Source organism: Pseudomonas corrugata (genome assembly GCF_050920615.1).
Lineage (GTDB): Bacteria > Pseudomonadota > Gammaproteobacteria > Pseudomonadales > Pseudomonadaceae > Aquipseudomonas > Aquipseudomonas corrugata.
Genome location: NZ_CP130434.1, coordinates 3,726,649 through 4,188,021 on the forward strand (window position 1 = coordinate 3,726,649; position 461,373 = coordinate 4,188,021).

The following is a 461,373-nucleotide window of genomic DNA, read 5'->3' on the forward strand; positions in this document are numbered from 1 at the left end:
GCCACTTTCCGCTGCCATGCTGGCAATGGATGGCATCTGGGGCTACCGCGGCTGGCAGTGGCTGCTGGTGCTGCAAGGCTTGCCGGCGTGCATATTGGGGGTGATGTGCCTGAACATGCTGGCCGACCGGCCTGCCGAGGCGAAATGGCTGACCGAGGATGAGCGCCAGGCGTTGCAATCGGCCCTCGATGCCGAGCACGAATCGAAGGGCTCCCACAGCTTTCGCGAGTCAATCAAAGACGTACGTGTATGGTTGCTGGCAGCCATTCTGTTCAGCTATATCATCGGCATCCTCGGCATCGGCGTCTGGCTGCCGCAAATCCTCAAGACCCATGCGCTGACCACCACCCAGATCGGCTGGGTGTCGGCGATCCCGTATCTGATAGCCAGTATCGCCATGCTGCTATGGGCGAAAGTGCTTGCGCGCAAGCGCCGTTATGTCCTGCACCTGGCAATTACCTGCGCCACGGGGGCGGCCGGTTTTATCTTCTCGGTGGTTTACAGCGACCTGATTCCGGCGCTGATTGGCCTAACGGTCGCCTTGATCGGCCTGAGTTCGGTGCGCACCTGCTTTTACAGCATCCCGGCGACGTTTCTGAGCAAACAGGCTGCGGCCGGCGGCATTGCTTTCATCAACGCGGCGGGAAGCCTTGGCGGATTGGTGGGGCCGTACGCAGTAGGCTGGCTCAAGGACATTACGCACTCATTCAACGCCGGGCTCATTGCGATGGCTGTGATGCTGTGCGTCGCCACCGTATTGACCTTGATTCTGCGGTCGGTGGTCAAGGAAGCCTGACACAGCTTGGCCCCGGTGGCTCGACATACCACCGGGGCTTTTCGTCAGCTGCCGTGAAAGGTTTTCTGGCGGGCCATGAACATCGCGAGTTCCTTACCCTCGCGGTTGTAGTGCTTGAGCGCACTCGCCACGGAGCCAAGTCCTATCTGGTCGGCGTAGTAGGTCAACCCGCCCTTGTAACGCGGGAAACCATAGCCATGAATCCAGACCTGATCGATATCAGCAGGGTGCGCCACGATGTCGTGGTCGATCAGCCAGGCGGCCTCGTTGATCATCGCAAACAGACAGCGCTCTTCAATTTCCTGATCGGTGATGCTGCGGGGCGTAATGCGCCATTGGTGTCGATGATGCTGCAACAATTCGACCAGCCAGGGGTCAGGCAAGGCCTGACGGCTGCCCGGCGCGTAGCGATAGAACCCGAGGCCTGTCTTTTGCCCAAGCCGACCTGCGGCATACAGTTTATCGACCCAGTCGCAGCGTTGTTCACGCGCACTCAATTGCGATAGACGCCCCTGGCGATTGCGCCAGGCGACGTCCACGCCAGCCATATCCCTCAGTTCAAAAGGGCCAATGGGAAAGCCGAACGAGCGCATCGCTCGGTCGACTGCTTCGGGAGATGCACCCTCCTCCAGCAGGAACATGGCTTCGCGCTCCCGGGCCGCCAAAAGCCGATTGCCCACAAAGCCGTCACAGACTCCCACCGTGACCGCCACTTTGCCCAGTCGCAGCGCAAAATCAAGCACCGCGGCCAGCACGGACCTATCGGTTTGGGTAGTGCGCACGACCTCCAGCAGCTTCATCACCGGCGCGGGGCTGAAGAAGTGCATGCCCAATACCTGCTGTGGGCGACGGGTACAATCGGCGATGGCCTCGACGTCCAGATACGAGGTATTGGTCGCCAGTATGGCGTCCGACTTACACAGGGTGTCCAACTGGCGAAATACCTCGCGCTTGACCTCCATGTCTTCGAAAACAGCTTCGATGACCAAGTCGGCGTCCGCCACAGCGTTCAGTGATGTCGACGGCGATATCAGCGCTCGGCACTCCTGGCAGGCGTGCTCATCCATGCGTCCTTTGAGCAAAGCCTCCCGGTAATAGTCGTCGATATTTTTTACACCACGTTGCAGTGCGGCGTCCTGAACATCAATCAGGATCACCGCCACACCTGCATTGGCCATACAAATGGAGATCCCTGCGCCCATGGTGCCTGAGCCGATCACCGCGACCTTTTTAATCGCATGCCCCTGGCCGGTAGCGGCGAGCTTGCGCGTGCGGCCGGCCAGGTCTCGCTCAGCGAAAAACAGATAGCGCAAGGCCTTGGCCTGGGCCGATTGCCGCCGCTCTAAGAACAGTGTGCGTTCCAACGTCATGCCGGCGTCAAACGACTCGGACAGCGCTGCGTTGATCGCTTCCAGAGCCGCCTGGGGGGCTTGTTGCCCAGCCAGTTTTTTCATCACCGTGGTCACTTTTGCATCGAATTCAGCGGCGCTGTGGACCGGTATCAATCGATCCCGCGTGCGTCCCAGGAAAGAATGAGTAAGGATAAAGCGCCTGGCGTGCTCGATGGCTGCGCCTTGCGGGTCGGAGGTCACACAATGGTCGACCAACCCGACAGCCTGAGCCTGCGTCGCAGTCAGACGCTGCCCTGCGATCACAACATCAACGGCAACCAATGGCCCGCAAAGGCGAACCAGCCGCTGCGTACCTCCCGCTCCAGGTATCAAACCCAGGCTCACCTCCGGCAAGCCCAGCACCGTGTGTTCATCGGCAATACGCAAGTGACACGCCATCGCCAATTCCAGACCGCCACCGAGCACCGAACCATGCAGGGCCGCGATCACCGGCTTCTGGTTGTTTTCGATAACGCTCAGAACGCCCGGCAGATGGGGCTCCATCAGTGGCAGATCGAACTCCTTGAGATCGGCGCCGGCCACAAACGTCTTGCCCTGGCAAGTGATGACAATGGCTTGCACCCCGGAGTCGGACGACGCCTGCGCGAGACAGGCTGAGAGCTGTTGCCGGACGCTTTGGGACAGGGCATTTACGGGAGGGTTATTGATTGCTATGACAGCGATGCCGTCATCTGTTTTCAGACTTACCAAGGATTCCATAGGGGTTACCCGCATCACAGCAAGGAAATGGGATAGCTGAGGATCACCCGCGTGTCGTTAGCATTGCGAGAGAAGTCCGAACGGTACGCAGCGTTGCGCAAGCGGATGTTCAGTGCCTTCAGCGGTCCGCTCTGTACCCGGTATTGCAATTCGACATCCAGCTCGCGCTCGCGGCCTGAATCAGTGGCCGACACCTGGGCATCCGCGCCCTTGGTATAGCGGGTCATGAGGATCAGCCCGGGCAGGCCCCACGACGCCAAATCACGGGCATAGCGCGCCTGCCATGAGCGCTCGCCCTTCTCGGCGAAGTCACCCACTTGCACGAAGTTGACCAGATACGGATCGGTGCCCTCAACGTAAGGAAATGCTGAGTCCCCGCTCATTGCCTGGTATCCCAGGCTGAACGCGTTGCCACGCCATTCATAGGTTGCCATCGCGCTGAACGCGCGATTGTCGATCGGACCGGCATGGGCCTGCCCCTGCTCGTCACTGACGAACAGCCGCAGGTCCGACTTGAGCTTTCCTTCACCGACCTGGTGGGCACTTGTGAGTCCCAGGAAATGCTGCTGGTAGACGTCTTCCAGGCGACCGACCTGGTAGGTCAGTTGCACAGTCTTCCAACGATAGGCGGCGCCCGCCACCTCAAAATCGCCGCCGTCCAGCGGGCCGCTGAAGCGTCGGTTCTTGTTGTTGATGGCCAACCCCTGCGCACCCGTAGCATCGCGGTCCGTGACCTGGTCAAGGTGTCCGCCTATCAGCTCCAGGCCGCCCCACTCGCGGGATTCGAGCATGCCGCCATGGAAGGTCTGGGGTAGCAAGCGACCGAAGTTCGATTGCAAGGTAGGCAGCTTGGGTATCAATGTGCCCACCTTCAGCTCGGTTTTGGACACGCGCATTTTTGCGGTCAAGCCGGCCTTGGAATACTCATCGGGTGCCCTGCCATCATCGTGAACCGGAAGCAGCCCGGTGCCGGTGCGGTCAGGGCTGGAGTCGAGCTTCACGCCTACCATGGCGATAGCGTCCAGGCCGAAACCGACAAATCCGGGGGTATAGCCCGACTGCGCGCGCAGAATGAAGCCCTGGGCCCATTCATCGCGTTTTGATTGGCCGTTGCCATCGCGAAAATCGCGGTTCATGTAGAAGTTGCGCAGCTCCAGGTTGACTTTGGCATCTCCCAGGAAGTCCGCGGCCTGTGCACTGACAAGCCATGGCCCGGCGGCAATGATCAAACACCAGGATGCAGCTGTTTTCTTATTATTCATGAGCAATTCCGGGCCGTACTCAGTCACACCGAACTCGATTGAGGTCGGTGGACCGGTACGTGCATCAGTGTGAGAGGAGTATCAGCGTGTCGAGGTCATGTAGTCGCTGGCCTTGCCTGGAATCGAATGGCCCTGGATCTTGCCGAGAAACGCAATGGCACGGGTCACATCTTCCTCGCTCAGATAGGGCGTTTGCGGGAACGAGTGCTTGTTGGATTTCCACGCCGCGGCATAGACGTTGTCAGGCGTACCTGCAAAGCGGGCACGCACCAGCTTCATCGCCTGCTCGGGATTTTCGTTGATCAGTTGGGTCGCTTGCGCGAGGCCGTCGAGGAACTGCTTGACGGTCTGCGGATTTTCATCGGCCCACTGTTTGCGTGCGCTCAGGGCAATCGAAGGATAGCCATCAAGTTCCTTGACCTGCCCGTCGGCCATGTCCAACAGGATGAAGCCTTTGTGCTCGATAATTGCGCTGTCCGAGGTGGGCGACGACAAGGCGAAGCCGTCGATCCGTCCTTGGGAGAACGCGGTCAGAATGGCACTGGCGCTGTTGAGGTAGAGCAAGGTAAAGTCTTTCTCGGCCGAAAGTCCCCCCTTCTCGCCGAGGAAGCGCACTAGAAAGTCAGCGCTACCGCCGGCACCGCTGACGGCAATCTTCAAGCCCTTGATCGCCTTCAAGCGTTCTTCCATAGGCGTCTGCGCGGTCAGTCCAAGCTGGTCGGCTTTCTCCTGGCTGATGACCACATTACTCGCATACTGCCCAACCAAGCGCCCCAGCAGGGTCAGGTCGGCGCCCTTCAATTTCGCATTGATCGAATTCTGGATCGCGCACGAACAGAACTCGACGGTTCGACTGGCCAGTCCCGACGTTGCGGCGCCGCCGCCCTTGAACTTGATCAGCTCGACATTTATCCCCTGCTTTTTGAAATAGCCACCGTCCACTGCCACGAACAACGGCATGTGCACGAAACCGTCGGTGCCCAAGGCAACCTTGATGTCCTGCGCATAAGCGCCGGCGCTTGCGGCCACCAGCGTAGCGACCAGGCCCATCTTTGCAATCAGCGTTCTAATAGACATGTGTACACCTTTATCTTCTTGTGCGTTATGGACAGGTCAAACCGAGGCTTCACGATCACCCAGGTCTTTTTTCCACGGCATCAGACGGGTTTCCACCATCCGCACGACCGCTTGCAGCAGCAGCGCCAGGGCGATAATTGCGATTAGTGCAGCGAACACGCCGGCCGTGTCCAACTGCCCGGCGGCATCTTGCAACAAGTAGCCGAGCCCACGATTGGAGGCCATGATTTCGCCGACAATGGCGCCAATCAGGGCATAGGGCACCGAGAGCTTGAGGCCGGTAAACACCCATTGAATGGCCGAAGGGAAGACCACTTTGGTGATCAGGTGGTGTTCGCGGGCACCCATCAGGCGCAGGATCTCCAACTGCTCGCGATCGACCGCTCGCACGCCGCTGTAGGTGTTGAGAAACACCAGGAAGAACACGATGGTGGCGGTCAGGATGATCTTCATCTCGATACCGATACCGAACCACATGATGAAAAGCGGAGCCAATGCCACTTTCGGCAGGCTGTAGATCGAGATCAGGATCGGATCGAGCAGTTTGGCCAGCAACTCGTTACGGCCCAATAGCAGCCCCACGGCAATCCCGACGGCCGCCCCGAGCACGAAACCTGAGAGGGTTTCCACCACGGTAATACCGCCATGGGAGAACAGCCGGCCACTGATGACCAGTTCGTAGAACTTGCCGGCGATCTCGCTGGGTGAGCTGACGAAGAAGGGGTCGATCAACGGCCCCGATGAGAGTTGCCAGGTGACGAAAAGCACGATGAAAATCGCGAGGCGTCCAAGGAAGATATTCATGCTTGGTTATCCTTTGCTGCATCGTTCAAAGACGGGGTCATGAAGTCCCACAAATCGCCGCATAGCTGGTGATAGCGAGGGTCCTTGCGCAACTGCAGAATGTTGCGCTCCCCTCCCAGGGGAATTTGCACGTCCTTGACGATGGTGCCGGGGCGACCGGCGAAGATCAGACAACGGTCGCCAAGTGCAACGGCTTCGTCCAAATCGTGGGTGACAAAAATGACGGTCTTGTTCAACCGCCGGCTGAGCCGGATCAGCTCGGTCTGCATGCGCATGCGCAGTTGCGCATCAAGCGCCGCGAACGGCTCGTCCATCAGCAGGGTTTCAGGGTCATACGCCAGCAGGCGGGCCAGCGCCGCACGTTTGCGCATGCCACCGGAGAGCTGGCTGGGGTAGGACTTTTCGAAACCTTCAAGACCCACGAGTTGAATCAGCTCCTGGATGCGCACACGCCGTTCGGCCTTGGCCATACCCTGTATTTCCAACGGCACGGCTATGTTGCCGACCACATCACGCCAGGGCAGCAAGTGGTCACTCTGGGTCATGTAGCCGGTACGGCCATTGACCCCGCAAACGGCCTTGCCGTTGTAGACCACCTGCCCTTCGGTGGGCGCGAACAGTCCCGCGACCATGTTCAGCAGGGTGGACTTTCCGCAGCCCGACGGCCCGACCACGGTGACTACTTCGCCTTGGTTGATCGACAGGTTGATGCCGTGGGAGGCCTGTTTGGCCACGCCCTTTACAGTGAAGGATTTGGAAACGCCTACAAACTGGATGAGCGATAGAGCCTGCTCGCCGCGTTCGACGCTTGGCAGAGCGAAGGCTTTCATTGCGACAGGCATGATGGACTCCCGCTCTGAGAATGGACGTTACCCAGAGGGAGCGTTTGATTCGATGTGCAATTAAGTACGTTCATAGCGACCTACTTGTTTTTATGAGTCGTTGATGAAGCTGTCTTTGATTATGAAAGCGAGGGTATGAGGGTCAATCCACCTGTTCCACGTAATGGAACAGGTGGCACCTCAAGCCAGCAGCGCGAGGCCATCCACTGCCCTTACGCCCTGCCCCTCGGCCAACACGCGCAAGGGGTTGATCTCGGCCTCTTGCAGCTTTGTGCCCAGGGTGGTTGCCATGTCAGCGAACGCGACAATGCAATCGATCAGCGCGCGGATATCGGCCTTGGGCGCACCGCGATAACCGTCGAGCAACGCGAAGGTTTTCAGCTCCCGGAGCATTGCGTCCGCGTCATCGCGCGTGATCGGCAGCAAGCGCATGCTGGTATCGCGCAGCAGTTCGGCGCTGATACCGCCCATGCCCAGCAGTAACGCCGGTCCTAGTTGCGGGTCGCGATGGAAGCCCAGGATCAGCTCCTGACCGCCGCTGACCATCTCCTGGACAAGGAAACGCTCGGGCGCGAACCCGGCCTTCTGCGTGACAACGCGGCGCATGGCGTCCAATGCCTGACCAATGCTGTGTTCGGTCAGGCCGAGTGCAACACCACCGACTTCGGTCTTGTGGGGGATGCGCTCGGAGAGCACCTTGAGTACTACTTTCGGGCCGAGCGCCCGGGCGGCCTCGATTGCCTCGCCGGCGTCCGCGACCGCCTGCTCGCGGGTGACGGGCACGCCAAAACGAGTAAACAAGGCTTTGCTCTGCTGTTCATCAAGGCTTCCGCCGGGCAACTGCTCAACGTCCGCGGCGCTCATGTTCTGGCGGCTTGGTTGCGCTCGCGGCGTGTCCTGGACGACGCAGGGTCTGGCCTTGAGCGCCAGCAACGCACTCGCACAGGCCTCCGGCGCAGTAAAGGCGACGCCCAGGTTGCTGTTGATGCGCAGCAAAGCTTGCGGCGCGTAGGGGCTGACATAGGCGAGCACAGGCTTGCTGCTGTCGCGCTGGCTGTCACGGATCGCATCGGCCATCAGCGTCGGGCGCGCAACACCGGATGAGCCCACCACACTGATGACCGCGTCGTAGTCCGGGCTTTCCAGCAGGATGCGCATGGCCTCTTGCATGATCTGCGGCTGCAGGCCGGCCAGGGTCAGGTCGATGGGGTTGCGGTCGAGCACCGCCTGGTCGCCGAGATCCAGATCACGCAAACGTGCAGCAGTGGCTTCCCCCGGCGGCGGCGTATCGAAACCAATGGCGCCCAGAGCATCGGCGATCAACGTGCCGGCGCCGCCGGTCGAGGTCAGAATTGCCACGCGGTTACCCGCCATCGTGCGTCGGCTGGCCAACGCGAACGGAAGGTCGAGCAGATCGGCAAACGTCTGTGCCCGCACAATGCCCAATTGCTTGAAGTACACGTCGTAGAGTGCGTCGGCTCCCGCCAGGGCACCAGTATGGGACGCCGCCGAACGAGCCCCGGCTTCGGAACGCCCGACCTTGAACACCACGATGGGCTTGCCGGCCGCGCGAGCTTTGAGCGCAGCGCGGCTGAACTTCTCGGTATCGCGCAACCCTTCAAGATAAAGGGCAATGACTTCGGTGGCGTCGTCATCCACCAGGTAATCGACGAAATCGGCGACGTCCAGGTCGACCTCGTTGCTGGTCGCCACCAGCTTGGAAAAGCCGATGCCGGCAGCGGCACCACGGGACAGGAGCGAGCCCAGGATCCCACCACTCTGGGAAATCACCGCGATGTTGCCCGCTCTCAATGCCTCCTGATCCAACGCACCGCTGGCCGACAACGTAATGCCTTGGGTAAGGTTGATCAGGCCGATGGTATTCGGCCCCAGGATACGCATGTTGCCTCGCGCCTTTTGCAAGGCATGCTGGCGAGCGATGCCCGTCTCGCCGGCCTCTCCATAGCCACCGGCAAGGACGATGGCCGCTGGCGTGCCCATGGCCGCCAGTTCGGCAACGGCCTGGTTGGCACGCTCAGGGCCCAACAGGATGATAGCGGCGTCCGGCACCTCTGGTAGCGCGGCGATAGTGGGATAGCAAGTCAACCCATCGATCTCGGTGTAACGCGGGTTGACCGGATACAAGCGACCTTCGAAGCCATGTTTGCGCAGGAACGCGATTGGCCGCCCTGAGGTTTTTTGTGCATCGCCGGAGGCGCCGATCACAGCGACACTGCGCGGGTTCATCAGGCGGGAAATGTTATCCATGTTCATCCTCTCTTCGCCTTGGCCGCCAGGAAAGCCGCGACCGACGCCTGATGCTCGGCCGAGGTGTAGCAGATGCCTTGGGCCTGACTACCCATGGCCAGTACTTGGGCTTGGGTCAGTTCGAAGCTGCTGTTGAGGATGGACTTGCTCAGTGCCAGCGCGGTCGCCGAGCCGGCGGAGAGTTCCAGCGCCCAACGCCGGGTTTCGTCAAGCAGATCGTCGTGTTCGACCACTCGGTCCACCAGGCCGATCGCCAGTCCTTCGTCAGGCAGTACGCTACGGCCGGTATAGATAAGCTCCTTGGCTTTGGACAGTCCGACTCGACGCGGCAGCAAGTACAAGCCGCCACCGTCGGGGATCAGGCCCCGGGCGATGTAACTCATGGCATAGCTGGCTTGTCGGGAGGACACCACGAAATCGCAGCTCAATGCCAGGTCGCACCCCAGCCCAGTGGCTGCACCATTGACCGCAGCCAGGGTTGGCTTGGGCAAGTTGAGCAACAGGGAGACCGCATGATGTACTCGCTGCTGACGCTTCCAACCGTTGTAGGCCACCTCACCCGTCGGAGCGCTCATGCGCTTTTCCATGCCCTTGATATCGCCTCCCGCACAGAAGCCTTTGCCGGTGCCTGTGATGATGAGGGCGCGGATCTGGCCGTTTGCAGCCACCTCTTCCAGCAACTCGATCATCTGGCTACGCATCTCGTCGCTGATGGCATTGCGCGCTTCGGGTCGATTGAGGGTCAACACCGCGATGCCATCGTCATCGACGGCCATGTGGATCGGCGAGGTAACACTTTGCAGCATCGTCATGGGAACTTTCTCTCTTGTTGTCGACATGGCAGCGGCCCAAACTGAGGGACCTTGCGCTGATCTCGAGTCTATGGAGCTCCCCATGATTGACAATCCGCCAATTCCACTGGGTGGAACACAATGAAAGAGGACGACGGGTTTGATACGCCGGGTGCCGGCAAGGCTCCGATAAACCGTTCGCTGGAGCGCGGCCTTGAAATTCTGCGAGCATTTCGCGCGGGCACCGAGTACCTGGGCAATGGAGAAATCAGCGAGCGCACGGGGTTGTCCAAGTCCACTACCAGTCGCTTGACCCAGACGCTGATCCACAGCGGCATGCTGGTGTACGACGGCCAGCGCAGTGCCTATCGCCTCGCACCCGCCACCCTGTGCTTCGCCAACGCCATGTACAACAGCAGCTCGCTGGTACAGCTCGCCGCGCCCTTGATGCGCGAAGCCGCCCATGCCCTGAGAGTGAATGTCGGACTGGCCGCCGCCGATCGCGATGAAATGGTTTACCTGGAGTCCATCCGCCTGAGTCGCAAGAACACCCCACGCACCGTACAAACCGGTCAGCGAGTCCCCATGGAGTTCACTTCCCTGGGGCGCGCCTATCTGGCGACAATCAGCACCCGTGAACGGCAAGCGCTGATGGCGCACTTCAAATCCAGGCGCTGCGATGCCAGGTGGACGGTATTGGAAACGGAGATTGCCGCCGCCTGCGAAAGCGTGCAACTAACAGGGTACTGCGCAGCATCCTGGCAGGCCGAAGTCGTGGCTATTTCAACCCCGCTCGGCATCCGCAACTACCAGGACCATATTTTGAATATCAGCTTGTCCACCCCACAGTCGATCGACGCCGTCGTGACGCGTTACGCCGGCCCGTTAATGGTGCTGGCAGACAAGATCCGCGCCGGTTTCAACGTCGTCTGACAGTCAGCCGGACCGTTCGGGCCTGGGTAACCTGGTTAAGATAGCGCAACGGGGCACCTAGGCGCCTTGCTGCACCCAAGGTCCCGCATTTGTCGATTTCATGTGCGAAAGATGCCCGGACATGCCACTGACTCTGAATGGATAGAGCCCCTTCGTCCTACTCGTGGGCCCGCTTTGGTTCGGATACTTCACTGGCGTTAGTGCCCTCAAGAGGGATATCGAGGGTAAAGGTTGCGCCCTGCCCGACTCCGTCGCTGTGCACGGTCAAGCCGCCGCCCATTTCCTGAGCGGCCAGCGCGCAGCTGTGCAGCCCAAATCCGTGACCGTCCTTGCGAGTCGTGAAACCATGGGAAAAGATTCGCTTCAGATGCTCTGGCGCAATCCCATTGCCGTTGTCGGTCACCGTAATCCGCAGTACTGGCCCGTCAGCGAGAAAGGCGCCAAATGTGATGCACGGGCTACGATCTTTCACGCCTTCCAATGCCTGCCTGGCATTGCGGATCAGGTTCACCAGAATCAGCAGCACCCGGTGCCGGTCCAGTAACAGCAGGGGCAAGTCGGTAATTTCCTTGACCACCGTCACCTCCTGGCGCGCCAGTGATCCAGTACTCATGCGCAAGGCATCGTCAACTAACTCGGGAACCGGAACCGCCTCGACCACACTGACGGCAACCGCATGGGACTGCTGGGCGGCGACAACGGTTTTGATGTGGTCAATGCCCTTGGTGAGTAGCCCAAGCTCTTCGATGATGCCCTGCTGCTCCGCCGTCACCACTTCCGCCAGCTTGAGCAGGTAGCCGGGTAGCATCTTGCCTTTCAGGTCTGCGGTGAGGAAATCGCTGAGGTCATCGGTGTGTTCGTTTATCAGCTGAGCCACCTTGCCCAGCCCCAGGGCCTTGGAGGCGCGCATCTGGCGGCTGACCGTCTCAGCCGACACGTTCACGCTGTTGAGAATGTTGCCAACGTTGTGCAGCACAGCAGTGGCGATTTCGGCCATACCCGCCTGGCGGGACCTTGCCTGCAATTCGGCTTGCACCTGACTCATGCGCAGCACCGCACGAACGCGAGCCTTGAGCTCCAGCGGCGAGAAAGGTTTGGCGATATAGTCGTCGGCGCCGCTCTCCAGCCCGGAAACACAGGCCTCGCTGCCGCCACGGGCAGTCAACAGGATGACAGGCAAATGGGCGAATCCGGCGCTGGCTTTGATTCTGGCTGTCAGGCCAAAGCCATCGAGCTCCGGCATCATCACATCCGAGAGGATGACATCGATTGGCCGATGCTGCAGAAGCGCCCAGGCCTGCTCGCCATCAGTTGCTGTGGTGACGATGTAGTCGTCGAGCAAAAGTTCGCTGAGGTAATCCAGCATTTCCGGGCTGTCGTCTACCACCAGTACCCTGGATTGCGAGGCGTGCTCCGAGTGCTGCTCATCATCTGTACCTGGCGCCGATGTTCGGTCACTGCTACTGCCATGGTGGCCATCATCGAAACGCAGATGACGCTGTTCGGTTGTGATCGTTGAACTCGGGGATAATCGTCCGCGCCCATTGCCGGTTTCAGCCGGTACGGTATTTTGCGCAGTCCCCAGCGGAAGCCGGACAAAGAAGCACGATCCGCGTCCCGGCTCGCTGCTGACACCGACGTCACCGCCCATCAGTTCGACCAGATCCTTGACCAGCGCTAGGCCAATCCCTGTGCCGCTGTAGTGGCGCGTGGCGGAATTGTCGATCTGGGAAAACCGCTGAAACAGCAACTGCAGTTTGTCAGGCGCAATGCCTATGCCAGAGTCGTGCACGGCCAGTTCGAAACGCTCGCCCTCCAGTATAGTTGCAGCCAGGTGGATAGTGCCGCCAGTGGGCGTGAACTTGATGGCATTGCTCACCAGGTTGAGGAGAATTTTTTCGAAGTGTCCGGGATCCACAAACACCGTTGTGAGCGCAGGATCGATGCTGAACGTCAAGATGCAACCTTTGCTCTTGGCCACCATGGCGGCATCCTCGGCAAGCACACCCACCGCCTTGTTCAAATCAACGGGCGCCGGACATGACTCGAACTTACCCGCTTCGGCCTTGGAGAAATCGAGGATGTCGTTCACCCGGTTCATCAGGCGCAGCGCGTTGCGTTGGGCGCGGTCGATTTGTGCACGCCAGTCCGCCGGCGGGGTGTTCGCCGCCGAGAGCTGCTCCAGAGGGGCGAGAATGAGGGTCAGCGGGGTGCGCAGTTCGTGGCTGACCGTGGCCACGAAATCGCTCTTTGCCTGGTTCGCCGCCTCGGCCTGGTTGCGCGCCTGAATGAGTTCGACGGCCTGCGCCTCGAGCATCCGGGTCTGATGGTGCAGCGTGTCGGTCCGTTCGGCGACCATCCTTTCCAAAGAAGCCTGGACTTGCTGTCGCTCCGCTTCAGCCTCCGCCTCCAGCACCCGGATGCGCAGGGCATTCTCCTGGAACACCCGTACGGCACGGGTCATGATCCCAATTTCGTCGCCGCGTCCGGCGCTGGCGATCTCGGCGTTCAGGTCGCCGGCCGCAAGCCGGCGCATGACGGTGGCCAGGGCCACGATGGGCTGCGCGACAAACCGCGACGTGCTCCAGGCGATGGCGCCGGCTAGCAAGATGGCGACGGCACCCGCCACCACTGTCGCCAGCATGCCGCGATCCTTGTGCACCAGGGCGTCGGAGCGCGCTTCGCCAGCGAAGCGCGCAACCAACAGGCCGGCGCTCCGAGCCTCGTTGCGCACCTGGTCGCGCGCGTCGCTCAAGGCGTTGCTCGCCTGATGGAACCTGGCGAATGCCGCCCGGTAGCCGGCAATTTGATCACTGACAGTCAGGGGCGCAGCCTTGGCTTGCAGTCCTCCGGCCGACGGGAGCACACGAGAAAGACGCGAGAGCTCGTCCAGGATATCGCCGACAGAGCCGGCGACCTCGGCCGACGGTGCCAGACGAAACGACAAGGTCTGCGCCTCCAGGGTGGCAACACGTTCGGCGAAACGCTTGGACAACGCTGCTGCATTGTGCAACAGCCCGGTTGCGGCCTGAATGTCGTTTGCGTCATGGCTGACGTGCTCGTCCAATTCATCCAGCATTGCGTCGAGGCGCTCGACCACTTCCTTAACGGCGGCGAGCTGCTGCAAAGCTTCGGTTCCCCGCAGCTTGGGCGCCTCGTCAAGGTGATCGACCGCCAGGCTGGCAGCAGCGACCGCCGTCGCCAACCGGTCCAGGGCCTCTGCCTCCTGCGGCGTCCCCATCACCTCGCGCAACTGTTCGACCACAGGCGCGAGTGCCGAACTGGCATTGCGCGCCGTGGCGGCAGCTGCCCCATTACCGGACACCAGCATCTTGGCCACATTGGCGGTGATGATCCGTTCGCCATTGCGCAGGACATCCAGGATGCGATGGGCGCTTTCGATGTTGCTCCTGCGCGCTTCGTGGTCATCGGCGCGCGTATCAAGTCCTTTCAGCCCATCGGTGACGCCCTGTTCGATGAGCCTCGTCGCCTCTCGCATGCGGCCATAGTGGGCAGTCATGTTCTCCGTTTCGCCATCCATGGTCAGGGTCGCCGCACGCAAGGCGGTGATCGCCGCGGCGAGCCTCTCCAGGCTGCCTTTGAGCGATTGCGCTTCTGCCACCGGAATAGCGGTGAGCCCGGCAATCGCCGCTGTCACCATGCCTTCGGCCTGGAGCAGGCTCTCCAGGTCGCGGGTGGCGATGAAGTTTTCCACCCGCCCGGTGGCGCCGTTGACCGAGGCCAGGATTTCCGCGGAATGGCTGGCGGAGTCCACCGCACGTACCATGCCTCGCAGGCCGTAGAAGTTCACTACCGATACCACCAGCATCAGGAATACCAGTGCGGCGACCGCCATGCCGATCCTGACGGCAATAGGTCTGTCCCTGGCTGGTTTAAGTGTCACCATGACCTCTCGCCTCCCCCCGGCGCCACTACTGCTGGATAGCCTCCGGCAGAGACGCCGACGGCGCTGTACGATTGACGGCCGCATCGATCATTGCCGCAACGGACGCCTGGCTATAGAAAGGATCCGCTGCGCCGCCTGCTGGCATAGGCGCGAGCCAGGTATCCAGGTCTTTCGCGTCGATGCGTACCAGCGGCACCTCGACGAACTTCGGCACTTGCTTGCCCGCCAGAATTTGCTGGGCCACCCAGAAGCCCACCTGGGAAACGCTCGGGGAGGCAGAGACCGAGACAGTCTCGTAGCCATTGCTATCGCGTTCCTGTTTCCACAGGGCGAGCTCGTCCTGGCGGTTCCCCATGACGATGATCGGCAAAGTTCGACCCGCCGCCTTGAACGCCATGGCAGCACCATAACCGTCGCCACCCTGGGTAGCGACCGCATCAATGCTGGGCAGCGACGGCAGCGCCAGCGCCACTTCCTTGCGTGCGACGGAAGCCGTCCAGTTCCCATACACCGTCTTGGCAAACTTCAGGCCCGGATAGTCGCGGGCAGCCTTGTGAATGCCGTCACTGATATTTTGATCGGTGGCATCGCCGGCAATGCCGCGTATCTCCAGCAGCGTGCCATTCCCTTTGAGGCGCTCGGCGATGTAATCCATTTCCACGCGCCCCATGGCGGACCAGTTGTAGTCCACGGTATAGACGCAGCGTTCAGTGACCAGGCTGGCCATGACGACCACCACGATGCCGGCATTGCAGGCGTCCCGGATCACGCCGTCGAGGGCCGTGTCGGACGCGGCCAGGATGACGATAGCGTTGACGCCCTTGACGATCATGTCTTGTATGTGGGCCGCTTGCTCCGACGCGGAGTTATTGGCGCTGACCACCGGAGCCTCCCGGATCAAGCCATCTTTTTGCGCCTGGGCGGCAACCTCCTGCCAGTTGCGCACCATCACCTTGCGAAAATCACTGCCTGCGTAGGAGTTGCTCAAGGCAATGCTAAAGTTCCCGGTAGGGCCGCTGGCGATGCCGCCGTCGGCCGCCTGGACTGGATGGGCCGCAACCATCGCCAGCCCGGTCATGCAACCGGCCAGGCGCCACAAGATTGTGCGGATCCGTTTGATGTTCATGGCATTCTCCATCGCGCTTGGGGTTGACCAGCGGTACTCCATCTGCGCCTGCCGACAGGACCGGCTGTTCGATCGGGTTGACCGGGCTTCAGGATCCGCGGCGCAGGTAAGCCGAGCGGAGGTTTAGAGTCGATCCCGCGGGGCCTGGCAACGCCTTTTCGGAATCGACCAGAGACAACGCTCTCACCGAGTCGGGGATGGGGAGCTTGAAAAAGCTTTCATGGAACGAGGGTGTGTCGTCGATCATCCGGATACGCCAATAGGCAGGCGCTGCCGGACGGGTCATTCGGCCATTCCGATGATGGAATCGGGCATTGAACGCTGAACTCATGGGGACTCCTTTCCTCGGCGATCGACACGTAAAACCCATACACTTGCTGCAATAGCGATGAGCATAGCCTCAATTCAGGCTTCATCCTGCTGAAAGAACCGCCGCCCTCGGCAAGCTTGTCAATCGCGTCGAACCCCTGCCCTGCAAAACCCTCCAAGCACACGTAAACTGGGAAAATCCTCTCAACCCGCCCCTTTCGGAGACCGCAATGCTTCGTGCGTTTGAACGAAGACTCGACCCTTTCCCGCCCGACGAGGCACCACCGCCACCGGTTGGCCTGACGCGGTTCCTGTGGGCCTGCACCCGGGGCGCCCGGGGCTATATCCTGGTCTTTGCGCTGCTCAGTGCCGGCGTGTCGATCTACGAGGCCTGGCTGTTTTCCTTTCTTGGACAGGTCGTAGACTTGCTCTCGACCTGGCAGGCCGGCGGTGATGCGCAGGGGCAGGAAAGCCGAGTGCTGTGGGGGATCGGCATCGTACTGATCACCAGCATCGGGCTGGTGGCGCTGCGGACCATGGTTCAGCACCAGGTATTGGCAATCAATTTGCCGTTGCGGCTGCGCTGGGACTTCCATCGCCTGATGCTGCGCCAAAGCCTCTCGTTTTTTTCCGACGAGTTCTCAGGCCGGGTCACGACCAAGGTCATGCAGACGGCACTGGCCGTGCGCGAAGTCTTGTTCACCGTGATCGAAATCGCACCCGGCATCGGCGTGTACTTCATCGCGATCATCGCGCTGGCCGGCGGCTTTGCCTTGAAACTGATGCTGCCTTTTATTGCCTGGATCGTGCTGTTCGGGCTGGCCATGCTGTATTTCGTGCCGCGTCTGGGGCAAGTCGGCCAGGAACAGGCCAATGCGCGGTCGTCGATGACAGGGCGCGTTTCGGACGCCTACACCAACATCACCACTGTAAAGCTGTTCTCGCACTCCAAGCGAGAAGCGCACTTCGCGCGCGCAGCGATGGAAGACTTCAAGCAAACCGGTTTTCGCCAGATGCGTCTGGTCAGCCAATTCGAGATCGTCAATCAGGCGCTGGTGGTGGGGCTGATCCTTGGCGCAGGCGGCTATGCCTTGTGGCTTTGGCACCAGGGCGAAGTCGGCACGGGTGCGGTGGCGGCGATCACGGCCATGGCGTTGCGTATCAATGGCATGTCCCATTGGATCATGTGGCAGATGACCTCGTTGTTCGAAAGCATCGGCACCGTGCAGGATGGCATGGATACCTTGACCCGTGGCCCCAAGGTGCAGGATGCGCCGGACGCAGGCGTGCTGGCGCCCTCCGGCGGCGCGGTAACGTTCGACAACGTGAGTTTCAACTACGGTGGTGAACGCCAGGTGCTCGACGGGCTTAGCCTGACGATCCGTCCGGGCGAAAAGATCGGTCTGGTGGGGCGTTCCGGTGCCGGCAAATCCACGCTGATCAATCTGCTGCTGCGTTTCTACGACGTGGACAGCGGTGAGATTCGCATCGACGGGCAAAACATCGCCCACGTCACTCAGGACAGCCTGCGCAGCGCCATCGGCATGGTCACCCAGGACACCTCCCTGCTCCACCGCTCCATTCGTGACAACATTGCCTACGGCCGCCCGGATGCGACTGAAGCACAGATCCGCAGGGCCGCAGCCGAAGCCCAGGCCGACGGGTTCATCAACCAATTGAGCGACCGGCAAGGCCACACCGGCTATGACACCTTGGTCGGCGAGCGCGGCATCAAGCTATCCGGCGGCCAGCGCCAACGCATTGCGATCGCCCGGGTGATGCTCAAGAACGCCCCGATCCTGCTGCTTGACGAGGCCACCAGTGCCCTGGACTCGGAAGTCGAAGTCGCCATCCAGGAAAGCCTCGATGAAATGATGCAAGGCAAGACGGTGATCGCCATTGCCCATCGTCTGTCGACGATCGCAGCCATGGATCGGCTGATTGTCATGGATGACGGGCGCATCATTGAACAAGGTACCCACGCCGAACTGCTGGCGAAAAACGGCACCTATGCGCGGCTGTGGCAGCATCAGAGTGGTGGCTTCCTGGGTGAGGATCAGGGGGTCGCCGAAGCTATGGTATAGGAATGGCTCTGCCCCAGGCAGGACACCATTCCTTGTGGCGAGGGAGCTTGTTCCCTCGCCACAAAAACCACGCTCCACTGTCAAACCGATTGGCGTGTCCTAGAACCACGTTTCCATCTGAATGCCGTACTGCCAGACCCCACCTGCGTTGAAATCCGTCTTGCCAAACGAATCCGAGGCACTGTAACGGTCCAGATCCGAAGACCAGTTCATGACGCTCGCGAACACCCGCAATTCAGGACGGGTGAGCAGGTCGCCCAAGTCAGGCTTGAATGTTGGTGCAACGGTGAATTTCCAGAAGTTGCCGTCCACCGCGTTACGCTGTTTGTAGCCCTTGGGATCGAGGTCCATGGTCTGCCAGCTCATCTCATAGGCCATCTCGAAATTGCTGTTGATCTCGTTGGCCAGTCGCACGTTCAGGGTCATCCAGCGGTAGTCATCCCCCTTGACGTAACGGTCCTTGCTCTGCTCGGCCAGCAAGCTGGGGCCAATGCGCCAGCCGGGCGCAATCGGGGTTTCACCGTAGAGCGCCAGGCGCAGGGCACGGGCTTCGTCGATCAGCTCGCCGTCCGCACCGATGTTCTTGACCTCCGCGCCCAGGCCTTGACCATAGAGCAGCGCCGTCTTGAAGAAGCCTTCCCGGCCAAAAAAACTGCGCTGATGATTCGCGATCATGCTGTGCAGGCCGGAATCCGCCGGGGCCAGACCCGCTTCGTTGGTGCGGGTGCTGAAATCGTTTTTCTTCGAGCCGATGCCATTGAACATCCACTGCCACTCTCCGTTGGCAAAAAACTGATTGGAGGTCAGGACATAGCTCTCCACATCGGCATTGACCCCACCCTCACTGAAGTCCCCGTAGTTACGCCCGATCAACGAGTAGTTGGAACGCCAATCCTTGCTCATCTGCACGTCGTAGATGCCACCGCCGGTACCGGCCAGGTAGACGACGTCCGAGTCCAGCCAATGGATATCGAAGTTGTCCCGGTCGAATCGCTTGCCTGCCCATAGGGTGGCCTTCTCGAACATCGGATTGCCCTTGAACGCGGCAAGATGGTCGAGTTCGGTAAACACCTGGCGCACGTTCAGGTTGCTTTCTTCGGCGGTCCAGTCATTGGAGCTTTCCACACCATCGGCAATGGAAACGGTGAATTTGGAACGGGTGCCGTTCTGCGCGTACAGCTCTTTCGACAGGTCGATGCGCATGTAGGTGTCGTCCTCGTTGCCCAGTCGTCCGACCGCGCCACCCACGGAACCGGCCGGTGTGGTGTAGGGACCGCCGCGCCCTCCTCCCAGCCCATCGTTGATCAGCAATCCGGAGCGGGCGTAGCCCTTGAAGCTGAACCCGTCGGAGAGGTGTCCGCCGCTGCCCGCCTTTTCCAGGTTTTGCTGATTGGCTTCGAGTTTTGCCAACCGCGCGTCCAGGGTGGGTGCCACGGGAGTGCTCGCAACGGAGGCTGTCGGTTGCAAGCCAGGATGCGTGAGCTTGAGTTGCTGCAGTTCCCTGGCGAGTGCCTGGGCCTGCTGTTCGGCTGCGGCTGCGCGCTCTTCCGCTACGCTGGTGCGGGCTTCGAAGGCTGCCATGCGCTCTTCCAGTGTTGCGGCCTGGACAGTCGCCGCCGAGGTTCCGAGCACGCCCGCAATGAGCCAGCTTGATGCTTTCTGCATGTGGATTTCCCTGTTTTGTTTTTATTGTTCTGTCTCGCGACCGACCTCTTTTTCATGGAGGATCAATTGTCACATTCCACGAAAAAAAGGGTGCCTCATCGCAAATACGCTGCTACATTTGGCGATGTTAACGTTAACTTTTATAAAAACAAAAATAAAGAGGGCTTTATGAAACGACTCAAATCGCTCCTTCCAGCAGCGCTGTTCAGCGCTCTTGCCGGGCTTCCCTGCCTTTCCAGCGCAGCCGATCTGACGATCTCCTGCGGCGCGGTGGGTGCGGAGTTGCAACTGTGCAAAGAGGCTGTCGAGGCCTGGTCGAAACAGACCGGCCACAGCGTCGACGTGGTTTCCACGCCAAACTCGGCAACCGAGCGGTTGTCGTTCTACCAGCAGATCCTCAGTGCGCAGTCCAGCGACATCGACATCATCCAGATCGACATGGTGTGGCCGGGGATGCTGGCCAACCACTTGATGGATTTGCGCGAGATACTCCCCGCCAACGCGACCCAAGGCTACTTCCAGGCCCAGGTGGATAACGCCACGGTGAATGGGCGGCTGGTCACGATGCCGTGGTTCACCGACTCGGGGCTGTTGTATTACCGCAAGGACTTGCTCGATAAGTACGACAAGCAGGTCCCCCAGACCTGGGAGGAAATGACCGCTACCGCCAGGGCTGTGCAACAGGCAGAGCGCAACGCCGGAAATGCCAATGCATGGGGTTACGTCTTCCAGGGGCGCGCCTATGAGGGCCTGACGTGCAACGCGCTGGAGTGGATCAGCAGTCAACCGGACGGCGGCCTGGTCAATCCGCAAGGCGACATCGTGGTCAATAACCACGCCTCAAGGGCTGCGCTGACGCTGGCGAAAAGCTGGGTAGGCGATATATCTCCCCGTGGCGTGCTCAATTACACCGAAGAGGAAGGACGTGGGGTATTCCAGTCGGGCAATGCCCTGTTCATGCGCAACTGGCCGTATGCCTGGGCCCTGGTGCAGAGTCCTGACAGTGCAGTGAAGGACAAGGTCGGCGTCGCGCCCCTGCCTCGTGGCGGCGCGACCGGCAGCCATGCTTCCACCCTCGGTGGCTGGGGCCTGGCGGTATCGCGCTACAGCGCCAGGCCCAAGCTTGCTGCGGAACTGGTGAGCTACCTGACCAGCGCCCAACAACAGAAACATCGTGCGCTGGTGGGTGCCTACAACCCGGTTATCGAGTCGCTCTACCAAGACCCTGAGCTGCTCGCGGCCATGCCGTATTACAGCCAGTTGCACAACATCCTCAACGATGGGGTCATGCGCCCCGCCGCCATCACTGCCGCCCGCTACCCACGGGTCTCCAATGCGTTCTTCGATCAAGTCCACGGAGTCCTGGCTGGAGAGTTGCCGGTCGATCAGGCGCTGGTCGACCTGGAAAGCGAACTCACGCGCATCAAACGCCGGAACTGGTAAGCCACAAGGAAGGAAATCACCATGTCTGTCTCTTCTGCCCACGCGCCCTGCGCCGAGCACCTGCCCGCCCGGGAAACGCCGGTACAACGCCGTCGAGTACGCGCCGCCTGGCTGTTCCTGGCGCCGATGCTGCTGTGCCTGACTCTGGTGGCGGCCTGGCCGCTGCTGCGTACGCTCTGGTTCAGCCTGACCGACGCCAGCCTCGCGGACACCAGCGGCGGCACCTTTGTCGGCTTGAGCAATTATCTGTTCTACAGCGACTCCGGCTGGTCCGGCGTGCTGGTGGATCCGCAATGGTGGAACGCGGTGCGCAACACCCTGCATTTCACCGTGGTGTCGGTGGGACTGGAAATGGTCCTGGGGCTTCTGGTGGCGCTGTTGCTCAACGTGCGGTTCACCGGGCGCGCCCTGGTACGGGCATTGATCCTGATTCCCTGGGCGATTCCGACCATTGTCTCGGCAAAGATCTGGTCATGGATGCTCAACGACCAGTTCGGCATCATCAATCACCTGATGCTGGGCCTCGGTCTGATTGACGCGCCCCTGGCCTGGACCGCAGATGCGCAGCTGTCGATGTGGGCGGTAATTATCGTCGACGTCTGGAAGACCGTCCCTTTTGTCACGCTGTTGATGCTGGCTGCCTTGCAGATGTTGCCGGGCGATTGCTACGAAGCCGCACGGGTCGATGGCATCCACCCGTTGAAAGTGTTCTGGCGGGTCACCCTGCCATTGCTGCTGCCGGCGCTGCTGGTGGCAGCGATCTTCCGCATTCTCGACGCCTTGCGGGTGTTCGATGTCATCTATGTGCTGACCTCGAATTCGTCGAGCACCATGAGCATGTCGGTCTACGCCCGTCAGCACCTGGTGGAATTCCAGGACGTCGGTTACGGCAGCGCCGCCTCGAGCCTGCTGTTCCTGGTCGTGGCAGTGATCGCCATCGTCTATCTGTACCTCGGACGCCGCCAGATGGAGGTCCGCTCATGAATCGGCGACTGCTGAAAAAAGCGCTGTTGCGCCTCGGGTTCTGGTGCCTGATCGGGATCCTGCTGCTGTATGCGGTCTTCCCTTTCTACTACGCCATCGTCACGTCGCTGAAGTCATCCACGGCCTTGTTCCAGGTGAGCTACTGGATCGACAACCCTGACTTTTCCAACTATGCCGCAGTACTCCAGCAAGCCTCGTTCCTGCGGGCCATCGGCAATTCGCTGGTGGTTTCGCTGTGCGTGGTCGCGCTGGCGCTGTTCCTCAGCCTGACGGCTGCCTATGCATTGGGCAGGGTCAAGTTTCGTGGCCGAGGCACGGTGTTGATGCTGGTCCTGGGCGTGTCGATGTTTCCTCAGGTCGCCGTGCTGTCCGGGCTGTTCGAGGTGATACGGGCCCTGGGCCTTTACAACACGTCCTGGGCACTGATCCTGAGCTACACGATTTTCACCTTGCCCTTCACCGTCTGGGTGCTGACGACTTTCATGGGACAACTGCCCCACGAATTGGAGGAAGCGGCAATCATGGACGGGGCCTCACCCTGGGTCACGCTGACCCGCGTGTTGCTGCCGCTGCTCTGGCCGGCACTGGTCACCACCGGCCTGCTGGCCTTCATTGCGGCCTGGAACGAATTCCTGTTTGCCCTGACGTTCACCCTGACCGACACCCAACGCACGGTCCCGGTCGCCATCGCCCTTATCTCTGGCGGCAGCTCCCATGAACTGCCTTGGGGGTTGCTGATGGCGGCGTCGGTGCTGGTCACTGTCCCACTGGTCATCCTGGTGCTGATCTTCCAACGCCGGATCGTTTCCGGACTTACCGCCGGCGCGTTGAAGGGCTGAGGCCCCATAAAGACAAGGAACCCCATCGTGAGCAAATTGAAACTGCACAACGTGAACAAACAATTGGGTGGCGCGCGCATTCTGCGCGATGTCAGCCTGGACATCGCGGCGGGTGAGTTCGTGGTGTTCGTCGGCCCGTCCGGTTGCGGAAAATCGACCTTGCTACGCCTGATCGCCGGACTTGACTCGATCTGTGGCGGCGACCTGCTGATCGACGGACGCCGGGTCAATGACCTGGAACCCCGTGAGCGTGGCGTTGGCATGGTCTTCCAGTCATATGCGCTGTACCCGCACATGACCGTCTACGACAACATCAGTTTCGGGCTCAAACTGGCCAAGACCGAAAAGACCAGCCTGCGCGAGCGCGTGCTGAAAACCGCGCAGATCCTGCAACTGGACAAGCTCCTGCAACGCAAGCCAAAGGAGTTGTCGGGGGGCCAGCGTCAGCGGGTGGCCATGGGCAGGGCCATGGCGAGGGAACCGGACATCCTGTTGTTCGATGAACCGCTGTCCAACCTGGATGCCTCCCTGCGCGTGCAGATGCGCAACGAAATCGCCCGGTTGCACGCCCGGCTGGGTTCGACCGTGATCTACGTCACCCACGATCAGGTCGAGGCGATGACCCTGGCCGACAAAATTGTCGTGCTCAACGGTGGTCGCATCGAGCAGGTCGGCTCGCCGCGTGAACTTTACGAGCGCCCGGCCAGCCGCTTTGTCGCCGGTTTCCTGGGCTCGCCCAGGATGAATTTTCTTGCGGCGTTTCTGCATGCGCCAGGGGAAACCAGCCTGGTGGAAAGCTTCGTGTTGGGCAAGGTATCCCTGCCCTTCGACAGCTCCGGCCTCGCGGCGGACACCCAACTGAGCCTGGGGATCCGCCCGGAACACATGACGCTGGAAGCCGCGCCAGGATCCGCTGGCGTGGTCGTGACCGGGGTCGAATACCTCGGTAGCGAAACCTATGTGCACGTCGATACCGGCCAGGACGAGCCTTTGATCTGTCGTTGCGAGGTGAACGCAGGCTGGCAGGTAGGCGACCGGGTCACACTGCGCCTGGAAACCGACAATCTGCACCTGTTCGATACCGACGGGGTGGCCTTGAAGCGCCACGCCCTTGAAACCCTGCCCGATAGCGTGCCACTGCACCCGGCACCCGCAGGCGCCCTATGACCTTGTCTTTGAATACCAAGAACGCACCTATGCCCCCTGCAACCCTGTCCCCGGCCCTTGAACATGCACAGCAGGCGCTGAGCGATGGCCAGTCCCGCGTGATCCAGGATTACCGACCCGACTATCATCTTGCCCCTGTGGCGGGCTGGATGAACGACCCTAACGGAGTGGTGTACTTTCGCGGCGAATACCATGTGTTCTATCAACACCATCCCTTCGAAGCGAAATGGGGCCCCATGTACTGGGGCCATGCCAAGAGCGTCGACCTGGTCCATTGGCAGCATCTGCCGATTGCCCTGGCACCGGGCGACGACTTCGACCGCGACGGGTGCTTTTCCGGCAGTGCGGTGGTGTGCGGAGATACCCTGGCGCTGATCTACACCGGGCATGCGTGGCTGGGGGATATGGGAGATGAACGCCTGATCCGGCAAGTCCAGTGCCTGGCCACCAGCGTCGACGGCATTCACTTCGTCAAGCACGGCGCGGTGATCGAACGCCCACCCGAGGACACGATCATGCACTTTCGTGATCCCAAGGTCTGGAAGCAAGATGACCATTGGTACCTGATTGCCGGCGCTCGCCTGGGCGACACGCCACTGCTGCCGCTGTACCGCTCGACGGATCTGCACACCTGGGAGTTCCTCGATTATGTCGACCGGGGCGGTGAAGGCGACGGCTATATGTGGGAGTGCCCGGATCTGTTTCGACTGGGCGGACGCGATGTGCTGCTGTATTCCCCCCAGGGCATGTATCCCCAGGGTTACGAACGTCTCAACAAGTACCAGGCCGGTTACCGGGTAGGCCGGCTCGACAGCGATTGGCACTTCGTCGGCGGGCCCTTCATCGAACTGGATAATGGCCATGACTTCTACGCTGCGCAGACACTGGAAGCCGCCGATGGTCGACGCCTGATGTGGGCGTGGCTCGACATGTGGGAGAGCCCGATGCCGAGCCAGGCACATCACTGGTGCGGCATGCTCGGTCTGCCCCGCGAACTTGAGCTGCATGGCGATCGCCTGCGCGTGTTCCCGGCGCGGGAGCTGACGGCCTTGCGCCAAGCACCGTTTCCAGGCCCCCCACCGTCGGCCGGTCCGGGCACTCAAGGGGTGTCGCACATCAACGGCGACCGGCTCGAGCTCCTGGTGCACCTGGACCTGCTCGGCTGCACCGACGGTCATCTGGGCGTCGCCTTGCGCTGCAGCACTGATGACGAAAGCGCCGAACAAACCCTGCTCTACTACGATGGGGCGTTGCAACGCCTGGTACTGGATCGCAGTCGCTCGGGGGCGCAAGTCGACGGTCAGCGCAGCGTGCCGATAGACCCATCACTCGAGCACCTGGAATTGCGCGTGTTTCTTGATCGTTCGTCCATCGAGGTGTTTGACCAGAGCGGACGCTTCAGCCTCAGCAGCCGCCTCTATCCCCGCCCCGACAGCCTGGGGGTGAAGTTGCTGGCCAGCGGGTCCGGCGGGCGCGTCTCCATTCCAAGGGCATGGCCGCTGGGATCAGGCTGGCTATGAACGGTCGCGAGAAGCCCGGACCCTGTGTCATGATTGCCCGTCAACCTGATGGGCCCCACTTCGCATGACTTCAGTGAAAGACGTTGCACAGCTGGCCGGCGTGTCCCTTATGACGGTTTCCAGAGCGCTCAACAATCCGGAAAAACTGAGCGCCGAAACCCTTCAGCGGGTACGGAGCGCCATTGATGAGTTGCAGTTCGTACCGAGCCTGTCGGCACGCAGAATGCGTGGCGATAACCTCCAGGCACGGACCATCGGAGTGTTCGCCCTGGACACTGCGACCACGCCGTTCGCGGTCGAGCTGCTGCTGTCCATCGAACAGACCGCGCAGCAGGCAGGCTGGAACGTCTTCATCCTCAACCTGTTGAACAACCCGCCCACCGACCAGGACATCGACCTGATGCTCTCGCACCGGCCCGACGGGTTGATCTTCAGTGCCATGGGGTTGCGCCAGGTGAGCATTCCCGAGCGCCTGAAGAGCAAACCGCTGGTGCTCGCCAACTGCCTGGAGGATGACGGTCGCCTGGTCAGTTATGTGCCCGATGACGAGACCGGCCAGCATCGCGCCGTGCATCACGCCTTGAGCCAGGGCTATCGGCGCCCGCTGTGCATCAATCTGCCAAAACGCAGCCTTGCCTGGGGCCTGCGACAGGTCGGCCTGCAGCGTGCCTGCCAGGCATTCGGGCTGCCTCCCGAAGCACTGTTGCAATACGACCTCTCCGATCACGATGCCTATGGTGAAACCGCCACCATCCTCGACCGGCACATCGTCGACGGCCGCCCCGAGTTCGACATCCTGATCTGCGGCAACGACCGCATTGCCTTTTGTGCCTATCAGTTGCTGTTGGGCCGTGGCCTGAAGATTCCCGGTGACGTGGCCGTGCTCGGCTATGACAACATGATCGGCATCGCCGAACTGTTCATCCCGCCCCTGACCACGGTGCAACTGCCGTACTACGAGATCGGCCGCCGGGCCGCCCGGCACCTGATCGAAACGCTTGAGGTCACGGGCACCCAGCCAGTGGATTGCCCGTTGGTAATCAGGGCGTCGCTCTAGACCGACGCCCCGTTCGCCCCCTACTTCGCACCTTCGCAGTTGACCATCCAGGCAATCCCGAAACGGTCTTCGAACATGGCGAAACGTTCCGCCCAGAAAGTCTTTGCCAACGGCATGAGCACGCTGCCCCCCGCACTCAAGCCATTGAACAGTCGCTCGGCCTCGGCCACGCTGTCGACATTGAGGGACACCGAAACACCCTGCGGTTTGCGGTAAGGCTGGCCTGGCGGGCAATCGGAGGCCATCAGGCTGAAGTCGTCCACGGTCAGGCAGGCATGCAGGATCAAGTCGTTATCCTTGGGCATGCCCGTCTCTTCAGGCGCTTCGGCAAAGGACATGGAAAACAGCTCGCCGCCCAGCACGTCCTTGTACAAGGCGAAGGCTTCCTTGCAGTTACCGTTGAAGGTCAGGTAGGGAATGATTCTCATGGTCGGATCTCCTGGTGTCAGGTTTTACGATTGATCAGACATCTGCGCCCGCAGACGTGCTTCCTGCTCGCGCAGGTCGGGAGTAAAGGTCTCGCCGAAATCATCCATTTCGAAGATCTGCCGGATCTCGATGTCGCTGTCGCTGACCATCGGGTTTGGACAACGCTTGACCCAGTCAATGGCCTCCTGCAGCGACTGGACCTGGAAGATCCAGAAGCCGGCGATCAGCTCCTTGGTTTCAGCAAAGGGGCCGTCGACGACGGTCCGGTCCTTGCCGGAAAACTGTACGCGTACGCCCTTGGAACTGGGGTGCAGGCCTTCACCCGCGAGCATTACCCCGGCCTTGACCAATTCTTCATTGTAGGCGCCCATGGCGGTCAGCAACGCTTCACTGGGCATTTCTCCGGCTTCCGATTCCGGACTGGCTTTGACGATCACCAAAAATCGCATGGTCTTATCTCCTGATGCTGAGTTAAGCCGCCATTGCAGCGGTTCCATGGTTAATCGAATGGCGATGGGGGAAATCGACAGGCTGGCGGAAATATTTTTGTGGCGAAGGAATTTATCCCCTCGCCACAATGACTCATAAGCCGATCGGTCAGGCGACCAGATCACTGGCGCTGAAGGTGTTGACACCCACCAGCTGGATTTCGAAATCCGCTCCCAGATTGCCGTCGATGTTGCCGGAAAGCACATGATCGACGAAGCGCAATTGCCCTGCACCGCTGAAGTCAGCCGAATCGATGAAGCTGAATTTGTTGATCCCTGTGGCGAGGATATTGGCATCCAGCTTCGACAGGTCAAGTTTGTCGCCTTGGAGCCTGCTGAAATCCGTAATGACGTCGCGGGCAACGTCGATACCCAGCTCATTCAGCGCGCTGAACACAAATCGGTCGGCTCCAGCACCACCGCTCAGGGTGTCAGTGCCAATGCCGCCGATCAGCAGATCATTGCCTGCGCCGCCATCAAGTTGATCGTTGCCTGCGCCGCCGTTCAGCGTATTGCTGGCAGCGTTGCCGGTCAGCACGTTGTCCAGTGCGTTGCCGATACCATTGATAGCCGCGGTACCGATCAGCGAGAGGTTTTCCAGATTGGCGCCCAGGGTCCAGCTCACCGACGAACGCACGGTATCGATTTCGCTGTCCAGGGTACTGGTTTCGCTGATGACGTCCTTGAGGTTGTCGACGATATACGTGTCGTTGCCGGTACCACCGATCAAGGTATCGGCTCCCGCGCCGCCGTCCAGGATGTCCGCACCGTCCAGGCCATTCAACACGTTGGCGGCACTGTTGCCGACCAGGCTGTTGTCCGAGGCGTTACCGACAAGGTTGATGGCGCCAATGCCGAGCAACTGACCGTCCTCGACGTTGGTCGACAGGGTATGACTGACCGACGTGCGTACCAGATCGCGGCCTTCGCCGGCGAGCTCGGTGACCGTGTCACCGAGGTTATCGACAAGATAGGTGTCATTCCCCGCACCGCCGATCAGGGTGTCCCGCCCGGCTCCGCCGTTGAGCACGTTGTTGCCGGCGTTGCCGATCAATACGTTGCCCAGAGCGTTACCGGTGCCGTTGACGGCGGCGTTGCCAGTCAGCGTGAGGTTTTCCAGGTTGGCGCCCAGGGTCCAACTCACCGAGGAGCGCACGGTATCGATTTCACTCGCCAGGGTGCTGGTTTCGCTGACGACATCCTTGAGGTTGTCGACCACGTAGGTGTCGTTACCGGCCCCACCGATGAGGGTGTCGATACCCAGGCCACCGTCCAGCACGTTGGCGCCGGCGTTACCGGTGATTCGATTGTTCAGGGCATTGCCGGTGCCGTCGATATTGCCGGTGCCGCTGAGCGTCAGGATTTCGAGATTGGTACCGAGGGCGTAGCTGATGGACGACAGGACGCTGTCGATTTCGGTGAGCGATGCACCGGCCTCGGTGACCGTGTCACCGATATTATCGACCACGTAGGTATCGTTGCCTGCCCCGCCAATCATGGTATCCGCACCGCCCAGGCCATTGAGCACGTTGGCGGCGGCATTGCCGATCAGCACGTTGTCCAGTGCGTTGCCGATACCATTGATAGCGGCGGTACCGATCAGCGAGAGGTTTTCCAGATTGGCGCCCAGGGTCCAGCTCACCGACGAACGCACGGTATCGATTTCGCTGTCCAGGGTACTGGTTTCGCTGACGATGTCCTTCAGGTTGTCGACGATATACGTGTCGTTGCCGGTACCACCGATCAAGGTATCGGCTCCCGCGCCGCCGTCCAGGATGTCCGCACCGTCCAGGCCATTCAACACGTTGGCGGCACTGTTGCCGACCAGGCTGTTGTCCGAGGCGTTACCGACAAGGTTGATGGCGCCAATGCCGAGCAACTGACCGTCCTCGACGTTGGCCGACAGGGTATGACTGACCGACGTGCGTACCAGATCGCGGCCTTCGCCGGCGAGCTCGGTGACCGTGTCACCGAGGTTATCGACAAGATAGGTGTCATTCCCGGCGCCGCCGATCAGGGTGTCCCGCCCGGCTCCGCCATTGAGCACGTTGTTGCCGGCGTTGCCGATCAATACGTTGCCCAGAGCGTTACCGGTGCCGTTGACGGCGGCGTTGCCAGTCAGCGTGAGGTTTTCCAGGTTGGCGCCCAGGGTCCAACTCACCGAGGAGCGCACGGTATCGATTTCACTCGCCAGGGTGCTGGTTTCGCTGACGACATCCTTGAGGTTGTCGACCACGTAGGTGTCGTTACCGGCCCCACCGATGAGGGTGTCGATACCCAGGCCACCGTCCAGCACGTTGGCGCCGGCGTTACCGGTGATTCGATTGTTCAGGGCATTGCCGGTGCCGTCGATATTGCCGGTGCCGCTGAGCGCCAGGATTTCGAGATTGGTACCGAGGGCGTAGCTGATGGACGACAGGACGCTGTCGATTTCGGTGAGCGACGCACCGGCCTCGGTGACCGTGTCACCGATATTATCGACCACGTAGGTATCGTTGCCTGCCGCGCCAATCATCGTATCCGCACCGCCCAGGCCATTGAGCACGTTGGCGGCGGCATTGCCGATCAGCACGTTATCCAAGGCGTTGCCGGCTCCATTGATTGCGGCAACACCCGTCAGCGTGAGGTTTTCCAGATTGGCGCCCAGGGTCCAGCTCACCGACGAACGCACGGTATCGATTTCGCTGTCCAGGGTACTGGTTTCGCTGACGATGTCCTTGAGGTTGTCGACGATATACGTGTCGTTGCCGGTACCGCCGATCAAGGTATCGGCTCCCGCGCCGCCGTCCAGGATGTCCGCACCGTCCAGGCCATTCAACACGTTGGCGGCACTGTTGCCGACCAGGCTGTTGTCCGAGGCGTTACCGACAAGGTTGATGGCGCCAATGCCGAGCAACTGACCGTCCTCGACGTTGGCCGACAGGGTATGACTGACCGACGTGCGTACCAGATCGCGGCCTTCGCCGGCGAGCTCGGTGACCGTGTCACCGAGGTTATCGACAAGATAGGTGTCATTCCCGGCGCCGCCGATCAGGGTGTCCCGCCCGGCTCCGCCATTGAGCACGTTGTTGCCGGCGTTGCCGATCAATACGTTGCCCAGAGCGTTACCGGTGCCGTTGACGGCGGCGTTGCCAGTCAGCGTGAGGTTTTCCAGGTTGGCGCCCAGGGTCCAACTCACCGAGGAGCGCACGGTATCGATTTCACTCGCCAGGGTGCTGGTTTCGCTGACGACATCCTTGAGGTTGTCGACCACGTAGGTGTCGTTACCGGCCCCACCGATGAGGGTGTCGATACCCAGGCCACCGTCCAGCACGTTGGCGCCGGCGTTACCGGTGATTCGATTGTTCAGGGCATTGCCGGTGCCGTCGATATTGCCGGTGCCGCTGAGCGTCAGGATTTCGAGATTGGTACCGAGGGCGTAGCTGATGGACGACAGGACGCTGTCGATTTCGGTGAGCGATGCACCGGCCTCGGTGACCGTGTCACCGATATTATCGACCACGTAGGTATCGTTGCCTGCCCCGCCAATCATGGTATCCGCACCGCCCAGGCCATTGAGCACGTTGGCGGCGGCATTGCCGATCAGCACGTTGTCCAGTGCGTTGCCGATACCATTGATAGCGGCGGTACCGATCAGCGAGAGGTTTTCCAGATTGGCGCCCAGGGTCCAGCTCACCGACGAACGCACGGTATCGATTTCGCTGTCCAGGGTACTGGTTTCGCTGACGATGTCCTTCAGGTTGTCGACGATATACGTGTCGTTGCCGGTACCGCCGATCAAGGTATCGGCACCCGCGCCGCCGTCCAGCACGTTGTTTCCGGTGTTGCCGGTCAGCACATTGTTCAGTGCGTTGCCAGTGCCGTTAATAGCGGCTACGCCAGTCTGCGTGAGGTTTTCCAGATTCGCGCCCAAAGTCCAAGTGACCGAAGAACGCACGGTGTCGATTTCGCTGGCCAGGGTACTGGTTTCGCTGATGAGGTCCTGCAGGTTGTCGACTACATAGGTATCGTTGCCGGTGCCGCCAATGAGGGTGTCAATGCCAGCGCCGCCATCCAGGGTGTTTGCACCCGAGTTACCGATAAGGCGGTTGTTCAACGCGTTGCCGGTTGCATTGATAGAGGCTACACCTGTCAGCGTGAGGTTTTCCAGGTTACTGCCCAAGGTGTAGCTAACCGATGAAAAGACGCTGTCGACTTCCGTTAGCGACGTACCATCCTCTGTGATCGTGTCCCCGATGGCGTCGACCACATAGGTATCGTTGCCTGCCCCGCCAATCATCGTATCCGCACCGCCCAGGCCATTGAGCACGTTGGCGGCGGCGTTGCCAATCAGCACGTTGCTCAAGCCGTTGCCGGTGCCATTGATGAGGGCGGTGCCGGTCAGCGTGAGGTTTTCCAGGTTGGCGCCCAGCGTCCAGCTCACCGAAGAACGCACGGTATCAACTTCACTGCCCGGGGTACTGGTTTCGCTGACTATATCCTTCAGATTATCAACGACGTAAATGTCATTGCCGGTCCCACCGATCAGAGTATCAACACCCGCTCCGCCATCCAGCACGTTATCGCCGGAGTTACCGGTCAGCACGTTGCTCAGCGCATTGCCTGTCCCGTTGAGGTTATCACTACCGGTCAGCGTAAGATTTTCCAGGTTTGCACCGAGAGTCCAGCTTACCGAAGAACGCACGGTGTCGATTTCGCTGGCCAGGGCACTGGTCTCGCTGACAACATCCGCCAGGTTATCGACCACATAGGTATCGTTGCCTGCACCGCCGATCATCGTATCCTTGCCGGCAAGTCCATTCAGGACGTTACCCAGCGCATTACCTATCAGGGTGTCGTCATTGGCTGAGCCGACTGCGTTTTCGATCTTGGCCCCATACGCTATCGCCAGCCCTTCATTGAAAGCCTTCTGGTCGCTATCCAGGAACGCCTGGCCGATCTTGCTGAACTGCCCCTCATTCAGGTTGATACGGACTGCTTCCGCCTGATTGCTGGCATCGATCGTGTCATTGCCACCTGCGTCCCAGATGGTTTCGAAAACCGACTGGTCAGTTGCCCAGCTATAGGTGTTATTACCGGTCTGCCACTGGGTGTTGGCGCCATAGAGCCTCTGGATGGCGGCAATATCCAACAGCATGGGCGTGGTCGGCTCGTAGGAGTAAGCGTTGGTGTAGCTCATGATCGTGTAACGAACATCATCGTACTGCGTAGCGAGTACCGTGGAGTTCGTCAGGCCCTGGGAAAACGGATGCTTCAAACCCAGCGCATGGCCGATCTCATGCATGAAGGTCAAGTAGTCGTAGGAGCCTTGGACTGGATTCGGATCATTCGTCACTGAACCGATCCAGACATCACCGGCGGCGGCGCTTCGACCAGGGAAATAACCCCAGGCTGCCGTGTCGGTGTCCATGTCCCCATACCCGCCGAATCGCAAGTCACCGACGTTGATGAAGCTTTCGTTGACCTCGGTGAATTTGATGTTGGCCACCGAACTCCATTCAGCAAGTGCGCTGACAATGGCGGTTTTCTGCGCCGGGTCCAGGACATAGCCGGACTGATACTCGTTGAAGTCGCTATAAAAACGAGAGAAATAGGAGTTGGTGGTCATGAAACTGTACGTCAGAGACGTAGTAGACGCACCGTGAGTCCAATAGGTGCCATAGATCAAACTGTCGACTTGCGCATTGCCCGTCAGACTTGCCGATGAAACAGATGAATAACCAAGTGGGCTGGGCATGCAAAGCTTCCTGTATGCAAATCCGCGGCCTTTCCTGGGATGCGGCCGCTGCAGAGATCACGGTATTGGAAAATGGCAGCATTGATATCACCCTGATATCAATAGTGCAATTCTGACGCTATTTTCTTGGCGCAACAAGCCATTCATTGGCTTGACGAATATCCCCGTCCCCCAATCTCCCGCTCCAACGATGCAATACAAGCAGACTGGTGACGAAGCGGTACTGGGACTGATAGAAATCACGTCGTGCGCGAAACTCTTCCTTGATGCTGTCCAGGACATCCACGGCATTCTTGACGCCATATCCGAAGGCTTTCTCCGTGGCCGTCCGTGATTTCTCAGCGGACTCCAGCGCGTGGCGCGTTGCCTTGATCCGGCTGAGTTCGGCCGACATCCCGAGATAGGCGGTGCGGGTTTCCTTGATCACCTGGCGCCGCAAGGCTTCCAGTTCTTGCTGGGCGACTTCCTTGTCGCTTTCGGACGTCGATACCCGGGCACTGGTGGATCCGCCGCTGTAGAGCGGCATCTGCAAATCAAGGGAAGCGACAAGGTTGTCCGAGCGCGGCGTCACCGCTCCCTCATAACCGATATCGCTGCGTTGCGCTGTCAGGTTAAGACCCAGGCGGGGCAGATGGCCGGCCCTGGCTTCGCCGATAGCCGCCTCGGCGGCACGGATACTGTGCTCACGGGCATGCAGTGCCGGGTTGCTGTCGAGTGCCGTCTGCACCCAATAGTCCGGGGCTTGCGCCGGCAGACTGAAGGCAGGGTTGTCGCCGATACGCTTGAAGGGCTCCTGGACATCACGCCCCACCAATTCGGAAATGGCTTCCCGACTGACCTGGACTTTGTTGCCGGCCTCGATCTCATCCGCCTTCAGCGCATCCACTCGCGCCTCGAGGTCAAGGGTATCAGTCACCATCGCCATCTGCCGCGCATACAGCGCATTGACGCGCTTGAGGTTTCGCTCGGTTGCGTCCAGCTCGCTGCGCACCAGGGACAGTTCGTCCTCCGCCGCGAGCACGGCGAAATAGCGCTCGGACAGGTCGATGCTGGACTGCACCTGGGTATCGTCGGATTCGTATTCGCTCTGTCGGGCCAGTTCTACGTACTTCTGGTAACTGCGCCAGACCTGCGGGTCGTATATCACCTGGCTGAGCGCCACGGCCATGCGCTTGCCGTTGTACTGGATACGGCTCAGGTCGTCGTCACGCCGACCGCGATTGACGCTGCCGCTGGCATTGAGCTGTGGCAGCAACTGGCCAAAGGCCGCACGCTCGTTGCCCTTCCCGCTGTGGATACGGGCTTGCGCCCGCAGAATACGCGGATCGGTACCCTGCGCCTCCTGATGGAGCTGCCACAGGTCTATATACGTGTCGTCGGCAATGGCGCCAAGGGGCATGACAAGCAGACAAAACGCGATCAGGAACTTCATGTCAGTCCTCGATCAACGAACGGGCGAACGCATTGCTCGCAGGCTGCATCAAGTACTGCAACAGCGTCCGCTCTCCGGTATTGATCAGCACCTCGACCGGCATGCCCGGCACCAGGATCAGGCCGCCCAGCGCCTGACGCTCCTTCTCGGTCATGGCCACCCGGGCCAGGTAGTACGGCATACCAGTGTCCTTGTTAACCAGGCGATCAGCAGATATTTGCACCAGTTGCCCTTCGACGACCGGCGTAGTGCTGTTCTTGAACGCACTGAAACGAATGTTCGCCAACTTGCCCACTGCGATGCGATCAATATCCATTGGTGAAACCTGCGCCTCGACGATCAGCTCTTCGTTGGCCGGGACGATATCGAGCAGCGCTGTGCCTGGACTGACCACCGCGCCCAAGGTGTGAACGGTCATACCCATGACCATGCCCGACTCGGGTGCGAGGATATCAGTGCGTTGATCACGGTCCTGCAGGGTTGCCAGCCGTTCGCGCAGTTCGAACACTTTGGTGCGGGCATCACCCAGCAGGCCTGCAACTTCGCTGGCGAAAGTCTTTTTCAGTTGCAGTATCTTCAGTGTCGCCTCGTCGACATTGACCCGCGCCTGGGCGATCTGGGACTGAGTTTCGGCTATTTCAGTCTGCAATCGGGAGAGACTGCGCTCCTGCTCACGCAACCGCTGCTTGTCCACGTAGCCTTCGGCGAGTAGCGCTCGCAAGTCGACGATTTCGTCCTGATAGGATGCCGCCAGCACCTGCTTGCTGGCGATGATGGTCTTGAACCCGCGAATCTGCTCTTCGATTTGTCCGATAGTCTTTTCCTGCAGGCTGATTTCACCCTGCAACGAATTCCGTCGAGCCTGAAAGATTCGTGCTTCGCTGTCGCGAGCCTCACGCACTCGCGGATCAGTGGGATCCAGGGTTGGCACGGCTGCCGGCTCGGACAGTGCGTCCCGCTCAGCCTCCAGTCGGGCCAGCAACTCGAGCGCAGCGATCAACTGGCTGCGCATGGCTTCCATCTCCGAGCGCGCCTGGGTGTTGTCGAGCACCAGCAACACATCACCGGCATTCACCCGGTCGCCGTCATGAACGCGCAGCTCGCGCACGATGCCACCTTCAAGATGTTGTACGGTCTTGCGATAGCTCTTGACCGTGACCACGCCCGGCGCCAACGCGGCACTGCCGAGCGGCGCCAGACTGGCCCAGCCTCCGAACAGACCGAACGTCACCAACAACATGAGGTAGCCGATGCGCCGTGCCGGTAAATCATCGATCGGTAGCGCGGACATGTGGGCGGATGAGTGCTGACTGTTCTGCATGAAAGTTTTTATCCGCTGCTTACGATTAAATCACGGTGGCCGGGGGAACTGCGGACGCAACGCCCTGCAATCGCGCCAGGACCTTGTCCCGTGGGCCGAACAGACTCAGTTCGCCCTGATTGAGCACCAGCAGTTTGTCCACCTGGGCCAGCACCCCGGAGCGATGGGTAATGACAAATACCGTGGCCCGGCTCTGCCTGAGTTTGCGCAGGGCCTCGGCGAGCATTTTTTCGCCGGCGTCATCCAGGTTCGAGTTGGGCTCGTCGAGGACCACCAGACGCGGTTCGCCATACAAGGCACGGGCCAGGCCAACGCGTTGACGCTGGCCACCGGATAATCCGCCGCCATTGGCACCGATCACGGTGTCGTAGCCCTCGGGCAATTGCAGCACCAGCTCGTGCACGCCGGCCATGCGCGCGGCAGCGACCACCGCAGGCGCGTTTGCCGGGCCGAAACGCGAGATGTTCTGGCTGATGGTGCCCTCAAACAATTCGATGTCCTGGGGCAAATAGCCGATGTACTGACCCAGTTCATCGCGACGCCATTGGCTGATGTCCGCATCGTCCAGGCGCACGGTACCGGCCTGGCTTGGCCAGATCCCCAGCAGTGCCCGGGCCAGCGTAGATTTCCCCGCACCGCTGGGGCCAATGATGCCCACCACCTCCCCCGCGGCAACCTGGAAGTCCAGGCCGCGAATGATCGGTTTGCGAGCGTCGGGGGCACCGACTGACAACCCTTCGACACGAATTGCCCCGTGCGGCGCAGGCAGTGGCATGCGTTCGGGATCTACAGCAACCTTGACCAGCAATTCGTGGAGCCGGGCATATTGCGAACGCGCCCCGAGAAAGCCTTTCCATACGCCGATCAGTTGGTCGATGGGCGCCAACGCTCGCCCCAGCAAAATGGAACCGGCAATCATCAGCCCGGGCGAAATCTGGTGGGTGATCGTCAAATAGGCGCCCAGGCCCAACACCAGGGACTGGACAATCTGACGGAATGTCCTGGATACCGCCGCAATGGTTGCACCGCGATCACTGGCCAGGCTTTGCAGGACCAGGACCCCGTGGACCCGCCGGCTCCAATGCTCACGCAGGCTTGCAAGCATGCCCATGGATTCGACCACTTCGGCATTGCGCAAACTCTTGTTTATGAAGGCGGTGGCCGTCATCTGTTCGCGGTTCGCGGCCTGCAACGGTGAGCGCGTGAGTTTCTCGTTGACGAACGCCAACGCCCCCAGCAACAACGCGCTCAATACCCCCATCCAACCGTACCAGGGATGGAACATGAACATGACGCCCAGGTAGATCGGAATCCAGGGCGCATCGAAAAAAGCAAACAGCCCGTTACCGGTCAGGAACTGACGCAAGCCGCTCAGATCGCTCAACGGCTGGGCCGAAGCGTTCATACCGCAGGTCGTGAGTGCCTGCTTGAAGCTGGCGTCGAACAGACGCTGCCCAAGCAACGAGTCCAGGCGCGTACTGACTCGCACCATGATCCGTGAGCGCACCCACTCCAGGCCGCCCATCGTGGTCATCAATAACAACATGATCAGGGTCAGCATCAACAGTGTCGACAGGCTCGCGCTGCCGACCGCACGGTCATACACCTGCAGCATGTAGAAAGATGGAACCAGCATCAGCAAATTGACGAAAAAACTGAAAAAACCGACGGCAAGAAAACTGCCCTTGCAGAGGGCAAGGGCGCTATCCAGCTCGGTCCTGGGATGGGCTGACATGGTTCATTACCTGAGGTCGGCTTGGGAGCCAGCCGGCGAAAATCGTAGTAGACGCTGGCGCATGAACGCCTTGAGGGAGCGTCGGCAGGCAGCTCTGAAGCGCCCGCACGGTTTGAACTGCCAGCGTTGTATCGGCAAGGATATGCGGTTCTGAAGTGGGAAAGTTGCAAATGCCTAGATGATCCGCGACGACCGCAGCGTTGCTTTCCGGATTGTCGGATACACGATCGTCCACCCCCTTCCGCCAACCCGGAATCAAAACGCAAGGCCTCTCGCGGCCAAATGATCTATACCTTCAGAGCAACCATTAAGGTCGAGGCAATAAACAGCAGGATGTGCGGATGAAACGATCGCGGCGGGTCTATCTTCGGGAACGCCGCATCGAATGATTCATAATCAGCGCAACGCTGTTTCACGACGCCGGCCCCACGTAGAATGCCGCACCTACTTTTCAATGCCTGAAGTATCGATCATGAGCCGGATCATCTGCGTGTTGAATATTCGTTCAAGAGCACTTTCCCGGTTATGCCTGTTGTTATCATTGCTGCTCGCGCCCACCGCCCACGGCGAGCCCAGACCGATTGAACTGCACATCCTCGACGCGCCCCCCCTGACCTTCGTCAACGATCCCAGAGGCTATGGCATCGTTGGCGATATCGCCGTGCAGGCCATGACCAAGGCGGGTTACGCAGTGCACATCCGTGTGCTGCCCTGGGCCAGGGCACAAAAACATGTCAGCGAGGAGCGGGATCGCCTGATTGCCCCCCTGTCACGCATCCCCAGTCGTGAAGACCGCTTCACCTGGATAGCCTCTGTCATGCCGATGGACCGGGCTTTCTTCAGCCTCGAGCGACAAGTGAGCAGTTTTGCCGAAGCCAAGGAAACCTACCAGAAAATCGGCGTCGGCCTGGGCAGTGCCCAGGAAGATATTCTGCGCGCCGAGGGATTCAGGGATGATCAGATCCATCGACTGACCATTGGCGACAATCCCGCACAGATGCTCCTGATGGGGCGCATCGATGCCTGGTTCAACGGCGTTCCGGAAAGCCGTTACATCTGGCCGAAGGTATCCAAGCGAAAGCTGCTCATGAGTCCGGTCAACAGTCACGCCGACCTTTACCTGGCCTGTTCGAAGCAATGCTCTGCCAAAATGGTCGAGGCTTTGCGCGACGCCGTTGAAGCGCTGCGCGAGGACGGTACCATCGACCGGGTGCATGACCTCTATCTGCCACGGTAGGAGCTGCCGAAGGCTGCGATCCTTTGATCTTGATCTTGATTCTTCGCCTTGCGACTCAATCGTCGGGGACAAGATCGCAGCCTTCGGCAGCTCCTACAGAGCCATAGATCCGCAGCTGGGCAGTTTTTGATCGCCTTATATCATTCCGAATGATAGTTACCTTTGCTTCATTCGATTCGTTCCCCCGCACCCGGCCACGCATCATCCGCCCATCTCAATACAATTGGCGGATGCTATCCATGGACCATTCACTTTCAAAACTACGTTTTCCCCTCGCACTGTTGGCAGTGCTGGTGATAAGCGCCTGTGGCAAGACACCTGATACGGCAGCGTCCATGCCGGCCGCCAAAGTCAGTGTGGCCAAGGTACTGGAGCAGCCGGTCAACGAATGGGACGAATTCACCGGACGCCTCGAAGCACCGGAAACCGTCGAGATTCGTCCACGGGTATCGGGGCAGATCGACGATGTGGCGTTCACCGAAGGTGCGCTGGTCAAGAAAGGCGATCTGCTGTTCCAGATCGACCCTCGCCCCTTCCAGGCTGAGGTGCGTCGTCTCGAAGCCCAACTGGCCCAGGCACGCGCCACCGCCACCCGCAGCGAGAATGAAGCCCAGCGTGGCGAACGCCTGCGCCAGAGCAATGCCATCTCCGCCGAACTGGCGGATTCGCGTACCAGCGCCGCCCAGGAAGCCCGTGCCGCCGCCGCGGCGATCCAGGCGCAACTGGATCTGGCCAAACTGAACCTGAGCTTCACGCGGGTCACTTCGCCCATCAGTGGTCGTGTCAGCCGCGCTGAAATCACCGCAGGCAACCTGGTAACCGCCGATGTGACTGCACTCACCAGCGTGGTTTCCACCGACAAGGTCTACGCCTACTTCGACGCTGACGAACGTGTCTTCCTCAAATACACCCAACTCGCCCGCCAGGGCCAGCGCGGCCAGGCCACGCCGGTCTACATGGGCCTGTCCAACGAGGAAGGCAACCCGCACCAGGGCCAGATGAACTTCATCGACAACCAGGTCAACCCGCAGACCGGTACCATCCGTGGTCGCGCCGTGTTCGACAACAAGGACGGCGCCTACACCCCAGGCCTGTATGCCCGTCTGAAGCTGGTGGGCAGCGGCACCTACTCCGCCGTGCTGATCAACGATGAAGCCGTAGGCACCGACCTGGGCAAGAAATTCGTGCTGGTGATGGACGCTGACAACAAGCCAGCGTATCGCCCCGTCGAGCTGGGGCCGAAGATCGAAGGCCTGCGCATCGTGCGTAGCGGCCTTAGCAAGGACGACACCATCATCGTCAAAGGGCTGCAACGGGTTCGCCCAGGGGCACCGGTCACGCCTGAAACCGTGCCGATGGCCAGCGAACAGACCCTCGCCGCTCTGGCTCAACAACGCAAAGCGCTCGAAGCCAGCAACCTGCCCCAGGTCGCGCCGTCCAAGGCGACGTCCACTGTGGCGGGAAAGCTGGCCACTGCGACCCCACGCGGTTAAGGAACTGAACTCAAGATGAAATTTTCCCAGTTCTTCATTTCACGGCCGATCTTTGCAGCGGTGCTTTCGCTGCTGATCCTGATCGCCGGCGCCATCTCGCTGTTCCAATTGCCGATCAGCGAATACCCCGAAGTCGTGCCGCCTACGGTGGTCGTGCGGGCCAACTTCCCTGGCGCCAACCCGAAGGTCATCGGTGAAACCGTGGCTGCGCCCCTGGAGCAAGCCATCACCGGCATCGAGAACATGCTGTACATGTCCTCGCAATCCACCGCTGACGGCAAGATCACCCTGACCATCACCTTTGCCCTGGGCACCGACCTGGACAACGCCCAGGTTCAGGTGCAGAACCGTGTCACCCGGACCGAGCCCAAGCTCCCGGAAGAAGTGACCCGGATCGGCATCACGGTGGACAAGGCGTCGCCCGACCTGACCATGGTCGTGCACTTGACCTCGCCGGACAAACGCTACGACATGCTCTACCTGTCCAACTACGCCCTGCTCAACATCAAGGATGAGCTGGCGCGCCTGGGCGGCGTGGGTGATGTGCAACTGTTCGGCATGGGCGACTACTCCCTGCGGGTCTGGCTGGACCCGAACAAGACCGCTTCGCGCAACCTGACCGCCACCGACGTGGTCACCGCCATCCGCGAGCAGAACCGTCAGGTTGCGGCTGGTGCCCTGGGTGCGCCACCGGCGCCGAATGCCCAGGCTTTCCAGCTCTCGATCAATACCCAGGGTCGCCTGGTGACTGAGGAAGAGTTCGAGAACATCATTATCCGTTCCGGCGCCAACGGTGAAATCACCCGTTTGAAAGACATTGCGCGAGTGGAGTTGGGTTCCAGCCAGTACGCGCTGCGGTCGTTGCTCGACAACCAGCCGGCGGTGGCGATCCCGATCTTCCAGCGTCCAGGCTCCAACGCCATCCAGATCTCCAACGACGTCCATGCCAAGATGGACGAGCTGAAGAAGAACTTCCCGGCGGGAATGGACTACAGCATCGTCTATGACCCGACGATCTTCGTTCGCGGCTCCATCGAGGCGGTGGTCCACACCCTGTTCGAAGCGCTGATCCTCGTGGTACTGGTAGTGATCCTGTTCCTGCAGACCTGGCGTGCCTCGATCATCCCGCTGGTGGCCGTGCCAGTGTCGTTGATCGGTACGTTCGCCGTGATGCACCTGTTCGGCTTCTCGCTGAACGCGCTTTCGCTGTTCGGGTTGGTGTTGGCCATCGGTATCGTGGTGGACGACGCCATCGTCGTGGTGGAAAACGTCGAACGGAACATCGGCCTCGGCCTCACTCCGGTGGAAGCGACCAAGCGCGCCATGGGCGAAGTGACCGGCCCGATCATCGCCACCGCACTGGTGCTCTGCGCGGTCTTCGTTCCGGCGGCCTTCATCAGTGGCTTGACCGGGCAGTTCTATAAGCAGTTCGCATTGACCATCGCCATTTCCACCGTGATCTCGGCATTCAACTCCCTGACCCTGTCGCCGGCCTTGGCCGCGGTACTGCTCAAGAGCCATGACGCCCCCAAGGACCGCTTCTCCAAGTTCCTTGATGCACTGTTGGGCAGTTGGCTGTTCCGCCCGTTCAACCGTTTCTTCGACCGGGCCAGCCACAGCTACGTGGGCGCTGTAGGCCGCGTGATCCGCAGCAGCGGCATCGCCCTGTTCGTCTACGCGGGCCTGATGGCGTTGACCTTCTTCGGCTTCACCAATACCCCGACTGGCTTCGTACCCGGCCAGGACAAGCAATACCTGGTGGCCTTCGCCCAACTGCCGGATGCCGCGAGCCTGGACCGCACCGAGGACGTGATCAAGCGCATGTCCGACCTGGCGCTCAAGCAACCGGGCGTTCAAAGCGCGGTGGCCTTCCCTGGCCTGTCGATCAACGGCTTCACCAACAGCCCGAACGCCGGCATCGTGTTCGTGACGCTCAAGCCCTTCGACGAGCGCAAGGACCCGAGCCAGTCGGCCGGTGCCATTGCTGGCGCCTTGAACGGCCAGTTCGCAAACATCCAGGAAGCCTACATGGCGATCTTCCCGCCGCCGCCGGTACAGGGCCTGGGCACGATCGGTGGCTTCCGCCTGCAAATCGAAGACCGGGGCAACCTGGGCTACGACGAGCTGTACAAGGAAACCATGAACATCATCACCAAGAGCCGCAGCGTGCCTGAGCTGGCCGGGCTGTTCACCAGCTACACCGTGAACGTGCCCCAGGTCGATGCCGCCATCGACCGGGAAAAAGCCAAGACCCACGGCGTGGCCATCAGCGACATCTTCGACACCCTGCAGATCTACCTGGGTTCGCTGTATGCCAACGACTTCAACCGTTTCGGCCGTACCTACCAGGTCAACGTCCAGGCCGAGCAGCAATTCCGCCTCGAGTCGGACCAGATCGGCCAACTCAAGGTGCGCAACAACCGTGGCGAGATGATCCCGCTGGCAACCTTCATCAAGGTCAGCGACTCCTCGGGACCGGACCGCGTGATGCACTACAACGGCTTCATCACCGCTGAAATCAATGGTGCCGCCGCTCCAGGCTACAGCTCCGGCCAGGCCGAGCAAGCCATCGAGAAGCTGCTCAAGGAAGAATTGCCCAACGGCATGACCTACGAGTGGACCGACCTGACCTACCAGCAGATCCTGTCGGGCAATACCGCACTGTTCGTGTTCCCGCTCTGCGTATTGCTGGCGTTCCTGGTACTCGCGGCACAATACGAAAGTTGGAGCCTGCCGCTGGCCGTGATCCTGATCGTACCGATGACTTTGCTGTCCGCCATTACCGGGGTGATTCTGTCCGGTGGCGACAACAACATCTTTACCCAAATCGGCCTGATCGTACTGGTGGGACTTGCCTGCAAGAACGCGATCCTGATCGTCGAGTTCGCCAAGGATAAACAGCTCGAGGGAATGAACCCGCTGGCAGCGGTCCTGGAAGCCTGCCGCCTGCGTCTGCGGCCGATCCTGATGACCTCCGTGGCCTTCATCATGGGTGTGGTGCCCCTGGTGTTCTCCAGCGGTGCCGGTGCGGAAATGCGTCACGCCATGGGTGTCGCGGTGTTCTCGGGCATGCTGGGCGTGACCTTCTTCGGCCTGCTGCTTACCCCCGTGTTCTATGTACTGATCCGTAACTTCGTCGAGCGCAGCGAGGCCCGCAAGGCGGCCCGGGCGTTGAAACTGGAGACGCAACAATGAGCTTGGCAACATTAAGCTTGAAAGTGTTTGTGCCGAGCTTGCTGGTCCTGGCGCTGAGTGCCTGCGCCGTAGGGCCCGACTACAAGGCACCGCAAACCGAGGCGGCGAACATCACCACCGCCACGGACGGCGCCGCCGGCCAGAAGAACTTCGACCGGGCGCGTTTCGAGGGCGTCTGGTGGCAGCAGTTCGAAGATCCGACGCTCAACGCTTTGGTGTCCCGTTCCCTGGAAGGTAACCGCGAGTTGCGCGTCGCCTTCGCTCGTCTGCGGGCGGCCCGGGCCATTCGCGACGACGCCAGCAACGACATCATGCCGACCATCACCAGTCGCGCCAGCAGCAACCTGGGCAAAGGCCAGATTCCGGGTCAGACCACCGACCGGGTCAATACCGAGCGCTACGACCTGGGCCTGGACATGGCCTGGGAAGTGGATCTGTTCGGGCGCATCCAGCGCAACCTGGAAGCCACCGACGCCGATCAGCAGGCCGCCGAGGCTGATCTCTACCAACTGCAGGTGACAATGATCGCCGAACTGGTGGACGCCTACGGCCAACTGCGCGGCGCCCAGCTGCGGGAAAAGATCGCCCTGGCGAACCTGCAGAACCAGCAGGCCTCGCGCAAGATTACCGAAAGCCTGCGCGATGCCGGCGTAGGCGATCAGCTCGACGTGGTCCGTGCCGACGCACGCCTGGCCTCGGTAGAAGCCAGCGTGCCGCAGTTACAGGCCGAGCAGGTGCGTCAGCGCAACCGCATCGCCACCTTGCTGGGTGAGCGTCCGGACAAGTTGAGCGTAGACCTGAGCCCCAAGGATCTGCCGGCCATCGCGAAGGCCCTGCCGATCGGCGACCCGGGACAATTGCTTCAACGTCGCCCGGACATTCTCAGAGCCGAACGGCAGTTGGCAGCGGCCACAGCGCGCATTGGTGTGGCCAAGGCCGACCTGTTTCCACGGGTCAGCCTCAGCGGTTTCCTCGGCTTTACCGCAGGGCGTGGTTCACAAATCGGGTCCTCGGCAGCCAACGCCTGGGCGCTGGGTCCGAGCATTACCTGGGCGGCCTTTGACCTGGGCAGCGTGCGGGCTCGCCTGCGCGGCGCCAATGCCGAGGCCGATGGCGCCCTGGCGACTTACGAACAGCAGGTGCTACTGGCCTTGGAAGAATCCGAGAACGCCTTCAGCGATTACGGCAAACGCCAGCAACGCCTGATTTCGCTGATCCGCCAAAGCGAATCCAGCCGTGCCGCCGCCGACCTGGCCGAAATCCGCTACCGCGAAGGCACCGTGGACTTCCTGGTGCTGCTCGACGCCCAGCGCGAACGCCTCGCCGCCGAAGACACTCAGGCCCAGGCTGAAGTTGACCTGTACCGCGGCATCGTCGCGATCTACAAGGCCCTGGGCGGCGGCTGGCAGCCTGAAACCGTCGCCAGCAACTGACCGACCGTTCACACCGAGCCCCTTTGGTTGACCGCAATCAACCAATTTTTTGCCCCGCGTTCATTTGGACGCGGGGCTTTTTTGTCTGGCTGATAGCGCCCGAAGATAATGAGCTCACCTTGCAAGTCTCAAGAGTGTCCGCTTGGCTTGCAACATCACCCTATAAATTGATTTACGTGTTACCAGGAACGGTAACGTCGAAAGTTCCCTTCAAGATCTTCGTCTCGTTGAATGGAGCAATCAATTCAAACTCACCGACGGCGTGCAAATTGGCCTCATCCCATTTGCATACGACTCTCCCTCCTGTCGCTGTCCCCTGCGAAGCACCGAACCGTATCCAACTTCGAACGTAAGGCGATGGCAAGATAATCTCTTTTTTCTGAAGGCCGTCGCGCATGACAGACACCTCAATGAACTGAGTTATGCCGTACTCGCCGTCATTCAAGGCGAATATCATATATACGTTTCCATGCTCAAACTCCCCTCTGATATCAGTGAACTTCAGATTCTCTAATGTAGCGAATGCAAAACCCGCTCCCTTCTTTGCAGCATGCTCGACACTTCTATCCGTTTCCGATGCGCTCTTCATGTCAACTCCTGTCAATCCAATGATTAAAATTGTCCCTACCAGACTTACCAGCAACAACTGACGAGACCGATGCCTCAACGACCCTCGATAACGGGCCGTTAGTCTTGCAAATTCATTCGAGCACACGACAGCGCAACACAAACACTGTCAGATCTGACAGCGGTTTATATTAATTCGACATAACCCATACTGACTGGCATACCATCTTCACAGGCCAGCCAACAAATCAACCTCGTAGATCCGACGCCATCGCGAGCAAGCCTGCTCCACAGGGTTCAATCCATAGTTCAGGGTTTGACTCAGGCCCTCACCTGACCGAAGCTTGCGACATTTCAAGCTTCTGGTAATGGATTCCCTGCATGCTCTCGCCTCGCCGTCGCTATCTGCTCCTCAGCCTCTGTGTCCTGTTGTTGATCGGTCTTGTCGCGGCGTGGCTACGCAGCACCACGCCGCAAATCCCCGAAGCGATCAAGCGTGGTTACAGTGAAGCCCTGGAAAGCGCCCGCAACGGACAGCCGGGAGCGGCGCGCAGGCTTTACCAGCAACTCGGGCGTCCGGACCTCTCGCCCAAGCGGCGGGTGTGGCTGCACGCCGAACTGCCCAACTACCCAAGTCCTCAGGCCCTGAAACTGGCGGATGCGGATCTGCACAGCGAATCGGCGGATGTACGTCGGGCGGCCATCGGCAGCATTGCCGGGCTGGTGCCGACGGGGCAGCGCAGTCTGCTGCTGGGGCCGTTGCTTGACGATGACGACCCCAGCGTGCGATTTGCGGCCGTAAATGCGCTGCTGGGACTCTCGCCGGATGACCTTGGCCTGTACTTCGGCGCCATGCAACTGGCCATTGACACTTGGGAACAGCAGCTTCAAGACGGTCCGCAAACCACCGGTTCCTTCTATCAACTCGCCCGCCTTTACCAACACAACGCCGACTTGAAAAAGGCCCAGCAAGCTTTGGAGCAAGCCCTGCGCCTGCAGCCGGACAACCTGCCGGCAGTGGTCATGCAGATCGAAGTGCTCGACAAACTGGGACGGGGCGAAGCCGCGCGACAATTACTCGCAAAACAATTGCAAACCCAACCACAGTCGGCTTACCTGCAACATGCGCTGGGCATGTGGTTGTTGCAACATGGCCAGAGCGAATACGCGGTGCTCGGCCTGGCAAAAGCCGTTGAACTCGAGCCTGACAATCGTCATTACCGTTACGACCTGGCAACCACCCTGCATGCCGAGCAGGAGCTGGAAGCCGCGCAGAAACAGTTGCAGGAAATTGTTCAGCGCTACCCTGCAGACCGCAAGGCTCGGGTGTTGCTGATCAACTACTGGAAGGAAACCGGGCAGTTGCAGAATGTACAGATCCTGCTAGCGAAACTGGAGCAGTTGAACCCCGACGATCCAGTGCTGCAGCAGGGCTTGTAGACGCACTGTAGGCGCTGCCGAGTGCAACGAGGCTGCGATCTTTCCCCAGACAATTGAATCCTGAGCGAACGCCAGCCAATCAAGGTCAAGATCAAAGCCAAGATCAAGAGATCGCAGCCTTCGGCAGCGCCTGCAGAGTTGTACAACTTCACCAGTTTTGTAGCGACAAGTGGAACCGCTATCTCCGCCAAGGGTCAAGTATTCAGACACTTCAACCTGCTTTACTTCCCTGGCCATGAGGGGGCTATTTTTGTCTACATTGAACGAGTTGATCGACGCCAAAGCCGCCACCGGTATCGAAGGACTGGACAATATCCTCTCCGGTGGCTTGTCCCGCGGTCATGTGTTCCTGCTGGAAGGGGAACCTGGCACTGGCAAGACCACGGTCGCGTTGCATTTCCTGTTGGCCGGCGCCCAAGCCGGCGAGCGCTCGTTGTACATCACGCTCTCGGAAACCGAGCGTGAATTGCGTCAAGGCGCGACCTCCCACGGGTGGACGCTGGACGAGAACATCCACATTTTCGAACTGACGCCGCCTGAAAGCCTGCTCAATGCCGAGCATCAGCAAAGCCTGCTGTATTCGTCGGACCTGGAGCTGGGTGAAGCGACGCGGCAGATCTTCGAGGTGGTCGAACAGGTCAAGCCGACCCGGGTCGTACTCGACAGTCTGTCGGAGATCCGCCTGCTGGCGCAGAGCTCCCTGCGCTATCGCCGGCAGATCCTGGCGATCAAGCATTACTTCGTGCGCTACGATGCCACCGTCTTGCTGCTCGATGACCTGACCACCGAATCCCTGGACAAGACCGTGCACAGCGTCGCCCACGGGGTAATTCGCCTCGAAGAACTGACACCCAACTATGGCGCCGAACGGCGACGGATCCGGGTGGTCAAGTATCGCGGGCAAAAATACCGCGGCGGCTTTCATGACTTCACCATCATGGGGGACGGTCTTCATGTCTTCCCGCGCCTGGTGGCGGCCGAGCATCGCGGGCAATACCTGCGTCAACAACTGTCCAGTGGCATCGCGGAAATGGATGCCCTGCTGGGTGGAGGTATCGAGACGGGGTCAAGCACCTTGATCCTGGGGCCGGCAGGTACCGGGAAGTCGCTGATTTCGCTGATTTTCGCCGCAGCGGCCGTAGAGCGCGGCGAAAAGGCTGCCCTGTTTATATTTGACGAAGAGCTGGGCCTGCTGTTCGAACGCATGAACAATATCGGCATCGACCTGAAGTCGCTGCAACAAACCGGCAACCTGTTGATCGAACAGGTAGACGCCGCAGAGTTGTCTCCCGGTGAGTTCTCCCATCGGGTACGTCGCTGCGTCGACGAAGGTGACATCAAGACCGTCGTCATCGACAGCATCAACGGCTACCAGGCCGCCATGCCGGAAGAAAACGCTCTGGTACTGCACATGCATGAGCTGTTGCTGTACCTCAATCGCAAGGGCGCAGCGACCTTCATGACCGTCGCGCAACATGGCCTGGTAGGCGACATGCAGGCGCCTGTGGACATTACTTATCTGGCTGACACCGTGATTCTGTTGCGTTATTTCGAAGCGCTGGGCAAGGTCCGACGGGCGATTTCCATCATCAAGAAACGCACCGGCAGCCACGAATCGACGATCCGCGAATATCGCATCAGCGGGCAAGGCATGACGATCGGTGAACCGCTGGAAGCGTTCCAAGGCGTATTGCGTGGAGTACCGACCTATATGGGAGCGGACCATCCACTGCTCAGGGATGAGCTCCAGTGATGTTGTTCGAGCCCCTGTCGGAGCGGGCACTGATCCTCGCACCGCTGGGGCGGGACAGCCAGATCGCCATGATGATCCTCAACGAAGCCGGGTTCACCGGCCTCATTTGTCGTCATCTGGGGCAATTGTGCGAAGAGCTCGAACATGGCGCCGGCCTGCTGGTCATCTCGTCGGAAGCCTTGGTGGGGCCGGACCTGGAGGCGTTGTTCCTGCAGATTGAGCAACAACCGGCCTGGTCCGACCTTCCCATCGTCCTTTTGACCCATCACGGTGGTCCTGAACAGAACCCGGCGGCACGTATCGGCATGCAACTGGGCAACGTAACGTTCCTGGAACGTCCTTTCCATCCAGTAACCCTGGTCAGCCTGGTCACCACCGCCTTGCGTGGTCGACGAAGGCAATACGAGGCTCGGGAACGCCTGATCGATCTGAGCAACAGTGAGCTGCGCCTGCAAAACACTCTCGAAACCCTTGAACAGCAGGTAGAAGAGCGCACCGCTCAACTGCGCCACAATGAAGAAGCCTTGCGCCAATCGCAGAAGATGGAAGCGGTCGGCCAACTGACTGGCGGCATCGCCCACGACTTCAACAACATGCTGACCGGGATCATCGGCAGCCTCGAACTGCTGCGCAGGCGCCTGGCCCGGGGTCGCACCGAAGACCTGGACAGCCTGATCGACCTGGGCGTGACCTCGGCCAACCGCGCAGCCGGCCTCACCCATCGCCTGCTGGCGTTCTCCCGACGCCAGTCGCTGGATTCCAAGGCCGTGCAGATGAACACGCTGGTACTGTCCATGGGGGAGCTGCTTCAGCGCAGCCTCAATGAAAGCATCCGGCTGGACATGCGGTTGGACGAGCAGCTCTGGATCGCCGAGGCCGATCCCAACCAATTGGAAAGTGCCCTGCTCAACCTCGTACTCAACGCGCGAGATGCCATGCCGGAAGGCGGAATGCTGGTGGTGCGCACGCTCAACAAGCATCTGGACGCCGGCTTCACTGACGCGTACACCAACCTCGAACCCGGCGACTATGTAGTACTGAGCGTGCAGGATAGCGGGTGCGGCATGCCCGAGTCGGTCATCAATCGCGCGTTCGATCCATTTTTCACCACCAAACCCATCGGCCAGGGCACTGGACTGGGCCTGTCGATGATCTATGGATTCAGCAAGCAATCACGTGGCCACGTGGCAATCGACAGCGATGTCGGCAAAGGCACTACTGTCAGTCTCTATCTGCCACGTTTCCTGGGCGAAGAAACCCCCGAGTCGTCAGTCGACAAGCAGCATGCGGCCCCGGCACAGGCCGGCGAGACCGTGTTGATCGTCGAAGACGATCCGGCAGTGCGAGTACTGGTCAGCTCGGTACTGGGCGAACTGGGTTATACCTTCCTTGAAGCCAGCGACGCCAACGGTGCGGTGCCGATTCTCCAGTCAGGCCAGCGCATCGATCTGCTGATCAGCGACGTGGGGTTGCCGGGCATGAATGGCCGGCAACTGGCGGAAGTCGGCCGGCAGATCCGCCCGGACCTGCGGGTGCTGTTCATCACCGGCTACGCCGAACACGCGGCAGTACGCGGAGGCTTTCTCGACCAGGGCATGCAAATGATCACGAAGCCCTTCACGTTTGACCTGTTGACGGCCAAGGTTCGGGAGATGATCGGGGCCTGAAGTACATCCCTGTGGGAGCAAGCCCGCTCCCACACCGGGTATGACGTTGACGCTGAATCTATGGACGCCACAGAAATGGTGGGAGCGGGCTTGCTCGCGAAAGCGGCTGTACCTTCACCACAGCGGCAAGCTGGACCATCGCATTTGCGAGCAGGCTCGCTCCCACAGGGATCCAGGGGTGAATTCAAGAACGTCAGGACAACATCGAGCGCATGATGCCTTGCAGTTCGTCCAGGTCGAACGGTTTTTCAAGGATCGGCGCCTGGCGGGTGATGGGGCTGTCGGTGTCGCGCACTTCCTGGGCATAACCGCTGATGAAGATCACTTTCAGATCCGGACGCAACCTGACTGCGGGTTCAGCGATCTGCACCCCGGAAATGCCGCCCGGCAGGCGGAAGTCGGTAATCATCATGTCCAGGTGGGGTTTGCTTGCCAGGACTTCGAATGCCTTTTCGCCATTCTCGGCCTGCAGCACCCGATAGCCCTCGCCTGACAGATAGGCGGACAATATCATCATGATCGACTCGTCATCCTCGACGAGCAGTACAACATCTTGCGCATCTTCACTCATGAGAAGCCTTCGTTCGATCAATAGCTGCTGATACGACCGTAGGGCCATTCAGAGGTTGCGTCAATGCAACGTTTTTCGGAAGGACGGCGCCCTGCAAGGGCAGGCAAACGCGGAACAACGCGCCTTCGTTGATTCGACTGTCGACCGTGATGGTTCCCCCATGGGCGGTGACGATCTGCTCGGAGATGAACAAGCCCAGGCCCAAGCCGGAGGCAACCGCCTTGGAGGTCACCCGCTCGAACTGCTGGAAGATGCGTTTCTGGTTCTCCTCGCTGATACCGATGCCGCGGTCCTGGACCTCTACGCAGGCATGCTCGAGCGTCTTGTAGACGCGCACATCGATCGGGCTCTTGCCGCCATAGCGCAATGCATTGGTCAGCAGGTTCGACACCACCTGCTCGATCCGAAACTCATCCCACAGTCCCTCCACCAAAGGCTCGGCGGAGTAGTTCAACGCGGATTCGGCAGCCACGATCTGCGGCTGGAAATTGCGCAGCAGGTTTTCCACCAAGGCCGAGAGGTTGAAACGGGTCGGGCGGATGGACAACTTGCCGGTACGAATGCGCGACACATCCAGCATGTCCTCAATCAGCCGGATCAGGCTCTTGATCTGCCGCTCGTCGCGCTCGACCATCGCCTTCACCTTATCCAGGCTGAACGCTGCAGCATTGTCCCGGGCCAAGTGCATCTTGCGCAGTTGTGTTTCGAGAATCAGGCCGTTAAGGGGCGTGCGCACTTCGTGGGCGACGATCGACATGAAATCGTCGCGCATCCGCACCGCCTGCTCTAGTTCGTTGCGGGTGGCCTGCAATTGCTGGAGGAGCACTTCCTGTTCCCGACGGCTCTGTTCCAGGGCGACGACCTGCTCCTTCACCGCCCTCTTCTGACGATGGAGCTCCACGAACACATTGACCTTGCTCTTGACCGCATGGGTGTCCAGTGGCTTGTGCAGGAAGTCCACCGCACCGTTTTCATAGCCGGTAAAGGCATAGTTGCGCTCACGGCCGGCGGCGCTGACAAAAATGATCGGAATGCTACGGGTCTTCTCCGTCCCCCGCATAAGCTCGGCCAGTTCGAAGCCGTTCATGTCCGGCATCTGTACGTCGATGATGGCCAGGGCAAAGTCATGTAGCAGCAACAGGGACAACGCCTGATCAGCTGACTGAGCCTTGTAGACCTTGCGGTCGTCACCCTTGATCAGGGCCTCCAGTGCCAACAGATTCTCCGGCAGATCATCGACGACCAGCAATTTGGCTTGAATATCTCGTGGCATGTGGTTCATTCCAGCCCAGCCAACAATTGGCCGATGCCTTGCAAAGTGAGGATATGGTCGGGCTCGTGCAGAGCCAGCGCGGCTTCCGGCATGGTCGAAACCTGGGCTTCGGCGGGGTCTTGGACGACGGTGATGCCACCCAGTTCCTTGACCCTGGCCAAGCCTCGGGCGCCGTCGTCGTTAGCCCCGGTCAGTACGATTGCCAGCAGGTTCGAGCCATAGACGTCGGCGGCCGATTCGAACAACACATCGATGGAGGGCCGCGAATGGTGCACCGGTTCCTCCAGGCTCAACGACAGGCTGCGATCGGCCTCGACCGACAAATGGTAGCCTGGCGCGGCGACATACAGAGTGCCGGGCCGGATGTCCTGTTTGTCCCGAGCCTCTTCTACCGGTATCGCCAGACGATGATCAAGGACTTGGGCCAACTGACTGTAGCGCTCGTTGGGCAGATGCAGCACCAGCAGGACAGGCAAACGGAAACCTTTGCGCAGGGGCCCGAACAGTCTGAGCAGGGCCTCCACGCCGCCGGCGGATGCCCCAATGGCGATGGCTTCTATTGCGGATCCGGATCTGTCGGTTGTCTGGTTCATAGCTTGCGATAGATCCGTTCCTGTTTGACCAACGGCTCGAATTGCTTGCCGAATATCGAGAAGTCCAGCGTCTCCTTGCTGCCCAGCACAAGGAAACCACGGTGACACAGGGACTCATGGAACAGCCCGAACGCACGATCTTGCAGATTTTTATTGAAATATATCAATACATTACGACAAGAAATTAATTGAGTTTCTGAAAAGACGCTATCCGTCGCAAGACTGTGATCGGCAAAGGTCACATTCTCACGCAGAGTCTTGTCGAACATCGCGTAATCGTAGGCGGCGGTGTAGTAATCGGCAAACGATCGCCGCCCCCCGGCCAGCTGATAGTTCTGGGTATAGGCCCTCACGTTCTCCAAGGCAAAAATGCCCTGCTTGGCCTTCTCCAGCGACCTGGGATTGATGTCGGTGGCGTAGATGAGCGTGCGGTCCAACAGGCCCTCTTCACGCAGCAGAATCGCCATGGAATAGACCTCCTCCCCTGTACTGCAACCGGCGATCCAGATCTTGAGCGACGGATAGGTCCTGAGCAGCGGAACCACTTCCTGGCGAATCGCCAGGAAGTGTGTGGGGTCGCGGAACATCTCACTGACGGGGATCGTCAACAGCTGCAACAATTGCATGAACATGCCCGGGTCGTGCAGCACACGTTCCTGGAGCGCCGAGATGGTCCGGCACTCGAACTGGCTCAACGCATGATGGACCCGGCGCTTGATGGACGCGCCGGAGTAATCCCTGAAATCGTAGCTGTACTTGAGGTAGATCGCGTCGATCAGCAAACGCAGTTCAATGTCGGTGTCTCTTTCCACTAAATTCTTTCCATATTCGGCAACCACACGCGAATCAGCGAAAACAGACGATCGAGGTCGATCGGTTTGGCCAGGTAATCGTTGGAACCGGCGGCGATGCAACGCTCCTGATCATCCTTCATGGCCTTGGCCGTCACGGCAATGATCGGCAACTTGCGCCAGCGCGGGTCCTTGCGGATACGCGTGGTTGCTTCGAAACCGTCCATTTCCGGCATCATCACGTCCATCAGCACCAGGTCGATGTCTTCAACTTCATTGAGGCGCTCGATCGCTTCGTAGCCGTTACGGCCAATGACCACGACCGCCCCTTTTGCCTCCAGAGCGCTGGTCAGTGCAAATATGTTGCGCACATCGTCGTCCACCAGCAGCACCTTGCGGCCTTCGAACACCTTGTCCCGGCTGCGGGCTGTCTTGAGCATCCGCTGCCTTTCATGGGACAACCGGGATTCGACTTTGTGCAAAAAGAGTGTCACCTCGTCCAGCAGTCGTTCTGGTGAGCGGGCGCCTTTGATGATGATCGAGCGCGAATACCTGCGCAGTTCTGCCTCTTCATCGCGGGTCAGATTGCGTCCGGTGTAGACAATCACCGGCGGAAATGAACAGATCTCTTCGGTGGACATGCGCTTGAGCAGGTCATTGCCCAACATGTCCGGCAGCTTCAGGTCGATGACCATGCAGTCGTAGACATTGCTCCGCAGCAGATCCAAGGCCTGCTGGGCCAGGCCAACAGCGGTGATCTCGATGTCCTCGTCGCCGATCAGGCGGGTAATGCTGTCACGCTGCAGATCATCATCTTCCACCAGCAACACCCGTTTGACCTTCTGGGTCAGCTTGGCTTCCAGGCGAGCGAACACGTCCTTGAGTTCTTCACGGGTGGTCGGCTTGACCGCATAGCCGATGGCACCCATGTGCATCGCGGCTTCGACACGGTCTTCGACGGAAATCACGTGCACCGGGATATGCCGGGTCTCGGCCTGCTCCTTGAGCCGCTGCAACACCGTCAGCCCGGAATGATCGGGCAAGCGCATGTCCAGCAGGATCGCATCGGGGCCCAGTTGCAAGGCCAGGTCAAAGCCTTCATCGGCACCGTGGGCCACCAGGCATTGGTAACCCAATTCATGGGCGAGGTCGAAAAGGATCCGCGCGAACTTGGGCTCATCTTCGATCACCAGGATGCAACGGCCGTTGAACGGCGCCTTGTCCCGGTCATCGGCGAAGCTGGCAATGGGGGGCTCCACCTGGGCAACCAGCGGTGCCGAGGTGGTTGCCGGCGCATTGGTCACGGAGGCTGGCACAGCGGCTGTTGGTGTGAAGGTCCGCGGCTCCACCGGAGTCTCCCCGGGCTCGACATAATACTCAGGCAACACCAGCGTGAACACACTGCCCTGCCCCGGCGCACTGGAGACGGAGATCGAGCCGCCCAGCAAGGTTGCCAGGTCCCGGGAGATCGAAAGCCCCAGGCCAGTACCGCCGTAACGGCGATTGGTAGTGCCGTCGGCCTGGCGAAATGCCTCGAAGATGCTTTGCTGCTGTTCGGGGGAGATGCCAATACCCGAATCCCGCACCAGGAAGGCAATGCCTGAACCCGGCTGGCCGGCCACGGAAAGGCTCACGGTACCTTGTTCGGTGAACTTCACTGCGTTGGACAACAGGTTCTTGAGGACCTGCTCCAGACGCTGGCGGTCGGTGTACAGCATCGCTGGCGCATCGGGCAGCACCTGGACTTCGAAGCCCAGCCCCTTGTCGGCCGCCAGCGGTTTGAACAGATCGCGCAAGCCTTCCACCAGGCGCGACACGCCGGTATTTTCCGGGCGAACCTCCAGCTTGCCGGCCTCGACCTTGGAAATATCGAGAATGTCGTTGATCAGGTTCAGCAGATCGTTGCCGGCGGAATAGATCGATTCGGCAAACTTGACCTGTTCCTCGCTCAGATTATTCTGCGGATTCTCCGCCAACAGCTTGGACAGGATAAGCGAGCTGTTGAGCGGCGTCCGCAGCTCGTGGGACATGTTGGCGAGGAACTCGGACTTGTACTTGCTCGAACGCTGCAACTCTTCGGCGCGTTCCTGCAATTGGAGCTGGGCCAGGTTCAGCTCGTTGTTCTTCTGGTCCATGGCATCGCGTTGTTCGGCCAACTGTTCGTTGGTCTGTTCCAGTTCCTGTTGTTGGGCCTCCAGGTGAACCTGAGACTCTTTGAGAATGCGCGACTGCTCTTCAAGCTCTTCGTTGGCGGTCTTGAGTTCTTCCTGCTGGACCTGCAGTTCTTCGTTCAACTGCTGGGTCTCCGCCAGTACTTCCTGCAGGCGCTGCCGGTAACGGGCTGCTTCGATGGAGGTGCCGACGTTACCGGCAATCAGTTCCAGCAGTTCGATATCACGCTCGGTCAAGGGACGCAGGAAGCCCAGTTCGATGACGCCATTGATTCGGTCGTCGTCGCTGGTCGGCACCACCACCACACTGTTGGGCAAGCCGTGCCCCAGCCCGGAGCTGACCTTCAGGTAATCGTCGGGGACATGGTCCAGACAAATGAGACGCCCCTGCTGCACGGCCTGGCCGACGATGCCTTCGCCGGCAACGATCACCTGATGCTGTTCGTCGTCCTCCCGGGAAAGGCCATAAGTGGCGACCCTTTTGAGCACGCCATTTTCTTCCCGCGCATACAGTGCAGCGACGGCGGTACCAAGGTACTTGGCGCAGAACTGCAGGATGTTGCGCCCCAACAGATTCAGAGTCAGTTGCCCCAGCACCTGCTCGGCCAGTTGGGTCTGACCATTACGCAGCCAAGCCTGTTTCTCCAGGTGCAAGGCACTCTCTTGCTGAGTCCTGAGGCTGGCGCCGTAACTGTTGGACAGGCTCAACAGATCTCGCCTTCCGACATAGGCCAGCAATCCACTGACAGCGGCAACGAACAGCAAATAGAGGGTGATGCTCCAGACTGTGGTGGTCCGTACCTCCTCGTTGCGTGCCGTACGCAACTGCTGCTCGGTTTCGACGATGTCTTCAAAGGTCTTGCGGATTTCATCCGTCAGGCGCTTGCCGCGCCCGGCCTTCACCGCGCCCCGATAATCGCCGCGGCTGCGTTGCAGCTCGATCATGCTCTGGGCGTAATTGGCCCACTCCGTCTGGAGTGCTTGCACCTTGTGCAGCCGCTCGGTCTGGATGGGGTTATCGGCTGTCAATTCCAGCAACGTCTCAAGCGCGACGGCAATACGTGGCCTGGCGATCTCATAGGGGTCAAGGAAGTGCTCGTCCCCACTCAACAGATAACCGCGGATGCCGGTTTCCAGGTCCACACTCAGCTTGATGGCTTCGTTGGCATTACTGATCACCCGATCGCTGTGCCCGACCCATTGGATCACAGACAGCAGATAGGTGATCAGCACGATGAAAAACACCGCACTAAGGGCACCCATGCCCAACGGCAGGCTGATATTGCGGCTCAGGAGTTTGCGGAAACTTTGCTCGTCAACCGAAGACGAAGGAGTCATGGAAAAGGCCTTGGCGAACAGTTGGAAACCATGGAGTTTGCCCGAAATAGATGGGTTGGATCCACATTTCTGACAAAGTCAAAGGTACGGTTCCTACAACGAACGGCCTCGTAGCAAGGAAGCGACTATCCTTGTCAGCTCTTGTACTATAGATCCTTTCTTGTACAGGTTCGGGAACTTGTGTCGCCTCGCTACTTACTCATGCATGAGGCCCCCTTTTCGCCCTTCCCGATTTTATCTTCTGAGAATAATTATTATGTCCACCCCCGCCCCTGTCACCGCCGCCACCGTTCTGGTAGTCGAGGACGACGACATCGTCCGCATGTTGATCGTTGACGTACTGGAAGAACTTGAATACCAGGTACTCGAGGCGAACGGTTGTGAGCAGGCGCTGGACTACCTGCGCAACCTGAGTCAACCGGTCGACCTGATGATGACGGACATAGGCCTGCCGGTGATGGACGGCCGCGAGCTTGCCAGGCAAGCGCGCCTTGTGCGGCCCGGGCTGCCAGTCCTGTTCGCCAGCGGCTATGCGGAAAGCATCGACGTACCGGAAAGCATGGCGGTGATCGGCAAGCCTTTTTCCATCGATCAACTGCGCGACAAGGTCAACAGCATTCTTTCTTGAGCCCAAGCGGATTCTTGGTCACTATCGGCGCCCCGCGCGCCGAGTGCGCCTGATTCATCCCAAGGAAATACCTGCTCATGCCTCATCCCGCCGCCCTCAAGGTCCTGGTTATCGGATATGTCTGGCCCGAGCCGCGTTCATCGGCGGCGGGTGGGCACATCATGCAGATCCTGGAAGCCTTCCTCGGGCAAGGCTGGGACGTCACCTTCAGCAGCCCGGCAAAGCCCGGAGAGAATCGCGCTGACCTGATCGGCCTGGGCATCCGCGAAGTGCCCATCGAGCTCAATAACAGCAGCTTTGATGTGTTTGTCAGCGAACTGGCGCCGGACATCGTCCTGTTCGACCAATTCATGATGGAAGAACAGTTTGGCTGGCGGGTCGAGACGCACTGCCCCGATGCTTTGCGTGTGTTGGAGACTTCCGATTTGCAAAGCCTGCGTCACGCCCGGCATCAGCGCCTCAAAGACCGTTTGAAAGCCGACGACGCGTCCCAGGACTTCAGCGATCTTTTCACGCCAAACCTGCCCGAAGCATTCCAACTGATGGCGGATACCGATATGGCGAAGCGCGAGATCGCGGCCTTGTACCGCTGCGACTTGAACCTGATGGTGTCCGAGGTGGAGATCGAGTTGCTGGTGGAACAGTTCAATGTGCCCCGCAGTCTCTTGCTCTGGTGCCCGTTGATGGTCGACCTGCCGGGCACGCCACCGGTGCGATTCGAAGACCGGGCGCATTTCTTGAGTATCGGCAACTTCCGTCATGCGCCGAACTGGGATGCCGTGCTCTGGATGAAGAATGCCATCTGGCCGCTGATCCGCCAGCAACTGCCTGGCGCGCAACTGCACCTGTACGGCGCCTACACCCCGCCAAAAGCGGCCGCGCTGCACAATCCGGCTCAAGGCTTTCATATCATGAACTGGGCCGAGGACGCCCTGCAGGTAATGTCCGCGGCTCGCATCTGCCTGGCACCACTGCGTTTCGGCGCCGGTATCAAGGGCAAGCTGATCGAAGCCATGCTCTGTGGCACACCAAGCGTCACTACGCCCATCGGCGCCGAAGCCATGCATGGAGAGATGCCATGGCCTGGGGTTATCAGCCAGAGCGCCGAGGACATCGCCAACGCCGCCGTGCAGCTGTACAGCGACCCGGCACGCTGGAACCAGGCCCGGGATGCCGGCCTGAAGCTGCTGGCGGAGCGTTACCGCAAAGAGATTCATGGCCCGGCGCTGATTGAAAGTATCCAGGCGTGCCGTGCCAACCTGGCGCAACGACGTCGTGACAACTTCATCGGCAGCATGTTGCGCCACCACCAGCACAAGAGCACCCAATACATGTCTCAGTGGATTGAAGAAAAGCACCGCAACCACGCAGCGGTGTAGGTGCCAGCACCACTGATGGCATGAAACCGGGCGACCATCGGCAGACTATTCGGGGTGGCACCTGCCCGGCGAAGGGGGCATTATCCAACGGCAATAACAATAAAAGTGCAGGCCCATGACCCGAACAGCAAGAGTCACCGACCCTTCCTACGAGTTGATGGATGACCATAACGGACTGTCCATCATCTATCGCCAGCACGGCTTTCCCTGCCCGTTGGTGCGCTGGCATTTCCATAAGGAATACGAGTTGCACCTGATCGTCGCCAGTTCCGGCAAGGTGTTCATTGGCGATTACATTGGCAATTTCTACCCGCAGACCCTGTTTCTCACCGGCCCCAATCTGCCCCACAACTGGATCAGCCAGGTGGCCGAGGACGAGGTGGTGCCCAAGCGTGACATGCTGGTGAATTTCACCGACGAATTGTTCGAAAGCGGACATCAGGTATTTGCCGAACTGAAGAGCATCACGCCGCTGCTCGAACGGGCCCGCTATGGCATCGAGTTCCGCTGCAAGCGCACCATCCGCCAGGCAATGATCCTGATGCAGCGCATTGCCGATTCCCAGGGCATGAGCCGCCTGGGGTATTTTTTCATCCTGATGGAGTTGCTGGCGGCCACGGATGACTATCAAGTGCTCTCCGGCGGTGCCTCTTCGCAGATGACCGATGAGCACAGCGTCGACCGTACCAACCGGGCCGTGGACTATATCTTTGCCCATTACGCCCGGGAGTTGCCCCTGGAGGAAGTCGCCGAGCATCTGGGCATGAAACCCACCTACTTCAGCCGGGTGTTCAAGCAGGCAACCGGTCGCTGTTTCATCGAATTCGTCAACCGCCTGCGCATCAGCAAATCCTGCGAACTGCTGGCCGACGGAGACAAACCCGTCACGGATGTGTGTTTCGAGTCGGGCTTCAATAACATCTCGAACTTCAATCGGCGCTTCCAGCAACTCAAGGGCATGACCCCTTCCCATTACCGGCGGCTGGCGGTGCAGCGGCTGACCGAGCAGAACCAGGGCTGAGGCTCTCGAATCATTTCTGTGGCGGGAGTTATGTGGGAGCAAGGCTTGCCCGCGATGCAAGCGCCTCGGTTCTCCAAGAGACCGCGTAATTTTCATCGCGGGCAAGCCTTGCTCCCACAAAGGGGGGCGGGGCGACGTTTCGCTAAATCCCATCGCCACAGGCCATCCTTTCACTGCCGACCTAAGCCCAGTGCAAAAAAGTATCAGCACCAGTGCGACGGATGATTTGTCACGCCGGCCATTGAAGGCTGTAATCAGCGCACATTCTTCCCTTCATCCGGAAGACAAAAAACAATAACTGTCCTTCCGTCGCCTTCCGGCACGGAAAAGGAGTGCGCGATGAAACCTTCGGTAAAAGCTCTGCTTGTCTCCACCTGCATGACCCTCAGCAGCGTCAGTTTTGGCGCACAGACCCTCACCATTGCCACGGTCAACAACAGCGACATGATCCGCATGCAGAAGCTCTCGAAAACCTTCGAGTCGGAGCACCCGGACATCAAGCTGAACTGGGTGGTGCTTGAGGAAAATGTCCTGCGCCAACGCCTGACCACCGACATCGCCACCCAGGGTGGACAGTTCGATGTGCTGACCATCGGCATGTACGAAGCTGCACTCTGGGGCGCCAAGGGTTGGCTGGAGCCGATGAAGGACCTGCCGGCCTCCTACGACCTTGACGACGTCTTCCCTTCAGTGCGTGACGGCCTGTCCGTCAAGGGCTCGCTGTATGCCTTGCCGTTCTATGCCGAAAGCTCGATCACTTATTACCGCACCGACTTGTTCAAGGATGCCGGGCTGACTATGCCCGAACACCCGACCTGGACCCAGATCGGTGAGTTCGCGGAGAAACTCACTGACAAGAGCAAGGAACAATATGGGCTGTGCCTGCGGGGCAAGGCCGGTTGGGGCGAGAACATGGCGCTGATTACCACCCTGGCCAACGGCTACGGAGCACGCTGGTTCGATGAGAAGTGGCAACCGCAATTCAATGGTCCCGAGTGGAAAGACGCGCTGACCTTCTACGTCGACAACATGAAGAAGTCCGGCCCTCCTGGCGCGTCGAGTAACGGCTTCAATGAGAACCTCGCTCTGTTCAACAGCGGCAAGTGCGCGATCTGGGTCGATGCCAGCGTCGCCGGTTCGTTCGTGACCGACAAGACCCAGAGTAAGGTCTCCGATCATGTCGGCTTCACCTTCGCGCCTCATGAAAAAACCGACAAGGGCACCTCCTGGCTGTACTCCTGGTCACTGGCAATCCCGACCAGCTCCAAGGCCAAGGATGCCGCCAAGGTCTTTACCAGCTGGGCGACGTCCAAGGAATACAGCCAACTGGTCGCCAAGACCGATGGCATTGCCAACGTACCGCCAGGCACCCGCACCTCGACCTACAGCGACGAGTACATGAAAGCCGCGCCGTTCGCCAAGGTCACGCTGGAATCGCTGAAAGTCGCCGACCCGAAAGCGCCCACCCTCAAACCGGTGCCTTATATCGGTATCCAGTTGGTAACCATCCCCGAGTTCCAGGCGATCGGTACCCAGGTGGGCAAGTTCTTCTCGGGTGCACTGACCGGCCAGCAGAGTGTTGATCAGGCGTTGACCGCCGCGCAGTCCACCACCGAGCGCGAGATGAAGCGTGCCGGGTATCCCAAGTAACAGCGCCGCTTCCATTTCTGTCGGAGATCCAGTGTGGGAGCGAGCCTGCTCGCGATGACGGTGTGACAGCCACCTCGACGTCGACCGTCAGGACGCTATCGCGAGCGAGCTCGTACCCACAGGGGGATGCTCTCACATTTGGGTTCTTCATAGGCCTGCACAAAACGGTTCAATGCCATGAATACTTCAACGACAACTGCCAAAGCGCCTCTCGACATTGCCGCACCGACGCGCAAGATCCGCCTGGCGAACCCCGGCTGGTTCCTGGTCAGTCCATCGGTAGCCTTGTTGCTGCTATGGATGATCGTGCCCCTGGGCATGACCGTCTATTTCTCGATGATCCGCTACAACCTGCTTTACCCTGGTGAAAACCAGTTCGTCGGCCTGGAGAACTTCACATATTTCCTCACCGACTCGGGCTTCATTCCCGGTGCAACCAATACTTTGTTGCTGGTGGGCAGCGTGCTGCTTATCAGTATTGTGTTCGGGGTTTTGATCAGCGCGTTGCTGGAGGCCAGCGAGTTCTTTGGCCGCGGCATCGTCAGGGTCATGCTGATCTCGCCGTTCTTCATCATGCCCACCGTGGGCGCACTGATCTGGAAGAACCTGATTTTTCACCCGGTCTCGGGAATCCTCGCTTCGGTGTGGAAACTGTTCGGCGCACAGCCGGTGGACTGGTTGGCCCACTACCCGCTGCTGTCGATCATCATCATTGTCAGTTGGCAGTGGCTGCCCTTCGCGATCCTGATTCTGATGACAGCCATGCAGTCCCTCGACCAGGAGCAGAAAGAAGCCGCTCGCCTGGACGGCGCCGGTCCGATCGCGATTTTCTGGCACTTGACCCTGCCCCATCTGGCCCGGCCGATTGCAGTCGTGGTGATGATCGAAACCATTTTCCTGTTGTCGGTGTTCGCCGAAATCTTCACCACCACCAACGGCGGCCCCGGCTACGCCTCGACCAACCTCGCCTACCTGATCTACAACCAGGCGCTGGTGCAGTTCGACGTCGGCATGGCTTCGGCCGGTGGCCTGATTGCCGTGGTGATTGCCAACGTCGCCGCCATCATCCTGATACGGATGATCGGCAAAAACCTCACCGACAAGAACTGAGGCCGCCGCCATGACACTTCAACAATCCCGTCGGCTGCAAAGCCTGCTCCTGGGCACGCTGGCCTGGGCCATCGCGATCCTGATCTTCTTCCCGATCTTCTGGATGGTGCTGACCAGCTTCAAGACTGAAATCGACGCCTTCGCCACGCCGCCGCAGTTCATTTTTGCGCCGACGCTGGAGAACTACCTGCACATCAACGAACGTAGCGACTACTTCAATTTCGCCTGGAATTCGGTGGTCATTTCCTTCAGTGCCACTGCCTTGTGCCTGCTGATCGCGGTACCGGCGGCATACTCCATGGCGTTCTACGAAACCCAACGCACCAAGGGCACCTTGCTGTGGATGCTGTCCACCAAGATGCTTCCGCCGGTGGGCGTGCTGATGCCGATCTACCTGCTGGCCAAGAGCTTTGGCCTGCTGGATACACGCGCTGCGCTGATCATCATCTACACGCTGATCAACTTGCCGATCGTGGTCTGGATGATTTACACCTACTTCAAGGACATTCCCCGCGACATCCTCGAAGCAGCGCGCCTGGACGGTGCCACCCTATGGCAGGAAATGGTTCGCGTGCTGCTGCCGATTGCCAAGGGCGGCCTGGCCTCCACCGTGCTGCTGTCATTGATCCTGTGCTGGAACGAGGCCTTCTGGTCGCTGAACCTTACTTCATCCAAAGCCGCACCACTGACAGCGCTGATCGCTTCCTACTCAAGCCCCGAAGGTTTGTTCTGGGCCAAATTGTCCGCCGTCTCGACCCTGGCCTGCGCGCCGATCCTGATCTTCGGCTGGATCAGCCAGAAGCAATTGGTCCGCGGTTTGTCCTTTGGCGCCGTGAAATGAATTAGCAAAAGATCGCCCTGTAGGAGCTGGCGTAGCCTGCGATCTTTTAATCCTCAAGGCGTCCCCAACCGAATAACGTCAAGTGGAGGCCCATCATCATGGCCAACCTGAAAATCAAGAATCTGCAAAAAGGCTTCGAAGGTTTTTCCATCATCAAGGGCATCGACCTCGAAGTGAATGACCGCGAGTTCGTGGTCTTTGTCGGCCCCTCGGGTTGCGGCAAATCCACCCTGCTGCGGCTGATCGCCGGCCTGGAAGAAGTCAGCGACGGTACCATCGAGCTGGACGGGCGCGACATCACCGAAGTCAGCCCGGCCAAGCGCGATCTGGCGATGGTGTTCCAGACCTACGCCTTGTATCCACACATGAGTGTGCGCAAGAACATGTCCTTCGCCCTCGATCTGGCGGGCGTGCCCAAGGCCGACGTCGAGAAGAAGGTCAATGAAGCGGCGCGCATCCTCGAACTGGGGCCGATGCTCGAACGCAAACCCAAACAGTTGTCCGGTGGCCAGCGCCAGCGAGTGGCAATCGGCCGGGCCATCGTGCGCAACCCGAAAATCTTCCTGTTCGACGAACCGCTGTCCAACCTCGACGCCGCCTTGCGGGTACAGATGCGACTGGAGCTGGCGCGGCTGCACAAGGAACTGCAGGCGACCATGATCTACGTGACCCACGATCAGGTCGAAGCCATGACCCTGGCCGACAAGGTGGTAGTGCTCAACAGCGGGCGCATCGAGCAGGTCGGCTCGCCCCTGGAACTGTACCACCAGCCGGCCAACCTGTTTGTCGCCGGGTTTCTCGGTACGCCGAAAATGGGCTTTCTCAAGGGCAAGATCAGCGCACTCAACGGCCAGGGATGCGAAGTCCAACTGGATGCAGGCACACGCATCCAGCTGCCGGTGAACGGGGCCAGCCTCAACGTCGGCAGCGCGGTCACCTTGGGCATCCGTCCAGAACATCTGAACCTGGCGCAATCCGGCGAATGCACGCTTCAGGTGACTGCCGATGTGAGCGAGCGCCTGGGCAGTGACACCTTCTGTCATGTCAACACCACGTCCGGGGAAGCCTTGACCATGCGGGTTCGCGGCGATCTGGCGAGCCGTTTCGGCGAGCAGTTGAACCTGCACCTGGATGCCCAACACTGCCATTTATTCGATGCTGATGGCGTAGCAGTCACCCGTGCGCTGCGCGCCGCCGCCTGATTACCGAGACTCGTGATGAAACTCAATCGCCAAAACCTGCATAACCTCAAGCCGGAAGTCGCCCTGCCCGCCTATTCCTTGGGCGATATCCGCCAAGGCATCGCCCACATCGGCGTCGGCGGCTTCCATCGGGCCCACCAGGCGTACTACACCGATGCGCTGATGAACACCGGCACCGACCTGGACTGGGGCATTTGCGGCGTCGGGTTGCGGGCCGAAGACCGGCGTGCCCGGGATGACCTGGCCAGCCAGGATTATCTGTTTACCCTGTACGAGCTGGGCGACAACGACGACACCGAAGTCCGCGTGATAGGCGCCATCAACGACATGCTGCTGGCCGAGGACGGCGCCCAGGTACTGATCGACAAACTGGCCGAGCCGCAAATCCGCATCGTTTCGCTGACCATCACCGAGGGCGGCTACTGCATCGACGACAGCAACGGCGAGTTCATGGCCCATCTGCCGCAGATCCAGCACGACCTGGCCCATCCGGACGCTCCAACCACCGTGTTCGGCTTCCTCTGCGCCGCCCTGGCCAGGCGCCGAGCCGCCGGGACACCGGCGTTTACCCTGATGTCCTGCGATAACCTGCCCCACAACGGCGCGGTGGCCCGCAAGGCACTGCTGGCCTTCGCCACGCTGCATAACGCCGAACTGGCGCAGTGGATCGACCACAACGTGGGCTTTCCCAACGCCATGGTCGACCGCATCACGCCCATGACCAGCGCCGCCCATCGCCTGCAACTGCACGACGAACACGGGATCGACGATGCCTGGCCGGTGGTCTGCGAGCCGTTCGTGCAATGGGTGCTGGAAGACAGATTCGTCAACGGGCGCCCGGCCTGGGAAAAGGTCGGCGTTCAGTTCACCGATGACGTTTCACCCTACGAAGAAATGAAGATCAAACTGCTCAACGGCAGCCACCTGGCTTTGACCTACCTGGGGTTTCTCAAAGGCTATCGCTTTGTCCATGAAACCATGAACGACCCGTTGTTCGTGCGTTATATCCGTGCCTATATGGACCTGGACGTGACGCCGCAACTGGCCCCCGTCCCGGGCATCGACCTGAGCGACTACAAGAATACCCTGGTGGAGCGTTTCTCCAATCAGGCCATCGCCGACCAGTTGGAACGGGTATGCTCGGACGGCTCTTCAAAGTTTCCGAAATTCACCGTGCCGACCATCAACCGCCTGATTGCCGACGGTGGCGAAACCCGGCGCGCTGCGCTGGTGGTCGCGGCTTGGGCCGTGTACCTCAAGGGCGTGGACGAGAACGGCGTGAACTACACGATTCCAGATCCAAGGGCGGAATTCTGCCAGGCGCTGGTGGCCGATGATGCGCTGGTAACCCAGCGGATGCTGGAAGTCGAGGAGATTTTCGGTACGGCGATCCCGCACTCGGCGGAGTTCGTCGCGGCCTTCGAATGGTGCTGCAACAGCTTGCGCGAGCATGGGGTGACCCGGACACTTGAGCGGGTGCTGGAGGGTTAGGTTGATCGTTCCCACGCTCCGCGTGGGAACGCAGCCAGGGACGCTCCGCGTCCCAAAAGCCGAACGCGGTGCGTCCGTTGAGGCATCCCCACGCAGAGCGTGGGAACGATCTGTCACACGAGGGTTTCTATGGCAAATCAACAGTTGTTCCTGGGTATCGACTGCGGCACCCAAGGCACCAAGGCCCTGATCCTGGATGCGAACAGCGGCCAGGTCCTGGGCCAGGGCGCCGCAGCCCATACCATGATCAGCGGCGCCAACGGCCGGCGTGAACAGGACACCGGGCAATGGATCGACGCGTTCACCCAGGCCACTCATCAAGCCTTGGCCGACGCCGGTGTCGACGGCCAGGCTATTCTCGGCATTGGCGTCTCCGGCCAGCAACATGGCCTGGTGCTGCTGGATGACCAGAACCAGGTGCTGCGCCCGGCCAAGCTCTGGTGCGACACCGAGAGTGCCCCGCAAAACGATCGATTGCTGATGCACCTGGGCGGCGAAAACGGAGCCCTGGAGCGTCTCGGTGTCGCCATCGCCCCAGGCTACACGGTCTCCAAGCTGTTATGGACCCGAGAGCACCATCCGCAGATCTTTGCTCGCATCGCGCACATCCTGTTGCCCCACGACTTCCTGAACCACTGGCTCACCGGTCGTTACTGCAGCGAATACGGCGATGCCTCAGGCACCGGCTACTTCAATGTACGCACCCGTCAGTGGGACCTGCAGCTGCTGCAACACATCGACCCCAGCGGCCGGTTGCAGGCGGCGTTGCCGGAACTGATCGAAGCCAATCAGCCGGTCGGGCGCGTCCTGCCGGCCATTGCCGCACGCCTGGGTATCAACCCCAATGCCGTCGTGGCAAGCGGCGGCGGGGACAACATGATGGGCGCCATCGGCACCGGCAACATCCAGCCCGGCGTGATCACCATGAGCCTGGGTTCCTCCGGCACGGTCTATGCCTATGCCAGCGAGCCCGCCGTCAGCCCCGAGGCGTCGGTAGCGGCCTTCTGCTCCTCCAGCGGCGGCTGGCTACCGCTGATCTGCACCATGAACCTGACCAATGCCACCAGCGCAGTACGCGAGCTGTTCGAGCTGGACATCGAGACCTTCAACGCCCTGGTTGCCCAGGCCCCGATCGGCGCCGAAGGTGTCTGCATGCTGCCGTTCCTCAACGGTGAGCGTGTTCCCGCCCTGCCCCATGCCACCGCCAGCCTGTTGGGCCTGACGACCACCAACCTGAACCGCGCCAATCTGTGCCGGGCCGTGGTCGAAGGCACCACCTTCGGCTTGCGCTATGGCCTGGACCTGCTGCGTGCCACAGGACTCCAGGCGCGGAGCATCCGCTTGATCGGCGGCGGCTCGAAGAGCCCGGTATGGCGGCAGATCGTCGCCGACATCATGGACACCACGGTCATCTGCACTGAACAGAGCGAAGCGGCGGCCCTGGGCGCGGCGATCCAGGCGGCGTGGTGTCATTCCGGAGCGCAACAAGGGCTGGCCGAACTCTGCGAGCGTTGCGTCAAACTCGACCCCGCCAGCGAAACCCGGCCAATCGCTGAGCATGTCGCGGCCGCCCAACAAGCCTATGAAACTTATCGACAACACGTCGCAACCCTTTGAGAGCAGACATCCATGTATCTGGTGTGTGGTGAAGCACTGTTTGATTTCTTCAGCGATAAAGAAGACGGCGGCCCGGCCTCACAGGTCAATTTCAAGGCCATAGCCGGCGGTTCGCCGTTCAATGTGGCGGTGGGGCTGCGGCGCCTGGGGGTGGAATCGGCGCTGTTTGCCGGGCTGTCCACCGACTACCTTGGCCGGCGCTTGCAGCAGGTCCTGCTCAACGAAGGTGTCAGCGCGAAATACCTGCGAGACTTCGACGCTCCGACTACCCTGGCAATGGTCGCCGTGGGCGCAAATGGCTCGCCCCACTACAGTTTTCGTGGCGAAGGCTGTGCGGACCGGCAACTGGGCTTGCAACACTTACCCGAACTGGGCCCTGAAGTGAGTGGCCTGCATTTCGGCTCGTTCTGCCTGGTGGTGCAACCGATTGGCGACACCCTGCTGGCATTGGCGCAGCGCGAAAGCGGCAAGCGCCTGATCAGCCTGGACCCGAACGTGCGACTCAACCCGCAACCGGACATCGAGCTGTGGCGCTCGAGGATTGCGACGCTGGTGCGCTATGCGGACCTGATCAAGGTCAGCGACGAAGACCTGAGCCTGCTCTACCCAGGGCGAGACCCTCAGACGGTGATCGAAGGCTGGCTGGAGCATCGCTGCCAATTGGTCTTTCTGACCCGCGGCGGCCAGGGTGCAACCGTGTTCAGCAGCCATCATGGCAGTTGGTCGATGCCTGCCCAGCCGGTGAAAATTGCCGATACCGTGGGCGCAGGCGACACTTTCCAGGCCGCATTGATTACCTGGCTGGTCGAACAGCAATTGGACTCGGCCGAAGGCCTGCACACCCTGGCCCGGGATCAGATCAACACGATGCTCGACTTCGCCATGCGTGCAGCCGCACTGACCTGCGGCAAGACCGGACCGGACCTGCCTTACAGGCAGCAGCTCACCTGAGCGGCACGGATTGAACGTCGTATACAAATAAGTCCCATGGCGAGGGAGCAGTTTCTCTCGCCACGGGATTTGTTTGCTTTCAATAGGTCGGCATTGCCGCTCTGTCAGCGCCCGGTCATCCGGTGCTGCTGATGAAAGTAGTTCCCGGCGCCGTGGTTGTGGTCGAGTTCGGTGCGCAACTCGGCAATCAGGTCGTTGATCGCCCGACAGCCCGTGAGTTTGTTGGCATCGATATTGGACTTGATCAAGGCCACGCGATCGGTTTCATGATCGTCGAAAATCTTGATCGTCATCGTCAGATCGGGTGACAAGGTGCATTGCGAGCGCTTGGGCAACAAACTGCTTTCAATGATATTGCGCATTTCGAGGGCAGATAAAAACATGGCGACTCTCTCCTGTTGAGGCGGCCAATTTATGTTTACGACGACGGAATTTCGTCCGTTTCTTCCCTGTGGACTGAGACTACGAATACCGTGCCGTATGTTCATTCTTGGCGTTCTGATCAAAAAGTCCGGAAGCGAACTCTTGAACCATCTCGCAAAGAACATGCCTGCATTTGCCACATCTTGATTTGATATAAATCAACTACTTGGTGTGCGGGTGTGCCGAACACGTCGTGCAAAATGCAAGAGACAGCGATTTGCTGCTTGCAAACTGCATTCAGAATGCAATCGCTTTATCGCTGTAGAAGGCTAGAGTAGCCCCAATTTGAAAAGGTAGAGCCGGGCATCCGTCGGGTAGTTAAAAAAAGCGATGACAGGTCGTGGGTCATGCTGTTTCGACGGCGGCGCGCTCCGCCACATGGCGCAAACTGTCGAAGTTGATGTTGGCTCCGGAGTCGATGGCAATCAGCGTCTGGCCACGTGCACCGGTGCGAGCGACGTATTGTTTGATGCCTGCCACGGCCAAGGCACCGGATGGCTCGGTGATGGAACGGGTATCGTCATAGATGTCCTTGATCGCAGCGCACAGTTGGTCGTCGCAGACAGTCATCACTTCGTCGACGCAAAAGCGGCAGATCTCGAAGCCGTGGGCACCAATCTGCGCCACGGCGACACCATCGGCGAAGGTTCCCACGGTCGGCAGGATGACTCGCTCTGCGGCGGCCATCGCGGCCTGCAGGCAAGCAGAGTGTTGCGATTCCACACCGATGATGCGGACTTCCGGACGCAGGTATTTAACGTAAGCCGCGACCCCGGCTATCAGTCCGCCACCGCCCACCGGGACAAAGATGGCGTCCAGCGCCCCCGCGTGCTGGCGCAGTATTTCCATGGCGACCGTGCCTTGGCCGGCGATGACATCCGGATCATCGAAAGGTGAAACGAACTCTCTACCGGTCTGCCGGGCCAGATCCAGCGCATGCGCCAGGGCGAACGGAAAACTCTCACCGTGCAGCAATGCCTCGGCACCGCGATTGCGTACGCCCAGGACCTTCAATTGCGGCGTGGTTACCGGCATGACGATGCAGGCCGAGATCCCCAGTTCCCGTGCCGCCAGTGCAACGCCCTGGGCATGGTTGCCGGCCGACGCGGTGATGACGCCACGGGCTCGCTGCTCTGGCGTCAACTGCACGAGTTTGTTGTAGGCACCGCGGATCTTGAACGAAAACGTGGGTTGCAGATCCTCACGTTTGAGCAGAATCCTGTTTCCCAGGGTTTCGGACAGTGCAGGAGCCGCTTGCAGTGGTGTGCGCACGGCCAGTTCGTACACCGGCGCGGCGAGGATCTTTTTAACGTAATGCTCCAGCAATGTTTGCTCGGGGCGGGAAGCGGTCATGGCAGTCTCCTGGTTCGAATCGGGCCCAGGAGACAGAAAGAAAAAACCCGCCTCAAGGGCGGGTTGGGTGCAGCCGTCAGCTAGCCCGCCAGATAAGGAATGGCGGTAATAATGCTTGGCTGGCTGCGCAGTACGGTAGAAGTCATGGCTGGAAATTAGCCGGGCGCCGGAGGCAAGTCAATGGCGAATTGTTCTTGGACAGTAAATCCCTGTAGCGAACCAGTGCTGGTGAGGCTGGACGTACCGCCGCTTTCGCGAGCAGGCTCCCACAAATTTCGGCGGGTGACGGCAGGATCCATCTCCCACCGGATGGGTCATTCAAGCCCGACCTTATACAGCGCACCGTCGTTTTCATCCGTCAGGACATACAGGTAACCATCCGGTCCCTGGCGCACATCGCGGATCCGCTCCTGGAGGTCGCCCAGCAGGCGCTCTTCATGCACGACCTGGTCGCCTTCCATCTGCAAACGGATCAGGTTACGGGACACCAGCGCACCGATGAAGACGTTATGCCGCCAAGGCTGGAAACGCTCATGGTCATAGAACGCCATGCCGCTGAGGCCCGGCGAGACCTGCCAGACATGGTGCGGCCCAAGCGTGCCTTCGGCGTGCTTACCCTTGGCCTCCGGAATCGGTGCACCGGAATAGTTGATGCCATGGGTCGCCAGCGGCCAGCCGTAGTTCTTGCCACGCTCGATGATGTTCAGCTCATCGCCGCCCTTGGGTCCGTGCTCGTTTTCCCACAATGTGCCATTCCAGGGGTTGAGCGCGGCCCCTTGGGGATTGCGAAGACCGAAGGCCCAGATTTCGGGACGGACATTCTTCTGACCGACAAAGGGGTTGTCATCCGGCACTTTGCCGTCCGGATAGAGACGCACGACCTTGCCCTGCAGCTTGTCCAGGTCCTGGGCCGTCGGCCGGTCGTTGTTTTCACCCAGGGTGATGAACAGGTAACCCTCCCGGTCGAAGACCAGCCGCGAGCCGAAGTGATTGCCCGTGGAGAGCTTGGGCTGCTGACGGAAAATCACATCGAAGTTCTCCAGGCGCTTCGAATCCTCGGAGAGCTGTCCGCGCCCCACGGCGGTCCCGGCCCTGCCGTCCTTGCCAGCCTCGGAGTAGGACAGGTACACGGTGCGGTCCTGCTTGAAGTCCGGCGACAACACCACGTCCAGCAAGCCGCCCTGGCCATTGGCCCATACCTCAGGAACACCGCTCAATGGCGCCGAGAGCCGACCCTCGGGGCTCACCAGGCGCAAGCTGCCCGATCGCTCCGTGACCAGCATGCCCCGCTGCCCCGGCAGGAATGCCACGGACCAGGGATGTTCCAGGCCCCTGACCACGGTGGTCACTTCCACGCTGCCCTCCTCGCTCTTCAATACCTGGGTTTGCGCGGCCCAGGCCGGCGCGGCAAGGGTCAGGACGGCACTGGCGCAGAGCACGACCTGGAGTGTTTTACGCAACATGCACACTTCCTTCTGTGATGGGAAACAGGACGACTAGCGATTGCTGTCGTTCGGGCTCCTGGGTGGCGTACCGGATTCGATGGTGGGCCTGGGCGAACCCGGCGGCGGCCCCGACCGCGGGTAGCCATTGCCGATGCCGCCGTTTTCCAGGGTTGGCGGGCGAGGCACCGGTACCGTCGGGTAGCGGTGGATCGTCGGGACGTTGGGCTGTGTTCCCTGCATGCTGTTGGGATTGGCCCGACGTATGGGATTGTTATAGGGGTTGTTGTTGCCCGGCAGGTTCTGGGCCACGACCACAGGGCCCTGGCCGGGGGGTGCGGCCTGAACGACAGCGCTCAGCAACAGCGTGGTGATCGCGAGTACTAGCCTGTTCATCGGTACCTCCCCTGCTTTGCGGAAATCGCTCAGGCATTTCGAAAACACGCTACCGCGCAGGTTCACGGTTGTTAAGCGAAATGTCTGGTTGAAGATGTAACGAGGCATCTCTGAGGAAAACCTGCTTGTGAAGGCTATGGGGCCGTCGACATCTGACACATCGCTTTCGCGAGCAGGCTCGCCCACAACCCCACCCGGGCCTATGCATCGTATCTGTCCTGCCCCACCGCCAGCCGGCGCCCAATGGAAACTTTTTCAACGGCCGGAAGGTCACCAGAGAGAATCATTCACGGCAAGGAAACCGCACCATGGCACGGGCAATCTGGAAAGGCGCAATCAGTTTCGGACTGGTCCACATTCCCGTGGCGCTGGTCTCGGCGACGTCGTCCCAAGGCGTGGATTTTGACTGGCTGGACAAGCGCAGCATGGACCCGGTGGGCTACAAGCGGGTCAACAAGGTCACGGGCAAGGAGGTGACCAAGGAAGACATCGTCAAGGGCGTCGAGTACCAGAAAGGCCAGTACGTGCTGCTCAGCGAGGAGGAAATCCGCTCGGCCCACCCGAAGTCCACCCAGACCATCGATATCTTTTCTTTCGTCGACAGCGAGAAGATCCCGCTGCAGAACATCGATACGCCCTACTTCCTTGCTCCCGACAAGCGTGGCGGCAAAGTCTACGCCTTGCTTCGCGAAACCCTGGTCAAGACCAACAAGGTGGCCCTGGCCCATGTCGTGTTGCATACCCGCCAACACTTGGCGGCCCTGATGCCCCTGGAGTCGGCCCTGGTACTGGTGATGCTGCGCTGGCCGGCAGAGGTGCGTGGACTGGACATCCTGGAACTGGGGGACGAGGTCACCAAACCCAACCTGGTCAAAGGCGAGCTGGAAATGGCCAAGCGCCTGGTGCAAGACATGAGTGCCGACTGGGAACCCCAGGACTATCGGGACAGTTTCCAGGAAAAGATCATGGAGTTGGTGGAAAAGAAAGCCAACGAAGGCCGGCTCGAGGCGGTGGAAACCGACCCTGGCGAAGAACAGCGCAAGACCGCCGATGTCATCGACCTCACCGAGCTGCTCAAGCGCAGCCTGGGCAGCAAGGGCAAATCCGCCGACAAGCCCGCCGCAAAAGCGCCTGCTAAAGCGGCGAAGACCAGTAAGTCCGCCCCCGCAAAAAAAACCACCAAGGCCTCCCGGGGTTAAACCCCGGACGTCAGCGATACAAGGGAATCTGTCATGGCCAAGGCCGATCGTGAATCTGCCCCTACATCCGAAGAAACAGTGAGCAGCCGCCGGGGTCGCAAAGAGCGCCTTCCCGAACGACTGCTGCCGCAACTGGCAACGCCCGTAGAGCAACCGCCCACCGGCGAATGGCGCTATGAAGTCAAGTTCGATGGCTATCGCCTGCTGACGCGCATCGTAAATGCTGAAGTCCGCTTGTTCGGCCGCGACCAAGAGGACTGGACCGAACGCCTGAAATTGCACGCAGAAGCGCTGGCCGAGCTGAACCTGGGAGACAGTTGGCTGGACGGCGACCTGGTTCTGCTGGACGAGACCGGCCAGGCTGACATGGCCGCCCTTCGGGACGCCTTTGAGATCGGTCGCACCGTGGACATGGTTTACGTGCTGTTCGACGCACCGTTTCTCAACGGCGAAGACCTGCGACAAACACCCGTGGAGGAGCGACGCGCGGCGTTGAGAAGCGTCCTCAGGCACCACGGCGGCAAGCGACTGCGCTTCTCCGAAGCCTTCTCTGCCAGCGAAGATGAGATCCTGGAAAGCGCCAGCGCCCTCTCGCTGGACCGTGTGGTCGGCAAGCGTCAGGGCAGCCCTTATGTGTCACGGCGCAGCACCGACTGGGTCAATCTGAAATGCCGGCTGCGCCAAGCCTTCGTGATCGTCGGTTTCACCCGTGCGCAAGGCAGGCGCAACGGCTTCGGTGCCTTGTTGCTCGCAGTCAACGACCCTTCGGGCTTGGTGTATGCCGGCCGGGTCAGCAGCGGGCTCAGCCAGGATGAAAGCAAACGATTGTTCGAGCGACTCTCCGCGCAGAAGAGCGCTGTCTCTCCCCTGGCCAAACCAGTCACCCCGACACAGGGTCGCGCCGTGCAGTGGGTCGAGCCTGACCGGGTCTGTGAGATCGAATTCACCGAGTGGACCGCCAGCGGCCTTGTACGCCAGGCCGCTTTCGTGGCGCTGCTCGACGACATGCCAGCGAACAAGGTTATCCGCGAGCACCCTCTGCCGAAAAAAACCAGGGCGCCAGAACCCAAGCGCGGCGGCAAGAACCGCAAGGCAGAAATCGGAGGCGTGAAAATCACCCATCCCGAGCGCGTCATCGACAGCGTCAGTGGTGTGCAAAAAGGTGAACTGGTGCAGTATTACGCGGACATCGCGCCGTGGATCCTGCCCCACCTGAAACAGCGTCCCATCGCGTTGTTGCGGGCACCGGACGGCATCGGCGAAGAACAGTTCTTTCAGAAACACGCTGATCGCCTGGAGATCCCCCATATCAGGCAGCTGGATCCGGGACTGGACCCGGGCCATGCCGCCCTGATGGAAATCGATAGCCTCCAGGCGCTCGTCAGCGCGGCGCAGATGGGTACGGTGGAGCTGCACACCTGGACCGCCACCCATGACCGGATCGAGACGCCGGACCTGTTCGTCCTGGACCTGGACCCCGATCCATCGCTGCCCTGGCAAGTCATGCTCGAGGCCACTCGCGCGACCCTGTCGGTGCTCGATGAGTTGGGCCTGCGGGCATTCCTCAAGACCAGCGGCGGCAAAGGCATGCACATCGTCGTGCCGCTGGCGCGCAGCGAAAGCTGGGATGCCACCAGGTCCTTCGCCAAAGCGATCTCACAGTTCATGACCCGCCAGATGCCAAAAAGGATCACCGCCACCATGGGGCCCAGGAATCGGGTGGGGAAGATATTCGTCGATTACCTGCGTAATGCCCGAGGCGCCAGCACCGTCGCCGCGTACTCGGTACGCGCCAGGCCGGGCCTGCCGGTGTCGGTCCCGGTCGCCAGGGCCGAACTCGACGGCCTGCGCAACGCCCAGCAATGGGATATCCAGACGGCCCTTGAGCGGGCCAGAAGCCTGGGAGCCGACCCATGGGAGGGTTACAGCCATCGCCAACGGATCACCGCCAGGATGTGGGAACAACTGGACGCGGAAAAGCCCGGGGAGTGAACATATGTTCTCGTACAGGGCCAGGCCAGACGTCAGATCCAGATGAACACAGCCAGCAGAGCAGCGAAGAACGCCCATTTCTGGAGGTAATACAGCGTTCGGTTGCGCTTCTTCAGCGCTTTGCCCTGCAAGCGAATCTTGTAGAGCCTGGAGAACGCCCGGTTCAACCCGCCCGTCTTGTCACCGGCGTCGTTCGGCGCGCCGGCAGCGGCCATCACGGTACGGCTGAACCAGCGATTGAAGGCCGTTGCCCAGCGAAACCGCATTGGCCGCTCGACGTCGCAGAACAAAATGATGCGGTTCTGAGAAGTGGTGTTTTCGGCGTAATGGATGAAGGTTTCGTCGAAGACCACCGCCTCGCCATCGCGCCAATGGTAAGCCTCGCCATCGACATTGATATAACAACCCGCATCGTTGGGGGTCTGCAGGCCCAGATGATAACGATAGGACCCCGCATAGGGGTCTCGGTGCCTAACCAGTCTGGAACCTGGCGGCAACTCGGCGAACATCGCCGCCTTGATCGAACCGATACTCTGCACCAGTTCGGTGGTGCGTGGGCACAGCTTCATGGCCGAGGGATGACTGTCGCCGTACCATTTCAGGTAGAAGCGCTTCCAGCCGGTCTTGAAGAACGAATTGAACCCTACGTCGTCGTATTGACTGGAACGCTTGATCGCCCCCGCCTGCAACAGGCTCTGGCCCTCCGCACGGATGTCCTCCCAATGGGCTTGCAGGAGGCTCAGGTCAGGGAAGTCCGCCGGGTTCAGGTACGGCTTGTTGGGCAACTTCGAACACAGGTAAAGCAGGCAGTTGATAGGCGCCAGGAAGGAAGAATGGTCGCTCAGCTGGCGTCCGAGCTTGTGCCGCACACGCCCGCGCAGGTGCACGTAGCCGATGGACAGGATATAGATTGCGGCAATGATGAGTTTCACGAAGTCCATCACACAACGGGAGTGAACAGGTCGCATCCCTGGCCAACCAAGCGGCGAAAGAGATGGCATCTGGAAAGTGGCATTTTAGCCACAGGTTGTAACTGAAAGTTATCCTCATTTGTGAAAAACTGTCTTGCCCGGCCAATACCCTATCGTTAACGCGGTCAGATCAGTACAATCGCCGCCAAATATTGTGCGCCCCCCTTTTGGCCGACACCGTTGACCCGGTTTCGCGCACATCCACTCGGGCTCGGCGCTTCGTATGCTGCTGTCCTCTTATGCCGGATGGACCCTTGCGCCTGCGACCGCGCCGCCTTTGCACGGACGCGGATCGGCGCAGACAGGTACTGAACAGGTACTGCCGCACCCTTAGCTACTCTGAATGTTCCGCAGGATAAACCTTTGATCTCTACAGCTAACATCACGATGCAGTTCGGCGCCAAGCCGCTGTTCGAAAACGTCTCTGTCAAATTCGGCGCGGGTAACCGCTACGGCCTGATCGGCGCCAACGGTTGCGGCAAGTCGACCTTCATGAAGATCCTCGGCGGCGACCTCGAGCCCTCCGGCGGCCAGGTCATGCTCGAGCCGAACGTGCGCCTGGGCAAACTGCGCCAGGACCAGTTCGCCTACGAGCAGTTCACCGTCATCGACACCGTGATCATGGGTCACGAAGAGCTGTGGAAGGTCAAGGCCGAGCGTGATCGCATCTATTCGCTGCCGGAAATGACCGAAGAAGACGGCATGGCCGTGGCCGAGCTGGAAACCGAATTCGCCGAAATGGACGGCTATACTGCCGAATCCCGCGCCGGTGAGCTGTTGCTGGGCCTGGGCATTCCGCTGGAGCAGCATTTCGGCCCGATGACTGAAGTCGCGCCAGGCTGGAAACTGCGGGTATTGCTCGCCCAGGCACTGTTCTCCGATCCGGAAGTGCTGTTGCTCGACGAACCGACCAACCACCTGGACATCAACACCATCCGCTGGCTGGAAAACATTCTCACGGCGCGTAACAGCACCATGATCATCATTTCCCACGACCGGCACTTCCTGAACAGTGTCTGCACCCACATGGCCGACCTGGACTACGGCGAGCTGCGCCTGTTCCCGGGCAACTACGACGAATACATGATCGCAGCGACCCAGTCCCGCGAGCAGTTACTGTCGGACAACGCCAAGAAGAAAGCCCAGATCGCCGAACTGCAGACCTTCGTCAGCCGCTTCTCGGCCAACGCCTCGAAGGCCAAGCAGGCCACCTCCCGTGCCAAGCAGATCGACAAGATCCAGCTCGCCGAGGTCAAGCCATCGAGTCGCGTGAGCCCGTTCATCCGCTTCGAGCAGAACAAGAAACTGCACCGCCAGGCAGTGACCATCGAACGCATGTCCAAGGGCTTCGATGGCAAAACCCTGTTCAAGAACTTCAGCTTCACCGTCGAAGCCGGCGAACGCGTGGCGATCATCGGCCCCAACGGTATCGGCAAGACGACCCTGTTGCGCACCCTGATGGGCGAACTGGCGCCGGATGCCGGTTCGGTCAAGTGGACCGAGAGCGCAGAACTGGGCTATTACGCCCAGGACCATGCCCATGACTTCGCCGATGATGTCAGCCTGTTCGACTGGATGGGCCAGTGGACCCAGGGCGAACAGATGATTCGCGGCACCTTGGGCCGCATGCTGTTTTCCAACGACGAAATCCTCAAGTCAGTCAAAGTCATCTCCGGTGGTGAACAGGGCCGCATGCTGTTCGGCAAGCTGATCCTGCAAAAACCCAACGTACTGGTGATGGACGAACCGACCAACCACTTGGACATGGAATCCATCGAAGCGCTGAACCTGGCGCTGGAGAACTACCCGGGCACGCTGATCTTCGTCAGCCACGACCGAGAGTTCGTCTCGTCCCTGGCCACCCGCATCATCGAGTTGAGCGCAGACGGCGTGGTCGACTTCAGCGGTACTTATGACGACTACCTGCGCAGCCAGGGTGTGATGTTCTAAGAGCAGCTCTGAGCCGCAAGCCGCAAGCCGCAAGTGAAAAGCCCTGTCCAATGTGACAGGGCTTTTTTCATTTCAGGGGCACAAGACCTGTGGGAGCGAGCCTGCTCGCGATGGCGGTGTGTCAGCCGAGATTTTGATCAACCGACGCACCGCCATCGCGAGCAGGCTCGCTCCCACAAGGGGATCTGCGGTGATCTTCAATCCGCGTATTTAGTTAGCCAGCTTTCTTTTCTTCTCTCCCCGCGCCATGATGAAGCTCTCCTGCCGCCGCCCGCGAACGAGCCCATGTCTACGCCGCAAGCCACCCCCAGCTCCCTGTCGATCACCCTGCAGATCGTCTCCATCGTTTTCTACACCTTCATTGCCTTCCTTTGCATCGGCCTGCCGATTGCCGTGTTGCCAGGGTATGTCCATGAACAATTGGGCTTCAGTGCCGTGGTGGCTGGCCTGACCATCGGTTCGCAATACCTGGCGACCCTGCTCAGCCGCCCCATGGCCGGGCGGGTGTCGGACAGCGTCGGGACCAAACGGGCGATCGTCTACGGGTTGTCGGGCATTGTGCTCAGCGGTGTGCTGACGTTGATTTCCACCTTGTTGCAAAGCCTGCCGCTGCCGAGCCTGGTGATCCTGATTGCCGGCCGTTTTTTGCTCGGCGTGGCCCAAGGCCTGATTGGCGTTGGCACCATCAGTTGGTGCATGGGCCAGGTCGGCGTGGAGCACACCGCCCGTTCGATCTCCTGGAACGGCATTGCCTCCTACGGCGCCATTGCCATCGGCGCCCCGCTAGGGGTGGTGATGGTGGGTAACCTGGGCTTCAGCAGCCTGGGGATCGCGCTGTCACTGTTGGCAGGTGCGGCGCTGTTGTTGATCCGCAACAAGCCCTCCGTGCCTGTGGTCCGTGGCGAACGCTTGCCCTTCCGGGCCGTTTTCGGCCGCATTGCGCCGTACGGGACTAGTTTGAGCCTGGCCTCGATCGGCTACGGCACGCTCACCACGTTCATCACCCTGTTTTATGTCAGCCGTGGCTGGATCGGCGCAGCGTGGTGCCTGACGGTGTTCGGCATCTGCTTCATTCTTTCGCGATTGCTGTTCATTTCCAGCATTGCCCGCTTCGGTGGCTTTAACTCGGCCATCGCTTGCATGAGCATCGAAACCCTTGGGCTGGTGCTGCTCTGGCTGGCCCCTTCTCCCGCATTCGCATTGGTAGGCGCCGGGCTGGCGGGTTTCGGGTTGTCGCTGGTGTATCCGGCGCTGGGGGTGGAAGCCATCAAGCAGGTGCCGAACACCAGTCGTGGCGCGGGGTTGAGTGCCTATGCCGTATTCTTCGACCTGGCCTTGGCGATTGCCGGACCATTGATGGGGGCGGTGGCGTTGAACCTGGGCTATTCGTCGATCTTTTTCTGCGCTGCCTTGTTGTCGATCACGGGGCTGGGGCTGACCCTGCTGCTGCGTCGACGCGCCGAGAAAAACCCTTACTGATCGGCCGTGCGCATACCGGCCCGGTTGGGCTTGCGCAGGGCCTGACTGAAGAAGCGCCCCGCTTCGGAAATCATGGTGCGGTGAATGTCCTTGCGGTCGACACCATCGGCATCGGTACACAACGCAGGCATCGCGGCAATCTGCTCCTCGGTGCATGGCGCCAGGAAGACAAAGTGCCCTGCCCCGGCCAGGGTCTTGAAGTCCGGCGCGGTAGGCAGCTTGCGGGCCAGGGCGGCAGCATTCTTGTCAAAGGCCACCAGCTTGTCGCCATCGCCGCTGTACAGCAGCACCGGCACATGGACGTCGACCAGGGTATGGCGACCAAACTTCAGGCTCAACGGTGCCATCAACAGCAATGCCCGGACCCTGGGATCGGCCATCGGTTGCAGATCGTCACGGTCGGCAATCAGCTCGCCCTGGGTGTTACAGGCGTCACGGTCTTCCGGCCGCTCCTGGCAATAGCGGCGCAAGCGATTGAGATCCGGCGTGGCACCGGACAGGATCAGCGCAGTTTCCCCACCGGCGGAATAGCCGATCACCCCCACCTGCCCGGCATTGACGAACGGCGATAGCATCGGATCGTTCAGCGTCGCGGTGATGGCCTCGGAAATCTGGATCGGCCGTCCGTAAAGGTTGCTCAGGGTACCCAACCGGCTGTGGTCCTGGGCGTTGTCGCCAGGGTGGATGACTGCGACCACGACGAATCCCTTGCGCGCCAGTGAAGTGGCCAGGTCGTGCAAGGCCAGCGGCGTACCCGTGTTGCCGTGGGACAGCATCAACATCGGAAAGCGGCCGATGGCTATCTGGGCGTCCGGCGCAGCATCGATCTGATAGCCGCCCAGCAGGCTGGTTTGCCCCCTGGCGATAGACGGATAGAAAGCGATGGCGTGCATCGGCTGGTTATCCAGCGGATCGAGAAAGCTCAGTTCATGAAAGCCGGCACTCCAGTTGGGGTGCAGCGCCGGTGCGGCGTGCACCGTAACCAGGCTGCCAAGCAGACAAAGCAGTAACCCTGCACCAAGACGTTTCATCGAATCATCCACCTTCACCAGCGGACAGGAAGGCCCCGTCGCTCGCTGCCTGGACTTGCATGACCTGCGCCAAAAGCCCGATGAGCAGAATACAGCGTTTTACGAAGGTTTCGATATTCATCATCGTGCAAAAGGGTGATGCAATCTCACGGTCACCGAAAAACCAATGAGGGAGCGAGCCTGCTCGCGAAAGGGGTGGGTCTGTCACGCAGAGGTTGAATGTACCGCCGTCATCGCGGGCAAGCCCGGCTCCCACAAGATCAGGTGGTGAATGCAAAGACCGCATACACCCTGAATCCTCTGTGGGAGCGAGCCTGCTCGCGAAAGGGGTGGGTCTGTCACGCAGAGGTTGAATGTACCGCCGTCATCGCGGGCAAGCCTGGCTCCCACAAGATCAGGTGGTGAATGCAAAGACCGCATACACCCTGAATCCTCTGTGGGAGCGAGCCTGCTCGCGATAGCGGTGCATCTGTCACTGAAATGCTGACTGGACCGCCGTCATCGCGGGCAAGCCTGGCTCCCACAAGGTCAGGTGGCATATGCAAAGACCGCATACACCCTGAATCCTCTGTGGGAGCGAGCCTGCTCGCGATAGCGGTGGATCTGTCACTGAAATGCTGAGTGGACCGCCGTCATCGCGGGCAAGCCCGGCTCCCACAAGGTCAGGTGGCATATGCAAAGACCGCATACACCCTGAGTCCTCTGTGGGAGCGAGCCTGCTCGCGATAGCGGTGGGTCTGTCACGCAGAGGTTGAATGTACTGCCGTCATCGCGGGCAAGCCTGGCTCCCACAAGGTCAGGTGGCATATGCAAAGGCTGCGGACGCCGCCAATCCAATGTGTGGGCTTGCTCGCGAAAACGGTGGGTCAGTCAGCATGGAGGTGACTGGTACACCGTCATTGCGAGCAGGCTCGCTCCCACAGGGCTTGGGCTTGGGCAGATCTTATGCGGCGGCGAACTGTTCGCCGATCTGTGCCTTGGCGTCGCTCATGGCCTTGTTACGCATGTCATCGCCGTAGGCCAGACCCTCGGCGCGAACGATTTCGATATCGGTAATGCCGAGGAAACCGAACAGCAGTTTCAGATACTCTTCATGACCTACACCGCTCGGCTGGCCAGCATGCAGGCCACCGGCGGTGGAAACAATCACCAGCTTCTTGCCACCGCACAGGCCTTGTGGACCGGCCTCGGTGTAGCTGAACGTCTTTCCGGCCACGGCGATACGGTCGATCCAGGCCTTGAGCTGGGTCGGGACGGTGAAGTTGTACATCGGGGCCGCGATCACTACGGCATCCGCCGCGAGGAACTCAGCCATCGTCGCGGCGCTGAGGTCGGCTTCGTGCTGCAGCGCGGCATCACGCAACTCAGCGCTGGTACCAGCCGCAACCAGCGTCTGTGCAGAAAAGTGACTGATCGCATCGGCGGCCAGGTCGCGGTAGGTCACGACCACTCCCGGTTCAGCGGTTTTCCAGGCCTCGACCACGTCGCGGCTCAATTGGCGGGAAGCCGAGTTGTCGCCAAGGATGCTCGAATCAATGTGCAGAAGTTTCATGTGAGTGCTCTCCAATGAGGATCGCTACCGGGCGATCGAATGGGGACTATCCTACCGATGAAACCAATGGCCGATTAGCCAGCAATAATGCGATAGTTCGTTCCACTGACAGGACAATCGAGCCCGACATGCAAGACCTCAACGATCTCTACTATTTCGCCAAAGTCGTCGAAGCCGGTGGCTTCGCTGCAGCCGGCCGCGCCCTTGGCATCCCCAAGTCGCGGCTGTCCCGGCGTATCGCCGAACTGGAGGAGCGCCTCGACGCCCGCCTGCTGCAACGCACCACCCGCCAATTGAAACTGACGGCGGTGGGTGAACGTTACCTGCGCCATTGCCAGGCCATGTTGCTGGAGGCAGAAATGGCCGACGAAGCGGTGGCGAGCATGTCCAGTGCGCCCCGTGGCCGGCTTCGGGTTTCAAGTCCGGTGGGATTGGCCCACGAAATTCTGGCCGGGGTGGTGGCCGATTTCCTGGAAAAATATCCTCAGGTCCAGTTGGAGATGATCCTGGTCAATCGCCGCGTCGATCTGGTGAGCGAAGGCGTAGACGTAGCGCTGCGCGTGCGTGACCTGGGTGACGAAGACCCGCTGTTGATGACCCGCCGCTTGCGTCAGGCACGGTTGATCATGGTCGCCAGCCCGGCCTTCGTCGAAGGGCGACGGATCGAAACCCCCGAGGATCTCAAGCAGGTCCCGGTGCTCGGGGCACTTGAGAGCGATCGCCTGGTGCATCTGCGCCTGCACAGCATCGACGGACAGGTCGCCGAACTGGCCCTGGAGGCACGCCTGGGCATCGATGATTTCATTGTGCGCCGCGCCTGCGTTCTCGCCGGCCTGGGATTTACCTTATTGCCGAGCATGTATTGCGAGCAGGAGTTGACGGACGGCACACTGGTGGAACTGTTACCGCAATGGTCGCTGCCCGATGGCTGGCTGCAGGCGGTCTATCCCCATCGACGCGGAATGTTGCCGGCGGTACGCGCATGGCTCGACCATTTGGTGGACGCTTTCAATCGTTGTGGAGAAAGGACGTTATGAGTTTGAGCGAAGAGGATGTCGCACGGTTTTGCCTGGGCTTGCCTGGCGCCAGGGAAGATTACAAATGGGGTGGCGTACGGGTGTTTTCCATCGCCGGGAACAAGATGTTCGCCCTGCAAGGGCTGCGTAGCGACTCATTGGCGTTCAAGGTCGACAAGGACCTGTTCCTGGGACATTGCGACCGACCGGGCATCCATCCTGCCCCGTATCTGGCACGAGCCCAGTGGATCATCATGCACACGCCCTACCCCATGGGCGCCGAGGAACTGCATGGCCTATTGCAACGCTCCCACCAACTGGTGGTCAGCAAATTGCCCAAGCGCACGCAGGTCGGCTTGCTACTGCCGTAATACTCACACCTGCTGGCCCTTGCGGTTAATTTGAGTACACGAATTAACCACACAGGCCATTAGGCCAGCAAATGACCGCCCAGGAACAACTGGTCGACCCAGAACGCCTGGTGCAGCAGCACGATGAACCAGAACACCACCTGGAACGACACCTTGCGGGTCTTGTGTCGAAAGACCTGCTGGGCCAGTAATGCCCCGGGCCAGCCGCCGGCCAGCTCCACGGCATGCAACACGTTCTCGGGGGTGCGCCAGGTGTCGGAACGCGCCTTGCGCTTGTCACTCCAGTACAGCAGGAACGCCACGACGCTGACGGTCCCATAGGCCATCAACGGCACCCATGACGCCTCCTGCAGCACGAGCAGCAACGAACCCGTCAGCGGTAGCGTGCATAGCAGCGCAAACACGATCAACTTGAGCCGAAGGTTCTGTACTGCGCCCCCGGTGTCGCGGGCTGCGCGCCTGCGGGTGCCCGAATCTTTCATGGCTGGGCAGTCGTCCAGTCGACCCAACCGAATTGCCAGGTCGCAAGGATCAGCAGACCGAACGCGATCCGATACCAGGCGAACACCGCGTAACTGTGGCTGGTGATGAACCGCAGCAGTCCCTTGACTGCGATCATGGCGAAGATGAACGCGGTGACGAAGCCGATGGCGAACACCGGGAAATCCGCCGGAACGAAGAGTGCGCGGTACTTGTAGCCCGAGTAGACAGCCGCGCCGACCATTGTCGGCATGGCCAGGAAGAAGGAAAACTCGGTCGCGGTCTTGCGCGAAAGGCCGAACAGCAGCCCGCCGATGATGGTCGAGCCGGAACGGGAGGTGCCGGGAATCATCGCCAGGCACTGGGCCAGACCGACCTTGAGGGCATCCTTCCAGGTCATATCGTCCACCGTGTCGGCGTGTACTTCATGCTGGCGCTGTTCGGCCCAGAGCATGATGCCCCCCCCCACCACGAGCGCGGCGGCCACGGTGATCGGGTTGAACAGGTACTCGTGGATCAGGTCGGCAAACAACACGCCCAGCACTACGGCGGGCAGGAAGGCGATCAACAGGTTGGCGGTAAACCGTCGGGCACCGGGTTGAGTGGGCAAACCCACTACCACGTCGAAGATCTTGCGTCGAAACTCCCAGACCACCGCCAGGATCGCACCCAACTGAATAATGATGTTGAACGCCATGGCCCGTTCCCCACCGAACCCAAGCAAGTCTGCGACAACAATCTGGTGCCCCGTGCTGGAAATCGGCAGGAACTCCGTCAGACCTTCTACAATGCCAAGAATCAGTGCCTGAAAGGCAGTCCACAAATCCATTCATCCCCCAAAAAAGCCCCTGTCAGACAGGGGCTCATCGATAATCAAAGTGTTATGCCAATACAAGCAGCGGGGCACGATAACTGCGCCCTCCCCAAAAAAACCAATGAAAAATCATAGGCAGGCTTAGGTTTTGCGTTGCGAGGCCGAAATCCTATCAGACAAGCCCTCATAACGCCGCCGCGTTATGGCCCAGGGGGCAATCCACCGGCCGTGGATGACAAGAACAAGAAACTGGAGTGACAGCGTATGAATAGTTTGCGCAATGTGTCGATCAGCCGACGCTTGTGGCTCATCCTCGTCGTGGCCATCTTGATGGTATTTACGTTGGGCGCCTTGATGCTGAAGCAGATCCACGGTGACCTCTATCAGGCCAAGGTGCAGAAAACCCAACATGTGGTCCAGACCGCCAGCGGCGTGCTGAGCTATTACCATGGCCTGGAAACCGCTGGTACCCTGACCCGCGAAGCCGCCCAGAAACAGGCCCTCAGCGCTGTGCGGGGCCTGCGCTATAACGAGACTGATTATTTCTGGATCAATGACCTGACCCCGGTCATGGTCATGCACCCCGCCAACCCGAAGCTCGAAGGGAAGAACCTCTCGGCGATCCGCGACCCGAACGGTTTCGCGCTGTTCAACGAGATGGTCAACATCGCCAAGGCCAAGGGCGCCGGGATGGTGAACTACCTGTGGCCGAAGCCGGGTGCCGAGGCACCGGTGGCGAAAACCTCCTACGTCCAACTGTTCGAGCCCTGGGGCTGGATCATCGGTTCAGGCGTTTACGTAGATGACGTGCAAGCCGAGTTCCAGGCCCAACTGATCAAGGCTTCGCTGATTGGCCTGTCGATTGTAGTGATCATGAGCCTGCTGTTGACCCTGATCGTGCGCAGCATCGTGGGGCCCCTGCAGGAAACGGTGAACGCCATGGCCAACATTGCCAGCGGTGAAAGCGACCTGACCCGCACCCTCGACACCCACGGCCAGGATGAGGTCACTCAACTGGCGCGACACTTCAACGCGTTTACCAGCAAGCTGCGCCATGTGGTAAGCCAGTTGCAGGATTCGGCCAGCGCACTGGGACAATCGTCCAATGAACTGGGTAGCGACGCCGCCCAGGCCCAGGAACGCAGCCAGCAGCAATCGCAGCAGATGGAGCTGGTGGCCACTGCGATCAACGAAGTGACCTATGGTGTGCAGGACGTGGCCAAGAACGCCGAACACGCCGCCAGTGAGATGCGCGACGCTGAATCCCAGGCCCAGCAGGGCCAGGTCAACATTGACGGCAGCCTGCAGCAAATCGACCGTCTTTCCCAGACCATCGACCAGGCGGTGGAAGTGATCCGTACCCTGGCCAGCGAAAGTACCCAGATCGGCAGCGTCCTGGAGGTGATCCGCTCCATCGCCGAGCAGACCAACCTGTTGGCCCTCAACGCGGCGATCGAAGCCGCTCGCGCCGGGGAACAGGGCCGGGGCTTTGCGGTGGTGGCCGATGAGGTGAGGTTGCTGGCGCAGCGCACACAGAAGTCCACCGCCGAAATCCAGGGCATGATCGAACGCCTGCAAACCCACTCCGAAGCCGCGGTAAAGGTCATCAGCGACAGCAGCCGCGCCTCGCAACTGACCATCGAACAGGCAGGCCTGGCGGGCGCCAGTCTCAACGCCATCGGCCAGGCCCTGCGTAATCTCAACAGTCTCAACGCCTCCATCGCCAGCGCTACCCTGCAACAGGCCCACGTGGTAGAGGACATCAACCAGAATGTCACCCAGGCCGCCGGACTCTCCCACAGCACGGCCCTGGCGGCAGAGCAGTCGAGCCTGGCAAGCACCCGCCTCAAAGCACTGAGCGAACAGCTGAACGGCCTGCTCAAACAATTCCGGGTGTAAAAGCAAAGCTTGCATCCAGCCTGGATGCAAGCTGAACCACCGCTATCGCGAGCAGGCTTGCTCCCACAGGTCCTGCTGGCGACCACAGATACTGCAATCAACCTGGCCCCCCTGTGGGCGAGCCTGCTCGCGAGAGCACCGGCACATCCAACATTGATGTTGGAGCTGCCCCCACCATAACGTTTACAATCGCCCCCCTTTTCCATTCCCTCAAGGAGCCGCCATGTCCGGGCTTGAACTGTTTGCCGCAGCCCTCGGCGTGATCGCTGTCTGGTTGACCGTCAAGCAGAACCCCTGGTGTTGGCCGATCGGCCTGGTCATGGTGTTGCTGTACAGCTGGATTTTCTACGACGTGAAGTTGTACTCGGACATGCTGTTGCAAGTGATCTACGCCGCGCTGCAATTGTATGGCTGGTGGCAATGGACCCGCGCCGGGCAGCATCATGACGGACGCCAGGTCACACGTCTGGGCGGGCCGTCAGTGCTGCTTGGGCTGGCTGCCGGAGCAGCGGGCAGCCTGGTGCTGGGCGCCGCCATGGCGCACTGGACTGATGCCGCCCAACCCTGGCTCGACGCGGCGCTTACCGGCTTCAGCCTCGTGGCCCAGTGGTGGATGGCGCAGAAGCGCGTGCAATGCTGGCCTTTGTGGATCGCCCTGGATGTGATTTTTGTTGGCCTGTTCATCTACAAGGGGCTGTACCTGACCGCCGCGCTCTACGCCCTGTTCACCCTGCTCGCCGTGCAGGGCTGGCGGGAATGGCGCGCCGACCCGGCCCTGCGCGCATGAAAGTGGTGGTGCTCACCGGCCCCGAATCTGCCGGCAAGAGCTGGCTGGCGTCGCAATTGCAGGAACACTTCGGCGGCTTGCGGGTGGATGAATACGTCCGCCACTTCATGGAACAGTACCCCCGCGACACCTGCCTGGACGACATCACCGATATCGCTCTCGGACAACTGGCCTGGGAAGACGCAGCCCGTGCCCGACAACCGGCACTGCTGATCCTCGACACCCATCTGCTGAGCAATATCCTCTGGAGCCGGACCCTGTTCGGCGAATGCCCGGACTGGCTGGAACCAAGCTTGCTGAGGCGCCATTACGACCTGCATCTGCTGTTGAGCCCCGAGCAGGTCGAATGGACCGGCGACGGCCTGCGCTGCCAGCCTGAGCTGGCGCAACGCCTGCAGTTTTTCACCGCCATAGAGGATTGGCTGACCCGGCGCCAGCAACCCTTCCAAGTGATCGAAGGCAACTGGGCGCAGCGCCAAAGCCAGGTGTTCGCAGCCGTAGCCCAACTGCTCCAGGCCTGAACAGATCCCACCGGGACAGGTGATGGTATAGCGCCATCCTGTTGCACTCTTGAAACATCCCCGTCTTGTCAAACCCGGATCCAAAGCTGTTTCACTGGTTTGTCATCCTGACTGTCACGCCACTGAAACACCCCCTCAAAAGCCTGGATCCAGAGCCACTGGCCGCAGATGGCCTATTGACCCTCATGAGCCTTGTCTCATTCATGAAACAGGTCGCGCAACGCTCATTGCGCACAGCTAGCCAACCCATTGAATCGAAAGACTTTTACAAACCCGGCACGACATCTGCTCTTCTCCCCTCGCAACGCTGGACCAAGGCCAGCCCACCGAAGAAGGAACCGATGCCGTGGGGACTTTCGATAGAAGTTTGACCGTCCTGTTGTTGATCGGCTGCGCCGCCAGCGCGCTGCTCAGCCTGCCAGTACAGGCCGAAGGCAACGGCGTCATCGTCCTCAACCGGGACGTACAGCCCGTCCATATCGGTCGCAACGGTGGTAAGGACCCCTACCCGACCACCGTCAACGCCAACCCTTCCGATCGAATCAGCCAGGCGACCATCAGCACCGAATTGAGCGACGGCGAATTTGCCAGCGTCGCCAGCGGCTCGTCGATCCGCAACACCCTCAACACAAATACCAGCGTGCAAGGCCTGAATGTCGTGACCAACCCCAACGGCATGCCCGGCATGAACGCCGGCCACGGTGGCGGCAGCGGAGGTGCGATCTCAGGCACCATCAACCGCTCGCTGAGTTCCGGCCTGGCGCCGCTGGGTCGTCTGGCTGGAGGTCGCTGACATGAGAGCGACCCTGTTCCTGCTCGCCCTGCTCGGCTCATCCACGGTATTCGCCGATCCAGGTGTGGCGGTGGTCAGTAGCGCCAACCTGCAGGATTCCGGCAGCCGTTATACCGGCAACTTCAACATCAACCAGGCGGCGGGCGACCGAACCCAGCAAACCAACGCTCGGGCCATCGCCATCGGCACCGGAGCCCAGGCCAGCACCCATGTGCACCAGCGGTTGGACACCCCTGCCGATTCCTCCATGAACGCGACCGCCCGCATCGGCGGCAGCTCTTTCAGCAACGGCAACGGTGTGCTGGGCGTCAACCAGTCCGCCGGGGCCAACAATCAGATGGCCAATGTCATGCGGGTGGGCATCAGCGCCCAGCCGCAGAGCATTGACGACAGCGCGCTTTCTCAACAGAACGTGGCGTTGTTACCGAACTCAGGAGCAACTGGCACCCCAACCGGCAGCCGCCAGGTCGTCACCGGCGACCAGGCCTTCACCGGCAGCCGAGGGGTAATCCAGGTGAACCAGAGTGCCGGGGTGGGGAACCGTATGGCCAACACCCTGAGCATCCGGGTTGCAGACTGACCCGGGCAGTAAACCCATAAGAAAGTACCGACACACTTAACCAACGACACGCAAGGAGAAACACCATGAAACCAACAATGGCACTTAAACCATTGGTTTTCGCTCTCGCCGCTGTGATGGCAATGGCCGCACAGGCCGGTGGAAACGATAACAATCACGGCAACGGGCATGGTCATGGCAATGGCAACCATGGCAGCCATGACCCCCAAGGCCCGACGCTGGATCAACTGCTCTCCATCAGCGCCGGTGCTGGGGCTACGGTGCTGGATGAGCAGAACAGCGACGGCAACGTGGTGACCAACCAGGCCACCAAAAACACCGCTGAAGCCAAGGACTCACTCAATGGCAGCAACGGTAACATGGGCGCCAACGTCGCGGCCGGCGACGGTAACCAGCAAGACAACGCGGCCGCCCTGGCCACTGCAGACGAAAGCTTCATCTTCGGTTCGGCCGTGTCCATGTCCAGTGCCACCCAAGTCAATAACAACAACTACGTCAAAAACAACTCGACTCAAAACAACGCCTCGCTCACCAACGCGGGCAACAACGGCTCCGGCAACATCGGCATCAACGTGACAGCCGGCAATTTCAACCAACAGAAAAACAACCTGGCCATCGCCGTATCAGGTGGCCGTGTTGCACAAGCCTCGGCCGCAGCCGACCAGACCTCCACCGGCCTGGTGGTGGACAACAAGGGCGTGAAGACCTACAAGACCGACACCCTCACCAGCACCTATGAAGCCTCCGGCACATTCAAGGCCAAAGGCACCGGCACCGCCGAAGACGACAACCATGGCGGCTGGGACAACAAAGGTGGCTATGGCGGCGGTCATGATGACGACAAGTTCAAGTTCTCCGCCGTGGGCACTTTCGAACTGGCCGGCAGCAACACCCAGCAAGTGCTGACCCGCGATGGCTGGAAAAACCCAGTGATCAACAACGCCACCATGAACAACTCCATGAACGGCTTCTCCGGCAACGGCGGCGCCAACGTGTCGGCGGGCGTGGGCAACCAACAGAGCAACTCGCTGTCCATCGCTGCTGGCTGCAAGGCCTGCATGTAACTGCGCATGAAATGGGGCCCCGGCAACGGGGCTTCTTTTCCTGGGTTTCCACAAGGCGTATCGATCATGCGTGCGACTGCTCTTTCCCTGCTGCTTTGCATGGCTTGTGTCACCGAAGCTGCGCAAATGCCGGTCGCTGCCCTGCCCGGCGGCATGCTGGTCTACAAGCCGGTGCAAAGCGTGCGCGAGCGCAAGTTCAGCGACATCGTCGAGCAGAAAACCGATTTCAGCTGCGGTGCCGCCGCGCTGGCCACGGTACTGCGCCAGGCCTATTGGCTTGATGTCGATGAAGAGCATGTCATCAAGGGCATGCTGGTCAATGCCGACCAGAACCTCGTACGTACCCAGGGCTTTTCCATGCTGGACATGAAGCGCTACGTGGAAAGCATCGGCATGCGCGCCCGAGGCTATCGGATACCGCCAGAAAAGCTCGAAGCCGTGACGATTCCGGTGGTGGTCCTGATGGAAATACGTGGCTACAAGCACTTCGTGGTATTGCAGCGGGCCGACAAGCAATGGGTCTACATCGGCGACCCGGTACTGGGGCACAAGCGCTACGCCCACGACGATTTCGTCAAAGGCTGGAACGGCATCGTCTTCGCCATCGTCGGTCCAGGCTACGACAAGACCAACGCACTACGCAGTCCTCCGCAGCCGTTGACGGCACGTAACAAGCTGGACGGGTTCAACCCGGTCAAGGATGCGGAACTGATGGATTTCGGTTTCATCCAGAGCGACTTTTTTTAAGTCGCCGACCTACTGCCAACGATAAGTACACAAGGAGCAGGATGCTCCGGGAGCGGGACATGAAAACGTCACACTGGCTGTCGCTGGCCTGTTTGGTCGCGACCGCGTCGGGCTATGCCCATGCCGGATTCAAACCCATCGAAATCAAGGACCAGGAGCTCGCCGAGCTGCGTGGTCGTTATGTCATGCCCGGGCGGGTCATCAGCTTCGGCATCGTCATGAGCAGTACCTGGCGCAACGCCAGCGGTGACCTGATCGGCGCGAGCAGCTCCATGCAGATCCAGGCCTCCACCGTCAAACCCGAGTTTTACGTTTCCACCATCAAGCAGACCGGCAACGGCAGCGCTCCGGAACAGGGCAGCGGCAACATTACCGGTGGTGCAGGTCTTGGGACGAGCCAGGGCGTGACCCAGAGCGTACGCGCTGCCGGCGACGGCAATACCGCCTACAACAATGTCAGCATCAACGTGAAGGAAAGCCACCAGCCCCCCGCCCTCGTTCCTTCCCAAGGGCAGTTACTGACTAGCGGCCAGACCATCAGCGGCAGCAACGCCGCCGGAAGCGTCGCCGTAACCGCTACCGGCAGCGGTATACAGATGGCGATCCAGGCCAGTCACAACCAGGGCAGCGCCCTGCAGCAAGTCGCCCAGGGTGGCCTTTTGCAAAATACCCGCCTGCTGGGCAACAGCAACCTGGTCAACAACATGACCCAGCTCAATGTAGTACTCAACAACAACGGCCCCAGTGCCGGGGCGCTGGACTGCAACCTGACGCAGCTGCGCGGCCTGCGCAACCTCGGGTATTGAACTAAGCTCTGTACGAAAAGTTTTGAGACGAAGGTCAGGCAAGACGAAAACAGCCGAGCAAGCGCAGTGTACTGGAGTACATGAGCATTCCGAGGCTGTTTTCAACGCAGCATGAACGAGTACCAAGGCTTTTCGTACAGAGCCTAAGCTGCTTTTCGACCACTGAGCAAATAGGGACGGCATTTTCATGTATCGATCCGTATCGTTGCGCGCTGTAATGTGTCTGAGCACCTTGTTCCCGGCAACCCTGCTGCAAGCGGCACCGGATGCGGACATCGAGGCATTGAAGCAGGAGCTGCTCGAGCTCAAGCAACGATACGAGGTCCAGCAGAAAGCCCTGGCGGTACTCGAACAACGGGTTCGCCAGGTGGAAGACCAGCCTGCCGCCCCACCGCCCAAGCGCCTGGTCAAATCCCCGGCCGACATGAAGGGTAACCAGAACGTGGCCGGCGGGGGCGCGGCAACGGCTGGAGGCAGCGGCTACGGGCAGTCCCTGGCGGACGACTCGCAGCCGGCCCAGAGCGTCTCCAACCTCTATGACGAGGCCAGCGGCTTCTTTGGCGGCGGCAAATTCAGCTTCGAGACCGGCGTGACCTATTCGCGCTACGACACCCGGCAACTGATCCTCAATGGTTTCCTGGCCCTGGATTCGATTTTCCTGGGCAACATCAACCTGGACCGGATCAAGGCCGACACCTGGACGCTGGACCTCACCGGCCGCTACAACTTCGACAATCGCTGGCAGTTCGACCTCAATGTGCCGGTGGTCTACCGGGAATCCACGTACCAGTCCGGCGGGGCCAATAACGGGGCGGCCGGTGTTACCAGCGAAGAAACCGTCACCCGCGACCCCACCATTGGCGATGTCAATTTCGGCGTTGCCTACAAGTTCATGGACGAATCGATCAACACCCCCGACGCGGTGGTGACCCTGCGCGTCAAAGCCCCTACCGGCAAGGATCCATTCGGGATCAAGCTGCGCCAGTCCCCGAACAACACCAACCTGTTCGTACCTGAGGATCTGCCCACCGGCAATGGCGTGTGGTCGATCACTCCCGGGCTTTCCCTGGTCAAGACCTTCGACCCGGCCGTGCTGTTCGGCACGCTGGCCTACACCCATAACTTCGAAGAGTCGTTCGACGACATCAGCTCCACCGTCAACCAGAAGGTGCCGGGCAAGGTGCGGATCGGCGACAGCTTCCAGATCGGCGCAGGCCTGGCCTTCGCATTGAACGAAAAAATGAGCATGTCGTTCTCGGTCTCAGACCTGATCCAGAAGAAAAGCAAACTCAAGCAGGACGGCGGGGATTGGGAGTCAGTGGTCTCCAGTGATGCCAATGCCGGCTACTTCAACATCGGCATGACCGTCGCCGCCTCCGACAACCTGACCATCGTGCCCAACCTGTCCATCGGATTGACCGACGATGCGCCGGACTTCAGCTTCAGCCTCAAGTTTCCGTATTACTTCTAGCCCAGGACGGGCACCTTGTGGGAGCGAGCCTGCTCGCGATAGCGGTGGATCTGTCACGAAAGAGGTGCCTGCGCTACCGTCATCGCGAGCAGGCTCGCTCCCACAGGTTGCAACCTTGCTTCAGGATGATTCAGCGAATCTGATGCTTGTGCAGCAGACGATAGAACGTTGGCCGGGACACACCCAGCACCCGGGCCGCGACGCTCAGGTTATCACTGTGGCGGTTGAGTACATCGCTCAGTGCCTGGCGCTCGGCGCGGGTCTTGTAGTCTTCAAGGGTGCCCATCGGTGCCGCGATCCCATGGGGACTGGCCAGGCCAAGATCGCGGGCTTCGATCTGCCGTCCCTCGGCCAGCACCAGGCCGCGTCGGACACGATTGGCCAGTTCCCGGACATTGCCCGGCCAGTCGTGCATGCCCATCGCCACCAGCGCATCCTCGCTGAAGCTGCGGGGCCGGCGGCCGGTTTCCTGGCTGTAGAGATGGGAAAAGTGACTGGCGAGCATCGACAAGTCGCCGTGGCGTTCACGCAGAGGCGCCATCACCACTTGCAACACGTTCAGGCGATAGTACAGATCTTCGCGAAACAGCCGCTGCTCGATGGCCGCCTCCAGATCCACATGAGTGGCCGCCAGTACCCGGACATCGACTGCAATCGGCTGGCTGCCACCGACCCGCTCGATATGTTTTTCCTGCAGGAAACGCAGCAGATTGGCCTGCAGCTCCAGCGGCAGATCACCAATCTCATCCAGAAACAGAGTCCCGCCGTGGGCCGCTTCGATGCGTCCGATCTTGCGCTGGTGAGCGCCAGTGAACGCTCCTTTCTCGTGGCCGAACAATTCGGACTGGATCAGATGTTCGGGAATGGCGCCACAGTTGATGGCAATGAACGGCTTATTGCGACGCAGGGACTGTGAATGCAGCGTGTGCGCCACCAACTCCTTGCCGGTACCGCTCTCGCCACGGATCAAAACCGGCGACTCGGTGGGCGCCAATTTACTCAGCAACTTGCGCAACTCGCGAATTGGCCGACTGTCGCCTAGCAGTTCATGTTCGGGCAGTTGGACATGAACCGAGCCCTGCCCACGCAGACGCGCCATGCCAAACGCCCGACCCAGTGTCACCTGGACCCGTGATACATCGAAGGGCAGCGTATGGAAGTCAAAAAACCATTCGCAGACAAAATCACCCACATTCTTCAGACGCAGCACTTCCTGGTTGAGCACCGCGATCCACTCGGTACCGCTACGGCTGATCAATTCCTTGACCGCTTCCGGGCGTTCCAGATGAAAAGGCTGCAACCTCAAAAGGCCTACGTCGCACGTTCGATCGCCGGCATGTTCCAGAGAGCAACTCTCTACCGCCCAACCAATGGTGCGTAACCCCGGCAACAGACGATGGCAATCATCGCAGGGATCAACCACGAGCAGACGACGTGACGTACTGGCTTCGACCATGACTGATCCTTGGCGCCAAAAATAGGAAATATGATTAGAAACAGTCGTTTGGCGAACCTGCATGTAACAGTAGCAAGAAGTTGACACACCCTTGTATCAATTGATTATTGGAATCATTGGAAAGTGGTTATAAGCCAGCGTTTCGTTAGTTGCCCGGCCGAAAATCTTTCACGATGCTTTCAAACAAAAGCCTCTTTGCCGGGTCTGAAAGAAAATCGAAATTTATTCAAGAATTGTGTGACCTGAACCACGGTCCGGAACATCAGTACAAGTAACCCGCCGCACGGTCCGCCCAACCGACGGCAGATCATCTGATTGGGCACTTTTATGAGAGAACGCCATGAACGCCCCGCTCCGTATCAACGAAGCTCTTTTGATTGCCGACCGCGCATTTAAACCTTTCCAGTGCGTGGCCTGGGCCCCTCAAGATGGCAACGGCGAATTGAGCCTGACCGTCGTCGACCGCACTAATACTCATATTGGCCGCACTCAGATTCCAAGCAGTGCCTATACCGATCCAGTCCAACTGGCGAATCTGTTGAAACAGGCCCGAGCCGAACTGAGCCAGGAAGGCTACAAGTTGCAGTCCTGGTCCATGCCTGAATAAACATCCTCTTTTTTCGTATACAGTCCGAGCCTGTATTGATAGCAGGCTTGGTACTGAGTCGAAAAGTCATTGCTCTGGCACGATCCGCAGCTGTTTGTTCGAGGTCTGGCAGTTGTGCGCTGCCACATTCAGGGATTGAATGTTGCCCTCATGCAGTCATCGCCCCTCCGGGCCGGTCGACGCGCAAGGAGAGGCATGCATGCTCAATCAATTCGCGCCTGAGCCTCCAGCGGCAGTGGTACACGCCGGCCAGCTGGATGCCGACTTTGCCAACAACGGCAAGGCAATGGTTCATTTCTCCGGCAGCACCTCCAGCCTGACCACCGGGCTGACCCTTGACCGTCTCGGAAAAATTCTGGTGGCAGCCAGGATCGAGACTTCGCTTGGCAGCCGGTTCGGGCTCGCACGGCTCAACCACGATGGCTCGACCGATCAGGGCTTTGGAATCGGTGGCTGTGTAGTCGGTTCTTTCGAGCACGGCTTCGAAGCAACGGCAGGCAAAGTGACTGAATTGCCCGACGGAAAGATTCTGTTATCCGGCCTGTATTATGAAAACGCTGACCGCACCCTCCCCGCCCTGGCTCTGTTCGATCAACAAGGCCGTCCTGTTTCTGGTTTCGGCAACGCCGGACAACAAGTGATCCGGATTGAAGGCAATCTCTCCCAAGGTCTGCGCGACCCCTGGCTGCCACCAGGCATGCAGGGCCTCGAAGCCAGCGACATGCGCGTGCAAACCGATGGCCGGATTCTCTTACTGGCCAACCATCATTATCAACGGTCCGACCATGTCGGCATCCTGATCCGACTGCTGCCGGACGGCGCACTGGACACTTCATTCAACCGAGGTGGTTTTGTCATGGTCCGGCGCCTGCTGAAAAACACCTGGCTGAGCTGTCTCACTGTCCAGGCCGACGGCAACATCGTGGTGGGTGGCGCCATCGATCTGCCTCAGCAAGGCTTGATGGTCCGTTATGATCCAAGCGGCAGACTCGATGATAGTTTCGGCGAGAACGGCTTCCTGTCCGTCTCGGCCAAAGAGCGCAGCGTGATGATCAATCAGATCGTTCAACATCAGAACGGTGATCTGCAGGCCTTCGGCGGCAGTCGCGACCCTATGCATTGTCTGTCCCTGAAGGTGCATCAGGACGGCAAGCCGGATCATCACTGCAACCAGGGGCAGTACAGGCTCCTGGAGATCGGACGCAACGCCAGTCAGTGGACCGCCGCCCAGGTTCAATCCGATGGCAAACTGGTGACTGCCGGAACCACCATCGGTGGTATCGAGACCGACTTCGTACTGGCCAGGCATCTGCCGGACGCCAGCCTCGACCCGACCTTCGGCCAGGGCAAAGGCTGGGTTCGCACGCGACTCGGCTACAGCCTGGACACCGCCACTTCTCTTGCGGTACAGGTCAACGGAAAAATCCTTGTGGGAGGCCATTCCCTCTTCGGTACCCACCGTGCCATGGTGGCTCGGTATTGGGCCTGACTTGGCAAATATCGACCGCGATTAAAGCGGTATGAATTCCTACGCTTGATATTCCGCATTGCTTACGGCAATTTGCGCGCTTCTAAATAAAAGGAGCAGCCGATGTCCGGTTCCATGACTCAGGCTTTCGCCCACAACTTCCTTGGGCACTCACCGCGCTGGTACAAGGCGTGCATCGTCACCTTCCTGATCATCAATGCCCTGGTACTCTGGACCCTCGGCCCGGTTGTGGCGGGCTGGATGCTGGTCGTGGAGTTCATCTTCACTCTTGCCATGGCCCTCAAGTGCTATCCATTGATGCCCGGCGGGCTGTTGATGATCGAGGCCCTGGCAATGGGCATGACCACTCCCAAGGCGCTGTACGATGAGTTAGTGCACAATTTCCCGGTGATCCTGCTGCTGATGTTCATGGTGGCCGGGATCTACTTCATGAAGGATCTGCTGCTCTTCCTGTTCTCCCGCCTTCTATTGGGCGTCCGCTCCAAGACACTGCTGGCCCTGCTGTTCTGCTTCCTCGCTGCGTTTCTGTCGGCCTTTCTCGATGCATTGACCGTCACGGCGGTGATCATCAGCGCCGCGGTGGGTTTCTACTCGGTTTATCACCGCGTGGCTTCGGGGAATGACCCCCGCCAGGACGCCAGCGTCGATGAAGACCACGCCCTGGCTTCATTGCACCATCAGGATCTGAATCAGTTCCGGGCATTTTTGCGCAGCCTGTTGATGCATGGCGTCGTCGGTACCGCGCTGGGTGGGGTATGCACCTTGGTGGGCGAGCCGCAGAACCTGCTGATCGGTCATGAAATGGACTGGCACTTCGTGGAATTCTTCCTGGAAGTCGCTCCCGTCTCGCTGCCGGTACTGGTGGCCGGGCTGGTGACTTGCATGGCACTGGAAAAGCTGCGCTGGTTCGGTTACGGCACGCTGCTGCCGGATAACGTTCGCGCCGTACTGGCCGACTACGCGGAGCAGGACAACCGCGAGCGCAACTCACGCCAACGCGCAGCCCTGGTTGTCCAGGGTATCGCCGCACTGATCCTGATCGTGGCCCTGGCCCTGCATGTCGCCGAGGTCGGCCTGATCGGCCTGGCGGTCATCGTACTGATCACCGCGTTCACCGGCATCACCGATGAGCACCGACTGGGCAACGCGTTCAAGGACGCGATGCCGTTCACCTCGCTGCTGGTGGTGTTCTTTGCGGTGGTGGCGGTGATTCACGATCAGCAGTTGTTCACGCCACTGATCCAATGGGTACTGGCCCTGCCCGCCGATCAGCAGCCCGGCATGCTGTTTATCGCCAACGGCCTGCTGTCGGCCATCAGCGACAACGTGTTCGTGGCAACCATCTACATCACCGAAGTGAAACAGGCCTTCATCTCCGGCCACATGAGCCGCGAACAGTTCGAGACCCTGGCGGTGGCGATCAATACCGGCACCAACCTGCCCAGCGTTGCCACGCCTAACGGTCAGGCCGCCTTCCTGTTCCTGCTGACCTCGGCCATTGCACCGCTGATTCGCCTGTCCTACGGTCGGATGGTGTGGATGGCCTTGCCCTATACCGTGGTAATGGGTGGCTTGGGGTGGTTTGCGGTGACGTATTGGCTGTAATGGAATAACCAGAGGTCTGCGGGGTTATCGGGGCAGGATGTAGCGCTCGATCGCCAGCGCCGCGCCATCCTCGGTAACGGCTGCGGTGATCACATCGGCCTGGCGCCTGATCGCCTCCTCTGCCTGCCCCATGGCAATCGACAGGCCCGCGCGATGGAACATCGCCGGGTCATTGCCGCCGTCCCCCATGGCCGCCGTCTGCTCCAGCGGTACGCCCATGAATGCCGCCAGGGTCGACAGCGCCTCCCCCTTGTTGGCTTGTATCGCCGTAACGTCCAGGTAGATCGGTTGCGAACGAGACACCTGGGCCTGCCCCTTGAGCAGCGGATGCAGACGGGCCTCCAGTTCAACCAGAAGGCCGGTGTTGGCGCTGGTGGCGACGATCTTGTCGATGCGTTCCAGGTAGGGCTCGAAACTCTCGACTTCGAGAGGCGGATAACCCAGGCCACGGGTTTCCACCGGCACCATCGGCCCGTTGGCGTCAAGCACCAGCCAATGGTCATCTGCAAACACCCAGACCTCGATGCCGGGCTGGTCGGCGTACAGCGCCAGGGTCGTCAACGCTACCTCGGGTGGCAGGTAGTGCACGGCAAGGAAACTGCCGTCCGGATGCACCAGGGTGCCGCCGTTGAACGCCGCCGTGGGCAAGTCGACACCCAGGGCTTCGATCTGCTGCAGCATTGCCCGAGGCGGTCGGCCGGTAGCGAGACTGAACAACACGCCCGCCTCGCGCAGGGAACGAACGGCTTCAATCGTGCGCGGGTTGAGACTGTGGTCGGGCAGGAGCAGCGTGCCGTCCATGTCGCTGAGCAGAAAACGGATGGGGCGTTTCACTTGATCACTCATCCGAGGTCATGCCAGGCGCGACCATCGCGCGTCAGCAAGTCGTCTGCGGCCGCCGGGCCGTCTTCTCCGGCCTTGTAGGGCTGGACGGTCGCGTCCTGTTGCCAGGCATCGAGAAACGGCTGCACGGCACGCCAGCCATTCTCGATGTTGTCGGCGCGCTGGAACAACGTCTGATCGCCGGTGAGGCAATCGTAGATCAGGGTTTCGTAACCCGTGGATGGCTGCATTTCGAAGAAATCCTTGTAGGCGAAGCCCAACTCTATATTCGCCATGTCGAGGGCCGGCCCCGGCCGCTTGGCCAGCAGATCGAACCACATGCCTTCGTTGGGCTGGATCTGTATCTTCAGGTAGGTCGGTTGCAACTCCTCGACTTCAGTGTCGCGAAACTGTGCGTACGGCGCCGGCTTGAAACAAATGATGATTTCCGTGTCCCGAACGCTCATGCGTTTGCCGGTACGCAGATAAAACGGCACCCCCACCCAACGCCAGTTGTCGATCATGACCTTCAGCGCAACGTAGGTTTCGGTGCCGCTGTCGACCGCCACGTTGGCTTCCTGGCGGTAACCGTCCACCGGCTTGCCATCGATTGCACCGCCGGTGTACTGCCCACGTACCGAATTGGCGCGAGCCTGCTCCACCGACCAGGGCCGGATGGCCCCGACCACCTTGGCCTTCTCCCCCCGTACGGCGTCGGCACCGAAAGCAGCCGGCGGTTCCATGGCCACCATCGCCAGTAACTGGAACAGATGGTTGGGCACCATGTCCCGCAGGGCACCGGTGTGCTCGTAAAAACTGCCACGGGTTTCCACCCCCACGGTTTCGGCGGCGGTGATTTGCACGTGGTCGATGTAATGATTGTTCCAGAAAGCCTCGAACAAGCTGTTGGAGAAACGGCTGACCAGGATGTTCTGTACGGTTTCCTTGCCCAGGTAATGGTCGATCCGATAGATCTGCTTCTCGCTCATGACCTTGAGCAAGCAGGCATTGAGAGCTTCGGCGGTGTGCAGATCCGAGCCGAACGGCTTTTCGATCACCACCCGCCGAAAAGCATCAGCCTGCTCCTCAAGCAACCCGACCGCACCAAGGCGGCGGACCACTTCACTGAAAAAACGCGGCGCGGTCGCCAGGTAGAACACCGCATTGCCGGTACCACTGGCAGCGATCTTCGCCGCCAGTGCTGCATAGGTGCTGTCGTCGAGGAAGTCACCCTGCACGTAACTGATACCCTTGGCCAAGCGGGCCCACAGCAGCGGGTCGAGCGCACGGCTGGCATCGCCGCCCTTGCGCGCCGCTTCGTGACGGATGAAGTCCTCGAATTTCCTGGCGAAGTCCACGTCGCTGATGGCGTTGTGATCAACGCCGATGATCTGCAGTCCATCTCCCAGCAACCCGTCACGGCTGAGGTGGTAGAGCGCTGGCATCAGCAGGCGCTTGACCAGGTCACCATGGGCACCGAACAGGAACAAGGTGGTCGGTGGTGCGGGTTCTGCCTTGGACTTCCTGCCGATCGAGGTCATTTTTTCGGCGTCTCCACATGGCCGCCGAAGCCGAAACGCATGGCGGACAGCATTTTATCACCGTAGGTGCTCTGCTGACGGGAACGGAAGCGGGCGAACAGCGAGCTGGACAACACTGGTACCGGCACCGCTTGCTCGATGGCCGCCTCGATGGTCCAGCGCCCTTCGCCGCTGTCGGCCACTTCACCGGAAAAGCCGTCCAGTTTCGGATCGCTTGCCAGGGCATCGGCGGTCAGGTCCAGCAACCAGGAAGAAACCACGCTGCCGCGCCGCCAGACTTCGGCGATATCGGCCAGGTTGAGATCGAAACGTTGCTCCGGCGGCAGGCTTTCGCTGGACTTGGTCTTGAGGATATCGAAGCCTTCGGCGAATGCCTGCATCATGCCGTACTCGATGCCGTTATGGATCATCTTCACGAAATGCCCGGAACCTGCCGGGCCAGCATGGATATAGCCACGCTCGGCGCGATCGTCGTCGGACTTGCGGTCACGGGTGCGGGGTATATCGCCGATGCCCGGCGCCAGGCTGTCAAACAGCGGATCCAGGCGCTTTACCACCTCGGCGTCGCCACCGATCATCATGCAATAACCACGTTCCAGGCCCCAGACGCCGCCGGAAGTGCCCACATCCATGTAGCTCAAGCCTTTTTCCGACAGCGCCTGGGCGCGACGGATATCATCCTTGTAATACGTGTTACCGCCATCGATGATCACATCGCCTGGCTCCAGCAGCTCGCTGAGGGCGTTGATGGTGTCTTCAGTTGGCGCGCCGGCCGGCAGCATGACCCAGACCGCCCGTGGCTTTTCCAGACCAGCCACCAGCGCCGCCAGGTCCGCCACGCCCGTGGCGCCTTCCTGGGCCAGGTTTTCGACGAACGCGACATTGCGGTCATAGACCACCGTGGTGTGCCCATTGAGCATCAGGCGCCGCGCAATATTGCCGCCCATGCGGCCCAGTCCAATAATCCCGAGTTGCATGTGCTGATGCTCCCTACTACAAATAAAGGTAAGTCAAAGGTTTAGTGGCTTGTGTGGCTAATTCGTGTACTCGACTTAACCGTACAGGCCACTCGCTTCGAAACGGTTTGGCTGCGACTAGTGGAGGTTAGTCCAGAGCCTTGCTGCATAGTTTCCGGTTAATTCGTGCGATCACAAGGGGGATAACGCTTCAATCCCGGTCGAAGGCACGGCGACCATGAAAAATAAAAAAGTTCCATTCACGAGCAAAAGAAATCAGAATCGGCGCCGATAGTAGAGGCGTCGACCAAAAAGCTGGCGACATCTCTATAGTTGATGTAGCCATTTGCGAGGTGAGCAATGGACCCAGTCGTTACCGCACGTCCTCCCCAAACCCTTTACGTGACCATTCGTCGCGACGAATTGCGCCTTCTCAAGGAAGAACGCGATCTGCTGCTCGATGAAGTGACCCAGCTGCGCATGCAGCTGCAGCACGCCCAACTCTCCCACCAGGGCCAGGCCCTGGCTCGATAACTGCCCCTTGGCGAAGCCTGCGATCTTTTGCTCTTGATCTCGCTCGAGACTCAAGTGTCGATGGAAAGATCGCAGCCTCGCTCCGCTCGGCAGCTCCTGCGACGATATTCTTGCACCCGGCAGGGATAATTCCCTTCACCTCACGTGCATTCGCGTCTGAACCACCAATCCATAACCGGAAACTCACAAAGTTTTCACAACGCTCCCAGGATACTCCCCGCCTTTAGGGTGCTCGGCGCATGCCTGGGGTTGCCATCCGGTGCCAACAGCTTCGTCGGTGTAGATAAAAAAGGCTGGAGCGCTTGATGAGTCTGTTCAAACGCAGCAAAACGACTGCGAAAGGTTTCGATTGGGCCGGGTTCGGCTGGCTGTTCCTGTTCTTCTGGTATTTCTCGGGTATTACTCAACTGCTTATCCTGTTGAGCGATACTTCCGGCTTCTCCGGGTTTCGCCAGGCATTCATCATGAGTGCGGTGTGGCTCGCGCCCATGCTGCTGTTTCCTGCTCGGACCCGCCTGCTCGCTGCGCTGATCGGTGTAGTGCTATGGGCCTGCTCCATGGCCAGCCTGGGTTATTTTTTCATCTATCAGCAGGAATTCTCCCAAAGCGTCATCTTCATCATGTTCGAATCGAACGTGGCTGAAGCCGGCGAATACATGACACAGTATTTTGCCTGGTGGATGGTACCGGCGTTCCTCGCTCATACCGCCGTGGCGTATTTCCTCTGGACGCGCCTGCGTCCGGTGTACCTGCCCCGTGGCCAGGCCCAGGTAGCGGCAATTGTGATCCTGGGTGCCGTCATCGGTTACCCGCTTGTCAAGCAAACCCAGCGCGTCGGCACCCTGGCCGGCGGCCTGGAGAAACTCGAAGACCGCATCGAGCCGGCCGTACCTTGGCAGATGCTGGTGGCGTACCGTCGTTACAGCGAGCAGTTGGCAAACATGCAAGGCATGTTGCACAGCGCCAGCAAGATCGAGCCACTGCGTAATCTCAAGGACACCATGGCCAACCAACCGGCGACCCTGGTGCTGGTGATCGGCGAGTCCACCAACCGTCAGCGCATGAGCCTGTATGGCTACCCGAGAGAAACCACGCCGGAGCTGGACAAACTCAAGGACCAACTGGCGCTCTTCGACAATGTGATTACGCCACGTCCGTACACCATCGAAGCGCTGCAACAGGTGCTGACATTCGCCGATGAGCAACATCCGGACCTGTACCTGACGACGCCTTCGCTGGTCAGCATGATGAAGCAGGCGGGCTACAAGACCTTCTGGATCACCAACCAGCAGACCATGACCAAGCGCAACACCATGCTCACGACGTTCTCCCAGCAGGCCGATGAGCAGGTGTACCTGAACAACAACCGCAATCAGAATGCTGCGCAGTACGATGGCGACGTAATTGCTCCATTCAACAAGGCGCTGGCCGATACCGCTCCGCGCAAGCTGATCGTGGTACATCTGCTCGGTACTCATATGAGCTACCAGTACCGGTACCCACCGACCTTCAACAAATTCACCGACCGTCAGGGCGCTCCGGCGGGCCTGCGCGACGATCAGGTTCCCACCTACAACAGTTACGACAATGCGGTGCTGTACAACGACTTCGTCGTCTCCAGCCTGATCAAGGACTACGCCAAGAGCAATCCCAACGGTTTTCTGTTGTACCTGTCGGACCACGGTGAAGATGTATTCGACTCAGCGGATCACGCCACCCTTGGCCGCAATGAAGGCAAGCCCACTGCGCCGATGTACACCATTCCTTTCATGGCCTGGGCTTCACCCCAGTGGCGCGAAACCCATGACTGGAACTTTGCCGGGGACCTGTCACGGCCTTACAGCAGCTCTCAGCTGATCCATACCTGGGCAGACCTGGCGGGCTTGAGTTTTGATGAGCTGGACCGCAGCAAGAGCCTGGTCAGCACCGACTTCCAGGCCCGACCACTGTTGATCGGCGATCCGTATCAACGCCAGCACAAGGCGCTGATCGACTTCAGCCTGATGCAGCCCAAGGCGCCGACGGCCAAGCTGGTGCAGCAGTAAAGTAACCGCGCAGCACCGAGTGTGGGAGCGGGCTTGCTCGCTCCCACAGGGGATCCGGTGCAATGGACATTGCTATAGGGGCTTGGTCCAGAACAGCATGCGGCCGTGGGCCGGGTCGAACATGCCGGCGGCGAAGCCGAACTTCGAATAGCTGGCCTGGGCCACGGCATTGCCTTCAAGCACCTCCAGGGTGATCTTGCAGCAACCGCGCTGGCGCGCGATGTCTTCGACTTTCTGCAGCATCTTCTGGCTCAGGCCCAGGCCGCGAAACGCCTTCATGACGGCGACATCATGAATATTCACCAGCGGACGGCAGGCAAAGGTCGAAAAACCTTCAAAACAATTGACCAGCCCCGCCGGCTCACCGTTGACGAAAGCCAGCACGCTGAACGCATGGGGACGCTTGGCCAGTTCTCCCGGCAGATGCAGCAGGACTTCTGCAGACAGCGACTGGCCGCCGCCCATGGGGTCCTCCGCATAGCCATTGAGCACGTGACAGATCGCTTCCGCGTGAACCGGATTGGTGTAGCTGGCTTGCAGTACGAGAACGTCCTTGGCTTCTTCCATGATCTTGCATCTCTCTTCGCGGGTACGGCGGATAGTACCGACGGATGGAGCCGTCGGCGGGTACGGATCAGGCGGGCTGACCGAAACGTTGCATCTGCATTTCCTGGAGGCGACTGAGGGTACGGCGAAACGGGAATTGCAGATAGCCCTTGGTATACAACTGGTCCATCGCCACCTCGGCCGAAAGACAGAGCGGCACCTTGCGATCGTAGCATTCGTCGACCAGGGCAATGAAACGTCGCACACCGTCGTCGTGGACCGACAGTTGCGGCAGCTCTCGATCCCCCGCCTCGACCCGCTCGACACCATCTTCCGTACCGCGGGCAATACGCCCTTCTCGCTGCTCGGCACTCAGGCAGGGCACATCGCTGAGCAGAATGACCTTGTAGCGATCGCACAGCCCCATGAAATCCAGGGCCGAGAACGGCTGCTCGCACAGATCCGGGTAGCGGCTCCAAAGCACCGTATCGCTGGCCTTGACCGGCTCCAGGAGGCGATGACCGACAGTCACCGGGCCTCCGCTGGATTGCTGCCCTGCACTCAACCGTTCGAAGATCTCACCCAACGGGTCGGGTTGCCCGGCTCCCCTTAGCCAGTAACGCTGCTGCACCGCGCCAGGGTGTTGACGATGATCCTGCCAGCCGTTCACCGGCACGACATGCATATGCTGCTTGATCGCGGTGATGGTCGGCAGGAACCGTTCGCGGTTGTGGCCGTTGGCATAGAGTTCTTCAGGCGGCAGGTTCGAGGTGCTCACTACCACCATGCCCAACTCGAACATGACCTGGAACAGGCGTCCAAGGATGATCGCATCGCCAATGTCGGTGACAAACAACTCATCGAAACACAGCACCCGCACTTCCCGGCTCAATTCCCTGGCCAGGGCCTGCAACGGGTCCGGCGTGCCTGTGAGCTGGAACGAACGCTGGTGCACCCAGGCCATGAAGTGATGGAAATGCTGACGACGGGCAGGAATCTGGAGGGTTTCATGGAAACGGTCCATCAGCCAGGTCTTGCCACGTCCCACGGGGCCCCAGAGATACACCCCCTTGATCGAGTTGCAGCCCTCGCGCAATGCCTTGTGGCATTGCTCCAAGGTCATGATCGCCAACTCCTGGGCCTCATCCTGGACAAAACCGTGATGTTCAATGGCATGCTGCCATGCACTCAAGGGGGAGTCGAAAGTCATGCGGCCCGGGTCCGGAGGAGGAAGGGCCTGAGTATGCCATGCCAACAGCCCCCAGTGAGCGGCCCTACCCATGAATCAACTCGAACCCCTTGGCGAGTGGGGCCTGTAGGAGCTGTCGAGTGCAACGAGACTGCGATCCTTGCGCTGCCAATTGAATTCGGAGCGAAGGATCAGGATCAAGAGATCGCAGGCTTCGCCAGCTCCTACGTGGAGATATCCAGCCGGGTGATCTTCCCCTGCTCATCGAGCCGGAAGGTATACCGCAACTCCAGCGGACTGCCGGGGAAGGTCCCCGAGATCAGATTGTGAACCAGCACCTTGCCCGTGCGTTGCTGCACGTTGAGCACCTCAACCCGTGGCTGGAAGCGGCGGGAGGTATCTTCCATCCATTGGATGATGGCCTGGGTGCCAGCCCGATGCTGGCCTTCATCGAAGACATTGGCATCCTCGGCAAAAAAACGCGCCACCGCCGAGCTGTCACGGGCATTGGCAGCCTCGATGTAGCCAGCGATGGCCGGGGCCAGGGAAGAGACGGGATTTGACATGGTATGGCTCCTTGTTTTATCGAACTGGCACCATGCTAGAACAACCCCATGTCAGTTCTTGTCAGGAGTGAAGCGCCCGTTTTCGTCCAGTTTCATCGACTTCATCCAGGCCCGCAGCAAGTCGCTGCGCCTGCCGGGATAGCGCTCGCCCTGCTCGGTAGCGGAGGCAATCCGGTCGGTGCGGAAAGTCCGATAGGCACCCCGCAGTTCGCACCAGGCCACCACTACCCGCGCCTCGTTGAAAAAACCCAGGGCAAGAGGCCAGACCAGCCGCTGGCTTGGGGTATTGTTCACGTCGGCGTAATCGATGTGCAGTTTCGCCTGGGTGCGGATGGCCTGGCGATATACGTTCAGTTCCACCGTATTCTGCGGGTACCCATAGCCTGGCGGCCCGGGCAACACCGTGGGATTGCGCAAGGCATCCCGCACGTCGGGGGCCAACACCGCGGCGACCTTCGCCAGGGCGTCGGCGGCAGCCTTGCCCAGCACCTCATCGCCGCGCTGATCCACGTAGCGCAAGCCCAGTACAATGGCCTCGATTTCATCCGCGGTGAACATCAGCGGCGGCAGGAACAGGCCGCTGCGCAATACATAGCCGATGCCCGCCTCACCCTGAATCGGTGCCCCAAGAGCGGAAAGCTCGGCAATGTCGCGGTAGAGCGTGCGCTCGGATACCTTCAGCTCTGCCGCCAGTGTCGCGGCGGTGACCGGGCAGCGCTTGCCGCGCAAGACTTGCAACAAAGTGAGCAGCCGAGTGGTACGGGACACGATGGGCGATCCGAATGAAAAGTTGCTGCAGATTAGCAGACGCTGTTGTCAGAAACTGTCAGGAGCCCAGCGCCCATCTGGATCGAGAACAGGATGGACTTCGCGTGTCCTTGGGGTTGTGGGTTATCGTGACCAAAATTCACAGTGAGAGTACGCCCATGCGCAGAATTCCCGCCCTGTTCCTTTTACTGACACTGCTCAGCCTGAGCGCCTGCGCCCTCTTCCCGCATCGCGATCCCTTGAATATCAACGTAGTCGGCATCGACCCCTTGCCCAGCCAGGACCTGGAGATGCGTTTCGCCGTGAAGCTACGCTTGCAGAATCCCAACGAAACCGCCATCGAATACAACGGCGTGGCGCTGGACCTGGAGGTCAATGACCGCACTCTGGCGACCGGGGTCAGCGACCAGAGTGGCTCCATTCCGAGGTTTTCCGAAGCAATATTGAGCGTCCCCGTGAGCATTTCGGCATTCTCGGTGCTACGCCAGACCCTCGGCCTGAGCCAGGCCCAGGGTCTGGATAATCTGCCCTATGTGCTCAAGGGCAAACTCTCCGGGGGATTGTTCGGCACCATGCGCTTCATCGACCGCGGCACTCTCGACTTGCCGGAGTCCGCGACGACCTGGTAACTCATGCGGTGAACCGAACGCCTGGCCGGGCCCGCTCATCCACGACCAGTTCGAATACGTCCGGCCTGGCGTAATGACCGACCACGTCATAGTCATAACGTGCCCGTACCAGATCATCGGTGTCGATCTCGGCGGTCAACAACCCCGCCGCGTCTTTCAGCGGCCCGGCCAGCACATCCCCCATGGGGCCGATGATCACGCTGCCCCCCGCGATCAACGGACGGTCCGCCGGCCAGTGCTCGACATCGATGCCCAACGCCTGAGGCGAGGCCTGGACCTGACACGCACTAACCACGAAGCATCGCCCCTCATGGGCAATATGACGCATGGTCACCTGCCACATCTCCCGCTCATCCACCGTCGGCGCGCACCACACCTCCACGCCCTTGGCATACATCGCGGTGCGCAGCAGCGGCATCATGTTTTCCCAGCACACCGCCGCGCCGAGCCGACCGACCTGGCTATCGATAACAGGCAACGTCGAACCATCGCCCTTGCCCCAGATCAGCCGCTCGGTGCCGGTGGGCATCAACTTGCGATGCTTGGCCACCAGCCCCGCATCGGGTTCGAAATACAGCGCCGTGCAATACAGGGTACTGCCGGCACGTTCGATGACCCCCAGCACCAGACTGGCTCCCGTGCGCGCCGAAAGGCCGGCCAAGGCCTCGGTTTCGATACCCGGGACCTCGATGGCATTGGCAAAGTAGCGGGCGAATGCCTCACGCCCCTCCGGCAGGCGGTATCCCAGCCGGGTCCCGAACCCTTCTCCCTTGGGATAGCCACCCAACAGGGCTTCAGGCATCACCACCAGGCGCGCGCCGGCCTGGCTTATGGCGTCTTCGTAGGAAAGGATCTGCGCCAGTGTCTCGGCCTTGCCGCCAGGCAAGGAACCGATCTGCAGGGCAGCCACTATGGATTTAGGCATGGGTGTTGAACTCCTTGGTCATCAGGTGTTGCCGATTCTCAGGCGTCGACCGATCATGAATAAAGCCCCATGCATTGCTAAACGATATGAACAACATGAATATCACTGATATCGATCTGAATCTGCTCAAGACCTTCGAAGCCCTGCACGACGAATCCAGTGCCAGCCGCGCCGCTTTGCGCCTGGGGGTGACCCAGTCGGCCATCAGCGCGGCTTTGCGCAGGCTGCGCAATGTGTATGACGATCAACTGTTCGTGCGCACCGGTCGAGGCCTGGCACCAACCCTGCGGGCCAATCAACTCAAGCCAGTGATCAGCGATGCCTTGGACAAATGCCGCCAAAGTCTGGCGATGATTGATCCGGATACCACTCATTACGACGGCCGCTCGGTCATCGTCGGCCTGTCCGACGACTTCGAACTGGCCTATGGGCGCCGGCTGATCGAGGAAGTGGCGCGACGGGCGCCGGGGTTGCGCCTGATTTTCCGCCAGACCCACAGCCAGATCGTCGGTCGCAACCTGATGGAGCGAAATTTCGACCTGGCGATCACGGCGGGTGGTTTCACGGAACGGTTGCTCAGCCGCCTGGTATTGGGCGAAGGCGATTATGCCTGCCTGGCCGATCCGGACAGCCTGGAGGAGGGCCAGCAGACACTAAGTATGGAAGCGTTCGTGGGCCGCGAACATCTGCTGGTGTCATCGGGTGGTTTCATCGGCATCACCGACGAAGGACTGGCCGGGCTCGGGCTGAGCCGCAGGGTGTGTGCCTCGACCACGCATTTTGCCGCGCTACCGTTTCTGCTCAAGGGCAGCCGGGCCGTGGCGACCATTCCGGAGCATGCCGCGCGGAGCATCGCGGCACTCTGTGACCTGGCGTTGCTGCCCTGCCCCCTCGCCTTGCCACGTTATCCCATCGAACTGGGATGGCGCACCCACACCCAGGTGGATCCGGCAGTGGTCAAGGTTCGCGAGGCCATCGTCATGACCTTTTCGTGAGGTCTATTTGTTGGCGGCCATCAGCCGATTGACCTCACTGCGCACCATGTTGGCGTACTCCGGGGGCGACATGCCGTCCAGCTCGGCACGTACCCACTCAGCCCATTTGCCTTTGCGCTTTGAGCGTTCGCCAAACAACCGGGCAGCGTCGCCCTTGGCCTTGCCCAGGTTGTTCTGCCACAGCTCGAACAGTCGGGATTTTTCGTCTTCCAGTGCGGCACGCTCGGCCAGTGGTTTGTCAGCCAGATTGAAGCTCATGGAAATTACCTGTTGCATAAATAGGCGACATCTTACACCTTGAAGGGAAACGCCTTAACCATCATTTATGCTTGGCCATGCTGACACGGCCAGCCCCTCTGCAACTTTTGCACAAGCGCAGCACTCCACTGTTCACGGTAATCATCAGTAAGGAGTAATTCGATGGCTCGTAGACCCACCGCGCAAGCGAACGGAGAGCAAATCAAGGATCAAGTGTTCAGTGAACTGAAGGCCTTGATCGAAGAGTCGGAAAAACTGCTCAAAAGCAGCGACTCGCTGGTCGGTGAAGAGGCCGAGAACCTGCGGGGCCAGATCTCCCAGAAATTGCAGCAGGCCCTGGACTCGGTTGCCAGCGCACGGGAACGTACCCGGCCCATGGTCGATGCCACCGAACTCTACATCGGTGGCCATCCCTGGCAAACCGTGGCGATTTCCGCCGGTTTCGGGCTGGTGGTGGGCTTGCTGCTCGGACGGCGTTAAGCACCAAACCCGTGGGAGCAAAGCTTGCTCGCGATAGCGGCGGACCAGCCAATACAGTTCGACTGACTGGCCCCATCGCGAGCAAGCGTTGCCCCCAAGGCTTGTGGTTTAAAACCGACTGTTATCAGGCAACCAATCCTTCGCCTTCGGATTATATCCCCGCCAATTCCCGCAGCTGTTGCAATGTCTGCTCATCCAGCGCAATCCCATGCTGGTCGCAATGACTGCGTTCCCGATGCCGGCGATCTCCTGGTAACCGCCGCAACCCCACTCCCTGCATCTGCCGGACCAGCTCCTGGCTGCGCTCGGCGAAGTTCTGCCCGGCGGCCTTGCTCGGGTCAATCACGATCAGCAACTGCCCAGTCCATGGCGTCTTGGCCCCCGGATGGTTGTTCCAGTCGAACTCGAACGAGAAATTGCCGCCGGTCAGGGCCGCCGCCAGCAGCTCTACCATCATCGATAACGCCGATCCCTTGTGCCCGCCAAACGGCAACAGCGCTCCGCCTTCGAGAATCGCTTTTGGGTCACAGGTCGGTTGACCGAGGCTGTCCACCCCCATGCCTGGCGGCAACAACTCACCCTTGCGCGCGGCAATCTGCACGTCGCCATGGGCGATGGCGCTGGTGGCCAGGTCAAATACAATCGGCTCGCCGCCGGCCCGTGGCGCGGCGAAGGCAATGGGATTGGTACCGAACAACGGACGGTCAGCACCGTGGGGTACCACGCACGTCATGCTGTTGACCACGCTCAACGCCACCAGCCCTTCGTAGGCAAACGGCTCGACATCCGGCCAGAGGGCGGCGAAGTGATGGGAATTGCGGATAGCCAGCACGGCGATACCGGCGCTGCGCGCCTTCGCCACCAATAACGACCGCGCAGCAGCCAGGGCCGGCTGGGCAAAACCGTTTCCGGCGTCCACCCGGACGAAGCCCGATGCGACGTCTTCAACTACCGGCACAGCCTGGCCATTGACCCAGCCGCTGTTCAGCGTCGAGACATAGCCAGGAATACGAAATACCCCATGGCTGTGGGCACCGTCGCGCTCCGCGCGGGCGCAATTTTCAGCCAGGGTGCGGGCGACGTCGGCCGAGGTGCCATGGCGCAGGAAAATCTTCTCCAGCAGCCCCACCAGGGCATCTAAGGAAAGGGGGCCGGAACCGGCATGATCGGATAGCGCGGACATCTGAAGCTCCAGAATGATTGTTGGAGGTAGCCACAGTGAAGGAGGAACGACCCCGGATTAAACACTGCTTCAGCCGCGTACTGTCAATCTTTTCACCGCCGGCATGTTTGAAGCTTCGCGTGCGGTAACTATGTACCACCTTCCCCCCTTCATCGTTCTCTAGTCTGGCCGCTTCCATACATGTGCCGCCTCATGGCGCCTTGATCGAGAAGCAACGATGACCCGTGAGACCACGCCACTGCTATTGCCCGCCATCCTGAACGCCAACCGCCTGGACGAACTGAGCGCAACCCATGGATTGACGCAAACCGACCTCGACTGGTTGCGCCACGCAGCCCTGCCCAGCCACACGCTGCGCGCTGCGCAAACGCCATCAATGTGTGCCGAAACCATTCTGCTCCACGCCGGAGGCCAGGCCCCTATCCCGCTGGCCGGCTGTTTTACGCTGACAAGTTTGCCAGAAGCCGGCACCTCGCCCCCCAGGCCTGCGTTCCTCTACACCCCCCAGGGCGGGATCGAGAAATTCGACCGCCCGGAGGCACTGCAAACCCGGATCGATCAGATGCTCGCAACCCCTGCCGAGCGTGACGACCTGTTCCAGCTCCTGTCCATTTCCCAGCGTGCCGAACTGAACACCAGCATCGCTATCAGACAGTCCCGGCGCACCATGGACGCAGGTGTATCCAAGACCCAGGTCGAATCCATTGAGCACGCTCAACACCTCAATGCGCTGACCATGGTGAATGAGCTGATCAAACTGCCCTCACTGACCTCAATGCTTGACCAGGTATTGAATGAGGTCCTGGCGAACCTTGACCATCGACAGACCCGCATGGCAATCACCATCGATGCGGGGCTGGGCGATCCGACCATGGGCAAGGTGACCAACAACCTGTCACTGTCCGAGGCGGTTCTGCTGTACTTCCACCATCAGGGCCGGCCCGCCCGGCATGACGTCGATTTCATCCATCCGCACATCACCGTATCGCCCCACAACTCGCGGCAATGGGAGAGCCTGCTAAGGGTCACCGCTGGAAACCTGATCCCCAAGCTCACCGATTGCATCAATGCCTATTGGAGCGCCCCCGGCCCGTTCCATCTCTCACGCCGGGCGCTGCTTGCGCAGGTTCTCAGCGATGCCCTGCGCGCAAGCATCCTGAGTAAACGGGAGCAAGGGCAACTGAGCGACGCACAAAGCCAGGAGCTGCTCCGAGTGTTCGGGTCATCCCGCCAGGACGAGACGCCGCTGTTCATCGAATCGATTCGTCTCTGGGAATATGAGCCACTCCATGTCGAGCTTGCCGGTTCACTGATGATCAGTGGCAAGGGGCATTACCTCTACCGACCCAGTCATGGCCTGCAGAAGGTCGACCATTACCGGGGGTTCAGGAACGCGCTAATGGCTACGCCGACGAGCCTGGCAAGCAAGGAGGCACTCTATGACCTGCTCAGCCTGGATGAGCGCAACCGCTTTCTGCGCCTTGATGAACCACAAGTCTCAGGACGCTCAGTGACGTTGCCGGTATTCGAGTCCCTGGCGGATGCCATCATCGGCAAGCAGATCAGCAACCTTCGCTACGCCCTGGAAATGTCCCGCCAGGGTATCGTGGACATTCATGCCTTGGTCGACAAGGCGCTGGATATCCGTTCCTTGATCAACAACAACCTGCTGGAGCATGGGACCGAAGGACACTGGGGTACCCTGCCGGCTTTTTATGGCGACTCGCGGCCGTCCAACTTCATGGCCGATCAACTGACGAGGAAGATCAAGAGCTATACCTCTGTCGAAGAGGCTTTCAATACGCTGTTCGCCCAACTGCCGCTCTCCAACGAGATATCACTGCACAGCCGACTCAGAGCCCTGCTGCCTGAACTCAGCAACGTTTTTTCCCTGGGAATACGGGCTGAAGCCGAACTCAGGAAGCTAAACGGGACACTGCCGCCTGCCGCAGCCGATCTCATCAACAGTGTGTTTGCCTACGACGCCGATTATCCGAATCGTGAGCAGCGCATGGGGCTCAAAGGCTTTCGGCCCGATGCCTATTCACTGAGACTTGCCTACACCATGGAGGGCAGCACAGCCTCCTTGTCCCTCGCCAATTGCTTTTTCCTGAGCGAGCGCGGAGGGCTGGATACGCCCTACTCGGGCCTGGGCGTCCTCTGGACGCCAACCGACGGCCTGCAGGTTTTCCCCTCCGTCGACGCCGCTACGAAACAATTGAACCGAAACCTGCTCGACTCCCGCAGACGCTTTGGCCTGCTCGCTGGCCTGCCCTCCACCCAGCGCAAGCCCCACGGGCGCTATCAGCTCGAGGCCTTTGAGTTGATCGAGGACAACGTGTTGCTCGATCGGATGAACTCGTTCATCCGGTTGTTCGAGATCGAATACGGTTATCTGAAGACGTTGAAAACCCGGGACTGGCAATTGACCGGGGCTGCATTGGTTAAAAGCCTTGAAGCGCTACTGGACAAGGGGGCCCCCACCAATCTGACGCGTGCCAAACGCATCGCCCAGGCGGACTGGTGGCAACAGAAGCTGCCAGCCTGGCTCGGCATGGCCTCTCCCGAAGATCAGCGCCTGCATATCAATCTGCTTGAGCAATATCGAAACAGCGTCGTCAATGGCAAGGACTACCTGGACGATATCGAGCCCTTACAGGCCTATACGAGTAAAAAACTGAAAGCGCTGCTGGACGCACGCTTCACCGAAAAAGATCTGGACCCAGCGACCATTCAGATCACACCTGACCTCGCGCTGGCGGGGCCTCCCAGCTCCCTGAACGAGTTTGCCCTGAATCATATCGACGTCACTGAGAAAACCGGATTCAAGGTTTCCTCGACTTCCAGACGGAAGCTACCCGGCAGCTTGAATGAGACGGCGGTCAAACAGCTGCTGCTGTCATTGGATATTTCCACCTCATATAAACAACATGTACTGGACAAACTGTCCGGCTCGACGGCGGACGTTCAACAGAGAAAGCAGCGCTTCCGTCAACAACTACCCTGGCAACTGTTGCAATACGCCCACGCACGGTGCCTGCAGCAATACCTCTCCCCTTCAGCCTTCGACTTGATTCGCCAGGTGCTGGACATGCCGGACGCCATTGCCCGCCAGGCGGTGAAAGGCGCCAGCGCTCTGATTCGTCCGTTGGAACTGATAAAAACCGATGGCGCGGCGGCGATCAAGGCCCTGGGGCTTTACCTGATCGGGTCGAGCACCGATGCGAAAGCGCCCCAGGTCCTGTACGCCCCCTACCATACGGGCCCGACCTTCACCGAGTTCAAGAACGAGGCGAGTGTCGTGGACACCTTCAACAGGCCAGGGCCGCTACAGAACCTGTTGATCAGTCGCCTGCCCGTCAACCAGCGGAGCACGTTCAAAAACCTGTTCAGTTCCACCATCGGACAGCTCTCGGAAATAACCCTGGCCTCGAATCCGGTCCGGACGAACATCCTCGATACGTTGTTCAATGACAATACCCATCTGATATCGGACCTGCTGACCACTCAAACAGATAGGAAACGTCAGTTCGACTGGGAAACCGTGCGGCATTTGCTCAGCGTCGGCACCAGATTCGTGAGCAGACAATTGCCGGGCAAACTGACTTTTTTCGAAACGCTGTGGGAAAGCTATAAGGACTTCGAGTCTTCCTCCGAAGCACTGCAGCAGCATGAGTGGAAAACCGGTCTGCATGATTTCATTGCCGGGGCCGCAGAAATGGTGTCACTCGGTTTCCTGAATCGGGAGGATACGTTCGGGCTGCTCGACCCCATCGGCCCTGTCGCGCAAGACTCCCCTGCGCCCCCGATCCATTGGGAGCGCATCGCTTCCACAGCCCCGCTCCGAACCAACCTGCAAGCCTTCGAAGCCAGGGGCGTAAGCCTCCAGAATCTACAAGAGAACCTTACTGACGGGACCTACAGGGCCACAGGCTCCGGCAAGCTCTATGTCAGCCTTGTCGGTAAAGTCTTTCAGGTGGCGAGGGCCAATCAGGTCTGGCGCGTTGTCCATGACAAGGGAGAGGGACCGATACTGAGGAGATTGCCTGAAAGCCAGGAGTGGGCAATTGACCCTCAACGCCAGACCATTCGTTACGGCAAGGTGATGTCGACGCTTGCGAACGCGTACAGCGATTACAAAGCCGCAGACACACTGAATATCGAAGCCCGGGGCATGGCTCAGATACGCAGGAAATACCCCCTCCATGCCAATGTCATTGTGCAGGCACTGGAGACAGCCAGGTATTACTCGCTCAATACGCTTCATAACCTCGACCAGGCCAGGCAACAGGTCTCATCGGGATCCCGGCTGGATACTTTCCTCAAGACCTTTTTCGGCGTCGATCAGGTCGATGCCAGCTTGATCGTCAAGCTACATGCCGCGGTTGCCCCGATATGCCAGGTACTGGCCGATCCTTCCTGGGAATCGCTGAACGAAAAACGCATCGTGATCGGCAACCTCAAGAACGCCGACGACACGGCCACTGCATTCGTGCTCGAACCCAATGCTTGCGGAAAAATCTACCTCACACAGTTTTTCTTCGACGTAGGGCTGGACTCGTACAAAGCCATCGTCCCCGACTCATTCAACGTCGACGCTCACGCCCAGGGAGCGACCCTGATCCACGAACTGACCCATCAGTTGATCGATACGCATGACATCGCTTATCTGGACGCGCTGTTGCCATTTCCCGACCTGATTTCGCAAGTCACTCATTACGGACGAACCCGGTATGACGTTCAGCAAGACCAGCAACTCAATGGGCTCTCGCTGACCACGCCACGCTCAAAGTTGTTCATGGGATGGGATAGCGCAGCCAGCACGTTCAAGAGCCTGGAACTACTCCCCGAGTCCAAGGCCACCGCCAAGGAAATCCTCAAGGTGACCGGCGCCCGGACCATGAGCGAGGCGCGCGATGTCTTTCTGAACCCCAACTCTGCAGACAAACGCATCGACATCATCCTTCGAAACGCCGACTCCCTGACCTTGCTCATCTGTGAGTTGGGACGCCAGCTCGATTCGCCCTCATGAACGAGATCGCCCCGGAGCGGAAGCAGAAAAAAACCTGTACTCGACCAATCACATCGGTTTAACGACATCCCGGCGAATTTTTCACATCACGGCCCGCATGATTGGCCGTTCCTCTTGAAGGAGCACGTGTGACTATTTCTGATCAGGCTGGTAAGGACCTTCTGCATGCAAAACGCGCAACTGCCCATGGAGAATAAGCCGGGGTCGAGCGGCGCCTCGGTGACGACCACGAATAACGTGCTCGCCAAAACGACGGAAAGGGGCAGCAACGAGCACATCAGGCGCCTGCTCAAGAGCTTCGGGCTCAGAACCAGCCTCATTCGCCTCAAGATCATCGACGTATTGCTCACGGCTACGGTGGAGAACCATTGCCTGGGCGTGCGGGGCGTGCACAGTCAGTTGCTGGAGCTGGACATTCCCTTGTCCTTCCTCAGCGTTCGCGAGGTGTTGAAGCGCCTGTGCAGCGAAGGCGTGGTGACGCTCAACCCCGATAAAAGCTACAGCCTGCACGCCAGGGCCATGGCCGTGCTCGCGGCCACGGAATGACGTTCAGGGCTTGACCTTGCGCCGCATCACACCGTTGATCACCACCACGATCACTGCCACGGCAATGGCGATGTATTGAAACAGTTGCTCGCTGATCATGCCTTTGTTCTGCATCCACGACAGTCCAAGCATGATCGCCAGGACCACGAGGACAATCAGAATCGAGTATTTCAAACGTTGCGAATGAGTCATTGCCTATTCCTGAATGTATCCGTTCTGTATCCGTTCACTGGCCAAGTGCCTACCCGGTTTCAGGGACAAGCGGCAGCTTACGGGGTCCCATGGTACAGCCCAGAGAGCGCTGTCGCGCAACTCCGGTGTTCAACCATGAGGATTTTATTTATGTTTCGTCGCATGTCACTGCTGCTGCCGCTGTTATCGATCCTGACGCTGAGCGGCTGTCTCTTCTTCCCACCAGGCAACAGCCATGGGGAAGGACCGGGTCATCCTCGTGGGCCTGGTTTCAACCTGCACCGCTAGGCACTTTCCCCTGTCCCGATGTTGCAGTATCTGGCGCGGGCAATCCATGCACAGATTGCTCCTACTCGTCGGGTTAGAAATCACTTACTTCTACACAGAATAAATGTCCGCTTTTGCGGACATTTTCTTACAAGCAGCAGGCATGTTTTTACCGTTAACTACGGGGAAGTCCTTCTTTCAACCGTTATCGCCCCCCACGTATTCTCGAATAAGAGGCGCTCACCTCTTTACTCAAATAAACGTTGGGAATGAAAACTTGCTGACAACTTTCTCGCCTGGACGATTGACAGGTTTTTGCCTGGCTATCGCACTCTTTGAATTATTAACTTACATGGCCAGCGACTTGGTCATGCCCGCCATGCTCGCCGTTACCGAAGAACTCGGGGCCCCGGCGGATCAGATTCCCTACGCGTTCAATCTCTATCTGCTGGGTGGCATCCTGCTGCCCTGGTTGATCGGGCCATTGTCGGATCGCCATGGGCGTCGTCCGTTCATGCTTGTTGGTTGCGCCGGGTTCGCGCTGGCTTGTGCAGCGACGACCCAGGTCACCCATATGCAGGGTTTCAACGGCCTTCGCCTGCTCCAGGGCATGGGTCTGGGCTTCGTCATTGCGGTCAGCTATCCCGCCATACAGGACATGTTCAACGAGTCGGATGCCGTGAAAATCATGGCGCTGTTGGGCAACCTCGCTCTCCTGTCGCCCTTGCTGGGCCCCTTGCTGGGTGGGTTGTTGCTGCAATGGCTATCCTGGCGCGAGCTGTTTGTGCTGCTGGCCGGCCTCGGGACAGTAAGCTGGCTGGCGCTCTGGGGATTCATGCCGCGTCACCCGAGGCCGGGCAGCCAACAGCCCTCTCCTGTTCCTTTCGAACTGCGTGCACTGATCAGGCGATATGGCGCCTTGCTCGGCCATCGCGGATTCATGGCCGCCAGCGTCGCACTGGGGCTGATGAGCCTGCCTCTGATCGCCTGGATCGGCCTGTCGCCCCTGCTGCTGATAGAGGGACAGGGCATTTCTCCACTGGTTTATGGGCTCTGGCAGATCCCGGTTTTTGCAGCCGTGATCCTTGGCAATCTCCTGCTCAATGCTTTGGTGGAACGGGTCGGCGTACGCGGCGTGGTCCGCTGCTGCCTATGGCCCCTGTGTGCCGGCCTGCTCGCCTTGGTCACCGCCAGTCAATTCAACCTCTGCTTGCCGGTGCTGGTCGGCGGTCTTTCGTTGTACGCCCTCGGCCTAGGCCTGGGCAACGCGGCGCTGTATCGACTGGCGTTGTTTGCCAGCGACGACAGCAAAGGGTTGGTTTCGGCCATGGTCGGGATGATCTCCATCGCCGTGATGAGCGCTGCCGGTTCGCTGCTGGCGTTACTGGGCGCGGGCAACAGTCTGGAGTCCTTTGCCTTGATGGCTGGTATCGCCGGGCTCAGTTGTCCTGTTGCGTTGTGGCTGTTCATGTCGCGACCGGTCGCTCCTGTTTGATTTTTTCCGCCCCAGAGGAAAGTCTCCGATGATCCATTTTCCCCACGCCGATACGCTATGTGCATCGCCCCATCCCTATAGCCCCGAGTCGATACCCGCGGGGCTGTTCGATCGCGCCATGGCCGAGATCAGCCTGTTCCATAGTCACCACACCCCTGGCTACGAAGACTGGCTCAACGCAAACGGGCTCTCTGTCGAGGACCTGGAACATCTGACAGACTGGTCGCGCCTGCCGCCCATTTACGCCAACTACTTCAAGCAACGCTTGCTGATCAGCCCTACGGGCGAGGAGGCCCTGGAGCTCACTTCCTCCGGCACCGGCGGCCAGAAAAGTCGCATGCGCTATGACGAACGCAGCATGGCGGCAGCCCAGGGGATGGTGGCGCGCATCTTCGATCATTACGGCTGGTCCACGCCGGACAGACCCTGCAACTACCTGCTGCTCAGCCATGAACCCGAACCGGATAATCGACTGGGGACAGCCTATACCGATCAATTCCTGTGCCGCTTCGCCCCGGTCAATAGCCTTACCTACGCCTTGCGACACACCGGCAACGGTCATGAGTTCGACGTTTTCGGCGTCATCCGCGCCCTGCTGGGATTCGCCGAGCAAGGTCTGCCCGTGCGAATTTTCGGCTTTCCGGCGCTGCTCTGGCACGTCCTGGAGCGCATGCGCGAAAGTCGCATCCCGAATCTGACGCTCGCGCCTGATTCCCTGGTGTTCCTGGGTGGCGGCTGGAAGAAACGGGCGGCCCAGGAAATCCCCCGTCGTCAGGTCTACCAGCGCATTACCCGACAACTGGGCATCGAAACCCATCGGTGCCGCGACGGTTATGGCGCCGTCGAGCACGCCGTGCCCTACATCGAATGTGCCCATCATCGATTTCATGTACCGGTCTATTCGAAAGTCTTCGTCCGTCACCCCTCGAACTTCAACGTGCAGCCATTCGGCGAGGCCGGATTGCTGTCGTTCGTTTCGCCCTATATCTCCTCCAGTCCCGCCCATGCTGTGGTGATGAGCGATCTGGCCACCCTGCACCCCGCCGACTGTGAATGCGGTTCGAGCACCCAGTGGTTCGAGCTGCATGGACGTGCCGGCACCAGCGCCGGGCGAAGCTGCGCCATGGCTGCCGCTGAACTGATCAAGGAGCATTGATATGTACCTCATCAACGGCCAACTCCATGAGAGCCTGACACTCGACCAGACCCTGGGACGCCTGCAAGCGCAATTGCCCGCCCTCCTGGCTTCGGCGCCCTCGAACGACAACGTGCTCGACTGCGCCGAGGCATTCGCCCAATGGCTGCGCGCGGGACGGGAGGCGTTCCTCGACGAGGAACAACGCCAGGCACTGATCGCATTCTGCGGCCGCGAGCACCTGAGTTTGAAACTTGCACGGGAGCTGGGACCGGATCCTCGCTCGCTGCGGCGCATTGACTATAGCGATGGCCCCTTTGAAAGCTGGCAGCCCTTGGGCCTGGTGGTGCATGTCACGCCGAGCAACGCACCGCTGCTGGCGTTCTGCGCAGCTCTGGAAAGCCTGCTGGCGGGCAATATCAACTGGATACGCCCGAGCACACGGGATGGGGAATTGACGGCGCGCCTGCTGGCGGCTTTTCTGGCGTGCGACAGCAGTGGCCGGCTCTGCGATTACCTGGCGGTGCTGCCGGTTTCCCACCATGACAGCCAGCGCCTTTTCGCCCTCGCGCAAGGTGTCAGCGCCTGGGGTGGCGAGACGGCGCTCAAGGCCCTGCGCGAACAGGTCCCAAGTGGGTGCCGCTGGATCGACTGGGGGCATCGCGTCAGCTTCGCCTATATCACGCCTCGCGCCGCCACTCCCCAAGCACTGGATCGCCTGGTGGATGAAGTCTGCCGCCTCGACCAGCAAGCCTGCTCCAGCCCGCAATGGCTGTTGGTCGACACGGACGAACCCGTCGTGATGGAGCAAGTGGGCGGTGCCCTGGCCGCCGCATTCGAGCGAAGGGCCGGACGGTGGCCAGCACTGACGCTCACCACGGCCGAAGCCTGTGAGATCACCACCCGAACGGCACTCGCCCGCCTGGACCAGAGTTTCGCGGGACATTCAGGCCAGGTCTGGCCCGGTGATGGCTGGCGCATCCTCTGGGAACATCATCGCAACCTGGCGCCGTCGCCGTTGTTCCGCACGCTGCTGCTGCGGCCTGTCCCCCAAGCGTCGTTGACCGAGACGCTGCTGCCCTGGCGTAACGTATTGCAAAGCTGCGCACTCATCTGTGAACCGGAGCAGGCGCCAGGACTGACCCGGCGTTTGATAGCCGCCGGCGTGTCCCGGGTCTCGGCAACCCGTGAAATCCAGCAGGGTTATGACGGCGAGCCTCATGACGGCGTTTACGCACTGCAACGCCTGAGCAGGCGGGTGTCGGTCGGCCTTGAGTCCCATGTCGCGAGTCATCGTGTCACCCTGGACACTGCTCCAGCACCGATATCGGTGAGTCCTTCCACGCCGATCATGGACAAGGCAGGCTTCATGTCCCTGCCCATCGGCCCCGAGGCGCAACTGTTCTTCCGTTCCGGCGGCAGCAGCGGCGAGCCTGTGCTGTCGTGCTACAGCTATCGCGATTTTAACCGCCACATGCGTGCCGCCGCCGACGGACTGCGTGCGGCCGGCCTGGACCCCGCGCACGACCGGGTGATGAACCTGTTCTACGGGGGCAACCTCTACGGCGGTTTTTTCAGCTTCTCGAAAATACTTGAACAGATGGGGGTCGTGCATTACCCCATGGGCGCACCAACAGACGAGGCGTTCGATGAAATTGCCCGGATGATCGTCGCCCATGGCGTCAACACACTGATCGGCATGCCGAGCACGCTGCACCGTCTGTTCTCCAGCCAAAGGCAAACCCTTCAAGGCTACGGCGGTGTGTGCAAGATCCTGTTGGGTGGCGAGCACCTGGGACAAGCCACTCGGCAATTGTTCCTGGCTTGCGGTGTCACGAGCATTCGCTCGGCCCTGTACGGCAGCGTGGACGCCGGCCCCCTTGGCCATGCCTGCGCCGCGAGCGAAGATGGCGTGTTCCATCTGATGGACGATATTCAACACCTGGAAATCATCGATCTGGATCGAGATGCATCGGTCGCCCCTGGGAAAATCGGTCGCCTGCTGTTCACTTCCCGACAGCGCCAGGTGCAACCTCTCCAACGCTACGACGTCGGCGATTGCGGACGCTGGATGCCAGGCCCTTGCCCTTGTGGCCTGGAGTCGCCCAGGTTCGAGCTGCGACAGCGCCATGGCCGCGTGCTGCGTGTGGCCACGGAATCCGTCAATACCCGGGAACTGGTCGAGTTGGCCCAGGTGCCCATTCAAATCGTCCTCGATCACGACAGCGGCGGCTATGAGCGGATGCTTATCCGCGCCGACGGCGAAGCCGAAACGGTACGGCGCAGGGTCCTGGTACTGCAGCCGCTGTGCGCATCAGTCGATGCCGCACTACTGATACTGGAAGTCCAACGCTGTGCGCCCGAATGTTTCGAACAATCCAGACACAGCGGCAAGGTCCCGCTGGTGATTGATAACAGACGCCCCGACTGACAGCCCTTCGCCTGCGCCTTATCCAGCGAACTTCATAGCCCGAGAGCCCCCCTGATGAGCCCTTCCTTTCCATCTGAACAATGGCTTGGCCATATTCGCCTGCATTCAAAGTATTACCAGAAACACTGGACGCATTTACCTGCGCAAGGCAGCGCTTTTGAGGACCTGCCGATTGTCGACGCCAGCGATTACTGGCGCGGCAGTCATGACCTGGACACCTGGGAGGTATTGACCGGGCCCGTCACGGACGCACTGATCTATAAAACCGGTGGCACCACCAGCCAGGGGAAGCTGTCGGTGTACACCCATAAGGAATGGCAGCGGATGCTCGATTGCTTCGCACGCGATCTGTCCACCCAGCTTGAAACAGGCGATCGAATTGCCAATCTGTTCTTTTCGGGGGACCTGTATGCGAGCTTCCTGTTTATTCATGGTGCTCTCTGCCGGGTTGATCTCCCGATTACCGAGTTCCCGTTCACCGGGTCGATAGATCCCGATGCGCTGGCCGACGCCGTCACTGCACACCGCATCACCGTGCTGGCGGGCGTACCGGCCCATCTGCTGGCCATTGCCAGCCATCTGAACCGGCAGGGGCGAACGCTGCCCGGTATCAGCACCGTGCTGTTCGGCGGCGAGCATTTGTTCGAGTTCCAACTTCCGCTGTTGAGAAAAGCCTTCCCCCAGGCACGCTTCGCGTCCATCGGTTATGCCAGCGTGGACGCCGGGCTGGTGGGGGCCAGCACACCTGATTGCTTGCTCGGCGAGCACCGCGTATTCGACGAGCAGACCCGGGTAGAGATCATCGACGAAGTGAGCGGCGAGGTCATCGAGGCCTGCGATCGCCCCGGCGACCTGGTGGTGACCAACTTCACCCGGACCCTGATGCCGATGGTGCGCTATCCAGTGGGTGATCGGGCCTGCTGGCGCGAGCCTGTCGGCACCCCTCGGCGCAAGTTCGAACTGGCCGGGCGTAGCGCGCAGAGCCAGCGGGTGCGGGTCGGCGTGGCGTCGCTGTTCCCGCAACACATTGGCGAGATCATCCAGAGCATTGGCGGCGAACTTCAATGGCAACTGATCATCGAGCCCGTCGAAAAAAATGATCGTGTGGTGCTCAAATGGGTACCCGACGCTCCGTCGGACATCTGCGAACCACTGTCCCAGGTGCTGAAATTCGCGTTGATCCAGCAGCACCCGGGCATTGATCAACTCAACCTGCAAGTGCAAGCCTGCCAGGCGCAGGACTTGGAGCGCCATCCACGCTCCGGCAAGCACCTGCAGGTCATCGACCGTCGGGTCTATGGCCCGATGGCAGCGAGACGCCCCGGATGAGTGCGTTGGTCATCAGGACATTCAGGCCCGCCGATGCCGTCGGCACCAGCGAACTGTTCCGACGGGTATACGGCGATCACTACGTTTCGCCGGACGTCTACGTGCCCCACATGATTTGCCAGCAAAACCAGCATCGACACTGGTTTTCCATGGTTGCCGTGATAGGGGACCGAGTGGTTGGCCACGCCGCGTTGTGCCGCCCTGCCGCGAACCGGGAGGACGCTGAACTGGCGCTGGTGGCAGTGGACCCGGCGCTGCAAGGCAGTCAGATCGCGACCCGTCTGGGCTGGCAACTATTGGATCGTTGTGAAGGTCTTGGCCTCGTCAGGCTCTCCATCAAACAGGTCACCAGCCACCCCTACAGCCAACGACTGGCACAACGACTCGGTTTCCATGGTATCGGGCTGATGCCCGACCATGTGCCCTCGCCGTTCGTCCCGGACCAAGCCGAGACCATTGTGATCGGCTGCCAGTTGATGGGCGGCCATCAACGGCCGTTACCGGCCGTGCACTGGCCTGCCCCATGCCAATGGCTGATGGCGCCCTTGGTTTCACAGTTCGGCACCACGTTTGACGACATACCCGACCCGATGCAGCCTCTGCAAATCAGCTCATTACCTGGGCGTGTCGACGTTGTCGCCGGACACATGAGCAAACATCTGGCCAGGCAGCTGCAACGCTTGCCGGTCCACTGGTCGATCGCGCTACGACTCGGACTGCGCCAACAGTTCCCCGAGGATTACCGGCGGTTGATGGCTGCAGGATTCATTTTTACCGGTCTGATGCCCGTCGAAGGCGAGCTGAACTGGCAGGTGCTGTTTCACCGTGGTGCGTTGACTCGTCCGCTCGACCTGCATGCGGGACCGATGCAACGACTGCACGATGAACTGCAACTCCATACGCAGAACTGGAGAGGCACGCGGTCCAGCTCGGCAGCGTGACGGGGAAACGGTGGCGACGAACGGTAATCCTCGCCAAGCGTGCGACATTCAAGCGCTTGGGTGAGGCGCCGATACAGATACGTCTACCGCCCCGAAACATGCCTTCGAGCAAGGAACTGTCCAATGCCCTCATTTCGCACCATTCAGGCTCGCTACACGCTGTTCCTGATCTTGTTCATCCTGGTGTTGTCCATCCTGACCGTCGTTGGCATCAGCTATCTGGTCGCGCCCAAGCTGCGCCAGACCGAAGAGCAAGTGGCGCTCAATCGCATCGGCGAAGTCGCCGAGCAGATCCAGGGCGAGCTGAACAAAGTGCAGGCTCAGCAACGCAGCATCACCCAGACCATTCCGTTGCTCGACAGCGACGCCATCGACAAGGTGCTCCCGGGCCTGGTGGATCAATACGGCGAACCGAAAGTCTTCGGTGGCGGGATCTGGCCGCTGCCCAACCAGCGAGCCGAAGGACGCAACAAGTTCAGCACTTTCTGGCACCGCGACGGCTCCGGCAAACTGGTGGTCAATACGTTCTGGAACAGCGACGCCGCGCCGAACTACTATGAACAACCCTGGCACAAAGGCGGCATGGCCACCCCACCCGGCAAATGCGCCTGGGCCGCCGCCTATAAAGATGACGCCAGCGCCGAACCACGCACCAACTGCGCCATGGCCATCCAGAAAAACGGCGTGCCTTATGGTGTATCCACCATCGACGTGACCCTGGGATTCTTCAATGACCTGGTGGCGCGCAAGGAAGCCGACCTGAACGCCGAAATGCTGATTGTCGAAGCCGACGGCAAGATCATCAGCAACAGCTCGCGCATCAGCGGTCCTATCGTGCTCAAGAACATCAGCGAACTGGCGGCCACTTCGCCGTTTGCCGCTCAGGTCAAGGCGGGCCTGGATCACCGCGACCAGCCGTTGCAGCGGGTCGAGTTCGATAACAAGGGCGAAGCCAGCACCTTCTTCATGCGCCCCATCGAAGGCACGCCCTGGTTCCTCGCCACCGCCCTGCCAACCCGCCTGATCACCGCCCAGCGCGATGACGTACTGAGCACCCTCAGCCTGCTGCAGATCCCGATGGTCATCCTTCTGGTGCTGATGCAGTTGTACGCAATCCGCCAACTGACCGGCCGCATGAAGGTACTCAAGGGCAACATCGATGCGTTGTCCACCGGCGATGCAGACCTGACTCGGCGCATCACCATCCGTGCCGAGGACGAACTGGGAGCGATCGGTCATTCGGTCAACCGCTTCATCATCTACTTGCAAGACATGATCAGTGAAGTCACCCAGGCAACTGGCGCCATGGCGTCGAGCCTCGACAACCTGCAGCGGACCTCGGCCCATACCAGCGAGATCCTGATGCGTCATGCCTCGGAAACCGACCAGACCGTGACGGCCATTACCCAGATGAGCTCCACGGCCGAAAGCGTGGCCCAGAACGCCGCCGAAACGGCTGCGTTCACCCAGCGCGCCAACGAACATGCCGACCGCTCTCGCGTCGTGGTGGGTGAGGCTTCCAACAGCGTGGTGGCGTTGATCGATGAAGTTGCCAGCGCCACCCGCAAGGTCGAGAGCATGCAGCAGGATGCGCAACGCATCACCGAGATCCTCGGTGTGATCGGTGCCATCGCCGGACAGACCAACCTGCTGGCACTCAACGCCGCCATCGAAGCCGCCCGGGCCGGCGAGCAAGGCCGCGGCTTTGCAGTGGTGGCCGACGAGGTACGTGCCCTCGCCGCCCGCACCCAGGCCAGCACCTCGGAAATCAACGAAATGCTGACCCGCCTGACCCAGGGCGTAAGTTCATCGGTTTCAGCGATGGAAAATACCCAGGCCAGTTGTCAGTCGGCTGCCGACGCGACCTCCCGGGTCAACACCGGCCTGGATGAAATGGCCGGCTCCGTCGGCCAGATCAACAGCCTGAGCACGCAGATCGCCACCGCCGCCGAACAACAGAGCGCCGTGACCGAGGAAATCAACCGCAGCATGGTGCAGATCCGCCATATGGTGGAGGAGTTGGTGGAAGGCGGATTGGCGAGCGAAAACAACACCCGGCAACTGCTGGAAGCCAACAGTCGGGTGAATGCAATCATGGGGCGGTTCAAGCTTCGCTGAGAACTGCGGCCACGCTGCTCGCGGGCGAGCCCCGGCCAGCGTGGTCTCCTCGAGGGAGCGAGCTTGCTCGCGATGGCGGAGGGTCTGTCACACAACTGCGGACTGTACCGCCGCCTTCGCGGGCAAGCCCGGCTCCCACAGGGGTGGGCGGCGTATGCAGGTGCTGCGTACACCCCGAACCCAATGTGTGGGGCTTGCTCGCGAAGACGGCGCATTGGTCGCCGGGAGACTGAATCATGACACCGTCAGCTCGCGCAACACGCCCCCCTCCTGTTCCAGGCGTTGTTGATACGTCGTCGCGTTCAGCAATTGATAAGGAAAATAAAGGCCCGGCGCGGTAGGTGGCTGTCCGTCCAGGCCGAGCAGCCGTTCAAGGAGCAACGCGACACTGAGGCCGGTCAGCGGTGCCGTGCCCGCTGGGTGGACGAGTGCGTGACGTGTACGCAAAGCTTCGCCCTTCTGGTCCTCGCCGGCCAGTTCGATGATGATCTCTGTCGACAGGGGTCCACCCTGGCGCCGGGTCGAGCTCAGCCCGATGGCCATGTCGAATTGGACATTGGGCGCGCCCGTGGCGGCCGCCAACCCGACGACGTCGATGGAGGAAAACCCGCCGGCTTCGATGTCCCTGCCATCCACCGCGCGGAAGCTGGCCTTGGCCGCATCCCCTTCCCGCCAGACGTATACCCCCTCGCGCCGTGTCAGGGCGGCGGGGAGCATCCTGTTCAAATGTTCGAAGTCGGTCGCGACCGTCGGGCCTCCCGTGTCCTGCTCATCGATCAACGCGCTGATCCTGATGTCATGCACACGGCTGAAGGCCTCGGCCACCCTCAGCGTCGATACCGTCGTGGCGCCGACCATCCATTCGTACCCGAGGACGATGGGCGCGGCATCGGGCCGGTGCATGTACGTCGCAATTTCCGGTGCGATCTCGAAAATGCCGGAGGATATGCTGAGGTGTGGCACGCCACGCTTTTGGGCGTAACGCAGTCCCGCAAGTGCGTGATCCATGTAGAAAACCACGACGCCGCTGACAGCACGGTCGCCGAGCCCCAGGTCACTTGCAAAGGCATCGATCGATACGCCCTGAGCGTTGCCGAGCTGTTCTGCGGCCCGTTGGGCCTTAGTGAGATCGCGGCCACCGATCAGCAGCGGTACGCCGGGATGGGCGGCGCGCAGTGCCTGGGCAGTATGATGGCCGATGGCGCCAGAGCCGCCCATGAACAGGATAGGATCAAGAGTCATGGTATGTTCTCCTTGGGTTGGGAACGAAACCTACTATTAGTAGGAATAAACATCCCGAACATACACCTCGCTACCTACCATTAGTAGGTTTATTTATTTGGAGCGACGAAGTGCAAACAGACATCGAGTCCCCAAGCACGTCGTCCGCCCGCAGGCTTTCAAAAGCCGAGCGGCGGCGGCAGTTGCTGGATACCGCCTTGCTGGTCGTGCGCGAGGAAGGCGCCGACCGCTTGACCCTGGGGCATCTGGCGGTGCGCGCAGGTGTGTCCAAGCCGGTGGTCTACGATCATTTTGGTACCCGATCGGGCCTGCTGATCGAGCTCTATAAATGGATCGATACCGAGCGGGTCAACGCGTTCCGTGACGCGATGGCAGGCACCGAGCGGTCCCTGGAAGAAACCGCGCAGGTGCTCGCCAGTGCCTATATCCAATGCGCGGCAGACAACACCGACGAGTTCTTTGCGGTGGGTGCGGCGCTGGCGGGAAGCAACGAAAAAGCCGCGGTTTTCCAGGAGCTGCTGGATAATTGCGTGCAAATGTTCACCAGTGTGCTCAAGCCCCATACCTCGCTGCCCGCGACCGAACTGGAACGGCGTTGTACCGGCCTGGTCGGTGCGGGAGAAGCGCTTGCGGGGGCCTTGGTGCGCGGTCGGTATGACAAGGACGAAATGACCCAAGCATTCGCGGCGCTTATCCGCGGCGTTTTACGGGAAGCTGATTGATGTCCCCCATAGCTGGCGGACATCCCCAGCAAACCCTGCCTCTATCCAGTCAAACTCACCAACAAGCATTCACCGCCGGCATACGCCCCCGCCACGGCTGTGCACGCTCCAGTTGCGCAGCCAGGGCCAGCAACGTGCCCTCCTCACCAAAGCGTCCGGCAAAGTGCGCCCCCATTGGCAGGCCTCTGGCACTCCAGGACAACGGTACCGACATCGCCGGTTGACCGCTGGCATTGAACAGGGCCGTGAAGGGCGAGTAGCTGTGGTAGCGCTCGATCAACTGATCAAGACTCAAGCACACGTCCTGAATGTCCAGCTCGCCAATCTGTGCCGGTTCGCGGGTCAGGACTGGAGTGAGGATCAGGTCGTAATCCTGCATGAACATCGCCAGTTGCCGGCCCAGGGCGTGTATCCACTCCACTGCGGCCGCGTACTGGGCGCCACTGACATTGCCCTTGTCCCGCAGGATGATCCGGGTGCGCACTTCCAGCTCTTCGGCCTGGACCGCGAAGCCGCGCATCTGGCCCAACAGATCGACGTAGTGACGGGTGCTTGCACCGATGATGGTGAACACTTGGTCGAGAAATTCCGGCAACACCACCGGCAGGCTCACCGGCTCGACACGATGCCCCAAGGACTCGCACAACCGTGCCGCCTCGCCCACCGCTCGCAAGCTTTCAGGCGACGTCGGCCAGGGGCCGAGCTGCTCGACCAGGGCGATACGCAGCGGTTTCGGATCGCGCTGCACTGCGGTCACATAAGGCAGCGCCTGCATCGGTGCTGCATAGGGTGCGCCGAGGTCGATCCCGGCAGTCGCGTCCAACAACGCGGCGCTGTCACGCACTGACAAGGTAATCGCATGGGGCGTGCCCATCCCCGCCCAGCCCTCACCGACAATCGGCCCCGACGGCAGCAGGCCACGGCTGGGCTTGAGGCCGAATACGCCACAACAGGACGCCGGCACCCGCAACGAACCACCGCCATCGTTGCCATGGGCGAACGGCACCACCCGGGCCGCCACCAACGCCGCCGCACCACCGCTGGAGCCTCCGGCACTGTAATCGGTGTTCCAGGGGTTGCGAGTCGCGCCGAAACGCGTGGACTCGGTGGAGTACGACGTACCGAACTCCGGCGACGTGCTGGTACCGACCAACTGGCACCCTGCCCGCCGCAAACGCGTCACGACTTCCGCCTCGAAATCCGCCCGAGCGCTTCCCAGGGAGCGGGAGCCATTGGTCATCGCCGCCCCGTTGACCGGCGAAAACAGATCCTTGATCAACGTCGGCACGCCGGCCAACGGGCCCTGTCCCGTTTGAGCCATATCCGCTTCCGCCCGCGCCGAGTCGTACAGCCGCTCGGCCACGGCATTGAGTTGCGGCTCGACCCGCTCCAGGCGCTCGATGGCCACCTCGAGCAATTCGCCAGGCCGGACCTCGCCGCGCCGGACCCACTCGGCCAGCCCCACGGCGTCTTCGCGATCCATCAACTGGTGGATGTCTTGCATACTCATGCTTCGGATTCCTTATTCATGACGATGGGCGTGAGCCGGGCGTGTTGAATCGACAGTGCTCGCCTGGACGTGGCCTCGGGTGCGCAAGCCGGCAATCACCCAAAGCAGTGCCGCGGCAAGGCCGGCGAAGACCATCCATTGAATGGCGTGGCGCAGGTCTCCGGCGAAGGCAGTCACGGCAGCCACCACCAGCGGACTGACGAACTGGCCGATGTAGAGAAACGAGGTGAACCCGCCCAAGCCCCGGCCACGGGTGCTGGCGGTCAAGGCATTCATCACCGGCGCCATTACATTCGGCACCAGCAACCCGGAACCCAGCCCCTGGATGAAGACCGCCACCAGCACCGCGTTGTAGCTCTGCCCCCGCATCAGCAGCCATAGACCCACGCCTATCAGGCCCAGCAACAACGCGTTGCAGCCGGCGATACCCAAGCGGCGACGCAACAACGGCCACATCAACGAACCACCCAGGGTCGCCAACAGGCTCAGGCCCGCCGCCAGGCCAATCATCGTGCTCGACGTAATGCCCAGGCTGACCAGCAGCATCGGTGCCTGGACCGGCACGACGAACGTCAGGACCATGCCGCCCAGAATCATCAGGTAGCCGACCACCAACTGCCGCACCGCGACCCTGCTCGGACCCGTCTCATCAGCCGGCTGCTGAACCGCCTTGTGCCTGGCCAGCGGAGGTTCCCACAGTACCTTCAGCATCGCTGGCACCAGCAGCAATGGCAGGAGATAGAGCAGGAACGGTGAACGCCAGGAGTGCTCCCCCAGCGCCCCGCCCACGACGAAGAACAGCGCGCCTACCAGGCCGATCGTCACTACCTGCCGGTTGACGTAGCGCAAGCGCTCCTCGCCGTGCCAATAGTCGGCGATCAGGGTGGCGCAGCAGGTCATGACGGCCGCTTCGGTGCAGCCGAACAGCAACCTTGTGCCGACAATCGCAGGCAGGCTGTCGAGCAGCGCCGGTAACGCGCCGAGCAAGGCATAAAACAAGGTGGCAAGCACCAGCAACGTCTTGCGCCCGACGCGGTCAGCCAACCAACCGGCCAGCGGCGCACACAAGGCAATCGCCAGGGCCGGCCCGGTGACCGCCAACGGCACGAGCAAATCGGCACGGGGCTCGACGGGACCGAATTCGGCGCCCAACCGAGGCAGGATCGGCGCGACCATGACCGAGCCCATGATGGTCAGGCTGCTGCCCAGCATCAGCACCAGGCCCTCGCGCCGGCCAGCCTGGCGTGACGGGGTTGCGGCCGTTGAAACGGAACTTGATTGGTTCATGGCGAGCCCCTTCAGAAACTTTGAGAGATGCGCAACGCCGCGGTGTAGCCCTCGGCGCGGTTACGCGCGTCGAACTCCTTGTAGACGTGCAGCCAGACCGGTGGAATACCGGGCTTGAAGTAACTCACCGCCGGCCCGACGGCCATCACCCGGGCGCGATTGCCACTCTCCAGCCCCGGTGCATCGTCATCGGTGAACTGGCGGTAGTAGTAGCCGCCCACCCCCACCGTCCAGGGCCCGGCGTGCTGGCCCACGGCAAACTCGTGGCGGTACTCGACGCCGTTCTTGTAGTCGGTGGCGTTGTTGCGGGTGTTCACGTCGACCTCGAAGCTTGAAGACACTTCAAAGCCGCTATCCGAGAGGTAGGTGGCGTTGACGATCGGTGAGAACGTCCAGTGGTTGAGCCCCGGTGAAATCAGACGATTCTTGTCGTAGTCGCCCGTGGGTGCCTGGATCTGGAACTGGGTGTTGACGAACAGATTCGGCGACAGGGTCCATTGCAGGATCACCGGCAGGAACTGCACGTCCGCCAGGCGAAACGGATCGGCCTGAAGGTCCAGCGGGCCGACGGGGGTCTGCACCTGTACCGAGGCGTCCATCTTGAAGAATGGCACCACGGTGCCGAAGCCATACTTGGCGCCCAACACGGTGTAATCGGTCATGCGCATGTAAGCGACGCCGATGGACAGTACGTCCAGGGAGAAATTGTTGTCCGCCGAGTTCCCGTGGCGGTCTTTCTGCACATTGGCTGAGTAAAACGCCGTGCGCAGGCCGACGGTCCCGAAGGGCGTGGCCGGCGGCATCATGCCTGCGCCGAAGTCATAAACCCCGACCGCCGTGGTCGGCGCGCCGTTTTCGGTGCCATGGGCAGCGGCGCAGAGGCCGAGCATCCCCAGGGTCAACCAGGTAAAGCGCAAGACGTTTGTTTTCTTGTTGTGATTCATCGAATGCCCCTTCCGACCATATGGTGGTGGGGTCATCCTAGGGAGCAGGCTGCATCAGCCGTTATCCGTTTTCAGCACAGATGCGTACGACGCAGGGTTTGCGAAGGGGTTTCGCCGAACAGGACCCGATAGTCGCTGGAAAACCGGCTCAGATGCCAGAACCCCCAACGTGCGGCCACCTCCTGCACGCCCTGGACCTGATCGCCATTGCGCAACTCACGGCGCACGGCATTGAGGCGCAACGCCCGCAAATAGGCCACAGGATTGATGCCCAGAGTCTCCTGGAAGCAATACTGCAATTTGCGCCGGCTGGCACCGATGTGGTTGCACAGGTCAAGGATCGACAGCGGCTCGTCAACATGGGCCAGCGCGTACTCCCGAGCCCGGTCGACCATGCGTTTGCGCGCCGTGGGGCTGAGGGGCGGCGCCTCATCCGGAGCCACCAGCTCCAGCATATGCAGCATCACCGTATCCCGCAGGCCACGGCGGATCGATTCATAGCCCAGTAATGAGTCCCGCCCCTGGTCGCTTTCCAACTCTGCGAACAAGGCCGCCAACTCAGCCGGCAGCGTCGAATCGCCGAGGCGGTAACACTTGGGAAGATCGGTAATTCGAAAACGACTGCCCTGCCGCTCCAGCACATGGGCCAACGCCTGCTCGTCGATGGCGACACCCAGCACATCCAGATGCTGGGGCGTGCGCAACTCAGGCAGATTGTGCCCTCGGGCCACCAACAGGCTGGGCTCGAGAATCGGATGTCCGGAGCAAAAGACCGGGCCGTCCGCGACCAACGGCATGCTGAAGGTGATGGCTCCTTCCCAGGCCGTCCCATGCTTGGTCATGGCCTGATTAGAGCGGTCGCGCACCAATTGCATCCAGTCGGAACGGAATTCGATCAACTCGCCTTCAAAACGTCCCGGGGTCAACTGGTCGTAACAGACCTGCCAACCGCCCATGTTCCGGGCATGCTCGTCGATGTCGACGGTGCGGAACCGATTGACCGGCGATACGATGTTGTTCTTATTCATTGACCCGACCTTCATCGATTCCTGGGCTTATGGGCGATAAATCAGGCAAGTTCCATTCCGTCTCCCAAGCGAGTCGGGCAATTGTGCCGAAAACGGATAATTGGCCAGGAATGGACCCGCTGCCGGTGTATAAAGCAGAATGAACCGACCTTTTGAACCTCCACGCCACCATGAACGAAATGCCCCGTGACATCGACCTCGCGACCCGGTCTATCACCCAACCACGCACGCTGGTTTTCCTGGCCTACCCGAAAATGGGCCTGTTGGACCTGACTGGGGCCCAGACGGTTTTCTGGGCGGCAACCAAAGCCATGGCCGAACGCGACCTGCCCGGCTACGCGATGCATACCGCCAGCCTCGCGGGTGGGTTGATGCGAACCGCCGAGGGCCTGGTCGTGGAGACCTGCTGCCTGCGGCAGTTCGACGACGTCCTGATCGACACGCTGATCGTCCCAGGCGCGCCCGACATCCGTCAGGCGATGATCGATTGCGTCGACCTGGTCGATTGGCTGCGCCATGCCTCGGTCAAGGCCCGACGCACCGCATCGGTGTGCAGCGGCACGTTCCTGATGGCCCAGGCCGGCTTGCTGGACGGACGGCGCGCCGCGACCCACTGGGCCATGTGCGACATGCTCAAGAGTGGTTTTCCGGCCGTGGAAGTGGATCTGGACGCGATTTTCATCCAGCAGGACCACGTGTGGACCTCTGCAGGTGTCAGCGCCGGCATCGACATGGCCCTCGCGCTGGTGGAAGCCGACTGCGGTCGCGAGGTCGCCCTGCAGGTGGCCCGCGAGCTGGTGGTGTTCCTCAAGCGCCCCGGTGGCCAGGCGCAGTTCAGCCAGCTGTTGCAACTGCAAACCCGGGACAGCGCCGGCTTCGATGAGTTGCACCTCTGGATTGCCGAGCACCTGGGCGACGACAATCTGACCATCGAACGGCTGGCCCGTCAGGCGCGAATGAGCCCGCGCAATTTTACCCGGGTCTACAAGCGCCAGACCGGGCGAACCCCGGCCAAGGCCATCGAGTTGTTCCGTCTGGAAGCTGCGCGAAGACTGCTGGAAGATTCTCAACGCAACATCGACCAGATCGCCCGGTCGTGCGGCTTCGGTGATGAAGAGCGGATGCGCAATACGTTCCAGCGCCACCTTTCGATTTCACCTAGGGATTACCGCAGGCGATTTTCCCGCTGACAGGGACTCACCTGCCCCCTCGCCACCGCGAAGCCATCAAGCCACCTTCCTGGAGTCCTGATGCTCAGCGCGCTCGACTACGAACGCGCTGCAACGGGAGCGCAGCCAGCATTCCCCCGGATCATTGTGAGAAGCACCACCCCAGACCATCGACAGCGCGTGCTCGGGCAAGCGAATCGGCGCCGGCTCGGCCCTCAAGCCTGCAGCCACCGCCATGGCCTGGGCGACATAGTCCGGCACGATGGCGATCATGTCGCTGTGGGCCAACAGTACGGGCAAGGCGCTGAACTGTGGCACGGTCAGCACCACCCGACGCTGGCGCCCGATCAGGCTCAAGGCACGATCAGAATCATCGATGACATTACCCATGGACGACACCACTGCGTGGGGTCGTTGGCAGAACTCGTCCAGGGACAACTCGCCGGGCTGCAAATCGGCCCGCAGCAGCATCGGCCGAATCCGACGCAAGTCCTTGCGCCGAGCATTGGCTGGCAACTCCAGGGTGTGGCTGATGCCGAGGGTGATCTCCCCGCTGATCAGCATTTGGGACATCTGCCACTGATCGGCCCGGCGCACCACCAATGTCGTTCCCGGTGCCTCGACCCGCAGGCGGCGCAGCAGATCCGGCAGCAACGCGTATTCAACGTCATCGGACAGTCCGACATGAAAGGTCGCCTCACTGGTGCCTGGGTCGAACGCCTGGCAGCGACTCAGGGCAGCGGCAATACCATCCAGTGCCGGGCTCAGGTTGGAAAATATCTCCTGGGCCCGTGACGTCGGCTCCATCAACCGGCCCGAACGAATGAACAAGGGATCGTCGAACATCAGTCGCAGGCGTGCCAGTGCACTGCTGATCGTCGGTTGACCGAGAAACAGCTTCTCACCGACACGACTGACATTTCGCTCATGCATCAGGGTCTCGAAGACAACCAGCAGATTGATGTCAGCACGACGCAGGTCATTTCTGTTCATCATAGTAGCCGTCCCAGGCGCAAGGCCTTTGATTCAAGAATGGACAGAATCATCGCCGGCCCTTTCATCGAGACGTACCGGCGACGGTATGCCTGGCAGGTTATGCCTGCGGCCACACGCTTGTCTGTTGTACCTGGGGACGACCCACTCAACCTTTAGGCAAGCCCACCGATACTTCGGTATGCAGCGTTCAAGGGTCGGTGGCGGAATTTCAGGGTTTTATGTCCTACTTGGTGGTAAGCGGCACTTTTAAAATGCAACGACTTCCATGACCGTAGGATACGAGCACTGCTCAAGGCACTTCGTTCAGTTTCACGCCGCCCCTCTCACTTGCACATGATTCGTTTCGGAAACCCAATGACGCCCACCCATTCCAGCTGCCAGTCCGTCAACGACGAGCCGCTCGTCTATATCGTCGATGACGACCAACCGCTGCGCGAGGCACTCGGCTGCCTGTTACGTTCCATTGGCCTGCAGGTCGCATTGTTCGGCTCGGTTACCGAGTTCATGCAACACCCTCGCCCCGACTTGCCCAGTTGCCTGTTGCTTGACGTACGGCTGCGAGGCACCAGCGGCCTGGACTTCCAGCAGCAACTGGCAACGACCAGTATCAACCTGCCAATTGTGTTCATGACCGGCTACGGTGATATCGCCATGACGGTAAAGGCCATGAAAGCCGGCGCGGTGGATTTCCTGAGCAAACCCTTCCGGGAGCAGGACCTGATCGATGCGGTATCCGCCGCCCTCCAGCAGGATCGGCTGCGTCGCGAGTCTGACCGTAGCCGTCAGGAGCTCCAGGACTGTTACACCACCCTGACGGTCCGGGAACGACAGGTAATGGCCCTGGCCGTGTCGGGCTTGATGAACAAACAGATCGCCGGGGAAATCGGCCTGAGTGAAATCACGGTCAAGATCCACCGGGGCCAGGCCATGCGCAAAATGCGTGCGCGCTCGTTCGCCGATCTGGTCCGCATGGCCCAGACGCTGGAGCTGCATCGCGCCGGGTGAAAGTTCATACCCAGGTATAACTTGGCGGAGTGGCAGGACAAGGTATCTTGCAGGGAAGACGGGGCCTTTATGGCGACCTGACATCACCCTCGGTATCTAAATGTCCAATACCGCAATTATTTCAGTGGTCGATGATGATGAGTCCGTTCGAATCGCATTGGACGGCCTCTTGCGCTCCAGCGGCTATACCGTCCGAACGTATGCCAACGCGTCGGATTTCTTGTCCTCCAGCGGCCCCGAACAGACCGCCTGCCTGATCTCGGATATTACGATGCCCGGCATGAGCGGCATCCAGATGTATAACGAACTGGCCGCCCAAGGCATTCATATCCCGGTGATCTTCATCACCGGCCATCTCGCCCCGATGCCCCCGGTCAGGGCTGGCGCAGCGGAGCCGGTGGCATTCTTTCCCAAGCCGTTTCGCTGCGCTGAATTGATCGCCAGTATCGAATCGGTGCTCAATCGGCCAGTCGACTGAATCAACCTACCCGCCGCGCCAACCACAACTCCCCTGTGGGAGCCTGCTCGCGATAGCGCTGGGTCAGCTTGCATCCATGTCGAATGTACCGCCGTCATCGCGGGCAAGCCCCAATGCCAGTCAGTTAAGGATCAAACCGCACAAACCCTGTGGGAGCAAAGCTTGCTCGCGATTGCGGTAAGTCAGTCAGCAACAATGTTGACTGATCTGTCGCTATCGCGAGCAAGCTTTGCTCCCACAGGTCTGTGGCTTAACTGATCGGCATTAGGGCAAGCCCGGCTCCCACAGATTCCGCGTGGTTCATGAAAACAGCGTCCAACCGCCAATCCTCTCGCCCATCGCTCTAACACCTTCGTATAGATCCTTCATACCCAGACATGCCCCCGCTGACCTTATGTAGAAGTGTCGGACGCCGAGCCGACGAATACCATTTCCTACAGCGAACCGAAGCTGAATGCATGAAGCCACGCACGTTCGGGTACTTCGCGACACGGTCACGCTGAAACAGCTGAACAATTCAACGTATCGATTTTGTCTTCGGGAGCACATCATGAAACAGCATATTCTGGTAATTGGCGCAGGTTTCGGTGGGGTATGGAGCGCGTTGAGCGCAGCCCGTCTGTTGGACCAGCATGATCGCAACGATGTGCAGATCACTGTCCTGGCGCCCCAGGCGGAACTGCGGATCCGGCCACGTTTCTATGAGCCGGACGTCCATACGATGAAGGCCCCGTTGGACGAGTTGTTCAACGCGGTCGGGGTGAACTTCGTGCAAGGCTCGGCGGATAGCGTCGATGCCGATCTCAAGCAGGTGGGCTATCGCGACGCCTCCGGCGCCCAAGGCACGCTGAACTATGATCGACTGGTGCTTGCCGCCGGCAGCCAACTGATGCGCCGCGAGTTCAACGGCGTCGTCGAGCATGCCTTCGACGTCGATGAAATCGAGCAGGCAACCCGTCTTGAAGCTCATATCAAGTCCCTCGCAAACCTGCCGGAGAGCCCTGCCCGCAACACCGTGGTGGTGGCCGGCGGCGGTTTTACCGGGATCGAAACCGCAACCGAAATGCCCGCCCGCCTGCGCGCCGCCTTGGGCGAACAGGCCAACGTCCGCGTTATCGTCGTCGACCGCGCACCAGAGATCGGCGCTTCCCTGGGCGAAGGCATCCGTCCTTCCCTGATCGAAGCGTCGGCTCACCTGGGCATCGAATGGATCCTCAACGCCTCGGTCGAATCCGTGGATGCCAGCGGCGTCACCCTGTCGAACGGCCAGCGCATCGAGTCCAACACCGTGGTCTGGACCGTGGGTTTCCGTGCCAGTCCGTTGACTGAACACGTACCCGGCACCCGGGATCGCCAGGGCCGCTTGCACGTCGACGGCAATCTGAAGGTATTGGGCCAGGACCACATCTTCGCCGCCGGTGACGTGGCCTATGCCGCCACCGACACCGTGGGCAACTACGCGGCGATGTCCTGCCAGCACGCAATCGCCCTGGGCCGCTATGCCGGCAATAACGTCGCCGCCGACCTGCTGGGCGTGGCACCGATGACCTACAGCCAACCCAAGTACGTGACCTGCCTGGACCTGGGAGCCTGGGGTGCGGTGTACACCGAAGGTTGGGATCGTCAGCTCAAACTGGTGGGTCAGGAAGCCAAGAGCCTGAAGAACCAGATCAACTCGATATGGATCTACCCGCCTGCCGCCGACCGCGCAACAGCCCTGGCATCGGCTGACCCATCGATTCCGGTGGCGTGATTTCATTTTCCGACTCCGGCCAGGTCCCTCCTTTCTGAGCCGGTTTTTCCCAGACACCCGCCGTTGATAGTTAGGCGGGTGTTTTTCTTGTCTGCCCAGCCTGAGTAAGGCACTCGTGGTGAACATGGATTTACTGTGTGCGAGCCCGCTCGCGAAGGCGGTGGCTCAGCTTACGACAATCTGGGCATCCTCAGACTCATCCACCGACGCCCCCCTCAATGCAGATCGAACACATCGCCGTGAGGCAGCACCTGGTAGCGCGGCTGCAGAGGTCAACGTCGTACCATCACTCCAGTAACGAGACGATCCGCGGCTCGATCGAACCTGCACTCACCTCAAGCAACCCCAGCGTCACCGGCAACTTGAAACGCCGCCGGCCGGCACTACCGGGGTTCATGTACAAGCGCTCACCGCGCCATTCAATACCTGGCTTGTGGGAGTGCCCCGTGATGACCACCTTCACACCCGGGTCGAGCGCAGCCGGCACATCGGCAATGTCATGCACCAGCAGGACCTGCCACCCACACAAATCGAATTGCAGACTATCGGCAAGGTACCCGGCCCAATCGGCATCGAGGTCGTTATTGCCACGCACCACGTGCAGCGGAGCAATGGACGCCAGTTGTTCGAGGATCCCCGAGCTGCCGATGTCGCCGCCGTGAATGATCCGCTCACACCCCGCAAGCGCGGCAAGCGCTTCGGGACGGAGCAATCCGTGGGTATCGGAAATGACGCCGACTTTCATGAGAGTCTCCCACACTGTGTCTGCACCGACGCCTGCTTCGTCGCAACTGGCTAACGTGCTGGAATTGAATAAGATAGGCTGCGCAGCCATAGTGCGCAGACTTGTCGTAAAAGGAAATATTGATGCTGGGACGCAAACGGCCGGAGCCCAAGAGCGAAAGCTCCGTCGAGGACTTCGACCCCCAGGCTGCGCGGCCAGGCGCGGCATTGAGGCTTACCATCAGTTTCATGCTGGTGGTGGTGATAGCCTTCCTGTCCGTTGAAGGCTGGAGAACATGGCGTGACTACCGTGCTGCATTTTCGGCCGCCCGCGATTCGGTGACGAACCTGGCGCGGGCGACAGCCCAACACGCCGAAGACACCATCCGCCAGGTGGACGTAGTCACCGCCGCACTCGCCGAACGGGTGGAAGGTGACGGGATCGAGAACATCGATATCTCGCGCATCCACAAGCTGCTGGTGCAGCAGTCCGCCATCATCCCGCAGTTGCACGGACTGTTTATCTACGGGCCCGACGGACAATGGGTGGTCACTGACAAGGAGACGATCCCGGAGCCGGCGAACAACGCCGACCGTGATTATTTCCAGTATCACCGCACCCATGCGGATCGAAACGTGCGCATCGGCGAGGTCATCAGGAGCCGGTCCACCAATGATCTGGTCATTCCCATCTCCCGACGCCTGAACAACCCCGACGGTTCGTTCGCCGGCGTACTGCTCGGAACGGTCAAGGTCAGCTATTTCGTGGACTACTATGGCGACTTCAAGATCGATGACAAGGGCGCCCTGGTCCTGGCCATGCGCGACGGTACCGTTCTGGTCCGGCGCCCCTTCGTCGAGACAGTGATCGGCAAGAGCCTGGTCAATAGCGTGATCTTCAAGAACTTCCTGCCGACGTCGAACCAGGGCACCGCCGAAGCCCGTGCGGTGATCGACGACACCGAACGCCTGTATGGCTACCGTGCCCTGACCACGTACCCGTTGGTGGTGGAAGCCGGCCTGTCCCGGGACTCCATCACTGCGCCCTGGCGTCGCGATCTGCTCAAGACCGGGTTCGTGCTGGTTTTCCTGATCGTCATCCTGCTCGGCTTCGGGCTCATCGTGTTGAGCCAACTGCGCTACCGGATGAGCATGGAAAAGCAGATCCGTCATGCGCACCAGAGCATGCGGGACATGGCGCTGTCCGACAGCCTGACCGGGCTGGGCAATCGCAGGAAGCTGGACCTTGCCCTGGCCGATGAGCTGCGCCTGGCCAGGCGTCAGGGCTCCTCCCTGGCGTTGATCATGCTCGATGTCGATTACTTCAAGCGCTTCAACGACAAGTACGGACACGCCGCCGGGGATGAGTGCCTGCGGGCAATTGCCGGGGCGATCCAGGGCGCGGTCAAGCGGCCGGGCGACCTGGCGGTCAGGTACGGCGGCGAAGAATTCACCGTTCTGCTGCCCAATACCGACAGCACGGGTGCCAGCAAGATCGCCCAGGAAATCCTCGACGCCATCAGGGCGCTGGACATCGAACATGTCGATCATCCATTGGGCATCGTCACGGCCAGCGCCGGCATCACCACCAGCCAGCCGGGCACGGTGGATGTGACGCCCGCCATGCTGATAAAAGCCGCCGACGCCTTTTTGTACCTGGCCAAGAACACCGGGCGGAACCGCTGGTGCAGCGCCAGCGCAACATCGGGTTGATCCTTGTACGGGACAGCCGTGCATCGGTCCGGAACGCGCAAATCCAAGTCCACAGGTGCCGGCAAGGCGCCTGGCAGCTACAATGGCCGCTTCGACCGTGACCAGCCTGACTAAAAACACATGTCCTTGCCCAAACATCATCTCGAATTGCTCAGCCCTGCCCGCGACGTGACCATCGCCCGCGAGGCCATCTTGCATGGCGCCGACGCCGTGTATATCGGTGGCCCGAGTTTCGGCGCGCGTCACAACGCCTGCAACGAGGTGGGCGATATTGCCCGGCTGGTGGAGTTCGCCCATCGCTACCACGCCCGGGTGTTCACCACGATCAACACCATCCTGCACGACAACGAACTGGAGCCGGCCCGCCAGCTGATCCATCAGTTGTACGATGCAGGTGTCGATGCATTGATCGTCCAGGACCTGGGGGTGATGGAGCTGGACATCCCGCCGATCGAGCTGCACGCCAGCACCCAGACCGACATCCGTACCCTCGCCCGGGCCAAGTTCCTCGATCAGGCCGGTTTTTCGCAATTGGTGCTGGCCCGCGAGCTGAACCTGCAGGAAATCCGCGCCATCGCCGACGAAACCGATGCCGCCATCGAATTTTTCATCCACGGCGCGCTGTGCGTGGCGTTCTCCGGCCAGTGCAATATCTCCCATGCCCAGAATGGGCGCAGCGCCAACCGTGGCGACTGCTCCCAGGCCTGCCGCCTGCCCTACACCCTCAAGGACGACCAGGGCCGGGTCGTCGCCTACGAAAAACACCTGCTGTCGATGAAGGACAATAACCAGAGCGCCAACATCCGCGCCCTGGTGGAAGCCGGCGTGCGCTCGTTCAAGATCGAGGGGCGCTACAAGGACATGGGCTATGTGAAGAACATCACCGCCTACTACCGCCAGCGCCTGGACGACGTCCTCGAAGACCGCCCCGACCTGGCCCGCGCGTCCAGCGGTCGTACCGCGCACTTCTTCGTGCCCGACCCGGACAAGACCTTCCACCGTGGCAGCACCGACTACTTCGTCAGCGAGCGCAAGATCGACATCGGTGCCTTCGACTCACCGACCTTCACCGGCGTGCCGGTGGGCGTGGTGGAAAAAGTCGGCAAGCGCGACCTGCAGGTCGTGACCTTCGATCCGTTGTCCAACGGCGACGGCCTGAACGTGCTGGTCAAGCGTGAAGTGGTGGGCTTCCGGGCCAACATTACCGAGCCGAAAGGCGAGTTCGAAGAAGACGGCCAGAAGCGCTACCGCTACCGCGTCGAGCCGAACGAGATGCCGGCGGGCATGTACCAGTTGCGCCCCAACCACCCGTTGAGCCGCAACCTGGACCATAACTGGCAGCAAGCCCTGCTCAAGACCTCATCCGAGCGCCGTGTCGGCCTGGCGTGGGTCGCGCGCCTGCGCGAAGAACACCTGGAACTGACGGCCACCAGCGAAGAAGGCATCAGTGCCAGCGTCGCCCTGGCCGGACCGTTCGGCGTGGCCAACAAGCCGGAGCAGGCCCTGGAGCAATTGCACGACCTGCTCGGCCAACTGGGCACCACCGAATACCACGCCACCGCCATCGAGCTGGATGCGCCCCAGGCGTTCTTCATTCCCAACTCGCAGCTCAAGGCCCTGCGTCGCGAAGCCATCGAAGCCCTGACCGCCGCCCGCATCAAAGCTCACCCCCGCGGTGGCCGCAAGGCCGAGACCAGTCCGCCGCCGGTGTACCCGGAGTCGCACTTGTCGTTCCTGGCCAACGTCTACAACCAGAAGGCCCGGGACTTCTATCATCGCCATGGCGTCAAGCTGATCGACGCGGCGTTCGAGGCTCACGAAGAAACCGGTGAAGTGCCGGTGATGATCACTAAGCACTGCCTGCGCTTCTCGTTCAATCTCTGCCCCAAGCAGGCCAAGGGCGTCACCGGCGTACGCACCAAGGTCGCGCCGATGCAGCTCATCCACGGGGATGAAGTCCTGACATTGAAGTTCGACTGCAAACCCTGCGAGATGCACGTGGTCGGCAAGATCAAGGGTCACATCCTCGACCTGCCGTTGCCGGGGAGCACCGCTCAGCCGGTGGTCGGTCACATCAGCCCAGAAGATCTGCTCAAGACCATCCCCCGCGCCCCGCATTAAGCAACACCGTAATGGCCTGTGGGAGCGGGCTTGCTCGCGAAAGCGGTGGATCTGTCACTGAAATGCTGACTGGACCGCCGTCATCGCGGGCAAGCCCGGCTCCCACAAGGTCAGGTGGCATATGCAAAGACCGCATACACCCTGAATCCTCTGTGGGAGCGAGCCTGCTCGCGATAGCGGTGCATCTGTCACGCAGAGGTTGAATGTACCGCCGTCATCGCGGGCAAGCCCGGCTCCCACAAGGTCAGGTGGCATATGCAAAGACCGCATACACCCTGAATCCTCTGTGGGAGCGAGCCTGCTCGCGATAGCGGTGCATCTGTCACGCAGAGGTTGAATGTACCGCCGTCATCGCGGGCAAGCCCGGCTCCCACAAGGTCAGGTGGCATATGCAAAGACCGCATACACCCTGAATCCTCTGTGGGAGCGAGCCTGCTCGCGATAGCGGTGCATCTGTCACGCAGAGGTTGAATGTACTGCCGTCATCGCGGGCAAGCCTGGCTCCCACAAGATCAGGTGGTGAATGCAAAGACCGCATACACCCTGAATCCTCTGTGGGAGCGAGCCTGCTCGCGATAGCGGTGCATCTGTCACGCAGAGGTTGAATGTACTGCCGTCATCGCGGGCAAGCCTGGCTCCCACAAGGTCAGGTGGCATATGCAAAGACCGCATACACCCTGAATCCTCTGTGGGAGCGAGCCTGCTCGCGATAGCGGTGGGTCTGTCACGCAGAGGTTGAATGTACTGCCGTCATCGCGGGCAAGCCTGGCTCCCACAAGGTCAGGTGGCATATGCAAAGACCGCATACACCCTGAGTCCTCTGTGGGAGCGAGCCTGCTCGCGATAGCGGTGGGTCTGTCACGCAGAGGTTGAATGTACCGCCGTCATCGCGGGCAAGCCCGGCTCCCACAAGGTCAGGTGGCATATGCAAAGGCTGCGGACGCCGCCAATCCAATGTGGGAGCGGGCTTGCTCGCGATAGCGGTGGGTCAGCTTGCACTGATGTTGCATGGACGGCCGTCATCGCGAGCAGGCTCGCACAGTGGCGCTGCCCGCCTGGTTGTTTTTCATTTCTGCGCCGTTTTTGCTTGAGTGTGCGACAAATCCACTTCATAGGCTCCCTGCCCGCTGAGCAGCAGTGTTAGGTTGCGTAGTTGTTTCGCCAATGAAACATCTTCTCTCAACTCCTCTGCAAAGGAATGCCCCCCAGCAATGGACTTCTCGCTCAAGCACCTGGCTGTGACCACCCTGCTGCTGTCCAGCTTCGCAACGTTCTCCGCGCCAGCGTTCGCCAACATCACCGCACAGCAGAGCGCAACGCTCGTCAAAACCCTCGCTGACACTTCGGTCACAGACTTCAGGCAATTTCTGGGCAATGTGGCCAAGAGCGACCTGGCCAAAACGGCTGCCCTGGGCCCGGCCATCAGTGCCTTTCTCGACAACAACCCCCTTTCGTCCGAACAGCAGAATGAAATCCATCGTCTGCTGGGCATCTACGCGCGAGTGAAATACGGCAACGCAGCCACCGAAACCCTGAAAGAGCTGGTGGCAATCCCGACCTTTCGCAAAGACGGCGTGGCTCAGCACGAGAATCCCGAATTCCTCAAGATCGCCGACAAGATCAAGAGCCTCGCCCAGGCCTTCAACCTGAACTTTCGCAACGTCGACAACCGTGTCTATGAAATTTCCCTGCCGGGCAGTGGCGACGAAGTCGTAGGCATCCACGCCCATGCCGATGTGGTGCCGGTGACGCCGGAAAACTGGGTGCTGAAGGACGGCACACGGCTCGATCCGTTCAAAGTCACCCTGGTGGGTGACCGCATGTACGGCCGGGGTACCGAGGACGACAAAAACGGTATCGTCGTAGCGCTCTATGCCATGAAGATCATCAAGGAAGAGAAGCTGCCGCTGGCGAGGAGTTTCAAGCTGCTGGTGGACACCACCGAGGAAACCACCGGTGACGCGATCCCCTACTACTTCGAACACAATCCGACGCCGAATTACAACCTGGCACTGGATGGCGGCTACCCTGTCGTGATTGCTGAGAAAGGCTACGGCACGGTCATGGCGAACTTCCCCCGCCGTCCTGCACAAGGCAAAGGCGCCGAAATCACAGCACTGACTGGTGGCCTGGCAACCAACCAGATTCCATCGACATCGGTGGCCACCTTCGTCGCTGACAAGCCTGCCGAACTGGCCGCCAGCCTGCTCAAGGCCGGTACCGATTATGCCAAGCGCAACGGCGGCAACTTCGAGGTCGCCAGCAAGGTCGTCGACAAGGGGGTCCAACTGACCTTTACCGGTGTTTCCGCTCATTCGTCAGAACCCGAGTCGGGCGTGAACCCGGTAGCGCGGATGTTGGTCTTCATCAACGGCCTCGAGGGCCAGGTGGTGCTCAAGCACAACCACATCACCGACGCCGCCCGCTACGCCGCCGACAACTGGGGCCTGGACTACCTGGGCAAACAATTGGAAATTGGCTTCTCCGATGCATTCATGGGCCCGTTGACCGCCTCACCGACCTATGTCGGGATGGATGACAAGACCTTCAAGCTCGCCGTCAACCTGCGCGTTCCAGTCGGCAAGTCCACCGAAGCGCTCAAGACTGAGATTGCCGATAAACTGGCGGCATGGAGCAAGAAGTCCCACGTAGCGGTGGCCTTCGATTATTCCATCGATGATCCGATGTACCGCAACCCCGAGGGCGAATGGGTCAAGGCGCTGCTGGCAGTGGCCACCGAGAACCTGGGCATGGAACACAAATATGGCACCTCCGCAGGTGCCACGTCGGTCCACGATCTGCCCAACGGCGTGCAGTTCGGTCTCGCAATGCCCGACGTCAAATACACCGGGCATAACGACAACGAGTTCAAGACGGTCGAGCAGTTCATGTTGGACTTGCAGATCGTGACCGAGATGATGGGGCGGATCGGGCAGATGCCGAAGCTCTGAGCACACCTGCCGGCCAGGTAGTTCCAGGCTGGCAGGTTTTAATGTGGCGAGGGGGATTTATCGAAACGTCGCACCGCCCCGCTCGGTTGCGCAGCGACCGCAAGATTTTGGGGCCGCTGCGCAGCCCAGCGGGATTAATCCCCTCGCCACAGAGCGTTTTATTCCTTCAGGGAACTGGCGCTCGGGTCCACGACCTTTCCTGTTATGTCAGTCAATTCCAATCCCCACTCCCCATGCAGGTACCAATCCTCCCCGATCATCTCAACCGGATGCATGGTCCGGTCGGCGCCGTTGCCACAGGCCAGGGCGTTCGACGCGCAGTAACGGTCGCAGCCCCAGCAGATGCGTTCAGGGTGTTTGGGACTTACGGGAAAGGGCTTGGCCATGGGAACCCCGCTGACAGATGGGTGTAGCTGCACCCTACCGCGCCAGTCCCGTACAGCCCTTGATTTCGATCAAGAGCCTTCCTCTCATCGCTTTCATGGAATCACGCTGAAAATTGACAATAATCATTATTATTCGCAGCAAAGCTCCCTAGACTCCGGCCAACTCTTACGTTGTCCAGGAAGCCATCATGCGCACACTTGTACCTCTGTCTCTCGCCCTCCTTGTTCTCACGCCGCTGGCCCAGGCCAAGGAATACCCCATCGGCGAACCACAACAGTGCCCGGGACTGGAAGTCGGTGCGGTGTACCTGCAACCGATTGAAATGGCCCCAGCCGGCATGATGCGCGCCACCGCCGATTCCGATGTCCACCTGGAAGCCGACATCCGCGCCACGGCGGACAACCAGCAAGGTTTCCAGGAAGGCAGCTTCGTACCCTACCTCAACGTGTCGTTCCGGCTGAAAAAACAGGGCACCGACACCGAACTCAAGGGTGACTTCCACGCCATGGTCGCCAATGACGGACCCCACTATGGCGACAACGTGAAGCTGCTCGGCCCGGGCAAATATCAACTGACCTTCACCGTCCTGCCCCCAGGCGGTCATGGCTCACTTGGTCGTCATACCGATAAGGAAACCGGCGTCGCGCCGTGGTTCGAACGTTGTGAGTTGCATTACGAATTCGTCTACGCCGGGATCGGCAAGAAAGGCGGGTATTGAAGGTGGCCCGTCGAACCTGCAGGCAGCCAGCCACAAGGCATGGACGCTTGGCCTGGCTGATGCTGGCGAGCGTGCTGCCTTCAATGGCCCAGGCCGAGTTGCCAACCTATGAACTGAGCATCCGCGACGGACATTTCACCCCACCGCTGTTGGAAGTACCGGCCGGGCAGCGCTTCAAGATCGTACTGAACAACATCGGCCAGGGCCCGGCAGAGTTCGAGAGCACACCGTTGCGAGTGGAAAAAGTGCTGTCGCCGGGGGTCACCACCTTTGTCGTGATTCACCCGCTGCGTCCGGGACGCTATCCGTTTTTCGATGAATTCAATCCGCAACTGCCCGAGGGCGGCATCCTGGCCCAGTGATCGGTCAGCAGGAGGCGTTTGCATGACTCAATCGATGTTTATTGTCTGGCGCGAAAGCGTCGAGGCATTGTTAGTGCTCGGGATTCTCCAGGCCTGGGTCAGCCGTCAGCAACAGACCCGGCCGTTACTGCGCTACGTATGGAGCGGCGCGGCCCTGGGCCTGCTGCTTTCGACCGGGCTGGCTGGTCTGATCCTGCTGGCCGGCGAGGCCATGAGCGGCGCGGCCAACGAATGGTTCCAGGCCTCGCTGGCGCTGGTCGCCAGTGTGCTGATCGTGCAGATGGTGGGCTGGATGCACCGCAACGCCAGCACGCTCAAGCAGGAGCTGACCCGCCACGCCGATCAGCGCCTGAGCCGCCAGGGTGGCCTGGGACTGCTGGTCCTGGCGCTGCTGGCCGTCAGCCGCGAAGGCAGTGAAACCGTGGTGTTCCTGTATGGCGCCGGTGCTCGCTTGCACGGGTCGCAACTGGGCTTGTTTGCCGTTGGCGCGGTGGCTGGGCTGGTGCTGGCGCTGCTGACCGTTTCCTTGCTGCACAGCAGTCGACGGGTCATCTCATGGCCACGTTTCTTTGCTATCAGCGAAGCGATTCTTTTGCTGCTTGGAGCGGCGTTGCTGGTCAGCGGCATCGAGCGGATCGGCGGGCAGTTGCTGGCGATGGACTGGCCTGAGGCAGTGTATCGCGGCATTGGTGACGCGTTGTGGGACAGCAGCGCGATCCTGGATGACGGTCATGGGTTCGGTGGTTTCCTCGCTGATTTTGCCGGGTATCGGGCGAGTCCCGGCGCGCTGACGTTGCTGGCGTGGATCGGCTATTGGCTGGCAGTCGTCGGCTGGCTGCGGCCCCGCAAGGTGGAACCCCTGCCATGCCCGACCTGAATGCCTGGCTCCAGCGCCTGGGTGACGGCATGCGACGCCACGGCGCGACCATTCGCGCCGTGCAATGGGCGGTGGTGCTGTTTTATGGGGTGCTGCTGGTGGTACCTGCATTCCTACCCTTGCCGAACAGTCAGGCGCGCCTGTTCGATAACCTCACGTTGCTTGCGCAGTTTCTGTTCTGGGGCCTCTGGTGGCCCTTCGTGTTGCTGTCGATCGTGCTGTTCGGCCGGCTCTGGTGTGGTGTGTTGTGTCCCGAAGGTGCCTTGAGCGAATGGGCCAGCCGATACGGCAAAGGCCTGGGCATGCCCCGAGGCTTGCGCTGGGCCGGCTGGCCGACCGTGGCGTTCTGCCTGACCACAATCTATGGCCAACTCGTCAGCGTCTATGACTATGCCCAGGCTGCGCTGTTGATCCTGGGCGGATCGACCGTCGCGGCGGTGATCGTCGGCCTGTTGTTCGCCCGGGGCAAACGGGTGTGGTGCCGCTACTTGTGCCCGGTCAGCGGTGTCTTCGCCCTGCTCGCCCGCCTGGCGCCAGTGCATTTTCAGGTGGACGAACAACGCTGGCTGGAAAACCCGACGCCCCGTCGACCACCGCCCAATTGCGCACCGTTGCTGGACATTCGTCGCATGCGAAGCGCCGCCGACTGCCATGCCTGCGGTCGCTGCAGCGGCCAGCGTGACGCCGTCCGCCTGATCGCCCGTTCCAGCAACCAGGAAATCCTCCGTTCGACACCGAACAGCGTCTCGCCGTGGGATGTGCGCTTGCTGTTGTTCGGCGTCATAGGCCTGGCCATGGGGGCTTTTCAGTGGACCGTCAGTCCGTGGTTCATCGCCTTGAAACAGAACCTGGCCCAGTGGCTGGTGACCCATGACGTGCTCTGGCCCCTTCAGGACAACGCGCCCTGGTGGCTGCTGACGCACTATCCGCAACTCAATGACAGTTTCAGCTGGCTCGATGGGTTTTGCATCCTCGCCTACCTGGGCATGAGTGCCTTGCTGCTGGGTGGCTCGTTGACGCTGCTGATACGTCTGGCGGCGAAAATATCGGGGGATACTGCACACTATTGGCCCTTGGCCATCACCTTGGCGCCTCTTGGTGGTGCAGGACTTTTTCTCGGCTTGTCGGCCACTACGGTGAAGCTGTTGCGCTATGAAGGGTTCTTACTCGAATGGGTGCAGCCAGCCCGGGCCGCGATTTTGCTGGCGGCGATGGCCTGGAGTCTGTGGCTGGGTTGGAAACGCTTGGAACAGATGCCCCCGGTTCGACGATTGCCCGCCATGCCATGCCTGGCATCGGCCTGCGGTTTGGTGGGGTATGGGTGGTGGTTGCAGTTCTGGGGGTGGTGATCCCGCAAGACTGTGTATACGCCGCCAAACCCGTGGGAGCGAGCCTGCTCGCGATGACGCCGGCACATCCAACATCATCCTGGACTGACCCACCGCTATCGCGAGCAGGCTCGCTCCCACATGGGGTTTGCGGCGTACACAGCATCCCGTACAACGCAAAACCTGTAGGAGCGAGCCTGCTCGCGATGACGCCGGCACATCCAACATCTTCCTGGACTGACCCACCGCTATGGCGAGCAGGCTCGCTCCCACATACCTTTCACCCCGACTCGACTACACCTTGAACCGCGCCACCGTCTCATGCAGTGAGCCGGCCATCTGCGCCAGGTCCTGGCCGGCCGTGTCGGTATGCCGTGCCCCCAGCAGCACCTGCTCCGACAGGTTGCGAATGCCCACCAGGTTGCGATCCACCTCCCGGGCTACCAGGGCTTGTTGTTCCGTGGCACTGGCGATCATCAAGTTGCGCTCGTTGATTTGCGAAATGGAGCGGGCGATTTCATCCAGGGCGTCACCGGAGCGCTGGGCGACCTGCAAGGTGGCCTGTACCCGCTCGCTGCTGCTTTGCATGGCCGTCACGGCGTGCCCGCTGTCCTGGCGGATGTTGCCGATCATGTCCTCGATTTCACGGGTCGAGTCCTGAGTACGATGGGCCAGTGCGCGGACTTCGTCGGCCACCACCGCAAAGCCACGCCCGGCATCACCGGCCCGGGCGGCTTCGATGGCGGCGTTCAGGGCCAGGAGATTGGTCTGCTCGGCGATGCCGCGGATCACGTCCAGCACCGAACTGATGTCCTCGACCCGCCCTGCCAACTGCTGGATGCGCGCCGAAGTGTCCGTCACACCGTCCGCCAACGCCGAAATGGAAGCGACCGTTTGCTGAACCTGTTCACGGCCACGCTGGGCGGTCTGCTCGGAGACCCGCGAGGCTTCGCTGGTGCTCACGGCGTTGCGCGCCACCTCGTCCACCGCCGCCGTCATCTGGTTCACCGCCGCCGCAGCCTGCTCGATCTCCATGCCCTGCAACTGCAGCGTGCTATTGGTCTGGCTGCTCACCGCACTCAGCTCTTCGGATGAACTGGCCACCCGGTCTACCGAGGCCGCAATGTGACGGACCATGGTGTTGAGGCTCTGCTGCATGTCGTGCATGTTGCTCATCACACTGTCGTTGGCGCCGACGCCCACCGGTACCCGAATCGTGAGGTCACCCTGGGCGATGTGGCTCAGCACCCGTGCGGCATCATCGGGTTCACCGCCCAACGGACGGGTCACGCTGCGGGTTACCAGTATCGCCACGGTACTCACCAGGGCCAGGCAAGCCAGGACCAGTGTCAACATGTTGCGCCGCGCGTCGCTGTAGCGCGCCTGGGCCAGGCGCTCACGCTCGACAAAGAGCTTTCCCTGCATCGCCATCAGCCCTTCCAGGCTTTTGTACACCTCAAGCTCGGCCGGGATCACACCCTGCCTGAGTTGCGTCAGCGCATCATCCGTCGCGCCCTGGCGGATCAATGCCTGCACCTGGACGAACGCGGCCACGTAAGCCTCTCGATGCTTCTTCAGTTCGGCAAAAGCTGCCTTGCCTTCGGGTTGAAACAACAGCGGCTCCAGCGTCGCGAAGGCCTCGGTGATGCGTTGCCGCGTGGCATCGATGGATTGCTGCACCTGGGTGTTGTTCTTGTCGATCAGCAAGTCCCGGGTATTCCTGGCGTTATCGCGCACACCTGTGGCGATCACCATGATCGGGTCGATCTTCGGCCAATCCTGCCTGACGATCTGCTCGGCCTGGTCGCGCAACACAGCCAGGTCGTGCAAGGCGTACAACGCCAGGGCGATCAAGGCCAGTGGCGCGATGGCAAAGCCGATCACGATACGCTGGGCGGTGGTGAGTCTGGTCATATCAAATGCTCCCTGTTCAACTACCTGCCGATCCGGCAGCGCATTTGAAAACCTTGGAAAAAAGAGTGGCCCGGTCATCCCGGGCCGCGGTGTCGTGCGTCCCGACAGCGGTTTAGCTGCGCAAAACGAATGACGGGAACAATTCGCGCAGGGCGGCCCACAGTTCGGGCCGCAAGGCGTGTGCCGAAACGCTGGAGAGGTGCGGGTCGAGCATCCGGGCGGTGCGCACCAGTTGCACGGCGAACCGGGTGACACCCCGTTCGCTCAGGCGTCGGGCCAGGGTCAACAGCCGTTCGGGGTCGAACAGATGCCAATGCACCGTGGTGCGACACTCGTAATCCACGCCGCTGTCCAGCAGATGGTCGAGGCTGCGCCAGTTGGCCGTGCCACTGCCCTCGACCCGGGTCACGTCCAGGGCATCTCCGGGCAGCGCCTTGACGTCGAAGCCCACCCAGTCGGCTTGCCTGATCACCTTGGCGAACGCCGTCGGCTTGATACCGGCGCTGTGCAGGCCGATGCGAAAACCCAACTGCCGCACCTCCTCCATGGCCGAGGGCAGGCCGTCCTGCAAGGTCGGCTCACCGCCGCTGAACACCACGGCGTCGAGCAGATCCTGGCGGCGCTGCAGAAACGCCAGCACCCGACACCAATCCACTTCCTCGTTGCCACGTGGCGGGATCAGTTGCGGGTTATGGCAATAACGACAACGCCAGGCGCAGCCCTGGCAAAACAGTACGCAGGCCAGTTGGCCCGGATAATCGAGGGTGGTCAGGGGCACCATGCCCCCGACCCGCAGCACTCGACTCATGGACGCCCGGCCGCGCGTTCAGTGAAATGCACCCGCTCGCGGTGCTCGGATTGCTTGCCAGGATTGAACGCTGCCACCGGGCGGTGATACCCCATCACCCGAGTCCAGACTTCACAACGTTGGCGCTGGGCCAGTGGACGATTGCTCGATTCATTCATGGTGAAACTCCTTGCGGTGGATGATCGGATCAGTGAACGCTGCGTGCCTGCTGCTGTTGCAGCAACAACGCCTCGTCACATTTGGGACAGAACTCGTGTTCACCGGCCAGGTAGCCGTGCACCGGGCAGATGGAAAACGTCGGCGTGACCGTCAGGTACGGCAGCCGGAAGCGCCCCAGGGCCTTGCGCACCAATTGCTTGCAGGCCTGGGTGGAAGAAATCTGTTCGGCCATGTACAGGTGCAACACGGTGCCACCGGTGTACTTGCATTGCAGTTGGTCTTGCAGCTCCAGGGCCTCGAACGGATCGTCGGTAAACCCCACCGGCAGTTGCGAAGAGTTGGTGTAGTACGGCGCAACCGGGCTGCCGGCCTGCAGGATATCGGGGTAGCGCTTGAGGTCTTCCTTGGCGAAACGATAGGTGGTGCCTTCGGCCGGCGTGGCTTCCAGGTTATAGAGGTGGCCGGTTTCCTCCTGGAAACGCAGCAGCGTCGCCCGCACGTGATCCAGCAACCGCAATGCGAACTCGCGCCCCTGCTCGGTGTGCAGCCCTTGTTGGTCGTCGGTGAAGTTGCGCAGCATTTCGTGCAGGCCGTTCACGCCGATGGTGGAAAAGTGATTGCGCAAGGTACCCAGGTAACGCTTGGTGTAGGGATACAGGCCGGCATCCATGTGGTGCTGGATCACCTTGCGCTTGACCTCCAGGCTTTCCTTCGCCAGTTCCATCAGGGTATCGAGACGTTGCAACAGCGCACTGGTGTTGCCCTTGTACAGATAGCCCAGCCGTGCGCAGTTGATCGTCACCACTCCCAGGGAGCCGGTCTGCTCCGCCGAACCGAACAAGCCGCCACCGCGCTTGAGCAGCTCGCGCACGTCCAGTTGCAGACGGCAGCACATTGACCGCACCTGGTTGGGTTGCATGTCCGAGTTGAGGAAATTCTGGAAGTACGGCAAGCCGTAGCGGGCGGTCATTTCGAACAGGCGGTCGGCGTTTTCACTGTCCCATGGAAAATCGTGGGTGATGTTGTAGGTCGGGATCGGGAAGGTGAACACCCGCCCTTTCGCATCGCCGGCCTGCATCACCTCAATGTAGGCACGATTGATCAGCTCCATTTCCGCTTGCAGGTCGCCATAGGCGAACGGCATCTCTTCGCCGCCGATGATCGGAATCTGCTCACGCAGATCCTGCGGGCAGACCCAATCGAACGTCAGGTTGGTAAACGGCGTTTGCGTGCCCCAGCGCGATGGGACGTTGAGGTTGTAGATGAACTCCTGCAACGACTGGCGGACCTCGTCGTAGTTGAGCCGGTCCTTGCGCACGTAGGGCGCCAAATAGGTATCGAATGAGCTGAAGGCCTGGGCCCCGGCCCATTCGTTCTGCAGGGTGCCAAGAAAATTCACCATCTGCCCCAGGGCGCTGCTCAAATGCTTGGGCGGCCCGGCCTCGACCCGCCCCGGCACGCCATTGAGGCCTTCGTGCAACAGCGTGCGCAAGGACCAGCCGGCACAGTAGCCCGCGAGCATGTCCAAGTCATGGATGTGCAGGTCGGCCTCGCGGTGCGCCTCGCCGATGGCCTGGCTGTAGACTTCGTCGAGCCAATAGTTGGCGGTGACCTTGCCGGACACGTTGAGGATCAACCCGCCGAGGGAATAACCCTGGTTGGCGTTGGCCTGCACACGCCAGTCTTCACGGTCGAGGTATTCGTTCATCGAGGTCGCGACTTCCACCAGGGTGCGACGATCCCGGCGCAGGCGTCCGTGTTGCTCGCGATAAACGATGTAGGCACGCATGGCGAGGAAGAAACCGGCATCCATCAGCACCCGCTCGACCCGGTCCTGGATCTGCTCGACGTTCAATCGCGACTGCCCTTCCAACCGGGCAAGCACGGCTTTGAGCAGCTCTTCGGCTTCGGCCTCGGCATACTCGCTGGTGGCCTTGCCGGCAGCGATCAGCGCCTGACGAATCTTGTCCGCATCAAAGGCGACCACACTGCCGTCGCGCTTGTGCAGGCGGTTGCACCCTACTGAGATCAACGTGCTTTGCATTTGGGCTCCAGACACTACATATAGACTATTTAAGTTCATAAAACACAATATGCAGTGGAGAGTACGGGTTGAAGGCTGGTTTGCAATTGACTGATGTCAAGAATCGGGGGAGTCAATTGATAGGGATGTGACTGGGCTGCCGTCATCGCGAGCAGGCTCGCTCCCACAGGGGACTTGGGTGAACACAGATCTCGCAATCAACCCAAACCCAATGTGGGAGCGAGCCTGCTCGCGATAGCGCCAGCACAGGCAACGATGCTCCTCACCCCCCACTCATGTTCATGAACCGCACGATCTGCACCTCCCCATCCGGGTTGAAGTCGTGGCGCAGGGGCTTGCCGCGCAAGGCGTGTTGCACCGCCTGGATCACCGGCTGATCATCCAGCGGATAGCGCCGCAACAGGCCACGCAGGTCGAGGGAGTTCTCTTGCCCAAGGCACAGCAGCAAGCGCCCTTCAACGGTCATGCGTACCCGGTTGCAACTGGCGCAGAAGTTGTGGGTGTTCGGCGAAATGAAGCCGATCCGGGTTGCACAATGCTGCTCCAGGCGTACATAGCGCGCCGGCCCGCCGCTGTTCTCGGCACTGTCGAGCAATCGGTGATGACGGGCGATCACGGCCCGCACCTCGTCACTGGAACAGAACGACTCACCCCGGGAACGCCCTACTTCTCCCAACGGCATTTCCTCGATGAAGCTGATATCAATGCGCTGCTCGATGGCGTATTGCACCAACGCCGGCACCTCATCGAAATTGCGCCCTTTCATCACCACGCAGTTGAGCTTGACCCGCTCGAACCCGGCCGTCTTCGCCGCTTCAATGCCCGCCAGCACCTGGTCGAGGTTGCCGTTACGGGTGATGGCCCGAAAGCGTTCCCCGTCCAGGCTGTCGAGGCTGATGTTCATGCGCTTGACACCAGCGTCGACCAGCGGCCGGGCCAACCGCCCCAGCTGCGAGCCGTTGCTGGTCATCACCAGCTCCCGCAGGCCGGGCAATGCCGCGATGTCGCGGCACAACCCGACGATGCCCGGGCGAATCAACGGCTCGCCGCCGGTCAGGCGGATCTTCTTCACCCCCAGGCCGACGAACAGCCGCGCCAACCGCTGGAGCTCTTCCAGGGTCAATACCTGCTGGCGCGGCAGGAAGGTCATGTTCTTCGCCATGCAATACACACAACGAAAATCACAACGATCGGTCACCGACATCCGCAAATAATCGATCTGGCGCCCAAATCCATCCTGCAGCACAGCGTTCATGAATGCCCCCTGTTCGAAGCGATGCTCACTGCACCAACGGCGAGTCGGCGCCCTGAAGATGAATGCCACGGATGTCCGCCGCACCGATCAGGGTTTGCAGGTACTGCACCAGGGCTTTCTGCCAGACGCCCTGCTGCAACTGAGTGCGGATCGCCGTCGCCACCGCCTCGTAAGGCAAGGGCTGGCCGTCGATACGCTGGTCGATGCTGATCACGTGCCAGCCATAGCGACTCTCCAGCGGTTTTCCGCACAATCCCGCCGGCAGGGCAAACAACTGGCGCTCCAGCTCGGGCACGGTCTGCCCCTTGCTGATCTGCCCCAGCGACCCGCCCTGCTCCTTGGACGGACAAGCCGAATGCATCCGGGCCAGATCGGCGAAGCTGCCCGGGGCCTGGTCCAGTCTTTCCAGCAGCAGCTCGGCCTGGACATGCGCGAGGCTGCGACCCTCGGCGTCGTCCGGCGCGCATTCGAGCAGGATATGCCGCACTGCCAGCAGCGGTGCGCTGTGAAAGCGCGCCCGGTTGCTTTCGTAGTAGCGCAAGCAGGTCGCCTCGTCGCATTGCGGCACCTGCACTTCGCGCTCGAGCAGCAGCCGCGTCGCCGCCTCCTCGTTTTCACCGGCACCGACCTGCAGGGACAAGCCCAGCTCGGTAATGCGTTGCTGGAGCAACTCCCGAATCACCAGAGCCCGCGCCGCCTGATAGACCGCATCCTCACGGCTTCGCGCCGGGTGATACTGCAGCTCCTGGGCCATCGCCTGCGGGGTGATCGAGACCCCGTTGACGCTGATGATCGGCCACTCCTGCTCACTGCTGGCGATCAACTGCGGCGGCGCTTGCTCAACCGCCACCGGCTCGAACTGCACCGCCCCCAGGGGCGCGACGTCCGCCACGGGCGCCGCTTTTGCCGAAGAACCACAGCCGCCGCTGCCGCCGTTACCACCACCACATCCGCATCCACTGGCCATGATCGCCTCCTCAGAATTTCTGCCGAACGATTTGATAACGCCGTCCCAGGTACCAGACCGGCGCACTGACGATGTGCACCAGGCGGGTGAACGGAAACAGCACGAACAGGGTCAGGCCCAGCAGCACATGGAGCTTGTAGACCAGGCCCACCGGCGCAATCGACGTGGCAGCGTCAACCGGACGCAACAACACAGTGTTCTGCGCCCAGTCGGCCAGCATCACCATCACCGAACCGTCCATGTGGGCAGTGGAGGCAACGATGGTCATCAGCCCCAGTACCAACTGCACCAGCAATACCACCAACACCAGGATGTCCGAGGTATTGGACGTAGCGCGAACCCGCGGGTCGCTCAAGCGCCGGTTGAGCAGCATCAGCAAACCGATCAGGCCCAGTGCGCCGAAGAAGCCACCGGACACCATCGCCAACAACTGCTTGTTCTCGGTGCTCAGGACATGGTGGTAGACCGCCGACGGCGTCAGCAGGCCCACGAAGTGGCCGGCCAGCACGAACAGCACGCCGACGTGGAACAGGTTGCTCGCCACCCGCATGCCGCGGTTGCTCAGCATCTGGCTGGAGCCGGCTTTCCAGGTGTATTGGGCCAGGTCGAACCGCGCCCAGCTACCGATCAGGCAGATCGCCAGGGCGACATAGGGGTACACCCCGAACAACAACAGATCCCACTTAGACATTGCCCACCTCCCCGGCCGGCGCAGCGGCCCGCCCTTCATGCTGAAAATCCACCCAATGCAACGGCACCGCACTTTCTTCCCGGGACCTGCCCGGCGCGCTCGGCAGCGAACTGCAACGGTCCTGCTGTTCGGCCTTCATGAAATCCACCGCCTCTTCCTCCCAGACCCGGTCCAGTGCTTCGAGGGAGTCATCCCGTGGCTCGGCCTTCACTTGCTCACGCAACTCGGCGACCGCGCCCTGGGGTTCGGCCCCGGCGATCTGCAGCAAGGCCCGGAAGCAACTGGCGTAGGCGCTTTCACGCTCATCCAGGCGCGCGGCGAGCAAGGCCAGCAGGTGTGCGACATCCGCCAGACCCTCGCGGGCCTCGAGGTCCTCACGGGTGGAGAGATATTCCAGGTACAACGGGATGTAGTCGGGAAGCTCCTTCACGCCGATGGCGAAACCGGCCGCTTCGTACTGGGCCATCATGTCCACCATGGCCTGGCCCCGGTCGCGGGACTCGCCGTGGACATGTTCGAACAGCAACAGCGACAGCGAACGTCCACGGCCGAACAACGCGCCGTAGTGTTCCTGGCCGTCCATCAGGTCTTTGCCGCAGATCACCTCCAACAATTCGAACAATCCGGCACGCTGGTTTGGGCTGATTTCCCGGGCCTGAAGAATCGCTTGTTCCAACTCGTCACGACCGGCTACCAGGGTTTCGGTCGGGTAGTCGAGCAGCAACGAAATCACCTTGAGAATGCGCATGCTCATTCCTCCCACAACTGCACGGTCTTGATCACGTCACGACGGTTGGCCTTCTTGCCGCCAAACATGTTGGTGTCGGAGCTGCCGCTGCAACCGCTGCCGAAACTGAAGCCGCACCCGGAACGCTCGGCGAACGCATCGCTCATGGCGTCTTCGCGGTGGGCACTCGGCACGACGAAGCGGTCTTCGTAGTTGGCGATGGCCAGGTAGCGGTACATCTCCTCGACCTGGTTCACGCTCAAGCCGACATCGGCCAGCACTTGCAGGTCCTTCACGCCGTCCACCTGTTCGGAGCGCTTGTAGGCACGCATCGCCAGCAGACGCTTGAGGGCCAGCTTGACCGGCTTTTCATCGCCGGCGGTCAGCAGGTTGGCCAGGTAGCGCAGCGGGATCCGCAGGCTGTCGACGTCCGGGATCACCCCGTTCATGCCCACGGTGCCGGCGGCGGCAGCGTTCTGGATCGGCGACAGTGGCGGTACGTACCAGACCATCGGCAAGGTGCGGTATTCCGGGTGCAGAGGCAGCGCAAGCTTCCAATCCACGGCCATCTTGTAGACCGGCGAGCGTTGCGCCGAATCGATCACCGACTGTGGCACGCCATCGGCCAGGGCCTGGCGAATCACCGCCGGGTCGTTCGGGTCGAGGAAGATCTCCAGTTGCTTCTCGTACAGGTCCTGTTCGTTGGCGGTGCTCGCCACTTCGCTGATGCGGTCGGCGTCATACAGCAATACGCCGAGGTAGCGAATCCGGCCGACGCAGGTCTCCGCACAGACCGTTGGCATCCCGGCTTCGATGCGCGGGTAGCAGAAGATGCATTTTTCCGACTTGCCGCTCTTCCAGTTGAAATAGATCTTCTTGTACGGGCAGCCGCTGATGCACATGCGCCAGCCGCGGCATTTTTCCTGGTCGATCAGGACGATGCCGTCCTCTTCGCGCTTGTAGATCGCACCGCTCGGGCAGGACGCCGCGCATGCCGGGTTCAGGCAGTGCTCGCACAGGCGCGGCAGGTACATCATGAAGGTGTTTTCGTACTCGCCGTAGATGTCCGCCTGGATCTTGTCGAAGTTCTTGTCCTTGCGCCGCTTGGCGAATTCGGTGCCGAGGATTTCCTCCCAGTTCGGGCCCCACTCGATCTTCTCCATGCGCTTGCCGGAAACCACTGAACGCGGCCGCGCGGTTGGCTGGTGCTCGCCCAGGGGCGCGGTGTGCAGATGCTGGTAATCGAAGTCGAACGGCTCGTAATAGTCGTCCAGGCCCGGCAGGTCCGGGTTGGCGAAGATATTCGCCAACACGCGGAATTTGCCGCCGATGCGTGGGTTGATCGAGCCGTCGGCATTGCGGACCCAGCCACCCTTCCATTTGTCCTGGTTTTCCCATTCCTTGGGGTAGCCGATGCCGGGCTTGGTCTCGACGTTGTTGAACCAGGCGTATTCCATGCCTTCACGGCTGGTCCAGACGTTCTTGCAGGTGATCGAACAGGTGTGGCAACCGATGCATTTGTCCAGGTTCAGGACCATGCCGATCTGTGAACGAATCTTCATTTCAATCTCCTCAATCCAGCTCAGTCGGCAGGGGACGCGGCAGGTCATCGCCGCTGGAACCGTCGAGCCAGTCGACCTTGGCCATCTTGCGCACCACGACGAATTCGTCGCGGTTGCAACCGACCGTGCCGTAATAGTTGAAGCCGTAGGCCTGCTGGGCGTAGCCACCGATCATGTGGGTGGGCTTGAGCACCACGCGGGTCACCGAGTTGTGGTGGCCGCCACGGGTTTTGGTGGTTTCCGAACCGGGCACGTTCACGATCCGTTCCTGGGCGTGGTACATCATCACCATGCCCTCCTTGACCCGCTGGCTGACCACCGCCCGGGCGGTCAGCGCACCGTTGGCGTTGAAGCACTCGACCCAATCGTTGTCCTCGATGCCGGCGCGCCCGGCGTCGATCTCCGAGAGCCAGATGATCGGCCCGCCTCGGCTCAAGGTGAGCATCAGCAAGTTGTCGGTATAGGTGCTGTGGATGCCCCACTTCTGGTGCGGCGTGATCCAGTTGAGGACAATCTCGGTCTCGCCGTTGCTGCGCTTGCCCTTCACCCCTTCGATAGTCCGGGTGTTGACCGGTGGCCGGTAGCTCATCAGCTGTTCGCCGAACGCCTGCATCCATGGGTGATCCTGGTAGAACTGCTGGCGGCCAGTGATGGTGCGCCATGGGATCGACTCGTGAACGTTGGTGTAGCCGGCGTTGTAGCTCACGTGATCGTCTTCCAGGCCAGACCAGGTCGGGCTGGAAATGATCTTGCGCGGCTGGGCCTGGATGTCGCGGAAGCGGATTGCCTCGTGCTCCTTGGACACCGCCAGGTGGCTGTGGTCGATGCCGGTGAACTCCGACAGCGCCGCCCAGGCCTTGACCGCTACGTGGCCATTGGTTTCCGGGGCCAGGGACAGGATCACTTCGGCGGCGTCGATGGCGCTGTCGATTTTTGGCCGGCCCTGGCTGATACCGGCGTCCACTTCGTGGTGGTTCAGCTCGCCGAGGAATTTCACCTCGGTGTCGGTGTTCCAGTTGATGCCCTTGCCGCCATTACCGAGCTTCTCGAGCATCGGACCCAGGGAGGTGAATTGCTTGTAGATGTTCGGGTAGTCGCGTTCCACCACTTGCAGGTTCGGGGCGTTCTTGCCCGGTTGCGGGGCCACCCCGGCAGTTTTCCAGTCGGTGCCGCCAAACGGCTGGGCCAACTCACCGACGCTGTCGTGCATCAACGGGACGGTGACCAGGTCCTTCTCGACACCCAGGTGTCCGACCGACATGGCCGAGAACGCCTTGGCGATGCCCTTGTAGATTTCCCAGTCCGAACGCGACTCCCAGGCCGGATCGATGGCCGCCGACAACGGGTGGATGAACGGGTGCATGTCCGAGGTATTCATGTCGTCTTTTTCGTACCAGGTAGCGGTCGGCAAGACGATGTCGGAGTACACGCAGGTCGAGGACATGCGGAAGTCCAGGGTGGTCACCAGATCGAGTTTGCCGATGGCGCCTTCGTCGACCCATTCGGCCTCGGTCGGCTTGCAGTCACCGACCTGGCCGATGTCTTCGTTCATCACGCCGTTCCTGGTACCGAGCAGGTACTTGAGCATGTACTCGTGGCCCTTGCCCGAAGAACCCAACAGGTTGGAGCGCCAGATGAACATGTTGCGCGGGAAGTTCACCGGGTTGTCGGGCTGCTCGCAGGCGAAGCGCAGCGAGCCGTCCTGCCAGGACTTGACCACGTAGTCCTTGGGTTCCATGCCCGCGGCAGCGGCATCGCGGCAGATGTGCAGCGGGTTGGTGTTGAGCTGCGGCGCACTGGGCAACCAACCGGCGCGTTCGGCGCGGATGTTGTAGTCCAGGGCATGCTCGGGGAACTGCGATTTGTCCGCCAGGGGCGAGAGCACATCGTGCATGCTCATCTTCTCGTGGCGCCATTGGGAGCTGTGGCCGTAGAAGAAACTGGTGCCGTTCATCTGCCGCGAAGGTCGGTTCCAGTCCAGGCCGAAAGCCAGGGGCAGCCAGCCGCACTGCGGACGGAGTTTTTCCTGGCCTACATAGTGAGCCCAGCCGCCGCCGGTCTGACCGATGCAACCGCAGAGCATGAGCATGTTGATCAGCCCGCGGTAGTTCATGTCCATGTGGTACCAGTGGTTCATCGCCGCACCGACGATGATCATCGAACGCCCGCGGGTCTTGTCGGCGTTGTCGGCGAATTCACGGGCGATCTGGATCGCCTTCTCGCGGCTGACACCGGTGATCTGCTCCTGCCAGGCCGGGGTACCAGGCACCGAGGCGTCGTTGTAGTCCTTGGCTACGTTGGCGCCGCCCAGGCCACGGTCGATCGCCAGGTTGGCCGCCGACAGGTCGAATACAGTGGCGACTTTGGCCACGCTGCCGTCGGCCAGCACCACGCTGTGCACCGGCACCCGGCGGAACTGCACCGCGTCACCGGCCACGTGCTGGAAGTATTCCTGGGTTTCACCGGCGAAGTACGGAAAGGCCACTTCGGCCACATCGCCGCCGATCAGGCTCAGCTTCAGGTCGATCTCACGCCCCTCGCCGCCTTCACGGGGCAGGATGTTCCACTTGCCTTTCTCACCCCAGCGATAGCCGATGGAGCCTTGAGGCGACACCAGCTCGCCGGCCGCATCGAGGGCGATGGTTTTCCACTCGGGGTTGTTGTCCTGGCCAAGGTTATCGGTCAGATCGCTGGCCCGCAGGAAGCGATCCGGCTGGTAACCCGAACCCGGCGCAGCACCGAGCATCGGCTTGAGCATCACCAGCACCGGCAAGTCGGTGTAGCGCTTGGCGTAGTCGGTGAAATAGGCGCTGGGCTTGTCCAGGTGAAATTCCTTGAAGATCACATGGTTGAACGCCTGGGCCAGCGCAGCGTCGGTGCCCTGCTTGGGGTTGAGCCACAGGTCGGTGAGCTTGGCGACTTCCGAATAGTCCGGAGTGATCGCCACGGTCTTGGTGCCCTTGTAACGTACCTCGGTAAAGAAGTGCGCGTCGGGAGTACGGGTCTGCGGGACGTTGGAGCCCCAGGCAATAATGTAGTTGGAGTTGTACCAGTCGGCCGATTCAGGCACGTCGGTCTGCTCGCCCCAGACCATCGGCGAGGCCGGTGGCAAGTCGCAGTACCAGTCATAGAAGCTCAGGCAAACGCCACCGATCAGCGACAGGTAGCGCGCACCGGCAGCGTAGCTGACCATCGACATGGCCGGGATCGGCGAGAAGCCCACCACCCGGTCAGGGCCGTGTTGCTTGACGGTATAGACGTTGGCCGCGGCGATGATTTCGTTGACTTCTTCCCAGTTGGAGCGGATGAAGCCACCCATGCCGCGCTTGCTTTTATACGAGTCGGCCTTGGCCTTGTTTTCGACGATACTGGCCCAGGCCTCCACCGGCGGCAGGGTCTGACGGGCGTCACGCCACAGCTTGAGCAATGGCTTGCGTACCTTCGGGTATTTGAGCCGGTTGGCGCTGTAGATGTACCAGCTGTAGCTCGCGCCGCGAGGGCAGCCGCGTGGCTCGTGGTTGGGCAGGTCGTTGCGGGTGCGCGGGTAGTCGGTCTGCTGGGTTTCCCAGGTGATCAGGCCGTTCTTGACGTAGATTTTCCACGAACACGAGCCGGTGCAGTTCACCCCATGGGTGGAGCGCACGATTTTGTCGTACTGCCAGCGGGAACGATAGACGTTCTCCCAGTCCCGGGACTCCTTGCGGGTCTCGCCATGCCCCTCGGAAAACTCGCCTTGCTTGCGGTTGAAGAACCGCAGTTGATCCAGTAAATGACTCACAATGTCTTTCCTCTCAGGCTTGCTCCGCGGGGTCTGCGCCCCGCCCACGCAACAGTTGAATTCGTCTTAGCAGGGAGTCGCGGCGCCCTTGCGCGCGTACCACCACCAGGTCACCACGATGCAGCTCAGGTAGAAGCCGACGAACATGTAGAAGGCCATCTCCGGGCCGCCGGTCAGGGCCATCGAAGTGCCGAAGGACTTGGGAATGAAGAACGCACCGAAGGCACCCATGGCCGAGCTGAAACCCAACACCGCGGCCGATTCCTTGCCGGCGTTCTTGAGTGCTTGCTCACGCAGCTCGGGCTTCTTGCCCAGGGCGGCTTTCTCGTGAAGGGTGCGGAAGATCACCGGGATCATGCGGAAGGTGGAACCGTTGCCCACGCCGGTGGTGATGAACAGCAACATGAACATGCCCAGGAAGCCGTAGAAGCTGCCACCCTGGCCACCTTGCGGCAGGAAGTGCAGGACGCCGAACACCATCGCGATCATCAGCACGAAGTTCCACAAGGTGACTTTCGCGCCACCGAGCTTGTCCGCCAGCCAGCCACCCAACGGCCGTACCAGCGCCCCCACCAGGGGGCCGAGGAAGGCAAACTTGAGCGCAATGACGTCGGGGAACGAGGTCTTGATCAGCAGTGGAAACGCGGCAGAGAAACCGATGAACGAGCCGAACGTGGCCAGGTACAGCCAGCACATCAGCCAGTTGTGCTTGCGCTTGAAAATCACCGCCTGCTCGCTGAACGAAGCACGGGCACTGGATAGGTCGTTCATGCCGAACCAGGCAATCAGCGTCACAGCGAGGATGAACGGCACCCAGATGAAGCCGGCGTTCTGCAGCCACAACGAACTGCCGTCGGCCAGCACCTGGGGTTGACCGCCCATGAAGCCGAACACCCCGAAGGAAATCACCAGCGGCACGCTGAACTGCATCACCGACACGCCCAGGTTGCCCAGGCCGGCGTTCAACCCCAGGGCGGTGCCCTGCTGGGACTTGGGATAGAAGAAGCTGATGTTGGACATGCTCGAGGCGAAGTTGCCACCACCAAAACCGCAGAGCAGCGCGATCAGCACGAACACGCTGTAGGGCGTGGTCGGATTCTGTACGGCGAAGCCCATCCACAGCGCAGGTATCAGCAGCGACGCGGTGCTCAGGGCGGTCCAGCGCCGTCCGCCGAAGATCGGCACCATGAACGAGTAAAACACCCGCAAGGTCGCGCCGGACAGACCCGGCAGTGCCGCCAGCCAGAACAACTGGTCGATACTGAAGCTGAAACCGATGGCATTCAGGCGCACGATCACCGTGCTCCAGACCATCCACACCGCGAAGGCCAGCAGCAGCGCCGGGATCGAGATCCACAGGTTGCGGCGTGCGGTCTGTTTGCCACTGCGGCCCCAGAAGGCCGGGTCTTCCGGGCGCCAGTCATGAATGACCGGGCCTTTGTCAGGCGTTTGCAGAACGGACATGTTCTTCTCCTTGGGCAATGCTGGAAAACGGGGGTTGGCTGGCTAGCGGTTGCATACCCAGCAGCGGGCGCTTGCGCATTTCGCTGAGGTACATCCAGATCAGGGAGACCCAGACCACGCCGTACAGCAACATGAAGCAGGACGAGCGCACGCCGGTGAGGTCCACCAGGGCACCGAACAGGATCGGCAGAACGAAGCCGCCCAGGCCGCCGGCCAGACCGACGATGCCGGACACCGCGCCCATGTTTTTCGGGTAGTCGTTGGCGATATATTTGAAGACCGAGGCCTTGCCGAACGCGAAGGCAATGCCCATCACGAACAGCAGCACGGTGAACAGCGTGGCATTGAGGCCGATGTGAAAGTCGACGAGGCCGTTGACGGTGTGCACTTGCAGTTGGGTCTGGGGGTAGGACAGCAGGAACAGGCAGATCCAGCTCACCCACAACACCCACCAGGTCACGCTCTGGGCGCCCCAGCGATCCGACATCCAGCCACCGACGGCACGCAGTACGCCACCTGGCAGGGAAAAACACGCGGCCAGCAGCGCTGCGCTTTGCAGGCTGAAACCGTATTCCTGCACGTAGTATTTGGTCATCCACAGGGCCAGGGCCACGTAGCCACCAAACACGATCGAGTAGTACTGGCAGTAGCGCCAGACGGCCGGTTCTTTCAATGCCTTGAGTTGTTCGCGCAGGCCCGTGCCACTGACGCTGCGGTGCTCTTTCTTCTCACTGGTAAGGAACCAGAACAGCAACGCGGTAATGAACAGAATGGCGCTGAACACTTTCGGCACCAAGTGCCAGGTGCCCAGGGCGATCAGGGCCGGCGCCAGGAACTTGGTGAGCGCGGAACCGGCGTTGCCTGCACCGAACACGCCCATGGCGAAGCCCTGGTTCTGTTTGTCGAACCATTTGGCGACGTAGGCAACGCCGACCGAAAACGAACCACCGGCCAGGCCGACGAACAGGCCCAGCACCAGGAATTGCCAGAACTCGGAAGCCAGGGTGATCAGGTACAGCGGCAACACGCAGGACAGCATCAACAGAAAGAACACGATCCGTCCGCCAAAGCGATCGGTCAGAATCCCCAGGGGCAGGCGCACCAGCGAACCGGTCAGTACCGGGGTGGCGGCCAGCAGGCCGAACTGGGTTTCGTTGAGGGCCAGCATCTCCTTGATCGGAACGCCCAGCACGGCAAACATCATCCAGACCATGAAGCAGACGGTGAAGGCCAGGGTACTCATCCCCAGTACCAGCCCTTGTTGCACTTGCGCTCGCATCACGACGCTCCCATCAATTGGATGAGCGCAGACTAGTGACGGCTATCCCGCAAAAACTTGACGTGAGTCAAAGAGCCATCAACGCGTATAGACCTATGCTTGGCCCATCTACCTCCAAGGAGGTAGTTCCTGATATTGATACAACCCTTTATTTATCAATGTCTTGAACGAATTGGCCAAAGCTTTTACAGAAACGGAACGGCCAACAACTCTTTAGAGGTAGTGCGCCCGGATCGGCTGCAACACCCCTTGATCCGGGATGTCCCATGTTCGCTTTACAGATATTTTTGCCGGACCAGCCGAGATGATGGGCTGGCTGCGCAGTTCCCTGCCCGCGCGAGCCGGAGTGGCGGTGATCCTGATCGCCATCCTGGCGTTGGCCAGTTCCCTGAGCGCTGGATTGATCGCCTGGTTCAGCCAGGGCGACGCGGCAGCGATCAACACGGCCGGTTCGGTGCGCATGGAGACCTACCACCTGAGCTGGAAGCTGGCAGCCGCTGCCACCGATGACATCCCGACGATCATCGACAGTCTGCAGCAACGCCTCGATAGCCCTGCGCTTCGCGCCGTGCTGGAGGACGGCCCGACAACCGCCCTGCACCAGAGTTATCGCGATCTCCTGCAACGCTGGAACCAGACACTGCGTCCTGCCGTCGAGCGCGGCGACTCGGCCGTCTTCCAGGCCAACGCGGATTCCTTCGTCGCGCAACTGGACCAGTTCGTCAACCTGTTGCAACGCCAGAGCGAACACAAGCAGGGCTGGCAACAGACGATCCAGGGCATGGCGTTGTTCAGCACCATGATCATCCTGCTCATCGGCCTGTACGAACTGCAATACAGCGTGGTCACACCGTTGCAGGAACTGGTGGTCGCAACCCAGCGCTTTCGCCGTGGTGAATTCGATGTGCGGGTCAATCATCAGTCCGAAGATGAGCTGGGCCAATTGGCAACCAGCTTCAATACCATGGCCGAAACCATCGAGCAGTCCCACCGCACCCTGGAAGATCAGGTTCGACACAAGACCCTGAATCTGCAACGTGCCAACGCCGCATTGGAATTGCTGTACCAGAGCAGCCGCAGCCTGGCCACGCGCCAGGCCAATGCCCAAGGCCTGGACGAGTTGATCCAGCGCTTCCAGCAAAAGCTGCCAGGCCTGCGCCTGTCGCTGTGCCTGCAGGGACAATTGCAGGCTCCCGCCCGGCAACTGCTGGCCATTCATGGCGCCAACAATCGCGAAGTCTGCGCCAGCAGCGATTGCGCCACTTGCCAGAAACATGGGGTTGCGCAACCACTGACGTTCAGCATCAGCAACCAGGGCAATGAACTGGGAGAACTCAAGGCATACTTTGTCGACGGCCACGCGGCACAACCCTGGGAGACCGCACTGATCCAGGCCCTGGCCAACCTCATCGGCACCTCCCTGTCCCTCAAGCGCCAACGCGAGCAGGACCATCGCCTGCTGCTGCTTGACGAACGCACGATCATTGCCAGGGAGTTGCATGACTCACTGGCCCAGGCCTTGTCCTACATGAAGCTGCAAGTCAGCCGCATGCAGACTCTGTTGCGCCGCGGCGAACCGGTGCAGACCCTGGAAACCGTCACTGGCGAGCTGCGCGAAGGGCTCAACAACGCCTACCGCCAGTTACGCGAGTTGCTGACCACGTTTCGCTTGCAGATCCACGACGATGGCCTGGTGGAGGAGCTCAAGGACACCGCCGAAGAGTTTTCCTCCCGCGGGGATTTCCAGGTGCACCTGTTCATCGACACCCTGGCCTTCGAGCTGTCGGCCAGCGAGCAGATCCACATCCTGCAGATCACCCGCGAAGCCTTGTCCAACTGCCTGCGCCATGCCCATGCCGAGAATGCCTGGTTGCAGTTGCGCCAGGAAGGCGAGACGGTGCAACTGTCGATCGATGACGATGGCCGTGGTTTCAGCGGTGAGGTGGACCAGCGCGAACACCATGGCCTGAACATCATGAACGAACGGGCCCGCAGCCTGCGCGGGCAGCTGCAGATCCTCTCCAGAACTCCCCAGGGCACCCGTATCCAGGTGCGTTTCCAACCGGAATTCCTGGGCCAATACTCCGAAGGCATCGCACCATGAACGCCCCTCTGCGCCACACCCTGCTGCTGGTCGACGACCATCCGATGATGCGTCACGGGATCCGCCAGATACTCGAACTGGAAGACGACTTGCTGGTTGTCGGCGAAGCCAACCATGGCGAGGAAGCCCTGGCGCTGATCGAGCCGCTCAAGCCCGATCTGGTACTGCTGGACAACAACATGCCGCAGATGAACGGCATCGAGACCCTGCGTCGGCTGCGGGCCATGCACTACAGCGGCAAGGTGCTGCTGTTCACGGTGTCCGACGCCGAGGACGACATCCGCGACGCCCTGCGCCTGGACGCCAACGGCTACCTGCTCAAGGACATGGAACCCGAATTGCTGATCCAGTACATCCGCGACGCCCTGGGCGGGGCCCTGGTGATCAGCCCCGGCCTGACCCGCGTCATGGCCCAGGCCCTGCGCTCCCCACCGCGCCAACCCGAAGTGGAACTGACCGAACGCGAACGCCAGGTACTCAAGACCATCGCCAGCGGCTACAGCAACAAAGTCATCGGGCACAAACTGGGCATCACCGAAGGCACGGTCAAGGTCCACGTCAAGAACCTGCTGCACAAGCTCGGCTTGCGCTCGCGGGTCGAGGCGGCGGTCTGGGCGATGGAGCATCTGCGCGGAGCCGGTTGAATCAGCTCCCCCACCTAGTGCTTGCAGGCAGGTGTGTCTGACACAGATCCCCTGTGAGCGAGCCCTGCTCGCGATGGCGTCAGCACAGCCAACATCCCCGCAAGCTGACACACCGCTTTCGCGAGCAGGCTCGCTCCCACAGTGGTTACGGGTGTCTGCCGACTTTGCGTCTGGCACAGATCCCCTGTGGGAGCGAGCCCTGCTCGCGATGGCGGCGGCACATCCAAGATCACAGCAAGCTGACCCACCGCTATCGCGAGCAGGCTCGCTCCCACAGGAGTGTCTGGTGTCTGTTGGCATTGCGTCCGACATAGATCCCCTGTGGGAGCCGGGCTTGCCCGCGATGGCGTCAGCACATCCCAGATCACAGCAAGCTGACACACCGCCATCGCGAGCAGGCTCGCTCCCACAGTGGTTCCTGGTTCCTGGTGTCTGCTGGCTTTGTGTCTGGCACTGATCACATTGTGGGGATTCGGAGCAAGTGCACGAGCCATCCCTCTTCAGAGGTAGGCCTGCCGAGGCATAGGCCGGCGGCGCGCGGGGTTCTACCATGACGGCACGCGGAGGTACGCCATGCTGACTCACCCTTCCATCATTCTAATGTTGCGTCGTCACCACTTGTTCAGCCACCTGCCGGAGCACGTCTTCGAAGACGTGTGCAACCTGGCCGTGCTCAAGCGCCTGGAGTGCAACGGTACGCTCATGCACCAGGGCGATCCGGCCAAGCGGTTTTTCCTGCTGATCAGCGGCCAGGTCAAGCTGTTCCGGGTCACCGGCGAGGGCCAGGAAAACCTGGTGGAGATCATCCAGCCCGGCCAGACTTTTGCCGAAGCGCTGCTGTTCAGCCAGGCCCGTTGCTATCCGGTGAGCGCAGCAGCGCTCAAGGACAGTGTGTTGGTGAGTATCGAAGGCACCCATTATCGCAAGGCACTTGAAGATCAGCCCAAGGTCTGCCTGGCGATTCTGGCGAGCATGAGCGTGCACTTGCACCAGCGGCTCAAGGACATCGACAACCTGACCCTGGCCAGCGCCAGCCGGCGTGTCATCAATTTCCTGCTGCAGGAACGCGATCCCCGCGACGGCCAGCTTGTGCTGCAAGTGTCCAAGCGCCTGGTGGCCTCCAAACTGGGAATCCAGCCGGAAACCTTCTCGCGCATTCTCCATCGTCTGGTGGACGGCGGCCTGATCGCCATGGAGCGGCGCAACATTCGTATCCTGGCCGAGGATGCGCTGGTGGATTACCAGCAATAGCGCGGCACGGTGGCAAGGGGATTTATCCCCTCACCACAAGGCCTGCGGTGATCGCAGGCCCCACAGGATGTTAGTGACCCCTTTAATCTGCGCTCGACACCCCGACAATCGGTACGAGGTACTCGAACAACACATCCCCCTCATCTTCCGTGCAATCAACCCCATACCGCTTGCGCAAACCCAACTGACTCAGGATCACATGCACATCCGCATTCAACGCGTGCTGCTGCAAGCAGCCCTGCACGCATTGCAAGGGACAGCCATCCAAGGCAATGATCCGCCGCCCCGAGCGCGCCTTGTTGACCAGCGCCGCGACATGCCCACCCACTCCGACAATGCAGGACATCTCGGCCAGTCCTGCGCGGTCCAGGCGCAGGGCGACGGTATTGGCCAACTGCGCGACGTTGGAGCAACCGGAGCAGGAGTACACCAGAGGCAAATCATCAGGAGCCTTCATCTCATCCCACCGTCGCCACGCCTTTCCCCGCCCGCTCCAGGTTGCGCCACAACCATGGCGGCAACACATCAGGGTCGAGGCTGTCGATCAGGTTCTTCAGCGCCAGACCCAATTCGGTATCGCCTTCGATGACCAGCCGTCGCCGGAAGAACAACGTATCGGGGTCCTCCTGACGACTGGCCAGCAACAGGAACTCACGCCAGTTGCCGCTGATGGTGACCTGGGCTTCGGCCCGCTCGGCAATGCGCAGCCCCCCGCGCCCCAGCGTCAGGTACCAGCGCAAACCCAGGTCAGGCACTCGCAGGCACAGCCAGCGATCACGCAACACATCGAACCCGCCATCGCGCAACGGTTCGGCCAGGCACCGATTGAGCGCCTGCTGCAACGCCAGGCGTTGCACCACGAACGGTACCTTGCCGAGCAGCGGCAGCACGCGGTCGGCACCTTTGAGCATCCATTTCTTCGGACTCAACACAACCCGGCCTCCTCTACTTTCAGCATGCCGGCATGGCCGTGCCAGTAACCGTTACACCCTTCGACAAACAGCGGCGGCGCCTCGCCCTGGCGAACCCGGTCGAAGGCACTGACCACTTCAGCCATGCCCTGGGCTCTCGGGCTCAGGCGCAGCAAGTCGGCACCGCAAGCCTGCAAGGCGCTGTAATCGGCGAGCAGGTTGCTTACCTCGCCAGACATCGTCTGGATGCCATTGAGGGTGAATAATTGCTGACCTTCCTGACTGCTCAGCGCCAGACCGTCGGGGTAGTTGATGCAACAGAACTGGCAGTCGTCCTTGGGCCGGTTTTCTGCCCGGGCGGTAAAGCAGCGCGCCGAGTAAGCCAGGGGCAAATGTCCATAAGCGAAGATTTCCACCTCGGGTAATTCGCGATCCATTTCCCGCACTTGTTCCAGTACATCGCTGATCAGAGCCGCCGAGCACTCCACCGGCGGCACCCAGCGGATCATGCCGCTGTCGAGTAACTGCGCCAGGGAATGACCGTTGTACAGATTCAGCGCCGGACCACCGACAAAAGGCAGTTTGCGTTCGGCCAGCAATTGCACGGCGCCCATGTCGTTGGCTTCCACCAGCAACTGGCCGTTGTCGCACAGGCGACGCAACGTGGAAAACTCCGAGGCCGCCTCGATCAGCGTCAGGCTCGACAGCACGATCTGTGCCTGGCTGCACGCCTGTAGTTCGCGCGCCAATCCCAGCCATTGATCCAGGGAGAATGCCCGGCGTTTGGAACACACCGTTTCCCCCAGGTAGATCACATCCAGCGGCAATGCCGACATCTCGGCGTAGAAATTTCCCAATTGTGTTCTGTCCCAATAGAACAGGACTGGTCCCAGGCTGAGTTTCATCTGGCCTCCCTCATTGCCATGATCGATGGTAGGCGCCCAGGGTGGTCTGGCTGCCTTCCGACAGGCCGGCCAGCACCTGGCGCCATTCTTCGCGCACACGGAAACGCTGCGGCGCGGCGCGGTGTGCATCCAGCGCGGCGCGCCAGACCCGGGTCACTTGTTCCACATAGGCCGGGCTGCGCTGGCGGCCTTCGATTTTCACCGCCTCGACGCCGATGGCTGTCAGCTCCGGCAACAGGTCCAGGGTGTCCAGGCTGGTGGGCTCTTCCAGCGCATGGAAGCGCTTGCCGCCGACCAGGAAACGGCCTTTGCACAAGGTCGGGTAACCGGCTGATTCCTGTGGGGTGTAGCGGTCGATCAGCACTTCGCTCAAGCGGGCACTCAGCCCCTCGGCGTCTTCGCTCCAGCGCACGGCCTTCGCCGGCGAGCAGACGCCACAGAGGTTCGGTGATTCACCGGTGATGTAAGACGATAAGTGGCAACGCCCCTCGGCCATGATGCACAGGCTGCCGAAGCCGAAGACCTCGATGGGCACCGGGCTGCCCGCCGCCACCTGCCGGACCTGGGCCAGGGACAGCACCCGAGGCAACACCGCACGGCGGATGCCATAGCGTTGGGCGTAGAACGCCAGCGCGGCGGCGTGGGTCGCCGAGCCTTGGACGGACAGGTGCAGCGCCAGGTCCGGATGCCGCTGGCTGGCGTAGCCGAGCACGCCGGGGTCGGCGGCGATCAGGGCATCCACACCGAAATCGGCGGCACGATCCACCGCCCGTTGCCAGCGCTCCCAACCCTTGGGCTGCGGGTAGGTATTGACGGCGACGTAGAGTTTGCGTTGATGCTGGCGGATGTGTGCGACAGCCGCGTCGAACTGTTTGTCGTCCATGTTCAGCCCGGCGAAATGCCGGGCATTGGTGTCATCGCGAAAGCCGACATAGACGGCATCGGCGCCTTGGCGCACCGCCGCTTTGAGGGCAGGCAGATTCCCTGCCGGGCAAACCAGTTGCATGGGGCATCCTCGTGAGAAAACCTGGGGCGCCGCCAGTCTAGCCAGTCGTCAGCCGGCGACCTTGACGGCAGTCAATTGCCGTCAATGCATCAGTTCGGCAAACGGCAGGTACATCACCCGGTCGTGCTTGTGCACCTGCGCCTCGCACTCCACCACCGCCAAACCATCGGCCCAGCAGGCGGCGGTCAACATGGCCGAGCTCTGCTGCGGATGCAGTACCACACACAGATGACCTTCGGCATCTGGCACCAATCGGGCTCGCAGGTACTGGCGGCGACGATTGCGCTGCAACCAGTCGAAACCTGCCGGCAAGTGCAAAGGAACGGGCAGCACCTGATCCATGCCCTGGGCGCGGAACAGGAAAGGTCGCACCACCACCAGCGCCGTGATCAGCGCCGCCGACGGGTTACCCGGCAGCCCGATCCAGGGTGTACCGGCCACCTCGCCGAAGGCCAGGGGTTTGCCCGGTTGTATCGCCAGGCGCCAGAGGTCGATGCTACCGAGGCGCTCGATGGCTTGCTTGAGATGATCTTCCTCGCCCACGGAGACGCCGCCGGAGGTCAGCAGCACATCGCAGTCGGCGGCCGCCAGGCTCAGTGCCTGCTGACTGGCCTGGAGTCGATCGGGCATGACGCCAAAGTCATGCACCTCGAAACCCCAGCCGCGCAACAACGCGGCGATGCTACGGCGATTGCTGTTATAGATCTGCCCTGGCGCCAAGGGCTCACCCGGCTCACGCAGTTCGTCGCCGCTGCTGAGCAGGACAACCCGCAATGGACGATAGACCTCCACCTCAGCGATCCCGGCGCCGGCCAGCAGCCCCAACTCCTGGGCCCGCAAGCGAGTACCGACCTTGAACAAGCGCTCGCCTCGACGCAGCTCTTCACCCTCCTTGCGCACGTGGTCCCCTTGCTTGGCCGACGGCAACCAGACCCGCTCGCCCTCCATCCGGCAACTCTCCTGGGGCACCACGGTGTCGGCACCCGGCGGCAGTGGTGCGCCGGTGAAGATCCGTACCGCCTGCCCTTCCCGCAACGGCTCACCCGGTCCATCGCCAGCGGCGATTCGTCCGCTCAACGCCAGGTATCCCCCAGTGGGAGACAGATCGGCGGCCCGCAGCGCATAACCGTCCATGGCGCTGTTGTCCCAGGCAGGCAGGTTCATGGGACAAAGGACATCGCCAGCCAATACACGGCCCAGGGCCTGGTCCAGGCCAATCCGTTGGATCGGTGGTGGCAGTGGCGCCTGGTCGAGCAGATGACGAATGGCCTCATCCACCGGCATCAAGGTTGCGCTGTCGCACGCCGTTCCACACCCCCGGCCGCTCACGAGCGCGCCTCGCAGGCCACCGGCACGACGCCCGCCTGGGGCTTGAGGTGAGGCGTGAAATTGCACGGACCGGTGCGACTGTCCAACTGCCCGACCAGGATCTGTGTCCACCCGGTCCGGCAAGCGCCCGGCGAACCCGGCAGACAGCACACCAGCACGCCGTTGCTCATACCGGCCAATGCGCGGGATTGCAGGCTGGACATGCCGATCTCCGCCAGCGAGACCTGGCGGAACAATTCGCCAAAGCCGTCCACCTGCTTGTCCAGCAACGGCGCCACCGCTTGAGGGGTGTTATCGCGGGCAGTGAAACCGGTGCCGCCGGTCATCACTACCACCTGCACCTTGGGGTCGGCGATCCACTGCGAGACCTGGGCGCGGATCTGGTAGATGTCGTCTTTCACCAGCCCCCGGTCGATCAGCACGTGACCGGCTGTTTGCAGCAGATCGACGAGGGTCTGGCCGGAAGTATCGGTGTCGAAGGTACGGGTATCGCTGATGGTAAGCACCGCAATGTTCAGCGGTTGAAAGAGGCGTTGCGTCAGATGGGCCATGATCAGCCGTCCTGTCAGAAAAGATGGCCCAGCCTGAACCGCAATCGTTGCCGGGCCTATTCCTCCATGGAGGTACCTCCCCTGGTGCTCAGGGCGCCAGTCGGCTGCGCTGCCATCTACCATCCAGCCGGCGATAGTCGAGACGGTCATGCAAGCGATCGGCGCGGCCCTGCCAGAACTCCAGTCGCTCGGGTTGCAGACAATAGCCGCCCCAATGCCTGGGACGCGGCACCGGTTGATCGGCGAAGCGTTGTTCGGCAAGCACGAGCAAGCGCTCCAACGCAGCACGATTGTCCAGCGGTCGGCTTTGCGGCGACGCCCAGGCCCCGAGCTGGCTGGCCAGTGGGCGTGAGTGGAAATAGGCATCCGACAGTGCGGGGTCGAGTCGGCGGACGTGCCCCTCAATGCGCACCTGGCGCTCCAGACCCGGCCAGAAGAACGTCATCGCCGCCCAGGGATTGACTGCCAGGTCCTGGCCCTTGCCACTGCTGTAATTACCGAAAAAAGTGAAGCCGTCTCCACCGAACCCCTTGAGCAACAGCACCCGGGCATGCGGGCGGCCCTGATCGTCCACGGTGGACAGCACCATGCTATTGGCCTCGACCGGAGGGCTTTCGGTTTCCCGGGCCTGTTGCATCCATAGCCCGAACAGCGCCAGCGGATCGTCGGAGGCATGGGCTTCGTCCAGGCCATCGCGGATGTACTGGCGACGCATGTTTGCCAGAGACAGGGGCATGAGAGTGATCTCCACAAGGGTTTGGCCCAGTGTGGGTGCTATGACGTGGGCCGACCTTGATCGTCGTCAATGCGGGTTCCTGTGGTGATCTTGCCGACGCCATCGCGAGCAGGCTCGCTCCCACAGGATTTGCGCTGGACCTGTGGGAGCGATCCTGCTCGCGATGGCAGCAACTCGGTCCACTGCCCTACTTGAGCCCCAACCGCCGCGCCAATTTATGCAGGTTGCTCGGATCGACCTCCAGCAGCCGCGCCGCGCCGGCCCAGTTCTGGCCGCAGCGATCCAGGGCCTGGAGAATCGCCTGGCGCTGGCACGCGTCGACGGTCTCGCTCAAGGGCTGGAGCGGCGCCTCGAGCGATTCCGCAGGCTCCTCAAGCATGGCTCGTGCGCTGGATGCGCCAGCACTGACGTCAAGGTCCAGCACCTGCGGCTCCAAGGTCATGATCAAGCTGCGACTGGCGCCCCGGCTCAGCGCCTTCAGTGCCGCACGGCTGATCACATGCTCCAGCTCCCGCACGTTGCCCGGCCAGCTATACGCCAGCAGCGCCTGCTCGGCGGCAGGAGACAGGCGCAAGCCGCGCAAGCCCAGTCGCGTGCGGTTCAGTTCGAGAAAATGCCCCGCCAGCATCAGCACATCGTGGCCGCGCTCGCGCAGCGGCGGAATCGGCACCGGGTAGACCGAGAGCCGGTGATACAGGTCAGCGCGAAACAGCCCGTCGCGAATGCTGTCGGGCAGATGGCGGTTGGTGGCGGCGATGATCCGCACATCGACGTGCAGTGGCTTGTCCGCGCCCAGGCGCTGGATCTCGCCGTTTTGCAGCGTGCGCAGCAACTTGGCCTGCACGCTGAGCGGCAACTCGCCGACCTCATCGAGAAACAGCGTGCCACCATTGGCCGCGTCGAAACGCCCGGCGCGGTCGGTCGTTGCCCCGGAAAACGCACCTTTGACGTGACCGAACAACTCGCTTTCCGCCAGGGATTCCGGCAACGCCGCGCAATTGACCTGAATCAGCGGCTTGTGGCCGCGTCGGGACAGCCTGTGCAAGCGCCGGGCGAACAGTTCCTTGCCGACCCCGGTTTCCCCCAACAGCAACACCGGGAGCTCGGAATCGGCCAGTACATCCAGTTCGTTGAGCAACTGCTGCAGGCCCTCGCTGCGACCGAGAATCTCGCCCTCTTCGACGGGCAGGTGCAGGCCCGGCGAATCGCTGCGCGAAGCCCGCAGACTGCGGTTCTCCTGCTCCAGCCGGGTCACCCGCACCGCCGCCTCGATCTGCAGGGTGCAACGCTTGAGTTCCTCGCGGGCACGGCTGTCGAAGGTGCCGGCGTGCAACGCATCCAGGGTGATCGCCCCCCAGAGGCGCCCTTCCACATACAGGCTCACCCCCATGCAGTCGTGTACCGGCAGCGGTTCGCCGACGTGGTGATCGAGCAGGCCGTCATAAGGGTCCGGTAACCGGCTGTCGGGCTCGAACCAGGTGGGCTCGCGCGATGCCATGATTGCCGCGAGGCGCGGATGCCGGGCAATCACGAAGCGACGGCCCAGCGCCTCATGGACCAGGCCGACGGTCGCCACGGGCCTGAGACTGTCATCGTCCAGGCGCAGCAATCCCACGGCACCACAGTTGAAGTATTCGCGCAGGGTCTGCACCAGACGCTGCAACCGCACGGCATTGGGCAGCTCGACGATCAGGTCGGCGGCCAGGCTTTCACGCAGCATGGTAGTGATGACCCTCCAGGGTTGGTTTAACCCTTTCCAGCCAGGGTTGGAATCACCCGGCTATAAAATAAATGTGTTCAATATCAGCCAGTTAAAAATGGCATGCTGACTGCAAAGCTGAATCATCTGTCCCTACCGGGATTCAACCCAAGGAAACATGATGAGCCTCGAACTGCTGGAACAAAGCCTGGGCCAATTGGCCTGCGACATTCCCGGTGCCACCCGTACCTTCCATCACTACAGCCTCGACTTCTGTTGCGGCGGGCAAAAGACCCTGCGTGAAGCCGCGCTTGGCAAAGGCTTGAACCCGCTGCTGATCGCCGACGCCCTCAAGACGCTGCAGGCCGCCGGAGAACTGGGCCATGACTGGCGCGACGAACCCCAGGCCCTGCTGATCGCCCACATCCTGGAACGCTACCACGCTCGCCACCGCGAACAACTTCCGGAACTGATCCGCCTGGCCCGCCGCGTCGAACAAGTGCATGGTGCCCGAGCCAGTTGCCCGAACGGCTTGGCCGATCACCTCCAGGATCTGTATCAGGAACTCGAAGGCCATATGCTCAAGGAAGAACAGGTGCTGTTCCCGATGTTGCAACAGGGCCTGGGCGAACGGGCCTCGGCACCGATCCAGGTGCTGCGCTACGAACACGACCAGCACGGCGAAGCCCTGGAAACCATGCTCGCCCTGACCGACCAGATCACCCCACCCGCCGACGCCTGCAACACCTGGCGCGCCCTGTATCGCGGCCTGGTAGAACTACGTGACGACCTGATGCAACACATCCACCTGGAGAACAACGTGTTGTTCGTCAAGGCGATGAGCCCTTCCAACCACTAGCCACCATTCCCTGTGGGAGCGAGCCTGCTCGCGATAGCGGAAGGTCAGTCAGCACTGAGCCAACTGACCCACCGCTATCGCGAGCAGGCTCGCTCCCACAGAGGAATCCTCCACTACCCGCGTTTAGTCAGAACTGCCAGTAGAACATCCCCTTCGCCAACACAACGATCACCAGCATATGCCCGAGGATGCTGCGCCGCAGCCAGCATGCCCGGGACGGACCCAGGCGACCGCGCTTGAGCCAGTAGGCCAGCAGCAGGTAATGCCCGATGATGCTCAGGGCCAGCAGGATCTTCAGGCTCAGCAACAGTCCGAAGCTGCTGTCCAGTGGATGGCTCAAAGCCCCCCGATGCTGCCACGCCAAGCCGACGCCGGCACCATATAGCAACAGCACCACACCATGCAGCACGTGACGCGAGCGCTGAGCGATGGCCTGGTCGGCGGCGTCCCGTGTGCCTTGGGCCAACGGTCGGCGAGCGGTGTGCCAGATGCAGACCTCGAAGAACAGCGTGCCGATGAAAGCAATGGCCGCCAACAGATGCGTGACCAGCAAGACCCCATACATCATCGATCGTCTCCGTTCATTCGGGTCATCCCGGATGCCCATCCACCCGAGCCTGCCAGAGCATCGGTCCATAACGCCAAGCATAGAGCCCGAATGCCAATGTCCAACACAGCCCCGCCAGCCACAAACCGCCCAACGGCAACACCAGCACCAGCAACACTCGACTCAAACACGCGAGATTGAGCAGGATGAACGCCAGGGTCATGCCCTTCGGCGGCTCCAGCGGACGCCCGGTGTGGCCGAGGCTGACGCGGGCGATCATCGCCAGGATCAGCCCAGCCATGGCACCGATGGTCAGGCTGTGCACCGCCAGGCTCGGGTTCAGCGGCGCGCCGAAATGCCACAGCGCCATACCCAGGCACGCCAGTGCCAGCCAGGCGTACGCCAAGTGCAACGACCACAGCAGCGGCACCCGCCACAAGTCCCGATCATGCCAACGGATCAATCGAATCCCATGCCCCGTCGCCAGGGCGGCAAACAACAGGCCGGTCCAGGCGTTGGCCGACAACGCCACCCCACCGGCATAGAGCAGCGCCACCAGGGCCGAGCCGCCCAACAGCAATCGGTCCAGCCACGGCCAGGGCGCAACGCCCTCGACGCGACCCAGTCCACGCTGGGTAAAGAACGGAATCACTCGTCCGCCGATCAACCCCATCATCGCCGCCACCAGCCACAAGCCGGTAAGCACGCTTTGCCGTTGCATGCCGTCATCGTGTTGAACCAGGCCGTACACGGACAACCCATCGGCCGCAGCCAAAAACAGCAAGACCAGCACAATCGGGTAGTTGCGCTTCTGCCGCACGCGCCATAGCGTAACGCCCATCAACGCGGCCACTGCCAGGGCGAACCCCATTTCCAATGTCGCCAGCAACGGCCAGGGGGCATCGACCAACCAGGCCAGCCGCGCCCCCAGCCACACCAGTGCCAACGCCGCCAGACGCTTGCCGCTGAGCCCCGGAGAGCCCGTCCAGGTCTGCACCGCCGTCAGCAGGAACCCGGCGATAATCGCCAGGCCGAAGCCGAACAGCAGCTCATGACGGTGCCAAGCCAACCAGCCACCCGCCGGTTGCCAGGCCGACAACCGCCCGGTAAACACCGTCAGCCACAACGGTACGACACACAACGCAAGCACACAGCCGGCGAGGAAAAACGGCCGGAACGCCAGGCGCCATAACGGCAGGATGGCCATGGCCTTGCGACGGTCAAGCACTTGCATACTTCACTCCTTAACCTCTCCCGGGACTGGCCATGGGCGAGATTGACAATCAGATCCGAATGATCGGCGATCGGCGCTGACGGGGCTTGTCTCAGATCAAGCAAGTCCACCAGCAGTCCGCCTCGAACCGGGACTTGCAAGGGGCTTGCCGAAACCGCACCAAGCGCGTGCCCCCTTCTAAAGAACAACCCTCTTCCCCCTGTGGGAGCGAGCCTGCTCGCGATAGCGGCCCGGCAATTGGCATCGAGTCGGCTGACACACCGCTATCGCGAGCAGGCTCGCTCCCACAGGACGCCAGGGTATTTATGACCGTTTCGTGGTTATTTTTACCCGGTAAAGCCGAGGTAGTTTTGACCCTGATCAATGGAAACCGCCGAAGCACAAGGGCCGCAAGCATGGCCCGGCTCTTGCTCAGGCACGGCATAACCCTTTGCCGAGAACGTCCATGAAACATGTCGTCCTGCCGCTCACCTGGTTCTTCCTGCTCTCCTGCGTCGTGGCGCTGGCCAGCGGCCTGTCCCTGAACCTCGTCTGATCTCCATCAATTTTCCCGTTACTACAAGGATCCACGCCATGGTGCTCCACCGCGTCCATCACCAGATTCTGCGCAGTCATCATCTGTTCGAACCACTCAACGACGAACAGCTCAACGAACTGATGAGTTCCAGCCAACTGCTGAATATCGACAAGGGCGACCCGCTGTTTCGCCAGGGTGAACCGGCACAGGCGTTTTACTTCGTGATTGCCGGAGCAGTGAAAATCTATCGCCTGACCCCGGACGGCCAGGAGAAAGTGTTCGAGGTGATTGGCGAGCGCCAGACGTTCGCCGAAGCCATGATGCTGATGGACACCCCCAACTACGTCGCGTCCGCCGATGCTGTCGGCCCGACCCAGTTGTATCGCCTCTCCAATGCCACCTACATGCGGCTTTTGCAAAGCAATAGCCGACTGACCTTTGCTTTGCTCGGCAAGCTCTGCGTGCGCCTGCACCAGCGGGTCAACGAGATCGAAACCCTGTCGCTGAAAAACGCCACCCACCGCGTGGTGCGCTACCTGTTGACGCAATTGGTTCGCCTGCAGACCGTGGACAGCCAGTTCGAGCTGCCGATGGCCAAGCAGCTGATTGCCGGGCACCTGTCCATCCAGCCGGAAACCTTCTCGCGGATTATCCGGCGCTTGATCGATGAAAAAATCATCACCCAGGATGGCCGCCAGATCGCCATTCTCGACCGTCTGCGCCTGGAACAGTTCGAATGAGCGCCCAGGCTACTTGCCTGTATTGCCAACAGGCCAGCCCGGCGAATGAACCCGAATGTCGCCAGTGCGGCATGCCCCTGCCGGACAGCACTGCACTGGCCACGGAGCGTCGGTTGCGACGTTTCACCTGGTTTTGTGTCGGCCTGACGATCTTCTGCATCGTCATGTTCTTCTGGTTGCCCCGCGACATGCTCTGAAGATTGAAGTTCTAATCCTGGGTCAGTTGTCGGTACAACTGCGGCAGACGCAGCGGCAGTTGTTCGGGCTGGCGGATCAAGGTGTAGCCGTTGGCACCGAACATGTACGGCAGATAATCCCCCGCTTCGCGATCGATGGTGATGCAAAACGGCGTCAATCCCTGGCGCCTCGCTTCCAGCACGGCCTGGCGGGTGTCTTCCACACCGTAGCGTCCTTCGTAGAGGTCCAGGTCGTTGGGCTTGCCATCGCTGAGCAGCAACAGCAGCTTGCGCCGCCGCTTGCAGCCCGCCAGCCGTTGCGTGGCTTGACGGATCGCCGCCCCCATGCGCGTGTAATAGCCCGGTTTGAGTTCCTGGATACGACCACGGGTGTGGTCGTCATAGCGCTGGTTGAATGCCTTGAGTTCATGCATCCGCACGTGATGGCGCCGCAACGATGAGAACCCGTACAGCGCGAAGTCGTCCCCCAGTACCGACAGGGTTTCACCGAACAGCAGCAAGCTGTCGCGAATCACATCAATCACCCGATGCTCGTCATTGAGGTGGGCGTCGGTGGACATCGACAGATCGGCCAGCAACAGGCAGGCCAGGTCGCGGCGGGTCTGGCGCTGCTCGATGAACAGGCCGCGTTCGCTGCATTGGCCGTGCTGGCGCTCGACATGGAAATCCAGCCAGGCCTGCAAGTCCAACTCCGAGCCCTGGGTTTGCTGGCGCAACCATTGTCGGTCGTTGCGCAGATGTTCGAACTGGCGACGCAAGCGCTGGGCCGGCGTTCGCAGGCGTGACGGCAGGGGCTGGGGCTGGCAATCCCTGGGAATGAAGGTCTGCAGGCTGACGAAATCGTCCTGCAGGTGCCGCTTTCGATAGTCCCATTCCGGCAGCAGGATGCCCTCGCCCAACGGGACGTCGTCCACATCCGCCGGCGGCAGATCCAGGTGCAGTTTCAACCCGCCGCCCTTGCGCAACCGGGTACGTGACAGGGTCAACTGGTCCAGGTCTTCGGCGACCCGCGCCGCGTCCGGGTCCTCGCTGTCATCGGACCAGCGATCCAGATCCACGTGCTCGGTCCAACTGAACAGATTCTCCAGGCGAACGATCAGCAGCCCACCGTCACGGGTGGTTTCGTCGATCCGCTCGGCGCGTTTGCGTCCACCCTGCTGCTCACCCGGCGGGGTCGCCAGGTATTGCTCGGATTCCTCAAGGTCGGCGGCCTGGGGATTGCCCAGGTGCCGGGGTGGATACAGCCACAACGGCAACGGCCAGGCCGCCCGTTCGCTGCGTGGAAAATGCTCGACACTGCCGGGGTCACGCAGGGCCTGGCAAAGGGCACGTTCCAACAAGGCTTCGTCCGGGTTCAGCGACGCCGGATCGGGACGCAGGGACAGGTGCGCTTCCACCAGCCGCCGATAGCGTGGACGCAGCGCCGGGTAGCGCCGCAACACGGCTTGGGTCCAACGCTGATTGTCCCGTCCCCAGTGTTTCATCGGTCCCGATTGCGCGGCCAGCAAGGCCAGCCAGCGATACAGCTCCTCGTTCAACCCGGTATCGGGAAACGCCGCCAGGCTCGCGGGCAGACGCAGATGGTCAGCATCGCACCAGGCCAGGGGCATTTGTTTGCAGGTGCCGGCGATCTGCTGGAGCAGGTTGCGGCGCAACAGCAGGTCGCGATCACTGACCGCCTCCACACCCTGGTGCCGAGCGCCGCCGGTGGCGTGAAACAGCACCTGCAGGGATCGTTGCCGATGACTCAGCTCGACCCGGGCTTCGGGAAAGTCGGCACTGGCACGCCGGGTGATGAAGCGGTGCCAGACACTGCCGACCCACTCTTCCAGCTCAAGGGTGAATGCCATGGTTGTCCTCCTCTTTGTGGCGAGGGGATTTATCCTCTCGCCACAAATCATGGGTCGGCTTCAGTTGTTGTGATCACTCACGACGACACCGCCACTGCCGGAATGCGTTGAGCCGCACGCCCGCGCTGCCTGAAGCTCAACAGATAGCAGAGCAATCCCAGCAGGAAGCCAACGCCGCTGACCAGCCGTGCCCAGAACAGTGGACGCAAGTGATCGGTCGTGGCCATGAACGGCAACGCACTGCCATCCGTCGCCCAGCGTTGCAACCACATCTGGACAACACCGGCCGCGGTGAGGAACAAGGTGATCATCACCATCGACAAGGTCATCAGCCAGAAGCCCCATATTTCCAGGCGCTGGGAGCGCTCGTCCGCCGCCTCGCCCAAACCGCGCAAACGTGGCATGGCGTAGCTGATCAATGTCATCACGATCATCGCGTAGGCCCCGTAGAAAGCCAGGTGACCGTGGGCCGCCGTCAGCTGCGAACCATGGGTGTAGTAGTTGACCGGTGCCAGGGTATGCAGGAAACCCCACACACCCGCGCCGAAGAACGCGGTGACGGTGGTGCCCTTGGCCCACAAGGTGGCGGCGCGGTTCGGGTGCTGCCGGCGGCGGTTTCTCACCATGCTGAACGCGAAGATCACCATCGCCAGGAACGGCAGCGGCTCCATCGCCGAGAAGATCGAACCCACCCACAACCAGACCTCGGGTGCGCCGATCCAGAAGAAGTGGTGACCGGTACCGATGATGCCGGTGATCAAGGCCATGGCGATGATCACGTAGAGCCATTTCTCCACCACTTCCCGGTCCACGCCGGTGACCTTGATCAGCACGAAGGCCAGCATCGCGCCCATGATCAGTTCCCAGACGCCTTCGACCCACAGGTGCACCACCCACCACCAGTAGAATTTGTCACGGGCCAGGTTTTCCGGGTTGTAGAAGGAAAACAGGAAGAACACCGCCAGACCTATCAGGCCAGTCATCATCACCATGCTGACGGTGGTCTTGCGCCCTTTGAGCAGAGTCATGCCGATGTTGTAGAGAAACCCCAGGCACACCACCACGATGCCCATCTTGGTAATGGTCGGCTGCTCCAGGAACTCGCGCCCCATGGTTGGCAGCAGGTCGTTGCCGGTGATCCTGGCCAAGGTGGCGTAAGGCACCGAGAGATAACCCAGGATGGTCAGTACCCCGGCCGCGGCGAATACCCAGAACAGCACCCGCGCCAGCATCGGGCTGTGCAACTCGCGGTCGGCCTCCTCCGGTATCAGGTAGTACGCCGCGCCCATGAAGCCGAACAGCAGCCAGACAATCAGCAGGTTGGTGTGGACCATGCGGGCCACGTTGAAAGGGATCAGCGGGAACAGGAAGTCGCCGACCACGTATTGCAGCCCCATGATCAAACCGAATAACACCTGCCCCAGGAACAGCATCAGGGCAAACACGAAATAGGGCTTGGCAACGGCCTGCGAGGCGAATTTCAGATGCGGATTAGCCATGCTCATCTCTCAGCCCTCCTTGTTTGGCGGCCAGCCATTGGTATTGATCTTCGAACTCCACTTGAGGAACTCGGCGATGTCGTCGACCTCCTGCTCGCTCAGGTGGAACTGCGGCATGGCCCGGCGTCCGGGTACCCCCAGGGGCTGCATTTTCATCCAGGCCTGCAGGAACGGCTTGAAGGCTTCCTCGCCGCCACGGCGGTTGATCACGTTGCCCAGCTCCGGCGCAAAATATGCCCCCTCGCCCAGCAGCGTGTGGCAGCCGATGCAGTTGTTGCGCTCCCAGACGCCCTTGCCGCGTATCACCGATTCGGTCAGTTGCGCCTGGTTGCTGCGCTCCGGAAAGGTCTGTTCCGTGTGGTAGGTCAGAGCCAGGAATATCAGGAAAAAGAACACGCTTCCCCCGAAGTAAATATTCCTGGCCATGCCTTTGGTGAAGGTATCTGACATGGTCACTTCCTCATTGCTTGGCGTGTCCATTCTAGGAAGCGAGGGGTCTGGAACCGCTTGATGGCGATCAAGAATCTCCGATGGTTTTAGTGGGTTGTTCCGGGTAGATGAGCTTAATCGTTTTGATCGTTCCCACGCTCCTGCGTGGGAACGCCGTCAGGGACGCTCCGCGTTCCGCTTTTGGAAGGTGACGCAGAGCGTCACGGGATGCATTCCCACGCAGAGCGTGGGAACGATCAGCTCGTGAAAGAGATGACGATCCCTATAACGGTTGCCAACACCACCGCCCAACTCAACACCAGCCGCCGCCACAATCGCGGCGCATGGCGCAGCTCCATGAAGCCGTCGGCGATCAGCCAGGCCTTGGTGACCGCCACGCTGAGCAGGGCGACGGATACGACAGCGGAACCGGTGACCTGGCCCAGGGCAACGGTGCCGCCGCTCAGCACGGCCAGTGCCATCCAGCAAAGAATCAGAACAAGGGAATTCGACACGAGCGCCTCAGCTCAATCCAGGATGTAGACCAGTGGAAACAGCAGCACCCACACCAGGTCCACCATGTGCCAATACAACACGCCGGACTCAAGGCCACTGTACTGCCGGGATCCATAGCGCCGTCGCCGACAGCCATCGGCCAGCCAGCCGAGGATCACCATGCCGAGCAGCACGTGCAGGAAATGGAACGCGGTAAGAATCCAGTACAGAGTGAAGAAGGTGTTGTGCTCCAGACCCAGGCCGCTTGCCGAGAGATGGGCATATTCGGTGAGCTTGATGCCCACATAGCTCGACGCAAACAGCAACGCCACACACAAGAACAACGCACCCCGGCGCGGTTGATCCAGCTTGACCTGCTCCAGGGCCAGCGCGGCGAACAGCCCGGCGGTCAGCAGGCTTAGAGTCATCGCCAGCCCCGTGGAGCGCTCCAGCAACTGCCGGCCTTCGCTGAAGATTTGCGGATACAACGCCTGGGCGACGATGAAGGCCAGCATCAGCAGCGCGAACACCGAGAGCTCGGCGAGGATGAAAAACCACATTGCCAGATCCCCCGGCAAACGCCGGGGCATGACTGTGGTTTCAGCCGAAGTGGACATCGACCACATCCATCAATGCGGCGACGGTTTGCGGATCGTCGCTCAACGGCTCGGCCAGACACGCCAGGCACGCCTGGCGCGGATCCACGCCGGAGCCGATCATGCGCGCCGCGAAAATAAGCAGCCGAGTCGAGGCGACTTCCTCCAGGTCATGCTGATCGAGCCGGCGCAGAGCCTGGCCCAGGCGCACCACCTGGGCGGCCAGGTCCAGGTTCACGCCCGCCTCACGGGCAACGATACGCACTTCATCGGCCACGGCCGGATAACCGAAACGCATCGCCACGAAACGCTGGCGAGTGCTGGGCTTCATGCCCTTGAGCAGATTCTGGTAACCGGGGTTGTAAGACACCACCAGCATGAAGGATGGCGGTGCCTGGAGCACCTCGCCGGTGCGTTCCAGATACAACTGCCGGCGATCGTCGGCCAGTGGGTGCAGCACGACCGCCGTGTCCTGGCGCGCCTCGACCACTTCGTCCAGATAGCAGATGCCGCCCTCGCGCACCGCCCGGGTCAATGGCCCATCCTGCCACCAGGTGCCCTGCGCGCCGATCAGGTGGCGGCCCACCAGGTCGGCGGCGCTCAGGTCATCGTGGCACGCCACAGTGTAGAGCGGCAGCTTCAGGCGGTGCGCCATGTGCTGGACGAAACGGGTTTTGCCGCAGCCCGTCGGGCCTTTGATCAGCACCGGCATGCCGTGACGCCAGGCCTGCTCGAACAGCGCCGGCTCGTTGTCCTGGGGTTGATAGAAGGGCTCGTCCAGATGTGCGGAGACATGGCTTGGGTTCATGGCGTGACCTGCTCGAACAATGCAATTGCCGGCCACGCTACGGGGCCCTGCGACAACCTGGCAAGGCGCTCGGCGGGCAAACTTGATCGACGTCAAGCGAGTAATCACTGGCCAGGGAATAGCCTTGCACCGCACCCGGAACCTGCGCGCCGAACATCCATTAGCGCGCAGCGCGGGTCATGCCTGAGGAGAAATGGAATGCTGATCAGCCACAAAAAAACGTGGGTCCTGAGGGTCACGGCGCTATGTACGGCGCTGGCGGTACCCCACGCCTTCGCCGACCAACCCGCCGCCCCGGAGCAACCGCGCATGGTCAAGACCGAAGGCGCGCCGGATCTGAGCCAGGCCGACTTCGATGCGGCCAAGCAAATCTACTTCCAGCGCTGCGCCGGCTGTCACGGCGTCCTGCGCAAGGGCGCCACCGGCAAGCCGCTGACCCCGGACATCACCCAGGCACGCGGCCAGGCCTACCTGGAAGCGCTGATCACATACGGCTCGGCCGCCGGCATGCCCAACTGGGGCACCTCCAACGCGCTGACCAAAGACCAGATCACAACGATGGCCAAGTTCATCCAGCACACCCCGCCGACACCACCGGAGTGGAGCATGGCCGAGACCCTCAAGACCTGGAAGCTGCTGGTCAAGCCTGAGGACCGGCCGACCCGGCAGCTCAACAGCCTCAACCTGCAGAACCTGTTCTCGGTGACCCTGCGCGACGACGGCAAGATCGCCCTGGTGGACGGTGACAGCAAAAAGATCGTCAAACTGATCGACACCGGTTATGCGGTACACATCTCGCGAATCTCGGCGTCGGGGCGCTACCTGCTGGTGATTGGCCGGGACGCCAGAATCGACATGATCGACCTGTGGCCGAAGGAACCGACCAAGGTCGCGGAGATCAAGGTGGGGATCGAAGCCCGCTCGGTGGAAACCTCCAAGTTCAAGGGCTACGAAGACAAATACACCATCGCCGGTTCCTACTGGCCGCCGCAGTTCACCATCATGGACGGCGAGACCCTGGAGCCGAAGCGGATCGTCTCGACCCGCGGCATGACTGTCGACACCCAGCAGTACCACCCCGAGCCACGTGTGGCAGCCATCATCGCCTCTCACGAATGGCCTGAGTTCATCGTCAACGTCAAGGAAACCGGCAAGGTGATGCTGGTCAATTACCAGGACATCAAGAACCTCACCATCACCAGCATCGACGCCGCGCCATTCCTCCATGATGGCGGTTGGGACAGCAGTCATCGCTACTTCATGACGGCGGCCAACAACTCCAACAAGGTAGCGGTGATCGATTCCAAGGAGCGCAAGCTCACCGCCCTGGTGGACGTCGGCAAGACTCCGCATCCCGGGCGCGGCGCCAACTTCAACCATCCGCTGTACGGGCCGGTCTGGGCCACCAGCCACCTGGGCGATGCCGGGGTGTCGATGATCGGCACCGACCCGGTCAAGCATCCGCAATATGCCTGGAAACAGGTCGGCTCGCTCCAGGGCCAGGGCGGCGGTTCGCTGTTCATAAAGACTCACCCGCAATCCCGCCATCTGTATGTCGACACCACCTTGAGCCCCGACGCCAAGCTCAGTCAGTCGGTGGCGGTATTCGACATCGACAAGCTCGACGCCGGCTACACCGTGCTGCCGATCGCCGAGTACGCAGGCATCAAGAAAGGCGCCTTGCGGGTGGTGCAGCCTGAATACAACAAGGCCGGTGACGAAGTCTGGTTTTCGGTCTGGAGTGGCCAGGAAGACGAGTCGGCGCTGGTAGTGATCGACGACAAGACCCTCAAGGTCAAGAACGTGATCAAGGACAAGCGCCTGATCACCCCGACCGGAAAATTCAACGTCTACAACACCCAACATGACATCTATTGAGCTCCATCAATAAGAGGAAAAACCATGAGACCTATTCTGATCGCGCTGGCACTGACCGCCGTCTCCAGCATGCAACCGGCGCTGGCCGAAGACGGCCCGACACTGTTCAAGAGCAAACCCTGCTCGGCCTGTCACTCCATCGACACCAAGGTGGTAGGCCCGGCCTTCAAGGACGTCGCGGCGAAAAATGCCAACGTCCCCGGGGCACAGGAAATGCTCGCCAAGCACATCAAGGAAGGTACGCAAGGCAACTGGGGACCGATGCCGATGCCGGCCAACCCGGTGACCGAAGAGGAAGCCAAGATCCTCGCGGCGTGGGTGTTGAGCCTTAAATAACCCTGCGAGAGACACTTTGTAGCAAGTGGATCTGTGACAAGTGGACCTGTGGCGAGGGGATTTATCCCCGCTGGGCTGCGAAGCAGCCCCAAAACCTGATATCGCAGTGTGTCAGGCTGATGAGTGCCGCTTTTTGGTGGGGCTGCTTCGCAGCCCAGCGGGGATAAATCCCCTCGCCACAAATCAATCCCTTAGCCACAGATAAATCCCCTAGCCACAGATAATCGTTGTTGCTCGCACCCTTTCAATCCAGGAGGACGTCATGGAACGACATCGCGCTGCAACCTGTATGACGGCCCTGCTCCTGACCTTTTCTGCCTGTGCGCTGGCTGCCCCCGGCCCCCAGCGCCAAGCCCAATTGCAACACCTTCTGGACCAGGACTGCGGCGCCTGTCATGGCCTGTACCTGACCGGCGGCCTCGGCCCGCCCCTGACCCGTGCCGCCCTGGCCGGAAAACCCCGCGACAACCTCATCGCCACCGTCACCCAAGGACGCCCCGGCAGTGCCATGCCCGGCTGGGCGCCGCTGCTCGGGCCTGACGACATTCGCTGGTTGGTGGACCGACTCCTGCAAGGAAAAACCGCCCCATGATCCGTTCCCTCCTGTCATATACAGCCGCCGTACTGTTGCTGTCGGCCTGCGCACAGACACCACTGCGCGGCACCGGCGACCTCGGCGTGGTGGTGGAGCGCGCCAGCGGCAGTGTGCAGATCATCGAAAGCGACAACCACACCGTCCTCGGTCGCGTCGAGGGGCTGGGCGACCTCTCCCACGCGTCAGTGGTGTTCTCCCGCGACCAGCGTTATGCCTATGTGTTCGGCCGTGATGGCGGCTTGAGCAAGGTCGATCTGCTGACCAAGCGGATCGAGCGGCGCATCCTCCAGGGTGGCAACAGCATTGGCGGTGCGATCAGCCAGGACGGCAAGCTGATCGCCGTCTCCAACTACGAACCCGGCGGCGTCAAGGTGTTCGATGCCCGGACCCTGGAACAGGTCACCGACATTCCGGCCACAGCGTTGCCGGACGGCGACAAGCGCTCCCGGGTGGTCGGCCTGGTGGATGCACCGGGACAGCGCTTCGTGTTCAGCCTGTTCGATACCGGCGAAATCTGGACCGCCGACTTCAGCCAGGGCCCGGTACCACGCATCGAGCGTTTCACCACCATCGGCCAACAACCCTATGACGCGTTGATTACCCCCGAGGGCCGCTATTACATGGCGGGCCTGTTCGGTGAGGACGGTATGGCACAGCTCGACCTTTGGCATCCGGAACGCGGTGTGAAGCGCGTACTGGGACATTACGGACGCGGCCAGGCCCGGCTCCCGGTGTACAAGATGCCCCATCTGGAAGGCTGGGCCATGGCCGATCGACAGGCCTTCGTGCCCGCCGTCGGCCATCACCAGGTGCTGGTGATGGATGCTCGCGACTGGCGGCAGACCGACGCTATCGCCGTGGCTGGCCAGCCGGTGTTTGTCACGGCGCGCCCGGACGGGCGGCAGCTGTGGGTCAACTTCGCTTATCCGGACAACGACCGGGTCCAGGTCATCGACACCCAGACCCACGCCATCGTGGCTGATCTGCGGGCAGGGCCTGCGGTGCTGCACATGGAGTTCACCGCTCGGGGCGACCAGGTGTGGCTATCGGTTCGGGATGGCAACGAGGTCCAGGTCTGGGATCCCTACCGGCTCGAACGCCTGGACACCCTGCCCGCCCTCAGCCCCAGTGGCATTTTCTTCAGTAGCCGCGCGCACAAACCGGGGTACTGAGCATGATCGCGAATTCACTGGCCCGTCGTCTGATCGATCGTTTCCAGCACGGCCTGCCGCTGTGCGCCGAGCCCTATCGGGCAATGGCCTATGCCCTCGGTTGCACCGAAGCCCAGGTCCTTGACTGTCTGCAACACCTGCAAGTGGCCGGCACCGTGTACCGGGTCGGCCCGGTGTTCGAACACACCCGGGCCGGTGCCAGCACCCTGGCGGCCCTCGCCGTGCCCGAGGACCGCTTGCAGCAGGTAGCCGCCCGCGTCAGCCAGTATCCGGAGGTCAATCACAACTATGCCCGAGAACATCGCTACAACCTGTGGTTCGTCCTCACCGGCCCCGACCGCGCCCACTTGGAAAACATTCTTCGGGAGCTGGAGAACGATACCGGCCTGACGCCGCTGGACCTGCCCATGCTCACAGCCTATCGCATCAACCTGGGTTTTGCCTTGGAGACCACCCTATGAACAAGCCCCTGAGCGAACAACAGTCGTTGGCGTTGCGCCGTCTCCTGGAGAGCGGTCTGCCCCTGACCTCGCGTCCCTTCCAGACCCTGGCCGAGCAGATCGACGCCAGCGAACAACACGTGCTCAACCAGATACGCCAATGGCAAGAACAAGGCCTTTTCCGTCGGGTAGGCCTGGTGGTCAACCACCGAGCCTTGGGCTTCGCCGCCAACGCCATGCTGGTGCTGGATGTGCCGGACGCCTTGGTCGATGAGGTTGGTCGCCGCCTCGGCAAAGCCCCGGGAATCAACCTGTGCTACCAACGGCCGCGGCGCCTGCCCCAGTGGCAGTACAACCTGTTCTGCATGATCCACGGTCGCCAGCGTGACCGCGTCGAGGCCCAGGTCCAGGCATTGCTGGCCGAGCATCTGCTGGACGACCTGCCCCACCAGTTGCTGTTCAGCACCCACCTGTTCAAGCAGTGCGGCGCACGCTTCACCCCGCCGGCAGGAGCCCGTCTCGATGGATGACCTGGACCGACGCCTGATCAATCGCCTGCAACTGGGCCTGCCGCTGGTCCGCCAGCCCTGGCAGGCATTGGCCCTTGAGCTGGACAGCAGCAGCGCAGAACTGCTCGACCGGCTGCACGAATTGCTCAACGACGGCATGCTCACCCGTTTCGGCCCGATGTTCGATGTCGACCGTCTGGGCGGCGCGTTCACCCTGGCGGCACTGGCAGTGCCCGAGGTTCGTTTCGAGACCGTCGCCGAGCTGCTCGCGGCGATGCCCGAGGTGGCCCACAACTACCGTCGCGAACATCACCTGAACATGTGGTTCGTGTTGGCCTGTGCCAGTGAACAGGCCATCAACGACAGCCTGCTGCGCATCGAGCGCCTGACCGGCCTGGTGCCGCTGAACCTGCCCAAGGAGGAGACTTACCATGTCGGCCTGTATTTCCCCGTCTGAACCATCGCTGCAAGCGCCACCGCGGTTGAATGAAACGTCTCTGGCGCGACGACTGGTCGAACTGACCCAGGAAGGCCTGCCACTGCTGGAAGACCCGTGGGCCTGGCTCGCGGAACAACTGGAGCTGAGTGTGGAATCCACCCTCGACCTGCTCAAACGTCTGCAAGCCGAAGGTGCCATCCGCCGCATCGCCGCCGTTCCCAACCACTACCGGCTGGGCTATCGCCACAACGGCATGACGGTCTGGGACGTCGCTGACGCCGACATGCCGCGCCTGGGTTCGCTGCTGGGCGCGCAGTCCTTCGTCAGCCACTGCTACCGGCGCCCGCGCAGGCCTGGCTGGCGCTACAACCTGTTCGCCATGGTCCACGGCCGCAGCCGTGCGCAAATCGACACCTACCGCGACCACTTGCGCTACCTGCTGGGAGACGCCTGCGCCGCCGACGACATGCTGGTGAGCAGCCGAATCCTGAAGAAAACCGGCCTGCGCCTGATGCCAGTCAGTTGAACCACGACCTGTAGGAGCAAAGCTTGCTCGCGATTGGGGCAAGTCAGTCGATCGCTATTGGCTGTTCCACCGCTATCGCGAGCAAGCTTTGCTCCTACAGGTTTGTGCACTGAGCCCATAGATCGAGAACTCGTGTATCGGAAGGAGCGACCATGTTGAGGATCAGCCACTACCTTCGTGCCCTGGCCGGCCAGTGCCCCCCTCCACGCATCGCACCTGCGGGCAGCAGCCGGGCGCCGGTGGTGATCTGGAACCTGCTCAGGCGCTGCAACCTGACCTGCAAGCACTGTTATGCCACTTCGGCCGACAGCGTGTTTCGCGATGAGCTGGACACTGCGGCCGCGCTCAAAGTCATCGACGATCTGCATGACGCCGGCGTACGCATACTGATCCTGTCCGGTGGAGAGCCGCTGCTGCGCGAGGACCTGTTCCAGCTCAGCGCCCATGCTCGTGACAAAGGCTTTTTTCTCGCCCTGTCCACGAACGGCACGCTGATCGATCCGAGCAATATCGAGCAAATCCGGGCAGCGAACTTCGACTACGTCGGCATCAGCATCGATGGCCTGGAGGCAACCCATGATGCCTTCCGCCAGCTCAAGGGCAGCTTCACCCGCTCCATGGCGGCCATCCAGCTCTGTCGTGAGCAAGGGATCCGGGTCGGACTGCGTACCACCCTGACCCAACAGAACCATGCCCAGCTACCCCGGCTTCTGGACCTGATGAATGAGTACGACGTGCAGAAATTCTATCTGTCGCACCTCAATTACAGCGGAAGGGGCAAGCGCAGCCGCAAGCTCGACGCCCATCAACAGATGAGTCGCGAGGCCATGACGATGATCTTCGAGCGTGCCTGGAGCGACATCGAACAGGGCCGCGAAAGTGACTTCGTCAGCGGCAACAACGACGCCGATGCAATCCTGCTGCTGCAATGGATCGCCCATCGTCAGCCCCATCGTTATGTCGAACTGGAACAGATGCTGCGAGCCTGGGGCGGCAATGCCTCTGGCAGCGGCATCGCCAATATCGACAACACTGGCGAGGTCCACCCCGACACCTACTGGTGGCAGCACTCGGTAGGCAATGTCCGCCAGACGCCGTTCAAGACCCTCTGGCTGGACCGCCCCGAAGCGCTACTGCTGAAACTGCGCGAGCATCCGCGAGCCGTCAGCGGTCGCTGCGGACAATGCCGCTGGCTGGCGATCTGCAACGGCAACACCCGCACCCGTGCCTGGGCCGATGGCGACCTGTGGGGCCAGGACCCCGGCTGCCATCTCAGCGACGAGGAAATTGGCCTGGACGCGATCCCAAGCGTGGCGATGCCTTGCACCCAATAACCTGAGTTCGAATCAAGGAAATCTCATGCTCGCCCCCCTCGCTTTACCCGCTGCGCTGCAATCTCCCTTCAGGCCGGGCGAAGTCGCCCTGGTCGGCGCCGGCCCCGGTGACCCCGGTTTACTGACGCTGCGTGCCTGGAGCCTGTTGACGCAGGCCGATGCGGTGGTCTACGACCGCCTGATCAGCCCGCAATTGCTGAGCCTGATCCCATTACCGTGCGCCCGGCATTACGTCGGCAAGGCTGCCGGCTGCCACAGCCTGCCCCAACCGCAGATCAACGAACTACTCGCCGATCTCGCCGACCAGGGCCAACGGGTGGTCCGGCTCAAGGGTGGCGATCCGTTCATTTTCGGCCGTGGCGCGGAGGAGCTGGAATACCTGCTGGCCCGAGGCGTCGATTGCCAGGTGGTACCCGGCATCACCGCCGCGGCCGGTTGCAGTGCCTACGCCGGCATCCCCTTGACCCATCGCGACCTGGTCAACTCCTGTCGCTTCATCACCGGCCATTTGCAGCGTGAAGGCGATCTGAACCTGCCATGGCAAAGCCTGGCGGATGCAAGCCAGACCCTGGTGTTCTACATGGGGCTGTCGAACCTGAGCACCATCGCCGCGCGGCTGATGGAGGCAGGCCTGGCGGCCGACACCCCGGCGGCATTGGTCAGCAATGGCACCCGCCCTGACCAGCAGGTGTTGCGCGGCACCCTCGCACAACTGCCGGAGATGGCAAAGAGCTGCGCCGAAGGCCTGCCGACCCTGACGGTGATCGGTCAGGTGGTCGGGCTGTTCGCCCACCAACCGCTGCATCATCCGGCGCGCCTGTTGCCAATACCCGCCCGTCCTCGGCTAGCTAAGGTGGCGCCATGAAGCGCTGGTGGTTGATGCCGTTGATGTGGGTCGGCGCGGCCCACGGCAGCGTGACCGGCGGGCCAGACGTGGAACAGGCCGAGCGCGATTACCAGCAGCACTGCCAACAGTGTCACGGCGTCAATCGCATCGGCGGTGCCGGACCCGCGCTGTTGCCCCAGAGCCTGAGCCGGATCAAACCTGACGAAATCCGCCAGGTGATCGAAAACGGTCGCCCGGCCAGCCAGATGGCGGCGTTCGGCGCGGTGCTCGAGCCTGCGCGGATCGACGGCCTGACGCTATATCTCCAGCGTCCGCTCGCCGTCGAACCGACCTGGAGCGAAGACGACATCCGCCACAGTCACCACGTGTTGGCGGATGTCGCCAGCCTGCCCGATAAACCCCAGCACAACGCCGACCCGTTGAACCTGTTCGTGGTGGTGGAAGCCGGTGACCATCATGTCGACATCGTCGATGGCGATCGCTTCGAGGTGCTGGCCCGCTTCGCCTCGCATTTTGCCGTGCATGGCGGGCCGAAATTTTCGCCTGACGGGCGCTTCGTCTACCTGGCGTCCCGGGACGGCTGGATCAGCCTCTATGACTTGCACAACCTCAAGTTGATCGCCGAGGTGCGCGCCGGGCTCAATACCCGCAACCTGGCGGTGAGCAAGGATGGTCGCTGGGTGCTGGTTGGCAACTACCTGCCCGGCAATCTCGCGGTGCTGGATGCCCGGGATCTGTCGCTGGTGAAGATGATCGACACCGTGGGTCGCGATGGCCAGGCCTCGCGGGTCAGCGCGGTCTACACCGCCCCGCCGCGCAACAGTTTCATCGTCGCCTTGAAGGATGTGAAGGAAGTCTGGGAGCTGTCCACCGGTCCCGAGCCGGACTTCGTACCGAGGCGTATCGCGGTCCAGGACCAACTGGATGATTTTTCCTTCTCGCCCGATTACCGCCAGTTGCTTGCCACTTCCCGCCAGGCCCAGGGCGGACAGGTGATCGACCTGGACACTGGCCGCGTGGTGACCGACATCGCCTTGCCGGGGATGCCTCATCTGGGCTCGGGCACTTATTGGAAACGCGACGGGCGCTGGCTGTTCGCGACCCCCAACATCAGCAAGGGACTGGTATCGGTAATCGACCTCGGCACCTGGAAGGTCATCAAGCAGATACCGACCCTCGGGCCGGGCTTCTTCCTGCGCAGCCATGTCAATTCCCGCTACGCCTGGACCGATGTGTTCTTTGCCCAGGGCAACGATGCCATTCACCTGATCGACAAACAGACCCTGGAAATCGCCCACACCCTGCGGCCCATGCCCGGCAAGACCGCCGCCCATGTCGAGTTCACCCGTGACGGCCGTCATCTGCTGCTGAGCATCTGGGACACGGACGGTGCACTGATCGTGTATGACAGCAACACACTCGAGGAAATCAAACGCCTGCCCATGAACAAACCATCGGGCAAGTACAACGTCGGCAACAAGATCGAGTTTGTCGAAGGTACATCCCACTGAACAGTGGCGATTCGGTAGCGAGTCACTCAGGTACTGACAGTGTGCTTATTGTGGCGAGGGGATAAATCCCCTCGCCACGGGTCAGTGGCTCATCGGTGACATCGCCGCAGCCTGCCCCAGCAGCGTCTGGTCGATCTCCTCCAGGCGAAGTACCCGGCCGCCGGTCTCGGTGGCGAGTCTCTGTGCCGCCTGGGCATCGGAAAACGAGGCCAATACGACGCCCATTGCGCCCTTGAGCCCCGTGCCGATGACGAAATAAGCAGTCCGGGCATCGATCAGGTGCGCATCGTCTGGCGTGTTCCAATGGCTGCGGCCCATGTCATGGACGAGCAGCTTTACGTCGGCCCGATGGTTTTCCGGCTGCAGCCACCAACCCAGCATTTCCGCCGGAGAACAGAATTTCTTGACCCCAGCGGCGCTGACCGCCGCGCCCTTGGGTCCGGGAAAGTCGTTGATGACCATGCCACACACATGGCATTCGTCACCGGGGTGAAAAGCCAGCGCCGCTTCTGTGGCCGGCGGCGCCCCGGCCTTGTCACAAGCCACCAGCGCCAGACACACCAGCACCCCGGCAAAAAGGCGACCTGCCTTGATATACGCCCTGTTCATTGTTGCTTACTCCCTTATCCAGATCAGAAATTCATGGGCAACGGCGATTGAACAACCGATAGGCCAGCCATAACGGCACGACCATCCATGCCCCCAGGCACAGCCAAAGCAATGGCCCCGAGACCGGCAAGTCGCTTCCGAGCGTCAGCACGGCGGCACCGCTGGGGGCGGAGTCGAACCCGGACAGATTGATCAGCCGATACACATCAGTCGGATTGAACAGCAGCAGCCACGGCAGCAAGTCCGGGCTGAAGCGCCCTTCGCTCAACACCAGGAGCGCCAGCAACACCAAGTCGAATACCAGCACGAAGAAAAACCACACCCCCAGCGCCAGGCCGGCCGCAGTGGACTTTTCCGCGGAAAGGCAACTCAACACATAGGCCAGCCCCAGGAAAACCCAGCCCAGCAGCGTGCTGGACAACATGAAGCGGCCAAACGCCCAGAGCAGCAGGCTCAGCTCCACATCGTCCACCAGCAGGGCGATGGCGAGCATCGCGCAGCCGAAGCCAATCAACGTCGCCAGCGTCAGGATCAAACCATGCCCCACGAACTTGCCCAACAGCAGTTGGCCGCGTCCCAACGGGTAAGTCAGCAACAACAGCAAGGTCCCGCTTTCGTCCTCGCCGACGATCGCGTCATACGCCAACAGCAACGCAATCAGCGGCATCAGGAACGTCGCCAGGCTGGACAGGCTCGCCACTGTTGCCGGTACCGAGGTAAAACCCACTTGACCGGACGCCGCCGCCCCCAGCCAGGCGATACCGATGGCCAGGACCGCGAACAGCAGGCTGATCGCCAACAACCAACGGTTGCGCAGGCCATCGCTGAACTCCTTGCGCGCCATGCTCCAGATCGGGTTCATTGACTGGCCTCCTCGGCTGCCGCGCGGTTCATGAAGTGACGGTACAGATCCTCCAGGGATGGCGGCTTGACTTCGACATCCGTCGGGTTGTGTTGCGCCAGCAACTGACGCAGCAAGGCCAGCTTGCTGCCGTCCGGCGCGGACACCTGCAATCCCTCGGCTCCCCACCCTTGGGTGACATGCCCCTCGCTGCGCCAGTGCTGTTGCAGCTGGCTGGCCCGTGCCAGGCCCGACGCACGAATCACGGTCGGCAGACCCGCGTCCTTGCGCAGCCGCGCCAGGCTGCCCAGGGCCAGGAGACGTCCCCGGGTCAGGATCGCCGCACGGTTGATGTGCGCCTCGACGCCCGGCAAGACATGGGAGCAGAGAATGATGCTGGTGCCCTGCCAGCGCAGACGATCGAGCAACTGATAGAGATCCTGGGTAGCGATAGGGTCCAGGCCCACGGTGGGTTCGTCCAGCAGCAACAGGCGCGGTTGGCCGAGCAAGGCCTGGGCCAGGCCCAGCCGCTGGCGCATGCCCTTGGAATAGGTCCGCACCCTTCGCCGTGCCGCCTCCGTCAGGCCCACTTCTTCCAGCAGACGCTCCACCTGTTCCGGCGCGGCGCCCTTGAGCCGGGCGAAATGGCGCAAGGTTTCCAGCCCGCTCAGCTGCGGATAGAACATGACATTTTCCGGCAGATAGCCGAGCAGGCGTCGCACATCGGGGTCACTGGGCTCGCGACCGAACACCCGCACCCGCCCTTCGCTGGCTCGCAGCAGACCGAGGATCAACTTCATGGTGGTGGTCTTGCCGGCACCGTTGTGCCCGAACAGGCCGAGCACTTCGCCCTGGGCCAGGTTCAGATTCAGCCCGCGCAACACGGCAACCTCACCATAGTGCTGGCTGACGTCTTCGATCTCGACGACGTTCAAGGCGCGTCCTCCTCGGTTCTGTTGGGTTGCGGGACGAGGATCGGTGCCTCCATCAACGGATGGCTGTCCATCACCCCGGGGGATTTCGTCACCGGGAATGCCCGCTGTACCCAACGCAGCAGTTCGACCCCCGGGCTGTTCATCAGCAACCGTACCTGGGGGTACAGCCACAGCAGGCGGTCGACGTTGTCATTCGGCTCGTAGGCCACGTCCCCCAGGCCGTCGCCGTTGCGGTCCCAACCCAGGTAATCGCTCCAGTAATTGCCGCGTCCGTCCGCCGACCATTCCTGCAAGCGGGTGGCGACGTACTTGACCTGGCGCTGGTTGTGCACGAAGGCATTGTTGGCGATGCGGTTGTCCTCCGAACCGGCGGTCAGGTGGATGCCCACGGCGCTGCGCTCGAAATGATTGCCTTCGATGCGGTTGAACAGGGAGTTATAGATAAACAGGGCCTTGCCTTCGGCCCCGGCGATCATGGTGTCGCCAGTGGACCCGTCGCGCACGTCGGTGACGACGTTGTCGCGCAGGGTCGAATAAGTGATGTAGTTCATCAGGATCCCGTAGTTCTGGTCCTGTTCAGAGCGGTTGCCGATGACGGTCAGTTGACGGCTTTGCATCAAGGCATAGCCGGTACGGGTGCGACGGGTAACGTTGTCCAGCAGGCGGTTATCGTTGGCGAACATGTAATGCACGCCGTAGCGCAGGTCCTCCAGGACGTTGCCCTGGAGCAGGTTGCCATTGGAGGTATCGATGTAGATCCCGTCGCGGGTATCGCGCACCTTGTTGCCGATGACCCGGGCACCGTGAACTGCATACAAATGGATGCCGTTGCCCCGGTCCTGGGAGCGCAGGCTCGAATCGCCCTGGATGCGGTTGTCGATCAGGCTGACGTCCCGCGTGCCGTCGACCCAGATGCCGAAGCCCTGGCCCTGCATGCGGTTTCCCTGAATCACCGTTCGTTGGGCAACAGGCTGGATGAACACGGCGGCATCCATCGCCGTCAGGTCGTGGCCCCAGTTCACGAACGTGCACCCGCGAATCTGTACATCCGGCGCACGGATGATCAGCGCATTCCCCTCACCCAGGCCCTTGAACACAGCGTCCGGCGCACAGGTGAGGGTCATGGGTTGATCGACGCTGAACGATCCCTGGTACTGGCCCGCCGGCAGGTGCCATTGCCGGTCGCCCTCAGCCTGCAAGGGCAGATCGGTGACCGGTTGCGGCGCGGCGAACGCGCCACCCGATAACAGGCAGAGCGCCAGCGCGATGGCCGGTTGGCAAGCGAGGCCCTTGGGTGGCTGCTGTCTTCCGGCCATTGAGCTGTTCCTCTCGATCAGCCGACTCAGGCCTTTTCAACCAGCATGCGCCCGACCATTTCCATGTGCAGGGCGTGGCAGAACCAACTGCAGTAGTACCAATGCAGGCCCGCCTTGTCGGCGGTAAAGGTGATGGATGAGGTCTGCTGCGGGCTGATCTCCATGCCCACGCCGTGGTTGGTCATGACGAAACCGTGGGTGACGTCCTCAATCTGGTCGATGTTGGTGATCGTCACGGTAACCTCGTTGCCTTGCTTGACGGTGAACTCCGTCAGGCCATAGGCCGGCGCCATCGACGTCATGTACACCCGCACCTGGTTGCCGTCGCGGATGACCTTGTTGTCGGTTTCCAGGTTGATACCGTCCTTCTTGGCCAGCGCGACCGTGTCGGCAAAGAACGGATCGTTGCGGTTCCAGATTTTCTGGGTCTTGATCTGGTCGCGCCGGGCGAGGATGCAGTCGTGGGGTTCGGCGAACGCCGGGCCGTCGTGGACCAGCTTCATTTCATCGCCGGAAATGTCGATCAACTGGTCGTTCTCCGGGTGCAATGGCCCAGTGGGCAGGAAGCGGTCCTTGGAAAACTTGCACAGCACCACCAGCCACTTGCCGTCCGCCTCGCTGGTTTCGGTCAGGGACGCGTGGTTGTGGCCGGGTTGGTACTGCACGTCAAGCTTCTGCTTGATGTAATTGACCTTCTCGCCCTTGTAGGCGCGGATGGCCTCGTCCATGTTCCACTTCACCACCTGGCTGTCGATGAACAGCGTGGTATACGCGTTACCACGTCCGTCGAAGGTGGTGTGCAACGGTCCCAGGCCCAGCTCCGGCTCCGCCACGATCACTTCCCGTGGGTCTTTGTAGCGGTCGTTGAACAGGTCATCCAGGCGGTCGATGGCGATCATCGACACCGTGGGCGACAGTTTGCCGTTGGCGATGAAATATTTGCCGTCGGGTGAGGTGTTGAGCCCGTGAGGGTTCTTCGGCACCGGGATATAGCGCGTGAATTCGGAATCCTTGCCATCGGTTTTACGACCGTCCACCACGGGCACCTTGGAGCCGTCCAGGGTGATGAACTTGCCGGCCTTGATCGCCGCCTCGATGCGCGGGATGTTGAACACCACTACCCAGTCGCGCTCGTTACGCATCATGCCGCCCAGGTCGTAGGCCTTCTCGGAGTTGTAGAAGGTGCTGGCGGCATATTTGCCGGTGTAGTCGGCGTCGGAGTTGTCCAGGTTGCCGTCAACGATGACCTGGAACGCCATCTCCATTTTCTCGGCGTCGACGGCGTTAAACATCGTGAAGCTGTTCTTGTCTTGAAGGTCGAACGTATGCCCATCGTTGGGATGCGGGATCACGAACTCGGCGTTGGCGAACACGTACTTCGTGTGGGGGACTTTTTGCAGGCGCAGACCGTGGATGGCCTGCACATTGGGCACGGTCAGGATCTTGTCGCACTTCATGATGTCCAGGCGAATGCGCGCGATCCGGGAGTTGGCCTTGTCATTGATGAACAGGTATTTGCCGTCGTACTTCCCGTCGGTCATGGAAATATGCGGGTGATGGCAGTCACCGTTTCGATACTTGGCGCTGTCGCCCAGGATGCGTTTGCTTTCGTTGGTCAGGCCCCAACCGGTAGCCGAGTCGACGTTGAAAACCGGGATGCGCATCAACTCGCGCATGGACGGCACCCCCAGCACCCGTACCTCGCCCTGGTGACCGCCACTCCAGAATCCATAGTATTCGTCCAGCTCGCCAGGGGCGACGTGAATCTTGGACTTGGCTTCCTTGGCCGCCGCGGCCCATGACTCACGGGTGAAGGTCCCGGCGCCCAGCGCCGAGGCACCGGCCAGCACCGCGCCGGTGACCGCTCCTGTGCCGAGAAAACTGCGCCGACTCACGCCCCGCGGCTCCTCCACCACGTCTGACGGGTGTTTTGTTTTGTCGCTCATGCTGTGTGCTCCATCAAGAGTGAAACGGTCAAGGGACAGGCCAGTCGGGTGCTCAGGGCGCCGGCGTCACCTGCACCACGGGAATCAGTTGCGGATCGGTCACGGTCGACTTGCCACGCTTCCTGCGCTTGTTGATCAGCGGCGGGCATTTGTTTTCGTTGTGCCAGGTCATCTGGCAGTCGAGGCAGTAATGACATTCGTTGGCATTGATCCGGCCATCGGGATGAATCGCCTGGATCTCGCATTCGTTGGCACAGAGCTGACAGGGGTTGCCGCACTCCTTGCGACGTTTGAGCCAGTCGAACAGCCGCAATCGGGTCGGCATAGCCAGGGCGGCGCCCAGCGGGCAGACGTAGCGGCAGTACACTTTGCGGGTGAACAGGTTGATCAACAGCAAGCCTGCCGCATACGCCACGAACCACCATTGGCGATCGAACCGCAGGGTGATGGCGGTCTTGAACGGTTCGACTTCGGCCAGGCGTTCGGCGGTGGCCATCGACTCCAGCGAGACGCCGAACAGCACCAGCAAGATGATGTACTTGATCGCCCACAGCCGTTCGTGGACGGCGAAGGGCAGCTCGTATTGAGGCACCTTGAGCTTGCGCGCCAATTCGTTGATCAGTTCCTGCAGGGCACCGAACGGGCACAGCCAGCCGCAGAACACCCCGCGGCCCCAGAGCAGGATACTGGCGGCGGTGAACACCCAGAGAATGAAAATCAGCGGATCAGTGAGGAACAGCTCCCAGCGAAAGCCTTCGAACAAGGAGTGGACGAAGGTGAGCACATTGACCACCGACAGCTGGGCCAGGGCGAAGCCTCCGAGAAACACCACCGTAAACACCAGGTAACCGCGGCGGACCCAATGCAACAGCGTCGGCCGACGGGCCAGTGCGTCCTGGAAGAACAGGATGGTGGTGAGCACTAGAAGGGCCAGTCCCAGTACAACGATTTCGAAGCCTTTCTGATACCAGAGTGTCAGCCACAGGGGCCGACTGGCTTCTTCGGCCGCCGCCAGTTGCTCGGCCGTAGGCAGCGGACGCTCAAGGTAGGGTTCGGGCAACTGATAAGGCAGTTCGAAGCTGCTGAAGATGCCGCTGACCGGACCGGTTTGACGGCGTACCAGCAGTTCCAGGCTCCAGGGCGAACCGGGGTCGAAGCGGTGTGAAGCGCGGACGATGAAAATCGCCATTTCATCAAACGCCGGCATGTCGGCGGCGGCCACGTCATCCAGGCGCTGGAAGTCCAGGTCGCGGAAGCTGATGGTGTCGCCGAACTGGCGCAACGACACCCGATCGAAAATACCGCCGCGCACATAGCCCGAGCCCTTGAAGGAGTAGCGTCCGCTGCCCATCACGGCGATGGCCTGCTCGCCAGGCTTGAGCTCGGCCATCAGCGTGCGGTACTGCGCATCGCCCAGCAGGTTGCGGCCGATGGTAGGCGGGTTCAGGTGAGTGACGTACAGATCGATGAAGGTATCGTCAGCCTGTCCGACACCGGCGGCCTCGACCTGCTCGGCCTCGGTCCCCTTGAAGGAAGCGTCTACCTGGGCACGGGTCAGATGCAGCCGGCGCACTGCGCCATTGCCGGCCAGGGTGCTCCAGTCTGCCGGCTCGTAGAGGTTGTCACGGACGCGGGCCGGCGCCACGGCCAAACCGGCGTCACCTTTGACCAGGCCCAGGGAAACCGCGACATCATGGGCAGCGCGCATGATGATCTCGTTGACCACCATTGCCGTCACGGTGGCGCCGGCAATCGCGTCAACCGTTACCGCATTCGGATCGTTGGAACGCCCTACCACTACACGCTGATTGACCTTGACGCCGCTGTAACGCGCACTGAAAGCGTGGAGTTTTGCCTCGGCAATTCCGATCAGCAGGATCGGCTCATGGTGCTCCAGTACATAGGCATCGAGAATCACACCCGCAGGATCGAGGATCACCTGGACGTTGATCGGCTTGCCCGAGTAAGCCGGGATGTCCACCACATCCAGGCTCTGGAACACGTAGCCCAGGACCTTGTTCGCAGCGGACAGCGTACGCACCTTGAAAGGACCTTCAGGCTCGGAAATCGAGTCGGTCCGATCCAGTACATGGTGGATGCGCTGCTGCTGGATATCACCGTAATCCCTGGCCTGGGCGATACCCATGGTCATGCAGAGGAAAAGCAGGAGGAATGTTCCAGGGAGCCAGACGCGGCGAGGGTACAGCCTGACAAAAAGGGGGGTCATGGACGCCAAGGCTCGAAGGCAGGATCTTGGCGACGATGGTAAGGGCCTGTCCTATCCTCGGCCCTTGATTGAAATCAACTTGGCCCGCTGGGACAGACCTGAGCTGGAAAACATCCACAAACCCATGGCGAAAGAACCTGCTCCTTCGCCACAAGTGCGGTGTTCAGGCCTCAACGCAAACCATAGGAATAAATGCCCTCATCTCTACTGTCATACCAATTGCCTTTGGCCCAGATCACGCGATCCTCGGTCGGTTGGAAACCAAGGATACCCAGATAACCGTCGATGGCGAGGCGTTGCCAGGAACGTCCCCAATCCTTGGAATAAAACACCCCATCCGCGGAAATGCTCGCGTCGGACCACCAGTAGAGCCAACGCGGTGGCCGGTGTTCGCTGCTGGTGTTGATCAGCAGACTGTTCTGCCCCAGATGGAAATGCCCCTCTCGCAGCCGGGTATCCGATGCCAGCGGTCCGAATACGCTGGGAAGATCACCCAAGGGACGCCAGGTCAGTGCACTGGTATCCAGTTCGGCGACTGCATCCTGCCCATGGTCGCCCTGGTCGATAAGACCCACCACCCGCCCCGAGCTGTTGTGCGCCAGCGCATCGATGAACAGGTTGTCGTCACGCTGCACATCCACGACTTGCCAGCGTCCCGCCTTGCGTAGCAACTGGGCCCGGGTCGTGACGTTGAACGCAATATTGTCGCCTTCACCGTCGGGATCGCTTCCCCAGAAACGTTGGGACACCCAGATGTACGCCCGCTGCGCATCCATTTGGATGACATGGGTGCGCGTCTCGCCATAAGTGCCGTCGCCAGTGCGCCATTGCGTAACGTCGGGGCGCTTGACCTGCACGTACTCGGCGCTCACCAGCAACGACTCCGCCGCGACGATCGGCGTGCTGCTCATACCCCGGTCTGCAGAATAGAAAACTCCGGTGGAAATAGCCCCGGGGGTATCTTCGCCGCTCTCGTTGTCGATGCCGCTCGGCTTGCCCCAGGCCCAGACTTCATCGGCGCCATGGAAATAGGGCTCAAGATTCCAGGCCAGTTGATCGGCCCCGGGAAACCAGCAGTTGACCAGCCAGGTCCAGCGTTTGCCCTGATCATCACTGCGAAAAACCACCGTCTGGCCCACGCCATCGGGGGCAGCGGTTTCCGGCCGGTCGAGCCCGGTGAGCAGGAACACGCTGGCCCCGTCCGGACTGGCGACCAGGCAGGCCGCGGCGCTGACATGGGCCACGAGCTGGAACCGCCCCTGGGCATCAAGTCGCGAGATGAATGACGTCTCCTTCCCTCCGCCGGAAAGAAGGCTGGCGAAGGCACCGGAATCTTCCGGCTCCAGGTCTTCATCCCGCTTGCCGTAGGCCACTGTATCCAGGTTTACGCTATCGGCAGAGCCTTCGAGTTGCCCGGCCTCCCCTTCCATGCGTGCCACCAGCCAAGTCCCTTGCGGAGTCACGACCACTCCCGTGCAATACTGGGTTGCTGCCCGTTGCCGGGTGTCCTGCACGGTACCTATCTGCTGTTGATCGGGACTGGCACCGCCCCACTCCAGCTTGGCACGGGCAATCATCCACATGTACCACAGACCGGCGCCGACTATCAGCGCGACAAACAGCGTAGAGAGAAGCTTTGATCGAGGCATGAAAGATCCATATCCATGGGAAAACTGAGAAGCTTTTCTCATTTCTTTCAGCGCTAGTAAATTTTTATTGCACCAAAACGGCTGAATCAGGTCGCATGATTTTTATTGCTGTGAATCAAGTGGCATTCTTTCGAGCACACCCTCAAAGTCAGGGTGCGCACTGAACCACAAGGGATTGAACACCTGATGCCCCCACGCACCAGCCTGGCTAACTCTGCCCCGCGACTCGAGAACAGTGGTTTCGTCCGGGTGCGTGGTGCCCGCGAACACAACCTCAAGAACGTTGACGTCGACATTCCGCGCGATGCCCTGGTGGTGTTTACCGGTGTGTCGGGGTCTGGAAAATCGTCGCTGGCCTTCTCGACACTCTACGCCGAGGCCCAGCGTCGCTACTTCGAATCGGTCGCGCCGTATGCGCGGCGCCTGATCGATCAGGTCGGCGTGCCGGACGTGGGCAGCATCGAAGGGCTGCCGCCGGCGGTGGCTTTGCAGCAGCAACGCGGTACGCCCAGCGCGCGATCCTCGGTGGGCAGCGTCACCACCTTGTCGAGTCTGATCCGCATGCTGTACTCCCGCGCCGGCAGCTACCCGGCGGACCAGCCGATGCTCTATGCCGAGGACTTCTCGCCCAATACGCCACAAGGCGCGTGTCCGCAGTGCCATGGCCTGGGGCGGGTCTACGAAGTGACCGAGGACTCCATGGTGCCGGACCCTTCGCTGACCATCCGCGAGCGCGCCGTCGCGGCCTGGCCGATGGCCTGGCAGGGCCAGAACCTGCGGGATATCCTGGTGACGCTGGGCTATGACGTTGATATCCCGTGGCGCGACCTGCCGAAACAGCAGCGCGACTGGATCCTCTTCACCGACGAAACCCCCACCGTCCCTGTGTACGCCGGGCTCACGCCGGCCCAGACCCGCGCCGCCCTCAAGCGCAAACTCGAACCCAGTTACCAGGGCACCTTCAGTGGCGCCCGGCGCTACCTGCTGCATACCTTCATGCATTCGCAAAGCGCGCAGATGCGCAAACGCGTGGCGCAATACATGCGCGCCAGCGCCTGCCCCGAATGCGCAGGCAAACGCCTCAAGCGCCAGGCGCTGACCGTGACGTTTGCCGGTCTGGACATCGCCGAGCTGTCGCACCTTACCTTGCTGGAACTGGCCGATGTGCTCAAGGACGTCACAGCTGCGGATTATCTGAAGCAACCCGAAGAATCGACCGAAGTCCTCACCCACCGGCAAACCAGAGAGGCCCGCGAGCAACGTGCCGCCAGGGGCGACAATCCCCACGCGGGCGGGCCGGATGCGCGCCATACGCCCAACCTGTCCCTGGAAAAGCGCTTGGCCGCGCAGCGCATTGCCGCCGAGTTGCTGGACCGGATCGTCACCCTGATCGACCTCGGCTTGGGTTACCTGGCCCTGGAGCGCAGCACGCCGACGCTGTCCTCTGGCGAGTTGCAACGCTTGCGCCTGGCAACCCAGCTCAACTCCCAGCTGTTCGGGGTGATCTATGTGCTGGACGAGCCCTCCGCCGGCCTGCACCCTGCCGACAGCGAAGCCCTGTTCGACGCCCTGCAACGCCTCAAGGCCGCAGGCAATTCGGTGTTCGTGGTCGAGCACGACCTGGACACCATGCGCCGCGCCGACTGGCTGATCGACGTAGGCCCGGAGGCCGGTGAACAGGGTGGCCAGATTCTCTACAGCGGCCCGCCTGGCGGTCTGGCCCAGGTGCCGGAATCGCGAACGCGCACTTATCTCTTTGCCGAACAGACCCTTGCCCCGCGCAGTCCGCGAACGCCAACCGGCTGGCTGCGCCTGGAAGGCATCACCCGCAACAATCTCGACAACCTGAGCGCGGCCTTTCCCCTCGGTTGCTTCACAGCCGTGACCGGCATCTCCGGCTCCGGTAAATCCAGCCTGGTCAGCCAAGCCCTGCTGGACCTGGTGGGCACCCACCTGGGCCTGGCCAGCCACGACATCGAACCGGATGAGACAAGCCTGGAAGACGAACCCGAGCAAACCAGCGGCGGACGTGTCACCGCCGGGCTCGACGCCATCAAGCGCCTGGTCCGGGTGGACCAGAAACCCATCGGTCGCACGCCGCGCTCCAACCTCGCCACCTACACCGGATTGTTCGACCACGTGCGCAAGTTGTTTGCCGCCACGGAACAGGCCCGTGAACTGGGATTCGATGCCGGGAGGTTCTCTTTCAACGTCGCCAAGGGCCGCTGCGAAACCTGTGAAGGCGAAGGCTTCGTCAGTGTCGAGTTGTTGTTCATGCCCAGCGTGTATGCCCCCTGCCCGACCTGCCACGGCGCTCGCTACAACCCGCAGACGCTGACCGTGAACTGGCAGGGATTGAACATCGCGCAGGTGTTGCAATTGACTGTCAACCAGGCACTCGAAGCATTTGCCGGGCAAGCCGCGCCAAGGCGCGCGCTACAGGTGCTGCAGGATATCGGCCTCGGCTATCTGCGCCTGGGTCAACCCGCCACGGAGCTATCCGGCGGTGAGGCACAACGCATCAAGCTGGCAACGGAACTGCAGCGTAAAGCCAGAGGAGCCACGTTGTACGTACTGGATGAACCGACCAATGGCTTGCACCCCCAGGATGTGGATCGACTGCTCGTGCAATTGAATCGCCTGGTGGATGACGGTCACACGGTAGTTGTGGTGGAGCACGATATGCGGGTAGCGGCGCAGAGCGACTGGGTCATCGATATCGGCCCGGGAGCGGGCTCCCAGGGGGGAAAAGTGGTGGTTTGCGGAACGCCAGGCCACGTGGCCGACTGTGCGCAGAGTCGAACTGCAGGGTTCCTGAAAAGCGCGTTTCAGCCCCAATGGTAAAGCTTTCTCAATGTCACTGGCCGGATCGGAAAAGTTGTCTATACTGCCTTCCAGTTAATCGTTTCAGTACGTGTAGTTTAACTAGCGGTCTCGCAGCTCATGTTGTGAGGCCGTATCTGCCAGGAGGCACAATGACATTAATCCGCGGTTCAAAACAGCAACATCCCGGGGTGCCGGAACAGCATGATCACCCCTTGGCAATCCCTCTGATGAGCGCGGAGATCCTTCTCGCCCCGAGCGCCTTCATAGCGCCGAACACCCTCCAAAGCCAGCTCACTTCCATTTGGCGACTCTAAAGGTATAGCGCCTGACCAAGTCAAAGTCTTACATTCAAATTGTCGAGCTCGCTCATTATGCTCAAGCCCATTTCAAGCCATCTGTTCAATTTGATCCAAGAGGTGGAAAACAATATCTCAGGCGTGAGCGAAGAGGAGTACACCGAGATACTCGGCTGGATATTCTCCAGACTGGGAATCGAAAAATTCGCCTACGTCCATCTTGAGCCCACACCGTTCAACAACTCGAAGATTTCCATCTACAGCAACTACCCATCCGAATGGGTGGACACCTACCGCAAGAACTCACTCTACAAATCAGACCCGGTCATGGCCAACACCGCCATCACCGCGACTCCTTTTTTCTGGAATGAAATACCGGCGGAAATCGACAACAATCCCGAGATATTCGACCAGTCAGCCTCCTATGGCATCAAACAGGGTTACACCGTCCCTATCCATGAGCCCGGTCGAGCATTCGGTTCCCTTCACCTGTCTTCAGAAGAGAATGACCCCGACTTTCCCATCATCGTCCGCTCGAATCTGTTCATCATCAAAACCCTCAGCGTCATCGCCAATCAATATCGCCCCATGGAAACCACCATTGAAAGCAACTTGAAACTATCCCCCAGAGAAATAGAATTCCTGCGCTGGCTCGCGTTGGGAAAAAACTATAAGGAGATAGGCTTGATCATGAATATTACCGAACGAACGGTAAAGTTTCACGCCAAGCAGATGACCGAAAAGATGGACTGCACCAATGTCAAGCAAGCAATGATCAAGGCAGTACAGCTAAACTTCGTTTGACCCCTTCCCTTCATCTACTCGCGATTGCAGGCGACGGTCCTATGGGGACCCGACGCCATGCCCGACGTTACCGCAAATGCCCGCGTTCAGGCGAATACAACCTGCGAGGCGATGTTGAAAAGCATGCCGCATGCGAATAAGCCAATCACCAACGAAATGGCCCGACTCAAAAACCGGCCGGAAACAATAGTGTGGAGTTTACGTCCACAGAATGCCCCGATGGCGATCCAGGCCAGCCCGACCGGAAATATTACAGCTGTGAACAGCATCATGAATGGCAGGTAGTTGCTCAGCGATAAAAACGTTCCGGGTGGCGCAACAAAGGAAACGAAGAACAATCCTTTCGGATTGGTCAGCGTCGCCACAAACAGGTCAGGCACACTGATACCCGCCGAGTTACCAGGGAGATGGTCTTTTACCGAGAACCATAGCTTCAGGGAAATATAAAATAAAAAGCACACGGCAAAAAACTTGGTCACAATGACTACCCAGGAATGTTCAGTCATCAGAAGATCAATGGATACTCCCCACATCGTCATCTGAATGACATAAGCCAGCCACTCTGCCACGACATACCTCATGGAGCGAGCATTCAGCCCTCTCTTTATTCCGGTTTGCAGCAGCAGTGAGTTTGTCGGTCCCGGAACCAGCAGCACAGTCATCAGTGAAAGCGCAATATAAGACATAAGGTCATCCATGCCAGGAGCCACGATGGCTCATCTTTTCAGGTTCGGACTGGTCTGCTCGTACAACATCAACTTTCTAGTTGTATGACATCAGACCAACTCTTCCACAGTTAGAGCAGTTACACTAAAGCCACGACGACACTCTCGGTGCTTTTCGCCCCCGGCTCATACAGTCGTTTAAACTTCCACGCCTGGGCTCACCCTGCTTTTCAAAAAAACTTCCACACCTTTATTACAGCCAGGTTACTTACCTCGACCCAGGTGTCAATTTTTCGACCCACCCATTATCAGCACGTTATCGCCGCTTAAGCCGGCCGTCAAAAAACACGCAGTCGTCGACTATCAGAAACCGCCATACTTTTACCTGTAAGCGCCATCTACCGCCGACTTCAAGTCGGTACTTTTTTGGACTCCAGACGATACTAAAACACCCTCCTGGCGCACTCTCCACGAATACGATTCAGCGCACTGATCGGGCAACTAATTAGACTATACACTCTACTAAACCCCACCCTGTACTTTAGGACAGTTGAAATGATTTAGTGCAAAGTTAACAGTAGCCTCATCCACAACCAAGAAACGTCATTCATGAACTACTCCTCCTGTATTCATCACTTCTTCGGCGTATCTACCTGCATTGCATCCTACTCGAAAATCCCAACCCAAACGTTGCAACAGATACTTGCAATTCGGAAAACAGCCTTCATCGATAGAAAGAAATGGGACATTGCAAGTTATCAAGGCAGCGATTACGAACGGGATGAATATGACGATCCTGATGCAGTTTACATTTATGCTCAGACCCAAGGGCGGGTCTCCGGTTGTGTGCGTTTACGCGCCTCCAACAAACCAACCCTCATGAGCGGCGCTTTAAGTTTCATCCTTCCCGCCGACAACATCAGGCCTCACTCACACACTTGTTGGGAAGCTACCAGATTTGCACTTTCGGCAGATAAGACCTTAGCCGGAGAAGTCACCCAGGCCAACATAGACGCTCGCACGGCGGCACTTTTCCTGTCAATGATAAAGTTTGCCCAACTGCAAAATATAGACACCTATGAAATCGTCGTTGACACCATGATGGAGAAAATCCTCAAACGATCCGGGTGGACAGTCGACAGACACAACACCGCGCTGGGTTCAAAGGGAGAAACCATCATCTACGGCACACTCCCATGCACGCCTGACACTTACAACGAAGTGTTCAACAAGAATGCCGTCCAGACCATCACCGCCTACGAACAATTCTTTATGACCAACCGTTCGTCAGACATATCCCATCAACCCTTTGATATCGACCAAACACACATCGACCGAAATATTCCAGCAAGAAAACAGATGCACACTGAGTTGCATCTATAACACCAAGACTCTGGCATGAAATTGGAGAAAGGATGAACCTACAACGACTATTCCCACATGTTGGCAAAGTGATTGCCAGTACTGGAAGCCGCAACTTTCCTCGTTTGTTGCACGACCTGATACTTACCGAAATACCTGTCGATGCAACGCATATTACCGAGCAAAGAATAGGATCGAGCCAACTCTCTGAACCCAGCACTTCCAGCATCGGTGGTGTTGGTATGGACAGCGCCTGCATCGACGCTGTCATGGATGCGCATACCGCAAAGCCTTTTTTCCTCGCCGAGGATATTTTTTTCGAGGATTCGACCCCACAAAAGGTCCCCAATTTTTCCCGCTGCCTGCTCAATCGCGAACAATCGGAAAGCCCCTCCAGTCACAACACCACCACTCAATTGCACCTGGCCACACGTAAAAACGGCATTCGTTATGTCCTTTCCGTATACCGCTCACCTTTTTCCAGCGGATTCACGGCACAGGAACATGCCCTGCTGAAAGATTTTTCCTGCCTTCTTTTACCCATGGTCGAAGAGCATGTTGCCGCCATGGTGCCAGCGGAGGTCAGCCGACAGGACGCTTGCCTGCCGTTGGAAGGCTCGGAAAACGGCGGGATGGAGGCATTGCGCCAGAGATTTGCCGACCGGCTGGCTTTATCCGGGTTGAGCTTGTCCTCCCGTGAAACCGAAGTGTGTGTAGGCTTGCTGGCCGGACGCACGGCCCCGGAACTGGCCGAGCAACTCAACCTGAAAGTCAACACCGTCGAAAGTTATCTGAAGCGTGCTGCCATAAAAATGGGCATTGGTGGACGCCGCTCGCTCATCCGCTGGATGCACTCGATGGATGCCACACCATCGGCCATCGAGTGGAATGGTATTTCCGCAATTCGCCAAGCCGTATAGAACGTTCCCCCCAACCTTTGCTCGGTCATCTCAATCGAGCGGGTGTTGGGGGATGATTCATGCCCGGGTATTCTGACCCTCCATTCTTTCCCCGGTCGATCTGCGCGTGCGCAGCTTCAGCCACTCCAATACATCGTCGACATACGTAAAAATCACCGGCACCACCAACAGACTCAGCAGGGTTGAAGTCAGCAAGCCTCCCATGACCACCACGGCCATCGGCTGCCTGAAGCTGGGGTCTTCACCCATGCCCAGGGCAGTGGGCAACATGCCTGCACCCATTGCGATGGTGGTCATCAGAATGGGGCGGGCACGCTTGTGACAGGCATCCACCAACGCGTCATATCGACCCAGGCCATAATCGCGGCGAGCCATGATGGCGTACTCCACCAACAGGATGGAGTTCTTGGTCACGATGCCCATCAACATCAGCAAACCGATGACCGATGGCAGGGAAAAGCTGAAATTGCACACCAACAACGCCACCAGCGCTCCGCCCAAGGAAAGCGGGAGCGCCGAAAGAATCGTGGCCGGCTGCAGGAAATCGCGGAACAGCAACACCAGGACCGAGTAGATACAGAACACACCGATGGCCATGGCCAGGCTGAAGCTGCCGAACAATTCAGTCATCAGCTGCAACTCGCCTTGCTCCACCCTTTTTACCTCAGGTGGAAGATTGCGCATTGCCGGTAGCTGGCTGGCCTCGGCCATGACTTCACCCAGGTTGCGTCCGTTGAGTTCAATGGACAGGGTGATATTGCGCAAGCGATCGAGCCGACTGATCTGCGCCGGCCCGCTGCCCATGCTGATGTCTCCCAACGAGGACAAGGTGACCTGACCATCGCGGCCGGTCACCCGTAGCTGGTTGATGCTCTGCAGATCATCGCGCAGCAGTGAATCCATCCGCACCCGCACATCGACCTGGCGCTGCGACAAATTGATTTTCCCCAGCTGGGAGGAGTATTCGCCGTAGGTCGCCATGCGCAACGTATCGGCGATCTCCTGGCTGGTGATCCCCAGCTCCGCCGCGCGGGCGAAGTCCGGCCGCATCTGGATTTCCGGGCGTTGCAGGGCGCTGCTGGAGGTGACGTTGCCGATCCCGTGCAGCTCGCGCAGTTGCGGTTCCAGCGCACTTGCCGTGCGCTCCAACAGGTCACCGTCGTCGCTGGCCAGGACGATATTGAGTTTCTCGCCGCTCCCGTCGCCCCCGACATTGATACGCACCCCGGGCAGTGTACGCAGTGCCTCGCGCATTCGGGCTTCGACTTGCACCTGTTTGAGGTCGCGCTGGTTCCGATCCACCAGATCCACGGTCAGGATGGCATCGCCGGCGCCGGTTATATCGGCCGGCCCGGCCCCCGAGCTACTGGCCGTCCCCACCGAAATGAACACATGCTTGACCTGGGGCATCTCGCTCAGCCTTTCGCTGGCCTGCAATGCCATCCCGGTGGTCTGCTCCAGCGTCGTGCCGGGAGGCAATTCCAGGGTTATCCGGCTGCGACCGACGTCCTGGGCCGGCAGGAAACTCGTGGGCAACAAAGGCACCAGTGCGAGGGCTCCGATGAAAAACAGGCTGGCCAGGACCATCGTGGTTTTGCGGCGGGACAGGCTGGCATGGATCCAGCCCAGGTAGCGAGTCATCAACGGGCCGTCGTGTGCGGTATCGGTCTTGGCCTTGAGGAAATAGGCCGCCATCATCGGGGTCAGTACCCGGGCCACCAGCAACGAAAACAGCAACGCCACCGAAGCAGTCACGCCGAACTGGCGAAACAGTTTTCCAGCCACGCCGCCCATGAACGCCGTGGGCAGAAAGACCGCGACCAGGGTGGCCGTCGTGGCGAGCACCGCCAGGCCGATCTCATCCGCTGCTTCGGTAGCCGCCTGAAGCGGCGTCTTGCCCATGCGCAAGTGCCGGGCAATGTTCTCGATTTCGACGATGGCATCGTCCACCAACACACCGATGACCAACGCCAGAGCCAGCAGGGAAACGGCGTTGAGCGTGAACCCGGCCAGGTACATCACGCCAAAGGTGGGGATGATCGACAACGGCAGCGCCGTGGCGACGATCAGCGTGGCGCGCCAGTCCCGCAGGAACCACCAGACCACCAGCACCGCCAGCAGCATGCCTTCGTACAGCAGGTTCATCGAGTCGTGGTAATTGGCAAGCACGGCCTTGACCGTATCGCTGGCCTCGTCGATACGCACATTGGGATGCTGCTGCACAAACTCGGTCATGCGCTTGCGCACGTCGTTGGCCACACCGATATCGGAGAACCCCAGTGACCGGGTGATCTGGAAGCCGATCACCGGCTTGCCATCGCGAAAAGCCCGGCTGCTGCGCTCGGCGTGGGTGTCGCGAATGTCCGCCAGTTGGTTCAATGCCAGCAGGCGCCCATCGCCACTGGGAATATCGATGGTGCCGAGGACAGCCGGATCATCGATGGCTCCCAGGGTGCGCACGGCCTGCTGGCCGCTACCCAGATTGCCCTGACCGCCGGAATTGTCTTTCTGCATTGCCCGCAGTTGCGCAGCGACATCCGCGACACGGATGCCCAACCCGGCCATCAAGGCCGGATCGAGATTGACCTGGACCTCCCGATCAACCCCGCCGATACGTGAGATCAGCGCCACGCCGGGCACCGACAGCAACTGTTTGCTCAGCTCGTTATCGACAAACCACGACAGTGCTTCCTCATCCAGGGCATCAGAAGCGATGACATAGGTCAGCAGCGGCGATGCACTGGTGGTCAACCGCGACACCGAGGGCGTATCCAGGCTGGCCGGCAGTTGCGGCATGGCGCTGTCGACCGCATTGCGCACTTCGTTAAGCGCCTCGTTGCCGTCCTTGTCGATGTCGAAACTGACACTGATGCTGACGGCGCCGTCGGTGATCACCGTCGTCACATGCTTGAGCAAGCGCAGGGACGTGAGCTTGTCCTCGATCTTGCGCGCCACCTCGGTTTCCAGCTGTTCGGGAGCGGCACCCTCCAGTGACGCGCTGATCACCACCACCGGCAGGTCCATGTCCGGGAAATCCTGGATGGCAAGCTTGCCGAAACCCAGCAGGCCGAAGAGCGTGAGCAGAATGAACAGCATCACCGCCGGGACTGGATAACGAATCGACAACGCCGAAATATTCATGGCTGGGCGACCTGGGATTGTACGAGGGTCACACTCGCACCGTCATTGAGGAAGGCGCCACCGGCGCGCACGATACGGGCCCCCTGATCATTCAGGCCGCTGAGGATCTCCACCGCCTCATGCATCCGCCGGCCCACCACCACCGGTCGCTGGACCACGTGCATGTCGTCGTTGAGGGTAAACACATAAGAGCGGCCATCACGCAGGATCACCGCCGTGTCCGGTACCGTGAGCGCTTCGCGGGGCGCCAGTTCGATCTGGCCACTGGCATACATGCCGGCCTGGGCGGGGCTGCCGGTAGGCAGGGAGATATACACCAGGGCCCGGCTGGTCTTGGTATTCAATGTGGGCGACACCAGCCGCACCCGCCCTTCCAGGCTCTGCCCGCCAGGCAACGTCAGTCGGGCAACCTGGCCGACCTGGACCTGGGCCAGCTGGCGGGCGTCCAGCTCGGCCTGCCATTCGATGCGACCGTCGCGCACCAGGCGAAACAGCTCGTCGCCGGCGGACAGCACTTTGCCGAGCAGCGCGGTGCGCGCGGAGATGATGCCGTCATCCACTGCCACGATTCGGGTCTGCCGAAGCCTGATCCGGGTGCTCTGCAATTCCGCCCGGGCTCCGGCCAGGTCAGCCTCGGCCAACGCCACCTTGATGCGATAGTCTTCGCGCTGCTGCTCCGACAAGGCGCCGCCCTGGCCGACGACCCGGGCACGACGGTCGTTGGAACGGGCCTGTTCCAGGTTGGCCACCGCTTGGGCGACCAGAGCCTTTTGCTTGCTTTCCTCGGCGAGCACCGTGTCAGAGGCCAGCGTCGCCAGCAGTTGCCCCTTCTTTACCCGACTGCCCACGTCGACTTCCAGGCTGGCAATGCGCAGGCCGCTGGTTTCGGCATTGATGACCGCTTCCTGCCAGGGTGCAAGTGCACCGTTGGCGAACAACAGTTGCGGCCAGAGCTGGGGCCGGGCCTGGACAACCTCCACGCTCAGGCTGCTGATACTGGAAGCAGCCGCGACCGGCTCAGCGCCACGACGAAACGTCATCAGGATCGCCACGACCGCGACCACCGCGATGGTCAGCAGGATTTTTCGCAACGTCGGCCTCACACGCCCTCTCCATTCGATGTCGGGTGCCGAGCCAGCGGCTGGCCGGTTTGCCATCCGCCGCCCAATGCCTTGTACAGGGCGATCCAGTAGCGAACCTGATCCTGTTGCAAGGTGATCAATTCGATTTCCGCCGTCAGCGCCTGGCGGCGGGCGGTTTCCCGGTCCAGCAGACTGACGCTGCCAGCCTGCCAATTGCGGTCGATGGCCTCGAACGACTCACGAAAGCCAGCGGTGGAACGCTCGACATCGGACTCCCGTCGCCGTGCCGCATCAAGGCGCACCAAGGCCTGTTCGACCTCCATGACACTGGTGCGCAGCGTCTGGCGATAAACCGCGAGGGCCGCATCGTAGGAAGCCTTGGCACCGTCCACCGCCGCGCGACGTTTGCCGCCGTCAAACAGCGGGACCGACAACACCGGGCCCAGTGACCAAGAGCGATTGTGCTGCCCTACCGTATTGCCTACCGAAAATGTGCCGGACAGGCTCAGACTCGGCAGCCGGTCGGCCTGGGCCACGCCGATCTCGGCATTCGCCGCCGCCAGCTCCCGTTCGCTGGAGGCTACATCCGGGCGCTGGCGCAGCATGTCGGCAGGAATCTGCTGCACGTTGAGTCCGGCAGGCTCCGGCAGTTGCGCCGGGGTCTTGCCGAGCACGCCGATCAATCGCTCTTCGTCGCCCCCGGTCAACGCCACCAGACTCTTGAGCAGGACCTCGCATTCACTTTGCTGCTGGACCAGAGCTGCCGCGCTGCTGGCGGCGCTGGCATCGGCCAGGGCGGCGTCGGCGGACGATGTGAAGCCGGCACCGAACGACTGGCGCGTGATACGCGCCGTGTCCTGCTGCGATTGGGCCTGATCCCGGTAAGCCAGCACCAGTTTCTGGCAGCCACGGTACTGCACGTAGTAGTCGCCCACCTGTGCCGCCAGGGAAACTCGCGCGTCATGCCAGTCATCCACTCGCGCCTCGACCCGTGAACGGGCCGCTTCGTTATTGCGACGCAGCTTGCCGAACAGGTCGATCTCCCACGCCGCGTCCAGCGCAGCGGAAGAACCTGAGCCGCCCAGGCGCTGGCTCCCCGTCTGTTGGCCGCCACGCCCCTTGGATAACTGGCCGTCGATCCTGGGCATGGCATCGGCTGCATCGCTGTCTGCAGTTGCCCGTGCCAATGCGATATTGGCCCACGCCTGATCCATCGACGGACTGTCGGCTTCGGCCAGGCGCAGCAGCTCGGCCAACGCCGGGTCGTCGAACTGCTGCCACCAGTCGGCCAAGGCGGCCACCGACGCACCATGGGGCAAGGGAGCCTGCCACTTGGCCGCTACCGGGACGGCCGGTACCCGATAGTCCGGCCCCAACACGCAACCGCTCAGGACCGCACACAGTGTCGCCAGCAGTAGGTTTGCCCGGGGCTTGAAGACATGCATAGGTTTTTTTGGAGGCCTGGCAAAGGTGAACGAACCGTTCGGAGACGCGGCAGATTTGATTCGGTTATTTAACCTCGGAGCCGGTTTTGTGTCTGGCGTGGGAAACGGGGACAGGTGCCGGCAAGAAAGTTCGCGATAAGTGCGGAGGCCTGCTGAAATGGCCCGGACTTGCGAATACCACCCCCTGTGGGAGCGAGCCTGCTCGCGATAGCGGCGGTACATGCACCCTCGATGCGACTGCCCTACCGCTATCGCGAGCAGGCTCGCTCCCACAGGGTCTTGCGCAGAACCTACGGGTGTCCTGCGCCCCTCCCTTTCCATAGCCAACGGATGATCGAACATGGAAGCACTCAGTTATCTCGAAAATGTCGAGTCGAATGCGCGAACCTATGCGCAGACTTTCCAGCGGCTATTTGTCAGCGGCAAGGGGATGCGGATCAAGGACGCCAGCGGCCAGGAGTTTCTCGATTGCCTGTCTAACGCCGGGACCCTGGCCCTGGGACACAATCCGCCGGAAGTCCGGGATGCGGTGATGACGTTTCTCGCTGGCGATCATCTGCAGCAGGCCCTCGACCTGGCGACACCGGCCAAGCATGCCTTCGTCCAGGAGCTGTTCTCCACGCTGCCGGCGAACATGCGCGAGACCAGCAAGGTCCTGTTCTGCGGGCCCAGCGGCTCGGATGCGGTCGAGGCCGCCATCAAGCTGGCGCGCCACTACACCCGGCGCTCGCCGCTGATGGCTTTTCACGGTGGCTATCACGGAATGACCGCCGGGGCGCTGTCGGCGATGGGTAAGCTATCGCCGAAGACCGGTGACGGTCTTATCGCCCAGGGCACGCACTTCCTGCCGTTCCCCTATCGCTTCCGTTGCCCCTTCGGCACCGATGGCGAACACACCGATCAGTTGTCCATCGACTATATCCGTACCGTGCTGTCGGACCCTGAGGGAGGCGTTGCCAAACCGGCGGCGGTGATCGTCGAGGTGGTGCAAGGCGAAGGCGGTTGCATCCCGGCCTCGGCCAACTGGCTGCGGGCACTGCGGGAAATCACCCTGGAGCAGGAGATCCTGTTGATCGTCGACGAAGTCCAGACCGGCCTGGGTCGCACCGGCAGTACCTTTGCCATCGAACACGCGGGTATCGTGCCGGACATCCTGGTGCTGTCAAAAGCCATCGGCGGCGGCTATCCCCTGGCGGTCGTTGTCTATGCCGAACACCTGGACACCTGGGGGCCGGGGATGCATGCAGGGACTTTCCGCGGCAACCAGGTGGCGATGGTCGCCGGGGCTGCGACCATGCGTCAGATCAGGAAAGACAACCTGGTTGCCAACGCCGCCCGGATGGGCGAACGACTGGAAAACGGCCTGCAGGATATCGCGCAGCGGTTTTCTTTCATCGGCGATATCCGCGGACGCGGCTTGATGATCGGGGTGGAAATCACCCAACCGACCACCACCCAACGCGCTGGCCAGGCCGACGGCGCCCTGGCGCACGCCATCAAGCTCAAGTGCTTCGACAATGGCCTGATGATGGAGACCGGCGGACGCCACGGCGCGGTACTCAGGTTCCTGCCGCCCCTGACCATCACCGAGGGTGAAGTCGACATGGTCCTTGACCGGTTTGAACAGTCACTCGGAAAAATCGTCGAAACATGCCCCCATGCGGCACGCGAAACAGTCTGAAAAACCACCCTTTGCAGCACGCTAGCACCCGCCCCCCTTTGTGGGAGCGGGCTTGCTCGTGAAGGCGTCGGCATATCCAACATCAGTGCACGCTGACCCACCGCTATCGCGAGCAGGCTCGCTCCCACACTTGATCTGTGCCGACCGTAATATCCGCAACACCCCATTCCCCTCTGTGGGAGCGAGCCTGCTCGCGATGGCGTCGGGTCAGTCAGCATCGAAGTTGGATGCACCACCGCTATCGCGAGCAGGCTCGCTCCCACAGAGGACAGTGATGCTGGCCCCGAATACCTCAATCACGCGCCAAGGCATTGATCGGATCAAGCCGTGCCGCATTGCGTGCAGGTACGAAACCGAACACGATGCCTATGAGTGTCGAACAGACGACCGCGGTGATGATCGATCCCATCGAGAACACCATTTGCCATTCCTTGACGAAGATCGAAAAGACATAGCCGATGCTGAACGACAATCCGATGCCAATCGTGCCCCCCAGCAGGCAGACCATCACCGCCTCCACGAGAAACTGCTGGCGTATATCGGACTGACGCGCGCCCACTGCCATGCGGATGCCGATTTCACGGGTTCGTTCGGTCACCGAAACCAGCATGATATTCATCACGCCGATCCCCCCGACTACCAGTGAGATGACCGCGATGAGCGAGAGCAGCAGTGCCAGTGACTGACTGGTCTTCTGCACCGTCTGCATCACGCTGTCGAGGTTGTAGGTGAAGAAGTCCTTGATGCCATGACGCTGCGTCAGCAGCTTGACCACGTTGTCCTCCACCAGTTTGCTCGGTTGCCCGTCCTTTATCCGCACTGTGATGCTGTCCAGGAAACGCTGGCCCAGCAAGCGTCCCGCCGCCGTTTCATAGGGCATCCAGATGTTCAGGTTCTTGCTGGTATTGAACACGCTCTTGCGGTCCTCGGTCACGCCGATGACAGTGCAAGGCAGGTTGTCGACAAGAATCACCTTGCCCAGCGGGTCCGTGTGCGAACCGAACAGTCGCTGGCTGGTGTTATGGTCGATCACCACCACTTGCGACTGCCGCCGGGAGTCGTCCTTGTTGAACGCTACGCCCGAGCCGATCTTGATACCGCGAACCTGGAAGTAACTCTCGCTCACACCATTGACGGTCGCATTGACGTCGATGTTCTGGTAACGCAACAGCAGGTTGCGCCCCAGGTTCGGGGTGGCACTGTCGATGTAGTACAGGTCGCTCAGGGCCGTGACGTCGGAGAGCACCAACGTTTCGATTGCCGTCGAGCGGCTGTCGCCCCAGTCGGCCCCGGGCATGATCTCGATGGTATTGCTGCCGATCGCTTCGATGTCTTTCAAGACATATTGCTTGACCCCTTCACCGATGGCGACGATCGATACCACCGAAGTGATGCCGATGATGATGCCCAGCATCGTCAGCAGCGTTCGCATCCGGTGCGAGATCAGCGCGACCCAGGCCATGTTGAACGCTTCGCTGAACAGCCCGAAACTGGCGAGCAGTCGGTTCGACGGCTTGACCTTGGCCGGTGGAGTGCCCTGTGGCGGCTGATCTTCCATTGATCGCCGTGGATTGGCCCTGTCGCTGACAATCTCGCCGTCGCGGATCTCGATGATGCGTTGGGCGTAGGCCGCGACTTTCTCATCGTGGGTCACGATGATCACCGTGTGCCCCGCCGCGTTGAGCTCCAGCAGGATCTTCATCACCTCTTTGCCGCTGGCGGTGTCCAGCGCACCGGTGGGTTCGTCGGCGAGGATGATCTCGCCTCCGTTCATCAAGGCCCGGGCAATACTCACCCGCTGTTGCTGCCCGCCGGAGAGCTGGCTGGGTCGATTGGCCAGGTGCCCGGTCAGCCCCAGGCGGCCCAGCAACTCCCCGGCACGGTTGTGCCGTTGCGACTCGGCGGCGCCGGCATAGATAGCCGGCATCTCGACGTTGTGCAAGGCACTCAAGTGGGGCAACAGGTGATAGCGCTGAAAAATGAAACCAAAGTGATCGCGACGCAGCTCCGCCAACTCATGGTCGTCCATCGAGCCGGTTTCGCGCCCATCCACTTTGTAGCTGCCGGAACTCGGATGATCGAGGCAACCGAGCACATTCATCAGGGTGGATTTGCCGGAGCCGGACGCTCCCGTGATCGCCACGATTTCCCCGGCATTGATCGTCAGGTTGATGTCCTTGAGCGCGATGAACGCCTTTTCGCCCGCTTGAAAACTACGGGTGATCCCTTCGAGTTCCAACAGTGGTCGCGTCATGGTCAGGCTCCTGCCACGGCTGGGGTCGGCTCACCGATGACGACCTTGTCACCTTCTGCCAGGCCATCCTTGATTTCAGCCCTGACGTTGTTGTTGATACCCGTCTGGACGTTGCGCGGCTGGGCCTTGCCTTCCGCGTCCAGTACACGGACCACGTAGCTGCCATCCTGGTTCTTCGCACCCAGGGCCGCGACCGGAACGGTCAGCACCGCTTTGGCCTTGTCCAGGACGATACGGACCTGGGCCGTCATCGAGATACGCAGGCGATGATCGGGGTTCGGCACGTCGAACAGGCTGTTGTAGAACACCGCGGTGTTCTGCTTGGGCGTCCCGGCGTTCTGCGTCTCCAGGAAGTTCTGCGGTGCCGGCTCAGTGCCGCGCAGCGTGGCGTAGTAGCGCTTTTCCGCCTCACCGAGGATGGTGAAATACACTTCTTGCCCGGGCACGATGTGAATCACGTCGGCCTCGGATACCTGGGCCTTGACGGTCATGGTGTCCAGGTCGGCCAGTTTCAGCAGCACCGGCGCCAGTTGTTCGGCGATCACGGTCTGGCCTTCCTGGGTCACGATCCCCACCACATAGCCGTCGATAGGCGCGACGATGTGGGTATAGGCCAGGTTGACCCGGGCCGTTTCCACCTGGATCTGCGCGTCCTTGATCTGTGCATCGAGGGACAGCAGGTTGGCAGCCTCCACCTTGTAGTTCGATTCGGCGGTCTCGAATTCCTGCTTGGAAATCGCGTCGTCCGGTTGCAGCACCTTGTAGCGATCGTAGGTGGCTTTCGCGTCCTTGAGTTGTGCCGCGGTGGCTTGCCGCTTTGCCTTCAGGTTTTCTTCGTTGACCAGGGCCTGGCGCAAGGCGTTCTGCGCCAGCAGCGGGTCGATTTCCGCCAGCCACTGGCCCTTCTTCACCTTGTCGCCCAACTTGACCTTGAGCGACTTCAATTGCCCGGACACCTGGGCACCGACATCAACCTGCTTGACGCCCTGGAGCGTCCCGGTGGCCAGCACCGCGTTTTCGATGTCTGTGCGCTCGACCGTAGCGGTCAGGTACTCCGGCGGTTTCCCCGGCGACTGAGCGCTGTAGAAAACCAGGCCGGTCACTACGACCAGGACAAGCACGATAGCGATTTTGCGAAACTTAGACTTTTCCATAAATAACCATGAGTGCGTTGAGTTCAGGCCCGGCCAACGTAGCGCCGGGTTCCATGGGTGTGCCCAAAGGCAGGGCGGCTAGACGTAGTCACTGGCCTCCTCCTCATCGAGCATGGGAAGGCCGTCCTGCCACCAGGCAGCCAGGTTATGTACGTGAGGCGCCTTGAGAATCGTGAAGTGGTTGCCCGGGCCGTACCAAATGCTCAGGTCCGGTACATGCTTGCGCCACCCTTCGATCATTTCCTGTTGCTCGCGCTTGTTGCCGGCGGTATCCAGGGTTGGATCATTCGCCAGCACCAGCCGCACCGGCCCGGTGTATTGATGTTGCGGTTGATAAACCGTACGCAGGGCCGTACCAAAGGCCCGCGCCGGACCACGCATCGAATCCACCGCCGAACGCTGTGGCAACATGCCGGCGCGGACCATGCCGGCATGCAGCAGGCGCATCTGCGCCGAATCGTCCTGGGCGCCGAACACCGTGGCATCGATCCCCAGGGATTTACCCGAGGCCAGTTGCATCGCCTCGATCAACCGGTTCAACACTCCAGTCCCGGTATAAGGCCTGCCCACCACGCCGTTGCCGCCGGGCGATTCGCTGTCGATCAGCGTCAACGAGGCTACTTTGCGACCACGGGCGTGCAGACGGGCCGCCATCTCGAAGACAATCCAGCCACCGAAGGAATGCCCCAGCAGATGCACCGGCCCCTCCGGTTGCACCTTGTCGATGGCTTCGAGGTACGCCTGGGCGGCGGTTTCCACCAGGCTGAAAGGCTCTGTGCTGCCGTCCAGCCCCCGATGTTGCAACCCATGGATAGGCCAGTCCGGGCCAAAGGCGTCGGTCAGGCCGATGAAACCGGTGACGCTGTCGCCGGCCCCCGGTACGCAGAAGATCGGCGCCCGGTCGGCCCGTCCGCCCTGGATCGTCAGCAGCGGCTGGTAACCGCTCTTCGGCAAGGGTGCCGGACGCGATGCGGCGGTGTGAAGCTCGGTGCTGAGGGCCTGGCCCAACGCCTGGACATGGGGCGCCTGCATCATGCTCTGGTGGTTACCCGGTACCTTGACGCAATGCAGCTGCGACGTGGGCAGGACAGCGTCCCAGCCCAGATAACCGGAGTGCTCGGGAGCGTCGTCCTGGCGTTCTTCGGCCACCAGCAGATGCACGGGTACGGAAATCGGATACACCATGTAATGGGCCAACGCATGACCGTGGGCCACTTCGCGATCGAGGTACTGCCAGAGCTGCTCCGCACTGTAGACGGCCAGCTCGGCCGGCAGCACCGCCTCGTCGCGGCAATGCTGCACCAGGCCTTCGAAATCGAATCGATCCAGTTGCCCCTGCAGATCGGCCAGTTTCGCCAGGATCGCTGCTAATACCTCTTCGCCAGGCAACGCAGCCCTCCAGAACACATCGCAACGGTCCAGCAGATGCAGCTTGTGGGCTTCGTCCAACGCCCAGCGCGACCGCCCCTGATCCACCAGCCGAGGCAGATAGCTGTCGATGAGGCCGACGAACTCGACCTCCTCGTCCAGGCCGATCAGCTGGATCGCGGTCTCGTAGGCCAGCACACCACCGAACGACCAGCCGGCCAGGCGATAAGGCCCTTGGGGTTGTACCGAACGAATGATCCCCACCAGCCGCGAGGCCATGCATTCCATTGTCTGCAACTGCGGCTCGCCCCACTCGACGGCAGGCAGGCCATACACCGGGATATCCGGGTCGATGTGCTTGCCCAGCGTCGGGAAGTACAGGTCCAGGCCACTGAACTCGTGCACCAGGAACAGCGGATTCTGCTGGCCGGTGGTGCGCACCGGTACGATGGCCTCCTTGACCTGGGCATCCTCGGTACGGGTCTGCAGCATCGATGCCATCGACGCGACGCTTTCGTGCTGGAACAGCTCGGCCAGCGAGACGGTCAGGTTGGCCTGTGCCAACAATCCGACCAGCCGGATCGCCAGCAATGAATGACCGCCCAGTTCAAAGAAGTTGTCGTGACGACCGACCTGCTCCAGCTTCAGGACGTCGGCCCACAAGCCTGCCAGCGTGACTTCCAGATCGCCTTGCGGCGCCTCGTAGCCCTGGCTCCCATAAGCGTGCAGTTCCGGTACCGGCAACGCCCCGGTGTTGACCTTGCCGTTCAGCGTCAGCGGCAACGCCGTCAATTTCACATAGGCGGCCGGGATCATGTATTCCGGCAGCACGGAGCGCAGTTGGACGCGCAGGACATCCGCATCGAGGCCCCCAGCGTTCTCGTGCTCGGTGTAGTACGCGATCAGGCGCTTGTCGCCCGGACTGTCTTCACGCGCGACCACCAGGGCTTCGCGTACCCCGTGGCACTCGTGCAAACGGGCCTCGATCTCACCGAGCTCAATACGGAAACCACGTATTTTGACCTGCCCGTCGTTGCGATCCAGGTATTCGATGGTGCCGTCGGGCAGCCAGCGGCCAAGATCGCCACTGCGGTACAGACGCGCGGTGCCCGAATCGCTGAACGGATCGACAATGAAACGTTCCTCGGTCAGGTCCGGCCGGTTCAGGTAACCGAGGGCCACCCCGACACCACCGATATGGATTTCCCCCGCGACACCCACAGGTACCGGTTGGCGCGCGGCATCGAGGATATATACCCGGGTGTTGGCGATAGGACGGCCGATCGGAACACTCGTTGCGCCATGCGGCACGGCAGTGACCGCATGGGTCGTCGCAAAGGTGGTGGTCTCGGTGGGACCATAGCAATGCACCAGCCGCAGCGAAGGAGCATGGGCCAACAGCCGCCGGAAGGATGCCGGATCACCGCGCTCGCCACCGCACAACAGGATCCGCAGGCCTGCCAGGGCATCCGGGATCAGTACCAGGTATTGATTGAACATGGCGGTGGTGACGAACAGTACCGAGACCTCGGCATCTGTCAGCGCCTGGGCGAATTGCGTCGGGCTGAGCAAGGTTTCGTGATCAATGATCACAACGCGCCCGCCATTGAGCAATGCCCCCCACACCTCCATCGTACTGGCGTCGAACGCCGGGTTCGAGGCGAAAGCCACGTGATCCTGTACACCGAAATCCGCGTAGCCGTTATTGATCGCCAATCGGCCTATGGCCAGGTGCGGCACGATCACCCCTTTCGGGTGGCCCGTGGAGCCGGAGGTGTACATGATGTACGCCGGTGTATCGCTGGTTTGACCGGGGAATACCGCCGGCCTTGCAGCCTGGATCAATTGCAGTGTGTCCAGGTCCAATCGCGGCATGTCTTCCGGCAAGACCCTGTCACTGGTCGTCAACACCAGCACCGCGGCACTGTCTTGCAACATGAAGCGCTGCCGCTCCTCCGGCGCATGGTGGTCCAGCGGTACATAGACAGCGGCGCACTTGAGGATCGCCAGTTCGCTGATGATGAGCTCGAACGAACGGTTCAGCATGATCGCGACCCGCGACCCTGGCTGGACGCCCTGTTCAAGCAAGCAATGCGCCAGGTGACTGGCTCGCTCGTGCAGCTCCCGGTAGGTGAGTTGCTGCGCCCCATGCTGGAGTGCAATCCCGTCGGGCCGGGCCCTGACCTGGGCTTCGAACAGGCCGTGGACCGTCTCTTCGCGGGGATAGACCGTGTCGGTTGCATTGAAGTCGACCAGCAGCTGCCGACGTTCCGCCGCCGGCAATATCGCCAGCTCGCGCAAGGGTACCTCGGGCGTGTGCTCAAGCGCATCGACCAGGCTCTCCAGCGCCGTGTGCATGTAGCCGCAGATGCGTTCCGCCCCGATGCGCGACTCCGCCAGGGCGGTCAGCACGAAGGCCTCACCGAGATCGTCGACGTTCAGCGACAGTGGATAGTTGCTCCACTCCTCACCGCCGAGCCCCTCGATCCCGTTCCAGGCCGACTGGGCCTCCTGGGTGACCTGCGTTGCAGTGTGCCGGTAATTCAGCAGTGCACTGAACAATGGCGTCGACGTAGCAACACCGCTGCAACGCTGTGCCAGCGCCAGCGACGCATGTTCGTGTCCCAGCAGCGCGGTGAGACGCGCATGCGTCGTCTTGACGCCTGCCCGTGCCCCGTCGACGCCGACGTCAACCCGCAGCGGCAAGGTGTTGATGAACAACCCCAGCGCCCGATCGGCCCCCTCACCGCCCTGCATCCGGCCCATCAGTACGGTACCGAACACCACGTCTTCGCGCCCGGACACAGCGCCCACCACCCGCGCCCAGGCCAGGTGATGCAGGCTCGCTGCGCTGACGCCAAGCAGACGCGATTGTGTCCGCAGACGACGATTCAAACTGTCGTCCACGCCCAACCGGGCCTGTTCGATGACATGGCTGTCGCCCTGCACGTCCTGCAGGCCGAATGGCAGGGTCGGCTCCTGGATATCCTGGAGCATGTCCCTGAAGAACGCCTCGTGGGCGCTTTGCGTCACGCCAAGCCGCGCCTGGGCCACGTAGTTGCGATACGGCACGGCATCGCCCAACTGGGCCTGCTGCCCGAGCAAGTACGCTTGCATATCGTGCTGAATCACCTCCAGCGCGGTGTGATCGAGTGCAATGTGATGGAACAGCAGTAGCGCAACCCAACGCTGGTGTTCGTCGTCATAGGCACAGGCAAGCCGCATCATGGGTGCCTGGCGCACATCGAGCCGATAGTGCCGAGGGTCGAAACGCTCACGAAGCTGCGCGCCCACGTCCTGGCCCGGCTCGACCATACAGGTCTGCACCGCCAATGGTGCTTGGCGCAGCACCACCTGCACCGGCTCGCGCAAGCCCTCCCAAAGCACAGCCGTGCGCAGGATATCGTGGCGGTCGATCACGCCTTGCAGGGCATTGACGAAGTCATCCAGCCGGGCACGATCCTTGAAGTTGAACATGGCCTGCTGCACATAGAGATCGCCCTGCTGCGAAGCCAGGTGGTGATACAGAATCCCTTCCTGCAACGGCGCCAGGGCGTAGATGTCCTGGACATTGCTCACGCCGCCGGGCACGCCGGCGACGACGGCGTCGATTTCCCGCTGGCTCAGATCGGCGAGCGGCAACATCTGCGGGGTGATCTGCTCACAGTCCGGCACGATGCCGTTGTCCGGCACCACGATTTCCGTCGCGCCGCCCACGGCCGCCGCCAACGCGGCCAGGGTCGGTTGGCCGAACAGCACCCGCACATCGGCGCTCAAACCGGACTGGCGCATGCGTTCGATCAGCGTGACCGCCAACAACGAGTGCCCACCCAACTCGAAGAAGTGGTCATGACGCCCTACCCTCTCAACCTTGAGCAGCTCGGCCCACAGTTGTGCCAGCGTCGTTTCCACCGCGCCCTGTGGCGCTTCGTATTCACGGGTAATTACCGAGGCCTGGTCCGGCGCCGGCAGTGCCTTGCGATTCAGCTTGCCATTCGGCGTCAGCGGCAATGCATCAAGCCGCACATAGGCCGCCGGCACCATGTATTCCGGCAGTTGGGCTTGCAACTGGGCACGCAGGCTTTCGATCTCGATGTTGAACTCGTCACCGTGCACGGTGAAGTACGCCACCAGACGCTTGGCCCCCGGCACGTCTTCGCGAGCCAGCACCACGGCTTCCTTGATCGCCTCGTGCCGGGCAAGCTTGGCCTCGATCTCGCCCAGCTCGATACGGAACCCGCGGATCTTCACCTGATCGTCGTTACGCCCCAGGTAATCAATGTTGCCATCCGCCAGGTAACGACCCAGGTCGCCGGTGCGGTACATCCGGGCATTCGGCCGCTCACTGAACGGGTCGTCGAGGAAACGCTCCGCCGTCAGTTCCGCGCGGTGCAGGTACCCCCGCGCCACCTGGACGCCACCAATGTAGATCTCCCCGGCCACGCCCATGGGCACCGGTTGCTGATGGGCGTCGAGCAGGTAGATCCGAGTATTGGCGATCGGTTTGCCGATCGGCGTGCTGTCCGGTGTCTCGGCGCCGGAGCAGTCCCACGCCGTCACGTCGACGGCCGCTTCGGTCGGACCGTACAGGTTGTGCAACGCAGTTTGTGGCAATTGCGCCTTGAAACGCCGTACCAGATGCCCCGGCAAGGCTTCGCCGCTGCACATCACCTGACGCAACCCCTCGCACTCGCCAGCCTCGCCATGGGCCAGGAACACATCCAGCATCGACGGCACGAAGTGCAGCGTGGTGATGCCTTGGGTCTGGATCACTTCGCGCAGGTACGCCGGATCGCGATGCCCGCCCGGACGCGCCATCACCAGCCGGGCGCCGGTGAACAGCGGCCAGAAGAACTCCCACACAGAGACGTCGAAGCTGAACGGGGTCTTCTGCAGCACCGCGTCCGTGGCGCTCAGTGTGTAGGCGTCCTGCATCCACAGCAGGCGGTTGACCACCGCGCCATGCTCGTTCATCACGCCCTTGGGCAGGCCGGTCGAACCGGAGGTGTAGATGACGTAGGCCAAATGGCTGGCGTGCAGGCCCGAGGCCTGCGGATTGCCGGTCGGCTGCGTGGCGAAGTCTTCGTCTTCAAGCACCATCACCCTGGCGTCGGTCGCGGGCAGGCTCGCCTGCAAGGCGCGTTGGATCAGCACCACGGCCGGGGCGCTGTTTTCCAGCATGTAGGCCAAACGGTCAGCCGGATAATCCGGGTCGAGCGGCACGTAGGCAGCGCCCGCTTTCAGGATTCCCAGCAGCGCCGCGACCATTTCCACGCTGCGGTCCATGCAGATCGCCACGCGGTCATCCGGGCGAATGCCCAGGGCGAGCAACCGGTGGGCGATCTGGTTGGCTCGCTGGTTCAGTTGGGCGTAGCTCAGTTGTTGCGCTTCGAACACCACGGCGACGGCATCCGGACAGGTCGTGACCCGTGCCTCGAACAGGCCATGCAGGGTCAGGCCTTGCGGATAGTCGACGGCTGTAGCATTGAAGGCTTCCAGCAGATGCTGGCGCTCAGCGTCTTCCAACAGCGGGATCTGCGCCACCAGGGCCTGCTCATCGGCAACCATGGCGCGCAAGATGCATTCGAGATAACCGAGGTAGCGCTCCATCGTGGCCTGGTCGAACAGCGCCGTGGCGTACTCCAGCGAACCGAACAGGCGACCATCGATCAGGGCCATGTCCAGCAACACATCGAACTTGGCGGTACGGCTGCTGACCCCCAGCCCTTGCAGTGACAGCTCGGACAATTCCATCCCGCCGGTTTCGCTGTTCTGCCATGACAACATGGCCTGGAACACCGGGCTGTGGGACAGGCTGCGCAATGGCCGGACCACTTCCACCACCTGTTCGAACGGCAAGTCCTGATGCGCCTGGGCGCCCAGGGTCTGGGCCTTGACCCGTTGCAGCAAGGCCTCGACGGTCAGCTCGGTCGAAACCTCGACGCGTACCGCCAGGGTGTTGACGAACAAGCCGATCAGGTCTTCGACTTCCGCATGCATGCGGTTCGCCGTCGGCGTGCCGACGACGATATCGTCCTGCCCGGACATCCGGCTCAGCAGCGCGGCCCATGCGGCCATCACCGTCATGAACAACGTGGCGCCATGGCGCTGGCTCAAGGCCTTGAGGCCTTCGGTCAGTGCTTCATCGAAGGCGATCCCTACCGCATGACCGGAATGATCCTGCTGGGCCGGCCGTGGCCGGTCCGTCGGCAAGGTCAGCAATGCCGGTGCACCGGCCAGGGTGTCCTGCCAGTAGCGTTCCTGGCGGCTCAACACCTCGCCGGAGAGCCAGCGCCGCTGCCAGACGGCGTAATCGGCGTATTGCACCGGCAAGGCCGGCAGCGGGTCGTCCTGGCCTTGGCTGAATGCCGCGTACAGCACGCCCAGCTCACGAGTCAGGACATCGGCGGACCAACCGTCCGAGACGATGTGGTGCAGGGTCACCAGCAACACATGGTCGGCATCGCCCATGCGCACCAGGCGACCACGGGCCAGCGGGCCACGGCTCAGATCAAACACCTGCCGCGCTTCCTGCCCGGCCATGCGCGACAGCTCGGCTTCGGCATCCGGGTGGGCGGACAGGTCATGCCGTTGCAAGGCGAAACCGATGTCGGCCGGGGCAATGCGTTGCTCCACCTCCTGGCCCTGGACAAAGGTCGTGCGCAAGGCTTCGTGACGGGCGACGATGCGATCCAGGGCACGGCCCAGGGCGGCGGTGTCCAACGCACCACGCAGACGCAAGCCGGTGGGGATGTGATACGCCGCGCTGGCATTGTCCAACTGCGCGAGGAACCACAGGCGTTGTTGGGCAAACGACAACGGCAGTGCCTGCTCACGGGACACCGGCATGATATCCGGCCGGGTGCTGCGGGCCGCTCGGGACAGCACCTTGGCCAACGCGCTCAGCTCGGGTTGGGCGAACACCTCGTTCAGGCTCAGTTCCACCCCCAATTGCTCGCGCACCTGGGCAATCAAGCGCATCACCAGCAACGAATGCCCACCCAGTTCAAAGAAGTGGTCGTGACGCCCCACCGCTTCGACGTTGAGCATGCTTTGCCAGATCTGCGCCAGGGCGACCTCCGTGGCGCCTTGCGGCGCTACGTGCATACGGCTGGCGAAGGCCTCGGCATCCGGCTCCGGCAGCGCCTGGCGGTCGAGTTTGCGGTTCGGTGTCAGCGGCAGCGCGGCCAGGCTGACGAATGCACTCGGGACCATATACTCGGCCAGCAGGGTCGACAGTTCCGAGCGCAAGGCGGCTGCGCTCAGAGTGAGGCCGGCCTGCGGCACGACGTAGGCTACCAGGCGCTTGTCTCCAGGCGTGTCCTCGCGCACGATCACCGCCGCTTCCTTGACCCCGGTGCAGTGGCTGAGCCTGGTTTCGATTTCACCCAGCTCGATACGGAATCCCCGCACCTTGACCTGGAAGTCATTGCGCCCCAGGTACTCGATGCGTCCGTCCGGACGATAACGGGCCAGATCGCCGGTCTTGTACATGCGGGCATCGGACAGGTCGCTGAATGGATCGACGAGGAAGCGCTCGACATTGATCGCGTCGAGGTTCAGATAACCCCGGGCGACGCCATCGCCACCGATGTAGATCTCCCCCGCCACGCCGAATGGCACCGGCTGGCGGTGCCCGTCGAGCAGGTAGATACGGGTGTTGGCCATCGGCGTGCCGATGGTGGCGTTGCCGCCCGCGCCGTCGGCGTCGTAGCGCATGTAGGCGGCGGTGCACGACACGGTCGCCTCGGTCGGGCCATAGGTATTGATCAGTCGGGTATGGGCCGGGCGTACCGCGTCCCACATCTGCAGCTTTTGCATCGACAGGGCATCGCCGGTGACGTTGACCAGGCGCACATCACGCAGATGATCGCGGGCCTGCGCCGGCGTGTTGTGCCATTCGGCCGCCAGGGTGTGCCAATGCGCCGCGGTCAAGTGCAGGAAGGTCGGCCGGATCTCAACGTCCTGCTGCAACTCGATGCTGCCAAACAGCGCGCGGGTCGGCGCCAGAGTGGCACCGGCGACCAGCGCCGGGAAAATTTCTTCCACCGACAGGTCGAAGTTCAACGTGTTTTGCTGCAGCACCGTGTCGGCCGGCGTCAGTTCGAACAGGCGCACGGCATCCACGCAGTAGTTGACCAGACCCCGGTGTTCGATCATCACGCCCTTGGGCGCGCCGGTCGAACCCGAGGTGTAGATCACGTAGGCCAGGTGACGCACGCCGAGGCTCGCCACCACCGGGTTGTCTTCGCGGCCTGTGGCAATGCCGCTGCGCACCCGTTCGACGTAGTCGAGCAGCACCACCGGCGTAGCCAGTGGCGGCAAGCGGTCTTGCAGTGCGCGTTGGGTCAGCAGCGCTACCGGGGCACTGTCGGCAATCATGTAAGCCAATCGTTCGGCGGGATATGCCGGATCCAACGGCACGTAACCGCCGCCGGCCTTGAGTACCGCCAACAGGCCCACCAGCATCTCGGCGCTGCGCTCGACACAGATCGCTACGCGGTCGTCCGGACGGATGCCCAGCCCGATCAGGTGATGGGCCAATTGGTTGGCCTGGCGATTCAGTTCGGCGTAGCTCAGGCGCTCACCTTCGAACACCACGGCAATGGCCTGCGGCCGGGCCGCGACCTGGGCCTCGAAGAGTTGATGGATGGTCTGTTCACGGGGGTACGGTGCCTGGTTCGCGTTGAGCCCGACCAGCAGACGCTGGCGTTCGGCGTCATCCACCAGCGCGATCTGTTCGATCAACGTCTGGTCACTTGCCACCATGGCACGCACCACCCGCTCGAAATAACCGAGGTAACGCTGCACCGTGGCCTCGTCGAACAAAGCCGTGGCGTATTCCAGGGCGCCGAAGATCTGCCCCTGGGCCTCGCCGAGTTCCAGGGACAGGTCGAACTTGGCGACATTGTTCGCCACACCGAGGCCTTCGAGCGTCAGGTCGCCAAGCACCAGTTCGCTGTTGTCGAGGGTCTGCCAGGACAACATGGCCTGGAACAGCGGGCTGTGGGACAGGCTGCGTACCGGATTGAGCACTTCCACCACCTGCTCGAACGGCAGGTCCTGATGCGCCTGGGCGCCTAGGGTCTGGCTCCTGACGCGTGCCAGCAAGTCCTCGACCGTCGGTGCGCCGGAGACATCGATGCGCACGGCCAGGGTGTTGACGAAGAAACCGATGAGTCCTTCGACTTCCGACCGTGTGCGGTTGGCCACCGGCGAACCGATCACCACATCGTCCTGACCACAAAGACGACTCAACAATGCCGCCCAGGCCGCCATCAACGTCATATACAGAGTGACGCCGTGACGCTGGCTCAAGGTTTTGAGATTGGCCGTCAGCTCAGCGTCGAACGCCAGCGGCAGGGCCGCCCCGCTGTAGTCCTGCTGCGCCGGGCGCGCACGGTCCGTCGGCAACATCAACAGCGCCGGCGCATCGACCAGGGTTTGCCGCCAGTAGCTGCTCTGGGCTTGCAAGACTTCGCCGCTCAACCAGCGGCGTTGCCACAGGGCATAGTCGCCGTATTGCACGGCCAGCGTCGGCAGCGGATCGTCCAGGTCATGCCGGAACGCTTCGTAGAGCGCTGCCAGCTCCTTGACCAACACCCCCATGGACCAGGCATCCGAAACGATGTGGTGCATGGTCACCAGCAGCACATGCTCCTCGTCACCCAGGCGAATCAACCGGCCACGGATCAGCGGGCCGTGTTCCAGGTCGAAGGCGTCGACGGCTTCCCGCGCCGCCAAGGCGTGTACTTCGGTTTCGCCATCGATCCGCTCGGAAAAGTCATGCTGCAGCAAGGCGAAACCGCTATCGGCCGCGGCGATACACTGCCAAGGCTCCTCGCCCTGGGCCTGTACGAAAGTCGTGCGCAACGCCTCATGGCGGGCAACGATGCGATCCAGTGCCCGCTGCAGGGCGACGTGGTCCAGCGTGCCGCGCAGACGCAGGCCGGCCGGCATATGGTAGGCCGAGCTGGCCCCTTCCATCTGCGCCAGGAACCACAGGCGCTGTTGAGCGAATGACAGCGGCAAGGGTTCGTCGCGGGAAGCCCTGACGATCTCTGGCAATGTGCTGCGCCCGGCCTGAGACACGGCCTGCGCCAGCTCCATGAGTCCGGGATGAGCGAACAGAGCGGTGAGGCTCAGCTCCACGCCCAGGCGCAAACGGACCTGGGAGATCAGTTGCATTGCCAGCAATGAATGGCCACCCAATTCGAAGAATTGGTCGTGACGGCCGACCTGTTGCAGGCCCAGCAGGTCCTGCCAGATCTGCGCCAGGGTCGTTTCGATTTCGCCTCGGGGGGCTTCGTAGCCGCGGGTGATGACCGAGTCCAGGTCCGGGGCCGGCAAGGCCTTGCGGTCGAGCTTGCCGTTGGGGGTCAGCGGCAGTGTGGCGAGAAGTACGTAGGCCACGGGAACCATGTATTCCGGTAGCTGCCCTTGCAGATGAATGCGCAGAGCCTCGATGTCCACCACTTCCGACTGAGTGAAATAGGCGACCAGACGCTTATCGCCTGGTACGTCCTCGCGGGCCAGCACCACCGCCTCCTTCACGGCCTCGTGCTGAGCGAGCTTGGCTTCGATCTCGCCCAGTTCGATGCGGAAACCACGGATCTTCACCTGGTCGTCGTTGCGACCCAGGTATTCGATGTTGCCGTCCGGCAGGTAACGGCCGAGGTCGCCGGTCTTGTACATCCTGGCGTTCGGTTCGCTGCTGAACGGATCCTTGAGGAAACGCTCGGCCGTCAGGTCATCACGATTGAGATAACCCCGCGCAACACCTGCGCCACCGATGTAGATCTCACCCGGCACGCCCAGCGGCACCGGTTGTTTATGCTCATCCAGCAGGTAGAACTGGGTGTTCGCCACAGGCTTGCCGATGTGGGCAGCAAAGCCGTCTTCACGGGCCATCGACACCCAACTGGAATAGGTCGTGGTTTCCGAAGGCCCGTAGAGGTTGCACAGGCGCTTGACGGAAGTCTGCTCGAACAGTGTTTCCACCAGACTACGCTTGAGCGCTTCGCCGGCCACGTTGACCGTATCGACGCCATCGCTCAAACCACCGGATTCCAAAAGCGCCTTGAGCGCCGACGGCACGGTGTTGATCAGGGTGATGTCGTGCTCACCCTGTTGCAGTTCCAGCACATTAGTGACCACCTCGATGCTGCCGCCGCTAGTCAACGGCGCGAAGCATTCGTAGACCGCCAGGTCGAAGTTCAGCGAGGTCGAGAACAGCGTCTTCGATAAGGTTTGCGTATCGAACGAGCGATGGGCCCAGGTCAGGAAATTCACTGTGTTGCGGTGTTCGATCATCACGCCTTTCGGCAAGCCGGTGGAACCGGAGGTGTAGATCACGTAGGCCAGATGCGCCGACGTCAGGCCATCGACCTGCGGATTGGGCGCCGCCTCGTCCTGCCAGATACCTTTGTCGAGATCGATCAACGGGATTGCCGTCTCGCCCAGCAAGCCACGTGTGGCCGTCTGCACCAGGATCGCCGCCGGAGCACTGTCCTCCAGCATGTAGGCAATCCGATCCGCCGGATAGGCCGGATCCAGTGGCACGTAACCGCCACCGGCTTTCAGGATCGCCAGCAACCCAACGACCATGTCCAGACCACGCTCGACGCAGATCGCCACCCGCGAGTCCGGCTGCACACCCTGCTTGCGCAGGTAATGGGCCAACCGGTTGGCGAGTCCATTGAGTTCGCGATAGTTGAGCTGGTGCCGGCCATGACGCACCGCCAGCGCATCCGGCGTGCGCCGCACCTGGTCCTCGAACAAGCCGTGAATGGTCTGCTCCAGTGGATACTCGGCGTCAGTGGCGTTGAACGCCACCAGCAATTGCTCGCGCTCGTCGGCAGGTACAATCGACAACTCGCGCAACGGCGCGTCAGGTGCATGCTCCAGCGCCTGCACCAGGCTCTCCAGCGCCCTATGCATGTAGCCGCAGACACGTCGCGCACCCACTTCGACCACCGCCTGGGCCGTCAGCAGGAAACCTTCGCCGAGGTCGTCGACGTTCAGGCACAACGGGTAGTTGGTCCGTTCTTCCATGCCCAGGGTGTGAATCCCGTGCCAGGCCGAGATGGCCTGCTCGGACGCGGCTTCACCGGCGCTGTGCCGATAGTTCAACAGCGTGCTGAACAATGGAAGCGAGGCCGGTACGCCGCTGCAACGCTGGGCCAAGGCCAGGGAAGCATGTTCATGCCCCAGCAACCCGCTCAACCGGGCGTGGGTGGCCTTCACGCCTGTACGGACGTCGGTTTGCCCCACACTCACCCGCAGCGGCAAGGTGTTGATAAACATCCCCAGCGCCCGGTCTGCACCGTCGCCGCCCTGCATCCGGCCCATCAGTACGGTGCCGAACACCACTTCTTCACGCCCTGAGACGCGCCCGACTACCTGGCCCCAGGCCAGGTGGACCAGGCTCGCCGCACTCACCCCGAGCTGACGGGCCTGCACCCGCAAGCGCTGGGCCAATGCCGCATCCACGCCTTGTTGCACTTCTTCGATGCCACTGCCGTCGCCCTGCACATTCAGCAGACCGAACGGCAACGTCGGTTCGTCGATGTCACCCAGCATGTCGCGGAAGAACGCTTCGTGCTGTTCGCGACTCACGCCCAACAGGGCCTGGGCGACATGATTGCGGTACGGCACAGCCGGTGCGAGCAGCTCTGCCTGGTCCAGCAGGCTGGCCTGCATTTCATGCACCACCACCTCAAGGGCGGTGTGGTCCAGCGCCACGTGATGGAACAGCAGCATGCCGACCCAACGCTGGTTCGCCAGATCCTGGGCATAGGCCAGCCGCATCAACGGTGCCTGGGCAATGTCGAGGCGGTAGTGACGCGGGTCGAAGCGTTCGTGCAACTGTTGCACTGCATCGCCCGCCGCCGGATCCAGCCCGATGTCTTCAAGGGCCAGCGTCGCGTGGCGCCAGACCACCTGCACCGGTGACTCCAGGCCCTGCCAGGCCATGCTGGTGCGCAGGATATCGTTACGCGACACCACGCTCTGCAAAGCCTGGGCAAAGGCTTGCAGGCGCTCGCGACTGTCAAAGCCGAACATCACCTGCAACACGTAGGGGTCGCCCTGCTCCGCGGCCAGGTGATGGTAGAGAATGCCTTCCTGCAACGGCGCCAGGGCATAGATGTCCTGCACGTTGGCGACGCCGCCAGGCACTGCGGCCACGATCCGGTCGATGGCTTCCTGGTCCAGATCGGCCAGGGGCAACATGTCCGGGGTGATTCGCGTGCAGCCAGCAGGAATGAGGTTGGCCGGCACCACGACGTCTGCGTGTCCGCCGACCGCCGCAGCCAGCGCAGCCAATGTCGGCTGGCCGAACAGCACCCGCACATCGGCGGACAGATCGACCTGGCGCATGCGCTCGATCAACTTCACCGCCAGCAGCGAATGACCGCCCAATTCGAAGAAGTTGTCGTGGCGCCCCACTCGTTCGAGCTTGAGCAAATCCTGCCAGATCCGGGCAATGGCGCTTTCCACTTCTCCTTGCGGGGCTTCGTATTCACGGCTGATCACCGCCGACTGATCCGGCGCCGGCAAGGCCTTGCGGTCCAGCTTGCCGTTGGTGGTCAGCGGGAAAGCTTCCAGCAGCACGAAGGCGCTCGGCACCATGTAGTCCGCCAGCGAGCCCAGCAACTGCGTGCGCAGCTCGGCAGCCGCTGGCTGCGCGTCTTCCTTGGCGATGACATAAGCCACCAGACGCTTGTCGCCCGTCTCGTCCTCGCGGGCGATGACCACCGCCTCGCTGACCCCTTCGCAAGCCGCCAGCGCGGCCTCGATCTCGCCCAGCTCGATACGGAAACCACGGATCTTCACCTGGTCATCGTTACGGCCCAGGTATTCGATGCTGCCGTCCGCCAGCCAGCGACCCAGGTCGCCGGTCTTGTACATCCGTGCGTTCGGCTCATTGCTGAACGGGTTCTTCAGGAAACGCTCGGCGGTCAGCTCGGCGCGGTTCAGGTAACCGCGGCTGACGCCCGCGCCACCGACGTACATCTCACCCACTACGCCGACCGGTACCGGCTCGCGTTGAGCATCGAGCACGTACAGCTGCAGATCGGGAATGCGTCCGCCAATCGGGCTGACGCCGACCAACTGCGCATCCGCCGCACACAGTGCACGATAGGTCACGTGTACGGTGGTTTCGGTGATGCCGTACATGTTCACCAGTTGCGTACCGGCATTGATTGCCCGGGCGTACCATGGCTTGAGGATGCCGGTTTCCAAGGCCTCGCCACCGAAGATCACCTGGCGCAGGCTGTGGCTCAGGTCGCTTTCGCCCTGGGCCGCGATCAACTGGCGGAATGCGCTTGGCGTCTGGTTGAGGATGGTCACCCCGGCCTCGCACAACAGCGAGTAGCATTCCTGCGGCGAACGGCTGACCAGTTGCGGTACGACCAACAGGCGGCCGCCGTGGGTCAGTGCCCCCCAGATTTCCCAGACCGAGAAGTCGAAGGCGAAGGAATGGAACAGCGCCCAGACGTCTTGCGGGCCGAAGTCGAACCACGGCTGGGTGGCCGAGAACAGCCGCGCGACGTTGCGGTGCTCGACCATCACGCCCTTGGGCAAGCCGGTCGAACCCGAGGTGTAGATCACATAGGCCAGATGGCTGGAGTCGAGCCCCTTCACCTGCGGATTGCGCACGGACTGGTCCTGCCAGTCGCGACCATCGAGATCAACCACAGGAAGCGAAATGTCGGCCAACAAGCGACGTGTCGCGGTCTGTGCCAACACCGCAACCGGCGCACTGTCCTGCAACAGGTAGGCGAGGCGTTCGGCCGGATAGGCCGGATCCAGCGGCACATAACCGGCGCCCGCCTTGAGGATGCCCAACAGGCCGACGATCATGTCCAGGCCACGCTCGACACAGATCGCCACCCGATCATCCGGGCGAATGCCCAGGACCAGCAAATGATGCGCGAGCCGGTTGGCCCGGGCATTGAGTTCACCGTAGGTCAGCGTCCGGCTCTCGAACACCACGGCCACGGCATCAGGGTGTGTCGCCGCACGTGCCTCGAACTGCCCATGGATCAGCGCATTGTCGGCATAGACCACATCCGAGGCATTCCAGGTTTCCAGCAGTTGTCGGCGCTCGGCCGGCGGCAGGATCTGCAACTCGCCCAATGGCGCCAGGGGCGACTGCTCCAGCGCCTCCAGCAGATGCTCCAGCACGCATTGCACATAGTCGCAGACACGCCCGGCGCCGATCGACGCTTCAGCCATGACGGTCAGGTTGAAGCCTTCGCCCAGGTCATCCACCGACAACGTCAGCGGATAGTTGGTCCGCTCTTCGCCGCCCAGAACCTGGATACCTTCCCAGGCCGCGATGGCTTCGCTGGAAGCCGTCTGCGCACCAAGGTGACGATAGTTCAGCAGCGCGCTGAACAACGGTGCCGGCGCGGTCACGCCACTGCAACGCTGGGCCAGCACCAAAGAGGCATGCTCATGGCCGAGCAAAGCGGTCAAGCGTGCATGGGTCGCCTTGACCCCGGCACGTACACCCTGCGTGCCCAGTTCCACCCGCAACGGCAAGGTGTTGATGAACATCCCCAGTGCCCGGTCGGCCCCCTCGCCGCCCTGCATCCGGCCCAGCAACACGGTGCCGAACACGACGTCGTCCTTGCCCGAGACACGGCCCAGCACCTGCGCCCAGGCCAAGTGATACAGGCTCGCCGCGCTCACCCCGAGTTGACGGGCCTGCGCCCGCAAGCGCTGGCTGAGCGCTCCATCGACCGGCTGGCGGACTTCTTCGATCCCACGTCCGTCGCCCTGCACATCCTGCAGGCCGAACGGCAACGTCGGCTCGGTCACATCGCCCAGCATCTCGCGGAAGAACCCTTCGTGTTCTTCGCGGCTGATGCCCAGACGGGCCTGGGCTACATAGTTGCGATACGGCACCGAGGCTGCCAGCAGATGCTCGCGCCCCATCACATGGGATTCGATTTCCGCCGTGAGCATGGCCAGGGACGTCGCGTCGTCGACCATGTGGTGGAACAGCAGCATGCCGACCCAGCGATTGTTCGCCACGTCTTCGGCATAGCCGATGCGCATCATCGGCGCCTGACGGATGTCCAGGCGATGATGGCGAGGGTGCAGGTGCTCGCGCAGTTGTTGCGCGATACCTCCCGCCGCCGGGTCCAGCACGATCTCATCGAGCCCCAGTCGGGCCTCGCGCCAAACCACTTGCACAGGCTCGTCCAGCCCTTCCCAGACCACGCCGGTGCGCAGGATATCGTGGCGAGACACCACGTCTTGCAACGCCCTGGCGAAGTCGTCCAAGCGGGCGCGGCTGTCGTAGGTGAACTGGACATATTGCAGATAGGGGTCGCCCTGGGCCGCAGCAAGGTGGTGATACAGGATCCCCTCCTGCAATGGGGCGAGGGCATAGATATCCTGCACATTGCCTACACCGCCCGGCACCGATGCGACGACGCGGTCGATACCGTCCTGGTCCAGATCGACCAGGGGTAGCATGTCCGGTGTGATCCGTGTGCAGTCGGCGGGAATGAGGTTGGCCGGCACCACGATTTCGCGCACGCCGCCCACGGCTGCGGCCAGCGCCGCCAGCGTCGGCTGGCCGAACAGCACGCGGACGTCGGCAGCCAGGTCGATCTGGCGCATGCGCTCGACCAGCTTCACTGCCAGCAGCGAATGGCCGCCCATTTCAAAGAAATGGTCATGACGGCCGACCTGCTCCACCTGCAGCAGGTCTTGCCAGATCCGCGCAATCGCTGTCTCGACCTCGCCTTGGGGCGCCTCGTATTCGCGGGTCACCACCGAGGACTGGTCGGGCACCGGTAAGGCCTTGCGGTCCAGCTTACCGTTGGTGGTCAGCGGGAATACCGTCAACATCACGAACGCACTGGGCACCATGTATTCCGCCAGGGAACCCAACAGCTCGGCGCGTAGTTCGGCCGCCGACGGTGGCTCGCCCTCTTCGGCAATCACATAGGCCACCAGACGCTGATCGCCCGGGGTGTCCTGGCGCGCCAGAACCACGGCTTCGCGCACGCCGTTGCAGGCGGCCAGCTTGGCCTCGATCTCACCCAGTTCGATACGGAAGCCGCGGATCTTCACCTGGTCGTCGTTACGCCCGAGGTATTCGATACTGCCGTCCGCCAGCCAGCGACCCAGGTCACCGGTCTTGTACAGGCGGGCGTTCGGCTCATCGCTGAAGGGATTGTCGAGGAAACGCTCGGCGGTCAGCTCCTCGCGATTCAGATAACCGCGGCTCACACCCGCGCCACCGACGTACATTTCGCCGACCACACCGACCGGCACGGGTTCGCGTTGGGCGTCGAGCACATACAACTGCAAGTCAGGAATGCGTTTGCCGATGGGGCTGACGCCGGTCAGTTGGGCATCGGCGACACACAACGCACGGTAGGTCACATGCACGGTGGTTTCGGTGATGCCATACATGTTCACCAGTTGCGTGCGGGCATTGGCTTGACGAGCGTACCAGGGCTTGAGGATCCCGGTTTCCAGCGCTTCGCCGCCGAAGATCACCTGCCGCAGGCTGTGGTCCAGGTCGCTCTCGCCCTGGGCCGCGATCAACTGGCGGAACGCGCTCGGCGTCTGGTTGAGGATGGTCACCCCGGCCTCGCACAGCAGCGCATAGCAGTATTGCGGCGAGCGGCTGACCAGTTGCGGCACCACCAGCAGGCGTCCGCCGTGGGTCAATGCGCCCCAGATTTCCCAGACCGAGAAATCGAAGGCGAAGGAATGGAACAGTGCCCAGACGTCTTGCGGGCCGAAATCGAACCACGGCTGGGTGGCCGAGAACAACCGCGCGACGTTGCGGTGTTCGACCATCACGCCTTTGGGCAAGCCGGTCGAGCCGGAGGTGTAGATCACATAGGCCAGGTGACTGGCCCCAAGGCCCGGCACATCCGGGTTATGCCGTGGCTGCTGCTCCATTTCGCTGGCTTCGAGCGGATCGAGCAGCACGGTCGGCACGCTCAATGGCGGCAGGGTTTCACGCCATTCCCGCTGGGTCAGCAGCGCCACCGGGCTGCTGTCGTGCAGCATATAGGCGATGCGCTCCGCCGGATAGGTCGGGTCCAGCGGCACGTAGCCCGCCCCCGCCTTGAGGATGCCCAACAGGCCGACGATCATGTCCAGGCCGCGCTCGACACAGATCGCTACCCGGTCGTCCGGGCGAATACCCACGGCCAACAGGCTGTGGGCCAACTGGTTCGCGCGGGCATTGAGCTGAGCGTAGGTCAGCGTCTGGTCCTCATGGACCACCGCCACGGCGTCCGGCTGGGCCATTGCCCAGGCTTCGAATTGACGATGGATCAGGGCGTCTGCGGCATATTCGGCATCCCGGGTGTTCCAGGTTTCCAGCAACTGCCGGCGTTCGGCTGGCGGCAGGACCGTCAAGGCGTGCAGCGCAGTGTGCGGCGCTTGCTCCAGGGCGGTGACCAGGCTGTCCAGTGCCATCTGCATGTAACCGCAGATGCGTGCGGCACCGATCGAGGTATCGACCAGGGCCGTGAGGGAGAAACCTTCCCCAAGATCATCGACGTTAAGGGTCAGCGGGTAGTTGGTACGTTCGTCACCATTGAGCGCCTCGATCCCGTTCCAGGCCGTGAGGGCGTCCTGGGTCACCTCGGCGGCGCTGTGCCGGTAGTTGAGCAAGGCGCTGAACAGCGGCGTCGGCGCCGCCACGCCACTGCAGCGCTGGGCCAGCGCCAGGGAGGCATGTTCATGGCCCAGCAAATCCGTCAATCGGGCGTGGGTCGCCTTGACCCCGGTACGAACATCTTGAGCGCCCACGTCCACGCGCAACGGCAAGGTGTTGATGAACATCCCCAGCGCCCGGTCGGCACCCTCGCCGCCCTGCATCCGGCCCAGCAATACCGTGCCGAACACCACCTGCTGGCTGCCGGACACCTTGCCCAGCACTTGCGCCCAGGCCAGGTGCACCAGGCTGGCGGCGCTGACGCCCAATTGCCGGGCCTGGGCCCGCAGGCGCCTGGACAGTTCGAGATCCACCGGCTCGCGGACCTCATCGATGCCATGACCATCCCCCTGCACATCCTGCAAGCCGAAGGGCAGTGTTGGCTCGTCGATATCGCCGAGCATGTCGCGGAAGAACGCCTCGTGCTCCGCCTCGCTCGCACCCAGTCGTGCCTGGGCCACATAGTTGCGATAAGGCATCGCTGCACCCAACTGCTCGCCTTGTCCCAGCAGGTGCAATTGCATTTCATGCTGCATCACATCCAGCGCGGTGTGGTCCAGCGCCATGTGATGGAACAGCAGGATCGCCACCCAGCGGTCCTGGGCTTCGTCCCGGCTGTAGACCAGTTGCAACATCGGCGCATGGCGCAGATCCAGCCGGTAGTGGCGCGCATCGAAGCGGCTTGCCAGTTGCGTGGCGACATCGCCGGCCGTGGCATCGGCTTCGAAGCGTTGCGGCTCCAGCTTCACCTGGCGCCAGACCAGCTGCAGCGGTTCGTCCAGGCCTTCCCAGGCCACGCTGGTGCGCAGGATATCGTGGCGGTCGATCACCACCTGCAACGCCTCGACGAACGCCTCGAAGCGTCCGAGGCTATCAAAAGCGAACTGCGACTGGAGCACGTAGGGATCGCCCTGCTCCGCCGCCAGGTGGTGATAGAGAATCCCTTCCTGCAACGGCGCCAACGGGTAGATGTCCTGCACATTACGGGCACCGCCCGGCACGGTCGCCACGATCTGGTCGATCGTGTCCTGGGTCAGGTTGACCAGCGGCAACAGCTCCGGAGTGATGTGTTCACAATCCGGCGGAATCAGGTTTTCGGGAACCGCAATTTCTTTGCCACTGCCCACCGCCGCGGCCAGCGCGGCCAGGGTTGGCTGACTGAACAGCACGCGCACATCGGCACTCAGGCCGGCCTGGCGCATGCGCTCGATCAGGGTCACCGCCAGCAGCGAATGACCGCCCAGTTCGAAGAAGTGATCGTGGCGACCGATCTGCTCGACCTTGAGCAGCTCGGCCCAGAGCCGGGCCAGGGTGGTTTCGATCTCGCCCTGCGGGGCTTCGTATTCGCGACTGGCATAGGCCTCGGCGTCCGGTGCCGGCAGTGCGCGACGGTCCAGCTTGCCGTTGGCGGTCAATGGGAAGAATGGCAGCACCACAAAAGCGCTGGGGACCATGTACTCGGCCAGCGTGCTGGCCAGTTGGCTACGCAGCTCGTGTACCGACAGGGTGATGTCCGCTTCCGGAATCACATAACCCACCAGGCGTTTCGGCCCGGCTTCGTCCTGGCGCGCCAGCACCACGGCGTCTTTCACGCCGGCGCACTGGGCCAACCGGGCCTCGATCTCGCCCAGTTCAATACGGAAGCCACGGATCTTCACCTGATCGTCGTTACGCCCCAGGTAATCCACGGCGCCGTCGGCACGCCAGCGCGCCAGGTCGCCGGTGCGGTAGAGCAAAGCCGCCGGATCGGCGCTGAACGGGTCGGCGACGAACTTCTCGGCGGTCAGTTCCGGACGGTTCAGGTAACCAAGGGCTACACCGTCACCACCAATGTACAGCTCGCCCGCCACACCCACCGGCACGGGTTGCTGTTGGGCGTCCAGCACATAGACCCGACTGTTGCCGACGGGACGACCAATCGGAATCCCCCCCTCGCCCACGGTACGGATTTCGTGCGTGGTGGTGAACGTGGTCGCTTCCGTCGGGCCATAGCCGTTGAGCAGATGCTGCGGTGCGCCATCTTTCAGGACGCGACCGATCACCGCCGGATCCAGCACGTCGCCACCCACGATCAGATAGCGCAGCTGTTTGAACACCGGCAGCAGGCCGTCGGCGTACTGGTGGAACAGCCCGGCAGTCATCCACAACACGCTGACCGATTGCTCGGTCAACAACGCCGCGAACCGCTCCTGGGATAGCAACACATCCTGCTCGACCACCACCACGCAACCGCCATTGAGCAGCGGCGCCCAGACGTCGAGCGTACTGGCGTCGAAGGCCGGGTTCGAAGCGAACGCTACCCGGTCCTGCTCGTTGAAGTCGGCATAACCGTTGTTGATCACCAAGCGGTTGATCGCCCGATGCGGCACCAGCACACCCTTCGGTGTGCCGGTAGAGCCCGAGGTGTACATGATGTAGGCAACCGATTCGGCGCTCTGCGTCAGGTCGAGATTTGCGGGTGCTTCATCCAGCACCACGCAATCCAGGTCGACACGCACAGGGCCTCGCGTCGCGGTCGTGGCACTCAGGGTCAGCAGCACCCGCGCCCCGCTGTCTTCAACCATGAACTGCTGGCGTTCCAGAGGCGCGTGGATATCCAGCGGCACAAAGGCGGCGGCGCATTTGAGCACCGCCAGTTGGCTGACCAACAGTTCAAGAGAGCGCTCCAGCAAAATCGCCACGCGCTCCCCCGGCTGTACGCCCAGGCCGACCAGATGACGGGCCAGGCGATTGGCCCGGTCGTTCAGCTCGGTGTAGGTCAGGCTGTGCTCGTCATGCACTGCCGCCAGCGCCTCGGGATTGGCCCGCACCCGTGCCTCGAACAGACTATGGACGGTCCTGTCCTGCGGATAGCTGCGGGTGGTGGCATTGAATTCCACCAGCAGTTGGCGACGCTCGGCCGACGGCAGGACCACTACGCTGCTCAATGGCGTCTGTGGTGCCTGCTCCAACGCAGACACCAGGTTCTCCAGCACCACGTTCATGTAAGCGCAGATCCGCTGCGCGCCGATCTGCGGCAGCGCTAGCGCGGTCAGGTGGAAATCTTCGCCCAGGTCGTCCACCGACAGGGTCAGCGGATAGTTGGTGCGCTCTTCGTTGCTCAGGATCTCGATGCCGTTCCAGGCCGCCAATGCATCGGCCGAAGTCACATGCGCGCTGCTGTGCCGATAGTTGAGCAAGGCACTGAACAGCGGCATCGGCGCGACCACGCCGCTGCAACGCTGGGCCAGGGCCAGGGACGCATGCTCATGACCCAGCAGGCCGGTCAACCGGGCATGTGCGGCCTTGGTGCTGCCGCGCACATCCTGATCGCCCACGTCCAGCCGAAGCGGCAAGGTGTTGATGAACATGCCCAATGCATGCTCAGCACCGTCGCCACCCTGCATCCGGCCCATCAACACAGTGCCGAATACTACGTCCTGTTTGCCGGACACCTGGCTCAGCACCCGCGCCCAGGCCAGGTGATGCAGGCTCGCCGCACTCACGCCCAACGTCCGGGCCTGGGCCCGCAGGCGGCGACTCAGGTCTGCGCAAAGGTGCAACCCGGCCTCCTCGATATCGCTGCCGTCGCCGCGCACATCCTGCACACCGAAGGGCAGCGTCGGTTCGTCGATGTCGCCGAGCATGTCGCGGAAGAATGCTTCATGTTCCTCGCGGCTGACACCCAGGCGGGCCTGAGCCACGTAGTTACGGAACGGTGCCGCTTCACCCAATTGATCGCCCTGGCCCAGCAGATGCGCCTGTATTTCGTGGCGCACCACTTCCAGTGCCGTGTGATCCAGTGCCATGTGATGGAACAGCAACAGCGCGACCCAGCGCTGGTTGGCCGGGTCATGGGCAAAGGCAATGCGCATCAGCGGTGCCTGTTGCATGTCGAGACGGTAATGCAGTGTGTCGAAGCGCTCGCGCAGCTGTCCGGCGATATCCCCCGCCTCGGCGGCCAGCACCACCTCCTCGACCGCCAGCTGCGCTTTGCGCCAGACCACTTGCACCGGCTCGTCCAGGCCTTCCCAGACCACCGACGTACGCAGGATGTCATGGCGATCGATCACCGCCTGCAGCGCATGGGCAAATGCGTCCAGGCGTTCATGGTCGGTGACGGTGAATGTCGCCTGCAACACATAGGGGTCACCAGTGGCCGCTGCAATGTGGTGGTAGAGAATGCCTTCCTGCAACGGTGCCAGGGGATAGATGTCCTGCACATTGCGCGCACCACCCGGCACCGTCGCGACGATGCGGTCGATAGCCTGCTGGTCCAGAGCGACCAGCGGCAGCATCGACGGCGTGATCCGAGTGCTCCCCAACAGAATGCCGTTGTCCGGCACCTCGACATCGCGACCACTACCGACCGCGGCGGCCAGCGCCATCAAGGTCGGCTGACCAAACAGCACACGGATGTCCGCCGACCAGCCGAGCTGGCGCATGCGCCCGATCAGGCTGACGGCCAGCAGCGAATGGCCGCCCAGCTCGAAGAAGTGGTCGTGACGCCCCACTTGTTGCAGGCCCAACAGGTCCTGCCAGATCTGCGCCAGGGCGATTTCGGTCTCACCTTGTGGCGCTTCGTAGCCGCGGGTGATGAGCGCATCGTGTTCCGGGGCCGGCAAGGCCTTGCGGTCGAGTTTGCCGTTGGGGGTCAGGGGCAGTGCATCAAGCTGCACGTAGGCCACCGGGACCATATAGGCCGGCAATTGCGCTTGCAGATGGCTGCGCAGGATCTCAATGTCCACCGCTTCGGATTGAGTGAAATAAGCCACCAGGCGCTTGTCGCCCGGCACGTCTTCACGGGCCAGTACCACCGTTTCTTTCACAGCGTCATGCTGGGCAAGCTTGGCTTCGATCTCGCCCAGTTCGATGCGGAAACCCCGGATCTTCACCTGGTCGTCGTTACGGCCCAGGTATTCGATGTTGCCGTCCGGGAGATAACGGCCGAGGTCGCCGGTTTTGTACATCCGGGCATTGGGTGAACAGCTGAAGGGATCGCTGAGGAAACGCTCGGCGGTCAGGTCATCACGATTGAGATAACCACGGGCGACACCGGCACCGCCGATATAGATTTCCCCTGGAACACCCAGCGGCACCGGCTGCTTATGCTCATCCAGCAAGTAGAACTGGGTATTGGCAACCGGCTTGCCGATATGCGCGGCAAACCCGTCTTCACGGGCCATCGACACCCAACTCGAATAAGTCGTGGTTTCCGAAGGCCCATAGAGGTTGCACAGGCGCTTGACGGAAGTCTGTTCGAACAGCGCTTCCACCAGACTGCGCTTGAGCGCTTCGCCGGCCACGTTGACTGTATCGACGCCCTCGCTCAAACCACCGGATTCCAGCAACGCCTTGAGCGCCGACGGCACGGTGTTGATCAGGGTGATGTCGTGTTCGCCGTGTTGCAGTTCCAGCACATTAGTGACGACCTCGATGCTGCCGCCGCTAGTCAACGGTGCAAAGCACTCGTAAACCGCGAGATCGAAGTTCAGCGAGGTCGAGAACAGGGTTTTCGACAGGGTTTGCGCATCGAAAGACCGATGGGCCCAAGTCAGGAAGTTCACCGTGTTGCGGTGTTCGATCATCACCCCTTTCGGCAAGCCGGTGGAACCGGAGGTGTAGATCACGTAAGCCAGATGCGCCGAGGTCAGCTCGGCAATCTCTGGATTCGAGACGGATTCGTCCTGCCAGCGCCCGCTACCCAAATCAATCACTGGCATCGTTGCATCAGCCAACAACCCAAGGGTCGCAGCCTGGGCCAGCACCACGGCCGGCGCGCTGTCCTCCAGCATGTAGGCAATCCGATCCGCCGGATAGGCCGGATCCAGTGGCACGTAACCGCCACCGGCCTTGAGAATCGCCAGCAAGCCCACGACCATGTCGATACCACGCTCGACGCAGATCGCCACCCGAGAATCCGGCCGCACGCCCTGCTTGCGCAGGTAATGCGCCAACCGGTTGGCCCGTTCGTTCAGCTCGCGATAGCTCAGGCGCTGCTCGCCATGCAGCACCGCCAGCGCATCCGGCGTGCGCTGCACCTGTTCCTCGAACAATCCGTGAACGGTCTGTTCCAGCGGGTACTCGGCGTCAGTGGCGTTGAACGCCACCAGCAGTTGCTCACGTTCCGCTTCAGGCAGAATCGGCAAGCGATACAACGCCGCCTGGGGCGTCTGCTCCAGCGCCTCCACCAGTTTTTCCAGGGCAGTGTGCATGTACCCGCAGACCCGCTGCGCGCCAATCTGCGCCGCCACCAGCACCGTCAGGCTGAAGCCGTTGCCCAGGTCGTCGACGTTCAATGTCAGTGGATAGTTGGTACGCTCTTCGCCATCCAGGGCATGGATACCCTGCCAAGCGTCCGTCGCCTGCGCCGACACCTCGCCCATGGCGCTGTGTCGATAGTTGAGCAAGGCGCTGAACAGCGGCAACGGCGCCGCCACGCCGCTGCAACGCTGAGCCAGGGCCAGGGAGGCATGTTCGTGGCCCAACAGCGAAGTCAACCGGGCATGGGTGGCCTTGACGCCCGCACGCACGCCCTGGTGCCCCACCTGAACGCGCAATGGCAGGGTGTTGATGAACATCCCCAGGGCGCGATCAGTCTCGGCACCGCCCTGCATCCGCCCCATCAGCACAGTGCCGAATACCACATCCTGCTTGCCGGATACCTTGCCCAGCACCTGTGCCCAGGCCAGGTGCACCAGGCTGGCGACGCTTACCCCCAACTGACGGGCCTGGGCCCGCAAACGCAAGTCCAGGGAAGCCTCCACCGATTGCCGGGCCTCTTCGATATCATGGCCACTGCCCTGCACATCCTGCAGGCCGAACGGCAATGTCGGTTCGTCGATATCGCCGAGCATCTCGCGGAAAAACACCTCATGTTCTTCCCGGCTCATGCCCAGGCGCGCCTGGGCCACGTAATTGCGATAGGGCACTGCATCAGCCAGTTGCCCGACGTTGCCCATCAGATGCGCCTGCATTTCATGCTGCACCACTTCCAGCGCCGTGTGGTCGAGCACCATGTGATGGAACAACAACGTCGCAACCAATCGATGATTGGCGGCATCCTGTCCATAGGCCAGGCGCATCAGCGGTGCCTGGCTGACATCCAGGCGATGGTGTCGCGGGTCGAAGCGCTGCTGCAATTGTGCCACGGCATCACCGGCGGCCGGATCGAGGTCGACCGCTTCAACGTGCAGCTTCGCCTCGCGCCAGACCACTTGCACCGGCGACTCCAAGCCTTCCCAGGCCACGCTGGTGCGCAGGATGTCGTGACGATCGATCACCCCCTGCAACGCCTCGACGAACGCATCGAGCCGTTCGCGGTGGTCGAACGCGAACTGCGACTGCAAGACATACAGATCGCCCTGTTCGGCCGAAAGATGATGGAAGAAGATGCCTTCCTGCAGCGGCGCCAGCGGGTAGATATCCTGTACGTTGCCCGCACCGCCCGGCACCGTCGCGACGATGCGGTCGATGGTTTGCTGATCCAGCTCGACCAGAGGCAGCATCGGCGGCGTGATCCGCGTGCAGCCCGGCAGGATGCCGTTGTCCGGTACCTGGATTTCGCTGCCGCTACCCACCGCTGCCGCCAGCGCCATCAAGGTCGGCTGGCCGAACAGCACGCGCACGTCGGCGCTCAAACCGACCTGGCGCATCCGCCCGATCAGGCTGACGGCCAGCAGCGAGTGGCCACCGAGTTCAAAGAAGTGGTCGTGACGACCGACGCGCTCGACCTTGAGCAGATCCTGCCAGATCTGCGCCAGGGTGGTTTCAACTTCACCTCGGGGGGCTTCGTAGCCGCGGGTGATGACCGAATCCAGGTCTGGGGCCGGCAGGGCCTTGCGGTCGAGTTTGCCGTTGGGGGTCAACGGCATGGCATCAAGACAAACGTAGGCCACCGGGACCATGTACTCCGGCAATTGCCCTTGCAGGTGGCTGCGCAGGGTCTCGATGTCCACCGCTTCTGACTGGGTGAAATAGGCGACCAGACGCTTATCGCCTGGTACGTCCTCGCGGGCCAGCACCACCGTTTCTTTTACCGATTCATGCCGGGCAAAGCGGGCTTCGATCTCGCCCAGTTCGATGCGGAAACCGCGGATCTTCACTTGATCGTCGTTGCGGCCCAGGTATTCGATGTTGCCGTCCGGCAGGTAACGGCCGAGGTCGCCGGTCTTGTACATGCGGGCGTTTGCGGCGCTGCTGAACGGATCCTTGAGGAAACGTTCAGCCGTCAGGTCATCACGATTGAGATAACCCCGAGCTACACCCGCGCCGCCGATGTAAATCTCTCCCGGTACACCCAGCGGCACCGGTTGTTTATGTTCATCCAGCAAGTAGAACTGGGTGTTGGCGACCGGTTTGCCAATATGCGCGGCAAACCCATCTTCGCGAGCCATCGATACCCAGCTGGAGTACGTCGTGGTTTCCGAAGGACCGTAGAGGTTGCACAGACGCTTGACCGAAGTCTGCTCGAACAACGCTTCCACCAGGCTGCGCTTGAGGGCTTCGCCGGCCACGTTCACCGTGTCCACGCCTTCGCCCAGTCCACCGGACTCCAGCAAGGCCTTGAGCGCCGATGGCACGGTGTTTATCAGGGTGATGTCGTGTTCGCCGTGTTGCAGTTCCAGCACATTAGTGACGACCTCGATGCTGCCGCCGCTAGTCAACGGTGCAAAGCACTCGTAAACCGCGAGATCGAAGTTCAGCGAGGTCGAGAACAGGGTTTTCGACAGGGTTTGCGCATCGAACGACCGATGGGCCCAAGTCAGGAAGTTCACCGTGTTGCGGTGTTCGATCATCACCCCTTTCGGCAAGCCGGTGGAACCGGAGGTGTAGATCACGTAGGCCAGATGCGCCGAGGTCAGCCCAGGTACCTGCGGATTCGAGACGGACTCGTCCTGCCAGAGCCCGCTACCGAGATCGATCACAGGCATCTTGGCACCAGCCAACAACCCAAGGGTCGCCGTCTGGACCAGGACCACGGCCGGAGCGCTGTCTTCCAGCATGTAGGCAATCCGATCCGCCGGATAGGCCGGATCCAGTGGCACGTAACCGCCACCGGCCTTGAGAATCGCCAGCAAGCCCACGACCATGTCGAGGCCACGTTCGACGCAGATCGCCACCCGCGAATCCGGCTGTACGCCCTGCCCGCGCAGATAATGCGCCAAGCGGTTGGCTTGCTCGTTCAGCTCGCGATAGCTCAGGCGCTGCCCGCCATGCAGCACCGCCAGCGCATCCGGCGTGCGCTGCACCTGTTCCTCGAACAATCCGTGAACGGTCTGTTCCAGCGGGTACTCGCCGTCAGTGGCGTTGAACGCCACCAGCAGTTGCTCGCGCTCCGCTTCCGGCAGAATCGGCAAATCGGCCAGCGATGATTCAGGCGCACACTCCAGCGCCTGGGCCAAAGTCGCCAGCGCCGTTTCCATATAGGCACAGATCCGCGGCGCGTCGATCCCGCTCGCCGCCTGGACGGTGAGACTGAAGCTTTCGCCCAGATCGTCCACCGAAAGCATCAGCGGGTAGTTGGTTCGCTCTTCGCCACCAAGCACCTGGATACCGTTCCAGGCAGACACCGCATCGGTCGAAGTCGCCGTACCGGTGTGGCGGTAGTTGAGCAAGGCACTGAACAACGGCGCGGGTGCAACCACACCACTGCAACGCTGCGCCAAAGCCAGGGAGGCGTGCTCGTGGCCGAGCAATGCGGTCAACCGTGCATGGGTGGACTTGACCCCGGCGCGTACGTCCTGCCCACCAATGCTCACCCGCAGCGGCAAGGTATTGATGAACATACCCAAGGCGCGGGCGGCGCCCTCGCCGCCCTGCATCCGGCCCATCAGCACGGTACCGAACACCACATCGTCCCGGCCCGACACACGGCCCAGCACCTGCGCCCAGGCCAAGTGGACCAGACTCGCGGCACTCACGCCGAGCTGCCGCGCCTGGGCCCTCAAGCCCAGGCTCAAGCTGTTGGCGAGTGTCAGCGTGGCTTCCTCAATGCCCGATCCTGCGCCCTGCACCTCTTGCAGGCCGAATGGCAGTGTCGGTTCATCGACATCACCCAGCATCTCGCGGAAAAAACCCTCGTGGGCTTCAGCGCTCACACCCAGGCGCACCTGTGCCACGTAGTTGCGAAAAGGTACCGGCTCAGGCAATGCATCGGCCCGACCGAGGAGGAATGCCTGCATCTCGTGCTGCACCAACTCCAGGGCTGCATGGTCCAGCGCCATGTGATGGAACAACAGAATCGCCACCCAGCGGTTGTTAGCCCGATCCTCAGCACAGACCAGGCGCATCAACGGCGCCCGGCCCACGTCCAGACGGTGATGTCGGGTATCGAAACGCTGATGCAGTTGCCACTCGATATCGCCCTCGGCCGGATCGAGCACCAGTTCCTCCAGCGCCAGAGTGGCCTGGCGCCAGACCACCTGCATCGGTTCCTCCAGCCCCTCCCAAACCACCGCGGTGCGCAAGATGTCGTGGCGATTGATTACGCCTTGCAAGGCCTGGAGAAAATCATCCAGGCGAGCCCGCTGGTCTGCCCCGAACAAGGTCTGCAGCACATAGGGATCGCCGTGCTCTGCGGCAAGGTGATGGTAGAAAATGCCTTCCTGCAACGGCGCCAGCGGGTAGATGTCCTGGACATTGCCAGCGCCACCGGGCACGCCGTCGACGATCCGGTCGATCTGCTCCTGAGTCAGGCTCGCCAACGGCAACATGTCCGGTGTGATACGGAACGCCGGGCTCAACCAGTCGCCACCGTTTCTCTCCACCAGGGCGAGCAGTTCGTGCTTATGGACGGCCAGACTGTCCCATACCGCGCTCTCCAGCCCTTCGTCATCGCCCTCGATCACAAGGTTTTCGCCATCCTGCTGGAGACGAATCGGGTGCTTGGAAAGCGCTGCCATCAGTTCGCTGAATTGCATCGAAGGACCTGCTTTTCTGGTTCGGAGTGGTTGACGATCAATGTGCTTTTCAGACACGGCGTGTCGCCTGGACGCGAGGATTGGCGGTGGACGGGCCGATCACCGCGTGCGGGCCAATGCAATGAATATCGTCATGTGCAACCGAAGGAGATCCGTCTCCGGGACTGTCTCCTTACAGGCCAAAAAAAATTAGAGCATTCGGTAGGGCATGTCTGTCATGGGAAGCAGGGACAAGTCCCGGCGACGAGCAGGCGGATGCCAATCCTGTAGGAGCCGGGCTTGCCCGCGATGGCGGTGGCACAGTCAACATCAATGCAAGCTGACCCACCGCTATCGCGAGCAGGCTCGCTCCCACATTGGACTTGGGATGAGCTCGGCCTTTGCGGACGCCGCCAGACCCGTGGGAGCCGGGCGTGCCCGCGATGGCGGTGGCACAGTCAACATCAATGCAAGCTGACCCACCGCTATCGCGAGCAGGCTCGCTCCCACATTGGACTTGGGATGAGCTCGGCCTTTGCGGACGCCGCCAGACCCGTGGGAGCCGGGCTTGCCCGCGATGGCGGTGGCACAGTCAACATCAATGCAAGCTGACCCACCGCTATCGCGAGCAAGCCCACTCCCACATTGGACTTGGGATGAGCTCGGCCTTTGCGGACGCCGCTAGACCCGTGGGAGCCGGGCTTGCCCGCGATGGCGGTGGCACATCCAACATCTGCGTGACAGACACTCCGCTTTCGCGAGCAAGCCCGCTCCCACCCTGATCGCGGGCTGGTCATAACATCCGCTATGACGCCATATCCTCTGTGGGAGCGAGCCTGCTCGCGATGGCGTCATGCCGGCAGACAGGCTCTCTCCCATCGGGCTCAGATGCGTCGCTGACGCGTGAGCGCCGGAATCTTCGTCTCGGGCACTTCGATGCGTTGTACCTGCCCCACCGCCGCGGCCACCAACGCCAGCGTCGGCTGACCGAACAACACACGGACATCGGCCTCCATGCCTTCCTTGCGCATGCGTTCGATCAGCGCCACGGCCAACAACGAGTGTCCGCCCAGTTCAAAGAAATGGTCATGGCGACCAACGCGCTCGACCTTCAGCAACTCGGCCCACAGCGCGGCAAGCTTCATCTCGGTGTCACCCATGGGGGCTTCATAAAGACGCAGGAAAAACGCGCTGCTATCGGGTGCCGGCAAGGCCTTGCGGTCGAGTTTGCCGTTGGGGGTCAGGGGCAGTTCATCGAGGTGCACGTAGGCCATGGGGACCATGTAGGCCGGCAGTTGCGCTTGCAGATAGCTGCGCAGAACCTCGATATCCACCGCTTCCGATTGAGTGAAATAGGCCACCAGGCGTTTGTCGCCCGGAACGTCTTCACGGGCCAGCACCACCGTTTCTTTCACAGCGTCGTATTGAGCGAGCTTCGCTTCGATCTCACCCAGTTCGATGCGGAAACCCCGGATCTTCACCTGGTCGTCGTTACGGCCCAGGTATTCGATGTTGCCGTCCGGCAGGTAGCGGCCGAGGTCGCCGGTCTTGTACATGCGGGCGTTTTGAACGGCACTGAATGGATCTTTCAGGAAGCGTTCAGCCGTCAGGTCATCACGGTTGAGATAACCACGGGCGACACCCGCGCCACCGATGTAGATTTCCCCCGGCACGCCCAACGGCACCGGCTGCTTATGCTCATCCAGCAAGTAGAACTGGGTGTTGGCGACCGGTTTGCCAATATGCGCGACAAACCCATCTTCGCGAGCCATCGATACCCAGCTGGAGTACGTCGTGGTTTCCGAAGGACCGTAGAGGTTGCACAGACGCTTGACTGAAGTCTGTTCGAAGAGCGTTTCCACCAGACTGCGCTTGAGCGCTTCGCCGGCCACGTTGACTGTATCGACGCCCTCACCCAGCCCACCGGATTCCAGCAACGCCTTGAGCGCCGACGGCACGGTGTTGATCAAGGTGATGTCATGTTCACCGTGTTGCAGTTCCAGCACATTAGTGACCACCTCGATGCTGCCGCCGCTAGTCAACGGCGCAAAGCATTCGTACACGGCCAGGTCGAAGTTCAGCGACGTCGAGAACAGGGTTTTCGACAGGGTTTGCGCATCGAACGACCGATGGGCCCAAGTCAGGAAGTTCACCGTGTTGCGGTGTTCGATCATCACCCCTTTCGGCAAGCCGGTGGAACCGGAGGTGTAGATCACGTAGGCCAGATGCGCCGAGGTCAGCCCAGGTACCTGCGGATTCGAGACGGACTCGTCCTGCCACAGCCCGCTACCGAGGTCGATCACCGGCATCGCTGCATCGGCCAGCAACCCAACCGTTGCCGCCTGAGCCAGCACCACCGCCGGCGCACTGTCCACCAGCATGTAGGCAATCCGATCCGCCGGATACGCCGGATCCAGCGGCACGTAACCACCGCCCGCCTTCAAGATCGCCAACAAGCCCACGACCATGTCGATACCACGCTCGACGCAGATCGCCACTCGCGAATCCGGCTGTACGCCCTGCCCGCGCAGGTAATGCGCCAAGCGGTTGGCTTGCTCGTTCAGCTCGCGATAGCTCAGGCGCTGCCCGCCATGCAGCACCGCCAGCGCATCCGGCGTGCGCTGCACCTGCTCCTCGAACAATCCGTGAACGGTCTGTTCCAGCGGGTACTCGGCGTCAGTGGCGTTGAACGTCACCAGCAACTGCTCGCGCTCCAACGCCGGCAGTATCGGCAGATCGTGAAGTGGCGCCTCCGGTGTCTGCTCGAGCATTCGGATCAGGCCTTGCAACGCCTGCTGCACATAACCGCAGATGCGTTGTGCGCCCATCTGTACCGGGGTCATGACCGTGAAGCTGAACGCCTCGCCCTGGTCATCGACATTCAAGGTCAGCGGATAGTTGGTGCGCTCCTCGCCACTGAGTATCTGGATGCCCTCCCAGGCCGACAACGCCTCGGTCGAGGCCGTTGTCCCGGTATGACGATAGTTGAGCAACGCACTGAACAACGGCGTCGGCGCCTCCACGCCACTGCAACGCTGCGCCAGGGCCAACGAGGCGTGCTCATGGCCAAGCAACGCGGTCAAGCGTGCGTGAGTCGCTTTCACACCCGCACCAACAGTGGTTTGCCCCAGGCTCACCCGCAGCGGCAAGGTGTTGATGAACATGCCCAATGCACGGTCGGCACCCTCGCCACCCTGCATCCGGCCGACCAGCACGGTACCGAACACCACGTCGTCCTTGCCCGACACCTTGCCCAGCACCTGCGCCCAGACCAGGTGATACAGGCTGGCGGCGCTCACGCCCAGTTGACGGGCCTGCGCTCGCACCCGTCGACTCAGATCGGCATCGACGTCCTGGCGAAGCTCTTCAATGCCGCTGCCGTCGCCTTGCACATCCTGCAAGCCGAACGGCAGCGTCGGCTCGTCGATGTCGCCAAGCATGTCGCGGAAGAACTGTTCATGGGCTTCGCGGCTGACACCCAAGCGGGCCTGGGCTACGTAGTTGCGGTACGGCACCGATGTTGGCAAGCGCTGTGCCTGCCCGAGCATGTGCGTCTCGATTTCCGCCGCCAGCACAGCCAGGGAGGTGGCATCGTCCACCAGGTGATGGAACAGCAGGATGCCCACCCAGCGCTGGTTCACCGGGTCTTGCGCATAGGCAATCCGCATCATCGGAGCCGTGCGCACGTCCAGGCGGTAGTGCCGCGGGTCGAAGCGCTGATGCAGTTGCCCAGCGATATCGCCTGCCGCCGGGTCCAGCGGTACCGCTTCCACACCCAGCTCTGCGTTACGCCAGACCACCTGTACTGGCTCCGCCAGGCCTTCCCAGACCACACCGGTACGCAGAATATCGTGACGAGCAACAACCGCTTGCAACGCTTGGGCAAACGCCTCCAGGCGGGTGAAATTGTCGAAACCGAACATCACATATTGCAGGTAGGGGTCGCCCTGGGCGGCAGCGAGATGGTGGTACAGGATGCCCTCCTGCAATGGCGCCAGGGCGTAGATATCCTGCACGTTGACGACGCCGCCGGGCACCGTGGCCACGATCCGGTCAATGGCCTCCTGGTCCAGATCGGCCAGGGGCAACATGGCGGGGGTGATCCGCGAACAGCCGTGCGGGATCCGGTTGACCGGCACCACGACGTCCGTGCACGTACCAACCGCAGCGGCCAATGCAGCCAATGTCGGCTGGCCGAACAGCACGCGCACATCGGCGCTCAAACCGGCCTGGCGCATGCGTTCGATCATTTTCACCGCCAGCAGCGAATGACCGCCCAATTCGAAGAAGTTGTCGTGGCGACCGATCCGCTCCAGGCCCAGCAAATCCTGCCAGATTCCGGCAATGGTGACTTCGACTTCACCGAGCGGCGCTTCGTATTCACGGGTAATTACCGAGGCCTGGTCCGGCGCCGGCAGTGCCTTGCGATTCAGCTTGCCATTCGGCGTCAGCGGCAATGCATCAAGCCGCACATAGGCCGCCGGCACCATGTATTCCGGCAGTTGGGCTTGCAACTGGGCACGCAGGCTTTCGATCTCGATGTTGAACTCGTCACCGTGCACGGTGAAGTACGCCACCAGACGCTTGGCCCCCGGCACGTCTTCGCGAGCCAGCACCACGGCTTCCTTGATCGCCTCGTGCCGGGCAAGCTTGGCCTCGATCTCGCCCAGCTCGATACGGAACCCGCGGATCTTCACCTGATCGTCGTTACGCCCCAGGTAATCAATGTTGCCATCCGCCAGGTAACGACCCAGGTCGCCGGTGCGGTACATCCGGGCATTCGGCCGCTCACTGAACGGGTCGTCGAGGAAACGCTCCGCCGTCAGTTCCGCGCGGTGCAGGTACCCCCGCGCCACCTGGACGCCACCAATGTAGATCTCCCCGGCCACGCCCATGGGCACCGGTTGACCATGGGCGTCGAGCAGGTAGATCCGAGTATTGGCGATCGGTTTGCCGATCGGCGTGCTGTCCGGTGTCTCGGCGCCGGAGCAGTCCCAGGCCGTCACGTCGACGGCCGCTTCGGTCGGGCCATACAGGTTGTGCAAAGACGTTCGTGGCAATTGCGCCTTGAAGCGCCGCACCAGATGGCCCGGCAAGGCTTCGCCACTGCACATCACCTGACGCAACCCCTCGCACTCGCCAGCCTCACCATGGGCCAGGAACACATCCAGCATCGACGGCACGAAGTGCAGCGTGGTGATGCCTTGGGTCTGGATCACTTCGCGCAGGTACGCCGGATCGCGATGCCCGCCCGGACGCGCCATCACCAGCCGGGCACCGGTGAACAGCGGCCAGAAGAATTCCCACACCGACACGTCGAAGCTGAACGGAGTCTTCTGCAGCACCGCGTCCGCCGCGACCAGCGTATAGGCGTCCTGCATCCACAGCAGGCGGTTGACCACCGCGCCATGCTCGTTCATCACGCCCTTGGGCAGACCGGTGGAGCCGGAGGTGTAGATGACGTAGGCCAAATGGCTGGCATGCAAGTCCGCGACCTGCGGATTGCTGGTCGGTTGCGTGGCGAAGTCTTCGTCTTCGAGCACCATCACCCTGGCAGCGGTCGCCGGCAAACTCGCCTGCAAGGCGCGTTGGATCAGCACCACGGCCGGGGCGCTGTTTTCCAGCATGTAGGCCAAACGGTCGGCCGGGTAATCCGGGTCGAGCGGCACGTAGGCGGCGCCCGATTTCAGAATGCCCAGCAGCGCTGCGACCATGTCCGTGCTGCGGTCCATGCAAATCGCCACGCGGTCATCCGGGCGAATGCCCAGTTCCAGCAAGCGATGGGCAATCTGATTGGCGCGGCCGTTCAGTTGCGTGTAGCTCAGTTGCTGCTCTTCGAACACCACGGCGACCGCCTCTGCGGACGCTGCCACCTGTGCCTCAAACAGGCCGTGCAGGGTCAGGCCTTGCGGGTAGTCGACGGCCGTCGCATTGAACGCTTCCAGCAGGTGCTGGCGTTCAACCGCCGGCATGCTCTCAATTTCATACAGCGGCGTCTCGGGAGCTTGCCCCAGTGCGGCTACAAGGCTTTCGAGGGTGGTTTGCATGTACTCACCGATGCGTTGCGCACCGATTCCGCGCGCCACCTGCACCACCAGGCTGAACCCTTCGCCCTCATCATCCACGGCCAGCGTCAACGGGTAGTTGGTACGCTCCTCACCGCCGATGGACTCGATACCCTGCCACGCCGACACCATCTGCGCGGTGACTTCGACCGAGCAATGGCGATAATTGAGCATGGAACTGAACAGCGGCGTCGGTGCCACCACGCCACTGCAACGCTGGGCCAGCGCCAGCGGAGCGTGCTCATGACCGAGCAGTGCGGTGAGCCGTTGATGGGTGGTTCTCACACCCTCCCGCACATTGCCCCCCACCAGGCTCACCCGCAACGGCAGGGTATTGATGAACATGCCCAACGCATGATCGGCGCCCTCTCCGCCTTGCATCCGACCCAGCAGCACCGTGCCGAACACCACTTCGTCGCGTCCGCTGACACGGCCCAGCACCTGTGCCCAGGCCAAGTGCATCAGGCTCGCCGCGCTGACACCCAACTGACGCGCCTGGCCGCGAAGACGCCGGCACAGCCCCATCTCCAACGCCAGCCTGACCTCCTCCACGCCGTTACCGTCACCCTGCACATCGCGCAGACCGAACGGCAGCGTCGGTTCATCGATATCGCCAAGCATGTCGCGGAAGAACGCTTCGTGCTCCTCCTGGCTGACCCCGAGGCGCGCCTGGGCCACGTAATTGCGATAAGGTACCGCAGCGCCCAGTTGATCGGCCCTGCCGAGCAGGTGGGCCTGCATTTCCCGCTCCAGCACCTCCAGCGCGGTATGGTCCAGCACCGAATGATGGAACAACAACATCGCCACCCAGCGCTGGTTGGCGACATCTTCCGCGTACACCAGGCGCAGCAGCGGCGCCTGGCACAAATTCAGCCGATACTGACGGGCATCGAAACGCTCATACAGCTGTGCAACCACCTCTGCGCCGTGAACATCCGGTTCGAATGCCTCGCAGATGAGTTGTGCCCGACGCCACACGACCTGCATCGGTTCGTCGAGCCCCTCCCAGGCCATCGATGTCCTGAGGATGTCATGGCGATCGATCACCTGCTGCAACGCCTGGGCAAAGCTGTCCAGACGGGCGCGGCCGTCAAAACCGAACAGCGTCTGCAGCACGTAGGGATCACCGCTGTTCGCGGTCAGATGGTGATACAGAATGCCTTCCTGCAACGGCGCCAGCGGGTAGATGTCCTGGATATTGCCCGCACCGCCCGGCACGCTCGCCACGATTCGATCGATGGCGTCCTGGCTCAGAACGGCCAGCGGCAACATGTCCGGCGTGATCCGCTCGCAACCTTCGACAATGGCGCTGGCCGGCACGACCACATCACGATGCCCACCCACCGCAGCGGCCAACGCCCGTAGCGTCGGTCGGCTGAACAGGTCGCGCACATCCACCGACAGACCGGCCTGGCGCATCCGCTCGATCAATCTCATCGCCAGCAGCGAATGACCGCCCAGTTCGAAGAAATGATCGTGGCGGCCGACCCGTTCCACCTTCAACAGCTCCGCCCACAAGCCGGCCAGGGTCTGTTCGATCTCTCCCTGCGGCGCCTCGTAGGCTTCGCTCGCGTAGTCCTCGGCGTGCGGCGCGGGCAGCGACTTGCGGTCCACCTTGCCGTTGAGCGTCAGGGGGAAGGCCGGCAATATCACGAACGCGCCGGGCACCATGTATTCGGCCAAGGCAGTGGACAGTTGCTCCCGCAGTCCGGCCACGGTCAGCGCGACCTGCGGCTGCGCCACGACATAGGCGACCAGGCGCTTCTCGCCCGACTCGTCGGCCCGCACCATCACCACGGCGTCCTTCACGCCCTCGCAGGTGACGAGCCTGGCTTCGATTTCACCCAGTTCGATACGGAAACCGCGGATCTTCACCTGGTCGTCGTTGCGTCCCAGGCATTCCAGGCTGCCTTCCGGCAGCCAACGGCCCAGGTCCCCCGTGCGGTACAGCAAGGCACCAGGTTCGTCGCTGAACGGGTCGGCTATGAACTTCTCCGCGGTCAGGTCGGGACGATTCAGGTACCCCTTCGCCACGCCTTTGCCGCCGATGTAGATTTCGCCGATGACACCCAGGGGGGCCAGTTGCTGGCGTGCATTGAGCACATACACCTGGGTATTGGAGATCGGTCCGCCAATCGGCACGCTCTGCGCGTCTTCGGCCACCGCCTTCACTTCCAGCGTAGTGGCGTAGGTGGTGGTTTCAGTCGGGCCATAGCAATGCACCAGGCGCAACGCCGGCGCCAGGCTCAGCAGGCGCCGGAACGACGCCACATCGGCCCGTTCGCCACCGCACAGCAGGATGCGCAAACCAGCCATGGCCTCGGGAATCAGCTGCACATACTGATTGAAGATCGCCGTGGTCACGAACAACACGGTGGCCCCCGACTCACTCAGCACCTGGGCAAAGCGTGCCGGCTCAAGCAGGGTTTCATGGTCGATCACCACCACCTGTCCGCCGTTGAGCAGCGCGCCCCAGACGTCCATGGTGCTGGCGTCGAACGCCGGGTTGGAGGCAAAGGCGATCCGGTCGTGCTCATTGAAATCGGCATAGCCGTTGTTGATCACCAGCCGATTGATTGCCCGGTGCGGCACCAGCACGCCCTTGGGCTGTCCCGTGGAACCCGAGGTGTACATGATGTAGGCAATCGACTCGCTGGACTGTTCCAGCCCTGGATTGTCGATGGCCCCTTGCGGCTCCAACGTGTCCAGGTCGACGCGGCTCGCGCCCTCGGGTACCTGCTCGCGGCTGGACGTTAACACGAAAGACGCCCGGCAATCGGCGAGCATGAACCCCTGCCGCTCAAGCGAAGCATTGCGGTCCAGCGGGACATAGGCCGCCGCGCACTTGAGAATGGCCAACTGGCTGGTCAGCAGATCGATCGAGCGCGGCAACAGGATCGCCACACAGTCGTCCGGTCGCACACCAAGACCGATCAAGTGATGGGCCAGGCGGTTCGCTTGCGCGTTCAGTTCCCCATAAGTCACTTGCCGCTGTCCATGCACCACCGCAGTTGTCTGCGGCAGTCGTGCCGCCCGGGCCTCGAACAGCGCCAGCACGGTCTGGTCCTGAGGATAGACGCGCCGGGTAGCGTTGAAGTCCACCAGCAACTGCTGACGCTCAATCTGCGGCAGGATATCAAGACGGTAGAGTGGGGTTTGCGAATCTTGCTCCAGCGCCTGCACCAATTGATCGAGTGCGGTGTGCATGTACGCGCAGATGCGGCTTGCGCCAACGCCTTGCAACACCAGGGTGCTCAGGGAGAAGCCATCGCCCAGGTCGTCCACCGACAGCGCCAGCGGATAATTCGTGCGTTCTTCGCTGTCCAGGGTGTCCATGCCCTGCCAGGCTGCAGTGGCATCCGCCGAGATGACGCCGGGGGCACTGTGCCGATAGTTCAGCAAGGCACTGAACAGCGGCGCCGGAGCCGCCACGCGGCTGCAACGCTGGGCCAGGGCCAGCGAAGCGTGTTCATGAGCAAGCAATGCACTCAGCCGCCCATGGACGGCCTTGACCCCGGCCTCCACGCCCTGCTCATGCAGCATCACCCGCAGCGGCAAGGTGTTGATGAACATGCCCAGGGCCCGGTCGGCGCCTTCGCCGCTCTGCATCCGCCCCATCAGTACGGTGCCGAACACCACATCCTCGCGCCCGGACAGGCGCCCCAGCACCTGCGCCCAGGCCAGGTGATGAAGGCTGGCTGCGCTCACGCCCATCCGCCGCGCCTGGGTCCGCAGACGACGACTCAAATCGGCATCCACTGCGAGCCGCGCTTCCTCGATGCCGCGACCGTCACCCTGTACCTGCTGCAAACCGAGAGGCAGCGTCGGCTCATCGACATCACCGAGCATTTCCTGGAAAAACGCCTCGTGCTGTGCCTCGCTCACGCCCAGGCGCGCCTGGGCCACGTAGTTGCGGTACGGCATCGCTGCCGGCAATTGGTCTTGCCGCCCGAGCAGGTGCATCTGCATTTCCTGCTGCACCACGTCCAACGCGGTGTGGTCCAGGGCTATATGGTGGAACAGCAGCATCGCCACCCAGCGCTCGTTGAGCGGGTCATGGGCAAATCGCAGACACATCAGCGGAGCCTGGCGGATGTCGAGGCGATGATGACGGGAATCGAAACGTGAATGCAGCTGGGCCAAGACGTCGGCATCCGATACTTCTATATCGAACGGCTCGACGCTCAGTAAAGCCTTGCGCCAGACCACCTGCATCGGCTGCTCCAACCCCTCCCAAAGCACCGAAGTGCGCAGAATGTCGTGGCGATCGATCACGCCCTGCAATGCTTGCGCGAAGGCATCCAGGCGCGGCTTGTCCTGGAACGCGAACAGCGCCTGCAGTACATAGGGATCACCCTGTTGCGCCGAGAGATGATGATAGAGAATGCCGTCCTGCAGGGGGGCCAGCGGGTAGATGTCCTGCACGTTGTCCGCACCACCCGGCACCGTTGCAACGATGCAGTCGATGGCATCCTGGGTCAACGTGGCCAGGGGCAACATGTCCGGGGTAATCCGTTGACAACCGGGAACGATACCGTTGGCCGGCACCAGGACTTCATTGCCGCTGCCCACCGCCGCGGCCAGTGCCGCGAGGGTCGGTTGGCCGAACAACACCCGTACATCGGCGCTCAAGCCGACCTGGCGCATCTGCTCGATCAGGTTGACCGCCAGCAGGGAGTGACCGCCCAGTTCGAAAAAGTGATCGTGACGCCCCACCCGCTCGACATTGAGGATCTGCGTCCACAACTTCGCCAGGAGGGTTTCGGTTTCGCCCACGGGCGCCTCATAACCGCGCGTCAGGATCGACGCCTGATCCGGCATCGGCAAGGCCTTGCGATCGAGCTTGCCATTGGCGGTCAGTGGCAAGGCATCGAGGCGCACATAGGCAGCCGGTACCATGTAGTCCGGCAAGCGGCTTTGCACATGCACGCGCAACGCTTCGATATCTACTGTGTCGTGGGGCAGATGCAAGGTGAAATAGGCGACCAGGCGCTTTTCCCCCGGCACGTCTTCGCGAACCAGTACCGCCGCGTCTTTTACGATCTCATGTTGAGCCAGCCGGGCTTCGATCTCTCCCGGTTCGATGCGGAACCCGCGGATTTTCACTTGACCATCGTTCCGGCCCAGGTATTCGATGTTGCCGTCCGGCAAATAGCGTCCCAGGTCGCCGGTGCGGTACATCAAGGCCTGTGGGTTGAACGGATCAGGGATGAACTTCTCGGCGGTCAGCTCCGGCCGGTTCAAATAGCCGTTTGCAACACCCAGGCCGGCGATATACAGCTCACCGGTCACACCGTGGGGCACGGGCCGATGCCGGGAGTCCAACAGGTAGACCCGAGTGTTGCCGATCGGACGACCAATCGGAATGCTGCCTGCGCCGGCCGACTTGATTTCGTAGGTGGTCGAGAAAGTGGTGGCTTCCGTTGGTCCGTAGCCGTTGAGCAGATGCTGCGGTGCGCCGTGTTCCAGGACGCGGCCAATCACGGTCGGATCCAGCACATCGCCGCCGACGATCAGATAGCGCAGTTGCCGGAACACTGCCATCAGGCTGGCGGCGTACTGGTGAAACAGCCCCGCAGTCATCCACAACACATTGACCGACTGTTCAAGCAGGAACGTTGGCAGCCGTTCCTGGGACAGCAATACGTCCTGCTCCACCACAATCACACAACCGCCATTGAGCAACGGTGCCCAGACTTCCAGGGTGCTGGCGTCGAAAGCCGGGTTCGAAGCGAACGCCACGCGATCCTGCTCGTTGAAGTCGGCATAGCCGTTGTTGATGACCAGCCGGGAAATGGCCCGGTGCGGCACCAGCACGCCTTTCGGTGTGCCAGTGGAGCCGGAGGTGTACATGATATAGGCCGGTGCTTCGCTCGACTGCGGCGGCGCCCCGTCCCAAGCCGGCAGTCCCTCCAGGTCGAGGCTATCGAGATCCACCCGCCGCACGCCATCGGCCAGGCTCTCGGTACCGTGGGTCAACACCAGCACGGCCCGACTGTCCTGCAGCATGAACTGCTGGCGCTCCGCGGGTGCATTGACGTCCAGCGGCAGGTAGACCGCCGCGCACTTGAGGATCGCCAGTTGACTGATCAACAGGTCCAGCGAGCGCGGCAGCACGATGGCCACCGTATCCTGGGGCCGCACACCGAGGTCAATCAGATGCCGGGCCAAGCCATCGGCTTTGGTATTCAGTTCACGGTAGGTCAGGGTCTGTCCTGCCTGTACTGCCGCCAGCGCATCCGGACGGGCCTGCGCCTGCGCCTGAAACAAGGCATGAACCGTTTGCGCCTGCGGATAAGCGCGATCGGTGTGGTTGAATGACTGCAAGACTCGCTCGCGCTCCTCCTGCGGCAGCACCGACAGGTCGTTGAGCAGTGACTCCGGAGCGCATTCCAGTGCGGTGATCAAGTACTCAAGCGCCGCCTGCATGTAATTGCAGATGCGTTGTGCACCGATCTGCCCGCTCGCCTGCACCTCCAAGGCAAAGTCATCGGAGAAATCATCCACCGAGAGGATCAGCGGATAGTTGGTCCGCTCCTGCGCGCTCAGGGCTTCAATACCCTCCCAGGCCTGGAGCACTTCCGGCCCGGGAACCTGGTCCGCACCCGCGCTGTGGCGGTAGTTCAACAGTGCGCTGAACAGCGGCGCCGGTGCCGCCACGCCGCTGCACCGTTGTGCCAGGGCCAGGGAGGCATATTCATGACTGAGCAAGGCACTCAGCCAGCCATGGGTGCTTTTCACCCCGTCGCACACACTCTGCGCGCCCACGCCCACCCGCAGCGGCAAGGTGTTGATGAACATGCCCAATGCCCGGCTCAGGCTTTCACCGGCCTGCATGCGCCCCAGCATCACGGTACCGAACACCACATCTTCACGCCCCGAGACGCAGCCCAGCACCTGGGCCCAGGCCAGATGGAAGATGCTTGCCGCGCTGACCCCGAGCTGACGCGACTGCATCCGCACCCGGCGACTGAGCTCCTGGCTCAGCGGTTGATGGTGCTCTTCGATGGCGCTGCCGTCGCCCAGCACATCCTGCTGGCCGAACGGCAAGGTCGGCTCATCCAGATCACCCAGCATCTTGCTGAAGAACGCCTCATCGGCCTGGCGCTGACCCGCCTGGCGGGTTCGCGCCACATAGTTACGGTAAGGGATAGCCGGCTGCAATTGCCCGGCCTGTCCCATCAACCAGGCTTGCATTTCGTTCTGCACGACCGCCAATGCGGCATGGTCCAGAGCCATGTGGTGGAACAACAGCATGGCGACCCAGCGCTGGTTGGCGGGGTCCTCGGCACACACCAGCAACAGCAGCGGTGCCTGGCTGAGATCCAGGCGATAGTGACGAGGGTCGAAACGGGCTTGCAGTTGCGTAAGGACGTCGCCCTCGGCCAGCTCGGCGCTGATGTCCTTGACGCCCAGTCGAGCCTGGCGCCAGACCACCTGGAGCGGTGCCTCCAGATTCTCGCGGACGATGGCCGTGCGCAGGATGTCATGGCGATCGATCACGTGTTGCAGGGCATCGACAAAGTCCGACAGACGCTCGCGATTGCTGATGCTGAAATGCGCCTGCAGGACATAGGGATCGCCTTGGGTCGCGGTCAGGTGATGATAGAGAATCCCTTCCTGCAAGGGTGCCAGCGGATAGATATCCTGCACGTTGGCCGCCCCGCCCGGCACCGTGGCGACAATGCGATCGAGGGTCGGCTGATCCAGCGTGACCAGCGGCAGCATCTCTGGGGTGATCCGAGCGCAATCGACAGGAATTGCATTGGCTGGAACGTCGACCTCACCGGCCCTGCCGGCGTCGTACTCCCCGCTGTTGATCAACTCGATCAATTTAGCCTTATGCTCTCGCAACAAGGCCAGCACAGTCGGCTCCTTCAATGACTGTTTCCGGCCCCGTACAACGAGCTGATCGCCGTTGACCGAAAGCTGCACGTCTTTTTCTTTTAATGTCGCCAACAGTTCGATCACACTCACAGGACAATCTCCATTTTTTCTGTCGTTGCCGCGTATTCCGAGAGCGTGGGCTGCTCGAACAGCGTCCGTACATCTGCTTCCATGCCCTCCTGGCGCATCCGCTCCATCAGGCTGACGGCCAGCAAGGAGTGCCCGCCCAGCTCGAAGAAATGATCGTGACGACCAACGCGTTCCACGTTGAGGACCTCGGCCCACAAGCGGGCCAGATTGATTTCGGTTTCACCGACAGGGGCTTCGTAATCGCGGGTGATGACTGACGTCAGATCCGGTGCCGGCAGTGCCTTGCGGTCGAGCTTGCCGTTGGGGTTCAGCGGCAGCGCGTCGAGGCGTACGTAGGCCATCGGCACCATGTGGGCCGGCAGGTGTGCCAGCAGGTACGCACGCAACGCCTCGATGTCCGTCGTTTCGTCCGGCGAACAGGCAATGAACCACGCTACCAGGCGTTTATCGCCCGGCACCTCTTCACGGACCAGCACCACCGCCTCCTTCACCACCTCATGCTGGGCGAGCCTGGCTTCGATTTCCCCGAGTTCAATACGGAAACCACGGATTTTCACCTGATCGTCGTTGCGTCCCAGGTATTGCAGGGTGCCGTCCGGCAGCCAGCGACCGATGTCGCCGGTCTTGTACAGGCGGGCCCCGGCCCGCTTGCTGAACGGGTCGTCAATGAAACGTTCGGCGCTGAGTTGCGGCAGGTTGAGGTAACCACGCGCCACGCCGACGCCGCCGATGTGGATCTCACCGGGCACGCCCATTGGCAGCAACTGACCGTGGCTGTCGAGCACATGCAATTGCATGTTGCGGATTGGCCGGCCGATGGGGATCGACTGGTTCCGGTAGGTGTCCAGGTTGGTATCGACAGTGTGCCAGGCAACCACGTCACTGCACTCCGTCGGCCCATAGCTGTTGATGATCACCGGTCGTGGCAGCGGCAGTTTTTCCAGCATGGCGACCTGGATCGGCTCGCCGCCCAGCACCACCCGTTTCAGGCAGGCCAGTGCCGCGTGCCGGTCGGCATCCACCAGGGCGTGGAAGGCGCTGGGGGACATGTTGAGGTGGGTAATCCCGGCCTCGGCGACCTGGGCGACGATGGCGCCCGGGTTGAACGGTTCTTCGGCCAGGTGCAACGAGGCGCCGACCATCAGCGGGGCGAGGATGTTCTTCTGGGTCAGGTCGAAGTTATAGGACGAGGCCAGCAGCACCGCATCGCCGGCATGGAAGGCCAGGTCGTCGAGGTACCAGTCCAGCAGGTTGCGCAGGCCGCGATGTTCGACCATCACGCCCTTGGGCAAACCGGTGGAGCCAGAGGTATAGATCACGTAGGCCAGGTGGTCTGGTGTCAGATCCGTCGCTGGCGGGTTGTGTTCCGGTTCGTCTTGCCAGGCGCCGGCATCCAGGTCGATCAGTGGCACCGGTCCGTGGGACAGCAGGCCCCTGGTCCCGACTTGCGTGAGAGCAGCAATCGGTGTGCTGTTCTCCAGCATGTAGGCCAGACGGTCAGCCGGGTAAGCCGGATCCAGCGGTACGTAACCACCGCCTGCCTTGAGCACCGCCAGCAGGCCGACCACCATGTCCGCGCTCCGTTCGACACAGATCGCCACCCGGGAATCCGGTTGTACGCCCTGTTTGTGCAGGTAATGCGCCAACCGATTGGCCCGGGCATTCAACTCGCGATAACTCAGGCGCTGTTCGCCATGCACCACCGCCACGGCCTCAGGCGTGCGTTGTACCTGGGCTTCGAACAGCTCGTGAATGAACGATTGCTGCAGGTCTTCGGCTTCGTTGGCATTGAATTCCAGCAGCAGCTTGCGGCGTTCGTCTTGGGGCAGGATGGACAACTGGTGCAACGGTGCTGCAGGTGTCTGCTCCAGCATCACGATCAGACTTTCCAGGGTCTGTTGCACGTAGCCGCACAGGCGCTGCGCACCAATGCGTGCCGGGGTCATGACCGTGAAGCTGAATGCCTCGCCCTGGTCATCGACGTTCAACGTCAATGGGTAGTTGGTGCGTTCTTCGCCGCTGAGCACCTGGATACCGTTCCAGGCCGACAGCGCCTCGGTCGAGGTCAGCGCACCAGTGTGGCGATAATTGAGCAAGGCACTGAACAACGGCGTCGGCGCCGCAACGCCGCTGCAACGCTGAGCCAGGGTCAGCGAGGCATGTTCATGACCGAGCAACGCGGTCAAGCGCGCATGGGTCGCTTTCACGCCCGCACCGACAGCGGTTTGCCCCAGGCTCACCCGCAGCGGCAAGGTATTGATGAACATGCCCAATGCACGGTCGGCACCCTCGCCGCCCTGCATCCGGCCGACCAGCACGGTGCCGAATACCACGTCGTCCTTGCCCGAGACACGGCCCAGCACCTGCGCCCAGACCAGGTGATACAGGCTGGCGGCGCTCACGCCCAGCTGACGGGCCTGCGCCCGCAACCGGCGGCTCAGGTCGCCGTCGACGTCCTGACGAAGTTCCTCAATGCCGCTGCCGTCGCCTTGCACATCCTGCAAGCCGAACGGCAACGTCGGTTCGTCGACGTCACCCAGCATGTCACGGAAGAACGCTTCATGAGCCTCAGGGCTTACGCCCAAGCGGGCCTGGGCCACGTAGTTGCGATACGGCACAGAGGCCGACAGGTGCTGCCCCTCGTCGAGCATGTGCGCCTCGATTTCCGCAGACAGCACCGCCAGCGACGTCGCGTCGTCCACCAAATGATGGAACAGTAGGATCGCCACCCAGCGCTGGTTCGCCGGGTCTTGCGCATAAGCGATGCGCATCAGCGGCGCCTGGCGGATGTCCAGGCGATAGTGCCGCGGATCGAAACGCTGGTGCAGTTGCATGGCGATATCGCCTGCCGCCGGATCCAGCGACACCGATTCGACCTGCAACCGAGCATCGCGCCAGACTACCTGCACCGGCTCGGCCAGGCCTTCCCAGACCACACCGGTGCGCAGGATGTCGTGGCGGGCAACGACCGCTTGCAACGCCTCGGCAAAACTTTCCAGGCGCGTGAAGCTGTCGAAACCGAACATCACATATTGCAGGTAGGGATCGCCCTGGGCGGCGGCGAGATGGTGATACAGAATGCCTTCCTGCAACGGCGCCAGGGCATAGATGTCCTGCACATTGGCGACGCCGCCGGGCACCGTGGCAACGATCCGCTCGATGGCGTCCTGGTCCAGGTCGGCCAGGGGCAGCATGTCCGGGGTGATTCGCGTGCAGCCAGCGGGAATGAGGTTGGCCGGCACCACGACTTCGTGGACACCGCCCACGGCCGCAGCCAACGCAGCCAGGGTCGGCTGACCGAACAACACCCGGACGTCGGCGCTCAGGTCGACCTGACGCATGCGCTCGATCAACTTCACCGCCAGCAGCGAATGACCGCCCAATTCGAAGAAGTTGTCATGGCGACCGATCCGCTCCAGGTCCAGCAAGTCTTGCCATAGCGCGGCGATGATTGTCTCGACCGCTCCCTGCGGCGCTTCATATTCACGGGTTGCCACCGACGACTGGTCGGGGACTGGCAACGCCTTGCGGTCCAGCTTGCCGTTGGTGGTCAGCGGGAAAGCTTCCAGCAGCACGAAGGCGCTCGGCACCATGTAGTCCGCCAGCGAGCCCAGCAGCTGGGTACGCAGTTCAGCCGCGGACGGTTGGGCATTTTCCCCGGCAATCACGTAGGCCACCAGACGCTTGTCGCCCGTCTCGTCCTCGCGGGCGATGACCACCGCCTCGCTGACCCCTTCGCAAGCCGCCAGCGCTGCTTCGATCTCGCCCAGTTCGATACGGAAACCACGGATCTTCACCTGGTCATCGTTACGGCCAAGGTATTCGATGCTGCCATCGGCCAGCCAACGACCCAGGTCGCCCGTCTTGTACATCCGTGCGTTCGGCTCATTGCTGAAGGGGTTCTTCAGGAAACGCTCGGCGGTCAGCTCGGCGCGGCTCAGGTAACCGCGGCTGACGCCCGCACCACCGACGTACATCTCACCCACTACGCCGACCGGTACCGGCTCGCGCCGCGCGTCGAGCACGTACAGTTGCAGGTCGGGAATACGCCCGCCAATAGGGCTGACGCCGACCAGTTGGGCATCCGCCGCGCACAGTGCACGGTAGGTCACGTGCACGGTGGTCTCGGTGATGCCGTACATGTTCACCAGTTGCGTACCGGCATTGATTGCCCGGGCGTACCACGGCTTGAGAATGCCGGTTTCCAATGCTTCGCCGCCGAAGATCACCTGGCGCAGGCTGTGGCTCAAGTCGCTTTCGCCCTGGGCCCCGATCAACTGGCGGAACGCGCTTGGCGTCTGGTTCAGCACCGTGACGCCCGCCTCGCACAACAGTGCGTAGCAGTCCTGTGGCGAACGGCTGACCAGTTGCGGCACCACCAACAAACGACCGCCATGGGTCAGCGCGCCCCAGATTTCCCAGACCGAGAAGTCGAAGGCGAAGGAATGGAACAACGCCCAGACGTCATGCGGGCCGAAGTCGAACCATGGTTGCGTGGCCGAGAACAGTCGCGCGACGTTGCGATGCTCGACCATTACCCCTTTCGGTAAACCAGTGGAACCGGAGGTGTAGATCACATAGGCCAAGTGCCGGGACGTCAGCGTCTCGAGACCAGGGTTGTGCTGCGGTTGTTGCGCGATACCCGCTGTTTCAGGCTGATCGAGCAGCAATACGGAGGCAGACAGCCCGGGCAGATGAGCTAACAGATGCGACTGGGTGAGCAATGCCACCGGCGCGCAGTCGTCGAGCATGAACGCCAGGCGCTCCTGAGGATAAGCCGGATCCAGCGGCACATAACCGGCACCCGCCTTGAGGATGCCCAACAGGCCGACAATCATGTCCAGGCCACGTTCGACGCAGATCGCCACCCGGTCATCCGGACGAATGCCCAGGGCCAGCAACCGGTGGGCAAGCTGGTTGGCCCGGGCATTGAGTTCGCCGTAGGTCAGCGTGCGGTCCTCGAACACCACAGCCACGGCGTCGGGTTGCGCCGCCGCCCAGGCCTCGAATTGCCCGTGGATCAATGCATCATCGGCATACACCGCGTCCGAAGCATTCCAGGTCTCCAGCAACTGCCGGCGCTCGGCCGCAGGCAACACCGTCAGGTTGTGCACCGGCGTTTGCGGGGCGTGCTCCAAGGCATCCACCAGGCTTTGCAGGGCAACCTGCATATAGCCACTGATGCGTTGGGCACTGAGCTGCGCATCCACCTGGACCGTCAGGCTGAAGTCGTCACCCAGGTCATCGACGTTCAATGTCAGCGGATAGTTGGTCCGTTCCTCGCTGGACAGCATCTGCATGCCGCTCCAGGCCGACAGCACTTCGTCAGTCACCTGAGTCGCGCTGTGCCTATAGTTCAGAAGCGCGCTGAACAGCGGGGTTGGCGCAGCCACGCCGCTGCAACGTTGGGCCAACGCCAGGGACGCATGCTCATGGCCCAACAACCCGGTCAACCGCCCGTGGGTCGTGCGGACCGCGTCACGCACACTTTGCCCATCTACCGGTACACAGACCGGCAAGGTATTGATGAACATGCCCAGCGCACGGTCGGCTCCTTCGCCGCCCTGCATCCGGCCCAGCAATACCGTGCCGAACACCACTTCTTTCTGCCCGGTCGCCATGCTCAAGACCTGGGCCCAAGCCAAATGGACCAGGCTCGCGGCACTCACGCCGAGCAGTCGGGCCTGGGTCCGCAGACGGAAACTCAGTGCTTGACCGAGCGCTTCGCTCACTTCCCCGATGCCGCGTCCGTCGCCCTGCACCTGCGCCAACCCGAAAGGCAGCGTTGGCTCATCAACGTCAGCCAGCATCTCGCGGAAGAACGCCTCGTGCTCCGCCTCACTCATACCCAGTCGGGCCTGGGCGACGTAGTTGCGATACGGCACGGCTTCAGTCAGTTGCCCGGCCTCGCCGATCAAGTGCGCCTGCATCTCGTGTTGCACCACTTCCAGCGCAGTGTGGTCCAGCGCCATGTGGTGGAACAGCAGGGTCGCCACCCAGCGATCCTGGGCTTCATCCTGGGCGTAGACCAGTTGCAGCATCGGTGCATGGCGCAGGTCAAGGCGATAGTGACGAGCATCGAAGCGGCTCCCCAGTTGCGTGGCGACATCGCCGGCCGTGGCATCGGCCTGGAAGTATTGCGGCTCCAGCTTCACCTGGCGCCAGACCAGTTGCACCGGTTCGTCCAGCCCTTCCCAGACCACGCTGGTACGCAGAATGTCGTGACGGTCGATTACCACCTGCAGCGCCTCGACGAACGCGTCGAGACGCTCACGATTATCGAAGGCGAACTGCGACTGCAGTACATAGGGGTCGCCCTGTTCGGCGGCCAAATGGTGATAAAGGATGCCTTCCTGCAAGGGCGCCAGCGGGTAGATGTCCTGCACATTGGACGCGCCCCCCGGAACGGTGGCGACGATCAGGTCGATCGTCTCCTGGTCGAGGCTCACCAGCGGCAGCATGGCCGGGGTGATGCGCCCACAGCCGGACTCGATGAGGTTCGCCGGCACCTCGACTTCCCTGCCGCTGCCGACGGCGGCCGCCAGTGCCGCCAGGGTCGGCTGGCTGAACAGCACCCGCACATCGGCACTCAGGCCGGCCTGGCGCATGCGCTCGATCAGGTTCACCGCCAGCAGCGAATGACCGCCCAGTTCGAAGAAGTGATCGTGACGACCGATCTGCTCGACCTTGAGCACCTCGGCCCAGAGCCGGGCCAGGGTCTGTTCCACTTCGCCTTGCGGGGCTTCGTATTCACGGCTGGCGTAGGCGTCCGCGTCCGGAGCCGGCAGTGCACGGCGGTCCAGCTTGCCGTTGGCGGTCAGCGGGAAGGATGGCAACACGACGAAGGCGCTGGGCACCATATACTCGGCCAGCGTGCTCGCCAGTTGGCTGCGCAGCTCGTGCACCGACAACGTGACACCCTCTTCAGGGATCACATAACCCACCAGGCGTTTAGGTCCGTTGTCGTCCTGGCGCGCAAGTACCACGGCATCTTTCACGCCGGCACATTGGCCCAGCCTGGCTTCGATTTCGCCCAGTTCGATACGGAAACCACGGATCTTCACCTGATCATCGTTACGCCCCAGGTAATCCAAGGCGCCGTCGGTACGCCAGCGCGCCAGGTCGCCAGTGCGGTAGAGCAAGGCCGCCGGATCGGCGCTGAACGGGTCGGCGACGAACTTCTCGGCGGTCAGTTCAGGACGGTTCAGGTAGCCGTTCGCTACGCCGTCACCGCCGATGTACAGCTCGCCGGCCACGCCCACCGGCACGGGTTGCTGATTCGCATCCAGCACATAGACGCGGGTGTTGCCGATCGGATGACCAATCGGGATACCACCCTCGCCCACGGTCTTGATTTCGTAAGTGGTGGTGAACGTCGTGGCTTCCGTCGGGCCATAGCCGTTGAGCAGATGCTGCGGTGCGCCATCTTTCAGGACGCGACCGATCACCGCCGGATCCAGCACATCGCCACCCACGATCAGGTAACGCAGTTGCTTGAACACCGGCATCAAACCCGCCGCGTACTGGTGGAACAGGCCGGCGGTCATCCACAGCACGCTGACCGACTGCTCGGTCAACAACGCCGCAAAGCGCTCCTGGGACAGCAACACATCCTGCTCGACCACCACCACGCAACCACCGTTGAGCAACGGCGCCCAGACGTCGAGGGTACTGGCGTCGAACGCCGGGTTGGAGGCAAACGCCACCCGGTCCTGCTCGTTGAAGTCGGCATAACCGTTATTGATCACCAAGCGGTTGATCGCCCGATGCGGCACCAGCACGCCCTTCGGCATCCCGGTGGAACCGGAGGTGTACATGATGTAGGCAACCGACTCGGCGCTCTGGGTCAGGTCCAGGTTATCGGCAGACCCGTCCAGCTCGACGGTATCCAGGTTCAGCCGTTGCACACCTTCAGGCACAACCATCGTGCTCAGGGTCAGCACCAACCGTGCGCCACTGTCCTGGACCATGAACTGCTGGCGCTCGGCCGGTGCGTTGACATCCAGCGGCACGTAGACGGCAGCACATTTGAGCACGGCCAACTGGCTGACCAGCAGGTCAATCGAACGCGCCAACCCGATGGCCACGCTGTCCCCCGGTTGGGTGCCCATGCCGATCAGATGACGGGCCAGGCGGTTGGCCCTGGCGTTGAGTTCGCGGTAAGTCAGGTGTTGCCCGGCATGGATAACGGCAACGGCATCGGGATGCGCCTGCACCTGGGCTTCGAACAGGCCATGGACGGTGCTGTCCCGTGGATAGCTGCGAGTGGTCGCGTTGAAGTCTGCCACCGCCTGTTGGCGCTCGGCCGCTGGCAAGATCGACAGACTGTCCAATCGCGTCTGCGGTGCCTGCTCCAGGGCCTCCACCAAATGTTCCAGCGCGACGTTCATATAGACACAGACCCGCTGTGCGCCGATCTGCGGTACGGCCAGCGCCGTCAGGCCGAAGCCTTCGCCCAGGTCGTCCACCGAGAGGCTCAGCGGATAGTTGGTGCGTTCTTCGATGTCGAGGGTCTCGATGCCTTCCCAACCGGCCAGGGTCTCGCTCGAATGCTCGTCAACCGCGCTATGCCGATAATTGAGCAACGCACCGAACAACGGCATCGGCGCGGCTACGCCGCTGCAACGCTGGGCCAGCGCCAGGGAGGCATGCTCGTGCCCCAGCAGGCCGGTCAACCGGGCGTGAGTGGCCTTCACGCCGTCACGCACGCCCTGGTCGCCCACATCCACCCGCAACGGCAAGGTGTTGATGAACATGCCCAGCGCCCGATCAGCCCCATCGCCACCCTGCATCCGCCCCATCAGCACGGTGCCGAACACCACATCCGGTTTGCCGGACACCTGGCCCAGCACCTGCCCCCAGGCCAGGTGAACCAGGCTGGCCGCACTCACGCCGAGCTGGCGCGCCTGGGCTCGCAGACGCAGGCTCAACGACAGGTCGACAGGCAGTCTGGCTTCCTCGATATCCCGTCCATCCCCCTGCACATCCTGAAGACCGAACGGCAGCGTCGGCTCGTCTACATCACCGAGCATCTCGCGGAAGAACGCTTCGTGCTCCGCTTGGCTCACGCCCAGGCGAGCCTGGGCCACATAGTTGCGATACGGCGCAGCCGCGGCCAGCGGCTCGGCCTCGCCCAACAGATGCGCCTGCATCTCGTGCCGCACCACCTCCATGGCGGTGTGGTCCAGCGCCATATGGTGGAACAGCAGCATCGCGACCCAACGCTGGTTGGCCGCGTCCTGGGCAAACACCAGGCGCATCATGGGCGCCCGGGTGATATCGAGACGGTAATGCCGTGGATCGAAACGGTCCTGCAACAGGGTAGCGACATCGCCCGCCCCGGCTGCCAGCGCCACCTCATCCACCGCCAGCGGCGCGTTGCGCCAGACCACTTGCACTGGCGAATCGAACCCTTGCCACACCACGCTGGTACGGAGGATGTCGTGCCGGTCGATGACATGCTGCAACGCATCTGCAAAGGCCGACAGCCGATCCCGACTGCATACTTCAAACAGGATTTTCAACACATAGGGATCGCCCTGCTCGGCGGCCAGGTGATGGTAATGGATACCTTCCTGCAGCGGCGCCAACGGGTAGATGTCCTGCACATTGCGCGCGCCGCCCGGCACCGTTGCCACGACCCGGTCAATTGCTTCCTGATCAAGCTGGATCAGCGTGAGCATGGCTGGCGTAATCCGTTCACAGCCGCAGGCGATCAGGTTCGCAGGCACCTTGACCTCCTTGCCGCTGCCGACGGCCGCGGCCAGCGCCGCCAGGGTCGGCTGGCTGAACAGCACCCGCACGTCAGCGCTCAAACCGGCCTGACGCATGCGCTCGATCAACGTCACCGCCAACAGCGAGTGACCGCCCAGCTCGAAGAAATGATCATGACGACCGATGCGCTCGACGTTGAGCAGGTCTTGCCATAGCTGTGCCAACGTGGCTTCGACTTCGCCTTGCGGGGCCTCATAGGCCCGTGTGGCGAGTGAGTCAAGATCCGGCACCGGCAGTGCGCGACGATCCAATTTGCCGTTGGCGGTCAGCGGCCATGCGTCGAGGCGCATGTAGGCCACCGGCACCATGTACTCCGGCAGTAGCCCTTGCAGATGGGCGCGCAACGCCTCGATGTCCACGTCCTGCGCTTGAGTGAAGTAAGCCACCAAGCGTTTCTCACCCGGCACGTCTTCGCGGACCAGGACCACGCAGTCCCTCACAGCATCATGTTGTGCGAGTCGGGCTTCGATCTCGCCCAGTTCGATGCGGAAGCCACGGATCTTCACCTGGTCGTCGTTGCGACCCAGGTAATCCACGGCGCCGTCGGCACGCCAGCGCGCCAGGTCGCCGGTGCGGTAGAGCAAGGCCGCCGGATCGGCGCTGAACGGATCGGCAACGAATTTCTCGGCGGTCAGTTCCGGACGGTTCAGGTAGCCTTTCGCTACGCCATCGCCACCGATGTACAACTCACCCGCCACACCCACCGGCACCGGCTGCTGGTTCGCATCCAGCACGTAGACGCGGGTGTTGCTGATAGGTCGACCGATAGGGATACCGCCCTCGCCCACGTTCTTGATTTCATAAGTGGTGGTAAACGTCGTGGCTTCGGTCGGGCCATAGCCGTTGAGCAGATGTTGCGGTGCGCCATCTTTGAGCACGCGCGCGATTACCGCCGGATCCAACACATCGCCACCCACGATCAGGTAACGCAGTTGCTTGAACACCGGCAGCAGGCCGTCGGCGTACTGGTGGAACAGCCCGGCGGTCATCCACAACACGCTGACCGATTGCTCGGTCAACAGCGCCGCGAACCGCTCCCGGGACAGCAACACATCCTGCTCGACCACCACCACGCAGCCGCCGTTGAGCAACGGCGCCCAGACGTCGAGGGTACTGGCATCGAAGGCCGGGTTCGAGGCGAACGCCACCCGGTCCTGCTGGTTGAAATCGGCGTAGCCGTTGTTGATCACCAAGCGGTTGATCGCCCGATGCGGCACCAGCACACCCTTCGGCATCCCGGTGGAACCGGAGGTGTACATGATGTACGCAACCGACTCGGCATCCTGGGTCAGGTCCAGGTCATCGGCAGACTCGTCCAGCTCGACGGTATCCAGGTCCACCCGTTGCACACCTTCAGGCACAACCAGGGTGCTCAGGGTCAACACCAGCTGTGCGCCACTGTCCTGGACCATGAATTGCTGGCGCTCGACCGGTGCGTTGATATCCAGCGGCACGTAGACGGCAGCACATTTGAGCACGGCCAATTGACTGACCAGCAGGTCGCTCGAACGTGCCAAGCCAATAGCCACGCTGTCGCCCAATTGAGTACCCAGACCGATCAGATGACGGGCCAGGCGGTTGGCCCTGGCATTGAGGTCGCGGTAAGTCAGGCGTTGCTCGTCATGGACCACGGCAACGGCATCGGGATGCGCCTGCACCTGTGCTTCGAACAAGTCATTGACGGTCCGGTGCCGCGGATAACGACGGCTAGTAGCGTTGAACCCCATCAACACTTGCCGGCGCTCGGCTTGCGGCAGTACCTCCAGACTGTGCAGGCGTGTCGTGGGGTTGAACTCCAGGGCCTTGGCCAGGCTGTGCAGCGCGGTTTCCATGTAGGCACAGATCCGCTGCGCGCCCACGCCGTGGCTGGCCAGGACGGTCAAGGCGAAGTCGTCACCCAGGTCATCCACCGACAGGGTCAGCGGATAGTTGGTGCGTGCTTCGCCGCCCAGGGTTTCGACGTCCTGCCAGGCCGCCAGGGTGTCCCGTCCATTGGCTTGTTCGCTGGAGTTACGGTAATTGAGCAAGGCACTGAACAGCGGCGTCGGCGCCGCCACCGCGCTGCAACGCTGGGCCAGTGCCAATGGGGCATGCTCATGCCCCAACAGGGCGGTCAGTCGACCGTGCACTTCCTTGACGCCGGCCTTGACGTCCCGCTCATCGACACCGACGCGAAGCGGCAGGGTATTGATGAACATGCCCAACGCACGATCGGCCCCTTCGCCGCCCTGCATCCGGCCCATCAGGACCGTGCCGAAGACCACATCGCTCCTGCCCGAGACCCGGCCCAGCACCTGCGCCCAGGCCAAGTGGTGCAGGCTCGCCGCGCCCACGCCCGACTGGCGGGCCAGACGCCGCAGGCGACGGCTCAGGTCGCTGTCGAGCAGCTGTGTCGCCGTCTCGATATCGTCACCGTCGCCCTGTACATCGTGCAGGCCAAACGGCAGTGTCGGCTCGTCCACATCGCCGAGCATGTCGCTGAAGAAGCCTTCATGCTCTTCACGACTCACCCCCAGGCGGGCCTGAGCCACATAGTTGCGATACGGCGCGGGGGTGTCCAACTGGTCAGCGTGCCCCTGCAGATACGCCAGCATCTCGCGCTGCACCACTTTCATCGCCGCATGATCGAGGGCGATGTGATGGAACAGCAGCATCGCGATCCAGCGCTGGTTGGGCTGATCTTCCGCGAACGCCAGGCGCATCAGCGGGGCCTGGGTCAGGTCAAGGGCATAGTGCCGGGCATTGAAACGACTGTGCAGTTGTTCGCTGACGGCACCGGCCTGTGGATCCGCAACGAACGCCTCCAGCCCCAGACGCGCCTCGCGCCAGACCACTTGCTGAGGTTCATCGAGGCCCTCCCAGACGATGGCCGTGCGCAGGATGTCGTGGCGATCGATCACCACTTGCAGGGCCTGGACGAACTCGTCCAGACGCTCGCAGCTGTCGAAGGCGAACTGCGACTGCAACACGTAGGGGTCGCCCTGTTCGGCGGCCAGATGGTGATAGAGGATGCCTTCCTGCAACGGCGCCAGCGGGTAGATGTCCTGTATGTTGCCCATGCCACCCGGCACTTTCGACGCGATATGGTCGATGGCCTCCTGATCCAGGTGGGTCAGTGTGAGCATGTCGGGGGTGATCCGCGTGCAACCCGGCGGGATACCGTTGTCCGGCACCACGATTTCGCTGCCACTGCCCACCGCTGCCGCCAGCGCCATCAACGTCGGCTGGCCGAACAGCACGCGCACGTCGGCGCTCAAGCCGGCCTGGCGCATCCGCTCGATCAGGCTGACGGCCAGCAGGGAATGGCCACCGAGTTCGAAGAAGTGGTCATGACGGCCGACGCGCTCGACCTTGAGCACCTCGGACCAGAGTTGTGCCAGGGCAATCTCTGTTTCGCCTTGCGGGGCTTCGTAGCCACGGGTGATCAGTGCATCGTGTTCCGGAGCCGGCAAGGCCTTGCGGTCGAGCTTGCCATTGGGGGTCAACGGCATGGCATCGAGGCGAACGTAGGCCACGGGGACCATGTATTCCGGTAGCTGCCCTTGCAGATGGCTGCGCAGGGCTTCGATATCCGTTGTGTCGTTCGCCGGCGTGAAGTAGGCCACCAGGCGCTTGTCGCCCGGCACGTCTTCACGGGCCAGGACCACCGCTTCTTTCACCGCGTCGTGTTGAGCGAGCTTGGCTTCGATCTCGCCCAGTTCGATGCGGAAACCCCGGATCTTCACCTGGTCGTCGTTACGGCCCAGGTATTCGATGTTGCCGTCCGGGAGATAACGGCCGAGGTCGCCGGTTTTGTACATCCGGGCATTGGGTGAACAGCTGAAGGGATCGCTGAGGAAACGCTCGGCGGTCAGGTCATCACGATTGAGATAACCACGGGCGACACCGGCACCGCCGATATAGATTTCCCCTGGAACACCCAGCGGCACCGGCTGCTTATGCTCATCCAGCAAGTAGAACTGGGTATTGGCAACCGGCTTGCCGATATGCGCGGCAAACCCGTCTTCACGGGCCATCGACACCCAACTCGAATAAGTCGTGGTTTCCGAAGGCCCATAGAGGTTGCACAGGCGCTTGACGGAAGTCTGTTCGAACAGCGCTTCCACCAGACTGCGCTTGAGCGCTTCGCCGGCCACGTTGACTGTATCGACGCCCTCGCTCAAACCACCGGATTCCAGCAACGCCTTGAGCGCCGACGGCACGGTGTTGATCAGGGTGATGTCGTGCTCGCCGTGTTGCAGTTCCAGCACATTAGTGACGACCTCGATGCTGCCGCCGCTAGTCAACGGTGCAAAGCACTCGTAGACCGCCAGATCGAAGTTCAGCGAGGTCGAGAACAGGGTTTTTGACAGGGTTTGGGCATCGAACGACCGATGGGCCCAGGTCAGGAAGTTCACCGTGTTGCGGTGTTCGATCATCACCCCTTTCGGCAAGCCGGTGGAACCGGAGGTGTAGATCACGTAAGCCAGATGCGCCGAGGTCAGCTCGGCAATCTCTGGATTCGAGACGGATTCGTCCTGCCAGCGCCCGCTACCGAGATCGATCACCGGCATCGTTGCATCGGCCAGCAACCCAAGGGTCGCCGTCTGAGCCAGCACCACCGCCGGCGCGCTGTCTTCCAGCATGTAGGCAATCCGATCCGCCGGGTAAGCCGGATCCAGCGGTACATAACCACCGCCCGCCTTGAGGATCGCCAGCAACCCGACCACCATGTCGAGGCCACGCTCGACGCAGATCGCCACCCGCGAATCCGGCCGCACGCCCTGCCCGCACAGATAATGCGCCAGGCGGTTGGCCTGCTCGTTCAGCTCGCAATAGCTCAGGCGTTGCTCGCCATGCCGCACGGCCATTGCTTCCGGCGTGCGTTGCACCTGCTCCTCGAACAACCCATGAATGGTCTGATCCAGCGGATATTCGGCGTCGGTGGCGTTGAACGTCACCAGCAGTTGCTCACGCTCCGCTGCGGGCAGAATCGGCAGATCGGCCAGCGATGACTCAGGCGCACACTCCAGCGCCTGGGCCAGACTCGTCAGCGCCGCTTCCATATAGGCACAGATCCGCGGCGCGCCGATCCCGCTCACCACTTGGACGGTCAGGCTGAAATCTTCGCCCAGATCGTCCACCGAGAGCATCAGCGGATAGTTGGTCCGCTCTTCGCCACTGAGCACCTCAATGCCGCTCCAGGCAGACGGGGCCTGGTTCGCATCGGTGTGACGGTAGTTGAGCAACGCACTGAACAGCGGCGTCGGTGCCGCCACCCCACTGCAACGCTGCGCCAGCGCCAGAGACGCATGCTCATGCCCCAGCAGCGCGGTCAAGCGGCCATGGGTCGCTCTCACGCCTGCACGGACCGCGGCCTGCCCCAGGTTCACCCGTAGCGGCAAGGTGTTGATGAACATCCCCAGGGCGCGGTCGGCGCCCTCGCCGCCCTGCATCCGGCCCATCAGCACGGTGCCGAACACCACGTCGTCCCGGCCCGATACACGGCCCAGCACCTGCGCCCAGGCCAGGTGGACCAGACTTGCCGCGCTCACACCAAGCCGGCGTGCCTGAATCCTCAGGTTATGGCTCAAGCTGTTGGCGAGCGCCAACGTGGCTTCTTCGATCCCCTGTCCTGCGCCTTGCACATCGTGCAGGCCGAACGGCAACGTCGGCTCGTCCACGTCGCCAAGCATGTCGTGGAAGAAACCTTCGTGCTCCTGCTGGCTGACGCCCAGGCGAGCCTGGGCCACATAGTTGCGATAAGGCATCGCCGCCGCCAACTGCCCGGCCTGCCCGAGCAAGTGCGCCTGCATCTCATGGCGCACCACTTCCAGTGCGGTGTGATCGAGCGCCATGTGATGAAACAACAGGGTCGCTACCCAACGCTGGTGGGTTGCATCCTGAGCAAAGCGGATGCACATCAACGGCGCCTGGCGGATATCCAAGCGGTGGTGCCGCGCATCGAAGCGTGCTTGCAACTGACCGGCGATGTCACCGTCCTCATCCCGCAGCAATACCTGCTCGACGCCGAGCGACGCGTTGCGCCAGACCACTTGCACCGGCTCGTCCAAGCCCTCCCAGGCCATGGCCGTGCGCAGGATGTCGTGGCGATCGATCACGCCTTGCAAGGCCTGGGTGAAATCGTCCAGGCGTTCGCGGCTGTCGAAGGCGAACTGCGCTTGCAGCACGTAGGGGTCACCCTGTTCGGCCGCCAGGTGGTGATAGAGGATGCCCTCCTGCAACGGCGCCAACGGATAGATGTCCTGCACATTGGCCGCACCGCCCGGTACCGTCGCGACGATACGGTCAATGGCATCCTGGTCCAGCGATACCAGTGGCAGCATGGCCGGGGTGATGTGTTCGCAATCCGCAGGAATCAGGTTTGCCGGAACTGTCACTTCACTGCTACCGCCGATGGCCGACGCCAGCGCAGCCAGGGTCGATTGATTGAACAGGATACGCACATCGGCACTCAGGCCGGTCTGGCGCATCCGTTCGATCAGGCTGACGGCCAGCAGGGAGTGGCCACCGAGTTCGAAGAAGTGATCGTGACGACCGACGCGCTCGACCTTGAGCAGGTCCTGCCAGATCTGCGCCAGGATGGTTTCAACTTCGCCTTGGGGGGCTTCGTAGCCACGGGTGATCAGTGCATCGTGTTCCGGCGCCGGCAAGGCCTTGCGGTCGAGTTTGCCGTTGGGGGTCAGGGGCAGTGCATCAAGCTGCACGTAGGCCACCGGGACCATATAGGCCGGCAATTGCGCTTGCAGATGGCGGCGCAGGACCTCAATGTCCACCGCTTCGGATTGAGTGAAATAAGCCACCAGGCGCTTGTCGCCCGGCACGTCTTCACGGGCCAGCACCACCGCTTCTTTCACAGCGTCATGTTGGGCAAGCTTGGTTTCGATCTCGCCCAGTTCGATGCGGAAACCCCGGATCTTCACCTGGTCGTCGTTACGGCCCAGGTATTCGATGTTGCCGTCCGGGAGATAACGGCCGAGGTCGCCGGTTTTGTACATCCGGGCATTGGGTGAACAGCTGAAGGGATCGCTGAGGAAACGCTCGGCGGTCAGGTCATCACGATTGAGATAACCACGGGCGACACCGGCACCGCCGATATAGATTTCCCCTGGAACACCCAGCGGCACCGGCTGCTTATGCTCATCCAGCAAGTAGAACTGGGTATTGGCAACCGGCTTGCCGATGTGCGCGGCAAAACCGTCTTCACGGGCCATGGACACCCAACTCGAATAAGTCGTGGTTTCCGAAGGCCCATAGAGGTTGCACAGGCGCTTGACTGAAGTCTGTTCGAAGAGTGTTTCCACCAGACTGCGCTTGAGCGCTTCGCCGGCCACGTTGACTGTATCGACGCCGTCGCTCAAACCGCCGGATTCCAGCAGCGCCTTGAGCGCCGACGGTACGGTGTTGATCAAGGTGATGTCGTGTTCACCGTTTTGCAGTTCCAGCACATTAGTGACCACTTCGATGCTGCCGCCCGACGTCAGCGGTGCGAAGCATTCGTAGACCGCCAGGTCGAAGTTCAGCGAAGTCGAAAACAGGGTTTTCGACAGGGTTTGCGCATCGAATGAACGATGGGCCCACGTGAGGAAGTTCACCGTGTTGCGGTGTTCGATCATCACACCCTTGGGCAAACCGGTGGAACCGGAGGTGTAGATCACGTAGGCCAGATGCGACGAGGTCAGCCCAGGTACCTGCGGACTCGAGACGGACTCGTCCTGCCAGAGCCCGCTACCGAGATCGATCACAGGCATCTTGGCACCAGCCAACAACCCAAGGGTCGCCGTCTGGACCAGGACCACGGCCGGAGCGCTGTCTTCCAGCATGTAGGCAATCCGATCCGCCGGATAGGCCGGATCCAGTGGCACGTAACCGCCACCGGCCTTGAGAATCGCCAGCAAGCCCACGACCATGTCGATACCACGCTCGACGCAGATCGCCACCCGCGAATCCGGCCGCACGCCCTGCTTGCGCAGGTAATGCGCCAACCGGTTGGCCCGTTCGTTCAGCTCGCGATAGCTCAGGCGCTGCTCGCCATGCAGCACCGCCAGCGCATCCGGCGTGCTCTGCACCTGTTCCTCGAACAATCCGTGAACGGTCTGTTCCAGCGGGTACTCGGCGTCGGTGGCGTTGAACGCCACCAGCAGTTGCTCACGTTCCGCTGCCGGCAGAATTGGCAAATCGGCCAGCGACGACTCAGGGGCACACTCCAGCGCCTGGGCCAGACTCGCCAGCGCAGCCTCCATATAGGCAGCGACGCGCCACGCATCGACGCCACTCACCGCCTGGACGGTGAGGCTGAAGCCTTCGCCCAGATCGTCCACCGACAGCGCCAACGGATAGTTGGTGCGCTCCTCGCCACCCAGCGCCTCGATGCCTTGCCAGCCAGAGGACGGTTGCAGTGCGAGGGGCTCCGCCATCGAATGACGATAGTTGAGCAAAGCACTGAACAACGGCGTCGGTGCAACCACGCCACTGCAACGCTGGGCCAATGCCAGGGAAGCGTGCTCATGCCCCAGCAACCCGGTCAGCCGCGCATGTGTCGCCAGTACACCATCGCGCACGCTCTGCGCCCCCACCTGCACGCCCAGCGGCAAGGTATTGATGAACATCCCCAGAGCGCGGTCGGCCCCCGCGCCCCCTTGCATCCGGCCCATCAATACGGTGCCGAACACCACCTCTTCGCGACCCGATACCCGGCCCAGCACCAGGGCCCAGGCCAAGTGGTGCAGACTCGCCGCGCTCACGCCCAACCGACGGGCCTGGCTGCGCAGGCGACGGCTCAGATCGATGGTGACCGCTTGCCTGGCCTCCTCGACATCGCTGCCATCGCCACGGACATCCTGCAAACCGAATGGCAAGGTGGGTTCGTCGATGGTACCCAGCATGTCGTGGAAGAACGCTTCGTGCTCCTCACGGCTCACACCCAGGCGGGCCTGGGCCACATAGTTGCGATACGGCACCGCTGCGCCCAATTGGTCAGCCTGGCCCAGCAAGTGTGCCTGCATTTCGTGGCGCACCACTTCCAGTGCTGTGTGATCGAGCGCCATATGGTGAAACAACAGGGTCGCTACCCAGCGCTGGTGAATTTCATCCTGGGCAAAACGGATGCACATCAACGGCGCCTGGCGGATGTCCAGGTGCTGCCGGGTGTTCAACTGAACAGCGATGTCGCCGTCCTCCCCCCGCAGCAACACTTGCTCGACGCCCAGCGATGCCTCGCGCCAGACCACTTGTACCGGCTCGTCCAGCCCTTCCCAGGCCATGGCCGTGCGCAGGATGTCGTGGCGATCGATCACGCCTTGCAGGGCCTGGGTGAAATCGTCCAGGCGTTCGCGGCTGTCAAAGGCGAACTGCGCTTGCAGCACGTAGGGGTCGCCCTGTTCGGCCGCCAGGTGGTGATAGAGAATCCCCTCCTGCAACGGCGCCAGCGGGTAGATGTCCTGCACATTGGCCGCCCCGCCCGGCACGGTCGCGACGATGCGGTCGATGGCGTCCTGGGTCAACGTCACCAACGGCAGCATGTCGGGGGTAATGCGTTGGCAGTCCGACGCAATCAGGTTGACCGGAACGCTCATCTCGTTGCCGGCATCGTTGCCGACAGCCGCTGCCAGCGCAGCCAGGGTCGGTTGGCTGAACAGCACGCGCACGTCGGCACTCAGGCTGACCTGACGCATCCGCTCGATCAGGCTGACGGCCAGCAGCGAGTGGCCGCCGAGTTCGAAGAAGTGATCGTGACGACCCACTTGTTGCAGACCTAGCAGGTCCTGCCAGATCTGCGCCAGGACGGTTTCGGTTTCGCCTCGGGGGGCTTCGTAGCCACGGGTGATCAGTGCATCGTGTTCCGGAGCCGGCAAGGCCTTGCGGTCGAGCTTGCCATTGGGGGTCAACGGCATGGCATCGAGGCGAACGTAGGCCACGGGAACCATGTATTCCGGTAGCTGCGCTTGGAGATGGCTGCGCAGGGTTTCGATGTCCGCTGTGTCGTTCGCCGGCGTGAAGTAGGCCACCAGGCGCTTGTCGCCCGGCACGTCTTCACGGGCCAGTACCACCGTTTCTTTCACCGCGTCGTGTTGAGCGAGCTTGGCTTCGATCTCGCCCAGTTCGATGCGGAAACCACGGATCTTCACCTGGTCGTCGTTGCGGCCGAGGTATTCGATATTGCCGTCCGGCAGGTAGCGACCGAGGTCTCCGGTCTTGTACATCCGGGCATCCGGTTCGCTGCTGAACGGATCCTTGAGGAAGCGTTCAGCGGTCAGGTCATCGCGGTTCAGGTAACCCCGCGCGACACCGGCACCACCGATGTAGATTTCCCCTGGGACGCCCAGTGGCACCGGTTGTTTATGTTCGTCCAGCAAGTAGAACTGTGTATTCGCAACCGGTTTGCCGATGTGCGCGGCAAATCCGTCTTCACGGGCCATGGAGACCCAACTGGAGTAAGTCGTAGTTTCCGAAGGCCCGTAGAGGTTGCACAGGCGTTTGACCTGGGTCTGCTCGAACAACGCTTCCACCAGACTGCGCTTGAGGGCTTCGCCGGCCACGTTCACCGTGTCCACGCCTTCGCCCAGTCCACCGGACTCCAGCAAGGCCTTGAGCGCCGATGGCACGGTGTTTATCAGGGTGATGTCGTGTTCGCCGTGTTGCAGTTCCAGCACATTAGTGACTACCTCGATGCTGCCGCCGCTAGTCAACGGTGCAAAGCACTCGTAGACCGCCAGGTCGAAGTTCAGCGAGGTCGAGAACAGCGTTTTCGACAGTGTCCGGGCATCGAACGAACGATGCGCCCAAGTCAGGAAATTCACCGTGTTGCGGTGTTCGATCATCACGCCTTTCGGCAACCCGGTCGAACCTGAGGTGTAGATCACGTAGGCCAGGTGCGACGAGGTCAGCTCGGCAACCTGCGGACTCGAGACGGACTCGTCCTGCCAGAGCCCGCTACCCAAATCAATCACTGGCATCGTGGCATCAGCCAACAACCCAAGGGTCGCCGTCTGGGCCAGCACCACTGCCGGTGCACTGTCCGCCAGCATGTAGGCAATCCGATCCGCTGGATAGGCCGGATCCAGTGGCACGTAACCGCCACCCGCCTTGAGGATCGCCAGCAAGCCCACGACCATGTCGAGGCCACGCTCGACGCAGACCGCCACTCGCGAGTCCGGCCGCACACCCTGCCCGCCCAGATAATGCGCCAACTGGTTGGCCCGCTCGTTCAACTCGGCATAGCTCAGGCGTTGCTCGCCATGCAGCACCGCCAGCGCCTCCGGCGTGCGCTGCACCTGCTCCTCGAACAACCCATGAACGGTCTGTTCCAGAGGGAAATGGGCTGCGGTGTTGTTGAATTCCTGCAATACCTGCCTGCGCTCGTTTTCCGACAGGATCTCCAGATCGTTGATCGCGGATTCAGGCGCACACTCCAGTGCCTCCACCAGGCTCGCCAGGGCCGTCTGCATGTAGGCACCGACCTGACGCGCATCAACCCCACCGGCCGTCTGCACGCTCAGCAGGAAGCCTTCGCCCTGATCGTCCACCGACAACATGCACGGATAGTTGGTCCGCTCCATGACCTCCAACACCTGCGTACCCGCCCAGCGGTCGACACTGTCGCCTTCCTGGAGCGGGCTATGCCGATAGTTCAGCAACGCACTGAACAGCGGTAGCGAAGCTGGCACGCCACTGCAACGCTGAGCCAGTGCCAGAGAAGCGTGTTCGTGGCCCAACAAGGCCGTCAGGCGGGCGTGGGTCACCTTGACCCCGGCACGCACGTCCTGCCCGCCCACGTTGACCCGCAACGGCAGGGTATTGATGAACATGCCCAGGGCGCGGTCCGCGCCCTCGCCGCTCTGCATGCGCCCCAGCAGTACGGTGCCGAAGACCACGTCCTCGCGACCGGACACACGCCCCAGTACCCTAGCCCACGCCAAGTGATGCAAGGCTGCCGCGCTCACGCCCAGTTGGCGCGCCTGCTGCCGCAGACGCCGGCAAAGATCCGGGTCGAGATTCAGCTTGACCTCTTCTACGCCCCGGCCGTCCCCCTGGACTTCCCGCAGGCCGAACGGCAGCGTCGGCTCCTCGACATCAGCGAGCATGTCGCGAAAGAAGCGCTCATGCTGCTCACGCGGCACGCCCAACAGCGTTTGCGCCACGTAATTACGGTAAGGCATGGCCGCTTCCAGGCGGTCGCCCTCGCCATTGAGGAACGCCAGCATTTCCTCCTGCATCACGTCCAGGGCGGTATGGTCCAGGGCGATATGGTGGAACAGCAGAACCGCGACCCAGCGCTGGTGCACACTGTCCCAGGCGCAGGCCAGACGCATCAGTGGCGCCTTGCCGAGGTCCAGCCGGCAATGGCGAGGATCGAACAATCCTTGCAACTGCGCCGCGATATCGCCCCTGGCCGGATCGAGGGCCTGCTCATCGAGCGTCAACCGGCACTGGCGCAGAACCACCTGTAACGGCGCCTCCAGGCCTTCGCGCAGCAGCGCGGTCCGGAGGATATCGTGCCGGTCGATCACGGCCTGCAAGGCCGCGACGAAGCCGTCGAGTTGAGCGCGGCTGTCCATCGCGAAGGTGGCTTGCAGCAGGTAGGGGTCGCCTTCCTCGGCGGCGATGTGGTGATAGAGAATGCCCTCCTGCAACGGCGCCAGGGGGTAGATGTCCTGGACGTTGCCGACGCCGCCCGGCACAGCGGCGACGATCCGATCGAGGGTTGCCTGGTCCAGCGTCACCAGCGGCAGCATCGACGGAGTGATCCGTTCGCACCCCGCAGCAATACCGTTGGCCGGCACGCTCACCTCGGTACGACCGCCCACTGCCGCCGCCAGGGCAGCCAAGGTAGGTTGACCGAACAGCACCCGCACATCGGCGCTCAGCCCAGCCTTGCGCATCAGTTCGATCAGTTTTACAGCCAGCAGCGAATGGCCGCCCAGCTCGAAGAAATGATCGTGTCGCCCCACCTGCCCGACACCGAGCACATCAGCCCACAACCCTGCCAGCGTGGTTTCCACCTCGCCCAGTGGCGCTTCATAGGCACGGCTGGCGAAGGCGTCCGCTTCCGGGGCCGGCAGCGCGCGGCGGTCGAGTTTGCCGTTGGGCGACAAGGGCAGCGTATCCAGGCGCACGTAGGCCGCAGGAACCATGTAGTCCGGCAGCAGCGCCTGCAAGTGCGCGCGCAGTGCATCGGCCTCCGGCGCCGCATCCGCCACCTGGGCGGTGATGTAGGCCACCAGGCGTTTCTCGCCGGGTTGGTCTTCACGGGCGACGACAACCGCCTCCTTTACTTCGCCGTGTTGGCAGAGCCGGGACTCGATCTCACCCAGCTCGACACGGAAGCCTCGGATCTTGATCTGATCGTCGTTGCGTCCCAGGTACTCGATATGACCATCGGGCAAGTAGCGGCCCAGGTCACCGGTCTTGTACAGGCGCGCCTGCCCGTCGGTGGCAAACGGGTCACGGATGAACCGTTGTGCGGTCAGGTCTTCGCGGTTCAGATAACCATGGGCGACGCAAACGCCACCGATGTGGATCTCGCCGGCCACGCCGACCGGCACCGGTTGCTGCTGTTCGTCCAACAGGTAGATACGGGTATTGGCTACCGGCTGTCCGATGGCAGGCAGCGTCGGCCACGCCGCGACATCGTCCGGTAGCGTCAACGCAGTGGTGACGTGGGATTCGGTCGGCCCGTAGTGGTTGTGCAGGCGACAACCGTCCAGGCGCTCGAACAAGGCACGGATCTGTGGCGTGATGCGTAACTGTTCGCCAGCGGTAATGACGTCTTTCAAGTCGCAGGTCAGCGGCGTGCCGTCACGCTCGTCGGCGACCGCTTCGGCCAGGGCCTGCAGGGCGATGCACGGCAGATACAGGCGTTCGATGCGCTGCTGGCAGATGTGTTCGAACAGGCGGTGGAAATTCAGGCGGATGTCGGCATGGATCAGCGACAGCTCGCCGCCGGCACACAAGGTGCTGAAGACTTCCTGGAACGCCACGTCGAAGCCGAGTGCGGCAAACTGCAAGGTGCGCGCAGCAGCCCGCCCCTGCTGCGCCGCTTGCGCGATCTGCCACTGCATCAGGTTGACCAGGGCACGGTGCGGCATCGCCACACCCTTGGGCTGGCCGGTGGAGCCCGAGGTGTAGATGACATACGCCAGGCTGTCGGGGGTAAGGCCGCTCACCTGTGCGTCCGGGTTACTGGACGGTTGCCGGTCGATGCCCGCGGCGGCGCGGTCCTCACCGTCGAGCAGCAAGACCGGCACGCCCGCCGCTGGGAAGCGTTCCTGCAGGCTGCCCTGGGTCAGCAGCACCTTCGGTGCGCTGTCCTCCAGCATGTAGACCAAGCGCTCGGCCGGGTAAGCCGGATCCAGCGGCACATAGCCGGCCCCGGCCTTGAGGATCCCCACCAGCCCCGCAACCATTTCCAGGCCGCGCTCCACGCAGATCGCCACCCGGTCGTCGGCACGGACACCCCACTCGATCAAGTGATGGGCGATCTGGTTGGACAGCCGATTCAGTTCGCCGTAGCTCAGGCTCTGCCCCTGATACGTCAGCGCAACGGCCTCAGGCTGAGCTTCAGCATGGGCCTCGAACAGTTGATGGATCAGCAGTCCCGACGGGTACACCGCATCGAACGCATTGAAGTCGTGCAACAACTGCTGACGTTCACTGGCGGGAACAAAGGCCAGTGTGTGCAACGGGGTATCCCCATCCCGGTCGAGGGCATCGACCATAGCTTCAAGCACGGTGTGCACGTAGCCGCATACCCGTTGTGCACCGATCCCGGCAACGGCTTGCACGGTCAGTCCAAACGAATCACCGAGATCATCCACCGATAGCGACAGTGGGTAGTTGGTCCGTTCCTCGCCGCCGAGAATTTCCGCACCGGCCCAGATTCTTGCCTGGCCCGCATCCTCGCTTGCCTGTGCCGCCACGGCGGTCTGCCGATAGTTCATCAGCGCGCTGAACAGCGGCGCCGGCGGCGCAACGCCACTGCACCGCTGTGCCAAAGACAACGGCGCGTGTTCGTGGCCCAGCAGCGCCGCCAGGCGGCCATGGGTCGCCTGCAACGCGGCCAGCACCCCTTGGTTCCCCGCCTCGACGCGCAATGGCAGGGTGTTGACGAACATGCCCAGGGCGTGTCCGGCCTCCTGTCCACTGTGCAACCGGCCCATCAACACGGTGCCGAACACCACGTCCTGACGACCGGACAAGCGCCCCACCACCTGACCCCAGGCCAAATGATGCAGACTGGCGGTGCTCACCCCCAGGCGCCGGGCCTGGGCACGCAGACGCCGGGCCAGCCCGACCTCCAGCGACAGCGTCGCCTCTTCGATACCGCTGCCGTCGCCCTGCACATCCTGCAGGCCGAGCGGCAACGTCGGCTCGTCGACGTCGCCGAGCATCTCGCTGAAGAACGCCTCATGTTGCTCGGGATGACTGTCCAGGCGGACCTGGGCCACGTAGTTGCGATAAGGCACCGACACCGGCAGCTCCGCCGAACGACCTTGCAGGTGTGCATCGATTTCCTTGCCGAGCATGCCGAGGGAGGTCGCGTCATCGATCAGGTGATGGAACAGCAATACCGCCACCCAACTGCCATTGACGGTATCCTCGGCAAAGTGAATACGCATCATCGGTGCCTGGCGCAGATCGAAGCGGGTATGGCGCGGATCGAAACGGGCCTGCAACTGGTCAGCGATGTCGCCTTCGATCGGGTCCAGGGCCAGTTCTTCGACCCTCAGGCGCGCCTCGCGCCAGACCACCTGCACCGGCTCGCCCAGCCCTTCCCACGCCACCGAGGTGCGCAGGATGTCGTGCCGGGCGATGACCGCCTGCAAGGCGTGCCCGAATGCTTCCAACTGTTCCCGAGTGCCGAAGCGCAACAGGGCCTGCAGCAGGTACGGATCACCTTCGCTGGTAGCCAGATGGTGATAGAGAATGCCTTCCTGCAACGGCACCAGGCCGTAGATATCCTGCACATTGTCCACGCCGCCCGGCACGGTTGCGACAATACGATCGATTTCGTCCTGGGTCAGGGTCGCCAGGGGCAACATGTCCGGGGTGATGCGCTCGACGTCCCGGGGAATCCGATTCTCCGGCACCCGCACGCCGCGGCTGTTGCTGGTCGCGGCAGCCAGGGTCTGCAGCGTCGGTTGGCCGAACAGCACCCCGACGTCGGCGTTCAGGTCGAACTGGCGCATGCGCTCGATCAGCTTGACCGCCAACAGCGAGTGGCCTCCCAGTTCGAAGAAACGGTCGTGGCGGCTCACCTGCTCGACGCCAAGCAGCTCGGCCCACAGCGCAGCCAGGGTGATTTCCACCTGGCCCATCGGCGCTTCATAGCTGCGCCGGGCAAGGGCCTGCGAGTCGGGAGCCGGCAGTGCCTTGCGGTCGAGCTTGCCGTTGGTGGTCAGCGGAAACGCTTCGAGCATCACAAAGGCACTCGGTACCATGTAGTCCGCCAACGAGCCCAGCAGCTCGCTGCGCAACTCGCCCGCAGACACGCAGGCGCCATCTTCGGCAAGCACATAGGCCACCAGCCGCTTGTCGCCCGGCTCGTCTTCCCGGGCGACCACCACCGCTTCGCGCACTTTTGCGCAAGCCGTCAGCTTCGCCTCGATTTCACCCAGTTCGATACGAAAACCGCGGATCTTCACCTGTTCATCGTTGCGACCCAGGTACTGCAGCTCGCCGTTGTGCAGCCAGCGACCGAGGTCGCCGGTACGATACATCCGCGCGTTCGCATCGGCATCGAACGGATCGGGCAGGAACCGCGTTTCGTTGAGCTCCGGCCGGTTCAGGTAGCCTCGCGCCACACCGGCGCCACCGACGTACAGCTCGCCCTCCACGCCCTTGGGCACCGGCTTGCCGTACTTGTCCAGCAGGTATAGGCGCAAATCGGGAATCCGCTTGCCGATCGGGCTGACACCGATCAACTGGGCATCGGCCGCTTGCAGCGCACGATAGGTCACGTGCACCGTGGTTTCGGTGATGCCGTACATGTTCACCAGTTGCGTGCCGGCATTGATTGCCCGGGCGTACCATGGCTTGAGGATGCCGGTTTCCAAGGCCTCGCCACCGAAGATCACCTGGCGCAGGCTGTGGCTCAGGTCGCTCTCACCCTGGGCCGCAATCAACTGGCGGAACGCCGTCGGCGTCTGGTTCAGCACCGTGACGCCGGCCTCGCACAACAGCGCGTAGCAGTCCTGCGGCGAACGGCTGACCAGTTGCGGCACCACCAGCAGGCGGCCGCCGTGGGTCAATGCGCCCCAGATTTCCCAGACCGAGAAATCGAACGCGAAAGAATGGAACAGCGCCCAGACGTCTTGCGGACCGAAGTCGAACCACGGCTGCGTGGCCGAGAACAGCCGCGCGACGTTGCGGTGCTCGACCATCACGCCCTTGGGCAAGCCGGTCGAGCCCGAGGTATAGATCACGTAGGCCAGGTGATGGGGCGCCAGTGTGCCGATATTCGGATCATGCTGTGGCTGCCCGACGAACCCCGCGGCTTCAGGCTGATCGAGCAGCAACACCGGGACAGCCGGCGCAGGCACTCGGTCTAGCAACGCAGCTTGGGTGAGCAACGCCACCGGCGAGCTGTCCTCGAGCATGAAGGTCAGGCGGTCCAGGGGGTAGGCCGGATCCAGCGGTACATAGCCAGCGCCGGACTTCAGGATACCCAACAGGCCAACGATCATGTCCAGGCCACGCTCGACGCAGATTGCCACCCGATCATCCGGGAACACCCCCAAGGCCAGCAGGCGATGGGCGACCTGGTTCGCCCGGATATTCAGCTCGCCGTAGGTCAGGCTCTGGCCTTCATGGACCACCGCCACTGCTCTCGGCTGCGCGGCAGCCCGCGCTTCGAACAGACTGTGAATGGTGCGGTCGTGCTCATACCGCTGCGCATCGCTCGTGTTCCAGGCCTGGAGCAGACGGGCTTCAGCCGGTGTCGGCAGGACAAAGTCACGGATCGGCAACGTATCGTCACTCAGTCCTTGCTCCAGAACGTGGACGAAGCGCTCGGCCATTGCCTCGATTTCATCGGCCTGCAAGAACGCCTGGTTGTAGATCCAGTGCACCCAGGCATTTTTCTCGTTGGGGTTGGTCCGGAAATGAATCGCCAGGGGCATCTGCTCCTGACCGTTGGAACTCTTCACCGAATAGGCCGTGGCGTCGCCGAACCGGTACAGGTAGTTCTCTTCCTCATAGGAGAACGACACATCGAACAGCTGGGCACGATTGTCACGTCGCAGCTCCAAGGAGCGGTGAATGTCGCTTAACGGAAACCGCTGGTAGCGATAGTCCTGCTTGAGCGCGCGCGCCACCTCTTGGATCAGCTCGCCGAACGACAGGTCATCGGCGAATCTCAAGCGCATGGCACTGACCTGGGTGAACAATCCCACGGTTTGCTTGAAGGTCGGATTGGAGCGATTGAGGATCGGCAGGCCCACCACCAGCTCGTCGCGCTGGGTCGTACGGACAAAGTACACGTACAACGTCGCCAGCAGCACCGGGAAACGCGAGACCTGATGGGTCAGCGCCAGGGCGTCGATCCGCTCGTTCAGCGTCTGAGGGAAAGACGTCATGGCATGAGCGCTGGGCACCACGGGCTCGACAAAGCGATCACGGTAACGGGCAGTGAACAATGGATCCGGCACATCCCGGTATTTATCGAGCCAGTAGGCCTGGTCCCGCTGGAAACGGTCCGATTCGTGGTAACGGGCGTCATCCTCGATGAATCCGGCATAGGACGGTGCCGACAGGTCAGGCTCGCGGTTCTCCCCAAGCGCGTTGTACAGGTCACTGAGGGACGCGAGCATCAGGTTGATGCCCCAGCCGTCCTGGATAATGTGGTGCAGGTTGACGACGAAATAGAACGAAGCCTCATCGAGCTTGACCAGGTAGAAGCGGAACAGTGGTCCCTTATCGAGAGCAAATGCCACTTCCAGCCCCTGTTGTACCCAGGTCTGGGCCGCGGTCTGCGGTTCGGGACGATTGGAAAAATCGATCAGCGGGACCCGCACCTCCAACGACTCGACCAGGGTCTGCATGGGCACGCCGTCGCCGCCGACGTCGCAGTGCAGGACCGTGCGCAAGGCATCGTGCTTGCGGACCAGCAGTTCGACCGCTTGCTCCATGCGGTCAGGGTCGACAGCACCCTGGATATGGAGGTAACCACCCATGGTGTACAAGGGAGAATCGCCCTTGGTCATCTGGTCCAGCCAGATGTCCCGCTGGGACGCCGTCAGCGGATAAGTTGCCGCAAGCTCCAGAGACTGGTTCATACGCGGCCCCCGGTCACTCGCACACCGGCAGGTTCTGGATGACGGTCGGCCAAGAGGCCCACTGCGATAACAACGCCCACAGCAAAGAAAAATGTCATACGTTCCTTCTCAGATATTTGTCAGTGCTGCCCGGGGCAAACGCAACAGGGCACGCCTGGAGTTGATGATGCAGATCCGCGCGGACAGCCGGCGCCACCCGGCAGGAGTTCCACTGCTGTCGGGCGGGTTGGATGTCAGGCGTCTTTCACGGGTTGGCGGGGATGTTGTCGCGACAACATCGCCAGCCGGACGGTGCAGTCAGAACAGCCATTCAGGCGCGCTTGTCGCGAATGGCACAGTTGATATCGGAGACGATGTGCCCGTCGGCCAGCTTGATGATCCGGTCGGCCAGCTGGAAGTACTGGTCGTCATGGGTAATGATCAGCACCGTCTTGCCGCGCCGCTTGAGGTCGGGCAGCAGTTCTTCGTAGAAGAACTTCTTGAACGGCGGGTCCTGGTCGGCTGCCCACTCATCAAGCACGTACACCGGCCGGTCTTCCATGTAGGCGCATACCAGGGCCAGGCGCTTCTGCTGTCCGTAGGACAACGCCTTGAGGGTCGAATAACCCAGCCCTTCGATCTTGATCTTGTCGGCCAAACCGAGGGTTTCCAGGTATTTGCTCGCCAGCTCCGGGTTGCCATCCTCTTCGTCGGGACCGATGAGGCGATTGAACAGATGGAAGTCCGAGAACACCGCGGAAAACAGATCGCGGTATTCACTGCGGCTCTCGTCAGAGATCGCCACGCCGTCGAGCAGCACCTCGCCGCCTTGAGGGATGTAGAGCCCGCACAGCACCTTGGCCAGAGTGCTTTTGCCGCAACCGTTGCCACCAACGATGTAGATCAGTTCACCCGCCTGTACCGTCAGGTCGATGGGTCCCAGGGAGAAACCACTTCCGGCATGCGGGTCCTGGTAATGCATCCGCACGCCCTTCAACTCGATGCTGCCCCAGGTCTTTTTGTGCTCGAGCAGATGCACTTTCGGTGCTTCGACCGCAACGGGTTCGGGGTGCGGATCGTTGATCGCGAAACCGAACTCTGCGAGCCGCGTACAGGCAACCCTGCCCGCCGCCAGCACCGGCATTGCCCCCACCAACAGCGACAGCGGCCCCATGATGTAGAGCACCGCCAGCACACTGGCGGTCATCACTTTGGGATCGACCGTGCTGACCAGCGGCGCGGCGAACAGCAGGCAACCGATCAGCAACGACAGGGTGAACTGGCCCACGTTGTCGGCAGCGGTGTACCACAGGCGCTCGACGAAGTTGTAGCGCGCCACCCGGGTCGAGGACGCCTCGATGGCGGAGCGGCCGAACCAGCGACGGCGAATGCCGTTGAGCTTCAATTCCTTGAGACCGAACACCAGGGCATGGGTGTATTCGTTGAACGCGGTGAACTCGTCCCGAACCCGATTGGTGGACCTCACGCCGCTGGCGAAGAAGAACAGGTACAAACCCACACCCAGGACCATCAGCGAAACCGTCAAGGCCAGGACTACCCACGACAGGTACGCCAGGTAGGCAATACCGAACAGAAAGACCGTCGCCTCCACCAGCACAGTGGGCATGACGATCAGTGTCGTGTTCAGTTGCGGGATGTCGTTGGTCAGCATGGTCAGCACGTTGGGCGGGCCGCGCCGGTCCACCTCTTCCAGCGGCGTGGCAAGGATCTTGCGGCACAGTGCGATGCGCAACCGGGTCATGATCCGCATGCTGGCGTAGGCCGGGAACAGCGCAGCACCGTTGCGCAGGATCAGCGCTATGGCACTGAGCCCGGCAAACCAGTACAGCGCCTGCATGCGATCACCGTCATTGTGGATCGCCTGATTGATCACACTCACCACCGCGATGGATGCGACCCCGCTGATGACACCACAAATCAAGGTGAAAAACGTCAGCCAGGGGTGGTTGCGCCACAGCAGGCGCATGACCGACCCCGGCTTGGGTTTCTTCTCTTTCTGGTTTTTCATGGGTTGCTATCCTCGAATGAACTCGCGATATGGCTCAGGCCGGCTGCCAGACGTCGCCCCGGGCGGTCATCTCGCCCATCGCCACGACAATGAGGCGCGGCTCCTCGTAAGGATCACGGGCATGGGCGGCCAGCATGTTGTCGAGCATGACCACATCGCCCTTGCGCCAGTCGAACCTGACGGCGCAGGCCTCATAGGCGTCGCCCACCAGGGCCATGACCTCATCTTCAATCGGTGTTCCATCGCCGTAGCTGACCATGCGCGGCAAACGGTCGGCGCCGAACATGTCGAGCAGGTCTTCACGCATTTCCTCGCCAAGGCAGAATGGATGGTGCAACTGCACCTGGTTGAAGAACGCCGCCTCGCCGGTCTGCGGATGACGGATCACCGCCGGGCAGAGGGTGCGTACTTGCAGGGTGTCGCCGTCGAGCCATTCGAAATCGGTGCCCTGCTCCCGACAACGCCGTTCGACTTCACCCCGGTCAGTGGTGCCGAAGAACGATTCCCAGCCTGGCTCGACCCCGGCGGTGAAGGTGCGGCTGTACATCAGCCCCTTTTGTTCGAAGCGTGCCACTACCTCGGCGGGCAGTTGCCGCAGCACTTGCCGGATGTCCGCCAGCGGTGTCGCACCGCCGACCCGTGAAGGCTGCTCGCAATAGAACCACTGCTTGCGCGGCCAGCTTTCCAGGTGGGAGCTCTCGTTGTGGTAGAGGATCATTTCCCGTTCGGGATAAGGCGTTGAGCGATAGACGTTCCGTCCGCCCTCCTTCTTCGGCAGGTCGCCGTAACTGCCATGCAACCCGGGGGACAAGGCTTCGGCAAACGCTTCGAAGGCCGGCACCGAGGCGAGCTCGAAACCGCGAAACAGCACCGCGCCGTGGCGGCACAGCAACGCCTCAACGGCCTGGCGATGGGTGCCGGCCCACGCCGACGGGTCCAAACCTGGTGCGATCGCTTCGATCACCACGGGCAAGTTCAGGCCATCGGCGAGCAGCGACAATCGGACCTGCCCATCGACTGGCTGACCTGGCCAGGAAAGCGAATCCGCCATCCCGTCATCGCTCAACACGGGCGAAGCGTTAGTTTGAAGATTCATGCATCACTCCTGAACCACGGACCCTCGGATCCACGTCGTACGGGGCAAAACCAATGCGCCCCACTGTCGGGCAAGGATAAAAACACTGATCCACGGTGATGTCTGGCACCGCAAACCGGGACAGACCCGACACACCCGGTTACACCGTCGCTGCCGACGTTCATCCCAAAGCGGCTTGTCCCCATTTCCCGCGACAGACGCCGGCACGAAGTCGGTGCTGAAATGCGACAGCTGCGAATCGCACAGGCGCATTAAACGATCCCGTGGGCCGCAGTGACGTCTCGAGTGCAACGGTTTTCGCAAACGCGCAAATACGCTGCACCTGGCAACCAACAGGAGCGTTAGTCATGCCGATTAAGAACACTGGCGGATCGGTCAACCCCGCGCCAGCCCCTCTCACGCCCGGTGCATTCCTGCATGAAATCTTCACTGCCCGGGCCCGTGAATTTCCCGAGCGAACGGCCGTCTCCGACGCCACTCGCGCGTTGAGTTACGCGCAACTCGATGCGGCCTCTTCGCAACTGGCAGCCCGTCTTCGCCAGGAAGGCGTCAAGGACGGCATGCTGGTCGGGATGTGCCTGACGCGCAGCGTCGACCTGGTCATCAGCCTGCTGGGCATCCTCAAGGCCGGCGGCGCCTACGTCCCGGTCGACCCGCAGTACCCCGGCAAGCGCGTGGAACACATCGTGCGCGACAGCGGCCTGAACCTGATGATCGGCGAGCCCGCCAATCTGGCGCAGAGCCCGTCCGTGCGCGTCCTGCCCCTGGCCGATCTGCTGGCCGGCCCGGCACTGGAGCCGATTGGCGATGTCGACCGCCGCGCCCCCGACCAGGCACCGGCCTACGTCATCTACACCTCCGGCTCCACCGGCGAACCCAAGGGTGTGCTGGTGGCCCACGCCAACGTCAGTCGCCTGTTGGACAGCACCCAGCGCGAGTACGCTTTCAACGAACATGACGTCTGGTCGATGTTCCACTCCATCGGCTTCGACTTTTCGGTCTGGGAGATCTGGGGCGCACTGGCCCATGGCGGCCACGTCGCCGTGGTGCCTTACGATGTGTCACGCTCACCAACCGCAACCCGTCAATGGCTGCTCGACCAGGGCGTGACCGTCCTCAGCCAGACCCCGTCGGCCTTCCGCGGCCTCGACGAGGCAGACCGCCAGGCCAAGACGCCGCTGGCGCTGCGCTACGTGGTATTCGGCGGCGAGGCTCTGCCAGCCACGGTGCTGCGCCCCTGGGTCGAACGCCATGGTGACCAGAAGCCTGCGCTGATCAACATGTACGGCATCACCGAAGCCACAGTGCACACCACCTTCAAGCGCGTGCTGGGCCAGGACCTGGAAAGCGCCGCCATGGTATCGATTGGTGCCCCGCTGGATGGCTGGCGCCTGAATCTGCTCGATGCCGATCAACAACCCGTGCCCCAGGGCACCGCCGGTGAGCTGTACATCGAAGGCGCCGGCGTAGCGCTGGGTTACCTGAACCGCCCGGCGCTGAACAGCGAGCGCTTCGTGCAACTGCCAGGAACTTCAACTCGCGCCTATCGCACTGGCGATCTGGTGGTGCTGGGCGATGACGGCGAGTACCGCTACGCCGGTCGTTGCGACGAGCAACTGAAAATCCGCGGTTTCCGCATCGAGCCCGGCGAAGTCGAAGCCTGCCTGCAGAGCAGTCCCGCCGTGGCCGCGGCCCATGTGACCGGTCACGATTACGGCGACGGCGACTGGCGACTGCTCACCTACGTGGTACCGGCCCAGGGCGTGAATGCCTGGACCGAACAGGTCCGCAGCGAAGTCGCCGCGCTGGTGGCCGCCAACCTGCCGGACTACATGCGCCCTTCAGCCTACATCGCCCTGGCACAACTGCCGGTTACCGACCACGGCAAGATCGACAAGAAGCGCCTGCCCTCGCCCGACTCCATCGAAGCCACCGTCCACCACACGGCCGACAACCTCACCGAGCAAGAGCAGTTCGTGCTCAAGGTCTGGTCCCAGGACATCGGCCTGAAGAACATCGGTCTGAACGATGACTTCTTCGACTTTGGCGGCACCTCCCTGGCACTGATCCGCTCCCTGAGCACTTTCAAGGCCCATTACCAGGTCAACCTGGACCCCGGCGTACTGGCCAACGGTGCAACCGCCAAGGTATTGGCCGACTGCATCCAGCGCTCCCTTGTCCAAGCCCATTGACCGAAAAGGAACAGCCCATGAGCAAGAAATTCGCCTTGACCCCGGAAGAACGCGCGTCCTTTGAGAAGAATGGCTTCATCGGTCCTTTCGACGCCTATACCCCGGAAGAAATGAAAGAAACCTGGAAACGCACCCGCCTGCGCCTGCTCGACCGCAGCGCCGCGGCGTACCAGGACCTGGATGCGATTTCCGCCGGCACCAACATCGCCAACTATGATCGCCACCTGGACGACGAATTCCTCGCCAGCCACATCTGCCGTCCACAGATCTGCGACCGCGTCGAAAGCATCCTCGGTCCGGACGTACTGTGCTGGCGTACCGAGTTCTTCCCCAAATATCCGGGCGACGAAGGCACCGACTGGCACCAGGCCGACACCTTCGCCAACGCCTCGGGCAAGCCGCAGATCCTGTGGCCGGAGAACGAAGACTTCGGTGGCACCATCACCGTCTGGACCGCGTTCACCGACGCCAACATCGCCAATGGTTGCCTGCAATTCATTCCCGGCACCCAGAACAGCATGAACTACGACGAAACCAAGCGCATGGCCTACGATCCGGATGCCAACAACAGCTCGGTGGTCAAGGATGGCGTGCGCCGCGGTTTCTTCGGCTACGACTATCGCCAGCTGCAGATCGACGAGAACTTCAAGCCTGACGAATCCTCCGCCGTGCCCATGCAGATGAAGGCCGGCCAGTTCATCATTTTCTGGTCGACCCTGATGCACGCCTCCTACCCTCATAGCGGCGAGTCCCAGGACATGCGCATGGGCTTCGCCTCACGCTATGTTCCGTCCTTCGTGAAAATCTACCCGGACTCCGAGCACATCGAGGAGTACGGCGGTCGCATCAGCCTTGAGAAATACGGCGCGGTCCAGGTGATCGGGGACAGGACCCCGGAATACAACCGCCTTGTCACCCATACCACCCGAGGCAAGAAATTCGAAGCGGTCTGATTTTTCAGTGCCATAAGACAGTGGCATGCGCAACGTGCCTGACAGGAGTCCCCCAATCCATGACTATTTCCACCGACGCAGCAACGCGCCTGTGCGAGACCGTGAGGATGCTTAGGCACCTTGCCATCCATCTGCCCGATCCCATTTGCCTGAGCTTTCTCGCCCAGGCAAATGAGCCGCCACCCGACCAGGCTTCTCCGAGCGTGAGAGCGACGGAACGGGCGGTCAGTGCTACCTTCGCACGCATCGGCGTAAAAGCCGTGCAGTATGTGCACGATGGTGAGGCGCAGCTGTCGTCCTTCGAAATGTTTATCAGCAAGAAAATCTGCCAGGCGCTGGATTTTTCCTATGACCACTTCGACGAGTTCGAAAGTGTCAGGGAGTTCGGGCGCCTGGTCAGACACTTCGATTTCAGTGGTTCGGTGCCCGAGGTTGAAACGGTGCACCTGATCACCCGCGACAACGTCGCGTTGTCAGTGCATGCCAGCACGGATCAGAACCGCCCGGCGATCGTCCTGGCACTGCCCTGCGGCATGCCGTTCGACCTGTGTCGCGACTGGTTCAATGCCCTGAGCGAGCGATTCTTCGTGGTCACCTGGGAGACCCGGGGGCTGTTCGGTTCCTGTACCTCATTCGACCAACTCTCCGTGGACACCGATGCCCAGGTCGGCGACCTGATCAACGTGATGAACCACTACGAGCTGCCCAGCGCGCACTTGATGGGCATCTGCGGTGGTGCGGTGATCGCGTTGAGCGCCGCCGCCATCCACCCCGAGCGGGTGAACTCCCTGAGCCTGTGGCACGGCGACTACAATCTGGGCGACAACAGCCTGCGCACCGCCCATCAGCAGAACTTCGAATGGCTAATGGAGTCGGCCGCCGTCGACCGCAACGAAGCCAGCGACTTGCAGGCGTTGTTCCTGGACCAGGCGACACTGGCGACCATCCCGGACTCGATCGCCCATGCGGCGCTCTACCCCTATGTCAACGAAGAGTTGTTCTACCGCTATGCGCGGCTCAACGATGCGCTGAACAAGACTGAGCTGCAATCGCGGTTGGGGCAGATCAGCGTGCCGACGCTGGTGGTTGCCGGCGACGCCGACGAAACCACCCACATCGGCGGCTCACAGCGTATTGCCGAGTCCATCAGCGACGCACTGCTGCACGTGGAGAGCAACGGCAGTCACCTGGCGTTCTTCGAATCGACCCACCACTCTAAACAGACGGCCTTCCGCTTCCTTGAATCGACCCTGGAATCGGTCGCCGTCTGAGCTGCAAGACAGAGGCCTGTCCTGATGCCAGTCAGTTAAGCCACAAACCTGTGGGAGCAAAGCTTGCTCGCGACTACGGTACGTCAGTCAGCAACCATGTTGGCTGGTCTGCCGCTATCGCGAGCAAGCTTTGCTCCCACAGGTTTTGCGCCGCTAGCTGGCATCAGGCTCTGCCCGCCTCTGGACTCATGACCTGAGCACCGTGCCAACCATTGAGGTCGGCACCCTGTGGTTGAACAGGCGCATCCTGTTCAAGGCGGGCTGATGCCAGTGAGTAAGCCACAAACCCGTGGGAGCAAAGCTTGCTCGCGACTACGGTACGTCAGTCAGCAATCATGTTGAATGGTCTGCCGCTATCGCGAGCAAGCTTTGCTCCCACAGGTTTTGCGCCGCTAGCTGGCATCAGGCTCTGCCCGCCTTTGGACTCATGACCTGAGCACCGTGCCAACCATTGAGGTCGGCACCCTGTGGTTGAACAGGCGCATCCTGTTCAAGGCGGGCTGATGCCAGTGAGTAAGCCACAAACCTGTGGGAGCAAAGCTTGCTCGCGACTACGGTACGTCAGTCAGCAACCATGTTGAATGGTCTGCCGCTATCGCGAGCAAGCTTTGCTCCCACAGGTTTTGCGCCGCTAGCTGGCATCAGGCTCTGCCCGCCTTTGGACTCATGGCCTGAGCACCGTGCCAACCATTGAGGTCGGCACCCTGTGGTTGAACAGGCGCATCCTGTTCAAGGCGGGCTGATGCCAGTGAGTAAGCCACAAACCCGTGGGAGCAAAGCTTGCTCGCGACTACGGTGCGTCAGTCAGCAACCATGTTGGCTGGTCTGCCGCTATCGCGAGCAAGCTTTGCTCCCACAGGTTTTGCGCCGCTAGCTGGCATCAGGCTCTGCCCGCCTCTGGACTCATGACCTGAGCACCGTGCCAACCATTGAGGTCGGCACCCTGTGGTTGAACAGGCGCATCCTGTTCAAGGCGGGCTGATGCCAGTGAGTAAGCCACAAACCCGTGGGAGCAAAGCTTGCTCGCGACTACGGTACGTCAGTCAGCAACCATGTTGAATGGTCTGCCGCTATCGCGAGCAAGCTTTGCTCCCACAGGTTTCGCGCCGCTAGCTGGCATCAGGCTCTGCCCGCCTCTGGACTCATGACCTGAGCACCGTGCCAACCATTGAGGTCGGCACCCTGTGGTTGAACAGGCGCATCCTGTTCAAGGCGGGCTGATGCCAGTGAGTAAGCCACAAACCCGTGGGAGCAAAGCTTGCTCGCGACTACGGTACGTCAGTCAGCAACCATGTTGGCTGGTCTGCCGCTATCGCGAGCAAGCTTTGCTCCCACAGGTTTTGCGCCGCTAGCTGGCATCAGGCTCTGCCCGCCTCTGGACTCATGACCTGAGCACCGTGCCAACCATTGAGGTCGGCACCCTGTGGTTGAACAGGCGCATCCTGTTCAAGGCGGGCTGATGCCAGTGAGTAAGCCACAAACCCGTGGGAGCAAAGCTTGCTCGCGATTACGGTACGTCAGTCAGCAACAATGTGGGTAGTCTCCATTGTCAGTGAGTTCACCGTCTCATCGTAATGGATTACCGACCGCGTTGCGTCGGGGGGAAACCCGAAGATCCTGCTGGCAACAAAAAGCCCCGATACCGCATGGTACCGAGGCCAGACCTGCATCGGCAGGCTCTATTTTTTTAGCGAGTCGTACGCTTCCAACGTGCGCAACGAATAGATGTAAGCTGCGCCGGCGTTGAGCGAAATGGCGGTTGCCAATGTGGCCGCCACTTCTTCGCGGCTGGCTCCAGCCTTGATCGCCGCGTCCGCGTGGACGGCAATACATCCGTCACAACGGGTGGTGACAGCGACGGCAATCGAAATCAACTCTCGGGTTTTCCCATCCAGTACATCGTTTTCGGCGGAAGCTTCGCCAAGGGCCATGTAAGCCTTGACCATTTTCGGGTTGCTCTTTCCGAGCGAGCCGAAAGCCTTCTGAATGGTGGGTAGCAGTTCGGACCAGTTGTTGAACATCGCATGACTCCTGAGCAAGTTGGTGTACTGTTTCGACAGGCTCAGTCTCCCCCCAGGGCGAGATTCGAGTTTGTCCGATCCGCTCAAATTTTTATGCGAAGCGCTCAAATGAATTCGATCGATAAACTCATCAGCTTGGCCAACGTGCGAGGCAGTGTGGATCTACGGTGTCAGTTTCAAGGAGATTGGGCACTCGATCACGCGCAGGAAGCCTTGGGAAAAGCGCCCTATCACATTGTGTTGGCGGGAGAGTGCCGCGTCGAACTTCCGGACGGACAGCGCCTGCCAATGCGTGCAGGAGACATTCTGCTTCTGCCTCGCGGGGCACCGCACCTCCTGCATGGCATCGGGAAAACGGCTGAGCCGCGAACCCCGAGGCTGGTGTCCGGTGGCACACTGCCGCTTTACCGCATTGGCCGCGGGAGCACTGACCTGGACATGCTTTGCGGAAATTTTCACTACAATCGTGCCTCCCTGTTGTTCTCTGCCCTCCCTGAACATCTCGTGATTCCCAGTGCAGCCCTCCCTGCAAGTGCCCCCTTGCCGGCCCTGGTCGACATGTTGCGAGGTGAAGCCGATAGCGATCAGGTCGGCGCGCACTTCTTACTCGATGCCTTGTCCCAAGCTTTGTTCACCCTGATCCTGCGCGCTCACCTCGCGAGCCACGGCCAACACACTGGCACCCTGGCCTTGTTGTCCGAAAAGCAGCTGGGCCGCGCCTGGCAATCGATGCTGGCGGACCCGGGCTACGAATGGACAGTGGATGCGCTTGCCGGGATTGCGAGCATGTCCCGTGCAACGTTCATGCGAGCTTTCGTGCGGGTCGCCGGCGTTTCGCCGTGGGTCTTGTTGACGCAGGTTCGAATGGAACTGGCCTTCAGCCTGCTGAGCCATTCGCACTTGGGACTGACTGACATCGCATCCCAGGTGGGCTATCAATCCCAGGCGGCTTTCAGTAAGAAATTCAAGGAGATATATGGTGAGACGCCGGGGCGGGTGCGGCGTGGATTGAATGGATCAGGTGTCTTGTAGGCCGCGCCCGCCCGCTCACATATGCAAGGAGATGAAATCCACGAAACAGCGCAGCTTGGGCGTGATGAAGCGATTCGGCGGCCACAGCACGCTAAAGTGGATGGTGCGGGTTACTTCTTGGGTCAGCACGGCCTTCAACGCTCCGGACTCAAGGGCCTCCTTGACGGCGAATTCCGGCAGACAGGCGATGCCCCGCCCCTCGATCGCGGCGTTGAAAAGCATATCGATGTTGTTGCAGACCAGCACGGCCCGCAGATCCTGCGCGCCGTTATGAGCTTTATCCGGTAGCGGCCAGCGCTCAAGCTTGCCGGTGGAAGGCACCCGATATAACAAGCAGTCATGGTTGCTCAAGTCGCTGGCATTCAAGGGGGTGCCCTGGACCTGGAAATAGCCCGGAGCCCCCACCAGCAAGAAACGAAAAGCACCCAATCGCCGCGCCACCAAGCGAGAGTCGTTCAACTCACCGGTTCTGACCACCGCATCAAAGCCCTCCTCCACGACATCCACCAGACGATCGCTGAAGTCCAGTTCCAGATGGATATCCGGGTATCGCTTGGCAAAGCTGGACAACAACGTGAACAGGAACTGCCCGGCCAAGGGCAGGCTCACGCGCAGCTTGCCCCGAGGTTCGCTGCTGGTGCTCGACAGCTCAAGTTCCGCCGCTTCCAGTTCATTGAGCACGCGCTGGCAGCGGTTCAGGAAAAGCAGGCCCTCCGCTGTCAGGTTGATGCTTCGGGTGCTGCGATGAAACAGCCTGACGCCCAGGCGCTGCTCCAGGCGCGCGACGCTTTTGCCAATCGCCGATGACGACACGCCCAGTTGCCGTCCGGCCGCGACAAAACTGCGAGTTTCGGCAACTTGAACGAAAACCGAGATTCCGCTGAGGTTGTCCACGCTCTCTCCTTGAGTTTTGCGTCTTGGATTGCGGAACGAAACGTCCGATGTGTCCGGAATTCTAGCCTCTGTTTCCCCTGCCGTCTGCGACCTAGCATGGCGACGTCCATTACAGCAGGGAATCGTAATCATGACCGCCAAAGAATCCATCCAATTAGCCAGCGCTTTCGCCACTGACCCCATGCAGGCGAAAATCGACGCGGCCCTGAACAGCGCTATCGAAGAAAAGCGCCTGGTGGGAGCCGTGGTACTGGTTGCCCGTCGCGGCGAAATCACTTATCGCAACGCGGTGGGCCTGGCCGACCGGGAGGCTGGCCTGCCGATGCGCACCGATGCCTTGTTCCGGCTCTCTTCGGTTACCAAGCCAATCACCTCGACTGCGGCCCTGGCCTTGGTAGCCCAGGGCCGCATTGGCCTGGATGACCCTATCGCTCGCTGGCTACCGGAGTTCCAGCCAACCCTGGCGGACGGCACCCGCGTGTCCATCAGCGTACGCCAATTGCTCAGCCATACCGCCGGCCTGAATTACGGTTTTCTCGAAGCCAAGGGCGGCGGCGCTTATGCGCAGGCTGGTGTGTGTGACGGGCTGGAAAGCGCGCCGCTGACTCTGGAGGAAAACATCCGGCGGCTGGCTACCGCGCCGCTACTGTATCGCCCTGGCACCCATTGGGGGTATTCGATCGCGACCGACGTGTTGGGCGCGCTGATCGCAAGGGTGTTTGAAACCAGTCTGTCCGACGCGATCGAGCAACTGGTGTGCAAGCCTCTCGGCCTGTCCGATACCCGTTTCAACGTCGTCGACACTTCCCGTCTGACGGCCGCCTATCTCAATGCCGATCCCGCACCACGCCGCATGAACGGCGTCGAAGTGATCGAGGTTTTCGAGGACACCGCAGGCATCCGCATGGATGCGGATCGTGCCCTCGACAGCACTGCCTACCATTCGGGAGGTTCCGGGATGATCGGCTCCGCCGAAGAGTTCCTGATCCTGCTCGAGACCTTGCGCCAGGGCGGCGGCGCGCTCATGCCAGCGAGCCTTTCGAAGGAGATGGGAACGGTCCAGACCGGCGATCTTGAACTTGCCAACTGGCCTGGTCGTGGGTTCGGCCTGGGCTTCACCGTGCTGACTGACCCACAAGCGGCACAGGTGCCGGAGTCTGTCGGTACCTGGCGCCTGGGCGGGGCTTTTGGTCATTCCTGGTTTGTCGATCCGGCCCAGCAGATCTCCGTGGTGGCATTCACCAACACCGCCTTCGAAGGGATGTTCGGGCAGTTCACTGTCGATCTGTGCAACGCCGTATACGGCGCTTAAAAGACGCCTGCCTTGCGTTGCGATAAGGAGTCCATCATGAAAAGACCGGCTTGAGAGCCGGCCTTCATGCGAATGCAATTTGAGTTGCCCAGCTTTGTTTTGGCTACCTGCCCCACGGAATCGACCAGGCACCTGGGCCTCCGCCAGTGCCGCGGATCTTTATTGAAAGGTATCGACTCATGACGCATTCACGCCTGTACCACAACCATGCCAACGTGCGACTGGACTCCCTGACGGGGTTTCGATTTGTCGCGGCAGCCTTGGTGTTCTTCTTTCACGCCTCACTGACGAAAATCATCGGATTCAATCCGTTTACAGACCAGCACATCGTCTCCGGCTTCCAGCGCTTGTTCAGTGTGGGTGGCTGGATTGGGGTCTCGTTTTTTTTCGTGCTCAGTGGTTTCGTCATTACCTGGTCCGCCCGCAGGAACGATACGCTCGGGGCGTTCTGGCGCCGACGCCTGGTAAAAATCTACCCCAACCACCTGATCACCTTCATCCTGGCGATGATCTTGTTCGCCGTACCACTGACCGCCCTCAGCGCCTGGTTGCCCAACTTGCTATTGGTTCACGCCTGGGTGCCGGATATGTCGGTGTTCCTGAGTGTCAACGGACCGTCCTGGTCACTGTGTTGCGAATTGGTTTTCTACCTGGCGTTCCCGTTTCTGTTGCGCGCATTGTGGAAGGTCCCTGAGGACCGACTCTGGCTGACCGTCGGCGTGACAGTCTGCGCCATGGCCGCAACTCACTGGCTCATTGCCGAAGTTGTCAACGATGAACCGCAGATCGCCGAATACCCGATCTCCCTGAATCAGTGGTGGTTGGCTTACTTCTTTCCGCCACTACGGCTGTTCGAGTTCGTTCTCGGCATGCTGATGGCGAGGATTCTGATGACGGGGCGCTGGATTGCCATCCCGCTGGCACCGGCCCTGGCATTGGCGGCGATGGCTTACTTCCTCGCAGGAGAAGTGCCCTTTATCTACAGCCTGTCACTCACCACCGTTATCCCGATTGCCTTACTGATCACTAGCCTGGCTGCCGCCGATGTGGCGCAACGCAAGTCTTGGTTTCGATATCCGTTGATGGTCTGGCTGGGGGAGATCTCGTTCGGCTTCTACATGATCCATCTGCTGATCATGACGTGTGTGACCTCGCTATTGGACGGCCAACGTTTTGCCGCTGTACCGGCGTCTCTCATTCTTGCCACCACGTTCTGTCTGTCGCTCCTGGGTGGCTGGCTGCTATTCACCTTCGTTGAGCGGCCCGCCATGCGGCGCTGGGGAAAGGCCAAGCCGATCGAGCGGCCACTGAGTGTCCCGCAAATCTGATTTTCTCCATTTAGAAAGGATGCTTGCCATGTCATCGTTTACTCGCAGGTTGAGCGGCGTGCCCGCCTGGGCACTGGGCGCACTGGTGCTGGCGGCGCTTGCCGGCTTCGCAATCAGCATGAAGTCGCCGGTTGCCCAGGCTAACCCCGCCCCCGCACCGCTGCCCCAGGTGCAAGTGATGGCCGCCGTCACGCGTGATGTCGTCGACTGGCAGAGCTATACCGGTCGCCTGGTCGCCACCGACACCGTGGTTATCAAGCCTCTAGTCGCCGGCACGCTCATCAGCGTGCACTTCAAGGACGGCGCGATGCTGCGCAAAGGTGACCTGATGTTCGAGATCGATCCACGGCCTTATGCCGCGGCGCTGCAACAAGCTCAAGCTGCGCTTGTGGCTGCCAGGTCGATGAGTGTGTTTGCCCAGAAAGAACTGCAGCGCTACGAGCATCTGATTTCCAGCAACGCCATCGCAAAAACCGACCTGGACAAGCGCATACAGAGCGCCAACGAAGCCCAGGCCAGGGTCAATGAAGCCCAGGCCAGGGTCGAGCTGGCAAGGCTTGATCTTGAGCACACCCGCATTCTCGCACCGTTCGACGGTCGAGCTTCACGAGTAGAAGTGACACCGGGCAATATCGTCGACGTGGGCGAACGCTCCACGGCCTTGACAAACCTGGTGTCGATCTCGCCGATCTACGCAGACTTCGACGTGGATGAAAAGACCTTCCTGCGCTACTTGGGCAACCGCCCGACAGCCGATCCGGTACCGGTCATGCTCGGGTTAGCCAATGAAGAGGGTTATCCCCGAAAAGGCAAGCTGAGCTCCCTGGACAATCGGCTGGATACCCGGTCGGCCACTATCCGGGTCAGGGCCAGTTTCGACAACAGCAACGGGGAACTGCGCCCGGGCCTGTTTGCCAGGGTGCTGCTGCCAGGCAGTGCCAGTCGCCCCGCGACCCTGGTTGACGACAGCGCCATCGGCACCGACCAGGACAAAAAGTATGTGCTGGTAGTCGATGCCGAAGGCCGCGTCCAGTACCGGCAGGTCAAGCCAGGGATCCGCCAGGGCGCCCTTCGTGTCATTGACCAGGGTATCGAACCCGAGGAACAGGTTGTCGTGAGTTCCTTGCATCTGGCGACGCCGGGCACCCAGGTTGCTCCGGTACGCGCACCGTCACAGCCACAGGCGCAACAGTGATGAATATTTCCGGATTCTTCATCGACCGTCCGATTTTTTCCGGTGTCCTCAGCGCCCTTGTGTTGTTGGCCGGCCTCCTCTCATTGGCGCGACTGCCGGTGTCGGAGTACCCCGATGTCGTTCCGCCGCTGATCGTCGTGAACGCCCAATACCCAGGCGCCAACCCCAAGGTGGTGGCTGAAAGCGTTGCCGCGCCCCTTGAAGAGCGCATCAACGGCGTGGAAGGCATGCTGTATATGCAATCCCAGGCCAACAGCGATGGAACGTTGGCGATCAACGTGACATTCGCCTTGGGTACCGATCCCGACAAGGCCCAGCAGCTGGTGCAGAACCGCGTCTCAGAAGCCCTGCCGCGTCTCCCGGCCGACGTGTTGAACCTGGGCGTCACCACCAGCAAATCGTCATCGACCCAGACCCTGGCGATCCATCTGGTGTCGCCCAACAATGAATACGACGCCAACTACCTGCGCAACTACGGCATCCTGAACATCAAGAGCCAGCTTGAGCGCATACCTGGCGTCGGCGAAGTGCGCATCTGGGGCGGCGGCGATTACGCCATGCGCATCTGGATCGACCCCGACAGCGTGGTGCAGCGAGGCCTCACCGCCGGCGAGGTAGTCCAGGCCATCCGCGAGCAGAACATTCAGGTCGCGGCCGGCGTCATAGGCGCTTCGCCTATGCGCGCCGGCGTCCAGCTGCAGCTCTCGGTCAATGCCCAGGGGCGCCTGAAAACCGAAGAGGAATTCGGCAACATCGTCATCAAGACGGTGCCGGATGGGGGCGTGACATATTTACGCGATGTGGCCCGGATCGAGCTGGCGGCTTCTACCTACGCGCTTCGCTCGCTGGTGGACGGGCAGCCGGCGGTGGGCTTCGGGGTTTTCCAGATGGCGGGCGGCAACGCCCTGGATATCTCTGCCCGTGCCCGGGAAATCATGGCTGAAGCCAAGGCCGATATGCCGGCGGGCGTCGATTACAAAATCGTCTTCGACCCGACCCAATTCGTTCGTTCCAGCATCGATGCGGTCATCAGCACCCTGTTCGAAGCCATCGTGCTGGTCGTGCTGGTCGTCATCGTGTTCCTGCAGACCTGGCGTGCATCAGTCATCCCACTGCTGGCCGTGCCGATATCCATCGTCGGCACGCTGGCGTTCCTGCTGGCGTTCGGGTTCTCCATCAATGCCCTGTCGCTGTTTGGCCTGGTATTGGCGATCGGCATCGTTGTCGACGACGCAATCGTGGTAGTGGAAAACGTCGAACGCAATATCGCACAAGGATTGGCGCCTCACCCAGCAACTCACAAAGCCATGGCAGAAGTCAGCAAACCGATCATAGCCATCACCCTGACGCTGGTTTGCGTGTTCATTCCGTTGGCGTTCATGCCCGGTCTTTCCGGCGGCTTCTACCGCCAGTTCGCCTTGACCATTGCGATCTCCACGGTGATCTCGGCGTTCAATTCGCTGACACTTTCCCCAGCCCTCTGCGCTCTGCTGCTCAAGCCCCACGGCGCACCTAAAGATCCACTGGAGCGTGGGATCGACAACGTCATGGGGCGGTTCTTCAAGGGTTTCAATCGTCTATTCAAGCAAGCCGAGGACCGCTATGGCGCCGGCGTGCGCGGAGTCCTGGCACACAAAGGCAGGACGTTCGCATTATTCGGCGTTCTGCTGTGTGCCTGCGCATGGCTCAGCCACACGCTGCCGACGGGGTTCGTTCCGGCCCAGGACAAGGAGTTTCTGGTGGGTTTCGCCCAATTGCCCGCCGGCGCCTCGCTGGATCGCACCGAGCAGGTCATCCAGCAAATGAATGACATCGCGCTCAAGCATCCTGGCGTTGCCCATACCCTCGAGTTTCCCGGCATGTCCGTCAACGGCCTGATGAACTCGTCAAGCTCCGGGATCATTTTCGTGATCCTCAAGCCATTTGCCGAACGCTCCGGCGAGTCGCTGGGGGCGAACCGGATAGCGGCAGACCTCAATGGCGAATTCAAGAGGATCACGCAGTCCTTCACGGCAGTCTTCCCCCCGCCCCCCGTCCTGGGCCTGGGGACGCTTGGCGGATTCAAATTGCAGATCGAGGACCGGGCGAGCCTGGGGTATGTCGCCCTCGACAGCGCGGTCAAAGCGTTCATGACCGAGGCTGCCAAAGCACCGGAGCTGGGACCACTGTTCTCCAGTTACCAGATAAACGTGCCTCAACTGGATGTCGATCTCGACCGGGTCAAAGCCAAGCAGCTCGGCGTCTCGGTGACAGACGTATTCGAGACCCTGCAAATTTACCTGGGTTCTCTGTACGTCAACGATTTCAACCTTTTCGGGCGTGTCTACCAGGTTCGGGCGCAGGCAGATGCGCCCTTCAGGGCCAATCCCGAAGACATCACGCGTTTGAAGGTACGCAATGCATACGGCGACATGGTGCCCCTATCGACGTTGTTGTCGGTCAAGCCCGGTTACGGGCCGGAAATGGTCGTGCATTACAACGCTTTTACAGCGGCGGACGTCAATGGCGCGCCTGCCCCTGGCTACTCCTCGGGCCAGGCGGAAGCGGCCATCGAGCGCATCGCCCGGCAAACACTGCCCCAGGGCATACGCATGGAATGGACCGACCTGACCTACCAGCAGCGGTTGGCCGGTGACGCAACCGGCTGGGTGCTTGCGGTCAGCACGCTACTGGTTTTCCTGGTACTGGCGGCACTGTACGAAAGCCTTCTGTTGCCGCTGGCGGTGATCCTGATCGTGCCAATGGGCGTGTTCTCGGCCCTCGCGGGCGTCTGGCTGACAGGAGGAGATAACAATATCTTCACCCAGATCGGCCTGATGGTGCTGGTGGGCCTGGCGTCCAAGAACGCCATCCTGATCGTTGAATTTGCAAGGGATCTGGAACGCCAGGGGCGTACCCCTCTGAGCGCCGCCTGGGAAGCCAGCAAGCTGAGGCTTCGACCGATCCTGATGACTTCGATTGCCTTCGTGATGGGCGTCGTTCCCCTGGTGATTTCTACCGGTGCCGGTTCGGAAATGCGCCAGGCCATGGGCGTCGCGGTGTTCTTCGGCATGCTGGGCGTGACCGCTTTCGGCCTGCTCTTCACCCCGCTCTTCTACGTGCTGGTTCGCAGCGTCGGCCGCCGGCTACCTCAGCGCCAATCGATTTCCATTACGGACACATACATCCGTTAACACCGGAACTCCAGCGCGTTTTTCTGCATTGGACACGCCCCTAGACTGAAAACGTTCCTAACCCTTGCGAGAAATACCATGACACGTGTCGTTCGATTTTATGAGTACGGTGATCCAGAGGTCCTGCGGATAGAGGACCTACCGGTCACCCAGCCCGGCCCCGATGAGGTCAGCATCCGCGTCAGGGCCATCGGTCTCAACCGCGCCGAGTCGATGTTCAGGCGCGGCCAGTACCTGGAACAAGCTGAGTTCCCCAGCCGACTGGGATACGAAGCCGCAGGTTTTGTCGAAGCCGTGGGCGACGCCGTACGCGACTTTGAAATAGGTGATCCGGTCAGCCTGGTTCCCCCTTCGAGCATCGCTCAATGGGGAACCTATGCCGAGCGAGCGGTCGTCCCGGCGGCGATGCTGGTCCGGCATCCCGACTCGCTCAGCATGGAGCAGGCCGCTGGAGTCTGGATGCAATATCTCACGGCCTGGGGCGCCTTGTTACCCGTGGCAAAGCTGGATGCGGGAGATTTCGTGCTGATAACCGCGGCGTCGAGCAGCGTAGGCCTGGCCGCCATCCAGATTGCGAACCGGGTTGGGGCGATTCCTATCGCAGTAACCCGTGGTGAGGAGAAGGTGCGCAAACTGCTGGCGGCCGGTGCCGTCCATGTGATCGTCAGCGACGTGGAAGACCTGGCAGCACGTGTCGAGCACATCACCGCCGGTAATGGCGTGCGGGTTGTCTTCGATCCTGTGGGCGGTCCGGCTATCGAGCAACTGGCGGACGCCACCCGTCGCGGCGGCATCATCATCGAATACGGCGCCCTGAGCAGCGAACCTTCGCCCTTTCCGCTGTTCACCGTGCTGGGAAAAAGCCTGACGTTGCGGGGATACCTGCTGCATGAAGTCGTCAACGATCCCGTCCTGTTTGCCCAAGGCAAGAGGTTCGTATCCAGCGGCCTGGTCGATGGCAGCCTGTCCCCAGTGATCGCCAAGACCTTTGCCTTCGAAGAAATCGTCGAAGCCCATCGATATCTGGAAGCCGGAGAGCAGTTCGGTAAAGTCATCGTGACCCTGGAGGACCGGCCATGAAAATGTTCAACCCGTTGTTCTTCATTGCCCTGGGTTTGTTCGGGGTCTACACCATCGAGTTCGGCGTGGTCGGTATTTTGCCCGTGATCATCGAACGCTACAGCGTAAGCGCCTCGGAGGCAGGCTATCTGGTAGGCCTGTTCGCCCTGATCATCGCGGTGTTCGGTCCCTTCATGGTGCTTTTGCTCTCGCGTTACAACCGCAAGCGGGTCCTGACCTTGTCACTGTTCATTTTCGCCGGCTCCAGCGCCTTGTCGGCTTATGCGCCCAATTACGGATCACTGGCAGTCCTGCGGATCATTCCGGCGTTCTTCCATCCGGTGTATTTCTCACTGGCGTTCGTCGCGGTGGCCTCTCTCTATCCCAAGGAACAGGCTACACAGGCGACGGCAAAGGCATTTGTCGGCACCAGCATGGGCATGGTTCTGGGCGTGCCTATCACCACCTGGATCGCCGCACGCTTCTCCTACGAAGCGGCCTTTCTGTTCTGCACCGTGGTCAATGTGATTGCCGGGCTGGGCATCATCGCCCGGTTACCCGATACCTTTGCCGGACAGCGGACGCCTTACGGGGAACAGTTGGCTATCCTGCGCAAACCGACGTTGTGGCTCAATATCCTGGCCTCCACCCTGATCTTCGGTGCGATGTTTTCAGTGTATTCCTATAGCGCCGAGTACCTGTCTCGTGAAGCCGGCATGAGCGGTGAGGTGATCAGCGCCCTGTTGATCCTGTTCGGTGTGGGCGGTGTGGCCGGTAATCTGCTGGCGGGCCGCTTGCTGTCCAGGAACAAAGTGGGTACTACCCTGATGCACCCGATCATGCTGGGCGCGTCGTACCTGATTCTTCATTTCTTTGCCAGTCCAGCGATTTTGCCGATGGTCTTGATTGTCGTGCTTTGGGGGGCCACCCATACCAGTGGCCTGATCGTGACCCAGGTATGGCTGACCTCCGAAGCCCCGGAGGCTCCTGAATTTGTTACCGGCCTGTATATCTCGTTCATCAACCTTGGCGTGACGCTCGGCGCAACTGCCGGTGGCTGGTTCCTGGCACGCATGGGCATGGAAGGAACCATCATCAGCGGCCTTGCTTTCTGCACGCTGGCAGCCGCGACAATCGCGACCAAGGTGCTTGTGTACGGGGCGCGACAGCCTGGTCTTGCGCCGGAAACCCAAGCGGTTTTGCACTAAAGTCATTCATTGAAGACCGTGGCAAGCCACGGTCTTTTTCGAACTCAGCGGAGTTTCTATCGGTCAGAACCACTCGGACGGAGTCACGATATGGATGTTAGCAGCACCCCACTCACAGCCACGCAAACCGTCGATTTCCCTGTGGACAGCACCCAGTTCGACTGGGAAAACCTTCGATACTTCATTGCCTTTGCGAGGATACGGTCCCTGGCGGCTGCGGCACGATCGTTGAACGTCGAGCACGCCACCGTCTCACGACGGATAGCCGCCCTCGAAACGGCCCTGAAGATACGCTTGGTGGACCGACGCAGCCACCGATACGAGTTGACCGAAAACGGCGAACGAATCGCCCAATTGGGTAACCGCATGCAGGAAACGGCTTGTGCCTTGAGTCGCGCGGTCTGCGCGATTCGCACCGATAAAGTCGCGGACATTACCCTTAGCGCGCCTCCCCACCTGACGACACACTTCATTGCGCCCCATCTCGGTCGGTTAAGGGAACAATGTCCTGACGTCAACGTGCGGATCCTGTCCAACCCGCGCATGGCTTCCATGGCCAGACGCGAAGCGGATATCGCAATCAGCGTCGGACGCCCGACCGAGACGGATCTGGTCGTGCGCAAGATCGGCACCCTGGACTTCGGCTTCTTCGCTGCACCTTCCTATCTTCAGGACCGAGCGGCCTCAGCCTATGAATTCATTGCCCATGACGATGAGCAGGAGCCTTCTCCTCAGCGCATCTGGCTGGAGAATGCCGCAGGCCAACGGCCCGTGGTGCTAAGGGTAAAATCCTTCGATGTACAGGCCGAAGCGGCCAGGGCGGGGGCTGGTATCGCGTTGCTGCCTGTGTTCATGGCCGATGCCCCAGGCGGTTTGCAAAGAGTCCCGGTCGAAGAACAGCCGTTACATGCTGAACTATGGCTGGTGGTCCATCGCGACATGCGAACTGCTCCCGGAATACGAGCAATGATGGACTTCGTCATTCATTGTTTTGCCCAGCAACATCGCTAATAAATGGTTCGATTCGATTGGGAAATTTTTAACAGCGGCTGTTAAAAACAACCTGTTTACAACTCATGGGATATTGTCCAGTATCGAACCAGGTCAGGCAAATGAGCTGCCGCTTGAAGCATGACCTTGGATAAAGCTGTATCGCTGTACTCCTACAATAATAAATCCCCCTGCCCGTACGATGAATAACGCTGCCGCTGCCGGCAGAATGTTATACGTATTCGGCTGCGCAAGACATTGTTACTCCTGGTTGCCTCTGTTTATTCGAAGTAAAAACGGCACACTTGCGTGCCTTCGAAACATGATAAAGGGACTGTATTCATGAGCCAGATAAAGATTATCGATGTCACGCTGCGAGATGGTGGGTACCGTAATGATTTCAACTTTACTGTTGATTACGCCCAAACCGCAATTTCTCAAATGATCGAAGCCGGCATTCCTTATTGCGAAATCGGTTACCGCAACGGTTCGTTCGTACGCAAGCACGAGCATGGGCTCACCAGTGCTGTCGATGCCCGGTACCTGAGCGCGGTCCATGCCGCCGCGGCGGGCAGGATCGACTTGTGCGTCATGGTGCATCCGCACAACGTTGATGCCAGCGACTTTCAGTTGCTTCAGGAGCATGGCGTGTCAATGATCAGGGTTTGCCTGCGCCGCGACCGTCTGGAAGATGGGTTGGCCACTGTGCGGTTAGCCAAGTCCTACGGTTTTCAGGTAAGCGCGAATATCACTCACGTCACGACGCTGGGGCCAGCGGAAATTTCCGACATGAGCCTGCGCGCGGAAAACGCCGGGGCAGACCTGCTGGTGTTTGCGGACTCCAACGGCAACATGATTCCGGCCGATGTCGACCGGCTGATCACGCGAATATCCAGCCGAGTCCTGATTCCCCTGGGCTTTCATGCCCACAACAATCTCTCCCTGGCGCTTTCCAACTCAATCGCCGCCATGGATGCCGGGGCCGAATACATCGATGCATCCATTTGCGGCATGGGCAAAGGAGCCGGCAACCTGCACCTGGGTGTATTTGTCGCGTACCTGCAGCGTGCCGGGATTCGCAATGACTATGATCTGGTAAGTGCCCTGCACTTATCCCAGCTCACCGCCGACACTGTACCGGCCAGCAGCCTTCCGTTGTCGTTGACGGATGTCATGATGGGCACTTACAACATGCCCTTCGATGTTCAGTATCGCCTGGATGAGGTAGTAAAGACGCATCGCCCCGCTTCAACTTTCCACGCCTTGCAAATATTGCACGAACAAGGCAATCGCAAATCGGAAAAGCCTATAAAGCCGTTGACGACAACTCTGTCGCCTTCGCTTGCAAGTGGAGGTATTCGCTAATGAGCCAGCGCCAACAAGTATGTGTATTGGCAGGCGACGGCATTGGCGTCGAAGTTACCGAAGCGGTACTGCCGTTATTTGAAGCGCTTGAGTTGCCCATCGACCTGAAGTTTGGAGATATCGGTTGGAGCTGCTGGCAGAAAGAGGGAAATTGCATTCCGGATAGAACCTGGAATCTGATCAACGAAAGTAATGCAACGCTGTTGGGGGCCATCACCAGCAAGCCTCTTCGAGAGGCAGAAGCAGAACTTTCATCAGCACTCAGGGGGACCGGACGGGTTTATGTTTCGCCAGTAATCCAGCTTCGCCAAAAACTCGGGTTGTTTGCCAACGTACGGCCTGTTACCGATGTGCTGGGCAATAACCGCTATCGTTTTTCGGTGATTCGAGAGAACACCGAAGGCCTGTACGCCGGGCTGGATTTTGCCAGCATTCCGCAAGCCTTCGAGCCGATACTGGCTGAGCGCGAACGCAACGGAGCGCCGTGGATGCGCGAGAGCTGCAGCGACGCCACGATGACGGTGCGCCTGCAAACCCGCGCAGGGCTTTTGCGCCTGTTCCGCTTTGCGTTCGAACACGCGCGCCAGCAAGGCTATGACCGCGTCACGCTGGCGGATAAACCCAACGTTCTGCGATACAGCGGCGCGTTCGCCCGAGAGATCCTGGAATCGGTTGCCGCGGACTTCCCCGACATCCAATGCAGTATCGACAACGTCGACGCCGTTGCGTTGTGGATGGTCCGACGGCCAGAACGCTTCGGGGTGATCGTGGCGGAAAACATGTTCGGAGACATTCTTTCCGACCTCGGGGCCGGCGTCATGGGTGGCCTGGGCCTGGCTCCCAGCGCCAATATCGGGGCCCAGGGCGCCTACTTCGAACCCGTGCACGGCAGCGCGCCCGCCTATGCAGGCCAGCACCGGGCCAACCCGAGCGCGATGTTCCTGTCCGTCGCGCTGATGCTTGAACACCTTGGACATGCCCACGCCGCCCAAGCGACTCGAAACGCGGTTGCCCAGGTGGCACGCAGTGATTGCCGCACCTACGACCTGGGCGGAACGGCCAGCACCTTCGAAGTCGCGACAGCCATCGTCAAGCAAACTCTCGAATGGGCGGTTCTGCTTGACGAGCCGACCTCCCGGCCGTCCGTAAACCAGGGCAAGGACGCCCTGAAAAAAGGAGCCCACGCATGAACGCAATCATCTCTCCCGACGTGAGAAACAACGACGCGCTGCTCAAAGCCTGTGAGGCACTCGACACCGCCAGCCTGTCGGATGCACTCGACAGCCTGGGACTGGCCGGGGGCCTGGCAGGTCTCAATCAGCAGGTGCCGGGAACCCGCTGCGTGGGCTTCGCCTACACGGTGTTGTACGAGCCCGTGCATCAACGAAGCGGCTTCAGGACCGCTGCCAACTACATCGATGAGGTGCCGTCCGACGCGGTCATTGTGTCCAGCAACCCTGGGCGCACCGACTGCACGACATGGGGCGACATCCTGACCCACGTCGCGAAAAGCCGGGGCATTCGCGGCACGCTGATCGACGGGGCCGCGCGGGATATCGATACGGTCCAACGCCTGAACTACCCACTGTTCAGTCGCGCCCGCTTCATGCAATCGGCGAAGAACCGAGTGCAGCTCAAGGCGACCCAGGTTCCCGTGCAGATATCCGGCGTCACGGTCAATCCGGGCGACCTGGTGATCTGCGACAGCAGCGGCTGCCTCGCCATACCTGCCGACAAGGCCGAACAGGTCATCCAACGCGCCCAGGCCGTCGAGCAGACCGAGAAAGACATCATCCAGAGCGTGAGCGATGGCTCCACCCTGGAACAAGCCCGCGCCCTGCACCGCTACGACCAGCCCTGGCTGTCACCCAAGGAAAAGCAAGCCAACGTTTGAGTTACGACTTATTCCATTCATTTGAAAGAGTACTCACGACATGACCACTGCAAACGTTTCCATTCGCAAGCCGAACCCGGTGCGCGACAGCCAGAACAAAATCAAACTCGGCGTGTTCGGCTTCAACATTGAAGGCGGCTGCACGCTGACCACCGCTCCGGAGCGCCACCGCGCGGCTGACTGGCAAAGCAACCTGGCAATCGCCACCCTGGCCGATCGAGCAGGCCTTGAGCTTTTGCTGCCCGTGGGTCGTTGGCGCGGCTGGGAAGGCGCCAGCAATCCGATGGGCGTCTCCTACGAAACCTACACCTGGGCCGCCGGCCTCGCATCGGTCACCGAGCAGATCGCACTGTTCACCACGTCGCACTTGTCCACGGTCCACCCATTGTTTGCCGCCAAACAGGCGGCGACCATCGACCACATCAGTGGCGGCCGCTTCGGGTTGAACATGATCTGCGGTTGGTTCGGCCAGGAAATGGGCATGTTCAATGGTCACCAGCGTGACCACGACAAACGCTACGACCATGCCGATGAATGGATAGAGATCGCCAGAAAAGCATGGGAGGCCAACGGGTACTTTGACTACGAGGGCGCATTCTTCAACGTCAAGCAAGGCTATGCCGAACCCAAGCCGATCAACCGACCGTTCCTGATGAACGCAGGCGGCTCTCCAAGGGGTCGCCAATTCTGTGCCAAGCACTGCGACGCAGCGTTCCTGATCCTCAAGCACGAAGATGACGACGACACCATCCGCGAGCAGATCAAGGCCTACCGCGATCTGGCTCGCCTGGAACATGGCCGGGAACTGCAAATCTGGGTGTATGCCTACGTCGTTCACGAAGACACTCTGGACCAGGCGCACCAGAAGCTCGACTACTACGTGACTCAGCATGGAGACGATGCCGCGCTGGATAACGTGACCCGCGAGATCGGTGTGCAAAGCGGCATGTTCAAGGATGCCGCCGATGCCGAGCGTTTCCGTTTCCATTTCAAGGCGGGTTTCGCTGGCGTGCCGTTGGTGGGTACCTCGCAGATGATCGTCGACCAGATGCAGCGCTGGTCCGACCTGGGCGTGGACGGCATCAACCTGACCTGGCTGGACTACCAGAGCGGGCTTGAGCGCTTCGTCAAGGAAGTGTTGCCGTTGATGGAACAAGCCGGCCAACGCGCGCCGCACAAACCTGTCAGGATCATGGAGGCCGTGGCATGAGCAGATATTCTCGAGCCCGCAGTGTTTCGGGCAATGTCGCGATCTTGCCGATGCCTGCCGACGTCGATCCTGGCGAATTGACAGATCAGTTCAAGAACGCCATGCGCAGGTTGACCTCCAGCGTGGCAATCATTGCCAGCCGTGACGGCGATGATCCGGTGGGCATGGTCGCGACTGCGGTGATCTCGGTGAGCACCTCGCCCCCCGCGCTGCTGATTTGCGTCAACCGCTCCGCCAGCCTCCACAGCCCGCTCACGCTGTCCGGGCGTTTCAGCGTCAATCTGCTGAGCGCGGCCCATAGCGCTCTGGTGCCGGTGTTCGCCGGACAGGTCAAAGGCCCCGAACGTTTCGCCCACGGACAATGGCAAGACGTCCAGGGCCTGCCCTGCCTGGCGGATGCGCAATCGAGCCTTATCTGCACCTTGGACAAACGCCTCAGCTACGGCTCCCACGATGTGATCATCGGCCGCGTCGACGCAGTCCAGTTCGCCGAGCCTATCAATCCACTGCTTTGGGAAAACGGCAGCCCGGCGATATCCGCGCGGCTGACGCAATGACCCGCCCCCATCTCAAGGAGAATGACTCATGACTCAGATCGAACAATTCCAGGCGCCACAATCGGGCGAAGACCAAGCCATTTTTCTGGTGAACGTCGTCCATGTGAATCCAGGCCAGCAAGATGCCGCCCTGGCCGTCCTCCGCGATACCGTTCAGTACGTGGCGCAGACCTACCCGGCTTTCCAGTGGAGCCGACTGTACAAAAGCCTCGATGGGAAAACCGTCATCAACCAGGCGCAATGGACCAGCAAGGATGCCTTCGACTCGTTGTTTCAGGACGAGTCATTCATGTCACGTTATTCAGGCCTCAAGGACACCGGGACCTGGGAGTTTCACCTTTACCAGGTGAGCGATTTCATCCCCCAGGCGCTGACCGCGGCCCTCATCACTGAGTGAATCAAAAAGCCGGAATGGGCAGGCCTTACTGGCCTGCCCGCACGAGAACAGGAGTATCGATATGGCTGACCTCAACACGCGCCTCACACAAAGCTTGAACATCACCCACCCAATCGTCCTGGCGCCCATGGGGGGAGCCTCGGGGGCGAAACTGGCCACGGCGGTATCCAGGGCCGGAGGGTTGGGGCTGGTCGGCGCCAGCTATGGCGACGAGCAATGGATGCGCACCGAGCTGGCGCCGATGCGGGAATTGAAGCAACCATGGGGTGTCGGCCTGGTGATGTTCACCGTGGCCCGAAACATGGCTCTGCTGGACCTGGCACTGGAACACGGACCCAGCGCCGTCGCATTGTCATTTGGCGATCCTGCGGCATTCGTGCCGATCATCCATCGGGCCGGCGCGAAGGCTATCGTGCAGATCCACGAGTTGGACCAGGCCATTGCGGCCCTGGACGCCGGGGCGGATGCATTGATTGTCCAAGGGGCCGAGGCTGGCGGGCACAGCCTGCGCCGTGGCCTGATGCCATTGCTGCCCGCCGTGCAGGATCGAGTCGGAGACAAAATCCCACTGATCGCCGCTGGCGGTATCGCAGATGGGCGTGGCGTGGCGGCAGCGCTGATGCTGGGAGCCGATGGGGTCATGCTGGGCACGCGTTTCCTCGCCTCCGAGGAAGCCTTACCCTCGGCCGCGTTCAAGAAGCGCCTGATCGAATCCAGTACCTCGGACACGGTGCGCACGCGGATTTTCGATCTGGTGCGTGGCATTGAATGGCCAGAACACTACAGCGGCCGGGCCATTGCCAACAGCTTTTCGCAAACCTGGCTAGGCCGTGATGAGGCACTACGAGAAGCACCGGACTCGGTCCGCCAGGACTACGCCAGGGCGGTCCTCGCTGACGACCTCGATAATCGGGCGATCTGGGCAGGTGAGGTTCTGGATCTGATAGGCGACATCAAGCCAGCGCGCCAGATCGTCCATGATCTGTTGAGCGAAACCACGCGGATCTTGCGCAACAGTCAGCAACTATTGGCTCTAGACAAAATTGCCTGATCAGCCGGGAGAAGCATTATGCAAACGTCCAATGCAGTCAGCAGCCAATGGGGCAATGGCAATCAACTGGCAGTGGTCATGTCGCCGGTCATGCCCGTTTGGGATGAAGGCCTGTTCTTCCAACCGATGATCGCCCCATTGGTTGATGCTGGTTACCGGGTGATCATATTCGACACGCTATCGCTATTGACCGACGAAAACGAATCGCTTGAGGATTTTTCGCAGCGCTGGCAGCAAGTATTGTCGGCGCTGGGCCAGATCGATTTGCTGGTAGGCTCGGCCCTGGGTGGCGCAGTTGTCCAGGCGATACTCGGCACCTGCCTTGCGACCCACGTCAGCAATGTGCTGTTGCTGTCCTCCCCTGCCCTGGCGGATGGAATTCTCGATGGTCGACTGGGGAAAATGGCCGATCTGGCCCTGCTTGGCGATCTTGAACAAGCGCTCCAACTGCTCGATCAACTCGTACAACCAGCGACGCGGATACGCCCCAGTGGGCCAATCGACATCGACCAGACCAGTGCGGCACTCCAGGCCAGACGCCTGCACCTGGGTTTCCGGCTGCTCAATCGCCTCGACCTGCGTCAAGCCAGTCACAGCTATCGCGGTGCGTTATTGACAGTCTATGGCGAACAGTCACAGCTGGTGCGCGGTATCAATGTGCATATCAACGAGCAGGCCCGGCATTGCCGGTTACCCATCCCCGATGGCGGCATGCGCCCGTTGCTCGATGCGCCGGCATTGGTTATGCGCACCGTGCGCGAACACTTGGGCATCGATCTGGAGGTGGTTGCATGAGTTATCCACGCCGTTTGTTCGAGGCTGATTTTATCGACGTGCATTATCACGCGGGTCCGGACGCCTACCTACGGCGCCATGGCGTGATGGAGGCTGGCCGTCGCTACAGCTCGTTGAACGGCTGGGTGGTGCTGAAGAACCACCTGGGCTGCACCGCATCCCAAGCCTGGGAGGCCCGGCAGGAAGGGCTTCCGGTGTCCGGCTCGGTGGTGCTCAACGAAGTCGCCGGCGGTATCGATTTCAGGGTGGTACAACGTTCGCTGTGCCATCACGGGGACAGTGACGCCCGGCTTATCGTGCACCTTCCCACCGTCACGGGCCGCCCCCATCAGTCCCGTCTCAAGCGCAACAGCGGCCATTGGATCCTGGATAAATACCCCATCCGGCCGCTGACCGTCAGCCATGAGGGGAAGCTGAACGCGCAGACTCTGGACGTGCTGCGGATGGCCCGAGACTATCCAATCGTCATCTCCACCGGGCATGCCGACGCTGATGAAGTGCGTCTGTTGATAGACGCGGCGGTGCGCTTGGATGTGCCCAGACTGATGCTCAACCAGCCGGCCAATCCCTTGACCGGCTTGGACGCCAGAGCCCTGCTCGCATTGGCGCAAGCGCCCATGGTCTACACCGAACAGACCGCTCTGACCTACCTGCTTGGCTACCAGCCATGGGAAGACTTTACCCAGGTCCTGCGCGACGTACCCCGGGCACTCTATAGTTCAGACTTGGGCCAGACCTCTCAGCCTGATATTGAACAATGGCAGGTAGACAGTTTGCTGTGGTTTGAACGGATAGGATTAGGCAGCGAGCGAGCGCAGCAGGTCTGGCAGGGAAATGCGCGGAAGCTGTTACAGCTGGAGCCGTAGCGCAGATAGGCCGGTGCTCGTTCGCCCAAGGAATTGGATACCGCACCTCAATCGACGTATCGCCTTGCCTTGCAAACGTTCCGTGATGCCATGAGCAAAGCGATAGCGAGCGCCTGAACGACGGCAACAGCGTCAGCGCATTGCAGGTAGAACCCGAAGAACCGTGATCTGTTTCGCCCAGTCTGCTCCCGTGAAATGTCGTAGCGGCCATGATCCAGGTCGTATCTGGATGCACCACAATCTTACCGGTCAGTATAGTCGGCTCAGTTGCCATGCCGGAGTGCCTGAAATTGGACGATACCCGTGAACGCTTGATTGACTCAGCGCTCAAGCTGTTTCTGTCACAAGGTATATACATTACTGGTGTGATGGCCATCGCCTCGATGGCGGGTGTTACCAAGATGACCCTCTACAGTCATTTTCCCTCCAAGGATGCGCTAATAGTGGCTTGCCTTGAGGAGCGTGACCGACGCTGGCGTGAAGAGGTAGCATGCACCTTGGCAGAGCATCCTGACCCGGTCAGTGGCATGCTCGCGTTTTTCGATTTATATCAACGCTTTCTTTTGCAAGATAGCGAGCGCGGGTGTCTGTTCGTCAACAGCGCAGCTGAATTTCCCCAGTTCAGCCATCCTGTGCATTTGGCAGTGAACAGGCATAAGCAAGGGATACGCGAAAATCTTGCTGCCTTGGCCATAAGCGCCGGCATAAGCAATCCTGAGGTAGTTGCCGAGGGACTGTTTATCTTGCTGGAGGGCAGTTTTGTCAGCGGCGCCATGGCCCAGGATGTGCGGGTATTCGACACCGCCCGGCACGTTGCTCATTGCTGGATCCGGAAGCAGAGCCAGCAGGTGCAGAGCGTATGACCATAGGTTTATTAGCGGCCATTGCCGCCACTTTTTCATGGTCGCTGCTCTACATCTTTCCGGGGCTGGTCGGAGATTACAGCCTTTTTGATCTGGCTGTGGTGAGCTATGCCTTTGCCGGTTCAGGTAGCCTGCTCGTGCTGTTTGCTTACCGTAGCGAAGTGCGGCAATTGCGACTGAGTGACTGGGCCTGTGCCGCACTGCTGGGCTTCCTGGGATACATCGGCTACTTTTTCCTGATCACCACTGCGGTCTTGGCAGCTGGGCCAGTGATCCCTCCAGTGATGATGGGTTCGGTACCGATCGTACTCGCAATTGCCGGCAACATGCGAAGCTCCAGCGTGCCCTGGCGCGCCATTGCCGGGCCCCTGTTGGTGGCGGCCTTGGGCATAAGTTTGGTCAATCTGAGCGTGTTTGATTTTAGCCGTGCGACGGCAGTGCTCCCGACCGCTTCGTTACTGCTTGGACTACTCGCATCGTTGCTGGCAATCGGGTTCTGGACAGGTTTTGGCCTATTGAATGAAAGTGCTTTGGCTCGACGCCCAGGCCTGTCTCCCATGTTGTGGTCAGCCATGCTGATCTTCATGTGCAGCGTCGAGATGCTGGCCTTCATCCCAGTCGGGCTGTACTTGAAACTGTCTCACTTCGCTAGTCATCCGAGCGGATTGGCAGGTACTCAGGCGCTAATAGTCTGTGGCTTAATTCAGGGGTTAGGGGCGACCCTTGCAGGTGCCTGGGCATGGTCGATCGCAACTCGGCGTCTACCTCTGGCTCTGAGCGGGCAATTGATCGCCAGCGGAACCATTTATGCAACCACGATGGGCCTGCTCATCAACCAACGCTGGCCCTCACCGATGGAAGCGCTTGGGACAGGATTGCTATTCGTAGGTGTGGTGTGGGCTATTCACGCCTTTTATCGCAGACAAACATGCCTCGCGACGCGCAGCGGATAACTGACGTCAGGAGGCTGAGTACGAAGCAGCGACAAAGCTTGGCCTGGATCTGCATAGCGCCAGAATGGCCGGTTTTGATGCGACCGACGTGAGAAATGGCTGCCCTGTACGTATCCAGATCAAAGGGCGATGCGTGGTGAGCCCGGCGAAGATACAAGGCCGCTTGGGCTCCATTGATTTGGCGCAACCGCTCGACGTTGTGCCGTTGGTGCTGCTTGATTCCGATTTCAACGCTTTTGCTATGTACGAGACCGATCGTGTTACGGCCCTGACAAAACTGGGATCAAAGGTCCGCAATGAGCATGGCTCGTTGGGGATCAGGCTATGTTCGAAGTACCGAGAGACCCAATGGGCACCCCTTGGAAGCTGAGATTTTTAGAGTTTCCAGCTATCTACGGAAAGGAATTCTGTGACGGCAAAGCGTTACGAACCCTCGGATGAGGCCTGGACTGTGGTTCGCTCCAGCGCTGCTCGGCTGAATCTCGGGCCATCTCATCATTCTCAAAAAAACCACAAACAGCTCACAGAATTTTCATCTGATTTGGCCAACCCTGTAGTAGCTGGCAAAGAGCCAGCTCTCGAAAGGCGTTACGTGGTACGCCACCGGAGCCAACATGAATCTGAGATCGCTCAATATCGCGCGCAGAGCTGCATTCTGCTTCGGTGTCATCACTTTGCTTTTGATCGGACTTGGGGGATTCTCCTACGTTCAAGTCAGCCAATTGCGCGCCGCAGAACAGGACATAGAAGAAAAATCACTGCCTAGCATTCAAGTGGTCGATGACATTCAAATTGCACTTCTACACGCTCGCCTCGAGAGCATCAGAGTGCTGGCCAGCACCGATCCCTCAGTCAAAAGCGCGTCGCAAGCCAAAGTACGACAAGCCATGGAGACCCTGCAGTCGCGCAGCGAATACTATCGGCAGAATCTGATTACAGGAGACAAGGACCGCGCGCAGCTCGATGACGCTCAAACCGCGATGAACACCTACATCGATGGATTGAAGCAAGTCCTTGCATTGGATTCTTCCGACCATGACAAGGCCGTTGCCTTAGCCAACTCCGAGCAGGCAAACCGCGCCACGGCCTATCAAGAAAAACTCACGCTCATGCGCGAGCTGAACGCAAAAGAGACGGAGCAGTCAGGCGCTATTGCAACGGCAGTGTATAGCCATAGCGTCAACGTCCTGATGATTGTCGTAGTCGTCGCACTGATTCTCACGGTCTTGCTCGCTATCGCCTTGACCCGCAGCATTGTCGACCCGATCAATACATCGCTGAAACTGGCTGAAGACATTGCCGAAGGGGATCTGACCCGGCAGCTTGAGGTCACCGGGAAAGATGAAGCATCCCGCCTGATGCAGGCGCTCAACATCATGTCGCAGAAGCTGCGGCGAACTGTTCTGGAGATTTCCGGCGCGTCTACTCAACTGAGCACTGCCGCCGTCGAAATGACGTCCATTACTGAAAGCGCTGACCGGACATTGCAGCAACAGAACAGCGAAATCGAGCAAGCCGCTACCGCAGTCAACGAGATGAGTGCGGCCGTTGAAGAAGTGGCTCGCAATGCTACGTCAACCTCTCAGGCAGCCCAACAGTCGAGCCTGTCGGCAGACTTGGGCAATGAACGTGTCACTGAAACCCTGGCGGCCATGCGCAACCTGACGAACCTGGTGGAAGGCTCATCCGCGCAAGTACTGGCGCTGGCCGGCCAAGCCCAAGACATCAGCAAAGTGTTGAGCGTCATCAGGGGCATTGCCGAGCAGACCAATCTCCTGGCATTGAACGCCGCGATCGAAGCGGCTCGAGCAGGCGAGCAAGGTCGAGGCTTTGCAGTGGTTGCCGACGAAGTTCGCGCCTTGGCACATCGTACGCAAACCTCCACCCAGGAAATCGAACAGATGATCGCGGCGATCCAGGCAGGTTCTTCTGCCACGGTGGAGTCGATGCACAAAAGCACCCAGGAGGTGCGTAGCACCCGGAAAACTGCAGAAGACGCCGGGCAGTCCTTGCAACAAATCACCCATGCCGTACTGGAGATAAACGAACGCAACCTGCAAATCGCAACGGCGTCCGAGCAACAGGCGCATGTGGCACGTGATGTGGATCGAAGCCTGGTCAGTATTCGCGATCTGGCGGTGCAAAGCAGCGAGGGAACCCGTCAAACCCTCATTGCCAGCAACGAACTGTCGCAACTGGCGGTGAACCTGAACAATCTGGTGCTGCGGTTCAAGACGTGACTGCCTCGCTGTCTTTCTGGAAGGTACGAGCAGGGCCTTCCAGGGAGAGTCAAATCACCGACTGGTTCCATTTCCGCACATGCAAATCACCCCTCACCTCGTACCCCGTCCAACTCATCCGGACGCAACGTCAGTACCAAAACACCCGATGCAGTCACCGCGACGGTGTGTTCGAATTGCGCGGAAAGCGTCCCGTCCCGGGTCACCACCGTCCAGCCATCAGCCTGAGTCCTGACGTGGCTGGTGCCTTGGTTGAGCATGGGCTCGATGGTGAACACCATCCCCTCGCGCAGCACCAGGCCGGTGCCGGGCTTGCCGAAATGCAGCACCTGGGGTTCTTCATGCATTTGCTGGCCGATGCCATGGCCGCAGTATTCACGTACCACAGAGTAACCATAGCGCTTGGCATGGTGCTCGATGGCCGCACCAACGTCCCCCAGCCGCGCGCCTGGGCGTACCGCGCGGATGCCCCGCCACATCGCATCGTATGTAACCTGGACCAGGTGCCGGGCAGCGGCGCTGACGTTACCGATAAGGTAGGTCTTGCTGGAGTCGGCGATATAGCCATTCTTTTCTAGGGTGATATCGAAATTGACGATATCGCCATCACGCAGAATCCTGGAGGACGATGGCACGCCATGGCAAACCTCCTCGTTTACCGAGCAGTTGAGCACGAATGCAAAACCATACTGGCCCTTGCTCGCCGGTCGGGCCTTGAGCTCATCGACGATGAACCGCTCCACCATGGCATCGACCTGGAGGGTCGACATCCCCGCGAGCGTGGTTTGGTCCAGCAGCTCGAACACGGACGCCAGGAGTCGGCCGGATTCCGCCAGCAGCGCGACCTGTTCCGGGCTCTTGACCATGCTCAACTCATCACCAGTGGCTGGGCGCGCACGCCCGCGCTGTCGAGCTCACGACGGATGACTTCGTTGAAGGTCAGTTCCGGGTTCATCTCGCACAACATGCCGACCTTGATCCAGAAAGCGGCCTGCGCGTTGATGGAGCGGCAGGACACCTTGGTGGCCCGGCGCAGTTGATCATGCAGTTCGTCGTCGATGTTCACGATGCCCATGGGGTCGCCCTCTATACGTTTCGTATATTGCAAGCATATGCTTCGTATCGACAAAAACCAAGATCAATTATTGAACGCCTGTGCTGGCAGCCCTGACGAATCAGTGCTGCCGGCGATGATCAGCTTGCCGAAGAAGCTTCTCCTTTCCCGGCTGCAGGTGCCCTGGCCCCTGAGTCATGCCCGCCCGCCGGGCACGTCTGCTCCTGTTTGAAGGCCTGCTGCCGGCGCTCCAGCGCATCAGCGCCGTCCGAGGCCTGTGCGACCCACGGAACAGACATGATCAAGCCGAACAGTATCCGAATAAGAAGTGGCTTCATTTCATTTCACCTTGGTTGTGTTAACGAAAACTTTTGCGGATATCCGCGCTCGCAACGCTTGCGTAGCTTTCGAGCAGCCTTGCCAACTCCAGATAACCAGCCGCCAAGTCATGGGCGCCGAGGCGGGTCAGTGACTTTGACGTTCGACGGGCCTGGGCCGCGCTGATCGCTAGATGGGAGGCGTGGGTCGAAATCCGTCGATCGCCCCGTCGCGCGCACGTGCCCACCAATGATTCAGGCTCCAGGTCGCGGGTTTGGCGTTGCAGTCGAATCAACTGTCGGCTCAGTTGCAGGGCCGTCGAACCGGTCTGGGCAGCTTGTCGTTCATCGGCGCCGGACAGCGTCTGCAAGGCCACCCATCGGTGCTGTTGTCTTGCCTGCCACTTGAGAACGTCCATCCGGTGTCCATGACGAAGCAGTCGCCGGATGTCCTTATGAATCGCCTTCCTCAGGACATGCGGGTGGCTGTGGGTTTTTCCCGGCAACAGCTGGAAGGCCAACAGGCATATGGCAAGGGCCACGATCCAGGCGAGAGCCTGGTTGGCGAAGTCGACGAAGTCGTACTGGGCGGCCAGGCCTGTGCTGACGAGCGTGTTGAAGCCAATCAGGTAGGCGATGCCTTGCAGGGCATGACGCGGGCGGGTCGTGGCATGAATCCCGGCGGCCCAGAACGCAATCATCACGACCGTGAGCAATGCAAGCCCGCTGATGTGTGGCAACACCAGGAACTTGCACGTGGCTGCCGCCACTATTGCGTAGACGGTGCCCTCGAAGAAGCGAGCCAGGCCTTGAACGGGCGCCGGGCTGGTGGCCAGCAAGGTGCAGCACGGCCCCGATACCGCCAGCAACGTTGGCCCTTGGTCCCAGGCGGACAGGTACCAGAAAGCCGCGATTGCCAGCGTCGCCAACAGAGCTCGCAAGCCGTTACGCAGCGCGTCGCCATAATGTCGGTGGAAACCCACCGCGCGGACAGGCGTCTGGCGCCCATGCTCAAGGCTGGCGAAGCTCAGCAAGGCGCTGGACAGGTCTGCCAATTGTTCCTTCAAGCGCTGCTGGCTCGTGTTGTTTTCAGGCGCTTGCGCAAGGCGGTGTTGCATCTCCAGGACTTCGTCGGCCGCCACGCAAAAGCCAGGCAACGCGTCTGCCAGCTGGTGCAGGTCCATGCCCGTTCGGGCGAGCGAAGGCGAAACACGCCGTTCGGTCTCGCACTCGTCCAGAACAACGGCATGCAGATACGCCAGCCCTGCCTGCAAGGTCGCAAGCCTGGAGCGGATCAGCAAGGACTCACCTCGGCCGATCCCGAGCAGTTCGTCCACCTTGCTGATGTCGATGGCGAGCGGGCGTTGCGCAATCGCCGGATCCGCACTGTGTTCCCCCTTGAATCGCGTGGCCAGCAACCGCACGGTGCGGGAGCAGACGTCCTGGAGGGCCCGGTTCAGTTTGGGCTCGACGGTCTTGCGGCTGAACAAGGTGGCCACCAGGCTCAGGCTCAACACCCCCAGTACGACCGCCGTGCAACGCGCCACGATATGATCGAAACCCAACTGTGGGGCGACGATAGCGGGGCCCAGGGCAAGGCAGACCGTGTAGCCAGCGACGACGGCCGCCGTGGCGTGATAGTGCCGAAGCAGGGTCATGGCCCCCACACAGAGTCCGAGCCATACCCCGATCCCGAGGATGAACAGCAGCATTTTCTGAGCGAACATGCCGGTCAGCAGCAGCGCAACGGCCAGCCCCACCAAGGTTCCCAGCACCCGATTGAAACCCTTGCCGACCACTGCACCTTGAAGCGGATGGATCAGCAGCAGCACCGTCGAAGCCGCCGAAAATGGCGCCTCCAGGTGTAACTGGAAGCCCAGCCATAACGCCAGAGAGGCGGCCGCAAGACTGCGCAACATGTAGCCCGATGCCTGGGGACTCCATGATCCGGCCCGTGCGCCGAGCATTCGCCACGCGCGGCCCTTCACAGGAACGCCTGAAGCCACTGCGTCAGCCTCCAACGTGGCTCTGCCCCCGCCTCGGCGACCTCGATACTGGCGGTCATCCCGGCCGCCAGCTCCACGTCCGGCGGCACGCGGTCCAGTTCGATCCGTACAGGCACCCGTTGGGCCAGGCGTATCCAGCTGAACGTCGGCGCCACTTGAGGCAAACCATTGTTACCGCGCTGCTCGTTGCCGTCGGCGATGCCCCTGCCCATGCTTGCGACGTGCCCTTCGAGCAGCGCGGCAAAGCCCATGAGCTTGATCGATGCCGTAGCGCCCACTCGAATACCCGACAACTTGGTTTCTTCGAAATAGCCGGTGACCCAGAAGCTATGGCTATCGACCACAAAGATATTGGTTTCGCCCGCCGAGGCGTAGTCACCCGGCTGAAGGCGCAGTTGGGTCACGTATCCATCGACCGGTGAGCGAATGGTCGTGCGGTCCAGGTCAAGCCGCGCCTGGGCCAGCTGGCTCTGGGCGGCGTCCAGACGCGCCTTGGCCACCGCCAGGTCCCGGGCGGCATTGTCGATCTCCTCCCGCGCAATGGCATCGCCGAGCCGATTGCGACGCTTGAGCTGTGCGCTGCGCTGCTCGAAGACACTGCGCGCTTCGGCAAGCTCGGCCGTGCGCTGTTGCTGGGCAAGCAGATAGGCGCTGCGATCGATCTGATACAGCGAAGCGCCCTTGGCGACCCATTGGTTGTCTCCCACGAGCAGTCGTTCAACCTGGCCAGACACCTCGGGGGCGATACGAATGACGTGCGCACTGACCCGCCCGTCCCGCGTCCAGGGTGCCAGCTCATAGGCGCGCCACAACTGCATGCAGAACAGCAGTGCAATCAGGCCGAGCCCAAGGGTTACGAGCATCTTGAGGAAATGATTGATGGTCATCGCGCCGCCCTCAACACTTCAGGACCAGGATCGAGAGGACAATCAGCGACACGAAGAAGCGCGCCATGCTCGGGTGCCAGGTCCAATCCAGCCAATGCCGCATGCTCCGTTCCAGCACGCCGTACACCAGCACTGCGATGCCCAGGTAGAGCAGCAAGGGTGGAAGGTAGAGGTGGGCAATCGTGATTTCGCTCAGCATCGTTGAGTCTCACCGTAGGCAATCACCTTGATGGCCTTGATGACGATGGTAGGGACTGCGAGAACGTGCCGATATTGAGTATGCTGCCAACCTATAATCAAATTCGGACAATTCGGGTGGTGCGCCATGGACGAGACGATTCGCTATGCGGTTGATCAATTCGAACTGGATAGCTTCGAGCAGCCCGCCGTCGCTCTGATGCTGGAGAGCCAGCGAAACGACACCGAATTTCCCGTGCACACCCATCGCAAGGGTCAACTGGTGGTGGCTTATCACGGGGGCATCGTATGCACCGTAGAGGATGGCGTCTGGATGGTGCCGTCGGGTTTTGGCGTATGGATTCCGGGCGGTATCGCCCATAGCAACCGGGTGACTGCCAACGGCAAGATCGGCTACTTGTTCGTAGAGCCCGGCGCCGCCGCTCTACCGGAGAAATGCTGCACGCTGGTGCTTTCCCCGTTGGTCCTTGAGTTGATCCTGCACCTGAGTGCCCAGGCCCAGGACTATACGCCCGCCTCTGTCAACGCACGCGTGGCAAGCGTACTCCTCGAACAATTGGCGCTTGCCCCCTCGGAACAGCTGTACCTGCCGCTTCCCGCCGCCACGCAATTGCGTTTCATCGCCCGCGGCTTGGCCCAGGACCCGTCGAATCGGTGCACCATGGCCCAGTGGGCACGCCAGGTCGCCATGAGCGAGCGGTCCCTGGCGCGCCTGGTCAAGAGCGAAACAGGGCTGACCTTTGGCCAATGGCGCAAGCAATGGCAAATCATCGTGGCATTGCAGAGTCTTGCCGAGGGTGAGTCGGTGCAACGAACCGCAGAAGCGCTCGGGTACGAGTCGGTCAGTTCGTTCATCAGCATGTTCCGCAAGACACTGGGCTCATCGCCGGCTCGTTACATCCGCAGCACCGCGATGCGTTAGCCGGAACCGCGCAAGCCAAGTGCGAACAAAGATGCGCCGTGATGCCAGGACGACGTTCCCCTTTCAAGGGAGAGTCCGCTCGCGATGACGTCGGTCCAGCCGGCGGTGATACCGGCTGGCACACCCTCTACGAGCAGACTTGGCCCCACTCAACCAGGTGAACCTCACGCCGCCATGTGCTTCTCGCGATAGAACTCAAGATAAAGCACAGTACGGTGAGCCCGGGAAGCGTTGACGGCGAAGTGATCGAGGGAGCCGTCGAAGATCACCAGGTTGCCGTTGGTGCTCTGGTTGAAGTTGCCATTGACGTTGAGGTAGGCATAGTTCTGGGTGGTCGGCGCATCGATGGTCAGTTGCATGTGCAACAGGCCTTCTTCCCAAGTGCCGGTGTGGGAGTGGGTGCCGAGAAAAACGTTGGGTTCCATGCGCAGCAAGGCACAGAGCTTGATGCCGGGGATCTTGCTCAGCAGGTCGATGGTCCCGGGCATGGCGGCGCGGGCATAGGGGATCGGGGTGTCATAGGCGACCAGGCCGTATTGGGTCCATTCCGGCATGACATCCATGTCATCACCCCAGCCCCAGAGCCAGCCATACTCACCGCCGGCCTCCATGTGCGCGGCCACTTCATCGACGATCTCGGTGATCGACTTGCCTACGCGGTTGATGGTCAGGGTCGGCGCATCGAGGGCCAGGAACTCCTCGCGGATCACTTCCCAGTTGTCGGCGAGGTTCTTGAGATGCGGAAAACGGCTGGAATCATAAAACGACGGGCGCATAGGAGCTCCTTTTGTTGAGGGTTGTCGATTCCGGTGGCGACGAGGGGCACAGCGGACCAGTCTGGGAAGGTTGACCCAGTGGGCCCGGCCTGTCTGTCACGGGAATCCGGTACAGCGTCACAGCGGGTCGACCTGCGGGCCGTCGGCCATCCGCACCACGGCCATTGGCGTGGGCGCCTCGTCCAGGCGACGCATCGGTGCGTAGAGCAGGACGCTCAGCGGCAGCAGCGCAAACAGCGCCCCGGCGACCACGAACAGCATCCCCACGCCACGTCCCGGCCCTGTTCCCAACCAGCGTCCAATCGAATCGGCGTACAGTCCGCCGGGCATCAGCGCCGGCTGGAACCAATGATCGACCAGGAAACCGCCGACGATGACGGCCAGGCTGGTGGCGGCAATGGTCAACATACTGATCAAGGCAAACACACTGGCGCGGCTGCCGGCGGGAATCCTGCGCATCCACAGCGCGTTCACGCTGGCATCGGCGATGCTCGCCATGGTGATCGCCACGAATGCCAAGGCGCAGTAGGCCACGGCCTGCGAGACCATCCCCAAGGCAACGACGCACCCCGCCAGCAACAGGTCGGCCACCGCCACCATCGCCATCAATCGGCGCGGATTGCCCATGGAAATCAACAACCCCGCACCGGCCAAACCGCCCAAGGCCGCCCAGGTATAGGCCATGCCCAGGACCTGGCTGCCCAGGGTCGACAACAGCAACGGCGTCATCATCAACGTCGCCAGGGCCAACAGCGCGCCGCGCATCATGGTGTACACCAGCAGCCCCGCCATCAGGCGTTCGGCGACGAAGAACTTCAGTGCCGCGGCGACATTGCCCAGGGCACCACCGAAGACCGTGCCCTTGGCCATCGCGTCGTGATGGGCCGCCGGCCGCCGCACATGGGAAAACGCCTTGATCACCAACAGCGTGCCGGAGCAGAACGTCACCAGGTCTACCGCCAGGATCGTCACCAGTCCGGCCTTCGCCATGATCGCCCCCGCCAGCAGCGGCGCCACCAGGGCCGAAGCGTTCTTGCTGATGCTGATCAGTCCCGAGGCCCGGGTGAATTTATCCGGGGCGACAATCGTGCTGACAGCTGCCTGATACGCCGGCTTGCGGAAGGCGCTGACAATCGACGCCAGGCAATTGAAGATGTACAGGTGCAACGGCTCCAGGCGCTCGAACCAGAGCAACGCCATGACGCCCAACAGCAGCACCGCCAGGCTGACATCGCAACAGACAATGATGACCCGGTGGCTGATCCGGTCGGCCAGCCCTCCCGCCAGTGGCAGGAACAGCACCGCCGGCAAGGTGGCCGCCAGTACCACGTTGGCGAACGCCACCGCCGAACCGGTGTGGGTGTACACCCAGACGCCGAGGGCGAACTCCATCAGCGCCGTACCGATGACCGCCAGGGATTCGCCACACCAGAGGAAATAGAAACCCCGCCCCAGGTCGAAGCCCCTGCGATCGTTCACCAGGCTCATGTGCGCACATCGCGGGACGTGGCGACATCGATCAGCTTGCTCATCAGCCGATAGACCATGGAGTACGCCACCGCACCCACCACCAGGGGCGCATAGCGGGAAAACAGGTAGTTGCGCAACACGCGCCTGGCGATGGGCGAGCTGATGTTGCCACTGACATGCAAAGGCGTCGGGAACGTGGCCGCGACCGTGGCGCCGAATGCGTCGTCCATGGACTGGACCGCATGCCACCAGTAGACCGGGATGTACAGCGCATCGCCCGGCTCCACCACCGTACGCAGGGCACGCAGGTCCCGCGTCCCGGGAAAACGCCCGGTATCGATGTCGTAAAGGTAGCCCGCTTCCTCGATTACCGGCCGCAACGCTCGCCAACTGGCTTCGTCCGGCGGCAGCAGCAGGACTTCCTTGGCCCCGACCACCTGGGCCATGAACGTTTCGTCGGTGACATGGAAATGCCAATCGGTGTAGGAGTTGCGGTACAGGAAACTGCGATGGGGAGGATAGGCCCGGGTCTTGCCCAGCTGAGGCATGAACGGCAGGCCACCGACGTCCTCCTTCAGCCGCTCGATGGCCGAACCTTCGGAGAAACGGCAACTGTCGGCCACCAGCGGCGAATCGCCCTCGCCCAGGCTGTCGAGGAACTCATGGAACGGCATGTCCCGGTAGACCGTGTTCGCATACTCGGTCAGCTCGGCCTTGACCTTGGGATTGGACCAGCCGATGACCTCCGAGACGATCTGCGAACGGACCACCACGGCACTGTTGTGGGAGTGGGTCTTGAGGTAGTCCAGGCGATTCCACTTGTGGAAGGCCGGCCAGTGCCGCACGGCATTCTTGATCAGGCAGGGCCGGTTGCGATTGACGTAGCGCCGGGTGAACTCCTCTTTGGAAATCGCCAGCGCGTCGATCACTTCGACCGCCCCTGCCTGCGGGTGATTGGGAAAACGGGACAGGCTCCAGAACTTGGAGACCGGACGCTCCGATTCGGCGATCAGTGGCATGTTCAACCCTCGCAAACTCACTCAGGGTCGTTGGTATAACAGACTCGCGCGACCACGCCCAAGCGCCGCAAAGCCGCGTTTCCCGTCGTTGTCCCTGCTTCCCATGACAGACATCGGGAAGCGGATCCTCTAATTTTTTCCCACATTGTGAAGGGACATCAGGCGTGACCGGACGGCAGGACGGCCCATCGACAGCCGCACCACAGCCCCCCGACGCCCCCCTCGCATCAGGCGCCTGCCAACGGCCCCGATGTCCCTCTCCACGACTATTTGCATCCGCCGATTGGCAGTCGCCCAGGCCTTCATGCACCGCCATTCGAACGGAGACAAACCTCAATTGATTCTGCCTGCAGGTGCTCCGAAATGGATTCGTCGACCGAAATGCTGCCCACGCAAGACTGCGCCACCCACGAATTGGCCTCCGTCCAGCAGGGCATTTGGCTCGACCAGATCGCGCACCCGGACCTGCCCTACTACAACATTGGCATGTCTCTGGAGATCAAGGGCGAAATCGACATCCCGCTGTTCGAGAAAGCCATCGAGCTGGTCGCCAACAACCATGACGCCCTGCGACTGAGCTTCAGCCATGAGGGCGGCATCGGCCGCCAGCGGGTCCTGCCCGAGGTCAAGGTCAAGCTGGACATCGTCGAGTTTACCGAGGCCGAAGCCGATGCCGGATTGGCGATGGAGTACCTGCGTAACGCTTTCCGCCAGCCGTTCCCGGAGCTGACTGGTCAGCTTTGGGAAGCGCGCATGGTGCGTTGTGGCCCGAACCGTCACTATTGGCTCAACCGTTACCACCACCTGGTCACCGACGGTATCGGTGTGGCGCTGATCGGTCATGCCGTGGGCGCTGCCTACAACGGCTTGCTCGCCGGCAATGAGAAAGTCGCCGAAGGGCACTCCTATCTGTCGTTCCTGGAGGACGACCGCGCCTACCTGCAATCGTCACGCTACGAGCGCGACCGCGAGTTCTGGCAGGAAACCTACGCCCAGCTGCCACCGTCGCTGCTGCAACGCAGGGCCGACTTCAAGACCGGCCAGGCCAATGAACTGGCCCCCAGCGCCCAGGTCCAGGCGATGCTGCCACGGGCGCTCTACAATGCCCTGACGGAATTCGCCAGCGAGCGCAGTTTGTCGGTGGCCCATGTGCTGATCAGCGTGGTCGCCACGTATTTCTGCCGTACCGTGGGCGTCGATGAGATGGTCATCGGCATGCCCGTGCACAACCGCACCAACGCCCGCACCAAGGAAACCGCAGGAATGTTTTCCTCGGTGAGCCCGATTCGCCTGCCCGTCGACCTCGACGCCTCGCTGCTGGACCTGATGCACGCCGCCGGTGGCCAACTGCGCCGCTGCTACCGCCACCAGCGCTTCCCGATTGCCGAACTCAACCGCATCCTGCGCCTCGCGCAGGCCGGGCGCCGGCAGCTGTTCGACGTTTCACTGTCATTCGAAAGTCTGGATGGTGACGACCAGTTCGGCGGCACCTCATCCACCGTCATCACCATGGACAACGGCTACGAACAGACGCCGATGGCGATCTTCGTGCGTGATTACCACCCGTTCGAAGATGTGCATCTGGACTTCAACTTCAACACTGCCTACTACAGCGTGGAAGAAGCCCGTCTCCTGCAACAGCGCGTCGTCTCGATGCTCGAAGCGGTACTTGAGCAGCACGACACGCCAGTGGGCGACTACCCGCTGATGAGCGCGGCCGAACGTCAGCGCCTGCAAGTAGAGTTCAATGCCACTGCGCGAGAGTATCCGCGGGATGTGTTGATCCACACCCTGTTCGAACAGCAGGTCGAGCAACGTCCTCATGACTGTGCCGTGCGCGGCGACAGCGGGCCGCTACTCAGCTATGAACAGCTCAACCACCAGGCCAACCAACTCGCCCATCGCCTGATCGAACTCGGCGTGAAGCCGGATGCAAGAGTGGCTGTGTGCCTCAAGCGCAGCCCGGAGATGGTCGTCGCCCTGCTGGGCGTGCTCAAGGCCGGCGGCGCCTATGTGCCCATCGACCCGGACCTGCCGAGTGCGCGTCAGGCCTATATGCTCGAAGACAGTGCCCCCCGCGCTGTACTGAGCAGCCACGCCTTGCTGAACCCGTTGCCGCCATTGAATATCCCGGCGTTGGCGCTCGATGACGATGACCTCCTGAGCGCCCTTCCCACACACAATCCGGATTCGCAGGCGCTTGGCCTGACGCCGCAACACCTGGCCTACGTGCTCTACACCTCGGGCTCCACCGGTACCCCGAAAGGGGTGATGAACGAACACCTGGGCGTGGTCAATCGCTTGCTGTGGGCCCGGGACGAGTACGGTGTCGACGCCAGCGACCGGATCCTGCAAAAGACCCCGTTCGGTTTCGACGTGTCGGTCTGGGAATTCTTCCTGCCCTTGCTGGCCGGTGCCGAGCTGGTCATGGCCCGTCCCGGCGGCCATCAGGAACCGGCCTACCTGGCCCAGGTGATGCGCGAGGCGGGCATCACCATGCTGCACTTCGTGCCGTCGATGCTCGACCTGTTCCTGGAGCACCCCGACAACCGCGACTTCCCCGAACTGCGTCGGGTGCTATGCAGTGGCGAAGCCCTGCCCCGTGCCCTGCAACGGCGTTTCGAACGGCAACTGGCGGACGTTGAACTGCATAACCTCTACGGTCCGACCGAGGCGGCCATCGACGTGACCGCCTGGCACTGCCGCCCCAGCGATCCCGGCGAGAGCGTGCCCATCGGCAAACCGATTGCCAACATCCAGATGCACGTACTCGACGCCCGTGGCAGACCGCAACCGTTGGGTATCGCCGGGGAAATCCATATCGGCGGCATCGGCGTGGCGCGCGGTTACCTGAACCTGCCGCAACTGAGCGCCAAGAGCTTTATCGCCGACCCGTTCAGTAAGGCCCCGAACGCGCGCCTGTACAAGACCGGCGACCTCGGTCGCTGGCTCGCCAACGGCGCGCTGGAGTACCTGGGCCGCAATGACTTCCAGGTGAAGATCCGCGGCTTGCGCATCGAGATCGGCGAAGTCGAAGCCGCCCTGGCGCTGTGCCCCGGTGTCCGCGAGGTGGTGGTGATTGCCCGCGAAGACCATCCCGGCCAACCCGAGAGCAAGCGCCTGGTAGCCTATGTCTGCGGCGAACCGGTCCCTGCCGAACAGCTGCGCAACGCCCTGCTCAAGCATCTGCCCGAATACATGGTGCCCAGCGCGTTCGTGCACCTGGACGCCCTACCCCTCACCGCCAACGGCAAGCTCGATCGCCGCGCCCTGCCCGAGCCCGGCCTGGAAGCCCTCGCCAGCAAGGCCTACGAAGCGCCGCAAGGTGACACCGAAGTCGCCATCGCCGAGATCTGGAAAAACCTGCTGCACCTGGACCAGGTCGGCCGTCACGACGGCTTCCTCGAACTGGGCGGCCACTCCCTGCTCACCGTGCAGTTGCAAGCCCGCCTGCACCAGGACCTCGGCGCCGAGATCGACCTGCGCACCCTGTTCGCCCAAACCTCCCTGAGCGAACTGGCCCAACACGTCGAACAGGCCGGCCAGTCCCGGCTCCAGGCGATTGCCGTGGTCTCTCGCGAGCAACCGCTGCCGCTGTCCCTGGCCCAGCAGCGCTTGTGGTTCCTCGATCAACTGGACCATGCCGCCAGCGTCGCCTACCACATGCCTGCCGCCCTGCACCTGCGTGGCAGCCTGGACCGCCAGGTCTTGCAGCGGGCCCTGGACCGCATCGTCGCCCGCCACGAAAGCCTGCGCACCACCTTCGAGCGCCAGGACGGCGAAGTGCGCCAGCGTTTCGCCCCGGCGGACATCGGCTTCGCCCTGGTCGAGCACGACCTGCAAACCCTGGCCCCTGAGGCACGGCAACCGGCCGTCGAGCGACTGTCCCAGGAAGAAGCCCGCGCCGCATTCGACCTGAGCAGCGGCCCGCTGATTCGCGGACGTCTACTGCGCCTGGCCGAGGACGAGCACATCCTGCTGGTGACCCAGCATCACATCGTCTCCGACGGCTGGTCGGTGGCGGTGTTGATCGGTGAGTTCAATGCGCTGTACGCCGCGTTCAGCCAGGACCGCGAAGATCCGCTGCCGCCCCTGTCCCTGCAATACGCCGATTACGCCGCCTGGCAACAGCAGCATCTGCAAGGCGAACGCCTGCAAGCCCAGACACAATTCTGGAAGGAGCACCTCACCGGCGCCCCGGCACTGCTGGAACTGCCGGCCGACCATCCACGGCCCCAGGTGCAGAGCTATCAGGGCGCCGCACTGGCGCTGCAACTGCCCGCACCATTGAGCGCGCGCCTGCGGCGCTTCAGCCAGCAGCGCGGCCTGACCCCGTTCATGACCCTGCTGGGAGCCTGGTCGATCCTGCTGTCGCGCCTGAGCAATCAGGCGGAAGTCGTGGTCGGCACGCCCGTCGCCAACCGTCCACGGCGTGAAACCGAAGCGCTGATCGGCTTCTTCGTCAACACCCTGGCCCTGCGCATCGACGTGCAGGCCGACAGCCCTGTGGAACAACTGCTCGAACGCATCAAAGCCACCACCCTCGATGCCTACGGCCATCAGGACCTGCCGTTCGAACAAGTGGTCGAAGCCTTGCAACCGGAGCGCAGCCTCGGTCATAGCCCGCTGTTCCAGGCCATGCTGGTGCTCGGCAACACGCCACAGGACCAGGCTTTGGAATTGCCGGGGTTGAGCCTGAGCCCACTGGCCCAGCCGACCGGCACTACCCAGTTCGATGTGAGCCTGTCCCTCAACGACGACGGCGAAACCATCAGCGGCCAGTTCGAATACGCCACCGACCTGTTCGACGAAAGCACCATCGCCCGTTGGGGCCAGCACCTGCTGCACTTGCTCGATGGGATGCTCGACGACGCCACGCAGCCGGTGGCAACCCTGCCCCTGCTGGATAACCAGCAACGCCGGCAATTGCTCGGCGGTTTCAACCAGACCCACGCGCCGTTTGCCGAAGGCCGACTGCTACAGGAATGGTTCGAGCAGCATGTACAGGCACGCCCCCAGGCCATCGCCGTGCAGGCCGAAGAGGTCAGTCTCAGCTATGCCGAACTCAACACCCGGGCCAATCGCATCGCCCATCGCCTGATCGCCGCAGGCCTGCGCCCGGATGAACGGGTCGCCCTGCTGGTGGAACGCAGCCCGGAAATGATCATCGGCATCCTGGCCATTCTCAAGGCCGGCGGCGCCTACGTGCCGCTGGACCCGAACTATCCGCAGGACCGCTTGCAGCACATGCTCGACGACAGCACGCCGCGGGTCCTGCTCACCCAGGGTTACCTGATCGAAACCATGGCCGAACAACTGCCGGCGCTGCACATGCCGCAGCTGTTGCTCGACGATCCGGCTGACGGGGACGACAGCAACCCAAGGGTCGAGGGCCTGACCTCTCGGCACTTGGCCTACGTCATGTACACCTCCGGCTCCACCGGCAAGCCGAAAGGCGTGATGCTCGAACACCGCTCGGTATGTAACCAGATCGGTGCCTTGCAGGAACGCTACGGCCTCAACCCCCAGGATCGCATCCTGCAATTCGCCACCATGACCTTCGACATGTCGGTGGAAGAGATCTTTGGCGCCTTGCTGTCCGGCGCCACCCTGGTACTGCGCAGCGACGCCTGGATCGCCGGCACCGCTGCCTTCGCCGCGCTCTGCGAGCAGCATGCAATCAGCGTTGCCAACCTGCCGACCGTGTTCTGGCAACAGGTCGCCCGGGATGCCCATGTCGCCCTGCCCGTTTGCCTGCGTCAGTTCATGATCGGTGGCGAAGCGGTGGGCAAGCAGGCCGTGAGCCAGTGGTTCGCCCGCGCCGGCCATCGCCCGGCGCTGTTCAATGCCTACGGCCCGACCGAAGCCACGGTCAACGCCTCGATCCGTCGGATGGAAAGCGACCACGACGATTTCCGCTCCATCGGCAAGCCGCTGCGCAACACCCAACTGCACGTACTGGATGCGCTAGGCGAGCTGGTCCCCATGGGCGTCGCGGGGGAAATTCATATCGGCGGCGTCGGTGTCGCTCGCGGCTACCTCAATCGCCACGAGCTGACCGCCGAGCGTTTCATCGCCGACCCGTTCAGCACCGATCCGGACGCACGCCTGTACAAGACCGGTGACCTTGGCCGCTGGTGCGCCGACGGCACCCTGCAGTACCTGGGACGCAACGACGACCAGGTGAAGATCCGCGGTTTCCGCGTGGAACTGGGGGAGATCGAAGCCGTGCTTGCCGGGTGCGCCGGTGTCCGCGAAGCGGTGGTGGTCGCCCAGGAAAGCAAACCGGGTCAATCCGACAGCAAGCGCCTGATCGCCTACCTGTGCGGTGAGCCGGTACCGGTGGAGCAACTGCGTGCCGCGCTGCTGGCGGCGCTGCCGGAGTACATGGTGCCGAGCGCCTTCGTCCAGCTTGAAGCGTTGCCGCTGACCCCCAACGGCAAACTCGACCGCCGCGCCCTGCCCGCGCCGGGCATTGAGGCATTCGCCAGCCGAGCCTACGAGGCACCACGAGGCGAGATCGAACAGATCGTTGCGAACATCTGGCAAGACCTGCTGGACATCGACAAGGTAGGTCGTCATGACCGCTTCTTCGAACTCGGCGGGCATTCGCTGCTGGCCGTGAGCCTGATCGACCGCTTGCGCCAGCATGGCCTGAGCGCCAGCGTGCGCACCGTGTTCACCGCTCCCAGCGTGCGGGAAATGGCCCAGGCCTTGAGCCGCAGCAATGAAACGCCGTTCCTCGCCCCAGCCAATCGGATTCCGGACGGCTGCACTGCCCTGACCCCCGACATGTTGCCCCTGGTGGAACTGACCGAGGCCCAGCTTCAACGCATCGTCGCCGCCGTACCGGGCGGGGCCGCCAATATCCAGGACATCTACCCGCTGGCCCCGTTGCAGCAAGGCATCCTGTTCCATCATCTGCTGGGACACGAAGGCGATGCGTACCTGGTCCGCTCGCTGATCGAATTCGACAGCCACGCGCGTCTCGAAGCCTTTATCGGTGCCTTGCAGCAGGTGATCGACCGCCACGACATCCTGCGCAGCGCCGTGCATTGGGTCGGCCAGCCGCAGCCGGTACAGGTGGTGCAACGCCAGGCCACGCTGCCGCTGCAGCACATCGCCCTGGCCGCCGATGAAGACCCGCGCGCTCAACTGGAGCGTTTGAGCGACCCCCGGCATCTGCGCCTGGACTTGCAGCAAGCACCGCTGATGCGCGCCTGCGTCGCCCGGGTTCCGCACTCCGAACGCTGCTTGCTGGCCCTGCTCGACCACCACATGATCAGCGATCATGTGTCCCTGGGCATCGTCCTCGAAGAAGTCCAAACCCTGTTGCAAGGCCAGGGCGACAGCCTGCCGCCGCCGATGCCTTATCGGGAATTCGTCGCACAGGTCCTCGCAACATCGCCTCAGACCCATGAAGCCTATTTCAGCCAACGCCTGGGCGCTGTCGACGAACCCACCGCACCGTTCGGTGTGCTGGATGTCCAGGGTGACGGCAGCCAAGTCGCAGAAACCAGCGTGCGCCTCGATCCGGCCCTGAGCCAGCGGATACGCGCCCAATCCCGTGCGGCCAGCGTCACGCCAGCCGTGCTGTTCCACATCGCCTGGGCCCAGGTGCTCGGACGCTGCACCGATCGTGACGATGTGGTGTTCGGCACCGTGGTCGCCGGCCGCCTGCAAGGCTCGGTGGGCGCCGACCGGGCGCTGGGGGTGTTCATCAATACCTTGCCGGTGCGGGTCCGACTGGCCGGGTTCGGGGTGGCCGCGCTGGTGGACGAAACCTACCGCGACCTCAGCGAACTGCTGAACCATGAACAGGCCTCCCTGGCCCTGGCTCAACGTTGCAGTGGCGTCGGCCCCGGCCTGCCGCTGTTCACCACACTGCTCAACTACCGCCATCAGACCGACGGCGGTTCGCTGGCCAATGCCGATCAGGTCCTGGCCTGGGACGGTGTGCGCTTCCTGAGCAACGAAGCCCGCACCAATTATCCGATCGAAGTGGCCGTGGCAGATGAAGGCGATGACTTCTCCGTGACCGCCCAGTCCATCACCGGCATCGATCCGCAACACATCGCCGCCTACCTGGGCCAGGCCGTGGCCGCCCTGGTGGACGCTCTGGAGCAATCCCCCGGACGCCTCGCCAGCAGCCTCGACGTGGTGCCCGCCAGCGAACGTCAGTTGCTGCTCAATGACTTCAACCGCACCGCCAGCGATTTCGGCGCGGCGCAACCAATCCACCAGTTGTTCGAAGCCCAGGTGCACGCCAACCCCGACGCCGTGGCCCTGGTCTGCGAAGAGCGCCAGCTGAGCTATCGCCAGCTCAATCGTCGCGCCAACCACCTGGCCCGGCAGTTGCTCGCCCTCGGCGTGCAACCCGATCAGCGCGTGGCCATCTGCGCCGAGCGCAGCCTGGAGATGATCGTTGGCCTCTTGGGCGTGCTCAAGGCCGGTGCCGCCTACGTGCCCATCGACCCGGCGCACCCGGCCGAGCGCATGGCCTTCATGCTCCAGGACAGCCAACCCCAGGCGTTGTTGACCCAGTCGGCGCTGTCCCTGCCGTCCGGGGAACTGCCGGTGTTGTTGCTGGACATCGTGGAGTCGTTGCAAGCAGCGGACGATTCAGCTTTCGACAGCAACCCACAAGTACCGGGCCTGACTGCGGAACACCTGGCCTACGTGATCTACACCTCCGGTTCCACCGGCCAGTCCAAGGGCGTAATGGTCGAGCACCGTTCGGTGTTCAACTTCTGGCACGTGCTGACCCGCACCACCCATCAGCACTGCCCGACCCCAGCCACCGTGGCCCTGAACGCCGGGTTCTTCTTCGACATGTCGATCAAGGGCATCTCGCAGTTGTTCTCCGGCCATCGCCTGGTGATCATCCCGCAACTGATCCGCGCCAGCGGCAGCGAGTTGCTGGACTTCCTCGAACAGCATCAGGTGCATGCCTTCGACTCCACGCCATCGCAGCTCGACACCCTGCTCGCCGCCGGCCTGCTGGAGCGCCAGAGCTACCAGCCGGTGAGCGTGCTGCTCGGTGGCGAAGCGATCAACGCCGCCACCTGGGAGAAATTGCGTAACTGCCAGAGCATTCGTTTCTACAACATGTACGGCCCCACCGAGTGCACGGTGGACGCCACCATCGACCTGATCCGCGACCTGGGTGAGCGCCCGAGCATCGGCCGACCGTTCGCCAACGTCCAGGTCCACGTGCTGGATGCGCGGGGTGAGCCGGCACCGTTGGGGGTGGCCGGGGAAATCCATATCGGCGGTGTCGGTGTGGCCCGGGGTTACCTGAACCGGCCGGAGCTGAGCGCCGAGCGTTTCATCGCCGATCCGTTCAGCAGTGAGCCGAGCGCCCGCCTGTACAAGACCGGCGACCTCGGTCGTTGGATGGCCGATGGCACGCTCGAATACCTGGGCCGCAACGACTTCCAGGTGAAGATCCGCGGCTTCCGTATCGAGTTGGGTGAGATCGAGAACGTGCTGCTCAGTTGTGCCGGGGTCACCGAAGCCGTGGTCATTGCCCGAGACGACAATCGCCTGGTGGCCTACCTGTGTGGCGAACCGACCAGTGCCGAGCACCTGCGCAGCACCTTGCTCAAGCACTTGCCCGAATACATGGTGCCCAGCGCCTTCGTGCACCTGGACGCCCTACCCCTCACCGCCAACGGCAAGCTCGATCGCCGCGCCCTGCCCGAGCCCGGCCTGGAAGCCCTCGCCAGCAAGGCCTACGAAGCGCCGCAAGGTGACACCGAAGTCGCCATTGCCGAGATCTGGAAAAACCTGCTGCACCTGGATCAGGTCGGCCGTCACGACGGCTTCCTCGAACTGGGCGGCCACTCCCTGCTCACCGTGCAGTTGCAAGCCCGCCTGCACCAGGACCTCGGCGCCGAGATCGACCTGCGCACCCTGTTCGCCCAAACCTCCCTGAGCGAACTGGCCCAACACGTCGAACAGGCCGGCCAGTCCCGGCTCCAGGCGATTGCCGTGGTCTCTCGCGAGCAACCGCTGCCGCTGTCCCTGGCCCAGCAGCGCTTGTGGTTCCTCGATCAACTGGACCATGCCGCCAGCGTCGCCTACCACATGCCTGCCGCCCTGCACCTGCGTGGCAGCCTGGACCGCCAGGTCTTGCAGCGGGCCCTGGACCGCATCGTCGCCCGCCACGAAAGCCTGCGCACCACCTTCGAGCGCCAGGACGGCGAAGTGCGCCAGCGTTTCGCCCCGGCGGACATCGGCTTCGCCCTGGTCGAGCACGACCTGCAAACCCTGGCCCCTGAGGCACGGCAACCGGCCGTCGAGCGACTGTCCCAGGAAGAAGCCCGCGCCGCATTCGACCTGAGCAGCGGCCCGCTGATTCGCGGACGTCTACTGCGCCTGGCGGAGGACGAGCACATCCTGCTGGTGACCCAGCATCACATCGTCTCCGACGGCTGGTCGGTGGCGGTGTTGATCGGTGAGTTCAATGCGCTGTACGCCGCGTTCAGCCAGGACCGCGAAGATCCGCTGCCGCCCCTGTCCCTGCAATACGCCGATTACGCCGCCTGGCAACAGCAGCATCTGCAAGGCGAACGCCTGCAAGCCCAGACACAATTCTGGAAGGAGCACCTCACCGGCGCCCCGGCACTGCTGGAACTGCCGGCCGACCATCCACGGCCCCAGGTGCAGAGCTACCAGGGCGCCGCACTGGCGCTGCAACTGCCCGCACCATTGAGCGCGCGCCTGCGGCGCTTCAGCCAGGAGCGCGGCCTGACCCCGTTCATGACCCTGCTGGGAGCCTGGTCGATCCTGCTGTCGCGCCTGAGCAATCAGTCGGAGGTGGTGGTCGGCACGCCCGTCGCCAACCGTCCACGGCGTGAAACCGAAGCGCTGATCGGCTTCTTCGTCAACACCCTGGCCCTGCGCATCGACGTGCAGGCCGATAGCCCGGTCGAGCAGTTGCTCGAACGCATCAAAGCCACCACCCTCGACGCCTACGGCCATCAGGACCTGCCGTTCGAACAAGTGGTCGAAGCCTTGCAACCGGAGCGCAGCCTCGGTCATAGCCCGCTGTTCCAGGCCATGCTGGTGCTCGGCAACACGCCACAGGACCAGGCCCTGGCACTGCCGGGCTTGAACCTGAGCCCGTTGCCGCAACCGACCGGCACCACCCAGTTCGATGTGAGCCTGTCCCTCAACGACGACGGCGAAACCATCAGCGGCCAGTTCGAATACGCCACCGACCTGTTCGACGAAAGCACCATCGCCCGTTGGGGCCAGCACCTGCTGCACCTGCTCGACGGGATGCTGGAGGACGCCACGCAGCCGGTGGCAACGCTGCCGTTGCTGGATGACGCGCAACGCCGGCAACTGCTGGAGACGTTCAACCCTGCCCCCGTCAGCCTGGATGAAAGCCCGAGTCGCTTCCCCCACGCCGTGTTCGCCGCACAGGCAAGTCGGACGCCGGATGCAGTGGCGCTGGTCGGTGCCGGGCAAACCCTGAGCTACGCCGAACTCAATGCCCAGGCCAATCGCGTGGCCCACGGTTTGATCGCCCTGGGCGTGCGGCCCGACGACACCGTCGGCCTCTGTGCACGTCGCAGCCCGGAGATGGTCATCGGCCTGCTGGGTATCCTCAAGGCCGGGGCGGCCTATGTGCCGCTGGACCCGCAATACCCGGCGCAACGCCTGAGCCACATGCTCGCCGACAGCGCACCGCGGGCCCTGGTGCGCCAGCAAGGCCTGGACGAACTACCGGTGCCCCAGGGCCTGGCCACCCTCGAACTGGGCAGCCCGGCGCTGCTGGAGCAACCGGCCCATGATCCGCAAGTGAGCGAACTGAATGTGGGCCACCTGGCCTACGTGATCTACACCTCCGGCTCCACCGGTTTGCCCAAGGGCGTTATGGTCGAACATCGCGGCCTGCGCAACCTGCTGGACTGGTACCTCGACGACCTGGCCTTCCATGCCGGCGATGCGGTGCTGCTGGCCTCGTCCTATAACTTCGACCTGACCCAGAAGAACATCCTCGCCCCGCTGATGGTCGGCGCCTCGTTGCACCTGGCCGAAGAACCGTTCAACCCGGGCGCCATCGTCGCCCAGGTCGCCGAGGCCGGGATTACCCACCTCAACATGTCCCCCAGCGCCTTCCACGCCCTGGTGGATGCCGACCAGCACGCGGCACTGGCCTGTCTGAAACGGGTGGTGCTGGGCGGCGAGCCGATCCAGGTCGCCATGCTGGAAAAACTGCCGCTGCCACGGCCGGCGATCATCAACAGCTACGGGCCGACCGAATGCAGCGACGTAGTCGCCTGGTACACCGCCGACACCGACCTCGCCACCTACCGGACCCGCCCGATCCCCATCGGCCGACCGATCCGCAACATGCAATTGCATGTGCTCGACAACCACGGCCAGTTGCTGCCCCTGGGCGTGCCCGGCGAGATCCACATCGGCGGTGTCGGTGTGGCGCGGGGTTACCTCAACCTGCCGCAACTCAGCGCCGAACGCTTCATTGACGACCCGTTCAGCGAGCGCGCCGGTGCCCGCCTGTACAAGACCGGCGACATTGGCCGCTGGTTGCCCGACGGCACCCTGCAATACCTGGGACGTAACGACGATCAGGTGAAAATCCGTGGTCTGCGGGTCGAGTTGGGCGAAATCGAAGCTGCCCTCGCCGCCCTTGCCGGGGTCCGCGAAGCGGCCGTCATCGCCCGTGACCACCAGAGCGGCAAACGCCTGGTGGCCTACCTGTGCGGCGAACCGGCGGCCGCCACGCAATTGCGTGCCGAACTCCTGGGCCGCCTGCCCGAGCACATGGTGCCCAGCGCCTTCGTGGTGCTCGACGCCCTGCCACTCACCCCCAACGGCAAGCTGGACCGTCGCGCCCTGCCCGAACCGGATCAGGACGCCTACGCCAGCCAGGCCTACGAGGCACCGCAAGGCACGGTGGAGCGGACCATCGCCGATATCTGGCAACAGCTGCTGGGCCTTGAGCAGATCGGCCGCCACGACGGGTTCTTCGAACTGGGCGGCCATTCGCTGATGGCGGTCAGCCTGATCGAACGCCTGCGCGAACATGGCCTGAACGCCGACGTGCGCAGCGTCTTCGGCGCACCGACCCTGCGGGACCTTGCCTCGGCCCTGACCGACACCACCAGTACGGCCTTCCAGGCCCCGGCCAACCGGATTCCGGCCGATTGCACCAGCCTGACGCCGGACATGTTGCCCCTGGTGGATCTGACGGTGGACCAGCTCGAACGCATCGTCGCTGCGATACCTGGCGGCGCCGCAAACATCCAGGACATCTATCCTCTGGCCCCGTTGCAGCAAGGCATCCTGTTCCATCACTTGCTCGGACACGAAGGCGACGCCTATCTGGTCCGCTCGCTGCTCGAGTTCGACGACCGCCAGCGCCTCGATGCCTTTATCGGCGCCTTGCAGCAGGTGATCGATCGCCATGACATCCTGCGCACCTGCGTGCAGTGGGACGGCTTGCCCCAGGCGGTGCAAGTGGTGCAACGCCAGGCCCGCCTGCCGGTGCACAGCGTCACTCTGGACAGTCACCAGGACCCGCTCAGCCAGCTCGAAGCCCTGAGTGACCCACGGCAACTGCGCCTGGATCTGCGCCAGGCCCCACTGATGCGTGCCTGCATCGCCCGGGATCCGCATTCCGAGCGCTGGATGCTGGCGCTGCTCAATCACCACATGGCGAGCGACCACGTCACCCTGGAAATCGTCCTGGAAGAAATCCACGCCATCCTCCACGGACAAGGCGACAGCCTGGGCACACCGCAGCCTTATCGCGACTTCATCGCCCAGACCCAGGCCACGCCGGCCCAGGTCCACGAGGCCTACTTCAGCCGCCGGCTGGCGGATGTCGATGCGCCCACCGCGCCCTTCGACCTGCTCGAAGTACAAGGGGATGGCAATCACATCGAAGAGGCCAGCGTACAACTGAGCCTTGAACTCAACCTGCGCCTGCGGGCCCAGGCCAGGGAACGGGGCATCACCCCGGCGGCGCTGTTCCATGTGGCCTGGGCGCAAGTGCTGGCCCGCTGCACCGGGCGCGACGACGTGGTGTTCGGCACCGTGGTCGCCGGTCGTCTGCAAGGCTCGGCGGGGGCCGAACGGGCCCTGGGGGTGTTCATCAACACCTTGCCGGTGCGGGTGCAACTGGCCGGCGCTGGCGCCAACGACAAGGTCCTGGCGACCCATCGCGACCTGATCGAACTGCTGGCCCACGAACAGGCCTCCCTGGCCCTGGCCCAACGTTGCAGCGACGTGCCCAGCGCCTTGCCGCTGTTCACCACCCTGCTCAACTATCGACACCAGCGCGACGACAGCCAACTGCAATGGCCGGGCATGCGCATCCTCAACAGCGCCGAGCGCACCAACTATCCGCTGACCCTCTCGGTCAACGACTATGGCGATGCCCTGGGGCTGACGGTACAGAGCGTCCGGACGGTGGACCCGCAACGCATCTGTGCGCTGATGCAGCGGGCCCTGGAACAACTGACCCAGGCCTTGATGTACACGCCACGGATTCCACTCACGCAACTGGACGTGCTGCCGCCCCAGGAACGCAGCCTGCTGCTGGAGACCTTCAACCAGACCCGCGAGGACTACCCGACACACCTGTGCATCCAGCACCTGTTCGAAGAGCAGGTGCTCCGCACGCCGGACGCCTGTGCCCTGGTCGACGCTCGGCAAGCCTTCACTTACGCCGAGCTCAATGCCCAAGCCAATCGCCTGGCCCATCACTTGATCGCCACCGGGGTTCAACCGGGGGATCTGGTGGCGATCTGCGTCGAACGCAGCGCGGCGATGATCAGCGGCCTGCTGGGCATCCTCAAGGCCGGCGGCGCCTACGTGCCGCTGGACCCGGCCTACCCGGCCGAGCGCCTGGCGTCGATTGTCGAGGATGCGCGGCCGCGCCTGCTGCTGGCCGATCCGGTCGGTCGCGCAGCCGTCGGCACACTGCAGGAAGGCACCCGCTACCTGGCCATCGAACAGGCCCTGACGGCGCAGACGAGTACCCGCGATCCGCGCTGGGATGCCACCGGCCTGACCCCGGCGCACCTGGCCTATGTGATCTACACCTCCGGCTCCACCGGTAAACCCAAGGGGGTGATGATCGAACATCGCAACCTGGTTGCCTCGACGCTGGCCCGGCGCACGGTGTATGGGCCATCGATCGACAAGCGCTTCCTGTTGCTCTCGTCGATTGCCTTCGACAGCTCCGTGGCAGGGATCTTCGGCACGTTGATCAGCGGCGGCACCTTGTGCGTTCCGGCGGCCGAAGCCGCTCGCGATCCGCAAGCCATTGCCCGCTTCATCGGCGAACAGGCCATCACTTCACTGCTGTGCGTGCCGTCCCTGGGCCGTCTGGTGTTGGCGAGTCTTGCCAGCGAAAACGGACACGGCTGCCTGCGGGAGATGATCGTCGCCGGCGAAGCCTGCCCGGCGCAATTGGTACAGGAATGTGCGGGCCTGGAACCGGCCATCGCCTTGTACAACGAGTACGGCCCCACCGAAGCCACCGTCTGGGCCACGGTGCATCGCTGCAGCGCCCAGGACCAGGGCACGGTGCCAATCGGTCGTGCTATCCCGAACAGCCGCCTGTACGTGCTCGACGAACAGGGCCGGCCGGCACCACTCGGCGTGCCGGGTGAACTGTACGTGGGGGGCGCGGGCGTCGCCCGGGGCTACCTGGACCGTGCGCAACTGAACGCCGAACACTTCCTCGCCGACCCGTTCAGCCCGGACGAGGAGGCGCGGATGTACCGCACCGGCGACCTGGTGCGCATGCGCGCCGATGGCGTACTCGACTTCCTCGGACGCAACGACCAGCAGGTCAAGATCCGCGGTTTCCGCATCGAGCCCGGCGAAATCGAAGCCCTGATGCTGACCCTGCCGGGGGTGCGCGAGGCGGCCGTCATCGCTCGCGAAGACAGCCCCGGGGCCCTGCGCCTGGTGGCCTACCTGAGCGTCGAGCCGCACCTGGCCGGCCGCAATGCCAGCAGCACCTTGCGCCCGTACCTGACCTCGCAGTTGCCGGACTACATGGTCCCGGCGGCGTTCGTGGTGGTCGAACAACTGCCGTTGAGCCCCAACGGCAAGCTCGACCGCCGCGCCCTGCCCGCGCCTCGCAGCGAGGACTTCGCCTACCGCGAGTACGAAGCCCCCAACGGCGAAACCGAAGAACTGCTGGCGCAGATCTGGGCCGAGCTGCTGGGCCTGGAGCGGATCGGTCGGCACGACGATTTCTTCGAGCTTGGCGGCCATTCGCTGCTGGCGGTGCAAGTCACCCTGCGGGCACGAGAAACCTTCGCCGTCGAAGTGCCCCTCAGGAGCCTGTTCGAACACCCGTCGCTGCTGGCACTGGCCGACCTGATCAACACCCTGCAACTGGCCCAGTACGAGTCGGATGAATTGATGGACCTGCAACAAGAAATGGCTTCGCTGTCTGAAAGCGAACTGCTCGCTATCGTCTCCAAGGATGCTTAACAATTGAACGAACATAACGATAGTCTCGACCAGTTGAAACGTGCCGCACTGCTGCGCCTGCTCAAGCAGCGCGGCGCCACACGGGTCATCGAAACAGCTCCCGACGACATCACCGGCGCGGATCGCGAAGGTCCGCTGGCACTGTCGTTCGCCCAGCAACGACTGTGGTTCCTCGATCAGTTGGACCCGACGGCCAGCGCCGCCTATCACATCCCCGCTTCGCTGGTGCTGCGCGGCGCCCTCGACCGTACCGCGCTGAAGAACGCCCTCGATGGTCTGGTGGCGCGACATGAAAGCCTGCGCACCACCTTCCGCCGCGACGGCGAACATCCGCTGCAAGTGATCGCCCCGGCCGATTGTGGCTTCAACCTGCAGGAACAGGACCTGCGCCACCTGCCTCGGGACGAGGCCGGGCGGCAAGCCACCCGACTGGCGGAAGAGGAAGCGGCCCGAGCGTTCGACCTGCTGCACGGTCCGCTGATTCGCGGCACGTTGCTGTGCCTGGCCGACGATGAGCATCGGCTGTTGATCACCCAGCACCACATCATCTCCGACGGTTGGTCCATTGGCCTGCTGGTCAAGGAGTTCGCCGCGCTGTACCAGGCATTCAGTACCGGACAAGCCGATCCGCTGCCGCCACTGCCCCTGCAGTACGCCGACTACGCCGCCTGGCAGCGCCGTCATCTGCAGGGCGAGCGCCTCGACCAGCAAGTGGAATTCTGGCGCGCTCACCTGGCCGGCGCCCCGGCGGTGCTCACGCTGCCTACCGACCGGCCGCGCCCGGCGGTACAAAGCTACCGGGGTGAAACCCTGGGCTTCGACCTGCCCGCCCCGCTGTCCGCTGCCATCGCCCGGTTCGCCCAGTCCCGCGCCGCAACCCCGTTCATGACCCTGATGGCGGCCTGGGCGGTGCTGCTGGCACGGATCAGCGGCCAGCAGGACTTGGTGATCGGCACCGTTGCCGCCAACCGCGACCGCCAGGATGTGCAGTCGCTGATCGGTTTCTTCGTCAACACCCTGGCCCTGCGCATCCGCCTGGAAGCCAACCCGACCCTCGAGCAGGTGCTGCAACAGGTCAAGGACCTCATGCTGGAGTCTTCCAGCCGCCAGGACACCCCGTTCGAGCTGGTGGTCGAAGCCCTCAAGCCGCCGCGCAGCGCCAGTTACAGTCCGGTGTTCCAGACCATGCTCTACACCAACGCCGGGGGGGCCGGCGGCCAGTTGCACCTGCCGGGACTGGACCTGGAGTTCCTGCCGTCGCGCAAGGACAACACCCAGCACGACCTGTCCTTGCACATCGACGAAGGTGGCCCGAACCTGTCTTGCAGCCTGTCGTATTCCACGGCACTGTTCGATGCCGCTACCGTCGAGCGCCTCGCGGCGCGCTTCGAACGCCTGCTGCAGTGTTTCACCGAAGCACCGGACACCCGTATCGGTGCATTGGAACTGGACCCGACCCTGGTCCTGCCGGCCATCACCGCGCTGACGCCGGTGCCGGAGCGCATGCCACTGTCCTATCACCAGGAACGGCTCTGGTTTGTCGACACCTTCGAGACCGGTTACCTGTACGACGCCAACCCGGTCTATCACAACATCCCGTTGCTGCTGGAACTGACCGGCGAGATCAATCAACCAGCCCTGCAAACCGCCCTTGACGGCCTGCTGGCCCGTCACGACATCCTGCGTTGCCGGATCCAGAGCGACGGCGCGAATGCCTGGCAATGCTTCGACGGACCGGCCACCCTGGCCCTTGAACGGATCCAGGGCAACCCGGACACCCTCGCCGCCCAGGCCCTGGCCGAAACCCGTCGGCCGCTGGCCATGAACGGTGGCAGCCTGGTGCGCGCCAGCCTGGTGCAAGCGGACGAACGCACCGCCGTGCTGGCGATTGCCGTGCATCATTTGCTGGCCGACCGCACCTCCATGCAATTGCTCAAGCGCGACCTGCTGGCCCTCTATGCTGCCGCTTGCGCCGAGCGCAACGCCGAGCTGCCGGCCCTGCCGCTGGGCTATGGCGACTTTGCCGCCTGGCAACGCCAGCTCCCGGCTGCGGTGCTGGAAAACCTGCGGGCTTATTGGAGCTACCAGTTGCGCGGCAAGCTGCAAGCCCTGGAGCTGCCGCTCAATCGCCCGCGCATGGCCGTGCATGTGTTCGCCGAAGCGACCCACGCCTTCACCCTCGAAGCACCGCTGGTCCGCCGCCTTGACGCTCTGGCCAGGGAAGTCGGCGTGAGTACCGACAGCCTCGCCCTCAGCGCCTTCACTGCATTGCTGCGCCGCTATGCCGGCCACAATGAACTGGTGATCGGTACCACGGCCGCCTGCCGCGAGCCCGGCCTGAACGACGTTGTCGGGCCGCTGGACAACCTGCTGGTCATGCGTGGGTTCTGCGACAGCGACACCACCTTGCAGCAGCTCTGGGAACAAACCAGCCACAACCTGACCCAGGCCCTGCGCCATCGTCACATGCAGTTCGACCAACTGGTGCTGGCGCTGAATCCGGCCAAGGACATGAGCCGCACCGCGCTGTTCGACGTACTGTTCAACTTCCAGCGCGACACCGACGCCAGCACGCTGGTCGCGGGGCTGGCGGTCAGTACCCTGGAAAGCAACCTGGGCTACGGCAAGAACGATCTGCACCTGCTGATCAGCGCTGGCGAACAGCGCTGGGCCGGGCATGTGGTGTACAACGCGGAGTTCTTCGACGCCGGGTTCATCGAGCAGTTGATGCGTCACTACGCGCGCCTGCTGGAAGCCTTTGTCGAGGATGCCCGGCAGCGCGTCGACGATGTTCCCCTGCTGGACAGCGCCGAGCGGCAGCGGCAGATCATCGACTTCAACGACAGCGAAGCGGCCTGGCCCGACACCCTGACCCTGCAGCAGATTTTCGAGGAGCAGGCCCGCCGGACACCGGACCGTATTGCCGTCAACCTCGGCGAGGAACAGCTGAGCTATCGCCAGCTCAACGAACAGGCCAACCGCCTCGCCCACCGTTTGCGCGCCGCAGGTGTGCGGCCCCAGGAACTGGTGGCCATCACGCTGGAGCGCTCGGTGCAAATGATCGTCGCCACCCTGGCGGTGCTCAAGGCCGGCGGCGCCTATGTGCCCATCGACCCGGCCTCGCCCCAGGAACGCATTGCCTACGTGCTGCGCGACAGTGGTGCCGGCAAGGCCATTGCGCGCCAGGGCATGGCGCCGACGCTGCGGGCACTGGGTATCGAGGTCCTCGATCCGACCCTCGGCAACATTGACGCCAGCGTCGCCAACCCGACCCACGTCAACACCCCGGACCACCTCTGCTACGTGATCTATACCTCGGGCTCCACAGGTGAACCCAAGGGCGCGCTGCTCGAACACCGCAACGTCGTGCGCTTGCTGCACAACAATCGCCCGGACTTCCAGTTCAATGCCGAGGATGTCTGGTCGCTGTTCCACTCCAACGCTTTCGACTTCTCGGTCTGGGAAATCTTTGGCGCGTTGCTCCATGGCGCACGCCTGACCCTGGTGCCCGAGGCCCTGCGGCGTGATCCGGTAGAGCTGCTGGGTTTCCTCGAACGCGAACAGGTGACGGTGTTGAACCAGACCCCCTCGGCGTTCCATCAGCTCAGTGCCGCCGCGCTGACGACGCCGGATGTGCGCCTGGCGCATTTGCGCTACGTGATTTTCGGTGGGGAAAGCCTGGAGCTGGGCAAGCTCGATGCCTTCCACCGTGCCTTCGGGCATGTGGCCCTGGTGAACATGTACGGCATCACCGAAACCTGCGTCCACGTCACCTACAAAGCCATTGGCGCGGCCGACATCGCCGCCGGCATCTCCAATGTCGGCCGGCCGATTCCGACCACCGTGGCCTACGTGCTCGACGCCCAGCAGCGGCTGCTGCCCGTCGGCGTGGCCGGTGAGATCTGCGTCGGCGGCCTGGGGGTCGGCCGGGGCTACCTGAACCGTCCGGCCTTGAGCGCCGAACGTTTCATTGCCGACCCGTTCCGTCCCGGCGAGCGGCTGTATCGCTCCGGGGACCTGGGCAAGTTGCTGGACAACGGCGAGATCGTGCACCTGGGCCGGATGGACGCTCAGGTGAAGATCCGCGGTTTCCGCATCGAGCTGGGGGAAATCGAAGCCAAGCTGCTGGCCTGCGAGGGCGTGCGGGAAGCCAAGGTGCTGGCCCGTGATGATGCGAACCAGGGCAAGCGTCTGATCGCCTATCTGATTCCCCGTGCGGGCGCGGTGCTGGAAGTGGCCGCCTTGCGTAAGCAATTGGGCGCGACCCTGCCCGACTACATGATCCCGACGGCCTTCGTCAGTCTGCATGCCTACCCGCTCACGGCCAACGGCAAACTCGACCAGGAGGCCTTGCCCGAGCCGGACCTGGGCGCCATGTCCGAGCGCGGCTACACCGCCCCCGAGGGCGCCACCGAAACCGCCCTGGCGCAGATTTTCCAGGAGCTGCTGGGCCTGGAGCGCGTGGGTCGTTGTGACAGTTTCTTCGAACTGGGTGGGCATTCGCTGCTGGCCGCGCAACTGGTTTCCCGGGTACGGCAACAGTTGGGCTGCGAGCTGATGCTGCGCGAGCTGTTCAGCCACCCCACCGTGGAAGAACTGGCACGAGTGGTGGGCGCCCCGCACACCGCCGAGGCCGAGACCATCGGCCTGGTCGACCGCAACGGGCCGCTGGCGTTGTCGTTCGCCCAGCAACGCTTGTGGTTCCTCGACCAGCTCGATTCCGGCGCCGGCAGCGCCTATCACATGCCGGCCGCCTTGCTGCTGCGTGGCGATCTCGACCGTGCGGCCCTCAAGGCCGCTCTGGATCGCCTGGTGGCCCGGCATGAAAGCCTGCGCACCACCTTCGAACGCCATGGCGAGCAGCCGGTGCAGGTCATCGCCCCCGCGGACTGTGGCTTCGCCCTGGCCGAACAGGACCTGCGCGCACTGCCCTACGAACAAGCCAGCGTCAGTGCATCGCGCATCGGCAACAACGAGGCCCTGGCGCCGTTCGACCTGAGCCGTGGACCGCTGATCCGCGGGCGCCTGCTGAGCCTGGCCGATGACGAACACATCCTGCTGATCACCCAGCACCACATCATCTCCGACGGCTGGTCGGTGGGTGTGCTGGTCAAGGAATTCGCCGCCCTCTACCGGGCCTTCAGCCAGCAGCAACCCGATCCTCTGCCGGCGTTGCCGATCCAATATGCCGACTACGCCGCCTGGCAGCACCAGGCCCTCGACGGTGAACGGCTCAATCGCCAGGCCGAGTTCTGGCGCGACCACCTGGAAGGCGCGCCGGCCTTGCTGTCCCTGCCCACCGACCGCCCACGTCCGGCGATGCAGAGCTATCGAGGCGGCGATGTCGCAGTGACCATCGCCCCGGCATTGCGCGAACGCCTGGAGCACTTCTGCCAGGCCCACAACGTGACCCTGTTCATGGCGCTGCTCGGTGCCTGGTCGGTGCTCATGGCGCGCCTGGGCAACGAACGGGACGTGGTCATCGGCGTACCGACGGCCAACCGCAGCCGCACCGAGACCGAAAACCTGATCGGTTTCTTCGTCAACACCCTCGCCCTGCGCGTAGACCTCTCGCAGAACCCGAGCGTGACGCAACTGCTGGAGCAGATCAAACAGACCACCCTGGCGGCCCACGAGCACCAGGACATTCCTTTCGAGCAAGTCATCGAAGCCGTACAGCCGCCGCGCTCTCTGAGCCACAACCCGCTGTGCCAGGTCGCCCTGTCGCTGGACAACACCCCGGGCGGTGGCGAATTGAGCCTGCCCGGCCTGACCCTGGTGCCTGTGGCCCAGGCCCATGAAACCTCGCAGTTCGACCTGATGCTGACCCTGGGCAATGACGGCGGCACGTTGTCCGGCGTGATCGAATACGCCAGCGACTTGTTCGACCGTGCCACCGTGGAGCGTTTCGCCCAGCATTTCCAAACCCTGCTCGAAGCCATGGTGACGGACGTCGAACAACCCGTGCTCGGCTTGCCGTTGCTCAGCCCCGCACAACGCCAGGCCTCGCCAGCGGTGTTACCGCCCAAGGCCGTGTTTACCCCCGAACCGTTGATTCATCAGCGCTTCGAACAACTCGCCGCCGCCCAGCCCGAGGCCATTGCCCTGGTCTTTGGCGACACGGCGTTGAGTTACCAGGCCCTCAATCGCCGGGCCAACCGCATCGCCCAGGCGCTGCTGGCCCAGGGCGTGCGCCCTGACGACCGGGTGGCAATCCTGGCTCAACGCGGCGTGGAAATGGTCTGCGCGGTACTGGCGGTGCTCAAGGCCGGTGCGGCCTATGTGCCGCTGGACCCGGCCTACCCCGCCGAACGACTCGGCTACTTGTTGGACGACAGCACACCGGTCGTACTGCTGGCACAACCGACGTGCCTCGCCGCGCTGCCCGAGCATGCCGTGCCGCTGGTGAATCTCGACGATGACCCCACGGCAGATGACCTGGCGGAACTGGACCGCAATCCGGACGCCCAAGCGCTCGGCCTGACATCGCGGCACCTGGCCTATGTCATCTACACCTCGGGTTCCACCGGTTTGCCCAAAGGGGTATTGGTGGAGCACGGCAACGTGGCGCGCCTGTTCGACGCCACTGCCGAACTGTTCGACTTCGGTCGCAACGACGTCTGGACGCTGTTCCACTCCTTTGCGTTCGACTTCTCGGTCTGGGAAATCTGGGGCGCGCTGAGCTACGGCGGCAAGCTGGTGGTGGTGCCGAGCGAAGTGGCCCGTTCACCCGACGATTTCTATGCGCTGGTCTGCCAGCAACAAGTGACCGTGCTGAACCAGACGCCGAGCGCCTTCCGCCAGTTCATCGAGGCCCGTGAGCGCAGCGACCTGGAACACGGCCTGCGGGAAGTGATTTTCGGCGGCGAGGCCCTGGATTTCCGCAGCCTGCGGCCATGGACCGCACGCACGGCCCTGTCCCGCACGCGCCTGGTGAACATGTACGGCATCACCGAAATCACCGTGCACGCCACCTACTACCCCGTCAGTCAGGATGAAATCGACGCGGGCGCGCCGAGCCTGATCGGCCCACCATTGCCCGACCTGTGCCTGCGGATTCTCGACGACTACGGGCAACCGGTACCGGTGGGGGTCAATGGCGAGATCTACATCGGTGGCGCCGGTGTGGCCCGGCATTACCTCAATCGCGACAAACTGAGTGCCGAGCGCTTCATTCCCGATCCGTTCGCGACGCAAACCGAGGCCCGGCTGTACCGCACCGGCGATATCGCCCGCTACCGCGCCGACGGCGGGGTGGTCTACGTGGGCCGCAACGACTCGCAGATCAAGATCCGCGGTTTTCGGATCGAGCTGGGCGAAATCGAAGCCCAACTGCTGGCCTGCGCTGAAGTCCGTGAAGCCCTGGTGACCGTGCGCGAAGACCAGCCCGGCGACAAACGCCTGGTGGCGTACCTGATCGCCCATGAAGGGGTCGTGGTGGAGTCGTCGGCCTTGCGCAGCCAACTGGCGAGCGTGCTGGCCGAGCACATGGTGCCCAGCGCCTTCGTGACCCTGGCGGCCTGGCCGTTGACCACCAACGGCAAGCTGGACCGCAACGCCTTGCCGACACCGGACGCCTCCGCCGCCGCAAGCCAGCGGTATGAGGCACCGCTGGGGACTATCGAAATCACCCTGGCCAATGCCTGGCAGGAGTTGCTCGGGGTAGAACGGGTGGGTCGCCAGGACCACTTCTTCGAACTCGGCGGCCATTCCTTCCTGGTCATCAGCCTGATCGAGCGTCTGCGCCAGGCCGACCTGCAACTGGACGTGCGCACGGTGTTCTCGGCGCCAACCCTCAAGGCCATGGCCGCGGTCCTGGCCGGCGGCAACAACACGCAGCGGGTCGTACCGGCGAACCTGATCCCCGCCGACTGCACCGCCATCGAGCCGCAAATGCTGCCGCTGGTAACCCTCAGCCAGCAGGAAATCGAGCAGATTGTCGCCGATGTTCCCGGCGGCGCCGCCAATGTGCAGGACATCTACCCACTGTCGTCGTTGCAGGAAGGCATCCTGTTCCACCACCTGTTGCAGTCCGAGGGTGACGCCTACCTGATGCGCACGGTGGTAACGTTCAACCGGCGCCAGTTGCTCGATGACTTCCTCGCTGCGGTGCAGGTAGTGATCGACCGCCACGATATCCTGCGCACCGCCCTGCGCTGGCAGGGCCTGCCGCAACCGGTGCAGGTCGTCCATCGCCAGGCGCAATTGCCGGTGGTGACCCTGGATTGCTTCCCCGGCGAAGACGCCTTGCAGATCCTGCGTGACACGACCGACACCCATCATCTGCGCCTCGACCTGCAGCGGGCGCCGTTGATTGCCGCGTACATCATCTACGACGAACCTCGTGGACAATGGCTGCTCGCGCTGCTCGACCATCACCTGGTCAGCGACAACGTGACGTTGCGCTTGATCATGCTGGAGATCCAGGCGGTCCTGGCCGGCCAGGCCGACAGCCTGCCGTCGTCCCAGCCTTACCGTAACTTCATCGCCCAGGCCGCCAGCGTGTCCCAGGCCGACCACGAAGCCTACTTCCGGCGCTTGCTGGCGGATGTCGATTCCACCACCGCGCCTTATGGTGTGCTGGATGTGCGTGGCAACGGCGCCGGGATCAAGCGCGCGGTCGAGCACCTGGGCGATGAGCTCAGTGCCCGGGTGCACCGCACGGCGCGCCAGCAAGGGGTGCCAACCTCGGTGCTGTTCCATGCGGCCTGGGGCCTGGTGGTCGCCGCGACCAGCGGCCGCGACGACGGGATTTTCGGCACGGTGCTGTCGGGTCGCTCCCAAGGCACCGCCGGTGCCGACCATGCGCTGGGGATGTTCATCAACACCTTGCCGATGCGCATCCGCTTGCAGCAGCACAGCGTCAGCGACATTGTCCATGACGCCTACCAGCAACTGAGCGAACTGCTGACCCACGAACAGGCCTCCCTGGCCCTGGCCCAGCGTTGCAGTGCGGTGGACGCTTCGTTGCCGCTGTTCACGGTGATCCTCAACTGCCGTCATGGCGACCTGGTGAACGCCTCCGGGGAAAACGTCGAGGACATGGGCGAGCACGAAGGCATGCACTTCGTCGCCTCGGAAACCCGCACCAACTACCCCATCGAAATCGCCGTGGCGAATGTGGCTGACGGCTTCTCCCTGACGGCCCAGTCCATCACCGGCATCGATCCGCAACGCATCGCCGCCTACCTGGGCCAGGCCGTGGCCGCCCTGGTGGACGCCCTGGAGCAATCCCCCGGACGCCTCGCCAGCAGCCTCGACGTGGTGCCCGCCAGCGAACGTCAGTTGCTGCTCGAAGACTTCAACCGCACCGCCAGCGATTTCGGTGCGGCGCAACCAATCCACCAGTTGTTCGAAGCCCAGGTGCACGCCAATCCCGACGCCGTGGCCCTGGTCTGCGAAGAGCGCCAGCTGAGCTATCGCCAGCTCAATCGTCGCGCCAACCACCTGGCCCGGCAGTTGCTCGCCCTCGGCGTGCAACCCGATCAGCGCGTGGCCATCTGCGCCGAGCGCAGCCTGGAGATGATCGTTGGCCTCTTGGGCGTGCTCAAGGCCGGTGCCGCCTACGTGCCCATCGACCCGGCCCACCCGGCCGAGCGCATGGCCTTCATGCTCCAGGACAGCCAACCCCAGGCGTTGTTGACCCAGTCGGCGCTGTCCCTGCCGTCCGGGGAACTGCCGGTGTTGTTGCTGGACATCGTGGAGTCGTTGCAAGCAGCGGACGATTCAGCTTTCGACAGTAACCCACAAGTACCGGGCCTGACTGCGGAACACCTGGCCTACGTGATCTACACCTCCGGTTCCACCGGCCAGTCCAAGGGCGTGATGGTCGAGCACCGTTCGGTGTTCAACTTCTGGCACGTGCTGACCCGCACCACCCACCAACACTGCCCGTCACCGGCCACCGTGGCCCTGAATGCCGGGTTCTTCTTCGACATGTCGATCAAGGGCATTGCCCAGCTGTTCTCCGGCCATCGCCTGGTGATCATCCCGCAACTGATCCGCGCCAGCGGCAGCGAGTTGCTGGACTTCCTCGAACAGCACCAGGTGCATGCCTTCGACTCCACGCCATCGCAGCTCGACACCCTGCTCGCCGCCGGCCTGCTGGAGCGCCAGAGCTACCAGCCGGTGAGCGTGCTGCTCGGTGGCGAAGCGATCAACGCCGCCACCTGGGAGAAATTGCGTAACTGCCAGAGCATTCGTTTCTACAACATGTACGGCCCCACCGAGTGCACGGTGGACGCCACCATCGACCTGATCCGCGACCTGGGTGAGCGGCCGAGCATCGGCCGACCGTTCGCCAACGTCCAGGTCCACGTGCTGGATGCGCGGGGTGAGCCGGCACCGTTGGGGGTGGCCGGGGAAATCCATATCGGCGGTGTCGGTGTGGCCCGGGGTTACCTGAACCGGCCGGAGCTGAGCGCCGAGCGTTTCATCGCCGATCCGTTCAGCGGTGAGCCGAGCGCCCGCCTGTACAAGACCGGCGACCTCGGTCGCTGGTTGGCCGATGGCACGCTGGAGTACCTGGGTCGCAATGACTTCCAGGTGAAGATCCGCGGCTTCCGCATCGAGTTGGGTGAGATCGAGAATGCCCTGGTGGCTTGCCCGGGTATCCGCGAAGCCGTGGTGATCGCCCGTGAGGACAGCCAGGGCGACGCGGAGAGCAAACGCCTGGTGGCCTATGTCTGCGGCGAACCGGTTCCGGCTGAGCAACTGCGCAGTGCGCTGTTGAGCGGACTACCCGAGTACATGGTGCCCAGCGCCTTCGTGCACCTGGACGCCCTGCCCCTCACCGCCAACGGCAAGCTCGACCGCCGTGCCCTGCCCGAACCCGGTCAGGACGCCCTCGCCAGCAAAGCCTACGAGGCGCCGCTGGGTGACACCGAGATCGCCATCGCCGAGATCTGGAAAGGCCTGCTGCACCTGGATCAGGTTGGCCGTCACGACGGCTTCCTCGAACTGGGCGGTCACTCGCTGCTCGCCGTGCAGTTGCTGTCCAGGCTGCGCCGCAAACTGGGCGCGCGGATTACCTTGCGCGAACTGTTCGACGCACCGACGGTGCGTGGCCTTGCCGCGCTGGTCCACAGCGCGTCGCCCAATGAAACGGCATCGATTCCACTGGCCAATCGCTCGGGACGGCTGCCGTTGTCCTTCTCCCAACAACGGCTGTGGTTCCTCGATCACCTGGACCATGCGGCCGGCGCCGCCTACCACTTGCCCCTGGCCCTGCGCCTGACAGGCTCGCTGGATAAGGCCGCCTTACTAGCCACGCTCGACCGCCTGGTGGCGCGCCATGAAACCTTGCGTACCCGTTTCGAGTTGGTGGACGGCGAGCCGGTGCAAAAAATCGCCCCGGCCGACTGCCGCTTCCAGCTGGAACAGCAGGACCTGCGCCAGATGCCGGCCGACAAACGCACGGCCACGCTGGAGCGCCTCAGTCACCTCAACACCACGCAGTTGTTCGACCTGAACCAGGGACCGCTGATGCGCGGCCATCTGGTGCAAGTGGCGGACGACGAACATGTGCTGTTCATGACCTTGCACCACATCGTCTCCGATGGCTGGTCCAACAGCGTCCTGGCCCGGGAAGTGAGCGTGCTCTACAGCGCATTCGCCCAAGGCCAGAAAGACCCGTTGCCACCGCTGGCGCTGCAATACGTCGACTATGCCGCCTGGCAGCGCAAATCCCTCGAAGGGCCGGCGTTGCAGGCGCAGATCGACTTCTGGCGGCAACACCTGGAAGGCGCGCCCGCACTGTTGAACCTGCCGCTGGATCGCCCGCGTCCGGCGATACAGAGCTATGCCGGCGGCATCGTCGACTGTGCTTTCTCTGCATCCCTCAGTGCCGAACTGCGTGCCTTCAGCCAGGCCCAGGGCACCACGTTGTTCATGGTACTGCTGGCCGGCTGGTCGGTGTTGATGAGCCACCTGAGCGGACAGCACGACGTGGTGGTCGGCACGCCGGTGGCCAACCGTCAGCGGCCGGAGCTGGAGGCGCTGATCGGTTTCTTCGCCAACACCCTGGCGTTGAGGATCGATACCGGGCGCGACAGCCGCGTCGACGGGTTGCTGACGCGGATCAAGGACCAGACACTGGCGGCCTACAGTCACCAGGACCTGCCCTTCGAACAGGTGGTCAGTGCATTGCAGCCGACTCGCAGCATGAGCCACAGCCCGTTGTTCCAGGTGATGTTGAGCCTGGACAACACGCCACCGGCGCCGCTGCAACTGCCGGGGCTTGCGGTGCAAACCCTGGAAAGCCCGCACAACACCACCCAGTTCGACCTGTCGCTGTCACTGGTCGACAATGGCGAGCGCATCGGCGGTAGCCTGCAATACGCCAATGATCTGTTCGACCGAGAGACCGTGCAGAACATCGCCGGACTGTTCGCCAAGGTGCTGGAAAACCTGGTTGCCGATTCACGGCAATCCATCGGCCAAGTGCTGGAAAACACGCCGCCGCTGGAACGCTCGGCCGCCGCCGTGGCCTCGCCGACCGGAGCAGAAGACACTCCGATCCCAGCCTTGCCTTACGAAGCCCCACGGGGCGAGACCGAAATCGCCATCGCGGCGCTCTGGCGGGACCTGTTCAAACAGGAGCGCATCAGCCGTCACGATGACTTCTTCAGCCTCGGCGGAATTTCGTTGATGGCGGTGCAGATGGCTTCGCGCTTGCGCAAGGTCCTCGGCAAGCCGATTGCCGTGCGTGATCTGTTCGTCGAGCCGACCATTGCCGGCTTCGCCAGGACCCTCGATGGCCAAGCCCGACCGGGGGCCAACAGCAACCTGGTACCGATCCGTCGCAGCGGTTCCCAGCGGCCGCTGTACCTGGTGCATCCACTTGGTGGCGAGGTGCAATACGCACGGGACCTGGCGCCGTCGCTGGATCCCCAGGTTCCGGTCTACGGCCTGGCCGCCAGTGGCCTGGTGGCAGGAGAAGCGCCGCTGTCGGATGTCCCGTCCATGGCAGCGCGTTACCTGGCGGGCATCCGTCAGGTTCAGCCGCAGGGTCCGTACCGGATTGCCGGGTGGTCGGCCGGTGGTCTGATCGCCTATGAAATGGCCCGCCAACTGCTGGCCGGCGGTGAGGTGGTGGAGTTCCTCGGCATCATCGACGCGTCGGCACGCCCTGAACCGGTGCCGATGCAAGCGATGAGTGAAGCGCAATTCCTGATGGCCTGGCTCCCCGAACAGATCGCCCCCGACCTGCTCGGACAACTGACGGAACTGGCGCAACACTCGGCCATCGAGGCGATGCTGACGCTGTGTATCACCCACCGCCTGCTACCGGAGGAACTGCCCCATGATATCGACGCTGCCCTGCTGCGCACCCACCTGGGGGTGGCCTATGCAATGCGACAGGCCATCGGCACCTACGTCAGCCCACCGAGCCCGCTCGAGGTATCGCTGTTCACCGCAAGTGAACAGCAGCGCAACGACCCGACCCTGGGCTGGCGCGGGCTGCTCAATGACCAGGTGAACGTGACCGCCCTTCCCGGCACCCACAACACGGTGGTCAAAGCCCCCAATGTGGCCAGGTTGGGCGAGGCGATGTCCCGGGCCTTGAAAGCTCGAGCCATGTCATAGGATCGGGTTTGCGCAAGTCAGTCAGCATGGACGCTGGCTGACCTACCGCTATCGCGAGCAGGCTCGCTCCCACATTGGACTTGAGGTGTACGCAGCCTTTGCACACACCACCAGACCCTGTGGGAGCCGGGCTTGCCCGCGAAGACGGCGGCACATTCAACATCTCTGTGGCAAACACTCCGCTATCGCGAGCAGGCTCGCTCCCACATTCGACTTGAGGTGTACGCAGCTTTTGCATACGCCACCAGCCCCTGTGGGAGCCGGGCTTGCCCGCGATGGCGGCGGCACATTCAACATCTACATAACAGGCACTCCGCTTTCGCGAGCAGGCTCGCTCCCACATTGGACTTGAGGTGTACGCAGCCTTTGCACACGCCACCCGCCCCTGTGGGAGCCGGGCTTGCCCGCGAAGACGGCGGCACATTCAACATCTACATAACAGACACTCCGCTTTCGCGAGCAGGCTCGCTCCCACATTGGACTTGAGGTGTACGCAGCTTTTGCACACACCACCAGACCCTGTGGGAGCCGGGCTTGCCCGCGAAGACGGCGGCACATTCAACATCTCTGTGGCAAACACTCCGCTATCGCGAGCAGGCTCGCTCCCACATTGGACTTGAGGTGTACGCAGCTTTTGCACACACCACCAGACCCTGTGGGAGCCGGGCTTGCCCGCGAAGACGGCGGCACATTCAACATCTACATAACAGGCACTCCGCTTTCGCGAGCAGGCTCGCTCCCACAGGAGATTTGGGGTGTACGCAGCTTTTGCATACACCACCAGACCCTGTGGGAGCCGGGCTTGCCCGCGATGGCGGCGGCACAGTCAACATCTCCGTGGCAGACACTCCGCTTTCGCGAGCAAGCCCGCTCCCACAGAGGATTGGCGATTGGACGCTGTATTTGTGCACCTCGCAGGAATCCGAGGCGCACGCCTACCAACCGTCGAGTGTCCCCATTTTCCGCCACAGACTTTTGCTCCCCGCCAATGCTTAATGCCCCCCGACAGGCTGAACCGTTTTAGTGGACGGAGTCCACGGACGGTCTCTGATCGCTGCAGATCAGGGTGGCCTACAACCGCAAGATCACTCTGGAGGGAACCTTATGCATGTGATCATTACGGCCGTCGGCTCAGCCGGTGACGTTCATCCATTTGTCGGCATCGGCCGCACGCTGGTGGCACGCGGGCACCGGGTCACGTTTTGCGCCAGCGCGGCGTTCGCGCCGTTGATCGAGCGCTGTGGTTTCAATTTCTTGCCATTGGGTACCCGTGAGGAATATGACGAGGTCATGGCTGACCCGGCGCTGTGGCATCCGCGCACGTCACTGCCGACCCTCTGGAAAACCATCGCCAGCACCCTGCGCGAACAGTACCGGCTGCTGGAACAGGCCTGTGACGACGAGACAGTCATGCTGGGTTCCCTGTGGGCATTCTCGGCGCGTCTGCTGCAGGAAAAGCACGGTGTCCCGCTGATCACCGCACAGGTGTCGCCGTTCGGTTTCTGGTCGGCCGCAGCGCCCTCGACCCATCCACCGGGCGCCAACCTGCCGGCCTTCGTGCCTTATCCCGTGAAGCGGCTGCTGCTGGGAATGATCGAACGGGCATTTCTCGACCGAGTCATGGCGCCTGAGCTCAACAGCTTCCGCCGCGAACTGGGGCTCGCGCCGACCAAACGCATCATCAGCCAATGGATTTCCTCGCCTGACCGGGTGCTGGGGTTGTTTCCGGAGTGGTTTGCCCCGGTGCAACATGACTGGCCTGCCCAGACCGTCCTGACCGGCTTCCCATTGTTCGACGAGTCGGGTCTGCAACCGCTCGACGCCGAACTGGAAGACTTCCTGAACGAGGCATCTCCAGTGGTGTTCACCCCGGGCTCGACCATGGTCAACGGCGAGCAATATTTCACCGCGGCGGTTCAGGCGCTGAAGCTGGTCAACCGCCGCGGCGTGTTCCTGACCAGCCAGCCGGTGGATCCTTCAGTATCCGGTGAAGGCAGAATCCTGGTACGGCGCTACGTGCCGATGAGTCGCATCCTGCCCCACAGCGCGGCGCTGGTGCATCACGGTGGTGTCGGGACCACGGCCCTGGCCATGGCCGCCGGCGTGCCGCAGATCGCCACGCCATTCGCTCACGACCAGTTCGACAATGCTGCACGAATGGAACGTCTGGGCTGTGGCATGCGGGTCTTCCCGCCCGCCTCCGCCGAGTCGCTGGCCGCAGCGCTGGACAAGGTCTTGAACAGCCAGGAAGTACGCGCCAGTTGCGACCGCTACCGCACGTTGATTCCGAGCGGTGACAGCGCCAGTGAAGCGGCAGCCCTGCAGATCGAGGCGCTTGCCCGGTCTGCCAGGTCACGCGCTGCCTGAGGCCGACATCGCCCAGCGCAATCATGGATGAAACAGCCACCGACAGGAGAACGCCAGCCGTTCTTCTGTCAGGGCTTTGAAAAGGACGACGAACATGGACGTGCTCTACCCGCTTACCGCCCCGCAACTGGACATCTGGCTGGATCAAGTGCTGCACGGCGACAGCCCGCTGTACAACATTGGCGGGTATGCCTGCATCAACGGCCCGGTCGACGCCGCAAAGTTGCAACAGGCGATCGACCAGGTGATCAGTCGTCACGACGCTCTGCGCATTCAACTGGTACCCGGCTCGGCGGAGCACCCCCTGCCGCGACAACGCTTCCTTGAATCGGCCAGCGCATCGCTGACCTTGCACGATGTGTCAGCAGAAGCCAATCCGCAGGCCAGCGCCCTGGCCTTGCTGCAAGTCAACCTGCAAACACCGTTTTCCTTTGAAGGCGGACTGCTGTTTCGCACGGACCTGATCAAGGTTCGCGAAGACCTCCATTACTTTTTCGTCAACTGCCACCACCTGATCATCGACGGCTGGTCCTTCGCCATGATCGGCCGAGCGATCAGCGAAGCCTACACCGCCGCATTGGATCCGGCGGAAGCGTCGCTGCCGGCACCGACCTACCGGGCGTATGTCGAGCAACATAAGAACGACAAAGACTCACCTGCCTTCCAGCGTCAGCGCCAATACTGGCTGGACAAATACCACAGCGTGCCCGAGCCCCTGCTCGCACCCCGTCACCCCGGTCGCTTCGAGCAACGCCTGGCCCCCAGCCAGAACCACGCCTGGCGCTTGCCCCGTGCGCTCTACAATCGTCTCGGCGAACGGGCGAAGGCCTGCGGGCAGGCGACGGTTTTCCATGCCATGTTGGGGCTGCTCTACAGCTATTTCGCGCGTATTACCCAACGCGATGAAATCGTGATCGGCATGCCGGTCCTCAACCGAGCCAATGCCACACACAAGGCCACCCTCGGCCTGTTCGTCGGCATGAGCCCGGTACGCCTCAGCCTGGGCACCGAACTGAGTTTCAGTGAGCTGGTGACCAGGATCGCCTTGACACTCAAGCAGGACTATCGTCATCAACGCTATCCATTGAGCGAACTGAACCGTGAGCTCGGCCTGCAGAATGTCGGCCGTCGGCAATTGTTCGACCTGGTGGTGTCCTACGAACAAGACCAGGACACCTGGTACGGGACCGCCCCCGCCCAACCGGTCAAACTCAGCAATGGCTACGAACAGATGCCCCTGTCGATGCACATTCGCGAAGCCGCGCCGGACGATGATGTGTGGATGCACTTCATCTACAACGAAGCCTGGTTCGACGCGGCGCAGATCGAGACCTTGCAGCAGCGTTTCATGACGGCGCTGCACTGTGTGGTCGATGATTTCGAAGTGCCAGTCAACGCCCTCGACATCATGCCTCCTGCCGAACGCTACCGGGTGGTCAATGAATGGAACCACACGGCTGTCGACTACCCCAGGGAGGTACTGCTTCATCAGTTGATCGAAGCCCAGGTAGCCGCGCATCCCGAAGCCACAGCGGTACGCTTCGAAGACCAGGCGCTGACCTACGATGAACTTAACCGACGGGCCAATCAGGTAGCTCATGCCCTGCTCGAAACAGGCATCGGCCCTGACGCACGGGTTGCCATCTGCCTGGAGCGCAGCCTGGAAATGGTGGTGGGCCTGCTGGGCATTCTCAAGGCGGGCGGCGCCTACGTGCCCCTGGACCCGGGCTATCCTGCCGACCGCTTGCGCCACATGTTGAGCGACAGTGCCCCCAGCGCACTGATCACCACGCGCACGTTGCTCTCGAATCTGCCCGCGGTGACAATGCCAATGCTGTGCCTGGATACCGATCTCGAGCACCTGTCCCGGCAACCGCAGCACAACCCGGACCCCATCGCGCTAGGGTTGACGCCCCGGCACCTGGCCTACGTGATCTACACCTCCGGCTCCACCGGCCTGCCCAAAGGCGTCATGAACCAGCATGACGGGGTGGTGAACCGATTGCTCTGGGCCCGCGACGCTTACCAGGTCGATGAACACAGCCGTGTCCTGCAAAAAACCCCGTTCAGTTTCGACGTGTCCGTCTGGGAGTTTTTCCTGCCGCTGCTCAGTGGCGCGCAACTGGTGGTCGCCGCCCCCGGCGGGCATCAGGACCCCCGCTACCTGCTGGACATCATGGCGAGTGCCGGCATCACCCTGCTGCATTTCGTACCATCGATGCTGCAGGTCTTCCTCGATCAGGTCACGGCGCAACCGCTGCCAGACCTGCGAAAAGTCCTGTGCAGTGGCGAAGCCTTGCCCTATGCCTTGCAGACGCGTTTCTTCGAGCGCCTGCCAGGGGTGCAGTTGCACAACCTCTATGGCCCCACCGAGGCGGCCATCGACGTGACGGCCTGGCATTGCCGGCCCGACGTGCACCCGGGCATCGTCCCCATCGGCCAACCGATCGCCAATACCCAGCTGTACATCCTCGACGCCAACCTGCAACTGTTGCCGCCGGGCATCGCCGGCGAGCTTCACATCGGCGGTATGGGGGTCGCACGGGGTTACTTGAACCGTGAGCAACTGACCGCCGAACGGTTCATCCGCGACCCGTTCCAGGCCGACCCGCAGGCGCGCCTGTACAAGACCGGCGACCTGGGTCGCTGGCTGGCCGACGGCAGCATCGAATACCTGGGCCGCAACGACTTCCAGGTGAAGATCCGTGGCCTGCGTATCGAGCTCGGTGAGATCGAAGCGCGCCTGGCGGCATGCGCAGGCGTCAAGGAAGTCGTGGTCATTGCGCGCCAGGAAAGCGAAGGCGATGCCTGCCTCAGCGCCTACCTGGTGGGCGAATCCGGTTGCGTGCTGTCACCCCAGGCCCTGAGTACAACTTTGCGCCAGCACGTGCCCGACTACATGGTGCCCCGGCACCTGATCCAGCTCGAACAATTGCCCTTGAACGCCAACGGCAAGCTCGACCGCAAGGCCTTGCCGGAACCCGCGCAATCCTTCGGCAGCACCGACGCAACCGAACCGCGCAACGCTCTGGAACAGGCACTGGCCGAGCTCTGGGCAGACAATCTGCAACGCCCCGTGCCCGGCGTTCACGACAATTACTTCATGCTCGGTGGCGACTCCCTGAAAGTCATCCACTTGCAGATCAAGGCCCGTGAACACGGGATCGGCCTGACGCTGGCACAGGTCTATCAGCACCCGACCATCGCTGAACTGGCCCAGAGCCTGCAGGCGCAGGCCGTCGCGCCGGCGGACCTGTCGCCCTCGGCCCATGTCGCCCCGTTCGCCCAGGTGCCGGAGGCGATCCGCCTGGCCAATGAAGGTGAGTTCGAGGATGTTTTTGCCGCCTCGCAACTGCAGGTCGGGATGATTTACCACTCGATGATGCACCCGGATTCGGCGATCTATCACGACATCTTCCGCTACCGCCTGCGCCTGCGCTGGGATCCGCTCGCCTGGGACCGCGCCTGCCGCGCGTTGATCCGCCGTCACCCGGCATTGCGCATGTCGTTCGACATCGGCCATGCCGAAACCCCCATGGCCCGGATTCATTCAAGCGTCGAACCGCCGGTGCAAGTCATCGACGCCGTGTCACTGAGCCCTGAAGCCAGGGCCCAGGCGATTGCTGCCTATGTGGAGGAGCGCAAGCGCTACCGCGAAGACTGGCAACGGGCGCCGCTGTATCAGTTCTGCGTGTTTGTCGCGGCCCAGGAAATCGACCTGGTGTTGAGTTTCCATCATGCGATTCTCGATGGCTGGAGCGTCGCCACCCTCATGCGTGACCTGATCAGGCTCTATACCGCAGAACCCGGTACGGACGCACTGCCCGCGCTGACCACCACCCCTGCCGACTTCGCCGTCCTGGAGCGGGAAGCCATGGCGTCCGACGTCCACCGCCACTTCTGGAGCGAATACCTGCGCGATGCACCGGCCGCCTCCATGACCAGTTGGGTCTCCGTGGTCGCCCCCGACCCGGTTCAGCACCGCTCGGCCTGGCGGGAACTGCCCCCGGCGGACCTGGCGCGGCTCGAGGTGTTCTGCCGCGTCCAGGACCTGCCGTTGCGCGCGGTCCTGCTGGCGGCCCACGGTTTCGCCCAAGCCATTCTGTCCAACCAGACGGAAGTGCTGTGTGGCGTCATCAGCCACGGTCGTCCGGAATTCGAAGATGCGGCCTCGGTGCTGGGCCTGTTCCTCAATACCCTGCCCATCCGTTTCGACACCCAGGGCGGCAATTGGCTCGAGGTGATCCGCGCGCTGATCGCCCAGGAGCAGCAGGTGTTCGCCCATCGGCGCTATCCCTTCGCACTGATCCATCGCGAAACCGCCGTGGCCCTGGACGTGGTGTTCAACTACGTCGACTTCTACGTGCTCCAGGACATGCTGGCGCAGGACGAGGAAATCCTCACCGAATGGGACACCACCGAAGCCAGCAACTATGACCTGCTGACCACCATCGGTCGCCATCCCGCCAACGGCTCGCTGATGCTGAAAATGGACTACTGCACGGCGCGGGTTGCCACCAGCCAGGTCGAGGCCTACGCCGATTACCTGCTGCGCACCCTTGAGCTGATGATCGCCGGGCCCGGTTCCGTGCCAAGCATACCGGCCTGGCTGCCCAACCCCGTCCAGGCCACGCCGGCGGAGGTCACGGCAATGCCCCATGCCAATCTGTCGTCCTTGTTGCTGGACCGCCTGGCGGGCCACGACGAACGAATCGCTGTGAGCTTCGAGCAGACCCACCTGTCCTATCGCCAACTGAGCGACACCTGCGCGCAACTGGTGAGTTGGTTGCACCGACACGGCATCGGACAAGGCGATCGGGTGGCGATCATGATGCCCCGCTCGCCCGAGCTGATCGTTGCCCTGCTCGGCGTGGTGCAGGCGGGCGCGGCCTATGTGCCGATTGACCTGAGCTACCCCCATGAACGTATCCGGCTGATTCTCGAAGACTCCCAACCGAGCCTGCTGCTGTTTGCCGATGCGTCGGCCACCCTGGCGACCACCCTGGCAGGCCAGACGGTCAAGCGTCATTGGAACGACGTGGCCGCCGGATTCGATGACGACCTGGCCCGCAGTCATGAGCTGGTGGCCCAGATTGCCGCCGGCATTGCAGGCGAAGATAACGCCTACCTGCTCTATACCTCGGGCTCGACGGGACGCCCCAAGGGCGTGGCCATGCCGCACCGTGCACTGACCAACCTGGTGCTCTGGCAGAACCGCCAGCAGGACATCGGCATACCGTTGAAGACACTGCAGTACGCGCCCATTTCGTTCGACGTCTCGTTCCAGGAGATTTTCTCCACCCTGTGCTGCGGTGCAGAGCTGGCCATGATCGACGAAGGGCTGCGCTATGACTTCATCCGGCTGCTGAAATTTATCCAGCTGCAAGACATCAATCGGCTGTTCCTGCCCTACGTCGCCTTCCAGGGGTTGGCGGAAGTCGCCGAGCAACTCGATCTCCGCCCCGCCTCGCTGCGCCAGATCAGCGTGGCCGGCGAGCAGCTGAAAATCACCGCCGAAATCCGCAACCTGCTGGATGGCCTCGACGATTGCCGAGTGGAAAATCACTACGGCCCGACCGAAGCCCATGTGGTCACTTGCCTCAAGCTTGAAGGCGCCGCAGCGTCCTGGCCGAGCATGCCGCCGATTGGCACCGCCATTGACGGGGTCCGCATGCATGTCTTGGATGCCACGGGCAACGCCTGCCCGGTCGGGGTCACAGGAGACTTGTTCATCGAAGGTATCTGCCTGGCGAACGGCTACTGGAATCGACCTGACCTGACTGACGAGCGCTTCATCTATCGCCAGTTGGACGGCAAGACCCGGCGTCTTTATGAAACCGGCGACATCGGGTTCTACCTGCCTTCGGGTGACCTCGTCTATCAGGGCCGCAGCGACGCGCAGGTGAAGATCCGCGGCTATCGCGTCGAACTGGGAGAGATCGAGGTGGCCATGCTCGGCTCCAGCCGGTTCGGTGCCGACATCCAGCAGGTGGCGGTCATCGACAAGGCGGCAGCGGACGGCAGTCGCTACTTGGTGGGCTTCGTCCAGGCCATGCCGGGGCGCGAGCCGGACCTGGATCAACTCAAGGCCGAGATGCGCCTGGCGTTGCCCGACTACATGGTGCCGAACACCCTCGTCGGCATCGCGCGGATACCCCTTGGCCCCACCGGCAAGATCGACCGCCGGCAACTGCAGAAGATCGAAGTGCAAACCACTCTGTTGCGCCCATTCACCGCGCCCAGGAACGCCATGGAGGATTTGCTGCAAGCCTACTGGCAAGAGGCCCTGGGCCTGGAAGACATCAGCGTGCATGACAACTTCTTCGAGCTCGGCGGCAATTCGCTCAAGGCCGTGCAACTGGTTGCCATGCTGACCCGACACCAGGGCCTGGAGCCGTCACTGTCCGACTTCATCCAGGCACCGACCATTGCCGAGTTCGCCCAGGTCCTGCAGCGGACCGACGCCGTGCCCTCTGACACCGGTGCGCTGGTGGACTTCAAGAATGCCGGCCGGGCGCCGACGCTGTTCCTGGTCCACCCCATCGGCGGGCATGTGCTGTGTTACGCCGCCCTCGCCCGGACGCTCAAGGATCAGGTTCATCTCTATGCGCTGCAAGCGCCAGGGACCTGGGATGCCCGTGAGCCGCTGCAATCGGTGCAGGCCCAGGCCGTGTGCTACGCAGACGCCATTGAACAGGTCGCACCCCAAGGCCCGCTGAACATCGGCGGCTGGTCCTATGGCGGCATCGTCGCCTATGAGCTGGCGAGCGAGTTGCGGCGGCGCGGACGGCGCCTGCACAACGTGTTCCTGCTGGATACCATCGTGCGCGTCAAGCAGGGCGAGGTCCGGATAGAACGCAGCGAGTTCATGAACTGGTTCATGTGGGAATTGCTCAGCGGCGACGGCCAGAAGGAATACGACTACCAGGCCCTGGACTTCTCTTCCATGACCGATGCGGACGCTTTCGATGCGATCAAACGGCACGGTATCGAGCAAGGCATTTTCGACAACAACATCACCCGGACCGCCTTGACGCAATTGTTCCAGGTATTCCATGCCAACTGGCAATCGTTGCTGGACTACCGCTTCCCGCCGCTGGACTTGCCGATCACCCTGTTCGCTGCGGATGTCGAGCTGCCCGATGTGTTGCAAGCGCCCCATGAGCTGGTGGGCACCGCCTTTCACGACCCGTATCGCGGCTGGCGGACAATTGCGCCCCAGGTGCAGCGGGTGGCCGTGGAAGGCGACCATCTGACCATGATGCGCGAGCCGTACATCGAGCGGGTGGGCGACATCATCCGCTCACGAATGGACGCGGCCCGGGCTGCACATGCCAGTGCCCTGGCGGCGCTGGCCTAGACGCTCAAGGGTCGACTGAAATTAATCCGTGGCGAGGGGATTCATCCCCTCGCCACAACGATTCATACAAATCTCAAGTGAATAGCACCACGAAACAGGTGAAACCAACATGACAAAAACCAGGAAAGCCATTGTGGCGGGCGCCGGTATCGGCGGTCTGACCGCAGCCATCGCCCTGCAACGAGCGGGCTGGCAGGTCAAGGTCTTCGAAGCGGCCCAGACGCTGCGCACCGGTGGCACCGGTTTGTCCATCATGGCCAATGCCATGGCGGCGCTGCATTCGATCGACGCCCACGTTCCGGTGGAACAGGCGGGCCAGGCGATCCGGCAGTTTTTCTTCAAGAAGCACAACGGCGAACCCATCACCCGCATGCCGATCCACGAGGTCGGCGAGCAACTGGGCCATCCCAATGTGAATATCCAGCGCCCTTTGCTGCTGCGCGCCCTGGCCCAGCAGCTCGCACCCGACAGCCTGACCACCGGGTTGCGTTGCGTGGGCTACAGTCATCGCCCGGATAGCGTGGCGGTGCAGTTCGAAGACGGCAGTACTGAGGAGGCTGACCTGCTGATCGGCGCCGATGGCCTGAACTCGGTTATCCGCCGCCAGATGCTCGGCGAGACCCCTACACGCCCCTCGGGCTATATCGCCTGGCTGGCGGTAACGCCGTTGAGCCATCCGGCAATGACCGAAGGCTACGTGGCGCATTACTGGGGGCGCGGCAAGCGGTTCGGGCTGTGTGACGTAGGAGATGGCCACGCGTACTGGTGGGGGACCTGCAACCGCGCCAATGCGGCGGATGACGCCTTGAACGTCAGCAAACAGGAAGTGCTCGACGCCTACGCCGGCTGGGCACCGGAAGTCGTTGCCGCCATCGAGGCCACGCCCGAGAGCGCCCTGTTGAAAATGCATGCCCGGGATCGTCACCCCGTGAAGCAATGCCGTGACGGACACGTGGTGCTATTGGGCGATGCCGCCCATCCGATGCTGCCCAGCCTGGGCCAAGGCGCGGCACAGGCCATCGAGGATGCCGTGGTGCTTGCCGATTGCCTGACGCAGGCGCCGGATCTTGGCGGCGCGTTGGCACAGTACCAGGCGTATCGACTCCCTCGGGCCAACGGCATCGTCAATGCCGCACGCTTCATGAGCGGCATCGAACAGGCCGAGTCGACATTCGCCTGCTGGGCGCGGGAATGGTACTTCCGCCTGACACCACAGAGCAGCTGGCGCAAAAAGAACCTTGACATCCTGTCGTTCAAACCCGGCCTACAACCGGTTGCAGCCTACGTCAATGACTGAAATCGACTCGCACATAGACAAAAAATGAAAAAAAATTCAAAAATAGGAGGCGTCCTACAGATTTGGAACTTTAATTCTGAACGTTTGGCCAGGAAAAAAGCGCCATCGGGACGTCGAAAAACAGACGCAGGAAGCCTCCAACGATCCAGACTTCTCTGTAACCCTATGTTTTCAGATAGAAAATCCAAAAGCATTCGAACAGGCAGGATGCCTATACAAACCAAGGTTTTTGCAAGTGAGAGGTTTTCCCAGGAATCGTCAGCTAAAACAGGACCGTCAGACTGTCCCTGTTTTCCCTTACAGACTTTTCCTACATGAGAATGCTTAATAGTCCCACCGGCTGAATCGTTTTTCATGTGAATGGATTCACAGGTGATTTTGATCCTCAGGTCTTAAATCCAGAAAAGGCTTCAGCATTTTAGGAAGCGATCGGATTTTTCTCCGTCGACGGTCACTGAGATGCAGAGCAGTTTCGATATGCAGGATAAGCATATGAATCGACATGCGGTTTTTGGAGGTGCGCAAAACACGCACATCTACGCGGAGCTAGGGAAGCTGATTTCAAGTGTCGGACACGAGAGTTTCTTGACCAACATGCACCAACTGATCGAAACATCGGTGCCTGTCAGTCGACTCGAACTGAGTGAGTGGACAATTGACGATGCCCAGGCAACGGTCCTCGATGTGCAGTTGCTCGGGGATGCAGGCCAACCGAAAAGCCCGCAGATGCAATCCGTCTGCCCTACCACTGCGATACAGCGCAACGACCATCCCCTGGTGAAACGGGTGCTGGAAGTGGACGACGCCCTGCTGATCCACCTGGGCGCACGGATGAAAAACGAAAGAGACAACAACTGCCTGGGTACTTCCCATCAATGCAGCCTGATTTCGCGCAAGGGCAACCGTCGCTGCGTGATCTCGTTGCATCGGCCCCAGGCACAGCGCGACTTTTCCCTGCAGGAACTGTCCTTTTTGAAATACCTCTCCGAGACACTGTTGCCGCTGGGGGAGCGCCATGCCCACCTCAATCGGCAGTCGTCTATCAGGAACCCGGGCAGCGCCGCCTCTCATCCGCTGAACATCGCCGACCAGACACAGTTGCAACGGGATTTCGATGAACGATTGAGCCCATGTGACGTGACCCTGTCGGTGCGGGAAAAAGAGGTCTGCCTGGGACTCCTGGCAGGCGGTACCGTCCCGGAGATTGCGGAAAAGCTGCAGGTCAAGAACAGCTCCATCGAAACCTACCTCAAACGCGCCGCCGCCAAGCTTGGCGTCAGCGGACGGCATGGGCTGGCGAAATGGATGATCGGATCCTGATGCGCAGGCACCGGCGAGCAAGGATCTAACCGAACCCCTCCTGCCAGAGCCACCGGGGCCTGGCAGGCATCACGATGAGGCAGGTCGATGCGTAAACTCCTGAGCCCCTTGACGGCCGCGACACTCCTGCTCGGCGGTTGCTCGCTGATCCCGGACTACCAGCGCCCCGATGCCCCCGTTGCCGCGCAATATCCCCAGACATCCGCCTATGCCCCGGCCCTGGCGGGACCCGCCGCGGCCGATCAGGGCTGGCGGGACCTGTTCCATGATCCGGCGCTGCAGCAACTCATCGAAAGCGCATTGGCCAACAACCGCGACTTGCGTGTGGCGGCCCTGAACGTCGAAGCCTATCAGGCGCAATATCGAATCCAGCGGGCGGACATCTTCCCGGCGATCAGTGCCAACGGCACCGGCTCGCGGCAGCGGCTGCCGGGCAGCCTGACGGGCACCGGCAAACCGGCAATCAGCAGCTCATATTCCACCACCCTGGGCATCAGCTCCTACGAGCTGGATCTGTTCGGACGCATACGCAGCCTCAGCGACCAGGCGTCCCTCATCTATCTGTCCAGCGAAGAAGCCCGCCGCAGCACCCAGTTGAGCCTGGTGGGCAGTGTCGCCAGTGCCTATCTGACCTGGCGGGCCGATCAGGAGTTGCTGGCACTGACCCGTGACACGCTGCAATCCTACGAACAGAGCCTGCGCCTGACGGAACGAAGCAATCAGGTGGGCACTGCCTCGGCCCTGGCCCTGAGCCAGTCACGCACCTCGGTGGAAGACGCCAGGGCACGCTTGGCGCAGTTCCAGCGCCAGGTCGCCCAGGACTTCAACAATCTCACTCTGCTGGTGGGCACTTCGGTTGCGGACGACCTGCCCGCCCGCCCCCTTTCCTCCGAGCTGCTGAGCGAGGTACCGGCCGGCTTGCCTTCGGACCTGTTGCAACGCCGCCCGGATGTCCTCGAGGCCGAATACCTGCTGCAAGCGGCCAACGCCAATATCGGCGCGGCCCGTGCCGCTTTCTTCCCGAGCATCAGCCTGACCGCCAACGCCGGCACTTCGAGCAACGAGCTGTCCGGGCTGTTCAAGGGCGGGTCGGGCAGCTGGCTGTTCCAGCCACAGATCAACCTGCCGATTTTCAATGCCGGCAGCCTTCGGGCAAGCCTGAACTATTCGAAAATCCAGAAGGATATCCGCGTCTCCCAGTACGAGAAGTCGATCCAGACCGCCTTCCGGGAAGTCTCCGATGGCCTGGCGGCGCGCAAGACCTACAAGGAACAATTGGTCGCGCAGACCGATCTGGTACAAGCCAACCAGGACTACTACAGGCTGGCGGAGCGTCGCTATCGAATTGGCGTCGACAGCAGCCTGACGTTCCTCGATGCACAACGCTCGCTGTTCAGCGCTCGCCAGACCCTGATCGTCGATCGGCTGTCGCAGCTGCTCGCCGAGGTCAATCTGTACAAGGCGCTGGGTGGGGGTTGGGTCGAACGCACAAACACCATGACTGTGAGGTGAACGAAGATGGGCACATTCGAACCTGGAACACTTGTCCGCTTACGCTCGGGAGGCAAGACCATGGTGGTCAAGCCGTCCTCATCGATCGCCCAGTTGCCCGATACCTTGCTGCTGCTTTGCGAGTACCGGGCCAAGAATCGGCTGGTGCAGGGATTCTATGCCGTGCGCGACCTGATCCCGGCGTCTGCGGCCCCCAATGGTGAAAGAACCTGACCTGGCTTGGGCACGTTTAACACCCACGCAAGCTGACCTATCGCCATCGCGAGCAGGCTCGCTCCCACAGGGGATTGGCGCCGGACGCAAATGCCGAACGCGCCCCGGATAATGTGGGAGCGAGCCTGCTCGCGATGATGGCGGCAGTCAACATCGTAGAGCTTCATCACGGCCTTACACCGTTCGCGAATACTGGACCGTCGGGGCTGCTTCCAGGTAGGCGTCGAAGGCCATGGCGACGCTGCGCATCATCAGTTGTCCCTGGGGCAGCAGCACCAGCGCGTCGGGGTGGATCTGCAGCAATCCGTCGCGCACCTGTTCCTGGAGCCGGGCCAGCGCGCTGGCGAAGTATTCGCTAAAGCCAATGCCGTGACCGGCCTCGATCCGGCCAAAATCCACACGCCCATGGCACATCAGTTCGTTGATGACTTCACGTCGCAAGCGGTCGTCATCGCTCAGGCGATAGCCGCGCTGCACCGGCAGCAGCCCCTGATCCAAGCGGGCGTAGTACTGGGACAGTTCCTTGACGTTCTGGTTATAGCTGTCGCCGACCTTGCCGATCGAGGACACACCCAAGCCGATCAGGTCGCAGTCCGCATGAGTGGAATAGCCCTGGAAATTGCGCTGCAGGGTACCTTGGCCACGGGCACGCACCAGCTCATCGTCCGGCAGCGCAAAGTGGTCCATACCGATGTAGACATAACCCGCCTCGCTCAGCCGGTTGATGGTCAGCTCGAGCAGCTCCAGCTTGCGCTCCGGCGGCGGCATGTCTTCAGGACGGATCATCCGCTGCGCCCTCACCCGCTGCGGCAGATGCGCGTAGCTGTAGGCGGCAATCCGGTCGGGTCGCAGGGCAATGATCTTGTCCAGGGTGACATCGAAACTGGCCAGGGTCTGCAACGGCAAGCCGTAGATCAGATCGACGCTGACCGACTTGAAGCGTGCCTCGCGGGCCGCCGCCACCAGCGCCGCGACCTGGGCTTCGCTTTGTACCCGATTGACGGCGGCTTGCACCTGGGCATCGAAATCCTGGACGCCGAAACTCAGGCGGTTGAAGCCCAGCCGACGCAACCCACTGACCTGCTCGGCAGCGATGGTACGGGGGTCGACCTCGATGGAAAACTCATGGGCATCGCTGTCATCCATGTCGAATGACTGGTGCAGGCAGGCCATCAATTCGGCCAGTTGCTCGTGGGTCAGATAGGTCGGCGTGCCCCCTCCCAGATGCAATTGGGTCAGTTTGCGCGAGCGGTCGAACAGGCTCGCTTGCAGGGCGATTTCCCGCTTGAGGTACGTCAGGTATTCGGCGGCGCGATGACTCTTGCGGGTGATGATTTTGTTGCACGCACAGTAGTAGCACAAGCTCTGGCAGAATGGGATATGGATGTACACCGATAACGGCTTGGGCACCAAGGCCTGGTTGCTGCGCCGGGCCGCCTCGCGGTATTCATCCATGGCAAATGCCTGGTGAAACTGTGGTGCCGTGGGATAGGACGTGTAGCGAGGGCCCGGACAGTCGTATTTCTCGACCAGGGCACGATTGAATGCGGATGGGGAATTCATGATGGATTCAACCTTTCAAAAGGCCTGGTAAGTATCGGTTCGAAGGGCACGGCAACTGCATCGTCAGGGCATGGGTCGAACAGATTGCAGATCGCGTCCACGTTCAACCGGCCGGCCGGCAGGATGCCGATGAAGCAGCTCGACAATTCGATCAGCCCATCGATATTCAAAGCTTCCAACTGCGGCCAGACGGACGCGAAATGCTCGCGAAAAACCAGCCCGAATCGGGCCTCGATGGCCGGGATGTCCAGTTCCAGGTCACAGGACAGCCGTTCGGTCACCGTCGCGCTGACCTGATCCGCAGCCTCGCAGCGCCAACCGTGACAAACCGGCAGTTGTCCGGCCTCCAGTTGTTGGCGGTACTGCAACAAATCATTGGTGTTCTGCACGTACAGATCGTCGATCCGGGTAATGGCCGCCAACCCGAACCCCACGTGATCACAGCAACCATACCGGGTAAAGCCTTGGCAGTTATGGTGCAAACGTCCATGTTCCTGGGCGACCGCCAGGTCGTCGTCGGCCCGGACAAACAGTCCCTGGCCAATGTAGTGGTACCCCGCTCCGATCAGTTGTTCACAGCTGTCCCGGCGCATGACGTCCTTGTCCGCCTGACTGCAAAAACTGCCGGTCATGGCGTCTGTCGAACGATAGCGATAAGGTGCCCGGGCATAGTCGAAAACATGCAGCCGGTCCGGCTCCAGTTCGATCAAGGTGGCCAGCTTCAGTGCGAAACTGTGGGGTGTCTGCCAGGCGTGGCCATAACCGAGGTCAATGCTGATGGAGCGAAAGCCAAAAGTGCGCGCCGCGTCGATCAATGAATGGATCGGAGCCGGGTTCTGGTAGCAATCCACCGACAGGTCGCGGTCGGCGCCCATGTCGGGGACCCCGATGCTGACGTGAGTGAAGCCCTGATCGCGAATCAGCCCCATGGTCGACCAGTCGGTGTGATGCAGGTCCAGCTCGATCCCCTGGTCGCCGCTTTCGGAAAAGTCGAAGCGCTTGCGCAGTTCTCCCATCAGCCGCTGTAGATGGACGATCACCGGTGTGCCGCCGGTCAACCAGAACTGATCGACCCGCCGGCCCGTCCCCAGGTGACAGCCGACCAGGCCCATCTCGTACATCAGCGATTGCAGATAGACGTCGATCTCGGCGCATTGGCAAACGCTGGCAAGGGGCGAACACGATGCCAGCCTCAGGCGTGACGGCAGGTGCACCGACAACGAGAACGGTCGCCGTTGTCGGCGGCTGTGGCGCAACCCCCGGAGCAGATCGAGGGAGCCGACGCCTCCGTGGAATTTATGTAGCGGGTCGAGCATGACAATCTCCGAGTGGCTGCGCGGGGATATTGTCCGGCTTCACCTGCCACGCCACCTTGACCTGTATCAAGCGCCTCGCCCCCTTACCAGCTGACGTAGAACATGCCCTTGGCCAACAGTACGATCGCCACCAGATGCAGGAACACCCGGGTATGGATGATCTGGACGTAACGGGCGTTCATGCGTCCACGCTGGAACAGCCACATGGCCCAGAGAAAATGCCCCAGCACGCTACCCGCCAACAGGATCTTCAGCCCCAGCAACACACCGAACGACGATTGCCACGGCGATATCAACAACGGCCAGTAGCGCAACCAGACCATCCCGCCACCCGCACCGAACAGCACCAGCAGCACCCAGGGCATCAACTGACGGGCACGCCGGCTGATGCCCTGTTCGAGCAGCACCATGACTTTTGCCGGCAGTTGCTGACGAATGCTCTCCAGGAACAGCACCTCGAAGAACACCGTGCCGATGAACACCAGGGCGGCGAAGAGGTGCAGGGTCAGGAACAGCGGATAGATCATGAGGGCCGTCCGGTTGCGCTCGATGGTTTACCCGAGACTAACGCGTGGGCCGGATCCCCGGGTTGATGCCAATCAAGGAACCGCTCATCAAGCACCACTCCCCTGTGGGAGCGAGCCTGCTCGCGATTGGCGGCGGCACATTCAGTATCCATGCAAACTGATCCACCGCTATCGCGAGCAGGCTCCCCACAGAGGCATGCGGCGTCAATGGAACGTAACTTTCCCGCACAAGGTTCCCGACCGCTGATCCGTTAGTTCAGCTTTTTGACACTTCCCCGACATTCGGTCACAACTTTCGCGCTCCGTCAGGTCCTAACCCTGTGGTCGCCGATGGAATATTGGCATCTACCGTGGTTCCAGCCCGATACGGAGATAAGCTCATGATTTTCAACGTACAAAATTTTGGCGCCAAAGGAGACGGTATTACCGATGACACCGCGGCCATTCAGGCAGCGATTGATGCGGCGGCAGCGGCAGGCGGGGGGCAGGTGTATGTGCCGGCCGGGACCTACATCGTTTCGGCAGGCGAGGAACCTTCCGATGGCTGCCTGATGCTCAAGAGCAATGTTCATCTGTATGGCGACGGCATGGGCGAAACCACCGTCAAGGTGGCCGACGGCTCCGACACCAAGATCACCGGCATCATCCGCTCCGCCTACGGCGAAGAGACCCACGATTTCGGCATCAGCCAACTCACCATCGACGGCAACCGCGACCACACCACGGGCAAGATTGATGGCTGGTTCAACGGCTACATTCCCGGGGAAGAAGGCTACGACTCCAATGTCACCATCGACAGCGTCGAGATCAAGGACTGCTCCGGGTACGGCTTCGATCCCCACGAGCAGACCGTCAACATGGTCATCAAGAACAGCGTGTCACACGGCAATGGCCTGGACGGCTTCGTGGCCGACTTCCTCAGCGACAGCACCTTCGAAAACAACGTCGCCTACGACAACGACCGGCACGGTTTCAACGTCGTCACCAGCACCCACGACTTTACCCTCACCAACAACGTCGCCTATGACAACGGCGGCAACGGCATCGTGGTGCAGCGCGGCAGCGAGGACATCCCCTCCCCCAGCAACATCACCATCACCGGTGGCGAGGTGTACGGCAACGGCGCCGAAGGGGTGCTGATCAAACTGTCCAGCGAAGTAACAGTCACCGGCGTCGATATCCACAACAACGCCAGCGCCGGGATACGTATCTACGGCAGCAACCACGTCGAGATCATCGACAACACCCTCAACAACAACTCCCTGGGCGGCGCCGTTCCCGAGATCATCATCCAGTCCTACGACGACACCCTCGGCGTCTCCGGCAAGTACTTCAACGGCAGCGATAACACGATCCAGGGCAACCTCATCAGCGGCAGCGACCTGTCGACCTATGGCGTTGCCGAGCGCAACGAAGACGGCACCGATCGCAACGCAGTCATCGCCAACACCATCAGCCACACCAGCAAGGGCGCCACGTTGATCTATGGCGATGGTAGCTACGTCAGCGCCACGGCACCGATGACCACCGTACAAGGCACGGCCGGCAACGACACGTTGCTGGGCACCAGCGCCAGCGAGATTTTCTACGGTGGCGCCGGCAACGACACGATCAACGGCGCAGCCGGCGGCGACATTCTGGTGGGCGGCGCAGGCATCGATAAACTCACCGGCGGCACGGGCGCCGATACGTTCCGCTTCGCCAGCCAGTCCGACAGCTACCGCAACGCGACCACCAGCTTCGACGACATCATCACCGACTTCGACGTCACCCAGGACAAGATCGACCTCGCCGGCCTGGGCTTTACCGGCCTGGGCAACGGCCGTGGCGGTACCCTGCAGGTCAGCTACAGCGCCAGCAGCGACCGCACCTACATCAAGGACTTCGACGCCGATGCCAGCGGCAATCGCTTCGAGCTGGTTCTTTCCGGCAACCTCGCCAGCACCCTGACGGCCAACAACTTCATCTTCAACCGAGTGCTCACCGGCACCAGCGGCAACGACTCGCTGTCGGGCAGCGACTCGGCCGATACCCTACTCGGCCTGGCGGGCAACGACAGCCTCAGTGGCGGCGCCGGCGATGACAAACTCGACGGAGGGGCTGGTATGGACACCCTTACCGGCGGCGCCGGGGCCGACACCTTCGTGTTTTCCAACCGCCTGGACAGCTACCGCAACTACAACACCGGCGGCGCCAACCTGGGAGACCTGATCACCGACTTCAATGTCGCCTCCGACAAGATTGACCTGTCGGCAATGGGCTTCACCGGCCTGGGTGATGGCAAGAACGATACCGTGTACGTGGTGCTCAACAGCGCCGGCACCAAGACCTACATCAAGTCCCTGACCGCCGACGCCAATGGCAACCGCTTCGAGGTGGCCCTGGAGGGCAACTACCTCAACACATTGACCAGTGCCAACTTCGTGTTCGCGACGTCGTCGCCGACCAACCACGCGCCGGTGGTGGCGACGCCGCTGCTGGACCAGAACGCGACGGAGAACACACCGTTCAGCTACGTGGTGCCGGCCAACAGTTTCAGCGACCCGGACAACGACAGCCTCAGCTACACCGCCAAACTGGCCGACGGCAGCGCCCTGCCCGGCTGGCTGGTGTTCGATGCCGCCACGCGTACCTTCAGTGGTACGCCAAGCGACACCGCCTCGGGCACTTATTCCATACAAGTCACCGCAACGGATGGCAGCAACGCCACCGTCAGCGACAGTTTCACCCTCGCCGTCCAGGACGTGCCCGCCTCCGTCGTGATCAATGGCACGCCGAACAACGACACCCTGACCGGCACCGCGGCCAACGAACAACTGTTCGGTGGCGCCGGGAACGACACGCTCAACGGCGGGGCCGGGAACGACATCCTGGTCGGTGGCACCGGGGTGGACAAACTCACCGGTGGCGCGGGTGCCGATGTGTTCCGCTTTACCTCGAAGCTCGACAGCTATCGCACCGGCACCACCAGCGCCAGTGACCAGATCCTCGACTTCGACGTAGCCGCCGACAAGATCGATGTCTCGGCGCTCGGCTACACCGGCCTGGGCAATGGCCTGAATGGGACCCTGCAACTGACCTACAGCACCTCGACCAACCGCACCTACCTCAAGGACCTGACGGTCGACGCGAACGGCAACCGCTTCGAAGTGTCGTTGGCAGGCAATCTGGTCAGCAGCCTGACGGCCAGCCACTTCGTGTTCGCCGACCAGAACACCCCCGGTAACGTCGCGCCGGTCGTGGCCATCCCGCTGCTCGACCAGAATGCCAGTGAAAGCACGCCGTTCAGTTACACCGTGGCCCACGACAGCTTCACCGACGCCAACCAGGACGTACTGACTTACACCGCGACCCTAGCCGACGGAGGGGCCCTGCCCGCGTGGCTGAGTTTCGATACCACCAGCCTGACCTTCAGCGGCACGCCGACCAGCACCGCAGCCGGAAACTATGACGTGCTGGTCAAGGCAACCGATCCTGCAGGTGCCTCGGTCAGTGACAATTTCGCCCTGGTAGTGGCTGACGCGCCGGCCAACACCATCACCGGGACCAACAGTGCCGAAACCCTCAACGGTACGGCTGGCGCAGACCTGATCCTCGGCCAGGGCGGCAACGACACAATCAGGGCCGGCACCGGTGCGGACATCGTCGACGGCGGCGTCGGGCGCGATTCCCTGTACGGCGGCGACGGAGCCGACACCTTCCGCTATACCAACGTGTTCGACAGCTACCGCGACTATGACACCGGCGGCGTCACGGCCACCGACACGGTCTATGACTTCACCGTGGGTGTCGACAAGATCGACGTTTCCAGCCTGGGCTTTACCGGCCTTGGCGACGGCACCCATGGCACGCTGTACATGACTTTGAACTCGGCCGGCGACAAGACCTACATCAAGTCCGCCGATGCCGATGCCGATGGCAACCGTTTCGAGATCGCCCTCAGCGGCAACTACCTCAATACCCTGACCGCCAGTGATTTCGTATTCGGCGAGCGCGCCCAGCAAGACATTCTCTATCTGCCGACCCTAGGCCAATCCAATGCCCGCCTGCTGCGCATGACCGAGGACGACGATCAATCCGGCACCTCGATGCTGGTCAACGACCTGGACCGCTACAGCCCCTACGACGTACGCAGCCAGTTCACCGACGCCGACGGCAATGGCATCGACATCGCGGTGGGTGGCAGTACCGTCAACGGCTTGTCGACGCTGCCCCCCGAAGAACTGAAGTTGTGCTGGTGGCTGACCGACACCAACCAGCCAGGGCCCGCACTGTTGCGCGCCGTGACGTTGCTGAAGGACCAGCTCAGTGAACTCGAGGCCATCGATAACGTCACCATGGGCATTATCTGGGGCCAGGGCGAAGAAGCCGCCCAGGAGATTGCCCGCGCCACCGACAAACAGGCAGCGACCGCTGCCTATCAGGCCGCGACGCTGAAGGTGTTCGACTACCTCCATGCCCAGTTCGGCAATTTCAGCGTGTACTTGATGGAAACCGGTCACTACGAGCAGGATGCGGCCCGGGCCCGTGGCTATTCAGAAGAGAAGATTGCTTCGATTGTCGAAGGTGTCGGCTATGTCCGCGCCGCCCAGGAAGCCATGGCCGCCGAGCGCGCCGACGTCAAGCTGGCGGTGGACTACACCGACTTGCCATTGCGCTACGAAGTCGATCCGTTGGTGTACCCCGATGACGTCTGGCATCTGCACGAGGAATCGGCGGAAATCGTCGGTCAACGACTGGCCGACTACATTGCCGATGATCTGGGCTTCCAGGGTAATCCCGACGACAACAACAGCGTGCAGGACATCTTCGACAACGCCCAGAACCAGGGTGGAATGATCTCCGGCACCGACCAGGCGGACACTCTGGTGGGCAGCTCGGGCAATGACACCCTGGATGGCGACCTGGGAGCCGATACTCTGACTGGCGGTGACGGAAATGACATCTATGTGGTCGACAACGCGTTCGACAGCGTGGTGGAAACCAACACCTCGACCTCACAGATCGATACGGTAAAAGCCTCGGTCAGTTGGACGCTGGGGGCCAATCTCGAGAACCTGGTGCTCACCGGCGTCTCGGATATTGATGGCACCGGCAACGAACGACGCAATTTCATCACCGGCAATATTGCCGACAACGTGCTCGACGGTGCCGCCGGCAACGACAGCATGAGCGGCGGCGATGGCGACGACACCTACTATGTCGACAATACCGACGATGCCGTGATCGAGACCAACAGCAATCCGCTGTCCGGAGGCATCGACAGCGTACACAGCCGCCTGGCGACCTACACCCTCACCAGCAACGTCGAGAACTTGTACATCGACACACCCGACGCGGCCAACGGCACGGGTAATGCGCTGGACAACACGTTGTTCGCCGGGGCCGGCAACAACGTGCTGGACGGGCGCGAAGGCAACGACACAGTGTCCTTCGAGCAGGGTCTGGCCGGCGTCACCGTGACCCTCTCGACGTCCGCGCAACAGAACACCGCAGGCTCGGGCCTCGATACGCTGAAGAACTTCGAGAACCTGACCGGCAGCGCCTACGCCGACACCCTGACCGGCAACAGCGCCGGGAACGTCCTGGATGGCGGTGCGGGCAACGATACGCTGGTGGGTGGCTCGGGCGATGACCGACTGATTGGCGGTGCCGGTACCGACACCCTGACCGGTGGAACCGGCGCGGATACCTACGCATTCGGTGCGCTGGCGGACACGGGCACCGGCGCCTTGCGCGACGTGATCAACGGCTTCAAGAGCACCGAACTGGACCAACTGGATTTCACCGGACTGGACGCCAACCCACTGACCGCCAATGTCGATGCCTTCACCTTCATCGGCAGCAACGCCTTCGACACCACCAACGCCACCGGTCAGTTGCGCTTTGCCGACGGCATTCTCTACGGCAGCGTCGACGCCGACGCTACCGCCGAGTTCGAGTTCGAACTGGTCGGCGTCAAGGAGCTGCACGCCAGCGACTTCACGGCGTGAACCTGATGTGAGGGCTCGGCTTGTCCGAATGCCAGTCAGTTAAGCCATAAACCTGTGGGAGCAAAGCTTGCTCGCGATTGCAGTAAGTCAGTCAGCAACAATGTCGACTGGTCTGTCGCTATCGCGAGCAAGCTTTGCTCCCACAGGTTTCCGCGCCGTTTGATTAGGGCAAGCCCGCTCCCACAGGGGCTAAGTGGTGTAAGCAAATCCAGCATTCACCCAGGAACCACTGTGGGAGCGAGCCTGCTCGCGATGCGGCCGTCCATCGAACCTCAACGGAGCGGCCGCCCCGCGATCGTCAGAGCGCGTCGCGGCCCGGTACCCCGTCCACCAAGCGCTGGATCCCCAGCGGATTGGCATTTTTCAGGGGTTCCGGCAGCAGGTTGTCGGGGTAGTTCTGGAAGCACACCGGCCGCAGGAAACGGTCGATGGCCAGGGTGCCCACCGACGTGCCTCGGGCATCGGAGGTGGCCGGGTAAGGGCCACCGTGGACCATCGAATCACACACCTCGACCCCCGTCGGGTAACCGTTGAGCAGGATCCGGCCGACTTTCTGCTCCAGCAGTGGCGTCAACTCGCTGAATCGCTCGAAATCACCCGGCTCGCCGATCATGGTCGCAGTCAGTTGGCCGTGCAGACCGTTCAGTGCGGCGCTCAGTTGCGCCTGGTCGGCTACTTCAACGAACACGGTGGTCGGACCAAACACCTCTTCCTGCAACGCCTCATCCCCTTCGATCAATAGACTGGCGTCGGCCTTGAACAACTGCGGCTGGGCCTGGTTGCCCTGCTGTGCGCGACCGGCCAGGTGCTCGATGCCCGGGTGGGCAAGCAACTTCTGCAAACCCTTGCCATAACTCTGCAAGGTGCCGGCATTGAGCATGGTCTGTGGCGCCTGGTCATCGATCAGCGCTGCGACCTGTTGAGTGAATGCCGTGAACTGCGGCGAACGGATGCCAATCACCAGGCCCGGGTTTGTGCAGAACTGGCCACAGCCCATCACCACCGAGGCGGTCAGGTCGCGAGCAATACTGTCGGCGCGGGTCGCCAGCGCTTCAGGCAGGACGATGACCGGGTTGATGCTCGACATTTCAGCAAACACCGGGATCGGCTGCGCACGCGCGGCGGCCATGTCGCACAAGGCACGCCCACCCCGGAGCGAACCGGTGAAACCCACGGCCTGGATCGCCGGATGCTTGACCAGCCACTCGCCGACGCCACCGCCGTAGATCATGTTGAAGACGCCGGCCGGCATCGCGGTTTTTTCGGCGGCGCGGATGATCGCATCGGCCACCCATTCGGCGGTCGCCATGTGGCCGCTGTGGGCCTTGAACACCACCGGGCAGCCAGCCGCCAGGGCCGACGCGGTGTCGCCACCGGCCGTGGAAAAGGCCAACGGGAAATTGCTGGCGCCGAACACCGCCACCGGGCCCAGGCCGATACGGTATTGACGCAGGTCCGGGCGCGGCAGCGGCTTGCGCTCCGGCAAGGCCTGGTCGATACGCGCACCATAGAAATCACCACGGCGCAGGACTTTGGCGAACAAACGCATCTGCCCGCTGGTACGCCCCCGCTCACCCTGGATCCGTGCGGCAGGCAACGCGGTTTCACGGCAGACCACGGCGACGAACTCATCGCCCAAGGCGTCCAATTCATCGGCGATGGCCTCGAGGAACTCGGCCCGGCGCACCGCGCTCAGGCTGCGGTAAGCCGGGTAAGCCGCGGCCGCCGCCTTGGCGGCTGCATCGACCTCTTCAGCCGTGGCCTGGATGAAATCACCCGGCAAGGCTTCGCCAGTGCTGGCATCGAGGCTCTGCAAACGCGTCTGGCCGGCCGCGCTGCGCGCCCCACCGATGTAGTTGTGACCAAGGATCTGGTTCATCGCAAGTCTCCTCTTAAAGTGTGCCGATAGTACCCGGGTTGAACACCGCGTCCACCGGGGCAATGCCGTTGACCAGCGGCGCGCCGAATTCGGCCTGGCTGATTTCGAACACATCCCCCGGCTGGGTACGGATGCCATCGGCGAACGACAGGGTCGCGGTGCCGAAGAAGTGAACGTGCACATCCCCCGGACGCAGGAACTGACTGTACTTGAAATGGTGGAATTCCAGGTTTTCAAGGCTGTGGCACATGTTGGCCTCGCCACTGAGGAATTCGTTCTGCCACAGCACTTCGCCGTTGCGCAGGATACGACTGCTCCCGGATAGATGTTGAGGCAATTCACCGACACGAAGTTCCGGACCGAAGCTGCAGCTGCGCAGTTTCGAATGGGCCAGGTACAGATAATTCTTGCGCTCCATTACGTGGTCGGAAAACTCGTTGCCCACCGCGAAGCCCAGGCGATAAGGCTTGCCGTCGAGACCTATGACGTACAGGCCGCTGATTTCCGGCTCTTCGCCGGCGTCTTCGGCGAACGGCGGCAACGGGAACGGATGCCCCGGACGGACGACGATGCTGCCGTCGCCCTTGTAGAACCACTCCGGTTGCACGCCGGCCTGGCCGGCCTCGGGTTTGCCCCCCTCCACGCCCCACTTGAAGATGCGCATGGTGTCGGTCATGGCGGCTTCGTCGCCGGCCTGCTGGTGCATCTTGTCCCGGGCCGAGGCACTGCCCAGGTGGGTCAGGCCGGTGCCGCTGACCAGCAGGTGCGCCGGGTCTGGATGATCCAGCGGCGGCAGGATGCGCAGCTCACCGCGCAACCGCGCGTAATCATGCTCGGCACCGAATCCCAGGCCGTTGACCTGCTCTTGCAGCTTCACACCCGCCCCGATGGCCGCCAGCGCCAGCTCACGCACGGTCGTCGCGCATTGCACTTCCCGCACCCGGTCGCCGTCGACCACACCGACACGGCGCTCACCGTTATCCAATTCGAACTGAACTAAACGCATGGTTTTCTCCTGTAAACACAACTCAAATACAGCACCAGCCCCCTGTGGGAGCGAGCCTGCTCGCGATGACGGCGGCACATTCAACAGGGATGCAAGCTGACCCGACGCTATCGCGAGCAGGCTCGCTCCCACAGTGGATCGCCCCCCCCTGAATCAGGTACGCGTCGCCCCACGCGCACTGGCTGCGAACTGGTCCGCCGGCAGCGCATGCTTGCGCTCCAGCAGGCGGTACACCACGCCGGTCAACACCAGGCCGAACACCATCACACAGGACAGGAAGTACAGCCCCGAAGCCAGGTTGCCGGTGTATTCCTTCAGTGCACCGATCACGAACGGCCCGATATAGCCACCCAGGTTACCCACCGAGTTGATCAACGCGATGCCCGCCGCCGCGCTGGCGCCTGCAAAGAACCGTCCCGGCAAGGTCCAGAACACCGCCGTGCAGGAGAACAGTGCAAACGCCACCAGGCACAGCGCCGCCAGTTGCAGCACCGGCACCGACAGCCAGGCGCTGAGGAACAGCCCCATGGCACCCAATACGTAGAGCACGGCCAGGTGACCATAGCGATCGTTCAAGCGGTCGGAGCTGCGGGGAATGACCAACAATCCGATGATGCCGAAAATATAGGGCACCGAAGACACGAAGCCGGTCACCAGGTCGCTGCCGCCGAACTGCTTGATCAGCGTCGGCAACCACAGGCCCAGGCCATAGATACTCAGGGTCACCGGCAGGTAGAACAGCGCCAGCAGCAAGACCCGCTTGTCCTTCAGGGCGTGCAGCGGATTACCGTGACGGGTCTGGCCGTACTCCTGCAGGTCCTTTTTCAGTTCACCGGTCAGCCAGTCCTTCTCGGCCTGGTCCATCCACTTCACCTGTTGCGGGCCATCCGGCAGGTAGCGCAGCACCGGCCAGGTCAGCAGCATCGCCGGCAGGCCAATGACGATGAACAACCACTGCCAGCCGTGCAGGCCCAATACACCGTCCATGCCTAGCAACCCACCGGAAACGGGACCGGTGATCATCATGGCAATGGGTTGGGACAGAATGAACAGGCCCAGGATCTTGCCGCGATGGCGAACCGGGAACCACTGGGTGATGTAGTACAGCACGCCGGGAAAGAAACCGGCTTCGGCCGCACCGAGCAAAAAGCGCATCACATAGAAACTGTGGGGGCCCTGCACAAACGCCATGCCGATGGTGATGGCGCCCCAGGTGATCATGATCCGGGCGAACCAGCGCCGGGCGCCGAAGCGTTCGAGCATCAGGTTGCTGGGAATTTCCAACAGGAAGTAACCGATGAAAAACAACCCTGCGCCCAAGCCGTAGGCGGCATCGCCGATACCCAGTTCAGCGCCCATGTGCAGCTTGGCAAAGCCCACGGCAGAGCGGTCTACATAGGCGATCAGGTACAGCAGGATCAGGAAGGGAATCAGTTTCAGTGTGATGCGACGGATAAGCCGCAATTCCTGGCTCATGGGACCGGTCTCCGATTGTTGTTATGGAACCTCGGGGGATTTCTCTCGCGAATGCACGCCAGGACAACCCCTCCATTGAGCCGGACTATATAGTAATACTATTTACCCAACAACACTTCCAAACCGCACAAATTGCGCTTATGTTACGCTTCATCCAGAACAATATAGTCATACAATAAGAGAATCGATCATGTCTGATAAAAAACCCTCCCTGCGCTCGGCCCAATGGTTTGGCACCGCCGACAAAAACGGCTTCATGTACCGCAGCTGGATGAAAAATCAGGGCATCGCCGACCATCAGTTCCATGGCAAGCCGATCATCGGCATCTGCAACACCTGGTCGGAACTGACCCCGTGCAACGCGCATTTCCGGCAGATCGCCGAGCACGTCAAGCGCGGCGTGATCGAAGCCGGGGGTTTCCCGGTGGAATTCCCGGTGTTTTCCAACGGCGAATCGAACCTGCGCCCTACCGCCATGTTGACCCGCAACCTGGCGAGCATGGACGTGGAAGAGGCGATTCGCGGCAACCCGATCGACGGCGTGGTGCTGCTCACCGGTTGCGACAAGACCACCCCCGCCCTGCTGATGGGCGCCGCCAGTTGCGACGTGCCGGCTATCGTCGTCACCGGTGGCCCCATGCTCAACGGCAAGCACAAGGGCCAGGACATCGGCTCGGGCACAGTGGTCTGGCAGTTGAGCGAACAGGTGAAGGCCGGCACCATCACCCTCGACGATTTCCTCGCGGCCGAGGGCGGCATGTCCCGCTCGGCCGGCACCTGTAACACCATGGGTACCGCCTCGACGATGGCCTGCATGGCCGAAGCCCTCGGCACGTCGCTACCCCATAACGCCGCGATTCCGGCCGTGGATGCGCGCCGCTATGTGCTGGCCCACATGTCCGGCATGCGCGCCGTGGAAATGGTCCGTGAAGACCTGAAGCTGTCGAAGATCCTGACCAAGGAAGCCTTTGAAAACGCCATCCGGGTCAACGCGGCCATCGGCGGCTCCACCAACGCGGTGATCCACCTCAAGGCCATCGCCGGGCGCATCGGCGTGCAGCTGGATCTGGACGACTGGACCCGCATCGGTCGCGGCATGCCGACCATCGTCGACTTGCAACCCTCGGGACGCTTCCTGATGGAGGAGTTCTACTATGCCGGTGGCCTGCCCGCCGTGCTGCGTCGCCTCGGTGAAGCCAACCTGATCCCCCACCCGTACGCCCTGACCGTCAACGGCAAGAGCCTCGGCGAGAACACCAAGGACGCACCGATCTACGGCCAGGATGAAGTCATCCGCACCCTGGACAACCCGATCCGCGCCGACGGCGGCATTTGCGTGTTGCGCGGCAACCTGGCGCCATTGGGGGCGGTGCTCAAGCCCTCTGCCGCCACTCCCGAGCTGATGCAGCATCGCGGTCGCGCAGTGGTGTTCGAGAACTTCGACGAGTACAAGGCACGGATCAACGACCCGGAACTGGAGGTGGATGCCAACTCGATCCTGGTGATGAAGAACTGTGGACCCAAGGGTTATCCGGGCATGGCTGAAGTGGGCAACATGGGCTTGCCGGCCAAGCTGCTGGCCCAGGGCGTGACCGACATGGTGCGGATTTCCGACGCCCGCATGAGCGGCACCGCCTATGGCACCGTGGTGTTGCACGTGGCACCGGAGGCCGCGGCCGGCGGTCCGCTGGCCGCAGTGAAGGAAGGCGACTTCATCGAACTGGATTGCGCCAGTGGTCGCCTGCACCTGGACATTTCCGATGCCGAACTCGCCGCCCGCCTGGCCGATCTGGCCCCGCCACAGCAACTGCTGGTAGGCGGCTACCGTCAGTTGTACATCAACCATGTACTGCAAGCGGACCAGGGCTGCGACTTCGACTTCCTGGTGGGCTGCCGCGGCGCCGAGGTGCCGCGACACTCCCATTGATCCCACCAAATCCCTGTGGGCTTTTGTGGGAGCTGAGCTTGCTCGCGATAGCGGTGTAACAGACAACAGAGATGTTGACTGGAAGGGCCTCATCGCGAGCAAGCTCGGCTCCCACAAAAGCCCCACAATGGATCGGCATCTAAATCAAAAATCGCACTAGCGACCCGCCCTCGCTGCGCCTGCTATCATGCGCAGCATCTCCTCCACAGGATCGCGCCGCCCCCCATGGATTACCGCAAACCTTCCGACCGCAAAAGCATGCACGCGCGCATCGTCCAGGAACTGGGCATGCAGATCGTGTCCGGACGCTTCAAGCCCGATGACAAGTTGCCCGCTGAAGCCTTGCTGTGCGAAGAGTACGCCGTGAGCCGTCCGGTACTGCGTGAAGCCACGCGGGTGCTGGTTGCCAAAGGCCTGGTTTATTCGCGGCCGCGAGTGGGCACGGTGGTCAAGGCCCGTCGGGAATGGCACATGCTTGACCCGGATGTGTTGCACTGGTTGATGCAGAGCAGCCCGCAGAATGAGTTCTTCGGCTTGTTGACCAGCGTGCGCAGCATCATCGAACCGGCCGCTGCCGCCCTGGCCGCACAGTTCGCCACCGACGCCGACATCGCCGCCATCCGCGAAGCCTATGAGCGCATGGACGCGGCACCGACGCCCGAAGCGCTGCTGCAACCGGACCTGGATTTCCATAGCCGGATCGCCGACGCTACCCACAATGACCTGCTCGCCAATCTGTGCAACATGCTGTCGGTGGCCATTGCCGAAGCACTCAAGCATTCCAACCAGCGACCGAACCTGCATGAGCTGGCGATGCCACGGCACAAGGCGATCCTCACCGCCATCGAGAATCGCGACGCCCTCGGCGCCCGCCATGCGACGTTGGTGCAACTGGACGACGCCCGCAGCGCGCTGAACGTGGTACTGGGCAACGAAACCAACTGATCCCCCGCCATCGTTGCCGAACAGACCCGGCACACTTCTTCCCAGGCACGGTGGTATCTATGTACCACCCGCACCGGACTGAGCAGTCGATACTTTTCACGCCGTCATCCCGACGGCCATGTTTTGTGAAAAGGACTTCTCATGACCACCCCCTCCACCGCTGACGCGATCCCCGCGTTGGCCCAAAACGTCAGCCTGCACTTCGCCAGTCGCCCGACCTTCGAACAGGTCGCCCGAGGCATGCTCGAACAAGCGATCAAGCAAAGAGACCCCTGGCTGAAGATCGACCTCTCCAGGACCCAATTGGCGATGCCAGAACCGGTCACACGCGGTTGGCACTTCCAGCCCTTGATGTCCGCAGCCCTCGACTACCTGGCCACCGGCACGCCCCCGGACTTCGACCCACAGGGAGCGTTTGACTGTTTTCTCTCCGACAGCCCGCCACGCCGCCTCTGGTCAGGCGATCGGGGCCTGGACATGCAGCTCATCAAGAAATCCATACTTGAACTGGCCTGGACTCTGCCGATCGGGCTGGAGGATGCCCTGGTCCGCTACTGGAACGAGGACATCGACAGCGGTGACCAGACCGCGACAAGTGGCCGAACCAGCCGCTGGCGCTGGCTCAGCGATGTACTCAGGAACACACTGAGCATCCGTGGTCTGCAACAACCCGAGCTCACGGATACGGCACGGGAGGCCCTGGACCAGATCGTCCGTTGGCCGGACCGGGCGCTGCGCTTTTGTCTCAACCGACAGGCCCCTGTGTACGCCTACAACCTGGAAACCTGGCTCACCCAGGACAGAACTCGCACCGTGCTGGTCGGCGGCGATATCCTCCTGGTCCGCATCAAGAACGGCACCGCCGAATTCCTGCTGTGCAGCCCCGGCAGCGCCGTCAAGTCTTTTGCTTCCCTGGAGGCCTTCAATCAGCATTGGGGCGAATGGATTGCCCGCCAGTACACCGTCGACACCATCACTTGCCAACGCTACGAAATCGGCGGCAACGTCTTCGAGCGCCAGGCGGCGATGTTGCTGGAGCAGCAATTGGTCGACCTCAAGGCTGTGCAACTGCCTGCCCGAATCGACCTGCAAGACCTGAAGCGCCTCTACGCCGACTTGAGCGACCCGGCGCGCTCGCTGCTGGAGGCCCCCCGACCGTCGCCTGACACTTCGGCACGCCTTGGGTCGCTGTTGCCCGAATGGCTGAAAAACGCCTCCATCGTCGACCAGACGACCTTCCAGCACTACAGCCTGGTCCTGGCCAGCGCAAAAAAACGCCATCAGGGCCAGACATTTCTCGGTGGCATCGACGACATCAAGGCCTTCACCGTCGACGCCTTGCTCGGCCGCCTGCGACAGACCAACGACAGCAGCGCGGACAAGCTGCCATCGGGCCGTTACCAACCCGACGATGTAGTGCTGACGTTCAGCGTTTCGGCAGGCTATCCCGGAACCGTCGGCCTCACCGAGAAGCGGCAGATGAGCCTGACCGAACTGGCCATCCACAATCTCGTCGCCCGCCCCAGCGGCACCTTCACCCTCAGCCATCGCCAGGGCCAGACGCTGCCGACCTGGCTGACGCCGGGCTTCATAACCGCGCTGATCGAACAGGTCGATATTGGCGCGACCTATCCTCGCTGTCTGCAACAGCATTTACTCGGCGATTCGCCCCAGGCACAGAACCGGCAACGGATCTTCGCCGAACAGATCCCGGCGCAACTGATGCTCGAGGCGCTGAAGCAGAAACTGAACCACGAGAACGGCGTGACCCTCCAAGGCTTGCGCCTGCTGGAAGCGGTCCAGCAACCCGACGCGGCGAGCCAGCAGGTCGAGGGTCGCCCGGTAGTGATTCGCCACCTGGGTTTGCTGCGCAAACCCCAGGCCCAGCCCGATATCGTGACCAACATGTTCATCATCGAAGGGCAGGACACCGCCACCGGCCCGCACCTGTTGTATCGGCCGCTCTACGCGCCCTCGCTGCAAGAGTTTCCCACACGCGAAGCGCTGTTGCAGGCCATCGCCACCACTGGGAGCCTGCAGGACAGCATCCTGACCTGGTTGCCTGACGCCGCACGCCCGATCTATGCCAACGGCGGATTCCTGGAACCCCACATCGTGCGGTTCTTCAGCGGCGACGAATTCAATGTTCCCGACAAACCCGCCCCAGCCACCCTCGCCGTCGACGATAGCCGCGGCGAGCTGCTGCAATCGCTGCACGAGGGCGAGCTGATGCAGTACCTCTACGGCTGCAACGCTCAAGCCCTGGTCACCCAGGCCGACCGGGACTCGGTGTCCAACAGCGAGAGCCGCTGGGCGGTGTTGCTCGAAGGTGGCAGTCTGTTGTTCAACACGCTGCTGTTTCCTTTGCTGCGCGGCCCGGCCATGACCACCGTCTGGCTCTGGAACCTGATGGCCAGCGCCCAACAGGACATACCGGCGCTGAGCGGCGAGGACCCGGTGGCCCGGGAGCTGGCTGCCGTCGATCTGCTCGTCAACCTGGCCCTGTTGGTGAGCCAGTCGCCCGCCGGTCATGGGCCTGCGACTCGTGCGGTCGTGCCCGAATCGATAAAGGAACAAGCCATGCGCCCTCCCGCGCCGCGCGCCATCGCCGAGCAATGGCCTGCACCGCAGGCGCCCACCCTCGTAGAGGGCACCGTCACCTTGCCCGACGCCAACACCGATACCGGCAGGCGCCTGGACTTCAGTTTCGCCAGGGCCAGTGGTCGCCTGACACCAGCACTCCAGGCCAGACTGCAATGTTTACAGGTATCGACCCCCTCTTCCCCCCTCGCACCGATTGAGAACGGCCCCTACAAGGGCCTGTACGTGATCAACAATAAATGGCATGCCAAGGTTGAAGGTGTCCTGTATCGGATCACGCCTGAAGCGGGCGGCAGCGCAACCATCGTTGACCCGCTCGATCCACTCGACGCTGAAAAAAACGGTCCCTCGCTGCGAGTCGATAAGAACGGACACTGGCACCTGGATCTGCGCCTGCGTCTACTCGGCGGCGCACCGCCCAAGCGGGTGGAGGCACAGCGCCGTGTCAACCTGCAGCGGGTCCAGCAGTTGACCGAAGAATCCAAGCGGTTGGAGGCGCAAGATGCCGATCGACAAAAAGCCCTGGACGTGGCCCAGCAAGTCATGACCCGGACCGAGGAAGGCGGCAACTACACCGAAGCCCAGAGGGCGGCGAAACGCAAGATTTTCTATGACCTGCTCAAGGAGCAGACCGAGATATACCTGAAGCTGGCGGACAGCGCGGCCGAACGCGTCAGCCTGGGCATCGGTTTCCCGTCCGGTTACATGCATGTGCTCATGGAAAACCTGATCAACAATGCCCGCAAGGCGTTCCTGATCACCGAAAAGGAGCGCGTGGCCATCCAACGAGTACATCCCCAGTTTGGAGAGCGTGCCGACATCAGGGAAATTGTCGACCGCGACTACGAAGCCTACATGAAGTACCTCGACGCCAAGAGTGACATCAACGACCGAGCGATCTATTGGTTGGAACTCAAGGACAATTACCTCGAGCAGCTATCGAACCTTGATGCGTCGGGCGCGCGGGCATTTGAACGGCTGACCAGCAACCGGCCCCTGGATGAGAAGAACGCCATCGGCAGCAAAACCATGCAGCTCTCCACGCTCCCCGTGCTGTCAGTGAAAAACCGGCAATCCGCCCTGCCCAACCGCCTGCTTCGCATTCTCATGCCATTGATGGAGCACATGCGCTCCCATTGGGACCTGCAAACGTACGACGTCTCCCCGGCGGAAAAACTCGAAGTGCTGGAAAGCCTGACCGAACATTACGGCAAGACCCTGGATACGTTGAAGGGGACAAAGGCCCTTTACCTGGACGACATCAACGAGTCCTATTTCGACAGGTTGGTCAAACTGGTCGAGGGCCTATACCAGGAGGTCTCCAGCAAACTCGCCGCCGAAATCAAACCCGAGCCAAAACCGCGCAAGCGTACGCCGAAACGCCCCAGGACCGGCGCCGGGCTGCCACAGAAAAAGTTGATCAGAACCCGCCACAACGGCGTCTTGATCGGCGACCTGAAACCCGCCGGCACGAGCCTGCCCATCGAAGTCGTCGAAATGCGCTCCGAAGCCAACAACCAAGTACTCGCCACCTATTCGCGCCACGAGGATGTCTGGGATGTGGTCGACGTACGGCGTCCGACCCCGGCGCCCCAGACGCGATCGATCAAGGCGATCCGGGCCCATGGGCGAGCACTGCTCGACGAGCTGGACAAGCGCATGAGCCGCGCTGAAAGCTACAAGACCCACTGCCGTCATCCTCAGGAGATCGAGGAAATCCTGAACAATGAAGCGAGTCACTTCCGCACACTTTCCGAAGAACTCGATCGGGCCCTCACCGCATCGCCAACCTCACGCACCCCGGCAAACGATGCCCTGGGCCAGCTGTTGTCAGACGCCGCCGCCAACCTGACCGCCAAGGGCAGTGACCTGCGTATCGAACTGAGCCTGAAACTGCCACCCACCGACGGCAACCTTCGCTTCCTGTTCGAGAAAAACCTGATCCAGGTGGCCCGGCTCGGCGACCGCACGACCCTGCAAGGAACCCGCAAGGACTTCCTCCAGGAATACGCCATCAACGACCCTGACGGCTTCCCTATCTGGTACGCGCACTTTCATTACGAAGCCGCCGATACGCCGAAAGACAACTTCAGCGTCGCGCACCTCAAGACCAAGGAACAACGCAAGGAGCACTACCACTCACTACTGGCCAAGGCCACCAGCCCTTATGCGGTGGTGAATGTGCATCGGGGGCAGATCAGCAAGTCGTTGGCGCAGAGCAGGTTCCTGCCGTTGGCGCCTTGATTGCTGGAGGGATAGCGTCCGCTTTTGTGGCGAGGGGATTTAGCGAAACGTCGCACCGCCCCGCTCTGTAGGAGCAAAACTTGCTCGCGATAGCGACAGACCAATCAACATTGTTGCTGACTGGCTTATCGCAATTGCGAGCAAGCTTTGCTCCCACAGGTATCAGTCAGTGGGCAAACAACGAATTACCCTTCTGCCCCGCCAGCTTCTCCGGCTTGATCAGGAACCGCGCCAATGCCGGCAGCAGCCACAACGCGCCGAACATGTTCCACAGCAGCATGAAGGTCAGCATCAACCCCATGTCCGCCTGGAATTTGATGGCCGAGAAGATCCAGGTGCACACCCCGATCGCCAGGCACAAGCCGGTGAACAGCACGGCTTTGCCGGTGGACTTCAGCGTCTGGTAATAAGCTTCCTGCAACGGCAACCCGGCCCGCAGGAAGCTTTCCAGGCGGCTGTAGATGTAAATCCCATAGTCCACGCCAATCCCCACCCCCAGCGCCACCACCGGCAGGGTTGCGACTTTCACGCCAATGCCCATGAAGGCCATCAGGGCGTTGCCCAGCACCGAAGTCAACACCAGCGGCAGCACGATGCACAGGGTCGCCGCCCAGGAGCGGAAGGTGATCATGCACATGGTCGCCACGCAGATGTACACCAGGATCAGGATGGTCAGTTCCGACTCCTTGATCACTTCGTTGGTAGCCGCTTCGATGCCGGCGTTACCGGCGGCCAGGATGAACTCCAGGCCCTCGCGGTTGTTTTCCTGGGCGAAGGCTTGCACCGCCTTCACTGCACGGTCCAGGGTCTCGGCCTTGTGATCGTTGAGGAACACCAGCACCGGTGCCAGGGAGCAGTTGTTGTTGTACAGGCCATCGGCTCGGGCAATGGAGTTGTTCAGCACGTCTGGGTTGCGCGACAGGGTTTCCCATTTCAGGTTGCCCTCGTTCATGCCCTTGATCATCTGCTTGGACACGGTCACCAGGGAAATCGCCGATTGCACGCCCTCGGTGTTCTGCATCTTCCACATCAAGTCATCGATCGGTGCCATGGCTTCATAGCGCGAGCAGCCTTCGGCCTTGGTCTTGACCATCACCACCAGCACGTCGGAACTGGTGGAATAGTTGCTGATGATGAAGTTGTTGTCCTGGTTGTAGCGCGAGTCGGGACGCAGTTCCGGGGCCCCTTGGTCGAGGTCGCCGATCTTCAGGTTCTGGCTGTACCAGAGACCACCACCGAAGGCGAGCACCGCCAGGGCAATGGACACCGGCGCGACCCTGGCGCTGGCGAAGTTCGACAGCGACCGCCAGAACGGATGCTCGCGCGTCGCGTCTTTCTTGCTGCGCTCGATGGCGCGCTTGCTGATGCCGACGTAGGAAATGGCCACCGGCAGCAGGATCAGGTTGGTGAACACGATCACCGCCACGCCGATGGACGCACCGATGGCCAACTCGCGGATCACGCCGATGTCGATGATCAGCAAGGTAATGAAACCCACCGCATCCGCCAGGATCGCGATCATCCCCGGCAGGAACAGTTGCCGGAAGGTGCGCCGCGCAGCCGTCAGAGCGTTGTCAGCCTCGCTGGACTGCAAGGCAATGCCGTTGATTTTCTGCACCCCGTGGGAAATCCCGATGGCGAAAATCAGGAACGGCACCAGCATCGAATAGGGATCCAGCCCGAACCCGGCCGCGTGCATCAGCCCCAACTGCCAGACCACTGCCACCAACGTGGTGCTCAACACCGCGATGGTGCTGCGCATGCAGTGGGTGAACCAGTACAGCAGGACCAGGGTGATAACGAAGGCCACGCCGAAGAACATCACCACCATGATCAGGCCATCGATCAGGTCACCGACCTTCTTCGCAAATCCGACAATGTGGATCTGTACGTTGGGGTTCTGGACTTCGAACTTGTGGCGGATCTTGTCTTCGAGCTCGTGGGAGAACTTCTGGTAGTCCAGTTTCAGCAACTTGCCCTGGTCCTGGGGATCCGGGTAGGACTCCAGCAACGGGATGTCGACGATGCTCGATTTGAAATCGTTGGCCACCAGGCGCCCGACCTGGCCGGACTTGAGCACGTTGTTGCGCAGCAGGTCGAGGCTGTCGGCCGAACCGTTGTAGCTCTGGGGAATCACCTCGCCGCCGGCGAAGCCCTCTTCCGTCACTTCGGTCCAGCGCACGCTCGGACTCCACAGTGACTTGAGGCCGGAACGGTCGACGCCGGGTATGTAGAAGACCTCGTCATGGATCTGGCGCAGGGTCTCCATGTAGTCCTTGGAGAAGATGTCGCCGTTGGTGGCTTCCACGGAAATCCGCACCGTGTTGCCAAGGTTAGCCAGGTCGTTGCGATGTTCGAGCATCTTCTCGATGAACGGATGCTTGAGGGGGATCATTTTCTCAAAGCTGGTGGAAGGACGGATCAGCGTGGCCTGCCAGAACAGGAAAACGCTGACCAGCAGGCAAATGACGATCACTGCCGGGCGGTTGTTGAAAATCAGGCGCTCGAGGAACGTCGCCTTGTCTTGGTGATGACTGCTCATGGGGTCCGCCTTCTTGTTATTGTGCCCGACTCATATCCGCGGCTCATTTGTTCAGTTCAGCGCCGCTGGCCGTGGTGGTGCGCACGCCGCCCTGTCCGGCCAGGACCAGGTTGCCATTACCCGCCGCCGTGACGGCTGCCACGGAAATCCGGTCCGGACGGTTGAAGACGCTGAAGCTCACACCGTCGTCGGTACTGCGCACCACGCTGCCGCCGTTGCCGACGATCACGATGGAACCGTCCGGCAACAAGGTCGCCCCTGACAAGCCGAACTCCAGGGTACCCCGGGCGACCTTGAGCTCGACCTGCTCCCAGGAGCCGCCGAAATCGGTGGAGCGATAGAGGTTGCCACGCAAGCCGTAGGCCAGCAGCGTCGAAGGCTGCGCGGTGCCGATGACGCCGAACAGCGAGCCCTGGTACGGACCTTCGAGCTTCTCCCAGGTCTGGCCCCAGTCGGCGGAGCGGTACATGCTGCCAGCCTCGCCGACGATGAACAGCCCCGCGTCTTTTACCGCCGCGATGGCGTTGAGGTGGAACTGATCTTCGTTGTCGAGACGGTCGCTGGCGTCTTCCCAGTGCTTGCCACCATCGGTGGTTTCGAGCAACGCACCGTACGCGCCCACGGCGAAACCCTGGCGGACATCCCTGAACCAGACGTCCAGCAGCGGCGCTTCACGGGTGAGGTCTTCGAACTGCCGGGTCCAGGTGCTGCCACCGTCTTCGCTGGCAAGGATCTGCGCGTCGTGCCCCACGGCCCAGCCATGCTTGTCATCGACGAAGAAAACGGCGGTGAGCAGTTGCCGGGTCGGCACCTTGGCCTGGGTCCAGGAAGCGCCCTGGTCGTCCGAATAGACAATGTGCCCACGATCCCCGACCGCCACCAGGCGCTGGCCGGCGTGAACCACGTCGAGCATCAGGGTCTTGCTGGCCTTGGCCGATTCGACCGAATAGATGACATCGGTTGTCGTGGCTGCAACGGCCAGCGCCGGTGCCGACAACCCCACAGAGCCCAGCAGCGAGAGCGCCGAGGCCAGCAACGCGACTCGGCGCAGCACCGGCTGGCGGGCGCGACCCACGGCCATGACAGGCTCGTTCATAGACCTTTTCCCCCATTATTATTGTTAGGCCATTCGACCTTTCAGGGCGCCGTAGGCAGCTCGATCGGGGCGCAAACCTGCAATCTAGAGCCACTTCGGAAGCTGACCTATCCTATCGGGCTTTCGGAAGGCCTGACAATCGACGCCACGTTATCTTTTGTTAACCAGGGGGGTTGGTGCAGGGGGTGAATGGCGGGGTATTCGGTGGGGTGATAAGCGATTATTTCAGAACCGGCATTGTGGTGCGCCCAATCGCGAGCAGGCTCGCTCCCACAGGGGTCTCGGTTGGTCACACGATGTGTGTTCACTGAAGATCCACTGTGGGAGCGAGCCTGCTCGCGATTAGAGCGCCGCGGTTCACCAGGTAAACCACGGCATCAAGGTCAAGCCAGGCTCTTGCTCACCACCTCGAACACATCGCTGGACAGCGCGCCGGACGCCAGGATGCGCTCCAGCTCGGCTTTCATCAGCGCCTGACGGGCGCTGTCGTATTTACGCCAGCGGGTCAGCGGTGCCAGTTGCCGCGAGGCGATCTGCGGGTTGAAGCCGTTGAGCTGGATGACCAGGTCCGCCAGGAAGCGGTAACCCGAGCCGTCGGCGGCGTGGAAGTTGATCAGGTTCTGCCCGGCGAACGCACCGATCAGTGCCCGCACCTTGTTCGGGTTCTTGAGGTTGAACGCCGGGTGCTCCATCAACGCCTTGACTCGCTCCAGGCCTCCCGGCAGGGGGCTGCCGGCCTGGACACTGAACCACTGGTCCATCACCAGCGGGTTGCCCTTGAAGTTTTCCGCGAACACTTCCAGCGCCCGGGCCTTCTCGGTTTCGAACGGCGAATTGACCAGCACCGCCAGCGCCGTGAGACGTTCGGTCATGTTGTCGGCGCTGTCGAACTGCTCCAGGGTGGCACTCAGCACTTCGGGCTTGTCGGTCAGCATCAGGTAAGACAGGGCGATGTTCTGCAACGCACGGCGGGCAAAATGCTCGGCTTCGGCCACATAGGGCGTGCGTTTCGACAGGTCGCGGTTGGCTTCATAGCGCAACCACAAGGCCTCGAACAGGTTGTCGGCCAGTTGCTGGCGAGCGAACTCACGGGCGGCATGGATCGCCTCGACGTCGGCCACTTCGCTGATTTCCGTCAGGTAGGCTTCGCTTGGCAGCGAGAGCATTTCCGCGACCATGGCCTGATCCAGGGTTTCATCCGACAGTACCGTGCGCAATGCGCTGACCAGACGCGGGTCCAGCACCAGGCTCTCGCCCTTCTTATGCTGAGCAATCAGTTCCTGCAACACCTGCACCGACAGTTGCTGGCCGGCATCCCAACGGTTGAAGCCGTCGCTGTCGTGCTGCATCAGGAACATCAATTGGTCGCGGTCGTAGGGGAAGCTCAGCTTCACCGGCGCCGAGAAGCCCCGCAACAAGGAAGGCAGCGGTTTTTCAGCGATGTCGACAAACGTGAAGGTCTGTTCGGCTTCGGTCACCGAGATCACCCGGGATGTGCCGTTGGCCGTCGCTTCGCCGGTCAGGCGCAGCGGGATCCCGGCGCCCTGGCTGTCCAGCAGGCCCAGCTCGACGGGAATCACGAACGGCAGTTTTTCCGCCTTGTCCGGGGTCGGCGGGCAGCTCTGGCGGAAAGTCAGGCTATAGGTCCTGGCGGTCGCGTCATAGGACTCGCTGACCGCCAGCCGTGGCGTACCGGCCTGGCTGTACCAGCGTTTGAACTGGGTCAGGTCGACACCGTTGGCATCTTCCATGGCCTTGACGAAGTCATCGCAGGTCACGGCCTGGCCGTCGTGGCGCTGGAAGTAGAGATCGCTGCCCTTGCGGAAACCATCAGCTCCCAACAGCGTGTGGATCATGCCGACCACTTCCGAGCCCTTCTCGTACACGGTCAGGGTGTAGAAGTTGGAAATCTCGATGAAGCTGTCCGGGCGCACCGGATGGGCCATGGGACCGGCGTCTTCGGCGAACTGGTGGGTACGCAGATAGGCCACGTCCTGGATACGCTTGACGGTGGCGGAGTTCATGTCGGCCGAGAACCCGGCGTCGCGGAACACCGTAAAGCCTTCCTTGAGCGACAGCTGGAACCAGTCGCGACAGGTCACGCGGTTGCCCGACCAGTTATGGAAATATTCATGGGCGACGATGGCCTCGACCCGCTGGTGCGCGGCATCGGTAGCGGTTTCGGCACGGGCCAGCACCGCGCTGGAGTTGAAGATATTGAGGCCCTTGTTCTCCATGGCGCCCATGTTGAAGTCGTTGACCGCGACAATCATGAAGATGTCCAGGTCGTACTCACGGCCGTACACCTCCTCGTCCCAGCGCATGGACTTCTTCAGGCTGGTCATGGCGTGCTGGCATTTGTCGATGTTTTCCGGCTCGACATAGATGCGCAGCGCCACGGTGCGTTCGGTCATGGTGGTGAAGGTGTCTTCGACGCACCACAGGTCACCGGCCACCAGGGCGAACAGGTAAGCGGGCTTCTTGAACGGATCTTCCCAGGTCACCCAATGCCGGCCGTCTTCGCCGGGACCGCTGGCAATCGGGTTGCCGTTGGACAGCAGCACCGGATAGCTATGCTGCTCGGCCACCACGGTGGTGGTGAACTTGCTCATGACGTCCGGACGGTCGAGGTAGTAGGTGATCTTGCGGAAACCTTCGGCCTCACACTGGGTGCAGAACATGCCGCCGGACTTGTACAGGCCCTCCAGGGCCGTGTTGGTTTCCGGGTGGATCCGCACAGTGGTGTCGACCGTGAACGCCGGGACCTTGGGCTGCAAGGTCAGGTGACTGTCGTCCAACTGGTAGTCGCCCGACCCCAGGTCGGTGTCGTCGAGCTTGATGGAGACCAGCTCCAGATGCTGCCCGTCAAGCACCAGCGGCGGCAGCCCGCCCCCCCGCTCGGGGTTGCGACGCATCACCAGTTGCGCATGGACCAGGCTGTGGTCCTCGAACAACTCGAAGGTCAGGTGTGTCTCGTCGATCAGGTACTCGGGCGCCTGATAGTCCTTCAGGTAGATCATCTTCGGTTGTTCGGTGCGCATGGGTCGAATCCTTCTACTGATGCACGGCGAGCTGGTAAGCCGTGTATTTACGAATGTTGATCACGCCGGTGTCGAAAATCAGGTACTGGCCCTTGATCCCCAGCAGCGTGCCTTCGGCAATCGGGTCCTTGTCCAGGTTGAAACTGACGATCTTGGCCGGGTATTGCTCCACCGGATAACGGATCTCGAGGGGTTCGACGTCCGCTATGGTCTGGATCGCCTGCAGGCCGAATCGTTCCTGCAAGCCCTGCAATCCCTGGGCGCAACTTTCAAACAACGAGTCGCGGATCCGCGGCAGGTCCACCGCGACGGCATCGCCCTTGAGCAAGGCGCGCCAATTGGTCTTGTCCGCTACCTGGCTGCGGAACAGATCTTCGACGAACCCCGACTGCTGACGGGTGGCAACCCGCAGGATCGGCAGCGCCTGGCTCGCACCCTGGTCCAGCCAGCGGGTCGGCAGTTGCGTGGCACGGGTGATCCCGACCTTCACCCCCGAAGAGTTGGCCAGGTACACCACATGATCGGTCATGCAGAACTGCTCGCCCCACGCCGGCTCACGGCAGGTGCCCGCGTCGAAATGGCAGCGCTCGGGGCTCATGATGCACACATCGCATTGCGCCAGCTTGGTCATGCAGGGGTAGCAATAACCCTGGCTGAAGCTGGTCTTGGTCCGGCGTCCGCAGTGGCTGCAGTGGATCGCGCCAAGGAACTCCAGGCGCACCGTGCTGCCGATCAACGGGTTGACCGGCACCTCGACATCACCCAGGCGAAAGGCATATTGAACGGTCGGTCCGTCCAGGCGTGCCGACATCTTGCTGATTGCACCGCGGCCAATCTCGATCAATGGATGGCATCCGACTTGAACAGGAGGTTCGGCACTTCGATCGATTTCGAATGGCACTCCTGCGGGCCCATGTAGCCGGTGCGCTCTTCTTCGGGCAGGTTCTGGATTTCCCAGGCGATCATTGCCTGCAACGACAACTCGCGTTGCTCGGCGGTGAGCTTGTTGCCATCGGCCCATTTACCGATTTCCACGGCCAGCTTCAGGCTCTTGTAGATGTCGGGGGTGATGTTCTGGATCATTTCGTTGAACGAGGACATGGGGTCTCCGCGCGTTCGTTTAAGTGCCAATAATAAAAAAGGTTAAGCTGACTATTGGGGCATTCGTATCATTGCCGGGGCATTTTACGGCGGGCGAAGAGCCCACCCAACAAGCCCGTGAAGCAGCCGACGAGCAGGCCGCCGACGTGGGCCCCGTTGGCGATTTCTCCGAAACCGATCATCGAGACCAGCCCGGACAGGCACAGCGCCAGCCACACCAGCATCATCACCAGCACCCCGCGGGGCAAGTGATAGGCCGGGTTGGGCGCCAGCAGTTGATAGATCCAGCAGTGTCCCAGCAGGCCGTACAACACACCGGACAAACCACCGAACAGCGTCGCGCCGCTGACCAGGTACTGGACGAAATTGGACACGAGGCTGAACAGCAGCGTCAGTCCAAGCAGGTTGATGCTGCCCTGGCGCGCTTCGATCCGCCGCCCCAGTTCCCAGTACCACATGCCATTCATGGCAATGTGCAGAAAACCGAAGTGAATCAGCATCGGTGTCACCAGGCGCCACCACTGCCCCGCAGCCAGGCTGTCGGCCAGGGGCGAGAACTGGATGTAGTCGCCGACGACGCGAAATTCCAGGAAGGTCAGCCACCGCAGGGCCTGGAGATTGTCCCCCAGCAGAGTCACGGCGCTGACGATCACGCTCAGCAACAGCACCAGGGTGGTAACGGGGCTGCGGGTCAGTTGTTCGACGATCCCGGGCCGCCGCGAGCCAGTGCCCATGGCCGGGAGTTCCAACAGTTGCTCCGGATCGCCCACCGGAAAACGCGCGTACAGGGAGCGCACGTCTTCACCGATCTCGTCCGGCACCCAGAGCACCTGCTCCCCCGCCTCTTCGCTGACGCGATGGGGTACTTGCATGCGCTGCAACAGCTTGACGAAGCCGCTCAGGTCCACGGTCAAAGGCAGGCGCAACACTGCGACAAGGCTCACTTCACCACCTCCGGCCGTTCCACATCGACCCAGACGAACTTGTGCGGGTCCAGGTGGGTTTCCTGGTCCAGCCGATAGGCGACCAACTTGCCGTAGAGCACCGCGCTGTAGTCCAGACACGCCAGGTTCGCGCGGATCGGCGCGGGTTTGCCGCTGCGCCAGTAGTGACCGACAAACAGCAAAGGCTCATCGACGCCGTAGCGCAGCAGGTTGTTCTTTTCATCCGGAGACAGTGGCCTGCGTGCCACCGGCTCGGGCAAGGCATCGGGTTGGAACACGATGTCCCCATAGGTTTTCGGATCGTCCTCCCAGAACTTGGTGCGGAAGAACGAGCGGGTCAGGCCATCGCCACCGGTCAGGGTCATGCCATGGGGCAGGCGCATGTCGGTGCCACGCAGCAGGCGGTCGAACACCGTGCAGGCGAAACTGCCCGCCTGCGCCGAGGCCTGAAGAAAGTGTTCGTCGATCCGGGCGTCCGGGAACAGACCACGCAACGGCTCGATCAGGCCGGCATCCCAGCAGGCGTGCACCACCCGGAAGCGCCCGGCATCGATAAACAGCGGCAGTTCATAGAACCACTGGAGGAAATCGTGCCATTCACCGGGGTACTGCTCGAACTGGGTCAGGGTTTCATTGAGCAGGCGGGCATGGCGCGACGTGTGTTCACGCACATACCGCTGGCCACTGCCCGGCAGTGCCGGCGTGCTCCAGCCCAGGGCGTTGAACTCGTGGTTGCCCATGATGCACAACGCCTGGCCGGCCACGACCATGTCGTGGACGATATGCAACGCCTCGCGGATCCGCGGCCCACGGTCGATGATATCGCCCAGGAACACGGCCATGCGCGACGGATGGCGCCAGACCCCGCCCTGCTTGTGGTAACCGAGTCGGTCCAGCAGGTGTTCCAGGGTCAGGGCGCATCCGTGCACGTCACCGATCAGATCGTAACTGCGCGCAGGATCGAGCATCAGTCGCCTCTACCTCCCAATCGACTGCCCCAGCCGAGCTTGGTCCGGCAGACTTCGTAGTAATTGTGATCCAGTGGATGGATCAGGCGCAGCTTCTGCGCCTTCTTGCTGACGGTGATGGTGTCACCCGGCGCGCAGGTGAAATGGTTCTGGCCGTCGCAGGACACTTGCGGGTAGATCTGCATATCCTTGGACACGACGATTTTCAGCTCACTGTTGCCATCGACCACAATGGGTCGCCCAGACAAGGTATGGGGGTACATGGGCACGATCACAATAGCGTCGAGCTTGGGGTGCATGATCGGGCCACCAGCGGAGAGCGCGTAGGCGGTGGAACCGGTGGGCGTCGCAACGATCAGGCCGTCGGCCTTCTGGCTGCAGACGAACTGGCCGTCGATGTACAGCTCGAATTCGATCATGCGCGTGGATTTGCCGGGGTGCAGCACCACGTCGTTGAGGGCGTCGCCCTGGCCGATGGCTTCGGCGTGACGGCGGACCTCGGCCTGCAGCAGGAAGCGGTTTTCCACCAGATAGTGGCCGTCGAGCACCTCGGCCACTTTGGTTTCCAGCTCGTCGGGGCGGATATCGGTCAGGAAACCGAGGCTGCCGCGGTTGATCCCCAGCACCGGAATGTTGTGCCGCGCCAGGGCTCGTGCGGCCCCCAGCAGGCTGCCGTCGCCGCCGACCACGATCACCATGTCGCAGACCTCGCCGAGCATCTTGCGCGACGACGTCTGCAGGCCATGGCCCGGCAGCACTTCGGCGATGGTATCTTCGAGGATCACATGCAGGTGTCGCTCCAGGAGAAAACGTTTGAGGCGGCGAACGGTGTCCAGGACCTGCGAACTGCCCAGGCGACCGATGATGCCGATATTGCGAAATTGCTCCATGGGGCTCCTGCGAGGGTCTGCGGCGGGCGAAAAACCCGATTATGGGCGAAAGCGGCCCATAGACAAAATTCTTTAAGCCTTCTCTACAGGCTATGCTCGCAAAATGATCCTCTTTCCCGAATTGCTGGACCTGCCCCGTCGCTTGCGCCATCCCGAGGTGCGCGATCTTGCGTGGGTGATACTGGCCCCGCCGATGCTCATCGACACGCCCTGGCCCCAACGTCATCCCCTGACCGGCAGCGACTGGGTGCAACACCCTCACCGACTGGAACAGTGGCTGCAGCAGCTGGACCGCGACAGCTACCCGCTGCTGCACTGGCTGTCCCAGGGGCGGACCCAGCGCCTGGGCCTCTATTACGAGCGGTTGTGGCAGTTTGCCGTGCAGCATGCGCCGGGCATCGAGCTGATCGCCGCGAACCTGCCGATCCGCCGCGAAGGCCAGACCCTGGGTGAACTCGACCTGCTGCTGCGCGATAAAGATGGCATCCATCACCTGGAACTGGCGATCAAGCTGTACCTCGGACCTCAACAGGGCGATGGCCGGGACACCGCGCAGTGGCTCGGTCCGGGCTGTCATGACCGGCTCGACCGTAAACTGACTCATCTGCGGGAACACCAGCTGCCGATCTCGGCGCGCCCGGAAAGCCGTGAAGCCTTGGCAGCCCTGGGCATTGAACCGTCGGGGCTCGAGCTGTTTCGCTCCGAGCTGTGGCTGGGGGGCTACCTGCTCTATCCCTGGCCCGGACAGGCCGAACCGCCAAGCGGCGCGCACCCCAGGCACCTGCGGGGCAGTTGGCTGCGCCAGCGGGACTGGCCGGCGTTCATTGCCCAGCGTCCGCCCGGCCGCTGGCAACCCCTGCCCCGCGCCGCCTGGCTGGCGCCGGCCCACTATCCGGCGGAGCAGACCTGGAGCACTGCTCAACTGGACGCCTGGCGAATGGCCCTGGACCCAATGGCGCCCGCACAGCTGATGGTGCGCCTGAGTGAAAACGCCGAAGGTGAGTGGGAAGAGGCCGAGCGGGTGTTTCTGGTGGCGGATCCGTGGCCGGATGTGCCGGGCAATGGTTGAGTTTTGTGCTGCCTGGGCGGCCCCCATCGCGAGCAGGCTCGCTCCCACAACGGATCTTCAGTGAACACAAGTTTTGTGTTTGTCATACCCCCTGTGGGAGCGAGCCTGCTCGCGATAGCGTCGCTACGGTCTAAAAGGACAAACGCAACGCCAACGCCGCCAACGTCACCAGCAACACCGGCACCGTCAACACCACCCCAACCTTGAAGTAATACCCCCAGCCAATCCGGATATCCTTGCGCGCCAGCACATGCAGCCATAGCAGCGTTGCCAGGCTGCCGATCGGCGTGATCTTCGGCCCCAGGTCGCTGCCGATGACATTGGCGTAGACCATCGCTTCCTTCACGGCGCCACTGGCCTGGCTGGCATCGATAGACAACGCGCCGACCAGTACCGTCGGCAGGTTGTTCATGACCGACGAGAGCAACGCCGTCAATACCCCGGTGCCTATCGCCGCGCCCCACACACCATAACCGGCGAAAGCGTCGAGCCAGCGGGCCAAGTGGTCGGTCAGCCCCGCGTTACGCAGGCCATAGACCACCAGGTACATGCCCAGAGAAAAGATCACGATCTGCCACGGCGCTTCCTTCATGACCTTGCGGGTGGAAATTTTGTGACCGCGTGCCGCAACCGCCAGCAGCAACGCGGCGCAGACGGCCGAAATGGCACTGATGGGAATGCCCAGGGGCTCCAGGGCAAAGCACCCCAGCAGCAGAATCACCAACACGGCCCAGCCCGCGTAGAACGTGGCGGTGTCGTGGATGGCACGGGCCGGATCGTCCAGTTGATGCGGGTCGTAGTCACGGGGGATATCGCGGCGGAAAAACCACATCAGGATCGCCAGGCTGGCCGCCACGGCCACCAGGTTCACCGGCACCATCACCGCCGCGTAGCGGTTGAAGCCGATGCCGAAGAAGTCCGCCGAGACGATATTCACCAGGTTCGACACCACCAGCGGCAGGCTCGCGGTGTCGGCAATGAAACCGGCCCCCATCACGAAAGCCAGGGTCGCCGCCGGGGAAAACCGCAGGGCCAGCAGCATGGAAATCACGATAGGCGTGAGGATCAGCGCCGCGCCGTCATTGGCGAACAACGCCGACACCAGGGCACCGAGCAGCACCATGTAAGCAAACAGCTTGCGTCCACTGCCCCGCCCCCACCGGGCCACGTGCAGCGCCGACCAGGCGAAAAAACCCGCCTCCTCCAGCAACAGACTGGTGATGATCAGCGCGACAAAGGTACCGGTGGCATTCCAGATGATCTGCCACACCAGCGGGATGTCGGAAATCTGCACTACCCCGCTCAACAACGCCAGCAGCGCGCCGAACGTCGCGCTCCAGCCAACGCCGAGCCCTTTGGGCTGCCAGATCACCAGGGTTATGGTCAGCAGGAAAATCAATGACGCGACAAGCATGCGTTACAGCCTTGGAAAGAGGGATTGATAAGCAGCGTCAGCAGCAACGCGCCAGCGGACGATCGGTCATCGCCGCCAGGCGCTCGACATCCGCCGCCAGCCAGGCCGCATTGGCCGCCAGGGCCTGCTGCAGCAAGGTGCTGATCCAGGAAGGCAATTGTGGGTGCAGACGGTAATAGACCCACTGCCCTTGCCGCCGATCACTGAGCAGGTCGGCATGACGCAACTGCGCCAGGTGCCGGGAGATTTTCGGCTGGCTCAGGTCCAGCGCGGCCGTGAGCTCACAGACACACAACTCCCCCTCGCGGGCCACCAGCAGCGCAATGCGGGTCCGGGTGTCATCCGCAAGGGCCTTGAAGACATCGACGGGATTGTGGGGATTGGACATGACGGAAAACAGTCTGGGGAAGCGAAGGACGAATATATGGAAACTCGAATATTCAGTAAAGCGGCGATTGGTGCTGCAAGCCCCCCCCTGTGGCGAGGGGATTCATCCCCGCTGGGGTGCGAAGCAGCCCTAAAATCCAGCAACTCGATATGCCAGATAGAATCAGGGGGCGCTGCGACGTTTCGCTAAATCCCCTCGCCACAGGGGGATGGGTTGTGCCTGCTAGCGCGGATCGACGTTATCCAGCGCCCGGTTCGCCAGTAATCCGCCCAGCTCGATCAATTGCTGAATGCCCAACGCTACATGTCGTCGCGAGCCGTCCAGTTCGAAGGCCAGGTCGCTGATCATGGCGTCCGCAGAGGCCAGGGTTTCACTGAGGTTCGCGAGCAGGCACTCCGTGTCGATGCCATTCACAAGGGTGAAGAGCTTGCCTGGCGGCGGATTCGTGTCGGACTCGGGTTTGAGGTAGAAGTCGAGGGCGCGCTTGGCGGCGTCGTCGAAGGTCATTGAGTCTGGATCGGTGTCCGGCGGATTGGGTGTTGGTTTGAACATGATTGAAGCTCCTATGGGGTGAAGCCACCAAAAACTGTCGCTAAACAGAAATGGGTGGCAGCTGCACGCAGGTTAGCGAACCGGTCATAGGCACCCGGTAGACCCGAAGGTCTCCCACATACAGCCGCCATAACGTCATTGCAGTCATATCTGCCATGAAGCATGGAGCGCTCATGTGCCTAGAATGATCCGGGTCGCTAAACCCGATCGCTGATTTGTCAGCGACCGGCAAACGATAGAACCCGCGCCCCAGGCGCACAAGCCGGCGGATTCTGGCGCAGTTGTAGGCAATGGCGCAAGGCGGTGTAGCCCGGTGCAGCTGTGTCCTACATCGGACTTACTCTTACGAAAATAAATGCGTCCCCTTTTTTTGTCCTTCCAGTAAAGGTGGAAAACATCACCGACCTCCATCTGGGTCCAGGGATCGACGATGCATAGCAGTCCTCCCTCCACCAGCCTGGCCGGAATGCCCGCGTCATAATCCTCGACGAAAAGCGTCCAGCCCGGAAACCAGGGCGACTCAAGGCCGGCAAGCGGTTGGCTGTCTGGTGAATAGCGTGGGGGAAATCGCTTTTCCATGGGGGTACACCTCGGCTGGTTGAGGGGCCGCCAATAAAGCAGTAGAAACGCAATGACGGTGGGAAGGGCCTGCTTCGCAGTCCAGCGGGAGCAAGCTCCCTCGCCACGGGATTATTAGGACGCGCCGGGGTGAAGGCGTCTACTGTCAGAGCTGACAGTAGACGGGGGATCTGAAGCGAGAGATAAACCTGTGGCGAGGGAATTTAGCGAAACGTCGAACCGCCCCGCAGGGATGCGACGCAGCCCTAAAAGCTTTGGGACCGCTGCGCGCTCCAACGGGGATAAATCCCCTCGCCACAGAGGAAGTTGTTTGCCTAAGGCACCAAGGACATCAAGCCTTTTTGTGCTGCTCGACCCACTGGCCATAGGCATTGATGAATGTCTGCAGGAACGGCTTCACCGACTCCGACACATGACCCGCCTCATCGAACGCCGTACCGGCATTGCTCAGGTAGCCTTCGGGTTGCTGCATGCACGGCACATTGAGGAACACCAGGGACTGGCGCAGATGGTGATTGGCGCCAAAACCGCCGATGGCGCCCGGCGAGGCGCTGATCACCGCACCCGGCTTGCCGCTCAGGCAGCTCTGGCCGTAGGGACGCGAACCGACGTCGATGGCGTTCTTCAACGGTGCCGGCACGGAACGGTTGTACTCCGGGGTGACGAACAGCAAAGCGTCGGCTGCGCCCACCTGCTGGCGGAAGGTGCTGTAGGCAGCCGGGGGCGAGGCATCAATGTCTTCGTTGTAGAGCGGCAGGTCGCCTATCTCGACGATCTCCAGCTTCAGGTTGGCAGGCGCCAGATCCGCCAGTGCCAGTGCCAACTTGCGATTGATCGACGCCTTGCGCAGGCTTCCCACTAAAACGGCCACTGTATAGACATTACTCATTGGATGTTCTCGGCTAGGGATCAAAGGGGACTCTACTTATAGATGATCGGGCGGATTATTGGACCAGCGGAAAGTCGAAAACCGGCCGCTTGGACTATTTTTTTCTTGTAGGAAAACTTACCGCGCATGGGCAAGGTCTACAGAACCGTAAATCGAGTGATCTATTTCCAGAGGTTCTAAGCAATGGCAGCAGTACTTGTCGGACAATTTCATGCGCGGGACGCCGAAGGTCGCGTCTATTCGGTGCATGAATTCCAGGAATCGACCCCGTCGCCGGACGGAAACGGCAAGGAGCCTGTCACCACCTACAAACTGGCCATCGGTGATCGGGTCAGCAAGCTCGATGAGGACAGGTTCCTGCTGGTACAGTCCGGCATTGAATTGGTGCGCGAACCCGAAACGCAAATAGCTTTATGACATAAGCAGAAGTCATGCCCGGACTTGGGTTAGGATTCAGCCATTCAATGGCTCTCCCGCCGCACACGGACTTCTTGCATGCGACTACGCCACATCGAAGTGATCCAGGCGCTGCTGCAGACCGGCCACTTGGGCACGGCGGCCGAATGGCTGCAATTGCCGGTCGCTGACGTCGAGTCGACCCTGCGCGATGCCGAAGCTCAACTGGGCTTCATGCTGTTCGCCAGTGTGCGCGGACGATTGCAGGCTACTCGCGAAACCCTTGAATTGCGCGATGGCATCACGGGCGTGTATGACGCCCTCGAGCCGGTACAGCGGTTGGCCAGCAGCTTGAAACACTACCAGGCGCCACCCCTGCGGATCATCTGCACCCCACCATTGGCCCAGCAACTGTTGCCGCGAAGCATGGCCGCCCTGCGCCGCCGCTATCCTGACGCGCCTTGCACGCTACTCAGCCAGCCAACCCGCGACATCGTCCGCAGCCTGCTGCTGCGCGACAGCGATCTGGGTCTGAGCCTGCACGACCCCGAGCATCCGGACATCCACTGCCAGATGATCGCCCAGGGAAAACTGCAACTGCTGGCCCCTCACGGCTGGCTGCAGCCGCGGCAAAAGTACATTTCTCTTCAGGATCTCGCTGGCCAGTCGCTGGTGGGGCTCGACGGCCAGGATCCGCTGAGCCCGGTGTTCGACAATAAACTCGGAGCGCTGCGCCCGGCACCGGTAATCCAGATCCGCGTCCAGACCCACCAGATGATGCGCGCCATGGTCGAGGCCGGCGAAGGCCTGGCCATCGTCGATCCCTTTACCGCCTCGGGCGCCAAGGATGGCGGGCTGGACGTATGCCCGGTGTCACCCGCCATTCCCATCTGCCTCTATGCCCTGCGCCTGACCGGCGCGCCCGCGTCACCCACGCTTCAATCGCTGCTGGAGCTGGTTACGGAACAAGCCGAGGCATTGCTGAACCATTGACCGACATACCCAGCGGATCGTCGAACAACCGGTACCAGAACAGCGCCACTTCGGCGGTATGCCGGTCAATTCCGCGATAGCGCAATTGATCGATGCCGCCGAGGACATAACCGCAGCGCTCATAGAGCCGGCAGGCACCCAGGTTGTTGTTCTGGGTTTCCAGCATGATCCCCGGGAGTTTTTTCTTGCGGCTCCAGAATTGCGCCACGTCGAGCAGAGCCTTGGCCACCCCATGACGACGGGCCGGGGCATGCACCGCCAGTTCGTCGATGTGGGCAACGCCGTTCCAGTTGGTACTGATCACCAGGTGCCCCACCGGCTGGTCATCCAGATAGGCCATGAAGATTTCGCTGTCAGGGGCATCGTGAAAGCTGCTGAATTCTTCCGGGTCGATGCCATAGCACTTTTGATAGGGAACAATGGGCGTTACCGGCCATTGGCTCACGGGTTGGCCGATCTGCGCCGCGCCATAGGCGCTGACTTCAAAACTGAAATCACTGCCCCATATGTACGCAGCGAAGCCGTCATCGACGACCCGCACGGACAGGCCTGGGTGTTTGGGATTCATGACCGACTGCATACTGGTATAGGTCCTCATTCCTTGAGCCAACCAATGGCACGTTGCAATCCATTACCCTTGCCTCTCGAAACTGTATACATCAAACGGCTACCCATGGATTGCCGTTACCTCAGGTTAGAAGGTACTGGCGATTGTGGCGAGAAATGAACAATGAACAATGACACTGCTGTCCCCTGTGGGAGCGAGCCTGCTCGCGATAGCGGTGCGCCAGTCATCTCGTGAGTGACTGTTCGACCGCTATCGCGAGCAGGATCGCTCCCACAGGGGTTCAATCGTCAATTCCTCACTGGCCGGCTTCAGCCAACTGCGTCCACAGTGCCGGGGCGCCAGCGGACTTGGCGATGGATTCCAGGCGCGCGGCATGTTCGGCCAGGTCGGTTTCACTGGCACGAATGATCCGGGCGGGCTGACGGTCGGCGGGCAAACGACGAATTTCGCTGGCCCGGCCACCCGAGCCTTCGCCGGAGCCATTACCGTCCGACGCGTTGCCAGCAAGGGAGAGGCTGGTTTGACCGCCGGTCATCGTCAGGTAGACGTCGGCAAGAATCTCGGAGTCGAGCAAGGCGCCGTGCAGTTCACGGCCGGAGTTATCGACGCCATAACGCTTGCACAAGGCGTCGAGGCTGTTGCGCTGCCCCGGGTGCCGCTCGCGAGCCATCAGCAAGGTGTCGAGAATGGAGCAATGCTGGCTGATGTCGGCCCGGTCGTGCTGCCCCATCAAGGCGAATTCGTTGTTGATGAAGCCAACGTCGAATGCCGCGTTGTGAATGATCAGCTGCGCGCCCTGGATGAACTCGAAGAATTCATCGGCCACTTCGGCGAAGCGCGGCTTGCCCACCAGGAATTCGTTGGTAATACCGTGGACACCGATAGCGCCCTCGTCGCTTTCGCGGTCCGGTTGCAGGTAGACATGGAAGTGGCGACCGGTCAGCCGCCGACCGATCAGCTCGACACAGCCGATCTCGATAATCCGGTGACCATCGGTCACCGGCATGCCGGTGGTTTCGGTATCCAGTACTACAGATCTGTTGGCCATCAGTGTTCAGCTCTCAACGGGCGTGCTTGCAAAGGCGGGGATGGTAACACGCCCAAGGAAAACTGCCGCAGTCGGACCTGTGGGAGCATGGCTTGCCCGCGATGCAGGCGATGCGGTATTTGAAATAGAGGCGTCTGTTTCGCGAGCAAGCTTTGCTCCCAGGGTTCCCCTCGCCGCAGGGGGCTTTGCTGAAGCATCAGGCCTGCTTGTAACCCCGCACCTCATCCACCCCACGGTTGGCCAACTGGTCGGCCCGTTCGTTGCCGTGGTGGCCGATGTGCCCGCGAACCCACTTCCAGGTCACGTTATGGCGGCTGACCTGCTCGTCCAGCAGCTTCCAGAGGTCGGCATTCTTGACCGGTTCTTTCGCGGCGGTCTTCCAGCCGCGCTTCTTCCAATTGGCCATCCACTCGTTGATGCCTTTCATCACGTACTGCGAGTCGGTCACCAGCAGCACGTCGCAGGGTCGCTTGAGTTCCTCCAGGCCGCGGATGGCGCCCATCAGTTCCATGCGATTATTGGTGGTATTGGCTTCGCCCCCCCAGAGTTCCTTCTCCACGCCCTTGAAGACCAACAGCGCACCCCAACCGCCCGGACCGGGGTTGCCCTTGCAGGCGCCGTCAGTGAAGAGTTCTACGCTATCGCTCATGCCCATCCATCCAGAAAAAATGCAAAGGCCTGCCAGTCGGGAGCGCCAACCTCCAGGTTGACGATGCCGGGCAGGCCATCGGAAACAGTTATGGCTCGATATGGCGACGATTGACCTTGGCCATCGGCAAGGGAATCAGCTTGCCCATCGGCTCGCGTCGCACCTGACGCACCGGGCGCAGCCCGACCACGATCTTGCGGGCCACCAGCAGATAGAAGCCGCCACCGGACAGCTGCCAGTCGCCAGCTTTGCGCTCCCAACCGGCCAGGCGGGCCTGCCACTTGGGCGACGCAAGCGGCGGACGATAGCACCCGAAGCGGCGTTTCTCCAGCGCGAAGCCCAGCAGGTTGAGCCAGTCGCCCACCCTCGATGCCGAGATGCAGCGGGCCTGGCGCAGGGCGTCATGGGCGAAGACATGACGCAGCCCCCAAGTGCTCCAGGGGTTGAGACCGATGATCAACAGATGACCACCTGGGCGCACGCTGCTGGCGGCTTCACGCAGCAGGCCGTGGGGAGACAGGCAGAAATCCAGGCCGTGCTGCATCACTACCACATCGGCGGCGTGCTCGCTCAACGGCCAGGCCTGCTCCTCGCAGACGATCTCCACCCCGGGCAGCGGTGCGCCCAGGCGCACGTTGCGCTGGACCTGCGGTGCCGACGGCGGCGTCTGCGCCGACGGACCGTAGTGCACCAGGTAACCGCCGAAGAAGCGACTCAGCTCGTCTTCGAGCATGCGCCGTTCCTCTTCCAGCAAAAATTGCCCGACGGGGCCGGACAGCCATTCACGGGCCGCGCTGATCAAGGCCAGCCAGTCAGGATCGGCCTGAGCGAACGCTTCGTCAGTCATTGCATTCTCCAACGCGTCAGGAAGTTCTAAGATGCGCCTTTGTTTTCCGCTTGGCGAATTCCGCGATGATACAGATCAGTGCCCTGCCCGCCTTCACCGATAACTACATCTGGTTGTTACAGGATCACTCCAGCCGCCGCTGCGCCGTGGTCGACCCTGGTGACGCCGCGCCTGTCCAGGCCTGGCTCGATGCACATCCGGCCTGGGTCTTGAGCGACATCTTGATCACCCACCATCACCATGATCATGTCGGCGGCGTCCAGGCGCTGAAAAATGCGACGAACGCCACCGTCTGCGGCCCGGCCAGCGAGAACATCCCGGCGCGGGACGTAGCGCTCAAGGATAACGACCAGATCAAGGTGCTCGGCCTGGACTTCGATGTCTACGCCGTGCCCGGCCATACATTGGGGCATATAGCCTATTACCACCATGGCCTGTTGTTTTGCGGCGACACCCTGTTCGCCGCCGGTTGCGGACGGCTCTTCGAGGGCACGCCGGAACAGATGCACCACTCCCTCGGCCGCCTCGCCGCCCTGCCGGACGATACGCTGGTCTATTGCACCCATGAATACACCCTCAGCAACCTGAAGTTCGCCGCTGCGGTGGAGCCGGACAACCCGGACATCGCCGCCCGCCTGGAAAAAGTCGGCCGACAGCGCAGCGAGGGCATCATGACCCTACCGTCGACCCTGGCCCTGGAAAAACTCACCAACCCATTCCTGCGCACCACTGCAACATCCGTTAAACAAAAAGCAGACGAACGGAACAACCAGCGAAACGGGACGCCGAGTGAGGTTTTTGCGGCCTTGAGGGCCTGGAAAGATAAGTTCTAAGCCCCCCATCGACTGATACAAAAATTCTGAATGGTTGACCTGTTGGGGTGCGCTTTCTAGAATCGGCCGACATTTTTGCCCGGAACTTACTTCCAGCCAATGTCGTCATCCATACGCAGGTCCGTCCCGTCAGCTACTTTGACCCGCCTGGCTCAAGCCATCGCGGTGGCTGTGTCCGCGATCCTGGCGGGCTGCCAGAGCTCGGGCCAGATCCCCCAGAACGACGCGGTCACGCCGAAGAACATGGCGGCCCGTGCCAAGCAGAAGCCGGTCTGGCTCAGCGAGAAACCCAGCCCCCAGGCCCCCCAGGACATCTGGGAGCGCATGCGCCAGGGCTTCCAGTTGCAGGAAACCGCCGGGGTCAACCCGCGTATCGAGCAACAGCGCCTGTGGTTCGCCAGCAACCCGGCGTTCCTCGAGGGTGCCGGTGAGCGCGGCAGCCTGTACATGCACTACATCGTCGAACGCCTCGAAGAACGCAACATGCCACTGGAGCTGGCGCTCCTGCCGGTGATCGAAAGCGCCTACAACCCCATGGCCTATTCACGGGCCAACGCCGTTGGACTATGGCAGTTCATTCCGTCCACGGGTCGTTACTTCAACCTGCGCCAGACCCGCTTCTATGACGGGCGTCGCGACATCACCGCCTCCACCACGGCGGCCCTGGACTACCTGACGCGCCTGCACGACATGTTCAACGGTGACTGGCTGTTGGCGCTGGCCGCCTATAACGCCGGCGAAGGTACGGTCAGCCGCGCCATCGAGCGTAACGAAAAACTCGGCCTGCCCACCGACTACTGGAACCTGCCGCTGCCCGCCGAGACCCAGGCCTACGTGCCCAAGCTGCTGGCGCTGTCCCAGGTGGTGCTCGCCCCCGAAGCCTATGGGGTGAACCTCAACCCGATCGCCAATGAGCCCTACTTCCAGGTCGTCGAGATCAACCAGCGCATGGACCTGTCCAAGGTCGCGGAGGTGGCCAACATCGACGAAGACGAGCTGTTCCAGCTCAACCCGGCCTTCAAGCAGCGCACCACCATCGACGGCCCGCAGCACCTGCTGGTGCCCACCTCCAAGGCCCAGTTGCTGACCGCCAGCCTGTCGACCATGCGCCCGGAAGAGCTGATCAGCCAGCGCTCGCTCAAACCGGTTTTCGAATCCGCCGATGACGCTGAAGTGGAAGGCGCCAGGCGCACCTACCGCGTCAAGCGCGGTGACAACCTGGGCCAGATCGCCAAGGCCAACCACGTCCAGACGAAGGACCTGCAACGCTGGAACAAACTCAGCGGCAGCAAGCTCAAGATCGGCCAGACCCTGGTGATGCAGGACGCCAGGCCGGCCAAGGCGACCGGCAAGCGCATCAATACCGTGGTGGCCGCCAACAGCACCAAGGAAAAGACCAAGCAGACCCAATACAAGGTCAAGCAGGGTGATTCGTTGTATGTCGTGGCCAAGCGCTTCAATGTGGAAATGCAACACCTCAAGCGCTGGAACCCACGCATGGGCAAGGCCCTCAAGCCTGGACAGATGCTGACGGTCTATTCCCCACACTGACCTGTGAGAACCCCACAGACCTTTGAAGCAGAGCCCTGTGGGAGCAAAGCTTGCTCGCGATAGCGGTGCACCAGCCAACACAGTTGTCGACTGCCCCACAATCGCGAGCAAGCTTCGCTCCCACAGGTTTGCGGCTAACTGACCGGCATTCCCCCCAGGCCGCCTTTTTCCTGCCGATACAAGCTGTTACTGTACAGGCCATGAAAGCCCAAGCCGCCTGGATCGGATACCAGACTTGATACGTCCCCTCCTCCCGCTCCTGATCAGCCTGGCCCTGAGCTTCCCCGCCAGCGCAACCATCAGCGAAAGCCATGGCTACGCACAATTTGGCACGCTCAAGTACCCGGCCCGATTTACCCACTTCGACTGGGTCAACCCGCAAGCGCCCAAGGGCGGTACCTTGCGAGTCATGGCATTCGGCACCTTCGATACGCTCAACCCCTATACCTTCAAGGGCAGCAGCCCGGTTTCCACACCCAATTTCCTGCAATACGGCATCAACGAGCTGAACGAGCCGCTGATGGTCGGCACGGGCCAGTACGCGCCTTCCGGCGATGAGCCGACGTCGAGCTATGGCCTGATCGCCCAGAGCGTGGAATACAACGAAAACCGCAGCTGGGTGGTCTTCAACCTGCGACCCGAGGCGCGGTTTCACGATGGCGTCCCGATCACTGCCTATGATGTGGCGTTCTCCTACCGGACGCTGCTCAAGGAAGGCCACCCGCAATACCGCACCAGCCTGCAGGAAGTGCTGCGGGTCGACATCCTCAATCCGCTGAAGATCCGTTTTGTCTTCAAGCGCTCGGGCAATCCGTTGCTGATCCTGCGCCTGGGCGAGCTACCGGTGCTGCCTCAGCATTACTGGAAAGACCGCGACTTCAAGTCCACCACGTTCGAGCCGCCCCTGGGCAGCGGACCCTACCGCATCACCAAGGTGCAGCCTGGCCGCCAACTGGTGTTCGAGCGGGTCAAGGACTACTGGGGCAAAGACCTTCCGGTCAATCGCGGCAAGTACAACTTCGACCGGATGGAAGTGGAGTTCTACCGCGACAGCGACGTGGCCTTCGAAGCCTTCAAGGCGGGCGAGTTCGACATCTACATCGAACACCAGGCCAAGAACTGGGCCAACGGTTATGACTTTCCGGCGGTCAACCGTGGCGACGTGATCAAGGCGCAGATCGCCCACCAGATCCCGACGCAGACCCAGGGCCTGTTCATGAACACCCGGCGCAGCACGTTCGCCGAGATCAAGGTGCGAGAGGCCCTGGGGTTGATGTTCGACTTCGAGTGGACCAACCGCACGCTGTTCAGCAGCGCCTACAAACGCACCCTCAGTTACTACCCCAACAGCGAATTTTCCGCCAGTGACCTGCCGGTGGGCCACGAATGGCTGTTGCTCAAGCCATACCGTGAACAATTGCCGCCCCGGCTGTTCACCGAACCCTTCAGCCTGCCCCATACCGACGGTCGCGGCATTCCCCGGGAAACCCTGCGCAAGGCCCTCGGGCTGCTGAAAGAGGCCGGATGGACCCTCCATGGCCAGCGTCTGTCGAACAGCGACAGCAAGCCCCTGAGTTTCGAGATCCTGCTGGTGAACCCGAACCTGGAGCGCATCCTGCAGCCCTACGTCGAGAACCTCACCAACATCGGCATCCAGGCCCGTCTGCGCACCGTGGATCGCGCCCAGTACAAACAGCGCCTGGACCAGTTCGACTTCGACATGGTCCTGCTGACCCTGAACCAGACGCTCAGCCCGGGCCTGGAGCAATGGCAGTACTTCCATTCCAGCCAGGTCGGAGTCAAGGGCAGCAAGAATTACGCCGGGATCGCCAACCCCGTGGTCGACCACTTGCTGGAAAAACTGCTCGCCGCCCAGACCCGCGACGAACAGGTTGCCGCCGGCAGAGCCCTGGACCGTGTACTGTTGTGGCAGCACTACTGCATTCCCAACTGGTATCTGAATTATCATCGCCTGGCCTACCGTAACCGGTTCGCCTTTGTCACCACGCCGCCCTACACCCTGGGCCTGAACGCGTGGTGGCTGAAATCTTCGGAGAAAGATCAATGAAGCCTTTACGCGCCCTGCTCCTGCAGGCCGGTGGCCTGCTTTTCGCCGGGCTGGCCTGCGCCGCGCCGCAGCACGCCTTGACCCTGTACAACGAGCCACCGAAATATCCGGCCGATTTCAAGCACTTCAACTATGTGAACCCGGACGCGCCCAAGGGCGGGATATTCCGCCAGGGTGGCTTTGGCAGCTTCGACAGCCTCAACCCGTTCATCAGCAAAGGCGTGCCGGCTGATGACATCGGCCTGATCTACGACACCCTGGCCAAGCAAGGCCTCGACGAACCCTTCACCGAATACGGCCTGCTCGCCGAAAAAATCGAGAAAGCCCCGGACAATGCCTGGGTGCGTTTCTACCTGCGTCCCGAAGCCCGGTTCCACGACGGCCATCCGGTACGCGCCGAAGACGTGGTCTTCAGCTTCCAGACCCTGACCAAGGACGGCGCACCGATGTTCCGCGGCTATTACAACGACGTCGCCGAAGTCATCGCCGAAGACCCGCTCAAGGTGCTGTTCAAGTTCAAGCACACGAACAACCGTGAACTGCCGCTGATCCTCGGCCAACTGCCGGTGTTGCCCAAGCACTGGTGGGCTGATCGCGACTTCAACTCGGGTAACCTGGAGCCCCCCCTGGGCAGCGGCCCCTACAGGGTCGCCGAGGTGAAAGCCGGACGCTCGATCCGCTATGAGCGGGTCAAGGACTATTGGGGCAAGGACCTTCCGGTCAATCGCGGCTTCTACAACTTCGATGTGCTGACCACCGACTACTACCGCGACAACACCGTCGCGGTCGAGGCCCTGAAAGCCGGGCAGTTCGATTTCTGGCTGGAAATGACCGCCAAGAACTGGGCCAACGCCTACAACATCCCGGCCGTCGCCGAAGGCCGGCTGATCAAGGAACAGATTCCCAACGGCAACCCCACCGGCATGCAGGGCTTCATCTACAACCTCCGTCGCCCGGTGTTCCAGGACGTGCGGGTGCGCAAGGCCCTGAGCCTGCTGCTGGACTTCGAATGGACCAACAAGCAACTGTTCAACGGCGCCTATGCCCGCACCCGCAGTTATTTCGAGAATTCGGAAATGGCTGCCACTGGCCTGCCCGGTGAAGACGAACTGAAAATCCTCGAGCCCCTGCGCGGCAAGATTCCCGAGCAGGTCTTCACCGAAGCGTTCCAGCCTTCGATATGCGATGGCAGCGGCATGATCCGCGAGCAGCAGCGCAAGGCCTATCAGTTGCTGCAAGAAGCCGGCTGGCGCATCGTCGACGACAAGATGGTCGATACCCAGGGCAAACCGGTGGTGCTGGAGTTCCTGCTGGCACAGACCGAATTCGAACGGGTGCTGCTACCGTTCAAGCGCAACCTGAGTGACCTGGGCATCGAGCTGGTGATCCGTCGGGTCGACGTGTCCCAGTACGTCAACCGCGTGCGCTCCCGGGATTTCGATCTGATGGTGGGCAGCTTCCCGCAGTCCAGCTCGCCGGGTAACGAGCAGCGCGAGTTCTGGATGTCGGCCGCCGCCGACAGGCCCGGCAGCCGCAATACCATGGGTTTGAAGGATCCGGCCGTCGACGAGCTGGTGGAACAACTGATCAACGCCGACTCACGCAAGAGCCTGGTGGCCCACGCCCGAGCCCTGGATCGCGTGCTCCAATGGGGCTACTACGTGATTCCCAACTGGCACATCAAGACCTGGCGCGTGGCCTACTGGAACCACATCGCTCATCCGAAAGTCACGCCGACCTATGACATCGGCACGACCACCTGGTGGGTCAAGCCGGACACCAAACCTGCCGATGAAGTAAAGCAAGTGATCGAACAACAGAACAACGCTGCCCCGGCGAGCGTGGAGTAACCCGATGCTGGCTTATATTTTCCGGCGGCTGCTGCTGATTATCCCGACCCTGTTCGGCATTCTGCTGATCAACTTCATCATCATCCAGGCCGCGCCCGGAGGGCCGGTGGAGCAGATGATCGCCAAGCTCGAAGGCTTCGAAGGCGCCACCAGCCGCATCGCCGGCGGCGGCGCGGAAGTGTCGGTGGCCGGTTCGTCCTATCGCGGCGCCCAGGGCCTGGACCCGGCGCTGGTCAAGGAAATCGAGCGCATGTACGGCTTCGACAAGTCGGCGCCCGAACGCCTGTGGATCATGATCAAGAACTACGCCCACCTGGATTTCGGCGACAGTTTCTTCCGCGACGCCAAGGTCATTGACCTGATCAAGGAAAAGATGCCGGTGTCCATCTCTCTCGGGCTATGGAGCACGCTGATCATGTACCTTGTGTCGATCCCTCTGGGGATCGCCAAGGCCACGCGGCATGGCAGCCATTTTGACGTATGGACCAGTTCGGCGATCATCATCGGCTATGCAATTCCGTCATTCCTGTTTGCCATCCTGCTGATCGTGGTGTTCGCCGGTGGCAGCTATTTCGACTGGTTTCCGTTGCGCGGGCTGACCTCGAACAATTTCGACCAACTGACCTGGGGAGGCAAGATCCTCGATTATTTCTGGCACCTGGCGCTACCAGTGACGGCTCTGGTCATCGGCAACTTCGCTACGATGACCCTGCTGACCAAAAACAGCTTCCTCGATGAGATCAACAAACAATACGTGGTCACCGCCAAGGCCAAGGGCCTGACCCGCAACCGGGTGCTCTACGGCCATGTGTTCCGCAACGCCATGCTGCTGGTGATCGCCGGTTTCCCTTCGGCATTCATTGGCATTTTCTTCACCGGTTCCTTGCTGGTGGAGGTGATTTTCTCCCTCGACGGCCTCGGGCTGATGAGTTTCGAAGCGGCCATCAACCGCGATTACCCGGTGGTCTTCGGCACCCTGTTCATCTTCACCCTGCTGGGGCTGGTGGTGAAGCTGATCGGTGACCTGACCTACACCTTCGTCGATCCACGCATCGACTTCGAAAGCCGGGAGCATTGAGATGAACCTGTCCCCCCTCAATCGCCGCCGGCTCGAACTGTTCAAGGCAAACAAGCGTGGCTGGTGGTCGCTGTGGCTGTTCCTGATCCTGTTCGTGCTCAGCCTGGGCGCCGAACTGATCGCCAACGACAAGCCCCTGCTGGTGCATTACGACGGTGGCTGGTACTTCCCGGCCCTCAAGCGCTACCCGGAAACCACCTTCGGCGGCGAATTTCCGCTGGAAGCCAACTACAAGAGCCCATACATCCGCGACTTGCTGGCAGCCAAGGATGCCTGGGTGCTGTGGGCACCGATTCCGTTCAGCTACCAGAGCATCAACTACGACCTGAAGGTCCCGGCCCCCGCGCCTCCCTCCGAGGTAAACTGGCTGGGCACCGACGACCAGGGCCGCGATGTACTGGCCCGAGTGATCTATGGTTTCCGCATTTCGGTACTGTTCGCCCTGACCCTGACATTGCTCAGCTCGATCATTGGCGTCATTGCCGGCGCCTTGCAGGGGTTCTATGGCGGTTGGGTCGACCTGGCCGGCCAGCGGTTCCTGGAAATCTGGTCCGGCCTGCCGGTGCTTTACCTGCTGATTATCCTGGCCAGCTTCGTCCAGCCCAATTTCTGGTGGCTGCTGGGGATCATGCTGCTGTTCTCCTGGATGAGCCTTGTGGACGTGGTGCGCGCCGAGTTCCTGCGTGGGCGCAACCTCGAATACGTGCGCGCCGCCCGAGCCCTGGGCATGCAGAACGGTGCGATCATGTTCCGTCATATCCTGCCCAACGCCATGGTTTCGACCATGACATTCATGCCTTTCATCCTTACCGGCGCCATCGGCACCCTCACCGCCCTGGACTTCCTCGGTTTCGGCCTGCCTGCCGGCGCGCCGTCCCTGGGCGAACTGGTGGCCCAAGGCAAATCCAACCTCCAGGCGCCCTGGCTGGGCATCAGCGCATTCGCCGTACTCGCGATCATGCTGAGCCTGCTGGTGTTCATCGGCGAGTCCGCTCGCGATGCCTTCGATCCGAGGAAGTGAAATGAACCAGGACAATCTGATCGAAGTCCGCGACCTGGCGGTGGAGTTCGTTGTCGGGCAACACCGCCAGCGCGTGATCGAGGGTGTCAGCTTCGACATCAAGCGCGGCGAAACCCTGGCACTGGTGGGGGAAAGCGGCTCGGGCAAGTCGGTGACTGCCCACTCGATCCTGCGGCTGCTGCCCTACCCGCTGGCCCACCATCCCACCGGCGCCATTCAGTACGCCGGGCAGAATATGCTGGGGCTGAAGGAAAAAACCATCCGTCACATCCGTGGCAACCGGATCGCGATGATCTTCCAGGAGCCGATGACGTCCCTCAATCCGCTGCACTCCATAGGCAAGCAGATCAATGAAGTGCTCGGCCTGCACAAGGGCCTGATTGGCAAGGTCGCGACCCGACGGACCGTTGAGTTGCTGGAACTGGTGGGCATCCCCGAGCCGCACAAGCGCCTCAAGGCCCTGCCCCACGAACTGTCCGGCGGTCAGCGCCAACGGGTGATGATCGCCATGGCCCTGGCCAACGAGCCGGAACTGCTGATCGCCGACGAGCCGACCACGGCCCTGGACGTCACCGTCCAGCTGAAAATCCTCGATCTGCTCAAGGATCTGCAGGCACGATTGGGCATGTCGCTGCTGCTGATCAGCCACGATTTGAACCTTGTGCGAAGAATTGCGCATCGCGTATGTGTCATGCAGCGCGGTTGCATCGTCGAACAGGCATCGTGCGAGGAGTTGTTCCGCGCGCCGCAGCATCCGTACACTCGGGAACTACTGGGTGCAGAACCCAGCGGCACCCCGGCAAACAACGTTGTCGGTCCGCCGTTGTTGCAGGTCGAGGACCTGAAAGTCTGGTTCCCGATCAAGAAAGGCCTGTTCAAGCGCACGGTGGATTACATCAAGGCCGTGGACGGCATTCGCTTCAGCCTGCCCCAGGGCCAGACCCTGGGCATCGTCGGCGAGAGCGGTTCCGGCAAGTCCACCCTGGGGCTGGCGATCTTGCGGTTGATCGGCAGCCAGGGCGGGATCCGCTTCGAAGGCAAGCAGCTGGACAGCCTGACGCAGCAACAGGTACGACCGCTGCGCCGGGAGATGCAAGTGGTGTTTCAGGACCCGTTTGGTAGCCTGAGCCCGCGGATGTGTGTGGGCCAGATCGTCGGTGAAGGCCTGCGGATCCATAAGATCGGCACCGAAGCCGAACAGGAACAAGCGATAATCGCGGCATTGAAGGAGGTAGGCCTGGACCCGGACACCCGGAACCGCTACCCCCATGAGTTTTCCGGAGGGCAACGGCAGCGTATCGCCATTGCCCGGGCCCTGGTGCTCAAGCCGGCGTTGATTCTGCTGGATGAACCGACGTCGGCCCTGGACCGTACCGTGCAACGCCAGGTGGTGGAGCTGTTGCGGTCGCTGCAAACCAAGTACAACCTGACGTACCTGTTTATCAGCCATGACCTGGCTGTCGTCAAAGCGCTGAGCCACCAACTGATGGTGGTCAAGCATGGCCAAGTGGTCGAACAAGGTGATGCCCGCAGCATATTCGCCGCGCCGCAACACCCCTATACACAGCAGTTGCTGGAGGCCGCCTTCCTGGCCCCAACAACTGCCGAATAACCTGAAAGAGGAGCAACACATGGGTTTTCTCGCCGGTAAGCGCGTACTGATCGTCGGTGTCGCCAGCAAGCTGTCCATCGCATCCGGCATCGCCGCCGCCATGCATCGCGAGGGCGCTGAACTTGCCTTCACTTATCAGAACGACAAACTCAAGGGTCGTGTCGAAGAGTTCGCCCAAGGCTGGGGTTCGAGCCCTGAGCTGTGCTTCCCGTGCGACGTGGCCAGCGATGAAGAAATCGCCAAGGTCTTCGAAGAATTGAGCAAGAAGTGGGACGGCCTGGACTGCATCGTGCACTCCGTGGGCTTCGCCCCGGGCGACCAGCTGGACGGCGACTTCACCGAAGCCACCACCCGTGAAGGCTTCCGCATCGCCCACGACATCAGCGCCTACAGCTTCGTTGCCCTGGCCAAGGCTGGCCGCGAAATGATGAAAGGCCGCAACGGCAGCCTGCTGACCCTGTCGTACCTGGGTGCCGAGCGCACCATGCCGAACTACAACGTCATGGGCATGGCCAAGGCTTCCCTGGAAGCCGGCGTGCGCTACCTGGCCGGCTCCCTGGGCCCGGACGGCACCCGCGTCAACTGTGTCTCGGCAGGTCCGATCCGCACCCTCGCCGCTTCCGGCATCAAGAACTTCCGCAAGATGCTGGCCGCCAACGAAGCGCAAACCCCGCTGCGTCGCAACGTCACCATCGAAGAAGTCGGCAACGCCGGCGCCTTCCTGTGCTCCGACCTGGCGTCGGGCATCAGCGGTGAAATCATGTACGTGGACGGCGGCTTCAACACCACCGCCATGGGCAACATCGAAGAGTAATCTTCGCCGCGCCTGAAAAACGCCGCTCGCCCTGAAAAGGACGAGCGGCGTTTTTTTTCATTCCCGATGCTCCAGCCCCCATTCCCCTTGTGCGAGCCTGCTCGCGATAGCGGTGTTCAGTTGCAGGTGTTGGAGGGCATCAGCACCGTTTGCCCTGTTTATGGGCATACATGGCTGCGTCGGCGTCAGCCAGCAAGCTGTCGATCGATTCGTGGTGTTGTGGCCCGTACTCGACCTGCCCGACGCTGAAGCGGATGTCGTAGCCGCGCTGCAGCATCGCATTGCGCTCATCGAGGACTTCCCGGAGTCGCGCCATGATCGCCGAGATCTCGACATGGGAAGAGCCGGTGAGCAAGGCCACGAACTCATCACCGCCCAGACGGCCGATCACGTCGCTTTCGCGAAAGGCGATGCGCAGCACGTCGGCGAAGGTTTTCAGCGCGCGATCACCCTCGGCATGCCCGAAGCGGTCGTTGATGGGTTTGAAATCATTGAGGTCGAAGTACAGCAGCGTCGCCGGTCGCGATAGGCGCTCACACACGTCCAGCGCATGTTGGGCCAGTGTCCTGAAGCCACGTCGATTGGACAGCAGGGTCAGTTCGTCCATGCTCGCCATCTGCACGGCGACCATTTCCTGCTCGGCCATGCGCGCCAGGTCGCGCAGCAGCTCGCGCTCTTCGTCATCGAGCTTGCGCGGACGGGTATCGATCAGGCATAGCGTCCCCAGCTTGCTGCCACCCTCCAGCCTCAACGGTTGCCCCGCATAGAAGCGAATGCCGGGGTCACCCGTGACCAACGGATTGTCTCGAAAGCGTTCGTCCTGCTCCGCGTCGCTAACCTCCATGATCTGATCCTGCAAGATCGCATGCCCACAGAAGGAAATCGCCCGCGGCGTTTCACTGATGTTCATGCCACTCCTGGATTTGAACCACTGCCGGTTGGTATCCACCAGGGACACCAGCGCGATAGGCACATCGAACAGGCGTCGAGCGAGGCGGGTCAATCGATCGAAGCGCTCTTCGGGTGCGGTATCGAGCAGTTTCAGCGATTGCAGAGTCTTGAGACGGACGGCTTCGTCGTCAGGTTTACCTGGTTCGAGCATCGGTCACTCCGTTGTCGGTACTGGTTCCAGTCTAGCCCAGCCCCACTCCGCTTCCACCGCTGATGAGGTCGCATGACTGAATCAGACGGGCATTTGCCGACGAGGGCTTATACACTGCGACACAGGTTCAATAAGAGGCGCTGACCGATGAAGCCCGTCCCCCAGGATTCCGCCCCCCGTTTCTGGCGCGATGCGGCCTTGCCCTTCATTGAAGCCCGGGCCATCGCGGATGGGCGCAAGGTCTGTTATTCACGGCATTCCCACGACCATTTCTCCATCGGGGCGATCACTGCCGGATGCAGCACCTACGTGCATGAGCAGTCGAATTTCAAAGTCGAAAGCGGCACCGTGGTGCTGATGAACCCTGGGGATGTCCATGCCTGCAACCCGATTGACGATCAGCCATGGTCATACGTGATGCTCTACGTCGACACCCTGTGGCTGAGGGACCTGCAACGGCGGATCGGCTTTGACGAGCAGCTGGATTTCCAGGGCTTTGCCACCACCCACAGCCGCGATGCCGAGCTGTTTGCCGCGTTGCAAGGGTTGTATGGGCAATTGGTGGATGAACGGCTCGCCCCCCCGTCCAAACAGGCCGCCGCCGAGGCGTTCTTCATCGATCTGCAACAGCGCCTCAACCCGGCGGGACGTCCGGACCGGGGCAGCCATCCCGGTTTGATGCGAGCGGCACAGTTCATCCACGACCATTGCGCCGAAGCCTTGAAGCTCGAAGACATCTGCAGCGCCGCTCAACTGTCACCGTCCTACCTGAGCCGGGCTTTCAAGCGCCATTACGGGATGACGCCCCATGCCTTCCTGGTCAATCGCCGGATCCAGTTCGCCCGCCGGCAATTGCGCGAAGGCAAGCTGATCGCCGACGTCGCCCTGGACAGCGGATTCGCCGACCAGGCGCATTTCCAGCGAGCGTTCAAGCAGCACCTGGCGGCGACGCCAGGGCAGTATCGCGGCTGACACGGGCCATCGGGTGATCCCCTGTGGCGAGGGGATTTATCCCCTCGCCACAAAAAAGCGTGCAGGTCAAAACACCCGAGATACCTCAAGGCAGCAACAAATACACCGCACTGGCTACCAACAACCCCGCCATCGTCCGATTGAACCAGCGCATGGTCGCCGGATTGCCCAGCCAGTTGCGCAGGAAACTGCCCGCATACGCCCAGCACCCCACGGAAACGTAGCAGATCACCAGGTAGACGGCTGCGAATTGCCAGACCAGCCTCGCTTCACCATCGGCCACGAAGGCGCCCATTCCCGCGACACAGGCCAGCCAGGCCTTGGGGTTGAGCCATTGCATCAGTGCCCCATGGAACATCGAGGGCGCGCGCCCTTCATCCGCGCTTCCCAGGTGTCCGTTATCCCGGGCCAGCTTCCAGGCCATGAACAACAGGAACGCCACGCCGCCCAACTGCACCACTCGCGTGAGGTCGGGCCAGCGCTGCAGGACTTCGTGCAAACCCAGCCCCATCAACACCAGCAGCAGGACGAAGCCCAAGGTTGCACCGGCCACATGGCGCAACGTCGCACGAAAGCCGTACCGGGCCCCGGAGCTGAGGGCTACGATATTGACCGGGCCGGGCGTGATGGAGGCGACAAGCGCAAACGCCGCCATGGAGAAAAACAGAGTCATCGCATACCTTCTTCATGTTGGTGAGGTGGCGCACACAGTAAATCTGCGAAAGACGCAGGTATTGAACAAAACTGCCCATTGCAACCACGCGGTATCGCGGTGATTTTTATGTAAATTTTATGCAGTATCCGGCCTGTGGAGCCGATACTGTGCGGCTCATTCAGTCAGGCGTGCCCTATGTCCTTTGCGGTATTGCGATTCATTGGTTTCATTCTCGGTATTTTCCTGATCACTCTGGCCGCGAGCATGGTGATTCCGCTCATCACGCTGATGATCTATGGGCGGAACGATGACCTCTCGGCATTTTTATGGTCGAGCCTGATCACCTTCACCTGTGGCATCGCGCTGGTCGCTCGCGGACGACCCGCACACACGCAGATGCGCCCTCGGGACATGTACCTGTTGACGACCGCCAGTTGGGTCGTTGTCTGCATGTTCTGCGCACTGCCGCTGGTGTTGATCCAGCACATCAGCTACACCGACGCCTTCTTCGAGACCATGTCCGGTATCACCACCACTGGCTCGACCGTCCTGACCGGACTGGACAGCGCATCCCCCGGCCTGTTGATCTGGCGCTCGATGCTGCAATGGCTTGGCGGGATCGGTTTTATCGGCATGGCGGTGGCGGTCTTGCCGCTGCTGCGGGTCGGCGGCATGCGGCTGTTCCAGACCGAGTCGTCGGATTGGTCGGAAAAGGTCACGCCGCGCTCCCACGTCGCGGCAAACTACATTCTGTGGATCTATATAGGTTTGAGCGCCCTGGCAGCCCTGGCCTTGTGGCTGGCAGGCATGACGCCTTTCGAAGCGATCAATCACGCGATGTCCCTGATCTCCACGGGTGGCTTTTCCACGTCGGACTCCTCCCTGGCGCACTGGCCTCAGCCGGCCATCCATTGGGTATCGGTCGTCGTCATGATGGCCGGTTCACTGCCATTTACCTTGTATGTAGCCACCTTGCGGGGCAACAGGCGAGCGTTGCTCAAGGACCAGCAAGTCAGGGGATTTATCGGCTTTTTGGTCGTCACCTGGCTCGTGGTTGGAACATGGCTGAGCCTGAACAGTGACTACACATGGTGGGATGCAGTCCGTATCGTGGCCGTCAACGTGACTTCCGTGGTCACCACCACGGGCGTTGCGCTAGGCGACTACACCCTTTGGGGCAGCTTTGCCTTGTTATTGTTCTTCTATCTCACGTTCGTCGGCGGCTGTTCCGGATCAACCGCCGGTGGCCTGAAGATCTTTCGCTTTCAGGTGGCCCGAGCCTTGCTGATGGGCAGCTTGAAACAATTGATCCATCCGCGGGCAGTGATCCAGAAGAAATACAACAACCATCCCATCGATGAAGACATTGCCCGCTCGCTGCTGACGTTTTCATTTTTCTTCGCCATTACCATCGGCGCTATCGCCCTGGGGCTGGCACTGATCGGCCTGGACTGGACAACAGCCCTGACCGGCGCAGCTACCGCCGTGTGCAACGTGGGACCGGGGCTGGGGTCGATCATCGGGCCGGCGGGCAACTTCTCGACATTGCCGGATGCCGCAAAATGGCTGTTGACCGTTGGCATGTTGCTCGGTCGCCTGGAGATCCTGACCGTCCTGGTATTGTTCACACCCGTATTCTGGAAGTACTGAACCCTTCGGTTCTTTTGCAAAATACGCGGCAAAAAAAACCGCGCCGCCTCGATAGAGGCAGCGCGGTTTTTTCGGACAATCAGCGGTCGTTCTTGATTGAAGAGCTGGTCGCGTTGGTCAGTCCTTTAGTGTTGTGGGTACCGGGTGTGGTGTCGGAGATTGCCGAAGCCTTGGTCAAGCCGCGGGTGTCGCGATCATTGGCAATGCTCGACGTGACCGATGCATGGCTCGTACGGTCAGTGCGAGTGGTCCCGGTGTGTTTGCCGCTCACGCCATGATCGCGGGTGCGTGTCGCGGTGCCGGTGTGATCGCTGCTCAGGCCCTTGCCATGGCCACTGGAGTCGCTGGATTTGCCGTTGCCGCCGCCATTGCCTCCGCCGCTGCCGCCTCCGTTGCCACCGCCATGACCGCCCCCATTTCCACCCCCAGCAGCATAGCTCGCGCCGATGGGCGACAGATCCGCCGGCAGCAAGGCAGACGCCCCTAGCATCAGGGTGCAGACTGCGGCGGCAATTAATGACTTCTTGTGCTTGGACATGTTGTCTCCGAAAGACAAAATCAACGGTTGAACCTTTAAGATTCAAAGGTTCAGTTTTTGTTCGCGGTTGTCCGACCAACGACAGAAAATTCACTGTCGATTTTTCGGTGGAGCTGTACCGGATGCAGCTCTATGCTCAGCCCCATGAACAGACAAGACTCGCTGCTCCCACCCCACGCCGAGATGGTCCGCGCCATGCTCGAACGAGACACCGCCTACGAGGGGGTGTTCTTCACCGCGGTCAAGACCACCGGCATTTTCTGTCGCCCCGCCTGCACGGCGCGCAAACCCAAACCGGAGAACGTGGAGTTCTTCGCCCATGCCGACGAAGCCATGTCAGCCGGTTACCGCGCCTGCCTGCGCTGCAAGCCCCTGGATGCAGCCGCCATCGCACCAGACTGGATCCAGGCGCTGCTCAAGGCCGTGGACACTGAACCCGATCTGCGCTGGACAGACGCCCTGCTGCTGGAACAGGGCATCGAGCCCTTGAAACTGCGGCGCTGGTTTAAGCAGCATTTCGGCATGACCTTCCACGCGTACCTGCGGACCCGGCGCCTGGGCATCGCCCTGGGGGGGATCAAGGACGGCAACTCCATCGACAACGCGGCGTTCGATTCGGGCTATGAGTCCCTGAGCGGCTTTCGCGATGCGTTCGTAAAATCTTTCCACATCACGCCTGGCCGCGCAGCCCACAGTGAACCCCTGCTGTTCACGCGCCTGACCACGCCATTGGGGCCGATGCTGGCCATGGCCGAACGACGCGGACTGGTACTGCTGGAGTTTCTCGACCGCCCCGCCCTGACCCGGGAAATCGAGGAACTGCAACAGCGCTACGGCTACACCGTCGCGCCGGGGCACAACGCGCACTTGCAGCAGATCGAAACCGAACTGACAGATTATTTCGCCGGGAACCTCACGACATTCAATGTCCCGTTGCACATGCCTGGCAGTGCGTTCGCCGTGCGGGTCTGGGCCGAACTGCAAAAAATCCCCTATGGCGAGACTCGCAGCTATGGCGCCATCGCCGCCGTACTCGGTAGCCCTGGCGCCAGCCGTGCCGTGGGGCTGGCCAATGGTCAGAATCGCCTGGCCATCGTTGTACCGTGCCACCGGGTGATCGGTGCAGACGGTTCCTTGACCGGCTATGGTGGTGGGCAACCGCGCAAGGCCTTCCTGCTGCGCCTGGAAAAAGCCGCGGTGCAGGTTACCCTGCCCCTGGCGTTCTGATCAGTCCGAGGACAACGCCCTGATGCCCGTGCCGTACCACGATGCCAGCGTCTTTCTTGCCAACCTCGATGAAGATTGGCGGCGCCATGTCGAAACGACCGGCCCCTGCCTGCTGCAACCCAGACCGGCCCGCGATCCCTACGAAGTCCTGGTACGGGCCATTGCCTACCAGCAGCTGCACGCCCGGGCCGGCGATGCGATCTTCGGCCGGTTGCTGGCGTTGTTCCCGACGCAGACCTTCCCCAGGCCGGAGCAGATCCTGGCGACCGACTTCGAACAGCTGCGCGGTTGCGGATTCTCCGCCAGCAAGATCGCGACCATCCAGGGCATCGCCCAGGCGGCCCTGGATGGCGTGGTGCCGGACTATCCGACGGCGCTGGCCATGGACGACGAAGCCTTGATCGAGCGCCTGGTCACCCTGCGCGGCGTCGGACGCTGGACCGTGGAGATGTTGCTGATCTACAGCCTGGAGCGGCAGGATATCCTGCCAGTGGACGACTTCGGTGTGCGCGAAGGCTATCGACGCCTGAAGGGCCTTGAACAACAACCCGGCCGCAAGCAGATGATCGACATTGGCCTGGCCTGGAGCCCCTACCGGACGGTGGCGGCTTGGTATCTGTGGCGGGTGCCGGTGCCTGCCCGTGGGACCGTGTGATCGCCAAGGCGTCGGACCAGTCACCCTGCACACCAACCGTCTACGCTGTCCCGGGTCATTCCATCTCCCATCGGAGGCTCCCATGCAGCTCGAAGGTTCCTGCCATTGCGGCGAGGTGTCATTCAGCCTGACCTGTGCCCACCCCTATCCTTACCAGCGCTGTTACTGCTCGATCTGTCGCAAGACCCAGGGCGGGGGTGGTTTTGCGATCAACCTGGGCGGCGATGCCCGCAGCCTCAAGGTGCGCGGTCGCCGGCACATCTCGATCTACCATGCGCGACTCAAGAACGAAGGCGATAAACGCGCCCACCGCAGCAGTGCCGAACGGCATTTCTGCTCTCTTTGCGGTTCCGGATTATGGCTGTTCAGCCCCGAATGGCCGGAACTGATTCACCCTTTCGCCTCGGCCATCGACACGCCGCTGCCGGTTCCGCCGGAGCACACCCACCTGATGCTTGGTTCCAAAGCCCCCTGGGTTGAAGTCGAAGCGCATCCGGGCGACCAGCGGTTCGAGGTTTACCCCGAGGAATCCATCGCCCAGTGGCATGAGCGCCTGGGGTTGACGGCTTAAGGCCCCATCGCGAGCAGGCTCGCTCCCACATGGAAACGCATTCCCCCTGTGGGAGCGAGCCTGCTCGCGATGGCGTCAGTACCGACAACGCCGCACTACAACGCCGGCACGCCACTGTGAAAACGAAACTCCACATCGGGCGACTCGATCAAGTCCCGCTCGGCCTCACGCACCTTGTCGATCACCTGGGCGATGTCCCTGGCATCGCCATACTGGCAGGCCAGTTTCAGATAGCCCTGGAAATGCCGGGCCTCGCTTTTCAGCAGACCGAAATAGAATTTGCCCAGTTCTTCGTCCAGATGCGGGACCAACGCCTCGAAACGCTCGCAGCTGCGGGCTTCGATGAACGCCCCCACCACCAGGGTATCCACCAGCTTGACCGGCTCGTGGCTGCGCACCACCTTGCGCAGGCCCGAGGCGTAACGCCCGGCGGAGAGCTGGCGCAAGCCGACCTTGCGCTTTTTCATCAGGCGCATGACTTGCTCGTGGTGCACCAGTTCCTCCCGAGCCAGGCGTGACATCATGTTGATCAAATCGACGTGGGAATGGTACTTGGCTATCAGGCTCAGGGCCGTGCTGGCGGCCTTGAACTCGCAGTTCTTGTGGTCGATCAGCAGCGTTTCCTGATCGGCCAACGCGGCCTGGATCCAGGCATCGGGAGTGCGGCAGCCAAGGAATTCGTGGATTTCGGGAAGGATCATGGGGCTCACGGGCAAAAGGTAGTCGAGCGAAGGGCGCCGATTATACCGGCCTGCCCCCAGACCACCAGTCACCGCTGTTGATATGCATCAAGTCGACGACGCTTCATAACAACTAGAACTATAGTTGAGCAACGCCACGCCTTTTCATCGCTGGAGACAACGATCATGCAAGCCATTCGCAGTATCCTGGTGATCATCGAACCCGAACACTCGGAAAGCCTGGCGCTCAAACGCGCCAAGTTGATTGCCGGCGTGACCCAGGCCCACCTGCATCTGCTGGTATGCGACAGACAGCACGACCATGCCGGCATGCTCAGCGTGCTGAAAGCCGCACTGCTGGCAGATGGCTACAGCGTGACCACCGAACAGGCCTGGAACGAAAGCCTCTACGAAACCATCATCGACGTGCAGCAAGCCGAAGGCTGCGGGTTGGTGATCAAGCAGCATTTCCCGGACAGCCCGCTCAAGAAAGCTCTGCTGACACCAACGGACTGGAAACTGCTGCGCCATTGCCCGTCGCCGGTGTTGCTGGTGAAAACCGCAGGGTCCTGGCGGGACAAAGTAATCCTGGCCGCCGTTGACGTGGGCAATGCCGACGGTGAGCACCGGCACCTGCACACCACCATCATCGACCACGGCTATGACATCGCTCGTCTTGCCAAGGCCCACCTGCATGTCATCAGCGCCCACCCTTCGCCCATGCTCTCGGCGGCCGATCCGACGTTCCAGCTCAAGGAAACCATCGAGGCCCGCTATCGCGAACAGTGCCGCTCATTCCAGGCGGAGTTCGACATCGACGACCAGCACCTGCACATCGAGGAAGGCCCGGCGGACGTATTGATCCCATTCATGGCGCACAAGCTGCAGGCGGCGGTGACCGTGATCGGCACCGTGGCCCGCTCCGGGCTGTCCGGGGTGCTGATCGGCAATACCGCCGAAGCGGTGCTCGATACCCTGGAAAGCGATGTGCTGGTGCTCAAGCCCCAGGAGGTGGAGGATCATCTGGTGGAATTGGCGGTGAAGAGCTGAAGTGAGTCGTCATTGACCATTGTGGCGAGGGGATTTATCCCCGCTGGCATGCGTAGCGCGCCGCCTTCGGCTGTTTGATACACCGTTGGGGGCTGCTTCGCAACCCAACGGGGATAAATCCCCTCGCCACACAGTGTTTCAGCAGGATCCCTGGCGGAGCGTCAGCGCCCCATCGCATCCTTGAGGAACCCCGGCGCGATGTAGCGCTGGTAATGGGCTTCGGACAGCAGGAAAAACTCCCGATCGATGGCATCGCGCAGGTCCGGCAGTTCCCAGTCTCGAAACTCCGGCAGCAGCACCATGCCGTAGGCTTCGAGGTTGTTGATCACCCGGGCGCCCCGGGCGATCAACTGATAGGCCCAGCAGTATTCCGACTGGTGCGCCACGAAGCGGATCTGGCGCGCGACCAGTTGCTCGCGCAGCAGCCCGGGGTCGAACACCTCGAGCTTCGCCACCATGACCTGCACCAGCAATTGCTCCAGGCGCATCCACACCGCGCGTTTCTCGTCCTCGTTATAGCCGTTCCAGTGAATCACCTCGTGGTGGAAGCGCTTGCAGCCACGGCACACCAGGTCACCGTAGACAGTGGAGCAAAGGCCGACGCAAGGGGTCTTGATGAGCTGGTTGGGCATAACGGAACGCACACGCAAAAGCAGGACAGGCCGGCATGTTAGCCCTTTGTCTAAGATTGATCACCCCTCAAACTTCCCGGCCCAACTTACCTTTAATTTTTTTTTCCCGTAGAATCAGCCAGCCTTTTAAGGCGCCAATGTCCGTTAGAAGCTGTTTTCAAAGCGTCACGAGCACAGTCGTTCCTTCAGAGCGGTGTTGGCGAAGGGTCTTTCCAGCGGGGAAAGCCCAACGCCAACCCTCATCAGCTCCCCGTTCTGCAGGCGTAAAACTTTGAAAGCAGCTTCTGTGAGGAACCCCGGAAACCCTGGCGTGGAGGCCCAAAAAGCCCCCGACGCGCATGAGTACCGCGGGTTTCTGGATGAGCGTCCCGGACACCCATTTGGGACCACTGATGAGGGTAATACTGTGCTTGAAGCCTACCGCAAACATATCGAAGAGCGTGCAGCACTGGGTATCGTTCCCCAGCCGCTCAACGCCGAACAAACCGCAGGCCTGGTCGAGCTGCTGAAGAATCCCCCGGCTGGCGAAGAAGCTTTTCTCGTTGACCTGATCACCAATCGCGTTCCACCTGGAGTCGACGAAGCCGCCTACGTCAAGGCCGGTTTCCTCTCCGCCCTGGCCAAGGGCGAAGTCCAATCCCCTCTGCTGGACAAGAAGCGCGCCGTTGAACTGCTCGGCACCATGCAGGGCGGCTACAACATCGTGACCCTGGTGGAGTTGCTGGACGACGCCGAGCTGGCGCCAGTGGCCGCCGAAGAACTCAAGCACACCCTGCTGATGTTCGATGCTTTCCACGACGTGGCTGAAAAAGCCAAGAACGGCAACGTCCACGCCAAGGCCGTGCTGCAGTCCTGGGCTGACGGCGAGTGGTTCAAGAAGCGTCCGGTGCTGGCCGACAAGATCAGCCTGCGCGTTTTCAAGGTTCCCGGCGAGACCAACACCGACGACCTGTCCCCTGCCCCGGACGCCTGGTCGCGCCCTGATATTCCGCTGCACGCCCTGGCCATGCTGAAAATGGCCCGTGACGGCATCGTTCCGGACGAGCAAGGCAAGACCGGCCCGATGAAGCAGATCGAAGAAATGCGCGGCCAGGGTTTCCCGATCGCCTACGTCGGTGACGTGGTCGGTACCGGTTCCTCGCGTAAATCCGCCACCAACTCGGTGCTGTGGTTCTTCGGCGACGACATTCCGTACGTGCCGAACAAGCGTGCCGGTGGTTTCTGCTTCGGCAGCAAGATCGCTCCGATCTTCTACAACACCATGGAAGACGCCGGCGCCCTGCCGATCGAATTCGACGTGTCGAACATGAACATGGGCGACGTGATCGACCTGTACCCGCATGCCGGCAAGGTCTGCAAGCACGGTACCGACGAAGTCATCACCACCTTCGAAATGAAGACCCCGGTCCTGTTGGACGAAGTCCGCGCCGGCGGCCGTATTCCGCTGATCATCGGCCGTGGCCTGACCGAGAAGGCACGTGCCGAGCTTGGCCTGCCACCGTTCGACCTGTTCAAGAAGCCTGAAGCACCGGCCGAAAGCACCAAGGGCTTCACCCTGGCGCAGAAGATGGTCGGCAAGGCTTGTGGCGTAGCCGGTGTGCGTCCTGGCACCTACTGCGAACCGAAGATGACCACCGTGGGTTCCCAGGACACCACCGGTCCAATGACCCGTGACGAACTGAAGGACCTGGCATGCCTGGGCTTCTCCGCTGACCTGGTGATGCAGTCGTTCTGCCACACCGCGGCGTATCCAAAGCCGATCGACGTGACCACCCACCACACCCTGCCCGACTTCATCATGACCCGTGGCGGCGTTTCCCTGCGTCCGGGCGACGGCATCATCCACTCCTGGCTGAACCGCATGCTGCTGCCGGACACCGTCGGTACCGGTGGTGACTCCCACACCCGTTTCCCGATGGGCATCTCGTTCCCTGCCGGTTCCGGCCTGGTAGCGTTCGCCGCTGCCACCGGTGTCATGCCGCTGGACATGCCGGAATCGATCCTGGTGCGTTTCAAAGGCAAGATGAAGCCTGGCATCACCCTGCGTGACCTGGTTCATGCCATCCCTTACTTCGCCATCCAGAACGGTCTGCTGACTGTCGAGAAGAAAGGCAAGAAAAACGCCTTCTCCGGCCGTATCCTGGAAATCGAAGGCCTGGAAGGCCTGACACTGGAACAGGCTTTCGAGCTGTCCGACGCGTCGGCCGAACGTTCGGCTGCCGGTTGCACCATCAAGCTGTCGAAAGAGTCGATCACCGAGTACCTGCAGTCCAACATCACCCTGCTGCGCTGGATGATCGGCGAAGGCTACGGCGATGCCCGCACCCTGGAACGTCGTGCCCAAGCGATGGAAGCCTGGATCGCCAACCCTGAGCTGATGGAAGCCGATGCCGACGCCGAATACGCTGAAGTCATCGAAATCGATCTGGCCAACATCAGCGAGCCAGTGCTCTGCGCGCCGAACGATCCTGACGACGCCCGCCTGCTCTCCAGCGTTGCTGGCGAGAAGATCGACGAAGTGTTCATCGGTTCGTGCATGACCAACATCGGTCACTTCCGCGCTGCCGGCAAGTTGCTGGATCAGGTCAAGGGTCAGCTGCCAACCCGTCTGTGGCTGTCGCCGCCGACCAAGATGGACGCTCACCAACTGACCGAAGAAGGCTACTACGGTATCTACGGCAAAGCCGGCGCACGCATGGAAATGCCAGGCTGCTCGCTGTGCATGGGTAACCAGGCACGCGTCGAGCCGAACAGCACCGTGGTGTCGACCTCGACCCGTAACTTCCCGAACCGTCTGGGCGACGGCGCGAATGTCTACCTGGCTTCGGCCGAGCTGGCATCCGTTGCATCGATCCTGGGTCGCCTGCCGACCGTCGAGGAGTACATGGAATACGCCGGCAAGATCGACAGCATGGCAGCGGACGTGTACCGCTACCTGAGCTTCGACCAGATCGCCGAGTTCCGTGAAGCGGCTGCAAACGCCAACATCCCGGTCGTCCAAGCCTAAGGCTTCGACGCTCGACTGAAAACGCCGCCCTTCTTGCGAGGGGCGGCGTTTTTTTATGCCTGGGCTTTTGATGCAAGCCGGGCCGCCGCTATCGCGAGCAGGCTCGCTCCCACAGAGGATCTGGGCTGAACACAATTCCCAAGAACACCTCAGAGCCTGTGGGAGCCGAGCTTGCTCGCGATGGCGGCGACACATCCAGCATCACCGCAACTGACCCACCGCATTCGCGAACAAGCCCGCTCCCACAGAGGATCTGGGGTGAACACAATTCCCGAGAACACCTCAGAGCCTGTGGGAGCCGAGCTTGCTCGCGATGGCGGCGGCACATCCAGCATCACCGCAACTGACCCACCGCATTCGCGAACAAGCCCGCTCCCACAGGGGAGTTGTGGTGTCAAGCCGTAAGGGAATAGACCAACGCGGTAATCGCCACCAGCCCCACAGATACCACGAAGACGTTGGACGCCTGGCCACGATAGCGGGCCATGGCCGGGACTTTGCGGATGGCGTACATCGGCATCAGGAACAGGATGGCCGCGATCACCGGGCCGCCCAGGGTTTCGATCATGCCGAGGATGCTGGGGTTGAGCGTGGCGACGACCCAGCACACCAACAACATGAACACCGCCGTCAGGCGGTCCAGGGTCTTGGGTGCCGGGCGCCGGCCGCTCTTGACGATCAGCCCCTTGAGACCTTCACTGGCACCGATGTAGTGCCCCAGGAATGACTTGGAAATCGCCACGAACGCAATCAACGGTGCCGCAAACGCGATGGTCGGGTTGCTGAAATGGTTGGCCAGGTACGACAGGATCGACAGGTTCTGCGCCTTCGCTTCGGCCAGTTGCGCCGGCGACAGGGTCAGCACGCAGCTGAACACAAAGAACAGCACCATCACCACCATCAACCCGTGGGCGCGGGACAGGATCTGTGCACTGCGCTCCTCGGCACCGTCTCCGTGGCGACGTTTCTGGTCCACCGCGAACGCCGAGATGATCGGCGAGTGGTTGAACGAGAACACCATCACCGGAATCGCCAGCCAAAGGGTATGCAGCAGCGCCGAAGGGGCCGGCGGCGTGGACGCAGTGCTCAAGATACCGCCGCTCCAGTGCGGAACCAGGAACACCGCCAGGAACAGCAGCGCAACGATAAACGGGTAGACCATCAGGCTCATGGCCTTGACGATCACCTGCTCGCCACAGCGCACCACCGCCAGCAGCCCCAGGATCAACACCAGGGACAGCACCGCACGGGAAGGCGGCTGGATATGCAATTGATGCTCCAGGAAGCTGCCCACCGTGTTGGTCAGCGCTACGCTGTAGATCAGCAGGATCGGAAAAATTGCAAAGAAGTACAGCAGGGTGATCAACGCGCCAGCCTTGATGCCGAAATGTTCCTCTACCACCTCGGTGATGTCCGCACCATTACGGCCAGACAGCACGAAACGGGTCAGGCCCCGGTGCGCGTAGAAGGTCATGGGAAATGCCAGCAATGCCAGGATCAGCAACGGCCAGAAACCACCCAGGCCGGCATTGATCGGTAGGAACAGCGTCCCGGCACCGATGGCGGTGCCAAACAGACCCAGCATCCAGGTCGTGTCCTGGCGACTCCATTGGCTGAGGGTGGCTGGGGCTGTCGATTCAAAGCGCTCTTCGACGCTATTGGCCTGATCATTCATCCGGTCGGATCTCCGCTTTCCGGTCATATGCACCCGGCCGGGACGAGTCGGAAAAACCCGACAGGCAGCGTCCTGGCCGAAACAGGGGCGCGATTGTCCGGGATTAACCAGCAGAAGCAAAGACTTAGCTGAGGAGCGGTGGTGCGGATCAGCTCAGCCCATTGCGAGCCCGCTCCCACACGGACGAAGCCAGACAGAAATGAGCATAAAAAGCCAAAGACCTCTGCCTTCGGCTCCTACAATCAAGTTGAATACACAAGCATCACCAAAAGTGCCCACAGGAGCCCAGCATGACCGCAACCGTCCTGGTACTGGTTGAAACCGTCAACGAATACCTGCCGATCCTCGAACGCCAGGGTTATCACCTGGAATTGGCGCCAACGCCGGCCGAACGCAAGGCAGCGATTTTCGAGCATGGCGAGCGGTTCAATGCGGTGCTGACCCGTGGCCCCCTGGGCCTGACAGCCGACGAGATGGCGGCCCTGCCCAACCTGCAGATCATCTGCGTGATCGGCGCCGGCTACGAGCAGGTGGACCTTCAGGCTGCCCGGAACCGCGGCATCGTGGTCACCAACGGTGCCGGGGTCAACGCGTCCTCGGTGGCCGACCACGCCATGGCGCTATTGCTGGCGCTGGTGCGCGACATCCCCCGAGCCGACGCTTGTATACGCCGCGGAGAATGGACGAAAGTCATGCGCCCTTCCCTGGCCGGCAAACGCTTGGGGCTGCTGGGCCTGGGTGCGGTGGGCATGGCGATTGCCAAGCGCGCGGCCCTGGGCTTCGACATGAGCGTCAGCTACCACAGCCGGCAGGTGCGCAACGATGTGCCCTACACCTTCTGCGCTACGCCCACGGAGCTGGCCCGTGTTTCGGATTTCCTGATCGTCGCCACGCCTGGAGGGCTCGACACCCGACGATTGATCAACAAGCAGGCCCTCGATGCCCTGGGTCCCAAAGGCTTCCTGGTGAACATCGCCCGGGCCAGCGTGGTCGCCACTGATGAGCTGATCAGCGCCCTGGAACATCGACGCATCGCCGGAGCGGCCCTGGACGTATTCGATCACGAGCCCGAAGTGCCCGACGCCCTGAAGCACCTGCCCAATGTGGTCCTGACGCCCCACGTCGCCGGCCTGTCGCCGGAAGCGACCCGAGGCACGGTGGAGCTGGTGGGGCAGAACCTGAATGCGTTCTTTTCCGGCAAACCCGTGCTGACACCGGTGCCAATGCCCGAGCCGAGTTGATTACAAAGCTGTAGAACTGACACCGAACCTGTGGCGAGGGGATTTATCCCCTCGCCACAAAAGCCATTCGCCTGTACTAGCACAACTCAGAGAACCCCCAACAACGTCCACAACCGTCGGGACTCGGCATCGGCGCTGATCAGTTCCCCCAGCAGCTCGCTCAACGGTTTGTTGCCCCACTCCACCCCCCGCCGGATCAAGTAAGGCACCGGGCTGTGGGGTTCGGTGCGCGACAGGTAGCCGGCGATGACCAACAATTGCCGGTAGGCCTCTTCGCGACTGGCCGGTTCCTGGAAGACCTGGGCAGGCGTTGTACCTGCCTGGGCCTGGACAGTCGACGGCGCGACCGCGGGTGATGCTTGCACCGGCACGTTACCGGGTTGCTGTGGATGCATCGCGATGAACTCCTCTACCAGTGCCAGCAAGGCTTGTATCACGTCCTGCAGGGATTTGTAGCCCGGGGCCAGGTTGCCCAGGTAGGCGTCGCTCCAGGCTTCGAGCCGCTGCAAGTGCTGGCGGCTCAACATGAGACTGCCCTGGCGATGCAGCCAGAACGACAACGGCGTGCCGCGAATCAGTTCATTGAGCTTCTTCTGATCACTGCGCGCCGCTTCCGTCGAGGCCTTGGCATTCTTGCTGTCGTTGGCCAGCACTTGCTGACGCTGCAAGCGTTGCCAGTCGTCCAGACTGAAGCCGTCGAAGGACGAGTCGCGGCCATTGAACAGCGGCACCCGCGTCAACAACACCTCACTGTAGCGCCGGGCCAGCCACTCCAGCGGGATCACCCGCCACGACTGGTCGCCCTCATCGGCTTGGGGATGCAGTTGATCGGGATAGCGTTCACACAGGCCCGCCACCAGCGCCAGACTGCCCGGCAAGCCCTCCATCCCGGCCAGGTGCAGCCAGGCTTCCCCCAGCCAGGCGCTGATCATCAGGTCTTTGCTGCGCTCAAGCAGCAGCGTGGTGGCGAGCTTTTCCAGCTCCGGCCATTGGGCACGCTTGATCTGGGACTGCCACACCCCGGTGGGCAGGCTGGTGTCGTCTTCTCGGCGCAGCTCCCGCAGTTGATCGTATTCCGGCTCATAGCGAAGGTCCTGTCCGCAGGGCGATTCGGCGCTGACCGGTTCGAGCAACTGGCTGATCAGCTCGGGCAAGGGGGAGACAGGTACGCTCACAGGCCTTCCTCACGGGTGGCGATGGCGGGACTCGACGAGGGTGCCATGAAAGGTGAACGGGGCGCCTGGGTCGGCAGCGGTGGCATCGACAGCGGCAGCTTCGAGCCCTGACTCATCAACGACAGGCGCATGAACATCATCGTTTGTTGCGTTGTCCGGGCCTGGAGCTGGGCCTGGGCCGGGCTCAGGGATGGAATCTGGCCCGTTACCGGCAGTTGCAGGGTCAGCGGGAAATCGGTGTAGTCGACATTCGGCTGGCGTTGCACCGACACCAGCGAACGCATCAGGCGCAGCAACGCCCACGGCCCCTGGTATTCCCAACCGGCCTCCAGGTCGCGCACCACCAGGTTCGGCTGCAATGGATCGTTGGCCGGTCGCTGGTAACCGTTGCGGGCCCAGCGCAAGGTCAGCCGCACGGGTTGTCCGACCATCCAGCGCAGGTTCTGCTGGGCGTCACCGGGGTAGTTGATCTGTTGGTTACCGGCGTTCAGTCCCCAGGCAATCACCTGGTCGGCGCCACGCTCCTCGTTGCGATCGGTGCGCCAGCGCACATCCATTTCCACGCCGAGAATGCCGCTCTTGTCCCGCACGAACAGCGGCCCCAGCCAGGTACCGGCCTGTTTCAATCGGTTGAGAAAGTTCTCGGCGGCGAGGCGCTCCGGTGTCTGGCTCAGTGCCAGCCCGGCCTCGGCCAGGGGCAAGCGTGTGTCGATCAGTTCCAGCAAACGCTGCACCCGCGCCGGGTCGGCGTCACTGGCCCGCAGGTCCTGGGAAAACGGAAAGCGCCCGGCCAGGTACTGGTTGAAGTAGTTGGCCACGTCGTTCCAGGCTGTCGCGGCCTGATTCTGTTGCAGGTACAGACACCGTTGCAGGGCCCCCTGTTGCAAGCTGACGGCGCGCTGGGCCAGGTCACCACGACCGCCGGACAGGTTGGAAGTCTGCAAGATCTGCGCACAGGACGAAGTGTCCATCTGGTTGAAATCCCGGCTCACCAACTGCTCCAGTTGCGCCGCCGAACTGGCCGGGTTCTGGCTCTTGTACTTGAGCAACTCGTCGTTGATGGCCATGAACCGCGACACCCGGTCGTGCTCCAGGGCCGAGAGGTCGTCCTGCTGGATAATCAACCATTCCAGGGCCGGCATTCGCTGCTCGGCGATCTGCACCATGGCGTCGAACTGCTGGTTCAGGCTCAGTTTCAGACCTTGTGGATCGCTGGCCCCGTAGAGCTGCAAACCGAAATTCTTCGAGCCATCCCAGCGCTGTACATCGGCTCGCTGGCTGAACAGTGGCTGGGCTTCGATTTCATCCAGGCCACTCTTGATCTGCGCCAGGGCGCGACGGTTGAGCAGCCGCTGGAAGCGCATCGCCAGGTCGGCACGGTGCACGTCCATGAACGCCTTTTGCAGCGCGACGGCCTGGGTGGTCTGGACATTGAAACCCATGCCCGGCAGCTGCTCCTCGCTTTCATCCAGGCTCAGCCACATCGCCCGGGCCGCAGCGCCTTCAGCCGCCTGTATGAGCGCATCACGGTAGTCCGGTGGAATGCGCGGCAGCTCCTCGTTGGCGTAGCTCTTGTAGCTGGCGAAATAGTTCAGGGCGACGCTGAAGTCGTCGCTGCCACCGCCCTGTCCCATGGCATTGGAACTGTTGCCAGATGGATCCTTCTGCAACGCCAATGCCACGAAGTCACGCTTGAACAAGGCTTTCACCGCGTCATCCAGGGCCGTGACATGCTCCTGCAACACCAGCAAGCCACTGCCCTGTTGGACCAGAAGATTGTCCCGGGAGCCAGTCTGGACGATCCATTGGTCGCGAAAGCTCTGTTGCAGCTTCGCCGCCTGGCTTTCCAGGTCCTGCGCAAGCTCCGGCCCCAGCAAGGTGCTGTGGCTGACTTTGTCCATCATCTGGGTGTAACCGGGAACCAGGTCCTGGCCCTTGCCTCGCCCCCAGGCCGCGTTAGTCAGGTTGACCAGGGTCTGCAAGTCGTCGACCAGCGCCATCAGGTCCTCGAGTTCGCTCAGCGAGTTGCCACTCCCCGCCTCCAACCGTTGCAGGTGCAGCTTGAGATAACCGGCCTGGCGCACGAAGTTGTCGGCCAGGAAGTAATGATCCAGCCAGCGCTGCATCAGGCCGGTGAAGTTATCACCGATCACCGTACGCGCCGCGTTCAGGTCCAGCCCCTGCAAGTCCTGCCCTGGTAAACCCGCGCCTTGTGCATTGAACAGCACCCGGTTGTAGAACCGCGCCTTGCTCAGCGTGCCGGCGTTGAGACTCAGCGACAAGGCGTTATTGCTCAATTGCACCAACTCGTCCAGCGGTGCCTTGGGATTGCTCACCAACTGGCTGAACATCTGGTTCTGCTGTTCGAGGCGCACGGCACGCTCCACCAGATCCTTGGCCTTCACGTAACTCTGCCATTGCGCCGGGTCTTCGCTTTCCACGTTGCCCCGCCGCTCGGTGTTGCGGATGGCCTGGAGTTGCCCCAGGTCCGACGCCAACAGGTCACGCAAGGGCAATACCCAGTGATGCCGGGCGGTCAGGCGCAAGCCTTCCTCCAACTGCGCGTCCACCGTAGAGAACCACGAGGTGGGAAACACCACTGCGACGTAGCGCCAGCTCGGGGCTTTTTCCAGCATGTTCCAATAGGTTTGCACGTTGTAGCGGGTGGGCTCCAACTGCGGTTGGTCAGGGTCGACTACCAGGTAATTCTTATGGGTGTGCAGAATCAACTGCGACAGCTCCTCGGCCTCCTCCACCGAATCGTGCCAGACCCAAAGCATGCCCCCCAACCAGACCAGCCCGACCACCAGCGCGACGACACCGGCCAGTCGATGCCAGCGCTGGCGCAAACGCAGCAGGCGCGGCACGGGCTGGGCCAGGCCGCGTTCGGCAACGAAACGGCGCGCCCACAGCTGCCGGGCGAACACTGTCTGACACAAGACCTTGTCGCTGGCGGCAAAACCGTCCCCGGTAACAGTGGGTGCCTGGGTCGCGGTGAAGTAGACGCCGCGAAAGCGTGGCGCCTCGCCCTGGGCATTGCCCTGGAAGACGGGTTCCAAGAGGATCTGCAAGGCCCGCCGCAACCTTTCGAAGCGCTCCGGCAGCCCATATAAATCGCCGCTCAACTGCCCTGAAAGCGCACCGATTTCGATAATCGACTGCGACAGTGCGGCATTGACCTGGTCCAGCGCCTGGTCACTCCAATGCGACTGCCATGCCGCATCGGGTGAATACGGGGATGACCAGCCGAGCGTCGCTTCCCGGGCCTCGGTGGGCAGCGCGCTGACCAGTTCCTGGAAACCGGGCAGCTCTTGCATCCCGGTAATCACCACGTACACCGGCAGACTAAGGCCGAACCGCTGCAACAGGTCAATGAAACAGCGGCGGACCTTGAGGCTCAACTCGGTGGTATGTTCGATGTCGTCGAGCTTGCCGAACGGCACGGTCCAGATCACCGCGTCTATCGGACGCCGGCTGCGCAGCCGCAGGATCAGCCCCAACAGCCGCCACCAATTGCCCCGTTGCCGGTTCATGCCTTCATCGGGCAGGAACAACGCTTGGGGCACCACCAGCACCGCACCCTCGGCATCCGACCACCAGCGCCCGAACCACGCGGCCTTGTCCGTCGCCTGTAAATGCCACTGGGTGCACAGCTGGGCCCCGTCGGTCTCGTTGCCGAGCATCAACAGCCAAGGGATCTGGTAGCGATCCCGGGTGCCCTGCTCCTGCTCCATGCGGCGGACCGCCCCGTAGAAACTGCGAATCGCCGCTCCACCCTGGGTCCGCAGCCACCCTATCAGCGCCGCGATCACCAGTACCACGACGATGACCGGCACCACCACGGCGATGATGCTCAAGGGACTCATGAGTCCTGCTCCTGAACCACCGACTCGTTCAATTGCAACACCGGCTCAAGCTCCGAGCGGATGTCGCGCCAGAACACATGCCCCAGCCCGGTCAGCAGCAACACCATCGCCATGATCGCCAGCCCCAGGCGCAATCCGTCCGGCAGTGATGTCTGCGCCGGCATGCGTACCGGCGGTGCCGACGCAGACATTGCCAGGCGCTGACTGACGTCGACATAGTCCGGGTCATGCTGCCAGGCGAACGTGAACAGCGCCGCGCGCCATTTCTCATGCTGTAGTTGACCGGGCTCGCCGCGCAATCGCCCCTGGAACCCGAGGATCAGGCATTGCAGGTAGACGTTTGCCAGGTCCCGGGTACCGGGCATCTGCTCATCCAGCAGTTTCTTGATGGCCGAGGGCAACCGTTCGCCAGCCTGGCGACTGGAGTACATGCGCGATTCAAGGGGATGCTGTTGCCATGCCAGTTGCCCCGGCCAGGGGGTGAACAACAAGGTTTCGTCCACCAGGGCGACGAAGGCATAGACCAATGCCTTGACCTGCTCTGTAGCCGAGTCGCCGACGGTGGCAAAGGCCACCCGCCACAAGCGTTGGGCGCTACGTCCGGAAAACTCCACCACCCGGCTGACCAGGGCCGCGGAATCGTTGTCCTTGGGCAAGTCCTGCCACTCCTGGAACCACTTCAACCAGGCCTGCCGAAACGCGCTGCTCAGCGGCGCCTCATGCAGACCCCGGACCGCCCCGCCACTTCCGTCAGGCATACGACTCCCCTTTTGCGATCAGGCACTTTCACCGACTTGCGGGACAAACAACACGACTTGCCACGGGCTGCTGGCCTGGGTCGAAGCCGGCGCCACGATGTGCAACGGCAGTTGCCCGTCGAACCATTGGCCGCTGGCAGCCACCACGAACAACCGGGTATCGTCGCCCACACTGTAGGCCACCTGCTCATTGCGGCTCATGGCCTGATGCGGCAGCCCGCTCATGCGCTGCCGGCTCAACAGCAGGACATGGGGCGCGGACGCGATGATCGCACCGCGCAACCAATCGGCGGCGGCCTGCTCACTGGCCCCGTTGGGCATGCGCAGCCCGATCACCAGACGCTGGCTCGGCTGATCGTCAGGCAACTGGATGGAGAACACCTGCTCATTGCGCTCGAAGGCCAGGCTGCGATAACCGGCACGGACCAGTTCCAGGGTGGTGTCGAGCCACTCGAGCAGCGGTTCGTAACCGCGTTGCAGCTCGAGGAAATCCAGTGGTGCAAACGCCGGTAC

Annotated in this window: 287 protein-coding genes and 1 pseudogene (2 of these 288 cut by a window edge); 147 read left to right on the forward strand and 141 right to left on the reverse strand. The window is 61.8% G+C overall.

Annotation, left to right across the window (positions count from 1 at the left end):
• Nucleotides 1–796 carry the 3' portion of an MFS transporter gene (locus QZH45_RS16715; protein ID WP_055135934.1) on the forward strand. 500 nt of this gene lie to the left of the window's left edge, so the window shows 796 of its 1,296 coding nt (coding positions 501–1,296); the start codon falls outside the window, past its left edge; the stop codon is at nt 794–796.
• A gap of 44 nt (nt 797–840) precedes the next feature.
• Here QZH45_RS16715 and QZH45_RS16720 read toward each other — a convergent pair whose 3' ends face one another.
• The 7 genes from QZH45_RS16720 to QZH45_RS16750 form a co-directional block, all read right to left on the reverse strand.
• On the reverse strand, nt 841–2,922 hold the full coding sequence (locus tag QZH45_RS16720; RefSeq protein WP_335720309.1) for a 3-hydroxyacyl-CoA dehydrogenase NAD-binding domain-containing protein: 2,082 nt from the start codon (nt 2,920–2,922) through the stop codon (nt 841–843).
• Nucleotides 2,922–4,169, reverse strand: coding sequence for an OprD family porin (locus tag QZH45_RS16725; RefSeq protein WP_055135932.1), 1,248 nt, complete (start codon nt 4,167–4,169; stop codon nt 2,922–2,924). The genes QZH45_RS16720 and QZH45_RS16725 overlap by 1 nt, the downstream gene beginning before the upstream one ends.
• Nucleotides 4,170–4,250: 81 nt before the next feature.
• Nucleotides 4,251–5,246, reverse strand: coding sequence for an ABC transporter substrate-binding protein (locus QZH45_RS16730; protein WP_053194104.1), 996 nt, complete (start codon nt 5,244–5,246; stop codon nt 4,251–4,253).
• Nucleotides 5,247–5,282: 36 nt separating this feature from the next.
• Complete coding sequence (locus QZH45_RS16735; RefSeq protein ID WP_053194106.1) at nt 5,283–6,050, reverse strand: ABC transporter permease; 768 nt, start codon at nt 6,048–6,050, stop codon at nt 5,283–5,285.
• Nucleotides 6,047–6,880 carry an ABC transporter ATP-binding protein gene (locus QZH45_RS16740; protein WP_053194140.1) on the reverse strand — a complete coding sequence of 278 codons (834 nt, stop codon included), beginning with the start codon at nt 6,878–6,880 and terminating at the stop codon, nt 6,047–6,049. Before QZH45_RS16740 ends, QZH45_RS16735 begins: the two co-directional genes overlap by 4 nt.
• A gap of 192 nt (nt 6,881–7,072) precedes the next feature.
• Nucleotides 7,073–9,160 carry an acetate--CoA ligase family protein gene (locus tag QZH45_RS16745; RefSeq protein WP_069018541.1) on the reverse strand — a complete coding sequence of 696 codons (2,088 nt, stop codon included), beginning with the start codon at nt 9,158–9,160 and terminating at the stop codon, nt 7,073–7,075.
• A 2-nt stretch (nt 9,161–9,162) separates the two neighbouring features.
• On the reverse strand, nt 9,163–9,972 hold the full coding sequence (locus tag QZH45_RS16750) for an enoyl-CoA hydratase/isomerase family protein (protein ID WP_053194108.1): 810 nt from the start codon (nt 9,970–9,972) through the stop codon (nt 9,163–9,165).
• Between the two features lie 120 nt (nt 9,973–10,092).
• Between QZH45_RS16750 and QZH45_RS16755 the strand changes: the two genes are divergently transcribed.
• The gene (locus QZH45_RS16755) at nt 10,093–10,884 is read left to right on the forward strand and encodes an IclR family transcriptional regulator (protein ID WP_055135931.1); all 792 of its coding nucleotides are present in this window, start codon (nt 10,093–10,095) and stop codon (nt 10,882–10,884) included.
• Between the two features lie 157 nt (nt 10,885–11,041).
• On the opposite strand, the gene QZH45_RS16760 is transcribed toward QZH45_RS16755, so the two are convergent.
• The 3 genes from QZH45_RS16760 to QZH45_RS16770 all read right to left on the reverse strand — a co-directional run bounded on the left by QZH45_RS16760 (nt 11,042) and on the right by QZH45_RS16770 (nt 16,248).
• The gene (locus QZH45_RS16760; RefSeq protein WP_055135930.1) at nt 11,042–14,791 is read right to left on the reverse strand and encodes an ATP-binding protein; all 3,750 of its coding nucleotides are present in this window, start codon (nt 14,789–14,791) and stop codon (nt 11,042–11,044) included.
• 25 nt (nt 14,792–14,816) lie between these two features.
• The gene (locus tag QZH45_RS16765) at nt 14,817–15,917 is read right to left on the reverse strand and encodes an ABC transporter substrate-binding protein (protein ID WP_081036560.1); all 1,101 of its coding nucleotides are present in this window, start codon (nt 15,915–15,917) and stop codon (nt 14,817–14,819) included.
• A gap of 88 nt (nt 15,918–16,005) precedes the next feature.
• On the reverse strand, nt 16,006–16,248 hold the full coding sequence (locus tag QZH45_RS16770; protein WP_199275614.1) for a hypothetical protein: 243 nt from the start codon (nt 16,246–16,248) through the stop codon (nt 16,006–16,008).
• 208 nt (nt 16,249–16,456) lie between these two features.
• On the opposite strand from QZH45_RS16770, the gene QZH45_RS16775 reads away from it, so the two are divergent.
• The gene (locus QZH45_RS16775; protein WP_053194116.1) at nt 16,457–18,310 is read left to right on the forward strand and encodes an ABC transporter ATP-binding protein; all 1,854 of its coding nucleotides are present in this window, start codon (nt 16,457–16,459) and stop codon (nt 18,308–18,310) included.
• A gap of 99 nt (nt 18,311–18,409) precedes the next feature.
• Here the strand turns inward: QZH45_RS16775 and QZH45_RS16780 are convergent, their stop codons facing one another.
• Nucleotides 18,410–19,975, reverse strand: a complete 1,566-nt coding sequence (locus QZH45_RS16780) for a carbohydrate porin (protein ID WP_024778549.1) — start codon at nt 19,973–19,975, stop codon at nt 18,410–18,412.
• Between the two features lie 168 nt (nt 19,976–20,143).
• Between QZH45_RS16780 and QZH45_RS16785 the strand changes: the two genes are divergently transcribed.
• The 6 genes from QZH45_RS16785 (at nt 20,144) to QZH45_RS16810 (ending at nt 26,985) form a co-directional block, all read left to right on the forward strand.
• On the forward strand, nt 20,144–21,418 hold the full coding sequence (locus QZH45_RS16785) for an ABC transporter substrate-binding protein (RefSeq protein ID WP_024778550.1): 1,275 nt from the start codon (nt 20,144–20,146) through the stop codon (nt 21,416–21,418).
• 21 nt (nt 21,419–21,439) lie between these two features.
• Nucleotides 21,440–22,402 carry a carbohydrate ABC transporter permease gene (locus QZH45_RS16790; protein WP_024778551.1) on the forward strand — a complete coding sequence of 321 codons (963 nt, stop codon included), beginning with the start codon at nt 21,440–21,442 and terminating at the stop codon, nt 22,400–22,402.
• Nucleotides 22,399–23,241 carry a carbohydrate ABC transporter permease gene (locus QZH45_RS16795; RefSeq protein WP_024778552.1) on the forward strand — a complete coding sequence of 281 codons (843 nt, stop codon included), beginning with the start codon at nt 22,399–22,401 and terminating at the stop codon, nt 23,239–23,241. Before QZH45_RS16790 ends, QZH45_RS16795 begins: the two co-directional genes overlap by 4 nt.
• Nucleotides 23,242–23,268: 27 nt before the next feature.
• A complete protein-coding gene (locus QZH45_RS16800) occupies nt 23,269–24,408 on the forward strand; it encodes an ABC transporter ATP-binding protein (RefSeq protein ID WP_053194118.1) in 1,140 nt (379 codons plus the stop codon).
• Complete coding sequence (locus QZH45_RS16805; protein ID WP_053194120.1) at nt 24,405–25,928, forward strand: glycoside hydrolase family 32 protein; 1,524 nt, start codon at nt 24,405–24,407, stop codon at nt 25,926–25,928. The genes QZH45_RS16800 and QZH45_RS16805 overlap by 4 nt, the downstream gene beginning before the upstream one ends.
• 64 nt (nt 25,929–25,992) lie before the next feature.
• On the forward strand, nt 25,993–26,985 hold the full coding sequence (locus QZH45_RS16810) for a LacI family DNA-binding transcriptional regulator (protein ID WP_053194122.1): 993 nt from the start codon (nt 25,993–25,995) through the stop codon (nt 26,983–26,985).
• Between the two features lie 20 nt (nt 26,986–27,005).
• Here the strand turns inward: QZH45_RS16810 and QZH45_RS16815 are convergent, their stop codons facing one another.
• The 6 genes from QZH45_RS16815 to QZH45_RS16840 all read right to left on the reverse strand — a co-directional run bounded on the left by QZH45_RS16815 (nt 27,006) and on the right by QZH45_RS16840 (nt 38,127).
• Entirely contained in the window at nt 27,006–27,413 is a 408-nt protein-coding gene (locus QZH45_RS16815) for a VOC family protein (protein WP_053194123.1), read from the reverse strand.
• Between the two features lie 24 nt (nt 27,414–27,437).
• Nucleotides 27,438–27,863 (reverse strand): YciI family protein, encoded by a 426-nt coding sequence (locus tag QZH45_RS16820; RefSeq protein WP_024778557.1) that lies wholly within the window; start codon nt 27,861–27,863, stop codon nt 27,438–27,440.
• A gap of 148 nt (nt 27,864–28,011) precedes the next feature.
• On the reverse strand, nt 28,012–33,639 hold the full coding sequence (locus tag QZH45_RS16825; RefSeq protein ID WP_069018243.1) for a M10 family metallopeptidase: 5,628 nt from the start codon (nt 33,637–33,639) through the stop codon (nt 28,012–28,014).
• 118 nt (nt 33,640–33,757) lie between these two features.
• On the reverse strand, nt 33,758–35,071 hold the full coding sequence (locus QZH45_RS16830; RefSeq protein ID WP_053194158.1) for a TolC family outer membrane protein: 1,314 nt from the start codon (nt 35,069–35,071) through the stop codon (nt 33,758–33,760).
• A 1-nt stretch (nt 35,072) separates the two neighbouring features.
• Nucleotides 35,073–36,392, reverse strand: coding sequence for an HlyD family type I secretion periplasmic adaptor subunit (locus QZH45_RS16835; protein ID WP_055135800.1), 1,320 nt, complete (start codon nt 36,390–36,392; stop codon nt 35,073–35,075).
• Between the two features lie 25 nt (nt 36,393–36,417).
• On the reverse strand, nt 36,418–38,127 hold the full coding sequence (locus tag QZH45_RS16840) for a type I secretion system permease/ATPase (RefSeq protein ID WP_024781039.1): 1,710 nt from the start codon (nt 38,125–38,127) through the stop codon (nt 36,418–36,420).
• A gap of 472 nt (nt 38,128–38,599) precedes the next feature.
• On the opposite strand from QZH45_RS16840, the gene QZH45_RS16845 reads away from it, so the two are divergent.
• The 4 genes from QZH45_RS16845 (at nt 38,600) to QZH45_RS16860 (ending at nt 45,485) form a co-directional block, all read left to right on the forward strand.
• Complete coding sequence (locus QZH45_RS16845) at nt 38,600–39,364, forward strand: substrate-binding periplasmic protein (RefSeq protein WP_024781040.1); 765 nt, start codon at nt 38,600–38,602, stop codon at nt 39,362–39,364.
• A gap of 239 nt (nt 39,365–39,603) precedes the next feature.
• The gene (gene mexE, locus QZH45_RS16850) at nt 39,604–40,857 is read left to right on the forward strand and encodes a multidrug efflux RND transporter periplasmic adaptor subunit MexE (protein ID WP_024781041.1); all 1,254 of its coding nucleotides are present in this window, start codon (nt 39,604–39,606) and stop codon (nt 40,855–40,857) included.
• A gap of 15 nt (nt 40,858–40,872) precedes the next feature.
• Entirely contained in the window at nt 40,873–44,052 is a 3,180-nt protein-coding gene (locus tag QZH45_RS16855; RefSeq protein ID WP_024781042.1) for an efflux RND transporter permease subunit, read from the forward strand.
• The gene (locus QZH45_RS16860) at nt 44,049–45,485 is read left to right on the forward strand and encodes an efflux transporter outer membrane subunit (RefSeq protein ID WP_024781043.1); all 1,437 of its coding nucleotides are present in this window, start codon (nt 44,049–44,051) and stop codon (nt 45,483–45,485) included. Before QZH45_RS16855 ends, QZH45_RS16860 begins: the two co-directional genes overlap by 4 nt.
• Before the next feature lie 172 nt (nt 45,486–45,657).
• On the opposite strand, the gene QZH45_RS16865 is transcribed toward QZH45_RS16860, so the two are convergent.
• Nucleotides 45,658–46,074, reverse strand: a complete 417-nt coding sequence (locus QZH45_RS16865; RefSeq protein ID WP_024781044.1) for a hypothetical protein — start codon at nt 46,072–46,074, stop codon at nt 45,658–45,660.
• Nucleotides 46,075–46,433: 359 nt separating this feature from the next.
• On the opposite strand from QZH45_RS16865, the gene QZH45_RS16870 reads away from it, so the two are divergent.
• From QZH45_RS16870 to QZH45_RS16880, 3 genes are all read left to right on the forward strand, one after another.
• The gene (locus QZH45_RS16870; protein ID WP_024781045.1) at nt 46,434–47,492 is read left to right on the forward strand and encodes a tetratricopeptide repeat protein; all 1,059 of its coding nucleotides are present in this window, start codon (nt 46,434–46,436) and stop codon (nt 47,490–47,492) included.
• 250 nt (nt 47,493–47,742) lie between these two features.
• Nucleotides 47,743–49,245 (forward strand): ATPase domain-containing protein, encoded by a 1,503-nt coding sequence (locus QZH45_RS16875; protein ID WP_024781046.1) that lies wholly within the window; start codon nt 47,743–47,745, stop codon nt 49,243–49,245.
• Nucleotides 49,245–50,912: a response regulator gene (locus QZH45_RS16880; protein ID WP_392396956.1), complete on the forward strand. Its 1,668-nt coding sequence runs from the start codon at nt 49,245–49,247 to the stop codon at nt 50,910–50,912. The genes QZH45_RS16875 and QZH45_RS16880 overlap by 1 nt, the downstream gene beginning before the upstream one ends.
• Before the next feature lie 193 nt (nt 50,913–51,105).
• Here QZH45_RS16880 and QZH45_RS16885 read toward each other — a convergent pair whose 3' ends face one another.
• The 5 genes from QZH45_RS16885 to QZH45_RS16905 are packed head-to-tail and all read right to left on the reverse strand — an operon-like array spanning nt 51,106 to nt 57,649.
• Nucleotides 51,106–51,483 (reverse strand): response regulator, encoded by a 378-nt coding sequence (locus QZH45_RS16885; RefSeq protein ID WP_024781048.1) that lies wholly within the window; start codon nt 51,481–51,483, stop codon nt 51,106–51,108.
• Complete coding sequence (locus QZH45_RS16890) at nt 51,476–52,756, reverse strand: hybrid sensor histidine kinase/response regulator (RefSeq protein ID WP_053194156.1); 1,281 nt, start codon at nt 52,754–52,756, stop codon at nt 51,476–51,478. Before QZH45_RS16890 ends, QZH45_RS16885 begins: the two co-directional genes overlap by 8 nt.
• Before the next feature lie 5 nt (nt 52,757–52,761).
• Nucleotides 52,762–53,349 carry a chemotaxis protein CheB gene (locus QZH45_RS16895; RefSeq protein WP_024781050.1) on the reverse strand — a complete coding sequence of 196 codons (588 nt, stop codon included), beginning with the start codon at nt 53,347–53,349 and terminating at the stop codon, nt 52,762–52,764.
• Complete coding sequence (locus QZH45_RS16900; RefSeq protein ID WP_024781051.1) at nt 53,346–54,161, reverse strand: CheR family methyltransferase; 816 nt, start codon at nt 54,159–54,161, stop codon at nt 53,346–53,348. Before QZH45_RS16900 ends, QZH45_RS16895 begins: the two co-directional genes overlap by 4 nt.
• On the reverse strand, nt 54,161–57,649 hold the full coding sequence (locus QZH45_RS16905) for a response regulator (protein WP_055135636.1): 3,489 nt from the start codon (nt 57,647–57,649) through the stop codon (nt 54,161–54,163). The genes QZH45_RS16900 and QZH45_RS16905 overlap by 1 nt, the downstream gene beginning before the upstream one ends.
• A gap of 256 nt (nt 57,650–57,905) precedes the next feature.
• Between QZH45_RS16905 and QZH45_RS16910 the strand changes: the two genes are divergently transcribed.
• From QZH45_RS16910 to QZH45_RS16955, 10 genes are all read left to right on the forward strand, one after another.
• Nucleotides 57,906–58,277, forward strand: a complete 372-nt coding sequence (locus tag QZH45_RS16910) for a response regulator (protein ID WP_024781053.1) — start codon at nt 57,906–57,908, stop codon at nt 58,275–58,277.
• A 77-nt stretch (nt 58,278–58,354) separates the two neighbouring features.
• A complete protein-coding gene (locus QZH45_RS16915; RefSeq protein WP_024781054.1) occupies nt 58,355–59,656 on the forward strand; it encodes a glycosyltransferase in 1,302 nt (433 codons plus the stop codon).
• Nucleotides 59,657–59,771: 115 nt separating this feature from the next.
• The gene (locus QZH45_RS16920) at nt 59,772–60,677 is read left to right on the forward strand and encodes an AraC family transcriptional regulator (protein ID WP_024781055.1); all 906 of its coding nucleotides are present in this window, start codon (nt 59,772–59,774) and stop codon (nt 60,675–60,677) included.
• A 339-nt stretch (nt 60,678–61,016) separates the two neighbouring features.
• A complete protein-coding gene (locus QZH45_RS16925; protein WP_024781056.1) occupies nt 61,017–62,327 on the forward strand; it encodes an ABC transporter substrate-binding protein in 1,311 nt (436 codons plus the stop codon).
• A 177-nt stretch (nt 62,328–62,504) separates the two neighbouring features.
• Nucleotides 62,505–63,437, forward strand: coding sequence for a carbohydrate ABC transporter permease (locus QZH45_RS16930; RefSeq protein WP_024781057.1), 933 nt, complete (start codon nt 62,505–62,507; stop codon nt 63,435–63,437).
• 10 nt (nt 63,438–63,447) lie between these two features.
• Nucleotides 63,448–64,278, forward strand: coding sequence for a carbohydrate ABC transporter permease (locus QZH45_RS16935; protein ID WP_024781058.1), 831 nt, complete (start codon nt 63,448–63,450; stop codon nt 64,276–64,278).
• 98 nt (nt 64,279–64,376) lie between these two features.
• Nucleotides 64,377–65,480 carry an ABC transporter ATP-binding protein gene (locus QZH45_RS16940; RefSeq protein WP_024781059.1) on the forward strand — a complete coding sequence of 368 codons (1,104 nt, stop codon included), beginning with the start codon at nt 64,377–64,379 and terminating at the stop codon, nt 65,478–65,480.
• A gap of 15 nt (nt 65,481–65,495) precedes the next feature.
• Nucleotides 65,496–66,971 (forward strand): mannitol dehydrogenase family protein, encoded by a 1,476-nt coding sequence (locus QZH45_RS16945; protein ID WP_055135634.1) that lies wholly within the window; start codon nt 65,496–65,498, stop codon nt 66,969–66,971.
• 129 nt (nt 66,972–67,100) lie between these two features.
• On the forward strand, nt 67,101–68,588 hold the full coding sequence (gene xylB / locus QZH45_RS16950) for a xylulokinase (protein WP_024781061.1): 1,488 nt from the start codon (nt 67,101–67,103) through the stop codon (nt 68,586–68,588).
• A gap of 12 nt (nt 68,589–68,600) precedes the next feature.
• Nucleotides 68,601–69,539, forward strand: coding sequence for a carbohydrate kinase family protein (locus QZH45_RS16955; protein ID WP_024781062.1), 939 nt, complete (start codon nt 68,601–68,603; stop codon nt 69,537–69,539).
• 104 nt (nt 69,540–69,643) lie between these two features.
• On the opposite strand, the gene QZH45_RS16960 is transcribed toward QZH45_RS16955, so the two are convergent.
• From QZH45_RS16960 to QZH45_RS16975, 4 genes are all read right to left on the reverse strand, one after another.
• Nucleotides 69,644–69,922 (reverse strand): DUF1652 domain-containing protein, encoded by a 279-nt coding sequence (locus QZH45_RS16960; protein WP_024781063.1) that lies wholly within the window; start codon nt 69,920–69,922, stop codon nt 69,644–69,646.
• 385 nt (nt 69,923–70,307) lie between these two features.
• Nucleotides 70,308–71,315 (reverse strand): threonine ammonia-lyase, biosynthetic, encoded by a 1,008-nt coding sequence (gene ilvA / locus QZH45_RS16965; RefSeq protein ID WP_081036544.1) that lies wholly within the window; start codon nt 71,313–71,315, stop codon nt 70,308–70,310.
• Nucleotides 71,316–71,629: 314 nt separating this feature from the next.
• Nucleotides 71,630–72,778, reverse strand: coding sequence for a PQQ-dependent sugar dehydrogenase (locus QZH45_RS16970; protein WP_055135633.1), 1,149 nt, complete (start codon nt 72,776–72,778; stop codon nt 71,630–71,632).
• Nucleotides 72,779–72,811: 33 nt separating this feature from the next.
• Nucleotides 72,812–73,153, reverse strand: coding sequence for a hypothetical protein (locus tag QZH45_RS16975; protein WP_024781065.1), 342 nt, complete (start codon nt 73,151–73,153; stop codon nt 72,812–72,814).
• Between the two features lie 308 nt (nt 73,154–73,461).
• On the opposite strand from QZH45_RS16975, the gene QZH45_RS16980 reads away from it, so the two are divergent.
• Both QZH45_RS16980 and ligD read left to right on the forward strand, forming a co-directional pair.
• Nucleotides 73,462–74,352 carry a Ku protein gene (locus QZH45_RS16980; protein WP_024781066.1) on the forward strand — a complete coding sequence of 297 codons (891 nt, stop codon included), beginning with the start codon at nt 73,462–73,464 and terminating at the stop codon, nt 74,350–74,352.
• 33 nt (nt 74,353–74,385) lie between these two features.
• Nucleotides 74,386–76,344 carry a DNA ligase D gene (gene ligD, locus QZH45_RS16985; protein ID WP_055135632.1) on the forward strand — a complete coding sequence of 653 codons (1,959 nt, stop codon included), beginning with the start codon at nt 74,386–74,388 and terminating at the stop codon, nt 76,342–76,344.
• Nucleotides 76,345–76,376: 32 nt separating this feature from the next.
• Here ligD and lpxO read toward each other — a convergent pair whose 3' ends face one another.
• The gene (lpxO, locus tag QZH45_RS16990) at nt 76,377–77,276 is read right to left on the reverse strand and encodes a lipid A hydroxylase LpxO (RefSeq protein WP_024781068.1); all 900 of its coding nucleotides are present in this window, start codon (nt 77,274–77,276) and stop codon (nt 76,377–76,379) included.
• A gap of 402 nt (nt 77,277–77,678) precedes the next feature.
• Here lpxO and QZH45_RS16995 point away from each other — a divergent pair, with 402 nt between their 5' ends.
• Both QZH45_RS16995 and QZH45_RS17000 read left to right on the forward strand, forming a co-directional pair.
• Nucleotides 77,679–79,265 (forward strand): ABC-F family ATPase, encoded by a 1,587-nt coding sequence (locus QZH45_RS16995; RefSeq protein WP_024781069.1) that lies wholly within the window; start codon nt 77,679–77,681, stop codon nt 79,263–79,265.
• A 285-nt stretch (nt 79,266–79,550) separates the two neighbouring features.
• On the forward strand, nt 79,551–80,744 hold the full coding sequence (locus QZH45_RS17000) for an MFS transporter (RefSeq protein ID WP_055136262.1): 1,194 nt from the start codon (nt 79,551–79,553) through the stop codon (nt 80,742–80,744).
• Here QZH45_RS17000 and QZH45_RS17005 read toward each other — a convergent pair.
• Together QZH45_RS17005 and QZH45_RS17010 are read right to left on the reverse strand one after the other, a co-directional pair.
• Nucleotides 80,738–81,775, reverse strand: a complete 1,038-nt coding sequence (locus QZH45_RS17005; protein WP_055136263.1) for an alpha/beta hydrolase family protein — start codon at nt 81,773–81,775, stop codon at nt 80,738–80,740. The two genes, QZH45_RS17000 and QZH45_RS17005, sit on opposite strands and share 7 nt — an antisense overlap.
• Nucleotides 81,776–82,718: 943 nt before the next feature.
• Nucleotides 82,719–83,327 carry an FMN-dependent NADH-azoreductase gene (locus QZH45_RS17010; protein ID WP_024780204.1) on the reverse strand — a complete coding sequence of 203 codons (609 nt, stop codon included), beginning with the start codon at nt 83,325–83,327 and terminating at the stop codon, nt 82,719–82,721.
• 128 nt (nt 83,328–83,455) lie between these two features.
• On the opposite strand from QZH45_RS17010, the gene QZH45_RS17015 reads away from it, so the two are divergent.
• Together QZH45_RS17015 and QZH45_RS17020 are read left to right on the forward strand one after the other, a co-directional pair.
• Complete coding sequence (locus QZH45_RS17015; RefSeq protein WP_024780203.1) at nt 83,456–84,364, forward strand: LysR substrate-binding domain-containing protein; 909 nt, start codon at nt 83,456–83,458, stop codon at nt 84,362–84,364.
• Nucleotides 84,361–84,714 (forward strand): MmcQ/YjbR family DNA-binding protein, encoded by a 354-nt coding sequence (locus tag QZH45_RS17020; protein WP_024780202.1) that lies wholly within the window; start codon nt 84,361–84,363, stop codon nt 84,712–84,714. Before QZH45_RS17015 ends, QZH45_RS17020 begins: the two co-directional genes overlap by 4 nt.
• Before the next feature lie 59 nt (nt 84,715–84,773).
• Here QZH45_RS17020 and QZH45_RS17025 read toward each other — a convergent pair whose 3' ends face one another.
• Nucleotides 84,774–85,196 carry a DUF1294 domain-containing protein gene (locus QZH45_RS17025; RefSeq protein WP_024780201.1) on the reverse strand — a complete coding sequence of 141 codons (423 nt, stop codon included), beginning with the start codon at nt 85,194–85,196 and terminating at the stop codon, nt 84,774–84,776.
• A complete protein-coding gene (locus tag QZH45_RS17030; RefSeq protein WP_055135888.1) occupies nt 85,193–86,023 on the reverse strand; it encodes an undecaprenyl-diphosphate phosphatase in 831 nt (276 codons plus the stop codon). Before QZH45_RS17030 ends, QZH45_RS17025 begins: the two co-directional genes overlap by 4 nt.
• A 249-nt stretch (nt 86,024–86,272) precedes the next feature.
• On the opposite strand from QZH45_RS17030, the gene QZH45_RS17035 reads away from it, so the two are divergent.
• The 9 genes from QZH45_RS17035 (at nt 86,273) to QZH45_RS17075 (ending at nt 94,676) form a co-directional block, all read left to right on the forward strand.
• Entirely contained in the window at nt 86,273–87,907 is a 1,635-nt protein-coding gene (locus tag QZH45_RS17035) for a methyl-accepting chemotaxis protein (RefSeq protein ID WP_053191283.1), read from the forward strand.
• A 223-nt stretch (nt 87,908–88,130) separates the two neighbouring features.
• Complete coding sequence (gene pnuC / locus QZH45_RS17040; protein WP_024780198.1) at nt 88,131–88,694, forward strand: nicotinamide riboside transporter PnuC; 564 nt, start codon at nt 88,131–88,133, stop codon at nt 88,692–88,694.
• Nucleotides 88,691–89,215, forward strand: coding sequence for an AAA family ATPase (locus tag QZH45_RS17045; protein WP_024780197.1), 525 nt, complete (start codon nt 88,691–88,693; stop codon nt 89,213–89,215). The genes pnuC and QZH45_RS17045 overlap by 4 nt, the downstream gene beginning before the upstream one ends.
• 346 nt (nt 89,216–89,561) lie before the next feature.
• Nucleotides 89,562–90,008, forward strand: a complete 447-nt coding sequence (locus tag QZH45_RS17050) for a hypothetical protein (protein WP_055135887.1) — start codon at nt 89,562–89,564, stop codon at nt 90,006–90,008.
• A gap of 1 nt (nt 90,009) precedes the next feature.
• Nucleotides 90,010–90,588 (forward strand): hypothetical protein, encoded by a 579-nt coding sequence (locus QZH45_RS17055; RefSeq protein ID WP_024780195.1) that lies wholly within the window; start codon nt 90,010–90,012, stop codon nt 90,586–90,588.
• 65 nt (nt 90,589–90,653) lie between these two features.
• Nucleotides 90,654–91,652, forward strand: coding sequence for a hypothetical protein (locus QZH45_RS17060; RefSeq protein WP_024780194.1), 999 nt, complete (start codon nt 90,654–90,656; stop codon nt 91,650–91,652).
• A gap of 66 nt (nt 91,653–91,718) precedes the next feature.
• Entirely contained in the window at nt 91,719–92,399 is a 681-nt protein-coding gene (locus tag QZH45_RS17065; protein ID WP_024780193.1) for a C39 family peptidase, read from the forward strand.
• A 59-nt stretch (nt 92,400–92,458) separates the two neighbouring features.
• Entirely contained in the window at nt 92,459–93,205 is a 747-nt protein-coding gene (locus QZH45_RS17070) for a hypothetical protein (protein ID WP_024780192.1), read from the forward strand.
• Between the two features lie 187 nt (nt 93,206–93,392).
• The gene (locus tag QZH45_RS17075) at nt 93,393–94,676 is read left to right on the forward strand and encodes a transporter (protein WP_024780191.1); all 1,284 of its coding nucleotides are present in this window, start codon (nt 93,393–93,395) and stop codon (nt 94,674–94,676) included.
• A 130-nt stretch (nt 94,677–94,806) separates the two neighbouring features.
• Here the strand turns inward: QZH45_RS17075 and QZH45_RS17080 are convergent, their stop codons facing one another.
• Entirely contained in the window at nt 94,807–96,132 is a 1,326-nt protein-coding gene (locus QZH45_RS17080) for a sigma-54 dependent transcriptional regulator (protein ID WP_024780190.1), read from the reverse strand.
• Nucleotides 96,133–96,472: 340 nt separating this feature from the next.
• Here QZH45_RS17080 and QZH45_RS17085 point away from each other — a divergent pair, with 340 nt between their 5' ends.
• The 3 genes from QZH45_RS17085 (at nt 96,473) to nhaB (ending at nt 99,833) form a co-directional block, all read left to right on the forward strand.
• Nucleotides 96,473–96,739 (forward strand): hypothetical protein, encoded by a 267-nt coding sequence (locus QZH45_RS17085; protein WP_024780189.1) that lies wholly within the window; start codon nt 96,473–96,475, stop codon nt 96,737–96,739.
• A 199-nt stretch (nt 96,740–96,938) separates the two neighbouring features.
• Entirely contained in the window at nt 96,939–98,228 is a 1,290-nt protein-coding gene (locus QZH45_RS17090) for a hypothetical protein (protein ID WP_024780188.1), read from the forward strand.
• Nucleotides 98,229–98,330: 102 nt separating this feature from the next.
• Complete coding sequence (gene nhaB, locus QZH45_RS17095) at nt 98,331–99,833, forward strand: sodium/proton antiporter NhaB (protein WP_024780187.1); 1,503 nt, start codon at nt 98,331–98,333, stop codon at nt 99,831–99,833.
• A gap of 24 nt (nt 99,834–99,857) precedes the next feature.
• Here nhaB and QZH45_RS17100 read toward each other — a convergent pair whose 3' ends face one another.
• The 3 genes from QZH45_RS17100 to gnd are packed head-to-tail and all read right to left on the reverse strand — an operon-like array spanning nt 99,858 to nt 103,197.
• Complete coding sequence (locus tag QZH45_RS17100) at nt 99,858–100,679, reverse strand: Cof-type HAD-IIB family hydrolase (RefSeq protein ID WP_024780186.1); 822 nt, start codon at nt 100,677–100,679, stop codon at nt 99,858–99,860.
• Nucleotides 100,676–102,196 carry a glucose-6-phosphate dehydrogenase gene (gene zwf / locus QZH45_RS17105; RefSeq protein WP_055135694.1) on the reverse strand — a complete coding sequence of 507 codons (1,521 nt, stop codon included), beginning with the start codon at nt 102,194–102,196 and terminating at the stop codon, nt 100,676–100,678. The genes QZH45_RS17100 and zwf overlap by 4 nt, the downstream gene beginning before the upstream one ends.
• Entirely contained in the window at nt 102,193–103,197 is a 1,005-nt protein-coding gene (gene gnd, locus QZH45_RS17110) for a phosphogluconate dehydrogenase (NAD(+)-dependent, decarboxylating) (protein ID WP_275077652.1), read from the reverse strand. Before gnd ends, zwf begins: the two co-directional genes overlap by 4 nt.
• 315 nt (nt 103,198–103,512) lie before the next feature.
• Between gnd and QZH45_RS17115 the strand changes: the two genes are divergently transcribed.
• Both QZH45_RS17115 and QZH45_RS17120 read left to right on the forward strand, forming a co-directional pair.
• Nucleotides 103,513–103,686 (forward strand): DUF6026 family protein, encoded by a 174-nt coding sequence (locus tag QZH45_RS17115; RefSeq protein WP_162843604.1) that lies wholly within the window; start codon nt 103,513–103,515, stop codon nt 103,684–103,686.
• A gap of 305 nt (nt 103,687–103,991) precedes the next feature.
• Nucleotides 103,992–105,731 carry a phosphoethanolamine transferase CptA gene (locus QZH45_RS17120; RefSeq protein ID WP_055135696.1) on the forward strand — a complete coding sequence of 580 codons (1,740 nt, stop codon included), beginning with the start codon at nt 103,992–103,994 and terminating at the stop codon, nt 105,729–105,731.
• A 72-nt stretch (nt 105,732–105,803) separates the two neighbouring features.
• Here the strand turns inward: QZH45_RS17120 and QZH45_RS17125 are convergent, their stop codons facing one another.
• From QZH45_RS17125 to QZH45_RS17140, 4 genes are all read right to left on the reverse strand, one after another.
• Nucleotides 105,804–106,298, reverse strand: a complete 495-nt coding sequence (locus QZH45_RS17125) for a GNAT family N-acetyltransferase (protein ID WP_024780182.1) — start codon at nt 106,296–106,298, stop codon at nt 105,804–105,806.
• A 67-nt stretch (nt 106,299–106,365) separates the two neighbouring features.
• Entirely contained in the window at nt 106,366–107,487 is a 1,122-nt protein-coding gene (gene zapE, locus QZH45_RS17130; RefSeq protein WP_024780181.1) for a cell division protein ZapE, read from the reverse strand.
• A 203-nt stretch (nt 107,488–107,690) separates the two neighbouring features.
• On the reverse strand, nt 107,691–108,032 hold the full coding sequence (locus QZH45_RS17135) for a nuclear transport factor 2 family protein (RefSeq protein ID WP_053191273.1): 342 nt from the start codon (nt 108,030–108,032) through the stop codon (nt 107,691–107,693).
• Nucleotides 108,033–108,083: 51 nt separating this feature from the next.
• Complete coding sequence (locus tag QZH45_RS17140; RefSeq protein ID WP_024780179.1) at nt 108,084–108,800, reverse strand: helix-turn-helix transcriptional regulator; 717 nt, start codon at nt 108,798–108,800, stop codon at nt 108,084–108,086.
• 158 nt (nt 108,801–108,958) lie between these two features.
• Here QZH45_RS17140 and QZH45_RS17145 point away from each other — a divergent pair, with 158 nt between their 5' ends.
• Nucleotides 108,959–109,429: an LEA type 2 family protein gene (locus QZH45_RS17145; protein WP_024780178.1), complete on the forward strand. Its 471-nt coding sequence runs from the start codon at nt 108,959–108,961 to the stop codon at nt 109,427–109,429.
• 1 nt (nt 109,430) lies between these two features.
• Here the strand turns inward: QZH45_RS17145 and QZH45_RS17150 are convergent, their stop codons facing one another.
• On the reverse strand, nt 109,431–110,354 hold the full coding sequence (locus tag QZH45_RS17150) for a carbon-nitrogen hydrolase family protein (protein WP_024780177.1): 924 nt from the start codon (nt 110,352–110,354) through the stop codon (nt 109,431–109,433).
• Nucleotides 110,355–110,440: 86 nt separating this feature from the next.
• Between QZH45_RS17150 and QZH45_RS17155 the strand changes: the two genes are divergently transcribed.
• Nucleotides 110,441–111,349, forward strand: a complete 909-nt coding sequence (locus tag QZH45_RS17155; RefSeq protein WP_053191269.1) for a LysR substrate-binding domain-containing protein — start codon at nt 110,441–110,443, stop codon at nt 111,347–111,349.
• Between the two features lie 3 nt (nt 111,350–111,352).
• On the opposite strand, the gene QZH45_RS17160 is transcribed toward QZH45_RS17155, so the two are convergent.
• Nucleotides 111,353–111,607 (reverse strand): hypothetical protein, encoded by a 255-nt coding sequence (locus QZH45_RS17160; protein ID WP_003181187.1) that lies wholly within the window; start codon nt 111,605–111,607, stop codon nt 111,353–111,355.
• Nucleotides 111,608–111,769: 162 nt separating this feature from the next.
• Between QZH45_RS17160 and QZH45_RS17165 the strand changes: the two genes are divergently transcribed.
• Nucleotides 111,770–112,087: a DUF883 family protein gene (locus QZH45_RS17165; RefSeq protein ID WP_024780175.1), complete on the forward strand. Its 318-nt coding sequence runs from the start codon at nt 111,770–111,772 to the stop codon at nt 112,085–112,087.
• A gap of 151 nt (nt 112,088–112,238) precedes the next feature.
• On the opposite strand, the gene QZH45_RS17170 is transcribed toward QZH45_RS17165, so the two are convergent.
• On the reverse strand, nt 112,239–113,270 hold the full coding sequence (locus tag QZH45_RS17170) for an Ldh family oxidoreductase (protein ID WP_053191264.1): 1,032 nt from the start codon (nt 113,268–113,270) through the stop codon (nt 112,239–112,241).
• A 217-nt stretch (nt 113,271–113,487) separates the two neighbouring features.
• Between QZH45_RS17170 and QZH45_RS17175 the strand changes: the two genes are divergently transcribed.
• Both QZH45_RS17175 and QZH45_RS17180 read left to right on the forward strand, forming a co-directional pair.
• On the forward strand, nt 113,488–118,302 hold the full coding sequence (locus QZH45_RS17175; RefSeq protein WP_069018250.1) for a dermonecrotic toxin domain-containing protein: 4,815 nt from the start codon (nt 113,488–113,490) through the stop codon (nt 118,300–118,302).
• 165 nt (nt 118,303–118,467) lie between these two features.
• A complete protein-coding gene (locus tag QZH45_RS17180) occupies nt 118,468–118,848 on the forward strand; it encodes a fe2+ zn2+ uptake regulation protein (RefSeq protein ID WP_024780172.1) in 381 nt (126 codons plus the stop codon).
• Between the two features lie 3 nt (nt 118,849–118,851).
• Here the strand turns inward: QZH45_RS17180 and QZH45_RS17185 are convergent, their stop codons facing one another.
• On the reverse strand, nt 118,852–119,040 hold the full coding sequence (locus tag QZH45_RS17185) for a hypothetical protein (protein WP_024780171.1): 189 nt from the start codon (nt 119,038–119,040) through the stop codon (nt 118,852–118,854).
• A 544-nt stretch (nt 119,041–119,584) separates the two neighbouring features.
• Here QZH45_RS17185 and QZH45_RS17190 point away from each other — a divergent pair.
• The 6 genes from QZH45_RS17190 (at nt 119,585) to QZH45_RS17215 (ending at nt 128,756) form a co-directional block, all read left to right on the forward strand.
• Nucleotides 119,585–120,802 (forward strand): MdfA family multidrug efflux MFS transporter, encoded by a 1,218-nt coding sequence (locus tag QZH45_RS17190; RefSeq protein WP_055135698.1) that lies wholly within the window; start codon nt 119,585–119,587, stop codon nt 120,800–120,802.
• A 28-nt stretch (nt 120,803–120,830) separates the two neighbouring features.
• On the forward strand, nt 120,831–121,958 hold the full coding sequence (locus tag QZH45_RS17195) for an acyl-protein synthase (RefSeq protein ID WP_055135699.1): 1,128 nt from the start codon (nt 120,831–120,833) through the stop codon (nt 121,956–121,958).
• A 1-nt stretch (nt 121,959) separates the two neighbouring features.
• Nucleotides 121,960–124,368, forward strand: coding sequence for an acyl-CoA reductase (locus QZH45_RS17200; RefSeq protein WP_055135700.1), 2,409 nt, complete (start codon nt 121,960–121,962; stop codon nt 124,366–124,368).
• A gap of 54 nt (nt 124,369–124,422) precedes the next feature.
• Nucleotides 124,423–125,697 (forward strand): phenylacetate--CoA ligase family protein, encoded by a 1,275-nt coding sequence (locus QZH45_RS17205; protein WP_055135701.1) that lies wholly within the window; start codon nt 124,423–124,425, stop codon nt 125,695–125,697.
• On the forward strand, nt 125,694–126,638 hold the full coding sequence (locus QZH45_RS17210; protein WP_053191252.1) for a GNAT family N-acetyltransferase: 945 nt from the start codon (nt 125,694–125,696) through the stop codon (nt 126,636–126,638). The genes QZH45_RS17205 and QZH45_RS17210 overlap by 4 nt, the downstream gene beginning before the upstream one ends.
• 123 nt (nt 126,639–126,761) lie before the next feature.
• Complete coding sequence (locus QZH45_RS17215; RefSeq protein WP_024780165.1) at nt 126,762–128,756, forward strand: methyl-accepting chemotaxis protein; 1,995 nt, start codon at nt 126,762–126,764, stop codon at nt 128,754–128,756.
• Nucleotides 128,757–128,990: 234 nt separating this feature from the next.
• Here QZH45_RS17215 and QZH45_RS17220 read toward each other — a convergent pair whose 3' ends face one another.
• Complete coding sequence (locus QZH45_RS17220) at nt 128,991–129,998, reverse strand: saccharopine dehydrogenase (RefSeq protein WP_024780956.1); 1,008 nt, start codon at nt 129,996–129,998, stop codon at nt 128,991–128,993.
• A 110-nt stretch (nt 129,999–130,108) separates the two neighbouring features.
• Here QZH45_RS17220 and QZH45_RS17225 point away from each other — a divergent pair, with 110 nt between their 5' ends.
• On the forward strand, nt 130,109–130,720 hold the full coding sequence (locus tag QZH45_RS17225) for a TetR/AcrR family transcriptional regulator (RefSeq protein WP_024780957.1): 612 nt from the start codon (nt 130,109–130,111) through the stop codon (nt 130,718–130,720).
• Nucleotides 130,721–130,775: 55 nt separating this feature from the next.
• Here QZH45_RS17225 and QZH45_RS17230 read toward each other — a convergent pair whose 3' ends face one another.
• The 4 genes from QZH45_RS17230 to QZH45_RS17245 all read right to left on the reverse strand — a co-directional run bounded on the left by QZH45_RS17230 (nt 130,776) and on the right by QZH45_RS17245 (nt 135,489).
• Entirely contained in the window at nt 130,776–132,230 is a 1,455-nt protein-coding gene (locus QZH45_RS17230; RefSeq protein ID WP_081036583.1) for an amidase, read from the reverse strand.
• Between the two features lie 12 nt (nt 132,231–132,242).
• Entirely contained in the window at nt 132,243–133,517 is a 1,275-nt protein-coding gene (locus tag QZH45_RS17235) for an MFS transporter (RefSeq protein WP_055136180.1), read from the reverse strand.
• An 11-nt stretch (nt 133,518–133,528) separates the two neighbouring features.
• Complete coding sequence (locus QZH45_RS17240) at nt 133,529–134,461, reverse strand: SphA family protein (protein WP_024780960.1); 933 nt, start codon at nt 134,459–134,461, stop codon at nt 133,529–133,531.
• A 71-nt stretch (nt 134,462–134,532) separates the two neighbouring features.
• Nucleotides 134,533–135,489, reverse strand: coding sequence for a helix-turn-helix domain-containing protein (locus tag QZH45_RS17245; protein ID WP_024780961.1), 957 nt, complete (start codon nt 135,487–135,489; stop codon nt 134,533–134,535).
• Between the two features lie 179 nt (nt 135,490–135,668).
• Here QZH45_RS17245 and QZH45_RS17250 point away from each other — a divergent pair, with 179 nt between their 5' ends.
• Complete coding sequence (locus QZH45_RS17250) at nt 135,669–136,679, forward strand: GlxA family transcriptional regulator (protein WP_173668664.1); 1,011 nt, start codon at nt 135,669–135,671, stop codon at nt 136,677–136,679.
• Nucleotides 136,680–136,715: 36 nt separating this feature from the next.
• On the opposite strand, the gene QZH45_RS17255 is transcribed toward QZH45_RS17250, so the two are convergent.
• Nucleotides 136,716–137,654 (reverse strand): LysR family transcriptional regulator, encoded by a 939-nt coding sequence (locus QZH45_RS17255; RefSeq protein ID WP_053191241.1) that lies wholly within the window; start codon nt 137,652–137,654, stop codon nt 136,716–136,718.
• A gap of 354 nt (nt 137,655–138,008) precedes the next feature.
• Between QZH45_RS17255 and QZH45_RS17260 the strand changes: the two genes are divergently transcribed.
• From QZH45_RS17260 to QZH45_RS17270, 3 genes are all read left to right on the forward strand, one after another.
• The gene (locus tag QZH45_RS17260) at nt 138,009–138,659 is read left to right on the forward strand and encodes a response regulator transcription factor (RefSeq protein ID WP_024780964.1); all 651 of its coding nucleotides are present in this window, start codon (nt 138,009–138,011) and stop codon (nt 138,657–138,659) included.
• Between the two features lie 100 nt (nt 138,660–138,759).
• Entirely contained in the window at nt 138,760–139,137 is a 378-nt protein-coding gene (locus QZH45_RS17265) for a response regulator (RefSeq protein ID WP_024780965.1), read from the forward strand.
• Nucleotides 139,138–139,687: 550 nt separating this feature from the next.
• Nucleotides 139,688–140,890 (forward strand): NAD(P)/FAD-dependent oxidoreductase, encoded by a 1,203-nt coding sequence (locus QZH45_RS17270; RefSeq protein ID WP_024780966.1) that lies wholly within the window; start codon nt 139,688–139,690, stop codon nt 140,888–140,890.
• A gap of 286 nt (nt 140,891–141,176) precedes the next feature.
• Here QZH45_RS17270 and QZH45_RS17275 read toward each other — a convergent pair whose 3' ends face one another.
• Nucleotides 141,177–141,635: a metallophosphoesterase family protein gene (locus QZH45_RS17275; protein WP_053191237.1), complete on the reverse strand. Its 459-nt coding sequence runs from the start codon at nt 141,633–141,635 to the stop codon at nt 141,177–141,179.
• A gap of 122 nt (nt 141,636–141,757) precedes the next feature.
• Between QZH45_RS17275 and QZH45_RS17280 the strand changes: the two genes are divergently transcribed.
• From QZH45_RS17280 to QZH45_RS17290, 3 genes are all read left to right on the forward strand, one after another.
• A complete protein-coding gene (locus tag QZH45_RS17280; RefSeq protein ID WP_024780968.1) occupies nt 141,758–143,326 on the forward strand; it encodes a sensor domain-containing diguanylate cyclase in 1,569 nt (522 codons plus the stop codon).
• A 120-nt stretch (nt 143,327–143,446) separates the two neighbouring features.
• Nucleotides 143,447–145,447, forward strand: a complete 2,001-nt coding sequence (locus tag QZH45_RS17285; protein WP_053191235.1) for a peptidase U32 family protein — start codon at nt 143,447–143,449, stop codon at nt 145,445–145,447.
• A 1,211-nt stretch (nt 145,448–146,658) separates the two neighbouring features.
• Nucleotides 146,659–148,398: a dipeptidase gene (locus tag QZH45_RS17290; protein WP_055136018.1), complete on the forward strand. Its 1,740-nt coding sequence runs from the start codon at nt 146,659–146,661 to the stop codon at nt 148,396–148,398.
• 158 nt (nt 148,399–148,556) lie between these two features.
• Here the strand turns inward: QZH45_RS17290 and QZH45_RS17295 are convergent, their stop codons facing one another.
• The gene (locus tag QZH45_RS17295) at nt 148,557–148,784 is read right to left on the reverse strand and encodes a DUF3079 domain-containing protein (protein ID WP_055136426.1); all 228 of its coding nucleotides are present in this window, start codon (nt 148,782–148,784) and stop codon (nt 148,557–148,559) included.
• 188 nt (nt 148,785–148,972) lie between these two features.
• On the opposite strand from QZH45_RS17295, the gene QZH45_RS17300 reads away from it, so the two are divergent.
• Genes QZH45_RS17300 through QZH45_RS17315 form a run of 4 tightly spaced genes read left to right on the forward strand, consistent with a single transcriptional unit; the run spans nt 148,973 to nt 152,091 of the window.
• Entirely contained in the window at nt 148,973–149,503 is a 531-nt protein-coding gene (locus tag QZH45_RS17300) for an iron transporter (RefSeq protein ID WP_053191231.1), read from the forward strand.
• Nucleotides 149,504–149,562: 59 nt separating this feature from the next.
• Nucleotides 149,563–149,865: a cupredoxin domain-containing protein gene (locus tag QZH45_RS17305; RefSeq protein WP_055136019.1), complete on the forward strand. Its 303-nt coding sequence runs from the start codon at nt 149,563–149,565 to the stop codon at nt 149,863–149,865.
• Nucleotides 149,866–149,887: 22 nt separating this feature from the next.
• Nucleotides 149,888–150,742 (forward strand): FTR1 family iron permease, encoded by an 855-nt coding sequence (locus tag QZH45_RS17310; RefSeq protein ID WP_024780385.1) that lies wholly within the window; start codon nt 149,888–149,890, stop codon nt 150,740–150,742.
• Nucleotides 150,730–152,091, forward strand: coding sequence for a 4Fe-4S binding protein (locus QZH45_RS17315; RefSeq protein WP_055136017.1), 1,362 nt, complete (start codon nt 150,730–150,732; stop codon nt 152,089–152,091). The genes QZH45_RS17310 and QZH45_RS17315 overlap by 13 nt, the downstream gene beginning before the upstream one ends.
• Nucleotides 152,092–152,364: 273 nt before the next feature.
• On the opposite strand, the gene QZH45_RS17320 is transcribed toward QZH45_RS17315, so the two are convergent.
• From QZH45_RS17320 to QZH45_RS17375, 12 genes are all read right to left on the reverse strand, one after another.
• Nucleotides 152,365–153,984: a methyl-accepting chemotaxis protein gene (locus QZH45_RS17320; RefSeq protein ID WP_069018255.1), complete on the reverse strand. Its 1,620-nt coding sequence runs from the start codon at nt 153,982–153,984 to the stop codon at nt 152,365–152,367.
• Nucleotides 153,985–154,096: 112 nt separating this feature from the next.
• A complete protein-coding gene (locus QZH45_RS17325; protein WP_055135732.1) occupies nt 154,097–154,792 on the reverse strand; it encodes an anaerobic ribonucleoside-triphosphate reductase activating protein in 696 nt (231 codons plus the stop codon).
• Nucleotides 154,789–154,950, reverse strand: coding sequence for an anaerobic ribonucleoside-triphosphate reductase (gene nrdD, locus QZH45_RS17330; protein ID WP_024780381.1), 162 nt, complete (start codon nt 154,948–154,950; stop codon nt 154,789–154,791). The genes QZH45_RS17325 and nrdD overlap by 4 nt, the downstream gene beginning before the upstream one ends.
• Before the next feature lie 29 nt (nt 154,951–154,979).
• Nucleotides 154,980–156,995, reverse strand: a complete 2,016-nt coding sequence (locus QZH45_RS17335) for a ribonucleoside triphosphate reductase (RefSeq protein ID WP_053191224.1) — start codon at nt 156,993–156,995, stop codon at nt 154,980–154,982.
• A gap of 262 nt (nt 156,996–157,257) precedes the next feature.
• Nucleotides 157,258–158,250, reverse strand: a complete 993-nt coding sequence (gene moaA / locus QZH45_RS17340; protein WP_053191222.1) for a GTP 3',8-cyclase MoaA — start codon at nt 158,248–158,250, stop codon at nt 157,258–157,260.
• Nucleotides 158,251–158,275: 25 nt separating this feature from the next.
• Nucleotides 158,276–159,217 carry a peptidylprolyl isomerase gene (locus tag QZH45_RS17345; protein WP_055135731.1) on the reverse strand — a complete coding sequence of 314 codons (942 nt, stop codon included), beginning with the start codon at nt 159,215–159,217 and terminating at the stop codon, nt 158,276–158,278.
• A gap of 10 nt (nt 159,218–159,227) precedes the next feature.
• Nucleotides 159,228–159,908, reverse strand: a complete 681-nt coding sequence (gene narI / locus QZH45_RS17350; protein WP_024776635.1) for a respiratory nitrate reductase subunit gamma — start codon at nt 159,906–159,908, stop codon at nt 159,228–159,230.
• Entirely contained in the window at nt 159,901–160,656 is a 756-nt protein-coding gene (gene narJ / locus QZH45_RS17355; protein ID WP_024776634.1) for a nitrate reductase molybdenum cofactor assembly chaperone, read from the reverse strand. The genes narI and narJ overlap by 8 nt, the downstream gene beginning before the upstream one ends.
• Nucleotides 160,657–160,658: 2 nt before the next feature.
• Complete coding sequence (gene narH, locus QZH45_RS17360) at nt 160,659–162,197, reverse strand: nitrate reductase subunit beta (RefSeq protein ID WP_024776633.1); 1,539 nt, start codon at nt 162,195–162,197, stop codon at nt 160,659–160,661.
• Between the two features lie 10 nt (nt 162,198–162,207).
• Nucleotides 162,208–165,975: a nitrate reductase subunit alpha gene (locus QZH45_RS17365; RefSeq protein WP_024776632.1), complete on the reverse strand. Its 3,768-nt coding sequence runs from the start codon at nt 165,973–165,975 to the stop codon at nt 162,208–162,210.
• Between the two features lie 66 nt (nt 165,976–166,041).
• Nucleotides 166,042–167,439 carry a NarK family nitrate/nitrite MFS transporter gene (locus QZH45_RS17370; protein ID WP_055135730.1) on the reverse strand — a complete coding sequence of 466 codons (1,398 nt, stop codon included), beginning with the start codon at nt 167,437–167,439 and terminating at the stop codon, nt 166,042–166,044.
• Nucleotides 167,417–168,718 carry an MFS transporter gene (locus QZH45_RS17375; RefSeq protein WP_418323222.1) on the reverse strand — a complete coding sequence of 434 codons (1,302 nt, stop codon included), beginning with the start codon at nt 168,716–168,718 and terminating at the stop codon, nt 167,417–167,419. Before QZH45_RS17375 ends, QZH45_RS17370 begins: the two co-directional genes overlap by 23 nt.
• A 304-nt stretch (nt 168,719–169,022) precedes the next feature.
• Here QZH45_RS17375 and QZH45_RS17380 point away from each other — a divergent pair, with 304 nt between their 5' ends.
• The 3 genes from QZH45_RS17380 (at nt 169,023) to QZH45_RS17390 (ending at nt 172,717) form a co-directional block, all read left to right on the forward strand.
• Entirely contained in the window at nt 169,023–170,822 is a 1,800-nt protein-coding gene (locus QZH45_RS17380; protein WP_024776629.1) for a HAMP domain-containing protein, read from the forward strand.
• Complete coding sequence (gene narL, locus QZH45_RS17385) at nt 170,819–171,466, forward strand: two-component system response regulator NarL (protein WP_033034064.1); 648 nt, start codon at nt 170,819–170,821, stop codon at nt 171,464–171,466. Before QZH45_RS17380 ends, narL begins: the two co-directional genes overlap by 4 nt.
• A gap of 573 nt (nt 171,467–172,039) precedes the next feature.
• Nucleotides 172,040–172,717, forward strand: coding sequence for a Crp/Fnr family transcriptional regulator (locus QZH45_RS17390; RefSeq protein WP_053191213.1), 678 nt, complete (start codon nt 172,040–172,042; stop codon nt 172,715–172,717).
• An 82-nt stretch (nt 172,718–172,799) separates the two neighbouring features.
• On the opposite strand, the gene QZH45_RS17395 is transcribed toward QZH45_RS17390, so the two are convergent.
• From QZH45_RS17395 to norR, 8 genes are all read right to left on the reverse strand, one after another.
• On the reverse strand, nt 172,800–173,174 hold the full coding sequence (locus tag QZH45_RS17395; RefSeq protein ID WP_055136253.1) for a putative zinc-binding protein: 375 nt from the start codon (nt 173,172–173,174) through the stop codon (nt 172,800–172,802).
• 1 nt (nt 173,175) lies between these two features.
• Nucleotides 173,176–173,649 carry a ubiquinone anaerobic biosynthesis accessory factor UbiT gene (ubiT, locus tag QZH45_RS17400; RefSeq protein WP_024776625.1) on the reverse strand — a complete coding sequence of 158 codons (474 nt, stop codon included), beginning with the start codon at nt 173,647–173,649 and terminating at the stop codon, nt 173,176–173,178.
• Entirely contained in the window at nt 173,643–174,533 is an 891-nt protein-coding gene (locus QZH45_RS17405; RefSeq protein WP_053191209.1) for a U32 family peptidase, read from the reverse strand. Before QZH45_RS17405 ends, ubiT begins: the two co-directional genes overlap by 7 nt.
• Nucleotides 174,534–174,543: 10 nt before the next feature.
• The gene (gene ubiU / locus QZH45_RS17410; protein WP_024776623.1) at nt 174,544–175,539 is read right to left on the reverse strand and encodes a ubiquinone anaerobic biosynthesis protein UbiU; all 996 of its coding nucleotides are present in this window, start codon (nt 175,537–175,539) and stop codon (nt 174,544–174,546) included.
• Between the two features lie 81 nt (nt 175,540–175,620).
• The gene (locus QZH45_RS17415; protein WP_033034062.1) at nt 175,621–176,823 is read right to left on the reverse strand and encodes a molybdopterin molybdotransferase MoeA; all 1,203 of its coding nucleotides are present in this window, start codon (nt 176,821–176,823) and stop codon (nt 175,621–175,623) included.
• A gap of 41 nt (nt 176,824–176,864) precedes the next feature.
• Nucleotides 176,865–177,419 (reverse strand): molybdenum cofactor biosynthesis protein B, encoded by a 555-nt coding sequence (gene moaB, locus QZH45_RS17420; RefSeq protein ID WP_055136252.1) that lies wholly within the window; start codon nt 177,417–177,419, stop codon nt 176,865–176,867.
• 88 nt (nt 177,420–177,507) lie between these two features.
• Nucleotides 177,508–178,155, reverse strand: a complete 648-nt coding sequence (gene pdxH / locus QZH45_RS17425; protein ID WP_055136251.1) for a pyridoxamine 5'-phosphate oxidase — start codon at nt 178,153–178,155, stop codon at nt 177,508–177,510.
• A 187-nt stretch (nt 178,156–178,342) separates the two neighbouring features.
• On the reverse strand, nt 178,343–179,875 hold the full coding sequence (gene norR / locus QZH45_RS17430) for a nitric oxide reductase transcriptional regulator NorR (RefSeq protein WP_024779149.1): 1,533 nt from the start codon (nt 179,873–179,875) through the stop codon (nt 178,343–178,345).
• Nucleotides 179,876–180,035: 160 nt separating this feature from the next.
• Between norR and ytfE the strand changes: the two genes are divergently transcribed.
• Nucleotides 180,036–180,713, forward strand: coding sequence for an iron-sulfur cluster repair protein YtfE (gene ytfE, locus QZH45_RS17435; RefSeq protein ID WP_024779148.1), 678 nt, complete (start codon nt 180,036–180,038; stop codon nt 180,711–180,713).
• 127 nt (nt 180,714–180,840) lie between these two features.
• Here ytfE and QZH45_RS17440 read toward each other — a convergent pair whose 3' ends face one another.
• Both QZH45_RS17440 and QZH45_RS17445 read right to left on the reverse strand, forming a co-directional pair.
• The gene (locus QZH45_RS17440) at nt 180,841–181,281 is read right to left on the reverse strand and encodes a membrane protein (protein ID WP_033034595.1); all 441 of its coding nucleotides are present in this window, start codon (nt 181,279–181,281) and stop codon (nt 180,841–180,843) included.
• Between the two features lie 22 nt (nt 181,282–181,303).
• Nucleotides 181,304–182,494 (reverse strand): NnrS family protein, encoded by a 1,191-nt coding sequence (locus QZH45_RS17445; protein ID WP_055135873.1) that lies wholly within the window; start codon nt 182,492–182,494, stop codon nt 181,304–181,306.
• 573 nt (nt 182,495–183,067) lie between these two features.
• Here QZH45_RS17445 and QZH45_RS17450 point away from each other — a divergent pair.
• The gene (locus QZH45_RS17450) at nt 183,068–183,751 is read left to right on the forward strand and encodes a Crp/Fnr family transcriptional regulator (RefSeq protein ID WP_024779145.1); all 684 of its coding nucleotides are present in this window, start codon (nt 183,068–183,070) and stop codon (nt 183,749–183,751) included.
• Nucleotides 183,748–183,948, forward strand: coding sequence for a hypothetical protein (locus QZH45_RS17455; protein WP_024779144.1), 201 nt, complete (start codon nt 183,748–183,750; stop codon nt 183,946–183,948). Before QZH45_RS17450 ends, QZH45_RS17455 begins: the two co-directional genes overlap by 4 nt.
• 11 nt (nt 183,949–183,959) lie before the next feature.
• Here QZH45_RS17455 and QZH45_RS17460 read toward each other — a convergent pair whose 3' ends face one another.
• From QZH45_RS17460 to QZH45_RS17485, 6 genes are all read right to left on the reverse strand, one after another.
• Complete coding sequence (locus QZH45_RS17460) at nt 183,960–185,798, reverse strand: nitric oxide reductase activation protein NorD (RefSeq protein WP_055135874.1); 1,839 nt, start codon at nt 185,796–185,798, stop codon at nt 183,960–183,962.
• Nucleotides 185,799–185,875: 77 nt separating this feature from the next.
• A complete protein-coding gene (locus QZH45_RS17465) occupies nt 185,876–187,303 on the reverse strand; it encodes a cbb3-type cytochrome c oxidase subunit I (protein ID WP_069018257.1) in 1,428 nt (475 codons plus the stop codon).
• 3 nt (nt 187,304–187,306) lie between these two features.
• Nucleotides 187,307–187,747 (reverse strand): c-type cytochrome, encoded by a 441-nt coding sequence (locus tag QZH45_RS17470; protein WP_053191199.1) that lies wholly within the window; start codon nt 187,745–187,747, stop codon nt 187,307–187,309.
• Nucleotides 187,748–187,983: 236 nt separating this feature from the next.
• Nucleotides 187,984–188,241, reverse strand: coding sequence for a cytochrome C oxidase subunit IV family protein (locus QZH45_RS17475; RefSeq protein WP_024779140.1), 258 nt, complete (start codon nt 188,239–188,241; stop codon nt 187,984–187,986).
• 12 nt (nt 188,242–188,253) lie between these two features.
• The gene (locus QZH45_RS17480; protein WP_024779139.1) at nt 188,254–188,838 is read right to left on the reverse strand and encodes a cytochrome c oxidase subunit 3 family protein; all 585 of its coding nucleotides are present in this window, start codon (nt 188,836–188,838) and stop codon (nt 188,254–188,256) included.
• Nucleotides 188,822–189,625 carry a CbbQ/NirQ/NorQ/GpvN family protein gene (locus QZH45_RS17485; RefSeq protein ID WP_055136159.1) on the reverse strand — a complete coding sequence of 268 codons (804 nt, stop codon included), beginning with the start codon at nt 189,623–189,625 and terminating at the stop codon, nt 188,822–188,824. Before QZH45_RS17485 ends, QZH45_RS17480 begins: the two co-directional genes overlap by 17 nt.
• Before the next feature lie 198 nt (nt 189,626–189,823).
• On the opposite strand from QZH45_RS17485, the gene QZH45_RS17490 reads away from it, so the two are divergent.
• The 11 genes from QZH45_RS17490 (at nt 189,824) to QZH45_RS17540 (ending at nt 199,212) form a co-directional block, all read left to right on the forward strand.
• Nucleotides 189,824–191,503, forward strand: a complete 1,680-nt coding sequence (locus tag QZH45_RS17490; RefSeq protein ID WP_055136160.1) for a cytochrome D1 domain-containing protein — start codon at nt 189,824–189,826, stop codon at nt 191,501–191,503.
• A gap of 24 nt (nt 191,504–191,527) precedes the next feature.
• Nucleotides 191,528–191,839 (forward strand): c-type cytochrome, encoded by a 312-nt coding sequence (locus QZH45_RS17495; protein ID WP_024779136.1) that lies wholly within the window; start codon nt 191,528–191,530, stop codon nt 191,837–191,839.
• Nucleotides 191,840–192,101: 262 nt separating this feature from the next.
• Nucleotides 192,102–192,431, forward strand: coding sequence for a c-type cytochrome (locus QZH45_RS17500; RefSeq protein WP_024779135.1), 330 nt, complete (start codon nt 192,102–192,104; stop codon nt 192,429–192,431).
• Complete coding sequence (locus QZH45_RS17505) at nt 192,428–193,606, forward strand: cytochrome D1 domain-containing protein (RefSeq protein WP_055136161.1); 1,179 nt, start codon at nt 192,428–192,430, stop codon at nt 193,604–193,606. Before QZH45_RS17500 ends, QZH45_RS17505 begins: the two co-directional genes overlap by 4 nt.
• Nucleotides 193,607–193,608: 2 nt before the next feature.
• Nucleotides 193,609–194,067: an Lrp/AsnC family transcriptional regulator gene (locus QZH45_RS17510; protein WP_053191191.1), complete on the forward strand. Its 459-nt coding sequence runs from the start codon at nt 193,609–193,611 to the stop codon at nt 194,065–194,067.
• Entirely contained in the window at nt 194,064–194,576 is a 513-nt protein-coding gene (gene ahbB / locus QZH45_RS17515) for a siroheme decarboxylase subunit beta (RefSeq protein ID WP_024779132.1), read from the forward strand. The genes QZH45_RS17510 and ahbB (QZH45_RS17515) overlap by 4 nt, the downstream gene beginning before the upstream one ends.
• Entirely contained in the window at nt 194,569–195,012 is a 444-nt protein-coding gene (locus QZH45_RS17520) for an Lrp/AsnC family transcriptional regulator (protein WP_024779131.1), read from the forward strand. The genes ahbB (QZH45_RS17515) and QZH45_RS17520 overlap by 8 nt, the downstream gene beginning before the upstream one ends.
• Nucleotides 194,987–195,520, forward strand: a complete 534-nt coding sequence (ahbB, locus tag QZH45_RS17525; RefSeq protein ID WP_055135363.1) for a siroheme decarboxylase subunit beta — start codon at nt 194,987–194,989, stop codon at nt 195,518–195,520. Before QZH45_RS17520 ends, ahbB (QZH45_RS17525) begins: the two co-directional genes overlap by 26 nt.
• A 152-nt stretch (nt 195,521–195,672) precedes the next feature.
• A complete protein-coding gene (nirJ, locus tag QZH45_RS17530) occupies nt 195,673–196,854 on the forward strand; it encodes a heme d1 biosynthesis radical SAM protein NirJ (RefSeq protein WP_055135362.1) in 1,182 nt (393 codons plus the stop codon).
• 25 nt (nt 196,855–196,879) lie between these two features.
• Nucleotides 196,880–197,719: a uroporphyrinogen-III C-methyltransferase gene (gene cobA / locus QZH45_RS17535; RefSeq protein ID WP_055135361.1), complete on the forward strand. Its 840-nt coding sequence runs from the start codon at nt 196,880–196,882 to the stop codon at nt 197,717–197,719.
• Nucleotides 197,716–199,212, forward strand: coding sequence for a nitrite reductase (locus tag QZH45_RS17540; protein WP_055135360.1), 1,497 nt, complete (start codon nt 197,716–197,718; stop codon nt 199,210–199,212). Before cobA ends, QZH45_RS17540 begins: the two co-directional genes overlap by 4 nt.
• An 81-nt stretch (nt 199,213–199,293) precedes the next feature.
• Here the strand turns inward: QZH45_RS17540 and QZH45_RS17545 are convergent, their stop codons facing one another.
• The 7 genes from QZH45_RS17545 to QZH45_RS17575 all read right to left on the reverse strand — a co-directional run bounded on the left by QZH45_RS17545 (nt 199,294) and on the right by QZH45_RS17575 (nt 208,735).
• Nucleotides 199,294–199,821 carry a nitrous oxide reductase accessory protein NosL gene (locus tag QZH45_RS17545; protein ID WP_053191183.1) on the reverse strand — a complete coding sequence of 176 codons (528 nt, stop codon included), beginning with the start codon at nt 199,819–199,821 and terminating at the stop codon, nt 199,294–199,296.
• A gap of 31 nt (nt 199,822–199,852) precedes the next feature.
• Nucleotides 199,853–200,683, reverse strand: coding sequence for an ABC transporter permease (locus QZH45_RS17550; protein WP_053191182.1), 831 nt, complete (start codon nt 200,681–200,683; stop codon nt 199,853–199,855).
• Nucleotides 200,680–201,597 carry an ABC transporter ATP-binding protein gene (locus QZH45_RS17555; protein WP_055135359.1) on the reverse strand — a complete coding sequence of 306 codons (918 nt, stop codon included), beginning with the start codon at nt 201,595–201,597 and terminating at the stop codon, nt 200,680–200,682. The genes QZH45_RS17550 and QZH45_RS17555 overlap by 4 nt, the downstream gene beginning before the upstream one ends.
• Nucleotides 201,594–202,913, reverse strand: coding sequence for a nitrous oxide reductase family maturation protein NosD (locus QZH45_RS17560; protein WP_055135358.1), 1,320 nt, complete (start codon nt 202,911–202,913; stop codon nt 201,594–201,596). Before QZH45_RS17560 ends, QZH45_RS17555 begins: the two co-directional genes overlap by 4 nt.
• A gap of 26 nt (nt 202,914–202,939) precedes the next feature.
• A complete protein-coding gene (nosZ, locus tag QZH45_RS17565) occupies nt 202,940–204,859 on the reverse strand; it encodes a TAT-dependent nitrous-oxide reductase (protein WP_055135357.1) in 1,920 nt (639 codons plus the stop codon).
• 52 nt (nt 204,860–204,911) lie between these two features.
• Nucleotides 204,912–207,086, reverse strand: coding sequence for a transcriptional regulator NosR (gene nosR, locus QZH45_RS17570; protein WP_033034593.1), 2,175 nt, complete (start codon nt 207,084–207,086; stop codon nt 204,912–204,914).
• A 170-nt stretch (nt 207,087–207,256) separates the two neighbouring features.
• A complete protein-coding gene (locus tag QZH45_RS17575) occupies nt 207,257–208,735 on the reverse strand; it encodes a hypothetical protein (RefSeq protein ID WP_055135356.1) in 1,479 nt (492 codons plus the stop codon).
• 186 nt (nt 208,736–208,921) lie between these two features.
• Between QZH45_RS17575 and QZH45_RS17580 the strand changes: the two genes are divergently transcribed.
• Together QZH45_RS17580 and QZH45_RS17585 are read left to right on the forward strand one after the other, a co-directional pair.
• On the forward strand, nt 208,922–211,579 hold the full coding sequence (locus QZH45_RS17580) for an excinuclease ABC subunit UvrA (RefSeq protein WP_055135355.1): 2,658 nt from the start codon (nt 208,922–208,924) through the stop codon (nt 211,577–211,579).
• Between the two features lie 353 nt (nt 211,580–211,932).
• Nucleotides 211,933–212,661, forward strand: coding sequence for a LuxR family transcriptional regulator (locus tag QZH45_RS17585; RefSeq protein ID WP_024779118.1), 729 nt, complete (start codon nt 211,933–211,935; stop codon nt 212,659–212,661).
• An 86-nt stretch (nt 212,662–212,747) separates the two neighbouring features.
• Here the strand turns inward: QZH45_RS17585 and QZH45_RS17590 are convergent, their stop codons facing one another.
• Nucleotides 212,748–213,347 (reverse strand): LysE family translocator, encoded by a 600-nt coding sequence (locus tag QZH45_RS17590; protein ID WP_053191168.1) that lies wholly within the window; start codon nt 213,345–213,347, stop codon nt 212,748–212,750.
• A gap of 588 nt (nt 213,348–213,935) precedes the next feature.
• Between QZH45_RS17590 and QZH45_RS17595 the strand changes: the two genes are divergently transcribed.
• Both QZH45_RS17595 and QZH45_RS17600 read left to right on the forward strand, forming a co-directional pair.
• Nucleotides 213,936–214,709 carry an acyl-homoserine-lactone synthase gene (locus tag QZH45_RS17595; protein ID WP_055135354.1) on the forward strand — a complete coding sequence of 258 codons (774 nt, stop codon included), beginning with the start codon at nt 213,936–213,938 and terminating at the stop codon, nt 214,707–214,709.
• Between the two features lie 32 nt (nt 214,710–214,741).
• Complete coding sequence (locus QZH45_RS17600; RefSeq protein ID WP_024779115.1) at nt 214,742–215,608, forward strand: helix-turn-helix domain-containing protein; 867 nt, start codon at nt 214,742–214,744, stop codon at nt 215,606–215,608.
• A 57-nt stretch (nt 215,609–215,665) separates the two neighbouring features.
• On the opposite strand, the gene QZH45_RS17605 is transcribed toward QZH45_RS17600, so the two are convergent.
• From QZH45_RS17605 to QZH45_RS17615, 3 genes are read right to left on the reverse strand one after another with little or no spacing between them, the layout of a single operon-like run.
• Nucleotides 215,666–218,749 carry an efflux RND transporter permease subunit gene (locus tag QZH45_RS17605; protein ID WP_055135353.1) on the reverse strand — a complete coding sequence of 1,028 codons (3,084 nt, stop codon included), beginning with the start codon at nt 218,747–218,749 and terminating at the stop codon, nt 215,666–215,668.
• Nucleotides 218,746–219,840, reverse strand: coding sequence for an efflux RND transporter periplasmic adaptor subunit (locus QZH45_RS17610; RefSeq protein WP_152980090.1), 1,095 nt, complete (start codon nt 219,838–219,840; stop codon nt 218,746–218,748). Before QZH45_RS17610 ends, QZH45_RS17605 begins: the two co-directional genes overlap by 4 nt.
• An 8-nt stretch (nt 219,841–219,848) precedes the next feature.
• Entirely contained in the window at nt 219,849–221,276 is a 1,428-nt protein-coding gene (locus QZH45_RS17615) for an efflux transporter outer membrane subunit (RefSeq protein ID WP_024779112.1), read from the reverse strand.
• Nucleotides 221,277–221,616: 340 nt separating this feature from the next.
• Here QZH45_RS17615 and QZH45_RS17620 point away from each other — a divergent pair, with 340 nt between their 5' ends.
• Nucleotides 221,617–222,957, forward strand: a complete 1,341-nt coding sequence (locus QZH45_RS17620; protein WP_055135352.1) for a diaminobutyrate--2-oxoglutarate transaminase family protein — start codon at nt 221,617–221,619, stop codon at nt 222,955–222,957.
• Between the two features lie 292 nt (nt 222,958–223,249).
• Here the strand turns inward: QZH45_RS17620 and QZH45_RS17625 are convergent, their stop codons facing one another.
• From QZH45_RS17625 to QZH45_RS17655, 7 genes are all read right to left on the reverse strand, one after another.
• Nucleotides 223,250–225,211 (reverse strand): MacB family efflux pump subunit, encoded by a 1,962-nt coding sequence (locus tag QZH45_RS17625; RefSeq protein ID WP_024779110.1) that lies wholly within the window; start codon nt 225,209–225,211, stop codon nt 223,250–223,252.
• Between the two features lie 2 nt (nt 225,212–225,213).
• Nucleotides 225,214–226,365: a macrolide transporter subunit MacA gene (gene macA, locus QZH45_RS17630; RefSeq protein WP_024779109.1), complete on the reverse strand. Its 1,152-nt coding sequence runs from the start codon at nt 226,363–226,365 to the stop codon at nt 225,214–225,216.
• A 78-nt stretch (nt 226,366–226,443) separates the two neighbouring features.
• The gene (locus tag QZH45_RS17635; RefSeq protein ID WP_432783799.1) at nt 226,444–257,298 is read right to left on the reverse strand and encodes a non-ribosomal peptide synthase/polyketide synthase; all 30,855 of its coding nucleotides are present in this window, start codon (nt 257,296–257,298) and stop codon (nt 226,444–226,446) included.
• Nucleotides 257,299–258,203: 905 nt separating this feature from the next.
• A complete protein-coding gene (locus QZH45_RS17640; RefSeq protein ID WP_069018263.1) occupies nt 258,204–271,361 on the reverse strand; it encodes a non-ribosomal peptide synthetase in 13,158 nt (4,385 codons plus the stop codon).
• Nucleotides 271,358–300,409 (reverse strand): non-ribosomal peptide synthase/polyketide synthase, encoded by a 29,052-nt coding sequence (locus QZH45_RS17645; RefSeq protein ID WP_432783467.1) that lies wholly within the window; start codon nt 300,407–300,409, stop codon nt 271,358–271,360. The genes QZH45_RS17640 and QZH45_RS17645 overlap by 4 nt, the downstream gene beginning before the upstream one ends.
• Nucleotides 300,410–300,719: 310 nt before the next feature.
• Nucleotides 300,720–302,417, reverse strand: a complete 1,698-nt coding sequence (locus QZH45_RS17650; protein ID WP_055135886.1) for a cyclic peptide export ABC transporter — start codon at nt 302,415–302,417, stop codon at nt 300,720–300,722.
• 34 nt (nt 302,418–302,451) lie between these two features.
• Nucleotides 302,452–303,513, reverse strand: a complete 1,062-nt coding sequence (locus tag QZH45_RS17655; protein WP_024780706.1) for a TauD/TfdA family dioxygenase — start codon at nt 303,511–303,513, stop codon at nt 302,452–302,454.
• A gap of 347 nt (nt 303,514–303,860) precedes the next feature.
• Between QZH45_RS17655 and syrB1 the strand changes: the two genes are divergently transcribed.
• Genes syrB1 through QZH45_RS17670 form a run of 3 tightly spaced genes read left to right on the forward strand, consistent with a single transcriptional unit; the run spans nt 303,861 to nt 307,929 of the window.
• Nucleotides 303,861–305,705 carry a syringomycin E biosynthesis L-threonine--[L-threonyl-carrier protein] ligase SyrB1 gene (gene syrB1, locus QZH45_RS17660; RefSeq protein WP_069018265.1) on the forward strand — a complete coding sequence of 615 codons (1,845 nt, stop codon included), beginning with the start codon at nt 303,861–303,863 and terminating at the stop codon, nt 305,703–305,705.
• A gap of 17 nt (nt 305,706–305,722) precedes the next feature.
• Nucleotides 305,723–306,658 (forward strand): syringomycin E biosynthesis L-threonyl-[L-threonyl-carrier protein] 4-chlorinase SyrB2, encoded by a 936-nt coding sequence (gene syrB2, locus QZH45_RS17665; protein ID WP_024780708.1) that lies wholly within the window; start codon nt 305,723–305,725, stop codon nt 306,656–306,658.
• A gap of 59 nt (nt 306,659–306,717) precedes the next feature.
• Nucleotides 306,718–307,929, forward strand: coding sequence for an alpha/beta fold hydrolase (locus QZH45_RS17670; protein WP_024780709.1), 1,212 nt, complete (start codon nt 306,718–306,720; stop codon nt 307,927–307,929).
• Between the two features lie 1,679 nt (nt 307,930–309,608).
• Here the strand turns inward: QZH45_RS17670 and QZH45_RS17675 are convergent.
• Nucleotides 309,609–309,950, reverse strand: coding sequence for a carboxymuconolactone decarboxylase family protein (locus QZH45_RS17675; protein ID WP_024780206.1), 342 nt, complete (start codon nt 309,948–309,950; stop codon nt 309,609–309,611).
• 108 nt (nt 309,951–310,058) lie between these two features.
• Here QZH45_RS17675 and QZH45_RS17680 point away from each other — a divergent pair, with 108 nt between their 5' ends.
• Complete coding sequence (locus QZH45_RS17680; RefSeq protein WP_055135089.1) at nt 310,059–310,982, forward strand: AraC family transcriptional regulator; 924 nt, start codon at nt 310,059–310,061, stop codon at nt 310,980–310,982.
• Between the two features lie 15 nt (nt 310,983–310,997).
• Here QZH45_RS17680 and QZH45_RS17685 read toward each other — a convergent pair whose 3' ends face one another.
• Nucleotides 310,998–311,876: a LysR family transcriptional regulator gene (locus QZH45_RS17685; protein ID WP_024780208.1), complete on the reverse strand. Its 879-nt coding sequence runs from the start codon at nt 311,874–311,876 to the stop codon at nt 310,998–311,000.
• A 130-nt stretch (nt 311,877–312,006) separates the two neighbouring features.
• Between QZH45_RS17685 and QZH45_RS17690 the strand changes: the two genes are divergently transcribed.
• The 19 genes from QZH45_RS17690 (at nt 312,007) to QZH45_RS17780 (ending at nt 334,332) form a co-directional block, all read left to right on the forward strand.
• The gene (locus QZH45_RS17690; protein WP_055135090.1) at nt 312,007–313,188 is read left to right on the forward strand and encodes a serine hydrolase domain-containing protein; all 1,182 of its coding nucleotides are present in this window, start codon (nt 312,007–312,009) and stop codon (nt 313,186–313,188) included.
• Between the two features lie 179 nt (nt 313,189–313,367).
• Nucleotides 313,368–314,516, forward strand: a complete 1,149-nt coding sequence (locus QZH45_RS17695; protein ID WP_053191152.1) for an acyltransferase family protein — start codon at nt 313,368–313,370, stop codon at nt 314,514–314,516.
• Between the two features lie 28 nt (nt 314,517–314,544).
• Nucleotides 314,545–315,711, forward strand: coding sequence for an efflux RND transporter periplasmic adaptor subunit (locus QZH45_RS17700; RefSeq protein WP_024780211.1), 1,167 nt, complete (start codon nt 314,545–314,547; stop codon nt 315,709–315,711).
• Nucleotides 315,711–318,884, forward strand: a complete 3,174-nt coding sequence (locus tag QZH45_RS17705; protein ID WP_055135091.1) for an efflux RND transporter permease subunit — start codon at nt 315,711–315,713, stop codon at nt 318,882–318,884. Before QZH45_RS17700 ends, QZH45_RS17705 begins: the two co-directional genes overlap by 1 nt.
• 78 nt (nt 318,885–318,962) lie before the next feature.
• Nucleotides 318,963–319,964 carry a zinc-dependent alcohol dehydrogenase family protein gene (locus QZH45_RS17710; protein ID WP_053191147.1) on the forward strand — a complete coding sequence of 334 codons (1,002 nt, stop codon included), beginning with the start codon at nt 318,963–318,965 and terminating at the stop codon, nt 319,962–319,964.
• The gene (locus tag QZH45_RS17715) at nt 319,961–321,151 is read left to right on the forward strand and encodes an MFS transporter (RefSeq protein WP_024780214.1); all 1,191 of its coding nucleotides are present in this window, start codon (nt 319,961–319,963) and stop codon (nt 321,149–321,151) included. Before QZH45_RS17710 ends, QZH45_RS17715 begins: the two co-directional genes overlap by 4 nt.
• A 90-nt stretch (nt 321,152–321,241) precedes the next feature.
• On the forward strand, nt 321,242–322,162 hold the full coding sequence (locus QZH45_RS17720; RefSeq protein ID WP_024780215.1) for a LysR family transcriptional regulator: 921 nt from the start codon (nt 321,242–321,244) through the stop codon (nt 322,160–322,162).
• Between the two features lie 321 nt (nt 322,163–322,483).
• Nucleotides 322,484–323,506 carry an aldolase catalytic domain-containing protein gene (locus QZH45_RS17725; RefSeq protein ID WP_055135092.1) on the forward strand — a complete coding sequence of 341 codons (1,023 nt, stop codon included), beginning with the start codon at nt 322,484–322,486 and terminating at the stop codon, nt 323,504–323,506.
• Nucleotides 323,506–324,696 (forward strand): isocitrate/isopropylmalate dehydrogenase family protein, encoded by a 1,191-nt coding sequence (locus tag QZH45_RS17730; protein WP_055135093.1) that lies wholly within the window; start codon nt 323,506–323,508, stop codon nt 324,694–324,696. Before QZH45_RS17725 ends, QZH45_RS17730 begins: the two co-directional genes overlap by 1 nt.
• The gene (locus QZH45_RS17735) at nt 324,693–325,400 is read left to right on the forward strand and encodes an RraA family protein (RefSeq protein WP_024780218.1); all 708 of its coding nucleotides are present in this window, start codon (nt 324,693–324,695) and stop codon (nt 325,398–325,400) included. The genes QZH45_RS17730 and QZH45_RS17735 overlap by 4 nt, the downstream gene beginning before the upstream one ends.
• Nucleotides 325,401–325,440: 40 nt before the next feature.
• A complete protein-coding gene (locus tag QZH45_RS17740) occupies nt 325,441–326,610 on the forward strand; it encodes an LLM class flavin-dependent oxidoreductase (protein WP_024780219.1) in 1,170 nt (389 codons plus the stop codon).
• Complete coding sequence (locus QZH45_RS17745; protein WP_024780220.1) at nt 326,607–327,167, forward strand: flavin reductase family protein; 561 nt, start codon at nt 326,607–326,609, stop codon at nt 327,165–327,167. The genes QZH45_RS17740 and QZH45_RS17745 overlap by 4 nt, the downstream gene beginning before the upstream one ends.
• A gap of 28 nt (nt 327,168–327,195) precedes the next feature.
• Nucleotides 327,196–327,564, forward strand: coding sequence for an antibiotic biosynthesis monooxygenase family protein (locus tag QZH45_RS17750; protein ID WP_024780221.1), 369 nt, complete (start codon nt 327,196–327,198; stop codon nt 327,562–327,564).
• Between the two features lie 61 nt (nt 327,565–327,625).
• A complete protein-coding gene (locus tag QZH45_RS17755) occupies nt 327,626–328,615 on the forward strand; it encodes an NAD(P)H-dependent flavin oxidoreductase (protein WP_055135094.1) in 990 nt (329 codons plus the stop codon).
• Nucleotides 328,616–328,633: 18 nt separating this feature from the next.
• A complete protein-coding gene (locus QZH45_RS17760) occupies nt 328,634–329,410 on the forward strand; it encodes an alpha/beta fold hydrolase (protein WP_055135095.1) in 777 nt (258 codons plus the stop codon).
• Complete coding sequence (locus QZH45_RS17765) at nt 329,407–330,276, forward strand: DUF6282 family protein (protein ID WP_024780224.1); 870 nt, start codon at nt 329,407–329,409, stop codon at nt 330,274–330,276. Before QZH45_RS17760 ends, QZH45_RS17765 begins: the two co-directional genes overlap by 4 nt.
• Nucleotides 330,277–330,566: 290 nt before the next feature.
• On the forward strand, nt 330,567–331,139 hold the full coding sequence (locus tag QZH45_RS17770) for a TetR/AcrR family transcriptional regulator (RefSeq protein ID WP_024780225.1): 573 nt from the start codon (nt 330,567–330,569) through the stop codon (nt 331,137–331,139).
• On the forward strand, nt 331,136–332,092 hold the full coding sequence (locus QZH45_RS17775) for a DMT family transporter (protein WP_024780226.1): 957 nt from the start codon (nt 331,136–331,138) through the stop codon (nt 332,090–332,092). The genes QZH45_RS17770 and QZH45_RS17775 overlap by 4 nt, the downstream gene beginning before the upstream one ends.
• Nucleotides 332,093–332,706: 614 nt before the next feature.
• A complete protein-coding gene (locus QZH45_RS17780) occupies nt 332,707–334,332 on the forward strand; it encodes a methyl-accepting chemotaxis protein (RefSeq protein WP_055135097.1) in 1,626 nt (541 codons plus the stop codon).
• A gap of 86 nt (nt 334,333–334,418) precedes the next feature.
• Here the strand turns inward: QZH45_RS17780 and map are convergent, their stop codons facing one another.
• From map to QZH45_RS17805, 5 genes are all read right to left on the reverse strand, one after another.
• Nucleotides 334,419–335,198, reverse strand: a complete 780-nt coding sequence (gene map / locus QZH45_RS17785; protein ID WP_024780228.1) for a type I methionyl aminopeptidase — start codon at nt 335,196–335,198, stop codon at nt 334,419–334,421.
• A 2-nt stretch (nt 335,199–335,200) separates the two neighbouring features.
• Entirely contained in the window at nt 335,201–335,407 is a 207-nt protein-coding gene (locus QZH45_RS17790) for a ParD-like family protein (RefSeq protein ID WP_041024143.1), read from the reverse strand.
• Between the two features lie 337 nt (nt 335,408–335,744).
• A complete protein-coding gene (locus QZH45_RS17795; protein WP_392396995.1) occupies nt 335,745–337,622 on the reverse strand; it encodes an FUSC family protein in 1,878 nt (625 codons plus the stop codon).
• Between the two features lie 65 nt (nt 337,623–337,687).
• A complete protein-coding gene (locus tag QZH45_RS17800; RefSeq protein ID WP_053191123.1) occupies nt 337,688–338,596 on the reverse strand; it encodes an efflux RND transporter periplasmic adaptor subunit in 909 nt (302 codons plus the stop codon).
• Between the two features lie 10 nt (nt 338,597–338,606).
• Nucleotides 338,607–338,795 carry a DUF1656 domain-containing protein gene (locus QZH45_RS17805; RefSeq protein ID WP_024780233.1) on the reverse strand — a complete coding sequence of 63 codons (189 nt, stop codon included), beginning with the start codon at nt 338,793–338,795 and terminating at the stop codon, nt 338,607–338,609.
• Between the two features lie 126 nt (nt 338,796–338,921).
• Between QZH45_RS17805 and QZH45_RS17810 the strand changes: the two genes are divergently transcribed.
• Nucleotides 338,922–339,716: an AraC family transcriptional regulator gene (locus tag QZH45_RS17810; protein ID WP_024780234.1), complete on the forward strand. Its 795-nt coding sequence runs from the start codon at nt 338,922–338,924 to the stop codon at nt 339,714–339,716.
• 164 nt (nt 339,717–339,880) lie between these two features.
• Here the strand turns inward: QZH45_RS17810 and QZH45_RS17815 are convergent, their stop codons facing one another.
• The 3 genes from QZH45_RS17815 to QZH45_RS17825 all read right to left on the reverse strand — a co-directional run bounded on the left by QZH45_RS17815 (nt 339,881) and on the right by QZH45_RS17825 (nt 342,981).
• Entirely contained in the window at nt 339,881–340,492 is a 612-nt protein-coding gene (locus QZH45_RS17815) for an aspartyl/asparaginyl beta-hydroxylase domain-containing protein (RefSeq protein ID WP_024780235.1), read from the reverse strand.
• A gap of 117 nt (nt 340,493–340,609) precedes the next feature.
• Nucleotides 340,610–341,980 carry an MFS transporter gene (locus QZH45_RS17820; protein ID WP_055135099.1) on the reverse strand — a complete coding sequence of 457 codons (1,371 nt, stop codon included), beginning with the start codon at nt 341,978–341,980 and terminating at the stop codon, nt 340,610–340,612.
• Nucleotides 341,977–342,981, reverse strand: a complete 1,005-nt coding sequence (locus tag QZH45_RS17825; RefSeq protein WP_024780237.1) for a cupin-like domain-containing protein — start codon at nt 342,979–342,981, stop codon at nt 341,977–341,979. Before QZH45_RS17825 ends, QZH45_RS17820 begins: the two co-directional genes overlap by 4 nt.
• 363 nt (nt 342,982–343,344) lie before the next feature.
• Here QZH45_RS17825 and QZH45_RS17830 point away from each other — a divergent pair, with 363 nt between their 5' ends.
• The 9 genes and pseudogenes from QZH45_RS17830 to QZH45_RS17870 all read left to right on the forward strand — a co-directional run bounded on the left by QZH45_RS17830 (nt 343,345) and on the right by QZH45_RS17870 (nt 387,128).
• On the forward strand, nt 343,345–359,472 hold the full coding sequence (locus QZH45_RS17830) for a non-ribosomal peptide synthetase (RefSeq protein WP_069018267.1): 16,128 nt from the start codon (nt 343,345–343,347) through the stop codon (nt 359,470–359,472).
• A gap of 180 nt (nt 359,473–359,652) precedes the next feature.
• Nucleotides 359,653–362,235 (forward strand): annotated as a pseudogene (locus tag QZH45_RS17835) (condensation domain-containing protein); the annotation flags it as partial.
• 156 nt (nt 362,236–362,391) lie between these two features.
• Nucleotides 362,392–373,059, forward strand: coding sequence for an amino acid adenylation domain-containing protein (locus QZH45_RS17840; protein WP_432783800.1), 10,668 nt, complete (start codon nt 362,392–362,394; stop codon nt 373,057–373,059).
• Nucleotides 373,060–374,163: 1,104 nt separating this feature from the next.
• The gene (locus QZH45_RS17845; protein ID WP_024776962.1) at nt 374,164–375,426 is read left to right on the forward strand and encodes a glycosyltransferase; all 1,263 of its coding nucleotides are present in this window, start codon (nt 374,164–374,166) and stop codon (nt 375,424–375,426) included.
• Nucleotides 375,427–375,520: 94 nt separating this feature from the next.
• On the forward strand, nt 375,521–382,786 hold the full coding sequence (locus QZH45_RS17850) for an amino acid adenylation domain-containing protein (protein WP_069018269.1): 7,266 nt from the start codon (nt 375,521–375,523) through the stop codon (nt 382,784–382,786).
• A 109-nt stretch (nt 382,787–382,895) separates the two neighbouring features.
• A complete protein-coding gene (locus QZH45_RS17855; protein ID WP_024776964.1) occupies nt 382,896–384,083 on the forward strand; it encodes an FAD-dependent monooxygenase in 1,188 nt (395 codons plus the stop codon).
• Nucleotides 384,084–384,575: 492 nt separating this feature from the next.
• Nucleotides 384,576–385,403 carry a helix-turn-helix transcriptional regulator gene (locus tag QZH45_RS17860; RefSeq protein ID WP_024776965.1) on the forward strand — a complete coding sequence of 276 codons (828 nt, stop codon included), beginning with the start codon at nt 384,576–384,578 and terminating at the stop codon, nt 385,401–385,403.
• An 87-nt stretch (nt 385,404–385,490) separates the two neighbouring features.
• The gene (adeC, locus tag QZH45_RS17865; protein ID WP_024776966.1) at nt 385,491–386,915 is read left to right on the forward strand and encodes an AdeC/AdeK/OprM family multidrug efflux complex outer membrane factor; all 1,425 of its coding nucleotides are present in this window, start codon (nt 385,491–385,493) and stop codon (nt 386,913–386,915) included.
• Between the two features lie 6 nt (nt 386,916–386,921).
• A complete protein-coding gene (locus tag QZH45_RS17870; RefSeq protein ID WP_024776967.1) occupies nt 386,922–387,128 on the forward strand; it encodes a hypothetical protein in 207 nt (68 codons plus the stop codon).
• Between the two features lie 174 nt (nt 387,129–387,302).
• Here QZH45_RS17870 and hemN read toward each other — a convergent pair whose 3' ends face one another.
• The 3 genes from hemN to QZH45_RS17885 form a co-directional block, all read right to left on the reverse strand.
• Complete coding sequence (gene hemN / locus QZH45_RS17875) at nt 387,303–388,691, reverse strand: oxygen-independent coproporphyrinogen III oxidase (protein WP_024776968.1); 1,389 nt, start codon at nt 388,689–388,691, stop codon at nt 387,303–387,305.
• Nucleotides 388,688–390,007: a hypothetical protein gene (locus QZH45_RS17880; RefSeq protein ID WP_024776969.1), complete on the reverse strand. Its 1,320-nt coding sequence runs from the start codon at nt 390,005–390,007 to the stop codon at nt 388,688–388,690. Before QZH45_RS17880 ends, hemN begins: the two co-directional genes overlap by 4 nt.
• Before the next feature lie 83 nt (nt 390,008–390,090).
• The gene (locus QZH45_RS17885) at nt 390,091–390,534 is read right to left on the reverse strand and encodes a CopD family copper resistance protein (RefSeq protein WP_024776970.1); all 444 of its coding nucleotides are present in this window, start codon (nt 390,532–390,534) and stop codon (nt 390,091–390,093) included.
• A gap of 380 nt (nt 390,535–390,914) precedes the next feature.
• On the opposite strand from QZH45_RS17885, the gene QZH45_RS17890 reads away from it, so the two are divergent.
• Nucleotides 390,915–396,527, forward strand: a complete 5,613-nt coding sequence (locus QZH45_RS17890) for a putative Ig domain-containing protein (protein WP_024776971.1) — start codon at nt 390,915–390,917, stop codon at nt 396,525–396,527.
• A gap of 298 nt (nt 396,528–396,825) precedes the next feature.
• On the opposite strand, the gene QZH45_RS17895 is transcribed toward QZH45_RS17890, so the two are convergent.
• From QZH45_RS17895 to QZH45_RS17905, 3 genes are all read right to left on the reverse strand, one after another.
• Nucleotides 396,826–398,406, reverse strand: coding sequence for an aldehyde dehydrogenase (NADP(+)) (locus tag QZH45_RS17895; RefSeq protein ID WP_024776972.1), 1,581 nt, complete (start codon nt 398,404–398,406; stop codon nt 396,826–396,828).
• Nucleotides 398,407–398,419: 13 nt separating this feature from the next.
• Nucleotides 398,420–399,412 (reverse strand): AraD1 family protein, encoded by a 993-nt coding sequence (gene araD1 / locus QZH45_RS17900; protein ID WP_024776973.1) that lies wholly within the window; start codon nt 399,410–399,412, stop codon nt 398,420–398,422.
• A 153-nt stretch (nt 399,413–399,565) separates the two neighbouring features.
• Complete coding sequence (locus tag QZH45_RS17905; protein WP_024776974.1) at nt 399,566–400,888, reverse strand: MFS transporter; 1,323 nt, start codon at nt 400,886–400,888, stop codon at nt 399,566–399,568.
• A gap of 190 nt (nt 400,889–401,078) precedes the next feature.
• Here QZH45_RS17905 and QZH45_RS17910 point away from each other — a divergent pair, with 190 nt between their 5' ends.
• From QZH45_RS17910 to QZH45_RS17920, 3 genes are all read left to right on the forward strand, one after another.
• Nucleotides 401,079–402,815, forward strand: a complete 1,737-nt coding sequence (locus QZH45_RS17910) for an IlvD/Edd family dehydratase (protein WP_055136182.1) — start codon at nt 401,079–401,081, stop codon at nt 402,813–402,815.
• A 225-nt stretch (nt 402,816–403,040) separates the two neighbouring features.
• Complete coding sequence (locus tag QZH45_RS17915; protein ID WP_024776976.1) at nt 403,041–403,760, forward strand: FadR/GntR family transcriptional regulator; 720 nt, start codon at nt 403,041–403,043, stop codon at nt 403,758–403,760.
• A 141-nt stretch (nt 403,761–403,901) separates the two neighbouring features.
• Entirely contained in the window at nt 403,902–408,605 is a 4,704-nt protein-coding gene (locus QZH45_RS17920; RefSeq protein ID WP_069018270.1) for a dermonecrotic toxin domain-containing protein, read from the forward strand.
• 166 nt (nt 408,606–408,771) lie between these two features.
• Here QZH45_RS17920 and QZH45_RS17925 read toward each other — a convergent pair whose 3' ends face one another.
• The 8 genes from QZH45_RS17925 to QZH45_RS17960 all read right to left on the reverse strand — a co-directional run bounded on the left by QZH45_RS17925 (nt 408,772) and on the right by QZH45_RS17960 (nt 419,187).
• On the reverse strand, nt 408,772–411,147 hold the full coding sequence (locus QZH45_RS17925) for an efflux RND transporter permease subunit (RefSeq protein ID WP_024776978.1): 2,376 nt from the start codon (nt 411,145–411,147) through the stop codon (nt 408,772–408,774).
• A 43-nt stretch (nt 411,148–411,190) separates the two neighbouring features.
• Nucleotides 411,191–412,243: a WD40/YVTN/BNR-like repeat-containing protein gene (locus tag QZH45_RS17930; RefSeq protein WP_024776979.1), complete on the reverse strand. Its 1,053-nt coding sequence runs from the start codon at nt 412,241–412,243 to the stop codon at nt 411,191–411,193.
• A gap of 383 nt (nt 412,244–412,626) precedes the next feature.
• The gene (gene pepN / locus QZH45_RS17935) at nt 412,627–415,284 is read right to left on the reverse strand and encodes an aminopeptidase N (protein WP_024776980.1); all 2,658 of its coding nucleotides are present in this window, start codon (nt 415,282–415,284) and stop codon (nt 412,627–412,629) included.
• A gap of 13 nt (nt 415,285–415,297) precedes the next feature.
• Nucleotides 415,298–416,128: a DUF2797 domain-containing protein gene (locus QZH45_RS17940; protein WP_024776981.1), complete on the reverse strand. Its 831-nt coding sequence runs from the start codon at nt 416,126–416,128 to the stop codon at nt 415,298–415,300.
• Nucleotides 416,125–416,385, reverse strand: a complete 261-nt coding sequence (locus QZH45_RS17945) for a YeaC family protein (protein WP_024776982.1) — start codon at nt 416,383–416,385, stop codon at nt 416,125–416,127. The genes QZH45_RS17940 and QZH45_RS17945 overlap by 4 nt, the downstream gene beginning before the upstream one ends.
• A gap of 68 nt (nt 416,386–416,453) precedes the next feature.
• Entirely contained in the window at nt 416,454–417,329 is an 876-nt protein-coding gene (locus tag QZH45_RS17950; RefSeq protein WP_024776983.1) for a rhomboid family intramembrane serine protease, read from the reverse strand.
• Nucleotides 417,326–418,300: a metallophosphoesterase gene (locus QZH45_RS17955; RefSeq protein WP_418323293.1), complete on the reverse strand. Its 975-nt coding sequence runs from the start codon at nt 418,298–418,300 to the stop codon at nt 417,326–417,328. Before QZH45_RS17955 ends, QZH45_RS17950 begins: the two co-directional genes overlap by 4 nt.
• Nucleotides 418,297–419,187 carry an NAD(+) kinase gene (locus tag QZH45_RS17960; RefSeq protein WP_024776985.1) on the reverse strand — a complete coding sequence of 297 codons (891 nt, stop codon included), beginning with the start codon at nt 419,185–419,187 and terminating at the stop codon, nt 418,297–418,299. The genes QZH45_RS17955 and QZH45_RS17960 overlap by 4 nt, the downstream gene beginning before the upstream one ends.
• Nucleotides 419,188–419,290: 103 nt before the next feature.
• On the opposite strand from QZH45_RS17960, the gene QZH45_RS17965 reads away from it, so the two are divergent.
• Complete coding sequence (locus QZH45_RS17965) at nt 419,291–420,256, forward strand: DUF1853 family protein (RefSeq protein ID WP_024776986.1); 966 nt, start codon at nt 419,291–419,293, stop codon at nt 420,254–420,256.
• A 130-nt stretch (nt 420,257–420,386) separates the two neighbouring features.
• Here QZH45_RS17965 and QZH45_RS17970 read toward each other — a convergent pair whose 3' ends face one another.
• From QZH45_RS17970 to QZH45_RS17990, 5 genes are all read right to left on the reverse strand, one after another.
• The gene (locus QZH45_RS17970; protein WP_055134908.1) at nt 420,387–421,670 is read right to left on the reverse strand and encodes an arsenic transporter; all 1,284 of its coding nucleotides are present in this window, start codon (nt 421,668–421,670) and stop codon (nt 420,387–420,389) included.
• 37 nt (nt 421,671–421,707) lie between these two features.
• Nucleotides 421,708–422,058: a metalloregulator ArsR/SmtB family transcription factor gene (locus tag QZH45_RS17975; protein ID WP_024776988.1), complete on the reverse strand. Its 351-nt coding sequence runs from the start codon at nt 422,056–422,058 to the stop codon at nt 421,708–421,710.
• Nucleotides 422,059–422,280: 222 nt separating this feature from the next.
• Complete coding sequence (locus QZH45_RS17980; RefSeq protein ID WP_024776989.1) at nt 422,281–422,610, reverse strand: DUF6124 family protein; 330 nt, start codon at nt 422,608–422,610, stop codon at nt 422,281–422,283.
• Between the two features lie 171 nt (nt 422,611–422,781).
• Nucleotides 422,782–423,189 (reverse strand): hypothetical protein, encoded by a 408-nt coding sequence (locus QZH45_RS17985; RefSeq protein ID WP_147460414.1) that lies wholly within the window; start codon nt 423,187–423,189, stop codon nt 422,782–422,784.
• 331 nt (nt 423,190–423,520) lie between these two features.
• Nucleotides 423,521–424,078 (reverse strand): NADPH-dependent FMN reductase, encoded by a 558-nt coding sequence (locus QZH45_RS17990; protein WP_024776991.1) that lies wholly within the window; start codon nt 424,076–424,078, stop codon nt 423,521–423,523.
• A 183-nt stretch (nt 424,079–424,261) separates the two neighbouring features.
• Here QZH45_RS17990 and QZH45_RS17995 point away from each other — a divergent pair, with 183 nt between their 5' ends.
• Both QZH45_RS17995 and QZH45_RS18000 read left to right on the forward strand, forming a co-directional pair.
• Entirely contained in the window at nt 424,262–424,495 is a 234-nt protein-coding gene (locus QZH45_RS17995; RefSeq protein ID WP_024776992.1) for a hypothetical protein, read from the forward strand.
• A gap of 78 nt (nt 424,496–424,573) precedes the next feature.
• The gene (locus QZH45_RS18000; protein WP_024776993.1) at nt 424,574–425,467 is read left to right on the forward strand and encodes a LysR family transcriptional regulator; all 894 of its coding nucleotides are present in this window, start codon (nt 424,574–424,576) and stop codon (nt 425,465–425,467) included.
• Here the strand turns inward: QZH45_RS18000 and QZH45_RS18005 are convergent.
• From QZH45_RS18005 to QZH45_RS18020, 4 genes are all read right to left on the reverse strand, one after another.
• The gene (locus QZH45_RS18005) at nt 425,433–426,047 is read right to left on the reverse strand and encodes a GNAT family N-acetyltransferase (protein ID WP_024776994.1); all 615 of its coding nucleotides are present in this window, start codon (nt 426,045–426,047) and stop codon (nt 425,433–425,435) included. The two genes, QZH45_RS18000 and QZH45_RS18005, sit on opposite strands and share 35 nt — an antisense overlap.
• A 283-nt stretch (nt 426,048–426,330) precedes the next feature.
• Nucleotides 426,331–427,083, reverse strand: a complete 753-nt coding sequence (gene dnaQ, locus QZH45_RS18010) for a DNA polymerase III subunit epsilon (protein WP_024776995.1) — start codon at nt 427,081–427,083, stop codon at nt 426,331–426,333.
• A gap of 196 nt (nt 427,084–427,279) precedes the next feature.
• On the reverse strand, nt 427,280–427,732 hold the full coding sequence (gene rnhA, locus QZH45_RS18015; RefSeq protein WP_024776996.1) for a ribonuclease HI: 453 nt from the start codon (nt 427,730–427,732) through the stop codon (nt 427,280–427,282).
• A gap of 88 nt (nt 427,733–427,820) precedes the next feature.
• The gene (locus QZH45_RS18020) at nt 427,821–428,579 is read right to left on the reverse strand and encodes a class I SAM-dependent methyltransferase (RefSeq protein WP_024776997.1); all 759 of its coding nucleotides are present in this window, start codon (nt 428,577–428,579) and stop codon (nt 427,821–427,823) included.
• A 65-nt stretch (nt 428,580–428,644) separates the two neighbouring features.
• On the opposite strand from QZH45_RS18020, the gene gloB reads away from it, so the two are divergent.
• The 8 genes from gloB to fabI all read left to right on the forward strand — a co-directional run bounded on the left by gloB (nt 428,645) and on the right by fabI (nt 439,406).
• Nucleotides 428,645–429,412, forward strand: coding sequence for a hydroxyacylglutathione hydrolase (gene gloB / locus QZH45_RS18025; protein ID WP_055135872.1), 768 nt, complete (start codon nt 428,645–428,647; stop codon nt 429,410–429,412).
• A gap of 99 nt (nt 429,413–429,511) precedes the next feature.
• A complete protein-coding gene (locus QZH45_RS18030; RefSeq protein ID WP_024776999.1) occupies nt 429,512–430,963 on the forward strand; it encodes a transglycosylase SLT domain-containing protein in 1,452 nt (483 codons plus the stop codon).
• 235 nt (nt 430,964–431,198) lie between these two features.
• Entirely contained in the window at nt 431,199–433,031 is a 1,833-nt protein-coding gene (locus QZH45_RS18035; protein WP_024777000.1) for an extracellular solute-binding protein, read from the forward strand.
• Nucleotides 433,028–434,881, forward strand: coding sequence for an extracellular solute-binding protein (locus QZH45_RS18040; protein WP_024777001.1), 1,854 nt, complete (start codon nt 433,028–433,030; stop codon nt 434,879–434,881). Before QZH45_RS18035 ends, QZH45_RS18040 begins: the two co-directional genes overlap by 4 nt.
• Nucleotides 434,882–434,885: 4 nt before the next feature.
• Complete coding sequence (locus QZH45_RS18045) at nt 434,886–435,959, forward strand: microcin C ABC transporter permease YejB (protein ID WP_024777002.1); 1,074 nt, start codon at nt 434,886–434,888, stop codon at nt 435,957–435,959.
• A 1-nt stretch (nt 435,960) separates the two neighbouring features.
• Complete coding sequence (locus tag QZH45_RS18050) at nt 435,961–436,980, forward strand: ABC transporter permease (protein ID WP_024777003.1); 1,020 nt, start codon at nt 435,961–435,963, stop codon at nt 436,978–436,980.
• 1 nt (nt 436,981) lies between these two features.
• Nucleotides 436,982–438,592 (forward strand): ABC transporter ATP-binding protein, encoded by a 1,611-nt coding sequence (locus tag QZH45_RS18055; protein ID WP_024777004.1) that lies wholly within the window; start codon nt 436,982–436,984, stop codon nt 438,590–438,592.
• A gap of 19 nt (nt 438,593–438,611) precedes the next feature.
• Complete coding sequence (gene fabI / locus QZH45_RS18060) at nt 438,612–439,406, forward strand: enoyl-ACP reductase FabI (RefSeq protein ID WP_003202751.1); 795 nt, start codon at nt 438,612–438,614, stop codon at nt 439,404–439,406.
• Nucleotides 439,407–439,545: 139 nt separating this feature from the next.
• Here fabI and QZH45_RS18065 read toward each other — a convergent pair whose 3' ends face one another.
• The gene (locus tag QZH45_RS18065; RefSeq protein ID WP_024777005.1) at nt 439,546–440,508 is read right to left on the reverse strand and encodes a GGDEF domain-containing protein; all 963 of its coding nucleotides are present in this window, start codon (nt 440,506–440,508) and stop codon (nt 439,546–439,548) included.
• Between the two features lie 147 nt (nt 440,509–440,655).
• Here QZH45_RS18065 and QZH45_RS18070 point away from each other — a divergent pair, with 147 nt between their 5' ends.
• Nucleotides 440,656–441,480: a helix-turn-helix transcriptional regulator gene (locus QZH45_RS18070; RefSeq protein WP_024777006.1), complete on the forward strand. Its 825-nt coding sequence runs from the start codon at nt 440,656–440,658 to the stop codon at nt 441,478–441,480.
• An 85-nt stretch (nt 441,481–441,565) separates the two neighbouring features.
• Here QZH45_RS18070 and QZH45_RS18075 read toward each other — a convergent pair whose 3' ends face one another.
• On the reverse strand, nt 441,566–442,153 hold the full coding sequence (locus tag QZH45_RS18075) for a LysE family translocator (RefSeq protein WP_024777007.1): 588 nt from the start codon (nt 442,151–442,153) through the stop codon (nt 441,566–441,568).
• A 177-nt stretch (nt 442,154–442,330) separates the two neighbouring features.
• Here QZH45_RS18075 and QZH45_RS18080 point away from each other — a divergent pair, with 177 nt between their 5' ends.
• Entirely contained in the window at nt 442,331–443,785 is a 1,455-nt protein-coding gene (locus QZH45_RS18080; protein WP_024777008.1) for a TrkH family potassium uptake protein, read from the forward strand.
• 79 nt (nt 443,786–443,864) lie between these two features.
• Here QZH45_RS18080 and QZH45_RS18085 read toward each other — a convergent pair whose 3' ends face one another.
• On the reverse strand, nt 443,865–444,323 hold the full coding sequence (locus tag QZH45_RS18085) for a hypothetical protein (RefSeq protein WP_055136048.1): 459 nt from the start codon (nt 444,321–444,323) through the stop codon (nt 443,865–443,867).
• A 144-nt stretch (nt 444,324–444,467) separates the two neighbouring features.
• On the opposite strand from QZH45_RS18085, the gene QZH45_RS18090 reads away from it, so the two are divergent.
• From QZH45_RS18090 to QZH45_RS18100, 3 genes are all read left to right on the forward strand, one after another.
• Complete coding sequence (locus tag QZH45_RS18090) at nt 444,468–445,550, forward strand: bifunctional transcriptional activator/DNA repair enzyme AdaA (protein WP_055136049.1); 1,083 nt, start codon at nt 444,468–444,470, stop codon at nt 445,548–445,550.
• Between the two features lie 22 nt (nt 445,551–445,572).
• Nucleotides 445,573–446,205, forward strand: a complete 633-nt coding sequence (locus QZH45_RS18095) for a DNA-3-methyladenine glycosylase family protein (RefSeq protein WP_024777011.1) — start codon at nt 445,573–445,575, stop codon at nt 446,203–446,205.
• Nucleotides 446,206–446,287: 82 nt separating this feature from the next.
• Entirely contained in the window at nt 446,288–446,776 is a 489-nt protein-coding gene (locus tag QZH45_RS18100; protein ID WP_055136047.1) for a GFA family protein, read from the forward strand.
• A 95-nt stretch (nt 446,777–446,871) separates the two neighbouring features.
• Here QZH45_RS18100 and QZH45_RS18105 read toward each other — a convergent pair whose 3' ends face one another.
• Nucleotides 446,872–447,477 (reverse strand): tRNA-(ms[2]io[6]A)-hydroxylase, encoded by a 606-nt coding sequence (locus QZH45_RS18105; protein WP_053191087.1) that lies wholly within the window; start codon nt 447,475–447,477, stop codon nt 446,872–446,874.
• A 165-nt stretch (nt 447,478–447,642) separates the two neighbouring features.
• Here QZH45_RS18105 and QZH45_RS18110 point away from each other — a divergent pair, with 165 nt between their 5' ends.
• Nucleotides 447,643–448,506, forward strand: a complete 864-nt coding sequence (locus tag QZH45_RS18110) for a universal stress protein (RefSeq protein WP_024777014.1) — start codon at nt 447,643–447,645, stop codon at nt 448,504–448,506.
• Nucleotides 448,507–448,667: 161 nt separating this feature from the next.
• On the opposite strand, the gene QZH45_RS18115 is transcribed toward QZH45_RS18110, so the two are convergent.
• On the reverse strand, nt 448,668–449,138 hold the full coding sequence (locus QZH45_RS18115) for a DUF1289 domain-containing protein (RefSeq protein WP_024777015.1): 471 nt from the start codon (nt 449,136–449,138) through the stop codon (nt 448,668–448,670).
• A 406-nt stretch (nt 449,139–449,544) separates the two neighbouring features.
• Here QZH45_RS18115 and acnB point away from each other — a divergent pair, with 406 nt between their 5' ends.
• Nucleotides 449,545–452,145, forward strand: coding sequence for a bifunctional aconitate hydratase 2/2-methylisocitrate dehydratase (gene acnB, locus QZH45_RS18120; protein ID WP_024777016.1), 2,601 nt, complete (start codon nt 449,545–449,547; stop codon nt 452,143–452,145).
• A 394-nt stretch (nt 452,146–452,539) separates the two neighbouring features.
• Here the strand turns inward: acnB and QZH45_RS18125 are convergent, their stop codons facing one another.
• Nucleotides 452,540–453,820, reverse strand: a complete 1,281-nt coding sequence (locus tag QZH45_RS18125) for a serine/threonine transporter (RefSeq protein WP_024776575.1) — start codon at nt 453,818–453,820, stop codon at nt 452,540–452,542.
• Between the two features lie 290 nt (nt 453,821–454,110).
• Here QZH45_RS18125 and QZH45_RS18130 point away from each other — a divergent pair, with 290 nt between their 5' ends.
• A complete protein-coding gene (locus QZH45_RS18130; RefSeq protein WP_055136238.1) occupies nt 454,111–455,061 on the forward strand; it encodes a 2-hydroxyacid dehydrogenase in 951 nt (316 codons plus the stop codon).
• An 86-nt stretch (nt 455,062–455,147) separates the two neighbouring features.
• Here QZH45_RS18130 and tssA read toward each other — a convergent pair whose 3' ends face one another.
• The 4 genes in view from tssA to tssK are tightly spaced (at most 18 nt apart) and all read right to left on the reverse strand, a layout consistent with a single transcriptional unit that may run on beyond the window.
• The gene (gene tssA / locus QZH45_RS18135; protein ID WP_053191081.1) at nt 455,148–456,236 is read right to left on the reverse strand and encodes a type VI secretion system protein TssA; all 1,089 of its coding nucleotides are present in this window, start codon (nt 456,234–456,236) and stop codon (nt 455,148–455,150) included.
• On the reverse strand, nt 456,233–460,102 hold the full coding sequence (locus tag QZH45_RS18140; protein ID WP_069018272.1) for a type VI secretion system protein: 3,870 nt from the start codon (nt 460,100–460,102) through the stop codon (nt 456,233–456,235). Before QZH45_RS18140 ends, tssA begins: the two co-directional genes overlap by 4 nt.
• A complete protein-coding gene (locus tag QZH45_RS18145; RefSeq protein WP_024776579.1) occupies nt 460,099–460,860 on the reverse strand; it encodes a DotU family type IV/VI secretion system protein in 762 nt (253 codons plus the stop codon). Before QZH45_RS18145 ends, QZH45_RS18140 begins: the two co-directional genes overlap by 4 nt.
• A gap of 18 nt (nt 460,861–460,878) precedes the next feature.
• Nucleotides 460,879–461,373, reverse strand: partial view of a type VI secretion system baseplate subunit TssK gene (gene tssK, locus QZH45_RS18150; protein WP_024776580.1) — the final stretch only. 837 nt of this gene lie beyond the right edge of the window; the window shows 495 of its 1,332 coding nt (coding positions 838–1,332); the start codon falls outside the window, past its right edge — the gene reads right to left on this strand; it ends in the stop codon at nt 460,879–460,881.

Coding starts and splice junctions, on each gene's coding strand:
- QZH45_RS16785 (WP_024778550.1), top strand. CDS start 20,144: ATGAAACGACTCAAATCGCTCCTTCCAGCAGCGCTGTTCAGCGCTCTT.
- QZH45_RS17490 (WP_055136160.1), top strand. CDS start 189,824: ATGCTGATCAGCCACAAAAAAACGTGGGTCCTGAGGGTCACGGCGCTA.
- QZH45_RS16935 (WP_024781058.1), top strand. CDS start 63,448: ATGACACTTCAACAATCCCGTCGGCTGCAAAGCCTGCTCCTGGGCACG.
- QZH45_RS17725 (WP_055135092.1), top strand. CDS start 322,484: ATGAGCCAGATAAAGATTATCGATGTCACGCTGCGAGATGGTGGGTAC.
- QZH45_RS17290 (WP_055136018.1), top strand. CDS start 146,659: ATGGACTTCTCGCTCAAGCACCTGGCTGTGACCACCCTGCTGCTGTCC.
- QZH45_RS17335 (WP_053191224.1), bottom strand. CDS start 156,995: ATGCAAAGCACGTTGATCTCAGTAGGGTGCAACCGCCTGCACAAGCGC.
- QZH45_RS16775 (WP_053194116.1), top strand. CDS start 16,457: ATGCTTCGTGCGTTTGAACGAAGACTCGACCCTTTCCCGCCCGACGAG.
- QZH45_RS17965 (WP_024776986.1), top strand. CDS start 419,291: ATGATCCTCTTTCCCGAATTGCTGGACCTGCCCCGTCGCTTGCGCCAT.
- QZH45_RS17125 (WP_024780182.1), bottom strand. CDS start 106,298: ATGGAAGAAGCCAAGGACGTTCTCGTACTGCAAGCCAGCTACACCAAT.
- moaA (WP_053191222.1), bottom strand. CDS start 158,250: ATGAACGCTGTGCTGCAGGATGGATTTGGGCGCCAGATCGATTATTTG.
- QZH45_RS17625 (WP_024779110.1), bottom strand. CDS start 225,211: ATGACGCGACCACTGTTGGAACTCGAAGGGATCACCCGTAGTTTTCAA.
- QZH45_RS17120 (WP_055135696.1), top strand. CDS start 103,992: ATGAGTCTGTTCAAACGCAGCAAAACGACTGCGAAAGGTTTCGATTGG.
- fabI (WP_003202751.1), top strand. CDS start 438,612: ATGGGTTTTCTCGCCGGTAAGCGCGTACTGATCGTCGGTGTCGCCAGC.
- macA (WP_024779109.1), bottom strand. CDS start 226,365: ATGGAAAAGTCTAAGTTTCGCAAAATCGCTATCGTGCTTGTCCTGGTC.
- QZH45_RS17395 (WP_055136253.1), bottom strand. CDS start 173,174: ATGAAGGCTCCTGATGATTTGCCTCTGGTGTACTCCTGCTCCGGTTGC.
- QZH45_RS17255 (WP_053191241.1), bottom strand. CDS start 137,654: ATGATGAACAGAAATGACCTGCGTCGTGCTGACATCAATCTGCTGGTT.
- QZH45_RS16870 (WP_024781045.1), top strand. CDS start 46,434: ATGCTCTCGCCTCGCCGTCGCTATCTGCTCCTCAGCCTCTGTGTCCTG.
- QZH45_RS17205 (WP_055135701.1), top strand. CDS start 124,423: ATGAGCCCTTCCTTTCCATCTGAACAATGGCTTGGCCATATTCGCCTG.
- QZH45_RS17495 (WP_024779136.1), top strand. CDS start 191,528: ATGAGACCTATTCTGATCGCGCTGGCACTGACCGCCGTCTCCAGCATG.
- QZH45_RS17195 (WP_055135699.1), top strand. CDS start 120,831: ATGATCCATTTTCCCCACGCCGATACGCTATGTGCATCGCCCCATCCC.
- QZH45_RS17100 (WP_024780186.1), bottom strand. CDS start 100,679: ATGAGTGATCAAGTGAAACGCCCCATCCGTTTTCTGCTCAGCGACATG.
- QZH45_RS17265 (WP_024780965.1), top strand. CDS start 138,760: ATGTCCAATACCGCAATTATTTCAGTGGTCGATGATGATGAGTCCGTT.
- QZH45_RS16855 (WP_024781042.1), top strand. CDS start 40,873: ATGAAATTTTCCCAGTTCTTCATTTCACGGCCGATCTTTGCAGCGGTG.
- QZH45_RS16830 (WP_053194158.1), bottom strand. CDS start 35,071: ATGAAGTTCCTGATCGCGTTTTGTCTGCTTGTCATGCCCCTTGGCGCC.
- QZH45_RS17710 (WP_053191147.1), top strand. CDS start 318,963: ATGACACGTGTCGTTCGATTTTATGAGTACGGTGATCCAGAGGTCCTG.
- QZH45_RS17920 (WP_069018270.1), top strand. CDS start 403,902: ATGACCACCCCCTCCACCGCTGACGCGATCCCCGCGTTGGCCCAAAAC.
- QZH45_RS17780 (WP_055135097.1), top strand. CDS start 332,707: ATGAATCTGAGATCGCTCAATATCGCGCGCAGAGCTGCATTCTGCTTC.
- QZH45_RS18040 (WP_024777001.1), top strand. CDS start 433,028: ATGAAGCCTTTACGCGCCCTGCTCCTGCAGGCCGGTGGCCTGCTTTTC.
- QZH45_RS17860 (WP_024776965.1), top strand. CDS start 384,576: ATGAATCGACATGCGGTTTTTGGAGGTGCGCAAAACACGCACATCTAC.
- QZH45_RS17720 (WP_024780215.1), top strand. CDS start 321,242: ATGGATGTTAGCAGCACCCCACTCACAGCCACGCAAACCGTCGATTTC.
- QZH45_RS17825 (WP_024780237.1), bottom strand. CDS start 342,981: ATGCCACTGATCGCCGAATCGGAGCGTCCGGTCTCCAAGTTCTGGAGC.
- QZH45_RS18075 (WP_024777007.1), bottom strand. CDS start 442,153: ATGACTCTGTTTTTCTCCATGGCGGCGTTTGCGCTTGTCGCCTCCATC.
- QZH45_RS17895 (WP_024776972.1), bottom strand. CDS start 398,406: ATGAACCAGATCCTTGGTCACAACTACATCGGTGGGGCGCGCAGCGCG.
- QZH45_RS17590 (WP_053191168.1), bottom strand. CDS start 213,347: ATGTCTTATATTGCGCTTTCACTGATGACTGTGCTGCTGGTTCCGGGA.
- QZH45_RS17375 (WP_418323222.1), bottom strand. CDS start 168,718: ATGCGAGCGCAAGTGCAACAAGGGCTGGTACTGGGGATGAGTACCCTG.
- QZH45_RS17315 (WP_055136017.1), top strand. CDS start 150,730: ATGCCCGACCTGAATGCCTGGCTCCAGCGCCTGGGTGACGGCATGCGA.
- QZH45_RS17165 (WP_024780175.1), top strand. CDS start 111,770: ATGGCTCGTAGACCCACCGCGCAAGCGAACGGAGAGCAAATCAAGGAT.
- ahbB (WP_024779132.1), top strand. CDS start 194,064: ATGAACAAGCCCCTGAGCGAACAACAGTCGTTGGCGTTGCGCCGTCTC.
- QZH45_RS18055 (WP_024777004.1), top strand. CDS start 436,982: ATGAACCAGGACAATCTGATCGAAGTCCGCGACCTGGCGGTGGAGTTC.
- QZH45_RS17680 (WP_055135089.1), top strand. CDS start 310,059: ATGAATTCGATCGATAAACTCATCAGCTTGGCCAACGTGCGAGGCAGT.
- QZH45_RS17715 (WP_024780214.1), top strand. CDS start 319,961: ATGAAAATGTTCAACCCGTTGTTCTTCATTGCCCTGGGTTTGTTCGGG.
- QZH45_RS16815 (WP_053194123.1), bottom strand. CDS start 27,413: ATGAGAATCATTCCCTACCTGACCTTCAACGGTAACTGCAAGGAAGCC.
- QZH45_RS17545 (WP_053191183.1), bottom strand. CDS start 199,821: ATGAACAGGGCGTATATCAAGGCAGGTCGCCTTTTTGCCGGGGTGCTG.
- QZH45_RS17030 (WP_055135888.1), bottom strand. CDS start 86,023: ATGGATTTGTGGACTGCCTTTCAGGCACTGATTCTTGGCATTGTAGAA.
- QZH45_RS17960 (WP_024776985.1), bottom strand. CDS start 419,187: ATGGAGCAATTTCGCAATATCGGCATCATCGGTCGCCTGGGCAGTTCG.
- QZH45_RS17830 (WP_069018267.1), top strand. CDS start 343,345: ATGGATTCGTCGACCGAAATGCTGCCCACGCAAGACTGCGCCACCCAC.
- QZH45_RS16720 (WP_335720309.1), bottom strand. CDS start 2,922: ATGCGGGTAACCCCTATGGAATCCTTGGTAAGTCTGAAAACAGATGAC.
- QZH45_RS17915 (WP_024776976.1), top strand. CDS start 403,041: ATGGATTACCGCAAACCTTCCGACCGCAAAAGCATGCACGCGCGCATC.
- QZH45_RS17990 (WP_024776991.1), bottom strand. CDS start 424,078: ATGAGTAATGTCTATACAGTGGCCGTTTTAGTGGGAAGCCTGCGCAAG.
- QZH45_RS17505 (WP_055136161.1), top strand. CDS start 192,428: ATGATCCGTTCCCTCCTGTCATATACAGCCGCCGTACTGTTGCTGTCG.
- QZH45_RS16825 (WP_069018243.1), bottom strand. CDS start 33,639: ATGCCCAGCCCACTTGGTTATTCATCTGTTTCATCGGCAAGTCTGACG.
- QZH45_RS17245 (WP_024780961.1), bottom strand. CDS start 135,489: ATGAATAAGAACAACATCGTATCGCCGGTCAATCGGTTCCGCACCGTC.
- QZH45_RS17795 (WP_392396995.1), bottom strand. CDS start 337,622: ATGTTGCGCAGTCTTGCGGCCGCCTCTCTGGCGTTATGGCTGGGCTTC.
- QZH45_RS16845 (WP_024781040.1), top strand. CDS start 38,600: ATGAGCCGGATCATCTGCGTGTTGAATATTCGTTCAAGAGCACTTTCC.
- QZH45_RS17985 (WP_147460414.1), bottom strand. CDS start 423,189: ATGGAAAAGCGATTTCCCCCACGCTATTCACCAGACAGCCAACCGCTT.
- QZH45_RS17520 (WP_024779131.1), top strand. CDS start 194,569: ATGGATGACCTGGACCGACGCCTGATCAATCGCCTGCAACTGGGCCTG.
- QZH45_RS17465 (WP_069018257.1), bottom strand. CDS start 187,303: ATGAGCATGGCTAATCCGCATCTGAAATTCGCCTCGCAGGCCGTTGCC.
- QZH45_RS16840 (WP_024781039.1), bottom strand. CDS start 38,127: ATGTCAGCCCATCCCAGGACCGAGCTGGATAGCGCCCTTGCCCTCTGC.
- zapE (WP_024780181.1), bottom strand. CDS start 107,487: ATGACTTTCGACTCCCCCTTGAGTGCATGGCAGCATGCCATTGAACAT.
- QZH45_RS17605 (WP_055135353.1), bottom strand. CDS start 218,749: ATGAATATTTCGGCGTTGTCGATTCGTTATCCAGTCCCGGCGGTGATG.
- QZH45_RS18065 (WP_024777005.1), bottom strand. CDS start 440,508: ATGCTCGAACCAGGTAAACCTGACGACGAAGCCGTCCGTCTCAAGACT.
- QZH45_RS17295 (WP_055136426.1), bottom strand. CDS start 148,784: ATGGCCAAGCCCTTTCCCGTAAGTCCCAAACACCCTGAACGCATCTGC.
- QZH45_RS17615 (WP_024779112.1), bottom strand. CDS start 221,276: ATGCATGTCTTCAAGCCCCGGGCAAACCTACTGCTGGCGACACTGTGT.
- QZH45_RS17855 (WP_024776964.1), top strand. CDS start 382,896: ATGACAAAAACCAGGAAAGCCATTGTGGCGGGCGCCGGTATCGGCGGT.
- nirJ (WP_055135362.1), top strand. CDS start 195,673: ATGTTGAGGATCAGCCACTACCTTCGTGCCCTGGCCGGCCAGTGCCCC.
- QZH45_RS18110 (WP_024777014.1), top strand. CDS start 447,643: ATGCAAGCCATTCGCAGTATCCTGGTGATCATCGAACCCGAACACTCG.
- QZH45_RS16975 (WP_024781065.1), bottom strand. CDS start 73,153: ATGAACAGGCTAGTACTCGCGATCACCACGCTGTTGCTGAGCGCTGTC.
- syrB2 (WP_024780708.1), top strand. CDS start 305,723: ATGAGCAAGAAATTCGCCTTGACCCCGGAAGAACGCGCGTCCTTTGAG.
- QZH45_RS16860 (WP_024781043.1), top strand. CDS start 44,049: ATGAGCTTGGCAACATTAAGCTTGAAAGTGTTTGTGCCGAGCTTGCTG.
- QZH45_RS17995 (WP_024776992.1), top strand. CDS start 424,262: ATGGCAGCAGTACTTGTCGGACAATTTCATGCGCGGGACGCCGAAGGT.
- QZH45_RS17510 (WP_053191191.1), top strand. CDS start 193,609: ATGATCGCGAATTCACTGGCCCGTCGTCTGATCGATCGTTTCCAGCAC.
- QZH45_RS17270 (WP_024780966.1), top strand. CDS start 139,688: ATGAAACAGCATATTCTGGTAATTGGCGCAGGTTTCGGTGGGGTATGG.
- QZH45_RS17705 (WP_055135091.1), top strand. CDS start 315,711: ATGAATATTTCCGGATTCTTCATCGACCGTCCGATTTTTTCCGGTGTC.
- QZH45_RS17215 (WP_024780165.1), top strand. CDS start 126,762: ATGCCCTCATTTCGCACCATTCAGGCTCGCTACACGCTGTTCCTGATC.
- QZH45_RS17220 (WP_024780956.1), bottom strand. CDS start 129,998: ATGACTCTTGATCCTATCCTGTTCATGGGCGGCTCTGGCGCCATCGGC.
- nosZ (WP_055135357.1), bottom strand. CDS start 204,859: ATGAGCGACAAAACAAAACACCCGTCAGACGTGGTGGAGGAGCCGCGG.
- QZH45_RS17240 (WP_024780960.1), bottom strand. CDS start 134,461: ATGAATCACAACAAGAAAACAAACGTCTTGCGCTTTACCTGGTTGACC.
- QZH45_RS17945 (WP_024776982.1), bottom strand. CDS start 416,385: ATGTCCTCGTTCAACGAAATGATCCAGAACATCACCCCCGACATCTAC.
- QZH45_RS17180 (WP_024780172.1), top strand. CDS start 118,468: ATGCAAAACGCGCAACTGCCCATGGAGAATAAGCCGGGGTCGAGCGGC.
- QZH45_RS16885 (WP_024781048.1), bottom strand. CDS start 51,483: ATGAGTGAAGATGCGCAAGATGTTGTACTGCTCGTCGAGGATGACGAG.
- cobA (WP_055135361.1), top strand. CDS start 196,880: ATGCTCGCCCCCCTCGCTTTACCCGCTGCGCTGCAATCTCCCTTCAGG.
- narI (WP_024776635.1), bottom strand. CDS start 159,908: ATGTCTAAGTGGGATCTGTTGTTGTTCGGGGTGTACCCCTATGTCGCC.
- QZH45_RS16955 (WP_024781062.1), top strand. CDS start 68,601: ATGTATCTGGTGTGTGGTGAAGCACTGTTTGATTTCTTCAGCGATAAA.
- QZH45_RS17740 (WP_024780219.1), top strand. CDS start 325,441: ATGACCACTGCAAACGTTTCCATTCGCAAGCCGAACCCGGTGCGCGAC.
- QZH45_RS18080 (WP_024777008.1), top strand. CDS start 442,331: ATGTCCTTTGCGGTATTGCGATTCATTGGTTTCATTCTCGGTATTTTC.
- QZH45_RS16970 (WP_055135633.1), bottom strand. CDS start 72,778: ATGTTGCGTAAAACACTCCAGGTCGTGCTCTGCGCCAGTGCCGTCCTG.
- narJ (WP_024776634.1), bottom strand. CDS start 160,656: ATGCGCATTCTCAAGGTGATTTCGTTGCTGCTCGACTACCCGACCGAA.
- QZH45_RS17345 (WP_055135731.1), bottom strand. CDS start 159,217: ATGGCCAGTGGATGCGGATGTGGTGGTGGTAACGGCGGCAGCGGCGGC.
- QZH45_RS17470 (WP_053191199.1), bottom strand. CDS start 187,747: ATGTCAGATACCTTCACCAAAGGCATGGCCAGGAATATTTACTTCGGG.
- QZH45_RS17150 (WP_024780177.1), bottom strand. CDS start 110,354: ATGCCTAAATCCATAGTGGCTGCCCTGCAGATCGGTTCCTTGCCTGGC.
- QZH45_RS17585 (WP_024779118.1), top strand. CDS start 211,933: ATGCTCAAGCCCATTTCAAGCCATCTGTTCAATTTGATCCAAGAGGTG.
- QZH45_RS17575 (WP_055135356.1), bottom strand. CDS start 208,735: ATGCCTCGATCAAAGCTTCTCTCTACGCTGTTTGTCGCGCTGATAGTC.
- nosR (WP_033034593.1), bottom strand. CDS start 207,086: ATGACCCCCCTTTTTGTCAGGCTGTACCCTCGCCGCGTCTGGCTCCCT.
- QZH45_RS17440 (WP_033034595.1), bottom strand. CDS start 181,281: ATGATGTATGGGGTCTTGCTGGTCACGCATCTGTTGGCGGCCATTGCT.
- QZH45_RS17045 (WP_024780197.1), top strand. CDS start 88,691: ATGAAAGTGGTGGTGCTCACCGGCCCCGAATCTGCCGGCAAGAGCTGG.
- QZH45_RS16945 (WP_055135634.1), top strand. CDS start 65,496: ATGAAACTCAATCGCCAAAACCTGCATAACCTCAAGCCGGAAGTCGCC.
- QZH45_RS17905 (WP_024776974.1), bottom strand. CDS start 400,888: ATGAGCCAGGAATTGCGGCTTATCCGTCGCATCACACTGAAACTGATT.
- QZH45_RS17560 (WP_055135358.1), bottom strand. CDS start 202,913: ATGGCCGGAAGACAGCAGCCACCCAAGGGCCTCGCTTGCCAACCGGCC.
- ilvA (WP_081036544.1), bottom strand. CDS start 71,315: ATGACCGCTTCCCGCCCCGAGCAAACATTGCTGGAGCATTACGTTAAA.
- QZH45_RS17035 (WP_053191283.1), top strand. CDS start 86,273: ATGAATAGTTTGCGCAATGTGTCGATCAGCCGACGCTTGTGGCTCATC.
- QZH45_RS17005 (WP_055136263.1), bottom strand. CDS start 81,775: ATGAAACGTCTTGGTGCAGGGTTACTGCTTTGTCTGCTTGGCAGCCTG.
- QZH45_RS17455 (WP_024779144.1), top strand. CDS start 183,748: ATGAGCGCCCAGGCTACTTGCCTGTATTGCCAACAGGCCAGCCCGGCG.
- map (WP_024780228.1), bottom strand. CDS start 335,198: ATGGTCAAGAGCCCGGAACAGGTCGCGCTGCTGGCGGAATCCGGCCGA.
- QZH45_RS17135 (WP_053191273.1), bottom strand. CDS start 108,032: ATGTCAAATCCCGTCTCTTCCCTGGCCCCGGCCATCGCTGGCTACATC.
- QZH45_RS17800 (WP_053191123.1), bottom strand. CDS start 338,596: ATGACCATCAATCATTTCCTCAAGATGCTCGTAACCCTTGGGCTCGGC.
- QZH45_RS18095 (WP_024777011.1), top strand. CDS start 445,573: ATGCCCGTGCCGTACCACGATGCCAGCGTCTTTCTTGCCAACCTCGAT.
- ubiU (WP_024776623.1), bottom strand. CDS start 175,539: ATGCAACTGGTTTGCCCGGCAGGGAATCTGCCTGCCCTCAAAGCGGCG.
- QZH45_RS18145 (WP_024776579.1), bottom strand. CDS start 460,860: ATGCCTGACGGAAGTGGCGGGGCGGTCCGGGGTCTGCATGAGGCGCCG.
- QZH45_RS17910 (WP_055136182.1), top strand. CDS start 401,079: ATGTCTGATAAAAAACCCTCCCTGCGCTCGGCCCAATGGTTTGGCACC.
- QZH45_RS17280 (WP_024780968.1), top strand. CDS start 141,758: ATGCTGGGACGCAAACGGCCGGAGCCCAAGAGCGAAAGCTCCGTCGAG.
- QZH45_RS17460 (WP_055135874.1), bottom strand. CDS start 185,798: ATGGCATTCACCCTTGAGCTGGAAGAGTGGGTCGGCAGTGTCTGGCAC.
- QZH45_RS17890 (WP_024776971.1), top strand. CDS start 390,915: ATGATTTTCAACGTACAAAATTTTGGCGCCAAAGGAGACGGTATTACC.
- QZH45_RS16810 (WP_053194122.1), top strand. CDS start 25,993: ATGACTTCAGTGAAAGACGTTGCACAGCTGGCCGGCGTGTCCCTTATG.
- QZH45_RS16940 (WP_024781059.1), top strand. CDS start 64,377: ATGGCCAACCTGAAAATCAAGAATCTGCAAAAAGGCTTCGAAGGTTTT.
- QZH45_RS16930 (WP_024781057.1), top strand. CDS start 62,505: ATGAATACTTCAACGACAACTGCCAAAGCGCCTCTCGACATTGCCGCA.
- QZH45_RS17790 (WP_041024143.1), bottom strand. CDS start 335,407: ATGGGCATCGTGAACATCGACGACGAACTGCATGATCAACTGCGCCGG.
- QZH45_RS17700 (WP_024780211.1), top strand. CDS start 314,545: ATGTCATCGTTTACTCGCAGGTTGAGCGGCGTGCCCGCCTGGGCACTG.
- QZH45_RS17850 (WP_069018269.1), top strand. CDS start 375,521: ATGGACGTGCTCTACCCGCTTACCGCCCCGCAACTGGACATCTGGCTG.
- QZH45_RS16980 (WP_024781066.1), top strand. CDS start 73,462: ATGGCACGGGCAATCTGGAAAGGCGCAATCAGTTTCGGACTGGTCCAC.
- QZH45_RS16760 (WP_055135930.1), bottom strand. CDS start 14,791: ATGGTGACACTTAAACCAGCCAGGGACAGACCTATTGCCGTCAGGATC.
- QZH45_RS17760 (WP_055135095.1), top strand. CDS start 328,634: ATGCAAACGTCCAATGCAGTCAGCAGCCAATGGGGCAATGGCAATCAA.
- narH (WP_024776633.1), bottom strand. CDS start 162,197: ATGAAGATTCGTTCACAGATCGGCATGGTCCTGAACCTGGACAAATGC.
- QZH45_RS16795 (WP_024778552.1), top strand. CDS start 22,399: ATGAATCGGCGACTGCTGAAAAAAGCGCTGTTGCGCCTCGGGTTCTGG.
- QZH45_RS16920 (WP_024781055.1), top strand. CDS start 59,772: ATGACCCGAACAGCAAGAGTCACCGACCCTTCCTACGAGTTGATGGAT.
- QZH45_RS17390 (WP_053191213.1), top strand. CDS start 172,040: ATGCTGACTCACCCTTCCATCATTCTAATGTTGCGTCGTCACCACTTG.
- QZH45_RS17285 (WP_053191235.1), top strand. CDS start 143,447: ATGTCCTTGCCCAAACATCATCTCGAATTGCTCAGCCCTGCCCGCGAC.
- QZH45_RS16905 (WP_055135636.1), bottom strand. CDS start 57,649: ATGACTCCTTCGTCTTCGGTTGACGAGCAAAGTTTCCGCAAACTCCTG.
- QZH45_RS17595 (WP_055135354.1), top strand. CDS start 213,936: ATGAACTACTCCTCCTGTATTCATCACTTCTTCGGCGTATCTACCTGC.
- QZH45_RS17250 (WP_173668664.1), top strand. CDS start 135,669: ATGCCCCGTGACATCGACCTCGCGACCCGGTCTATCACCCAACCACGC.
- adeC (WP_024776966.1), top strand. CDS start 385,491: ATGCGTAAACTCCTGAGCCCCTTGACGGCCGCGACACTCCTGCTCGGC.
- QZH45_RS17580 (WP_055135355.1), top strand. CDS start 208,922: ATGCCCCCACGCACCAGCCTGGCTAACTCTGCCCCGCGACTCGAGAAC.
- QZH45_RS17600 (WP_024779115.1), top strand. CDS start 214,742: ATGAACCTACAACGACTATTCCCACATGTTGGCAAAGTGATTGCCAGT.
- QZH45_RS17145 (WP_024780178.1), top strand. CDS start 108,959: ATGCGCAGAATTCCCGCCCTGTTCCTTTTACTGACACTGCTCAGCCTG.
- QZH45_RS17485 (WP_055136159.1), bottom strand. CDS start 189,625: ATGAACCCAAGCCATGTCTCCGCACATCTGGACGAGCCCTTCTATCAA.
- QZH45_RS17445 (WP_055135873.1), bottom strand. CDS start 182,494: ATGCAAGTGCTTGACCGTCGCAAGGCCATGGCCATCCTGCCGTTATGG.
- QZH45_RS17745 (WP_024780220.1), top strand. CDS start 326,607: ATGAGCAGATATTCTCGAGCCCGCAGTGTTTCGGGCAATGTCGCGATC.
- QZH45_RS17970 (WP_055134908.1), bottom strand. CDS start 421,670: ATGCTTGTCGCGTCATTGATTTTCCTGCTGACCATAACCCTGGTGATC.
- QZH45_RS17160 (WP_003181187.1), bottom strand. CDS start 111,607: ATGAGCTTCAATCTGGCTGACAAACCACTGGCCGAGCGTGCCGCACTG.
- QZH45_RS17690 (WP_055135090.1), top strand. CDS start 312,007: ATGACCGCCAAAGAATCCATCCAATTAGCCAGCGCTTTCGCCACTGAC.
- QZH45_RS16910 (WP_024781053.1), top strand. CDS start 57,906: ATGTCCACCCCCGCCCCTGTCACCGCCGCCACCGTTCTGGTAGTCGAG.
- QZH45_RS16780 (WP_024778549.1), bottom strand. CDS start 19,975: ATGCAGAAAGCATCAAGCTGGCTCATTGCGGGCGTGCTCGGAACCTCG.
- QZH45_RS16805 (WP_053194120.1), top strand. CDS start 24,405: ATGACCTTGTCTTTGAATACCAAGAACGCACCTATGCCCCCTGCAACC.
- QZH45_RS16895 (WP_024781050.1), bottom strand. CDS start 53,349: ATGAACCAGACAACCGACAGATCCGGATCCGCAATAGAAGCCATCGCC.
- QZH45_RS17260 (WP_024780964.1), top strand. CDS start 138,009: ATGACGCCCACCCATTCCAGCTGCCAGTCCGTCAACGACGAGCCGCTC.
- QZH45_RS17815 (WP_024780235.1), bottom strand. CDS start 340,492: ATGCGCCCGTCGTTTTATGATTCCAGCCGTTTTCCGCATCTCAAGAAC.
- QZH45_RS17695 (WP_053191152.1), top strand. CDS start 313,368: ATGACGCATTCACGCCTGTACCACAACCATGCCAACGTGCGACTGGAC.
- QZH45_RS16740 (WP_053194140.1), bottom strand. CDS start 6,880: ATGAAAGCCTTCGCTCTGCCAAGCGTCGAACGCGGCGAGCAGGCTCTA.
- QZH45_RS16735 (WP_053194106.1), bottom strand. CDS start 6,050: ATGAATATCTTCCTTGGACGCCTCGCGATTTTCATCGTGCTTTTCGTC.
- ligD (WP_055135632.1), top strand. CDS start 74,386: ATGGCCAAGGCCGATCGTGAATCTGCCCCTACATCCGAAGAAACAGTG.
- QZH45_RS17450 (WP_024779145.1), top strand. CDS start 183,068: ATGGTGCTCCACCGCGTCCATCACCAGATTCTGCGCAGTCATCATCTG.
- QZH45_RS17870 (WP_024776967.1), top strand. CDS start 386,922: ATGGGCACATTCGAACCTGGAACACTTGTCCGCTTACGCTCGGGAGGC.
- QZH45_RS17620 (WP_055135352.1), top strand. CDS start 221,617: ATGGAAGCACTCAGTTATCTCGAAAATGTCGAGTCGAATGCGCGAACC.
- QZH45_RS16745 (WP_069018541.1), bottom strand. CDS start 9,160: ATGGATAACATTTCCCGCCTGATGAACCCGCGCAGTGTCGCTGTGATC.
- QZH45_RS17925 (WP_024776978.1), bottom strand. CDS start 411,147: ATGAGCAGTCATCACCAAGACAAGGCGACGTTCCTCGAGCGCCTGATT.
- nrdD (WP_024780381.1), bottom strand. CDS start 154,950: ATGAATGAATCGAGCAATCGTCCACTGGCCCAGCGCCAACGTTGTGAA.
- QZH45_RS18000 (WP_024776993.1), top strand. CDS start 424,574: ATGCGACTACGCCACATCGAAGTGATCCAGGCGCTGCTGCAGACCGGC.
- QZH45_RS16765 (WP_081036560.1), bottom strand. CDS start 15,917: ATGAACATCAAACGGATCCGCACAATCTTGTGGCGCCTGGCCGGTTGC.
- QZH45_RS17675 (WP_024780206.1), bottom strand. CDS start 309,950: ATGTTCAACAACTGGTCCGAACTGCTACCCACCATTCAGAAGGCTTTC.
- QZH45_RS17415 (WP_033034062.1), bottom strand. CDS start 176,823: ATGCCGGTGGATGAGGCCATTCGTCATCTGCTCGACCAGGCGCCACTG.
- QZH45_RS17655 (WP_024780706.1), bottom strand. CDS start 303,513: ATGAATCTTCAAACTAACGCTTCGCCCGTGTTGAGCGATGACGGGATG.
- moaB (WP_055136252.1), bottom strand. CDS start 177,419: ATGGCCCATCTGACGCAACGCCTCTTTCAACCGCTGAACATTGCGGTG.
- QZH45_RS17065 (WP_024780193.1), top strand. CDS start 91,719: ATGCGTGCGACTGCTCTTTCCCTGCTGCTTTGCATGGCTTGTGTCACC.
- QZH45_RS17805 (WP_024780233.1), bottom strand. CDS start 338,795: ATGCTGAGCGAAATCACGATTGCCCACCTCTACCTTCCACCCTTGCTG.
- QZH45_RS17070 (WP_024780192.1), top strand. CDS start 92,459: ATGAAAACGTCACACTGGCTGTCGCTGGCCTGTTTGGTCGCGACCGCG.
- hemN (WP_024776968.1), bottom strand. CDS start 388,691: ATGAATTCCCCATCCGCATTCAATCGTGCCCTGGTCGAGAAATACGAC.
- QZH45_RS17305 (WP_055136019.1), top strand. CDS start 149,563: ATGCTGGCGAGCGTGCTGCCTTCAATGGCCCAGGCCGAGTTGCCAACC.
- syrB1 (WP_069018265.1), top strand. CDS start 303,861: ATGCCGATTAAGAACACTGGCGGATCGGTCAACCCCGCGCCAGCCCCT.
- QZH45_RS17775 (WP_024780226.1), top strand. CDS start 331,136: ATGACCATAGGTTTATTAGCGGCCATTGCCGCCACTTTTTCATGGTCG.
- QZH45_RS18005 (WP_024776994.1), bottom strand. CDS start 426,047: ATGCAGTCGGTCATGAATCCCAAACACCCAGGCCTGTCCGTGCGGGTC.
- QZH45_RS17055 (WP_024780195.1), top strand. CDS start 90,010: ATGAGAGCGACCCTGTTCCTGCTCGCCCTGCTCGGCTCATCCACGGTA.
- QZH45_RS17325 (WP_055135732.1), bottom strand. CDS start 154,792: ATGAGTCGAGTGCTGCGGGTCGGGGGCATGGTGCCCCTGACCACCCTC.
- pdxH (WP_055136251.1), bottom strand. CDS start 178,155: ATGCCCCTGTCTCTGGCAAACATGCGTCGCCAGTACATCCGCGATGGC.
- QZH45_RS16865 (WP_024781044.1), bottom strand. CDS start 46,074: ATGAAGAGCGCATCGGAAACGGATAGAAGTGTCGAGCATGCTGCAAAG.
- QZH45_RS17075 (WP_024780191.1), top strand. CDS start 93,393: ATGTATCGATCCGTATCGTTGCGCGCTGTAATGTGTCTGAGCACCTTG.
- QZH45_RS18100 (WP_055136047.1), top strand. CDS start 446,288: ATGCAGCTCGAAGGTTCCTGCCATTGCGGCGAGGTGTCATTCAGCCTG.
- QZH45_RS18050 (WP_024777003.1), top strand. CDS start 435,961: ATGAACCTGTCCCCCCTCAATCGCCGCCGGCTCGAACTGTTCAAGGCA.
- QZH45_RS18115 (WP_024777015.1), bottom strand. CDS start 449,138: ATGCCCAACCAGCTCATCAAGACCCCTTGCGTCGGCCTTTGCTCCACT.
- QZH45_RS16960 (WP_024781063.1), bottom strand. CDS start 69,922: ATGTTTTTATCTGCCCTCGAAATGCGCAATATCATTGAAAGCAGTTTG.
- QZH45_RS17370 (WP_055135730.1), bottom strand. CDS start 167,439: ATGTCCGTTCTGCAAACGCCTGACAAAGGCCCGGTCATTCATGACTGG.
- QZH45_RS17765 (WP_024780224.1), top strand. CDS start 329,407: ATGAGTTATCCACGCCGTTTGTTCGAGGCTGATTTTATCGACGTGCAT.
- norR (WP_024779149.1), bottom strand. CDS start 179,875: ATGCTGCGTGAAAGCCTGGCCGCCGACCTGATCGTCGAGCTGCCCAAT.
- QZH45_RS17550 (WP_053191182.1), bottom strand. CDS start 200,683: ATGAACCCGATCTGGAGCATGGCGCGCAAGGAGTTCAGCGATGGCCTG.
- zwf (WP_055135694.1), bottom strand. CDS start 102,196: ATGACCTCGATCGGCAGGAAGTCCAAGGCAGAACCCGCACCACCGACC.
- QZH45_RS17755 (WP_055135094.1), top strand. CDS start 327,626: ATGGCTGACCTCAACACGCGCCTCACACAAAGCTTGAACATCACCCAC.
- nhaB (WP_024780187.1), top strand. CDS start 98,331: ATGTCCGGTTCCATGACTCAGGCTTTCGCCCACAACTTCCTTGGGCAC.
- QZH45_RS17300 (WP_053191231.1), top strand. CDS start 148,973: ATGCGCACACTTGTACCTCTGTCTCTCGCCCTCCTTGTTCTCACGCCG.
- QZH45_RS17175 (WP_069018250.1), top strand. CDS start 113,488: ATGACCCGTGAGACCACGCCACTGCTATTGCCCGCCATCCTGAACGCC.
- QZH45_RS17735 (WP_024780218.1), top strand. CDS start 324,693: ATGAACGCAATCATCTCTCCCGACGTGAGAAACAACGACGCGCTGCTC.
- QZH45_RS17310 (WP_024780385.1), top strand. CDS start 149,888: ATGACTCAATCGATGTTTATTGTCTGGCGCGAAAGCGTCGAGGCATTG.
- ahbB (WP_055135363.1), top strand. CDS start 194,987: ATGTCGGCCTGTATTTCCCCGTCTGAACCATCGCTGCAAGCGCCACCG.
- QZH45_RS16915 (WP_024781054.1), top strand. CDS start 58,355: ATGCCTCATCCCGCCGCCCTCAAGGTCCTGGTTATCGGATATGTCTGG.
- QZH45_RS18105 (WP_053191087.1), bottom strand. CDS start 447,477: ATGATCCTTCCCGAAATCCACGAATTCCTTGGCTGCCGCACTCCCGAT.
- QZH45_RS17200 (WP_055135700.1), top strand. CDS start 121,960: ATGTACCTCATCAACGGCCAACTCCATGAGAGCCTGACACTCGACCAG.
- QZH45_RS16725 (WP_055135932.1), bottom strand. CDS start 4,169: ATGAATAATAAGAAAACAGCTGCATCCTGGTGTTTGATCATTGCCGCC.
- QZH45_RS17085 (WP_024780189.1), top strand. CDS start 96,473: ATGAACGCCCCGCTCCGTATCAACGAAGCTCTTTTGATTGCCGACCGC.
- QZH45_RS18130 (WP_055136238.1), top strand. CDS start 454,111: ATGACCGCAACCGTCCTGGTACTGGTTGAAACCGTCAACGAATACCTG.
- pepN (WP_024776980.1), bottom strand. CDS start 415,284: ATGCGCACCGAACAACCGAAGATGATCTACCTGAAGGACTATCAGGCG.
- QZH45_RS16880 (WP_392396956.1), top strand. CDS start 49,245: ATGTTGTTCGAGCCCCTGTCGGAGCGGGCACTGATCCTCGCACCGCTG.
- QZH45_RS18085 (WP_055136048.1), bottom strand. CDS start 444,323: ATGTCCAAGCACAAGAAGTCATTAATTGCCGCCGCAGTCTGCACCCTG.
- ytfE (WP_024779148.1), top strand. CDS start 180,036: ATGAGCCTCGAACTGCTGGAACAAAGCCTGGGCCAATTGGCCTGCGAC.
- QZH45_RS17155 (WP_053191269.1), top strand. CDS start 110,441: ATGAACAACATGAATATCACTGATATCGATCTGAATCTGCTCAAGACC.
- QZH45_RS17275 (WP_053191237.1), bottom strand. CDS start 141,635: ATGAAAGTCGGCGTCATTTCCGATACCCACGGATTGCTCCGTCCCGAA.
- QZH45_RS17930 (WP_024776979.1), bottom strand. CDS start 412,243: ATGAACGAGCCTGTCATGGCCGTGGGTCGCGCCCGCCAGCCGGTGCTG.
- QZH45_RS17845 (WP_024776962.1), top strand. CDS start 374,164: ATGCATGTGATCATTACGGCCGTCGGCTCAGCCGGTGACGTTCATCCA.
- QZH45_RS17025 (WP_024780201.1), bottom strand. CDS start 85,196: ATGAAAGATTCGGGCACCCGCAGGCGCGCAGCCCGCGACACCGGGGGC.
- QZH45_RS17730 (WP_055135093.1), top strand. CDS start 323,506: ATGAGCCAGCGCCAACAAGTATGTGTATTGGCAGGCGACGGCATTGGC.
- QZH45_RS16755 (WP_055135931.1), top strand. CDS start 10,093: ATGAAAGAGGACGACGGGTTTGATACGCCGGGTGCCGGCAAGGCTCCG.
- QZH45_RS17235 (WP_055136180.1), bottom strand. CDS start 133,517: ATGAACCAATCAAGTTCCGTTTCAACGGCCGCAACCCCGTCACGCCAG.
- QZH45_RS17670 (WP_024780709.1), top strand. CDS start 306,718: ATGACTATTTCCACCGACGCAGCAACGCGCCTGTGCGAGACCGTGAGG.
- QZH45_RS18045 (WP_024777002.1), top strand. CDS start 434,886: ATGCTGGCTTATATTTTCCGGCGGCTGCTGCTGATTATCCCGACCCTG.
- QZH45_RS17080 (WP_024780190.1), bottom strand. CDS start 96,132: ATGGTCGAAGCCAGTACGTCACGTCGTCTGCTCGTGGTTGATCCCTGC.
- QZH45_RS17645 (WP_432783467.1), bottom strand. CDS start 300,409: ATGAACCAGTCTCTGGAGCTTGCGGCAACTTATCCGCTGACGGCGTCC.
- QZH45_RS18020 (WP_024776997.1), bottom strand. CDS start 428,579: ATGACTGACGAAGCGTTCGCTCAGGCCGATCCTGACTGGCTGGCCTTG.
- QZH45_RS17540 (WP_055135360.1), top strand. CDS start 197,716: ATGAAGCGCTGGTGGTTGATGCCGTTGATGTGGGTCGGCGCGGCCCAC.
- QZH45_RS18090 (WP_055136049.1), top strand. CDS start 444,468: ATGAACAGACAAGACTCGCTGCTCCCACCCCACGCCGAGATGGTCCGC.
- QZH45_RS18030 (WP_024776999.1), top strand. CDS start 429,512: ATGTCGTCATCCATACGCAGGTCCGTCCCGTCAGCTACTTTGACCCGC.
- QZH45_RS18125 (WP_024776575.1), bottom strand. CDS start 453,820: ATGAATGATCAGGCCAATAGCGTCGAAGAGCGCTTTGAATCGACAGCC.
- QZH45_RS17010 (WP_024780204.1), bottom strand. CDS start 83,327: ATGAAACTTCTGCACATTGATTCGAGCATCCTTGGCGACAACTCGGCT.
- araD1 (WP_024776973.1), bottom strand. CDS start 399,412: ATGCGTTTAGTTCAGTTCGAATTGGATAACGGTGAGCGCCGTGTCGGT.
- xylB (WP_024781061.1), top strand. CDS start 67,101: ATGGCAAATCAACAGTTGTTCCTGGGTATCGACTGCGGCACCCAAGGC.
- QZH45_RS17015 (WP_024780203.1), top strand. CDS start 83,456: ATGCAAGACCTCAACGATCTCTACTATTTCGCCAAAGTCGTCGAAGCC.
- gloB (WP_055135872.1), top strand. CDS start 428,645: ATGATACAGATCAGTGCCCTGCCCGCCTTCACCGATAACTACATCTGG.
- QZH45_RS17980 (WP_024776989.1), bottom strand. CDS start 422,610: ATGTTCAAACCAACACCCAATCCGCCGGACACCGATCCAGACTCAATG.
- QZH45_RS17060 (WP_024780194.1), top strand. CDS start 90,654: ATGAAACCAACAATGGCACTTAAACCATTGGTTTTCGCTCTCGCCGCT.
- mexE (WP_024781041.1), top strand. CDS start 39,604: ATGGACCATTCACTTTCAAAACTACGTTTTCCCCTCGCACTGTTGGCA.
- QZH45_RS16770 (WP_199275614.1), bottom strand. CDS start 16,248: ATGAGTTCAGCGTTCAATGCCCGATTCCATCATCGGAATGGCCGAATG.
- QZH45_RS17750 (WP_024780221.1), top strand. CDS start 327,196: ATGACTCAGATCGAACAATTCCAGGCGCCACAATCGGGCGAAGACCAA.
- QZH45_RS16820 (WP_024778557.1), bottom strand. CDS start 27,863: ATGCGATTTTTGGTGATCGTCAAAGCCAGTCCGGAATCGGAAGCCGGA.
- QZH45_RS17500 (WP_024779135.1), top strand. CDS start 192,102: ATGGAACGACATCGCGCTGCAACCTGTATGACGGCCCTGCTCCTGACC.
- QZH45_RS17170 (WP_053191264.1), bottom strand. CDS start 113,270: ATGTCCGCGCTATCCGATCATGCCGGTTCCGGCCCCCTTTCCTTAGAT.
- QZH45_RS17000 (WP_055136262.1), top strand. CDS start 79,551: ATGTCTACGCCGCAAGCCACCCCCAGCTCCCTGTCGATCACCCTGCAG.
- QZH45_RS17380 (WP_024776629.1), top strand. CDS start 169,023: ATGATGGGCTGGCTGCGCAGTTCCCTGCCCGCGCGAGCCGGAGTGGCG.
- QZH45_RS18140 (WP_069018272.1), bottom strand. CDS start 460,102: ATGAGTCCCTTGAGCATCATCGCCGTGGTGGTGCCGGTCATCGTCGTG.
- QZH45_RS17650 (WP_055135886.1), bottom strand. CDS start 302,417: ATGAAAAACCAGAAAGAGAAGAAACCCAAGCCGGGGTCGGTCATGCGC.
- QZH45_RS16835 (WP_055135800.1), bottom strand. CDS start 36,392: ATGCAGAACAGTCAGCACTCATCCGCCCACATGTCCGCGCTACCGATC.
- QZH45_RS17210 (WP_053191252.1), top strand. CDS start 125,694: ATGAGTGCGTTGGTCATCAGGACATTCAGGCCCGCCGATGCCGTCGGC.
- QZH45_RS17480 (WP_024779139.1), bottom strand. CDS start 188,838: ATGTCCACTTCGGCTGAAACCACAGTCATGCCCCGGCGTTTGCCGGGG.
- QZH45_RS17885 (WP_024776970.1), bottom strand. CDS start 390,534: ATGATCTATCCGCTGTTCCTGACCCTGCACCTCTTCGCCGCCCTGGTG.
- QZH45_RS18070 (WP_024777006.1), top strand. CDS start 440,656: ATGAAGCCCGTCCCCCAGGATTCCGCCCCCCGTTTCTGGCGCGATGCG.
- QZH45_RS16925 (WP_024781056.1), top strand. CDS start 61,017: ATGAAACCTTCGGTAAAAGCTCTGCTTGTCTCCACCTGCATGACCCTC.
- QZH45_RS17115 (WP_162843604.1), top strand. CDS start 103,513: ATGGACCCAGTCGTTACCGCACGTCCTCCCCAAACCCTTTACGTGACC.
- narL (WP_033034064.1), top strand. CDS start 170,819: ATGAACGCCCCTCTGCGCCACACCCTGCTGCTGGTCGACGACCATCCG.
- QZH45_RS17320 (WP_069018255.1), bottom strand. CDS start 153,984: ATGACCAGACTCACCACCGCCCAGCGTATCGTGATCGGCTTTGCCATC.
- QZH45_RS17405 (WP_053191209.1), bottom strand. CDS start 174,533: ATGAAACTCAGCCTGGGACCAGTCCTGTTCTATTGGGACAGAACACAA.
- QZH45_RS17230 (WP_081036583.1), bottom strand. CDS start 132,230: ATGAGTATGCAAGACATCCACCAGTTGATGGATCGCGAAGACGCCGTG.
- QZH45_RS17820 (WP_055135099.1), bottom strand. CDS start 341,980: ATGAGCCTGGTGAACGATCGCAGGGGCTTCGACCTGGGGCGGGGTTTC.
- QZH45_RS17185 (WP_024780171.1), bottom strand. CDS start 119,040: ATGACTCATTCGCAACGTTTGAAATACTCGATTCTGATTGTCCTCGTG.
- QZH45_RS16750 (WP_053194108.1), bottom strand. CDS start 9,972: ATGACGATGCTGCAAAGTGTTACCTCGCCGATCCACATGGCCGTCGAT.
- QZH45_RS16890 (WP_053194156.1), bottom strand. CDS start 52,756: ATGCCACGAGATATTCAAGCCAAATTGCTGGTCGTCGATGATCTGCCG.
- QZH45_RS17810 (WP_024780234.1), top strand. CDS start 338,922: ATGGACGAGACGATTCGCTATGCGGTTGATCAATTCGAACTGGATAGC.
- QZH45_RS16790 (WP_024778551.1), top strand. CDS start 21,440: ATGTCTGTCTCTTCTGCCCACGCGCCCTGCGCCGAGCACCTGCCCGCC.
- QZH45_RS16730 (WP_053194104.1), bottom strand. CDS start 5,246: ATGTCTATTAGAACGCTGATTGCAAAGATGGGCCTGGTCGCTACGCTG.
- QZH45_RS17880 (WP_024776969.1), bottom strand. CDS start 390,007: ATGCTCGACCCGCTACATAAATTCCACGGAGGCGTCGGCTCCCTCGAT.
- QZH45_RS17090 (WP_024780188.1), top strand. CDS start 96,939: ATGCTCAATCAATTCGCGCCTGAGCCTCCAGCGGCAGTGGTACACGCC.
- rnhA (WP_024776996.1), bottom strand. CDS start 427,732: ATGAGCGATAGCGTAGAACTCTTCACTGACGGCGCCTGCAAGGGCAAC.
- QZH45_RS17020 (WP_024780202.1), top strand. CDS start 84,361: ATGAGTTTGAGCGAAGAGGATGTCGCACGGTTTTGCCTGGGCTTGCCT.
- dnaQ (WP_024776995.1), bottom strand. CDS start 427,083: ATGGCCAACAGATCTGTAGTACTGGATACCGAAACCACCGGCATGCCG.
- pnuC (WP_024780198.1), top strand. CDS start 88,131: ATGTCCGGGCTTGAACTGTTTGCCGCAGCCCTCGGCGTGATCGCTGTC.
- QZH45_RS17975 (WP_024776988.1), bottom strand. CDS start 422,058: ATGTCCAATCCCCACAATCCCGTCGATGTCTTCAAGGCCCTTGCGGAT.